The 461,373-nt window shown below is 40.6% G+C and carries 434 protein-coding genes, 3 tRNA genes, 5 pseudogenes and 1 other annotated feature (2 of these 443 only partly in view); of the genes and pseudogenes, 323 read left to right on the plus strand and 119 right to left on the minus strand.

Going from position 1 to position 461,373, the window contains the following annotated elements; all coding sequences use genetic code 11:
- The 6 genes from V470_02690 to V470_02715 all read left to right on the plus strand — a co-directional run.
- Positions 1 to 1,605 carry the 3' portion of an ATP-dependent dsDNA exonuclease gene (locus tag V470_02690; protein AHZ47346.1) on the plus strand. It extends 1,575 nt beyond the left edge of the window, so only the last 1,605 of its 3,180 coding nucleotides appear in the window; its start codon lies beyond the left edge, outside the window; it ends in the stop codon at positions 1,603 to 1,605.
- A 429-nt stretch (positions 1,606 to 2,034) separates the two neighbouring features.
- Positions 2,035 to 2,304, plus strand: coding sequence for a 30S ribosomal protein S15 (locus V470_02695; protein ID AHZ47347.1), 270 nt, complete (start codon positions 2,035 to 2,037; stop codon positions 2,302 to 2,304).
- Positions 2,305 to 2,533: 229 nt separating this feature from the next.
- Complete coding sequence (locus V470_02700) at positions 2,534 to 3,580, plus strand: Fe3+-siderophore ABC transporter permease (GenBank protein AHZ47348.1); 1,047 nt, start codon at positions 2,534 to 2,536, stop codon at positions 3,578 to 3,580.
- Position 3,581: 1 nt separating this feature from the next.
- Positions 3,582 to 4,337 carry an ABC transporter gene (locus V470_02705; protein AHZ47349.1) on the plus strand — a complete coding sequence of 252 codons (756 nt, stop codon included), beginning with the start codon at positions 3,582 to 3,584 and terminating at the stop codon, positions 4,335 to 4,337.
- Positions 4,338 to 4,356: 19 nt separating this feature from the next.
- Entirely contained in the window at positions 4,357 to 5,367 is a 1,011-nt protein-coding gene (locus tag V470_02710) for a metal ABC transporter substrate-binding protein (GenBank protein ID AHZ47350.1), read from the plus strand.
- Positions 5,348 to 6,040 (plus strand): alpha/beta hydrolase, encoded by a 693-nt coding sequence (locus tag V470_02715; GenBank protein ID AHZ47351.1) that lies wholly within the window; start codon positions 5,348 to 5,350, stop codon positions 6,038 to 6,040. The genes V470_02710 and V470_02715 overlap by 20 nt, the downstream gene beginning before the upstream one ends.
- A 42-nt stretch (positions 6,041 to 6,082) precedes the next feature.
- Here V470_02715 and V470_02720 read toward each other — a convergent pair whose 3' ends face one another.
- A complete protein-coding gene (locus V470_02720; GenBank protein AHZ47352.1) occupies positions 6,083 to 6,832 on the minus strand; it encodes an acyl-phosphate glycerol 3-phosphate acyltransferase in 750 nt (249 codons plus the stop codon).
- A gap of 132 nt (positions 6,833 to 6,964) precedes the next feature.
- Here V470_02720 and V470_02725 point away from each other — a divergent pair, with 132 nt between their 5' ends.
- The 6 genes from V470_02725 to V470_05230 all read left to right on the plus strand — a co-directional run bounded on the left by V470_02725 (position 6,965) and on the right by V470_05230 (position 13,980).
- Complete coding sequence (locus V470_02725) at positions 6,965 to 9,301, plus strand: ATPase (protein AHZ47353.1); 2,337 nt, start codon at positions 6,965 to 6,967, stop codon at positions 9,299 to 9,301.
- 101 nt (positions 9,302 to 9,402) lie between these two features.
- Positions 9,403 to 10,080 carry an SAM-dependent methyltransferase gene (locus tag V470_02730; protein ID AHZ47354.1) on the plus strand — a complete coding sequence of 226 codons (678 nt, stop codon included), beginning with the start codon at positions 9,403 to 9,405 and terminating at the stop codon, positions 10,078 to 10,080.
- A complete protein-coding gene (locus tag V470_02735; GenBank protein AHZ47355.1) occupies positions 10,067 to 10,864 on the plus strand; it encodes a hypothetical protein in 798 nt (265 codons plus the stop codon). The genes V470_02730 and V470_02735 overlap by 14 nt, the downstream gene beginning before the upstream one ends.
- 16 nt (positions 10,865 to 10,880) lie before the next feature.
- The gene (locus tag V470_02740) at positions 10,881 to 11,984 is read left to right on the plus strand and encodes an FAD-dependent oxidoreductase (protein ID AHZ47356.1); all 1,104 of its coding nucleotides are present in this window, start codon (positions 10,881 to 10,883) and stop codon (positions 11,982 to 11,984) included.
- A 159-nt stretch (positions 11,985 to 12,143) separates the two neighbouring features.
- Entirely contained in the window at positions 12,144 to 13,550 is a 1,407-nt protein-coding gene (locus V470_05235; protein ID AHZ47829.1) for an ATP synthase subunit beta, read from the plus strand.
- A gap of 10 nt (positions 13,551 to 13,560) precedes the next feature.
- Complete coding sequence (locus V470_05230) at positions 13,561 to 13,980, plus strand: ATP synthase F0F1 subunit epsilon (protein ID AHZ47828.1); 420 nt, start codon at positions 13,561 to 13,563, stop codon at positions 13,978 to 13,980.
- Positions 13,981 to 14,012: 32 nt separating this feature from the next.
- On the opposite strand, the gene V470_05225 is transcribed toward V470_05230, so the two are convergent.
- Positions 14,013 to 15,026 (minus strand): 6-phosphogluconolactonase, encoded by a 1,014-nt coding sequence (locus tag V470_05225; GenBank protein ID AHZ47827.1) that lies wholly within the window; start codon positions 15,024 to 15,026, stop codon positions 14,013 to 14,015.
- A 144-nt stretch (positions 15,027 to 15,170) separates the two neighbouring features.
- On the opposite strand from V470_05225, the gene V470_05220 reads away from it, so the two are divergent.
- The 8 genes from V470_05220 (at position 15,171) to V470_02880 (ending at position 23,243) form a co-directional block, all read left to right on the plus strand.
- Positions 15,171 to 16,337 carry a membrane protein gene (locus V470_05220; GenBank protein AHZ47826.1) on the plus strand — a complete coding sequence of 389 codons (1,167 nt, stop codon included), beginning with the start codon at positions 15,171 to 15,173 and terminating at the stop codon, positions 16,335 to 16,337.
- Positions 16,338 to 16,344: 7 nt separating this feature from the next.
- A complete protein-coding gene (locus V470_05215; GenBank protein AHZ47825.1) occupies positions 16,345 to 17,556 on the plus strand; it encodes a hypothetical protein in 1,212 nt (403 codons plus the stop codon).
- 291 nt (positions 17,557 to 17,847) lie between these two features.
- Positions 17,848 to 19,647 carry a hypothetical protein gene (locus V470_05210; protein AHZ47824.1) on the plus strand — a complete coding sequence of 600 codons (1,800 nt, stop codon included), beginning with the start codon at positions 17,848 to 17,850 and terminating at the stop codon, positions 19,645 to 19,647.
- A 389-nt stretch (positions 19,648 to 20,036) separates the two neighbouring features.
- On the plus strand, positions 20,037 to 20,678 hold the full coding sequence (locus tag V470_05205; GenBank protein AHZ47823.1) for an amino acid ABC transporter permease: 642 nt from the start codon (positions 20,037 to 20,039) through the stop codon (positions 20,676 to 20,678).
- A 10-nt stretch (positions 20,679 to 20,688) separates the two neighbouring features.
- Positions 20,689 to 21,318, plus strand: a complete 630-nt coding sequence (locus tag V470_05200) for an amino acid ABC transporter ATPase (GenBank protein ID AHZ47822.1) — start codon at positions 20,689 to 20,691, stop codon at positions 21,316 to 21,318.
- 15 nt (positions 21,319 to 21,333) lie between these two features.
- Positions 21,334 to 22,173, plus strand: coding sequence for a glutamine ABC transporter substrate-binding protein (locus V470_05195; GenBank protein AHZ47821.1), 840 nt, complete (start codon positions 21,334 to 21,336; stop codon positions 22,171 to 22,173).
- Between the two features lie 82 nt (positions 22,174 to 22,255).
- Positions 22,256 to 22,435, plus strand: coding sequence for a hypothetical protein (locus V470_10595; protein AJZ74447.1), 180 nt, complete (start codon positions 22,256 to 22,258; stop codon positions 22,433 to 22,435).
- A gap of 79 nt (positions 22,436 to 22,514) precedes the next feature.
- Complete coding sequence (locus V470_02880; protein ID AHZ47383.1) at positions 22,515 to 23,243, plus strand: hypothetical protein; 729 nt, start codon at positions 22,515 to 22,517, stop codon at positions 23,241 to 23,243.
- A 31-nt stretch (positions 23,244 to 23,274) separates the two neighbouring features.
- Here V470_02880 and V470_02885 read toward each other — a convergent pair whose 3' ends face one another.
- Together V470_02885 and V470_02890 are read right to left on the minus strand one after the other, a co-directional pair.
- A complete protein-coding gene (locus V470_02885) occupies positions 23,275 to 23,823 on the minus strand; it encodes an NADPH-dependent FMN reductase (GenBank protein AHZ47384.1) in 549 nt (182 codons plus the stop codon).
- A 91-nt stretch (positions 23,824 to 23,914) separates the two neighbouring features.
- Entirely contained in the window at positions 23,915 to 24,361 is a 447-nt protein-coding gene (locus V470_02890) for a MarR family transcriptional regulator (GenBank protein ID AHZ47385.1), read from the minus strand.
- Positions 24,362 to 24,479: 118 nt separating this feature from the next.
- Here V470_02890 and V470_02895 point away from each other — a divergent pair, with 118 nt between their 5' ends.
- From V470_02895 to V470_02990, 19 genes are all read left to right on the plus strand, one after another.
- The gene (locus tag V470_02895) at positions 24,480 to 24,956 is read left to right on the plus strand and encodes a peptidase (GenBank protein AHZ47386.1); all 477 of its coding nucleotides are present in this window, start codon (positions 24,480 to 24,482) and stop codon (positions 24,954 to 24,956) included.
- 9 nt (positions 24,957 to 24,965) lie between these two features.
- On the plus strand, positions 24,966 to 26,144 hold the full coding sequence (locus V470_02900) for an aspartate aminotransferase (protein ID AHZ47387.1): 1,179 nt from the start codon (positions 24,966 to 24,968) through the stop codon (positions 26,142 to 26,144).
- A 152-nt stretch (positions 26,145 to 26,296) separates the two neighbouring features.
- Entirely contained in the window at positions 26,297 to 27,640 is a 1,344-nt protein-coding gene (gene asnC / locus V470_02905; GenBank protein AHZ47388.1) for an asparagine--tRNA ligase, read from the plus strand.
- Positions 27,641 to 27,788: 148 nt separating this feature from the next.
- Complete coding sequence (locus tag V470_02910; GenBank protein AHZ47389.1) at positions 27,789 to 28,079, plus strand: 30S ribosomal protein S6; 291 nt, start codon at positions 27,789 to 27,791, stop codon at positions 28,077 to 28,079.
- 11 nt (positions 28,080 to 28,090) lie between these two features.
- Positions 28,091 to 28,561 (plus strand): single-stranded DNA-binding protein, encoded by a 471-nt coding sequence (locus V470_02915; GenBank protein ID AHZ47390.1) that lies wholly within the window; start codon positions 28,091 to 28,093, stop codon positions 28,559 to 28,561.
- A 31-nt stretch (positions 28,562 to 28,592) separates the two neighbouring features.
- Positions 28,593 to 28,832, plus strand: a complete 240-nt coding sequence (locus V470_02920; GenBank protein AHZ47391.1) for a 30S ribosomal protein S18 — start codon at positions 28,593 to 28,595, stop codon at positions 28,830 to 28,832.
- Between the two features lie 209 nt (positions 28,833 to 29,041).
- Positions 29,042 to 29,551, plus strand: a complete 510-nt coding sequence (locus V470_02925; GenBank protein AHZ47392.1) for a GNAT family acetyltransferase — start codon at positions 29,042 to 29,044, stop codon at positions 29,549 to 29,551.
- Positions 29,552 to 29,988: 437 nt separating this feature from the next.
- Complete coding sequence (locus tag V470_02930) at positions 29,989 to 31,137, plus strand: UDP-N-acetylglucosamine 2-epimerase (protein ID AHZ47393.1); 1,149 nt, start codon at positions 29,989 to 29,991, stop codon at positions 31,135 to 31,137.
- Positions 31,138 to 31,143: 6 nt separating this feature from the next.
- Positions 31,144 to 31,923 carry a hypothetical protein gene (locus V470_02935; GenBank protein ID AHZ47394.1) on the plus strand — a complete coding sequence of 260 codons (780 nt, stop codon included), beginning with the start codon at positions 31,144 to 31,146 and terminating at the stop codon, positions 31,921 to 31,923.
- A gap of 142 nt (positions 31,924 to 32,065) precedes the next feature.
- Positions 32,066 to 33,376, plus strand: a complete 1,311-nt coding sequence (locus V470_02945) for a glycosyl transferase (GenBank protein ID AHZ47395.1) — start codon at positions 32,066 to 32,068, stop codon at positions 33,374 to 33,376.
- An 8-nt stretch (positions 33,377 to 33,384) separates the two neighbouring features.
- Positions 33,385 to 34,488, plus strand: coding sequence for an endoglucanase (locus V470_02950; GenBank protein ID AHZ47396.1), 1,104 nt, complete (start codon positions 33,385 to 33,387; stop codon positions 34,486 to 34,488).
- 122 nt (positions 34,489 to 34,610) lie between these two features.
- Positions 34,611 to 36,011 carry a peptidylprolyl isomerase gene (locus V470_02955; GenBank protein AHZ47397.1) on the plus strand — a complete coding sequence of 467 codons (1,401 nt, stop codon included), beginning with the start codon at positions 34,611 to 34,613 and terminating at the stop codon, positions 36,009 to 36,011.
- A gap of 1 nt (position 36,012) precedes the next feature.
- Positions 36,013 to 36,372, plus strand: a complete 360-nt coding sequence (locus V470_02960) for an RNA-binding protein (GenBank protein AHZ47398.1) — start codon at positions 36,013 to 36,015, stop codon at positions 36,370 to 36,372.
- A gap of 53 nt (positions 36,373 to 36,425) precedes the next feature.
- The gene (locus tag V470_02965; protein AHZ47399.1) at positions 36,426 to 37,175 is read left to right on the plus strand and encodes a methyltransferase; all 750 of its coding nucleotides are present in this window, start codon (positions 36,426 to 36,428) and stop codon (positions 37,173 to 37,175) included.
- Positions 37,165 to 37,449: a hypothetical protein gene (locus V470_02970; protein ID AHZ47400.1), complete on the plus strand. Its 285-nt coding sequence runs from the start codon at positions 37,165 to 37,167 to the stop codon at positions 37,447 to 37,449. The genes V470_02965 and V470_02970 overlap by 11 nt, the downstream gene beginning before the upstream one ends.
- Positions 37,450 to 37,534: 85 nt before the next feature.
- A complete protein-coding gene (locus tag V470_02975) occupies positions 37,535 to 38,470 on the plus strand; it encodes an inorganic pyrophosphatase (GenBank protein AHZ47401.1) in 936 nt (311 codons plus the stop codon).
- A gap of 85 nt (positions 38,471 to 38,555) precedes the next feature.
- On the plus strand, positions 38,556 to 39,068 hold the full coding sequence (locus V470_02980; GenBank protein ID AHZ47402.1) for a UDP-N-acetylmuramoylalanyl-D-glutamate--2,6-diaminopimelate ligase: 513 nt from the start codon (positions 38,556 to 38,558) through the stop codon (positions 39,066 to 39,068).
- Positions 39,052 to 39,702, plus strand: a complete 651-nt coding sequence (locus V470_02985; protein AHZ47403.1) for a hypothetical protein — start codon at positions 39,052 to 39,054, stop codon at positions 39,700 to 39,702. The genes V470_02980 and V470_02985 overlap by 17 nt, the downstream gene beginning before the upstream one ends.
- Before the next feature lie 101 nt (positions 39,703 to 39,803).
- Entirely contained in the window at positions 39,804 to 40,004 is a 201-nt protein-coding gene (locus V470_02990; GenBank protein AHZ47404.1) for a hypothetical protein, read from the plus strand.
- A 32-nt stretch (positions 40,005 to 40,036) separates the two neighbouring features.
- On the opposite strand, the gene V470_02995 is transcribed toward V470_02990, so the two are convergent.
- A complete protein-coding gene (locus V470_02995; GenBank protein AHZ47405.1) occupies positions 40,037 to 41,482 on the minus strand; it encodes a UDP-N-acetylmuramoylalanyl-D-glutamate--L-lysine ligase in 1,446 nt (481 codons plus the stop codon).
- 105 nt (positions 41,483 to 41,587) lie between these two features.
- Here V470_02995 and V470_03000 point away from each other — a divergent pair, with 105 nt between their 5' ends.
- The 37 genes and pseudogenes from V470_03000 (at position 41,588) to V470_03185 (ending at position 94,164) form a co-directional block, all read left to right on the plus strand.
- On the plus strand, positions 41,588 to 43,210 hold the full coding sequence (locus V470_03000) for a polysaccharide biosynthesis protein (GenBank protein AHZ47406.1): 1,623 nt from the start codon (positions 41,588 to 41,590) through the stop codon (positions 43,208 to 43,210).
- 202 nt (positions 43,211 to 43,412) lie between these two features.
- The gene (locus V470_03005; protein AHZ47407.1) at positions 43,413 to 45,371 is read left to right on the plus strand and encodes a peptide ABC transporter ATP-binding protein; all 1,959 of its coding nucleotides are present in this window, start codon (positions 43,413 to 43,415) and stop codon (positions 45,369 to 45,371) included.
- Between the two features lie 145 nt (positions 45,372 to 45,516).
- Positions 45,517 to 46,611 carry a cystathionine gamma-synthase gene (locus V470_03010; protein ID AHZ47408.1) on the plus strand — a complete coding sequence of 365 codons (1,095 nt, stop codon included), beginning with the start codon at positions 45,517 to 45,519 and terminating at the stop codon, positions 46,609 to 46,611.
- A gap of 7 nt (positions 46,612 to 46,618) precedes the next feature.
- Positions 46,619 to 47,785: a cysteine desulfurase gene (locus V470_03015; GenBank protein ID AHZ47409.1), complete on the plus strand. Its 1,167-nt coding sequence runs from the start codon at positions 46,619 to 46,621 to the stop codon at positions 47,783 to 47,785.
- Between the two features lie 91 nt (positions 47,786 to 47,876).
- Positions 47,877 to 50,972: an RNA helicase gene (locus V470_03020; GenBank protein ID AHZ47410.1), complete on the plus strand. Its 3,096-nt coding sequence runs from the start codon at positions 47,877 to 47,879 to the stop codon at positions 50,970 to 50,972.
- A gap of 47 nt (positions 50,973 to 51,019) precedes the next feature.
- Complete coding sequence (locus V470_03025; GenBank protein ID AHZ47411.1) at positions 51,020 to 51,631, plus strand: cystathionine gamma-synthase; 612 nt, start codon at positions 51,020 to 51,022, stop codon at positions 51,629 to 51,631.
- An 11-nt stretch (positions 51,632 to 51,642) separates the two neighbouring features.
- A complete protein-coding gene (locus V470_03030) occupies positions 51,643 to 52,977 on the plus strand; it encodes a UDP-N-acetylmuramate--alanine ligase (protein ID AHZ47412.1) in 1,335 nt (444 codons plus the stop codon).
- 9 nt (positions 52,978 to 52,986) lie between these two features.
- The gene (locus V470_03035) at positions 52,987 to 53,454 is read left to right on the plus strand and encodes a GNAT family acetyltransferase (GenBank protein AHZ47413.1); all 468 of its coding nucleotides are present in this window, start codon (positions 52,987 to 52,989) and stop codon (positions 53,452 to 53,454) included.
- On the plus strand, positions 53,451 to 53,954 hold the full coding sequence (locus tag V470_03040; protein ID AHZ47414.1) for a GNAT family acetyltransferase: 504 nt from the start codon (positions 53,451 to 53,453) through the stop codon (positions 53,952 to 53,954). The genes V470_03035 and V470_03040 overlap by 4 nt, the downstream gene beginning before the upstream one ends.
- Before the next feature lie 74 nt (positions 53,955 to 54,028).
- Positions 54,029 to 55,780 (plus strand): aminodeoxychorismate lyase, encoded by a 1,752-nt coding sequence (locus tag V470_03045; protein AHZ47415.1) that lies wholly within the window; start codon positions 54,029 to 54,031, stop codon positions 55,778 to 55,780.
- Positions 55,781 to 55,842: 62 nt separating this feature from the next.
- Positions 55,843 to 56,325, plus strand: coding sequence for a transcription elongation factor GreA (locus V470_03050; protein AHZ47416.1), 483 nt, complete (start codon positions 55,843 to 55,845; stop codon positions 56,323 to 56,325).
- A 76-nt stretch (positions 56,326 to 56,401) separates the two neighbouring features.
- Positions 56,402 to 57,766: an amino acid transporter gene (locus V470_03055; protein ID AHZ47417.1), complete on the plus strand. Its 1,365-nt coding sequence runs from the start codon at positions 56,402 to 56,404 to the stop codon at positions 57,764 to 57,766.
- A 99-nt stretch (positions 57,767 to 57,865) separates the two neighbouring features.
- On the plus strand, positions 57,866 to 58,276 hold the full coding sequence (locus V470_03060) for a GNAT family acetyltransferase (GenBank protein ID AHZ47418.1): 411 nt from the start codon (positions 57,866 to 57,868) through the stop codon (positions 58,274 to 58,276).
- A 197-nt stretch (positions 58,277 to 58,473) separates the two neighbouring features.
- Positions 58,474 to 58,683: a transcriptional regulator gene (locus V470_03065; GenBank protein AHZ47419.1), complete on the plus strand. Its 210-nt coding sequence runs from the start codon at positions 58,474 to 58,476 to the stop codon at positions 58,681 to 58,683.
- The gene (locus V470_03070) at positions 58,673 to 59,161 is read left to right on the plus strand and encodes a membrane protein (GenBank protein ID AHZ47420.1); all 489 of its coding nucleotides are present in this window, start codon (positions 58,673 to 58,675) and stop codon (positions 59,159 to 59,161) included. The genes V470_03065 and V470_03070 overlap by 11 nt, the downstream gene beginning before the upstream one ends.
- A gap of 116 nt (positions 59,162 to 59,277) precedes the next feature.
- Positions 59,278 to 60,738, plus strand: coding sequence for a nicotinate phosphoribosyltransferase (locus V470_03075; protein AHZ47421.1), 1,461 nt, complete (start codon positions 59,278 to 59,280; stop codon positions 60,736 to 60,738).
- Positions 60,735 to 61,559: an NAD synthetase gene (locus V470_03080; GenBank protein ID AHZ47422.1), complete on the plus strand. Its 825-nt coding sequence runs from the start codon at positions 60,735 to 60,737 to the stop codon at positions 61,557 to 61,559. Before V470_03075 ends, V470_03080 begins: the two co-directional genes overlap by 4 nt.
- A 329-nt stretch (positions 61,560 to 61,888) precedes the next feature.
- A complete protein-coding gene (locus tag V470_03085) occupies positions 61,889 to 62,440 on the plus strand; it encodes a GNAT family acetyltransferase (protein ID AHZ47423.1) in 552 nt (183 codons plus the stop codon).
- Positions 62,441 to 62,603: 163 nt separating this feature from the next.
- Positions 62,604 to 63,314 carry a cytochrome C biogenesis protein gene (locus tag V470_03090; protein ID AHZ47424.1) on the plus strand — a complete coding sequence of 237 codons (711 nt, stop codon included), beginning with the start codon at positions 62,604 to 62,606 and terminating at the stop codon, positions 63,312 to 63,314.
- A gap of 13 nt (positions 63,315 to 63,327) precedes the next feature.
- Complete coding sequence (locus V470_03095) at positions 63,328 to 63,891, plus strand: thioredoxin family protein (GenBank protein ID AHZ47425.1); 564 nt, start codon at positions 63,328 to 63,330, stop codon at positions 63,889 to 63,891.
- Between the two features lie 9 nt (positions 63,892 to 63,900).
- Complete coding sequence (locus V470_03100; GenBank protein AHZ47426.1) at positions 63,901 to 65,013, plus strand: peptide methionine sulfoxide reductase; 1,113 nt, start codon at positions 63,901 to 63,903, stop codon at positions 65,011 to 65,013.
- 70 nt (positions 65,014 to 65,083) lie between these two features.
- Positions 65,084 to 65,821, plus strand: a complete 738-nt coding sequence (locus V470_03105) for an AraC family transcriptional regulator (GenBank protein ID AHZ47427.1) — start codon at positions 65,084 to 65,086, stop codon at positions 65,819 to 65,821.
- Positions 65,818 to 67,509 carry a histidine kinase gene (locus V470_03110; GenBank protein AHZ47428.1) on the plus strand — a complete coding sequence of 564 codons (1,692 nt, stop codon included), beginning with the start codon at positions 65,818 to 65,820 and terminating at the stop codon, positions 67,507 to 67,509. The genes V470_03105 and V470_03110 overlap by 4 nt, the downstream gene beginning before the upstream one ends.
- Before the next feature lie 109 nt (positions 67,510 to 67,618).
- The gene (locus tag V470_03115) at positions 67,619 to 68,182 is read left to right on the plus strand and encodes a hypothetical protein (GenBank protein AHZ47429.1); all 564 of its coding nucleotides are present in this window, start codon (positions 67,619 to 67,621) and stop codon (positions 68,180 to 68,182) included.
- Between the two features lie 261 nt (positions 68,183 to 68,443).
- Complete coding sequence (locus V470_03120; GenBank protein ID AHZ47430.1) at positions 68,444 to 70,159, plus strand: aminobenzoate synthetase; 1,716 nt, start codon at positions 68,444 to 68,446, stop codon at positions 70,157 to 70,159.
- A 120-nt stretch (positions 70,160 to 70,279) separates the two neighbouring features.
- Positions 70,280 to 71,573 (plus strand): annotated as a pseudogene (locus V470_03125) (lipoprotein).
- A 183-nt stretch (positions 71,574 to 71,756) separates the two neighbouring features.
- The gene (locus V470_03130) at positions 71,757 to 72,716 is read left to right on the plus strand and encodes a glucokinase (protein AHZ47432.1); all 960 of its coding nucleotides are present in this window, start codon (positions 71,757 to 71,759) and stop codon (positions 72,714 to 72,716) included.
- A 98-nt stretch (positions 72,717 to 72,814) separates the two neighbouring features.
- The gene (locus V470_03135; protein ID AHZ47433.1) at positions 72,815 to 73,654 is read left to right on the plus strand and encodes a thymidylate synthase; all 840 of its coding nucleotides are present in this window, start codon (positions 72,815 to 72,817) and stop codon (positions 73,652 to 73,654) included.
- 333 nt (positions 73,655 to 73,987) lie between these two features.
- The gene (locus V470_03145) at positions 73,988 to 74,872 is read left to right on the plus strand and encodes a tRNA delta(2)-isopentenylpyrophosphate transferase (GenBank protein AHZ47434.1); all 885 of its coding nucleotides are present in this window, start codon (positions 73,988 to 73,990) and stop codon (positions 74,870 to 74,872) included.
- On the plus strand, positions 74,865 to 76,103 hold the full coding sequence (locus V470_03150; protein ID AHZ47435.1) for a GTP-binding protein HflX: 1,239 nt from the start codon (positions 74,865 to 74,867) through the stop codon (positions 76,101 to 76,103). Before V470_03145 ends, V470_03150 begins: the two co-directional genes overlap by 8 nt.
- Positions 76,096 to 76,719, plus strand: a complete 624-nt coding sequence (locus V470_03155) for a cystathionine beta-lyase (protein AHZ47436.1) — start codon at positions 76,096 to 76,098, stop codon at positions 76,717 to 76,719. Before V470_03150 ends, V470_03155 begins: the two co-directional genes overlap by 8 nt.
- Before the next feature lie 14 nt (positions 76,720 to 76,733).
- Positions 76,734 to 77,663 (plus strand): ribonuclease Z, encoded by a 930-nt coding sequence (locus V470_03160; GenBank protein AHZ47437.1) that lies wholly within the window; start codon positions 76,734 to 76,736, stop codon positions 77,661 to 77,663.
- Between the two features lie 20 nt (positions 77,664 to 77,683).
- Positions 77,684 to 78,439: a short-chain dehydrogenase gene (locus tag V470_03165; GenBank protein ID AHZ47438.1), complete on the plus strand. Its 756-nt coding sequence runs from the start codon at positions 77,684 to 77,686 to the stop codon at positions 78,437 to 78,439.
- A gap of 251 nt (positions 78,440 to 78,690) precedes the next feature.
- Positions 78,691 to 85,929 carry a beta-galactosidase gene (locus V470_03170; protein ID AHZ47439.1) on the plus strand — a complete coding sequence of 2,413 codons (7,239 nt, stop codon included), beginning with the start codon at positions 78,691 to 78,693 and terminating at the stop codon, positions 85,927 to 85,929.
- A 464-nt stretch (positions 85,930 to 86,393) separates the two neighbouring features.
- A pseudogene (locus tag V470_10600) lies at positions 86,394 to 89,260 on the plus strand (cell wall anchor).
- Positions 89,261 to 89,853: 593 nt separating this feature from the next.
- Positions 89,854 to 93,216, plus strand: a complete 3,363-nt coding sequence (locus V470_03180; GenBank protein ID AHZ47440.1) for an adhesin — start codon at positions 89,854 to 89,856, stop codon at positions 93,214 to 93,216.
- A 207-nt stretch (positions 93,217 to 93,423) separates the two neighbouring features.
- On the plus strand, positions 93,424 to 94,164 hold the full coding sequence (locus V470_03185; GenBank protein AHZ47441.1) for an SAM-dependent methyltransferase: 741 nt from the start codon (positions 93,424 to 93,426) through the stop codon (positions 94,162 to 94,164).
- Between the two features lie 82 nt (positions 94,165 to 94,246).
- Here the strand turns inward: V470_03185 and V470_03190 are convergent, their stop codons facing one another.
- Positions 94,247 to 94,606, minus strand: a complete 360-nt coding sequence (locus V470_03190) for a membrane protein (GenBank protein ID AHZ47442.1) — start codon at positions 94,604 to 94,606, stop codon at positions 94,247 to 94,249.
- 91 nt (positions 94,607 to 94,697) lie between these two features.
- Between V470_03190 and V470_03195 the strand changes: the two genes are divergently transcribed.
- Genes V470_03195 through V470_03215 form a run of 5 tightly spaced genes read left to right on the plus strand, consistent with a single transcriptional unit; the run spans position 94,698 to position 99,398 of the window.
- Complete coding sequence (locus tag V470_03195; protein AHZ47443.1) at positions 94,698 to 95,654, plus strand: hypothetical protein; 957 nt, start codon at positions 94,698 to 94,700, stop codon at positions 95,652 to 95,654.
- Positions 95,638 to 96,195 (plus strand): SAM-dependent methyltransferase, encoded by a 558-nt coding sequence (locus tag V470_03200; GenBank protein AHZ47444.1) that lies wholly within the window; start codon positions 95,638 to 95,640, stop codon positions 96,193 to 96,195. The genes V470_03195 and V470_03200 overlap by 17 nt, the downstream gene beginning before the upstream one ends.
- Positions 96,188 to 96,442: a hypothetical protein gene (locus V470_03205; GenBank protein AHZ47445.1), complete on the plus strand. Its 255-nt coding sequence runs from the start codon at positions 96,188 to 96,190 to the stop codon at positions 96,440 to 96,442. The genes V470_03200 and V470_03205 overlap by 8 nt, the downstream gene beginning before the upstream one ends.
- Positions 96,443 to 96,453: 11 nt before the next feature.
- Positions 96,454 to 98,508: a sodium:hydrogen antiporter gene (locus V470_03210; GenBank protein AHZ47446.1), complete on the plus strand. Its 2,055-nt coding sequence runs from the start codon at positions 96,454 to 96,456 to the stop codon at positions 98,506 to 98,508.
- Positions 98,509 to 98,537: 29 nt separating this feature from the next.
- Positions 98,538 to 99,398: a ribonuclease BN gene (locus tag V470_03215; protein AHZ47447.1), complete on the plus strand. Its 861-nt coding sequence runs from the start codon at positions 98,538 to 98,540 to the stop codon at positions 99,396 to 99,398.
- Between the two features lie 38 nt (positions 99,399 to 99,436).
- On the opposite strand, the gene V470_03220 is transcribed toward V470_03215, so the two are convergent.
- On the minus strand, positions 99,437 to 100,465 hold the full coding sequence (locus tag V470_03220) for an S-adenosylmethionine tRNA ribosyltransferase (GenBank protein ID AHZ47448.1): 1,029 nt from the start codon (positions 100,463 to 100,465) through the stop codon (positions 99,437 to 99,439).
- 147 nt (positions 100,466 to 100,612) lie between these two features.
- Here V470_03220 and V470_03225 point away from each other — a divergent pair, with 147 nt between their 5' ends.
- The 25 genes and pseudogenes from V470_03225 (at position 100,613) to V470_03345 (ending at position 123,501) form a co-directional block, all read left to right on the plus strand.
- Positions 100,613 to 101,320, plus strand: a complete 708-nt coding sequence (locus V470_03225) for a glucosamine-6-phosphate deaminase (protein AHZ47449.1) — start codon at positions 100,613 to 100,615, stop codon at positions 101,318 to 101,320.
- A 292-nt stretch (positions 101,321 to 101,612) separates the two neighbouring features.
- Positions 101,613 to 105,497 (plus strand): annotated as a pseudogene (locus tag V470_10605) (cell surface protein).
- Between the two features lie 330 nt (positions 105,498 to 105,827).
- Entirely contained in the window at positions 105,828 to 106,445 is a 618-nt protein-coding gene (locus V470_03235) for an SAM-dependent methyltransferase (protein AHZ47450.1), read from the plus strand.
- Positions 106,446 to 106,458: 13 nt separating this feature from the next.
- A complete protein-coding gene (locus V470_03240) occupies positions 106,459 to 107,082 on the plus strand; it encodes a peptidase S51 (protein ID AHZ47451.1) in 624 nt (207 codons plus the stop codon).
- A 156-nt stretch (positions 107,083 to 107,238) separates the two neighbouring features.
- Complete coding sequence (locus V470_03245) at positions 107,239 to 107,415, plus strand: 30S ribosomal protein S21 (GenBank protein AHZ47452.1); 177 nt, start codon at positions 107,239 to 107,241, stop codon at positions 107,413 to 107,415.
- Between the two features lie 64 nt (positions 107,416 to 107,479).
- A complete protein-coding gene (locus V470_03250) occupies positions 107,480 to 108,442 on the plus strand; it encodes a hypothetical protein (GenBank protein AHZ47453.1) in 963 nt (320 codons plus the stop codon).
- 136 nt (positions 108,443 to 108,578) lie between these two features.
- A complete protein-coding gene (locus V470_03255; GenBank protein AHZ47454.1) occupies positions 108,579 to 109,514 on the plus strand; it encodes a serine kinase in 936 nt (311 codons plus the stop codon).
- The gene (locus tag V470_03260) at positions 109,507 to 110,295 is read left to right on the plus strand and encodes a prolipoprotein diacylglyceryl transferase (GenBank protein AHZ47455.1); all 789 of its coding nucleotides are present in this window, start codon (positions 109,507 to 109,509) and stop codon (positions 110,293 to 110,295) included. The genes V470_03255 and V470_03260 overlap by 8 nt, the downstream gene beginning before the upstream one ends.
- Complete coding sequence (locus tag V470_03265) at positions 110,296 to 110,679, plus strand: general stress protein (GenBank protein AHZ47456.1); 384 nt, start codon at positions 110,296 to 110,298, stop codon at positions 110,677 to 110,679.
- A gap of 15 nt (positions 110,680 to 110,694) precedes the next feature.
- Positions 110,695 to 111,093, plus strand: a complete 399-nt coding sequence (locus V470_03270) for a diacylglyceryl transferase (GenBank protein ID AHZ47457.1) — start codon at positions 110,695 to 110,697, stop codon at positions 111,091 to 111,093.
- 73 nt (positions 111,094 to 111,166) lie between these two features.
- Positions 111,167 to 112,297: a coproporphyrinogen III oxidase gene (locus tag V470_03275; protein AHZ47458.1), complete on the plus strand. Its 1,131-nt coding sequence runs from the start codon at positions 111,167 to 111,169 to the stop codon at positions 112,295 to 112,297.
- Between the two features lie 4 nt (positions 112,298 to 112,301).
- Entirely contained in the window at positions 112,302 to 113,039 is a 738-nt protein-coding gene (locus tag V470_03280; protein ID AHZ47459.1) for an acyl-ACP thioesterase, read from the plus strand.
- Positions 113,040 to 113,049: 10 nt separating this feature from the next.
- Positions 113,050 to 113,823 carry an HAD family hydrolase gene (locus tag V470_03285; GenBank protein AHZ47460.1) on the plus strand — a complete coding sequence of 258 codons (774 nt, stop codon included), beginning with the start codon at positions 113,050 to 113,052 and terminating at the stop codon, positions 113,821 to 113,823.
- On the plus strand, positions 113,813 to 114,430 hold the full coding sequence (locus V470_03290) for a membrane protein (GenBank protein AHZ47461.1): 618 nt from the start codon (positions 113,813 to 113,815) through the stop codon (positions 114,428 to 114,430). Before V470_03285 ends, V470_03290 begins: the two co-directional genes overlap by 11 nt.
- A 220-nt stretch (positions 114,431 to 114,650) precedes the next feature.
- Entirely contained in the window at positions 114,651 to 115,052 is a 402-nt protein-coding gene (locus V470_03295; protein ID AHZ47462.1) for an arsenate reductase, read from the plus strand.
- Positions 115,053 to 115,331 carry a hypothetical protein gene (locus tag V470_03300; protein AHZ47463.1) on the plus strand — a complete coding sequence of 93 codons (279 nt, stop codon included), beginning with the start codon at positions 115,053 to 115,055 and terminating at the stop codon, positions 115,329 to 115,331. It begins immediately after the preceding gene.
- Complete coding sequence (locus V470_03305; protein AHZ47464.1) at positions 115,321 to 116,094, plus strand: inositol monophosphatase; 774 nt, start codon at positions 115,321 to 115,323, stop codon at positions 116,092 to 116,094. Before V470_03300 ends, V470_03305 begins: the two co-directional genes overlap by 11 nt.
- A complete protein-coding gene (locus V470_03310; protein ID AHZ47465.1) occupies positions 116,095 to 117,399 on the plus strand; it encodes a 23S rRNA methyltransferase in 1,305 nt (434 codons plus the stop codon).
- A 210-nt stretch (positions 117,400 to 117,609) separates the two neighbouring features.
- The gene (locus V470_03315) at positions 117,610 to 118,488 is read left to right on the plus strand and encodes a phosphate-binding protein (protein ID AHZ47466.1); all 879 of its coding nucleotides are present in this window, start codon (positions 117,610 to 117,612) and stop codon (positions 118,486 to 118,488) included.
- Entirely contained in the window at positions 118,488 to 119,405 is a 918-nt protein-coding gene (locus V470_03320; protein ID AHZ47467.1) for a phosphate ABC transporter permease, read from the plus strand. The genes V470_03315 and V470_03320 overlap by 1 nt, the downstream gene beginning before the upstream one ends.
- Positions 119,395 to 120,279, plus strand: coding sequence for a phosphate ABC transporter permease (locus V470_03325; GenBank protein ID AHZ47468.1), 885 nt, complete (start codon positions 119,395 to 119,397; stop codon positions 120,277 to 120,279). Before V470_03320 ends, V470_03325 begins: the two co-directional genes overlap by 11 nt.
- A 10-nt stretch (positions 120,280 to 120,289) precedes the next feature.
- The gene (locus V470_03330) at positions 120,290 to 121,093 is read left to right on the plus strand and encodes a phosphate ABC transporter ATP-binding protein (protein ID AHZ47469.1); all 804 of its coding nucleotides are present in this window, start codon (positions 120,290 to 120,292) and stop codon (positions 121,091 to 121,093) included.
- 12 nt (positions 121,094 to 121,105) lie between these two features.
- Positions 121,106 to 121,864 carry a phosphate ABC transporter ATP-binding protein gene (locus V470_03335; protein ID AHZ47470.1) on the plus strand — a complete coding sequence of 253 codons (759 nt, stop codon included), beginning with the start codon at positions 121,106 to 121,108 and terminating at the stop codon, positions 121,862 to 121,864.
- Between the two features lie 11 nt (positions 121,865 to 121,875).
- A complete protein-coding gene (locus V470_03340) occupies positions 121,876 to 122,529 on the plus strand; it encodes a PhoU family transcriptional regulator (protein ID AHZ47471.1) in 654 nt (217 codons plus the stop codon).
- Between the two features lie 156 nt (positions 122,530 to 122,685).
- Complete coding sequence (locus V470_03345) at positions 122,686 to 123,501, plus strand: amino acid ABC transporter substrate-binding protein (protein ID AHZ47472.1); 816 nt, start codon at positions 122,686 to 122,688, stop codon at positions 123,499 to 123,501.
- A 19-nt stretch (positions 123,502 to 123,520) separates the two neighbouring features.
- Here the strand turns inward: V470_03345 and V470_03350 are convergent, their stop codons facing one another.
- Positions 123,521 to 124,792, minus strand: a complete 1,272-nt coding sequence (locus tag V470_03350) for a GntR family transcriptional regulator (protein AHZ47473.1) — start codon at positions 124,790 to 124,792, stop codon at positions 123,521 to 123,523.
- Positions 124,793 to 124,937: 145 nt separating this feature from the next.
- Here V470_03350 and V470_03355 point away from each other — a divergent pair, with 145 nt between their 5' ends.
- From V470_03355 to alaS, 9 genes are all read left to right on the plus strand, one after another.
- Positions 124,938 to 125,669 carry an alpha-acetolactate decarboxylase gene (locus V470_03355; GenBank protein ID AHZ47474.1) on the plus strand — a complete coding sequence of 244 codons (732 nt, stop codon included), beginning with the start codon at positions 124,938 to 124,940 and terminating at the stop codon, positions 125,667 to 125,669.
- Between the two features lie 9 nt (positions 125,670 to 125,678).
- Positions 125,679 to 126,431 (plus strand): membrane protein, encoded by a 753-nt coding sequence (locus V470_03360; protein ID AHZ47475.1) that lies wholly within the window; start codon positions 125,679 to 125,681, stop codon positions 126,429 to 126,431.
- A 111-nt stretch (positions 126,432 to 126,542) separates the two neighbouring features.
- Positions 126,543 to 127,448: a UDP-N-acetylenolpyruvoylglucosamine reductase gene (murB, locus tag V470_03365; GenBank protein ID AHZ47476.1), complete on the plus strand. Its 906-nt coding sequence runs from the start codon at positions 126,543 to 126,545 to the stop codon at positions 127,446 to 127,448.
- Positions 127,449 to 127,607: 159 nt separating this feature from the next.
- Complete coding sequence (locus V470_03370) at positions 127,608 to 128,765, plus strand: spermidine/putrescine ABC transporter ATP-binding protein (GenBank protein AHZ47477.1); 1,158 nt, start codon at positions 127,608 to 127,610, stop codon at positions 128,763 to 128,765.
- Entirely contained in the window at positions 128,746 to 129,552 is an 807-nt protein-coding gene (locus V470_03375) for a spermidine/putrescine ABC transporter permease (protein ID AHZ47478.1), read from the plus strand. Before V470_03370 ends, V470_03375 begins: the two co-directional genes overlap by 20 nt.
- Positions 129,549 to 130,322 carry a spermidine/purescine ABC transporter permease gene (locus V470_03380; protein AHZ47479.1) on the plus strand — a complete coding sequence of 258 codons (774 nt, stop codon included), beginning with the start codon at positions 129,549 to 129,551 and terminating at the stop codon, positions 130,320 to 130,322. Before V470_03375 ends, V470_03380 begins: the two co-directional genes overlap by 4 nt.
- A complete protein-coding gene (locus V470_03385) occupies positions 130,319 to 131,389 on the plus strand; it encodes a spermidine/putrescine ABC transporter substrate-binding protein (GenBank protein ID AHZ47480.1) in 1,071 nt (356 codons plus the stop codon). Before V470_03380 ends, V470_03385 begins: the two co-directional genes overlap by 4 nt.
- Positions 131,390 to 131,646: 257 nt before the next feature.
- Entirely contained in the window at positions 131,647 to 132,132 is a 486-nt protein-coding gene (locus V470_03390; protein AHZ47481.1) for a UDP-N-acetylenolpyruvoylglucosamine reductase, read from the plus strand.
- A gap of 20 nt (positions 132,133 to 132,152) precedes the next feature.
- Positions 132,153 to 134,771: an alanine--tRNA ligase gene (alaS, locus tag V470_03395; GenBank protein AHZ47482.1), complete on the plus strand. Its 2,619-nt coding sequence runs from the start codon at positions 132,153 to 132,155 to the stop codon at positions 134,769 to 134,771.
- Between the two features lie 86 nt (positions 134,772 to 134,857).
- On the opposite strand, the gene V470_03400 is transcribed toward alaS, so the two are convergent.
- Positions 134,858 to 136,306: an alpha-amylase gene (locus V470_03400; GenBank protein ID AHZ47483.1), complete on the minus strand. Its 1,449-nt coding sequence runs from the start codon at positions 136,304 to 136,306 to the stop codon at positions 134,858 to 134,860.
- Positions 136,307 to 136,578: 272 nt separating this feature from the next.
- On the opposite strand from V470_03400, the gene V470_03405 reads away from it, so the two are divergent.
- The 20 genes from V470_03405 (at position 136,579) to V470_03500 (ending at position 157,345) form a co-directional block, all read left to right on the plus strand.
- Entirely contained in the window at positions 136,579 to 137,742 is a 1,164-nt protein-coding gene (locus V470_03405) for an SAM-dependent methyltransferase (protein ID AHZ47484.1), read from the plus strand.
- The gene (gene aroD / locus V470_03410) at positions 137,739 to 138,416 is read left to right on the plus strand and encodes a 3-dehydroquinate dehydratase (GenBank protein AHZ47485.1); all 678 of its coding nucleotides are present in this window, start codon (positions 137,739 to 137,741) and stop codon (positions 138,414 to 138,416) included. The genes V470_03405 and aroD overlap by 4 nt, the downstream gene beginning before the upstream one ends.
- The gene (locus V470_03415) at positions 138,406 to 139,260 is read left to right on the plus strand and encodes a shikimate dehydrogenase (protein ID AHZ47486.1); all 855 of its coding nucleotides are present in this window, start codon (positions 138,406 to 138,408) and stop codon (positions 139,258 to 139,260) included. The genes aroD and V470_03415 overlap by 11 nt, the downstream gene beginning before the upstream one ends.
- An 18-nt stretch (positions 139,261 to 139,278) precedes the next feature.
- Positions 139,279 to 140,346, plus strand: a complete 1,068-nt coding sequence (locus V470_03420; protein AHZ47487.1) for a 3-dehydroquinate synthase — start codon at positions 139,279 to 139,281, stop codon at positions 140,344 to 140,346.
- A 9-nt stretch (positions 140,347 to 140,355) separates the two neighbouring features.
- A complete protein-coding gene (locus V470_03425; protein AHZ47488.1) occupies positions 140,356 to 141,522 on the plus strand; it encodes a chorismate synthase in 1,167 nt (388 codons plus the stop codon).
- Between the two features lie 9 nt (positions 141,523 to 141,531).
- Complete coding sequence (locus V470_03430) at positions 141,532 to 142,635, plus strand: prephenate dehydrogenase (protein ID AHZ47489.1); 1,104 nt, start codon at positions 141,532 to 141,534, stop codon at positions 142,633 to 142,635.
- Between the two features lie 10 nt (positions 142,636 to 142,645).
- Positions 142,646 to 142,984: a hypothetical protein gene (locus V470_03435; protein AHZ47490.1), complete on the plus strand. Its 339-nt coding sequence runs from the start codon at positions 142,646 to 142,648 to the stop codon at positions 142,982 to 142,984.
- 90 nt (positions 142,985 to 143,074) lie between these two features.
- Positions 143,075 to 144,358, plus strand: coding sequence for a 3-phosphoshikimate 1-carboxyvinyltransferase (locus tag V470_03440; GenBank protein ID AHZ47491.1), 1,284 nt, complete (start codon positions 143,075 to 143,077; stop codon positions 144,356 to 144,358).
- The gene (locus V470_03445) at positions 144,351 to 144,827 is read left to right on the plus strand and encodes a shikimate kinase (GenBank protein ID AHZ47492.1); all 477 of its coding nucleotides are present in this window, start codon (positions 144,351 to 144,353) and stop codon (positions 144,825 to 144,827) included. Before V470_03440 ends, V470_03445 begins: the two co-directional genes overlap by 8 nt.
- Entirely contained in the window at positions 144,824 to 145,672 is an 849-nt protein-coding gene (locus V470_03450; GenBank protein AHZ47493.1) for a prephenate dehydratase, read from the plus strand. The genes V470_03445 and V470_03450 overlap by 4 nt, the downstream gene beginning before the upstream one ends.
- Positions 145,669 to 146,964 (plus strand): LytR family transcriptional regulator, encoded by a 1,296-nt coding sequence (locus V470_03455; protein ID AHZ47494.1) that lies wholly within the window; start codon positions 145,669 to 145,671, stop codon positions 146,962 to 146,964. Before V470_03450 ends, V470_03455 begins: the two co-directional genes overlap by 4 nt.
- Before the next feature lie 492 nt (positions 146,965 to 147,456).
- Complete coding sequence (locus tag V470_03460) at positions 147,457 to 147,837, plus strand: hypothetical protein (protein ID AHZ47495.2); 381 nt, start codon at positions 147,457 to 147,459, stop codon at positions 147,835 to 147,837.
- On the plus strand, positions 147,834 to 149,057 hold the full coding sequence (locus V470_03465; protein AHZ47496.1) for a triacylglycerol lipase: 1,224 nt from the start codon (positions 147,834 to 147,836) through the stop codon (positions 149,055 to 149,057). The genes V470_03460 and V470_03465 overlap by 4 nt, the downstream gene beginning before the upstream one ends.
- Complete coding sequence (locus tag V470_03470; protein AHZ47497.1) at positions 149,039 to 149,449, plus strand: hypothetical protein; 411 nt, start codon at positions 149,039 to 149,041, stop codon at positions 149,447 to 149,449. Before V470_03465 ends, V470_03470 begins: the two co-directional genes overlap by 19 nt.
- A gap of 3 nt (positions 149,450 to 149,452) precedes the next feature.
- Positions 149,453 to 149,746, plus strand: a complete 294-nt coding sequence (locus V470_03475; protein AHZ47498.1) for a hypothetical protein — start codon at positions 149,453 to 149,455, stop codon at positions 149,744 to 149,746.
- Positions 149,747 to 149,920: 174 nt separating this feature from the next.
- Positions 149,921 to 150,757: a 2-C-methyl-D-erythritol 4-phosphate cytidylyltransferase gene (locus V470_03480; GenBank protein AHZ47499.1), complete on the plus strand. Its 837-nt coding sequence runs from the start codon at positions 149,921 to 149,923 to the stop codon at positions 150,755 to 150,757.
- Entirely contained in the window at positions 150,754 to 151,722 is a 969-nt protein-coding gene (locus tag V470_03485) for a capsular biosynthesis protein CpsI (GenBank protein AHZ47500.1), read from the plus strand. Before V470_03480 ends, V470_03485 begins: the two co-directional genes overlap by 4 nt.
- Positions 151,723 to 151,743: 21 nt before the next feature.
- Complete coding sequence (locus V470_03490) at positions 151,744 to 153,903, plus strand: lipopolysaccharide cholinephosphotransferase (GenBank protein AHZ47501.1); 2,160 nt, start codon at positions 151,744 to 151,746, stop codon at positions 153,901 to 153,903.
- A gap of 57 nt (positions 153,904 to 153,960) precedes the next feature.
- Positions 153,961 to 154,773: a lipopolysaccharide cholinephosphotransferase gene (locus tag V470_03495; GenBank protein ID AHZ47502.1), complete on the plus strand. Its 813-nt coding sequence runs from the start codon at positions 153,961 to 153,963 to the stop codon at positions 154,771 to 154,773.
- 43 nt (positions 154,774 to 154,816) lie between these two features.
- On the plus strand, positions 154,817 to 157,345 hold the full coding sequence (locus V470_03500) for a choline-binding protein E (protein ID AHZ47503.1): 2,529 nt from the start codon (positions 154,817 to 154,819) through the stop codon (positions 157,343 to 157,345).
- Positions 157,346 to 157,391: 46 nt separating this feature from the next.
- Here the strand turns inward: V470_03500 and V470_03505 are convergent, their stop codons facing one another.
- Positions 157,392 to 158,870: a virulence factor MviN gene (locus tag V470_03505; protein ID AHZ47504.1), complete on the minus strand. Its 1,479-nt coding sequence runs from the start codon at positions 158,868 to 158,870 to the stop codon at positions 157,392 to 157,394.
- Between the two features lie 122 nt (positions 158,871 to 158,992).
- Between V470_03505 and V470_03510 the strand changes: the two genes are divergently transcribed.
- The 12 genes from V470_03510 to V470_03565 all read left to right on the plus strand — a co-directional run bounded on the left by V470_03510 (position 158,993) and on the right by V470_03565 (position 171,008).
- Positions 158,993 to 159,733, plus strand: a complete 741-nt coding sequence (locus tag V470_03510) for an adapter protein mecA (protein AHZ47505.1) — start codon at positions 158,993 to 158,995, stop codon at positions 159,731 to 159,733.
- Positions 159,734 to 159,880: 147 nt separating this feature from the next.
- A complete protein-coding gene (locus V470_03515) occupies positions 159,881 to 161,167 on the plus strand; it encodes a homoserine dehydrogenase (GenBank protein ID AHZ47506.1) in 1,287 nt (428 codons plus the stop codon).
- A gap of 1 nt (position 161,168) precedes the next feature.
- Positions 161,169 to 162,038 carry a serine kinase gene (locus V470_03520; GenBank protein ID AHZ47507.1) on the plus strand — a complete coding sequence of 290 codons (870 nt, stop codon included), beginning with the start codon at positions 161,169 to 161,171 and terminating at the stop codon, positions 162,036 to 162,038.
- A complete protein-coding gene (locus tag V470_10610; GenBank protein AJZ74448.1) occupies positions 162,022 to 162,201 on the plus strand; it encodes a hypothetical protein in 180 nt (59 codons plus the stop codon). Before V470_03520 ends, V470_10610 begins: the two co-directional genes overlap by 17 nt.
- Positions 162,202 to 162,251: 50 nt before the next feature.
- On the plus strand, positions 162,252 to 163,190 hold the full coding sequence (locus tag V470_03530; protein AHZ47508.1) for a peptide methionine sulfoxide reductase: 939 nt from the start codon (positions 162,252 to 162,254) through the stop codon (positions 163,188 to 163,190).
- Positions 163,191 to 163,249: 59 nt separating this feature from the next.
- Entirely contained in the window at positions 163,250 to 164,974 is a 1,725-nt protein-coding gene (locus tag V470_03535; GenBank protein AHZ47509.1) for a multidrug ABC transporter ATP-binding protein, read from the plus strand.
- A gap of 1 nt (position 164,975) precedes the next feature.
- Positions 164,976 to 166,724 carry a multidrug ABC transporter permease gene (locus V470_03540; GenBank protein AHZ47510.1) on the plus strand — a complete coding sequence of 583 codons (1,749 nt, stop codon included), beginning with the start codon at positions 164,976 to 164,978 and terminating at the stop codon, positions 166,722 to 166,724.
- A gap of 98 nt (positions 166,725 to 166,822) precedes the next feature.
- Positions 166,823 to 168,082 (plus strand): chlorohydrolase, encoded by a 1,260-nt coding sequence (locus V470_03545; protein AHZ47511.1) that lies wholly within the window; start codon positions 166,823 to 166,825, stop codon positions 168,080 to 168,082.
- Between the two features lie 62 nt (positions 168,083 to 168,144).
- Positions 168,145 to 168,280: a sequence feature (L10 leader), on the plus strand.
- A gap of 38 nt (positions 168,281 to 168,318) precedes the next feature.
- Complete coding sequence (locus tag V470_03550; GenBank protein AHZ47512.1) at positions 168,319 to 168,819, plus strand: 50S ribosomal protein L10; 501 nt, start codon at positions 168,319 to 168,321, stop codon at positions 168,817 to 168,819.
- A 74-nt stretch (positions 168,820 to 168,893) separates the two neighbouring features.
- Positions 168,894 to 169,262: a 50S ribosomal protein L7/L12 gene (gene rplL / locus V470_03555; GenBank protein AHZ47513.1), complete on the plus strand. Its 369-nt coding sequence runs from the start codon at positions 168,894 to 168,896 to the stop codon at positions 169,260 to 169,262.
- A gap of 412 nt (positions 169,263 to 169,674) precedes the next feature.
- The gene (locus V470_03560) at positions 169,675 to 170,577 is read left to right on the plus strand and encodes a Zn-dependent protease (protein AHZ47514.1); all 903 of its coding nucleotides are present in this window, start codon (positions 169,675 to 169,677) and stop codon (positions 170,575 to 170,577) included.
- A gap of 62 nt (positions 170,578 to 170,639) precedes the next feature.
- Entirely contained in the window at positions 170,640 to 171,008 is a 369-nt protein-coding gene (locus V470_03565; GenBank protein ID AHZ47515.1) for an EXLDI protein, read from the plus strand.
- A 101-nt stretch (positions 171,009 to 171,109) separates the two neighbouring features.
- Here the strand turns inward: V470_03565 and V470_03570 are convergent, their stop codons facing one another.
- Positions 171,110 to 171,595, minus strand: a complete 486-nt coding sequence (locus V470_03570; GenBank protein ID AHZ47516.1) for an acetyltransferase — start codon at positions 171,593 to 171,595, stop codon at positions 171,110 to 171,112.
- Positions 171,596 to 171,626: 31 nt separating this feature from the next.
- Entirely contained in the window at positions 171,627 to 172,973 is a 1,347-nt protein-coding gene (locus tag V470_03575) for a glutamate dehydrogenase (GenBank protein AHZ47517.1), read from the minus strand.
- A 205-nt stretch (positions 172,974 to 173,178) separates the two neighbouring features.
- On the opposite strand from V470_03575, the gene V470_03580 reads away from it, so the two are divergent.
- From V470_03580 to V470_03610, 7 genes are all read left to right on the plus strand, one after another.
- The gene (locus V470_03580; GenBank protein ID AHZ47518.1) at positions 173,179 to 174,114 is read left to right on the plus strand and encodes a dihydroorotate dehydrogenase; all 936 of its coding nucleotides are present in this window, start codon (positions 173,179 to 173,181) and stop codon (positions 174,112 to 174,114) included.
- Between the two features lie 32 nt (positions 174,115 to 174,146).
- Positions 174,147 to 175,184, plus strand: a complete 1,038-nt coding sequence (locus V470_03585; protein AHZ47519.1) for a DNA polymerase III subunit delta — start codon at positions 174,147 to 174,149, stop codon at positions 175,182 to 175,184.
- 69 nt (positions 175,185 to 175,253) lie between these two features.
- A complete protein-coding gene (locus V470_03590; GenBank protein ID AHZ47520.1) occupies positions 175,254 to 175,859 on the plus strand; it encodes a superoxide dismutase in 606 nt (201 codons plus the stop codon).
- Between the two features lie 154 nt (positions 175,860 to 176,013).
- Positions 176,014 to 176,544, plus strand: a complete 531-nt coding sequence (locus V470_03595; protein ID AHZ47521.1) for a transcriptional regulator — start codon at positions 176,014 to 176,016, stop codon at positions 176,542 to 176,544.
- A 20-nt stretch (positions 176,545 to 176,564) separates the two neighbouring features.
- Positions 176,565 to 177,650, plus strand: coding sequence for a ribosomal RNA large subunit methyltransferase N (locus V470_03600; protein AHZ47522.1), 1,086 nt, complete (start codon positions 176,565 to 176,567; stop codon positions 177,648 to 177,650).
- Between the two features lies 1 nt (position 177,651).
- Positions 177,652 to 178,131, plus strand: a complete 480-nt coding sequence (locus V470_03605) for an antibiotic resistance protein VanZ (protein AHZ47523.1) — start codon at positions 177,652 to 177,654, stop codon at positions 178,129 to 178,131.
- A 1-nt stretch (position 178,132) separates the two neighbouring features.
- Positions 178,133 to 179,674 (plus strand): heme ABC transporter ATP-binding protein, encoded by a 1,542-nt coding sequence (locus V470_03610; GenBank protein ID AHZ47524.1) that lies wholly within the window; start codon positions 178,133 to 178,135, stop codon positions 179,672 to 179,674.
- A gap of 43 nt (positions 179,675 to 179,717) precedes the next feature.
- On the opposite strand, the gene V470_03615 is transcribed toward V470_03610, so the two are convergent.
- Together V470_03615 and V470_03620 are read right to left on the minus strand one after the other, a co-directional pair.
- The gene (locus tag V470_03615) at positions 179,718 to 179,954 is read right to left on the minus strand and encodes a hypothetical protein (protein AHZ47525.2); all 237 of its coding nucleotides are present in this window, start codon (positions 179,952 to 179,954) and stop codon (positions 179,718 to 179,720) included.
- A gap of 30 nt (positions 179,955 to 179,984) precedes the next feature.
- On the minus strand, positions 179,985 to 180,791 hold the full coding sequence (locus V470_03620; GenBank protein ID AHZ47526.1) for a peptidylprolyl isomerase: 807 nt from the start codon (positions 180,789 to 180,791) through the stop codon (positions 179,985 to 179,987).
- A gap of 218 nt (positions 180,792 to 181,009) precedes the next feature.
- On the opposite strand from V470_03620, the gene rpsP reads away from it, so the two are divergent.
- From rpsP to V470_03655, 7 genes are all read left to right on the plus strand, one after another.
- Entirely contained in the window at positions 181,010 to 181,282 is a 273-nt protein-coding gene (gene rpsP / locus V470_03625) for a 30S ribosomal protein S16 (protein AHZ47527.1), read from the plus strand.
- A gap of 19 nt (positions 181,283 to 181,301) precedes the next feature.
- Positions 181,302 to 181,541 (plus strand): RNA-binding protein, encoded by a 240-nt coding sequence (locus V470_03630; protein AHZ47528.1) that lies wholly within the window; start codon positions 181,302 to 181,304, stop codon positions 181,539 to 181,541.
- A gap of 43 nt (positions 181,542 to 181,584) precedes the next feature.
- Complete coding sequence (locus tag V470_03635; protein ID AHZ47529.1) at positions 181,585 to 181,917, plus strand: nucleotide pyrophosphohydrolase; 333 nt, start codon at positions 181,585 to 181,587, stop codon at positions 181,915 to 181,917.
- Between the two features lie 98 nt (positions 181,918 to 182,015).
- Positions 182,016 to 182,804: an alpha/beta hydrolase gene (locus tag V470_03640; GenBank protein ID AHZ47530.1), complete on the plus strand. Its 789-nt coding sequence runs from the start codon at positions 182,016 to 182,018 to the stop codon at positions 182,802 to 182,804.
- A 30-nt stretch (positions 182,805 to 182,834) separates the two neighbouring features.
- Positions 182,835 to 183,353 carry a 16S rRNA processing protein RimM gene (locus V470_03645; protein AHZ47531.1) on the plus strand — a complete coding sequence of 173 codons (519 nt, stop codon included), beginning with the start codon at positions 182,835 to 182,837 and terminating at the stop codon, positions 183,351 to 183,353.
- Positions 183,343 to 184,062, plus strand: coding sequence for a tRNA (guanine-N1)-methyltransferase (locus tag V470_03650; protein ID AHZ47532.1), 720 nt, complete (start codon positions 183,343 to 183,345; stop codon positions 184,060 to 184,062). Before V470_03645 ends, V470_03650 begins: the two co-directional genes overlap by 11 nt.
- A gap of 11 nt (positions 184,063 to 184,073) precedes the next feature.
- On the plus strand, positions 184,074 to 184,412 hold the full coding sequence (locus V470_03655; protein AHZ47533.1) for a ribonucleoside-triphosphate reductase: 339 nt from the start codon (positions 184,074 to 184,076) through the stop codon (positions 184,410 to 184,412).
- A 27-nt stretch (positions 184,413 to 184,439) separates the two neighbouring features.
- Here the strand turns inward: V470_03655 and V470_03660 are convergent, their stop codons facing one another.
- Positions 184,440 to 184,760, minus strand: coding sequence for a hypothetical protein (locus V470_03660; GenBank protein ID AHZ47534.1), 321 nt, complete (start codon positions 184,758 to 184,760; stop codon positions 184,440 to 184,442).
- Positions 184,761 to 184,863: 103 nt separating this feature from the next.
- On the opposite strand from V470_03660, the gene V470_03665 reads away from it, so the two are divergent.
- Positions 184,864 to 185,082 (plus strand): seryl-tRNA synthetase, encoded by a 219-nt coding sequence (locus V470_03665; protein AHZ47535.1) that lies wholly within the window; start codon positions 184,864 to 184,866, stop codon positions 185,080 to 185,082.
- A 33-nt stretch (positions 185,083 to 185,115) separates the two neighbouring features.
- Here V470_03665 and V470_03670 read toward each other — a convergent pair whose 3' ends face one another.
- The 3 genes from V470_03670 to V470_03680 all read right to left on the minus strand — a co-directional run bounded on the left by V470_03670 (position 185,116) and on the right by V470_03680 (position 188,092).
- On the minus strand, positions 185,116 to 185,673 hold the full coding sequence (locus V470_03670; protein ID AHZ47536.1) for a TetR family transcriptional regulator: 558 nt from the start codon (positions 185,671 to 185,673) through the stop codon (positions 185,116 to 185,118).
- Positions 185,674 to 186,065: 392 nt separating this feature from the next.
- A complete protein-coding gene (locus V470_03675) occupies positions 186,066 to 186,602 on the minus strand; it encodes a biotin synthase (GenBank protein AHZ47537.1) in 537 nt (178 codons plus the stop codon).
- Positions 186,603 to 186,745: 143 nt separating this feature from the next.
- On the minus strand, positions 186,746 to 188,092 hold the full coding sequence (locus V470_03680) for a glutathione reductase (GenBank protein AHZ47538.1): 1,347 nt from the start codon (positions 188,090 to 188,092) through the stop codon (positions 186,746 to 186,748).
- Positions 188,093 to 188,358: 266 nt separating this feature from the next.
- On the opposite strand from V470_03680, the gene V470_03685 reads away from it, so the two are divergent.
- The 4 genes from V470_03685 (at position 188,359) to V470_03700 (ending at position 193,621) form a co-directional block, all read left to right on the plus strand.
- On the plus strand, positions 188,359 to 189,543 hold the full coding sequence (locus tag V470_03685) for a transporter (GenBank protein ID AHZ47539.1): 1,185 nt from the start codon (positions 188,359 to 188,361) through the stop codon (positions 189,541 to 189,543).
- The gene (locus V470_03690; protein ID AHZ47540.1) at positions 189,527 to 190,228 is read left to right on the plus strand and encodes a macrolide ABC transporter ATP-binding protein; all 702 of its coding nucleotides are present in this window, start codon (positions 189,527 to 189,529) and stop codon (positions 190,226 to 190,228) included. The genes V470_03685 and V470_03690 overlap by 17 nt, the downstream gene beginning before the upstream one ends.
- Positions 190,229 to 191,488 (plus strand): membrane protein, encoded by a 1,260-nt coding sequence (locus tag V470_03695; protein AHZ47541.1) that lies wholly within the window; start codon positions 190,229 to 190,231, stop codon positions 191,486 to 191,488.
- A 135-nt stretch (positions 191,489 to 191,623) separates the two neighbouring features.
- On the plus strand, positions 191,624 to 193,621 hold the full coding sequence (locus V470_03700; GenBank protein ID AHZ47542.1) for a methionine--tRNA ligase: 1,998 nt from the start codon (positions 191,624 to 191,626) through the stop codon (positions 193,619 to 193,621).
- A gap of 16 nt (positions 193,622 to 193,637) precedes the next feature.
- Here the strand turns inward: V470_03700 and V470_03705 are convergent, their stop codons facing one another.
- The 3 genes from V470_03705 to V470_03715 form a co-directional block, all read right to left on the minus strand.
- On the minus strand, positions 193,638 to 194,171 hold the full coding sequence (locus V470_03705; protein ID AHZ47543.1) for a topology modulation protein: 534 nt from the start codon (positions 194,169 to 194,171) through the stop codon (positions 193,638 to 193,640).
- A 52-nt stretch (positions 194,172 to 194,223) separates the two neighbouring features.
- The gene (locus V470_03710; GenBank protein AHZ47544.1) at positions 194,224 to 194,460 is read right to left on the minus strand and encodes a 30S ribosomal protein S20; all 237 of its coding nucleotides are present in this window, start codon (positions 194,458 to 194,460) and stop codon (positions 194,224 to 194,226) included.
- A 67-nt stretch (positions 194,461 to 194,527) separates the two neighbouring features.
- Positions 194,528 to 195,448, minus strand: a complete 921-nt coding sequence (locus V470_03715) for a pantothenate kinase (GenBank protein ID AHZ47545.1) — start codon at positions 195,446 to 195,448, stop codon at positions 194,528 to 194,530.
- Between the two features lie 201 nt (positions 195,449 to 195,649).
- Here V470_03715 and V470_03720 point away from each other — a divergent pair, with 201 nt between their 5' ends.
- From V470_03720 to V470_03760, 9 genes are all read left to right on the plus strand, one after another.
- Positions 195,650 to 196,054 (plus strand): membrane protein, encoded by a 405-nt coding sequence (locus V470_03720; protein AHZ47546.1) that lies wholly within the window; start codon positions 195,650 to 195,652, stop codon positions 196,052 to 196,054.
- A 211-nt stretch (positions 196,055 to 196,265) separates the two neighbouring features.
- A complete protein-coding gene (locus tag V470_03725; protein AHZ47547.1) occupies positions 196,266 to 196,847 on the plus strand; it encodes a 16S rRNA methyltransferase in 582 nt (193 codons plus the stop codon).
- Entirely contained in the window at positions 196,844 to 198,121 is a 1,278-nt protein-coding gene (gene deoA, locus V470_03730) for a thymidine phosphorylase (protein ID AHZ47548.1), read from the plus strand. Before V470_03725 ends, deoA begins: the two co-directional genes overlap by 4 nt.
- Before the next feature lie 19 nt (positions 198,122 to 198,140).
- Positions 198,141 to 198,803 carry a deoxyribose-phosphate aldolase gene (locus tag V470_03735; GenBank protein AHZ47549.1) on the plus strand — a complete coding sequence of 221 codons (663 nt, stop codon included), beginning with the start codon at positions 198,141 to 198,143 and terminating at the stop codon, positions 198,801 to 198,803.
- A complete protein-coding gene (locus V470_03740) occupies positions 198,790 to 199,179 on the plus strand; it encodes a cytidine deaminase (protein AHZ47550.1) in 390 nt (129 codons plus the stop codon). The genes V470_03735 and V470_03740 overlap by 14 nt, the downstream gene beginning before the upstream one ends.
- An 89-nt stretch (positions 199,180 to 199,268) precedes the next feature.
- Positions 199,269 to 200,324 carry a membrane protein gene (locus V470_03745; GenBank protein AHZ47551.1) on the plus strand — a complete coding sequence of 352 codons (1,056 nt, stop codon included), beginning with the start codon at positions 199,269 to 199,271 and terminating at the stop codon, positions 200,322 to 200,324.
- 136 nt (positions 200,325 to 200,460) lie between these two features.
- Complete coding sequence (locus V470_03750) at positions 200,461 to 201,996, plus strand: heme ABC transporter ATP-binding protein (protein ID AHZ47552.1); 1,536 nt, start codon at positions 200,461 to 200,463, stop codon at positions 201,994 to 201,996.
- Positions 201,989 to 203,047, plus strand: a complete 1,059-nt coding sequence (locus V470_03755; GenBank protein AHZ47553.1) for a branched-chain amino acid ABC transporter permease — start codon at positions 201,989 to 201,991, stop codon at positions 203,045 to 203,047. Before V470_03750 ends, V470_03755 begins: the two co-directional genes overlap by 8 nt.
- Before the next feature lie 2 nt (positions 203,048 to 203,049).
- Positions 203,050 to 204,006 carry a sugar ABC transporter permease gene (locus tag V470_03760; protein AHZ47554.1) on the plus strand — a complete coding sequence of 319 codons (957 nt, stop codon included), beginning with the start codon at positions 203,050 to 203,052 and terminating at the stop codon, positions 204,004 to 204,006.
- Between the two features lie 34 nt (positions 204,007 to 204,040).
- On the opposite strand, the gene V470_03765 is transcribed toward V470_03760, so the two are convergent.
- The gene (locus V470_03765) at positions 204,041 to 204,682 is read right to left on the minus strand and encodes a glycerol-3-phosphate acyltransferase (protein AHZ47555.1); all 642 of its coding nucleotides are present in this window, start codon (positions 204,680 to 204,682) and stop codon (positions 204,041 to 204,043) included.
- 135 nt (positions 204,683 to 204,817) lie between these two features.
- On the opposite strand from V470_03765, the gene gyrB reads away from it, so the two are divergent.
- The 18 genes from gyrB to V470_03860 all read left to right on the plus strand — a co-directional run bounded on the left by gyrB (position 204,818) and on the right by V470_03860 (position 224,716).
- Complete coding sequence (gene gyrB / locus V470_03770) at positions 204,818 to 206,761, plus strand: DNA gyrase subunit B (protein ID AHZ47556.1); 1,944 nt, start codon at positions 204,818 to 204,820, stop codon at positions 206,759 to 206,761.
- Between the two features lie 18 nt (positions 206,762 to 206,779).
- Positions 206,780 to 207,991 (plus strand): hypothetical protein, encoded by a 1,212-nt coding sequence (locus tag V470_03775; GenBank protein ID AHZ47557.1) that lies wholly within the window; start codon positions 206,780 to 206,782, stop codon positions 207,989 to 207,991.
- A 177-nt stretch (positions 207,992 to 208,168) separates the two neighbouring features.
- Entirely contained in the window at positions 208,169 to 208,990 is an 822-nt protein-coding gene (locus V470_03780; GenBank protein ID AHZ47558.1) for an aminoglycoside adenylyltransferase, read from the plus strand.
- 217 nt (positions 208,991 to 209,207) lie between these two features.
- Positions 209,208 to 211,688 carry a DNA topoisomerase IV subunit A gene (locus V470_03785; protein ID AHZ47559.1) on the plus strand — a complete coding sequence of 827 codons (2,481 nt, stop codon included), beginning with the start codon at positions 209,208 to 209,210 and terminating at the stop codon, positions 211,686 to 211,688.
- A gap of 130 nt (positions 211,689 to 211,818) precedes the next feature.
- Entirely contained in the window at positions 211,819 to 212,841 is a 1,023-nt protein-coding gene (locus V470_03790) for a branched-chain amino acid aminotransferase (protein AHZ47560.1), read from the plus strand.
- Positions 212,842 to 212,953: 112 nt separating this feature from the next.
- Entirely contained in the window at positions 212,954 to 213,184 is a 231-nt protein-coding gene (locus V470_03795; GenBank protein AHZ47561.1) for a branched-chain amino acid aminotransferase, read from the plus strand.
- A 50-nt stretch (positions 213,185 to 213,234) separates the two neighbouring features.
- Positions 213,235 to 213,316 (plus strand) — tRNA-Tyr (locus V470_10615).
- Between the two features lie 190 nt (positions 213,317 to 213,506).
- A complete protein-coding gene (rpsA, locus tag V470_03805; GenBank protein AHZ47562.1) occupies positions 213,507 to 214,709 on the plus strand; it encodes a 30S ribosomal protein S1 in 1,203 nt (400 codons plus the stop codon).
- Positions 214,710 to 214,791: 82 nt separating this feature from the next.
- The gene (locus V470_03810; protein ID AHZ47563.1) at positions 214,792 to 215,289 is read left to right on the plus strand and encodes a GAF domain-containing protein; all 498 of its coding nucleotides are present in this window, start codon (positions 214,792 to 214,794) and stop codon (positions 215,287 to 215,289) included.
- A complete protein-coding gene (locus tag V470_03815; protein ID AHZ47564.1) occupies positions 215,289 to 216,947 on the plus strand; it encodes a DNA polymerase III subunits gamma and tau in 1,659 nt (552 codons plus the stop codon). The genes V470_03810 and V470_03815 overlap by 1 nt, the downstream gene beginning before the upstream one ends.
- Before the next feature lie 27 nt (positions 216,948 to 216,974).
- Positions 216,975 to 217,169: a hypothetical protein gene (locus tag V470_03820; protein ID AHZ47565.1), complete on the plus strand. Its 195-nt coding sequence runs from the start codon at positions 216,975 to 216,977 to the stop codon at positions 217,167 to 217,169.
- A 151-nt stretch (positions 217,170 to 217,320) separates the two neighbouring features.
- Positions 217,321 to 218,091: an iron ABC transporter ATP-binding protein gene (locus V470_03825; GenBank protein AHZ47566.1), complete on the plus strand. Its 771-nt coding sequence runs from the start codon at positions 217,321 to 217,323 to the stop codon at positions 218,089 to 218,091.
- 27 nt (positions 218,092 to 218,118) lie between these two features.
- The gene (locus V470_03830; protein AHZ47567.1) at positions 218,119 to 219,381 is read left to right on the plus strand and encodes a Fe-S cluster assembly protein SufD; all 1,263 of its coding nucleotides are present in this window, start codon (positions 218,119 to 218,121) and stop codon (positions 219,379 to 219,381) included.
- Positions 219,382 to 219,391: 10 nt separating this feature from the next.
- On the plus strand, positions 219,392 to 220,618 hold the full coding sequence (locus V470_03835) for a cysteine desulfurase (GenBank protein AHZ47568.1): 1,227 nt from the start codon (positions 219,392 to 219,394) through the stop codon (positions 220,616 to 220,618).
- Positions 220,605 to 221,045, plus strand: a complete 441-nt coding sequence (locus V470_03840; GenBank protein ID AHZ47569.1) for a nitrogen fixation protein NifU — start codon at positions 220,605 to 220,607, stop codon at positions 221,043 to 221,045. The genes V470_03835 and V470_03840 overlap by 14 nt, the downstream gene beginning before the upstream one ends.
- Before the next feature lie 57 nt (positions 221,046 to 221,102).
- Complete coding sequence (locus V470_03845) at positions 221,103 to 222,515, plus strand: Fe-S cluster assembly protein SufB (GenBank protein AHZ47570.1); 1,413 nt, start codon at positions 221,103 to 221,105, stop codon at positions 222,513 to 222,515.
- A gap of 19 nt (positions 222,516 to 222,534) precedes the next feature.
- Positions 222,535 to 223,104 carry a hypothetical protein gene (locus V470_03850; protein AHZ47571.1) on the plus strand — a complete coding sequence of 190 codons (570 nt, stop codon included), beginning with the start codon at positions 222,535 to 222,537 and terminating at the stop codon, positions 223,102 to 223,104.
- A gap of 214 nt (positions 223,105 to 223,318) precedes the next feature.
- Positions 223,319 to 224,716 carry an amino acid permease gene (locus tag V470_03860; GenBank protein ID AHZ47572.1) on the plus strand — a complete coding sequence of 466 codons (1,398 nt, stop codon included), beginning with the start codon at positions 223,319 to 223,321 and terminating at the stop codon, positions 224,714 to 224,716.
- 22 nt (positions 224,717 to 224,738) lie between these two features.
- Here V470_03860 and V470_03865 read toward each other — a convergent pair whose 3' ends face one another.
- On the minus strand, positions 224,739 to 225,587 hold the full coding sequence (locus V470_03865; GenBank protein AHZ47573.1) for a membrane protein: 849 nt from the start codon (positions 225,585 to 225,587) through the stop codon (positions 224,739 to 224,741).
- Positions 225,588 to 225,728: 141 nt separating this feature from the next.
- Between V470_03865 and V470_03870 the strand changes: the two genes are divergently transcribed.
- Positions 225,729 to 226,565 carry a hypothetical protein gene (locus V470_03870; protein AHZ47574.1) on the plus strand — a complete coding sequence of 279 codons (837 nt, stop codon included), beginning with the start codon at positions 225,729 to 225,731 and terminating at the stop codon, positions 226,563 to 226,565.
- A 107-nt stretch (positions 226,566 to 226,672) separates the two neighbouring features.
- Positions 226,673 to 226,948: a DNA-binding protein gene (locus V470_03875; GenBank protein AHZ47575.1), complete on the plus strand. Its 276-nt coding sequence runs from the start codon at positions 226,673 to 226,675 to the stop codon at positions 226,946 to 226,948.
- Positions 226,949 to 227,084: 136 nt separating this feature from the next.
- Here V470_03875 and V470_03880 read toward each other — a convergent pair whose 3' ends face one another.
- Positions 227,085 to 228,071 carry a lactate dehydrogenase gene (locus V470_03880; protein AHZ47576.1) on the minus strand — a complete coding sequence of 329 codons (987 nt, stop codon included), beginning with the start codon at positions 228,069 to 228,071 and terminating at the stop codon, positions 227,085 to 227,087.
- Between the two features lie 194 nt (positions 228,072 to 228,265).
- Between V470_03880 and V470_03885 the strand changes: the two genes are divergently transcribed.
- The 47 genes and pseudogenes from V470_03885 to V470_04115 all read left to right on the plus strand — a co-directional run bounded on the left by V470_03885 (position 228,266) and on the right by V470_04115 (position 281,942).
- Positions 228,266 to 230,734 (plus strand): DNA gyrase subunit A, encoded by a 2,469-nt coding sequence (locus tag V470_03885; protein ID AHZ47577.1) that lies wholly within the window; start codon positions 228,266 to 228,268, stop codon positions 230,732 to 230,734.
- Complete coding sequence (locus V470_03890) at positions 230,734 to 231,489, plus strand: sortase (protein AHZ47578.1); 756 nt, start codon at positions 230,734 to 230,736, stop codon at positions 231,487 to 231,489. Before V470_03885 ends, V470_03890 begins: the two co-directional genes overlap by 1 nt.
- 198 nt (positions 231,490 to 231,687) lie before the next feature.
- Positions 231,688 to 232,485 carry a formate-nitrite transporter gene (locus V470_03895; protein ID AHZ47579.1) on the plus strand — a complete coding sequence of 266 codons (798 nt, stop codon included), beginning with the start codon at positions 231,688 to 231,690 and terminating at the stop codon, positions 232,483 to 232,485.
- 150 nt (positions 232,486 to 232,635) lie between these two features.
- Positions 232,636 to 233,916: an O-acetylhomoserine aminocarboxypropyltransferase gene (locus tag V470_03900; protein AHZ47580.1), complete on the plus strand. Its 1,281-nt coding sequence runs from the start codon at positions 232,636 to 232,638 to the stop codon at positions 233,914 to 233,916.
- Positions 233,917 to 234,011: 95 nt separating this feature from the next.
- A complete protein-coding gene (locus V470_03905) occupies positions 234,012 to 235,286 on the plus strand; it encodes a serine/threonine-protein kinase MRCK beta (protein AHZ47581.1) in 1,275 nt (424 codons plus the stop codon).
- A gap of 7 nt (positions 235,287 to 235,293) precedes the next feature.
- Positions 235,294 to 236,964 (plus strand): hypothetical protein, encoded by a 1,671-nt coding sequence (locus V470_03910; GenBank protein AHZ47582.1) that lies wholly within the window; start codon positions 235,294 to 235,296, stop codon positions 236,962 to 236,964.
- A 9-nt stretch (positions 236,965 to 236,973) separates the two neighbouring features.
- Positions 236,974 to 237,774 carry a hypothetical protein gene (locus V470_03915; protein ID AHZ47583.1) on the plus strand — a complete coding sequence of 267 codons (801 nt, stop codon included), beginning with the start codon at positions 236,974 to 236,976 and terminating at the stop codon, positions 237,772 to 237,774.
- Positions 237,775 to 238,860, plus strand: coding sequence for a stage V sporulation protein K (locus V470_03920; GenBank protein AHZ47584.1), 1,086 nt, complete (start codon positions 237,775 to 237,777; stop codon positions 238,858 to 238,860).
- Between the two features lie 20 nt (positions 238,861 to 238,880).
- Complete coding sequence (truB, locus tag V470_03925) at positions 238,881 to 239,759, plus strand: tRNA pseudouridine synthase B (protein ID AHZ47585.1); 879 nt, start codon at positions 238,881 to 238,883, stop codon at positions 239,757 to 239,759.
- 113 nt (positions 239,760 to 239,872) lie between these two features.
- Positions 239,873 to 240,511, plus strand: coding sequence for a uridine kinase (locus V470_03930; protein AHZ47586.1), 639 nt, complete (start codon positions 239,873 to 239,875; stop codon positions 240,509 to 240,511).
- A gap of 128 nt (positions 240,512 to 240,639) precedes the next feature.
- Positions 240,640 to 241,980 (plus strand): exodeoxyribonuclease VII large subunit, encoded by a 1,341-nt coding sequence (locus tag V470_03935; GenBank protein ID AHZ47587.1) that lies wholly within the window; start codon positions 240,640 to 240,642, stop codon positions 241,978 to 241,980.
- Positions 241,958 to 242,170: an exodeoxyribonuclease VII small subunit gene (locus tag V470_03940; protein AHZ47588.1), complete on the plus strand. Its 213-nt coding sequence runs from the start codon at positions 241,958 to 241,960 to the stop codon at positions 242,168 to 242,170. The genes V470_03935 and V470_03940 overlap by 23 nt, the downstream gene beginning before the upstream one ends.
- Positions 242,167 to 243,042, plus strand: a complete 876-nt coding sequence (locus V470_03945; protein ID AHZ47589.1) for a geranyl transferase — start codon at positions 242,167 to 242,169, stop codon at positions 243,040 to 243,042. The genes V470_03940 and V470_03945 overlap by 4 nt, the downstream gene beginning before the upstream one ends.
- Positions 243,035 to 243,850, plus strand: coding sequence for a cell division protein FtsJ (locus tag V470_03950; protein ID AHZ47590.1), 816 nt, complete (start codon positions 243,035 to 243,037; stop codon positions 243,848 to 243,850). Before V470_03945 ends, V470_03950 begins: the two co-directional genes overlap by 8 nt.
- Positions 243,843 to 244,274 carry an arginine repressor gene (locus V470_03955; protein AHZ47591.1) on the plus strand — a complete coding sequence of 144 codons (432 nt, stop codon included), beginning with the start codon at positions 243,843 to 243,845 and terminating at the stop codon, positions 244,272 to 244,274. The genes V470_03950 and V470_03955 overlap by 8 nt, the downstream gene beginning before the upstream one ends.
- A gap of 6 nt (positions 244,275 to 244,280) precedes the next feature.
- Positions 244,281 to 245,948: a DNA recombination protein RecN gene (locus V470_03960; protein AHZ47592.1), complete on the plus strand. Its 1,668-nt coding sequence runs from the start codon at positions 244,281 to 244,283 to the stop codon at positions 245,946 to 245,948.
- On the plus strand, positions 245,949 to 246,677 hold the full coding sequence (locus V470_03965) for a phosphoesterase (protein ID AHZ47593.1): 729 nt from the start codon (positions 245,949 to 245,951) through the stop codon (positions 246,675 to 246,677).
- A gap of 78 nt (positions 246,678 to 246,755) precedes the next feature.
- Entirely contained in the window at positions 246,756 to 248,579 is a 1,824-nt protein-coding gene (locus V470_03970; protein ID AHZ47594.1) for an elongation factor 4, read from the plus strand.
- Between the two features lie 144 nt (positions 248,580 to 248,723).
- Positions 248,724 to 249,347 (plus strand): hypothetical protein, encoded by a 624-nt coding sequence (locus tag V470_03975; protein ID AHZ47595.1) that lies wholly within the window; start codon positions 248,724 to 248,726, stop codon positions 249,345 to 249,347.
- A gap of 81 nt (positions 249,348 to 249,428) precedes the next feature.
- Positions 249,429 to 250,277, plus strand: coding sequence for a DNA protecting protein DprA (locus V470_03980; GenBank protein AHZ47596.1), 849 nt, complete (start codon positions 249,429 to 249,431; stop codon positions 250,275 to 250,277).
- Positions 250,278 to 250,394: 117 nt separating this feature from the next.
- The gene (locus tag V470_03985; GenBank protein AHZ47597.1) at positions 250,395 to 252,482 is read left to right on the plus strand and encodes a DNA topoisomerase I; all 2,088 of its coding nucleotides are present in this window, start codon (positions 250,395 to 250,397) and stop codon (positions 252,480 to 252,482) included.
- Between the two features lie 107 nt (positions 252,483 to 252,589).
- Positions 252,590 to 252,949, plus strand: a complete 360-nt coding sequence (locus V470_03990; protein AHZ47598.1) for a membrane protein — start codon at positions 252,590 to 252,592, stop codon at positions 252,947 to 252,949.
- 93 nt (positions 252,950 to 253,042) lie between these two features.
- Positions 253,043 to 253,675, plus strand: a complete 633-nt coding sequence (locus V470_03995; GenBank protein ID AHZ47599.1) for a copper homeostasis protein CutC — start codon at positions 253,043 to 253,045, stop codon at positions 253,673 to 253,675.
- 43 nt (positions 253,676 to 253,718) lie between these two features.
- A complete protein-coding gene (locus V470_04000) occupies positions 253,719 to 254,375 on the plus strand; it encodes an MmcQ family protein (protein ID AHZ47600.1) in 657 nt (218 codons plus the stop codon).
- A gap of 314 nt (positions 254,376 to 254,689) precedes the next feature.
- On the plus strand, positions 254,690 to 256,252 hold the full coding sequence (locus tag V470_04005) for a 2-isopropylmalate synthase (protein ID AHZ47601.1): 1,563 nt from the start codon (positions 254,690 to 254,692) through the stop codon (positions 256,250 to 256,252).
- Positions 256,253 to 256,263: 11 nt separating this feature from the next.
- Complete coding sequence (locus tag V470_04010; protein AHZ47602.1) at positions 256,264 to 257,301, plus strand: 3-isopropylmalate dehydrogenase; 1,038 nt, start codon at positions 256,264 to 256,266, stop codon at positions 257,299 to 257,301.
- Positions 257,298 to 257,567 (plus strand): membrane protein, encoded by a 270-nt coding sequence (locus tag V470_04015; GenBank protein ID AHZ47603.1) that lies wholly within the window; start codon positions 257,298 to 257,300, stop codon positions 257,565 to 257,567. Before V470_04010 ends, V470_04015 begins: the two co-directional genes overlap by 4 nt.
- 3 nt (positions 257,568 to 257,570) lie before the next feature.
- Positions 257,571 to 258,953, plus strand: coding sequence for an isopropylmalate isomerase (locus V470_04020; protein AHZ47604.1), 1,383 nt, complete (start codon positions 257,571 to 257,573; stop codon positions 258,951 to 258,953).
- 9 nt (positions 258,954 to 258,962) lie between these two features.
- Positions 258,963 to 259,556 carry an isopropylmalate isomerase gene (locus tag V470_04025; protein AHZ47605.1) on the plus strand — a complete coding sequence of 198 codons (594 nt, stop codon included), beginning with the start codon at positions 258,963 to 258,965 and terminating at the stop codon, positions 259,554 to 259,556.
- A 26-nt stretch (positions 259,557 to 259,582) separates the two neighbouring features.
- Positions 259,583 to 260,362, plus strand: coding sequence for a translation factor (SUA5) (locus tag V470_04030; GenBank protein AHZ47606.1), 780 nt, complete (start codon positions 259,583 to 259,585; stop codon positions 260,360 to 260,362).
- 155 nt (positions 260,363 to 260,517) lie between these two features.
- The gene (locus tag V470_04035; protein AHZ47607.1) at positions 260,518 to 262,233 is read left to right on the plus strand and encodes an endonuclease; all 1,716 of its coding nucleotides are present in this window, start codon (positions 260,518 to 260,520) and stop codon (positions 262,231 to 262,233) included.
- The gene (locus tag V470_04040; GenBank protein AHZ47608.1) at positions 262,220 to 263,524 is read left to right on the plus strand and encodes a 3-isopropylmalate dehydrogenase; all 1,305 of its coding nucleotides are present in this window, start codon (positions 262,220 to 262,222) and stop codon (positions 263,522 to 263,524) included. Before V470_04035 ends, V470_04040 begins: the two co-directional genes overlap by 14 nt.
- Before the next feature lie 173 nt (positions 263,525 to 263,697).
- A complete protein-coding gene (locus V470_04045) occupies positions 263,698 to 264,684 on the plus strand; it encodes a guanosine 5'-monophosphate oxidoreductase (protein AHZ47609.1) in 987 nt (328 codons plus the stop codon).
- Between the two features lie 67 nt (positions 264,685 to 264,751).
- Positions 264,752 to 264,823 (plus strand) — tRNA-Arg (locus V470_04050).
- A 172-nt stretch (positions 264,824 to 264,995) separates the two neighbouring features.
- Positions 264,996 to 265,694, plus strand: a complete 699-nt coding sequence (locus V470_04055; GenBank protein ID AHZ47610.1) for a ribonuclease III — start codon at positions 264,996 to 264,998, stop codon at positions 265,692 to 265,694.
- Positions 265,685 to 269,224, plus strand: a complete 3,540-nt coding sequence (locus V470_04060; protein ID AHZ47611.1) for a chromosome segregation protein SMC — start codon at positions 265,685 to 265,687, stop codon at positions 269,222 to 269,224. Before V470_04055 ends, V470_04060 begins: the two co-directional genes overlap by 10 nt.
- 143 nt (positions 269,225 to 269,367) lie before the next feature.
- The gene (locus tag V470_04065) at positions 269,368 to 270,294 is read left to right on the plus strand and encodes a riboflavin biosynthesis protein RibF (protein AHZ47612.1); all 927 of its coding nucleotides are present in this window, start codon (positions 269,368 to 269,370) and stop codon (positions 270,292 to 270,294) included.
- A gap of 148 nt (positions 270,295 to 270,442) precedes the next feature.
- Positions 270,443 to 271,936, plus strand: coding sequence for a DNA methyltransferase (locus tag V470_04070; protein AHZ47613.1), 1,494 nt, complete (start codon positions 270,443 to 270,445; stop codon positions 271,934 to 271,936).
- A 12-nt stretch (positions 271,937 to 271,948) separates the two neighbouring features.
- Positions 271,949 to 273,067, plus strand: a complete 1,119-nt coding sequence (locus V470_04075; protein ID AHZ47614.2) for a hypothetical protein — start codon at positions 271,949 to 271,951, stop codon at positions 273,065 to 273,067.
- A 132-nt stretch (positions 273,068 to 273,199) separates the two neighbouring features.
- On the plus strand, positions 273,200 to 273,436 hold the full coding sequence (locus V470_04080) for an AbrB family transcriptional regulator (protein ID AHZ47615.1): 237 nt from the start codon (positions 273,200 to 273,202) through the stop codon (positions 273,434 to 273,436).
- Entirely contained in the window at positions 273,433 to 273,843 is a 411-nt protein-coding gene (locus V470_04085) for a prophage maintenance system killer protein (DOC: death-on-curing) (protein AHZ47616.1), read from the plus strand. The genes V470_04080 and V470_04085 overlap by 4 nt, the downstream gene beginning before the upstream one ends.
- 112 nt (positions 273,844 to 273,955) lie before the next feature.
- Positions 273,956 to 274,921: an integrase gene (locus V470_04090; GenBank protein AHZ47617.1), complete on the plus strand. Its 966-nt coding sequence runs from the start codon at positions 273,956 to 273,958 to the stop codon at positions 274,919 to 274,921.
- Between the two features lie 45 nt (positions 274,922 to 274,966).
- A pseudogene (locus tag V470_04095) lies at positions 274,967 to 276,082 on the plus strand (hypothetical protein).
- Positions 276,083 to 276,110: 28 nt separating this feature from the next.
- Positions 276,111 to 279,461: a DEAD/DEAH box helicase gene (locus V470_04100; protein ID AHZ47619.1), complete on the plus strand. Its 3,351-nt coding sequence runs from the start codon at positions 276,111 to 276,113 to the stop codon at positions 279,459 to 279,461.
- 17 nt (positions 279,462 to 279,478) lie between these two features.
- A complete protein-coding gene (locus V470_04105; protein AHZ47620.1) occupies positions 279,479 to 280,252 on the plus strand; it encodes a nucleotidyltransferase in 774 nt (257 codons plus the stop codon).
- 8 nt (positions 280,253 to 280,260) lie between these two features.
- Positions 280,261 to 281,313, plus strand: a complete 1,053-nt coding sequence (locus V470_04110; GenBank protein AHZ47621.1) for a hypothetical protein — start codon at positions 280,261 to 280,263, stop codon at positions 281,311 to 281,313.
- A 17-nt stretch (positions 281,314 to 281,330) separates the two neighbouring features.
- The gene (locus V470_04115) at positions 281,331 to 281,942 is read left to right on the plus strand and encodes a hypothetical protein (GenBank protein AHZ47622.1); all 612 of its coding nucleotides are present in this window, start codon (positions 281,331 to 281,333) and stop codon (positions 281,940 to 281,942) included.
- A 20-nt stretch (positions 281,943 to 281,962) separates the two neighbouring features.
- Here V470_04115 and V470_04120 read toward each other — a convergent pair whose 3' ends face one another.
- Entirely contained in the window at positions 281,963 to 282,778 is an 816-nt protein-coding gene (locus V470_04120; protein AHZ47623.1) for a phosphate ABC transporter substrate-binding protein, read from the minus strand.
- Positions 282,775 to 283,680, minus strand: coding sequence for a membrane protein (locus tag V470_04125; GenBank protein ID AHZ47624.1), 906 nt, complete (start codon positions 283,678 to 283,680; stop codon positions 282,775 to 282,777). Before V470_04125 ends, V470_04120 begins: the two co-directional genes overlap by 4 nt.
- 262 nt (positions 283,681 to 283,942) lie before the next feature.
- Between V470_04125 and V470_04135 the strand changes: the two genes are divergently transcribed.
- The 5 genes from V470_04135 to V470_04160 all read left to right on the plus strand — a co-directional run bounded on the left by V470_04135 (position 283,943) and on the right by V470_04160 (position 289,963).
- A complete protein-coding gene (locus V470_04135) occupies positions 283,943 to 286,072 on the plus strand; it encodes a hypothetical protein (protein AHZ47625.1) in 2,130 nt (709 codons plus the stop codon).
- On the plus strand, positions 286,059 to 286,502 hold the full coding sequence (locus V470_04140) for a sprT-like protein (protein AHZ47626.1): 444 nt from the start codon (positions 286,059 to 286,061) through the stop codon (positions 286,500 to 286,502). Before V470_04135 ends, V470_04140 begins: the two co-directional genes overlap by 14 nt.
- A gap of 59 nt (positions 286,503 to 286,561) precedes the next feature.
- Entirely contained in the window at positions 286,562 to 286,834 is a 273-nt protein-coding gene (locus tag V470_04145) for a membrane protein (protein AHZ47627.1), read from the plus strand.
- A gap of 380 nt (positions 286,835 to 287,214) precedes the next feature.
- Positions 287,215 to 287,973, plus strand: a complete 759-nt coding sequence (locus V470_04155) for a bacteriocin ABC transporter ATP-binding protein (protein AHZ47628.1) — start codon at positions 287,215 to 287,217, stop codon at positions 287,971 to 287,973.
- A gap of 1 nt (position 287,974) precedes the next feature.
- Positions 287,975 to 289,963, plus strand: coding sequence for a peptide ABC transporter permease (locus tag V470_04160; protein ID AHZ47629.1), 1,989 nt, complete (start codon positions 287,975 to 287,977; stop codon positions 289,961 to 289,963).
- Positions 289,964 to 290,002: 39 nt separating this feature from the next.
- Here V470_04160 and V470_04165 read toward each other — a convergent pair whose 3' ends face one another.
- Positions 290,003 to 290,698 (minus strand): membrane protein, encoded by a 696-nt coding sequence (locus tag V470_04165; protein AHZ47630.1) that lies wholly within the window; start codon positions 290,696 to 290,698, stop codon positions 290,003 to 290,005.
- Positions 290,699 to 290,915: 217 nt separating this feature from the next.
- Between V470_04165 and V470_04170 the strand changes: the two genes are divergently transcribed.
- The 3 genes from V470_04170 to V470_04180 are packed head-to-tail and all read left to right on the plus strand — an operon-like array spanning position 290,916 to position 293,830.
- Positions 290,916 to 291,707 (plus strand): haloacid dehalogenase, encoded by a 792-nt coding sequence (locus V470_04170; GenBank protein ID AHZ47631.1) that lies wholly within the window; start codon positions 290,916 to 290,918, stop codon positions 291,705 to 291,707.
- Positions 291,707 to 292,525, plus strand: a complete 819-nt coding sequence (locus tag V470_04175; protein ID AHZ47632.1) for a haloacid dehalogenase — start codon at positions 291,707 to 291,709, stop codon at positions 292,523 to 292,525. The genes V470_04170 and V470_04175 overlap by 1 nt, the downstream gene beginning before the upstream one ends.
- A 3-nt stretch (positions 292,526 to 292,528) precedes the next feature.
- Complete coding sequence (locus tag V470_04180; GenBank protein AHZ47633.1) at positions 292,529 to 293,830, plus strand: cell division protein FtsY; 1,302 nt, start codon at positions 292,529 to 292,531, stop codon at positions 293,828 to 293,830.
- A gap of 44 nt (positions 293,831 to 293,874) precedes the next feature.
- Here V470_04180 and V470_04185 read toward each other — a convergent pair whose 3' ends face one another.
- From V470_04185 to V470_04195, 3 genes are all read right to left on the minus strand, one after another.
- The gene (locus tag V470_04185; protein ID AHZ47634.1) at positions 293,875 to 295,362 is read right to left on the minus strand and encodes a glucose-6-phosphate dehydrogenase; all 1,488 of its coding nucleotides are present in this window, start codon (positions 295,360 to 295,362) and stop codon (positions 293,875 to 293,877) included.
- A 149-nt stretch (positions 295,363 to 295,511) separates the two neighbouring features.
- The gene (locus V470_04190; GenBank protein ID AHZ47635.1) at positions 295,512 to 296,252 is read right to left on the minus strand and encodes a peptide ABC transporter ATP-binding protein; all 741 of its coding nucleotides are present in this window, start codon (positions 296,250 to 296,252) and stop codon (positions 295,512 to 295,514) included.
- Positions 296,252 to 298,417, minus strand: coding sequence for an amino acid ABC transporter permease (locus tag V470_04195; GenBank protein AHZ47636.1), 2,166 nt, complete (start codon positions 298,415 to 298,417; stop codon positions 296,252 to 296,254). The genes V470_04190 and V470_04195 overlap by 1 nt, the downstream gene beginning before the upstream one ends.
- A 180-nt stretch (positions 298,418 to 298,597) precedes the next feature.
- Between V470_04195 and V470_04200 the strand changes: the two genes are divergently transcribed.
- The 11 genes from V470_04200 (at position 298,598) to V470_04250 (ending at position 306,185) form a co-directional block, all read left to right on the plus strand.
- Positions 298,598 to 300,586: an excinuclease ABC subunit B gene (locus V470_04200; GenBank protein ID AHZ47637.1), complete on the plus strand. Its 1,989-nt coding sequence runs from the start codon at positions 298,598 to 298,600 to the stop codon at positions 300,584 to 300,586.
- A gap of 40 nt (positions 300,587 to 300,626) precedes the next feature.
- Positions 300,627 to 301,664, plus strand: a complete 1,038-nt coding sequence (locus tag V470_04205) for a membrane protein (GenBank protein ID AHZ47638.1) — start codon at positions 300,627 to 300,629, stop codon at positions 301,662 to 301,664.
- Between the two features lie 196 nt (positions 301,665 to 301,860).
- On the plus strand, positions 301,861 to 301,944 hold the full coding sequence (locus V470_10620; protein ID AJZ74449.1) for an excinuclease ABC subunit C: 84 nt from the start codon (positions 301,861 to 301,863) through the stop codon (positions 301,942 to 301,944).
- Positions 301,945 to 301,959: 15 nt separating this feature from the next.
- Positions 301,960 to 302,586, plus strand: a complete 627-nt coding sequence (locus V470_04215) for an NADPH dehydrogenase (protein ID AHZ47639.1) — start codon at positions 301,960 to 301,962, stop codon at positions 302,584 to 302,586.
- 8 nt (positions 302,587 to 302,594) lie between these two features.
- Positions 302,595 to 303,158, plus strand: coding sequence for a GNAT family acetyltransferase (locus V470_04220; GenBank protein ID AHZ47640.1), 564 nt, complete (start codon positions 302,595 to 302,597; stop codon positions 303,156 to 303,158).
- Complete coding sequence (locus V470_04225) at positions 303,124 to 303,627, plus strand: GNAT family acetyltransferase (GenBank protein ID AHZ47641.1); 504 nt, start codon at positions 303,124 to 303,126, stop codon at positions 303,625 to 303,627. The genes V470_04220 and V470_04225 overlap by 35 nt, the downstream gene beginning before the upstream one ends.
- An 89-nt stretch (positions 303,628 to 303,716) precedes the next feature.
- Positions 303,717 to 304,220 (plus strand): hypothetical protein, encoded by a 504-nt coding sequence (locus V470_04230; GenBank protein AHZ47642.1) that lies wholly within the window; start codon positions 303,717 to 303,719, stop codon positions 304,218 to 304,220.
- The gene (locus V470_04235; protein AHZ47643.1) at positions 304,207 to 304,770 is read left to right on the plus strand and encodes a cytochrome C oxidase subunit I; all 564 of its coding nucleotides are present in this window, start codon (positions 304,207 to 304,209) and stop codon (positions 304,768 to 304,770) included. Before V470_04230 ends, V470_04235 begins: the two co-directional genes overlap by 14 nt.
- Positions 304,716 to 305,273: a hypothetical protein gene (locus tag V470_04240; GenBank protein ID AHZ47644.1), complete on the plus strand. Its 558-nt coding sequence runs from the start codon at positions 304,716 to 304,718 to the stop codon at positions 305,271 to 305,273. The genes V470_04235 and V470_04240 overlap by 55 nt, the downstream gene beginning before the upstream one ends.
- Positions 305,251 to 305,694, plus strand: a complete 444-nt coding sequence (locus V470_04245; GenBank protein ID AHZ47645.1) for a hypothetical protein — start codon at positions 305,251 to 305,253, stop codon at positions 305,692 to 305,694. Before V470_04240 ends, V470_04245 begins: the two co-directional genes overlap by 23 nt.
- A gap of 23 nt (positions 305,695 to 305,717) precedes the next feature.
- Positions 305,718 to 306,185 (plus strand): NUDIX hydrolase, encoded by a 468-nt coding sequence (locus tag V470_04250; protein AHZ47646.1) that lies wholly within the window; start codon positions 305,718 to 305,720, stop codon positions 306,183 to 306,185.
- Here the strand turns inward: V470_04250 and V470_04255 are convergent.
- Both V470_04255 and V470_04260 read right to left on the minus strand, forming a co-directional pair.
- A complete protein-coding gene (locus V470_04255) occupies positions 306,182 to 306,697 on the minus strand; it encodes a DeoR faimly transcriptional regulator (GenBank protein ID AHZ47647.1) in 516 nt (171 codons plus the stop codon). The genes V470_04250 and V470_04255 overlap by 4 nt on opposite strands.
- Before the next feature lie 11 nt (positions 306,698 to 306,708).
- Positions 306,709 to 307,236, minus strand: a complete 528-nt coding sequence (locus tag V470_04260) for a membrane protein (protein ID AHZ47648.1) — start codon at positions 307,234 to 307,236, stop codon at positions 306,709 to 306,711.
- Positions 307,237 to 307,371: 135 nt separating this feature from the next.
- Between V470_04260 and V470_10625 the strand changes: the two are divergent.
- Positions 307,372 to 307,745 (plus strand): annotated as a pseudogene (locus tag V470_10625) (hypothetical protein).
- 36 nt (positions 307,746 to 307,781) lie between these two features.
- Here V470_10625 and V470_04270 read toward each other — a convergent pair.
- The 3 genes from V470_04270 to V470_04280 are packed head-to-tail and all read right to left on the minus strand — an operon-like array spanning position 307,782 to position 309,581.
- Entirely contained in the window at positions 307,782 to 308,345 is a 564-nt protein-coding gene (locus V470_04270; protein ID AHZ47649.1) for a pantothenic acid transporter pant, read from the minus strand.
- Entirely contained in the window at positions 308,329 to 308,880 is a 552-nt protein-coding gene (locus tag V470_04275) for a phosphopantothenoylcysteine decarboxylase (GenBank protein AHZ47650.1), read from the minus strand. The genes V470_04270 and V470_04275 overlap by 17 nt, the downstream gene beginning before the upstream one ends.
- An 11-nt stretch (positions 308,881 to 308,891) precedes the next feature.
- Entirely contained in the window at positions 308,892 to 309,581 is a 690-nt protein-coding gene (locus V470_04280; protein AHZ47651.1) for a phosphopantothenate--cysteine ligase, read from the minus strand.
- A 228-nt stretch (positions 309,582 to 309,809) separates the two neighbouring features.
- Between V470_04280 and V470_04285 the strand changes: the two genes are divergently transcribed.
- The 3 genes from V470_04285 to V470_04295 all read left to right on the plus strand — a co-directional run bounded on the left by V470_04285 (position 309,810) and on the right by V470_04295 (position 314,676).
- Positions 309,810 to 311,480 carry a formate--tetrahydrofolate ligase gene (locus V470_04285; protein ID AHZ47652.1) on the plus strand — a complete coding sequence of 557 codons (1,671 nt, stop codon included), beginning with the start codon at positions 309,810 to 309,812 and terminating at the stop codon, positions 311,478 to 311,480.
- A gap of 181 nt (positions 311,481 to 311,661) precedes the next feature.
- A complete protein-coding gene (locus V470_04290; protein ID AHZ47653.1) occupies positions 311,662 to 313,953 on the plus strand; it encodes an ATP-dependent DNA helicase PcrA in 2,292 nt (763 codons plus the stop codon).
- Positions 313,954 to 313,995: 42 nt separating this feature from the next.
- Complete coding sequence (locus tag V470_04295) at positions 313,996 to 314,676, plus strand: hypothetical protein (protein ID AHZ47654.1); 681 nt, start codon at positions 313,996 to 313,998, stop codon at positions 314,674 to 314,676.
- Between the two features lie 14 nt (positions 314,677 to 314,690).
- Here the strand turns inward: V470_04295 and V470_04300 are convergent, their stop codons facing one another.
- From V470_04300 to V470_04335, 8 genes are all read right to left on the minus strand, one after another.
- A complete protein-coding gene (locus V470_04300) occupies positions 314,691 to 315,173 on the minus strand; it encodes a hypothetical protein (GenBank protein ID AHZ47655.1) in 483 nt (160 codons plus the stop codon).
- A 24-nt stretch (positions 315,174 to 315,197) separates the two neighbouring features.
- Positions 315,198 to 315,887, minus strand: coding sequence for a gamma-glutamyl hydrolase (locus V470_04305; protein ID AHZ47656.1), 690 nt, complete (start codon positions 315,885 to 315,887; stop codon positions 315,198 to 315,200).
- A gap of 15 nt (positions 315,888 to 315,902) precedes the next feature.
- On the minus strand, positions 315,903 to 316,544 hold the full coding sequence (locus tag V470_04310) for a Rex family transcripional regulator (GenBank protein ID AHZ47657.1): 642 nt from the start codon (positions 316,542 to 316,544) through the stop codon (positions 315,903 to 315,905).
- Between the two features lie 82 nt (positions 316,545 to 316,626).
- Entirely contained in the window at positions 316,627 to 316,842 is a 216-nt protein-coding gene (locus tag V470_04315) for a ribose-phosphate pyrophosphokinase (GenBank protein ID AHZ47658.1), read from the minus strand.
- Between the two features lie 6 nt (positions 316,843 to 316,848).
- Complete coding sequence (locus V470_04320; GenBank protein AHZ47659.1) at positions 316,849 to 317,196, minus strand: cysteine desulfurase; 348 nt, start codon at positions 317,194 to 317,196, stop codon at positions 316,849 to 316,851.
- 4 nt (positions 317,197 to 317,200) lie between these two features.
- A complete protein-coding gene (locus V470_04325) occupies positions 317,201 to 318,316 on the minus strand; it encodes a cysteine desulfurase (GenBank protein ID AHZ47660.1) in 1,116 nt (371 codons plus the stop codon).
- 9 nt (positions 318,317 to 318,325) lie between these two features.
- Positions 318,326 to 319,285 carry a ribose-phosphate pyrophosphokinase gene (locus tag V470_04330; GenBank protein AHZ47661.1) on the minus strand — a complete coding sequence of 320 codons (960 nt, stop codon included), beginning with the start codon at positions 319,283 to 319,285 and terminating at the stop codon, positions 318,326 to 318,328.
- Positions 319,286 to 319,396: 111 nt separating this feature from the next.
- Positions 319,397 to 319,966, minus strand: coding sequence for an adenylate cyclase (locus V470_04335; protein ID AHZ47662.1), 570 nt, complete (start codon positions 319,964 to 319,966; stop codon positions 319,397 to 319,399).
- Positions 319,967 to 320,094: 128 nt separating this feature from the next.
- Between V470_04335 and V470_04340 the strand changes: the two genes are divergently transcribed.
- From V470_04340 to V470_04380, 9 genes are all read left to right on the plus strand, one after another.
- Positions 320,095 to 320,766, plus strand: a complete 672-nt coding sequence (locus V470_04340; GenBank protein AHZ47663.1) for a GTP pyrophosphokinase — start codon at positions 320,095 to 320,097, stop codon at positions 320,764 to 320,766.
- The gene (locus V470_04345; protein ID AHZ47664.1) at positions 320,750 to 321,568 is read left to right on the plus strand and encodes an ATP-NAD kinase; all 819 of its coding nucleotides are present in this window, start codon (positions 320,750 to 320,752) and stop codon (positions 321,566 to 321,568) included. The genes V470_04340 and V470_04345 overlap by 17 nt, the downstream gene beginning before the upstream one ends.
- Entirely contained in the window at positions 321,565 to 322,461 is an 897-nt protein-coding gene (locus V470_04350) for a pseudouridine synthase (protein AHZ47665.1), read from the plus strand. The genes V470_04345 and V470_04350 overlap by 4 nt, the downstream gene beginning before the upstream one ends.
- A 43-nt stretch (positions 322,462 to 322,504) precedes the next feature.
- Complete coding sequence (eutD, locus tag V470_04355; GenBank protein AHZ47666.1) at positions 322,505 to 323,479, plus strand: phosphotransacetylase; 975 nt, start codon at positions 322,505 to 322,507, stop codon at positions 323,477 to 323,479.
- 82 nt (positions 323,480 to 323,561) lie between these two features.
- Positions 323,562 to 324,740, plus strand: coding sequence for an adenine glycosylase (locus tag V470_04360; GenBank protein ID AHZ47667.1), 1,179 nt, complete (start codon positions 323,562 to 323,564; stop codon positions 324,738 to 324,740).
- A gap of 56 nt (positions 324,741 to 324,796) precedes the next feature.
- Entirely contained in the window at positions 324,797 to 325,504 is a 708-nt protein-coding gene (locus V470_04365) for a PhoP family transcriptional regulator (protein AHZ47668.1), read from the plus strand.
- Positions 325,497 to 326,846, plus strand: coding sequence for a histidine kinase (locus tag V470_04370; protein ID AHZ47669.1), 1,350 nt, complete (start codon positions 325,497 to 325,499; stop codon positions 326,844 to 326,846). The genes V470_04365 and V470_04370 overlap by 8 nt, the downstream gene beginning before the upstream one ends.
- Position 326,847: 1 nt before the next feature.
- The gene (locus V470_04375) at positions 326,848 to 327,657 is read left to right on the plus strand and encodes a metallohydrolase (GenBank protein ID AHZ47670.1); all 810 of its coding nucleotides are present in this window, start codon (positions 326,848 to 326,850) and stop codon (positions 327,655 to 327,657) included.
- A gap of 87 nt (positions 327,658 to 327,744) precedes the next feature.
- Complete coding sequence (locus V470_04380) at positions 327,745 to 328,518, plus strand: ion transporter (GenBank protein ID AHZ47671.1); 774 nt, start codon at positions 327,745 to 327,747, stop codon at positions 328,516 to 328,518.
- 37 nt (positions 328,519 to 328,555) lie between these two features.
- On the opposite strand, the gene V470_04385 is transcribed toward V470_04380, so the two are convergent.
- Together V470_04385 and V470_04390 are read right to left on the minus strand one after the other, a co-directional pair.
- Positions 328,556 to 328,903, minus strand: coding sequence for a bacterocin transport accessory protein (locus V470_04385; GenBank protein ID AHZ47672.1), 348 nt, complete (start codon positions 328,901 to 328,903; stop codon positions 328,556 to 328,558).
- A 184-nt stretch (positions 328,904 to 329,087) separates the two neighbouring features.
- Positions 329,088 to 330,806 (minus strand): phosphoglucomutase, encoded by a 1,719-nt coding sequence (locus V470_04390; protein ID AHZ47673.1) that lies wholly within the window; start codon positions 330,804 to 330,806, stop codon positions 329,088 to 329,090.
- Positions 330,807 to 331,215: 409 nt separating this feature from the next.
- Here V470_04390 and V470_04400 point away from each other — a divergent pair, with 409 nt between their 5' ends.
- The 13 genes from V470_04400 (at position 331,216) to V470_04465 (ending at position 350,515) form a co-directional block, all read left to right on the plus strand.
- A complete protein-coding gene (locus V470_04400; protein AHZ47674.1) occupies positions 331,216 to 332,370 on the plus strand; it encodes a hypothetical protein in 1,155 nt (384 codons plus the stop codon).
- A 78-nt stretch (positions 332,371 to 332,448) separates the two neighbouring features.
- Complete coding sequence (locus V470_04405; GenBank protein AHZ47675.1) at positions 332,449 to 334,350, plus strand: multidrug ABC transporter ATP-binding protein; 1,902 nt, start codon at positions 332,449 to 332,451, stop codon at positions 334,348 to 334,350.
- A 2-nt stretch (positions 334,351 to 334,352) separates the two neighbouring features.
- Entirely contained in the window at positions 334,353 to 335,216 is an 864-nt protein-coding gene (locus V470_04410; GenBank protein AHZ47676.1) for a MutR family transcriptional regulator, read from the plus strand.
- 80 nt (positions 335,217 to 335,296) lie between these two features.
- Positions 335,297 to 336,475 (plus strand): FMN adenylyltransferase, encoded by a 1,179-nt coding sequence (locus tag V470_04415; GenBank protein AHZ47677.1) that lies wholly within the window; start codon positions 335,297 to 335,299, stop codon positions 336,473 to 336,475.
- 89 nt (positions 336,476 to 336,564) lie between these two features.
- Complete coding sequence (ligA, locus tag V470_04420; GenBank protein ID AHZ47678.1) at positions 336,565 to 338,523, plus strand: NAD-dependent DNA ligase LigA; 1,959 nt, start codon at positions 336,565 to 336,567, stop codon at positions 338,521 to 338,523.
- 149 nt (positions 338,524 to 338,672) lie between these two features.
- A complete protein-coding gene (locus V470_04425; GenBank protein ID AHZ47679.1) occupies positions 338,673 to 340,958 on the plus strand; it encodes a pullulanase in 2,286 nt (761 codons plus the stop codon).
- Between the two features lie 268 nt (positions 340,959 to 341,226).
- Positions 341,227 to 342,651: a glyceraldehyde-3-phosphate dehydrogenase gene (locus V470_04430; protein ID AHZ47680.1), complete on the plus strand. Its 1,425-nt coding sequence runs from the start codon at positions 341,227 to 341,229 to the stop codon at positions 342,649 to 342,651.
- A 272-nt stretch (positions 342,652 to 342,923) separates the two neighbouring features.
- Positions 342,924 to 344,813: a glycogen branching protein gene (locus V470_10630; GenBank protein AJZ74450.1), complete on the plus strand. Its 1,890-nt coding sequence runs from the start codon at positions 342,924 to 342,926 to the stop codon at positions 344,811 to 344,813.
- Between the two features lie 172 nt (positions 344,814 to 344,985).
- Entirely contained in the window at positions 344,986 to 346,128 is a 1,143-nt protein-coding gene (gene glgC / locus V470_04445; protein AHZ47681.1) for a glucose-1-phosphate adenylyltransferase, read from the plus strand.
- The gene (locus V470_04450) at positions 346,118 to 347,257 is read left to right on the plus strand and encodes a glucose-1-phosphate adenylyltransferase (GenBank protein ID AHZ47682.1); all 1,140 of its coding nucleotides are present in this window, start codon (positions 346,118 to 346,120) and stop codon (positions 347,255 to 347,257) included. Before glgC ends, V470_04450 begins: the two co-directional genes overlap by 11 nt.
- Positions 347,254 to 348,687 (plus strand): glycogen synthase, encoded by a 1,434-nt coding sequence (locus V470_04455; protein ID AHZ47683.1) that lies wholly within the window; start codon positions 347,254 to 347,256, stop codon positions 348,685 to 348,687. The genes V470_04450 and V470_04455 overlap by 4 nt, the downstream gene beginning before the upstream one ends.
- A gap of 58 nt (positions 348,688 to 348,745) precedes the next feature.
- Entirely contained in the window at positions 348,746 to 349,390 is a 645-nt protein-coding gene (locus V470_04460; protein AHZ47684.1) for a phosphoserine phosphatase, read from the plus strand.
- Between the two features lie 9 nt (positions 349,391 to 349,399).
- Positions 349,400 to 350,515: a glycerate kinase gene (locus V470_04465; GenBank protein ID AHZ47685.1), complete on the plus strand. Its 1,116-nt coding sequence runs from the start codon at positions 349,400 to 349,402 to the stop codon at positions 350,513 to 350,515.
- Here V470_04465 and V470_04470 read toward each other — a convergent pair.
- The gene (locus tag V470_04470) at positions 350,512 to 350,958 is read right to left on the minus strand and encodes a hypothetical protein (GenBank protein AHZ47686.1); all 447 of its coding nucleotides are present in this window, start codon (positions 350,956 to 350,958) and stop codon (positions 350,512 to 350,514) included. The two genes, V470_04465 and V470_04470, sit on opposite strands and share 4 nt — an antisense overlap.
- A gap of 162 nt (positions 350,959 to 351,120) precedes the next feature.
- On the opposite strand from V470_04470, the gene V470_04475 reads away from it, so the two are divergent.
- From V470_04475 to V470_04580, 22 genes are all read left to right on the plus strand, one after another.
- Entirely contained in the window at positions 351,121 to 352,425 is a 1,305-nt protein-coding gene (locus V470_04475; protein AHZ47687.1) for an enolase, read from the plus strand.
- 176 nt (positions 352,426 to 352,601) lie between these two features.
- Positions 352,602 to 353,096, plus strand: a complete 495-nt coding sequence (locus tag V470_04480; GenBank protein ID AHZ47688.1) for a Fe-S-oxidoreductase — start codon at positions 352,602 to 352,604, stop codon at positions 353,094 to 353,096.
- A gap of 199 nt (positions 353,097 to 353,295) precedes the next feature.
- Positions 353,296 to 354,132 (plus strand): AraC family transcriptional regulator, encoded by an 837-nt coding sequence (locus V470_04485; GenBank protein ID AHZ47689.1) that lies wholly within the window; start codon positions 353,296 to 353,298, stop codon positions 354,130 to 354,132.
- Positions 354,133 to 354,323: 191 nt separating this feature from the next.
- On the plus strand, positions 354,324 to 355,367 hold the full coding sequence (locus V470_04490; protein ID AHZ47690.1) for a sugar translocase: 1,044 nt from the start codon (positions 354,324 to 354,326) through the stop codon (positions 355,365 to 355,367).
- Entirely contained in the window at positions 355,364 to 356,275 is a 912-nt protein-coding gene (locus tag V470_04495; protein AHZ47691.1) for an exopolysaccharide biosynthesis protein, read from the plus strand. The genes V470_04490 and V470_04495 overlap by 4 nt, the downstream gene beginning before the upstream one ends.
- Complete coding sequence (locus V470_10635; GenBank protein ID AJZ74451.1) at positions 356,250 to 356,648, plus strand: membrane protein; 399 nt, start codon at positions 356,250 to 356,252, stop codon at positions 356,646 to 356,648. The genes V470_04495 and V470_10635 overlap by 26 nt, the downstream gene beginning before the upstream one ends.
- Positions 356,649 to 356,815: 167 nt before the next feature.
- Entirely contained in the window at positions 356,816 to 357,730 is a 915-nt protein-coding gene (locus tag V470_04505; GenBank protein AHZ47692.1) for a peptidase, read from the plus strand.
- A gap of 197 nt (positions 357,731 to 357,927) precedes the next feature.
- Positions 357,928 to 358,470, plus strand: a complete 543-nt coding sequence (locus tag V470_04510; protein ID AHZ47693.1) for a hypothetical protein — start codon at positions 357,928 to 357,930, stop codon at positions 358,468 to 358,470.
- A 284-nt stretch (positions 358,471 to 358,754) separates the two neighbouring features.
- Positions 358,755 to 359,258 carry a hypothetical protein gene (locus V470_04515; protein AHZ47694.1) on the plus strand — a complete coding sequence of 168 codons (504 nt, stop codon included), beginning with the start codon at positions 358,755 to 358,757 and terminating at the stop codon, positions 359,256 to 359,258.
- Between the two features lie 86 nt (positions 359,259 to 359,344).
- Entirely contained in the window at positions 359,345 to 359,761 is a 417-nt protein-coding gene (locus V470_04520; protein ID AHZ47695.1) for a hypothetical protein, read from the plus strand.
- Between the two features lie 66 nt (positions 359,762 to 359,827).
- Positions 359,828 to 360,520, plus strand: a complete 693-nt coding sequence (locus V470_04525; protein ID AHZ47696.1) for an HAD family hydrolase — start codon at positions 359,828 to 359,830, stop codon at positions 360,518 to 360,520.
- 23 nt (positions 360,521 to 360,543) lie between these two features.
- Positions 360,544 to 360,837 carry a hypothetical protein gene (locus tag V470_04530; GenBank protein AHZ47697.1) on the plus strand — a complete coding sequence of 98 codons (294 nt, stop codon included), beginning with the start codon at positions 360,544 to 360,546 and terminating at the stop codon, positions 360,835 to 360,837.
- A gap of 122 nt (positions 360,838 to 360,959) precedes the next feature.
- Positions 360,960 to 361,715, plus strand: coding sequence for a hypothetical protein (locus V470_04535; GenBank protein ID AHZ47698.1), 756 nt, complete (start codon positions 360,960 to 360,962; stop codon positions 361,713 to 361,715).
- Positions 361,716 to 361,726: 11 nt separating this feature from the next.
- Positions 361,727 to 362,380, plus strand: a complete 654-nt coding sequence (locus V470_04540) for a uracil-DNA glycosylase (GenBank protein AHZ47699.1) — start codon at positions 361,727 to 361,729, stop codon at positions 362,378 to 362,380.
- A 9-nt stretch (positions 362,381 to 362,389) separates the two neighbouring features.
- Positions 362,390 to 362,854, plus strand: coding sequence for a DNA mismatch repair protein MutT (locus V470_04545; GenBank protein AHZ47700.1), 465 nt, complete (start codon positions 362,390 to 362,392; stop codon positions 362,852 to 362,854).
- Between the two features lie 12 nt (positions 362,855 to 362,866).
- Complete coding sequence (locus tag V470_04550) at positions 362,867 to 364,135, plus strand: dihydroorotase (protein ID AHZ47701.1); 1,269 nt, start codon at positions 362,867 to 362,869, stop codon at positions 364,133 to 364,135.
- A 41-nt stretch (positions 364,136 to 364,176) separates the two neighbouring features.
- Entirely contained in the window at positions 364,177 to 365,517 is a 1,341-nt protein-coding gene (locus V470_04555) for a multidrug transporter MatE (GenBank protein ID AHZ47702.1), read from the plus strand.
- A 179-nt stretch (positions 365,518 to 365,696) separates the two neighbouring features.
- Positions 365,697 to 366,665 (plus strand): pyruvate dehydrogenase, encoded by a 969-nt coding sequence (locus V470_04560; protein ID AHZ47703.1) that lies wholly within the window; start codon positions 365,697 to 365,699, stop codon positions 366,663 to 366,665.
- Positions 366,666 to 366,681: 16 nt separating this feature from the next.
- The gene (locus tag V470_04565) at positions 366,682 to 367,674 is read left to right on the plus strand and encodes a pyruvate dehydrogenase (GenBank protein AHZ47704.1); all 993 of its coding nucleotides are present in this window, start codon (positions 366,682 to 366,684) and stop codon (positions 367,672 to 367,674) included.
- 448 nt (positions 367,675 to 368,122) lie between these two features.
- A complete protein-coding gene (locus V470_04570; protein ID AHZ47705.1) occupies positions 368,123 to 369,166 on the plus strand; it encodes a dihydrolipoamide acetyltransferase in 1,044 nt (347 codons plus the stop codon).
- A gap of 63 nt (positions 369,167 to 369,229) precedes the next feature.
- Positions 369,230 to 370,915 carry a dihydrolipoyl dehydrogenase gene (locus V470_04575; GenBank protein AHZ47706.1) on the plus strand — a complete coding sequence of 562 codons (1,686 nt, stop codon included), beginning with the start codon at positions 369,230 to 369,232 and terminating at the stop codon, positions 370,913 to 370,915.
- Between the two features lie 195 nt (positions 370,916 to 371,110).
- Positions 371,111 to 372,100: a lipoate--protein ligase gene (locus V470_04580; protein ID AHZ47707.1), complete on the plus strand. Its 990-nt coding sequence runs from the start codon at positions 371,111 to 371,113 to the stop codon at positions 372,098 to 372,100.
- Positions 372,101 to 372,173: 73 nt separating this feature from the next.
- Here the strand turns inward: V470_04580 and xerS are convergent, their stop codons facing one another.
- From xerS to rbgA, 11 genes are all read right to left on the minus strand, one after another.
- The gene (gene xerS / locus V470_04585; GenBank protein AHZ47708.1) at positions 372,174 to 373,244 is read right to left on the minus strand and encodes a site-specific tyrosine recombinase XerS; all 1,071 of its coding nucleotides are present in this window, start codon (positions 373,242 to 373,244) and stop codon (positions 372,174 to 372,176) included.
- 139 nt (positions 373,245 to 373,383) lie between these two features.
- Complete coding sequence (locus V470_04590) at positions 373,384 to 373,674, minus strand: hypothetical protein (GenBank protein ID AHZ47709.1); 291 nt, start codon at positions 373,672 to 373,674, stop codon at positions 373,384 to 373,386.
- A complete protein-coding gene (locus tag V470_04595) occupies positions 373,655 to 374,047 on the minus strand; it encodes a hypothetical protein (protein ID AHZ47710.1) in 393 nt (130 codons plus the stop codon). The genes V470_04590 and V470_04595 overlap by 20 nt, the downstream gene beginning before the upstream one ends.
- Complete coding sequence (locus V470_04600) at positions 374,029 to 375,282, minus strand: hypothetical protein (protein ID AHZ47711.1); 1,254 nt, start codon at positions 375,280 to 375,282, stop codon at positions 374,029 to 374,031. The genes V470_04595 and V470_04600 overlap by 19 nt, the downstream gene beginning before the upstream one ends.
- A complete protein-coding gene (locus V470_04605; GenBank protein ID AHZ47712.1) occupies positions 375,282 to 375,725 on the minus strand; it encodes a hypothetical protein in 444 nt (147 codons plus the stop codon). Before V470_04605 ends, V470_04600 begins: the two co-directional genes overlap by 1 nt.
- A 223-nt stretch (positions 375,726 to 375,948) precedes the next feature.
- Positions 375,949 to 376,371: a hypothetical protein gene (locus V470_04615; protein ID AHZ47713.1), complete on the minus strand. Its 423-nt coding sequence runs from the start codon at positions 376,369 to 376,371 to the stop codon at positions 375,949 to 375,951.
- Positions 376,372 to 376,467: 96 nt separating this feature from the next.
- Complete coding sequence (locus V470_04620; protein AHZ47714.1) at positions 376,468 to 376,893, minus strand: hypothetical protein; 426 nt, start codon at positions 376,891 to 376,893, stop codon at positions 376,468 to 376,470.
- Positions 376,894 to 377,043: 150 nt separating this feature from the next.
- Entirely contained in the window at positions 377,044 to 377,790 is a 747-nt protein-coding gene (locus tag V470_04625; protein AHZ47715.1) for a CAAX protease, read from the minus strand.
- A 51-nt stretch (positions 377,791 to 377,841) separates the two neighbouring features.
- Positions 377,842 to 379,392, minus strand: a complete 1,551-nt coding sequence (locus tag V470_04630) for a ribonuclease HII (GenBank protein AHZ47716.1) — start codon at positions 379,390 to 379,392, stop codon at positions 377,842 to 377,844.
- Between the two features lie 12 nt (positions 379,393 to 379,404).
- Complete coding sequence (locus V470_04635) at positions 379,405 to 380,184, minus strand: ribonuclease HII (protein AHZ47717.1); 780 nt, start codon at positions 380,182 to 380,184, stop codon at positions 379,405 to 379,407.
- Complete coding sequence (gene rbgA / locus V470_04640; protein AHZ47718.1) at positions 380,171 to 381,022, minus strand: GTPase; 852 nt, start codon at positions 381,020 to 381,022, stop codon at positions 380,171 to 380,173. Before rbgA ends, V470_04635 begins: the two co-directional genes overlap by 14 nt.
- A gap of 215 nt (positions 381,023 to 381,237) precedes the next feature.
- On the opposite strand from rbgA, the gene V470_04645 reads away from it, so the two are divergent.
- Positions 381,238 to 381,453, plus strand: a complete 216-nt coding sequence (locus V470_04645; GenBank protein AHZ47719.1) for an AbrB family transcriptional regulator — start codon at positions 381,238 to 381,240, stop codon at positions 381,451 to 381,453.
- Positions 381,437 to 381,793, plus strand: a complete 357-nt coding sequence (locus V470_04650; GenBank protein ID AHZ47720.1) for a cell division protein — start codon at positions 381,437 to 381,439, stop codon at positions 381,791 to 381,793. Before V470_04645 ends, V470_04650 begins: the two co-directional genes overlap by 17 nt.
- Positions 381,794 to 381,826: 33 nt before the next feature.
- Here the strand turns inward: V470_04650 and V470_04655 are convergent, their stop codons facing one another.
- From V470_04655 to V470_04675, 5 genes are all read right to left on the minus strand, one after another.
- On the minus strand, positions 381,827 to 383,005 hold the full coding sequence (locus V470_04655) for a hypothetical protein (protein AHZ47721.1): 1,179 nt from the start codon (positions 383,003 to 383,005) through the stop codon (positions 381,827 to 381,829).
- A 123-nt stretch (positions 383,006 to 383,128) separates the two neighbouring features.
- Entirely contained in the window at positions 383,129 to 386,782 is a 3,654-nt protein-coding gene (locus V470_04660; GenBank protein AHZ47722.1) for an ATP-dependent helicase, read from the minus strand.
- Complete coding sequence (locus V470_04665; GenBank protein AHZ47723.1) at positions 386,779 to 390,054, minus strand: ATP-dependent helicase; 3,276 nt, start codon at positions 390,052 to 390,054, stop codon at positions 386,779 to 386,781. The genes V470_04660 and V470_04665 overlap by 4 nt, the downstream gene beginning before the upstream one ends.
- Before the next feature lie 106 nt (positions 390,055 to 390,160).
- Entirely contained in the window at positions 390,161 to 390,580 is a 420-nt protein-coding gene (locus V470_04670; GenBank protein ID AHZ47724.1) for a hypothetical protein, read from the minus strand.
- Positions 390,573 to 391,034: a MarR family transcriptional regulator gene (locus V470_04675; GenBank protein ID AHZ47725.1), complete on the minus strand. Its 462-nt coding sequence runs from the start codon at positions 391,032 to 391,034 to the stop codon at positions 390,573 to 390,575. The genes V470_04670 and V470_04675 overlap by 8 nt, the downstream gene beginning before the upstream one ends.
- Before the next feature lie 146 nt (positions 391,035 to 391,180).
- Between V470_04675 and V470_04680 the strand changes: the two genes are divergently transcribed.
- The 3 genes from V470_04680 to V470_04690 all read left to right on the plus strand — a co-directional run bounded on the left by V470_04680 (position 391,181) and on the right by V470_04690 (position 393,803).
- Positions 391,181 to 391,990, plus strand: coding sequence for a haloacid dehalogenase (locus V470_04680; GenBank protein AHZ47726.1), 810 nt, complete (start codon positions 391,181 to 391,183; stop codon positions 391,988 to 391,990).
- A 141-nt stretch (positions 391,991 to 392,131) separates the two neighbouring features.
- Entirely contained in the window at positions 392,132 to 393,040 is a 909-nt protein-coding gene (locus V470_04685) for an ABC transporter (GenBank protein AHZ47727.1), read from the plus strand.
- A 10-nt stretch (positions 393,041 to 393,050) separates the two neighbouring features.
- Positions 393,051 to 393,803, plus strand: a complete 753-nt coding sequence (locus V470_04690) for a membrane protein (GenBank protein ID AHZ47728.1) — start codon at positions 393,051 to 393,053, stop codon at positions 393,801 to 393,803.
- Positions 393,804 to 393,841: 38 nt separating this feature from the next.
- Here the strand turns inward: V470_04690 and V470_04695 are convergent, their stop codons facing one another.
- From V470_04695 to V470_04900, 39 genes are all read right to left on the minus strand, one after another.
- Positions 393,842 to 394,720 (minus strand): histidine kinase, encoded by an 879-nt coding sequence (locus V470_04695; GenBank protein AHZ47729.1) that lies wholly within the window; start codon positions 394,718 to 394,720, stop codon positions 393,842 to 393,844.
- Positions 394,720 to 395,418, minus strand: coding sequence for a chemotaxis protein CheY (locus V470_04700; GenBank protein ID AHZ47730.1), 699 nt, complete (start codon positions 395,416 to 395,418; stop codon positions 394,720 to 394,722). Before V470_04700 ends, V470_04695 begins: the two co-directional genes overlap by 1 nt.
- Before the next feature lie 106 nt (positions 395,419 to 395,524).
- Complete coding sequence (locus V470_04705; GenBank protein ID AHZ47731.1) at positions 395,525 to 396,262, minus strand: beta-carotene 15,15'-monooxygenase; 738 nt, start codon at positions 396,260 to 396,262, stop codon at positions 395,525 to 395,527.
- Between the two features lie 144 nt (positions 396,263 to 396,406).
- Positions 396,407 to 397,282 (minus strand): carbon-nitrogen hydrolase, encoded by an 876-nt coding sequence (locus V470_04710; protein ID AHZ47732.1) that lies wholly within the window; start codon positions 397,280 to 397,282, stop codon positions 396,407 to 396,409.
- A 9-nt stretch (positions 397,283 to 397,291) separates the two neighbouring features.
- A complete protein-coding gene (locus V470_04715) occupies positions 397,292 to 398,377 on the minus strand; it encodes an agmatine deiminase (protein ID AHZ47733.1) in 1,086 nt (361 codons plus the stop codon).
- The gene (locus V470_04720; protein AHZ47734.1) at positions 398,374 to 399,501 is read right to left on the minus strand and encodes a carboxynorspermidine decarboxylase; all 1,128 of its coding nucleotides are present in this window, start codon (positions 399,499 to 399,501) and stop codon (positions 398,374 to 398,376) included. Before V470_04720 ends, V470_04715 begins: the two co-directional genes overlap by 4 nt.
- Positions 399,501 to 400,760, minus strand: coding sequence for a saccharopine dehydrogenase (locus tag V470_04725; protein AHZ47735.1), 1,260 nt, complete (start codon positions 400,758 to 400,760; stop codon positions 399,501 to 399,503). Before V470_04725 ends, V470_04720 begins: the two co-directional genes overlap by 1 nt.
- Positions 400,757 to 401,617 carry a spermidine synthase gene (locus tag V470_04730; GenBank protein ID AHZ47736.1) on the minus strand — a complete coding sequence of 287 codons (861 nt, stop codon included), beginning with the start codon at positions 401,615 to 401,617 and terminating at the stop codon, positions 400,757 to 400,759. The genes V470_04725 and V470_04730 overlap by 4 nt, the downstream gene beginning before the upstream one ends.
- Positions 401,618 to 403,078 carry an arginine decarboxylase gene (locus V470_04735; GenBank protein AHZ47737.1) on the minus strand — a complete coding sequence of 487 codons (1,461 nt, stop codon included), beginning with the start codon at positions 403,076 to 403,078 and terminating at the stop codon, positions 401,618 to 401,620. It abuts the gene before it with no gap.
- A gap of 623 nt (positions 403,079 to 403,701) precedes the next feature.
- Positions 403,702 to 404,256, minus strand: a complete 555-nt coding sequence (locus V470_04740) for a hypothetical protein (protein ID AHZ47738.1) — start codon at positions 404,254 to 404,256, stop codon at positions 403,702 to 403,704.
- 178 nt (positions 404,257 to 404,434) lie between these two features.
- Positions 404,435 to 404,941: a hypothetical protein gene (locus V470_04745; GenBank protein ID AHZ47739.1), complete on the minus strand. Its 507-nt coding sequence runs from the start codon at positions 404,939 to 404,941 to the stop codon at positions 404,435 to 404,437.
- A gap of 95 nt (positions 404,942 to 405,036) precedes the next feature.
- Complete coding sequence (locus tag V470_04750) at positions 405,037 to 405,219, minus strand: hypothetical protein (protein AHZ47740.1); 183 nt, start codon at positions 405,217 to 405,219, stop codon at positions 405,037 to 405,039.
- A gap of 21 nt (positions 405,220 to 405,240) precedes the next feature.
- On the minus strand, positions 405,241 to 406,116 hold the full coding sequence (locus V470_04755; GenBank protein AHZ47741.1) for a membrane protein: 876 nt from the start codon (positions 406,114 to 406,116) through the stop codon (positions 405,241 to 405,243).
- Between the two features lie 156 nt (positions 406,117 to 406,272).
- Positions 406,273 to 408,012, minus strand: a complete 1,740-nt coding sequence (locus V470_04760) for a neopullulanase (GenBank protein ID AHZ47742.1) — start codon at positions 408,010 to 408,012, stop codon at positions 406,273 to 406,275.
- Positions 408,013 to 408,189: 177 nt separating this feature from the next.
- Positions 408,190 to 408,681: a phosphoribosylanthranilate isomerase gene (locus tag V470_04765; GenBank protein ID AHZ47743.1), complete on the minus strand. Its 492-nt coding sequence runs from the start codon at positions 408,679 to 408,681 to the stop codon at positions 408,190 to 408,192.
- Positions 408,682 to 408,744: 63 nt separating this feature from the next.
- Entirely contained in the window at positions 408,745 to 409,626 is an 882-nt protein-coding gene (locus V470_04770) for a lipid kinase (GenBank protein ID AHZ47744.1), read from the minus strand.
- A 180-nt stretch (positions 409,627 to 409,806) separates the two neighbouring features.
- Positions 409,807 to 410,169 carry a hypothetical protein gene (locus V470_04775; protein ID AHZ47745.1) on the minus strand — a complete coding sequence of 121 codons (363 nt, stop codon included), beginning with the start codon at positions 410,167 to 410,169 and terminating at the stop codon, positions 409,807 to 409,809.
- 38 nt (positions 410,170 to 410,207) lie between these two features.
- Positions 410,208 to 410,969: a hypothetical protein gene (locus tag V470_04780; GenBank protein AHZ47746.1), complete on the minus strand. Its 762-nt coding sequence runs from the start codon at positions 410,967 to 410,969 to the stop codon at positions 410,208 to 410,210.
- A gap of 120 nt (positions 410,970 to 411,089) precedes the next feature.
- The gene (locus V470_04785) at positions 411,090 to 411,668 is read right to left on the minus strand and encodes a tandem five-TM protein (protein AHZ47747.1); all 579 of its coding nucleotides are present in this window, start codon (positions 411,666 to 411,668) and stop codon (positions 411,090 to 411,092) included.
- Between the two features lie 178 nt (positions 411,669 to 411,846).
- Entirely contained in the window at positions 411,847 to 412,509 is a 663-nt protein-coding gene (locus V470_04790; protein ID AHZ47748.1) for a hypothetical protein, read from the minus strand.
- A 59-nt stretch (positions 412,510 to 412,568) separates the two neighbouring features.
- The gene (locus tag V470_04795; protein ID AHZ47749.1) at positions 412,569 to 413,240 is read right to left on the minus strand and encodes a lipoprotein; all 672 of its coding nucleotides are present in this window, start codon (positions 413,238 to 413,240) and stop codon (positions 412,569 to 412,571) included.
- Positions 413,241 to 413,475: 235 nt separating this feature from the next.
- Positions 413,476 to 413,865: a hypothetical protein gene (locus V470_04800; GenBank protein AHZ47750.1), complete on the minus strand. Its 390-nt coding sequence runs from the start codon at positions 413,863 to 413,865 to the stop codon at positions 413,476 to 413,478.
- 29 nt (positions 413,866 to 413,894) lie between these two features.
- The gene (locus V470_04805; GenBank protein ID AHZ47751.1) at positions 413,895 to 414,749 is read right to left on the minus strand and encodes an ADP-ribosylglycohydrolase; all 855 of its coding nucleotides are present in this window, start codon (positions 414,747 to 414,749) and stop codon (positions 413,895 to 413,897) included.
- 40 nt (positions 414,750 to 414,789) lie between these two features.
- Entirely contained in the window at positions 414,790 to 415,407 is a 618-nt protein-coding gene (locus tag V470_04810) for a hypothetical protein (GenBank protein AHZ47752.1), read from the minus strand.
- A gap of 390 nt (positions 415,408 to 415,797) precedes the next feature.
- Positions 415,798 to 416,268 carry a hypothetical protein gene (locus V470_04820; protein AHZ47753.1) on the minus strand — a complete coding sequence of 157 codons (471 nt, stop codon included), beginning with the start codon at positions 416,266 to 416,268 and terminating at the stop codon, positions 415,798 to 415,800.
- 322 nt (positions 416,269 to 416,590) lie between these two features.
- Positions 416,591 to 417,397, minus strand: coding sequence for a multidrug transporter (locus V470_04830; protein ID AHZ47754.1), 807 nt, complete (start codon positions 417,395 to 417,397; stop codon positions 416,591 to 416,593).
- Positions 417,398 to 417,551: 154 nt separating this feature from the next.
- Positions 417,552 to 418,295, minus strand: a complete 744-nt coding sequence (locus tag V470_04840; protein AHZ47755.1) for an abortive infection protein — start codon at positions 418,293 to 418,295, stop codon at positions 417,552 to 417,554.
- Between the two features lie 177 nt (positions 418,296 to 418,472).
- Complete coding sequence (locus tag V470_04845; GenBank protein AHZ47756.1) at positions 418,473 to 419,081, minus strand: peptidase S51; 609 nt, start codon at positions 419,079 to 419,081, stop codon at positions 418,473 to 418,475.
- A 56-nt stretch (positions 419,082 to 419,137) separates the two neighbouring features.
- Positions 419,138 to 419,566 (minus strand): GNAT family acetyltransferase, encoded by a 429-nt coding sequence (locus V470_04850; protein AHZ47757.1) that lies wholly within the window; start codon positions 419,564 to 419,566, stop codon positions 419,138 to 419,140.
- A 309-nt stretch (positions 419,567 to 419,875) separates the two neighbouring features.
- Positions 419,876 to 421,234, minus strand: a complete 1,359-nt coding sequence (locus V470_04855) for an RNA methyltransferase (GenBank protein ID AHZ47758.1) — start codon at positions 421,232 to 421,234, stop codon at positions 419,876 to 419,878.
- A 74-nt stretch (positions 421,235 to 421,308) separates the two neighbouring features.
- Complete coding sequence (locus V470_04860) at positions 421,309 to 422,283, minus strand: hypothetical protein (GenBank protein AHZ47759.1); 975 nt, start codon at positions 422,281 to 422,283, stop codon at positions 421,309 to 421,311.
- A gap of 86 nt (positions 422,284 to 422,369) precedes the next feature.
- Positions 422,370 to 422,972, minus strand: a complete 603-nt coding sequence (locus V470_04865) for a Pneumococcal vaccine antigen A (protein AHZ47760.1) — start codon at positions 422,970 to 422,972, stop codon at positions 422,370 to 422,372.
- A complete protein-coding gene (locus tag V470_04870) occupies positions 422,972 to 423,946 on the minus strand; it encodes a nucleoid-associated bacterial family protein (protein AHZ47761.1) in 975 nt (324 codons plus the stop codon). The genes V470_04865 and V470_04870 overlap by 1 nt, the downstream gene beginning before the upstream one ends.
- Positions 423,947 to 423,953: 7 nt before the next feature.
- A complete protein-coding gene (gene glyA, locus V470_04875; protein ID AHZ47762.1) occupies positions 423,954 to 425,210 on the minus strand; it encodes a serine hydroxymethyltransferase in 1,257 nt (418 codons plus the stop codon).
- 49 nt (positions 425,211 to 425,259) lie between these two features.
- The gene (locus V470_04880; GenBank protein AHZ47763.1) at positions 425,260 to 425,691 is read right to left on the minus strand and encodes a GNAT family acetyltransferase; all 432 of its coding nucleotides are present in this window, start codon (positions 425,689 to 425,691) and stop codon (positions 425,260 to 425,262) included.
- A 1-nt stretch (position 425,692) separates the two neighbouring features.
- On the minus strand, positions 425,693 to 426,295 hold the full coding sequence (locus V470_04885) for a tRNA threonylcarbamoyl adenosine modification protein (GenBank protein ID AHZ47764.1): 603 nt from the start codon (positions 426,293 to 426,295) through the stop codon (positions 425,693 to 425,695).
- Entirely contained in the window at positions 426,279 to 427,115 is an 837-nt protein-coding gene (locus V470_04890) for an SAM-dependent methyltransferase (GenBank protein ID AHZ47765.1), read from the minus strand. Before V470_04890 ends, V470_04885 begins: the two co-directional genes overlap by 17 nt.
- Positions 427,115 to 428,194: a peptide chain release factor 1 gene (locus V470_04895; GenBank protein ID AHZ47766.1), complete on the minus strand. Its 1,080-nt coding sequence runs from the start codon at positions 428,192 to 428,194 to the stop codon at positions 427,115 to 427,117. Before V470_04895 ends, V470_04890 begins: the two co-directional genes overlap by 1 nt.
- Positions 428,191 to 428,781, minus strand: a complete 591-nt coding sequence (locus V470_04900) for a thymidine kinase (protein AHZ47767.1) — start codon at positions 428,779 to 428,781, stop codon at positions 428,191 to 428,193. The genes V470_04895 and V470_04900 overlap by 4 nt, the downstream gene beginning before the upstream one ends.
- A 122-nt stretch (positions 428,782 to 428,903) precedes the next feature.
- Here V470_04900 and V470_04905 point away from each other — a divergent pair, with 122 nt between their 5' ends.
- Positions 428,904 to 429,086 carry a 4-oxalocrotonate tautomerase gene (locus V470_04905; GenBank protein ID AHZ47768.1) on the plus strand — a complete coding sequence of 61 codons (183 nt, stop codon included), beginning with the start codon at positions 428,904 to 428,906 and terminating at the stop codon, positions 429,084 to 429,086.
- A 134-nt stretch (positions 429,087 to 429,220) separates the two neighbouring features.
- Positions 429,221 to 430,594 carry a tRNA modification GTPase MnmE gene (locus tag V470_04910; GenBank protein ID AHZ47769.1) on the plus strand — a complete coding sequence of 458 codons (1,374 nt, stop codon included), beginning with the start codon at positions 429,221 to 429,223 and terminating at the stop codon, positions 430,592 to 430,594.
- Positions 430,595 to 430,640: 46 nt separating this feature from the next.
- Here V470_04910 and V470_04915 read toward each other — a convergent pair whose 3' ends face one another.
- The 4 genes from V470_04915 to V470_04930 form a co-directional block, all read right to left on the minus strand.
- Entirely contained in the window at positions 430,641 to 431,576 is a 936-nt protein-coding gene (locus V470_04915; protein ID AHZ47770.1) for a dihydrodipicolinate synthase, read from the minus strand.
- Positions 431,577 to 431,632: 56 nt separating this feature from the next.
- Positions 431,633 to 432,709, minus strand: coding sequence for an aspartate-semialdehyde dehydrogenase (locus V470_04920; protein AHZ47771.1), 1,077 nt, complete (start codon positions 432,707 to 432,709; stop codon positions 431,633 to 431,635).
- A gap of 357 nt (positions 432,710 to 433,066) precedes the next feature.
- Positions 433,067 to 433,139: transfer RNA gene (locus V470_04925), tRNA-Thr, on the minus strand.
- 105 nt (positions 433,140 to 433,244) lie between these two features.
- Positions 433,245 to 433,757, minus strand: coding sequence for a queuosine transporter QueT (locus V470_04930; GenBank protein AHZ47772.1), 513 nt, complete (start codon positions 433,755 to 433,757; stop codon positions 433,245 to 433,247).
- A 122-nt stretch (positions 433,758 to 433,879) separates the two neighbouring features.
- Between V470_04930 and V470_04935 the strand changes: the two genes are divergently transcribed.
- The gene (locus tag V470_04935) at positions 433,880 to 434,317 is read left to right on the plus strand and encodes a sugar translocase (protein ID AHZ47773.1); all 438 of its coding nucleotides are present in this window, start codon (positions 433,880 to 433,882) and stop codon (positions 434,315 to 434,317) included.
- Between the two features lie 79 nt (positions 434,318 to 434,396).
- Complete coding sequence (locus V470_04940; protein ID AHZ47774.2) at positions 434,397 to 434,777, plus strand: mechanosensitive ion channel protein MscL; 381 nt, start codon at positions 434,397 to 434,399, stop codon at positions 434,775 to 434,777.
- A gap of 40 nt (positions 434,778 to 434,817) precedes the next feature.
- Here the strand turns inward: V470_04940 and V470_04945 are convergent, their stop codons facing one another.
- The 6 genes from V470_04945 to V470_04970 all read right to left on the minus strand — a co-directional run bounded on the left by V470_04945 (position 434,818) and on the right by V470_04970 (position 442,363).
- On the minus strand, positions 434,818 to 435,912 hold the full coding sequence (locus tag V470_04945) for a ferrochelatase (protein AHZ47775.1): 1,095 nt from the start codon (positions 435,910 to 435,912) through the stop codon (positions 434,818 to 434,820).
- A gap of 77 nt (positions 435,913 to 435,989) precedes the next feature.
- Positions 435,990 to 436,862 (minus strand): sortase, encoded by an 873-nt coding sequence (locus V470_04950; protein AHZ47776.1) that lies wholly within the window; start codon positions 436,860 to 436,862, stop codon positions 435,990 to 435,992.
- Between the two features lie 75 nt (positions 436,863 to 436,937).
- Positions 436,938 to 437,939 (minus strand): sortase, encoded by a 1,002-nt coding sequence (locus tag V470_04955; protein AHZ47777.1) that lies wholly within the window; start codon positions 437,937 to 437,939, stop codon positions 436,938 to 436,940.
- 16 nt (positions 437,940 to 437,955) lie between these two features.
- Positions 437,956 to 439,221, minus strand: a complete 1,266-nt coding sequence (locus V470_04960) for a phosphate-transport permease PitB (GenBank protein ID AHZ47778.1) — start codon at positions 439,219 to 439,221, stop codon at positions 437,956 to 437,958.
- Positions 439,221 to 439,772 (minus strand): signal peptidase I, encoded by a 552-nt coding sequence (locus tag V470_04965; protein ID AHZ47779.1) that lies wholly within the window; start codon positions 439,770 to 439,772, stop codon positions 439,221 to 439,223. Before V470_04965 ends, V470_04960 begins: the two co-directional genes overlap by 1 nt.
- Positions 439,772 to 442,363: an adhesin gene (locus tag V470_04970; GenBank protein ID AHZ47780.1), complete on the minus strand. Its 2,592-nt coding sequence runs from the start codon at positions 442,361 to 442,363 to the stop codon at positions 439,772 to 439,774. Before V470_04970 ends, V470_04965 begins: the two co-directional genes overlap by 1 nt.
- A gap of 358 nt (positions 442,364 to 442,721) precedes the next feature.
- On the opposite strand from V470_04970, the gene V470_04975 reads away from it, so the two are divergent.
- The gene (locus tag V470_04975; protein ID AHZ47781.1) at positions 442,722 to 443,945 is read left to right on the plus strand and encodes a peptidase T; all 1,224 of its coding nucleotides are present in this window, start codon (positions 442,722 to 442,724) and stop codon (positions 443,943 to 443,945) included.
- Between the two features lie 36 nt (positions 443,946 to 443,981).
- On the opposite strand, the gene V470_04980 is transcribed toward V470_04975, so the two are convergent.
- The 6 genes from V470_04980 to V470_05005 form a co-directional block, all read right to left on the minus strand.
- Positions 443,982 to 447,029 (minus strand): HIT family hydrolase, encoded by a 3,048-nt coding sequence (locus tag V470_04980; GenBank protein ID AHZ47782.1) that lies wholly within the window; start codon positions 447,027 to 447,029, stop codon positions 443,982 to 443,984.
- Positions 447,030 to 447,042: 13 nt separating this feature from the next.
- Complete coding sequence (locus V470_04985) at positions 447,043 to 447,960, minus strand: adhesion protein (protein AHZ47783.1); 918 nt, start codon at positions 447,958 to 447,960, stop codon at positions 447,043 to 447,045.
- Positions 447,961 to 448,155: 195 nt separating this feature from the next.
- Positions 448,156 to 450,678 (minus strand): histidine motif-containing protein, encoded by a 2,523-nt coding sequence (locus V470_04990; GenBank protein AHZ47784.1) that lies wholly within the window; start codon positions 450,676 to 450,678, stop codon positions 448,156 to 448,158.
- Between the two features lie 246 nt (positions 450,679 to 450,924).
- Entirely contained in the window at positions 450,925 to 452,658 is a 1,734-nt protein-coding gene (locus V470_04995) for a phosphoenolpyruvate-protein phosphotransferase (protein AHZ47785.1), read from the minus strand.
- Positions 452,659 to 452,663: 5 nt separating this feature from the next.
- Positions 452,664 to 452,927 (minus strand): phosphocarrier protein HPr, encoded by a 264-nt coding sequence (locus V470_05000; GenBank protein ID AHZ47786.1) that lies wholly within the window; start codon positions 452,925 to 452,927, stop codon positions 452,664 to 452,666.
- Positions 452,928 to 453,388: 461 nt separating this feature from the next.
- Positions 453,389 to 454,609, minus strand: a complete 1,221-nt coding sequence (locus V470_05005; GenBank protein ID AHZ47787.1) for a dipeptidyl aminopeptidase — start codon at positions 454,607 to 454,609, stop codon at positions 453,389 to 453,391.
- A 654-nt stretch (positions 454,610 to 455,263) separates the two neighbouring features.
- Here V470_05005 and V470_05010 point away from each other — a divergent pair.
- From V470_05010 to V470_05035, 4 genes are all read left to right on the plus strand, one after another.
- Positions 455,264 to 455,482 carry a glutaredoxin gene (locus tag V470_05010; GenBank protein ID AHZ47788.1) on the plus strand — a complete coding sequence of 73 codons (219 nt, stop codon included), beginning with the start codon at positions 455,264 to 455,266 and terminating at the stop codon, positions 455,480 to 455,482.
- 80 nt (positions 455,483 to 455,562) lie between these two features.
- Complete coding sequence (locus tag V470_10640) at positions 455,563 to 457,722, plus strand: ribonucleotide-diphosphate reductase subunit alpha (protein ID AJZ74452.1); 2,160 nt, start codon at positions 455,563 to 455,565, stop codon at positions 457,720 to 457,722.
- 183 nt (positions 457,723 to 457,905) lie between these two features.
- Positions 457,906 to 458,868: a ribonucleotide-diphosphate reductase subunit beta gene (locus tag V470_05030; GenBank protein ID AHZ47789.1), complete on the plus strand. Its 963-nt coding sequence runs from the start codon at positions 457,906 to 457,908 to the stop codon at positions 458,866 to 458,868.
- Positions 458,869 to 459,007: 139 nt separating this feature from the next.
- Positions 459,008 to 459,775, plus strand: a complete 768-nt coding sequence (locus tag V470_05035; protein AHZ47790.1) for a DeoR faimly transcriptional regulator — start codon at positions 459,008 to 459,010, stop codon at positions 459,773 to 459,775.
- A 39-nt stretch (positions 459,776 to 459,814) separates the two neighbouring features.
- Here the strand turns inward: V470_05035 and V470_05040 are convergent, their stop codons facing one another.
- Both V470_05040 and V470_05045 read right to left on the minus strand, forming a co-directional pair.
- Positions 459,815 to 461,221 carry a 6-phospho-beta-galactosidase gene (locus tag V470_05040; GenBank protein AHZ47791.1) on the minus strand — a complete coding sequence of 469 codons (1,407 nt, stop codon included), beginning with the start codon at positions 461,219 to 461,221 and terminating at the stop codon, positions 459,815 to 459,817.
- An 84-nt stretch (positions 461,222 to 461,305) separates the two neighbouring features.
- A protein-coding gene (locus V470_05045; GenBank protein AHZ47792.1) for a PTS system lactose-specific transporter subunits IICB crosses the window boundary here: on the minus strand, positions 461,306 to 461,373 show its end. 1,627 nt of this gene lie beyond the right edge of the window; only the last 68 of its 1,695 coding nucleotides appear in the window; its start codon lies off the right edge, out of view; its stop codon occupies positions 461,306 to 461,308.

A 461,373-nucleotide genomic window follows, 5' to 3' on the forward strand; every position in this document is an offset into this window, starting at 1 on the left:
GTCTGTGGTTCCTTGGATCATCCTAAGGTCGATGGTACACAGGCTAATGAAGTAGCTTTGAAGAATCTCATGGATAAGGTCGAGGCACTTCAAGTTCAAAAAGAAAAGCAAGTCGCTACTTTATCAAATCGTCAGGCTACTTTGAATGAAGTTGAGACTTACCATCAAGGTTTGCTGGACCAAGTGGCTAAAGTTAAGCTGACTCTTGAAAAACACTATCAAGAACTCGAAGAGCAAGTTAAGGGACAGTTTGAATTTGACTTTTCAGAGGATTATGAAGCTGTCCGAGGGAAAGCCTTGTTGAGTGCTGTTGAGAATCATTATCAAGAACTCCAAAAACGCTATGAGAAGGAAGAGGCAGACCTTGTCCATTGTCAAGAGGAGTTAGATAAGGCCCAAGAAAAAGCGATAGATTTGGCTAAGAGCTATCAAGAGGCCAAGGCAGCGCTTGACCAAGCTAAGGAGCGCCTAAAAGACTTGCAGGAAGCTCATCCAGAGCTGGAGTCTGTAGAGGATTATCAAGAACGAATTTCCCTTGCGAAGCAGGAGTTGGACCTCTATAATAAGGTAGTCAAGGAAAATGGTGAGGCCAACAACCAACTTCGTGCCGACATTCAAGGCATCAAGGGGCAACTTGAGATCTTGACCAAGTCTAAAGAAAAGACCAGTCAAGAAACGAAGCGTTTATCGGCTGAATTGGACCAAAGTCTTATGGCTGAAGGGGCGCTCACCAATGACCTAGAGCAAATCCAGTTTTGGCTACTTGAAGTGAAAAAGCAGGCTATTCCTAAGATTCAGGCCCAATTGACAAGTTACCAAACCCTTAAACAAGAATTGCAGACCCAGATTAGTAAGGGCCAAGAGCTTCTGCAAAATCAAGAAAAACCAGATTTGGCTGCTTTAACACAAGAGGTCCAAACTAGTCAGGAAAACTATGATAATCAACGGGCTCAGGTTTCTGTCATTGAGAAGGGGCTTAAGGATACGACGACTACCTACCAAGCAGCCAAAACCCTTCAAGAAAGTAGCCAAGAGGCCTTTAAGGCCCACCAAGAACTCAGCGATTTGGTTAAGGTGGTTAAGGGAGAAAATACTGCTCTGACTGGGCGTCTCAATCTTGAGGTCTATGTTATCCGTCAGTATTTCCAACAAATCTTAGACTATGCTAATGCCAACTACATTGGCCTCTTAACGGATAACCGCTATTCCTTTGTCTTGAGCGAGGAAGGGCGTAGGGCGCGTGATCACTTCGGTTTGGATATTAACGTCTATGACCAGCTGACAGGTAGTGAACGCTCCGTTAAATCCTTGTCTGGTGGTGAAACCTTTATCGCCGCACTGGCCATTGCCCTATCCCTCTCAGAAGTTGTGCAAAACACCAGCAAGGGTGCTGTCGTTGAAGCTCTCTTCATCGACGAAGGTTTCGGTTCGCTAGATAAGGAAGCCCTCACCAAGGCTATCGCGGTCCTAGAACAAATCGGTGAAAACCGTATGGTCGGTGTCATCAGTCACGTGGACGATATGAAAGAAGGTATTGCCCAACAACTCTCTATCATCAAGTCACACGATGGTAGTAGTTATATTAAGGTTATGCCGAAAGATTAGAATAAGTTAAATTCAGAAATTAAAGACAGTCTAACTATGTATTGATATGTTCTAAGAATACTGACTAATTCTATTAGTTAACTATGCTAGAAGACTAATTAATTATTCTTCACACTATATTGGACTTAGGGGTAAATGTTACTGCAATAAAAAGTTGACTTTGGTCAGCTTTTTTGTTTTTGCTTCTAGTTACCAACCAGTTGAAAAAGCCTTATAATGATAGTAAAGAGTGACTTAATTGTAAGAAAAGTAGATATGCTCGAAGCCCTGAAATCAGTAGAGTAATTCACGGGTTTAAACAGTAAATCAGTTGACAAAGTCCCTGCTTCTTGGTAGAATAAGAACTGTCGTAAAGACAAATAACTTCTTCTTGGTTACAGGCATGCCAACCTGTCACTCGGATGAAGCCAAATAAAAAGGAGAAACATCATGGCAATCTCAAAAGAGAAAAAAAATGAAATCATCGCACAATATGCACGTCACGAAGGTGATACAGGTTCAGTAGAGGTTCAAGTTGCTGTCCTTACTTGGGAAATCAACCACCTTAACGAACACATCAAACAACACAAAAAAGACCACGCTACTTACCGTGGATTGATGAAGAAAATCGGTCGCCGTCGTAACTTGCTTGCATACTTGCGTAAAAACGACGTTAACCGTTACCGTGAGTTAATCAACTCTCTTGGACTTCGTCGCTAATCTTGCGTCTAAAACGTTTCTATACTTCGTTGGCTTCAGCTCGATGTACCATTAGTACAATCTTCGCCTCGTCGCCTAGTCTATAAACGTTTTATCCAGCAAGACTTGAGCTCTCTGATATTCAGAGAGCTTTTTCTATATATGTCTCTATCCTTGTTCATCTAGTAGAAATATGGTATACTTTTTATGAGAATTTTCTAAATTTTTAATTTTGTCTAAGGAGGTTTTCATGCTTTCCAAATTTTCTGGAAGCCGACAGAACGTAAAATTTGTGTTGTTTTTGGGTATTTTGCTAAGTGTTTTAGGAATTTCACTTTTTCTAGCTGTTTCTATGGGGTCCGTAGCGATTAATTTAGGAGATACCTATCGGATTATTTTGAGCAGGTTGGGTTTTCCTCTTGAGATAGGAGAGGTTTCCAAGTCTACTCTTGCCATTGTATGGAACATGAGATTCCCCCGAGTATTGTTAGGTCTGATAGTAGGGGCTGGTCTTTCTATGTGTGGCAGCGTGATGCAGTCTACAGTGAACAATCCTATCGCTGAGCCCTATGTTTTAGGAATTTCTGCGGGTGCAACTCTAGGGGCAACTTTGAGCATCATTCTTGGTTTAAAAGTGATGATTAGCCTTGGAGCTTTTCTTGGAGCTATTTTGGCAACCATCGCTGTCCTCATCATTGCCTCTATGCAGGGCAGGATGACGACTTCTAGTCTGATCTTATCAGGAACGGTGGTCAATGCTCTCTTTCTGGCATTTTCCAACTTTATTATCTCAGTTGGCGCTAATGCGGACAGTGTGATGACCATTAAGTTTTGGACCATGGGTTCGCTTGCTGGAACTACTTGGTCTGGCATAGTCCTGCCAACTATAGTAGTAGGATTGGCCTTTCTATTTTTCTCTACCCAGTATCGTGTTTTTAATGCGATGATGATGGGAGATGAGGCTGCTTTAACTTTGGGAATTCCCTTACGCTTCTATTGGTATCTTTATGTGACCATGGTGGCTGTGCTGACAGCTGTCTTAGTGGCAACCTGTGGGATTATTGGATTTGTTGGTCTCATTACTCCTCACTTAGCTCGAGGGTTAGTAGGAACGAATTACAGGAGACTTTTTCCCGTTGCGACCTTACTGGGTGCCCTCTTTGTTATTTGGGCAGATGTACTCTCTCGTGTCATCATTCCCAATGCTGAGCTTCCAATTGGTATTTTCACAGCCTTAGTAGGTGCTCCCTTCTTTATTTACATTGTTGGAGGTAGGCGAAGGGAGGTGAGGACCTGATATGGACTTGATTTGTCAGGATGTCCACTTTGGACTAGGAGAGAAAAAAATCCTCAAAGGAGTTTCTCTTAAAGTTGAGGGGCATCAATTTCATACGATACTAGGGCCAAATGGAAGTGGAAAAACCAGTCTGCTTAAACTCCTCTATCGTCAGGAAAAGGCGAACAAAGGCTTGATAAGCCTAGATGGAAAGCCGCTGGAGCATTGGTCACTCAAAGAAACAGCCAAGCAAATGGCAGTTGTCACCCAGTTTAATCAATTGCAGTTTGATTGTACAGTTGAGGAAATTGTCTTGCTGGGAAGGACTCCCCACCTCTCTTTTTTACAGAAGGAAAAGGAAAGGGATTATGCCATCGTTCAAGATGCTCTCGTCAAGGTAGATATGCTTGAGAAGAAAACTCGTCTCTATTCTTCCCTGTCGGGGGGAGAGAAACAGCGAGTCTTGTTAGCCCGCGCCTTGGCGCAAGAACCGACTCTCTTGCTCCTGGATGAACCAACCAATCACCTGGATATCAAGTATCAGCTAGACTTGTTGGCCATTGTGAAGAATCTCAAAGTCAATGTTTTAGCTGTCCTACATGATATTCAACTTGCTTGTCGCTATTCGGATTATCTCTATCTGATGAAAGAGGGAGAAATCCTTTACCAAGGGACTCCAAAGGAGACCATCACCCCAGAGTCATTGCAAACTGTATATGGAGTTCAAAGTCAGGTGACTTGGACTGAGGATCAGCAAGCTATGATTCACTATTTATAAGAAAGAAAAGGAAAACAAAATGAAAAAAACACTCAGTATTTTACTCTTAACAGTAGCTACCTTAACGATGGCAGCTTGTGGCAATACTACTACAGAAAAAACTACCACACAGTCTAGCACAGAAACAAGTCAAAAGGCCAGCACAGAGACGACTTATCCACTAACGGTCAAAACCTATGACGCTAAAGGGAATGAAGTTGAACAAGTTTTTGAGAAGGCACCTGAAAAAGTTATCACCAACAATCTGTCAACCACTGAAATCTTATTGGAGTTAGGCTTGAAGGATAAAATTGCTGGCATGCTTAACCCTGACAATGCTGTGACGGACAAATACAAGGATGCGATTGCGACGATTCCTCAAATTGGGGATAAAAAAACAGTCTCTCAAGAGACAGTCCTTTCTTATGAGCCAGATGCGGTGATGGGTCGAAACATGATGTTTTCTGAAAAATCCTTGGGGACAGTTAGCACTTGGAATGAAAATAAAATCCCAGTCTATACACAAAAAGCTTCTCTCTCGACAATTCAGCAAGATTTGGGAAATATCGTAGAAGATATCAAAAATCTTGGAATGATTTTCAATGTTCAGGACAAGGCTAATGAATACGCAGCCCAATTACAAGCTAAAATTGACGCTGTTAAGAAAGCAAACCCAGCAAGCCAAGGTGAAAAGAAAAAGGCTTTGATTATGGTTGCATATAATGACGAAACCTTTGGTGCTTACAAGTCTGCTTTGCAAGAGAGCTTGTTGAATCAACTTGGTTATACCAACGTTGCAACGGGAACATCAGGCTTGACCTTGGAAAATCTCGTGTCAATGGATCCTGAGTTGATTATCTATGTAACCAGCGACCGCAACAAAAAATTGGATGCCAATGCAGTAGAGTTGATGAAGGCAAATGAAGTTTTAGAAAACGTTCCTGCAATTAAGAATCAAAAAATCATGACCATTTCTTACGATGAGTTGATGGACTATGGTCCAGCAGTGATTGATTCCCTTGAGAAAATCAATGACTTTATCAATAAATAATGAGTTTGATTGGGAAGGGATTCAAGTTAAGATCAGCCTTCCTTCGACCTATGATCCCAACCAAACCTATCCAGCTATTCTCTTGAATGATGGAAACTTGAATTTTCTATCTTCCCTTTCAGAATCTGTGATTTTAGTGGGCTTGACCTCTAAAAATCGCCTAGATGACTACACTCCCTGGAAGGCATCTGCTTTAAGGGATGGGGCTCCAGATTTTGGTGGTCAGGCAAATGCCTATCATGGTCATTTATTTGGAGGTCTTTTAGACAAGCTGCAGTCGCTTTATCGCCTGGACAAAAATCGCCTTGCCTATGGAGGTTACTCACTAGGTGGTCTAGCAGCAGTATACAGTCTTTTCAGCTTTGACAAGGTCTCCTGTATCTTCTCTATCTGTGGTTCCTTTTGGTATCCTGATTTTGTGACTTATTGCAAGGAAGAAAAGGTGAAAAAATTGGACTGTTTACTGTATTTACAGAATGGTCAAACAGAGGGAGCCCATCATATCAATCGCTTGGCTCAAGCACCAGTCTATGCTGAGCAGATTCATACCAGTCTTCAGAAACACTATCCGACTGGTCAGTTTGTCTTTGATCCCTATGGGCATCATGAGCAAGTGGCTGAACGATTCCTAACCTTTTCCAACTGGTTGGCCCAAAAATGGAAAATTGCATAAAAGAAATATCCCTTGGCAAAAGCCAAGGGATAATTGTATTTTTTAACCAAGAGCCTCTCTCTTCTTATCTGGATTCCAGATGAAGCTTGCAATAAAGGTAAAGATAATCGTTAGGATACCAACAAGCACTGCAAGGATAAGGGCAGGGATGCGGACAAACCACCAGAGTGGGTTTGGTTTTTTATCATTGTGCCATTGCTTGGTTTCTTCGTCTAAACGTTGGAATTCAGCTTGGATGCGGTCTGCAACCATTTCGATTCCTTCATCATTCATTTTCTTGATATCTGAGATATCGATTGGATTTCCAAAGTTCATATCTACACGTTCACGGCTAATCAAGCCTTTCAAGGTCATGGGACCGGTGTAGGTAACAGGCATGATACGGACTTTAGCCATCTTGGCAATCAGGGCTACGCCACCCTTGACATCGTTTGAGTGACGGCTCCCACTTGGAAACATGATGAGAGAGCGGTCGCTTTTTTTGAGGACGTTGATAGGGTACTTGATGGCAGAGGCATTAGGTTTTTCTCGGTCGATAGGAAAGGCGCCACACATACGGATCCACCAGCCAAAGATACGGTTGTTAAACAGCTCTTTTTTTGCCATAAAGATGAACTGTTTTGGCTTGGTCGCAAAGGCCATGTAAACAGGATCCCACCAGGTACGGTGAGGTGCGACGAGGATATAGTTTTCGTCCCGGCTAGGGATTTTATCAGTATTGTGATAGTGGGCATTGCCATTGATGGACCACAAGATCAGCATGACTAGTCCACGCAAATAAGTATAAAACATGAGAACTCCTTCGATTGTATTGCTTTTATTATTATACCTTATCAAAAGACTACTGGCAAACTTTTTCAGTTATCAGCCAACAGTTTTAGATGGGATTAGAATTCTTTTAAAAAAAATGATATGATAGAGTTTATGGATAAAAATAAGATAATGGGATTAACCCAAAGAGAAGTCAAGGAAAGACAGGCTCAAGGTTTGGTCAATGACTTTACCGCGTCGGCCAGTACCAGTACTTGGCAAATCTTCAAACGAAATGTTTTTACACTTTTTAACGCATTAAACTTTGTTATTGCTCTAGCGCTGGCCTTTGTGCAGGCTTGGAGCAATCTGGTTTTCTTTGCCGTTATCTGCTTTAACGCTTTTTCTGGGATTGTGACTGAGCTACGGGCCAAACACATGGTGGACAAGCTCAATCTCATGACCAAGGAAAAGGTCAAAACCATCCGTGATGGTCAAGAAGTCGCTCTCAATCCAGAAGAGTTGGTTCTAGGAGATGTCATTCGTTTGTCTGCTGGGGAGCAGATTCCTAGTGATGCTCTGGTTCTGGAAGGATTTGCAGAAGTCAATGAAGCCATGTTGACGGGTGAGAGTGATTTGGTGCAAAAAGAAGTGGATACCTTGCTTTTATCAGGGAGTTTCCTAGCCAGTGGCGCAGTTTTGGCTCAAGTCCACCATGTCGGGGCAGAAAACTATGCTTCCAAACTCATGCTGGAAGCTAAGACTGTGAAACCGATCAATTCCCGTATCATGAAATCGCTAGACAAGCTAGCTGGTTTTACTGGGAAGATTATCATTCCCTTTGGTCTTGCTCTCTTGTTAGAAGCCTTGATTTTAAAGGGTTTGCCCCTCAAGTCATCTGTTGTAAATTCCTCGACAGCCCTTTTGGGAATGTTGCCTAAGGGAATTGCCCTTTTGACCATTACTTCGCTCTTGACTGCGGTGATTAAGCTGGGCTTGAAAAAGGTTTTAGTGCAGGAGATGTACTCTGTTGAGACCTTGGCGCGCGTGGATATGCTCTGTCTGGACAAGACGGGGACCATCACCCAAGGAAAGATGCAGGTGGAGGCGGTTCTTCCTCTGACGGAAACTTATGGTGATGAGGCTATTGCCAGCATTTTGACTAGCTATATCGCTCATAGTGAGGATAAAAATCCAACAGCTCAAGCCATTCGCCAGCGTTTCCAAGGACAGGTTGCCTATCCTGCGATCTCGAATCTTCCTTTCTCAAGTGATCGCAAGTGGGGAGCTATGGAGTTAGAAGGGCTAGGAACGGTTTTCTTAGGTGCGCCTGAGATGTTGTTGGACTCTGAAGTCCCAGAAGCTAGAGAGGCCTTGGAGAGAGGCTCGCGTGTTTTGGTCTTAGCCCTCAGTCAGGAAAAACTAGACCATCACAAACCACAGAAACCGTCTGACATTCAGGCCCTCGCCTTGCTGGAAATCTTGGACCCGATTCGAGAAGGAGCAGCTGAGACGCTGGACTATCTCCGTTCCCAGGAAGTAGGTCTCAAGATTATCTCTGGTGACAATCCAGTTACGGTTTCCAGCATTGCCCAGAAGGCTGGTTTTGCAGACTATCACAGCTATGTAGATTGTTCAAAAATCACGGATGAGGAATTAATTGCCATGGCTGAAGAGACAGCTATTTTCGGACGTGTTTCCCCTCATCAAAAGAAACTCATCATCCAAACCCTGAAAAAAGCAGGGCATACAACGGCTATGACAGGGGACGGTGTCAATGATATTCTGGCCCTTCGTGAAGCAGACTGCTCTATCGTGATGGCTGAGGGAGATCCGGCGACTCGTCAGATTGCCAATCTGGTCCTCTTGAACTCAGACTTCAATGATGTTCCTGAGATTCTCTTTGAAGGTCGTCGTGTGGTCAATAACATCGCCCACATCGCACCGATTTTCTTGATTAAGACTATCTATTCCTTCCTGTTAGCAATCATCTGTATCGCCAGTGTTTTACTAGGACGGTCTGAGTGGATCTTGATTTTCCCTTTCATTCCGATCCAGATTACCATGATCGACCAATTCGTGGAAGGTTTCCCACCATTCGTTCTGACTTTTGAGCGAAATATCAAGCCTGTTGAACCAAACTTCCTCAGAAGATCCATGCTTCGCGCCCTACCAAGCGCACTCATGGTCGTGTTCAGCGTTCTCTTTGTGAAACTATTTGGAGCGAGTCAAGGTTGGTCTGAGTTAGAAATCTCAACCCTACTCTATTATCTCCTTGGTTCTATCGGTTTCTTATCTGTATTTAGAGCCTGCATGCCATTTACCCTCTGGCGTGTTCTCTTGATTGTCTGGTCTGTAGGAGGCTTCCTAGCCACAGCTCTTTTCCCAATGATCCAGAAACTGCTTGAAATTTCGACCTTAACAGGACAAACACTGCCTGTTTATGGGACCATGATGTTGGTCTTTACCGTGATTTTCATCTTGACTAGTCGTTACCAAGCGAGAAAATAAAGAAAGACTGCAATCTGTGGATTGCGGTCTTTTTAGGTGCAAGATTGCTAGCTGAAATGTGGTATAATAAGAGGTAATAGAGTTTTGGAAAGTGAGAGAAGATGATTTCAAAGAGATTAGAATTGGTGGCGTCCTTTGTGCCACAGGGAGCCATTTTATTAGATGTGGGAAGTGACCATGCTTATCTGCCCATCGAGTTAGTTGAGAGAGGCCAAATCAAAAGCGCTATTGCAGGGGAAGTGGTGGAAGGTCCTTACCAGTCTGCGGTCAAAAATGTTGAGGCTCACGGCTTAAAGGAGAAAATTCAGGTTCGTTTAGCCAATGGCTTGGCAGCCTTTGAAGAGGCAGACCAAGTATCGGTTATCACCATTGCTGGTATGGGTGGCCGTTTGATTGCTACCATATTGCAAGAAGGTTTGGAAAAGCTAGCTAATGTAGAGCGTTTAATCCTCCAGCCCAATAATCGTGAAGACGACTTGCGCATCTGGCTACAAGATCACGGTTTTCAGATCGTAGCAGAAAGCATCTTAGAAGAGGCTAGCAAGTTTTATGAAATTCTAGTGGTGGAAGCTGGACAAATGAAGCTATCAGCTAGAGATGTTCGCTTTGGCCCCTTCTTGTCCAAAGAAGTCAGCCCAGTCTTCGTTCAAAAGTGGCAAAAAGAAGCAGCTAAGTTAGAGTTTGCTCTTGACCAAATCCCAGAAAAAAATCTGAAGGAACGTCAAGTTCTAGTAGATAAAATTCAAGCCATCAAGGAGGTGCTCCATGTTAGCAAGTGAAGTGATTAATGCATATGAAGCCTTTTGCCCTCAGGAATTTTCCATGGAGGGAGACAGTCGTGGCCTGCAAATCGGAACTCTAGACAAGGATATCCAAAGGGTCATGGTTGCTCTCGATATTCGTGAAGAGACGGTGGCAGAGGCCATTGAAAAGGGTGTGGATTTGATTATCGTTAAGCACGCGCCAATTTTCCGTCCCATTAAGGATTTGGTCGCCAGCCGTCCACAAAATCAGATTTACATTGATTTGATTAAGCATGATATCGCAGTTTATGTCAGCCATACCAATATTGACATCGTTGATAATGGGCTAAATGACTGGTTCTGCCAGATGCTAGGAATCGATGAGACGACTTATCTGCAGGAAACAGGTCCAGAACGTGGAATTGGACGGATTGGGAATGTTCAGCCTCAGACATTTGGGGAATTGGCCAAGCATGTCAAGCAAGTCTTTGGTCTTGATAGTCTTCGCATGGTGCATTATCAAGAGAGTGATTTGAAGAAGGAAATTTTAAGAGTTGCCATTTGCGGTGGTAGTGGTCAGTCTTTCTACTCTGATGCTTTGGCAAAAGGGGCGGATGTCTTTATTACTGGTGATATCTACTACCATACTGCCCAAGACATGCTGTCTGATGGCTTGTTGGCGCTGGACCCGGGCCACTATATCGAAATCCTTTTTGTCGAAAAAATTGCAGCACTTCTTACTCAATGGAAGGCAGAAAAGGGCTGGACTGTTGATATCTTGCCTAGTCAGGCATCGACCAATCCTTTCCACCATATCTAGTTAGAAGGTGAAGACAATGAAAAAAGTTGCCATTATCGGAGCAGGGATTGTGGGGGCAACAGCTGCCTACTACCTCTCGAAAGAAAGCGACCTAGAGGTGACCGTCTTTGACCATGGACAGGGGCAAGCAACCAAGGCTGCAGCAGGAATTATCAGTCCTTGGTTTTCCAAACGCCGCAATAAAGCTTGGTACAAGATGGCGCGCTTGGGGGCTGACTTTTATGTGGATTTGTTGGCTGATTTAGAAAAGTCAGGACAGGAGATCGACTTTTACCAGTGTTCGGGAGTTTTTCTCTTGAAAAAGGATGAATCCAAGTTAGAAGAACTCTATGAACTAGCTCTCCAGCGCAGAGAAGAATCTCCCTTGATAGGTCAGTTAGCCATTCTGGACCAAACGTCTGCGAATGAACTATTCCCTGGTTTGCAGGGATTTGATCGCCTGCTCTATGCTTCTGGTGGGGCGAGAGTAGATGGCCAACTATTAGTGACTCGTTTGCTAAAAGCTAGTCAAGTCAAGCTAGTCAAAGAAAAAGTGACTCTGACACCATTAGCATCAGGTTACCAGATTGGTGAAGAGGTATTTGACCAGGTTATTTTGTCAACGGGAGCTTGGTTGGGAGACATTTTGGATCCTTTAGGATATGAAGTAGATGTTCGTCCCCAAAAGGGACAACTCCGAGATTATCAACTTACCCAAGATATGGAATCCTATCCTGTTGTCATGCCAGAGGGGGAGTGGGATTTGATTCCTTTTGCAGGTGGGAAATTGTCCCTAGGAGCTACCCATGAAAACGACATGGGATTTGACTTGACGGTAGATGAAACCTTGCTCCAACAAATGGAGGATGCAGCCTTGCCATACTACCCAGCCTTGGCTGAAGCTACTATAAGAGGTGAGCGAGTAGGAATCCGAGCCTATACCAGTGATTTCTCCCCATTTTTTGGACAAGTGCCAGAATTGTCAGGTGTCTATGCGGCTAGTGGTCTAGGTTCATCAGGTCTCACAACGGGGCCGATCATCGGTTACCATCTAGCCCAGCTGGTCCAAGACAAGGAGTTGACCTTGGATCCAGTAAACTACCCAATTGCAAACTATGTCAAACGAGTAAAAAGCGAATAATACTCAATGAAAATCAAAGAACAAACTAGGAAGCTAGCCGAAGGCTGTACTTGAGTACGGTAAGGCGACGCTGACGTGGTTTGAATTTGATTTTCGAAGAGTATTAGGACCTAGTTGAACTAGGAACCGACAGTATCTTATATAGAATAGGAGAAGGAGATGAGTTCAGGTAAAATTGCTCAGGTTATCGGACCCGTTGTAGACGTCTTGTTTGCAGCAGGGGAAACACTTCCTGAGATTAATAATGCACTTGTCGTCTACAAAAATGACGAAAGAAAAACAAAAATCGTCCTTGAAGTAGCCTTGGAGTTGGGTGATGGTATGGTCCGTACGATCGCCATGGAATCAACAGATGGTTTGACTCGTGGAATGGAAGTTTTGGACACAGGACGTCCAATCTCCGTGCCAGTAGGTAAAGAAACTTTGGGACGTGTCTTTAACGTTTTGGGGGATACGATTGACTTGGATGCTCCTTTCGCTGAAGACGCTGAGCGTCAGCCAATTCCTAAGAAAGCTCCAACTTTTGATGAATTGTCTACCTCATCTGAAATCTTGGAAACAGGAATTAAGGTTATCGACCTTCTTGCCCCTTACCTTAAAGGTGGGAAAGTTGGACTCTTCGGTGGTGCCGGAGTTGGTAAAACTGTCTTGATCCAAGAGTTGATTCACAACATTGCCCAAGAACATGGTGGTATTTCAGTATTTACCGGTGTTGGAGAACGTACCCGTGAGGGGAACGACCTTTACTGGGAAATGAAAGAATCAGGCGTTATCGAGAAAACAGCCATGGTATTTGGTCAGATGAATGAGCCACCTGGAGCACGTATGCGTGTTGCTCTTACTGGTTTGACAATTGCTGAATACTTCCGTGATGTAGAAGGCCAAGATGTGCTTCTCTTTATCGACAATATCTTCCGTTTCACTCAAGCTGGTTCAGAAGTATCTGCCCTTTTGGGTCGGATGCCTTCAGCCGTTGGTTACCAACCAACACTTGCTACGGAAATGGGTCAATTGCAAGAACGTATCACATCAACTAAGAAGGGTTCTGTAACCTCTATCCAGGCTATCTATGTGCCAGCGGATGACTACACTGACCCTGCGCCAGCAACAGCTTTCGCTCACTTGGATTCAACAACAAACTTGGAACGTAAGTTGGTACAGTTGGGTATCTACCCGGCCGTTGACCCTCTAGCTTCAAGCTCACGCGCCTTGGCACCTGAGATTGTTGGTGAGGAGCACTACGCAGTTGCTGCTGAGGTTAAACGTGTCCTTCAACGTTACCATGAATTGCAAGATATCATTGCTATCCTTGGTATGGATGAACTTTCTGATGAAGAAAAGACTTTGGTTGCACGTGCCCGTCGTATCCAGTTCTTCTTGTCTCAAAACTTTAACGTTGCAGAACAATTTACTGGTCAACCTGGTTCTTATGTGCCAGTAGCGGAAACAGTTCGTGGCTTTAAGGAAATCCTTGAAGGAAAACATGACCAGTTACCAGAAGATGCCTTCCGTGGTGTCGGTTCAATCGAAGACGTCATTGCTAAGGCAGAAAAAATGGGATTTTAAGAGGTGATCTATGGCTCATTTAACTGTCCAGATCGTGACACCAGATGGCCTCGTCTATGATCACCATGCCAGCTTTGTATCGGTACGAACTCTGGATGGTGAGATGGGGATCTTGCCACGACATGAAAATATGATTGCGGTTTTAGCGGTTGATGAAGTGAAGGTAAAACGTATCGATGATGATACTCATGTGAACTGGATTGCAGTGAACGGAGGAATTATCGAGATTGCCAATGACATCATTACTATTGTAGCAGACTCAGCAGAACGTGCTCGTGATATCGATATCAGTCGTGCTGAACGTGCAAAACTTCGCGCTGAACGAGAAATCGAAGAAGCCCATGACAAGCATTTGATTGACCAAGAGCGTCGTGCAAAAATCGCATTGCAACGTGCTATCAACCGTATCAATGTCGGAAATAGACTATAAAAAAATGAACTTGAAACTCAAGTTCATTTTTTTTAATGTGGGAAGTTGATGCAGACTGCTTCAGGGACATGAAAGTCGTTAGAAAGTTCTGCAAGACGACCACTTTTAGGATTGCGCTTAAAGACGGTTGCGTTATCAGAATCTTGATGAACAGCAATGAGAAACTCTTGATCAGGAGTTAGGTCGAAATCACGTGGATTTTTACCATGACTTGGTACAATCTCTAATAATTCCAAGCTACCATCAGCGAGGATTGTATAGACTGCAATGGAATCATGACCTCGGTTAGATGCATAGAGGTATTTGCCATCTTTTGAAAGACGAATGGCAGCAGTAGCATTGAAGCCTTCGTATCCATCTGGTAAGGTTGAAATGACTTGCATGCGTTCAAATTCACCGACCCCATCATAAATCAAGACCTCGATAGTGCTATTAAGTTCGCAGATGAGATAGGCAATCTTATAGTGGTGGTGGAAAACGATGTGGCGAGCACCTGCTCCAGCTTGGCCGTGATAAGTGTGGAGCTTACTTAGTTTTCCTTCTGGACTAACATCGTAGGTCGTTACTTCATCTGTACCTAGATCACAGGTGACGAGATACTGGTCAGGTGTTAGATCTGTAAAGTGTACATGTGGAGAAGTTTGGTTTTCATGAGGGCCTTGTCCACTATGCTGATCTAGATCTGTTTGGATGAGGCTACCATCCGTTTGACGTTTATAAACGAGAACTTGACCTTTATGATAGTTGGCCCCATAAACGAGACCACGCTTTTCATCCACTGCCACATAACAATGGGGAGCGCCTTCTTCAACCACATGATTTAGCAAAGCGCCATCTGTCTTGTAAGCAGCGATTCCACCTAAGCCATCCTGGCTCCCTACAGTGTATAAGTGTTGCTGTTGGTCAAAGGCAAGGTAGGTCGGACTTGGTTCAGCAGCAAAGAGTTCAAGATTTGCAAGCTGGCCTGTTTCTGTATCAAAATCTGCCTTGTAAATCCCTTTAGATAAGCGACGAGTGTAAGTTCCAAAATAAACAGTTTCTTTCATGTCCATACCTCTTAATAATGATAAGTTCATTATACCACAAAATGGGAGTCATGAAGCATCAGATTCATCCATGTAAGCACTTTAAAAAAGAGTTATTTTAGTCTAAAAATGGTATAATGAGAGAATGACAGAAAGGATGTATTTATGGAACATAAAGAGAAACATTTTAGCCTATCTTGGTTTTTTAAGTGGTTTTTAGATAATAAAGCCATCACTGTATTTTTAGTAACTTTGTTACTGGGGCTAAACATTTTTATTCTAAGTAAGATTAGTTTTATTTTTTTACCAGTTTTGGATTTTCTAGGAGTTGTCATGTTGCCAGTTATTTTATCTGGTTTACTTTATTACCTCCTCAATCCGATTGTTGACTGGATGGAGAAGCACAAGATCAATCGTGTCCTTGCCATTAGTATTGTTTTTGTTGTTATTGGACTCTTTATCATTTGGGGGCTGGCAGTCGCAATTCCTAATCTGCAACGTCAAGTCTTAAAATTTGCGAAGAATGTGCCGACATACCTGGAAGATGCTGATAAGGTGATCAATGACCTTGTAACCAAACGCTTGCCAGATGATTTTAGACCACAGTTGGAGCAGGTTCTTTCCAATGTTTCTAGTGAGGCGACCATGTGGGCCAGCAAAATCTCTTCTCAAGCTGTTAACTGGGTTAGCGCCTTTATCAGTAGCGTTTCCCAGGTCATTGTTGCGGTTATTATCGTACCCTTCATGCTCTTTTATCTTTTGAGAGATGGGAAAGGCTTGCGAGATTACCTGACTAAATTCATCCCAAACAAGTTAAAAGAACCTGTCGGACAAGTTTTGTCAGATGTTAATAAACAGTTGTCAAACTATGTTAGAGGGCAGGTTACAGTTGCTATTATCGTGGCAATTATGTTTATTATCTTCTTTAAGATTATTGGTCTCAGATATGCTGTGACTCTGGGGATCACGGCTGGTATCCTCAATCTAGTACCTTACCTGGGTAGTTTTCTTGCCATGTTGCCTGCTTTGGTTTTGGGCTTGATAGCAGGACCTGTGATGCTTTTGAAAGTGATTATTGTCTTTATTGTTGAACAAACGATTGAAGGTCGCTTCGTTTCTCCGCTTATTTTAGGTAGTCAGCTAAACATCCATCCAATCAATGTCCTATTTGTTCTCCTAACTTCAGGTTCTATGTTTGGTATTTGGGGAGTCTTGCTGGGAATTCCTGTCTATGCTTCTGCCAAGGTCGTTATCTCAGCTATCTTTAACTGGTATAAAAAAGTCAGCGGTTTGTATGAAGAAGAAGGGGAGGAAATCAAGAGTGAACAATAGTCAACACATGCTCCAGGCTTTGGATGAACAGGATTTAATCAAAGCGGATCAGTATTTTCACAAAGCCCTCGAAACAGATTCAAGTGAAGTTCTTTACGAACTAGCAAGCTATCTAGAGGGAATTGGCTTTTATCCTCAAGCAAAAGAAATTTACCAAAAAATCGTTACAGAATTTCCAGAAGTGAATCTGAATTTAGCAAGTATTGCTAGTGAGGATGGCAATGTTGAGGAAGCCTTTGCTCACCTTGAGGAAATCACACCCGAAAGTGACTGGTACGTGTCGGCTTTGGCCTTGAAGGCTGACCTCTATCAGTTGGAAGGATTGACAGATGTAGCGCGTGAAAAGTTACTGGAAGCCCTAAACTACTCAGACGATCCCTTATTAGTTTTTGGTTTGGCTGAGTTGGATAGTGAGTTAGGAAATTATCAGGAAGCTATTCAGGGTTATGCTCAATTAGACAATCGCTCCATCTATGAGCAAACGGGTGTCTCAACCTATCAACGAATTGGCTACGCTTATGCCCAGTTAGGCAAGTTTGAAGCTGCAACTGAATTCTTAGAAAAAGCTTTAGAATTAGAATACGATGACCAAACTGCCTTTGAACTGGCTAGTCTTTACTTTGACCAAGAAGAGTATCAAAAATCTGTTCTTTACTTTAAGCAGATTGATACCATTTCACCTGACTTTGAAGGATATGAATATGGTTATAGTCAAGCTTTGCATAAGGAACATCAGGTGGAAGAGGCCCTTCGTATCGCTAAACAAGGTTTGGAGAAAAATCCATTTGAAACTCGGCTCTTACTGGCTGCTTCTCAGTTTTCGTATGAATTGCATGATCCTAGTAGTGCAGAGCAATTTCTCCTTACTGCCAAAGAAGATGCAGAGGATACAGAAGAAATTTTCCTTCGCCTTGCAACCATTTATATGGAACAAGAGCGGTACGAAGATATCATTGCTCTCCAAAGTCAAGAACCTGAAAACCTCCTGACCAAGTGGATGATTGCCCGTTCTTATCAGGAAATTGAGGATTTAGATAAGGCCTATGAGCTCTATCAGGAACTATCGCTTGATCTCAAGGATAATCCTGAATTTCTGGAGCAGTATACTTATCTCCTACGTGAATTGGGGTATTTTGAAGAAGCCAAAGTGCAAGCTGAAGCTTATTTAAAACTCGTTCCAGATGATGTTCAGATGCAAGAACTATTAGAGACACTTTAAGGATTTCTATTTTTTGTAAAATTTTATTAACAGAAACGAATGACTTTAAATGAATGATTTGAAAGACCTCAGAGGTCTTTTCTTTTTTACTAATATAATATAAATGTTAGAATTTCTTATAGCCAATTTAGATGAAGTTTTGAACGATGAAAGCCTGCTACACCCTATAAAATAAGAGTTTAAAGGTATGATTTGAACATCGAACTACTATGAAATACTTGACAAATTTATATAAGAATATATAATAATAAATAGGGGAATCTATCCCCAAAAATAAAGGAGGCAAATGTTGTGAAAAAGATTAATAAAAAACTTTCTCATGCATTCATGGCGCTATTGTTAGTAGCTTCAGTATTTATCCCAGTACTAAGAACTAGCAATGTGGTTAAAGCTGCTGAACTACCATCTAGTAGCTATACGCTAACGACAGTACCGACAATTAACAATAATAAGTTAGTTGACGGTGCAGAGTATGGTGAAGGGAAATTTTACCTTCAAACCACTTACAAATTCGACAACTCAACAACATTGAAGAATGGTGACTTTATGGTTTATAAAGTTCCAAATGAATTCAAAATTGAATCAGATTCAACTACTGAAATCTTTGGTAACGATGGAGTCACTAAGGTTGCTGAGTTAACGACAAATAAGTCTGCAAATACAGCGACTGTAACGGTAAGTAACGAAGATTATTTTGCTAACTTACCTGAAGAGAAACAAATTTCGGCCTTATTTACTGTTGTATGGGCTGATAATGTTGAACTCAATAAATCGTATCCAATCGACATTCCTGGAGCAGGAGTATACAATTTGACTCGTATTGTTCCAGATGAGGATCCAACAGGATTTACTAAATGGGGAGTTCAAGATACGAACGATCCAAATTATATTAATTGGTATATTCGCGTAAACAAATATGCTAATCCTTATGAAGGCGTTTCGATTCAAGATACAATCCCTGAAGGGCAAGTATTAGCTAGTGAGATTACAGGTTACTACTTTACTGAATGGGGTAAGGATGAGCATCATCCTCTTTTGAATCCAAGTCACATTGTTGTTCAAGATTCTAATCGCTTCACTATTACTCCAAATGGTAATGGTGATCTAACCAATCAAGGTTTGTATGTAGTTTATAAGACTCGTATCACCGCACCAGTTGATAATACAACAAAGAAAGCTTTCAATAACGTTAAAATTACGACTTCGTCTGAAAACTTTGATGTAGAAGGTTTTGCACCATTAACCACAACTGAAGGTATTAGTTCAGGTTCACGTTCTACAGAAGTTTCATTTGAGGTTTCTAAGCAGTTAAAAGGAAAAGACTTAGCTGCTGAAGAATTTAGCTTCCAACTACTTGATCCAAACGGATCAGTTGTTGAAACTGTTAAGAATGATAAAGATGGCAAAGTGAAATTTAAAGCCGTTAAATTCTCTACAGTGGGTACTTATAAGTATCAAATCAAAGAAGTTAATGATCAAAAACCAGGTTTTGCTTACGATGATAAGACTATTAACGCAGAAGTTACTGTAACAGATGTTTATGGTGAGAAGTTTGCAAGTGTTAAATATGACAATAAAGTTTTTGTAAATTCGTATTCTGCTAAATCTGCAACAACTTCAATTACTGCTAAAAAAGTCCTAAATGGTAAACCTCTTGAGGCAGATAAATATGAATTTGAATTGAAAGAAGGCGACAAACTTGTAGCTACAGCTAAGAATGCTGCAGACGGAACAGTTGCTTTCCCAGCGATTGAATACACTGCTGCAGGAACTCACACGTATACTATCACTGAAAAAGATGGTGGTGAAGCTGGTGTAACTTATGATAAAAATGCTTATACAGTAACAGTAAAAGTTGTAGACAATGGTCAAGGTCAACTTGTAGCAACAGTTACAGGTAATAATCCAACCATCACAAATACTTATGCTGCTGAGACTCCGGGATCTTCTGATACCAAACCTAAACAACCAGGAGAAACTAAAGAACTACCAAATACTGGTACTTCTGAAATGACTATCTTGCTTACTGTTGTAGGAGTAGTACTTGCATTCGGTTCCATTCTCTTATTCCGTTTCAAAAAAGTTAAATAATCTAGTTGAAAAATCTTGATGCCTTTGCTATGGCATCATCAAAGAGCCACTTGTATGGATAGTAGAAATGATACTATTCTTATAAAGTGGTTCTTTTTTTATATCTCTAGAGGTATGAAGTGAATGAGAGCAAATAGCGTTCTGTATCAATGAAATCTTTATAGATATTTGATAAAAAAATTTTGATCATTGTTCTCTCAGAATTAGAAGTTAATCCTATATTCTCGTCTAGAATCCTTATAATTCTTCGAATTCTTTAAGATGATATTTCGCTCTTATTTCTTAGATAAAGGTGTATAGTTCAAGAATTATAGAATTTTTTTGCAAAAACCCTTGCTAAATTGTTTATTTATGCTATAATAGGAACAATAATTTTTAGGAGGTGCAGTATGTCTTATATGTTTGAGATATTACCAAGTTTATTGAACGGTGCAAGTATGACACTTCAAGTCTTTGCTCTGGTCTTGATCTTTTCAATTCCTTTAGGTATTGTCGTTGCCTTTGCTTTACAAGTCCGCTGGAAACCCCTCCATTATCTGATTGACCTTTATATTTGGGTGATGCGAGGGACTCCCTTGCTCTTGCAATTAATCTTTATTTACTATGTTCTTCCTAGCATTGGGATACGTTTAGATCGTTTGCCTGCTGCTGTGATCGCTTTTGTATTGAACTATGCAGCCTACTTTGCTGAAATCTTTCGTGGTGGGATTGAAACTATTCCTAAAGGTCAATATGAGGCTGCTAAGGTCTTGAAGTTTAGCCCTTTTGACACAGTGCGCTATATTATTTTGCCTCAGGTTACAAAGATTGTCTTACCGAGCGTCTTTAATGAAATCATGAGTTTGGTCAAGGATACTTCATTGGTTTATGCCCTTGGGATTTCAGATTTGATTTTGGCAAGTCGGACAGCAGCCAATCGAGATGCTAGTCTTGTTCCTATGTTCTTAGCCGGGGCGATTTATTTGATTATGATTGGTCTTGTAACCATTGTAGCGAAAAAACTTGAGAAGAAGTACAGTTATTACAGATAGGAGGATTGCTATGTTAGAATTACGAAACATTAACAAGGCCTTTGGTGGCAAACAAATCTTAACCAATTTCAGCCTATCAATTCCTGAAAAGCAAATCCTTGCAATCGTAGGTCCATCAGGAGGCGGAAAGACAACCCTATTACGTATGCTAGCTGGACTGGAAACCATCGATTCGGGGGAAATCTACTATAACGGCGAATCGCTAGCTATAGACGAACTAGAAAAGCGCAATCTTCTTGGATTTGTTTTCCAAGATTTTCAACTCTTTCCGCATTTGTCAGTTCTAGATAACTTAACTCTGTCGCCCATAAAAACGATGAGCATGGAGAAGGAAGTTGCTGAGAAGAAGGCGCGTGGTTTGTTAGAACAGCTTGGGTTAGCTGGGCATGCAGATGCCTTTCCTTTCTCACTTTCAGGTGGGCAAAAACAACGGGTGGCCTTAGCACGCGCCATGATGATAAAACCAGAAATTATTGGATATGATGAGCCTACATCAGCCTTAGACCCAGAATTGCGATTAGAAGTAGAAAAACTTATCCTTCAAAATAAAGAGCGTGGGATGACTCAGATTGTTGTGACCCACGATCTTCAGTTTGCGGAAAACATTGCTGATCAGATCCTTAAGGTTGATCCAAAGTAGGACTAGGAGGTGCCTATGAAGAGAAAGAAAATTGCCCTTGTACTTGCTCTGTTCTTTAGCTTCTTCCTGACGGCTTGTACTCAGAAGGCAAGTGATCCAAATCAGGATAATTGGGCCAAATATCAAAAACAGGGAAGCATTACCATTGGCTTTGACAATACCTTTGTTCCCATGGGATTTGAGGAAAAGAATGGCCAGTATGCGGGCTTTGATATCGACCTAGCCCAAGCTGTTTCTGAAAAGCTAGGAATTCAGATTAAATTTCAACCCATCGACTGGGATATGAAAGAAACCGAACTACAAAATGGTACCATTGATGCCATCTGGAATGGCTATACAGCAACAGATGAACGGAAAGAGAAGGTTGCTTTTACCATTCCTTACATGGAAAATCAACAAGTTTTGGTCTCTAAAAAGTCTCAAAATATCCTCTCAGTTCAGGATATGACTGACAAAGTTTTAGGGGCCCAGGCTGGATCTTCTGGCTATTTGAATTTTGAAGGACAACCTGAACTACTCAAGAATCGAGTGAAAGACCAGAAGGCTAATCAATACCAAAGTTTCAATGAAGCCTTGATTGATTTAAAAAATGATCGGATTGATGCCTTGTTGATTGACCGGGTATATGCCAATTATTATCTCCAGTCTGAAGGGATATTAAATGACTACAATCTCTTTTCAGCTGGATTTGAAAGCGAAGCCTTTGCAGTCGGTGTTAGACCTGCTGATAAAACGTTGCTAGATGCCTTGAACCAAGCCTTTGTATCACTATACAAAGAAGGGAAGTTCCAGGAGATCAGCCAGAAATGGTTTGGGGAAGATGTAGCGACCAGTCAGGTGAAAAATCAAGAATAAGAAAAAGAGATTGAGTTTACCTCAGTCTCTTTTGATATTAAAAATCCTCTGGCAAGTGCCAGAGGATAAGAGCTTATACTCAATGAAAATCAAAGAGCAAACTAGGAAGCTAAGCTTCCTAGTTTGCTCTTTGATTTTCATTGAGTATAAAAATAGGTTTTCTCAGTTCAAGGAGAAAAAAGATAAATTCTTATCTATCTTAACAAGCTTAGCTGGCACAGCCCTTGTTCTCGTGGCTATCTGGTTAGGATGGCCAAAATAAACAGAGAAACCTCGGTGTGAACCGAGGTTTTTAAGATGAAATTCTTGGTCGTGGTTGAAAAATATGCTACACTAACAATATGAAAATTTTAATCCCAACAGCAAAAGAAATGAACACAGACCATCCTTGTATCGAAGCGCTCCCCTTGAGGGAAGAAAGTCAGGTAGTCCTTGACTCACTGGCGCACTACTCAGCCAGTGAATTAGAGACTTTTTATAAGGTATCTGCCGAGAAAGCAGAAGAAGAGTACGCTCATATTCAAGCTCTAAAAGATCACAGGGCTAAACATTATCCAGCCCTGAAACTCTTTGACGGTCTCATGTATCGTCACATCAAACGAGATGGGTTAACCGAAGCTGAACAAACCTATCTTGAAAATCATGTCCTGATTACCTCGGCTTTATACGGTGTTGTCCCAGCCTTGTCGCCTATGGCTCCTCACCGTTTGGATTTCTTGATGAAATTAAAAGTAGCTGGTAAAACCCTAAAGACTCATTGGAAGTCAGCCTACGATGAGGCCCTACAAGATGAGAACTTGATATTCTCACTCCTATCATCAGAGTTTGAAACCGTATTTTCGAAGGAAATCAGAGAAAAGATGGTGACCTTCAAATTTATGGAGGACAAGGCAGGTCAGCTGAAAATCCACTCAACTATTTCAAAAAAAGCCCGTGGCGCCTTTTTGACCGCCTTGATAGAAGGGCAAATCCATACAGTCGAACAAGCTCGCAAACTCAGTTTTGCAGGTTTTGACTACCGACCTGATTTATCCAGTGATTTAGAACTCGTCTTTGTGAAACAAGCATAAAACCAGCTCATTCGAGCTGGTTTTTGATGGATTAGTTGATGGCTGTAAGAAGGTCGTCAGCCTGTTTTGCAAGTGATGAAGCAGTTGCTTCTTCTAACACCAATTTTCCGTCTGCCCAAGCAGAGTCATTGACACGAGCGGCAGTAAAGTCACCAACGACTTGTGTACGGATAAATGGCAAGAGGTCTTTATAAATCGCAAAGAGTTGTTCGTGACCGGCATTGGCTACAGATGAGACAGTAACAAACTTGTCTTGGAGGGCAGAAGCACCACGTGTATCAGACAAATCAATGGCACGAGAGAGCCAGTCAAGCAAGTTTTTCACTGTTCCAGGGATAGAGAAGTTGTAGACTGGAGAGAAGATCCAGATTGCATCTGCAGCAAGGACTGCTTCACGAGCAGCAGCTACAGCTGGATGAGTTGGAACTTCCAAATCTTGGCTGAAGAGAGGAACAGCTGAATAATCAAGATAGCTAACTTCCGCTTTTCCAGCAAGTGCTTTTTCAGCTTCGAGGGCCATTTGGTGGTTGAAAGAACCTTGGCGTAGTGATCCGACGATAAATAGTACTTTTTTAGACATGATGTGTCTCCTTTAGTTTAAAATTCAAAGAGAGAACTCTTTTGTTACCGTCTATGTTACAACAAATGATACTAATTAGCAATAATTTTGCTCACAAATTTTTAAATTTTTTTAAAATGCGGATTAAGTCTTCCTTTTCGCCATCTTCCAAGATGCTGAGTGCTTCTACGATCGAATCGATATGGTCAGGAAGAACCTCTTCGATTTTTCTGCGTCCTGCAGGTGTTAATTTCAGGAAAAAGGAGCGACGATCCTTGGGGTCGCAAGTTCTAGAAATCCATCCATCTCGAACCATATTTCGAATGACAACAGTCATGTTTCCAGAAGTGGCTAGCATTTTTTCAATCAAATCCTGAATGCGCAGTTCCTCCTTGCTATAGAGGGTTTCCAAAACTGAAAATTGGGTGGGTGTTAGCCCGTGTTCTTTAGCAGCCTTGGCTTCATATGGTTTAAAGGTTCGTATGGCTTTGTTGAGGATGATAGCTGTTTTTAAGTCTAGTTGATTATCGGAAATTTTCTTTTTCAAATATTGTTTCATAAGGTTATTTTATCAATAATGAGAGAGAAAAACAAGAACTTACATTTTATAGGAAAAGAATCTTAGAATGTTCCTGTCTTCACTTGTAATAAAGAAGGAGAGATGGTAAAATAGACGAGTGAAACTAAGACAGAAAAAAGCAAAAAACAAGCTACTTTTACAGTATGGAATCGGCATTGCTCTGGTAGTACTAGTCATGACCACTTCCTTCCTTTATCTGATATCACTCAGCATGAAACCCTATCAAGATGCTAGGGTTGAAGGAGAAAAACTGGCCAAGCAGTATGCTGAATTGGAAAAGGCAGATCAGGTTGATTTCTATAATGGACTAGAAGGTTATTACAGCATTTTAGGACATAATAAAAAGCAAGAGGCCATTGCCGTACTGATTGAAAAGAATGACCACAAGATTTATGTTTATCAGCTTGATAAGGGGATTTCTCAAGACAAGGCAGCGACGATTTCGAGGGAAAAAGGAGCTAGCGACATTGACAAGATTACCTTTGGTCGTTATCAGGACAAGCCGATTTGGGAAGTCAAGTCAGGAAACCAGTACTATCTGGTCGACTTTGAAACAGGAGCAGTGATCCAATAAGGAGGGCATATGAAACTATCCAAACGTGTACTAGAAATGGAAGAAAGCGTCACTCTAGCTAGTGATGCAAGAGCCAAAGCATTAAAAGCTCAGGGAAAAGACGTTCTTTTCTTAACCTTGGGACAGCCTGATTTTCATACTCCTGAAAACATTCAGGATGCAGCGGTAGAAGCGATTCGAGATGGACGAGCTTCCTTTTATACAGTTGCTTCAGGCCTACCAGAGTTAAAAGCGGCGGTTAATACCTATTTTGAACGCTATTATGGGTATTCTGTTGCAGCCAACGAGGTTACCTTTGCCACTGGTGCTAAGTTCTCTCTCTACACCTTCTTTATGGCTGTGGTCAATCCAGGTGATGAAGTCATTATCCCTACACCATACTGGGTCAGCTATGGAGACCAGGTCAAAATGGCAGAAGGAGTGCCTGTCTTTGTCCAGGCAAAGGAAGACAATCACTTTAAAGTAACAGTAGAGCAGCTAGAAGCAGCACGAACAGATAAGACCAAGGTCTTGGTTCTCAATTCACCATCGAATCCGACTGGTATGATATACTCTCGTGAGGAACTCTTGGCTATCGGAAATTGGGCTGTTGCGCATGATGTCCTTATCCTAGCAGATGATATTTATGGCCGTTTGGTTTATAACGGGAACGAATTTGTTCCAATCTCTAGTCTGTCAGAAGACATTCGCAAGCAAACCATCGTGATTAACGGTGTATCTAAGGCCTATGCCATGACTGGTTGGCGGGTAGGTTATGCGGTGGGAAATCCTGAAATTATCGCTGCTATGAGCAAACTAACAGGACAAACGACTTCAAATCTGACAGCAGTGTCTCAATATGCTACCATTGAAGCCCTAACTGGACCACAAGACTCTGTTGAAACCATGCGCCAAGCCTTTGAAGAACGTTTGAATACCATTTATCCACTCTTGTGCCAAGTGCCAGGATTTGAAGTTGTCAAGCCCCAAGGAGCCTTCTATCTCTTCCCAAATGTTAAAAAAGCGATGGAAATGAAGGGTTATACTGATGTGACAGAGTTTACAACAGCTATTCTCGAAGAAGTCGGCCTTGCCTTGATTACAGGAGCTGGATTTGGAGCACCAGAAAATGTTCGTCTCAGCTATGCCACAGACATGGATACATTAAAAGAAGCTATTCACCGTTTGCATCGGTTTATGGAAAAATAAAACTTAGAATCTTCGCCTTTTTAGCGAAGATTTTTTGTAACGAAAATCTCGCGATTTTTCTCTAGTAGAACCTAGCTATCGCAGTCTATTTATGGTAAAATAGTGGGTAATGATGTCTTCGGACAAGTTAAACGAAAAAAGGAAGATAGATTATGACAAAACGTGTAACAATTATCGATGTAAAAGACTACGTTGGTCAAGAAGTGACCATCGGAGCTTGGGTTGCCAACAAATCTGGAAAAGGGAAAATTGCCTTCTTGCAATTGCGTGATGGGACAGCCTTTTTCCAAGGTGTAGCATTTAAACCAAACTTTATTGAAAAGTTCGGTGAGGAAGTGGGACTTGAGAAGTTTGATGTCATCAAACGCTTGAGCCAAGAAACGTCTGTTTATGTGACAGGGATTGTCAAAGAAGACGAACGTTCTAAGTTTGGCTATGAGTTGGATATTACAGACATCGAAGTGATTGGTGAATCTCAAGACTACCCAATCACACCAAAAGAACACGGAACAGACTTCTTGATGGACAACCGTCACTTGTGGCTCCGCTCTCGTAAGCAAGTAGCGGTTATGCAAATCCGTAACGCGATTATCTATGCGACTTATGAGTTTTTCGACAAGAACGGCTTCATGAAATTTGATAGCCCAATTCTTTCAGGAAACGCAGCAGAAGATTCAACTGAACTCTTTGAAACAGACTACTTTGGAACACCAGCCTACTTGAGCCAATCAGGTCAACTTTACCTAGAAGCAGGGGCCATGGCTCTTGGTCGTGTCTTTGACTTTGGTCCAGTATTCCGTGCTGAAAAATCAAAAACACGCCGTCACTTGACTGAGTTCTGGATGATGGATGCGGAGTACTCTTACTTGACACATGATGAGTCACTTGACTTGCAAGAAGCTTATGTAAAAGCCCTTCTTCAAGGTGTTCTTGACCGTGCACCTCAAGCCTTGGAAACCTTGGAACGTGATACAGAGCTCTTGAAAAGCTACATTGCAGAGCCATTCAAACGCATCACTTACGATCAAGCCATTGACCTTTTGCAAGAGCATGAAAATGATGAAGATGCTGACTACGAGCATCTTGAGCATGGCGATGACTTTGGTTCACCACACGAAACATGGATTTCAAACCACTTTGGTGTGCCAACATTTGTTATGAACTACCCAGCAGCTATCAAGGCCTTCTACATGAAACCAGTTCCTGGAAATCCAGAGCGCGTACTTTGTGCAGACTTGCTTGCACCAGAAGGTTACGGAGAAATCATCGGTGGTTCTATGCGTGAGGAAGACTACGATGCCCTTGTCGCTAAAATGGAAGAACTTGGCATGGATCGTACAGAGTATGAATTTTACCTTGACCTTCGTAAATATGGTACAGTACCACACGGAGGATTTGGTATCGGTATTGAACGTATGGTAACCTTCGCAGCTGGTACAAAACACATCCGTGAAGCTATTCCATTCCCACGTATGTTGCATCGTATCAAACCATAAACTAGTAAAAAGAAGATATTTTCATCTTCTTTTTTCACTTTTATCTTGCTATCTATCAGTTTTTCTAGTATAATAGTTTATTGTGAGCAAACCTCACTTACCCCTTGCAAAGACTAGGGGTCATTAGACCAAAAGGAGGAACATATCAATGGCTAAATACGAAATTCTTTATATCATTCGTCCAAACATTGAAGAAGAAGCGAAAAACGCTTTGGTAGCACGTTTTGACTCTATCTTGACTGACAACGGTGCAACTGTTGTTGAATCAAAATCATGGGAAAAACGTCGTCTTGCATACGAAATCCAAGATTTCCGTGAAGGACTTTACCACATCGTTAACGTTGAAGCAAACGACGACGCAGCTCTTAAAGAGTTTGACCGTCTTTCAAAAATCAACGCTGACATTCTTCGTCACATGATCGTCAAACTTGACGCGTAAGAAGGTAAATTATGATTAACAATGTTGTACTTGTAGGGCGTATGACACGTGACGCTGAGTTGCGTTATACCCCATCAAATGTAGCAGTTGCGACTTTTACTCTTGCAGTAAACCGTACATTTAAGAGTCAAAATGGCGAACGTGAGGCTGATTTCATCAATGTCGTTATGTGGCGCCAACAGGCTGAAAATCTTGCCAACTGGGCTAAAAAAGGCTCTCTTATCGGGATCACAGGCCGTATCCAGACTCGTAGTTACGATAACCAGCAAGGACAACGTGTCTACGTAACAGAAGTCGTGGCTGAGAATTTCCAAATGTTGGAAAGCCGCGGAGTGCGCGAAGGACATTCAGATGGAGCTTATTCTGCACCAACTGCTGGCCAATCAGCACCTGCAAACCCAGTACCAGACTTTTCACGTTCTGAAAATCCATTCGGAGCAACCAATCCATTGGACATTTCAGATGATGATTTACCATTCTAATGGACAATTAATACTATAAAGGAGAAAAAACATGGCTCAACAACGTCGTGGCGGATTCAAACGCCGTAAAAAAGTTGATTACATCGCAGCAAACAAAATTGAATATGTTGATTACAAAGATACTGAGCTTCTTAGCCGTTTCGTTTCAGAACGTGGGAAAATCCTTCCACGTCGTGTAACAGGAACTTCAGCTAAAAACCAACGTAAAGTAACAACAGCTATCAAACGCGCTCGCGTAATGGCTTTGATGCCTTTCGTAAACGAAGATTAAAGAAAAGACCCTTACGGGTCTTTTTTTCACGAGCCTTGAAATGAGAGAGCGAGTTGAGGTCCGGGGGACCTCTTTTTCAGATTTTTATAGGACTTTGTTAGAAAGGATTCCCTGTTGACCTAGTAAGATTCTTTTGTCTTACTAGGTTTTTTCTTTTAATCTTTATTATCGTGCTATAATGGTAGGAGAAAGCTATAAAGGAGCAGCTTATGAAGACGACATGTTCAATTAGAAAAATGCAAGAATCTGACATAAAAGAACTATCTCGAGGATTTATCAGCCAAGGTTGGCCGGGTAGAGAAGAAATTTTGGCTAGATATTTTCTTGAACAAGAATGTGGGGAGAGAGAAGTCTTAGTTGCAGAGGTTGAGGGTGCTTTAGCGGGTTATATCACAATTTTGCCCTGCGCTAAGCAGGGGCCTTTTGCAGAAATCTATCCAGAACTCTCAGATTTCAATGTCTTTGAACCTTTTCAAAATCAAGGTATTGGAAATCTCTTGCTGGAAGAAGCAGAAAAACGAGTTAGGCTCATATCGGATAAGGTGACCCTTGGTGTTGGGCTCCATTCAGGGTATGGACCTGCCCAGAGATTGTACATCAAACGAGGCTATATTCCAGATGGGACGGGTGTTTGGTATCAGAACCATCAACCGGCCATGAATGCGGTTTGTGAAGATATCGGAGAATTGGTCTTGTATCTGTCGAAAAATTTGTTTTAAGACAGATTTTATAAGGTTTAAATTTTAAATATAGTAAACAATCACAGTCCCTTTTTCATTCGAAAAAGGGATTTTTTTGTTTGAAATTGTTTGATTTATTCCTCAAAGTGGTAAAATATAATTGTTTGAATTATCAAGATAAAAATAAATATCGAAAAAAACATATAAGGTTTAGTTTTTTAAAATACGGATTCTTTTGAAAAGTCTTAAATTTTCCTAAAATAAGGCTTCTTAAAGGTTGTAAATAAAATTGTTACAAAAAGGTTACAAATTGTTAAAATTAAATTAAATGCAATAATATAATTTGGAAAAAATTTGACATATAAATTAATTGACGGTAAAATAATTAAGATAATCAAATTAATTGATTTGCGCAATAATTCGATATAAAGATTAATCTGATGTGTCAAATTTTATTATAGTAGAAGGATAGCGTAATGAAGAAACTGAAAGTGATGGTTGTTTTTGGAACACGACCAGAAGCTATTAAAATGGCCCCTTTAGTGTTAGAATTGCAAAAACATAGTGACAGCATTGAGACGATCACAGTTGTGACAGCTCAGCATCGCCAAATGCTAGATCAAGTTCTTGAAACTTTTAGCATCGAGCCACATTATGACCTGGATATTATGGGGAAAAATCAATCCCTCTTAGATATTACTGGAAAAATTTTAGAAAAGTTTGATCCAGTTGTTAAGCAAGAACTTCCAGATATGATTCTTGTTCACGGAGACACAACGACAACTTTTGCAGCAAGTTTAGTTGCTTTCTATAATCAGGTCCGTATCGGCCACGTCGAAGCCGGGCTAAGGACCTTTGATAAGTATTCTCCTTTCCCAGAAGAAATGAATCGTCAGATGACAGATAACCTTGCGGATCTTTATTTTGCTCCAACTAGTGAGAGTAAAGAAAATCTTCTTAAGGAAAATCATCCTGAGTCTGCTATTGTCATTACGGGGAATACAGCCATTGATGCCTTGAAACTAACCGTTCAATCGGATTACTATCATGAAGTTCTAGATCAATTGGATCCAGATAAGAAACTTGTATTGGTAACCATGCATCGTCGTGAGAATCAAGGTCAACCAATGAGAAATGTCTTTGCAGCTTTACGTGAGATGGTCGATCTTCATCAGGAAATTGAAGTTGTTTATCCTGTTCACCTTAGCCCTGCTGTGCAAGAAGCAGCAAACGATATCTTATCTGGTCACGATCGTATTCACTTGATCGAGCCTTTAGATGTACTTGATTTTCATAATTTGGCTTCAAGAAGCTATTTTATCATGACTGACTCTGGAGGTGTTCAAGAAGAGGCGCCTTCTCTCGGCAAACCTGTCCTTGTCCTTCGTGACACTACGGAACGTCCAGAAGGAGTAAGAGCAGGTACGTTGAAGCTAGTTGGTACGGATCCAGTACGTGTGAAAGAAGCGATGGCAGCACTCTTAACAGATGAAACTCTTTATAGACAAATGTCTCAGGCACCAAATCCTTATGGAGATGGAAGAGCCTCTGAACGAATCGTACAATCCATTCAACAGTACTTTGGTGCAGCGACTTCGGTATCTGAATTCAAAGGGGGGAAATAAGATAAAATGAAAAATTGGAGTCAATTTAAAAACTGGCTTATGGCTTTGCTTGCTTGTGAGGTCATTCTTTTGGTGCTTTGTTTTTTGTATGCTCGAGCAATCATTTTAGAACAAATCTTGTTTTTAGCTTTAGCCTTGTTTGCAGTGTTGGTATTATCTGACCTTTTACTTACTTGGACCCTTATCTTAGCATTTGGTTTTGGACTTATCGTTTTGGTTGCGGGTGTGGTTTATATCCCAATCATGCAACTGGTCTTCTTATTGATCAGTTTTCCACTTTTGATTGGGATTCTACTTAAAGTTCGTTATTATTTCTTCAAGGTGGCCTCAAAGGTACAAGAACAGGAAGACGAAGCTCGAGTAGATTACCAAGCGATGGTCACTGAACAAAGTGATGTGATGGTACAGTTCTTATTGATTCATTGGTCACATGAAGATTTGTTCTTCCAGATTAAACCGAAAGAACATAACCAGATGCTCAGTCGCATTCAAGAGGTGATTGCTCAGGAATTGAGTTACAATGATAAGCTTTATTATGTTTCGGATGGTAATTTTCTCGTTCTATCGAGTACTAACCAACATTCTTTGAAGGAACTTTATTTGAATGGTTTGCAGGAGAAACTGAGCAGTTTAGTTTTTCATGGAGAAGATGGCAATCAAGGAGTTCAGTTCCAAACAGGCTATTTGGTGATTAACTCTGATAATAAAGATAAATACCAAGACTACGCGGATGTCGCCAGTCATCTCAAACGTCAACTAGAGACAGATGTAATTGTAGAATATTAGGAGGGAAACATGACTTTAACCGAACTATTTTTTGGTATTGCTTTGGGACTCAGTCTCGCCTTTGGCATTTGTTTTATCATACTATTTATTGCATACAATATTCTTTACCATCGAGTGAACAAAAATTTTAAGGCGGTGAATCATGATTAGTCAAATGTTAATGATTTTTACCTTGCTTACAATTTGGATTTCTCTAGCTTGGGGCTTGGTAATTCTCTTTTCGGCAGTACACTTTTGGTTTAAACACAGTGATTTTCGTGTAGACACTTCGCCGCTACCTTATTATCCGAAGGTCACCATTGTTGTTCCTGCTCATAATGAGGATGTGGTTATTGCCCAAACGGCAAAAGCTATCTTAGATATGAACTATCCTCACGACCGTGTGGAGTTGCTCTTGTTTGCGGATAACTGTTCGGATAACACCTATGCAGAATGTTTGTCTGTACAAGCCATGCCTGAATATGCAGGAAGAAATCTGACTATTATCGACCGTACTGGTACGGGAGGAAAAGCGGGCGTTCTAAACGATGCTTTGGAGATGGCAACAGGCGAATACATCTGTGTCTATGATGCAGATGCCATGCCTGAAAAGAACGCCCTTTATTTCCTTGTAAAAGAAGTGATGAAGGATCCAGAACGTCATGTGGCATCTTTTGGTCGCAATAAGACTCGGAATGCCAATCAAAATTTCTTGACTCGTTGTATCAACCAGGAAATTGTTGTTACTCAGCGCGTGCACCACGTTGGAATGTGGCATCTCTTTAAAATTGGGCGTATCCCAGGAACAAACTTTATCATTCAAACCGACTTTGTAAAGAGTATCGGTGGTTGGAAAAATGGTGCCTTAACCGAGGATACCGATATTTCCTTCAAAATCATGCAGAGTGGTAAATTGATTGCCCTTGCCTATAATTCAGAGGCTTTCCAACAAGAACCTGAGACCTTAAAGAGTTACTATATGCAGCGTAAACGTTGGGCGAAAGGAAATTATGAAGTTGTTCTCTCGAACTTTAAGCATTTATTTGGCAGAGCAAACTGGCGCGTTAAACTAGAAGTCTTTAACTATTCTTGTGTTTTCTTTTGGTTTAACTTTGCTATTGTTCTTTCGGATTTGATTTTCCTAGCGAATGTGCTAGCGATCTGCCTTAATCTTTTCTTCCCAGATGTCAGGGTTCCATTTGCTTTTGATGCGGACAATATCTACATCGCCCAGCTCATGCTCTTTAACTGGATTCTCATGATTGGTCTTTATTTGATGCAAATTATGACAGCATTAGCAAGTCAATTTGGACAAGCGACGACTAAACAAATCTGGTTGGCCTTGGCTGCCTATTTCACTTATGCACAGATGTTTATCGTTGTTTCCATTGATTCCATTTCTTCAATCGTGCTGGACAAAGTACTCCGACGAAAAGAAACCAAGTGGGTTAAAACCAAGCGATTTGCAGGATAGGAGGTTCTATGAAAACGAATAAATTAAAATATGTCTGGTTTGTGCTCATTCTTTCTATCTTTTGTTTAGCCTTGTTTTTAGTAAGAGGAAGGACTAAAATCGAGATGCGTAATCGAATTTACAGTCAATGGAGTCAACAGTTCCTTGTTACAAAAGGCGATCAGTCTTATGTTCGTACGACGAATGATTCTGAGGAAACGACAGTTCTATCAGAAGCTCAAAGTTACGGCATGCTCATAACGGTTTTAGCAGCCCAAAAAGGTCAAGCAAGTCAATCAGATTTTGATAACCTTTATCGCTATTACCAAAATCATCGTATCGAGGGAACGCAGTTGATGTCTTGGAAGCAAGTGATCACAAATGGTAGCGAATCGGTTGAGAAGCAAAACGCAACCGATGGTGATCTCTACATCGCTTATTCTTTGATTGAAGCTGCCAAGCAGTGGCCTGATAAAGCACAGGAATACCAAGCGCAAGCTAAAAAAATCTTGGATGATATCCTTAAATACAATTATAATGAAGAGACAGGTGTCCTAACAGTAGGGAACTGGGCGAACAAGGATTCCGATTATTATTACTTGATGCGGACTTCTGACACCTTACCTCACTATTTCCAGTCTTTCTATGACCTGACTGGAAACAAACAGTGGTTAGATGTTAAGGATAAGATGCTTGGGCAATTGGAGCAAATCAGTTCTCATTCTGATACGGGTCTCTTGCCAGACTTTATTTGGGCTGAGAAGTCAGGGGCACGTCTTGTTGATGCCAACACTATCGAATCTCAATACGATGGAGCTTATTCTTATAATGCTTGTCGTTTGCCGTATCACTTATCTCAAAGTCAAGATGAAAGAAGCCAAAAACTCGTTCAAAAGATGATGGATTTCTTTATGAAAGAGCAGCGTATTTATGCGGGTTATGACTTGAACGGAACGGCCCTCAATCAATACCAGGCAGGTAGTTTCTTGGCACCGATTACCTATGCATCTGACAAGGGAGAAGGTTATCTGAAACTTCTTCAGCAAAATAAATACATTTTCACACAAGATTTACCTTTGGACAACTACTATGATGCAACGATGATTACCATGATTGCTCTAGAGATGTTCTAGAATGAAAAGAGAGGGCTAGTTATACTAGCTCTCTTTTTGATAGGATTTTCATCTTTTTTCAAAAAAGGAATTTCCTAAGGTTTATGGTATAATGGAAGGAGTGATGGAAAAGAGGTAGAGAGATGGATGCGAAATTAAAATACAAGGCAAAGAAGATTAAAATCATCTTTTTTGATATTGATGATACCTTGCGTACGTCAAAGACAGGTTTTATTCCAGCTACAATTCCCACGCTCTTTAAACAGTTGCGTGAAAAAGGAATTTTAACAGGAATTGCCTCTGGTCGTGGTATTTTCGGTGTTGTCCCAGAGATTCGTGAGCTCAAACCGGACTTTTTTGTAACCCTAAATGGTGCCTATATTGAAGATAAAAAAGGCCAGGTCATTTATCAGCATCAGATTGAGAAGTCAGATGTTGAGGAGTACATTTCTTGGACAAAGCGAGAGGGAATTGAATATGGCTTGGTTGGTAGTCATGACGCCAAACTCTCTACGCGAACAGAACTGATCAGTGAGGCTATTGACCCGATTTATCCAAACTTGAATGTGGATCCTAACTTCCATGAAAAAGCGGACATTTACCAGATGTGGACCTTTGAGGAAAAAGGGGATGACTTGCGGTTACCAGATAGTCTCTCTGGTAAACTTCGCATGGTGCGTTGGCATGAACATTCATCTGATATCGTGCCGATTTCAGGATCCAAAGCAACTGGTGTAGCCAAGGTGGTGGAGCACTTAGGCTTAAAACCAGAGAATGTCATGGTCTTTGGGGATGGTCTCAATGACTTGGAACTCTTTGATTATGCTGGAATCAGTATTGCTATGGGTGTTTCCCATGAAAAAATCAAAGAAAAAGCAGATTATATTACAAAAACAGTAGAAGAAGATGGCATTTTTGATGCTTTAGAAGGATTTGGTATGGTAGAAAAAGAATTGCATTTCCCACAAGTAGAAATTGAAACAGTAGAAGGTCCTCTTGCGACCATTAAGACAAATCACGGAGACTTGCGTATCAAGCTTTTCCCTGAACAGGCTCCTAAAACAGTGGCTAACTTTGTTGCTCTGTCAAAAGATGGTTACTATGATGGTGTCATTTTCCACCGAATTATCAAGGACTTTATGATCCAAGGTGGAGACCCAACTGGTACTGGTATGGGGGGCGAGTCAATCTACGGTGACTCTTTTGCAGATGAATTTTCTGAAGAACTCTATAATATCCGTGGTGCCCTTTCTATGGCCAATGCGGGTCCAAATACCAATGGTAGCCAGTTCTTTATCGTGCAAAACCAACACTTGCCGTACTCTAAGAAAGAGATTGCGCGTGGTGGCTGGCCTGAACCAATCGCTGAGATTTATGCAGAACAAGGTGGAACTCCTCACCTTGACCGTCGCCATACTGTTTTTGGGCAATTGGTGGACGCAGAATCGTTTGCGGTCTTGGATGCCATTGCAGCTGTTGAGACTGGTGCAATGGACAAACCAGTTGAAGATGTAGTAATTGAAACGATTGAAATTGAGGACTAGAATGAAAATTGGTGATAAGCTAACTGGGCGTATTACAGGAATTCAGCCCTATGGTGCCTTTGTTGAGTTAGAGACAGGGGTGACAGGGCTGATTCACATCTCGGAGATTCGGACGGGATTTATTGAAAATATCTATGACATTTTAAAAATTGGTGATGAAGTCCAAGTTCAGGTGGTGGATTTTGACGAATACACTGGGAAGGCTAGTCTTTCTATCCGTACCTTGGAAGAGGAAAAACATCAATTGCCAAGACGGAGACGTTTTTCAAATGATCGGATCAAGCACGGTTTTGCACCACTTGGGCGAATGATGCCTGTTTGGACGCGTGAGGCACTAGAGTATTTAAAGAAGAAGCCATAAATACGATTATTTAAATCGTTTGTAATATTAACATCATTTGTTATAATAAAAGTATGAAAGAAGAACAATTATTAAAACCAGGAGAGCGAATCAACCAGCTCTTTTCGACAGATATCAAGATCATTCAAAATAGAGAGGTGTTTAGCTATTCGGTGGATAGTGTTCTTTTATCACGCTTTCCTCGCTTTCCTAAACGGGGTTTAATTGTGGACTTTTGTGCTGGAAATGGTGCAGTGGGACTTTTTGCTAGTTCACGTACTCAGGCGCGGATAATATCTGTAGAGATTCAGGAGCGCTTGGCGGATATGGCAGAGCGTTCGGTTCAGTTGAATGGCTTGGAAGAGCAGATGCAGGTCATCTGTGATGATTTGAAAAATATGCCTGCCCACATTCAGGGAAGTAAGGTGGATATGATTTTGTGCAATCCGCCTTATTTTAAGGTGGATCCGCATTCCAATCTGAACGAGAGTGAACACTACCTTCTGGCCAGACACGAAATTACGACTAACCTAAAAGAAATTTGCCGTAGTGCTCAGAGTATTCTCAAGTCTAATGGTCGTTTGGCCATGGTTCATCGTCCAGATCGGCTCTTGGATATCTTAGACATGCTTCAACGCCATAATTTGGCACCAAAGCGCCTGCAATTTGTCTATCCTAAACGTGAGAAGGAGGCCAATATGCTCTTAATCGAAGCTATCAAGGATGGATCGACCAGTGGCTTTAAGGTCTTGCCACCTCTCATTGTTCATAATGATGATGGTTCCTATACACCAGAAATTCAAGAGATTTACTATGGATCATAAAGCCTATATGTATGTGGTGGAGTGCCGCGACGGTTCTTACTATACGGGCTATACAACGGATGTGAAGAGGCGCCTTGCCGTTCATAATAGTGGTAAGGGGGCCAAGTATACCCGAGCTCGCTTGCCAGTCAAACTCATCTATGTAGAGGGTTTTGCCAGTAAGGAAGAAGCCATGTCTGCCGAAGCTCTCCTCAAACGAAAGAAACGTCCACAGAAAGAACGATTTTTATCTGAAAATCAAGAGAAAAATCTAGTCAACCATATTGATGTCTAACGAGGAGTCCTTTGGCTCCTCTTACTTTTGTCAAAAGAGGAAAAAAGTGCTACAATAAGATGAATAAATTTAAAGAGGTATTATCATGTCTAAGATTCTAGTATTTGGTCACCAAAATCCAGACTCAGATGCCATCGGGTCATCTGTAGCCTTTGCTTACCTTGCAAAAGAAGCTTATGGATTGGACACAGAAGCAGTAGCACTTGGAACTCCTAATGAAGAAACAGCTTTCGTTTTGAACTATTTTGGTGTAGAAGCACCACGCGTCATTACATCTGCTAAAGCAGAAGGTGCAGAGCAAGTCATCTTGACTGACCACAATGAATTCCAACAATCTGTATCAGATATCGCTGAAGTAGAAGTTTACGGTGTTGTGGACCACCACCGTGTGGCTAATTTTGAAACTGCAAGTCCACTTTACATGCGTTTGGAACCAGTTGGATCAGCGTCTTCTATCGTTTACCGCATGTTCAAAGAACATGGTGTAGCTGTTCCTAAAGAAATCGCAGGTTTGATGCTTTCAGGTTTGATTTCAGATACCCTCCTTTTGAAATCACCAACAACTCACCCATCTGATAAAGTCATTGCTCCTGAATTGGCTGAATTGGCTGGTGTCAACTTGGAAGAGTACGGTTTGGCTATGCTGAAAGCTGGTACAAACTTGGCTAGTAAATCTGCTGAAGAATTGATTGACATCGATGCTAAGACTTTTGAACTCAACGGAAATAAGGTCCGTGTTGCCCAAGTAAACACAGTTGATATTGCTGAAGTCTTGGAACGTCAAGCAGAAATTGAAGCTGCAATGCAAACTGCCAATACAGCAAACGGATACTCTGACTTTGTCTTGATGATTACAGACATTGTCAACTCAAACTCAGAAATTTTGGCTCTTGGATCAAACATGGACAAGGTGGAAGCAGCCTTTAACTTCAAACTTGAAAACAACCACGCTTTCCTTCCAGGTGCCGTTTCACGTAAGAAACAAGTGGTGCCTCAGTTGACAGAAAGCTTTAATGGGTAATAGTCTGTGAGATAATTGACACGAGAAAACGATGTTTTCCTTATAGCTAAAGGGGTTTCGGCTCCTTTTTTTCTAGGAGAGAAAGATGTTAGAAAATGGCGATTTGATTTTTGTGAAGGACCTTTCAGATATGGGGCAGGCTATCCAGGCTTCTACTGGAAACTATAGTCATGTAGCTATCTTTTTGGACGGTTTCATCTACCATGCTAGTGGGAAAGCTGGTGTCATTTGTCAAGAACCGGCTGAATTTTTTGAACCAACTCATCTTTACGATCTTTATGTCTATCCAGAGCTGGAAGCTGACTTGGTAAAGGAGAGAGCTAGCAAACATTTGGGTGCACCCTATAATGCCTCTTTTTATCCAGATGGTTCTGGCTTTTATTGCTCCCAGTACATCGCAGAAATCCTACCTATTTTTGAGACCATTCCGATGAAATTTGGGGATGGAGAGCAGGAGATTAGTGATTTTTGGAGGGACTATTACAGGAAACTCGAACTTCCTGTGCCCCTGAATCAACCAGGGACCAATCCTAGTCAACTAGCAGCATCCCCTCTTTTAGAATGTAAAGAAAGGAATCTTCATGATTCAGATTTTTAATCCCTCTCGTTTGACTCGGCAGCCATTTTTTATAGATTTGGTGGACTATCTGGACCAGCATGACGATGTGATCCTTCGAGAAATCAAGGCCCAGTTTCCAGATGTAGCAGTTGATAAACTCATGGAAGAGTATATAAAGGCAGGCTTGATCCGAAGGGAAAACAAACGTTATTCCCTTAATCTCCCTTTTCTAGAATCAATGGACAGTCTGGTCCTTGACCAAGAAATTTTTATCAGAGAGGACAGTCCAGTCTATCAAGCCTTGCTAGAGAAGACTTTTGAGACAGAATTGCGCAATCAAACCAATGCAGCCATTTTAGTCGAACATACGGACTTTGCAAGAGAAAAGATGACCTTGTCCAATTATTTCTACAAGGTCAAGAATCAATATCCTTTGACAGAAAAACAGCAAGAACTCTATGCCATTTTAGGAGATGTCAATCCTGAGTATGCTCTCAAATATATGACGACGTTTTTGCTCAAGTTCCTCAAAAAGAACCAGCTTATGCAGAAACGGCGTGATATCTTCGTTGAGAGTTTAGTCGTCTTGGGTTATATTGTTCAAAACGAAGAAGGGAAGTATGAGTTGGCTGTTGATTTCGACAAGGAACGCTTGATTTTCTATTTGTCTTAATTGCTTGCTTTTGAGCAGATTGTTTGACTTTACTAAAGAATAAGCATAAACTAAATGTAAGCGATAACGTTTATCGTATTAAAAGCAAAGGAGACAGAGCTATGTCACTTGAAAATAAATTGGATCAAGCAACTGGTGCTATCAAAGAAGGATTTGGGAAAGTTACTGGTGATAGCAAAACTGAAGCAGAAGGTGCTGTAGAAAAAACAGTTGCCAAAGCAAAAGAAGTTGTAGAAGATGCTAAAGGTGCTGTAGAAGGTGCCGTTGAAGGTCTTAAAAATTCATTTAAAAAAGAAGACTAAAAAAATCAAGGGAATGTTTCCCTTGATTTTTTTTATAGATAACGTTCTGCGATAGCTGCGTCTCCAGGATAGTCTTCTTTCTTTCCTTGGACGATTTGGTAACAATCAGCTCCCTTGCCTGCAATAATCACAGCATCGAGTTCTCGATTTGTGATGGCCATGGCTGCCTTGATGGCTTCTTCACGATCGGCAATCTTTTCAACAGGATGACTGATATAGCTACTGATTTCTTCAGCAATGACCATTGGATCCTCATAGTTGGGGTCATCAGCGGTGAGAAAGACATGAATCTCAGGGTGTTGATTGAGGAGGAGTCCAAAGTCTTTGCGACGACTTTCACCCTTGTTTCCAGTCGAACCGAGAACCAGAGCAATCTTTCCAGTTTGATGAGTTTCAACAACAGAAATCAGTTTTTTCAGACTGTCACCATTGTGGGCGTAGTCGATGAAGACCTTGGCTCCATTTTTCTGAGTGAGAACTTCCATACGTCCAGGGACGCGGGTTGCAGCGATCCCTTTTTTGATATCTTCAAGACTGGCACCTAGACGAAGACAGGCAAGTCCTGCAGCAACTGCATTTTCTTGGTTAAAGTGGCCGATGAGTTGGATATCATAATCACCAGCGAGTTTACCTGTAGCGGAAAAGCTAAAGGCTTTGGAGTTCTCGATTTGGTTACTTGACTGGCTACCATAGAAGTCATGTTCTTGATCTTCCACTTGTTCTTTCAATACAGAAAAATGGTCCATGTCGCTATTAATGACAACTGCTCGGCTATTTTTCATCAAGAGACGTTTGTGGTAGAAGTAATCTTCAAAGCTTGGATGCTCAATCGGACCGATATGGTCAGGAGTGATGTTAAGAAAGACACCTACATCAAAGGTCAGACCATAGACTCGATGAACAAGATAGGCTTGGCTAGAGACTTCCATTACAAGATGGGTTCTTCCATTTTTAACAGCCTGAGCCATCATGTCGAAAAGATCGATATTTTCAGGCGTTGAGAAGGAAGATTTAAAGAAGGTCTCGCCATCCAAAGTTGTGTTCATAGTTGACAAGAGGGCTGTTGGGTAGCGTTGAGATAGGATGTGGTAAGCAAAGTACGCTGCTGTCGTCTTTCCTTTTGTCCCTGTGAAAGCGAGAATTTTGAGTTTCTTTTGTGGATTGCCGTAAAATTCCATCGCAATCAAACTCATGGCTTTTTTGATATCGTTCACAACGATGACGGGGATACCAACCTCGTAGTCCTTTTCTGCGACATACCAAGCTAATCCTTGCGTTATAGCGGATAGGAGGTATTCTTTTTTAAAGGCAGCACCTTTTGCAAAAAAAAGAGTCCCTTCTTTTACTTTTCGGCTGTCATAACTGATGCTATCAAAAACAACTTCACTGTAGTTGTAGTGGTAATGTCCTTGGTCAATAATCTCACGAAAAAGGCCATCTTTCTTTAAAATATCTAATACGGTTTCAATCTTAATCATACTTTCTATTATAAACTTCACGCCCGAATTTTACAAGTAACAAGGAAAAGTTTATAATGGAAGATAAGGAACTTTTCCTAGTTATCAAAATTGAATGAGGAAGCTATGTCTAACGAAAACAATCACCAGCAAGCCCAGATGTTGCGAGGGACTGCTTGGCTAACAGCTAGTAACTTTATTAGTCGCCTCCTTGGTGCTATCTACATTATTCCCTGGTATATCTGGATGGGGACCTATGCTGCTAAGGCAAATGGACTCTTTACCATGGGCTACAATATTTACGCCTGGTTCTTGCTGATTTCGACAGCGGGTATCCCAGTTGCGGTCGCCAAACAAGTAGCTAAGTACAATACCATGCGAGAAGAAGAGCATAGCTTTGCCTTGATTCGGAGTTTCCTAAGCTTTATGACGGGCTTGGGCTTAGTCTTTGCCTTGGTCTTGTATCTCTTTTCTCCCTGGTTAGCAGATTTGTCAGGTGTGGGGAAAGACCTGATTCCCATCATGCAGAGCTTGGCTTGGGCAGTCTTGATTTTCCCATCTATGAGTGTCATCAGAGGATTCTTCCAAGGGATGAATAACCTGAAACCCTATGCTATGAGTCAAATCGCCGAGCAGGTAATCCGTGTTATCTGGATGTTGATGGCAACCTTCTTCATTATGAAGATGGGTTCTGGTGACTACTTATCAGCCGTTACCCAATCGACCTTTGCAGCCTTTGTGGGGATGGTGGCAAGTTTTGCAGTTTTGATTTACTTCCTTGCCCAAGAAGGTTTGCTCAAAAGAGTTTTTGAAACACGGGATAAGATCAATAGTAAGCGACTCTTAGTCGATACTATCAAGGAGGCCATTCCCTTTATCCTGACAGGATCAGCCATCCAGCTCTTCCAGATTTTAGACCAGATGACCTTTATTAATAGTATGAAGTGGTTTACCAACTACAGTAATGAAGACTTGGTTGTCATGTTTTCTTATTTCTCTGCCAATCCTAATAAAATTACCATGATTTTAATCTCTGTAGGGGTTTCGATTGGGAGTGTCGGCTTGCCACTGTTGACGGAAAACTATGTAAAAGGTGACTTGCCGGCAGCGGCTCGCCTAGTCCAAGATAGCCTCACCATGCTCTTCTTATTTCTACTACCTGCAACGGTTGGAGTGGTCATGGTAGGGGAGCCTCTTTATACAGTCTTTTACGGTAAGCCAGATAGTCTGGCCATGGGCTTATTTGTCTTTGCAGTTTTGCAGTCTACTATCCTAGGCTTGTACATGGTCTTGTCTCCTATGCTTCAGGCTATGTTCCGAAACCGCAAGGCAGTTCTTTACTTCATCTATGGTTCCATTGCTAAGATCGTCTTGCAATTGCCAACCATTGCTATTTTCCATAGCTATGGTCCCTTGATTTCAACGACTATCGGTTTGATTATTCCGAATGTCCTGATGTACCGAGACATCTGCCAGGTAACGGGTGCTCGTCGAAAGATAATCTTGAAGCGAACCATTTTGATTACCATCTTGACCCTTGTCATGTTTATCCTAGTTGGCTTCTTGCAGTGGCTACTCGGTTTTATCTTCCAACCAAGTGGACGTTTTTGGAGTTTCCTTTATGTGGCTCTCATCGGAGGGCTTGGAGGAGGTCTTTATGGTTTGATGAGCCTACGGACACGACTTCTGGACAAGATAATCGGCAAAGCTCAAGCAGACAGACTACGTACACGATTGAAAATATCGTAAAAAGATTTATAAATAAAAGTAATAAATTTAACCTTTCTTTAATAGAAAGGTTTTTATACTACATTTTTCTTAAAAAAAGAGAACTTTTTCTAAAATTAAGAGCAAAAAATATGCTTTTTTAAGTTTTTCTTCAGAAATTGCTTGACTAAATAAAACTAAAGCTGTATAATAAGACAAAACTTTTAAACAGGAGGTTCTGGAAATGAAAAAGTCTAAGGCCAAGTATCTGACACTTGCAAGTGTCGTGTTAAGCGCAGGTATCTTACTGAGCGCATGTGGAAATTCAAGTAGCGCTACTAAAACATATAACTATGTTTATTCGAGCGATCCATCTAGTTTGAACTATCTTGCAGAAAACCGTGCAACAACCAACGACATCGTGACCAATTTGGTGGATGGGTTGATGGAAAATGACCAATACGGTAATTATGTTCCATCATTGGCAGAGGATTGGACTGTTTCTCAGGACGGTTTGACCTATACTTACAAATTGCGTAAGGATGCAAAATGGTATACTTATGAGGGTGAAGAATACGCCCCTGTAACGGCCCAAGACTTTGTGACAGGTTTGAAATATGCTGCTGATAAAAAATCCGAAGCCTTGTACCTGGTTCAAGACTCGGTAGCAGGTTTGGATGACTATATCAACGGGAAAACAACTGACTTTTCAACTGTCGGTGTTAAGGCGATTGACGACCAAACAGTTCAGTACACTTTGACACGTCCAGAATCTTATTGGAATTCTAAAACAACTTCAACCATTCTCTTCCCTGTCAATGCAGATTTCTTAAAATCAAAAGGGGATGACTTTGGTAAGGTAGACCCTTCTAGTATTTTGTACAATGGACCTTTCTTGATGAAATCTTTTGTTTCAAAATCTGTTATCGAATTCAAGAAAAATCCCAACTACTGGGATGAAAAAAATGTCTTTGTGGATGGTGTGAAATTGGCCTATTATGATGGTAGTGACCAAGATGCACTAGCACGTAACTTTGTAGAAGGAGTCTATAGCTACGCGCGTCTCTATCCAAATAGCTCAAGCTTTGAAGGCATTAAAGAGAAGAACAAGGATAACATCATCTATAGTATGCAAAATGCAACTTCTTATTACTTGAACTTCAACTTGGACAGAAAATCTTATAACTTCACTTCTAAGTCCTCAGATATCGAAAAGAAATCAACCCAAGAAGCAGTTCTGAATAAAAACTTCCGTCAAGCCTTCAACTATGCTTATAACCGTACTGCCTATGGAGCACAATCTCAAGGGGAGGACGGAGCAACGAAGATTATTCGTAATTTGGTTGTACCTCCAACATTTGTAAGTATCAACGGAAAAGACTTTGGCGATGTTGTTTCAGAAAAGATGGTCAACTATGGCCAAGAATGGCAAGGAATCAACTTTGCGGACGCGCAAGATCCATACTACAATCCTGATAAAGCTAAGGCTAAATTTGCGGAAGCTAAGAAAGAATTGGAAGCTAAGGGTGTGCAATTCCCAATCCACTTGGATGTATCAGTTGACCAATCAGCTAAAAAAGGTGTACTTGAAGCAAGTTCTTTGAAACAATCCATCGAATCTGTTCTAGGAGCTGAGAATGTGGTTATCGATATCCAACAGATATCAACAGATGAGTTTAACAACTCTAGCTACCTCGCTCAAACTGCAGCTCAAAAAGACTTTGATATCTATAATGGCGGTTGGAGTGCGGACTACTTGGATCCATCAAGCTATCTAGATATCCTAAATGTCAATAACGGCGGTATGTTGCAAAATCTTGGTCTAGAACCAGGTGAGGTCAATGACAAGGCTAAGGCAGTTGGTCTGGATACTTACACTCAAATGTTAGAAGAAGCGAACAAGGAGCAAGATCCAGCAAAACGTTATGAAAAATATGCTGAAATTCAAGCTTGGCTCGTTGATAGCGCCCTTGCAATTCCAAACGTTTCTCAGGGTGGGACACCGACCTTGAGAAAGACAGTTCCATTCTCATCACCATTCTCACAAGCTGGAAATAAGGGTGTCGAATCATACAAGTATCTCAAGTTACAAGATAAGACTGTAACGGCTGATGAGTATGAAAAAGCTAAAGAAAAATGGCTGAAAGAAAAAGAAGAATCAAATAAAAAAGCCCAAGAAGAACTGGCAAAACACGTTAAATAACCAGTCTATTCAACAGGAAAAACGATAGTTTCTAAAGGAACTATCGTTTTTATATAGTTTGAAACTATAACTAGCTCTTGAAAACAAGAAAATGAGTTAGTGAAAATAAGTGGTACAATAGTTACTATAGATTTGGAGGTATTGTATGAGCAAAGAACTACACATCAACACAATTTTGGCCCAGGCTGGGATCAAGTCAGATGAGGCTACAGGTGCCTTGGTAACACCGCTTCATTTTTCAACCACTTATCAGCATCCGGAATTCGGTCAGTCTACGGGATTTGACTATACCCGTACTAAAAACCCAACTCGCAGTAAGGCGGAGGAGGTCTTGGCGGCTATTGAGTCAGCAGACTATGCCCTAGCAACGAGCTCAGGTATGGCTGCGATTGTACTGGCCTTTAGTGTTTTTCCAGTAGGAAGTAAAGTCTTGGCTGTTCGTGATCTGTATGGGGGTTCTTTCCGTTGGTTCAACCAAGTGGAGCAGGAAGGCCGTTTCCATTTTACCTATGCCAATACAGAAGGAGAGTTGATTGCTGAGTTAGAGAAAGATGTGGATGTTCTCTATATTGAAACACCAACCAATCCCTTGATGTTGGAATTTGATATTGCCAAACTAGCCAAACTAGCTCATGCCAAGGGTGCCAAGGTAGTGGTGGACAATACCTTCTACAGTCCGATTTACCAACGTCCGATTGAAGACGGTGCGGATATCGTTCTTCATTCAGCAACCAAGTACTTGGCAGGGCACAATGATGTCTTAGCTGGGGTGGTTGTGACTAATAGTTTAGAACTATATGAACAACTTTTCTATAATCTCAATACGACAGGTGCGGTCTTGTCACCATTTGATAGTTATCAGTTGATTCGTGGTCTTAAAACTCTGCCTCTTCGTATGGAGCGTTCTACAGCCAATGCCCAAGAAGTGGTTGCTTTTTTGAAGGATTCACCTGCTGTCAAGGAAGTGCTCTATACTGGGCGTGGGGGTATGATTTCCTTTAAAGTAGTGGATGAAAAACGTATTCCTCATATTTTAAATAGCCTCAAGGTCTTCTCATTTGCGGAAAGTTTGGGTGGGGTAGAGAGTCTGATCACCTATCCGACAACTCAGACTCATGCGGATATTCCGGCAGAAGTGCGTCATTCCTATGGCTTAACAGATGACCTCCTGCGCTTGTCAATTGGGATTGAAGATGCTAGAGATTTGATTGCGGACTTGCGCCAAGCTTTGGAAGGATAAGATAGATATGGGAAAATATGATTTTACAAGCCTGCCCAATCGTTTTGGGCATCATACCTATAAATGGAAAGAAGCAGAAGCTGACCGAGAAGTTCTACCAGCCTGGATAGCAGATATGGACTTTGTGGTTTTGCCTGAGGTTCGACAAGCTGTACAAGCCTACGCAGATCAGTTGGTCTATGGCTATACTTATGCTAGTGATGATTTGATTGAGTCGGTTCAGGACTGGGAAGTCAGTCAACACGGGTATCACTTTGACAAGGATGCCCTCGTCTTTATAGAGGGAGTGGTACCAGCTATTTCAACAGCTATTCAAGCCTTTACAAAAGAGGGAGAGGCTGTTCTGATTAACACACCGGTCTATCCACCTTTTGCCCGCAGTGTCAAACTGAACAATCGCAGATTGATTACCAATTCTTTGGTGGAAAAGGATGGGCTGTTTGAGATTGACTTTGATCAGTTGGAGAAGGAATTGGTGGAAGAGGATGTGAAGCTTTATATCCTTTGCAATCCCCACAATCCTGGTGGACGTGTTTGGGAAAAGGAAGTGTTAGAAAAGATTGGGCATCTCTGCCAAAAACATGGTGTTTTGTTGGTTTCAGATGAGATTCACCAAGATTTGGCCCTCTTTGGTCACAAACACCAGTCTTTTAATACCATTGATCCAGACTTTAAAAACTTTGCCCTTATCTTGAGCAGTGCCACTAAAACCTTTAATATTGCTGGAACGAAAAATTCCTATGCTGTCATTGAAAATCCAAAGCTTCGAGTTGCATTCCAGAAACGCCAGTTGGCCAATAACCAGCATGAAATTTCAGGCTTGGGGTATTTGGCGACAGAAGCTGCCTACCGTTATGGCAAGGACTGGTTAGGAGAACTAAAAGAAGTCATAGAGAACCACATTAACTATGTAGTGGATGTTTTGGGCAACGAAACCAAGATTAAGGTCATGAAACCACAAGGTACCTACTTGATCTGGCTTGATTTTTCAGCCTATGACCTAACGGATGATCGCTTGCAAGAGCTTCTGAAGAATGAAGCCAAGGTCATCTTGAACAGAGGTTTGGACTTTGGGGAGGAGGGAACTCTTCATGCCCGCCTCAATGTTGCTATGCCTAAAACACTTTTGGAAGAAGTTTGCCAACGCATCGTGACCACTTTTGATACACTTTAAAATCGAGCCTTCTAGGAGAAAAGTCTTCCTAGAAGGCTATTTTCATAGGGGAAAATGTGGTATAATGAAAAGATAAGATAAAGGGGTAACTATGGCTAAATTGATTCCAGGAAAGTTGCGCATGGAGGGTGTTACTCTCTATGAGACAGGCAACATTGAGATTATCAAGGAAAAAGGGAATCGCCTCTATACTCGTGTGGCGGGAGAAGACTTGCGCTACAGTTTAGAGGATGATCTGGTTTTTTGTGCTTGCGATTTTTTCCAAAAAAGAGGTTACTGTGTTCACCTCGCAGCGCTCGAGCATTATCTGAAGAATGATGAAGAAGGCCAGGTGATTTTACGAGCCTTAGAAAAAGGACATGAAGAGCAAGAAGAGGTCGAAACCAAGGTTAGTTTTGGTGGTAGTTTTTTGGAGCGTATTCAACCTCAGAAACGAGAGAAAATCTACACTTTATCGGCTCAAGGTCAGGTAGAAGCTGGAACCAATCGCCTCCTTTGGACTCTCCGAATCGGTTTAGTTGATAGTCAAAAATATTATGTCATTCGTGACATCCCACTCTTTTTGAAGGTCTTAGTCCTTCGAAAATCATATATGATTGGGAAACACTATGAAAATGACTTGTCTTGGGAGGCTTTTGATACAGCTAGTCAAGATGTTCTTACTTTTTTATGTGGCTTGATTGAGGAGGGACTGAGTCAAGACCTCTTTTTCCCCAATCAAGGTCGTCACCTCTTTTTCCCTCTGACCTTTTTTGAACAGGGAGTGGAGTTGCTGATGAATTTGGAGGATTTTCATTTTGAGCACCAGATTACTAGTTATGAAAATCTTCTCTTTCATGATTTAGATCCTGATGCAGGACTTTTCTCTTTTTCTGTGCAGGAGTATCCCGATTATTTTGAGATGGAGATTTCTGAAAGTGAGCGAGTCAACGTATTCTATGGGGGAGCGGTTCTCTTTCTTAAGGGGAATCTTTATCTATTAAACCCTAAACAAATCAGCCTACTAAAGGAAATCAAGGAGCTCCCTCGTGAGGAAAGAGGGAAAAAATGCCTCCAGTTTGATAACAGTGATCGTGACCGCTTGGCAGCCTGTTTGCCTTTGTTTGGACAGCTGGGCACAGTTTCTGCTCCTGAGCGCTTGCAAATCAGATCCTTTTCACCAATCTTTTACTTTGATAGGGAGGATGACGGTCGCATTCGTTTGGATATCCAGTTTGACTATGGAGATCTTAAGGTGACTAGTCAGCAACAGCTGGAACAATTACCATTTTCAAGCGATGCCGTCTTGGAAAACCAGCTATTTCAAGTCTGTTTAGGAGCTGGTTTTGAGGCTGATTTTCAGTCTTGGAGACAGGCTTTGAAGCCAGAGGCAGTTTATTCTTTCTTTCACCATACGATTCCAGCTTTTGAGAAGTTGGGCCAGGTTTTCTTGTCTGATGAGATGAATCAGCTCTACAGTGTTCAAGCTCCTCAGGTTCAGATTGAGTCCAAGGGAGGATTGTTGGAAATCCAATTTGATTTCCAAGGGATTGCTCAAGAAGAGATTGATCAAGCTCTTAAAGCCCTGACCAGCAATCAGGATTTCTATATCAGTTTTTCTGACCAAGTGTACTTTTTTGATGAGGAAACCAAGCAGATTCGTCAAAATTTGCAGGAACTGGGAGTTGAGCTAAAAGATGGTTCTTTTCAAGCTCGAAAATCTCTAGCTTATAGCCTTTCTCAGCTTTTTGAAGGTCGAGACAGGATTTCCTTCTCGGAAGAATTTCAGCATTTAGCTCATGATTTGACTCATCCAGAGGACTTTCCTTTGGGAGATATACGGGTGCAGGCGAGCTTGAGAGACTATCAGGAAAAGGGAGTCCGTTGGCTCCAGATGCTTCATCACTATGGTTTTGGTGGCATTCTGGCAGATGATATGGGACTGGGAAAAACACTGCAAACTATTGCTTTTTTGACCAGTCAGGTGACAGAAGATAGTCGGGTCTTGATTTTAGCGCCGTCAGGTTTAATCTACAACTGGGCAGATGAATTTAGAAAATTTGCCCCACAGTTGGATTTGGCTGTCGTTCATGGTTTGAAAGCGAATCGAGAAGCAATTCTTTCTGAAAATCACCAAATCTATGTGACTAGCTATGCCACCTTTCGTCAAGACAGCGAGCTTTATCAAGAGATGGCTTTTGATTTTCTCTTCTTAGATGAAGCCCAGGTCATGAAAAATGCTCAGACCAAGATCGCTCAGAGTTTGCGCCAGTTTGTGGTGCCAGCAGTCTTTGCTTTGTCAGGTACGCCTATCGAAAATCATTTAGGAGAGTTGTGGTCTATCTTCCAAATTGTGCTTCCAGGGCTCTTGCCAAGTAAAAAGGAGTTTATGAAATTACCGGCTGACCGAGTCGCGCAGTTTATCAAGCCTTTCGTCATGAGGCGTAAGAAAGAAGAAGTCCTAACAGAACTACCTGACCTGATCGAAGTCGTCTATAAAAATGAACTGGAAGACCAACAGAAGGCTATCTATCTCGCCCAGTTGCAACAGATGCGAGACCGCCTAGCGCAAGTGACAGATCAAGAATTCCAGAGAAGTCGGGTAGAAATCTTATCTGGCCTCATGCGATTGCGCCAAATCTGCGATACGCCAGCACTCTTCATGGACGATTACCAAGGAGCCAGTGGTAAACTCGATAGTCTCCGAGATTTATTGCTACAAGTGGCTGATGGTGGGCATCGGGTCTTGATTTTCTCCCAGTTCAAAGGAATGTTGGAAAAGATCGAGCAAGAACTCCCAGACTTGGGCTTGACCTCCTTCAAAATCACAGGTTCAACTCCTGCTCATGACAGACAGGAGATGACCAAGGCCTTTAACCAAGGGGAAAGAGATGCCTTTCTCATCTCCCTTAAGGCGGGTGGTGTTGGTCTCAATCTAACAGGAGCTGATACGGTTATTTTAGTTGACCTTTGGTGGAATCCCGCTGTCGAAGCCCAGGCTATCGGACGAGCCCACCGCATGGGGCAGGAGCAGATGGTCGAGGTCTATCGTTTGATTACTAAGGGGACCATTGAAGAAAAAATCCAAGAACTTCAAGAACAAAAGAAACATTTGGTTTCCCAAGTTTTAGATGGTACGGAGTCGCGTGCGAGTCTCAGTCTGGCAGAAATTCGTGAAATTTTGGGAATTTCTGAAGCCAGCACTTGAAAAATCAAGACAATACGCTATAATGAAGTGTTGAAAGGAAATACAAAATGAAACAAGATCGATTTCCATTGGTGTCAGATGATGAGATCATGCTGACCAAAATGCCAGTCATGGACTTGTACGATGAGTCAGACTTTATTAGCAATATCAAAGGTGATTACCGGGATAAGAACTATTTGGAATGGTCTCCTATCAATGAGGAAGAAACCGTAGTTTCTCCAGTGGTTAATAAGGAGTCAAAACCAAGCCCAGAACCTAAAAAAGTTGAAAAAACGTATGCTGAATTGGCTCGAGAAGAGGCGCGTGCGGACTTGAAGAAGAAACGCTCAGCCAAGTATTTGACTCAAGATGTTAGTCATACTAGACGACACAATGGTTCAACACTTGTTCGTCAAGGAAACCAACCAACAGCGCCATTTCAAAAGGAAAATCCAGGTGAGTTTGCCAAATTTAGTAAAAACTTGAGTCAGTCTCACTATATCTTAGCTGAGGAGGTTGGCCAAGTGGCGAACCCAACTCCGAAAGTCCAAACGGGAAAAGCTAACAAGAACAACTATGATTTTCTAAAGAAGAGTCAAATCTATAATAAAAAGAATAAGCAAACGGAACAGGAACGTCAGGTTGCCCAAGAGTTGAATCTGACAAGAATTACTGAGTAGGGGAGAAAAGCATGTCAAAAACATATCATTTTATTGGAATCAAGGGATCAGGGATGAGTGCCCTAGCCTTGATGTTGCACCAAATGGGACACAAGGTTCAAGGTTCAGACGTTGAAAAATACTACTTTACTCAACGTGGACTAGAGCAGGCAGGGATTGCGATTCTTCCTTTTGATGAAAAGAACCTACAAGGTGATGTGGAGATTATCGCGGGGAATGCTTTCCGTCCAGATAACAACGTTGAAATCGCCTATGCAGATCAAAATGGTATCAGCTACAAACGTTACCACGAATTCTTAGGTAGCTTTATGCGCGACTTTGTCAGCATGGGAGTGGCAGGAGCTCATGGAAAAACTTCAACAACAGGTATGCTGTCACACGTCTTGTCTCACATCACAGATACCAGCTTCTTGATTGGTGACGGGACAGGTCGTGGCTCAGCCAATGCCAAATATTTTGTCTTTGAATCAGACGAATATGAGCGTCACTTCATGCCTTACCACCCAGAATACTCTATCATCACCAACATTGACTTTGACCATCCAGACTATTTTACAAGTCTAGAGGATGTTTTCAATGCCTTTAACGACTATGCCAAACAAATTACCAAAGGTTTGTTTGTATACGGTGAGGATCCTGAGTTGCGTAAGATCACAGCCAATGCGCCAATCTATTACTATGGTTTTGAAGCTGAAGGCAATGACTTTGTAGCTAGTGATCTCCTTCGTTCTACGACTGGATCAACCTTCACCGTTCATTTCCGTGGACAAGAATTGGGTCAATTCCACATTCCAACCTTTGGTCGTCACAATATCATGAATGCGACAGCTGTTATTGGTCTTCTTTACACAGCTGGATTTGATTTGAACTTGGTCCGTGAACACTTGAAAACTTTTGCGGGTGTTAAGCGTCGTTTCACTGAGAAAATCGTTAATGATACAGTGATCATTGATGACTTTGCCCACCATCCAACAGAAATCATTGCGACCTTGGATGCAGCTCGTCAAAAATACCCAAGCAAGGAAATCGTGGCAATCTTCCAACCGCATACCTTTACAAGAACCATTGCCTTGTTGGACGAATTTGCCCATGCATTGAATCAAGCAGACGCCGTCTACCTAGCGCAAATCTATGGATCAGCTCGTGAGGTGGACCATGGTGATGTCAAAGTAGAAGACTTAGCCAATAAAATCAACAAGAAACACCAGGTTATCACTGTTGAAAATGTTTCTCCACTCCTAAACCATGACAATGCTGTTTATGTCTTTATGGGTGCTGGAGACATCCAAACCTATGAATATTCATTTGAACGTCTCTTGTCTAACTTGACAAGCAATGTCCAATAAGGAAAACAGATGGAACTTCCAATCACAATAAGGCAAGCTATCTTATCAGATTTAGAAGAAATGTTGGCGATTGAAGAAGCCAATCCTTCGTTAGAAGAGGTATTTAGCCGCCAATCTTTAGAAGAGAGTATCCGCAAGACTGCGGGTACCTTTCTTGTAGCTGGGGATGAAAATCAGCTCCTAGGCTATGTTTTAGGAGAAGCTCAGTATCTTCATCCCAAATGGATAGAAATAAAATCATTGACTATTCATCCTGACCATTGGGGACAGGGACTGGGAACTCTTCTTCTTGCAGCCTTGAAACAGGTGACAGTCGAACTAAATCACCAAGGTGTTCTTTTGCAGAGTCCTGATGAACTACTATCATATTTTGAAATGAATGGCTTTGTTGAAGAAGAAGTGACAGAGAGTCATTTTGGCAGTGGTTCTGAATGGTATCTGATTTGGGAAAATCCTTTTTATCAGGAGGAAATATGAAAATCAGACAAGCAAGATTTTCGGATTTAGATAGGATTATAGAGATAGAGCTAGAGAATTTTTCCCTTGAAGAAGCCATTCCTCGTTCGGTCTTTGAGGCCCATTTGCAGGAAATTCAGACCAGTTTTCTGGTAGCTGAAAAAGAGGGGCATATTCTTGGTTATATCGAAGGTCCAGTCGTCCCACACCGCCATCTAGATGATCAGTCCTTTACAGAAGAAATAAAAGACTATAGCTATCAACCTGGAGGTTATATTTCTGTGACTTGCCTATCTATTGCCAAGGAAGCACAAGCTTTGGGAGTGGGGAAAAGACTATTAAAGGCTCTGAAAGAGGTCGCTTTAGAACATGAACGAGAGGGTATTAATCTGACGTGTCATGATTACCTTATCGCCTATTATGAAAAACATGGCTTTGTTAATGAAGGAATATCTCAGTCAAGCTTTGCTGGGGAAACATGGTATGATATGGTCTGGCAGCCTGAAAATAAAGAAAACTAGCTAGGGAATGCCCTAGTTGGTTGCTTTTCTGCGACTTTTAAGATATAATATTATGGATTGTCAACAAGGAGGTAATGCTTTTGACTGAAAAATCAAGAGAAGAAGAAAAATTAAGCTTTAAAGAGCAGATTCTACGTGATTTAGAAAGAGTAAAAGAACAAGATAGAAGAGAGAAAGAAGTAGAGATTCCAAATCTGACGGCTTCATCATCTCCAGCTAGTTCAGCAACTCCTTCAGATCTTGAACCAGAAACATCAACAGAAGAGTTGATGGCTGATTCCCTGTCTGTTGTCGATAAAATTCTAAAGAATGCACCAAGTGTTCCTCCACTTTCAAGTGCTAGAACTGATGAAACGGATGACCAAGAAGAGAAAGAGATTAGACAGCCAATCATCGACAAGATTGAAGTTGTAGAATCTGAAGAACCTCTAGTAGAGCCGATTCATCTGGCTGAAGAACCTGTAGTGGAAACTGTTCAACCTAAGGTAGAACCAGTTGAGCTTAAACCCGAAGAAAAAGAATTTAACGATACTCCGACTAAGGTTGCCGTAACCTATAAAACAGAAGACAAGAAAGAGGAAATCACCCCAGGAATGCCTGAAAGAGTTGAGCCTGTTTCTACAGAATCTAGCAGTGGATTAGCTGATGCTCCACGTCGTAGTCGTCGTCAAGGTGCAACATCAACTAAGAAAAAGAAAAAATCAAAAGCTAAAGGTTTCCTAGTAACAGTTCTAGTTCTCCTAGCACTCGTTGCAGTTGGTGGTTACTTTGGTTATGGTTACGTTCAAGATTCCTTGAAACCTGTTGATGCGAGCTCTAAGGACTATGTAACGGTTCAAATCCCAGACGGAGCAAACGTTCAAGAAATTGGAAGCACCTTGGAAAAATCTGGTCTGGTTAAACATGGACTTATCTTTAGCCTTTATGCTAAATACTATAGCCATGCTAACTTGAAGTCAGGTTATTACAACTTGAAGAAGAGTATGAGTACGGATGAGTTGATTCAAGAATTGCAAAAAGGTGGGACTCCTGAAGCTCAGGCACCTGTTCTTGCAAACTTGACCATTCCAGAAGGCTATACATTAGAGCAAATCGCTCAAACAGTAGGACAACTTCAAGGTGAATTTAAAGAACCTCTTACTGCGGATGCTTTCTTGGCAAAAGCTCAAGATGAGACCTTTATCTCACAATTAGTAGCCAAGTATCCAAACCTACTTGGAAGTCTTCCAACAAAAGACAGTAGCGTTCGTTATCGTCTTGAAGGCTACCTTTTCCCAGCGACCTATACGATCAAAGACAGTACAACTGTTGAAAGTTTGATTGATGAAATGGTAGCTGCTATGGATAAGGCTATGTCACCATATTACGCTACAATCAAAGAAAAGAATCTGACAGTTAATGAATTGCTCAGCATTGCTTCTCTTGTCGAAAAAGAAGGTGCTAAAACCGAAGACCGCAAGATGATCGCAGGTGTCTTCTATAACCGCTTGAATGCTGGTATGCCACTTCAAAGTAATATCGCTATCCTATATGCTCAAGGAAAACTTGGTCAAAAGATTAGTTTAGCAGATGACGCTGGAATTGATACAACGATTGATTCACCATACAATGTTTACACACACCTTGGCCTCATGCCTGGACCGGTTGATAGCCCAAGTTCGGATGCGATTGAAGCAAGTGTAAACCAGACAAAGAGTGAGTACTTGTACTTTGTAGCCAATGTTGAAGACGGTAAAGTATACTTTGCAACAACAAAAGAAGAACATGATCAAAACGTTGCAGAGCATATCAATAGCAAGTTACCTCAAGCAAGTAGTTCAAACTAAAATTATGTGGTTTTCCACATAATTTTGTTTTAAAAAAGTAAATAGAAAAGAAAGTTAAAAAAATGGCAGAAAAAACTTACCCAATGACCCTTGAAGAAAAGGAAAAACTAGAAAAAGAATTAGAGGAGTTGAAACTCGTTCGACGTCCCGAAGTCGTAGAGCGTATCAAGATTGCTCGTTCCTATGGAGACCTTTCAGAAAATAGTGAGTATGAAGCAGCGAAAGATGAACAAGCTTTTGTTGAAGGACAAATTTCAAGTCTAGAAACAAAAATTCGCTATGCTGAAATTGTTAATAGCGATGCAGTTGCCCAAGATGAGGTAGCAATCGGTAAAACAGTAACAATCCAAGAAGTCGGTGAAGACGAAGAAGAGGTCTACATCATCGTCGGTTCTGCAGGTGCAGATGCTTTTGCTGGTAAAGTATCAAATGAAAGTCCGATTGGCCATGCTCTAATTGGCAAGAAGACTGGCGATACTGCAACGATTGAAACACCAGTTGGAAGCTATGATGTCAAAATCTTAAAGGTTGAGAAAACGGCCTAAATAGGATGAAAAAGGAGTAGTGAAGGTTTTGCCTTGCTCAACTCCTTTTTGGTTTTTTGGATAAAAAGGAGACTATATGAGTGAAAATAAGAAGAAAAACAAAATGGAGCGTGGTTTAACCAATCGCCATGTTCAGGTGATGGCCATTGCAGGAACAATCGGAACTGGACTTTTCCTAGGTGCTGGTCGCTCTATCAGCCTTACAGGACCTTCTATCATCCTGATTTACATGATTACAGGAGCCTTTATGTTTTTGATGATGAGGGCTGTTGGAGAGATGCTGTATCAGGATCCAGAACAGCATACCTTTATCAACTTTATCACCCGTCATTTGGGTAAAGGCTGGGGATATTTCTCAGTTTGGTCTTATTGGCTGTCAGTTGTCTTTATCGGTATGGCAGAAATCACTGCCATCTCAGACTATGTCCGCTTCTGGTTCCCTACCTGGCCTAGCTGGATGATTCAGCTTATCTTTTTAACGATTTTGGCTTTGGTCAATCTGATTGCGGTTAAGCTCTTTGGAGAAGTCGAGTTTTGGTTTGCTATGGTCAAGATTGTGGCGATTTTAGCCATGATTGCAACAGGAGTCTTTATGGTTTTGACAGGCTTTAAGACACCGCATGGTGTTGCAAGTTTGGCAAATATCAGCGACCAGTTCTCTCTTTTTCCAAACGGAGTTATGAACTTTGTCATGGCCTTTCAAATGGTATTTTTTGCCTATCTGATGATTGAGTTTATCGGGGTGACAACTTCTGAAACAAAGAACCCTCGTCAGGTCTTGCCCAAAGCTGTTAAGGAAATTCCTCTCAGAATTATCTTCTTCTACGGGGGAGCTCTCATTGCGATTATGGCCATTATTCCTTGGTCTTATCTTAATTCTTCAGATTCTCCATTTGTAACGGTCTTTGAACTGGCAGGGATCAAGTGGGCAGCGGCTCTAATCAACTTTGTTGTCTTGACCTCAGCAGCGTCTGCTCTTAACTCAACTCTCTACTCAACAGGGAGACACTTATATCAGATTGCCCATGATTCGCCAAATCGTTTCTTAAAGGCCATTAAGGTCGATACCCTTTCTCGCCACAATGTTCCACAAAATGCCATCATCGCCTCAGCGATCTTGATTGCCCTCGCTGCCTTTATCAATGTGTTGCCAGGTGTTTCAGATGCCTTTGCTTTGATTACGGCATCCTCATCAGGTGTTTACATCGCGATTTATATCTTGATTATGGTGGCTCATCTCAAATACCGCAAGTCACAAGACTTCATGGCTGATGGCTACCTCATGCCTCAGTATCGCTTGCTTAATCCCCTAACCATTCTCTTTTTTGTCTTTGTTTTTGTGACTCTCTTTTTGCAAGAGTCCACTTTCATGGGGGCAGTTGGTTCTGCTATCTGGATCTTTGTTTTTGGGATTTATAGTCAGTGGAAATTTAGAAAATAAATCATGAACTCATCAACTCTGTTTGGTGAGTTTTTCTAGTTTGACAGTCCATAGAAATAAGACTATAATCAAGCTGTAGTAGTTTATTAGGAGGTTTGGATGCACGTTAGATTAGAAAATAAGGAGTCGCATAAAGCGCAAGAAATAGGAGATTTGATTCGTGCTTATAATCGTTCCAAAAGAGAAGAGGCTGAAAGTGAGCCACTGAACCTTTATGTCGAAGATGAAAAGGGCAATCTCTTGGCGGGATTAGTAGCAGAGACTTTCGGAAACTGGCTGGAAATCGAATATTTGTTTGTAAAAGAGGAATTACGGGGACAAGGAATTGGTTCAAAACTATTGGAGCGAGCAGAAAATGAAGCCAAGAATCGAAACTGTCGTTTTGCTTTCGTGAATACTTACCAGTTTCAAGCGCCAGATTTTTATCTAAGTCATGGCTACAAGGAAGTCTTTACCTTGCAAGACTATCCCTACACAGGACAAAGATACTATTACCAAAAGGATTTGTGATCTAGACTTCTTTCCTTTGAAGAGGAGCTTGTCTAAGTATCAAAAAAGAACGAATTCTCTTTATCATGTAAGATGATAGAGAGTTTTTTGTTAATAAAATCTTACAAAATGACATTTATATATTGCATTAAGTTAGATATATGGTATAATGTTTTTAAAAGAAGCGCAACTTTTTAAAAAATAGAAGGAGGAAACAAGTGGCTAAAAATTTAAAATTAAAACTAGCTCGGGTGGAGCTTGATATGACACAGGGTGATTTGGCAGATGCTGTTGGTGTAACTAGGCAGACTATAGGCTTGATAGAAGCAGGGAAATACAATCCTAGTCTCTCCCTTTGCCAGTCCATTTGCAGATGCTTAGGAAAAACATTAGATCAATTATTTTGGGAGGAAGAAGATGAAAAATAGATTTTTTTATTATCAATTATTAGACGAAAGAGAAGAACAACTGATTAACAAAGCTGGGACAGAGTCTTTTAATGTGTTTATCGGGCTCATTCTGCTAAGTTATTTGGTGGCTGTATTAGCACCTGCTCTTTTTAATTCTAATATTCTTCTGGTTACCCTTCTTTTAGGAATTTTCTTCTTTTTCAATCGTGCACGACAACTTGGAGTGACCTACTATAGTCGTTTTCATTTTACAATTATAGGGTGTTTGCTGGTAACTCTCGCTATTACGTCTCTCTTGATGTTGGAGAATTATCAATTCAATATCGAAATTTATCAGCACAATCCTCTGAACGTTAAATATTTGTCTGCTTGGGTTATTACTTATCTGATTTACCTTCCTTGGGTTTTTATCGGCAATCTCGTCCTTAAAAGTTATGGCGAATGGGCCCAAAAAAAGTTTGAGCAAGATATGGATGAACTTGAGAATGGAGAATAGCTTGTTAGCTTTTTATCAATCTCAGTAAAATGTGTTATAATAGTACTAATTTATCGGATGGTGTGAAAGTGGTAGAATACGTTCATACCTTTGTAAAAAAGGAAGAAGGAAAACAGATGTATCCAGATGATAGTTTGACATTGCACACGGACTTGTACCAGATTAACATGATGCAAGTTTACTTTGACCAAGGAATTCACAATAAGAAGGCGGTCTTTGAAGTTTATTTCCGTCAGCAACCGTTTAATAACGGCTATGCGGTTTTTGCTGGTTTGGAAAGAATTGTACATTATCTTGAAGACTTACGCTTTTCAGATAGCGATATTGCCTACTTGGAGACGCTTGGGTATCATGGAGAATTCTTGGATTACCTACGAAATCTCAAGTTGGAGTTGACAGTCCGTTCTGCTCAGGAAGGGGACTTGGTTTTTGCCAATGAGCCGATTGTGCAGGTGGAAGGACCTCTTGCCCAATGTCAATTGGTCGAAACGGCTCTCTTAAACATCGTTAACTTTCAAACCTTGATAGCGACCAAGGCAGCACGTATTCGTTCGGTCATTGAAGATGAACCCTTGATGGAATTCGGGACACGTCGTGCGCAAGAAATGGATGCGGCTATCTGGGGAACACGCGCAGCCGTGATTGGTGGAGCCAACGGAACTAGCAACGTGCGAGCAGGGAAGCTCTTTGGCATTCCTGTCTTGGGTACTCATGCCCATGCCTTGGTACAGGTTTATGGAAACGACTATGAGGCCTTCAAGGCTTATGCGTCAACCCATCGTGACTGTGTCTTTCTAGTAGATACATATGATACGCTTCGCATCGGTGTGCCAGCTGCTATTCAGGTAGCTCGTGAACTGGGAGACAAGATTAACTTTAAAGGTGTTCGTATCGACTCAGGGGATATTGCCTATATTTCCAAGAAAGTTCGCCAACAGTTAGATGAGGCTGGATATCCAGATGCCAAAATTTACGCTTCCAATGACCTCGATGAAAATACTATCCTCAACCTCAAGATGCAAAAAGCCAAGATTGATGTCTGGGGTGTGGGAACCAAGCTGATTACAGCCTATGATCAGCCAGCTCTTGGGGCGGTTTATAAGATTGTGGCTATCGAAGATGAGAATGGTCAGATGCGTAATACCATCAAACTGTCTAATAATGCGGAAAAAGTGTCTACGCCAGGTAAGAAACAGGTATGGCGCATTACCAGTCGTGAAAAAGGCAAGTCAGAAGGTGACTACATTACTTATGATGGTGTGGATGTGAGTGACATGACAGAAATCAAAATGTTCCATCCAACTTATACCTACATCAAAAAGACCGTTCGAAACTTTGATGCGGTTCCTCTCTTGGTGGATATTTTCAAAGTAGGAACATTAGTTTACAACTTGCCTAGTTTGACGGAGATTCAGGCCTATGCTCGCAAAGAATTTGACAAGCTTTGGGATGAGTATAAACGGGTACTAAATCCACAGCACTATCCAGTAGATTTGGCGCGTGATATTTGGCAAGATAAGATGGACTTGATTGACAAGATGCGCAAGGAAGCCCTTGGCGAAGGAGAAGAAGAATGAGTTTGCAAGAGACCATTATCCAGCAACTAGGTGTCAAGCCAGTGATTGACGCCCAGGAAGAAATTCGTCGTTCCATTGACTTCTTAAAAAAATACCTAAAAAAACATCCCTTCCTTAAAAGTTTTGTACTAGGAATTTCTGGTGGACAGGACTCGACTTTAGCGGGGCGATTGGCGCAATTAGCTATGGAAGAAATGCGAGCAGAAACTGGAGATGACAGCTACAAATTTATCGCTGTTCGGCTCCCTTATGGAGTCCAAGCTGACGAAGAGGATGCTCAAAAAGCTCTTGCTTTCATCCAGCCAGATGTCAGTCTAGTTGTAAATATCAAGGAATCAGCTGATGCTATGACAGCTGCAGTCGAAGCGACAGGAAGTCCTGTTTCAGACTTTAACAAGGGAAATATCAAGGCTCGTAGTCGTATGATTGCCCAATATGCCCTTGCGGGTGCCCATAGCGGAGCTGTCATTGGAACAGACCATGCTGCGGAAAATATCACAGGCTTTTTTACTAAGTTTGGTGACGGTGGTGCAGATATTCTCCCTCTTTACCGCCTCAATAAACGCCAAGGAAAGCAACTCTTGAAGGAACTTGGTGCAGACCCAGCTCTTTATGAAAAAATCCCAACAGCAGACCTGGAAGAAGAAAAACCTGGACTTGCTGACGAAGTCGCACTTGGAGTCACTTACAATGAAATTGATGACTATCTAGAAGGCAAAACCATCAGTCCAGAAGCTCAAGCGACTATTGAAAACTGGTGGCATAAAGGCCAACACAAACGCCACCTACCAATCACCGTCTTTGATGACTTTTGGGAGTGAGACAGAAATCGGTAACTCGAAGAGTTCGATTTCGTTGTCTCACCCCCGCAACGATGACTAGGTTTGAAAAAGCTTTGTCTCACCCCCGCAACGATGACTAGGTTTGAAAAAGCTTGGTAAAGCGCATTTCAAACCAGACAGCGACTGCGTCAAGTAACTAGATGAAAAACTTTTTTTCTAGCTGTTACTGAGTATAGTCTTTTTACCCTGAGCCTAGAAATGAGAAAGCGAGTATAGTCTTTTTACCCTGAGCCTAGAAATGAGAAAGCGAGGAAGGTCCGGGGAACCTTTTTAGCTTGAGCCTTAAGCTTAGAAAGCGAGGTAACATTATGAAAGCAACCGGTACGCAAATATTACAGACAGAACGTTTGATTTTGAGAAGATTTGTGGAGAGTGATGCGGAAGCCATGTTTCAAAATTGGGCTTCGTCTGCTGAGAATCTGACCTATGTCACCTGGGATCCTCATCCTGATGTTGAGGTGACTCGGAACTCGATTCGAAATTGGGTTGCATCCTATACCAATCCCAACTATTACAAATGGGCCATTTGTCTCAAAGAGAACCCAGAGCATGTGATAGGAGATATCAGCATCATTGAAATGCACGAGGAAGATTTAAGTTGTGAAATTGGCTATGTTTTAGGAAAAAAATTTTGGGGCCGAGGTATGATGACAGAGGCCTTGAAAGCTGTGTTAGATTTTTGTTTTACTCAAGCAGGCTTTCAAAAAGTCAGAGCTCGTTACGCTAGTCTCAATCCAGCTTCAGGCCGTGTTATGGAAAAAGCGGGAATGTCTTATCTAAAAACCATTGCCAATGGTGTGGAGAGAAAAGACTACGTTGCGGACCTTATTTATTACCAGATAAGTAGGGAGGACAGGTGATTCTCTTTTCTGTTTCTACCAAAGTCAGACCTTGTCTGGCTTTTTTTGTGCCAGATTTCTAAATAAACTGATTAAATTCCTATTTTTCCCTATCATTGTCCCTGTTTTTTCTGGAGTTTTGGGGATATAATAGACCTATCAAATCAAAGAATGGAGGAAGGCAATGGACAATGTAATCTTTTTTATTAGTGTTTTTCTTGCTGGAATTCTTTCCTTCTTTTCTCCTTGTATTTTACCCTTGTTGCCAGTCTATGCGGGGGTCTTGTTGGATGATAAGAATGATGCTCAGGCTTCTAGTGGAAAATTTTCAATCTCACTTGTTAGTTTATTGCGAACTTTGGCCTTTATAGCGGGGATTTCTTTTATCTTTATCTTACTGGGTTATGGAGCTGGTTTTTTAGGCAATTTGCTTTATGCTTCCTGGTTTCAGTATGTGACAGGTGCGATTATCATTCTCTTGGGCTTACACCAGATGGAAGTCCTACATTTGCAGGGGCTTTACAAGGAAAGAAGACTACAATTAAAGAGACAGGGGCAAAAGGGTAACGGCTATAGTCAGGCATTTTTACTGGGGTTGACCTTTAGTTTTGCTTGGACGCCATGTGTGGGGCCAGTTCTGGGCTCTGTTTTGGCCTTGGCGGCTTCAGGTGGTTCAGGAGCTTTGCAGGGTGCTGGTCTCATGTTGGTTTACACGCTGGGTTTGGCGCTACCATTTTTGGTTCTAGCTCTTGCCTCTAGCTATGTTTTGAAACATTTCCGAAAACTCCATCCTTATCTCGGAACCCTCAAAAAAGTAGGTGGTTTCCTCATTATCGTGATGGGAATCTTGGTTCTTTTGGGAAATGCTTCCATTTTGACTACATTATTTGAATAGAGAGGAAAAAGAAATGAAAAAATGGCAAACATGTCTCCTTGGAGTAGGCTCAATCTGTTGCTTGGCAGCCTGTTCGGCTAAAAACATGGCAGACGAGTCTACTATGAAGGAGCAAACCAAAACAGAACAAGTTAGTTCGAAAACTGCGACTAAAGGTCAGGAAGTCGCTGATTTTGAACTGACAGGTGTAGATGGCAAGACCTATCGTTTGTCTGATTACAAGGGCAAGAAAGTCTATCTTAAATTCTGGGCTTCTTGGTGTTCCATCTGTCTAGCCAGCCTTCCAGATACGGATGAAATCGCTAAGGATGCTGGTGATGACTATGTGGTCTTGACAGTGGTGTCTCCTGGACACAAGGGGGAGCAATCTGAAGCGGACTTTAAGAATTGGTACAAGGGATTGGATTATAAAAATTTTCCAGTTTTAATTGATCCATCAGGTAAACTCTTGGAAAGTTATGGTGTCCGTTCTTATCCGACTCAAGCCTTTATAGACAAGGAAGGCAAGCTGGTCAAAACGCAACCAGGTTTTATGGATAAGGAAATGATTTTAAAAGAATTGAAAGAAATGGGGTAGAGAAAGGCTATGAATGATAAAGTAAAACTTTTTGTCTTGGCAGGGGTCATTCTCCTAGTCCTAACCGGTTTCTATTTTCTATTGATGCGAAATGCAGGGCAGACAGACAGCTCGCAAATTGAGAAAGCGTCAGTTAGCCAAGGAGGAAAAACAGTGAAAAAAACAGAAGTGAGTAAAGACGCAGACTTGCACGAAATTTATCTAGCTGGAGGATGTTTCTGGGGAGTGGAGGAATACTTCTCACGCGTGCCTGGAGTGACAGATGCCGTTTCTGGCTATGCAAACGGTAGAGGGGAAACAACCAAGTACGAATTGATTAACCAAACAGGTCATGCGGAAACCGTCCATGTCACTTACGACGCCAATCAAATTTCCCTCAAGGAGATCCTGCTTCATTACTTCCGCATTATCAATCCAACCAGCAAAAATAAACAAGGAAATGATGTGGGGACCCAGTACCGTACTGGTGTCTATTACACAGATGATAAGGATTTGGAAGTAATCAACCAAGTCTTTGATGAAGTTGCTAAAAAATATGACCAACCTCTGGCAGTTGAAAAGGAAAACTTGAAGAATTTTGTAGTGGCTGAGGACTATCACCAAGACTACCTCAAGAAAAATCCAAATGGCTACTGTCATATCAATGTTAATCAGGCCGCCTATCCCGTCATCGATGCCAGCAAATATCCTAAACCAAGCGATGAAGAGTTGAAAAAGACCTTGTCACCTGAGGAGTATGCAGTTACCCAGAAAAATCAAACAGAACGAGCTTTTTCAAACCGCTATTGGGATAAATTTAAATCCGGTATCTATGTGGATGTGGCAACTGGCGAACCCCTCTTTTCATCAAAGGACAAGTTTGAGTCTGGTTGCGGATGGCCTAGTTTCACCCAACCAATCAGCCCGGATGTTGCCACTTACAAGGAAGATAAGTCTTACAATATGACGCGCATGGAAGTAAGAAGCCGAGTTGGAGATTCTCACCTTGGCCATGTCTTTACAGATGGGCCTCAGGACAAGGGGGGCTTGCGCTACTGTATCAATAGTCTTTCTATCCGCTTTATTCCCAAAGACCAAATGGCAGAAAAAGGCTATGCCTATTTACTAGATTATGTTGATTAAGAAGGCTTTCCTAAGCAGTTAGAGGAAAATTTTGCTATACTGATACTAGTAAGTGGTAAAGGAGCAGAGCATGACCTACACAATCTTAATCGTAGAAGATGAGTATCTGGTAAGACAAGGATTGACGAAGCTGGTTAATGTAGCGGCCTACGATATGGAAATCATCGGTCAGGCTGAAAATGGAAGACAGGCTTGGGACTTGATTCAAAAGCAGGTGCCAGACATCATTTTAACCGATATCAACATGCCTCAGCTAAATGGCATCCAGTTGGCCAGTCTGGTACGAGAAACCTATCCACAAGTGCATTTGGTCTTTTTAACGGGTTACGATGATTTTGATTATGCCTTGTCTGCTGTCAAACTCGGTGTCGATGATTACTTGCTCAAGCCTTTTTCTCGTCAGGATATTGAGGAAATGTTGGGGAAAATCAAGCAAAAACTAGACAAGGAAGAAAAAGAAGAGCAGTTACAAGATTTATTAACCGATAAGTTTGAGGGAAATATTGCTCAGAAAATCCAGTCCCATCTAGCTGACAGTCAGTTTAGTTTGAAGTCTTTGGCCAGTGACCTAGGTTTTAGTCCGACTTATTTGAGTTCCTTAATTAAGAAAGAGTTGGGCCTGCCTTTTCAGGATTACCTGGTGAGAGAGCGTGTCAAACAAGCCAAGCTCTTGCTTCTGACCACGGATTTAAAGATTTATGAGATAGCCGAAAAGGTTGGTTTTGAGGATATGAACTACTTTACCCAACGTTTTAAACAGATTGCAGGTGTGACACCTCGTCAGTTTAAGAAGGGAGAAGATCGATGAAGCGTTCTTCTCTCCTAGTAAGAATGGTTATTTCCATCTTTCTGGTCTTTCTCATTCTCCTAGCTGTGGTCGGGACTTTCTATTATCAATCTAGTTCATCAGCTATTGAGGCCACTATTGAGGGCAATAGCCAAACGACCATTAGCCAAACTAGCCACTTTATTCAGTCTTATATCAAAAAATTAGAAACCACCTCTACCAGTTTGACCCAGCAAAAGGATGTCTTAGCCTATGCTGAGAACCCTAACCAAGACCAGGTCAAAGGAATCCGAGATCTGTTTTTGACTATCTTAAAGGCAGATCAGGACTTGAAAACGGTGGTACTGGTCACCAAATCCGGTCAGGTCATTTCTACAGATGATAGTGTGCAGATGAAAACTTCCTCAGATATGATGGCTGAGGATTGGTACCAAAAGGCTATTCATCAGGGAGCTAAGCCAGTTTTAACCCCAGCTCGTAAATCAGATAGTCAGTGGGTCATTTCTGTCACTCAGGAACTTGTCGATACAAAGGGATCCAATCTTGGTGTACTTCGTTTGGATATTTCCTACGAAACTCTGGAAGCCTATCTCAACCAACTCCAGTTGGGCCAGCAGGGCTTTGCCTTTATCATTAATGAAAACCATGAATTTGTCTACCATCCTAAACGTACTGTCTATAGCTCAGCGAGTGAAATGGAGGCCATGAAACCCTACATCGAGACGGGGCAGGGATATACGCTGGATCACCAATCCTACGTCAGTCAGGAAAAGATTGCAGGTACTGATTGGACGGTTATAGGCGTGTCTTCGTTGGAGAAGTTAGACCAGGTTCGGAGTCAACTCATGTGGACCTTGCTTGGTGCTAGTGCCTTATCTCTTCTTGCCTGTCTCTGCTTGGTGTGGTTCAGTCTCAAACGCTGGATTGCTCCTTTGAAGGACCTAAGAGAAACCATGCTGGAAATTGCTTCTGGTACACAAAATCTTCGTGCTAAGGAAGCTGGCGCCTATGAACTGAGAGAAGTGACTCGTCAGTTCAATGCCATGTTGGATCAGATTGATCAGTTGATGGCAGATGTGCGCAGGCAGGAAGAGGCAACCCGGCAGTATGAACTTCAAGCACTGTCGAGCCAGATTAACCCCCATTTCCTCTATAATACTTTGGACACTATCATCTGGATGGCTGAATTTCAGGATAGTCAGCGAGTGGTTCAGGTGACCAAGTCCTTGGCAACCTATTTCCGCTTGGCGCTCAATCAAGGAAAGGATTTGATTTCTCTTTCTGATGAAATCAACCATGTCCGCCAGTACCTCTTTATCCAGAAACAACGCTATGGTGATAAGCTGGAGTATGAGATTGATGAAGAACCTGACTTTGATAATTTAGTCTTGCCTAAACTGGTGTTGCAACCTCTTGTAGAAAATGCCCTTTACCATGGTATTAAGGAGAAGGAAGGTCAGGGCTATATTAAAGTTTCTGTTCAGAGACAGGATACAGGGGTTGTCATCCGCATTGAGGATGATGGTGTTGGCTTCCAAAATCCTGGTGATAGCAGTCAAAGTCAGCTCAAACGTGGGGGAGTTGGCCTTCAAAATGTCAACCAACGACTCAAACTTCATTTTGGAGACAATTACCAGATGAAGATTGATTCTGCACCCGAAAAAGGGACGACGGTTGAAATATACATTAATAAAATAGAAATAAGTTAGCTCCCAGTCAATTCTGGGAGTTTTGCTTTTAAAAATCAGAATGATTAGTTGGCCTTGATAAAATCAGTAAAAAAAGATATGATAGATAGTGACAAAAGGGGTATCAAGTATGAAGGAAAAAGACATTCAAAGAGCAACAAGCCAGATTGTAGAAGATGTATTAGAAAAGGCCAATTTGAAGCAAGGATCTATCTTTGTTTTGGGCCTTTCTTCTAGTGAAGTGATAGGTGGTCAGATTGGTAAGGAATCCAGTCAAGAAATTGGAGAAATCATTGTGAAGACCATCCTAGATATCCTAGAGGAAAAAGGAATTCATCTAGCTGTTCAAGGTTGTGAACATGTCAATCGAGCCCTCGTCGTTGAACGTCAGCTGGCAGAGCAGTTTGGTCTGGAAATCGTCAGCGTCCTTCCGACTCTTCATGCAGGAGGTTCGGGTCAGTTGGCAGCCTTCAAGTTTATGCAGGATCCAGTTGAGGTCGAATTTATCAAGGCCCATGCTGGGTTGGATATCGGAGATACTGCGATTGGCATGCATGTTAAGCATGTTCAGGTTCCGATTCGCCCTCTTTTGAGAGAAATTGGGCATGCCCATGTAACGGCTCTTGCAAGTCGTCCCAAACTAATCGGAGGTGCGCGTGCGCAGTATCCACAAGATTCTATCAGAAAGTCGTGAAATTATTCTGTAGTAAAAGAAGAAAAGTAAAAGACAGAGGAAGTAATGGTATTTATACCATTACTTCCTCTGTTCTCTTTTGTTGAATTTTGTGTAAAGTGCTCCAATAAGACCAGTTTTTACAAGAAGAAGGGGTGCTATCTGATGGAGAATTGCCAAAAGTAGAAAAAAGCAACGTAGAGATTTTTTTCGTTATAGAAATCAGTAAACAAACCTGGATTTAGCTGTTCTAGGTCGGCTTTTTTGTGCTATACTTAAGATATGCATAGAAAAACAGTGATTGATTTTAGGGCTTTGGGGGAGAGATACACTTTTACCCAGCCAATCAAAGAGTTAAAAACGAGAGACTTATCAGAAGTAGCGGACTTGCTGGCACAAGTGGAAAGCTACCAAGAGCAGGGCTACTATGTGGTGGGCTACGTCAGTTACGAGGCTGCACCTGCATTTGAGGAGAAATTAGCAGTTCATAAAGCTCCTTTACTGGGAGAGTATCTGCTATATTTTACAGTTCACGATAGGGTAGAAACATCGTCTATTCCTCTGACTTATGAGGAAGTAGATCTGCCTTCAAATTGGCATGAACTAACATCTGCAGAGGACTATGAAAAAGCTATTTCCAAGATTCACCATCATTTGCGTCAGGGGGACACCTATCAGGTAAATTACACTGTCCAACTCAAGCAAGACTTAAACGCCAATCCTTTTGCCATTTACAATCGTATGGTGGTAGAACAGGAGGCGGGCTACAATGCCTATGTTGAACATGATGAGATGGCAGTGATTTCCATGAGTCCAGAGCTCTTTTTTGAGCAAAATGACCGAGAATTAACGACTCGTCCAATGAAAGGAACAACCCAGCGGGGAGTGACTGACCAAGAAGACCTTGCCCAAGCTAGCTGGCTAGAACAGGATCCTAAAAATCGCTCTGAAAATATGATGATTGTGGATCTTTTGCGCAACGATATGAACCGTATTTCTGAGGTGGGGAGTGAGCATGTAGAACGTCTGTGTCAAGTAGAACAGTATTCAACTGTTTGGCAGATGACGTCGACCATCAAGAGTCAGTTACGACCGGATGTGGACCTAGTTGAAATCTTCCGTTCGCTCTTTCCATGTGGATCTATCACAGGAGCTCCCAAAATTGCGACCATGGAAATCATCAAGAACTTGGAGCCTCAACCGCGTGGAGTCTACTGCGGAACGATTGGTCTCTTGCTTCCAAATGGGCGACGAATTTTCAATGTCGCCATTCGGACTATTCAACTGCATCAAGAAAAAGCCATCTATGGAGTTGGAGGCGGCATTACTTGGGATAGTACTTGGGAATCTGAATACCGAGAGGTTCATCAAAAGGCGGCTGTACTCTATCGTAAACAAGCACGTTTCCAATTGATTACAACTGGGAAAATCAGTCAAAAACAACTGCTTTTTGAAGATCAACATCTGGAAAGACTGACAAAGGCGAGCCGATATTTTGCCTATCCTTTTGATCCAGAAAACCTGAGACAAAAGATAGAGAAAGAGTGTCAGACCAGCGATTCCCACCAGGACTACCTTTTGCGAATCATCCTCAGTAAATCTGGAGAGATAGAACTCAGTCGCCAAATCTTAACACCCCTCAGTCCAAGCTTCTGCAAAGCTAAACTCTTCCTGCAAGAAGCAGATTTGAATCAATCCTTTACCTACTTTAAAACCACTCATAGACCGCATTTAAATCTAGATAAACAAGAAATCATTTACCATAATGCAGCAGGAGAGCTATTGGAAACGTCTATCGGGAATCTAGTTCTGAAAATCGTTGGAAAACTATACACACCACCTACCAGTCAAGGAATTTTGCCAGGAATCTACCGTCAACATTTGCTAGAAAGAGGACGAGTAGAAGAAAAAGTCTTGACTTTGGCAGACTTGGACCAAGCAGAAGCTGTCTATGGCTGTAACGCGGTCAGAGGCTTGTATGAGTTGGAAGTGATATAATTATAAATTTTTTAATTAATTTTTAGATTTATTTGTTAATATTTAATATTTGATTTGAAAGCAAAATTAAAAATATGGTATACTAATAAGTATAAATCAATAAAAATAATGGAGATTTTTATGAAAAAATCAAAAAAAATTTTAGTAACCAGCTTAGCAACTGCAACACTGGGACTTATTGCATTATCAGATACAACTGGAGACTTTCCTTTTTCGGCTCAGCATGTTTCTGCTCAAGAAAAGGATGCATCTAAAAATGGTAAGGTTGTAAAAGAGAATACAACTTCGGCGTCAAATCAAGCTGAGAAATCAAAAACACCAGCGCAAAATCCTGCTGAGAAACCAAAAACACCAGCGCAAAATTCTGCTGAGAAACCGAAAACACCAGCACAAAAACCTGCTGAGAAACCAAAAACACCAGCACAAAAACCTGCTGAGAAACCGAAAACACCAGCTCAAAAACCTGCTGAGAAACCTAAAAATACAAGTCCTAAAGAGGATAAGTCCAAATCTACAGCTCAGTCTGGTTGGGTAGGCTCATCGTACTATGAAAATGGTACTAAAGTTACTAATAAGTGGATTTTTGATAAAAAAGCTAATTCTTATTTCTATCTAAATGCTTCGGGAAACTATGTCCAAAATGCTTGGGTAGGCAATTACTATCTTAAATCAGATGGTAAAATGGCTAAGAGTGAATGGATTTATGATAAAAACTATGGTTCATATTATTATCTAACCGCAGAAGGTAGCTACGCTCGAAACGCATGGGTAGGTAATTACTATCTTAAATCAGACGGGAAAAGAGCTAAAAATGAATGGTTTTATGACAATAACTATGGGTCATACTATTATTTAACAGGAGAAGGTAGCTACGCTCGCAACACATGGGTAGGCAATTACTATCTTAAATCAGATGGTAAGATGGCTAAAGCTGAGTGGATTTATGACAAAAACTATGGATCCTATTATTATCTAACAGCAGAAGGAAAAATCAGATGGTAAGATGGCCAAGAATGAATGGGTAGATGGTGGCCGTTATTATGTTGAATCAGACGGTAAAATGGCTAAGGACAAATGGGTAGATGGTGGCCGTTACTATGTAGGATACGATGGTGTGTGGCAACCAAAACCAGCAGCCGGGAATCCATACTCAGCAGCTTTAAAGAGAGCACAAGGTTATAATGAGATTCATTTGTCAAAAAAAAGAATTTATGAGATGTTAATTTTTGAAGGTTTTAATAGTGACACTGCACAATATGCTATCAATCATTTGCAAGCAGACTATAAGGAGAATGCCTTAGCTAAAGCAAGAGAATACCGAAAATACAGCAATCTCTCAAAAACAAAAATTTATGACTGGCTAACTTCTCCTAGTATTGACAAATTTACCAAAGAAGAAGCTAACTTCTCCTAGTATTGACAAATTTACCAAAGAAGAAGCGAACTACGCCATTCAACATTTGGGTGACTAATTTTTACAAATAGTGAAGCAAATGAGATGTTTTAATATTGGTTTTTAACACGCAAACCTTTGCATAAAGTTGACGATTTTGTTATACTATATCTGTAAGCATTTTCAGTTTAAAAGGAGAAGACGATGAGTCAAAAGATTATTGGGATTGACCTTGGTGGGACATCTGTTAAGTTCGCAATTTTAACTCAAGAAGGAGAAATCCAAGAAAAATGGTCTATCAAGACCAATATTTTGGACGAAGGAAGCCATATTGTAGACGATATGATTGAGTCTATTCAGCATCGCTTGGACTTGCTTGGATTGTCTGCTACGGATTTCCGAGGCATTGGAATGGGATCACCTGGTGTGGTTGACCGTGAAAAAGGGACTGTTATCGGTGCCTACAACCTCAACTGGAAAACCCTTCAACCAATCAAAGAAAAGATTGAAAAATCCTTGGGGATTCCATTCTTCATTGATAATGATGCCAACGTAGCTGCTCTTGGTGAGCGCTGGATGGGGGCTGGTGAAAACCAACCAGACGTTGTCTTTATGACACTTGGTACAGGTGTTGGTGGCGGTATCGTGGCAGAAGGCAAATTGCTTCACGGTGTCGCTGGTGCGGCAGGAGAGCTTGGTCATATCACTGTTGACTTTGACCAACCAATCGCTTGTACTTGTGGTAAGAAAGGCTGTCTTGAGACAGTTGCTTCTGCAACAGGGATTGTCAACTTGACACGTCGTTATGCAGATGAATACGAAGGCGATGCGGCCTTGAAACGCTTGATCGACGACGGTGAAGAAGTAACTGCTAAAACTGTCTTTGACCTTGCAAAAGAAGGGGACGACCTTGCCTTGATCGTTTATCGTAACTTCTCACGTTACTTGGGAATCGCGTGTGCCAACATCGGCTCCATCCTCAACCCATCAACGATTGTTATCGGTGGTGGGGTGTCAGCTGCGGGAGAATTCCTTCTCCAAGGCGTGCAAAAGGTTTATGATGAAAATACCTTCCCACAAGTACGCACATCAACTAAATTAGCTCTCGCAACTCTAGGAAATGACGCTGGAGTTATCGGAGCAGCATCACTTGTATTGCAATAAGATCATAAAAGGAGAAAAACACTACTTTAAAGCCAGTGATTTTCCTCCTTTCTTTTTTTATGCTATACTAGTTAGGACAATAAATGAGGTGAGAGTAAATGACAAAAGCAGATACGATTTTTAAAGAAAATATTGAACGAATCCTCAAAGACGGTGTCTTTTCTGAGCAGGCTCGTCCCAAGTACAAGGATGGGACAGTTGCTAATTCCAAGTACGTAACGGGTGCCTTTGCGGAGTATGATTTGTCTAAGGGGGAATTCCCCATCACAACCTTGCGTCCCATTGCGATCAAATCTGCCATCAAGGAAGTGCTCTGGATTTACCAAGATCAGTCTAATAGCCTAGATGTTCTCAATGATAAGTACAATGTTCACTACTGGAATGACTGGGAAGTGGGAGATACGGGAACCATCGGTGAACGCTATGGGGCGGTCGTTAAGAAACACGACATCATTAACAAGATTCTCAAGCAGTTGGAAGCCAATCCTTGGAATCGTCGCAATATCATCTCGCTCTGGGATTATGAGGCTTTTGAGGCAACAGACGGCCTCCTTCCATGCGCCTTTCAGACCATGTTTGATGTCCGTCGAGTAGATGGGGAAATCTATCTGGATGCGACCTTGACCCAGCGTTCGAATGATATGTTGGTGGCCCACCATATCAATGCCATGCAGTATGTGGCTTTACAGATGATGATTGCTAAGCATTTTGGATGGAAGGTTGGGAAGTTTTTCTATTTTATCAACAACCTCCATATCTATGATAATCAGTTTGAACAAGCTCAGGAATTGCTCCGTCGTGAGCCGTCAAACTGCCAACCACGCTTGATTTTAAATGTTCCTGATGGGACCAATTTCTTTGATATCAAAGCGGAGGACTTTGAGTTGGTTGACTATAATCCGGTTAAGCCACAGCTGAAGTTTGATTTGGCTATTTAATAACATAAAAAGAAGTTGAGATTTCTCAACTTCTTTTGTTGCTTAATGTGATACGCGACGGCGAGCCGCTTTTTTACGGTTTTCTTCGATGAAAGCTGCTTTTTGCTCTTCTGGCTCAATCACTTTCTTTTTAATTGCGTACACTGCACCTGCAACGGCAGCGACAGTTCCTGCGACACCTGTTACAAGACCTTTAGCGAATCCTTTAGCCATGAGTCTTCCTCCTTTATCTTCCCGATCAGCCAGGCTCCTTAAGTGGTAGCATTTTTCTGACTGACCTTTTTGTGATATAATAATAGTAACGAAAAAATGGAAATTTTTCAAGGAAAAAAGATGAAAACAAAAATAATTGTGATTGTTGGACCGACTGCTGTTGGGAAGACAGCCCTTGCTATCGAAGTGGCCAAGCTCTTTGATGGAGAGGTGGTCAGTGGTGACAGTCAGCAAGTATACAGAGGGTTGGATATTGGGACGGCCAAGGTTAGCCCAGAGGAGCAAGTAGCTGTTCCTCATCATTTGATTGATGTCAGAGAGGTGACCGAGTCTTACTCGGCTTTTGATTTTGTTTCAGAAGCTAAGAAGGCCATTGAGGATATTCAAAACCGTGGCAAGCTAGCCATTATCGCTGGAGGCACAGGCCTTTATATCCAGAGCTTGCTTGAAGGCTATCATCTAGGTGGGGAAACACCTCATGAGGAGATATTAGCCTATCGAGCTAGTTTAGAGCCTTTATCAGATGAAGAATTAGCCAATCTTGTGGAGCAAGCAGGCCTTGAAATTCCCCAGTTTAACCGTCGTCGTGCCATGCGTGCCTTGGAAATTGTCCATTTTGGTCAGGATTTGGAAAATCAGGAAAGTCCTTATGAACCTTTGATTATCTGCTTGGATGATGAACGCAGTCAGCTTTATGAACGGATTAACCATCGTGTGGATTTGATGTTTGAGGCTGGATTATTGGATGAAGCCAAGTGGCTCTTTGAGCATTATCCAGATGTACCAGCAGCCAAAGGCATTGGCTACAAGGAACTTTTTCCTTATTTCCGTGGGGAGCAAACTCTTGAGGAAGCCAGCGATAGTCTCAAACAGGCGACTCGCCGTTTTGCTAAGCGTCAGTTGACCTGGTTCCGTAATCGCATGCAGGTCACCTTTTATCAGATAGGAGAGCCTGGTGTGCAAGACCGTATTTTAAGCCAGATAGAGGAGTTTTTAGATGATTGAAACGGAGAAAAAAGAGGAACGGGTCCTGCTCATTGGTGTTGAACTGCAGGGTATGGATAATTTCGACCTCTCCATGGAAGAGTTGGCCAGTCTGGCTAAGACAGCTGGGGCAGTCGTAGTAGATAGCTACAGGCAAAAACGGGAAAAGTATGACTCCAAGACCTTCGTTGGTTCTGGTAAGTTGGAAGAGATTGCGCGGATGGTTGATGCAGAAGAAATTACTACTGTCATCGTCAATAATCGCTTGACTCCACGGCAAAATGTCAATTTAGAAGAAGTTCTCGGTGTCAAGGTCATTGACCGTATGCAGTTGATTCTGGATATCTTTGCCATGCGGGCTCGAAGCCATGAAGGAAAACTCCAAGTTCATTTGGCTCAGCTCAAGTATCTCTTGCCCCGCTTGGTTGGTCAGGGGATTATGCTCAGCCGTCAGGCAGGGGGAATTGGTTCCCGTGGACCTGGTGAAAGTCAGCTGGAACTGAACCGTCGTAGTGTTCGTAATCAAATCACAGATATCGAGCGCCAGCTCAAGGTGGTTGAGAAAAATCGGGCGACAGTCAGAGAAAAACGCTTGGAGTCAAGCACCTTTAAGATTGGTTTGATTGGCTACACCAATGCTGGGAAATCAACCATCATGAACACCTTGACCAGTAAGACCCAGTATGAAGCAGACGAGCTCTTTGCGACTCTGGATGCGACGACAAAGAGTATCCATTTGGGAGGTAATCTACAGGTGACTTTAACTGATACGGTTGGCTTTATCCAAGATTTGCCAACTGAATTGGTGTCCAGTTTCAAGTCAACCTTGGAAGAAAGTAAGCATGTAGACCTTCTGGTTCATGTCATCGATGCCAGCAATCCTTACCACGAGGAACATGAAAAAACAGTCCTGTCCATCATGAAAGACCTGGACATGGAGGATATTCCTCGCCTGACCCTTTATAATAAAGCGGATTTGGTGGAGGATTTCATGCCTACCCAAACGCCGTATGCCCTCATTTCTGCCAAGTCTGAAGATAGTCGTGAGCAGTTGCAGGCTTTGTTTTTAGAGAAAATCAAGGAGATTTTTGAAGTCTTTACTCTGCGCGTGCCCTTTTCTAAGTCTTACAAGATTCATGATTTAGAAAATGTAGCGATTCTGGAAGAGCGCGACTATCAAGATGACGGTGAAGTCATTACAGGCTACATTTCTGAGAAAAATAAATGGAGATTAGAGGAATTTTATGACTGATATTAAAACTTTGGCTCTAAAGTATGGAGGCTATACAAGTCTGGATAAGATCTATCTGGATCAGCTTCTAGCTGGCAAAGCAGAGCAGGAGCAGTTAGCTCTCATCACACCTCCTCCGAGTGTAGTCAATGCCTACTTTGCTGAACTCTACCAGAAAAAGAGTCCTGAAGCTGCGACGGATTATTTTTCAGAACTCAGTCAGGAACTGAACCTCTACAATGCTGAGCCAAGTTTCACCTTTGAAAATAAGCCTTTTATTCGTCTTAATTTATCTGGCAAATCTTTTGGATTTTGCTATGAGAGTGAGGGGCTGGGGCGGATTTTCTCTGAAAATGAAGAGGAAATCTCGGATGACTTACTTTTTGAAATTGCGCAAATTTTCCCCCATCAACTCGTCTTTGAAGAGTCTGGAAAGATTTACATGAAGCCTGTCGGAGATGAGGAAGTTGTTAGTGTGGAGAGTCTCACAGATTTGACTGATTTGGAAAGCTTGGCGGATGGTCGTAAACGTCTCAAAGGCTACAGTCAAGAGGATTTACTGCAAGAAGCTGTTGCTTTTTCTGGCAGTCGCTATTTCCGATCGGAAAACCGCACAGCCATGTTATATATTGATTAATTAGAAAGTATCGAATGGATATTCAATTTTTAGGAACAGGGGCTGGTCAGCCCTCTAAAGCCCGCAATGTTTCAAGTCTCGCCCTGAAACTCTTGGACGAGATTAACGAAGTCTGGCTTTTTGACTGTGGAGAAGGAACGCAAAATCGTATTCTGGAAACCACGATTCGACCACGTAAGGTCAGCAAAATCTTTATCACCCACCTGCATGGAGATCATATCTTTGGCTTGCCAGGATTCCTTTCTAGCCGTGCCTTTCAGGCAAATGAGGAGCAGACGGATTTGGACATCTATGGACCGCAAGGAATCAAGTCATTTGTTTTAACCAGCCTTCGTGTGTCAAGCTCTCGTCTGCCTTACCGAATTCATTTTCATGAGTTTGAGCAAGATTCTCTAGGGAAAATCCTTGAGACCGATAAATTCACTGTGTATGCAGAGGAGCTGGACCACACTATTTTCTGTGTTGGCTATCGTGTCATGCAAAAGGACTTAGAAGGTACCTTGGATGCTGAAAGACTTAAGGCTGCTGGTGTTCCATTTGGCCCGCTTTTTGGAAAAATCAAAAACGGTCAGGACGTTGTTCTAGAAGACGGAACTGAAATCAAAGCTGCTGACTATATCTCAGCGCCACGTCCAGGTAAGATTATCACCATTCTGGGCGACACCCGAAAAACCAATGCTAGTGTGCGTCTGGCTGTCAACGCCGATGTCTTGGTTCACGAGTCGACTTATGGCAAAGGAGATGAAAAAATTGCCCGCAACCACGGTCACTCAACCAATATGCAGGCAGCACAAGTAGCAGCAGAAGCCGGTGCTAAGCGCCTCCTGCTCAATCATATCAGCGCTCGTTTCCTTTCAAAAGATATCAGCCAGCTCAAGAAAGATGCGGCAACTGTTTTTGAAAATGTCCATGTGGTTAAAGACTTGGAAGAAGTGGAAATTTAGAAGATTGAGAAAGGATAAGTATGCGTACTATTCTGATTACCGGAGCAAGCGGTGGCTTAGCCCAAGAAATGGTCAAACTCTTGCCAAATGACCAACTCATCTTGCTAGGTAGAAACAAGGAAAAACTAGTCCAACTATATGGAAATCATCCTCATGTGGAATTGATTGAAATCGATATTACTGATGACTCAGCCCTAGAAGCTCTGGTAGCTGACCTCTATCTCCGTTATGGCAAGATTGATGTCTTGATTAACAACGCTGGCTATGGAATTTTTGAAGATTTCGACCAGATTTCTGACAAAGACATTCACCAGATGTTTGAGGTTAATACCTTTGCTCTGATGAATCTATCTCGTCGTCTTGGAACTTGCATGAAGGAGAGGGGAAAAGGGCATATCATCAATATCATCAGTATGGCAGGTTTGATAGCGACTAGCAAGTCCAGTCTCTACTCAGCGACAAAGTTTGCGGCTATTGGATTTTCAAATGCGCTGCGCCTCGAACTGATTCCCTACGGTGTCTATCTAACGACGGTTAATCCAGGTCCAATCCGCACAGGATTTTTTGACCAGGCTGACCCAGATGGGACCTACCTCAAGTCGGTTGATCGATTTCTCTTAGAACCAGATGCAGTGGCTAGAAAGATTGTCAAAATCATAGGAAAAAACAAACGGGAACTCAATCTACCAGTTTTGTTGAACCTAGCCTATAAGTTTTATACCCTCTTTCCCAAATTAGCCGATAAGTTGGCAGGGGGAATCTTTAATTATAAGTAAAAGGAGTTCCTTACAAAAGGAACTTTTTTTATAATATTGAACTGAGTGTCAAAAATTTGTTTGTTTTTGTTCTAAATCTACATTCACTTTTTTTGAGTCTTCTACAAATTTTAGAAAAAACAATCAAAAATATGATTTTTTGTGTTTAGGGTATTGAAATTTCCTATATTATTTTATAAAATAAGGGTAAAAGGCTATGAAAAAGTAATACGCTTACAAATAAATGGAAGCGGTTACCAAAGGAGGATTTTATGGAAAAAGGCCATTGGAATCGTAAAAGAGTCTACAGCATTCGTAAGTTTGCCGTAGGCGCTTGCTCTGTCATGATTGGAACCTGTGCGGTTCTATTTGGAGGAAGTGTCATTGGAGAATCACCAGTTTTCGCGGATGAAACTCCAATTACTCACACTGTTGAACAAGCAAAAGAGGAAAGTCCGGCAGTGGAGGAAAAAGAAAATCAAGCTGTAACAGAGCACAAGGATGCTGCAAGTGTCGACCAAAGTCAAGCTGCTCCAATTGAAGCAAGCAAACCAGAGGTGAAAGAAGAGGAACCTGTAGCTCCAAAAGAGGAGAAAGCATCTCTAAAACCTGAAGAAACAGCTCCAAAGGTAGAATCTCAAGCTTCAAGTCAAGAAAAGCCTGTCAAGGAAGAGTTGAAAGCTGCGACAAATGAAGAAGTGAATCAAATGATTGAAGATAGAAAAGTGAATTTTAATCAAAATTGGCACTTTAAACTCAATGCGAACCCTAAAGAAGCTGTGAAATCAGATGCCGACGTATCAACATGGCAAAAATTGGATCTCCCACACGACTGGAGTATCTTTAACGATTTTGACCATCAGTCACCTGCCCAAAACGAGGGTGGACAGCTCAATGGTGGTGAAGCTTGGTATCGCAAGACCTTTAAACTTGATGAAAAAGATCTCAAGAAAAATGTTCGTGTCACTTTTGATGGTGTCTATATGGACTCTCAAGTCTATGTCAATGGCCAGTTAGTGGGGCATTATCCAAATGGTTATAACCAGTTCTCATACGATATCACCAAATACCTTCACAAAGATGGTCGTGAGAATGTGATTGCTGTCCATGCGGTTAACAAACAGCCAAGTAGCCGTTGGTACTCAGGTAGTGGTATCTACCGTGATGTGACCTTGCAAGTGACAGATAAGGTTCATGTTGAGAAAAATGGGACAACCATCTTAACACCAAAGCTAGAACAACAGCAACATGGCAAGGTTGAAACTCATGTAGCAAGCAAAATCGTCAATACAGATGATAAAGACCATGAACTGCTGGCAGAGTATCAAATCGTTGAACGTGGTGGTCAGGCTGTAACAGGTTTGGTTCGTACAGCGAGCCGTACCTTGAAAGCACATGAGTCAACAAGTCTTGATGCGATTTTAGAAGTTGAACAACCAAAACTCTGGACCGTTTTAAATGACAAACCTGCCTTGTATGAACTGGTTACGCGTGTTTACCGTGACGGTCAATTGGTTGATGCTAAGAAAGATTTGTTTGGTTACCGTTACTATCATTGGACTCCAAATGAAGGTTTCTCTTTGAATGGTGAACGCATTAAATTCCATGGTGTTTCCTTGCACCATGACCACGGAGCGCTTGGAGCAGAAGAAAACTATAAGGCAGAATACCGTCGTCTCAAACAAATGAAGGAGATGGGCGTTAACGCCATCCGTACAACTCATAACCCTGCAAGTCCACAGACCTTGCAAATCGCAGCAGAACTTGGTTTGCTGGTTCAGGAAGAGGCCTTTGATACGTGGTATGGTGGTAAGAAACCTTATGACTACGGACGTTTCTTTGAAAAAGACGCTACTCACCCAGAAGCTAGAAAAGGTGAAAAATGGTCTGACTACGATCTTCGTACCATGGTCGAAAGAGATAAAAATAACCCAGCTGTCTTCATGTGGTCTATCGGAAACGAAATCGGTGAAGCCGATGGAAAGGCTCACTCTCTTGCAACGGTTAAACGCTTAGTAAAAGTGATTAAAGATGTTGATACTACACGTTATGTTACTATGGGAGCAGATAAGTTCCGCTTTGGTGATGGTAGCGGTGATCATGAGAAAATTGCTAATGAACTGGATGCAGTTGGTTTCAACTATTCAGAAGACAACTACAAGAAACTTCGTGCGAAACATCCAAACTGGTTGATTTATGGTTCAGAAACATCTTCTGCAACCCGTACACGCGGTAGCTATTATCGTCCTGAAAGTGAATTAAAACATAGTAACGGACCTGAACGTCATTACGAACAGTCTGACTATGGTAATGACCGGGTTAACTGGGGTAAAACGGCAACAGATTCATGGACCTTTGACCGTGACAACGCTGGCTATGCTGGACAGTTTATCTGGACAGGTACGGACTATATCGGTGAGCCTACACCATGGCACAACCAAAACCAAACTCCTGTTAAGAGCTCTTACTTTGGTATCGTAGATACAGCTGGTATTCCAAAAAATGACTTTTATCTCTACCAAAGCCAATGGGTTTCTGCCAAGAAGAAACCGATGGTACACCTTCTTCCTCACTGGAACTGGGAAAATAGAGAATTAGCAGACAAAGTTGCTGACTCAGAAGGTAAGATCCCAGTTCGTGCCTACTCAAACGCTGCAAGTGTTGAATTGTTCTTGAACGGTCAATCTCTCGGTGTTAAAAAGTTCAACAAAAAACAAACTAGTGATGGTCGTACCTACCAAGAAGGTGCCAATGCTAAGGAACTCTATCTTGAGTGGAAGGTTGCTTACCAACCAGGTACCTTAGAAGCAGTAGCTCGTGATGAAGCTGGTAAAGAAATTGCACGTGACAAGATTACCACTGCAGGTCAACCTGCAGGTGTTCGTCTCATCAAGGAAGAACACGCAATCGCTGCAGATGGAAAAGACTTGACTTACATCTACTATGAAATCGTAGACAGCCAAGGAAATGTGGTACCAACTGCCAATAATTTGGTTCGTTTCCAATTGCATGGACAAGGTCAACTGGTCGGTGTTGATAATGGGGAACAAGCCAGCCGTGAACGCTACAAGGCACAACCTGATGGTTCTTGGATCCGCAGAGCCTTTAACGGTAAAGGGGTTGCCATTGTTAAATCAACTGAGCAAGCAGGTAAATTCACTCTAACAGCCCATTCAGATCTCTTGAAATCTGGTCAAGTAACGGTCTTTACTGGTAAAAAAGAAGACCAAGAAAAGACCGTTCTCGGAACAGAAGTACCAAAAGTACGTACTGTTATTGAGAAAGAGCCAAAAATGCCGAAGACAGTCGGTTTTATCTACAGTGATGGCAGTCGTGAAAAACGTCCAGTAACTTGGTCTTCAGTTGATGTGAGCCAAGCAGGAGTTGTGACTGTTAAAGGTATGGCAGACGGACGCGAAGTTGAGGCCCGTGTCGAAATTCTAGCAATCGCAAATGAGCTTCCAACTGTTAAGCGTGTTGCTCCAGGAACAGACTTGAGCGCTGTTGACAAATACGTTTCTATTGCTGTTACGGATGGAAGCGTACAAGAATACGAAGTTGATAAGTGGGAGATTTCGGAAGCAGATAAAGCTAAACTGTCAGTTGCAGGATCACGTATTCAAATGACTGGTCAACTGGGTGGTGAGACTATTCACGCTACCCTTGTGGTAGAAGAAGGTAATCCTGCGGCTCCTGCAGTACCAAATGTAACTGTTGGTGGCGAATCTGTCACTGGTCTTACTACTCAAAATCCAATGCAATATCGAACTCTTGCTTACGGTGCATCCTTGCCAGAAGTTGTAGCAAGTGCTGAAAATGCGGATGTTACTGTAGTCCAAGCAAGTGCAGCAAACGGCATGCGTGCAAGCATCTATGTTCAACCAAAAGATGGTGGACCTCTTCAAACATATGCAATTCAATTCCTTGAAGAAGCACCAAAAATTGACCACTTGAGCTTACAAGTAGAGCAAGCTGACGGTCTTAAAGAAGACCAAACAGTGAAATTGTCTGTCCTTGCACACTATCAAGACGGAACACAAGCAGTTCTACCAGCAGATAAGGTGACCTTCTCTACAAGTGGTGAAGGGGAAGTCGCAGTTCGTAAAGGAATGCTTGAGTTGCATAAGCCAGGAACAGTCACTCTCAAAGCAGAATATGAGGGGGCTACAGGTCAAATCGATCTTACGATCCAGGCCAATACTGAGAAAAAAGTAGCCCAATCTATCCGTCCAGTAAACGTAGTAACAGACTTGCATCAAGAACCTACTCTTCCAGCAACAGTGACAGTAGAGTATGACAAAGGTTTCCCTAAAACTCATAAAGTCACTTGGCAAGCCATTCCAAAAGAAAAACTCGACCACTATCAAACCTTTGAAGTTCTAGGTAAAGTTGAAGGAATTGACCTTGAAGCGCGTGCTAAAGTCTCTGTAGAAGGTATTGTTTCGGTTGAAGAAGTCAGCGTGACAACACCAATTGCAGAAGCGCCACAATTACCAGAAAGTGTTCGTACCTACGATTCAAATGGTCACGTTTCAGCTGCCAAGGTTGCATGGGATGCGATTCAATCAGAGCAATACGCCAAGGAAGGTGTCTTTACAGTTAATGGTCGCCTAGAAGGTACGCAATTAACAACTAAACTTCATGTTCGCGTATCTGCTCAAACTGAGAAGGGAGCAAACATTTCTGACCAATGGACCGGATCAGAATTGCCACTGGCCTTTGCTTCAGACTCAAATCCAACTGATCCTGTTTCAAACGTCAACGATAAATTGATTTCCTTTAATGACCGCCCAGCTAATCGTTGGACAAACTGGAACCGTACTAATCCAGAAGCTTCAGTTGGTGTCCTATTCGGAGATTCAGGTATTTTGAGCAAACGTTCAGTTGATAATCTAAGTGTCGGATTCCACGAAGACCACGGAGTTGGTGTACCGAAGTCTTATGTGATTGAATATTATGTCGGTAAGACCGTTCCAACAGCCCCTAAAAACCCTAGCTTTGTAGGTGAGGAAAACCATGCCTTTAACGATCCTGCAAACTGGAAAGAGGTAAGCAATCTCAAAGCACCAGCTCAATTAAAAGCTGGAGAAATGAATCATTTCAGCTTTGATAAAGTTGAGACCTATGCGGTTCGCATTCGTATGGTTCGACTTGATAGCAAGAAAGGAACGTCTATCACAGAAGTACAAATCTTTGCAAAACAAGTCGCAGCAGCCAAACAAGGACAAACAAGAATCCAAGTTGACGGTAAAGACTTAGCAAACTTTAACCCTGATTTGACTGACTACTACCTTGAGTCAGTAGATGGAAAAGTTCCTGCAGTAACAGCAAGTGTTAGCAACAATGGTCTCGCCACCGTCGTTCCAAGTGTTCGTGAAGGTGAGCCAGTTCGTGTTATCGCGAAGGCTGAAAATGGTGATATCCTAGGAGAATACCGTCTACACTTTACAAGCAATAAAGACTTGCTCTCTCGTAAACCAGTTGCCGCGGTCAAACAAGCTCGCTTGCTACAAGTAGGGCAACCGCTTGAATTGCCAACTAAGGTTCCTGTTTATTTCACAGGTAAAGACGGTTACGAAACAAAAGACTTGGCAGTAGAATGGGAAGAAGTTCCAGCAGAAAAGCTGACAAAAGCAGGTCAATTTACCGTTCGAGGTCGTGTCCTTGGTAGTGATCTTGTTGCTGAGTTCACTGTACGAGTGACAGACAAACTTGGCGAAGCTCTTTCAAATAACCCAGAGTATGATGAAAATAGTAACCGCGCCTTTGCTTCAGCCACTAACGACATTGATAGAAACTCCCATGACCGTGTGGACTATCTCAATGACGGAAATCATTCAGAAAATCGTCGTTGGACAAACTGGTCTCCAACACCATCTTCTAATCCAGAAGTATCAGCAGGTGTGATCTTCCGTGAAAATGGTAAGATTGTAGAACGGACTGTAGCGCAAGCCAAACTTCACTTCTTTGCAGATAGTGGTACAGATGCACCATCTAAACTCGTTTTGGAACGCTATATTGGCCCAGATTTTGAAGTGCCTACCTACTATTCAAACTACCAAGCCTACGATGCAGCTCATCCATTTAACAATCCAGAAAACTGGGAAGCTGTGCCTTATCGTGCGGACAAAGACATTGCAGCTGGTGATGAAATCAACGTAACATTTAAAGCTGTCAAAGCCAAAGCCATGAGATGGCGTATGGATCGTAAAGCTGACAAGAGCGGTGTTGCGATGATTGAGATGACCTTCCTTGCACCGAGTGAATTGCCTCAAGAAAGTACCCAATCAAAAATTCTTGTAGATGGAAAAGAGCTTTCTGGCTTCGCTGAAGATCGTCAAGACTACCAAATCACCTATAAAGGTCAACGTCCAAAAGTCTCAGTCGAAGAAAGCAATCAAGTAGCTTCAACAGTTGTAGATAGCGGAGACGATAGCCTTCCAGTACTTGTTCGTCTTGTTTCAGAAAGTGGAAAACAAGTCAAGGAATACCGTATCCAGTTGACTAAGGAAAAACCAGTTTCTGAGAAGACTGTTGCTGCTGTACAAGAAGAACTTCCAAAACTCGAATTTGTTGAAAACGATTTGGCCTACAAGACAGTTGAGAAAAAGGATTCAACGCTGTATCTAGGAGAAACTCGTGTAGAACAAGAAGGAAAAGTTGGTAAGGAACGGATCTTCACAGTGGTTAATCCTAGTGGAAGTAAGGAAGAAAAACTCCGTGAAGTGGTAGAGGCTCCGACAGACCGCATCGTCTTGGTCGGAACAAAACCAGGAACCTCTCTTCCAGAAGACGAAGTGAAGAACCTTGTCCTCGACAGACCCGAACTTATAGTCGAAGAAGAAACCATCGACTTCAAGGTTCAGGAGCGTAAGTCTGATAAGTTGTATCTAGGAGAAACTCGTGTCCTACAAGAAGGTCAAAAAGGTATTCGTCTTCACTTGATTGAAGTAGAAAATGGAAAACGTCAGCTTAAAGAAACTTACGATAAAGTCGCTGCTCAAGATCGTATAGTAGAAGTTGGCACTAAACCAGGAACTTCTCTTCCAGAAGATGAAGTGAAGAACCTAGTCCTTAACAGACCAGAACTTGTAATCGAAGAAGAAACAATTGATTTCAAGGTTCAGGAACAAAAGAATGATCAGCTTCCAGTAGGTCAAATTCGTGTTCTCCAAGAAGGTCAAAAAGGTATCCGTGTTCACTTAATCGAAGTTGAAAATGGCAAGCGAACTGAAAAAGAAAGCTATGATAAAGTCATGGCTCAAGATCGCATTGTAGAAGTTGGTACGGCTAGTGAAACAACTAAACCAGTACCTCAAGAATCTACAAAACCACAAGTATCAGAAAAAGCAGATACAAAAGAAATTGCTTTAAATGCAGCTAGTCAAGCTCAAGAAGAACAGTTACCAAATACAGGAAGTGCAGAAAGTCAAGCAGCTCTAGCAGCAGGCCTAGCTCTTCTTGGCTTGAGTGCAGGTCTAGTGGCCACTAAAGGTAAAAAAGAAGACTAGAATGAATAAGTATTTCTTCTAAATGTATCTCAGAAAGACCAGGGAAACCTGGTCTTTTTAATGGGTAGAAGTATTCTCTAAAGAGCAATTTAACGTTTATGAAATCAGATAACCAAAATGATAAAAACACTATCTGGTATCCAAAACGAGATGAACTTATTTTTTAAAAAATGGCGGTAAAATATACCAGATTTTGTTTCGATGATAGGAGAAGAAAAGATACAAAGCGGTTAATATACGGATGTGAAAAAGTCGATTTCAACCTGTAAGAAAAAATTGGATTTTTTTTATAAAAATTTGCTTGATAGTTCTAGCCTTTTTCTTCATAGTATGATAAAATGTGGATGTAATGTGGCTAATAATTTTCGCTTGAAAAAGGAGAATGGTGATTAGTTGGGGACAATCATTTAGTTTACTATTACATTGTACATTTACAACTGAATATTATAAGAAAGGAAGATTAAATGAACAAGAAAATAAGATCTTGGATTCAGATCCTTATTCTTTGTTTGGGAGTTATTCTCCAATCATTTGCTCCTCTTACGCAAGTACGTGCGGCAGAGTATAATGATGTGATCACTAGTGTTGGTGTTGAAAACAGATCTGGTGAAGCTTTAACGCAAGGGTTGGATATTTGGCAAGAATTCCGTCTTACTGCAGATTTTGTTTTGCCAGATAATACGGTGCATGAAGGTGATACAACAACACTTCAATTGCCATCAGAGATTACATTTTCAAACTCTTCAGACATTGAATTACGAGATGCTTCTAACAATCTTGTAGCTACTGGTCGTTTAGATGCAGCTAGCAAAACAATTACTCTCACTTACACAAAGTTTGTTGAGAATAATTCTGGCGTTAGGGGGAAATTCTTTGTCTATGTTCGAGTTGACCATGATGTTGTTTCAGAAGAAAAAGACATTGATGTCAATATTACTGTAGGACATAGAGTTCTATCTGCAGGGAAAATCCGTTACAACGGCCCTCCAGGGAAATACGACTCTAAAATTGAAAAGAGTTCCTTCCAATACAAGGATGACGAGAAAAATGTAATCCGTTATAACATTACTGTAAACCGCAATATGGCGAACTACAGTGATGTCACTATCAAAGATGCTTTCTCTTCTCCAAATATGACATTCCTACCAGATACTTTTCGTATTTATAAAGTAAACTGGAGCTGGAATAACGGAGACTGGAAATGGTCCGATGCTCAGGATATGACCGAAACCTTTAAAAACCAACTAGTGGTAAATGCGAATGGTGATGGTTTCACCCTTCCTTTAGGAGATACTAATGGTTTTGGTTATATGATCGAGTATCGAGCTAAAGCGAATTATGATCTAGTCGATGGTGAGGAAATCACGAACGTAGCCAACATGAGCTACAATGGTAGTGAGAATGAACAATCAACCAGCACACGTACCTACCAGATTGCAGGTGGTGTTGCGGAAGGATATGTTTTCACCATTAAAATTCATAAGGTAGACGAAGCAGGCCAACCTTTGCAAGGTGCAGTTTTTGAAGTGATTCGTGATCGTAACCAAGCTGTTGTTGGACGATTGACAACAGATTCTGATGGTAACGCTAGTGTAGGTAAATTGTTGCGAGACAACTATACAATTCGTGAAGTAACGGCTCCTTTTGGCTATGACAAACTAACTGAAGATATTAAAATTTCTCCAGATGAGTTTGGCTCAGACAAATCTGTAGAACGTCGAATTGAAAATAAGAAGACACCTCCGAAGACTCCAATTGAAAAAGAGATTACTTTCAAAAAGGTGGATCCAAATGGAAAAGAAATTCCAGGAGCGGAACTGAAAATCTATAGTGGAGATACAGTCAATCTTGAAGAGGCACCTGTTGCAGACTGGACTACTGTAGCTGACACTTCTAAAGTGATTAAGCTGGCACCAGGGACCTACACTCTAAGAGAGTTCGATGCTCCAGATGGGTATCAGTATGTTGATGATGTTACCTTCACGGTCAATGCTGATGGTTCTATTACAATTGTCAAAAAAGGTACAACAGATACTGTCGTAACAACTGGTTCTGTTTTGTCAATCACTGACAAAGAGGATACAACTCCAAAGACTATTACCTTCAGTAAAGTCAATCTTGGAGGAAATGAAATCGCTGGTGCTCAGATTAAGATCTACAAGGGCGACAAGGCAGAAGGAACAGCCGTAGAAAGCTGGACTTCAACTGACCAACCTAAGCAACTGAATCTTGAACCAGGCATCTACACTTTCCATGAGGAAGCAGCCCCAACTGGTTACCTCAAAGTAACGGATATCACTTTCCAAGTTAAACCTAACGGTACTGTTGAAGTGACAAAAGTAGGTGAAAAAGATTCTAAAGGTGAAGACAATCGTGTTGTAGCCCAAAATTCAACTCTGACAGTTACTGATAAAGATGACGATGTAGCTCGTAAAATCACGTTCAGTAAAATTAGTCTTGGTGGAGTTGAAATCGCAGGAGCACAAATCAAGATCTTCAAAGGCGATAAGGCAGAAGGCACAACTGTAGAAAGCTGGACTTCAGAAGCTGGTAAGTCTAAAGAATTGAGCTTGGCCCCAGGTACTTACACCTTCCATGAGGAAGCAGCCCCCCAGGTACTTACACCTTCCATGAGGAAGCAGCCCCAACTGGATACCTCAAAGTAACGGATATCACTTTCAAAGTTAACTATGATGGAACAGTTAAAGTGACGAATGTTGGTACTAAGGATGCTAAAGGCGAGGACAATACAGTCGTAACTGATGGTTCAACAATCAAAGTCACTGATAAAGATGACGATAGTCCACGTAAGATTACCTTTAGTAAGGTTAGCCTTGGTGGAACAGAAATCGCAGGCGCTCAAATAACTGTAACTGATAAAGATGATGACCTTCCACGTAAGATCACCTTCAGCAAGGTAAATCTAGCGGGTGAAGAAATCGCGGGTGCAAAAATCCAAATTTTCCGTGGAGAAAAAGTTGCAGGTAATCCTGTGGCTGAATGGACTTCAAAAGCCAATCAATCACATGTACTTGATTTGACTCCAGGAGTATATACTTTCCATGAAGAAGCCGCTCCAACTGGATACTTAGCAGTAACAGATATTACATTCCAAGTTAACTACGACGGAACTGTAACAGTGGTAAATGCTAGTGGAAATCAGGTTGAGTTTAAGGATGGTAAGTTAGTAGTAACGGACCAAACTGAACCAGAAAATCCTAACCTACCAAACACTGGAAGTGAATCTGGACAAGCTGCATTAGCAGCAGGTTTAGCTCTTCTAGCTTTAGGTGCAGGTCTTGTAGCAACTAAACGAAGAAAAGAAGACTAATCTCATTTAGTAGCCAATAAGTACAGTAAAGAAAGATCAGGGATAACCCCCTGGTCTTTTTTCTATGATTCAGAATAATGAAATATGATAAATTAAACTATTTACCAGTATGGTATATGACTATTGCTAAATCTCTTCTGATTTTTACTTATATAAAATAGTTTGGATAATTATTAAGGTGTATCAAACTTATAAATAAATGGAACGTTTTGTGCATTGTTCCTTTCTGTTTGTTTAAAAGAGAAGTTGTTCGTAAGTGTTCACTATACTTAAAGAAACTTCAGTCTGATGAAAGAATTAATTTTTATGGCAGTAATTTTACACTGTGTCAATATTTTCAAAAGACAATAACCTCATAATATTACAAAAAAAGTTAATTTTGTTTTATAATGAAACTAAAGGAGGTTTCTATATTAAAAATAGAACAAATATGATAAATATTGCACTCACATATAGTTATGAAACATGTTAATATGATGTAACTTATTCAATAACCCTCATGGATTTCAACGAATTCGAAAGGAGATGAGTGTTGAGGTTTTATAATCATAGTTTGTCGTTTTAATGTTTTCGGTAATTTAGAAAGGAAGATTATGAAGAACAAGAAATTTTGGTTGCCCATCCTAACTTCTCTGGCCTGTTTGCTAGGGATAATCTTTGCTCCAAATTCAGTTCAAGCAAAGGAACTGAAGAACGTTATCAGTAATATTGGAATTTGGGAGGTTGATAATGGTAAGTTTATAAAACCGGATGCGAATGGTGTTTATACACTTTCACCTGAACATCATAACTACTCAAATTATAAATTCACTGTTGATTACGATTTGAGCGCCTATGATGGTAAATTAGAGGACGGTGATACCTTTACCTTTACTGTTCCGAGCCCTTTAACTGTTAGAAATGAAACTTTTGATTTAAAAGATAAGGAAACAGATCTCGTTATCGGAGAAACTCAAATTGTATCAAACGGGGATAATAATGGTGGTAAGGCAACTATTACATTAAAAAATCTGAAAACCTATCTTGAGAAAAAAGGTGGCTATCAAGTCCAAAACGTTAAAGGAAATTTCTTTGTTGGTTTTAGTTCTAAAAATGAATTAAGCAATGAAACGCTCCGTTTTGATAAAACGGAAACCATAAATGAAATTACACACCAAATTAAGGTAAAAAGAGGTGAAGCATCTGATTATTCTGAAGGAATCGGTCGAGCTAATTTCAATAAATATCATGGTTTGATTTACAAAGAGGATTGGACATCAAAGGCTCTAAATAAGAGTGGAAAATACTTACACAGCTGGTATGTTCGTGTTAATCCGAAACAAGCAGCCTATAATAAAATTGAAATTCATGACTGGGTAGATCCAAACGCTTCGCCAATGCAGATGATCCCTGAAACATTTAGCGTCACGGCAGGTTGGTATGATCAATATTATTACTTTAAAGATGAGGTTGTCTTAGAAGCTGGTAAGGATTACCAAGTAAAATGGAATGATTCTTACACAGAATTTACTTTAACAATTAACAATGCATCTTCAATTCTTGCGAAGAACGGTAAACCAGCAGCATTTCGAATTAATTATAAAACAAGTGCTCCAGCTGATGGCACGCAAGTCCAAAACAATGCTGAAATGAAGGGTGATGACCAGATTCTAACATATGACGACTATAGTAATAAGACAGTCGTTAAGCAAATCGGAAACTCAGTCGTTGCTTCTGGTGGTACAATTCAGTTAGAAACTGGTTACCGTATCATTCTTTACAAGGTCGACGAGCTGACTCATGACCGTCTAAAAGGAGCAAAATTCAAGATTACTCCTCCGGCAGGAGCTACGGCTAAAGAGGAAATTGTAACGACAAATGATGACGGAATTGCTGAGTCATCTATTTACTCAGAAAGTGATATCAAGAAAGGGAACTTTACAGTAACCGAGATTGAAGCTCCTGAGGGATATGAGTTGAATCCTACTCCATTTGAGATGACTGTTGGACAAGATGGAGCTATCAAAACAGTTACAAATAAACGTAGCAAAGCTAAAGTTAAGATTAAGGCTAATAAAAAACTTACAGGACGTGAGTTGAAGGCTGAAGAGTTTGAATTCACTTTAACAGATCAAGATGGTAAGGTGAAAGAAACTGTGAAGAATGACAAAGACGGAAACGTTGCTTTCTCAGAATTGGAATTCGACAAAGCAGGAACTTATACCTTTAAAATTGCTGAAAAAGCTGGCAGTGATACAAGCATCAAGTACGACACTAAAACTGTTACGGCTACAGTTACTGTAGCGGACAAGGGTAAAGGTGCACTTGAAGCAACTGTTTCTTACGATGATGAAAAAGCATTCGAGAATACTTACACTCCAGCAAAAACGGAAGTTTCTGTTAAGAAAGTATGGAAGGACGAGAACAACCAAGATGGTAAACGCCCATCTTCTGTCACAGTTAAATTGCTTGCAGATGGTCAAGATACTGGTAAAACACTTGAATTGACTGAAGCAAATGGTTGGGCTGGAAGCTTCAAAGATCTTGATGCTGATAAAGGCGGAACACCTATTAAGTACACAGTAGTAGAAGTAACTGTTGCTGGTTACACTTCTGAAGTTACTGGTGACGCTGCATCTGGATTCACTATCACAAATAGCTATTTACCAGAAACAGTTGTTGTAAAAGCAACTAAGAACTGGGATGACGCGAACAACCAAGACGGCAAACGTCCATCCAAGATTACAATCAATCTTTTAGCAGACGGTCAGCAAATTGATTCGAAAGAAGTTCAAGCAGCTGCGGACGGAACTTGGACTGTCGAATTCACGAAATTAGCAAAATATAAAGCTGGTAAAGAAATCAAATACACTGTAACAGAAGAAGCCGTAGCAGAATACGAAGCGACTATTACAGACTTTACCATCACAAACAAATATGCTCCTAAAGAAATTGACTACAAGGTAACAAAAGTATGGAACGATGCGAACAACCAAGATGGTAAACGTCCTGAGTCCGTAACGGTTCAACTTTATAAAAAAGTTGGAGATGCAGATCCAGTAGCCGTTGAAGATAAGAAATTGACCTTAACAGCTAAGGAAAAGACTGATGATAACACTTGGGTAGCATCCTTCACCAATCTTCCACAATACGAAGCTGGAAAAGAAATCACCTATTCTATCAAGGAAGTGGATGTACCAGCTGGTTACGAAGCCTCTGTGACTGGTCAAGTAGTGACAAACACCTATAACCCAGAAACAGTTGTTCTTTCAGGAACTAAGGTTTGGAAAGATAACAACAACCAAGACGGCAAACGAACAAGATCTGTGAAAGTTCAAATTCTTAACGGCGACAAGGTTGTTCAAGAAATTGAAGTTTCAGAAGCAACTGGCTGGAAGTTTGAATCTAAAAAACTTCCTAAGTATGAGAATGGTAAAGAAATCAAGTATACTGTCAAAGAAACTGCTATGACAGAATACAAAGCAACCATCACTACAGATAAGGATGGCAAGTACACCATTACCAACGAACATACTCCAGAAAAAACAGCTGTAAAAGGTCATAAGATCTGGAAAGATGAAGATAACAAAGATGGCATCCGTCCAGCATCTATCACCGTAAAACTTCTTGCAGATGGTAAGGAAACTGGTCAGACAGCTACAGTGTCAGAAACAAGTGGCTGGACTTATGAGTTTACAGGTCTTGATCGTTATCAAGAAGGTAAGGAGATTGCCTACACTGTTGAAGAAGTGAATGTTCCAGATGGTTATACAGCTTCAGTAGAAGGTTACAACATTACAAATACACACACTCCTGAAAAACCAACACCTGGTAAACCAAATGAACCAGGTAAGCCTAAAAAAGGTGGGGAATTACCTAATACAGGAAGCGAGTCTAACCAAGCGACTCTAGTAGCGGGAATCGCCCTTCTTGGATTGGGAACAGGATTCTTGGCAAGACGCAAAAAAGAAGATTAAGTTTTTTAAACGGTATCTTTCACGAAATGTTGCAACGCAGTTTAAAAGTAGAAACAAGTGTCAATGGAAATTGGCACTTGTTTTTTTTGTAACTGACCCTGGTTCTACTACCGGATACAAGTGGATAGTTACCACTTACTGAAAAGCTATTGTTTTTATGATGAAATCCTCTATAATAGGTGACAAATAGAAAAGGAGATGTTGCATATGATTGAAACAAGATTACAAGATAAATTGAAGTCAGGTTTGGAGGTAGAAAATTTTCAAAAAGATGGGGCTATCTATCTGTCTCTTAATCCTGATTATCTATCTGGAGATAATGCTAAATACATGACTATGTATAACCGTTTGGCTCGCTGGTATGATATGAGTGAGAAATGGATAGGACCGCTTCTCCACGGCAAGGCAATTGACAAGTTGAGAAGGGATTTGATGGAGGAAATAGAATGGAAAGATAATTTATCTGTTCTTTATGTCTCTATCGGGACTGGTCAAGATCTCCGTTATATTCCTGAGACAATTGACCTGAAAAGTTTAGACTTTGTAGGGGTAGATATTTCTATCAGTATGCTAAAAAAATGCCAGAAATCTTGTGCTAAAAAGACCAATCTGCAACTTTTCCATGCTTGCGCGGAGGATCTCCCCTTTGCGGATAATAGTTTTGACATTGTCTACCATATTGGCGGAATCAATTTTTTCAATGATAAGGCCAAGGCTATGCAGGAAATGCTACGAGTGGCGAAGCCAGGAACCAAGCTTTTAATCGCAGATGAGACGGCTGACTATGTGGATCAGCAATATAAGAAAAATCATTTTAGTAAGGATTATTTTAAAGACGCTACTGTTGATTTGAGTGAAATTGAGAATGCTGTTCCAAGTGAAGTTAAGGAAAAGGAATTGAAACTTCTATGGGATGGCAAATTCTATGCCTTAACATTTAGGAAATAAGAAAAGTATCTTGGTAGAGCATAGAAAACGAGTTGTGAAGAAAAAAACATTCCCTCAGACGGCTGTCTGAGGGAATGTTTTTTTATGGGAGCATCATCAATTCGACAATCATAGCTATGTAGATGATTAAGGTAAGGAGAAAACCGGCTCTCCAGAAGAATTTGATGAATTTAGGGTAATAAAAACTTCGTTTTTTGACAAGGAAAAAGACTACAAGGAGGATTGCTAGGAGAGAAAGTGCGACTCCAAGTCGCGGTAGAAAGTTGTGGATAAAGGCTTTAGCAGTAATCAGATAGTACTCAAATACCAAAAGTGGAAAAGCTAGATCTGCGAAATTAAATCCTATTTTCCTAAGTCCAAAAAGCTTGGTGACAATAAAGCAAACCACCAAGGTTAATATCAATAATAAAATAGATGCTATTTTCATTAAAATCATACCCATATTGTATCATAAAAAAACGCTAAAGGAAATGAGAAACAAGGGAATTTGTAGGAAAGTCAGGCTTTTGAGATTGTAGGTGTTTTTTGTTATAATGAAAGTTATGAAATCTTATAATACCTTGAATGATTATTATCGAAAACTTTTTGGAGAAAAGACTTTCAAAGTTCCTATTGATGCGGGATTTGACTGTCCCAATCGGGATGGAACTGTAGCTCATGGTGGTTGTACTTTTTGTACGGTTTCTGGTTCTGGAGATGCTATTGTAGCACCAGATGCCCCTATCCGTGATCAATTTTATAAGGAAATTGACTTTATGCATCGCAAATGGCCAGATGTTCAGAAGTACTTAGTTTATTTTCAAAATTTTACCAATACCCATGAAAAGGTGGAAGTGATTCGGGAGCGATATGAGCAGGCTATCAATGAGCCAGGTGTAGTAGGGATCAATATCGGAACGCGGCCAGACTGTTTACCCGATGAAACCATCGAATATTTGGCTGAGTTGTCAGAGCGTATGCATGTGACGGTAGAATTGGGCTTACAGACTACTTTTGAAACAACTTCTGACTTGATTAACCGTGCCCATTCTTATGAATTGTATGTGGAAACAGTAAAACGCTTGAGGAAATATCCCAAGATTGAGATTGTTTCCCATTTGATTAATGGTCTGCCTGGTGAGACTCATGAGATGATGGTTGAAAATGTCCGTCGCTGTGTTAGGGATAATGATATACAAGGTATTAAGCTGCACTTGCTTCACCTCATGACCAATACGCGCATGCAGCGGGATTACCACGAAGGACGCTTGCAACTGATGAGTCAGGATGAGTATGTCAAGGTCATCTGTGATCAGTTGGAAATCATTCCCAAGCATATCGTCATCCACCGAATAACGGGAGATGCGCCTAGAGATATGCTGATTGGTCCCATGTGGAGCCTCAATAAATGGGAAGTGCTAAATGCTATTGAAACTGAGATGCGCCGTCGCGGAAGTGTGCAAGGATGCAAGGCTGTAAAACAGGAGTTTAAAAATGAAAAGACCACTTGAGATGGCACATGATTTTTTGGCGGAAGTTGTGACAAAAGAGGATATCGTAGTGGATGCGACCATGGGTAATGGTCATGATACCCTTTTTTTAGCCAAGCTAGCCAAGCAAGTCTATGCCTTTGATATCCAAGACAAGGCTTTGGAGAAAACCCAAGAGCGTTTGGATCAGGCTGGAATGACAAATGCCCAGTTAATCTTGCAAGGGCATGAGACGCTTGACCAGTTTGTGACAGAAGCTAAGGCAGGGATTTTTAATCTGGGTTATTTGCCTTCTGCTGACAAATCCGTCATCACTCAACCTCAGACTACTATCGAAGCCTTAGAAAAGCTTTGCCATTTGCTTGTCAAAGGAGGACGGATTGCTATCATGATTTACTATGGTCATGAAGGAGGAGACACCGAGAGGGATGCTGTGTTGGATTTTGTTTGCCAGTTGAACCAACAAGAGTATACAGCTACCATTTATCGGACACTCAACCAAGTTAATAATCCACCGTTTTTAGTTATGATTGAAAGATTAGAAAGGTATAGACATGGATAAACAATACCTTCGTGAGAAGCTTGAGGCAATGCGCCATAATTTTGTCGAGTCAACGCATCACGAGCGAGCCGTCGGGGTGCTCGACGAAGCACATATGAGCAAGAAAATGCTTAAAATCAAGAAAAAATTAGTGGCTCTTGAAATGGAACGATGCCAGAAAAAAATTGAGCACAAAGACTGTTCTAAGATTGATCAGAAAATCCAAGAGCAAAAGGAGATTTTTGAATCTTGTTGTAAAAAAGATTAAGGAGGAATTGTGTGGAATTACTCATTTACTTGATTCTATTTTTATTTGTCTTAATCATTTCAACTACGACCAATAAACTTCTGCCTTTTTTGCCCCTTCCTCTTGTACAAATTCTTTTGGGGATTGGGATTGGTTTATTTGTTCCCGATGCGGACTTTCATCTCAATACAGAGCTGTTTCTGGCCATGGTTATTGGTCCCTTACTTTTCCGGGAGGCAGAAGAAGCGGATATTACGTCCATTTTGAAGCATTGGCGGATTGTCGTCTTTCTGATCTTCCCTGTGATTTTTATCTCGACCTTAAGCTTAGGGGGCATGGCTCACTTCCTTTGGATGACTCTTCCTTTGGCTGCCTGTTTAGCAGTTGGAGCGGCACTTGGCCCAACAGATTTGGTTGCCTTTGCGTCTCTTTCTGAACGTTTTCGTTTTCCTAAACGGGTTTCCAATATCCTAAAAGGGGAAGGGCTCTTAAATGACGCTTCTGGTTTGGTTGCCTTTCAGATGGCTCTTGCTGCTTGGACAACAGGAACTTTTTCTCTCAGCCAAGCTGGGACTTCCCTAGCACTTTCTATCCTTGGTGGTTTTGTAGTCGGTTTTGTGACGGCTATGGTCAATCGTTTCTTGCATACCTTTTTACTGAGTGTGCGAGCGATAGATATAGCCAGTGAACTATTGCTAGAGCTAAGTTTGCCACTCATGACTTTTTTTATCGCAGAAGAGTTTCATGTTTCAGGGATTATCGCAGTAGTGGTTGCAGGTATTTTGAAGGCCAGTCGCTTTAAGAAAATTACGCTCCTTGAGGCTCAAGTTGACACCGTGACGGAGACCGTCTGGCATACCGTGACCTTTATGCTAAATGGATCAGTCTTTGTTCTCTTGGGAATGGAATTAGAGTTGATTGCGGAGCCAATTTTGTCTAATTCTATCTACAATCCCCTTCTTTTACTGCTTTCAGTTGTCGTTCTGACCTTCTTGCTTTTTGTGATCCGCTTTGTCATGATTGCTGGTTTTTACTTTGTGAGGACGCGTCGACTCAAGAAAAAAATTCATAAGTACATGAAAGATATGCTTCTTTTGACCTTCTCTGGTGTCAAAGGGACAGTATCTATCGCGACCATTCTCCTCATACCAAGTCATTTGGAGCAGGAATATCCTCTGTTGCTCTTTCTTGTAGCAGGCGTTACACTATTGAGCTTTCTAATGGGTTTACTTGTCCTCCCTCACTTATCTGAAGAACAAGAGGAAAGCAAGGATCATTTGATGCATATTGCGATTTTGAATGATGTAGCTGCAGAATTAGAAAAAGAACTGGACCATCACAAGAATAAACTTCCTCTTTATGCAGCTATTGATAATTATCATGGTCGAATTGAAAATCTCATCCTTAGTCTGGAAAATAAGAGAGTCCAAGAGGACTGGGAGTCCCTCAAACTTCTTATCTTGAGTATTGAGAGTGATGGTTTGGAGCAAGCCTACGAGGAAAATAGAATCAGTGAGCGTGGCTATCGAGTTTACCAACGTTACCTAAAAAACATGGAGCAGAGTATCAATCGGAATTTCGCTTCTAGAGTGACTTATTACTTCCTAGTCTCCTTACGGATACTGCGCTTTCTACTCCATGAAATGTTTACCTTTGGTAAGACCTTTCGCAGTTGGATGAATGAAGAATCTCGTAAACTACTAGCAGTTGACTATGATCAGATTTCAGAGTTGTATTTGGAAAATACAGAGCTGATTATCGAGAGTTTGGAAAACCTCAAAGGGGTTTACAAGAGTTCTCTGATTAGTTTTATGCAAGAGTCTCGTCTACGCGAGACGGCCATTATCGGAAGTGGTGCTTTTGTTGAGCGGGTTATCAATCGCATCAAACCAAACAATATCGATGAAATGCTACGAGGCTACTATCTCGAACGTAAGGCAATCTTTGAATATGAAGAAGCTAAACTGATAACAGCCAAGTATGCCAAAAAACTACGACAAAATGTGAATAATTTAGAAAATTATTCTCTGAAAGAAGCCGCAAATACTTTACCTTATGATATGCTAGATTTAATTAGAAGAACTTAGATGATGAAGAAAATGACGGAGGATGGAACATGAAAAAGTGGTGGAAAGAGCTGATGGACAGGCCCTTATTGAAAGCTTTTTTGCATTATTATCAAGCATCTGATAGTGAGTTGACCAGTGTTGCGGTTGCCTACTATTGGTTGATTTCAATCTTTCCTCTGCTAATGATAATGGTCAATATTTTGCCTTATTTTCAGATTCCGGTCTCAAATTTTTTACTGACAATCAAGGAATTCTTACCTGATACAGTCTATGATGTGGTCGCCAAGATTGTCCGAGAAGTTCTGACTCAACCATCAACTGGTTTGCTGAGTTTTGCCGTTTTATCTGCCCTCTGGACCTTTTCAAAATCAATGGATTTTCTCCAAAAAGCTTTTAACAAAGCCTATGGAGTGACCAAGAGTCGAGGAATTATCTCCCATCAGTTGATGAGTTTACTTGTTAGTTTCGGCTTGCAGATCCTTTTTGCCCTAGCCTTATTTTTGAGTATGTTTGGTCGTATGTTGCTCAACCTCCTCAAAACTTACTGGCAATCAGATAGTCCGCTATTTTCCTACTTGCAAGATTTTACAGGCCCTCTGGTCTATGCCTTAATCTTTGCCATTCTGGTTATGATTTATTACTTCCTTCCAAAAGTAAAAGCACCACGAATCCGCTATGTTTTACCAGGAAGTGTCTTTGTCTTGCTAACTCTTATCTTTTTATTGAATATCTTTTCTGTCTACGTCAATAGTTATGTCAATCATCTGGTTGACGTTCGATTTTTCAGTTCCATTATCGTGGTAGTCATGATGTTCTGGTTTATTCTCATTGCAAAGATTTTGATTATCGGAGCAGTTATCAATGCCAGTGTGCAGAGTTTGAAAGATCCAAAGTTTAGTATGGAATAATTAAAAAATCCCCATTAGGTTTCCTAATAGGGATTTTCTTAATAGATAAACATGGCATCACCGAAACTGAAGAAGCGGTAATGTTCTTGGATAGCATGGTGATAAGCATCTAAGACTAAGTCACGACCGGCAAAGGCAGAGACCAACATGACGAGAGTTGATTTTGGCAGATGGAAGTTGGTTGAAAAAGCATCCACAACCTTCCAGTCGTAGCCTGGTTTGATAAAGATATTGGTCCAGCCAGAATCAGCCTGGATTTGCCCATTAAACTTGGAACCGATGGTTTCCAGTGTGCGGATCGAAGTGGTTCCGACAGCGATGACGCGTCCACTATTTTCCTTAACAGAGCGAAGAGTGGCTGCTGCTTCCTCAGAAAGTTGGTAGAATTCGGAGTGCATTTCGTGTTCGTCCAGATTGTCAACAGAGACAGGTCTAAAGGTTCCTAGTCCGACATGGAGAGTGAGATAGACCAGATGAACACCTTTAGCTTGGATTTCTGCTAGCAGTTCTTTGGTGAAGTGCAATCCAGCAGTCGGTGCTGCAGCAGAGCCACTTTCTTTAGCGTAGACCGTTTGATAGCGTTCACGGTCATCTAGTTTTTCGTGGATGTAGGGTGGTAGTGGCATTTCACCGAGACTTTCCAAAACTTCTAGGAAAATTCCTTGGTATTCAAAGCGGACAATGCGGCCCCCGTGGGTCAATTCTTCCGTAACGACAGCGCTGAGACGACCATCTCCAAAGCTGACACGAGTACCGACCTTGAGGCGTTTGGCAGGTTTAGCCAGAACTTCCCACTCATCACCACGAATATTTTTGAGCAGGAGAAGCTCCACATGGCCTCCTGTCTCTTCCTTTTGGCCATAGAGGCGGGCAGGGAGGACGCGAGTGTCGTTCATGACGAGGGCATCACCGGGTTCCAGCATATCGATAATAGAGTGGAAGTGTTTATCCTGCATTTCTCCCGTTTCACGATTGACGATAAGGAGTTTGGAGGAATCTCGTTTTTCAAGGGGCGTTTGGGCAATCAATTCCTCAGGCAAGTGGAAATCAAAATCAGCTGTATTCATATATCTGTTCATTCTTTCTAAGTTCTAATCCTATCCATTATAACATGTTTCAAGTTTGGACGCTCTTTTTTTAGAAATTAAATCGTTTTCACTTGACAAAAATTGGTCTATACCATATAATGAATATAGAAATATGGAGGATATAAAATGAAAGTTATAAAAGTTGAGAATCAAGTCGAAGGTGGAAAAGTAGCTTTTGAGATTTTGAAGGAAAAATTGGCCAATGGTGCTCAAACGTTAGGACTTGCGACAGGAAGTAGTCCACTTGAGTTTTACAAGGAAATCGTTGAGAGTGACCTTGATTTTTCAAATTTAACCAGTGTAAACCTCGATGAGTATGTAGGGCTTGATGGGGACAATCCACAGTCTTACCGTTACTTCATGCAAGAAAACTTGTTTAACCAAAAACCATTTAAAGAAAGTTTCTTACCTCGTGGAGTTAAGGATCATGCTGAAGCTGAAGTAGAACGCTACAATCAAATTTTGGCTGACCATCCTGTCGATTTGCAAATTTTGGGAATTGGTCGCAATGGACATATCGGCTTTAATGAGCCAGGTACTCCATTTAACAGTCAAACACATTTAGTAGAACTTGATCAATCTACAATCGAAGCGAATGCTCGCTTCTTTGACAAGATTGAAGACGTCCCAACTCAAGCCATTTCGATGGGAATTAAAAATATCTTGGATGCCAAGTCAATTATTCTCTTTGCTTACGGTGAGTCGAAAGCAGAAGCCATTGCCGGAACAGTGTCTGGCCCAGTGACTGAGAATCTCCCAGCAAGTAGCCTACAAAACCACTCTGATGTGACAATCATCGCAGATGCAGAAGCGCTCAGCTTACTCGAAAAATAAAAATTACACGAACCACTTGCTCTTTGGAGTGAGTGGTTTTTTATTCTTTATAAATAACAGTAATTTTTTATTATATTCTAAGAAAGGTTAATTTAGTTTGTAAAATAGTTTATTTGATTGATGAAACATTAGTATAAATATTCTCAAAAATCAACATAAATAACTTTTAACATAACAACGTTTAAAAATTTTGCTTATTTAATAGAAAAAAGTTAATTTTCGGGGATAATTTAGTGGCTAATTCATAGAAAATAATGTATAATATCTTAAAAAATAATTTTAGGAGATTTTAATGGGAAAAGAATTATTTAATCCACACCTTCGTAAGTTTTCTATTCGGAAACTAAACGTGGGTGTTTGCTCTGTGCTCTTGTCTACCTTGGTTCTATTGGGAGTGACGTCTCAAGTTAGCGCTGATGAAACAAGCGCTTCTGGTGTCCAAAATGAGATTTCTCGAACGGATCTTAATGAACCATCAGCAACTTCTACAGCACCAACAAATTCTGAAGCTTCTGTAGTTGCTTCAGCTACTGAGGCTCCTCAATCCGCTGATAGTACTAAACCAACAAACTCAGCTTCAGAGTCTATTGAGAAACCAAAGGATGAACAGTTAATTGTTTCTGAAACGCCTCAACCTTCTGTTGAGAAACCAGTTACTTCTCCAGAAGATAAATCTACAGAGAGTGCTAAACCAGAAACTGCAGTTGCTCCAATAATTGCTGAGCCTACTGAGACGTCTAGTGCTACTGAACAATCTACACGTTCTCGTAGAGTACGTCGTGACACACAGGCAACTACAGTTGCACCAGCTAGTTATGCAGGTGCGGACGATGCGACTCCTGTACCACGTACATCTAAACCAGAATTGTCTGAATCAGAGAAGAAAGAAAGTACCCAATTAGCAAAACAAATTAACTGGATTGATTTCTCTGATACAGCAAGCTTGAAAAACTTAGATCCTCAGGGAGGGTTTAAGATTGGAACTACTTATACGAAGGAAATTTCGCCTGGCTATGTAGTGACACTTACCGTTACAGAGCTCAAACCATTTCAATCAACTGAAATCTATAAAAAACGGGTTGAAGGAACTTCATCTGCTGGAACTTATGATCCAAATGCAACAAACAATTATTTAAAAAATTGGAAAGATTATGGAAAAACTCCACCTCCCGTATCAGGTCAACCTCAAGATAAATGGAGTACTATTGGTGGACAAGGTTTTGATACAAAAGGCCATAAAACACAAATTATCGTACCAGTTGATGGTGTAAACTGGGGGGTTAAATTTAAAATAGAAGCCACTTATCGTGGTAAAAAAGTAAAACCAGCAGTTGTTATGGCTGATGGAGAAGATGCTAACCCTGGTGAATATGGTATTTTTACCACTAACGGTGAAGGTTGGGAATACGTAGGAGAATGGATGAAAGGTCCTCGTGCAAAAGGTCCTTACACTGTTACGACCGAAGAACTTGTTAAGCAGGCTGACAAGACAACAAGAGGTGGTCTACTAATCCTAAAAGATAAGACTGTCGATTGGAATAAGTTTTTGAGTCCTGATACAGTTACAGGTGGTCTAGGTAGTCAAGTATTTGGACCAATAGTTTCAGCAAGTAAAGCAGTGCCAGTTGTAATGACCCGTGGGGCTTCTGAGGTAGGTTTTTATGTTGCGACCGCAGGGCAACAGGCACTTATGATGGGATTCTTGGTAGTTGATGGTGGTGATGCGCCAGAAAGTTACGGTGAAGCTCACCATACTATCTCTACACGCGATTCGATAACAAATGCTCAAATAAAGCAACCTTACTTAGGTTCTACAGAAGCAGATATCGATGTGGATTCTAAAAATAACTGGACTTCTGATGATCGTGAGGATGTTTCAGATGAAGGTTCACAGCAATTGCTAACTGCTGATCAATATAGCAATACTAACGACCTCTTGGATTTAAATAAAGCTAAGAATGGCACTTATACTCTTAAGATTAAGGCTAATCCAAATGGTAATGCTAAAGCATATGTCAAAGCATGGGTGGACTTCAATAATAACGGGAAATTTGATGATAATGAAGGCAGTGTAGTTAAAGAAATAACTGCTAATGGAGATCACACTTTAACATTTAATGCAATTCCGAGTCTTAGTGGTGGATTAGTTGACCAACTTGGAATGCGTGTGCGTATTGCGACTAATGCAGGTGATATTGAGAAGCCTACCGGGATGGCATTTAGTGGTGAAGTAGAGGATATGTTGGTTCGTCGTACTTATCCACCTCAAGGTGAAAAGAAAGAAACAACTGGTCTTCAAGGTGAAACACAAAATGCTACAGTTCACTTCACACCTAAAGGACCAGATCGTTCAGACTTTGTAACTAATGCTAGCATGAGTAGCCAAGCGCCACAGATTTTGGATAATCTAGGGAATGTATTGACTCCAACAAACGGCAATACTTATGTGCGTCCGGAAGGGACCTATGTAGTGACTACTAATGGTGATGATATCGATGTAGTGTTCACACCAAATGCTGACTTCATAGGAACTGCTGAAGGGATTAATATTCGTCGTACAGACTCAAACGGTTCATCAACTAACTGGCAATCAACTGATGCATCAAATCCAAATAAGAATGACATTTTGAACAATATGGATGGTCGCTACATTCCTACTGTTCGAAAGATACCAACATATGAATCGACTGGTGTTCAAGGTCAAGAACAAAACAAAAATCTAATCTTTAATGATGGCGATCCAGCTAAAACGCCAGTGACTCCAGATGCTTCACGCCCTGCGACCTTTGTGGATGCTAACGGCCAACCTATTATTGGTAACTCAGTTCCTGCTACATCCAATGGTCAGTCAGTTGGAACTTATGAGTTAGACCCTAACACTGGTCAAGTCACTTTCAAACCTAACAAAAATTTTGTTGGTACCCCAGACCCAGTTACTGTCCAAGTAAATGATTCTAACGGTGTTCCTTACCGAGCACATTATAAACCAACAGTGACTAAGGTAACACCAACCAGCACTAACGCAACCAGCACAGGCCCTCAAGGTGTTCCACAAACTGGTACTCCAAGCTTCCAAGGTGGTGACCCACTGGTTCCAATCGATGAAACAGTTGAACCAACCTTCGAAGATGGAAGTAAAGAGAAATCTATTCCAGGTCAAGGAACTTACACAATTGCGCCAGATGTACAGTCCAGAGTTTACTAAGGTAACGCCGACTGGTAAAGATACTTCTTCAGTTAACATTAAGGAACTTGTTCAAACGGGTACGCCAACATTTGAAGGTGGTGATCCACTTGTTCCAATCGATGAAACTGTGGCAGCAACATTTGAAGATGGATCAACTGAAAAAGTGATTCCAGGTGAAGGAACTTATGCTAATTTTGTAGGAAAAGGAACAGGCGTAACGATTGTCCGCAAGGATAAGAATGGTACTCCAGTTACTGCAAGCTATCGCCCAACAGTTGTAGATCCATCTACTGGCTATGACACGGCTTCTACAGGAACCAAAGGCCAACCACAAGTGGCAACACCAGTGTTTGAAGGACATATCGATCCGACTGTACCACCAACCTTTGAGGATGGTAGTACGATTATGGTTGTTCCGAGTGAAGGAAGCTACACAATTGATAAAGATGGTAAGATTACCTTTACCCCTGAGGCAGACTTTGTTGGTACAGCTAAAGGATTGGTTGTGAAACGCAGACTTTGTTGGTACAGCTAAAGGATTGGTTGTGAAACGTCTGGATGTGTATGGAAATGTAGTTATTGCTCACTACACACCAACTGTCCTTGGACAAACACAAGTGAGTGATGCGACATCAGAAGGTCTTAAAGGTCAAACTCAGACTGGTAAACCAAACTTTACAGGTGATGTCGATCTGACAGTTCCGCCAACCTTTGAAGATGGAACAACTGAAAAAGTCGTTCCAGGTGAAGGAACTTATGTAATCTCACCAGATGGCACCGTCACCTTTACGAACTTATGTAATCTCACCAGATGGCACCGTCACCTTTACTCCTGAGGCAGACTTTGTAGGACAAGCCAAAGGTGTGAAAGTGATCCGTAAAGATCGCAATGGAAATATCATTTCAGGATTCTATACTCCAACCGTAGTAGAAGTTCCTGTAGTTGAAAATCCAGAACAACAAGGTATTACAGAAGAAAGAACTGCTAAAACTCTTCCAAATACGGGTTCTGAGGAGACATCTCACTTGACAGCTGGTCTATTGGCTGCTTTATCAGGTATGGGATTAATTTCTCTAGCTCAAAGAAAAAAAACTGAGGAAGAATAATTAGTGGCGAAAGTCATCAAGTAAGTTGTTTTAGATACTTGATTGAAATGATTACATTCATTACTATCTAAGAAGATGTCAGTCTAACAGAAAGAGAGAACCAAATGGCTCTCTCTTTTTGGTAATTGGTTTAAAAATCGTTTAATTATTTTGCATCAATTATTCACAATTTTACTAAAGTGGTATAATATAGCTATACGGGGAGGCTCGATTTTGATTTATATATTCGGTTTTATTTGTTTTTTACTTTTAATGTTTCTGTTTAGTCGCTTAATTCAGCAATCAAAGAATCCTTCGGGCTTTCTAGGAAAACGAATGATGAAATTATGGAATCGAGCCTATCTCCCCATGTTTGTATGGGCAATTCGTCATCTGGATAGGACATTTTACCCTGTAATCTTAGATGTAGGAGTTGGGAATGGCCGTTCAACCATCCTACTGAAAGAAACTTTTCCGCAAAGTACTATAACTGGAATTGATATTTCAGATGTAGCAATAGCTCAAGCCAAACAGATAGAGATGACTAATCTAAATTTTGAACGAAGAGATGTTAGGGAGACAGGTTTTTCTGATGAAAGTGTTGATTTAATCACAGCTTTTCAAACTCATTTTCATTGGCAGGATCTAGAGGCTTCTTTTATGGAACTTCGAAGAATACTCAAATCAGACGGGATACTCTTACTAGCTTGTGAGTATAACAAGTTATCTTACTTTTTACCAGAGGTGCAAAGCGAAGAAGCATTTAGACGATTCTTGTTATCAGTAGGGTTTGAGCTCGTAACTAGTCAAAGAAAGGGATCATGGATCCTTTATAAAATTGTTAAACATTAATGGAGGTACAGTCATGAAACAATTATTTTTATGTTCATACTTTGCTGGAGTCAAAAAGCTTTTTAGCGATTATGCAAAGGAAAAGAATCTAGAAAATAAGGTTTTATTTATTCCTACCGCTGGGAACAAAGAGGACTATACTGCCTATATCGATGAGGCTCAGCAAACATTCAGAGATTTAGGATTTGAGATAGAGGTTCTAGATATTGCTTCTTGTGATCGAGAAACTGCACAGGCAAAGATTTTCCAAAGTAAGATTCTTTATATCTCAGGCGGGAATACATTTTATTTATTGCAAGAATTAAAGAAAAAGCAACTCTTACCTCTCATCAAAGAGCAAATAAGAGATGGGTTGGTCTATGTGGGAGAATCAGCAGGGGCTATCATTACAGCCAAGGATATTGACTACAATAAACTCATGGACGACAAGACGGTAGCGACAGAGTTATCGAATACAGCGGGATTGGATGAAGTGGATTTTTATATCCTTCCACATTATGGTGAGGAACCTTTTACTGATAGTAGCAAGAAGACCTTTGAAACCTATAAAAATCAGCTCGACTTAATACGAATGAACAATTTACAAGCTGTTATTGTAAATGATAAAGAAATAAAAGTTGTTTCTGAACAGGATTAAAATAATTTTTTTCGCTATTATGACATCTATTCTAATACATTATCTCTTTTAAAAAGAAAAGGGAAGATAATATAAGTTTATGGCAGTTTTCCCTTGACAAATATTCATTTTGCGTGTAAAATGGAATAGATCTTGAACTTGAAGGGAGTGAAAAAAATGTCTAAAACAGTAGTACGTAAGAATGAATCTCTTGACGATGCACTTCGTCGTTTCAAACGTGCGGTTACTAAAGCTGGTACTCTTCAAGAAACACGCAAACGTGAATTCTATGAAAAACCTTCTGTAAAACGTAAACGTAAATCAGAAGCAGCTCGTAAACGTAAAAAATTCTAATTTGAAATGAAAGGCTAGACTTGTCTAGTCTTTTTTTGCACAATGTTTAGAGAAATGAATTGTTATGAGAGAGTATATAAAAGAATATCAAAAAATGCGTGAAAATCACTTGGAAAATTGGGGTTATTGTGCTGATCCGATCGATTGGAAGGAATTTGAAGAGTCAAACCAAAGAATTTTTGAAAAGTATTTGACCGATTCAAAAGTATCGTCTGACAAGGTTTTAAGGGTAAAATTGTACAGTAGCTTATTACTAGATGATATTCAATATTTTGCCTATTATGCGGCGTTTTTAGATGGGGATTATACACAGTTAAACAACGCGCTATGGCAAACAGGAAGAACTGAGTTGATGAGAGGCGGTTTGTTGGCAAGTGGAACTATTTACACAGATGGAATTTTGAAAGGCTTGTTTACCTCTTTTGCTTGTAACGATTTTTCAGCCATTCCATCATTCGTCCCCAAAGATTTACCCTTGTTGAAAGGAACCTATTATCCAGAAAATGTGATGAATCTTTTATACGCTCTTTATTATCAAGATGAAGAAAGATTATCCGAGTCGCTCTTGCGTGCACAACAGTTTTTAGGGAAGAAAAAACGAACTGGTATGGAAGAATTTTCTGTTCGGTATTTTATAAGTTTGGCAAAAAAAGATGCAGTTGCATTAAGCGAGTCCTTACAAAACTTATGCCAAGCTTATCAGAGACGAGGTTACCCCTATGAAAAGATTGATAAGTGCTTTGCGGATGAGATCCATGGTCTATATCGTTTGGTACGATTGTTTGACCATTCCTTGTTTGAAGAAGTCAGTATGCCGTCTCATAAGACTTTTTTGAAGGAGTTTGAAGAATGGCAAGTCCAAAATCAGTTTCCAAAAGGCCAACAGTTTTATACCTATCCTCAAGATATGGCTGATGCAAACAGAATGTTAACAAAAGGTCTTCCAAGGATTTACTTAGAAAAATCTGGAAGGGACTTGGTGATAGACGTTGACCGATTTGCAGTAGATTTGTCTCGGTTGATTTAAAAGAGTACGAAAAGACTTCCTAGTCAAATCTTTTTCCAAGCAACATCAAATAAATACTGTAAATCCTGCAAAAAAAGGAAACTTCCACCTACAATCTGATATAATAGTAGGGAGAACTCGATTGAAGGAGGAAATTATGTCGGTTTTAGTAAGAGATGTCATTGAAAAACTCAGACTAGATATTGTCTATGGTGAAGGCGAATTACTTGAAAAAGAAATCAATACTGCGGACATTATGAGACCTGGTCTTGAAATGACGGGCTATTTTGATTACTATACACCAGAACGGATTCAGCTGTTAGGGATGAAGGAGTGGTCCTATTTAGTTGCCATGCCTGCCCAGAACCGTTATCAAGTTTTGAAGAAAATGTTTCTACCTGAAACACCTGCGGTTATCGTGGCTCGTGGTCTGGTAGTGCCAGAGGAAATGTTAAGGGCTGCTAGAGAATGCAAGATTGCAATTTTAACTAGCCGAACAGCAACCAGCCGTTTATCTGGAGAACTTTCTAGCTACCTTGATTCCCGTTTGGCTAAACGTACCAGTGTGCATGGTGTCTTGATGGATATCTATGGCATGGGTGTCTTGATCCAAGGGGATAGTGGTATCGGTAAGAGCGAGACAGGTCTTGAGCTTGTGAAGCGTGGACACCGCCTAGTAGCAGACGATCGTGTAGATATTTATTCTAAGGATGAGATGACTCTTTGGGGCGAACCTGCTGAAATCTTGAAGCATTTACTTGAGATTCGTGGAGTTGGGATTATCGATATCATGAGTCTCTATGGTGCGAGTGCTGTAAAAGATTCTTCACAAGTTCAGCTAGCAGTTTATTTGGAAAATTATGATACGCATAAGACCTTTGACCGTCTAGGAAATAATGCTGAAGAACTCGAGGTTTCTGGTGTAACGATTCCGCGTATCCGCATCCCAGTAAAAACAGGACGCAATATCTCCGTTGTTATTGAGGCGGCTGCCATGAACTATCGTGCTAAAGAAATGGGCTTTGATGCGACGCGTTTATTTGAAGAACGCTTGACAAATCTAATCGCTCAAAATGAGGTGAAACATGATTAATCCAGTCGCATTTGAAATTGGTCCCTTTGCTATTCGTTGGTATGCTTTGTGTATTGTAGCTGGTTTGGTTTTGGCAGTCTATCTTGCGATGAAAGAAGCTCCTAAAAAGAAAATCCTGTCAGATGATATTTTGGATTTTATACTGATTGCTTTTCCGGTAGCTATTTTAGGTGCTAGACTATACTACGTACTCTTTCGCTTAGATTATTATCTTCAAAATCCAGGTGAAATCATCGCCATCTGGAATGGTGGTTTGGCCATTTACGGAGGTTTGATAGCGGGCGCTATTGTTCTTTATATCTTTGCAGATAGAAAGTTGATTAATACTTGGGATTTCTTAGACATTGCAGCACCGAGCGTCATGGTTGCCCAGAGTTTAGGGCGTTGGGGGAACTTCTTTAACCAAGAAGCCTACGGTGCAGCGGTAGATAATCTGGATTATTTGCCAGGCTTTATCCGTGACCAGATGTACATTGATGGTAGCTACCGTCAGCCGACCTTCTTATATGAGTCGGTTTGGAATCTGATTGGATTTGCTTTGATTCTGATTTTTAGACGAAAATTAAAGGGAATCAGACGTGGTCATATTACTGCTTTCTACTTGATTTGGTATGGTTTTGGTCGTATGATCATCGAAGGAATGCGGACAGATAGTCTCATGTTCTTTGGTCTGCGAGTTTCCCAATGGTTATCAGTTGTCCTTATCGGACTCGGTATTTTTATCATACTTTATCAAAATCGAAAGAAAGCCCCTTTCTATCATAATGAGGAGGAAAAATAAATGTTAGAAGTTGCATATATACTTGTTGCGATTGCTTTGATTGTCTGTTTAGTTTATTTGACAATCACGATTCAAAAAGCAGGTCGTATGATTGATGAAACAGAGAAAACCATCAAAACGTTGAGCTCAGATGTGAACGTTACCTTGCATCAGACCAATGAATTGTTGGCTAAGGTCAATGTGTTAGCAGACGATATCAATATCAAAGTTGCGACGATTGATCCACTCTTTACGGCGGTGGCTGACTTATCTGAGTCAGTATCTGATCTCAACCAACATGCACGTGTTTTAGGTAAAAAGGCTTCATCTGCTGGATCAAAAACACTTAAGACGGGTGCTGGATTATCTGCACTCCGTGTCGCAAGTAAATTTTTCAAAAAATAAAAAAGGAGAAATCTTATGGGAAAATTATCCTCTATCCTTTTAGGAACAGTTTCAGGTGCAGCTCTTGCTTTGTTTTTGACGAGTGACAAGGGTAAGCAAGTTTGTAGTCAAGCTCAGGATTTTCTAGATGATTTGAGAGAAAATCCAGAATATGCTAGAGAGCAGGTTTGTGAGAAACTAACTGAAGTGAAGGAACAGGCAACTGACTTTGTACTGAAAACAAAGGAACAAGTAGAATCTGGTGAAATCACTTTTGATAGCGTCCTTGACCAAGCTAAAACCTGTGCTCGACAAGCGACGGAAGCATCGAAGGAAACCTTTAACAATCTCAAGGAGCAATGGCAAGACCAGTCAGCAACTCCAGACGTTGCTGAAGACCAAGAAGAAATCATCATCGATATTACTGAAGTATAAAGTATCACCATCTCTGGATTTTGGAGATGGTGATTTTTATCTGCAAGTCTGTCTTTGTGGTATAATAAGTACTATGCAGAAAAAACCAACGTCCGCCTATGTGCATATTCCCTTTTGTACACAGATTTGTTATTATTGTGACTTTTCAAAAGTTTTTATCAAGAATCAACCAGTAGATAGTTACCTAGAGCATCTGCTAGAGGAGTTTCGTTCTTATGATATCCAAAAGTTGTCAACTCTCTACATTGGAGGTGGGACGCCAACGGCTCTGTCCGCTCCGCAATTAGAAGTACTCTTAGATGGCTTGACTAAAAACTTGGACTTGTCAGTTTTGGAAGAGTTGACTATTGAGGCCAATCCTGGTGATCTGGACGCGGATAAAATCGCGGTTTTGAGGCATTCGCCAGTCAATCGTGTTTCCTTAGGTGTGCAGACTTTTGATGACAAAATGCTGAAAAAGATTGGGCGCAGTCACTTGGAGAAGGATATTTATGAAAATATCGACCACCTCAAACTGGCCGGTTTTGACAATATTTCCATCGATTTGATTTACGCTCTACCTGGTCAAACTATGGATCAGGTCAAGGACAATGTCGCTAAGGCTATCTCGCTTGATATTCCTCATATGAGCCTTTATAGCTTGATTTTGGAGAATCATACGGTCTTTATGAACCGCATGCGACGAGGGAAGTTGCCCCTACCCAAGGAAGAGTTAGAAGCGGAGATGTTTGAGTACATCATCGCAGAACTGGAGCGAGCTTGTTTTGAGCATTATGAGATTTCCAATTTCTCTAAGCCTGGCTTTGAAAGTCGCCATAATCTCATGTACTGGGATAATGCCGAGTATTATGGTATCGGTGCGGGTGCTTCAGGTTATGTGAACGGGGTGCGTTATAAAAACCACGGCCCTATCCGCCACTATCTCAATGCGGTAGAGGCAGGAAATGCTCGGATTACAGAAGAACACCTGAGTCAAAGGGAGCAGATGGAAGAAGAAATGTTCCTAGGCCTCCGGAAAAAATCCGGGGTTTCTATGGCGCGATTTGAGGAAAAATTTGGACGATCCTTTGATGGACTTTATGGCGAAATCATCAGAGACTTGGTTCAACAAGGACTTATGCAGATCGACGGTGATCGTGTCCGAATGACAAAAAGAGGTCTCTTCTTAGGAGACACTGTAGCAGAACGATTTATTTTGGAGTAGAACAATGGGCTTAACTTATCAAATGAAAATGAAAATTCCTTTTGATATGGCGGACATGAACGGTCATATCAAACTTCCAGATGTGATTTTGCTGTCCTTGCAAGTATCAGGTATGCAGTCAATTGAGCTGGGAGTTAGCGACAAGGATATGTTAGAACGCTACAATCTGGTCTGGATTATTACAGACTATGCGATTGACGTGGTACGCTTGCCTCGCTTTGCTGAGGAGATTACGATTGAAACAGAAGCATTGACTTACAATCGTCTTTTTTGCTACCGCCGTTTCACTATCTATGATGAAGCAGGTCAAGAAATCATTCGCATGGTAGCAACCTTTGTTCTCATGGACAGAGATAGTCGTAAAGTTCATGCTGTCGAACCGGAAATTGTTGCTCCTTACCAGTCTGAGTTTGATAAAAAACTCATCCGCGGGCCAAAGTATGCAAATCTAGAAGATCCGATCAGTAAAGACTACCATGTTCGTTTTTACGACTTGGATATGAATGGTCATGTCAATAACAGCAAATACCTGGATTGGATTTTTGAGGTTATGGGAGCAGATTTTTTGACCAAGTATATTCCAAAGAAAATCAATCTCAAGTATGTCAAAGAAGTGCGACCAGGTGGTATGATTGCTTCAGCTTATGAACTCAAGGGACTAGAAAGCAAGCATGAGATTATCAGTGATGGGGAAATCAATGCCCAAGCTATGATTACTTGGCAAGAAATTGAAGGCAATTAGAAAGGACGATATGGCTTATAAAGGTTATTTAATTGATTTAGACGGAACCATTTACAAGGGGAAAGACAGAATCCCGGCAGGTGAGGCTTTTGTCCATGAGTTGCAAAAGCGAGAAATTCCCTATCTCTTTGTAACCAACAATACAACTCGTACTCCTGAGAGCGTTCAAGAGATGTTGGCTCAGAATTTTAATATCAATACGCCTCTATCAACTGTCTACACGGCAACTTTGGCAACTATCGACTATATGAATGACTTGGGACTGGAAAAGACAGTCTATGTCATCGGAGAAGCAGGACTCAAGGATGCCATTCAGGCAGCTGGTTATGTCGAAGACAAGGAAAATCCTGCCTATGTGGTAGTTGGACTGGACTGGCAAGTCGACTATGAAAAATTTGCGACGGCGACTCTAGCCATTCAAAAGGGGGCTCACTTTATCGGAACCAATCCAGACCTCAATATCCCGACGGAACGTGGTCTTTTGCCAGGTGCTGGTTCACTAATTACACTTCTTGAAGTAGCAACACGGGTAAAACCAGTTTATATCGGGAAACCAAATGCTATCATTATGGATAAGGCAGTTGAGCACTTAGGTTTGAAAAGAGAAGAATTGCTCATGGTTGGGGACAACTACCTGACAGATATCCGAGCAGGGATTGACAATGGCATTCCAACGCTCTTAGTGACAACAGGTTTTACCAAGGCAGAAGAAGTGGCTGATCTGCCAATCGCACCAACTCATGTAGTTTCTAGCCTTGCGGAGTGGAATTTTGATGAAAACTAAACTGACCTTTTGGGGAAGTATGCTCTTTCTCCTCTCCCTGTCTATTCTCTTAACCATTTATCTGGCATGGATTTTCTATCCTTTGGAAATTGAGTGGCTGAACTTAGCGAGTCGAGTCTATCTAAAGCCCGAAACCATTCAGTACAACTTTACTATCTTGATGAATTACCTGACCAATCCCTTTAGTCAGGTCTTAGAGATGCCGGATTTTCGTTCATCAGCTGCAGGTCTACACCATTTTGCGGTGGTGAAGAATCTCTTTCACTTGGTTCAGTTAATTGCTTTGGTTACATTGCCAAGCTTCTATTTCTTTGTTAAGACCATTGTAAAAAAGGGATTTTTGTCTGTCTTTCGTAAGAGTCTCCTCGCTCTAGTGGTCTTACCCTTGGTGATTGGATTTCTGGGAGTGTTGATTGGTTTTGAGCAATTCTTTACGCTTTTCCATCAGATTCTCTTTGTGGGAGATGATACTTGGCTTTTTGATCCAGCAAAGGATCCAGTTATTTGGATTTTGCCAGAGATTTTCTTCCTCCATGCCTTTTTGCTTTTCTTTGCTTTGTATGAAGGAATATTCGGTTTCCTTCTTGTCAAAGCTTCAAGGAAATAGTGGAAAAAATTCTGTATTTTTAATAAAAAACGAGAGAAGTTGCTCTACTCCCTATTTATTGTTAGGTTATCCTAAAGATAAACTTGCAAAGCAGGAGATTTTTGCAGAAAACAGTCTATTTTCTATGAAAAAATAGGCTTTTTTTCTAAAAATACCTAGTCAAGCGCTTTATTTTTTTGTATAATAGAAATAGCAAGTATAGATAAAAGAAGAGAAAAGCATGATTACACTATTTTTATCACCGAGTTGTACATCATGTCGTAAGGCAAAGGCTTGGTTAGAGACGCATAAAGTGCCCTTTCAAGAGCATAATATTATGACTAGTCCTTTAACAAGAAAAGAATTACAACATATTCTTTCCTTGACCGAAAATGGTACTGATGACATCATTTCAACTCGTTCAAAAATTTTTCAAAAATTGGATATTGATGTAGAGAGTATCTCGGTATCGGAGTTGCTTCAGTTGATTGAGCAATATCCTAGTCTTTTGCGTCGCCCAATTATTATAGATACCAAACGCATGCAGATCGGTTTTAATGAAGATGAGATTCGTGCTTTTCTCCCTCGTAGTTACCGTAAACAAGAATTGAAAGAAGCAACATTGAGAGCTGGTATTGGATAGATGAACAAACAGTATAGTTACCCACTAGATTTGTCGTGGAGCACTGAAGAACTTGCTTCAGTGCTTTCTTTTTTTAATGATGTTGAAGCTGCTTATGAAGATAAGGTAGAAGCAAAAAAACTGCTAGATTCCTATAAGGAATTTAAGTCTGTCGTTCCGAGCAAAAGTGAAGAAAAGCGCCTAGGTCGCGAATTTGAAACGGCTAGCGGTTATTCCTTCTATCATGCAGTTCAATTAGCAAAAGAAAAAAGAGAAGGGAAGATTTCTCTTGGAAACTAAATTTGAATTTGCCAAAGAGATTGTGCAGGAAGCTGCGGACTATATTTTGGCTCACATGAAAGAAGATTTGCAGGTTGAGCGCAAGTCTTCCCCTACTGACTTGGTGACACGTTTGGACAAGGAGGTCCAGGAACTCTTGGTTGATCGGATCAAGTCCACCTATCCTGAGGACTTGATTTGCGCGGAAGAGGGCTGCTTACGTGCTGCAGTCGGTCAAGGTTCCGTTTGGGTGATTGATCCCATTGATGGTACCAATAACTTTGTCGCCCAGCAGGAAGATTTTGCCGTGATGTTGGCTTATTTTGAGAATGGTGTGGGCAAATTTGGTGTCATCTATGATGTCATGAAAGGTGATTGTTACCATGGTGGTGGTGCCTTTCCTCCTTGCCGCAATAATGAGCCCTTACCGCCTTTTAAAAAGAAACCTCTTCAAGAATTTTTAGTTGCCGGTAACTCAGGTATGTTTGAAAGCAATGAGTGGGGCTTGGCGGATTTGGGGCGAGCAGCGTTGGGGGTCCGTGTTTACGGCAGTGCGGGCATTAGTTTTGCTAAGGTTTTATCGGGTCGTCTTCTGACTTATATTACCTACCTGCAGCCATGGGATTACGCTGCGGCCAGTATCTTAGGGGAAAGTCTGGGTTATCGCCTTCTTACGGTATCGGGTGAGCCCGCTGATTTTAAAACGCGTCAGCCTGTCATGATGGTGCCAATCGAGATGCAAGAAGAGATTCAGTCTTATATCTACGAAAGGAAAAAGAACTAAATGCAATTTCCAGAAGGATTTGTTGAAAAATATGAAGCGATACTAGAAGATGAGGCAAGAGACTTTCTTGCCTCTTTTAAACAAGAAGCAGTTTCGGCTTTTCGGGTCAATCCCTTAAAAGAAAGTCAGTTATCGTTTGCAGATGCTATTCCCCATACACCTTGGGGGTATTATGGTAAGGTTTCTGGAAAGTCACCAGAGCACGCGACTGGTCTCGTGTATTCGCAAGAGCCTGCTGCCCAAATGGTAGCCCAGGTGGCTCAACCAAGTCCTGGCATGAAGGTTTTGGATTTGGCGGCAGCACCAGGTGGAAAATCCACTCAACTAGCAGCTTATCTGGCTAATCAAGGAGTTCTTGTCTCCAACGAAATTTCAAGCAAGCGTGCTAAGATTTTAGTGGAAAATATGGAGCGATTTGGAGCGACAAATGTTGTTGTGACTAATGAATCTGCTGACCGCTTGGCCAAGGTTTTTAAAGGTTACTTTGATGTGATTGTCCTTGATGCACCTTGCTCGGGTGAAGGGATGTTTCGTAAGCAACCAGATGCCATGGATTATTGGAGTACCGATTATCCTAGTCAATGTGCTAGTCTTCAAAGAGAAATTTTAGAAGATGCAGTGACCATGCTTGCAGAAGGTGGCCGTCTGGTCTATTCGACCTGTACTTGGGCACCTGAGGAAAATGAAGAAATCGTCCACTGGTTACTGGACACTTATGATTTTGAACTGCTTCCGGTTGAGCATGTGAACGGTATGGTAGCAGGAATTGATCTTCCTGAAACGGCTCGGATGTACCCTCATCATTTCAAGGGAGAAGGTCAGTTTGTTGCCCACCTGCAGTTTAAGGGACAAAATCCAGCACCTAAATTCAAAGCTAGCAAGAGCAATCTCAGTCGTGAGCAACTGGCTTTGTGGCAAGAATTTGCCCAAAAACATTCGCGAGTCAATCTAACTGGTATCTTGCAGACTTTTGGAGATCAGCTCTATCTCCTGCCAGAGATGCTACCTGATCTAGGAAAACTCAAAATTGCCCGAAATGGACTTCATCTGGGGACTTTTAAAAAGAAACGCTTTGAACCAAGCTTTGCTTTGGGATTAGCATTGAAACCAAGCCAAGTAAAACAAAGTGTTGAAATCAATGATGAGGACTTTGTAAAATATGCGGCTGGTGAGACTGTTCAATTGTCTGAAGCTCGACCAAATGGCTGGTACCAAGTTGTGGTTCAAGGAAACGGATTAGGCTTTGCCAAGGTAACGGGAAATGTTTTGAAAAATTATTATCCAAAAGGACTCAGATTCAGGTGAAAAAGCTAGTCAAAGAGCCTATTCTATGTTATAGTGGAAGTATGAGTTTTTTCTGATAGTCTTTCATTATTACTTATATTATACGATGGAATTTCCCGCTCCTAAGAATGTCTATATAAAATAAAGCGGGACAACCATTGATGATAATTGGATGATCAGGACAAACGGAAGAAATCAGAACATTTATCATTATGTTCAAGGAGAATAACAGTGAAAAAAAGAAAAAAGCTCGTCATGTCTCTTGTAGCTCTTTTGATGGCAGGTTCTCTAGCAGGATGTGCTAGCTGGATTGATCGTGGAGAATCCATGACAGCCGTTGGTTCAACTGCTCTTCAGCCTCTTGTCGAAGCGGCAGCAGATGAATTCGGTTCTAGAAACATCGGAAAAACAGTCAATGTTCAAGGTGGAGGATCGGGTACAGGACTTTCCCAAGTCCAGTCTGGAGCAGTTGACATCGGGAACTCTGACGTCTTTGCAGAGGAAAAAGAAGGAATCGATGCTTCGGCTCTAGTAGACCACAAGGTTGCAGTGGCTGGTCTTGCAGTGATTGTAAACAAGGAAGTAGATGTTGAAAATCTCACAACCGAGCAACTCCGCAAAATCTTTACTGGTGAAGTAACTAACTGGAAAGAAGTTGGGGGCAAAGACCTGGCCATTTCAATCATCAACCGAGCAGCAAGTTCTGGTTCACGAGCGACGTTTGATACGGTCGTTATGAATGGCCAATCGGCAATGCAGAGCCAAGAACAGGATTCTAACGGGATGGTCAAGTCTATTGTATCCCAAACCCCTGGAGCCATTTCTTACTTGGCTTTTGCCTATGTAGATGACTCCGTGAAAAGCATGAAACTGAATGGGTATGAACCTACGTCTGAAAATGTAACGACCAACAACTGGCCTTTGTGGTCTTATGAACATATGTACACACTTGGTCAGCCAAATGAGTTAGCTGCTGAATTCCTGAATTTCGTCCTCTCAGATGAAGCCCAAAATGGAATTGTTAAGGGCATGGGCTATATCTCTATCAATGAAATGAAAGTCCAAAAGGATGCTTCAGGTACCGTTACAGCAGTAGAAGGAGGTCAATAATGAATCAAGAAGAATTATCTAAAAAATTACTCTCTCCTTCAAAGAACTCTCGCCTTGAGAAGTTTGGTAAAGGTTTGACCTTCGCCTGTCTTTCTTTAATTGTCATCATTGTGGCGATGATTTTGATTTTTGTAGCGCAGAAAGGCTTGTCGACCTTCTTTGTCAATGGGGTGAACATCTTTGATTTCCTCTTTGGACAAACTTGGAATCCTTCAGGGAAACAATTTGGTGCCCTTCCGATGATTTTGGGCTCCTTTATTGTGACGATTTTATCAGCCCTCATCGCAACTCCTTTCGCTATTGGTGCTGCAGTCTTTATGACAGAAGTCTCACCAAAGGGTGCAAAGATTTTGCAACCAGCCATTGAACTCCTCGTCGGTATTCCTTCAGTCGTCTATGGATTTATCGGTTTGCAAGTTGTGGTGCCTTTTGTTCGTAGCGTCTTTGGTGGAACTGGTTTTGGGATATTGTCAGGGATTTTCGTTCTTTTTGTCATGATCCTACCAACTGTAACCTTTATGACAACAGACAGCTTGCGTGCTGTTCCTCGTCATTACCGTGAAGCCAGTTTGGCTATGGGAGCCACTCGTTGGCAAACCATCTGGCGTGTGACCTTGAAAGCAGCACGTTCAGGTATTTTTACTGCAGTGGTCTTTGGGATGGCGCGTGCCTTCGGTGAAGCCCTTGCTATTCAGATGGTGGTCGGAAACTCAGCAGTTATCCCAACCTCGCTAACAACACCAGCTGCGACTTTGACTTCTGTTTTGACTATGGGTATCGGAAATACCGTCATGGGAACGGTTGATAATAACGTTCTCTGGTCACTGGCCTTAGTCTTGCTCTTGATGAGTTTGGCCTTTAACAGTGTGATTAAATTGATTACGAAAGAAAGAGGAAAGAAAAACTATGCACGCTAAGAAATTAGATAAACTTGCAACAGCTGTCCTCTATACCATCGCGGGTATCATCGTTGCCATCTTGGCATCCTTGATTCTCTATATCTTGGTGAGAGGGTTACCGCATATCTCTTGGTCCTTCTTGACAGGGAAATCCTCCTCTTATCAAGCAGGTGGGGGTATCGGGATTCAGCTCTACAATTCCTTCTTCCTTTTGGTCATTACCTTGATCATTTCTGTTCCCCTGTCTATGGGAGCTGGCGTTTTCCTCGCTGAGTATGCCAAAAAAGGACCTGTGACCAATTTTATTCGTACCTGTATTGAGATTTTGTCTTCTCTACCATCAGTCGTAGTGGGTCTCTTTGGTTACTTGATCTTTGTAGTCCAGTTTGAGTATGGATTTTCAATCATTTCAGGTGCATTGGCCTTGACAGTCTTTAACCTCCCTCAGATGACTCGAAATGTTGAGGACAGTTTAAAACACGTTCACCATACGCAACGTGAGGCTGGTTTGGCTCTTGGAATTTCTCGTTGGGAGACTGTAGTTCATGTTGTCATTCCAGAAGCCCTTCCAGGTATCGTAACGGGTGTTGTCTTGGCATCTGGTCGTATCTTTGGTGAAGCAGCTGCTCTTATCTATACGGCAGGACAATCCGCTCCAGCCCTTGACTGGTCTAACTGGAATATCCTCAGTGTTACCAGTCCTATCTCAATCTTCCGTCAAGCAGAAACCTTGGCAGTCCACATTTGGAAGGTCAACAGTGAAGGAACCATTCCTGATGCTACTATCGTATCAGCAGGTTCTGCCGCCGTGCTCCTCATCTTTATCTTAATTTTTAACTTTGGAGCACGCAAACTCGGAAGCTATTTACACAAGAAATTAACCGCTGCCTAAAGGAGAAGCCATGTCAAAATATAACTGGGACGAAAAGCATATCATCACCTTCCCTGAAGAAAAAGTGGCCCTCTCTACCAAGGATTTACATGTTTACTACGGTAAAAATGAATCCATCAAGGGCATCGATATGCAATTTGAAAAAAATAAAATTACAGCCTTGATTGGCCCTTCTGGATCAGGGAAATCTACCTATCTTCGCAGTCTCAATCGGATGAATGATACCATTGATATTGCCAAGGTCACAGGTCAAATCCTCTACCGAGGGATTGACGTCAACCGTCCAGAAATCAATGTCTATGAGATGCGCAAGCATATCGGAATGGTCTTCCAACGTCCAAATCCATTTGCTAAGTCTATTTATCGCAACATCACTTTTGCTCATGAACGTGCAGGTGTTAAGGATAAGAAAGTACTTGATGAAATTGTAGAAACCTCTTTAAGACAGGCTGCCCTTTGGGACCAGGTCAAAGACGACCTCCACAAATCAGCCTTGATGCTTTCTGGAGGTCAGCAGCAACGTCTCTGTATCGCTCGCGCCATCTCTGTCAAGCCAGATATCCTCTTGATGGATGAACCGGCGTCAGCCTTGGATCCGATTGCGACAGCACAGCTGGAAGAAACCATGTTGGAATTGAAGAAGGACTTTACCATCATCATCGTTACCCACAGTATGCAACAGGCTGCGCGTGCAAGTGACTACACTGGATTTTTCTACTTGGGTGACTTGATTGAGTATGATAAAACATCCAATATTTTCCAAAATGCTAAGTTACAGTCAACCAATGACTATGTAACAGGACACTTTGGTTAGAAAGGAAACGGTATGTCAGAAGCGATTTTACAGGTGTCAGACCTGTCCGTTTATTACAATAAAAAGAAGGCCTTGAATAGTGTTTCCCTTTCTTTCCAACCTAAGGAAATAACAGCCTTGATTGGTCCTTCTGGATCAGGAAAGTCTACCCTGCTCAAAGCTATCAACCGCATGGGCGATCTAAATCCTGAGGTGACAACAACTGGATCAGTGGTCTATAATGGTCACAATATCTACAGCCCCCGTACCGATACGGTTGAATTGCGTAAGGAAATCGGGATGGTCTTTCAACAGCCCAATCCCTTCCCTATGTCTATCTACGAAAATATTGTCTATGGTCTGCGTATCAATGGAGTCAGGGACAAGCAAGTTCTTGATGAAGCAGTAGAAAAGGCCTTGCAACGTGCTTCTATCTGGGATGAAGTAAAGGATCGTTTGCATGATTCGGCCATTGGTCTCTCAGGTGGACAACAACAACGTGTTTGTGTTGCTCGTGTCTTAGCAACCAGTCCGAAAATCATCCTCTTAGATGAACCAACTTCAGCTTTGGATCCTATTTCTGCAGGTAAGATTGAGGAAACCTTGTATGGTCTGAAAGATAAATACACCATGCTCTTGGTAACGCGTTCGATGCAACAAGCCTCACGTATCTCTGATAAAACAGGATTTTTCCTAGATGGGGATTTGATCGAGTTTAACGATACGAAGAAGATGTTCCTAGAGCCACAAAACAAGGAAACAGAAGATTATATTACAGGAAAATTTGGATAAGGAGTTGAATGATGTTACGATCTCAATTTGAAGAAGATTTGGAGAAATTGCATAACCAGTTCTATGCCATGGGACAAGAAGTGCTCTCGCAGATCAATCGTACAGTGCGTGCCTTTGTCACGCATGACCGTGATTTGGCAAAAGAAGTCATCGAAGACGATGCAGAAGTAAATGAATATGAAGTGAAGTTGGAAAAGAAATCATTTGAAATGATCGCCCTCCAACAACCTGTTTCGCAAGACCTTCGTACCGTCTTGACCGTTCTAAAGGCAGTTTCAGACGTGGAACGCATGGGAGATCATGCAGTGTCTATCGCTGAAGCGACTATTCGTATGAAGGGGGAGCAACGTATCCCTTCTGTTGAAGAAGAAATCAAAAAGATGGGACGCGACGTGAAAAACTTCGTTGAAGCAGCTCTAGATCTCTATCTCAACGGTTCTGTGGATCAAGCCTACGAAGTAGCAGCGATGGACGAAAAAATCAACCATTACTTTGATAGCATCCGAGATTTGGCTACAGAAGAAATTAGGAAAAATCCTGAAGCTATCGTTACAGGCCGTGATTACTTCCAGGTCATTTCTTTCTTGGAACGTATTGGAGACTACGCAAAAAATATCTGTGAATGGGTTGTTTACTTTGAAACAGGTAAGATTATCGAACTATAAGAAACGGTTTAAATATACAGAAATAAGGCTGATTAAAATAAATCAGTCTTATTTTTTATGAAAAGAATTGTTTTACAATCAAAATCTCTAAAAGGGTTGACAACTATTTTTAAAAGAGTTATAATTATTCAGAATTAACAGAAAGGTCGTTTATTTATGAAATTTAAGAAATGGATATTAGTTGTGTGTAGCATGCTTGCCAGTGTGGTTTTAGTAGCTTGCCAGTCAGGAACAGATAGTTCCCAGTCTGCTGTGGACGCTATTAAACAAAAAGGAAAGCTAGTTGTTGCGACCAGCCCAGACTATGCACCGTTTGAATTCCAAGCCTTGGTAGATGGTAAAAACCAAGTGGTTGGTGCAGATATTGATATGGCTCAAGCAATTGCAGACGAGCTTGGGGTTAAACTTGAAATCTCTAGCATGAGTTTTGACAATGTCTTGACCAGTCTTCAAACTGGAAAGGCTGACTTAGCCATTGCAGGAATTAGTGCCACTGATGAGAGAAAGGAAGTCTTTGATTTTTCAATTCCTTACTATGAAAACAAGATGAGTTTCTTGGTTAGAAAAGCCGATTTAGACAAATACAAGGATCTTTCAAGCCTCGCAAGTGCCAATATCGCAGCTCAAAAGGGAACTGTGCCAGAAACCATGGTCAAGGAACAATTGCCAAATGCCCAATTGACATCCTTGACCAATATGGGGGAAGCAGTCAATGAATTGCAAGCTGGAAAAGTGGATGCTGTTCATATGGATGAACCAGTGGCTCTTAGTTACGCTGGTAAAAACTCAGACCTTGTCGTTGCGACAGCTACTTTGACGATGAAAGATGGCGAAGCCAATGCCGTTGCTATCAAGAAGGATCAGTCAGACTTGAAAGCAGTAGTAGATAAGGTTATCCAAAAACTGAAAGATGACGGAACCTATCAAAACTATCTTGAAAAGGCAGCGAAACTAACGGAAGTTGAACAATAAGAAAAAGCAGAGTTGGACTTTAATCCAATTCTGCTTTTATGTATTCTAATAGCTCTTCTAGATTTTCAAGAGTGACTTTGGCGAACTGATAAGGACAGGCATCCAAATAAGCCTTCTCAAAAAAGTCTAGTTTGAGTGAGCTGTGTTTCAAACTAGCAATCTTAGGATAGTGTCTCAAATCAAGCAAAAGACCATCGTGTAGAGGATAGTGGGGCAAGGGACAGGTGTTTTTTTCAAGTACTTCCTTAATCTGAGTTTGATAGTTCTCTTGAAGGCTCAGTCTGGCCAATCGATTTTTTTCAAATAACTGGCTTTCGATGTAAAGAGAAAGAGCCTTTTGCATGATGAGATTGCTGTCATAGTCCAGGATATTTTTGTAGGAAACAAAGGCCTCTTTTAGAGCATTTGGGAGAATGAGGGCGGTAATACGAAGGGCTGGAAAGAGACTAGTTGAGAAGGACTTGATATAAATGACCCGATCCTCAGTATCCAGATAGTGGAAGGTTTGTCCCTTTTTAGAGTCTAAGTCACCTAGATAATCATCCTCGACGATATATACACCATACTGATTTGCTAGATCCAAAATAGCCCTTTTTTCCTGATCAGAATAGGAATGACCTAGGGGATAGTGGAAGCGAGGAATGGTGTAGAAAAACTTGATTTTCCTAGATTTGAACTGTTCTTCCAGTTCTTCAAGGTTGATGCCATCAATACGGCGTTCAATGGTCTGGTAGGCTAATCCTTGAGCGACCAAGAGACGGTTCATCCGGTGGTAGGTCGGCTGTTCGACCAAAATCTCAGTTCCCTGGCTCGGAAAGTTAATCTGAGAAAGTATAAAGAGAGCTTGTTGGGTACCAGATGTTAGAACCAGTTGGTCGGGTTTACAGTAGAGGGCTTGGTCAAAGAGGAGTTGCTGGACAGATTGTCTCAGTTCCTCAAGGCCTTCTTGGTTGTCATAGTAGTTGAAGAGGTAGTTTTCTCTTCCAATTAGGGTTTCGTTGACGCAGAGTCGGAAGTCGTCATAGGCACTGGCATGTTCGTCAGTGACTTCGATTTCCAAGTCCTGATGCTGTCCTTGTTCCAGAACATAGTAGCCACTTTGGGGTTTGGCATAGAGGTATTGTTCATGGCGTAATTCCAGCAGGGCTCGTTGGATAGTGTCCTTGCTACAGTGGAAGTCTTGGCTCAGTTGACGGATAGAGGGAAGCCGGCTACCTGTTGGAAATTTTCCTGATTCGATACCTTTTTTGAGAAAGGAAACGACTGCTTGGTATTTACTTTCTTTCTTCATTCCAGACCTCCGTTGATTTTGTTACATTGTACCTTTTTTTTGCCTGCTTGGCAATGGGAAAAGCATTTCTCCCTTTCACAACTAGGAGCAAATGTGGTATACTTAGAAAGTATGATGATTCATTGAAAAGAAGATAAGAAAGAGAATGGATAGAAAAGTGCAGGAACCGGTTAAATTATTTCAATACAATACTCTAGGTGCCCTAATGGCAGGTCTATATGGCGGAACCATGACAGTGGGAGAATTGCTGGAACATGGTGACCTCGGCTTGGGAACATTGGATTCGATTGACGGGGAGTTGATTGTCCTTGATGGCAAGGCTTATCAAGCCAAGGGGTCTGGTCAAACGCCTGAAATCGTTGAGGTGGCAGCGGATGCCCTTATTCCCTATGCAGCGGTGGTTCCTCATCAGGCAGAAGTGATTTTTCGTCAGCGCTTTGAGATGACTGACAAGGAATTGGAAAAACGAATTGAGTCCTACTATGATGGGGAAAATCTTTTTCGCTCCATCAAGATTCATGGCGAATTTTCACAAATGCACGTACGGATGATTCCTAAATCCACTCCTGATACCAAGTTTGCTGATGTAGCGACTCACCAACCTGAATATAGCCGTGAAAATGTATCGGGAACCATTGTTGGATTTTGGACACCGGAGATTTTCCATGGAGTGAGTGTTGCAGGCTACCATTTGCATTTTATCTCAGATGATTTGACCTTTGGTGGGCATGTGATGGACTTTGTTATCAAAGAAGGAATGATTGAGGTTGGGGCAGTCGACCAGTTGGACCAACGTTTTCCAGTCCAAGATCGCCAGTATTTATTTGCCAAATTTAACGTTGACGAGATGAAGAAAGATATTGATAAGTCAGAATAGGAGAAAAAGATGACAGTACATATTATCCTTACCATGATAGCTTTGGTTCTCATTCTAGTAAGTGGAACTTGGTATGCCAAAAAACGGTTTAAAATCTCTCTTGCAGTGATGGGCTTGGGGGCAATCGCATTTTTTGTTTCTTCTCAAGTGTTAGAGAAGATGGTTCACCTTCTGGTACTCCATCCGCAAAAAGATGGAACCATTCCGCTTATGCAGGAGCAGCCTTTCTTATACGTCCTTTATGGGATTGCCATGGCAGCCCTCTTTGAGGAAACAGCTCGTCTTGTCTTTTTTAAATGGTTGGAGAAAAAGAGAAAGCTAGAAGATCGAGATGCTTTGGCTTATGGTTTGGGACATGGCGGCTTGGAGATGCTCTATCTCGGAATGGGAAGCTTGATCAGTCTTTTGATTCTCTTTTCACTCATCCAGTCTTCAAATACTGATGTAGCCAATCTTCTTCCAAAGTCTACACTCGAAACGGTTCAGTCTCTTTCTGTATGGCAGGTTTATTTACTAGGAGTTGAACGTGTGCTTGCTCTGGTTCTACAAATCGGTCTTTCCATCTGGGTCTATCAAAGTGTCCGTCAAAAGAAATGGATCTACCTCCTTGCTGCCTATGGTTTGCATGCCTTGTTTGACTTGGCTCCAGCCTTATCTCAAGTGGGAGGGATTGCAAATCCGCTTCTAGTTGAGTTTGTTCTTCTCGTAGAACTTCTAGCCTTTATCTGGCTAACCAAATCTACATTTTGGAAAAAATCATAAAAAGAGGGGTGACCTCTTTTTTTATGTAAAGATAAAACAAGCTCTTTTTATGGTCGTCAAATGTCTCTAAAAATGGTATAATGGAATGAATTTTGAAAAAGGAAGAGTGACATGTCAGTAAAAGAAAAAATGCTTGAAATCCTAGAAGGAATCGATATTCGTTTCAAGGAACCCTTGAAGACCTATACCTATACCAAGGTCGGAGGTCGAGCGGATTACCTAGTTTTACCACGCAATCGCTATGAGATGGCTCGTGTCGTCCAATTTGCCAATCAAGAGAATATTCCCTGGATGGTGCTAGGAAATGCCAGCAATATCATCGTGCGTGAAGGTGGAATCCGTGGTTTTGTCATCTTATGCGATAAGCTTAATAACGTTTCGGTTGATGGTTACACTATTGAAGCAGAAGCGGGTGCTAATTTGATCGAGACAACACGAATTGCTCTTCGTCATAGTTTGACTGGTTTCGAGTTTGCTTGTGGGATTCCTGGAAGCATCGGTGGAGCTGTCTTTATGAATGCGGGTGCCTATGGAGGAGAGATTGCTCATATCTTGCAGTCTTGTCAAGTTTTGACCAAAGAAGGGGAAATCGAGACCTTGTCAGTCAAGGACTTGGCTTTTGGTTACCGCCATTCAGCTATTCAGGATTCTGGGGCTGTTGTTTTGTCAGCTAAATTTGCCCTATCTCCAGGGAATCATCAGGTTATCAAGCAAGAAATGGACCGCTTGACGCACCTACGTGAACTCAAACAACCATTAGAATACCCGTCTTGTGGTTCAGTCTTTAAGCGTCCAGTTGGGCATTTTGCAGGTCAGTTGATTTCAGAGGCTGGCTTGAAAGGCTATCGTATCGGTGGTGTGGAAGTATCTGAAAAACACGCAGGTTTCATGATCAATGTTGCTGACGGAACGGCCAAAGACTACGAGGACTTGATCCAATCTGTTATTGAAAAAGTCAAGGAACACTCAGGTGTCACTCTTGAAAGAGAAGTCCGAATCTTGGGCGAGAAGGAATAAGGTTGGGGTTGAAGAATTGCTGCTATAACCATTGTAAAGGGGGTGAAAGCCTATCGTTAGTGAAGATGTATGTAGGCAGTTTTATCTCCTACACGAGGTAGTAGCGGCCTGACAGAGCCCTGATCTGTTAATTTATGAAAAAGAAGGAATTTATGACAATTGAAAAAACCAATTATTGAATTCAAAAACGTCTCTAAAGTTTTTGAAGACAGCAACACCAAGGTTCTCAAAGACATCAACTTTGAGTTGGAAGAAGGGAAGTTCTACACTCTTTTAGGCGCATCTGGTTCAGGAAAGTCAACCATCCTGAACATCATTGCAGGTTTACTGGATGCGACGACAGGGGATATTTTGCTGGACGGTGTCCGTATCAACGACATCCCAACCAATAAACGTGACGTTCATACGGTTTTCCAATCCTATGCCTTGTTTCCACATATGAATGTGTTTGAAAATGTTGCCTTTCCACTCCGCTTGCGTAAAGTCGACAAGAAAGAAATCGAACAACGTGTAGCGGAAGTTCTCAAGATGGTTCAGCTGGAAGGTTATGAAAAACGTTCCATCCGTAAACTCTCCGGAGGACAACGTCAGCGTGTAGCCATTGCCCGTGCTATTATCAACCAACCTCGTGTGGTTTTGTTGGATGAGCCCTTGTCAGCGCTGGACTTGAAATTGCGAACAGACATGCAGTACGAACTCCGTGAATTGCAACAACGATTGGGGATTACCTTTGTCTTTGTCACTCACGATCAGGAAGAAGCTCTTGCCATGAGTGACTGGATTTTCGTTATGAATGATGGCGAGATTGTTCAGTCTGGAACACCAGTGGACATCTACGATGAGCCAATCAACCACTTTGTTGCCACCTTTATCGGTGAGTCAAATATTTTGCCAGGAACCATGATTGAGGATTACTTGGTTGAGTTTAACGGCAAACGCTTTGAAGCAGTCGACGGAGGGATGAAGCCAAATGAGCCTGTTGAAGTCGTTATTCGTCCAGAGGACTTGCGCATTACCCTTCCTGAAGAAGGCAAGCTCCAAGTTAAAGTTGATACCCAGCTCTTCCGTGGGGTTCATTACGAGATTATCGCCTATGACGAACTCGGAAATGAATGGATGATCCACTCGACTCGTAAGGCCATTGTGGGTGAGGAAATTGGTCTGGACTTTGAGCCAGAAGACATCCACATCATGCGTCTCAACGAAACCGAAGAAGAGTTCGATGCTCGTATCGAAGAGTACGTAGAAATCGAAGAGCAAGAAGCAGGTCTGATTAACGCAATCGAGGAGGAAAGAGATGAAGAAAACAACCTCTAAACTCTTTGTAGTGCCCTACATGCTTTGGATTGTCCTCTTTGTTCTCGCACCCTTGGTCTTGATTTTCGGTCAATCCTTTTTCAACATTGAAGGCCAGTTTAGTTTAGAAAACTATAAATCCTACTTTGCGTCACAAAATTTGACCTATCTCAAAATGAGCTTCAACTCAGTGCTTTATGCAGGGATTGTCACCTTGGTAACACTGCTCATCAGCTATCCAACAGCCCTCTTTTTGACCCGTCTTAAGCACCGTCAACTCTGGCTCATGCTGATTATCTTGCCAACCTGGATCAATCTGCTCCTTAAGGCCTATGCCTTTATCGGGATTTTTGGTCAAAATGGCTCTATTAACCAATTTTTGGAATTCATCGGAATCGGTTCGCAGCAGTTGCTCTTTACGGATTTCTCCTTTATCTTTGTCGCAAGCTACATCGAGCTTCCCTTTATGATTTTGCCGATTTTCAATGTCTTGGATGATATGGATAACAATCTCATCAATGCCAGCTATGACCTCGGTGCGACCAAGTGGGAGACCTTCCGCCATGTCATCTTCCCTCTATCGATGAATGGAGTGAGAAGTGGAGTTCAGTCGGTCTTTATCCCCAGTTTGAGTCTCTTCATGCTGACACGTTTGATTGGTGGGAACCGTGTTATCACGCTGGGAACGGCCATTGAGCAGAACTTCCTGACCAATGACAACTACGGTATGGGTTCTACCATCGGTGTAATCCTCATCCTGACCATGTTCATCACCATGTGGGTGACCAAGGAAAGGAGAGAACGATGAAAAAATTTGCCAATCTCTACCTAGCCTTTGTCTTTATCGTCCTTTATTTGCCAATTTTTTACTTGATTGGCTATGCCTTTAATGTAGGGGATGATATGAACAGTTTTACCGGCTTTAGTTTGAGCCATTTTAAAACTATGTTTGGTGATGGTCGCCTCATGTTGATCCTCACCCAAACCTTTTTCTTGGCCTTTCTATCAGCCTTGATTGCGACCATTATCGGGACTTTCGGTGCTATCTATATCTACCAGTCTCGTAAGAAATACCAAGAAGCCTTTTTATCACTCAATAATATCCTCATGGTTGCGCCTGACGTTATGATTGGTGCCAGCTTCTTGATTCTCTTTACACAGCTCAAGTTTTCACTTGGCTTTTTGACGGTTCTATCTAGTCACGTGGCCTTTTCCATCCCTATCGTGGTCTTGATGGTCTTGCCTCGTCTCAAGGAGATGAATGATGACATGATTCATGCGGCCTATGACTTGGGTGCCAGCCAGTTTCAGATGTTTAAGGAAATCATGCTACCGTACCTGACTCCGTCTATCATTGCAGGTTATTTCATGGCCTTCACCTATTCGCTGGATGATTTTGCCGTAACCTTCTTTGTGACAGGAAATGGCTTTTCGACTCTATCAGTCGAGATTTACTCTCGTGCTCGTAAGGGAATTTCGCTAGAAATCAATGCCCTTTCTGCCCTTGTCTTTCTCTTTAGTATTATCCTAGTTGTTGGCTATTACTTTATCTCACGTGAGAAGGAGGAGCAAGCATGAAAAAACTCTATTCATTTTTAGCAGGAATTGTAGCGATTATCCTTGTCTTGTGGGGGATTGCGACTCATCTAGATAGTAAAATCAATAGCCGAGACAGTCAGAAATTGGTTATCTACAACTGGGGGGACTATATCGATCCAGAACTCTTGGAGAAATTCACAGAAGAAACAGGAATCCAAGTCCAGTACGAGACCTTTGACTCCAACGAGGCCATGTATACCAAGATCAAGCAGGGTGGAACGACCTACGATATTGCCATCCCAAGTGAATACATGATCAACAAGATGAAGGACGAAGACCTCTTAGTTCCTCTTGATTATTCAAAAATTGAAGGAATCGAAAATATCGGACCTGAGTTCCTCAACCAGTCATTTGACCCGGGCAATAAATTCTCCATCCCATACTTCTGGGGGACCTTGGGAATTGTTTACAATGAAACCATGATAGATGAGGCGCCTGAGCATTGGGATGACCTCTGGAAACCAGAATACAAGGATTCCATCATGCTCTTTGATGGGGCGCGTGAGGTGCTGGGACTCGGGCTTAACTCACTTGGTTACAGCCTTAACTCAAAGGATCCTCAGCAGTTGGAAGAGACAGTGGATAAGCTCTACAAACTGACTCCAAATATCAAGGCCATTGTGGCCGACGAGATGAAGGGCTACATGATTCAGAACAACGCGGCCATCGGTGTGACTTTCTCTGGGGAAGCCAGCCAGATGTTGGAGAAAAATCCTAACCTCAAGTATGTCGTTCCGACTGAGGCCAGCAATCTCTGGTTTGATAATATGGTCATTCCCAAAACCGTGAAAAACCAAGATGCAGCCTATGCCTTTATCAACTTTATGTTGAAACCCGAAAATGCTCTGAAAAATGCGGAGTATGTGGGCTACTCAACACCAAACCTACCAGCCAAGGAAATGCTCCCAGAGGAGACCAAGGAAGATAAATCCTTCTATCCTGATGCTGATACCATGAAACACCTAGAAGTTTATGAGAAATTTGACCATAAATGGACAGGAAAATACAGCGACCTCTTCCTACAGTTTAAAATGTACCGGAAGTAGGAGATATACTTTCTTGTCAGCTTTCCCAGTTGACGCAGAACCCAAAAAACGATATAATAAGAAAGTTGAGAATTGATTTTCTGTCATCTTAGTCCAGAGAAATGGCGGTGCTGCGAGCCATCTAAGGTAGAAAATCATGCTACTCAATCAGACAATTGCATAAGATTAAGAGAATGACAAGTTCATTGAATGAAGGTGGTACCGCGGTTTTTCGCCCTTCGTGATGTGAACTTGTCTTTTGATTTTTGGAGGTGTTTATGAAGACATTTCTCGTGAAACAAAAGTTTCGTCTTGGAGGCGAACGCTTTGATATCAAGGATGATAGAGGAGTAGTGAATTATCAGGTGGAGGGATCTTTCTTCCAAATTCCTAAGACCTTTACCATCTATGACGCCTATGGTGAGCAGGTCAGTGAAATCAGTAAAGAATTTTTCACCTTGCTTCCTCGCTTTACTATCCAGTTACGAAACGGTTCCAATTTCGTTATTCGTAAGAAGTTGACCTTCTTTCGAGATAAGTATGAGTTTGACAATCTGGGGCTTCGTATCGAGGGCAATATCTGGGATTTGAATTTCAAATTGTTGGATGACCGCGACCAAGTGATTGCCGAGATTCGGAAAGAGATTTTCCATTTGACCTCAACTTACACCGTAACCGTCTATGAAGACTCTTATGCAGACCTAGTCATTTCCCTCTGTGTCGCGATTGACTATGTGGAAATGCTGGAAAGCCAATCAAATTAAACAAGTAATAAGGAGATATTATGAAACAACTATCTAGTGCTCAAGTTCGCCAAATGTGGCTAGATTTCTGGGCAAGCAAAGGTCACTCTGTAGAACCATCAGTCAGCTTGGTTCCTGTAAATGACCCAACTCTTTTGTGGATTAACTCTGGGGTAGCAACCCTTAAGAAATACTTTGACGGAACCATTATCCCTGAAAACCCACGTATTACCAATGCGCAAAAAGCTATCCGTACTAACGATATTGAAAACGTAGGGAAGACTGCGCGCCACCATACTATGTTTGAAATGTTGGGGAACTTCTCTATCGGGGATTACTTCCGTGACGAAGCCATCACTTGGGCTTACGAGCTTTTGACAAGCCCAGAATGGTTTGATTTCCCAGCTGAAAAACTTTATATGACCTACTATCCTGAAGATAAGGATTCTTACAACCGCTGGATTGAAGTAGGAGTGGACCCAAGCCACTTGATCCCAATCGAGGATAATTTCTGGGAAATCGGTGCGGGACCTTCTGGACCAGATACAGAGATTTTCTTTGACCGTGGAGAAGCATTTGATCCAGAAAACATCGGTATTCGCCTGCTTGCAGAGGATATCGAAAACGACCGTTACATCGAAATCTGGAATATCGTTTTGTCACAATTTAACGCTGATCCTGCTGTTCCTCGTAGCGAATACAAAGAATTGCCACACAAGAACATTGATACGGGTGCTGGTTTGGAGCGTTTGGTGGCCGTTATTCAAGGGGCTAAGACAAACTTTGAAACAGACCTCTTCATGCCAATCATCCGTGAAGTTGAGAAATTGTCTGGTAAGGTTTATGACCAAGATGGCGACAACATGAGCTTCAAGGTCATTGCTGACCATATCCGTTCTCTTTCATTTGCCATCGGTGATGGTGCCCTTCCTGGAAATGAAGGTCGTGGTTATGTCCTTCGCCGTCTCCTCCGTCGCGCGTCTATGCACGGTCAAAAATTGGGTATCAACGAGCCTTTCCTTTACAAACTCGTTCCAACTGTTGGAAAAATCATGGAAAGCTACTACCCAGAAGTGCTTGAAAAACGTGACTTTATCGAGAAAATTGTCAAGAGCGAGGAAGAGTCATTTGCCCGTACCCTTCACTCAGGTCAACACTTTGCAGAAACCATTGTAGCTGATTTGAAAGCGAAAGGTCAAAACGTTATCGCGGGGCAAGATGTCTTCAAACTCTACGACACTTACGGATTCCCAGTAGAATTGACTGAAGAAATCGCTGAAGAAGCTGGGATGACTGTCGATCGTGAAGGTTTTGAAGCAGCCATGAAAGAACAGCAAGAACGTGCGCGTGCGTCTGCTGTTAAGGGTGGCTCAATGGGAATGCAAAATGAAACCCTTCAAAACATTACAGTGGAAAGTGTCTTCAACTATAATGCCAGCCAATTGCCTTCTAAGTTGCTGGCTATCGTAGCGAACAATGCTGAAGTAGAAGCTGTTTCAGAAGGAACTGCCTCTCTCATTTTTGCAGAAACTCCATTCTACGCTGAAATGGGTGGACAGGTAGCTGACCACGGTCAAATCTTGGATGCTAAAGGAAATGTCGTAGCGAATGTGACGGATGTGCAAAAAGCACCAAACGGACAAGCTCTTCATACTGTTGAAGTTCTTGCACCACTTGCTTTGAACCAAGAATACACCTTGGCTATCGATACCAACCGTCGTCATCGTGTTATGAAAAACCACACTGCGACTCACTTGCTCCATGCGGCCCTTCACAATATCCTTGGCCACCATGCGACACAAGCAGGATCTCTGAACGAAGTAGAATTTCTTCGCTTTGACTTTACTCACTTCCAAGCTGTGACTCCTGAAGAGTTGCGCGCCATTGAACAGCAAGTCAATGAGAAGATTTGGGAAGCCATCGCAGTGGAAACTGTTGAGACAGATATTGACACGGCTAAAGAAATGGGAGCTATGGCCCTCTTTGGTGAGAAATATGGTAAAGAAGTCCGCGTTGTGACCATCGGTGACTACTCTATTGAGCTTTGTGGTGGTACCCACGTTGGCAACACTTCTGAGATTGGCCTCTTCAAGATTGTCAAAGAAGAAGGAATCGGATCAGGAACTCGCCGTATCTTGGCAGTAACTGGTAAGGAAGCCTTTGAAGCTTATCGCGAACAAGAAGATGCTCTGAAAGCAGTAGCAGCAACCTTGAAAGCACCTCAACTCAAGGAAGTACCTCACAAAGTCGAAGGACTTCAAGAGCAACTCCGCCAATTGCAAAAAGAAAATGCAGAGTTGAAGGAAAAAGCCGCAGCCGCAGCTGCAGGTGATGTCTTCAAGGATGTGAAGGAAGTCAACGGACACCGTTACATTGCTAGTCAAGTTTCTGTATCAGATGCCGGTGCCCTTCGTACCTTTGCGGATAACTGGAAACAAAAAGACTACTCTGATGTGCTTGTCCTAGTTGCCGCTATCGGTGACAAAGTCAATGTTCTTGTAGCTAGCAAGACAAAAGATGTGCATGCAGGAAATCTTGTCAAAGAATTGGCTCCAATCGTCGATGGACGTGGTGGTGGTAAACCAGACATGGCCATGGCAGGAGGAAGCAACCAAGCGAAAATTCAAGAACTCTTGGATGCAGTAGCAGGTAAATTGTAAGACAATAAAGATCTATCCATTTGGGTAGGTCTTTTTGCCTACTTAAAAAGCCAAATCCGCTTGGATTTGACTTGTAACTGATAGGTTTATTTTGTTGCCCAAACACTGACTGAACCCGCTGCTACTGGAAATTCTCCATAACCTTCAGCGTTGATTGTAACTTGTGCTGGATGATTTTCAAGGAGGTCAACAAAGGTTTGGTCAGCCCATTCTTGCCCGACAAACATAGATTTGCTGTTTTCTTGGTCATTTGAGATGAGGACAGCGATTGGAGATTGATGTTCAGCACCTGAACGAACCCAACCGATACAGTTGGCATCGTCAAAGTAGTCTGTTTGCTCCCCATATGCCCTGTCTTTTCGGATGGCTAGGAGACGATCAAGAACTTCTCTGAAATCTTGTTGAGCAAATTGCCCTGAAATGCCGTAATAGTCTCCGTAAAAGACACATGGAAGACCATCTTGGCGTAATAGAATGAGGGCATAGGCTGCTGGCTTGAACCATTCTTCAACAGTAGACTCAAGGGCTTGTCCTCGTTGGGTATCATGGTTGTCAACGAAAGTGACTGCTTTGTCAGGCTTGAGTTCAACCAAGCTATCTGTGAAAATGTTACGAAGGTCGTAACTTGCTCCAGCTTGACTGGCTTCAAAGAGGTTCTGGTGGAGACGAACATCGACAAGATCAAAGCGTTCTTCTGTTTTCTCGAGATAGTCTAGATTGGCTTCCTTGTCTGGATTCCAAAATTCACCAAAAACATAGAAATCTTGACCGTATTTTTCCTTCATATCACGGATGAAATTGCCCATAAAGAAGGAGTCGATGTGCTTAACGGCATCCAAGCGGAAACCAGCAACACCAGTCGTTTCCATGAACCAGTCAGCCCAGTCATAGATGTTTTGGATGACTTCAGGATGCTTAAAGTCTAGGTCAGCATACATGAGGTAGTCGTAGTTACCGTTTTCGTTATCGACCAATTCCTCATTTGCCCAGCCTTTATTGTCTCCCTGGATCAGGTAAATGCCAGACTTACGTCGCTTGGCATCGTAGTCCGTACCTGTGAAGTGGTACCAGTGCCAGTGGAAGTCATTGTAGGTATCTTGGCGACCATCGAAGGTGAAGTGAGTCCAGCCGTTGATAGTAAAGGGCTCGCTTAGTTGAACGGTACGGTCCTCAGGGTCCACTTCAATAACCTGAAAGGCTTCCATATGATCGGCAGCAGCCTTGTGATTGAGCACCACATCGGCCATAGGTTGAATTCCCTGTGCCTTTAGGGTTTGAATGGCTTGAAGATAATCTTCTTTAAACCCATACTTGGTACGGACAGTCCCTTTTTGCTGAAATTCTCCTAGGTCAAAAAGATCGTAAACACCATAGCCGACATCTTTTTCGTTGGTTGCCTTGAAGGCAGGTGGCATCCAGACATGGCTGATACCAAGGTTTGCTAGGTGCTCTGCATCATTTGTCAGTCGCGTCCAGTGTTGGCCGTCGTGAGGCAAATACCATTCAAAGTATTGCATAAGTGTCTGATTTTGCATTGTTTTTCCTCTTGCTTATCAATGTTGTGTTTTATTCTACCATAAAGTTTAGAACTAGGCAAACGTTTGCGCAAGATTCTATACTCATTTCTGTTTTTGTCTATTTTTAGCGAATAGAATCTCTCTTTCCATTATAAGGGAAAGAATGTTTTGGTGAAAAAGTAAATGGAATAAACTTATTTGAACAAAAATGACACTCAGTAAACTAAAGTACAAATGGTTAAACGGTTTCTTTTTTGAGAATTGTCACAAAATTTGCTATAATAGTAGCTATGAATAGAATTAGGGTCAGCAGACGTGTTGAAAAAAAGCTAGCTAAGGGTCTAGTTCTTTTGGAGGCAAGTGATTTAACAGATATTGAACTGACGGATCAGGCAGTAGAAGTTCTTAGTCAAGACGGGAAGTTTTTAGGGAGTGCCTATCTTTCTCAGCAGAACAAGGGCATTGGCTGGTTGGTCAGCAAGGAAAAGGTTGGTTTCAATCAAGCCTTTTTTGAAATCCTGTTTCGTAAGGCCAAGGAAGCTAGAAAGCCTTATTATCAGGATGACTTGACCACTGCTTTTCGCCTTTTTAACCAAGAGGGGGATGGTTTTGGGGGTCTGACTATTGATCTCTATGGAGATTATGCTGTTTTTTCTTGGTACAACTCCTTTGTTTACCAGATTCGTGAGCTGATTGTAAAGGCTTTTAAGGAAGTTTTTCCTGAGGTCTTGGGTGCTTATGAAAAGATTCGTTTTAAAGGTCTAGACTACGAGTCTGCCTATGTTTATGGTGAGGAAGCGCCAGATTACTTTACTGTTCTTGAGAATGGCGTGCTCTATCAAGTCTTTATGAATGATGGCTTGATGACCGGGATTTTCCTAGACCAGCATGAGGTTCGTGGGAGTCTGGTTGACGGTCTAGCCATGGGCAAATCCTTGCTCAATATGTTTTCCTATACGGCGGCCTTTTCAGTTGCTGCAGCTATGGGAGGTACGAGTGAGACAACTTCTGTCGACTTGGCCAAACGGTCTAGAGAGCTGTCAGAAGCTCATTTTCAGGCAAATGGACTCAGCATGGACAATCATCGTTTTATCGTCATGGATGTTTTTGAGTACTTCAAGTATGCCAAGCGAAAAGGCTTGACCTATGATGTGATTGTGCTTGATCCGCCGAGCTTTGCCCGCAATAAAAAACAAACATTCTCTGTAGCTAAGGACTATCACAAGTTGATTTCCCAGAGTCTAGAGATTTTAAATCCGGGAGGCATTATCATTGCCAGTACCAATGCTGCCAATGTTTCCCGCCAGAAATTTACAGAACAAATTGATAAAGGTTTTGCAGGAAGAAAATATCAAATTTTAAACCAATATGGTCTTCCAGCAGACTTTGCCTATAATAAAAAAGATGAAAGCAGTAATTACCTCAAGGTGATTAGTATGAAGGTTAGTAGATGAAATTAATCGTTTCAGTGATGCCAAGAAGTTTAGAAGAAGCGCAAGAACTGGATGCTACTAGGTATGAAGATGCCGATATCATTGAGTGGCGTGCGGACTTTCTTACAAAGGACGCTATTTTACAGGTAGCACCCGCTATCTTTGAGAAATTTGCAGGACGCGAACTTGTCTTTACCCTTCGGACTCGCGCTGAGGGAGGAGAAATCGAACTTTCCTCAGAAGAGTATGTTCAAATCATCAAGGAAGTTACTCAGCTTTATCAGCCGGATTATGTAGATTTTGAGTATTTCAGCTACAAGGACGTTTTTGAGGAAATGTTGGATTTTCCAAATCTTGTTTTGAGTTACCATAATTTCCAGGAGACACCTGAAAACATGATGGAAATTTTGTCTGAGTTGACCAGTCTCTCTCCCAAAGTGGTCAAGGTATCAGTTATGGCTCATACGGAGCAGGATGTTTTAGACCTGATGAATTACACTCGAGGATTTAAAACACTCAATCCTGAGCAAGAGTACGTGACCATTTCCATGGGGAAAATGGGCAAGGTATCACGCATTACTTCAGATGTGACGGGTTCGAGTTGGTCATTTGCTAGTCTGGATGAAGCGAGTGCCCCAGGTCAGATTTCGCTATCAAACATGAAGAAAATCAGGGAGATTTTGGATGAAGCTTGATGGCTATACACGTTTAGCTGCAGTTGTTGCCAATCCCATCAAACACTCTATTTCACCCTTTATCCACAATAGGGCCTTTGAGGCGACAGCTATTAATGGTGCCTATGTAGCTTGGGAGATTGAAGCGGGTGATTTGGCAGAAACAGTCGCCAATATTCGCCGTTACCAGATGTTTGGCATCAACCTGTCTATGCCTTACAAGGAGCAAGTGATTCCTTATCTGGATGAGTTGAGTGATGAGGCTCGTTTGATTGGGGCGGTTAATACGGTTGTTAATCATAATGGCACTTTAATTGGATATAATACAGATGGCAAGGGATTCTTTAAGAGCTTGCCTTCTTTTACAATTTCAGGTAAAACAATGACCATTTTGGGTGCAGGTGGTGCGGCCAAATCCATTTTGGCACAAGCCATTTTGGACGGGGCCAGTCAGATTTCAGTCTTTGTTCGTTCAGTTTCCATGGAAAAAACAAGACCTTATCTGGACAAGTTACAGAAGCAAACAGGCTTTAAAGTGCACTTGTATGCTTTAGAAGATGTTTCTGAACTGCAAGCAAGGATTGCCGAGTCAGACCTGCTCGTCAATGCGACCAGTGTAGGGATGGATGGGCAGTCGTCCCCGGTTCCAGAAAGCATCAATTTGCCAGAGGCTCTCTTGGTCGCAGATATCATTTACCAACCCTTTGAGACGCCATTTTTGAAATGGGCTAAAAGCCAGGGCAATCCAGCTGTCAACGGCCTGGGGATGTTGCTCTATCAAGCTGCTGAAGCTTTTCAACTGTGGACAGGAAAAGAAATGCCGACAGATGAGATTTGGCAGTCTTTAACAGAAAAATACCAATAATGAAAAGGAGACTCTACTATGAAAATCAGAATCGATATTCCGCATCATCCTTATGATATTCAGATTGAAAAAGGTTGTCTGGCTCAGGCTGGTCAATGGTTGCGAGAACTCTGGCAACCACAAAAAGTGGTTATCGTAACCGACAACCATGTAGCTTCTCTCTATGCAGAGAAGATTAAACTCAGCCTAGAAGATGCTGGTTTTCAGGTAGCTGTTTTTGATTTCTTAGAAGGCGAAGAACGAAAAAATTTAACGACTGTTCAGAAAGTCTATGAATTTTTAGTCAAGCAAGGGTTAACTCGTAGTGATGGAATCGTTGCTCTTGGTGGTGGTGTCGTTGGGGATCTGGCTGGTTTTGTAGCCTCTACCTATATGCGTGGGATTCACTTTGTTCAGATTCCGACTAGCTTGACAGCCCAAGTAGATTCTTCTATCGGTGGAAAGACAGGCGTCAACACTCCATTTGCTAAAAATATGGTGGGAACTTTTGCCCAACCAGATGGGGTTCTGATTGACCCGCTGGTCCTTGAAACACTCGGAAAAAGAGAGTTGATTGAAGGAATGGGTGAGGTTATCAAGTACGGCTTGATTGAGGATCCAGAACTATGGGCTCTCTTAAAGGAGCTAGATGGTTCTGTAGAGAGCATTTTGGAGCATGCAGAGACTTTGATTGAACATTCTTGTCAGGTCAAGCGCAAGATGGTAGTCGAAGATGAGTTGGATAACGGTGTTCGTCTTTACCTCAATTTTGGGCACACTATTGGTCATGCTATTGAAGCAACTGCCGGTTATGGCAAGGTCATGCATGGAGAAGCTGTGGCTATGGGCATGGTTCAGATTTCCAAGGTTGCTGAGGGAAAAGGCCTCATGCCAGAAGGAATAACCCAGTCCATTACAGAGATGTGCCAGAAATTTGGCTTGCCTGTTGATTATGAAAACTGGGATGTTGACAAACTTTATCAAGCTTTGACTCATGATAAAAAAGCGCGTGGAAACACCTTGAAATTGGTCTTAGTTCCAGAGCTTGGTTCAGCGACCATTCACCCAGTTTCTCTGGAAGAGATGAAAGACTACTTGGTAAAATAAGGAGAACGTATGAGATATTTAACTGCAGGAGAATCACACGGCCCCCGTTTGACGGCTATTATTGAAGGAATTCCAGCTGGACTTCCTTTGACAGCAGAGGATATTAATGGAGACCTTAAACGCCGTCAGGGTGGCTACGGTCGTGGTGGTCGTATGAAGATTGAGAGTGACCAGGTTGTCTTTACTTCGGGCGTTCGGCACGGGAAGACGACAGGGGCTCCTATTACCATGGATGTCATCAATAAGGACCACCAAAAATGGTTGGATATCATGTCTGCGGAGGACATTGAAGACCGCCTTAAAAGCAAACGAAAAATTACCCATCCTCGCCCAGGTCATGCTGATTTGGTTGGGGGCATCAAGTACCGTTTTGATGACTTGCGAAATTCCTTGGAGCGTTCATCAGCCCGTGAAACCACCATGCGAGTTGCAGTTGGGGCAGTAGCTAAACGTCTCTTAGCTGAGCTAGATATGGAGATTGCTAACCATGTCGTGGTCTTTGGTGGCAAGGAAATCGATGTACCTGAAAATCTGACAGTGGCTGAGATTAAGGAACGAGCTGCCCAGTCTGAAGTTTCTATTGTCAACAAAGAACGAGAACAGGAAATCAAGGACTATATTGACCAAATCAAACGTGACGGTGATACCATCGGTGGGGTTGTGGAGACAGTCGTCGGAGGTGTTCCAGTTGGCCTCGGTTCCTATATCCAATGGGACAGAAAATTAGATGCCAGATTGGCCCAAGCAGTTGTCTCTATTAATGCCTTTAAAGGGGTGGAATTTGGTCTTGGATTTAAAGCTGGTTACCGAAAAGGTAGCCAAGTTATGGATGAAATTCTCTGGTCTAAAGAAGACGGCTATACTCGTCGTACCAATAATCTAGGTGGTTTCGAAGGTGGTATGACCAATGGGCAACCAATTGTTGTTCGTGGAGTCATGAAACCCATTCCCACTCTTTATAAACCTCTTATGAGTGTGGATATCGAGACGCACGAACCTTACAAGGCAACTGTGGAGAGAAGTGATCCGACCGCTCTTCCAGCAGCAGGTGTGGTCATGGAAGCCGTTGTAGCAACGGTTCTGGCACAAGAAATCCTTGAAAAATTCTCATCAGATAATCTTGAAGAATTAAAAGAGGCAGTTGCCAAGCACCGAGACTATACAAAGAACTATTAAGGAGTCCTTATGGCAAAAACCATCTATATCGCAGGTCTCGGTTTGATTGGTGCTTCGATGGCACTCGGTATCAAGCGCGATCATCCTGATTATGAAATTTTGGGTTATAATCGCAGTCAGGCTTCGAGAGACATTGCCTTGGAGCGAGGAATGATAGACCGTGCGACAGATGATTTTGCTAGTTTCGCTCCCCTAGCAGATGTTATTATTCTGACCTTGCCAATCAAACAGACCATTGCTTTTATTAAGGAGCTGGCAGATTTAGACTTGAAAGAAGGTGTCATTATCTCGGATGCCGGCTCAACCAAGTCAGCCATTGTGGAAGAAGCGGAGAAGTATTTGGCTAGCAAGCCTGTCCGCTTTGTCGGTGCTCATCCCATGGCTGGTAGCCACAAGACAGGGGCTGCTTCTGCGGATGTTAATCTCTTTGAAAATGCCTATTATATCTTCACACCTTCGAGCCTGACAAGTCCTGACACACTTGAGGAAATGAAGGATCTGCTTTCAGGCCTTCATGCTCGTTTTATCGAAATTGATGCCAAGGAGCATGATCGGGTGACTTCTCAGATTAGCCATTTTCCTCATATTCTGGCTTCCAGTCTCATGGAGCAGACAGCAGTTTATGCTCAAGAACATGAGATGGCAAGACGCTTTGCGGCGGGTGGATTTCGAGATATGACTCGCATTGCGGAAAGCGAGCCAGGTATGTGGACTTCTATTCTCTTGTCTAACCGTGAGACTATTCTAGAGCGAATTGCGGATTTCAAGGAACGCTTGGAAGCGATTGGTCAGGCCATCAGCAGGGGAGATGAAGAGCAAATCTGGAACTTTTTCAACCAAGCGCGTGCGCAACGTCAGGCCATGGAAATACATAAGCGTGGTGGTGTGGATAGCTCTTACGACCTCTATGTCGATGTTCCCGATGAAGAAGATGTCATCTTGCGAATTTTGGAATTGCTACGTGGGACTTCTTTGGTTAATATCCACATCAACGAAGAAAACCGTGAAGATGTTCACGGTATTCTACAAATTTCCTTTAAAAATGCTCAAGATTTAGAACGAGCTGAACGCTTAATTACAGAAAATACGGACTATACAGTCGTCATCAAATAAGGAGAAAATCATGTCAAATATTTACGATAGTGCAAATGAACTTAGCCGCGGGTTACGCGAATTACCAGAATACAAGGCGGTCAAGGTAGCAAAAGATGCCATCCAAGCTGATGAACAAGCTAGCAAGATTTTTGCAGACTACCTTGCTTTCCAACAAGAAATCCAAGTCATGGCGCAAACGGGACAAATGCCAGACGCCTCTTTCCAAGAAAAGATGCAGTCTTTCAGTAAGCAAATCCAAGAGAACGCTCTTTTGTCAGATTTCTTTGCCAAACAGCAACAATTGTCCATTTACCTTTCGGACATTGAGAAAATTGTCTTTGAACCTGTTTCAGAATTATTGAAATAGTATTTTATCTGTATAAAAGCCAGAAATTTCAGGAATTTCTGGCTTTTTTGTGATAAAATAAGAAAAAGTATTGCAAGTATGAGGTCAACTATGAAACTAAAAACAAACATTCGCCACTTACATGGCAGTATCCGGGTTCCAGGTGACAAGTCTATCAGCCATCGTTCGATTATTTTTGGAAGTTTGGCTGAGGGCGAGACTAAGGTTTATGATATTCTGCGTGGAGAGGATGTGCTTTCAACCATGCAGGTTTTTCGTGATCTTGGTGTAGAAATTGAGGATAAAGATGGGGTTATCACCATTCAAGGTGTTGGCATGGATGGCTTAAAAGCGCCACAAAATGCCTTGGATATGGGGAATTCTGGCACCTCGATTCGCCTGATTTCAGGTGTCCTTGCTGGTGCAGACTTCGAAGTAGAGATGTTCGGAGACGACAGTCTTTCTAAACGTCCTATGGATCGTGTGACGATTCCATTGAAAAAAATGGGGGTTAGCATTTCGGGGCAAACGGAGCGAGACCTGCCCCCTCTTCGCTTAAAAGGGACGAAAAATTTAAAACCGATTCACTATGAGTTGCCAATTGCCTCTGCTCAAGTCAAGTCTGCCTTGATATTTGCAGCCTTGCAGGCTCAGGGGGAGTCCGTTATTATCGAGAAAGAATGTACTCGTAACCACACCGAAGATATGTTGCAACAATTTGGTGGCCATTTAAGTGTAGAAGGCAAGAAAATCACAGTTCAAGGACCACAAAAACTGATCGGACAAAAGGTAGTTGTTCCAGGAGATATTTCCAGTGCAGCCTTTTGGTTGGTCGCTGGTTTGATTGTTCCAAACTCTCGTGTAGTACTGCAGAATGTGGGCATCAATGAAACTCGTACTGGTATTATTGATGTCATTCGCGCCATGGGTGGAAAACTAGAAATAATTGAAATCGATCCTGTCGCTAAATCAGCAACACTGACTGTCGAATCTTCAGACCTCAAAGGAACGGAGATAGGTGGATCCTTGATTCCACGCTTGATTGATGAATTGCCTATTATTGCCCTTCTAGCGACCCAAGCGCAAGGTGTAACGGTCATTAAGGATGCTGAGGAACTCAAGGTAAAGGAAACCGACCGCATTCAAGTGGTGGCAGATGCCTTAAATAGCATGGGAGCGGACATCACTCCTACAGCAGACGGGATGATTATCAAAGGGAAATCAGCCCTTCATGGCGCTAGAGTCAATACGTTTGGTGATCACCGAATTGGAATGATGACAGCTATTGCAGCCCTCTTGGTTGCGGATGGAGAAGTGGAACTTGACCGTGCTGAAGCCATCAATACCAGCTATCCTAGCTTCTTTGATGATTTGGAGAGCTTGATTCATGGCTAAGGTATTACTTGGATTTATGGGGGCAGGCAAGTCGACAATCGCTAGAGGCTTGGACCCAGACTACATCGATATGGATACCTTAATTGAGGAACATTTGGGCATGTCCATTGCGGATTTCTTCGCTGAAAAAGGAGAAGTGGCCTTTCGCCAAGTAGAGTCAGAAGTCCTAGCTGACTTACTAAAAACTGACCGAGTTGTGTCAACTGGCGGAGGGGTTGTCATTTCTCAGCGAAATCGTGACTTGCTTAAAACCAATCCTGATAACATCTACCTAAAAGCAGATTTTGAAACCCTCTACCAACGTATCGCAGCTGATAAGGACAATCAGCGCCCGCTCTTTCTTAACAAAAGTAAGGAAGAACTAGCAGCTATTTTCCATGAAAGACAAGCTTGGTATGAGGAAGTAGCCAGTCGGGTTCTAGATGTGACCAAGTTAAGCCCAGAGGAAATTATAGAGGAACTGAGATGAAAATTGCCTATCTAGGTCCCAAGGGATCTTTTTCGCATCATGTTGTGCAGACAGCTTTTCCCAAAGAGAAATTGCAGGCTTTTGCCAATATCACAGATGTCATCAAGGCCTATGAACAGGGCTTGGTGGACTATTCTGTGGTACCAGTTGAAAACTCCATTGAAGGTAGTGTCCATGAAAGTTTGGATTACCTTTTTCACCAGGCTCGCATCCAAGCAGTTGCAGAAATTGTTCAACCCATTCACCAGCAGCTGATGGCAGTTCCAGGTCAGTCAAAAATTGAAAAGATCTTTTCTCATCCTCAGGCTTTGGCTCAGGGAAAAAAATTCATCGATGAACACTATCCAGAAGCCAAAATTGAGGTAACAGCCAGTACCGCCTATGCAGCTCGATTTATTTCAGAACATCCAGATCATCCTTATGCAGCTATTGCTCCTAAAAGTTCAGCTGAAGAATATGGCTTGGAATTAATTGCAGAGGATATTCAGGAAATGGAAGCCAATTTCACACGTTTTTGGGTGTTAGGGGCAGAGATACCGAAGGTTCCTTTGAACTCACAAGCTGAAAAAATGAGTTTGGCCTTGACCTTACCAGACAACCTACCTGGTGCTCTTTACAAGGCACTTTCGACTTTTGCTTGGAGAGGGATTGACTTAACAAAGATTGAAAGTCGCCCCCTTAAAACAGCCTTGGGAGAATACTTTTTCATTATCGATGTAGACTATAGTGACAAAGAACTGGTTCATTTTGCAAGACAAGAACTAGAAGCTATTGGGATCCAGCACAAGATACTGGGAACCTACCCGATTTTTACCATAATTGATTTAGAAAAGGAGAGTCAATGAGCAAAGAAAATCCTTTAAGTCATCACGAGCAGTTACGTTATGACTATCTCTTCAAAAATATTCATTACCTCAACGACCGTGAACGGAGGGAGTTTGATTATCTGCAACAGAAGATGGCAGGTCCCAAGTCTGAAGTTCACCATTTCTACCAAGAAGAAAAAGAAGAATCTTGGGGTAGAGACATTGACCTTCCGACTTATGGCAGTAGAAGTCGGTCTAAGAAACGTGAAAAGGTAGCTCCTCAACCTAAAGTCAAAAAGAAAAAGAGAAGAATTGGCTTCAAACGAATATTGACTTGGTTCTTGCTGTTGATTACATGTGTGGCTGCAGGGATGATTTTCATGTTTCTTCGAGGGTTCCAGTCAGCAGCCAATCCAACAAATAAACCAGCTGACGCCAAGGCAGCTCAAGTAGAGGTCTTTAACGGTCAGGATACCAAAGATGGTGTGAATATCCTAGTCATGGGGACAGATGGCCGTATCGGTCAAAATAGTGCAGAAACCCGTACCGACACAATCATGGTACTGAATGTCAGTGGATCGGATAAGAAGATCAAACTAGTCAGCTTTATGCGTGACAACTTAGTTTATATCGACGGGTACAGTAAGATTGTAAATGGCCAGAAACAGACGGATAACAAACTAAATGTTGCTTATGAACTTGGGGAACAAGAAGGGCAAAAAGGTGCTGAAATGGTCCGCAAGGTTCTAAAAGACAACTTTGATTTGGATATTAAGTACTACGCCCTGGTCGACTTCCAGGCCTTTGCAACAGCTATTGATACCCTCTTCCCTGACGGAGTAACGATTGATGCTCAATTCTCAACATTGAATGGTCAACCTTTGACAGAAGCCACAGTTGGAGATGACCTTCATGCAACAGAGACAGAATCGCCAACCCAAACCATCAAAGTTGGAAAACAGCAGATGAATGGATCCACCTTGCTCAACTACGCTCGCTTCCGTGATGATGATGAGGGAGACTATGGCCGTACCAAACGTCAACAACAAGTGATGTCAGCTGTTCTTGAGCAAATCAAAGATCCAACCAAGCTCTTTACGGGATCAGAGGCACTTGGAAAAGTCTTTGGCATGACATCAACAAATCTACCATATAGCTTCTTGTTGACCAATGGCTTATCTGTCCTAGAAGGTGCTCAAAATGGCATTGAAAGACTCACTGTCCCAGAACTTGGTGACTGGGTAGACGCTTATGATATCTATGGTGGACAAGGACTTCTAGTTGATCAAAATAAATACCAGACCAAACTCGCCCAAATGGGAATGAGATAGAATGCTTTTATTAAGAAAACTCAAAAGAACTTAGTAAAAATTATATTCCAAATATAAAAAAGAGTATTTCTGAAATGGAAATGCTCTTTTTATGTTATATAGTGGTTTCCAAAACCACATTCATTATATTCTAACTTGAAATCCTTTTAAGAAATTTGTTAAGAGAACATGACAAAGTGAAGGTTTTTGAATCGAGACCAAACGAAAAATTTGTATCAACAGTTTTTTAGTTGATGAAAAGAATTTTTTGCGTACCACTAGATTTTTAACTACCTGATGAATCTTCAATTTGACTATAAGGGTAATAATATAATGCTTGTGGTATACTATAAGTAAATCAGCGCATGACATATTTGTAAAATACCATAAAGGAGATGCCATGAAGTCATTAAAAATTATAGGAATCACATTAGCTAGTTTGTTGGTTATCGTTGGACTAAGCGTAGGGGGATATAAAGTAATGAAACAAGTAGAACACGATGAGATGGAAAAATTGTAGGAATTGTTTTAGCTAGTTTGTTGGTTATCGTTGGACTAAGCGTAGGAGGATATAAAGTAATGAAAAAAGTAGAACAAGACGAGATGGTTAGAATTGTAGAGAGTGAGGAAGTCAAAGAAATAATAGAGGATTATTTAAATTACATAGATGGGAAAGCTTTTACAAATAAAGGAGTAATCCAGTCTTATGAAATAGATACAGAATCTATTCAACATAATCCTATGGGGGGAATAAATTTTTCTGTTTATGTAAATGAAGATAATGAACTGTATGTAAGGTATACCCTAGAGAAAAACTCGCAAACAAATAAGGTAGATTTTTCCAGTGGGGGATACTCAGGGAAATTGCACAATCTGATAAAGGAGAAACAATGAGTAGAGATTACAGTGATCACGAGCGACAAAGTATAGCAAATGAGGAGTATTCAGTCTATGAACCCAGTGATCCTCTGACTATTAAAAATGATAAAGGAGAGCTAGAAGACATCGGCACAGTCCGTCAGGTGATCGAAAACGAGACAGGATTGAAGGTTTACGTAGTTGAGAGTCCAGACAATTCTGAAGTGTCTGTTCTCTATGAAGGTTCTAAAGCGCCATTTGAAGAAGGATGGGAAGTGGATTGGCTTGAAAATGACCTTCCCATGGCTCAGAGTATTTTGAAAGGTGAAGAAGGAGTTACCTCTCAGTTGAAGGCGGCTGCCTCTATCTTAGATGATATAATGTTGGGATATCCAAACGCTAAAATCTCAGTTTATGGTCACTCTCTTGGTTCTATGAATGCCCAATACGCCCTAGCTAATGTTAGGGACATTTCACGTATCTCAGGAGCTTATATCTACCAAGGACCGAATATCTATCCAGTCTTGAACAAAGAGCAACGGCAACGTGTGGATGCTATAAAGTATCGTATTCATAATTACATTGATGATAAGGATATGGTTCCTTTAGGTTATCCTGAAAATAGAATGGATAGTGTCGGTGTAGTAGGTATCATGTATCATGTGGACTCGGAACAGCAGTTAGATTTTATTTATTCTCAACACATGTGGGGCGGTTATGTTTTTAATGAGGATGGTAGTCTCAGAATCAAAAAAGATACCTCATCTTTTGAAAAACGTTATTCTTCTGTTTTGGATAAGGTTTCCAGTGGCTTATATTACTACGCAAAGGCTAAAGAGGCATTGGCTTCAGGTGGTTATACGAGTGGTGAGGAACTCTTTTTAGACTCCGAACATGCCTTAACGATTTCATCGGGATTGCATGAAGTCGCGAATGATGGTCAGGAAGAGATTCGCTCCATAGTTCGTAAAGCTCACCAAAAAGCAGAGAAAATAGTAGCGAGTACCTATCAAGTTCCTTTTGGTTTTATTTTGTCACCTACAGAGGTGGCGACAGCCTATTCTGATGGAGGAGTATCTCGTACGACAATCGTAGATGATCTTGATCATTATTTCTATCCAAAAATCAAAAAAGCAGAAAAATTAGCTGAAGATTTTCAAAGTTTAGAAAAACAAATAGCAGATGGTGTCCAAAAGACATTAGATAACGATAAAGAGTTAGCAGGGAATTTTAAAGAATGGATGAAAATCAAGTAATCTGGGAGGAATTAAGAACAAAGCAAAACAATCTAGATTTATTAGATGAACGCAATCGCTCTATTCGCCAACAAAGAGAAAAACAATATGAAGACCTTCAACAAAAACGGAATCAATTGTTACATATGTTGGAGAGAAAGTACCAGATGGTCCAACATGTCTTAGGACAAGTGGATGTGGATACTACTGAAGAAAGAGAACGGTTAAACAGAATAGGTTCGCACTTTAGTCAGACAGTATCCATGGGATTTACAAGAAATCAGCGCGCTTTGGAGCAAAGGTTTGAAAAAGAAGAGATTGAGTATAGACAAGAACGACGAAAATTAGAAGATGATATAGATGCATTACATCGTCAAAAGATGAAACTCAATCAAGAAAAAAGGAAGGGATAATCTATGTTTGATGGAATGATTAATGACTTCTTCTCGGGAATGAATAATAATATGACTGAGATTGAGAAGGGACTAGAACGTTTACTAATCAGCCATATCTATGCACCAGTTAAATTGAATGAGCGTAATAATTTGATGTCTGATGGGGATATCAAAATCAAAACAGAAGCGGAAGCAACGAAGACAGCACTGGGGATGATTTCTAGTCAAATCGATACAACGATGAAGGGTCCTTATTCAACAAAGGTTGTTGAGACTTTGAAGACGAAAGAAAAAGATTATGATGCGATTGTGTAGAGAAAAAATTTTCCCCTTTGGAATGAGATAGAACACTATAAAAAAATCAAAGTTTGAATCACCAGTGAAAAAGTGGTTTAGGCTTTGATTTTTCTTAGTATCTGATGGATTTTTAGGGCGTTTTTATGGTATAATAAAACGATATAACTCGTTATTGGACAGAAGAGGAGAGACATGAGTGATTTGAAAGCGATTCAGGCTCGTAGTCTGGAAATGGCTGAATATTTCGTCGCATTTTGTAAAGAACATGATTTGTTGTGCTATCTCTGTGGTGGAGGAGCCATTGGTGCCCTACGTAACAAAGGTTTCATTCCTTGGGATGATGACCTAGACTTTTTCATGCCACGTAAGGACTATGAAAAATTAGCAGAACTATGGCCTCGTTATGCAGATGAGCGTTATTTCTTGTCAAAGAGTAACAAAGATTTTGTAGACCGTAACCTTTTTATTACCATTCGTGACAAGGAAACTACTTGTATCAAGCCTTATCAGAAGGATTTGGATTTACCACACGGTTTGGCCTTGGATGTGTTACCATTGGATTATTATCCTAAAAATCCAGCTGAGCGTAAGAAACAGGTTCGTTGGGCCCTGATTTATTCACTCTTTTGTGCGCAAACTATCCCAGAAAAGCATGGTGCGGTCATGAAATGGGGAAGTCGCATCTTACTCGGCCTGACTCCAAAATCTCTACGTTATCGCATTTGGAAAAAAGCTGAAAAAGAAATGACCAAGTATGGTCTGGCTGAGAGCGATGGAATTACGGAATTATGCTCAGGTCCCGGCTACATGCGAAACAAATACCCGATCGCATCCTTTGAAGACAATCTTTTCTTGCCATTTGAAGGAACTGAGATGCCCATTCCAGTCGGTTATGATGCCTATCTCAGCACTGCTTTTGGCGATTATATGACACCACCACCAACAGACAAGAAGGTACCGCATCATGATGCTATTATAGCGGACATGGACAAGAGCTACACAGAGTACAAGGGAGAATATGGAGCATGATGGGAGAAAAAATAAGCGTTATCGTTCCAGTCTACAATGTAGAAGCCTATCTGGAGCGATGTGTGGAGTCGATTCTTCAACAGACTTATGCCCATTTTGAGTTAATCCTAATCAATGATGGTTCTACTGATTCCAGTGGACAGATCTGTGATCACTTAGCGTCTCAGTATGAGAATATCAAGGTTTATCATATCGAAAATGCTGGTGTTTCAAATGCTAGAAATATGGGAATTCAGCTAGCGACGGGTTCTTGGGTTACCTTTATTGATAGCGATGATTTCGTTACCCAGGATTACCTAGCTACTTTAGCAAGTGCAGCTGAAGGGTTGAATGTAGGCTTTGTAATTGCTCCTCTGCACCATATCAAAAACGGAATTGTAACAGACCTACCTTCACATTCAGAAAAAACAGAACTCTGGTCAACAGAAGAAACCATGAAGGAACTACTGATGACTACCAGAACATCATTTTTTCCAGTCGCAAAACTGTTTAAGAGAGACCTGCTTGCGGATGAAAAGTTTAATACCAATTATCACCTAGCTGAAGATGCCTTGTTTTTAACTGAATTGCTACTAAAGACAAGATGCAGTTGCGTATTTATTGACAAACCTGTTTATTATTATGATCATCGTGAGGGAAGTGCAACAACATCTGTTAATCGATATGTATTTGACACAATAGAAGTTTATAAGCAAATAATTGCTCAAGTTTCACAAGCCTTCCCTAATTTAAAATACGAATTAATAAATAGAGAGTGTTGGTCGTACATCACAGTTTACGATAAAATTATCTTTACTTCACGTGAAGAGTATCAAAAGGAGAAAGCCGAGCTGAGGAATTGGATTGTTCAGCATCGACGCGAAATATGGAAAGATGCTTATTTCACCACTTTTCGCAAGGTAGCGATCCTTTCACTTGTCATTTCTCCATGGCTATATAAGAAAATTGTTGGATTAAAAAACTAATATCATGAGAAGGAGTTGAAAATGAATTTTTCAAAAATGGATGAATACTTTGAAAAATCAAAACTATGGATTGCGTATCTATTTGTTTTCATTTCGATTTTAAGTATGAGTTCACTGGTTTATAAGATAGCAAATCCCCTCTACAAGGGATTATCAGCGATTGTAGTGTTTTATATTTGCTATACCTTATTGTTTAAGTGGAAAGAAATCACGGTAGATCGCAAATTTCTATCCTTATTTGGACTCTTAGCTGGAAGTCATCTGCTATCAGCTATTTTCAATCGCTCTGGACATCTGATTGGAAATGTGATTGAAATCCTCTTCATGGTAACCTATGTTTTATTATTTACCATGTTACAATCAGGGCAACTTAAAAAATTATTTGACTGGATTGCCTATACGGTTCAAATTGTATCTTTTTCTTCAGCAATTTTTGCGTTTGGTTTATTGATAAGTAGAGTCCTCATCCTATTTAAGATTGGTGAACAATCTTATTACTATGGTGTCATGAACGGCCGTCTGTGGGGGATTGTCAATCCAAATGCTAGTGCGATATTTTCATACATTAGCATTATTTTGGCTATGTATTTGATCCATAAAGGAAGTAAATATTCTGTTTATCTTAAACTGAACAATGTGATTCAATTCGTTTACTTCGCAACGATGCAAAGTCGAGGAGCCTTACTTTCTTTACTTCTCATGATTGGACTCTATAGTTTCTTTGCTACTAGAGGAAGTATCGTTAAACGATTCCTCACTTTTATAGTTGCTGGTTTGCTGATTACTGCAACTAATATTGGATTAAGCTATGTAACTTCAATCTATATCTCATCTGAAACTGCGACTGTCTTAGATTTAAACAAAGGACAATCCTATGCTGAGACAGATTCATCTGTTACTAAGAAAAACGGTGAGCTCCATCTGATCGAAACAACACCAAGTGGTAGAACCTATATCTGGAAAAATGCCATCAAGATGGGAAGTGCCAAACCAATTTTTGGTTATGGTGTACGAAACGTTCCAGATTATTACGCAGAATATTTCAGTAAATTTGAGATTCAAAACTCCCTTATCGGTGGGAATTTCCATAACATTTTTGTGACCATATTTGTCAGTTCGGGAGTTCTAGGTTTGGTATCCTTCCTTCTTGTACTGGCTTATGTCATCAAGCGCTTTTTAACGTATTTGATTGTTTCCAAGAAAAATACTGATAAATTGATCATGATCCTATTCTTTGGTATCTTGTTTGGTCAATTATTTGAAAGTCAGATTATGTATTCAACCAACTTTATTAATATCATCTTCTGGCTAGCGATTGGCTATGGACTCGTAGTCTGCAAACGGGATGAAGGAGTTCGGTACCAAGAAGTAACAGATGTCAATGAAATTCAACAGATGGAACTTGGAATCATGGAGTATATTCATGAAGTTTGTCAGAAAATTGGTGTCAAGTATTTCTTAGCATATGGAAGTCTAATTGGTGCTGTACGTCATCAAGGATTTATCCCTTGGGATGATGACATGGATATCTGCATGTTACGGGAAGATTATGAAAAGTTGCAAGACTACCTTATCACTAACCCTGATGAACGTTACGAGGTCATGTCTTATAAAAATAATCTCAACTATGTCTATCCCTTCATGAAAGTGCAGGATAACCTTACTTACTTGCTAGAAGAAGATGTTCGCATCGATTCGAATATGGGAATCTATGTAGATATTTTCCCTGTAGATGGCTACGAGGATGACGTAGAATTTAAAAACAAGATGACGAAACTGATAAAGAAACGTCAATTGAGTTGCTACACCTTTAAAGGCATTACCAATACGAAAAGTGTACTGAATTCACTGCTACGTTATGTGTCAGTTATTATTTTCTATTTTACCAATACGAACAAATACGTTGCCCAGATTGAGGAGCTTGCAAAATCCCGTAAAGTCTCAGATTATGAGCAGGTGGATTATCTTATCTACAAGGATATGAACAAACCAGTGTGGAGACGTGAATGGCTAGAACAAGTTACTACTGGAACATTTGAAGGTAAGGAATTTACCATTCCGAAAAATTATCATGAAATTTTGACCTCAGACTACGGAGACTATATGCAATTGCCACCGGTTGAACAAAGAGTATCTCATCATGATTTTAAATTATGGAAGATTGTTAAAAGGTCTAAATGACGGGATTGGGATTAAGAAACGTTTAAAAATATAGTCAAATTTAGGAGAATAGAACCTATGTCTGAAAGAACTTTAACTCTTGAAGAAATCAAGCAAGTAGAATTGGATATTTTAAAGTATCTACATGAGCTTTGTGAACAACATCAAATCAAATACTTTATTGATTTTGGAACCTTACTAGGAGCTGTACGCCATAAAGGATTTATCCCTTGGGATGATGATACAGATATTTCCTTGGCGCGTGATGAATTTGAAAAACTGTATAAGGTTTTACAAAATGAAAATCATCCCTACTACAAATTGATTTCATTCAGAGAAACAAAGGGATATCCATACAGTTATATGAGAGTCTATGATGTAAGGACTCGTCGAGATGCTAACCTCGTAGACCCAACGGTCGTATTGGGAACTTGCGTTGACATTTTTCCATATGATGGTGTCGTAACACAGGAAAGTGACCGTAAGAAAATGAAGCTCTACAAATATTTCATTCGCCTTTCTTCTTTGAATTTTAAAGGGATCAAGTCTGAGAATGGTGGACTTAAAAACCTCCCTCGTTATATGGGATCAGCTATTTTCCGCTTAACTTCCCCACAGCTATGGAATCAAAAATTAGAGAGCCTTGCTTTGAAGTATAGTGTAGATCAAGCAACAGATCTTACTTGTACTATCTATGACCCTTATTATCCAAATGGTATAAAAAAAGAATGGCTCTATGATTTGATTGATATGCCTTATGAAAACATTGTGGTCAAGGTTCCGAGAAAATACCATGAAATACTTGTCTACGAATTTGGAGAAAACTATATGACTCCACCACCTATTGAGCAACAAGTCCCAGGAGGGGATAAAAATTATTGGATTGATTAGATTTTTAAAAGTTGCTTATTGTTAAGATAAAGGAGTTTTCAAGGTGAAAAATAAATGGTTATTAAAATCAGTCAGCTATAGTGTTCTCGCATTCTTTCTATTACTGATTCAGTTATCGCAAGGAGTAGATGCAGATACCATCTCTGCAGGTTCGGGCAATCGTATCCATTTCATAAATACTAAAGCAAAATCTGGGAGTGATGCCATCCTTCTGGAAAGCAATGGTCACTATGCTTTGATTGATATGGGAGAAGACTATGATTTTCCTGATGGGAGTGACCCACGCTATCCAAGCCGCTGGGGAATTTCCATGAGAAATTATCAAGTATTGGAGGATCGATTGATTCGCCACTTGGATCAAATAGGTGTAAAAAAATTAGATTTTATTATAGGAACTCATGTTCATAGTGACCATATTGGTGGAGCAGACGAAATACTCAATCGATATCAAGTCGGTAAGTTTTATTTGAAAAAATATTCAGATGATCGGATCACAGCAAACTGGGGACTATGGGATAATCTTTTCAATTATGATAATGCTTTGAGAGCAGCTCAAAAACGAGGAGTTACACTTATCCAGAATATTTCAGATGAGGATAGTCATCTAAAATTAGGTGATATGGATATCCAACTCTACAACTATAAGAATGAATATGATGCTGAAGGGAATCTGAAAAAAGTTCGAGATGATAACTCCAACTCCATCGTTTCAGTGGTGACTGTGGCAGGAAAGAGAATCTATCTTGGTGGAGATTTGGATAATGCCGAAGGAGCAGAAGATAAGTTAGGTCCAGTTATCGGTAAGGTTGATATGATGAAATGGAACCACCATTATGATGCGACAATTTCAAATACGATTAATTTCCTTGAAAACTTATCACCAAAAATGATTATTCAGACAACTGGTGGAGATATTAATGTTGCTTCAACCAGACAATACCTTCAGAAGAAAAATATTCAGGTTCTTCATGCTGCTAGCCAAACTCAAGACGCTACCGTTTTTGATATTAGCGATAAAGGATTTGCAAATGTTTCAAATTCCTTCCCTAATATCCCTGTAGTTGACGAAAAATGGTATCAAGAAGATGGTTATTGGAAATATCGTTTGACTGACGGAGAAATGGCTATCGGCTGGAGAGAGATTGGCGGAGCCACTTATTTCTTTAATGGAAAAGGACAAATGCAAGCAGGTCGCTGGCTTCACCTTAACGACGACTGGGGAGAAAATGCCAAAGGGAATGATTACTATCTGAGCCAAAATGGTAAAATGCAAACTGGTGGTTGGTTCAAACTAGATGACTCTTGGTATTATATCCAATCAAATGGTGCTAGACGATTTAGCGAGCTCTCTGAAATTGGAGGGAAAAAGTATCTCTTTGCGGCAGATGGGAAGATGCTAACAGGACACCAAGTCTATAATGGCAAGAAGATGTTCTTTAGCGAAAGTGGTGCACTCCAAACAGCAGGTAAGCCTTCAACATGGCAAAAGATTGATTCAAATTGGTATTTCTATGATGAGGATGGGCTAAAGACCATCGGTAAAAAGAATATCAATGGAAGCACATACTACTTTAATCAAGAAGGTATCATGCAAACTGGCTGGGCATTTGTTGATGGTCACTGGAACTATTTTGCAAGTTCTGGAGCTATGAAAACCGGCTGGGTCAAGGATCAGGAAACATGGTATTATCTGGATAAAGATGGCATCATGTTAACTGGCAGACAAGATATAAATGGTGTTCGTTACTATTTGAATGCTAGTGGTGCCATGCAGACTGGCTGGAAGTGGCAAGACAATAGCTGGTACTTCTATACGAACTCAGGTGCTATGAAAACTGGTTGGTTGAAAGATAAAGAATCATGGTATTATTTGGATCCAGAAACAGGTATCATGGCTGTAGGATCTAAAGAGATTGACGGTAAGAACTATTTCTTCAGCTCTGCAGGTACTATGCAAGTTGGATGGCAGTGGTCAAATGATTCTTGGCATTACTACGCTACGTCGGGCGCACTCCAAACTGGTTGGTTGAAAGATGGTGATGCCTGGTATTATCTTGAAGGTAAGGAAGGCGTTATGTTAATCGGCCTCCATCAAGTAGATGGTAAGCAATATTACTTTAGCAAATCTGGTGCCATGCAAACTGGCTGGAAATGGTTTGATAATCATTACCGTTACTTTGAATCAAATGGAGCCATGAAAACTGGTTGGATAAAAGACAAAGGCGTCTGGTATTATCTAAATCCTGAAGATGGCATCATGTTGGTTGGCCTTCATAAAGTAAATGGTGATCATTATTACTTTGATGAATCAGGAGCTATGCAGACAGGTTGGAAACAGCTTGATGGTAATTGGTACTATTTCCAAGCTGATGGTTCTTTGTTGAAGAACGCAACAACACCTGATGGTTACAAAGTAAACGAAGAAGGTATCTGGAAACAGGCTGTTGCTGCTGTAAATAGCGAGGCAGTCAAGCCAGAACAGAAACAAGAAGCTAATTCCTCTATTGTTGAACAACCTAAACAAGATTCAAATCTAGAAGCCAACGCTTCGGAAAAGAAAGAAAACGAATAAAGAAGAAATCCCCTACTGGCAACTAATTTATCAGTAGGGGATTTTTTTAATTTCGTTTTAATTTAGCAAGTACAAGGTTCAGTGCATAGTGGAGTGTTTTGTCTTTGGTAATAAAGAGGGTCAAGAGGTAATAGATACCACAAGTTGCTACGGTAGACAGAACCATGAGAATCATATTGAAGTTTACTGTGTAGGAATTGATTTGGAAAATCATCTTGAAAATATAGAAGATTGGGATAAAACCAAGGGATATGAGGCTATAACGTGTTAAGGTTATAAAAATTTCTTTTAAACTAATCAGTTGGTGTTTCTTGATAAAATGAATTTCAAGTAAAACAACGATAGTTTCTGCGATAATGGTCGTAGCGATGTAATACTCAGGTGCAAAAATATTATTGAAATACAAGATGCTATTTAATAGTATATTGGCACCACCACCAAGGAAGTAGAAGGCTGTTAAGCGATTTTCATGGTCGTTGATAAAGATAATCTGTTTACCAAGAATCAACTCTATAGCCCAAATGATGGTACGAAAAGCGAAGACGCTAGTTACGATACCCGCTTCAAGATATTTTTCAGAAGAATAAATAACAGTTGCGTACCGTCCCAATATCATAATCCCGATACTAGTTGGAACCATAAGGAAATAGAATAAGGATGCCGCTTGATTCACGAGATAATTATAGGACTTGTAATCCTTTTTACCGAGATAGTAGCCAAGGCGTGGAATACTGACGTTGATAGCTCCACTCAAGACACTGGCAATCAACATGACGATACTATAGGCAATTGTATAATAAGAAATGTAGTTTTCATCTGGTCCCTTGGTGATAAACATTCTATCTAGCAAGGTATAAAGCATATTAGCATTTGCTAAGAGAAGCATAGTGAAGAGTGGTTTAGAAGCTTTAGCAAGTTCTACGAAACCGATCTTAACAAAAGAAACTTCTCTCTTGATCCAAAGAAAACTGAGCAGGTAGTTGAGGATAGTGGTCGCTGTCATAACGATAGCATAAGGAACAATATCATCTGCCGTTTTAACAAAGGCGAAGATAGCGACTAGCATGGTAATTCGAATAATTAACGTTTTATAGAGGATGAAGGCATAATTTTCATAAGCCTCGTTCATCCATTCGATATTGAGAAATTGGAAGAGTGCTTGAGCCCCTAGGATGTAGTAGAGGACTTTCAGATTCTCAATGCTAGTGTCAAAGAAGATAATGAGGAAGTAGATACCAGTGGTCAGGAGAGAGGTGAAAACCGAGATATAAAACAACTTAGAAAAGACGTAGTTGATTTTATTCTTGTCATCCTTGACCTTACTGATAGCTCGAATCCCGTAGTTGTATATCCCAAAGGCAGCTAGTGGAATAACGAAACTTGCCCAGGTATTGGCTGTATTGAAATAACCGTAGTTGGATTTGCTGAGAATCCGTGTCAGATAAGGATTGGTTATCAGTGGAAAAACGATATTGAGAATATTGACCAGCAAGCTGGCCAAGGCATTTACTTTTATATTTTTCATTGAACTTTCTTTCTTAAATCTAAAATCATATCTAGTATTATATCACATTCTCGCTTCATTCTTTTGATAAAATCGTAAAAATCTAGTATAATAGATAGACTGAAAGTATGAGGTTACTAGATATGAAGATGAAACAAATTAGTGATACAACACTGAAAATCACGATGACTTTAGATGATTTGATGGACCGAGGAATGGAGATTGCAGACTTTCTCGTTCCTCAGGAAAAAACTGAAGAGTTTTTCTATGCTATTTTAGATGAGTTAGAGATGCCAGACAATTTCTTGGATAGTGGCATGCTGAGTTTCCGCGTGACGCCAAAACCTGATAAGGTGGACGTCTTTGTGACCAAATCCAAGATTGACCAAAATCTGGATTTTGAAGATTTGGCGGATCTACCAGACATGGAAGAATTAGCCCAAATGTCGCCGGATGAATTTCTCAAAACCTTGGAAAAGAGCATTGCAGATAAAACCAAGGACGATATTGAGGCCATCCAATCTCTAGAGCAGGTCGAAGCAAAGGAAGAAGAGCAAGAGCAGGCAGACAAGGAGACTGAGAGTAAGAAAGAACCTTATATCTACTATATCCTGCGCTTTGCAAGCCTTGCTGACTTAGTTGCTTTTGCAAAGACGGTTAACTACCAGATGGAAACCTCTGAACTCTATAAGATGAATGGACACTACTATTTGACAATCTTAGTCGATGTGGAAAATCATCCAAGTCCATATCCGGCTTGGCTCTTGGCTCGTATGCGTGAATTTGCAGACGACAGTGACATCAGTCGTTCAGTCTTGCAAGAGTATGGGCAAATCTTGATCAATCACGATGCAGTTCTTAATTTGCAAAAGATTCGTTCATAAATTTCAAAATCAATTTTCATTTATCAAGAAAGACGAATCATGGGATTCGTTTTTTCTTTACCAGACTGAAATAGTGATTTACTATAATAGGAATTTTCATAAAATTCTGTTATAATGGCTATATCAGAAAATTTCTAGGAGACAAACATGACAGTTAAAATTGCTTTACTTGGATTTGGTACCGTTGCAAGTGGTGTGCCATTCCTACTAAAGGAAAATGGAGAAAAAATCGTTCAGTCAGCTCATTCAGAGATTGAAGTAGCCAAGGTATTGGTCAAGGATGAAGATGAAAAGAACCGCTTGCTTGCAGCAGGAAATGACTTTAACTTTGTAACCAATGTAGACGATATTTTATCAGACAAGGACATTACTATTGTAGTGGAATTGATGGGGCGTATCGAACCAGCTAAAACCTTTATCACTCGTGCCTTGGAAGCTGGGAAACACGTTGTTACTGCCAACAAGGACCTTTTGGCTGTCCATGGTGCAGAATTGTTAGAAATTGCTAAAGAGCATAATGTAGCACTTTACTACGAAGCAGCAGTTGCTGGTGGTATTCCAATTCTTCGTACTTTGGCAAATTCGTTGGCTTCTGACAAAATTACGCGCGTTCTTGGCGTTGTTAATGGAACTTCCAACTTCATGATGACCAAGATGGTGGAAGAAGGCTGGTCTTACGATGATGCTCTGGCTGAAGCACAAAGATTAGGTTTTGCAGAAAGCGATCCTACAAATGACGTGGATGGGATTGACGCAGCCTACAAGATGGTGATTTTGAGCCAGTTTGCTTTTGGTATGAAGGTTGCCTTTGACGATGTAGCCCACAAGGGAATCCGCAACATCACACCAGAAGACGTAGCTGTAGCCCAAGACCTTGGCTATGTAGTGAAATTGGTTGGTTCTATTGAGGAAACTCCTTCAGGTATTGCTGCAGAAGTGACTCCAACTTTCCTTCCTAAAGCACACCCACTTGCCAGTGTGAATGGGGTAATGAACGCAGTCTTTGTGGAGTCTATCGGCATCGGTGAATCGATGTACTACGGACCAGGTGCGGGTCAAAAACCAACTGCAACAAGTGTTGTAGCGGACATTGTCCGTATCGTTCGTCGCTTGAATGATGGCACTATTGGTAAAGACTTCAACGAATATAGCCGTGACTTGGTTTTGGCAAATCCTGAAGATGTTAAAGCAAACTACTATTTCTCAATCTTGGCACCAGACTCAAAAGGTCAGGTCTTGAAATTGGCTGAAATCTTTAATGCCCAAGATATTTCCTTCAAGCAAATCCTCCAAGATGGCAAAGAGGGTGACAAGGCGCGTGTAGTGATTATCACTCATAAGATTAATAAAGCACAACTTGAGAATGTTTCAGCTGAGTTGGCCAAAGCTTCAGAATTTGACCTCTTGAATACCTTCAAGGTGTTAGGAGAATAGGATGAAGATTATTGTACCTGCAACCAGTGCCAATATCGGGCCAGGTTTTGATTCGGTCGGTGTAGCTGTAACCAAGTATCTTCAAATTGAGGTTTGTGAAGAACGGGATGAGTGGTTGATTGAACACCAGATTGGCAAATGGATTCCCCATGACGAGCGTAATCTTTTGCTTAAGATTGCCTTGCAAATTGCGCCTGACTTGCAACCGAGACGCTTGAAAATGACCAGTGATGTTCCCTTGGCGCGTGGTTTGGGTTCTTCTAGCTCGGTTATCGTTGCTGGGATTGAACTGGCTAACCAACTGGGCAATCTCAACTTATCTAACCACGACAAATTGCAGTTGGCTACCAAGATTGAAGGACATCCTGACAATGTAGCTCCAGCCATTTATGGAAATCTTGTTGTTGCGAGTTCCGTTGAAGGGCACGTTTCTGCGATTGTGGCAGACTTCCCGGAGTGTGATTTTCTAGCTTATATTCCCAACTATGAATTACGCACTCGCGATAGCCGAGGTGTCCTTCCTAAGAAATTGTCCTACAAGGAAGCTGTTGCAGCTAGTTCTATCGCCAATGTGGCCGTTGCAGCCTTATTAGCAGGAGATATGGTGACAGCTGGCCAAGCAATCGAGGGGGACCTCTTCCACGAGCGTTATCGTCAAAGTCTGGTCCGTGAATTTGTGACGATTAAGCAAGTAGCCAAAGAGAATGGTGCCTATGCAACCTATCTTTCTGGTGCTGGACCGACAGTTATGGTCTTGGCTTCTCATGACAAGATGCCAGCGATTAAGGCAGAATTGCAAAAGCAGTCTTTCAAAGGCAAACTTCATGATTTGAAGGTTGATACCCAAGGTGTCCGTGTCGAAACAAAGTAAAGAAATAGAAGATAGGATGGGGAAAGTCTTGATTAAAGGGCTTCCTATCCTTTTTTTGAAAAGAAGTTTATACTCAATGAAAATCAAAGAGCAAACTAGGAAGCTAGCCGCCGGTTGCTCAAAACACTGTTTTGAGGTTGCAGATAGAGATGACGTGGTTTGAAGAGATTTTCGAAGAGTATTAGTTAAAAACTTGATAAAGGAGAAATAAAGATGGCAGAAATTTATCTAGCAGGTGGTTGTTTTTGGGGTTTAGAGGAATATTTTTCACGTATTTCTGGAGTGCTAGCAACCAGTGTCGGCTACGCTAATGGGCAAGTCGAAACGACCAATTACCAGCTGCTCAAGGAAACAGACCATGCAGAAACGGTTCAAGTGATTTATGATGAGAAAGCTGTGTCACTCAGAGAGATTTTGCTTTATTATTTCCGTGTTATTGATCCAGTGTCTATTAACCAGCAGGGGAATGACTGTGGTCGCCAATATCGAACGGGAATCTATTATCAGGATGAAGCAGACTTGCCAGCTATCTACACAGTGGTGCAGGAGCAGGAGCGCATGCTGGGTCGAAAGATTGTAGTAGAGGTGGAGAAACTTCGCCACTACATATTAGCAGAAGACTACCATCAAGACTATCTCAAGAAAAATCCTTCAGGTTATTGTCATATCGATGTGACCGATGCTGAGAAGCCATTGATTGACGCCTCAAACTATGAAAAGCCTAGTCAAGAGGTGTTAAAGGAAAGCTTAACTGAAGAGTCTTATCGTGTTACGCAAGAAGCTGCTACAGAGGCTCCATTTAGTAATGCTTATGACCAAACTTTTGAAGAGGGGATTTATGTAGACATCACGACAGGGGAGCCACTCTTTTTTGCTAAGGATAAGTTTGCCTCAGGTTGTGGTTGGCCAAGTTTTAGTCGTCCGATTTCTAAGGAATTAATTCACTATTACAAGGATTTGAGCCATGGAATGGAGCGAATCGAGGTTCGTTCTCGGTCAGGAAATGCTCACTTGGGTCATGTCTTTACAGATGGACCTCAGGAGTTAGGTGGCCTGCGTTACTGTATTAATTCTGCCTCCTTGCGCTTTGTAGCCAAGGATGAGATGGAAAAAGCAGGATATGGCTATCTATTACCTTACTTAAACAAATAAAACTGAGAGGGTGGGGCTTCCCACTTTCTTCATTTCCAGAATAAGAATAGAAGGGATTTATGAAACACTTACTATCTTACTTCAAACCCTACATCAATGAGTCGATTATAGCACCCTTGTTCAAGCTACTAGAAGCTGTTTTTGAGCTCTTGGTTCCCATGGTGATTGCTGGGATTGTTGACCAGTCCTTGCCTCAGAGAGATCAAGGCCATCTCTGGATGCAGATTGGCCTGCTCCTTATCTTTGCAGTGATTGGCGTTTTAGTGGCCTTGGTAGCTCAGTTTTACTCAGCCAAGGCAGCGGTAGGTTTTGCCAAGGAATTGACAAACGACCTCTATCGTCATATTCTTTCTTTGCCTAAGGACAGCAGAGACCGTTTGACAACTTCTAGCTTGGTGACCCGCTTGACTTCTGATACCTACCAGATACAGACTGGGATCAATCAATTCCTGCGCCTCTTTTTGCGAGCGCCTATTATTGTTTTTGGGGCTATCTTTATGGCCTATCGCATCTCAGCTGAGCTGACTTTTTGGTTTTTGGTCATGGTTGGTTTTTTGACAATCGTCATTGTCGGTCTCTCTCGACTGGTCAATCCTCTCTACAGTAGTCTCAGAAAGAAAACGGACCAACTGGTTCAGGAAACGCGTCAGCAATTACAAGGCATGCGAGTTATTCGTGCCTTTGGGCAAGAAAAACGAGAATTACAGATTTTTCAAACCCTTAACCAAGTTTATGCTAGATTGCAAGAAAAGACGGGTTTCTGGTCTAGTTTGTTAACACCTCTGACTTATCTGATTGTCAATGGAACCCTTCTCGTCATCATCGGGCAGGGCTATATTTCAATTCAAGGAGGTTTACTCAGTCAAGGTGCTCTTATTGCCCTTATCAACTACCTCTTGCAAATTTTGGTGGAATTGGTTAAGCTAGCTATGCTGATCAATTCTCTCAATCAGTCCTATATCTCAGCCAAGCGAATTGAGGAAGTTTTTACCGAAGCTCCAGAGGATATCCATTCAGAGTTAGAACAAAAGCAAGCTACCGGTGATCGGATTTTGCAAGTCAAAGAATTAACCTTTACCTATCCTGATGCGGCCCAGCCTTCTCTGAGAAACATTTCCTTTGATATGAATCAAGGGCAGATCCTTGGTATAATCGGGGGAACTGGTTCAGGTAAATCAAGCTTGGTGCAAGTCTTACTTGGTCTTTATCCGGCAGACAAGGGAAGTATTGACCTTTATCGAAATGGACGTAGTCCTCGTAATCTTGAGCAATGGCGGTCTTGGATTGCCTATGTGCCTCAAAAAGTCGAACTTTTTAAGGGAACTATTCGTTCCAACTTGACTCTGGGTTTCAATCAAGAAGTATCTGACCAAGAACTCTGGCAGGCCTTGGAGATTGCGCAAGCTAAGGATTTTGTCAGTGAAAAGGAAGGACTCTTGGATGCCCTGGTTGAGGCTGGAGGTCGAAATTTCTCAGGTGGACAAAAACAAAGGCTGTCTATCGCACGTGCAGTCTTGCGCCAAGCTCCATTTCTCATCTTAGATGATGCGACCTCGGCCCTCGACACCATTACCGAGTCCAATCTCTTGAAAGCTATCCGAGAGAATTTGCCAAACACGAGTTTAATCTTGATTTCTCAACGGACTTCGACACTTCGTATGGCTGACCAGATTCTCCTCTTGGAAAAAGGTGAGTTACTAGCTGTTGGCAAGCACGATGACTTGATGAAGACTAGCCAAGTCTATCGCGAAATCAATGCATCCCAACATGGAAAGGAGGACTAGCATGAAACGACAAACTGCAAACCAGACGCTCAAACGTTTGGCCATAGATTTAGCAAACCATCCTTTCCTCCTTTTCCTTGCCTTTCTAGGAACTATTGCCCAAGTTGGCTTATCAATTTACCTACCTATTCTGATTGGACAGGTCATTGACCAAGTTCTAGTGGCTGGTTCATCACCAGTTTTTTGGCAGATTTTCATTCAGATGATATTGGTAGTCATAGGAAATACTCTGGTACAATGGGCCAATCCTCTTCTTTATAATCGTCTAATCTTCTCTTATACCAGAGACTTGCGAGAGCGAATTATCCATAAGCTCCATCGTTTACCGATTGCTTTTGTGAACCGGCAGGGCAGTGGAGAGATGGTTAGTCGTGTGACCACAGACATAGAACAGTTGGCAGCTGGTTTGACCATGATTTTCAATCAATTTTTCATTGGTGTTTTGATGATTTTGGTTAGTATTCTAGCCATGCTCCAAATTCACCTCCTCATGACCCTCTTGGTCTTGCTGTTGACGCCGCTGTCCATGGTGATTTCACGCTTTATTGCCAAACGCTCCTATCATCTCTTCCAGAAGCAAACAGAGACGAGGGGAATTCAGACTCAGTTGATTGAAGAGTCGCTTAGCCAGCAGACCATTATCCAGTCCTTCAATGCTCAGACAGAGTTTATCCAAAGACTGCACGAGGCGAATGCCAACTACGCAAGCTATTCTCAGTCAGCTATCTTTTATTCCTCAACGGTTAATCCTTCGACTCGCTTTGTCAATGCGCTCATTTATGCTCTTCTAGCTGGAGTAGGAGCTTATCGTATCATGATGGGTTCAACCTTGACCATTGGGCGTTTAGTAACTTTTTTGAACTATGTTCAGCAGTATACCAAGCCCTTTAACGATATTTCTTCAGTGCTAGCTGAGTTGCAAAGTGCTCTCGCTTGCGCAGAGCGCGTCTATGCTGTCTTAGAAAGTCCAGAGGTGGCTGAAACAGGTAAGGAAGTCTTGACCAGTGACCAAGTTAAGGGAGCCATTTCCTTTAAGCATGTTTCTTTTGGATACCATCCTGAAAGGATCTTGATTAAGGATTTGTCTATCAATATCCCAGCTGGTAGCAAGGTAGCCATCGTTGGTCCAACAGGTGCTGGTAAGTCAACTCTCATCAATCTCCTCATGCGTTTTTATCCTATTAACTCGGGAGATATCTTGTTAGACGGTCGTTCTATTTACGATTATACCCGAGCATCATTGAGACAGCAGTTTGGCATGGTGCTCCAAGAAACTTGGCTCAAGCAAGTGACCATTCATGACAATATTGCCTTTGGAAATCCTGATGCCAGTAGGGAGCAGGTGATTGCTGCTGCAAAGGCAGCCAATGCAGACTTTTTCATCCAACAGTTGCCACAGGGATACGATACCAAGTTGGAAAATGCAGGAGAATCCCTCTCTGTTGGGCAAGCCCAGCTCTTGACCATTGCCCGAGTCTTTCTAGCTATCCCAAAGATTCTTATCTTAGACGAGGCAACTTCCTCCATCGATACACGGACAGAAGTGCTAGTTCAGGATGCTTTTGCCAAACTCATGAAGGGGCGCACAAGCTTTATCATTGCTCACCGTTTGTCAACCATTCAGGATGCGGATTTGATTCTCGTCTTGGTAGATGGTGACATTGTTGAGTATGGGAACCATCATGACCTCATGGCTAGAAAGGGCAAGTATTACCAAATGCAAAAAGCAGCAGCTTTTAGCTCTGAATAATCCTTTCTATTTTGCAATTATTATGGAAAAAAAGTTGCCTTCGGGTGACTTTTTTGTTACAATAGCTAGAAAAATCAGGGTCTTAGAAGGAGAAAACAATGAAAGTCTATCAGCATGTAAATATCGTGACTTGTGACCAAGATTTCCATGTTTATTTGGATGGTGTCTTAGCCGTTAAGGACTCTCAAATCGTCTATGTCGGCCAAGAGGAGCCAGATATTTTAGAGCAAGCTGAGCAGATTATAGACTATCAGGGAGCCTGGATCATGCCTGGTTTGGTCAATTGCCATACCCATTCTGCTATGACAGGTTTGCGAGGGATTCGGGATGATAGCAATCTCCATGAATGGCTCAATGACTATATCTGGCCAGCAGAAGCAGGCTTTACTCCTGACATGACTACCAAGTCGGTCAAAGAGGCTCTGACGGAGATGCTCCAGTCAGGGACAACAAGCTTCAACGATATGTATAATCCCAATGGTGTGGATATTGAGCAAATTTATCAGGCAGTTAAGGCTTCCAAGATGCGTTGTTATTTCTCACCGACCCTCTTTTCTTCAGAGGCAGAAACAACTGCTGAGACTATAAGTAGAACACGAGCCATTATAGAGGAAATCTTAGGATATGAAAATCCAAATTTCAAAGTTATGGTAGCCCCACATTCTCCCTACAGCTGTAGTAAAGATTTACTGGAAGAAAGCTTAGAAATGGCAAAAGAGCTGAATATTCCTATCCATATTCATGTGGCGGAGACCAAGGAGGAATCAGGAATTATCCTGAAACGCTATGGCAAACGCCCCCTCGCCTTTCTAGAAGAACTAGGTTACTTAGATCATCCGTCTGTCTTTGCTCACGGGGTCGAATTAAACGAGAGAGAAATTGAACGCTTGGCAACTTCTCATGTGGCTATCGCCCATAATCCTATTAGTAACCTCAAACTGGCCTCAGGGATCGCTCCAATCATCCAACTGCAAAAAGCAGGAGTAGCAGTCGGAATTGCGACTGACTCAGTTGCTTCCAATAACAATCTTGATATGTTTGAGGAAGGACGGACCGCAGCTCTCTTACAGAAAATGAAGAGTGGAGATGCCAGCCAGTTTCCAATCGAGATAGCCCTTAAGGCACTGACAATCGAAGGAGCTAAGGTTCTAGGAATGGAAAAGCAGATAGGAAGTCTAGAAGTCGGCAAGCAGGCAGATTTTCTGGTTATTCAACCACAAGGAAAAATCCATCTTCAACCTCAGAAAAATATGCTCTCTCATCTGGTTTATGCAGTCAAATCCAGTGATGTTGATGATGTTTATATCGCTGGAGAACAGGTGGTTAAGCAAGGCAAAGTTTTGACAGTAGAGATTTAAAAAAATTTCAAAAAAAGTTTGCAAAAATCTTGCATTCTTTTTTTGTCTATGCTATACTTATATACGGTTTGAAAAAACTGCCTAAGACAGTAGGGGAGCTCGACTCATAAAGATCCTACCGAGGACAAAACGTATCATGTAAAAAGAAGCGTATTGTACTTTCGTGTCTAGGTTTGGGCGCGTTTTTCTTTTGGAAAAATTCCCCAAGCAAAATAATTACGGAGGTGAACACACTAATGAGTGAAGCAATTATTGCTAAAAAAGCGGAACTAGTTGACGTAGTAGCTGAAAAAATGAAAGCTGCTGCATCTATCGTCGTTGTAGACGCTCGTGGTTTGACAGTTGAGCAAGATACAGTTCTTCGTCGTGAGCTTCGTGGAAGCGAAGTTGAGTATAAAGTCATTAAAAACTCAATCTTGCGTCGTGCAGCTGAAAAAGCTGGTCTTGAAGATCTTGCATCAGTATTTGTTGGACCATCTGCAGTAGCATTTTCTAACGAAGATGTTATCGCACCAGCGAAAATCTTGAACGATTTTGCTAAAAACGCTGAAGCACTTGAAATCAAAGGTGGTGCAATCGAAGGCGCTGTCGCATCTAAAGAAGAAATCGTTGCTCTTGCAACTCTTCCAAACCGCGAAGGACTTCTTTCTATGCTCCTTTCTGTACTTCAAGCGCCAGTGCGCAACGTTGCTCTTGCAGTCAAAGCGGTTGCAGACAACAAAGAAGACGCAGCTTAATCTTAAGCTACGCAGCGTAGCCTAGCTACGGAAAAACTATTATAAAATTAAAAACTTATTTGGAGGAAATAACAATGGCATTGAACATTGAAAACATTATTGCTGAAATTAAAGAAGCTTCAATCCTTGAATTGAACGACCTTGTAAAAGCTATCGAAGAAGAATTTGGTGTAACTGCAGCTGCTCCTGTAGCTGTTGCTGCAGCTGGTGCTGCTGACGCTGGTGCTGCTAAAGATTCATTTGACGTTGAGTTGACAGCTGCTGGTGACAAAAAAGTTGGCGTTATCAAAGTTGTACGTGAAATCACAGGTCTTGGACTTAAAGAAGCTAAAGAACTTGTTGATGGTGCACCAGGTGTCATCAAAGAAGGCGTTCCAACTGCAGAAGCTGAAGAAATCAAAGCTAAATTGGAAGAAGCTGGAGCTTCAGTTACTCTTAAATAATAGAGCAACTACATTAGTAGCTTAAAAAACGTATAAAACCGCTATTCTTAGGAGTAGCGGTTTTTTCTTTTTATCTGTCATGGGGCACAAATGGGGCGAACTAATTATATAGTTTATCTAGGAGACAAACAAGTTTTGAATAATAGGCTTTCCATAAAAAATGATACAAGTTTTTACCATTCAGGATTTATTTTTTTCTGGTATCATCATTCCTATGAACAGTAGAAAAGTAAGTTTTTAATTTATTGATACTCCGGATATTATAATCTCAGTATTAAAGAACTTTATTGAAGGTAATTTTCGAACGGTTTGAGGTAATTTCAATGAAATTTTAATAGATATTTCAATTTTCTTCTTGACTCTGACCTTAGGTAAGGGATTATACTAATAATAGATAAGAAAGGAGATTATTATGCAAATCAATATGATTCGTTCAGATAAAGTTTATCAGGAGATGCTCGAGCTTCCTTTAGAAAAGAGAGAAGGTTGCTTTCGAGCTAAAATATTAGCACCTTTTGCAACCAAATACCAAACGCAACACATTCCTCTGAAAGCAAAGTATCCTGGAGGATTTGATGCTCTTTTCCTACTTGGTTTTATGAATCAGTTACCCTCAACTCTCTCAGAAAAGGATAGACCAGCTATCGACTCTCTGAGCTCTGATCAACTCTGGCAGGACTGCCAGGATACCATCAAAAGGAGTATTGGGCTTTTTGAGCAGGCTGGCTATGACTTAGAGGTTGAGGATTACCATTTTACTATTTTATTGGGCAATCCAGAAAAACCTATGCTACAGCTCAATAAGGGTTATAGCGGAGATGGTGGAATTCCAGGATACCTCATGCTTAGTCTGTTACCAAATGACTATACTTTGCCCCGTGTACAGGCGGCGTTGGCCCATGAGTGTAATCACAATGTCCGCTTCCAATTTATCAAATGGAATCAGCAGACGACATTAGCAGACTGGGTAGTCAGTGAAGGATTGGCAGAGTCTTTTGCTGCTGAGCTCTATGGCAAAGATCTCATTGGGCCTTGGGTTACTTCAACCAGTCCAGAGCAGTTAGAAGAGATTAAGCCTATCATCTCCAGTCAGCTTCAGCTAACGGGGATGGCGGAAATGACTCCTTATCTATACGGTGATGAAATCGCGAAGATACAGGGTCAAATTCCGGTTGGTATGCCCTATGCTGCAGGCTATGCTTATGGCTATCATCTGATACAAGCCTATCTGAAAAGGACAGGTAAGAGCATTATTGAGGCCACAGTAACACCGACTGAAGAGATTTTAGAGGCGACTAAAGACTTTTGGAAATGACACTTTTGCTTGCAAATCTGCCAGAGTATGATATAATGTAGGTAATTTCTGGAGGTGACTATATGTACTATAAAAGAGTTGAATTGAAAGTCACAAATCAAGGTATCCATGAGCGTAAGATTTTTCAAGGTGTCAAGATTTTCAGTCGTAGCAAGCTATCCAAAGATCAGAAAAGCATTCTGACGCAGAAGCTTTACCTGACTCCGAAGCAAAACATTGTTTACTATCAACGGACAGATGTCAACTATGATCAGAACTGGCATCATCATAAGGACTATTACGAATTAGCTTATGGTCAGATGGATAGAGAGACGGTTTTTGAAGTTTGCCAAGATTTTGACGAACTAAGTCCTTTCCTGGAGAACGAACTGCTGGAGAAGCTAAAAGAAAAGCAGTCTGCAGGCAAATTTTTTGAAAAATTAGATATATAAAAATCCGGCTGCTTTTATAAGCAGTCGGATTTCTTCTAGTGTGATAGTGCTGAAACAATACCTTTACTATCATAGCATTGGCTACATTAGTATACTGCCATCTATTCATCTGATAAGAGGGATTTTATCATCCAGATATTCATAGCTGGGTGGCCGGCGGCGTTAGAAAGTGGTTCTTGCAGTGATGTGAAACCATAGTGCCGATAGATTGCCACAGCCGTAGCCAGTTCAGTAGAGGTTTCTAGATAAAGCTGTTCATAACCTGCTAGGCGGGCTTCCTGGAATATCCGCTTTATCAACCGGCTGGAATAACCTTTGCCACGGCTATTTTTAGTGACATACAGTTTTTGTAATTCAGCAATCTTATCGGACACTGGTGCAAAGCCACCACAGCCAACCAGCTGTCCTTCATCTTCCAGAACAAAGTAAGCTGCTCTCTCTTGATGTTGATAATAGTAGGCCAAATGATCTAGATGAGAATCAAAGTAGACAGTTCCTGGTTTGTCAAGTCCGAATTCTTCTAGGCTAGCTCGAATGAGTTGCGCTACAGCTGGATTATCTCTCACTTCCATTGGCCGTAAGTTCATCATTTGTCCTCCGATAGGATGTATCGACTAATTAAACAATACCTTGTGCAATCATAGCGTTTGCTACGTTTTCGAAGGCAGCGATATTTGCTCCTGCAAGGTAGTCAGTACCAAGTCCGTATGTTTCAGCAGTTGTTTTAGCTGTGTTGAAGATGTTTGTCATGATGTCTTTGAGGCGTCCATCAACTTCTTCACGTGTCCATGAGAGGCGAAGGCTGTTTTGGCTCATTTCAAGCGCTGATACAGCTACACCACCAGCGTTAGCAGCTTTGGCAGGTCCGTAAAGGATTCCGTTTTCTTTGTAGACTTTAATCGCATCAAGGTCACTAGGCATGTTAGCACCTTCAGATACACAGATAACGCCTTGAGCAACCAAACGTTTAGCTGCTTCACCGTTGATTTCGTTTTGAGTCGCACATGGAAGAGCGATGTCGTAGTTACCAGCGTAAGTCCATACAGAACCTTCATGGTAAGTAGCAGTTGCTTTCTCAGCTGCATACTCAGTCAAACGAGCACGGCGTTTTTCTTTAACATCAACCAAAAGATCGAAGTCAATACCATTTTCATCGATGACATAACCGTTTGAGTCAGATACAGAGATAACAGTCGCACCAAGTTCAGTCGCTTTTTGAAGAGCATATTGAGCTACGTTACCAGAACCTGAAATTACCACTTTCTTACCAGCAAAACTGTTACCATTAGCTTTGAGCATTTCTTCAGTGTAGTAAACCAAACCATAACCAGTTGCTTCTGGACGAATCAAGCTACCACCAAATCCAAGAGGTTTACCAGTCAAGACACCCGCATCAAATTGGTTAAGACGTTTGTATTGTCCATAAAGGTAACCAATTTCACGTCCTCCAACACCGATATCACCAGCAGGTACGTCAAGAGATGGTCCGATGTATTTTTGCAATTCTGTCATAAAGCTTTGGCAGAAGCGCATCACTTCAGCGTCAGTCTTTCCTTTAGGATCGAAGTCTGATCCCCCTTTACCTCCACCGATTGGAAGTCCAGTCAAGACGTTTTTAAAGATTTGTTCGAAGCCGAGGAATTTCAAGATCCCTTGGTTCACAGTTGGGTGGAAACGAAGTCCGCCTTTATATGGTCCAACAGCTGAGTTGAATTGAACACGGTAACCACGGTTGACTTGGACTTTTCCATCACGGTCCACCCAAGGCACACGGAAAGAAATCACGCGCTCAGGCTCAGTGATACGTGCCAAGATGTTTTCTTCGATATACTCGGGATGTTTTTCAAATACAGGTTCCAAAGTGCTGAAGAATTCTTCAACCGCCTGGAGAAATTCAGCCTCATGCCCGTTACGAGCTTTCACAGTTGCAAACACGCTTTGGATATAGTCTTTAGCAGATGTCATATCGTTCTCCTTTTTGTTGTTATATTTTATTACATGAGCCATTATAGCAGAATTTTTTTTGAGTGTAAAGAAAAAAACAGAAATTTTCTAAAAATTCTTTCAATTTACAAAACCGAACGTTTTATATAGAAATTAGTTTCTCAAAGAGAAAATCTTAAAGTATGGTATAATATTAGAAATAAAAGGAATCTGGAGGATCAGAATCATGGTATCAACGAAAACACAAATAGCTGGCTTTGAGTTTGACAATTGCTTGATGAATGCAGCGGGTGTGGCTTGTATGACGATAGAAGAGCTTGAAGGGGTCAAAAACTCAGCAGCGGGTACTTTTGTCACGAAGACAGCGACCTTGGACTTTCGTCAGGGCAATCCTGAGCCACGCTACCAGGATGTTCCACTTGGTTCTATCAACTCCATGGGCTTACCAAATAATGGCTTAGACTACTATCTGGACTATCTTTTGGACTTGCAGGAAAAAGAGCCAAACCGTACTTTCTTCCTTTCCCTAGTCGGCATGTCTCCAGAAGAAACACATACCATCTTGAAAAAAGTTCAAGAGAGTGAATTCAAAGGGCTGACAGAGCTTAATCTTTCTTGTCCAAATGTTCCAGGAAAACCCCAGATTGCCTATGATTTTGAGACAACAGACCGGATTTTGGCAGAAGTATTTGCCTACTTTACCAAACCTCTTGGAATTAAATTACCACCATATTTTGACATTGTTCACTTTGACCAAGCAGCAGCTATTTTCAACAAATATCCGCTTAAGTTTGTCAACTGTGTTAACTCTATCGGAAATGGCCTTTATATAGAAGATGAGTCTGTCGTGATTCGTCCTAAAAATGGTTTTGGTGGCATTGGTGGAGAGTACATCAAACCAACTGCTCTAGCGAATGTACATGCCTTCTACCAACGTCTCAATCCGCAAATTCAAATCATCGGAACTGGTGGTGTTCTAACGGGTCGTGATGCCTTTGAACACATCCTCTGCGGTGCGAGTATGGTGCAAGTAGGGACTACCCTTCACAAAGAAGGCGTCGGTGCTTTTGAACGCATTACCAATGAACTGAAAGCTATTATGGCGGAAAAAGGGTACGAGAACCTAGAAGATTTCCGTGGGAAATTGCGCTATATTGATTAAGTTTAATAAAAAATCAGAAGAAAGGAGAGAAGATGCTAGCCATAGAAGAGAGTCAAAAGGTATCTCTATCAAATTTATCTAGCTTGAATCTATTTACTGGGACAGACCAGGGTCAGTTTGAAGTTATGAAGAGTCAAGTATTGAAACAGATTGGTTATGATCCAGCTGATCTCAACTTTGCTTACTTTGATATGAAAGAAGTAGCTTATAAAGACTTAGAGTTGGAGTTGGTCAGTCTCCCTTTTTTTGCGGATGAGAAAATCGTGATATTAGACCATTTTGTCGATATCACAACAGCCAAGAAACGATTTTTAGCAGATGATGAGCTCAAGTCGTTTGAGGCATACTTTGATAACCCTTCGCCAACAACCAAGTTGTTGATTTTTGCAGAAGGAAAGTTAGATAGTAAAAGACGGCTGGTCAAATTGCTCAAACGAGATGCGACTGTATTTGATGCTATTGAACCTAAAGAACAAGAACTTCGCCAGTATTTCCAAAAATGGAGCCAGACACAAGGTCTGCAGTTTGCAGAAAAGTCTTTTGAAAATCTACTTCTCAAATCCGGATTTCAATTTAGTGAAATCCAGAAAAATCTCCTCTTTTTACAGTCTTATAAGTCAGATGGCGTGATTGAGGAGAAGGACATTGTCGAGGCTATTCCAAAGACTTTGCAAGACAATATTTTCGACTTAACTCAGTTTATCTTGGATAAGAAGATTGATCAGGCCCGTGACTTGGTCAGAGACTTGACCTTGAAAGGGGAGGATGAAATTAAGCTCATAGCTGTCATGTTAGGACAGTTCCGAACCTTTACCCAAGTGAAGATTTTATCAGAGGCTGGTCAGACGGAATCGCAGATTGCAAGTAGTTTAGGTAGTTATCTAGGACGCAATCCTAATCCTTATCAAATCAAGTTTGCATTGAGAGATTCGAGAGGGATTTCCTTGGCATTTCTCAAGCGAGCGATTTCTTATTTGATTGAAACGGACTACCAGATTAAGACAGGTGTCTATGAAAAAGGGTACCTGTTTGAAAAGGCACTTTTACAGATCGCGGCAGAAGCAAACTGAGCAAAAAACTTGAAAAAACAGGATGATTGCGTTATCATTTTTATATAGAAAGAAAAAGAGGTATTACAGATGGCTATTATCTTACCAGATCTTCCATACGCTTACGATGCATTGGAACCATACATCGATGCAGAAACAATGCACTTGCACCATGACAAACACCACCAAACTTATGTCAACAATGCAAATGCTGCTCTTGAAAAACACCCTGAAATTGGTGAAGACCTTGAAGCTTTGCTTGCTGATGTAGATTCTATCCCAGCTGATATCCGTCAAGCACTTATCAACAATGGTGGTGGACACTTGAACCACGCTCTTTTCTGGGAATTGATGACTCCGGAAAAAACAGCTCCATCAGCAGAACTTGCAGCAGCAATCGACGCAACATTTGGTTCATTTGAAGAGTTCCAAGCAGCCTTTACAGCAGCGGCTACAACTCGTTTTGGTTCTGGATGGGCATGGTTGGTTGTCAACAAAGAAGGGAAACTTGAAGTAACTTCAACAGCAAACCAAGACACACCAATCTCAGAAGGTAAAAAACCAATTTTGGGCTTGGACGTTTGGGAACATGCTTACTATGTGAAATACCGCAATGTACGTCCTGACTACATCAAAGCTTTCTTCTCAGTCATTAACTGGAACAAAGTAGACGAGCTTTACGCAGCAGCTAAATAAAAAATATGGAGGGAAGAGTCAATCTTCTCTTTTTAAGGTTATAAAGCAGAAGTCTGACAAAATCGTCAGACTTTTTTCATTTTTATGAGAAACGTGCTAACTGCTAGAAATTATGGTAAAATAGAGTGTTAAGTAATCGTGGAAAAGGAAGACTATGCGTAAAGAAATTGCACCTGAATTATACAACTATAACAAGTTTCCTGGCCCAGAATTTCATGTGAATGGGGATAAGGTTGAGACTGAAGGGATTGCTTTTACCTTGGTTGAAAATATCAAGGATGCCTTCGATGTGACAGTCTTTAATCAACGCTTCTCAGAAGTGTTGACCAAGTTTGATTATGTCGTTGGCGACTGGAGTAATGAACAGCTCCGTCTACGTGGTTTTTACAAAGACGACCGAACAGAGGAAAAAAATGAAAAGATTAGCCGCTTACAGGACTATCTTTTGGAGTACTGTAGTTATGGTTGTGCCTATTTTGTCCTAGAAAATCAAGCACCGAAGCGGGCTTCATTTGACAAGAAAATGCGTAAAAAGGAAGAGGAAAACCTTTCTAGAAGAAGCAAGAAACCTTCGCAAAACAAGAGAAAACCAAATACGGATAAGAGAAATAGACGTCGTCATAAGGATCAAAAGTCTCAGAAAGAGGACAAGGGACAGCGCCATTTTGTCATTCGTCAGAAATAGATAGAGAATAAGGAGAAGAGATGAAACCGTCTATTTATAGTTTAACACGTCAAACCATGCAAGAATGGGTATTAGAACAAGGAGAAAAGAAATTCCGAGCAGATCAAATCTGGGAATGGCTCTACCGTAAACGTGTCCAGTCATTTGAAGAAATGACCAACCTTTCCAAGGATTTGATTGCCAAGCTCAATGAGCAGTTTGTGGTAAATCCATTGAAACAACGCATCGTACAAGAGTCGGCTGACGGTACTGTTAAGTATCTTTTCGAGTTGCCAGATGGGATGTTGATTGAGACAGTACTGATGCGTCAACACTATGGACTGTCAGTCTGTGTGACCACTCAGGTCGGCTGTAATATTGGTTGTACCTTCTGTGCGTCAGGTTTGATCAAGAAGCAACGTGACCTTAATAACGGGGAAATTGTAGCGCAGATCATGCTGGTTCAAAAATATTTTGATGAGCGTGGTCAGGATGAGCGTGTCAGTCATATTGTTGTTATGGGAATTGGTGAACCATTTGATAACTACAACAATGTATTGAATTTTGTTCGTACCATCAATGATGATAAGGGGATGGCTATCGGTGCTCGTCACATCACAGTTTCAACTTCAGGTTTGGCCCACAAAATTCGTGACTTTGCTAATGAAGGCGTACAGGTCAATCTGGCTGTGTCCCTTCACGCACCCAATAATGAATTGCGTTCAAGCATCATGAAAATTAATCGTGCCTTTCCGATTGAAAAACTCTTTGCTGCTATTGAGTACTATATCGAAACAACCAATCGCCGTGTGACCTTTGAATATATCATGCTCAATGAAGTCAATGATGGTGTTGAACAAGCCTTGGAGTTGGCTGAATTGCTCAAGAACATCAAGAAATTGTCTTATGTAAACTTGATTCCCTATAACCCAGTTAGTGAACATGACCAATATAGCCGTAGTCCTAAAGAGCGCGTGATGGCCTTCTATGATACCCTCAAGAAAAAAGGGGTCAACTGTGTTGTTCGTCAAGAACATGGTACAGATATTGATGCAGCTTGTGGACAATTACGCTCTAATACAATGAAACGTGATCGCCAGAAGGCAGTCGCAGCGGTAAATCCATAAAATGACTAAAAAAAGAGAATTAATCTTAAGATTGGGAGTGGCTGTTTACAGTCTATGCATTGTCTGTTTTTGTTTTACTCCCCAGCCTCAACTTCCTACAGGAGTGGAAACTCCAGGTATTCAAACTTTTGGACGCCTGGTTTTTCTTTTAACTCCCTTAAACTCCCTTTGGAATCTAGGTGAAGTAACCAGTTTGGGACAAGTTATTTGGATCTTTTTGCAGAACATTTTAAATGTCTTCTTGCTATTTCCTTTGGTTTTTCAACTGCTCTATCTCTTTCCCTCTCTAAGAAAAACTAAAAGGATTCTTCTTCTCAGTTTTATACTGAGTTTGGGAATCGAGTGCACACAACTAGTTTTAGACTTTTTCTTTGATTTTAATCGGGTCTTTGAGATTGATGATTTGTGGACCAATACCCTGGGAGGCTATTTGGCTTGGCTCCTCTATAAAGGACTACATAAAAACAAGATAAGGAATTAGAATGAGTATTTTAGAAGTTAAAAATTTAAGTCACGGTTTTGGTGACCGTGCAATTTTTGAAGATGTGTCTTTCCGTCTCCTCAAGGGAGAGCATATCGGCTTAGTCGGTGCCAATGGTGAAGGGAAATCAACCTTTATGAGCATTGTGACTGGTAAGATGTTACCAGACGAAGGGAAGGTAGAGTGGTCTAAGTATGTGACTGCTGGCTACCTGGATCAGCATGCTGTGCTAAAGGAAGGTCAAACTGTGCGTGATGTACTCCGTACTGCCTTTGATGAGCTTTTCAAAGCAGAAGCACGTATCAATGACCTCTATATGGAAATGGCAGAAGAGGGCGCAGATATCGATGCGCTGATGGAAGAAGTTGGCGAACTCCAAGACCGTTTGGAGAGTCGTGATTTTTATACTTTAGATGCTAAGATTGATGAAGTAGCGCGTGCTCTTGGTGTCATGGATTATGGTATGGATACGGATGTAACCTCTTTGTCAGGTGGACAAAGAACCAAGGTGCTTTTGGCTAAACTCCTCCTTGAAAAACCAGATATTTTGTTGCTTGACGAGCCAACCAACTACTTGGATGCTGAACACATTGACTGGCTCAAGCGTTATCTCCAAAACTATGAGAATGCCTTTGTCCTTATTTCTCACGATATTCCTTTCCTCAACGACGTAATCAATATCGTCTACCATGTGGAAAATCAACAGTTGACGCGTTACTCTGGTGACTACTACCAGTTCCAAGAAGTCTATGCCATGAAGAAATCTCAGTTGGAAGCAGCCTACGAACGTCAGCAGAAAGAGATTGCGGACCTCAAGGACTTTGTCGCTCGAAACAAAGCGCGTGTTGCAACACGAAATATGGCCATGTCCCGTCAAAAGAAACTTGATAAGATGGATATTATCGAACTGCAAAGTGAGAAGCCAAAACCATCCTTTGATTTCAAACCAGCTCGTACGCCAGGGCGCTTTATATTCCAAGCCAAGGACTTGCAGATTGGTTATGACCGTCCTCTTACCAAGCCTTTAAACCTTACTTTTGAACGCAATCAAAAGGTTGCTATTATCGGGGCCAATGGTATCGGGAAAACAACTCTCTTGAAGTCTCTCTTGGGAATTATCCCACCAATCGCTGGAGAAGTTGAACGCGGTGATTACCTAGAACTTGGCTACTTTGAACAGGAAGTAGAAGGTGGAAATCGTCAAACACCACTAGAGGCTGTCTGGAATGCCTTTCCTGCCCTTAACCAAGCAGAAGTCCGTGCAGCCCTTGCCCGCTGTGGTTTGACGACTAAGCACATTGAAAGCCAAATTCAGGTCTTGTCAGGTGGGGAACAGGCCAAGGTGCGTTTCTGTCTCTTGATGAACCGTGAAAACAACGTCTTAGTGCTGGACGAGCCGACCAACCACTTGGATGTAGATGCCAAGGATGAACTCAAACGCGCTCTCAAAGAATACAAGGGATCGATTCTTATGGTTTGCCACGAACCAGACTTTTATGAAGGCTGGATGGACCAAATCTGGGATTTTAATAAGCTAACATAAATAGTTATAAAAAATCCAAGTCGAAATGACTTGGCCTTTTTGACTAGTAATTTAACAAGCTTTCAATTTCAGATTTCTCAATTTCTTTACCGTAGTGGCAAATCGGACAAGAAACGAAGTAACTTTTACCATAAGGAAAAAGTGGAATCCAGTAGAGGGTGAACTTGCGTCCAGTTTCTACGATCTCCCAAGTGTCGACATTGTTACAGTGACCACATTCGATCGCAGTTTGCGTATGTCCCAAATCTTTTTGATAACCTTTAGAACCCCAAAATAAAATCATGTCATCGTCTCCTTATCTGTTGATGGCTTATTTTTTACTGAAGTCGTAGTCTTTCACCACTTCAATACTATCAATGGTGATAGCAGACGTTGGTTTGTCTTTCTCATCTTTTTCAGCCTTGGCAATCTTGTCGACAACATCCATGCCATCGATGACTTGACCAAAGACAGGATGTTTGCCATCTAGGCTAGGATTTCCGCCCTCTTTATAGGCTTTGATGATTTTCTTTGGATACTTGCTAGTAGGGAGTTTAGCAGAAATATCTGTTGAGTTTTGGTTGATGAAGAATTGGCTACCGTTGGTGTTTGGTTGACCTGTGTTAGCCATAGCAAGGGCTCCGCGGATATTGTATAGGTAAGGAGAAATTTCGTTTTTGAAACCAGTTCCCTTGTCCTTCGTTTTATCCTTATCATGCCAGATGGATTGGCCCCCTGTACCATCTCCCTTAGGATCTCCAGTTTGGACCATAAAGCCATCAATAACACGATGGAAGGTGATGCCATTATAGTAGCCTTCCTTAGCGTGAGTAAGGAAATTTTCAACCGCAAGAGGTGCTAGTTTTGGAAAGAGTTTGATGCGTACATCGCCTTGATTTGTGTGTAAAATGACCTCGGCTTCATCTTCAGCAACTTCCTTAGAAAGTTGAGGAAAGTTGGCATTTTCATTGGTCAAAGCGTCATTCAAATCTTTGGCAGCTTGAGCAGCTGCTTTTGAGCTTTCTTCAGCTGAGATGCTAGAGTTGACATACTCATCACCACGGAGACCACGTTGGATACTAGTACATCCAGCAAGGGCTACAGTTGATAGTAAAAGAAGGGTTGCTAGTTTTTTCATTGTTAACCTCTCAAAAAATTCATTTCTATCATTGTACCTTAAAAGGAGTTTGATTTCAAATGTAAAATATTTTACTAAAAATTTCTAGTAGTAAAAAAAATTAAAACTCTGTCAAGTTTTTTTCTTGACACCTGTCAGAAATCTGATATAATAGAACATGTGGTAAATAGCTCAGCTATTTCACCGAAATAAAAAAATAAGAAAAGAGACATTAAAAAATGGCAGTTAAAATCCGTTTGACTCGTATGGGTTCTAAGAAAAAACCTTTCTACCGTATCAACGTAGCAGACTCACGTTCACCACGTGACGGACGTTTCATCGAAACAGTTGGTACTTACAACCCACTTGTTGCTGAAAACCAAGTAACTTTGAAAGAAGACCGCGTTCTTGCATGGTTGGCTGATGGAGCTCAACCTTCAGATACAGTTCGCAACATCCTTTCAAAAGAAGGCGTATTGAAAAAATTCCACGATTCTAAATTCTCAAAATAAGTTTAAAGTAGGTTGACAGATGGATACGATTGAAAATCTCATTATTGCGATTGTGAAACCTTTGATTTCACAACCTGATGCCTTAACTATCAAGATCGAAGACACACCAGAGTTTTTGGAGTATCACTTGGATCTTGACCAAAGCGATGTCGGTCGTGTTATCGGTCGTAAAGGTCGCACTATCTCAGCGATAAGAACGATTGTCTACTCTGTCCCAACTGAAGACAAGAAAGTAAGAATCGTTATCGACGAAAAATAAGAAAAGCGGGACAGAAGTCTCGCTTTTTTGTGAGGAGGAGAAGATGAAGGATTTAACGTTTAGACAATTACAAGCTTACTTACTCGAACATTACCAGCAATCTCGGACTGAGGAAGGTCTCTTTATCAAGCTAGTGGAGGAAGTCGGAGAAGTAGCCGAGGTCTTGAACGGGCGCTCTGGTCGAAAAGAGTCTGTCCAGGACTCAAATGAGGAACTAGCCAAAGAACTAGCTGATATCATTCACTACACCGTCGCAATCGCGACCATAAACGACATTGATCTAACCAAAACCATCTTTGACAAAGATAAGAAGGCTGCCATTAAGTACCAACATGAACGAGATTTGGAAGAATTTTTGGAGGGAAAATATCTATAGTGTCTTTTTTCTTCAACTTGTGAAAATCCCTAGAACGTGATAAAATAAAGGATAAGGGTTTTTAATAAATCATTGTTATAGAATGAGTGGATTTCTTTATGAAACGATTTGAAGTAACTACAAAAATTGGCAGCCTCTCTGTTACTTATAAAAAGCAAAAGAAAGTGCTTGTTTGTTTAAATGGCGCAGGTTTGCTACCAAGTTATGAAAATTTTTCACTTATACTTGAAAAACTTCCTCCCACAATTGGTTATTTGACAATTGATTTTCCAAACACAGGTAGGAGTCCGATTCATGACCAATCTGGAAAAAATCTGGACAATCTTGTAGACGCGGTTTATGAAGTACTTGAAGAATTGGCGATTTATGAATATATACTTTGTGCACATAGTTTGAGTGGAATTTTAGCTTGCAAATTGATGAACAAATCAATTAAGTGTCAGGCTTTAGTAGCAATTGAACCAACAACTAAAAAAGTAATGTTTTCTGATTTTTCAGAAAATCCTTATCCAGAAATGGAAGAGCAAATGAGACTGATTGAAGAGTGTGGCCCCGAAGTCTATTTTAAGAACATAACTCAAGCAGCATTTAGCTCTGAAACTAATGAAGAAATCTGGGATTTAGTGCAAGAAAAAGATTCAGAGTTGGAAAGACAAGTTCCAGAATTTCATATATATTGTGAGATTACTGAGGAAGATTTTAAGAATGTATCTATAGAAGCTCATGTCCCTGTATTTATTTTTTGTCAGGCTTATAGAGAAAAAGAATACAGAGACTCAGAATATTGGACTTCCAATACTAAACTCATTTTAGGAGGGAATCACCATTATTTACAATGGTCTGAATCAGAAAAAATTGCGAATATTATTCGAGAATTGTCAGAATAAGATGGAAAGAAGGAGAGTACAGGAGACAAGATGAACTACTTTAATGTTGGGAAAATCGTTAATACGCAGGGTCTACAGGGGGAGATGCGAGTCTTGTCTGTGACGGATTTTGCTGAGGAACGGTTTAAAAAAGGGGCAGAGCTGGCTTTATTTGATGATAAAGACCAGTTTGTCCAAACAGTGACCATCGCAAGTCACCGTAAGCATAAGAACTTTGACATTATCAAATTCAAAGACATGTACCATATCAATGCGATTGAAAAGTACAAGGGTTATAGTCTCAAGGTCGCCGAGGAAGATTTGAACGATCTAGATGATGGAGAATTCTATTATCACGAGATTATCGGTTTGGATGTTTACGAGGGTGATAACTTGATAGGAACTATCAAGGAAATCCTACAACCGGGAGCCAATGATGTCTGGGTAGTCAAGCGAAAAGGTAAGCGAGATTTGCTTTTACCTTACATTCCACCAGTAGTTCTCAATGTTGATATTCCAAACAAGCGGGTCGAAGTGGAAATCTTAGAAGGACTAGATGATGAAGATTGATATTTTAACCCTCTTTCCTGAGATGTTTTCTCCGCTGGAACACTCGATTGTTGGGAAGGCTCGAGAAAAAGGGCTCTTGGATATCCAGTATCATAATTTCAGAGAATATGCTGAAAAGGCCCGTCATGTTGACGATGAACCTTACGGAGGCGGTCAGGGGATGTTGCTAAGGGCTCAACCCATTTTCGATGCCTTTGATGCTATTGAAAAGAAAAATCCGCGCGTCATTCTCCTCGATCCAGCTGGAAAGCAGTTTGATCAGACTTATGCTGAGGATTTGGCTCAAGAGGAAGAACTAATCTTTATCTGCGGTCATTATGAAGGGTATGACGAGCGCATCAAGACCTTGGTAACTGATGAAATTTCCCTAGGAGACTATGTTTTGACTGGAGGAGAATTGGCGGCCATGACCATGATCGATGCGACTGTGCGATTGATACCGGAAGTGATTGGTAAGGAGTCTAGTCACCAGGATGATAGCTTTTCTTCGGGTCTTCTCGAATATCCTCAGTACACTCGCCCTTATGACTATCGAGGTATGGTCGTGCCAGATGTGCTCATGAGTGGGCACCATGAAAAGATTCGCCAGTGGCGGCTGTATGAGAGTCTAAAGAAAACCTACGAACGCAGACCTGACCTGCTAGAAAACTATAAACTGACAGCCGAAGAAGAAAAGATGCTGGCTGAAATCAAAGAAAACAAAGAATAAAGGAGAACCTTATGCAAGTAATCAAACGTAATGGAGAAATTGCTGAATTTGATCCAGATAAAATTTACCAAGCTGTTCTAAAAGCAGCCCAAACAGTTTATGTTTTGACTGATGACCTACGTCAAAACTTAGCTCAAGTTACTAAAAAAGTCGTTTTGGACTTGGAAGAAGCAAAAGTAGAACGTGCCACTATCAGCATGATCCAGTCAATGGTTGAGCACCGCTTGCTTGGAGCTGGCTACATTACAATCGCAGAACATTATATCTCTTATCGCTTGCAACGCGATTTGGAGAGAAGTGGTTATGGCGACCATATCGCTGTTCATCTTCATTTTGAACAAATTCGTTAAGAAAAAGAGTGGGATGCAAAGAACATCTCACTCTTTCTTAAATAGATTTTTCTGAGCTTTTTGTACGGTTGAGGGAACAAAACGAAGTCGTTTAATATCACTGATACGAATGATTCGGGTCACGTTTTTTGAAAAATTTTTGACGATAATTTGTTGGCGATTAGCATCGTGTTTAACAATATCACCCGTAAAACTTGTCTCAGCAAGTATGACATGAACAGCCGTCTTTCTTTGGATGGCTTGTTCAATCATAGCAGTGAGGGAGTTATCCTCGATTTGAGGATGATCATCATTCCCATTGAGAAAACCATGTAGTTTATCTAGAACTAGTTTGAATGTCTGTCTCATAGAATCCTCCCTTCTTATATATCCACATTATATAAAATTTTCCTAAAAACCACAAGATTTTTACGAATAGACTATAGAAAGCATATCACATAAAGGAGTTAAAATGGCAGAATTTACATTTGAAATCGAAGAACACTTGCTCACCTTGTCTGAAAATGACAAAGGATGGACAAAAGAACTAAATCGCGTTAGCTTTAATGGTGCCCCTGCAAAGTTTGACATTCGCGCTTGGAGCCCAGACCATACCAAAATGGGCAAAGGAATCACGCTTTCCAATGAAGAATTTCAGGTAATGGTCGATGCCTTTAAAGGGCAACAATAAAAAGAATCTTGAGTGCAACTCAAGATTCTTTTTTTAGGACACAATATAGTCACACAGAGAAGTTTTAGACAATTGAATAAAAGTCTCTCTATACTCTTCAGGTGGTGTTGGATCATCCTTACGAATCCAGACTTCAATGAAAGAGATTGCCATGGTCGTAATGATATAAGCGATGTCCTCTTTATTAAAATTATATTTCAGTTGGTAATTGACATTCTTTAGTACCCACTCTGAGTATGTTCCACGCAGAAATTCCTTCCAACATGGGTCGACTTGTGTGGTGTACAAGGTGTTAACAATTTCCCTTTTTTCGTATATGAGCGGAAGTATATGGTCTGCTAAAAAGCTGATAGGATCTCCATCATTGCTAGGGCAGTACTTATTAAAGACGTTAAAAATGTGCTGATTGGTCTCTTCGTGAATGTATTCGATAATATCTTCAAAGTTGTTAAAATGCTTTTGATAAATCGCTTGTCGTGAAATACCAGCTTCAGCAGCAATTTCAGTCATTGTAAAGGAACTACGCTGAGGATTTTTCTTAGCTAGTGTGATGAGAGCCCCAATGATTAGCTCACGAGTATTCTTTGCCATAGAATTACCTTTCTACTTATAATTATTTACAGTTATTTTTGAATGAAGAAAAATCAGAATGTTCAAGTTAATATAAACAATCAATGAACATTAAATTTTCTGAATCTTTTAGGTAGCTCTATTGTATCATAAATGATTTATAAAATATAGCTCAATCATTGAAAATGCGTTTTCTGAAAAGTATACAATTGCTAAGCATCCAAAATCAATAGAAGCTTATTCGGTTTGAATCAATTAGAATACTTTTCTACTTTGCATATTGTGAATAGCTATAATTTGAAGAATAAAACGATTAATATTCATACTGGTATAAGAATAGTCGAGTATCTAAATAGTGTACAGTTGATTCTTAGAAAGGAAATAGTCCAGAACAATTGTTCTGGACTATTCTTTTATCTTGAAAAATATGGAAGACTTTTCAATCGTTCGAGTAGGGGACGACTAATGAAACTAATGGCAATAATCTTACCAAGATCAGGGAGGATAAAGGGAAGGACGCCAACAGCGAGTGCCTTGTCAAGTGGCATACCAGCAAGGAAGTGGAGGCTGAGAATACCTCCGACAAAGACGAGGGAGTCACCCAAGAGGTTGGCTAGGAAAATGCGAATGTAGCCACTTTTTTGATGGATGAGATAAGATGTAAGTCCAGCATAGACAAGGTCGAACCAAAGATAGCCTGCACTTGGACCGACTAAAACGTGAAATCCAGCTCCTCCCCCTGCAAAAACAGGTAAACCAATGGCACCCAGCAAGAGATAGAGAGCTACAGATAGAACAGCTTCTCTGGGTCTAAAAACAGTAGCAATCAGACCGATCGCAAAGTTTTGCAGGGTGAAAGGTACAGGACCGATAGGGAGACTGATTTGTGCCAATACGGCGATGAGAGCAGCGCCGATAGCAGGAATGGCATAGATATGAGCTTTTTTCAAAACTGTTAACCTCTTTTCAAAATTATAGTAACTATTATACTAATTCAGAAACAAAAGTCAACCAATTTTTGAAATCAAGGTAACAATTTTGTAACGGCCGATTTTGCAAGTAAAAAGAGACCACATGTGGTCTCTTGTGATAATTAGCGCATGGTTACAAATTCTTCTGAGGCAGTTGGGTGGATAGCTACTGTAGCATCAAAGTCTGCCTTGGTAGCTCCCATCTTGATGGCAACAGCGAATCCTTGAATCATCTCATCCACTCCGTAACCAAGTCCGTGTAGGCCAATAACTTTTTCGTCATCACCGGCGGTGATGAGTTTGAAGCGAGACTCTTGACGATGGCTTGTAACGGCTGAGTACATAGATGCAAAGCTTGACTTGTAGACTTTGATGTTATCTTGGCCGTATTCTTTGATAGCTTGATCCTCGGTTAAACCAACCGTTCCGATTGCTGGGTGGGAGAAGACAACAGTAGGGATAGTCGTGTAGTCCATCTTGGCATTTGTTTTCCCGTTGAAGAGGCGTTCAGATAAGGTACGTCCTGCCTTGATGGCTACCGGGGTCAGTTCCTTCTCACCAGTCACATCTCCAAGAGCATAGATGCCATCTACAACTGTATTTTGATACTCATCCACTTGGATAAATCCACGTTGGTTGAGTGTGACGCCAGCCTTTTCTAACTCCAGACCGTCTACATTTGGACGGCGACCGGTAGCCCAGATAACTTGGCTGGCAGTGTGACTAGAGCCGTCTTCGAAATGAATGGTAATACCTTGCTCCGTTTCTTCGAGCTTGACGGGTACCTTATGTGTGTGCAAAGGTAGACCTGTTTTTTCCATTTCATTGACAAGTCCTTCAACGATGTAGCTGTCAAAACCACGCAAGGGACGATCACGACGGACAAACAAATCCGTTTTTACTCCTAGCGCGTGGAGAACACCTGCTAATTCAACCGCGATATAACCAGCTCCAAGAATCGCAACGGAGTCAGGAAGTTGCTCCCAAGCAAAGACATCGTCTGAGCTACCACCGAGTTCAGCTCCAGGAATAGTTGGGATGCTTGGACGAGCGCCAGTCGCAATCACGATATGCTTGGCACGAATCAATTCACCATTAACGCTGACGGTATGGGCATCAACAAAATGAGCACGACCTTCAATCAAATCAACCCCGTTGCGCTTGAAACTTCCATCATAAGATGAGCGAGCACGATCGATGTAGGCTTCACGGTTTTGACGAAGTTTTGCGAAATCAAATTGAACATCTGAACTTGTAAAACCATAGTCAGGGCCGTAGTGGTGGAAGCTTTCAGCGATTTGCGCTCCATACCACATGATTTTTTTAGGAACACAGCCGACATTGACGCAGGTTCCACCTAATTTTTTCTCTTCGATAACAGCAGCTTTAGCACCGTGTTCGCCAGCTCGGTTCATAGTGGCAATGCCGCCGCTTCCTCCACCGATAGCGATGATATCATATTCTCTCATAGAAAACTCCTTATAGCTTTGATAGTCATATTCTATCGTTTTTATTTTTTGAATGCAAAAATCTGCTACGATAAAAAAATTATAAAAACGCTTGCCAAATTCAAAAAGATATTGTATTATATATCTAGCACAATAATCCAATAAACGAATACCGAACGAAATAATGATCCTGAATTGTCATTGTTTCCATCTGAACTGTCATTGTTTGGTCTCGGTATTTCTGATATAATGGTTTTTGTAAGGCAAAAGAATAAAGGAGCTTAAAAATGAAAAGAAATAAGAAGGCAAAAAAATGGCAATTATACACAGCGATTGGTGTTGCCAGTGCTATTGTTATCGGTGCTGCGGGGATTTTGATTTTTAGACAACCTTCCCAGTCAGCTGTCAAGGAGGAAACCTCCCATATCGTTACTGCTAAGGAAGGTTCTGTTGCTTCATCGGTTCTCTTGTCAGGTTCGGTTACAGCAAAAAATGAACAATACGTTTATTTTGATGCTAGTAAGGGAGATTTAGATGAAATTCTCGTTTCAGTCGGGGACAAGGTCGAAGAAGGGCAAGCGTTGGTCAAATACAGCAGTGCAGATGCTCAAGCTGCCTATGATGCAGCCGATCGTGCAGTTGCAAAGGCAGACCGTCATATCGAGGAGTTAAACAAGGCTCGTGAAAATGCATCAGCTACACCAGCTTCTCCACAGGTTCCAACAGAAGCTGGACTCCCAGAACAAGCGCAAGCAGCGACTTCTTCAGTATCCTCTATCGACTCTCAAATCAGTGATGCCAAGGATAACCGTGCAGATGCTGTGGCTCAGCTCAACAAGGCTCAAGCACAGCTAGATGCCGCAACTGTCCTCAGTACACTAGAAGGGACTGTAGTTGAAGTTAATCGTAATGTTTCCAAATCGCCAACAGGTAATAGCCAAGTGGTAGTACATGTCGTAAGTAATGAAAACTTGCAGGTCAAAGGGGAGTTGTCTGAATACAACCTTGCTAACCTTTCTGTTGGGCAAGAAGTTACCTTTACTTCGAAGGTTTACCAAGATAAGAGCTGGACTGGAAAAATCAGCTATATTTCTGATTATCCTAAAAACAATGGAGAAGCAGCAAATGCAGCCCTTGGAGGGAATACTGGATCTAAGTACCCTTATACTGTTGATGTGACCAGCGATATCGGTGAGTTGAAACAAGGCTTCTCAGTCAGTGTGGAAGTCAAAAACAAGAGTAAGGCCATCCTTGTTCCTTTGACAAGTGTCATTACCGAAAATGACAAAAACTATGTCTGGCTAGTAGACGACCAGAAGAAAGTGAAGAAGGTAGAAGTTACTTTGGGGAATGCGGACGCAGACAACCAAGAAATTACTTCAGGTGTGACAGACGGAGCCAAGGTCATCAGTATTCCAACATCTTCCTTGGAAGAAGGAAAAGAGGTGAAGGCTGATGAAGAAACTAATTAGTCTAAAAAATATCTGCAGGAGTTATCGAAATGGTGACCAAGAACTGCAGGTCCTAAAAAATATTAACTTAGAAGTTCAAGAAGGTGAGTTTGTCGCCATTATGGGACCATCCGGTTCTGGTAAGTCCACTTTGATGAATACCATCGGAATGTTGGATACACCAACCAGTGGAGAGTACTACCTTGAAGGGCAAGAAGTTGGAGGTCTTGGAGAGAAACAACTGGCCAAGGTCCGTAACCAGCAAATCGGCTTTGTCTTTCAGCAGTTCTTTCTCTTGTCTAAGCTCAATGCGCTTCAAAACGTTGAATTGCCCTTGATTTACGCTGGAGTTTCAGCTTCAAAACGTCGAAAATTGGCTGAGGAATTTCTGGAAAAGGTTGAGCTAACGGAGCGCAGTCATCATTTGCCTTCTGAGTTATCTGGTGGTCAAAAGCAACGTGTAGCGATTGCCCGTGCCTTGGTAAATAATCCTTCTATCATCCTAGCAGACGAACCCACAGGAGCCTTGGATACCAAGACGGGAAATCAAATTATGCAGTTGTTGGTGGAGTTAAACAAGGAAGGGAAAACCATTATCATGGTCACGCATGAGCCTGAGATAGCTGCCTATGCTAAACGCCAGATTGTCATTCGTGATGGGGTCATCTCATCAGACATTACTCAGGTAGAAAAGGAGGAAAACTAGATGCAGAATCTGAAATTTGCCTTTTCATCCATCATGGCCCACAAGATGCGTTCCTTCCTCACCATGATCGGGATTATCATCGGAGTTTCGTCTGTCGTCGTCATCATGGCTCTGGGAGACTCCATGTCTCGTCAGGTCAATAAAAACATGACCAAATCTCAGAAGGATATCCATGTCTTTTTCTCTCCTATCAAAAGCAAGGACGGCTCCTTTACGCAGAAACAATCCGCTTTGACTGTCAGTGGGAAAGAAGAGGATGTTCATGTTGAACCGCCAAAACCACTGGAGTCTTGGGTCAAGGAGGCTGCCAAACTCAAAGGAGTAGACAGCTACTATGTCACCAACTCGACTAACGTTACCCTGTCTTATAAGGATAAGAAGGTTGAACGAGCGACTCTGACAGGCGGGAATAGCACCTACATGAACGCAGTTGAAAATGAAATCGTTGCGGGTAGAAGTCTAAGACCGCAAGACTACAAGGAATTTGCCAGTGTGATTTTGTTGGATGAAGAATTAGCCAAGAGTTTGTTTGATAGTCCAGAAGCTGCGGTTAATCAAGTCATCTCTGTCAATGAATTTAGTTACCGTGTGATTGGCGTTTATACAAGCAATGAAGCTAAAACTGCTAAAGCCTTTGGGATTGGTGGTCTTCCAATTACGACCAATATCTCTCTCGCAGCCAATTTTAATACTGATGAAATTTCGAACATCGTCTTTCGTGTCAATGATACTAGTCTAACGCAGACCTTGGGTCCAGAGTTGGCTCGAAAACTGACTGATATTGCAGGTCTTCAACAAGGGGAGTACCAAGTTGCGGACGCAACTGCCGCCTTCCAAGAGGTACAACAACTATTTGGTTTTATGACCACTGTTATCAGTGCCATCGCAGGAATCTCTCTCTTTGTCGGGGGAACTGGTGTTATGAATATCATGCTGGTTTCGGTGACAGAACGCACGCGTGAGATTGGTCTGCGGAAGGCTCTCGGAGCTACACGAGCTAATATCTTAGTTCAGTTTTTGATTGAGTCCATGATCTTGACCTTGCTAGGTGGTGTTATAGGCCTTGGGATTGCTGCTGGAATGACCATGTTAGCCGGAGTATTGCTTCAAAACATGATTGCAGGGATCGAAGTTGGGGTTTCCCTCCCAATTGCTCTCTTTAGCTTGGCTGTATCAGCCAGCGTTGGTATGATATTTGGAGTCTTGCCAGCCAATAAAGCCTCTAAGCTTGATCCAATTGAAGCCCTTCGCTATGAGTAAGACATAGAACAGAAAAAACAAGATGGATATTTGTCTGTCTTGTTTTTGTATGGAATTTCCTATCGAAAATCACCGAAAATATGATATAATGAAGTGTTAGAAAAACAGGTTTCATTTGCCTGGAAAGGAAAAATTATGTCTGAAAAGAATTTTTATATTACAACACCGATTTACTATCCATCTGGTAAACTTCATATCGGTTCTGCCTACACAACCATCGCTTGTGATGTCCTAGCTCGCTACAAACGCCTCATGGGCTACGATGTCTTTTATCTGACTGGTCTTGATGAGCATGGTCAAAAGATTCAACAAAAAGCAGAAGAAGCTGGGATTACACCTCAAGCTTATGTTGATGGGATGGCGGTTGGAGTCAAAGAACTTTGGAAATTATTAGATATCTCATATGATAAATTTATCCGTACAACTGATGACTACCATGAAAAAGTAGTCGCACAAGTCTTTGAACGCTTGCTTGCTCAAGATGACATCTACTTGGGTGAATACTCTGGTTGGTATTCAGTTTCAGATGAGGAATTCTTTACAGAAAGTCAACTTGCAGAAGTTTTTCGTGACGAAGCTGGAAATGTGACTGGTGGTATTGCTCCATCTGGTCACGAAGTAGAGTGGGTTTCAGAAGAGTCTTATTTCCTTCGCCTCAGCAAATACCAAGATTGTTTGGTAGAATTTTTCAAATCGCACCCTGACTTCATCACTCCAGATGGTCGTCTTAATGAAATGTTGCGTAACTTCATCGAGCCAGGTTTGGAAGACTTAGCGGTTTCTCGTACAACCTTTACCTGGGGTGTGCCAGTCCCTTCCAATCCAAAACACGTTGTCTACGTTTGGATTGATGCCCTTCTTAACTATGCGACTGCTCTTGGTTACGGTCAAGAGGATCATGCTAACTATGATAAATTCTGGAATGGAACAGTCTTCCACATGGTCGGAAAAGACATTCTTCGTTTCCACTCCATCTACTGGCCAATCCTTCTCATGATGTTGGATATGAAATTGCCTGACCGCTTGATTGCCCACGGTTGGTTCGTCATGAAAGACGGCAAGATGTCTAAGTCTAAAGGGAATGTCGTTTACCCTGAAATGTTGGTAGAGCGTTATGGACTGGATCCACTTCGTTACTACCTCATGCGTAGCCTTCCAGTCGGTTCAGATGGAACCTTCACTCCAGAAGACTATGTCGGCCGTATCAACTATGAATTGGCCAATGACCTTGGAAACCTCCTTAACCGTACGGTTTCTATGATTAACAAGTATTTTGATGGGCAAATCCCTGCCTATGTAGAGGGTGTAACAGAGTTTGATAATGCTCTTGCTGAGGTTGCAGAACAATCAATCGCAGGCTACCATACACACATGGAAGCCGTTGATTACCCACGTGCCCTTGAAGCAGTCTGGACCCTTATCTCTCGCACTAACAAATACATCGATGAGACAGCCCCATGGGTCTTGGCTAAGGATGAAGAGCACCGTGACCAATTGGCAAGTGTCATGAGCCACTTGGCAGCCAGCCTTCGTGTCGTAGCTCACATGATTGAGCCATTTATGATGGGAACTAGTCGCGCTGTATTGGCACAACTTGGTCTAGCAGAAGTTTCTAGCCTAGAAAACTTGAGCTTGGCAGATTTCCCTGCAGGTGTGACTGTTGTTGCCAAAGGAACACCAATCTTCCCACGTCTCGACATGGAAGAAGAGATTGCCTATATCAAGGAACAAATGGAAGGCAACAAACCAGCCGTCGAAAAAGAATGGAATCCAGATGAAGTTGAACTCAAACTCAACAAGGATGAAATCAAGTTTGAAGACTTTGATAAGGTCGAGATCCGTGTCGCAGAAGTCAAAGAAGTGTCTAAAGTTGAAGGTTCTGACAAGTTGCTTCAATTCCGACTAGATGCTGGTGATGGTCAAGACCGTCAAATCCTCTCAGGAATTGCAAAATACTACCCAAACGAACAAGAATTGGTCGGCAAGAAAGTCCAAATCGTTGCCAACCTCAAACCACGCAAGATGATGAAAAAATATGTCAGTCAAGGAATGATCCTCTCAGCTGAACATGATGGCAAATTAACCCTTCTAACAGTTGATCCAGCTGTACCAAACGGAAGTGTGATTGGGTAATAGCAAAAAACCAACGTTATACACGTTGGTTTTTCTTGTTATGCGCGAGATTTTCTAAGAAGTAATCCATCTCCTTTTGCGACCGGAGGACAATTACTTTCTCAGGGTAGGTTTCTTGAACCCGTTGATAGCGTTCTTTAGCATGTTTTGTCCGCCCATCCCAGAGAATCCATCGGATAAAATCCCAGTCAAAGCGTTCAGGACAGCCTGCTGCCATACTTTCTCTGACTTTACCTCGGTATGTGAGATACCGTTTAAAGGCTCGAAAGAGACAAGTCCATGGGGAAAAGTTGAGAAAGATGATTTGGTCAGCTTCCAGCATTCTTTCTTCATAGCAACACCAAGAGTAGTTGCCGTCGATGACCCAAGCTTCGTGCTTTGTGAGAAAGTTTTTCATCTCGTCCAGCATCCATTCGCGGTCACTGTCTTGCCAACCAGGTTGAAATTGGAGTGTGTCCATATGCAGTTTGGGGATGGAGTAGTAGTTTGACAACTTTTCAGCTAGAGTTGACTTGCCGGCTCCAGAATATCCTATGATTGCGATTTTCATTTTCTACCTTTTCTGATTAGAGGACAAAAAAACAGCCTCTATGGACTGTTTCTTATTTAGCAAGTTTAGCTGAAAGACGAGCTTTGTCGCGGCTTGCTTTGTTTTTATGAATCAAACCTTTAGTTTCTGCTTTGTCGATAGCTGAGCTAGCAGCACGGAAAAGTTCTTCAGAAGGGTTTGCTTCGAAAGCTTTGATAGCAGTACGCATAGCTGATTTTTGAGCTGAGTTTTTTTCGTTTTGTTTAACGTTCAATTCAGCGCGTTTGATAGCTGATTTAATGTTTGCCAATGTTCTTACCTCCATATTTACTAACTATACCATTATATATGAAAACTTAGGTTTTGACAAGGGGAAATTATTTTTTTAGGTAAATTTCATCGATTTCATGGTTTTTAGTCTTGTGGAGAATGACCTCGGCGCGATTCCTTGTTGGTTCGATATAGTTTTGTAGATTTGTGAGATTAATACTGGTCCAAACCTGATGTGCAAAGGCTTCAACTTCTCCAATTGGCATTTGCGTAAAGCGGTGGTAGTAGCTGTTGGGATCATTTTGGGCAAAGCTGAGGAGTTTTAAGAAACGATCCAGATACCAACTTTCAATGTCCTCAACTGCTGCATCCACATAGATGGAGAAATCAAAGAAATCAGTGATGTAAAGGCGCTCATTTTGAGGGTTTTGAAAGACATTGATGCCCTCGACAATGACAAAATCAGCAGCTTTGACACGTTGCTTCTCTCCAGGAACAATGTCATACACTTCATGAGAATAGACAGGAATATCGACATCTTGCCCATTCTTTAGGCGGTCAAGAAAATTCAGCAAGGTTTCCATATCATAACTTTCAGGAAAACCTTTGCGATTTAAGATATCTTGGTCTATCAAGGTTTGATTGGGATAGAGAAAACCGTCAGTTGTCACCAATTCTACAGTAGCATCTGGGAGAGTGCGTGATAGTAGAATCTGAATCAAGCGACTAGTAGTAGATTTCCCCACAGCAACGCTTCCAGAAACCCCAATGATAAAAGGCTGAGATTTACTTTCGCGTTGAAGAAAAATTCCTTTTGAAAATGCCAAATCATCCTTAGTGCGCTTGTAAATATGGATAAGATGGACAAGGGGAAGATAGACGTCTGTTACGTCCTGCAGACTAATCTGGTCATTGAAACTCTTGATGGATTCTAACTCTTCCTCTGTCAAGGGAGGGGTTGTTTTGCGATGCAATGATTGCCAAGTCTGGCGACTGATTTTTTCAAAATGTAAAAATTCGTTGGTCATTTGTTTTCCCCTAGATATTTTGTTTATCATACCATAAAAAGCTAAAAAGATAAAGCGGTTTCTTGATGGTAGTAAGTCAATATCGTATAATAGAGGTAGATGGAGGTTGAATAATTTAATGATGAGATAGAGAATGGTTTCTGAAGACTTATCAGTTATTGAAAGTGGGCTTTTTGGTTCACAACTTATAGGAGGTGTGTCATGAAAATCTTAAAAAGTTATATATTGGAACTCTGTTTTATTTTAAGTTTTGCCTTACCTTTTATAAGGGGAGCGAATGCGGATAATGGTAGACGCTTTGTAGAAACCTATTACGGTTTTACCTTCTTAATGGATCATCTCCTTGTAACAGCTGTCTTTATCTGCTCACTCTTGATTGCCTGGCTAGTAAAAAAGCAGTGGACGAAATGGCTTGCTGCTGGAAGTTATCTATTTTTGATTTTGTGGATTGCTACAGAAGGATATCTATTCCGTATGTCACTAGAAGATTTGATACGACTTTGGACAAGTTTGGAAATCTTGACACAAACTTATCAGTTGGGTTTTTATCTAAACATCATATTGGGAATCTTGTTGATAATAAAGTATTTTAAGGTTAAGAAATAGTAATAAAAATGCGCCTGATTGCAGACGAACTGTTTTTTCCTGACTATGATAATTTGTAGTTCCCGATAGATTGTAATGTATTTCTAATAATTGAAAGAGATTGAAGAAAAGGTTTTTTGACTAGGATTCTTCAGTCTTTTTCATTTGATCATCACTTTGTAAACGATTTACAATTCAAGCCAAATTATGGTAAAATAGTTTTATGAGTAAAATGTATTATGCAGAAAATCCTGATGCTGCACACGACATTCATGAGTTGAGAGTGGAGTTGTTGGGAAAAAACATGACCTTTTTGACGGATGCGGGTGTTTTTAGCAAGAAAATGGTTGACTTTGGGAGTCAGCTCTTGCTCAAGTGTCTAGAGGTAAATGAAGGAGAGACGGTCCTTGATGTAGGTTGTGGTTATGGGCCATTGGGTTTGTCGTTAGCCAAGGCTTATGGAGCTCAGGTAACCATGGTCGATATCAATAATCGTGCCTTGGACCTAGCGCGACAAAATGCTGAACGAAATAAAGTAGAAGTAGCAATTTTCCAATCCAATATCTTTGAACAAGTTGAAGGAAAGTTTGACCATGTTATTTCCAATCCGCCGATTCGAGCGGGCAAGCAAGTTGTTCATGAGATTATCGAAAAGAGCAGAGATTTCTTGAAAGACGGAGGAGATTTAACCATTGTCATTCAGAAAAAACAAGGAGCTCCAAGTGCTAAAAGTAAGATGGAAGACGTTTTTGGTAATTGTGAAATCGTAAAGAAAGATAAGGGATACTATATCCTTAGAAGTGTGAAAGAATGAGAGCAGTTGATTTAATCCAAAAGAAACGAGATGGTCAAGAACTGACTACGGCTGAAATAAAATGGTTGGTAGAAGGCTATGTGGCTGGAACTGTTCCAGACTATCAGATGTCTGCTTTTGCTATGGCTGTTTATTTTAAAGGAATGACCACACGTGAGATTTCTGATCTAACGATGAATATGGTCAAGACAGGTCAGGAGTTTGATTTGTCAGCTATTGAGGGGGTTAAGGTTGACAAGCATTCGACTGGTGGTGTAGGTGATAAGGTGACCTTGATTTTGGCTCCCCTTGTTGCAAGTTTCGGAGTGCCCGTTGCTAAAATGAGTGGTCGTGGTCTTGGCCATACTGGTGGGACGATTGATAAATTGGAGTCCATTAAGGGCTATCAAGTCGAACGAAGTCAAGAAGATTTCATTCGTCAGGTACAGGACATTGGTGTATCTGTCATTGGGCAGTCAGATCAGCTGGTTAAAGCAGACAAACTTCTCTATGCCCTCCGAGATGTGACAGCAACTGTAGACACGATTCCTTTGATTGCGAGTTCGGTGATGAGCAAGAAAATTGCTGCAGGAGCGGATGCCATTTTGCTAGACGTAACGGTCGGTGAGGGTGCCTTCATGAAGACGGTTGATGAGGCGCGCGAATTGGCTCAAACCATGGTGGATCTTGGTAAGGCAGTTGGTCGAAAGACGGTAGCAGTCATTACCGATATGAGCCAACCCTTGGGAAGAGCCATTGGCAATCGTCTCGAAATCCTTGAGGCAATCGAGATTCTCCAAGGAAATGGCCGAGAAGATATTAGTCACTTTATCTGCGAGCTAGCTCAGATTATGCTTGGCTTGGCTGATGTTGAAAAAACGATTGAGGAAATCCGTCAACACCTGGAAAATGGCCAAGCACTGGCTAAGTTTGAAGAAATGGTAGCAGCACAAGGCGGTGATTTAGAAGATCTCTATCGCCCCGTCAAAGTTGCCCATGTGGTGGAAATTCCAGCTCAAGATACGGGTGTTATTTCAGCTCTTCCTGCAATGGAATTTGGCCTCTATGCCATGAGACTAGGAGCTGGTCGTGCAGTCAAGTCTGATGACTTGGACTATGAAACAGGGATTGTTTTTGAGAAGAAGGTTGGAGACTCCGTTCAAAAAGGGGAAATTGTTGCAAAAGTTTATACAAATGGAAAAATTTCTTCTGAACTAGTTACAGAATTTCAAAAATATGTTAAAATAAATGATGGAGTGCAAAGTTTACGAGAAATTATAGAAATTATCTCATAAAACCAGGGAGAATCCGAATATGAAGTTAAATAAATATATTGATCATACGCTTTTAAAGCAAGATGCAAGTCAAGAACAAATTGATCGTTTGCTATCTGAAGCGCGTGAGTATGACTTTGCCTGCGTTTGTGTCAATCCCACATGGGTTAAACATGCGAAAACAGGGCTTGATGGCTCAGATGTAAAAGTTTGTACAGTAATAGGTTTTCCTTTGGGAGCAACAACTTCAGCTGTGAAAGCTTTTGAAACAAAAGAAGCTGTTCAAAACGGTGCGGATGAGATTGATATGGTTATCAATGTTGGTGCCCTCAAATCAGGCAATCTGGATTTGGTTGAATCGGACATCCGTGCTGTCGTAGAAGCAAGTGGTGACAAGTTGGTGAAGGTCATTATTGAAGCTTGCTTGTTGACAGACGATGAAAAGGTTGTGGCCTGCCAATTATCCCAGAAAGCAGGCGCTGACTTTGTCAAAACATCAACTGGATTTTCAACTGGTGGTGCCACTATTGAGGATGTTCAGTTGATGCGTGAAACAGTCGGGCCAGATATGGGAGTTAAGGCGGCTGGTGGAGCTCGTTCATATGCAGATGCTGTCGCTTTTGTGGAAGCAGGCGCTACCCGTATCGGAACATCTGCTGGTGTAACAATCTTAAAAGGAGAATTAGCAGATGGCGACTACTGAGTTGATTGAACTAGCAATTGAAACCAGCAAACAAGCCTATGTCCCCTATTCTCACTTTCCTATCGGAGCTGTTTTAGTTGCCAAGGATGGTAGCATTTATACGGGTGTCAATATCGAGAATGCTAGTTATCCCTTGACTAATTGTGGAGAGCGTACTGCTATTTTTAAAGCAGTTTCGGAGGGGCAACGGGAGTTTTCAGAATTGATTGTCTACGGACAAACTGAAAAACCCATCTCGCCATGTGGTGCTTGCCGCCAGGTCATGGTTGAATTTTTTGAACAAGATCTAAAAGTGACTTTAGTCGCTAAAGATAAATCGACGGTCGAGATGACGGTCGGGGAGTTACTTCCATACTCATTTACAGACTTAAATTAGTCTGAGTCACTCTCTGAGTGACGCGGTCCTTGTGGCCAACCAATCCATACTTGCAACATCGTTGCACATCTTATTTAGGAGGTTCAGTAATGAACAAGAAACAATGGCTAGGCCTTGGTCTAGTTGCAGTAGCAGCAGTTGGACTTGCTGCATGTGGTAACCGCTCTTCTCGTAACGCCGCTTCATCTTCATCAGAAATGAAGACCAAAGCAGCAATCGTAACAGATACTGGTGGTGTTGATGATAAATCATTTAACCAATCAGCTTGGGAAGGTTTGCAAGACTGGGGTAAAGAACACAATCTTTCTAAAGATAAAGGTTACACTTACTTCCAATCAACAAGCGAAGCAGACTATGCTAACAACTTGCAACAAGCGGCTGGAAGTTACAACCTGATCTTCGGTGTTGGTTTTGCCCTTCACAATGCAGTTGAGGAAGCAGCAAAAGACCACTCTGACCTAAACTATGTCTTGATTGATGATGTGATTGAAGGTCAAAAGAATGTTGCGAGCGTAAGATTTGCGGATAACGAAGCAGCTTACCTTGCTGGTGTTGCAGCAGCGAAAACTACGAAAACAAAACAAGTTGGTTTTGTAGGTGGTATCGAATCTGAAGTTATTTCACGTTTTGCAGCTGGATTCAAAGCTGGTGTTGAGTCAGTAGATCCATCTATCAAAGTCCAAGTTGACTACGCTGGTTCATTTGGTGATGCTGCCAAAGGTAAAACAATCGCAGCAGCTCAATATGCTGCCGGTGCAGACGTTGTCTACCAAGCAGCTGGTGGTACAGGTGCTGGTGTCTTTGCTGAAGCAAAATCATTGAACGAAAACAAAAATGAAAACGAAAAAGTTTGGGTTATCGGTGTAGACCGTGACCAAGCAGCAGAAGGTAAATACACTTCTAAAGATGGTAAAGAATCTAACTTCGTTCTTGTATCTACATTGAAACAAGTTGGTACAACTGTAAAAGATATTGCCAACAAAACAGAAAAAGGTGAATTCCCTGGTGGACAAGTGATTGTTTACTCATTGAAAGATAAAGGGGTTGAGCTAGCAGTAACAAACCTTTCAGAAGAAGGTAAAAAAGCTGTTGAAGATGCAAAAGCTAAAATCCTTGACGGAAGCGTAAAAGTTCCTGAAAAATAATGGATAAAAGTCATTTCTTAGGAAGCGGCCATCGGTCGCTTCTTTAAGAATTGAGGCAATTTTTGTCTCAATAAAGCTTGTTAATGTGATTAGCAGGTTTTATTGAAATAAAATAAACCTCTGAAAGGAAGAGCACATGGCACACGAAAATGTCATTGAGATGCGGGATATTACCAAGGTGTTTGGTGAATTTGTAGCAAACGACAAAATCAACTTGCAACTGCGAAAAGGTGAAATCCATGCACTTTTAGGAGAAAATGGAGCGGGTAAATCCACTCTGATGAATATGCTGGCAGGACTTCTTGAACCAACGAGTGGTGAAATTGTGGTGAATGGTCAGGTTGTAAAACTAGACTCACCATCTAAAGCCGCTGGTCTTGGAATTGGGATGGTTCACCAACATTTTATGTTGGTTGAGGCTTTTACAGTAGCTGAGAATATCATTTTAGGGAGTGAAATCACTAAAAATGGTGTTCTAGATATAGCTGGTGCTACTAAAGAAATCAAGGCTCTTTCTGAACGTTATGGTTTGGCAGTAGATCCTGCTGCTAAGGTGGCGGATATTTCCGTTGGTGCCCAACAACGTGTAGAAATCTTGAAAACACTCTATCGTGGTGCTGATATCCTTATCTTTGACGAACCTACAGCCGTATTGACTCCTTCAGAGATTGATGAGTTGATGGCAATCATGAAAAACCTTGTCAAAGAAGGGAAGTCTATCATTTTGATTACCCATAAATTGGATGAGATTCGTGCGGTATCGAATCGAGTGACGGTTATCCGTCGTGGGAAATCAATCCAGACGGTTGAAATCGTAGGAGCAACAAATGCGGACTTGGCAGAAATGATGGTTGGACGCTCAGTCTCCTTTAAAACGGAAAAACAAGCACCACAACCAAAAGAAGTGGTCTTGTCTATCAAAGACTTGGCTGTCAATGAAAACCGCGGTGTACCAGCTGTGAAGAATCTTTCTTTGGATGTTCGTGCTGGTGAAATTGTCGGTATTGCAGGTATTGATGGCAATGGTCAGTCTGAACTCATTCAAGCCATTACAGGTCTTCGTAAGATTGAGTCAGGTAGCGTTGAATTAAAAGGAAAATCAATCGTGGGGATGCATCCTCGACAAATTACAGAACTCAGTGTGGGGCATGTTCCTGAAGACCGCCACCGGGATGGCTTGATTTTGGAGATGATGATTTCAGAAAATATCGCTCTTCAAACCTACTACAAAGAACCACTCAGCAAGAATGGTATCTTGAACTATGCCAATATCACTTCACATGCTAAGAAATTGATGGAAGAATTTGACGTCCGTGCGGCAAGCGAATTTGTTCCAGCGGCAGCTCTTTCAGGAGGAAATCAACAAAAAGCGATTATCGCTCGTGAGATTGATCGTGATCCTGATCTCCTTATCGTCAGCCAGCCAACTCGTGGTTTGGATGTCGGTGCCATTGAATATATCCACAAACGTTTGATTGAAGAACGTGATAACGGGAAGGCAGTCCTTGTTGTCAGCTTTGAATTGGATGAGATTTTAAATGTTTCAGACCGAATTGCTGTTATTCACGATGGTAAGATTCAAGGTATTGTATCGCCAGAAACAACTAACAAACAAGAACTTGGTGTCTTGATGGCAGGTGGAAACTTGGGAAAGGAGAAGAGTGATGTCTAAAAAATTACAACAAATTTCGGTTCCCTTGATTTCCGTATTCTTAGGAATCTTGCTCGGAGCCATTGTCATGTGGATCTTCGGATATGATGCTATCTGGGGTTATGAGGAGTTGTTCTATACAGCTTTTGGTAGCCTCCGTGGAATTGGAGAAATTTTCCGTGCCATGGGTCCTCTTGTCTTGATAGGTCTTGGTTTCGCAGTTGCCAGTCGAGCAGGTTTCTTTAACGTTGGACTTCCTGGTCAAGCACTTGCAGGCTGGATTCTCAGTGGTTGGTTTGCCTTGTCAAATCCAGATATGCCTCGTCTCGTTTTGATTCCATTGACAGTGATCATTGCTTTGATTGCAGGTGGAATTGTTGGTGCGATTCCAGGTATCCTCAGAGCCTATCTCGGTACGTCAGAGGTTATCGTGACCATCATGATGAACTACATTGTATTGTATGTGGGAAATGCCTTTATTCATGCCTTTCCGAAAGATATTATGCAAAGTACAGACTCAACGATTCGTGTTAGTGCCAATGCTACATACCAGACATCATGGTTATCAGAGTTGACTGGAAATTCCCGTATGAATATCGGAATTTTCTTTGCAATCATTGCTGTTGGCGTGATTTGGTTCTTGCTCAAGAAAACGACTCTCGGTTTTGAAATTCGTGCAGTTGGTCTTAATCCCCATGCTTCAGAGTACGCTGGTATTTCAGCAAAACGTACAATCATTCTATCAATGATTATCTCTGGTGCCTTGGCTGGTCTTGGTGGAGCGGTCGAAGGTCTTGGAACCTTCCAAAACGTTTACGTTCAGGGATCATCATTAGCTATCGGATTTAACGGGATGGCAGTTAGTTTGCTTGCTGGAAATTCACCAATTGGAATTCTCTTTGCAGCCTTCTTATTTGGTGTTCTACAAGTTGGTGCACCGGGTATGAACGCAGCGCAAGTTCCGTCTGAGCTTGTTAGCATTGTAACAGCGTCTATTATCTTCTTTGTCAGCGTTCACTACATTATCGAACGCTTTGTCAAACCTAAAAAACAAGTTAAAGGAGGTAAGTAAGGATGTCTATTACAACATTACTCACCCTCTTGGTCTCTTCTATGCTGATTTACTCAGCACCACTTATTTTTACGAGTATCGGAGGAGTTTTCTCTGAACGTGGTGGTGTCGTTAACGTCGGTCTTGAAGGAATTATGGTTATGGGAGCCTTTTCTGGGGTTGTCTTTAACCTTGAGTTTGCAGAACAACTTGGAGCAGCGACTCCTTGGATTTCCTTGTTAGTTGCTGGTATCGTGGGAGCTATTTTCTCCCTCATCCATGCCGTCGCTACAGTTCATTTCCGTGCGGACCATGTTGTCAGTGGTACAGTATTGAACTTGATGGCTCCTGCCCTAGCAGTTTTCTTGGTTAAAGTTCTTTATAACAAAGGACAAACGGATAACTTAAGCCAGACTTTTGGACGTTTTGATTTCCCAGTTTTGGCTGATATCCCAGTGATTGGAGATATCTTCTTCAAGTCAACCAGTCTACTAGGTTATATCGCGATTGCCTTCTCTTTCCTTGCTTGGTTTATTCTCTTTAAGACCCGCTTTGGTCTTCGTCTTCGCTCTGTTGGTGAACACCCTCAAGCAGCGGATACCTTGGGGATCAATGTCTACAAAATGAGATATCTTGGGGTTGTTATTTCAGGTTTCCTTGGTGGAATTGGGGGAGCGATTTATGCTCAATCAATCTCAGTTAACTTCTCAGTGACAACTATTGTCGGTCCTGGATTTATCGCCCTTGCGGCAATGATCTTTGGTAAATGGAACCCAATCGGTGCTATGCTTTCTAGTCTCTTCTTTGGACTTTCACAAAGTTTGGCAGTTATCGGTTCTCAATTGCCTTTCCTACAAGGAGTACCAGCGGTTTACCTTCAAATCGCGCCTTATGTCTTGACCATTCTTGTCTTGGCAGCCTTCTTTGGAAAAGCAGTTGCACCTAAGGCAGACGGTATCAACTACATCAAGTCAAAATAAGCATACAAAAAAACGTCAGTTTCAAACTGGCGTTTTATTTTTTTGGATTTTGATGGGTTAGGTTCAATCCCCAAGGGACGAGATTTTCAGTTTTATTTTTGATACGTGTAATATTATCTTTGTGACGAATGATAATCAAGCTAGCAAGTGCTAGGATAATCAAAATGAAGAGAGGGTCATAGCTGCTCAGGATAAAACCAAATAGTGGAAATAGGAGAACTCCGATAACGGCTGCGATAGAAGCAGTAACGCTAGATAGTGAAATCATACTACCTAGATAGAGGCTTCCAAAGAATACGATTGCTAGATAGAGACAGAAAACAGGCGCAAATCCGAAAATCACTCCAGCGCTGGTTGCGACAGCCTTACCCCCCTTAAATCCTGCAAAGATAGGAAAAGTATGTCCAATCACAGCCAAAAGTCCAAATACAAGAGGTGATACACCTTGAAGGTGGAAAAGGATTGGAAGGAGAGTGGCCAAGGTTCCTTTAAAGAAGTCAATCACAAAGGTTGCCATACCCGCTTTCTTACCTAAAATTCGGAAAGTATTGGTTGTTCCGGTGTTTCCAGAACCATGTTCACGCAGATTTGTTTGAAAGAAGATTTGTCCAATCCAAAGACCAGATGGAATCGAACCTAGCAGATAAGCTAAAATTAATAATACAAATGTCATCATAGAACTATTATACCATGAAATGGTATAGAAAGTCAGAGAATATCCTGTGAAATTGTGACAACTGAAAGGGAAAAGCTTTGCAAAATCGCTAGAAAACCTGTAAAATAGAAAAGATGAACAAATAGGAGGTTCCTTGTGTCAAAAAAGGAAATCAATATTAATAACTACAATGATGACGCCATTCAGGTGCTAGAAGGGTTGGATGCGGTCCGTAAACGTCCGGGGATGTATATTGGATCGACTGACGGTGCTGGTCTCCATCACCTAGTCTGGGAAATTGTGGATAATGCAGTCGATGAAGCCTTGTCTGGATTTGGTGACCGCATTGATGTGACCATCAATAAGGACGGCAGTCTAACTGTTCAAGACCATGGTCGTGGGATGCCAACCGGGATGCACGCCATGGGAATTCCAACTGTTGAAGTTATCTTTACCATTCTCCACGCTGGAGGAAAATTCGGTCAAGGTGGTTATAAGACATCAGGTGGTCTCCACGGAGTGGGATCTTCAGTCGTTAATGCCCTTTCTAGTTGGCTAGAAGTTGAAATTACTCGTGACGGTACAGTCTACAAGCAACGTTTTGAAAATGGTGGAAAACCTGTTACAACCTTGAAGAAAATTGGTACAGCACCCAAGTCTAAGACAGGTACCAAGGTTACCTTCATGCCTGACGCGACGATTTTTTCTACGACTGACTTCAAGTACAATACCATTTCTGAACGTCTCAATGAGTCAGCCTTTCTCTTAAAAAATGTTACCTTGTCTTTGACAGATAGGCGAACAGATGAAGCAATCGAATTTCATTATGAGAACGGGGTACAAGACTTTGTTTCTTACCTCAATGAAGACAAGGAAACCTTGACGCCAGTCCTATACTTTGAAGGCGAAGACAATGGTTTCCAAGTGGAAGTTGCCCTCCAGTACAATGATGGATTCTCAGATAACATTCTATCCTTTGTCAATAACGTTCGTACGAAAGATGGTGGAACGCACGAGACAGGACTCAAGTCAGCCATTACCAAGGTTATGAATGACTACGCGCGTAAGACTGGACTCCTCAAGGAAAAAGATAAAAACTTAGAAGGTTCAGATTATCGTGAGGGACTAGCAGCTGTTCTTTCTATTCTGGTTCCTGAAGAACACCTCCAGTTTGAAGGTCAGACCAAGGATAAACTAGGGAGTCCTCTGGCTCGTCCAGTTGTAGATGGGATTGTGGCTGATAAGTTAACCTTCTTCCTCATGGAAAATGGAGAACTTGCTTCCAATCTTATCCGTAAGGCTATCAAGGCGCGTGATGCTCGTGAGGCGGCTCGCAAAGCGCGTGATGAGAGCCGAAATGGTAAGAAAAACAAGAAAGACAAGGGCTTGTTGTCTGGAAAATTGACCCCAGCCCAGTCTAAGAATCCTGCAAAAAATGAACTCTACCTGGTTGAGGGGGACTCTGCCGGTGGTTCTGCCAAACAAGGTCGTGACCGTAAGTTCCAGGCTATCTTGCCACTTCGAGGTAAGGTTATCAATACAGCCAAGGCCAAGATGGCGGATATCCTCAAAAATGAAGAAATCAATACCATGATTTATACCATTGGTGCGGGTGTGGGAGCAGACTTCTCTCTTGAAGATGCTAACTATGACAAGATCATTATCATGACCGATGCGGATACCGATGGTGCCCATATCCAAACTCTTCTTTTAACATTCTTCTACCGTTACATGCGTCCACTAGTCGAGGCAGGACATGTCTATATCGCCCTTCCGCCTCTGTACAAGATGTCCAAAGGCAAAGGCAAGAAAGAAGAAGTGGCCTATGCTTGGACGGACGGAGAGCTAGAAGAACTCCGCAAGCAATTTGGCAAAGGAGCTACCCTTCAACGCTACAAAGGTCTTGGTGAGATGAATGCAGACCAACTCTGGGAAACAACCATGAACCCAGAAACGCGTACCCTCATCCGTGTCACTATCGAAGACCTAGCACGCGCTGAACGTCGCGTCAATGTCCTTATGGGAGATAAGGTCGAACCACGCCGTAAATGGATTGAGGATAACGTGAAGTTTACACTGGAAGAAGCGACAGTGTTTTGAAATAATGAAAATGAAATTATGAGTTATACAAGATATACAGATCAAGAATTTAAAGAACTAGCTAATGATGGACAAATTAATATCATGGCTCTCTTTGGAAATGGTGTAGATATTCAGTTAATGGAATATCTTAAATCTCCGTACAGAACTTCTTATCAAAATTTTTATAATTATCTCTGCCATAAGAATTTTGATAAAGATAACATGATCTATAAAAAAATGACTGAGGATAAGAAAGATAATGAAAAGAATCCCAATATCAAGCAAAATTGGAGTGACTTTGAGAATAGTTTAATTGAGATTTTTAATCAACCTGGCTGGCTGGACATAGAGAAATTGACTAAAGATTTCAATAAATTTCAAATCGAGTTCTCAAATTTTTTAAATGAAATAATTACTCCTGATATGCTTGCTGATTTAGGGAGTGATAGCACAGATAAACGAATTGCTCTCACTTCTTTTACCCGTTTTTTAGGTGATTTAGATTGGATTAATTTCAATAAATTGGCTTTTCCAAGGAAAACCAAACTTTATTCTTTATTTAACTGGGAAATTTTAAATTTCAACTATACTTCCATGTTGGATAATATCTTATTGCTAGATAAACAACAATTTGATCCCCATCCGTATAGGGATGCTGATAGACAAATCAAATTTTATCCAAATCCTGAAAATAGACACTGTAAGTTAGAAAAAATTGTTGATCATGGAGAATTGAAAGATGTATATGTAGTTGATTCGTATTTAAATAAAGATACTAATCACTCCAGTTATTTAATTACCAATATCTCCCATCCTCATGGTTATCAGAATGTCCCAAAATCAATGTTGTTCGGCTTTGACAATGATAATCAAATAACTAATGAAAATAAAAGGTATTTAGCTAAAAATTTTCTAAAGCCCTATTGGGCTCAGAATGACAGAAGATATAAATCGTACTTTAATGATACTGATTTATTTATATTATATGGTTTATCAATCGGTAATAGTGACTTTTGGTGGTGGAATAATATCCTCAATTCTATATTAAAGACCGATGCAGAAATGATAATTTATAATTACAATAGTACTAAAGAATCTGATGAAGATACAATTAATCGATTTATTGATGCCGCCAAAAAAGAACAACTCACTGCTGAGGAAATAGAAAAAATTCATAAAAAGATTGCAGTAGTTCAGTATGACTCTAAATCAAAACTCCATGCGTTCAAATTAGATCATTTTGATTAAATTTACCTCCTTTTCCTAAAACAAAATATTTCACATAAAGAATTTCTTATACGGAAGGCAACAATTGAGTATGGAATTTTTTAAAGAATGTGATAATGAAATAATTCTAGTAAATAACTCGCTTTATAAACATGTTCTTTACAACACTCAAAAAATTAATAACTAATAAGGAACCACATGAGAACTGACCAGGAAATGCTTGACCTGATTTTACAAATAGCTAAAAAGTTACAGGTTGATGCTGTGGCCCTATCGGGTTCGCGTACAAACCCCAATGCCCCAACAGATGAATTTCAAGACTATGATGTTGTTTATGTCGTGGACGACTTAGATAATTTGACGAGTGACCTTGCTTGGTTAGACCAGTTTGGCACACGTATCATTGAGCAACATAATCTCCTAGGCAACCGTCGCCTCTATCTCATGCTATTTGAAGATGGCAATCGGATTGATTTAACCCTCTGCCTTAAAGACCAAATTCAAGAGTGGGTGGATAGTGAGGCTGGGTTCACCGTTTTAGAAGATAAGAAGGGTTTGTTTGAAGCGTATCTGCCTAATCCTAAGCACTACTGGACTGCTCCGCCCTCCAAAGAGGAATTTACAGCATCCTGCAATGAATTTTGGTGGGTGTCAGCCTACGTGGTCAAAGGAATTTGTCGTAAGCAAGTCATCTATGCGACAGACCATCTCTACGGTATTTGTCAGCAAGAACTCTTGAAAGTCTTGGCCTGGCAGGTCGCAATAGATAGAGGAGTAATCGACATCGGTAAGAACTACAAGTACCTCTATAACTACTTGCCTTCTGAGAAGGAGAAGGAATTCTCAAATCTGCTTGATTTCTCGAGTTTAGACAAAATTACTCAGTCTTTATTGGCTACGATGCAACTTTTTCACCAAGAAGCTCAAAGGCTTGCCCAAATGATGGGCTTTGACTACGATAAGGAAGTAGCTGAGAAGATGATTCAGTATGCTGAGGAAAAACTTCAAAACACTAATTAAATAAAGAACATAATTCATAACTTTAAACTACAGAAAGGATAGTTTAGTTATATAAAATAACTTAACACCTTTGTCTATAAAAAAACTACTCTATATTATTTGAAAGGAGTTGAACACGCCCTAAATGCTGTGTGAAAAAGATAAATTCTCTTACGAGCATCGCTCACTGCAATAATTTCCTATTTTCACTTTGCATTTTACGGGCTTTGTATCCTATATGAGTAACATTCAAAACATGTCCCTTGAGGACATCATGGGAGAGCGCTTTGGTCGCTACTCCAAGTACATCATTCAAGACCGGGCTTTGCCAGACATTCGGGATGGATTGAAACCGGTCCAGCGTCGTATTCTTTATTCAATGAATAAAGATGGCAATACTTTTGACAAGAGCTACCGTAAGTCGGCCAAGTCTGTCGGTAACATCATGGGGAATTTTCACCCACACGGTGATTCTTCCATCTATGATGCCATGGTTCGTATGTCTCAGGACTGGAAAAACCGTGAGATTCTAGTTGAAATGCACGGTAATAACGGTTCTATGGACGGAGATCCGCCTGCGGCTATGCGTTATACCGAGGCTCGTTTGTCTGAGATTGCTGGTTATCTTCTTCAAGATATCGAAAAGAAGACAGTTCCCTTTGCTTGGAACTTTGACGATACCGAGAAAGAACCGACTGTTTTGCCAGCAGCATTTCCAAACCTCTTGGTCAATGGTTCGACTGGTATTTCGGCTGGTTATGCTACAGACATTCCTCCCCATAATTTAGCTGAGGTTATTGATGCGACGGTTTACATGATTGACCACCCAACAGCCAAGGTGGACAAACTCATGGAATTCTTGCCTGGGCCAGACTTCCCTACAGGGGCTATCATTCAAGGGCGTGATGAAATCAAGAAAGCCTATGAAACTGGGAAAGGGCGCGTGGTCGTTCGATCTAAGACGGAGGTTGAAAAGCTAAAAGGTGGTAAGGAACAAATCGTTATCACTGAAATTCCTTATGAAATCAATAAAGCCAATCTCGTCAAGAAAATCGATGATGTTCGTGTGAATAACAAGGTGGCAGGTATTGCTGAGGTTCGTGATGAGTCTGACCGTGACGGTCTTCGTATCGCTATTGAACTTAAGAAAGACGCGAATACCGAGCTCGTACTCAACTATCTCTTCAAGTACACTGACCTGCAAATCAACTACAACTTTAACATGGTGGCGATTGACAATTTCACACCTCGTCAGGTTGGAATTGTTCCAATCTTATCTAGCTATATCGCCCACCGTCGTGAAGTAATTTTGGCTCGTTCCCGCTTTGACAAGGAAAAAGCTGAGAAACGTCTGCATATCGTTGAAGGTTTGATTCGCGTGATTTCGATTTTGGATGAAGTCATTGCTCTTATCCGTGCTTCTGAGAACAAGGCTGACGCCAAGGAAAACCTCAAGGTCAGCTATGAGTTTACAGAAGAGCAGGCTGAAGCTATCGTGACCTTACAACTTTACCGTTTGACCAATACAGACGTGGTTGTCTTGCAGGAAGAAGAAGCAGAACTGCGTGAAAAGATCGCCATGCTTGCGGCTATCATCGGTGATGAACGGACTATGTACAATCTCATGAAGAAAGAACTTCGTGAGGTCAAGAAGAAATTTGCGACTCCACGTTTGAGTACTTTGGAAGACACCGCAAAAGTAATTGAGATTGACACAGCTAGTTTGATTGCCGAGGAGGATACCTATGTCAGCGTGACTAAGGCAGGCTATATCAAGCGTACTAGCCCACGTTCCTTTGCGGCATCCACTCTGGAAGAAATTGGCAAGCGTGATGATGATCGTTTGATCTTTGTACAAACTGCCAAGACAACCCAGCACCTCTTGATGTTCACGACTCTTGGGAATGTCATTTATCGACCAATCCATGAATTGGCAGACATTCGCTGGAAGGACATCGGAGAGCACTTGAGCCAAACGATTACAAACTTTGAAACTAACGAAGAAATTCTCTATGCAGAAGTAGTGGATCAGTTTGATGATGCGACAACTTATTTTGCAGCGACTCGACTTGGTCAAATCAAGCGTGTAGAACGCAAAGAATTCTCTCCATGGCGGACCTACAAGTCGAAGTCTGTTAAGTACGCTAAACTCAAAGACGAGACAGACCAGATTGTAGCAGTAGCACCAATCAAACTGGATGATGTTCTCTTGATTAGTCAAAATGGTTATGCCCTTCGTTTCAATATCGAAGAGGTTCCCGTTGTCGGTGCCAAGGCTGCAGGTGTCAAGGCTATGAACCTGAAAGAAGATGATGTCCTCCAATCCGCCTTTATATGTAACACTTCATCCTTCTACCTCTTGACCCAACGTGGTAGCTTGAAACGTGTTTCTATTGAGGAAATTCCAGCGACCAGCCGTGCCAAACGAGGCCTACAAGTCTTGCGTGAGTTGAAAAACAAACCGCACCGTGTCTTCTTGGCTGGAGCAGTTGCAGAGCAAGGTTTCGTTGGTGATCTTTTTAGTACAGAAGTAGAAGAAAACGACCAAACGTTACTTGTTCAATCTAACAAGGGGACAATCTATGAGAGCCAATTGCAAGATTTGAACTTGTCAGAACGTACTAGCAATGGAAGCTTTATTTCAGACACCATTTCAGATGAGGAAGTTTTCGATGCTTACCTCAAAGAAGTCTATAAAGAAGGTAAAGACAATCCATAAAAAGAATCGGTCCAAGTGACTGATTTCTTTTTTTCGAGAAAATTTTCAGAAAATTACAAATAATACTTGAAATTTTACTAGAAAAGTGTAGAATAGAACACATAGTTTGAATAGTATAAAGGAGAAACACATGACAGTTGCAATTGATTGGGAAAATCTTGGCTTTGCTTATATGAAATTACCTTACCGTTATATCGCTCACTACAAAAATGGTCAATGGGATCAAGGAGAATTGACAGAGGATGCAACCTTGCATATTTCAGAGTCTTCTCCAAGTCTCCACTATGGACAGCAAGCGTTTGAAGGTTTGAAAGCCTATCGTACCAAGGACGGCAGTGTTCAATTGTTCCGTCCTGACGAAAATGCCAAGCGTTTGCAACGTACTTGCGACCGTCTTTTGATGCCACAAGTTCCGACAGAAATGTTTGTAGAAGCTTGTAAAGCAGTTGTGCGTGCAAATGAAGAATACGTCCCACCATATGGAACAGGTGGAACCCTTTATCTTCGTCCGCTGTTGATTGGTATTGGGGATATTATTGGGGTTAAACCAGCAGAAGAGTATATTTTCACTATCTTTGCTATGCCAGTTGGAAATTACTTTAAGGGTGGATTGGTTCCAACCAACTTCTTGATTCAGGATGAATACGACCGTGCAGCTCCGAATGGTACAGGTGCGGCCAAGGTAGGTGGAAACTATGCTGCTAGTCTCCTCCCAGGTAAAATGGCCAAGTCACGCCAATTTTCAGATGTTATCTACTTAGACCCATCTACACATACAAAGATTGAAGAAGTCGGATCAGCTAACTTCTTTGGAATCACGGCAGACAATGAATTTGTTACGCCATTGAGTCCATCCATCTTGCCATCCATTACCAAGTACTCTTTGCTTTACTTGGCAGAACACCGCTTGGGCTTGACTCCGATTGAAGGTGATGTCCCAATCGATAATTTGGATCGTTTTGTAGAGGCAGGTGCTTGTGGAACAGCAGCGGTTATTTCTCCAATTGGAGGTATCCAACACGGCGATGATTTCCATGTTTTCTATAGTGAAACAGAAGTAGGTCCTGTTACACGTAAACTCTATGATGAATTGACTGGTATCCAATTTGGTGATGTAGAAGCGCCTGAAGGATGGATTGTCAAAGTGGACTAAAAGACATGAAGTAAAGAAGAACTCCGTAGCAGTTGTAAGGACTGAAATGGAGTTTTTTCTTGCTAGTTTGAGCATTTTCTTGTACAATAGAAAAAGTGAAAAGAGGTAAAGTATGAGTAAAAAAGATAAGAAAATTGAAATCCAATTAACCGATGCAAAAGTGACTGTTGGAAAAGACAGCTATGAAGGATACGTTTTGACGATTGGGAAAAAGGTCATTGGAGAAATTGCCGAATTAGATAGCCAATTTGCCATCATAAAGAATGGAAATGTCGATAGTTTTTATAAAAAACTTGAAAAAGCTGTGGAAATTTTGATTGAAAACTATAATTTGACAAAATAATACTTGTTTTATTGAAAATTTCATGATATAATAGTTCTCGTTAAACATTGGAGAGATAGCGAAGAGGCTAAACGCGGCGGACTGTAAATCCGCTCCTTCGGGTTCGGGGGTTCGAATCCCTCGACTCCCTCATGCGTTGGTTCGAATCCAGCTACCCCAGTTCTTAGGTAATAAATTCAAGATAAAAAGAAAAATATCTTAGGGTATTTTATTTTTATAATTGAAAGACGTGAACGATATGAACATGTCTTTGCGGGTGCTTAGGAAAAAAATTATAAGTATGTCAAGTTTGGAAAAACTTGATTGTTGGAGGATTTTTTAGATGAACGAATTTGAAGATTTGCTAAATAGCGTTAGCCAAGTTGAGCCTGGTGATGTTGTTAGTGCTGAAGTATTGACAGTTGATACGACTCAAGCTAACGTTGCAATCTCTGGGACTGGTGTTGAAGGTGTCTTGACTCTCCGCGAATTGACAAACGATCGCGATGCAGATATCAATGACTTTGTGAAAGTAGGAGAAGTATTGGATGTTCTTGTACTTCGTCAAGTAGTTGGTAAAGATACTGATACAGTTACATACCTTGTATCTAAAAAACGCCTTGAAGCTCGCAAAGCATGGGACAAACTTGTAGGACGCGAAGAAGAAGTTGTTACTGTTAAAGGAACTCGTGCCGTTAAAGGTGGACTTTCAGTAGAATTTGAAGGTGTTCGTGGATTTATCCCAGCTTCAATGTTGGATACTCGTTTCGTACGTAACACTGAGCGTTTCGTAGGTCAAGAATTTGATGCTAAAATCAAAGAAGTTGATCCTAAAGAAAACCGCTTCATCCTTTCACGTCGTGAAGTTGTTGAAGCAGCTACTGCAGCAGCTCGTGCTGAAGTATTCGGTAAATTGGCTGTTGGTGATGTCGTAACTGGTAAAGTTGCTCGTATCACAAGCTTTGGTGCTTTCATCGACCTTGGTGGTGTTGATGGATTGGTTCACTTGACTGAATTGTCACACGAACGTAACGTATCACCTAAATCAGTTGTAACTGTTGGTGAAGAAATTGAAGTGAAGATCCTTGATCTTAACGAAGAAGAAGGACGCGTATCACTTTCACTTAAAGCAACAACACCTGGACCATGGGATGGTGTTGAGCAAAAATTGGCTAAAGGTGATGTAGTAGAAGGAACAGTTAAACGTTTGACTGACTTCGGTGCATTTGTTGAAGTGTTGCCAGGTATCGATGGACTTGTTCACGTATCACAAATTTCACACAAACGTATCGAAAATCCAAAAGAAGCTCTTACTGTTGGTCAAGAAGTTACTGTTAAAGTCCTTGATGTTAACGCTGACGCAGAACGTGTATCACTTTCTATCAAAGCTCTTGAAGAACGTCCAGCTCAAGAAGAAGGACAAAAAGAAGAAAAACGTGCTGCTCGTCCACGTCGTCCAAAACGTCAAGAAAAACGTGATTTCGAACTTCCAGAAACACAAACAGGATTCTCAATGGCTGACTTGTTCGGTGATATCGAACTTTAATCAAATTGATAATCACAAAATCCTTTGTTTAAAACAAGGGATTTTTCTTTTGTCTCTTTCTCATTTTTGATATAATAGTTCTATGTTAGATTCAGAAAAACAATCACAATATCAATTGTTAAATGAGGAACTTTCTTATTTACTTGAAGGTGAGACCAATGTTCTTGCCAATCTTTCGAATGCTAGTGCCCTCCTAAAATCTCGATTTCCGAATACTGTATTTGCAGGGTTTTATCTGTTTGATGGTAGCGAGTTGGTTTTAGGGCCTTTTCAGGGTGGTGTTTCTTGTATTCGCATTCCGCTTGGGAAAGGCGTGTGTGGAGAAGCTGCTGAGTTTCAAGAGACTGTTTTGGTTGGCGATGTGAGCACCTATCCAAACTACATTTCTTGTGATAGTATGGCCAAGAGTGAAATCGTGGTTCCCATGCTCAAGAATGGTCAATTGCTGGGTGTCTTAGACTTGGATTCTTCACTTATTGATGATTACAATGCCGTTGACCGTGATTACTTGGAACAATTTGTCGCTATTTTGCTTGAGAAGACAGAATGGGACTTTACGATGTTTGAGGAGAAAGCCTAATGTATCAAGCACTTTATCGAAAATATAGAAGCCAAACTTTTTCACAATTAGTCGGACAAGAAGTTGTGGCTAAAACCCTAAAACAAGCGGTTGAGCAGGAAAAGATTAGTCATGCCTATCTTTTCTCAGGACCTCGTGGAACTGGGAAGACCAGTGTAGCCAAGATTTTTGCCAAGGCTATGAACTGTCCGAACCAAGTGGACGGAGAACCATGTAATAACTGCTATATCTGCCAAGCAGTGACAGAAGGTAGCTTAGAAGATGTTATCGAAATGGATGCGGCTTCGAATAATGGAGTCGATGAAATCCGTGAAATTCGTGATAAATCCACCTATGCTCCTAGTTTGGCACGTTATAAGGTCTATATCATAGACGAGGTTCATATGCTGTCTACAGGAGCTTTTAATGCGCTTTTAAAGACGCTAGAAGAACCAACTCAAAATGTTGTCTTTATCTTGGCGACTACCGAATTGCACAAGATTCCAGCAACTATTTTATCGCGTGTCCAACGTTTTGAGTTTAAATCGATTCGAACTCAAGATATCACGGCACATATTCATCATATTTTAGAAAAAGAAAATATCAGTTCTGAACCAGAGGCTGTGGAAATCATTGCTAGACGAGCTGAAGGTGGGATGCGGGATGCCTTGTCTATTCTGGACCAAGCCTTGAGTTTGACACAGGGAAATGAGCTCACGACTGCTATCTCTGAGGAGATTACAGGTACCATTAGTCTATCAGCACTAGATGACTATGTAGCCGCCTTGTCTCAGCAGGATGTTTCAAAAGCGCTTGATTCTTTGAATCTTTTGTTTGAAAATGGCAAGAGCATGACTCGTTTTGTGACGGATCTCTTGCAGTATTTGCGTGATTTACTAGTTGTTCAGACAGGTGGCGAAAATACTCATCATAGTCCAGTTTTTATGGACAATCTAGCTCTTTCTCAGGAAAGTCTCTTTGAAATGATTCGCATAGCGACTGTGAGCTTGGCGGATATGAAAGCTAGCCTGCAACCTAAGATTTATGCTGAGATGATGACCATTCGTTTAGCTGAGACTAAGCCTGAATCTGCTCTTTCAGAAGCTGTCGAGAGTGAAATTTCTACACTAAGACAGGAAGTCGCTCGTCTCAAGCAAGAACTTGCTAATGTTGGAACGGTGCCTAAACAAGTGGCGCCAGTCCCTAGCCGTCCAGCCACTTCCAAGACAGTCTATCGAGTAGACCGTAATAAAGTTCAGGCTATCCTACAAGAAGCTGTTGAAAATCCTGAATTGGCACGGCAAAACTTGATTCGCCTCCAGAATGCATGGGGGGAAGTGATCGAAAGCTTAGCTGGTCCTGATAAGGCTCTGCTTGTTGGTTCTCAACCAGTTGCAGCCAACGAACACCATGCTATTTTAGCTTTTGAATCTAATTTCAATGCAGGCCAAACCATGAAACGGGATAACCTCAATACCATGTTTGGCAATATTCTTAGCCAAGCGGCTGGATTTTCACCTGAAATCCTGGCAATTTCCCTAGAGGAATGGAAAGAGGTTCGTGCAGCATTTTCAGCTAGAAACAAGTCTTCTCAATCAGATCAAGAGGTAGAAGAAGAAAGCCTGATTCCAGAGGGATTTGAATTTCTGGCTGATAAAGTCATGGTCGAAGAAGACTAAAAGTGGATTTCATGGTACAATAATCCTATGACTAGACAACAATTTATCGTGATAGCACTATTTACTGCTGCTGAGACTTATTTTTTCAATGAAGCTTGGATGACGGGTCGCTATTTTATGGCAGCCTTTTGGGCCATTCTACTTTTTCGAAATTTTAGGTTAAGTTATGTAATGGGGAAAATAGTAGATGCCATTGATCAGCACCTAAACCGCAAGGATTAGTCACTAGCTTCTAAACAAAATCAAAGCCTTTTAGGCTTTTTTTTGTTATACTAGTAGAGTATATTTATGGACCTTTTCTTGTATTTTTAGAGAAATGTAAGTGATTTCTTTAAGGGTAAAGGAAGTAGGCCAGAAAAAGAAAGGAACTATCATGTCAGTATTAGAGATCAAAGATCTTCACGTTGAAATTGAAGGAAAAGAAATTTTGAAAGGGGTCAATCTGACTCTGAAAACAGGAGAAATCGCAGCTATCATGGGACCAAATGGTACTGGTAAATCGACTCTTTCTGCCGCTATCATGGGGAACCCTAACTATGAAGTTACTAAAGGTGAGGTCTTGTTTGATGGAGTAAATATCCTTGAGTTGGAAGTGGACGAGCGTGCGCGTATGGGACTTTTTCTGGCTATGCAATACCCATCTGAAATTCCTGGAATTACCAACGCAGAGTTTCTTCGTGCAGCTATGAATGCTGGTAAAGAAGATGACGAGAAGATTTCAGTTCGTGAATTTATCACTAAGCTAGACGAAAAAATGGAATTGCTCAACATGAAAGAAGAAATGGCAGAGCGTTACCTCAACGAAGGTTTCTCAGGTGGTGAGAAAAAACGTAATGAAATTCTTCAACTCTTGATGTTGGAACCAACTTTTGCCCTTTTGGATGAGATTGACTCAGGTCTTGATATTGACGCCCTTAAAGTTGTGTCTAAAGGTGTCAATGCCATGCGTGGTGAAGGCTTTGGTGCTATGATTATCACTCACTACCAACGTCTCTTGAACTACATCACACCAGACGTGGTCCACGTGATGATGGAAGGTCGTGTTGTCCTTTCTGGTGGTCCAGAATTGGCTGCCCGTTTGGAACGTGAAGGATACGCAAAACTAGCTGAAGAACTTGGCTACGACTACAAGGAAGAATTGTAATTCCCTCGTATCTTTTAGGAGAAGTAAATGACTAAAGAGAATATTAAACTTTTTTCAGAAATGCACGCTGAACCAAGCTGGTTATCAGGCCTCCGTCAAAAAGCTTTTGATAAGATTGAGAGTTTGGAATTACCAGTCATTGAGCGTGTCAAATTTCACCGTTGGAATCTGGGAGATGGTACCATCACAGAAAGTGAACCTTCAGCAAATGTTCCTGACTTCACGGCTCTAGATAATCACTTGAAGTTGGTGCAAGTAGGAACGCAGACTGTTTTTGAACAAACTCCAGTTGAATTGGCTGAACAAGGAGTAGTCTTTACAGACTTTCACTCAGCTTTAGAAGAAATTCCAGAACTTATCGAGGAATTCTTCATGTCATCTGTTAAGTATGATGACGACAAGTTGGCAGCCTACCATACAGCTTATTTCAATAGTGGGGCTGTACTCTACATCCCTGATAATGTTGAGATTACAGAGCCAATTGAAGGTATTTTCTACCAAGACAGCGATAGCGATGTGCCATTTAACAAGCATATCCTCATTATCGCTGGTAAAAACAGCAGGATTAGTTATCTTGAACGTTTAGAGTCGCGAGGTGAAAGTAATGCCAAAGCAACTGCTAATATCACAGTGGAAGTGATTGCGCGCTCAGGAGCGCAAGTGAAGTTTGCGGCTATTGATCGTCTAGGAGAAAATGTCACTGCCTACATTAGCCGTCGTGGTAAACTAGGCAACGATGCAAGCATTGACTGGGCAATTGGTGTCATGAACGAAGGAAACGTCGTTGCGGACTTTGATAGTGACTTGATTGGAAATGGTAGCCATGCTGACCTTAAAGTCGTAGCTCTTTCAAGTGGCCGTCAGGTTCAAGGGATTGATACTCGAGTGACTAACTATGGTTGCAACTCTATCGGAAATATCCTCCAACATGGGGTTATCCTTGAAAAAGCGACCTTGACTTTCAATGGTATTGGCCACATTATCAAGGGTGCTAAGGGAGCAGATGCGCAACAAGAAAGCCGTGTTCTCATGCTTTCAGACCAAGCGCGTTCAGATGCCAACCCAATTCTTTTGATTGATGAAAATGACGTTACTGCAGGCCACGCGGCTTCTATCGGTCAGGTGGATCCAGAAGACATGTACTACCTCATGAGTCGTGGTTTGGATAAGGCGACTGCGGAACGTTTGGTTGTTCGCGGTTTCCTTGGCTCCGTAATTGTTGAGATTCCAGTCAAAGAAGTTCGTGATGAAATGATTGCAACTATCGAAGAAAAATTGTCAAAACGCTAAGGGGAAGCCTATGTTAGATGTAGAAGCGATTCGTAAGGATTTTCCAATTTTAGACCAGATTGTCAACGATGAACCTTTGGTTTATTTGGACAATGCCGCGACGACACAAAAACCACTAGCAGTTCTGGAAACGATTAACCGCTATTATGAGCAGGACAATGCAAATGTTCATCGTGGGGTCCATACCTTGGCGGAGCGGGCGACAGCTTCCTATGAGGCGGCTCGTGAAACCATTCGTAAGTTTATCAATGCAGGCTCTACAAAGGAAGTTCTCTTTACCAGAGGAACGACAACCAGCCTTAACTGGGTGGCACGCTTCGCTGAGGAAATCCTGACTGAGGGAAACCAGGTCTTGATTTCTGTCATGGAACACCATTCCAATATCATTCCTTGGCAGGAGGCCTGCCGCAAGACTGGGGCAGAGCTTGTCTATGTTTATCTCAAGGATGGAGCTCTGGATATGGATGACTTGCGAGCTAAATTGACTGATAAAGTCAAGTTTGTCTCCCTAGCTCACGCCTCAAATGTTCTTGGTGTGGTCAATCCAATTAAGGAAATCACTCAATTAGCCCACCAAGTTGGAGCTATCATGGTGGTGGATGGTGCTCAGTCTACACCCCATATGAAGATTGACGTCCAGGACTTGGATGTGGACTTCTTTGCCTTTTCGGGTCACAAGATGGCTGGTCCGACTGGTATCGGTGTCCTTTACGGAAAAGAGAAGTATCTGGAGCAAATGTCACCAGTAGAATTTGGTGGCGAGATGATTGATTTCGTCTATGAGCAATCTGCTAGTTGGAAGGAATTGCCTTGGAAATTTGAGGCTGGAACGCCAAATATGGCAGGTGCTATCGGACTTGCTGCAGCAGTGGATTATCTGGAAAAGATTGGTATGGATGCCATTGAAGCTCATGAACAGGACTTGATCGCATATGTCTATCCAAAATTGCAGGCCATTGAAGGTTTGACCATTTATGGTTCGCAGGACTTGGCTCAACGTTCGGGTGTCATCGCTTTTAACTTAGGGGATCTTCATCCCCACGATCTTGCGACGGCTCTGGATTATGAAGGAGTAGCCGTTCGTGCAGGTCATCATTGCGCTCAACCCTTGCTCCAATATTTGGCAGTCCCAGCAACAGCTCGTGCAAGTTTTTATATCTACAATACCAAGGCAGATTGTGACAAGCTAGTCGATGCCTTACTAAAGACAAAGGAGTTTTTCAATGGCACTTTCTAAACTAGATAGCCTTTATATGGCAGTGGTAGCAGACCATTCGAAAAATCCACATCACCAAGGGAAGTTAGAAGACACTGAACAAATCAGTCTCAACAATCCTACCTGTGGTGATGTCATCAACCTCTCTGTCAAGTTTAACGAGGAAGAACGCTTGGAAGATATCGCTTTTCTAAATTCTGGTTGTACCATTTCAACTGCCTCTGCTAGTATGATGACAGATGCAGTTTTAGGCAAGACCAAACAAGAAATTTTAGAACTTGCGACTATTTTTTCTGAAATGGTTCAAGGGCAAAAAGATGAGCGTCAAGATCAACTTGGAGATGCAGCTTTCTTATCAGGTGTTGCCAAATTCCCTCAACGAATCAAGTGTGCAACTCTAGCTTGGAATGCACTTAAGAAAACAATTGAAGATCAAGAAAAACAGTAAGACAAGTTTCTTTTGTCTTATGAATCAGTAGAAATGAAGAATGAAAGAAAGGATATTATGGCTGAAGAAAGAGTAGAACCAAAACCAATTGACCTTGGTGAATATAAATTTGGTTTCCATGATGATGTAGAGCCTGTCCTATCGACAGGAAAAGGATTGAATGAAGATGTTATTCGTGAATTATCTGCTGCCAAGGGTGAGCCTGAGTGGATGTTAGAATTTCGTTTGAAGTCTTATGAAACCTTCAAAAAAATGCCTATGCAAACCTGGGGAGCAGACTTGTCAGAGATTGACTTTGATGACTTGATCTACTACCAAAAACCTTCTGATAAACCTGCCCGTTCTTGGGATGAAGTTCCTGAAAAGATCAAAGAAACCTTTGAACGTATTGGGATTCCTGAAGCTGAACGTGCTTATCTAGCAGGTGCCTCTGCCCAATACGAGTCAGAAGTGGTTTACCATAACATGAAGGAAGAGTTCCAGAAATTAGGGATTATCTTTACAGATACGGATTCTGCCCTCAAGGAATACCCAGACTTGTTCAAACAATACTTTGCGAAGTTGGTACCACCGACTGATAACAAGTTGGCGGCCCTCAACTCAGCAGTATGGTCGGGTGGAACCTTTATCTACGTACCAAAAGGGGTCAAGGTAGATATTCCACTTCAAACCTACTTCCGTATCAACAACGAAAATACAGGTCAGTTTGAACGTACCTTGATTATCGTTGATGAGGGAGCAAGTGTCCACTATGTAGAAGGATGTACAGCACCAACATATTCAAGCAATAGCTTGCACGCTGCCATTGTAGAAATCTTTGCCTTGGACGGAGCTTATATGCGTTATACGACTATTCAAAACTGGTCTGATAATGTCTATAACTTGGTAACAAAACGTGCCAAAGCTTTGAAAGATGCGACTGTTGAGTGGATTGATGGAAACTTGGGTGCCAAAACAACCATGAAATACCCGTCTGTTTACCTTGATGGAGAAGGAGCGCGTGGAACCATGCTCTCTATCGCCTTTGCCAATGCAGGTCAACACCAAGATACGGGTGCCAAGATGATCCACAACGCTCCACATACAAGCTCGTCTATCGTGTCTAAATCCATCGCTAAAGGCGGAGGTAAGGTTGACTACCGTGGACAAGTGACTTTCAACAAGAACTCTAAGAAATCTGTTTCTCACATCGAGTGTGATACCATTATCATGGATGACTTATCAGCGTCAGATACCATCCCATTCAATGAAATTCACAACTCGCAAGTTGCATTGGAACACGAAGCCAAGGTATCTAAGATTTCAGAGGAACAACTCTATTACCTCATGAGTCGTGGATTGTCAGAATCTGAGGCAACAGAGATGATCGTTATGGGGTTTGTCGAACCCTTCACAAAAGAACTTCCAATGGAATACGCAGTTGAGCTGAACCGCTTGATTAGCTATGAAATGGAAGGTTCAGTCGGATAAGTCCAAAAAGGAGAAGCAAATGGGTTTCTTAAAAAAATTATTTGGTAATGTTGAAAAAGCGAATAAAGGTGAAATTCCTGTCGAGGAAATTGTTCCACCTTTTACAGTTGATTTAGTAGAAGAAGCAGATGATTATTGGCGACAAATGGAACAAAGCCTCTTGATAAACGCTGTAAAAGCTGCTGGTGGTCCTGAGGCAGTAGAACGTGCTTTTGTTCTTACTAATTTCAAAGAAAATCAAGAAACCTTTGAGCTCTTTTATCAGGTAAATGGTCAACTTCTTTCATGGAGAGAGATGGATGCGACTGTTGTTGATAAAATCAGCAATCAACTCCTTCCGCAAGCTGCAGAAGTAGCGCGTGCAGTAAATGAAAATTATGAAGAGGCAAATGTACCAGTAATCCAGTACGCTATGCTTCAGTTTGAAACTGCAACCATGGCTTGGTTTGGTCGGAAGCTGACAACAGCTTCTCCAGAAGCCCAATTGACTTTTGAAGAATTGGTATCAGGTTGGCGCGCTATTTTGGAACAAGAAGTTCCCAATCGTCCTTTAGATAGTGACCGTCCGTTCCCTTACTTTGAAGTTTAAAAAATCCCAAATCCCTAAAAAACTTTCAATGGAGTATACTGTTGAGCCTACTCGCTTGATCAGTAACAAATTGAAAGAATCAGTGGGTAAAAATGCAAATTCTGAACAGGAATCCTTTCTGTTCAGAATTTTTTTCAAAAAAGAACCTAATAAATATTCACAAAAATACTTTTATATGGTAAAATAAAACAATTACATTTAGTGGAGATGAAGTATGAATATTTTTAGAACCAAGGATGTTAGTCTGAGACAGACAGAGATGCATCGCCATTTGAAATTGTGGGATTTGATTCTATTAGGGATTGGTGCTATGGTGGGGACGGGGATTTTCACCATTACAGGAACAGCAGCGGCTACCTTAGCTGGTCCATCACTAGTGATTTCCATTGTGATTTCTGCCCTGTGTGTTTCTCTATCAGCCCTCTTTTTCGCAGAATTTGCCTCTCGTGTGCCTGCTACTGGTGGTGCTTATAGTTACCTCTATGCGATTCTAGGAGAATTGCCAGCCTGGATTGCTGGTTGGTTGACCATCATGGAATTCATGACAGCTGTTTCAGGTGTGGCGTCTGGCTGGGCAGCTTACTTTAAGGGACTGCTCAGTAATTATGGTATCTCCATGCCCCAAGCCTTGAATGGAACCTTTAATCCTGAACAGGGAACCTATATTGATCTTTTGCCTATTTTAGTACTGACCTTGGTAACGGGATTGGTTTTATTAAATTCCAAGGCAGCCTTGCGATTTAATTCGCTTTTAGTGGTCTTGAAATTCTCAGCTCTCGCCTTATTTATCCTAGTTGGTATTTGGTACATTAAGCCTGAAAATTGGACGAATTTTGCTCCATTTGGTTTTGGTCAACTATATGGTGGAAGTACTGGGATTATGGCGGGTGCATCTTTGATGTTCTTTGGATTTCTCGGATTTGAGTCTATTTCCATGGCAGTTGATGAAATTCAAAGCCCGCAAAAAAATATTCCTCGCGGAATTGTGCTTTCTCTGACAATCGTCACCATTCTCTATGCTTTGGTAACCTTAGTATTGACAGGGATTGTTCACTACAGTAAGCTCAATGTGGACGATGCAGTAGCATTTTCATTACGGAGTATTGGTATCGGCTGGACAGCAAATTATGTTTCGCTTGTAGCCATTCTAACCCTGATAACCGTATGTATCTCCATGACTTATGCTTTGTCTCGGATGATTTATAGCTTAGCACGTGATGGACTTTTACCTCAAAGTTTCAAACAATTAAGCAAGACTAGTCGCGTTCCTAAAAATGCAACCCTCTTGACAGGAGTTGCTTCAGCCATTGCTGCAGGAGTCTTTCCTCTAGCCAGTATTGCTGCCTTCTTAAATATCTGTACCTTAGCTTATCTCATTTTGCTAGCCTATGGAATAATAAAACTCAGAAAGGATAAGGGTATGCCAAAAGAGGGAGAGTTTAAAACTCCTTTGGTACCACTCTTGCCAATTCTTTCCATCCTTATCTGTGTTTCCTTTATGCTTCAATATAGCCTAGATACCTGGATTGCCTTTGGCATCGCTCTTCTAGTTGGTCTAGTCATTTACTTTACTTACGGGTTCCGCCATTCAACCCTCGCAGAAGAAGAATAAAAGCTGGGAATTCCCAGCTTTTTTAATCTTTCACATAAGTAAATCCTTCACCCAGAATTTCATGAGCCTCAGTGATGGTGATAAAGGCTTGAGGATCGATTTTGTGAATCATATCTTTCATTTTTACGATTTCGTTTCGACCGACGATACAGTAGATAATTTTTAAATCCTTTTTGCTGTAGTAGCCTTGACCAGATATAAAGGTAACGCCACGTCCGAGTTCATCGTTTATTTCTTTGGCCAATTGATCAGGATATTGGGTAATAATCATAAATCCTTTACCAGCATAACCTCCTTCGCCTATCAAGTCGATAACACGAGCGATGATAAAGTCAAATAAGAGAGTATAGGTAACTAGACGAAGGTCCTGGAAGATAATCAAAATCAACATTAGGATAAAAAAGTCAATCCCAAAGAGCAATTTACCAATCGAAATATTGGTGTATTTGTTGAGGATACGGGCAACGATATCAGAGCCACCAGTGGTTCCACCAGCATTAAAGATAATTCCTAAACCAACCCCCAGTAAGACTCCTGAGACTAAAGCGACAATGATGAGATCCCCTTGCAAGTCGATGTGCAAAGGAATGCGCTCAAAGATTGCTAGCCAAACGGAAAGTGAAATAGATCCTAGAAGGCTAGAGTATAGGGTCTTAGGTCCAAATATCTTCCAAGCCAGGATAAATAAAGGGATATTAATTAAGAGGTTCATCAATGAGACAGGAATCTTAAAAAGATAGTAGGTAATCAAGGTAATACCTGTCGCCCCTCCCTCAAATAAATGATAAGGAACAACAAAATAGGTAAGACCGAAGGCATAGATAGCGGCTCCAAAAATAATAGTAATAATCGGTTGAAGTTTTCGAATCATGGCTGTTCCTCACTTTTCTATAGATAGATTATACCAAAAATTCAGTTCTTTTCATCGGATCACTTATGATTTTTTATCATTTTTTTGATATAATAAAGGAGAGAATCCCAATCCTATCGAGAAGAATAGAAAGATTGAATTATGACACAAGTAAAAATTGTAACGGACTCTTCTGTTACTATCGAACCAGAAGTAGTTAAAGAATTAAATATCACCGTTGTTCCTCTATCAGTTATGATTGATAGTGTGCTTTATTCGGATGCAGATTTGAAAGAGGGAGAATTTCTTCGTCTTATGCAACAAAGCAAAAATCTGCCTAAAACAAGCCAGCCACCTGTAGGAGTGTTTGCTGAGGTCTTTGAAGAACTAGGTAAAGACGGCAGTCAAATTATCGCCATTCACATGTCCCATGCCTTGTCTGGAACTGTGGAAGCTGCTCGACAAGGGGCAAGCCTCTCAACTGCTGATGTAACGGTTATTGATAGTTCCTTTACAGATCAAGCGATGAAGTTCCAAGTTGTTGAAGCCGCAAAACTTGCCAAAGAGGGTAAAGATTTAGAAACGATTCTAGCTCATGTAGAGAACGTCAAAAATCATACAGAACTTTATATCGGTGTTTCGACGCTAGAAAACTTAGTTAAGGGTGGTCGTATTGGACGTGTGACAGGATTACTAAGCTCACTCTTGAATATTCGTGTAATAATGCAGATGAAAAACCACGAACTCCAACCAATCGTCAAAGGACGTGGAGCGAAAACTTTTAAAAAGTGGCTTGAGGAATTAACCAATACTCTTTCTCAAAAATCAGTTGCAGAAATTGGAATTTCCTATGCTGGAACGAACGAATGGGCGAATGAGATGAAGGCATTATTGCAACCTTATGTTGAGAAACCAATCTCTGTATTGGAAACTGGCTCTATTATTCAAACTCATACTGGAGAGAATGCTTGGGCGATTCTAATTCGCTACAATTCCTAAAAAAATAGAGAAAAAATGGTCAAAATAGTGTTTTTGACTTGACCTATAGCCGATTTTAGGATATGATTATATTTGTTAATTAGAAATTATTTGGAGGATTTATTAACATGGCAAACAAACAAGATTTGATCGCTAAAGTAGCAGAAGCTACAGAATTGACTAAGAAAGATTCAGCAGCAGCAGTTGACGCTGTATTCGCAGCAGTAACTGAATACCTTGCAGCTGGTGAAAAAGTTCAATTGATCGGTTTTGGTAACTTTGAAGTTCGTGAGCGTGCTGCACGTAAAGGTCGCAACCCACAAACTGGTAAAGAAATCAAGATCGCAGCTTCTAAAGTTCCAGCATTCAAAGCTGGTAAAGCTCTTAAAGACGCTGTTAAATAATGAATTTTCAAAAAGCCTGTCATATCAAGCATTCGAGCTTGTCTGACAGGCTTTTTTTTATTGTTTATTTGAAAAGTTGATGTTATGATTCTTTGCAAAAAGAAAAAGGTTCCCATGTTTGAGAACCTTCTTTTCATTAGTTTTTAGAAGCTGCTTGGAATTCAGGGTTTTTCCATGCTTCATCAATGATAGCTTGCAATTCTTTAGCAGATGCTTGCATTTTTTGAGTTTCAGCATCGTTCAATGGGATATTTACTGGACGAACAATACCGTGTGCACCAACAACAGCTGGTTGACCGATAAAGACGTTTTTAACACCGTATTGACCTTCTTGGAAGACTGAAAGTGGAAGTACTGCATTTTCGTCATCAAGGATTGCTTTTGTGATACGAGCAAGCGCTACAGCGATACCATAGTATGTAGCTCCTTTTTTGTTGATGATTGTGTAGGCAGCGTCACGAACACCTTCGAACAATTCAATCAATTCAGCTTCTTGAACGTTTTGAGTATCTTTAAGGAATTCTTCAAGGTTTACACCAGCGATGTTAGCGTGTGACCAAACCGCAAATTCAGAATCTCCGTGTTCACCCATGATGTAGGCGTGAACTGAACGAGCATCAACATCCAATTTTTCAGCAAGTGCTTGACGGAAACGTGCTGAGTCAAGTGAAGTACCTGAACCGATAACACGTTCTTTAGGGAATCCAGAGAATTTCCAAGTTGAGTAAGTCAAAACGTCAACTGGGTTAGCTGCAACAAGGAAGATACCATCGAAACCTGATTCAACAACTTGTGTTACGATTGATTTGTTGATAGCCAAGTTTTTACCTACAAGGTCAAGGCGAGTTTCACCCGGTTTTTGAGGAGCACCTGCAGTGATAACAACAAGGTCAGCGTCTGCACAGTCAGAGTATTGAGCAGCGTAGATTTTTTTAGGTGAAGTGAAGGCAAGGGCGTGGCTAAGGTCAAGCGCATCACCAACAGCTTTTTCATGCAATTGTGGAATTTCGATAATTCCAAGCTCTTGTGCAATTCCTTGGTTAACAAGTGCGAAAGCGTAAGATGAACCTACGGCACCGTCACCAACAAGGATCACTTTTTTGTGTTGTTTAGTTGAAGTCATTATCTAAACATCTCCTTCATTTTTTTTTAGGGGAATCCCCAGACACTTTCATTCTATCACTTTTAAAAAGCTTTGTCACGAATATTCTATTCGGTCATCGATGTAAACGTTTTAGTGATTTCCAAAGACTGAAATGAAGGACGAATTATGGTATAATATATCTAATTACTAATAGTGAAATGAGGCATTTATTAATGCAGGATAGAAATTTAGTGAATGTCAATCTGACAAAGGAGATGAAGACCAGCTTTATCGACTACGCCATGAGCGTTATCGTTGCGCGGGCCCTTCCTGATGTTCGAGATGGCTTAAAACCTGTTCACCGTCGTATTCTATACGGAATGAATGAACTAGGTGTTACACCAGACAAACCACATAAAAAATCAGCCCGTATTACAGGGGATGTTATGGGTAAATACCACCCACACGGAGATTCCTCTATTTACGAAGCCATGGTTCGTATGGCTCAGTGGTGGAGCTACCGTTACATGCTTGTTGATGGGCATGGAAACTTTGGTTCTATGGACGGGGACGGTGCTGCCGCGCAGCGGTACACTGAGGCACGTATGAGCAAGATTGCTCTTGAAATGCTTCGTGATATCAATAAAAACACAGTTGATTTCGTAGATAACTACGATGCTAACGAACGTGAACCCTTGGTCTTGCCAGCTCGTTTTCCAAACCTTTTGGTCAATGGGGCAACTGGTATCGCTGTTGGGATGGCAACCAATATTCCACCTCACAACTTGGGTGAAACCATTGATGCAGTGAAGTTGGTTATGGATAATCCTGAAGTGACGACTAAGGACTTGATGGAAGTCTTGCCTGGTCCAGATTTTCCGACTGGTGCTCTTGTCATGGGGAAATCAGGTATCCATAAGGCTTATGAGACTGGTAAAGGTTCCATTGTCCTTCGTTCTCGTACAGAGATTGAAACCACTAAGACGGGTCGTGAGCGCATCGTTGTAACGGAATTCCCTTATATGGTTAATAAAACCAAGGTGCATGAGCATATTGTTCGCTTGGTTCAGGAAAAACGAATTGAGGGCATTACAGCCGTACGTGATGAGTCCAACCGTGAAGGCGTTCGCTTTGTAATCGAGGTTAAACGCGACGCGTCTGCCAACGTTATCCTTAACAACCTCTTCAAGATGACCCAGATGCAAACCAATTTTGGTTTCAACATGTTGGCGATTCAAAATGGCGTGCCAAAAATCTTGTCCCTTCGTCAAATTTTGGATGCTTATATCGAGCACCAAAAAGAAGTGGTTGTTCGCCGTACTCGTTTTGACAAGGAAAAAGCAGAAGCGCGTGCGCACATCTTAGAAGGTCTTTTAATTGCACTTGACCATATCGACGAAGTGATTCGTATCATTCGTGCCAGTGAAACAGATGCGGAAGCGCAAGCTGAGTTGATGAGCAAGTTCAAGCTTTCTGAACGTCAAAGTCAAGCTATCCTTGATATGCGTCTTCGTCGTTTGACAGGATTGGAACGTGATAAGATTCAGTCTGAATATGATGAATTAATTGCCTTGATTGCAGATTTGGCTGATATTCTTGCCAAACCTGAGCGCGTGGCGCAAATCATCAAAGAGGAATTGGACGAAGTCAAACGCAAGTTTGGTGACAAGCGTCGTACGGAGTTGATGATCGGAGAAGTCTTAACTCTTGAAGATGAAGATTTGATTGAAGAAACGGATGTCTTGATTACCCTATCTAACAAGGGCTATATCAAACGTTTGGACCAAGGTGAGTTTACTGCTCAAAAACGTGGTGGCCGTGGAGTTCAAGGTACGGGGGTTAAGGATGATGACTTTGTGCGTGAGTTGGTTTCAACCAGTACCCATGATCATTTGCTCTTCTTTACCAATAAAGGACGCGTATATCGACTGAAAGGTTATGAAATTCCTGAATACGGTCGTACCGCTAAGGGCTTGCCAGTTGTCAATCTTTTGAAGTTGGACGAAGGTGAGAGTATTCAGACCATCATCAACGTTGAGTCTGAACGTAGTGATGACGCCTATCTCTTCTTTACAACTCGTCACGGTATTGTGAAGAGAACCAGTGTTAAAGAGTTCGCTAATATTCGTCAAAATGGACTTAAAGCCTTGAATCTCAAGGATGAAGACGAATTGATTAATGTCTTGCTGACAGAAGAAGATACGGATATTATCATCGGTACCAAGTTTGGTTATGCCGTTCGCTTTAATCAATCAGCTGTTCGTGGCATGAGTCGTATCGCGACAGGTGTTCGAGGAGTCAATCTTCGTGATGGAGACACAGTAGTTGGTGCTAGCGTGATTACAAACCAAGATGAGGTTCTTATCATCACTGAAAAAGGATATGGTAAACGTACACTGGCTACTGAATATCCTACTAAGGGCCGTGGTGGTAAAGGGATGAAGACTGCCAATGTTGCTGAGAAGAATGGTCCTCTGGCAGGTCTCCTCACTGTTAAGGGGGATGAAGACCTGATGATTATCACAGATACAGGTGTCATGATTCGTACAAACGTTGCCAATATTTCACAAACGGGACGCTCAACTATGGGAGTTAAGGTGATGCGTCTAGATCAGGATGCTAAGATTGTAACCTTTACAACGGTTGCTGCGGCAGAAAAAGAAGAAGTTGGGACTGAAATTGAAACAGAAGGTGAAGCATAATGTCTCATAGAAGAACGAAAAATAAAAAGAGTAAGAAAAACAAGCGCAGAAATCTATTTATCAATATTTTAGCGGGTTTCTTAATTCTTTTATCCCTAGCTTTGATTTTTAATTCAAAGATTCGCGATCTCTTTTTGGTCTGGAATACCAATAAATACCAAGTCAATCAAGTCACTAAGGAAAATATAGATGAAAATCTAAAAACCGAAGGAAATTTTGATTTTGACTCTGTTAAGTCTATTTCATCTGAAGCTGTATTGGCTTCACAATGGGATGCTCAGAAACTTCCCGTTATTGGAGGTATTGCTATTCCCGAAGTGGAGATTAACCTCCCTATTTTCAAAGGGTTGGATAATGTAAACTTGTTCTACGGAGCAGGGACCATGAAACCAGATCAAAAAATGGGAGAAGGAAACTATTCTCTAGCCAGTCACCATATCTTTACTGCTGAAAATGCCAGTCAAATGCTCTTCTCGCCTTTGGTCAATGCCAAAGCAGGTATGAAAATTTACCTGACGGATAAGGATAAAGTTTATACTTATGAGATTACAGAAGTAAAACGTGTTACACCAGACCGTGTAGATGAAATCGAAGATCGTGATGGCGTAAAGGAGATTACTTTGGTTACCTGTGTTGATTATAATGCGACTGAGCGTATAATCGTCAAAGGAATCTTTAAAGAATCAAAGGCTTATTCTGAGACTTCTGAGGATATTTTGAAGGCCTTTAATCAACCGTATAGACAACGTTATTAAGAATGAATGAACCAGTGAAGTGCTATTTCACTGGTTTTTTATGTCAACAAATAGGATCAAAATAGTTCTTATGAAAAGGGTTTGTAAGCTTTACGATATAGATTTTTAAGATAAATACTTTAGAATTTTACAGAAAACGCTTTCTAGAAAAAAAGAATTATGTTATAATTATCACAAATAAAAGTTTAGGAGTTTTTTATGGTCTCTTCAGAATTTATTTCAAAGATTGAATTTGCTTGTAAGAAGAAAGAAAGTCTTTATAGCCAAAGCAAGTTTAAGTATGCGATTCGTTCCATGTTTGCAGGTGCTTTTCTAACATTTAGTACGGCAGCGGGCGCAGTTGGGGCTGACTTGATTAATAAGATTGCTCCAGGTAGTGGACGTTTTCTTTTCCCATTCGTTTTTGCTTGGGGATTGGCCTACATTGTTTTCTTGAATGCTGAGCTGGTGACTTCGAATATGATGTTTTTGACAGCTGGTAGTTTCTTGAAAAAAATCTCTTGGAGAAAAACAGCTGAGATTTTGCTTTACTGTACCTTGTTCAACCTCATCGGAGCTTTGATAGCAGGTTGGGGCTTTGCCCACTCAGCAGCCTATGCAAATCTAACACATGATAGCTTCATTTCAGGGGTTGTAGAGATGAAGTTAGGCCGTTCCAATGAGCTAGTCTTGCTTGAAGGTATTTTAGCCAATATCTTTGTAAACATTGCCATTCTTTCATTCGTTTTGGTGAAAGACGGTGGAGCCAAACTATGGCTTGTCTTATCAGCAATTTACATGTTTGTATTCTTAACAAACGAACACATTGCTGCGAACTTTGCTTCTTTTGCGATTGTTAAGTTCAGTGTTGCAGCAGACTCAATTGCTAACTTTGACATACCTAATATTCTTCGTCACTGGGGTGTAACCTTTGTCGGGAACTTTATCGGAGGAGGTCTCTTGATGGGCTTACCATACGCCTTCCTCAATAAAAACGAAGATACTTATGTCGATTAAAGAAATGAGCACGAGTGAATCGTGCTTTTTTGTTTGATGTGTAAGACTAGTCATAGTTGTTCCTTATATCAAAATATAAGAAAACGGTATTGGAAAAGACTAGCACAAGATGATACAATATCCCTAATGAAGCTATTTGGAGGTCGTCTTATGACTCGTGATTTTAAATTTGAAACTCTACAATTACATGCTGGACAAGTAGTTGATCCAGCGACTAAATCTCGTGCAGTACCGATTTATCAAACAACATCCTTTGTTTTTGATGACACGCAAGAAGGTGCCGATTTGTTTGCTTTGAGAAAACCTGGCAATATCTATACTCGTATTACCAACCCTACAACAGCGGCATTTGAAGAAAGAATCGCAGCTCTTGAAGGTGGTGTTGGAGCACTAGCGACAGCATCAGGTATGGCTGCTGTAACCTACACTATTTTGGCGCTTGCTCACGCAGGTGACCATGTGGTGGCTGCATCAACTATTTACGGTGGGACCTTCAACCTCTTGAAGGAAACCCTTCCTCGTTATGGGATTACAACAACCTTTGTGGATGTGGATAATTTGGAAGAAGTAGAAGCAGCTATCAATGACAATACCAAGCTTGTCTTGATTGAAACCTTGGGGAATCCCTTGATTAACATTCCTGACTTAGAAAAATTGGCTGAGATTGCGCATAAACACCAGATTCCTCTCGTTTCGGACAACACTTTTGCCACACCATATTTGATTAACGTCTTCTCTCATGGTGTAGATATTGCCATTCACTCAGCAACCAAGTTTATCGGTGGGCATGGTACGACTATTGGTGGAGTGATTGTCGATAGTGGTCGTTTTGACTGGGAGGCTTCAGGGAAGTTCCCTCAATTTGTTGAGGAAGACCCAAGTTACCATAACTTGAGCTATACTCGTGATGTGGGTGCAGCAGCCTTTATTATCGCTGTTCGTGTTCAATTGCTCCGTGATACAGGTGCTGCCTTGTCGCCATTTAATGCCTTTCTCTTGCTCCAAGGGCTTGAAACTCTCTCTCTTCGTGTTGAACGTCATGTGCAAAATGCAGAGAAAATTGTTGATTTCCTTGTAAATCATCCTAAGGTAGAGAAGGTAAATTATCCAAAACTAGCTGACAGTCCATATCATGCCTTGGCTGAGAAATATTTGCCAAAAGGTGTTGGTTCAATCTTTACCTTCCATGTTAAAGGCGGAGAGACAGAAGCTCGCAAGGTAATTGATAATTTGGAAATCTTCTCTGACCTTGCAAACGTGGCAGATGCCAAATCTCTTGTTGTCCATCCTGCGACAACCACTCACGGTCAATTGTCAGAAAAAGACCTAGAAGCAGCAGGTGTCACACCCAACCAAATCCGCTTGTCTATCGGACTTGAAAATGTAGAGGATTTGATTGAAGATTTGCGCTTGGCCTTGGAAAAAATTTAAAGTAAAAGAAGATAAACAGTGGGTCTCGACTCACTGTTTTTGATTTTCCCTCAGGCATGATATAATGGATAAAGAAGTCTAGAAAGAGGAACGATATGAACGAAATCAAATGTCCCAACTGTGGGGAAGTCTTTACAGTAAATGAAAGTCAGTATGCCGAACTTCTGTCTCAAGTGAGAACAGCAGAGTTTGATAAGGAACTACATGATCGGATGAAGCAGGAACTGGCCTTAGCTGAGCAAAAGGCCATGAATGAGCAACAGTCTAAACTGGCTCAGAAGGATCAAGAAATTGTGCAATTACAGAGTCAAATCCAAAACTTTGATACAGAGAAAGAACTGGCTAAGAAAGAGGTTGAACAAACCAGTCATCAGGTTTTATTGGCAAAGGACAAGGAAGTACAGGACTTGGAAAACCAATTGGCTACCTTGCGTTTAGAACATGAAAATCAACTGCAAAAGACCCTTTCTAACCTTGAAAAAGAGCGCGATCAGGTCAAAAACCAGCTCCTTTTACAAGAAAAGGAAAATGAGTTATCTCTAGCTTCCCTCAAGCAAAATTACGAAGCCCAGCTCAAGGCGGCTAGTGAACAGGTCGAGTTCTATAAGAATTTCAAAGCCCAACAATCCACAAAAGCTATCGGGGAAAGTTTGGAACAGTATGCAGAGAGTGAGTTTAACAAGGTTCGTAGTTTTGCCTTTCCAAATGCCTACTTTGAGAAGGATAACAAGGTCTCTGCGCGTGGATCTAAGGGAGACTTTATCTTTCGAGAATGTGATGAAAGTGGAGTGGAAATTATTTCCATCATGTTTGAGATGAAAAATGAAGCGGATGGAACAGAGAAGAAGCATAAGAATGCGGACTTCTACAAGGAATTGGACAAGGACCGTCGGGAGAAGAACTGTGAGTATGCCGTTTTGGTGACTATGTTAGAAGCAGATAACGACTACTTTAACACAGGGATTGTTGACGTCAGTCACGAGTATGAAAAGATGTATGTGGTTCGTCCTCAGTTATTTATCCAGTTGATTGGTCTCTTGCGAAATGCGGCGCTTAATTCTTTGAAAAATAAGCAAGAGTTGGCCTTGGTTCGGGAACAAAATATTGATATTACACATTTTGAGGAAGATTTGGATGCCTTTAAACTAGCCTTTGCCAAGAACTACAACTCTGCTTCGACCAACTTTGGTAAAGCAATTGATGAAATCGACAAGGCTATCAAACGCATGGAAGAGGTCAAGAAGTTCCTGACCACATCCGAAAACCAACTTCGTCTTGCTAATAACAAGTTGGAAGATGTTTCAGTTAAAAAATTGACCCGAAAAAATCCAACTATGAAAGCGAAGTTCGAAGCGCTGAAGGGAGAGTGAGAAAGCAGTGGAAAATGAATTATTAGTATTGAATACTGAAGAAGTAAATGAGTCCGAAAATTTAAACTATGATGAGTTAGAAGAACTATTGGAACAGCAATTTACAATGGAGTTTTCTAATCTTGAGAAATTAGAAGTAGATTGTAAAGAAATTAGTTCACCGGATAAATTAGGAGATGTTATTTTGGATGAAATTTGGAATCAATTCGGGAATCAAATTGGTTTAGATATGACAAGTGATACATTACTAAAGCAATATAACGAAAAGAACCCAAATGGCTATACAAAAGAAATTGCTGATCAGATTGTTAAAGACAAAAGATATACTGATGCAAATAAGGCAATGAAACATAAGCAAAAATTAGGAAACTTGAAGGATGAATACACCGGAAAAAAATTAAAAATAAACGAAAAAGCTAATCTGGATCACATCGTACCGCGAAAACAGATTTTTGAAAATCCATGGAGAAAAATAGCAGATATTGATCCTTCTGATTTAGCTAACAAATCTGAAAATTTATCTGCGACTAATGAATCTCTTAATAAAAGTAAAGGCGCAAAATCTAATAGCGATTACATAAAAAATAAGGAACTAAGAGAAAGAAATCTTAGAGAACAAGTTAAAAAAGCAAATGAAAAAATAGATAAGATGAATATCTCAGATGCCGAAAAGCGAAATCTTAAAGCTGAAAATAATAAAAGATTAAATGATAAACTAGCAGCTGATTCAAAGAAGATGCTTAAGGCTGAGAAGACAGCAAAGAAAGCTATTAATAAGGATATTGCAAAGAAAGCTTCTGTCAGAATGGCCAATAAAGCTGGTAAAGATGCTATAAAAGCTATGTTTGTTGCAGCTCTTTTTGGAATGCTGAAGGAAATTATGAATGCTCTAGTGAGGTATTTTAAAGCAAAAAAACAATCTTTTGATACATTTATGGAGGAAATGAAAAAAGCACTTCATTCATTTTTTGGTAAAATCAAAGATTTTATTAAAGTGGGTGTAGATAGTTTTGTTGGAAGCATTGTTGGAGAAATTATTGGCGCATTTAACCAGAAATTACAAAAACTTCCAAACTTGATTAAACAATTATTTGGTTCTATCAGAGAAAGCATTTCTTATTTATCTAACCCTGAAAATCAAACACATTCTACAGCAATTAAGATAGCTCACATTTCAAAAATCATTACTTCTGGTTTAGTTGCTGTAGGAGCAATGTTTTTAGGAGAATATTTTGAGCAGTTCTTAAATAAGGTACCAGGTATGACTTTTGAAATAAAACTCCTAGGAACAATTGCTAATATTTTAGGGATGTTCTTTGCGAGTTTACTAACTGGAATCTTGGGAGCGATAATCATTAACGGACTTGATCAATTTATTTCAAAAAAATTAATTGAGGAAAATCAAAAGAAACAAGCTAATAAGAAAAACGAATTGTTAAGAATTCAGGATGTTCAAATTTTTGTTGCCGAGCAAAATGTTGCTGTTAAGCGAAATGATATATTCATTAAGATGGCTAAGAACCATCAAAAACTAAGAGAACTTCTTGGTAATGTTCAAGAGGAGTTTTCTAATTCAAAGATTGATTTCAAACAGCGATTATTAGCTAATGAAATATACTTTGATGAGAAGCAAAGTGAACTTGAAGAAATGCAAAGTGCATTAAACGATTTACTATAGGAGAATGTTATGTCAGAAGAATTAGAGATTCAGGTTTTAGCAAAGTCTGAAAGATTTAATGAAAAAAAAGAAGCGTTGAAAGCTTTTAGTGAAGAAATTCCAGAACAATCAGATTTACCGACTGTCCCACAAGACGATCCTATGCTAGGATTTATTGGTATGGAATATGATGTTAAAGGTAAGGATTTAAATGCTCTCACCGATGCTGTTCAAAATAGAATGATTGAACAAAACAAGCATATTAAAAAGATTATTCAGGAATTTAATACCATTTATGAAACTTTCCAAATATTGGATGATGAGTATATTCAAAGTATTTCAAAGTCTTTGATTGCAGCCAAAGAGGCAAATGATAAAGCTATGCAGGGATTGCACGAGATAGAAGAATATCAAACTGGTAATAAAAAACTATTAGATGACGTTTTTAACCAGAATAAAGATTTAATTGATATATTGAAGAAACATCATAAAAAGCTAGAAGAGTTAGAACAACTTGAAGAGAAGCAAAGTGAAATTCAAATTGAAATTGATACTTTAAAAGCGAATCTAAAAACATTAGTGAAAATAGAAAATAGTTTTAACGATTTGCATTTACAAGTTGAAGAAAAACAAAATAATTTTAAAAATTTCCTTGATGAAATCAATAATAAATCAATAACAGAGAGAGATAATCTAAAGTTAATTGTTGAAAGTCTTGAAACAAAACTAGAAGAGAAACAAAAAGAGATTGTTTTTCTAAGAAAAGGATTCTATACTCTTGTAGTCGCTGTTGTTTTAATAGTATTATTTCTATTGTTTAAAGGAATGTAGATGATTAGTGAAACTTATTTAAAGTTGTTAAAATCAGAAGTGAAGAAAATTGATGATTTAACAAATAGTACTTATGAATTAGAAGTAATTCTTCAAGATATTGTTGATAATGTTAAAAATGCTGACTTAGAGTTTATAAAACGATTAGGAAACTTAACTACTAAAGAGACATTCTCTACAATCAAAGATAAGCAAACTAGCATATTGGAATTATTGTATAAATATCTTGGCTCTAGAGTTATTGATACAAATTATTTGATTTTGAAAGAAACAAATAATAAATCATTTGAAGCATTAGCAAATGATTTAAAGTCATTAATAGGTTTAGAAAATGTGAAGAAAGAGATTGAAGATCTAGTCGCATTTAATAAAGTTCAGCAAAGTAGAGAAAAAATCGGTCTTAAAAAAACAAATAGAACGATGCATATGGCGTTTTTAGGTAATCCAGGTACTGGTAAAACTACTGTGGCTAGAATCGTTGGGAATATGTACCGATCATTAGGAATATTAAGTAAAGGCCACTTTATTGAGGCAAGTAGAACAGACTTAATAGCAGAATATCAAGGACAAACGGCTTCTAAAGTTAAGAGATTGATACAAAAAGCCAAAGGTGGTGTATTGTTTATTGATGAAGCATATAGTATTACTGAAAACGATAAAAGTGATAGTTATGGTCGAGAGTGTTTAACTGAGTTAACTAAAGCATTAGAAGACTATCGAGATGATTTGGTGGTTATTGTTGCTGGATATGATGAATTGATGAAAAAATTTTTTGAATCTAATCCTGGGTTAAAATCAAGATTTAATTATTTTATTACGTTTGAAGATTATACTGTGGACCAAATGTTTGACATTTTTCTTTCACATTGTAAAAATGAAGAATACATTTTGCATGATTCTGCAAAAGAAACATTAAAAAAATATTTAGAATTACATAGTAACAATCCTGAAAATAAAAATGCAAATGGGCGATTTGTAAGAAATGTATTTGATAGGATAGTTATGAACCAAGCAAGAAGATTAGCCACATTATCTTTTGTTACAAAAGATAATTACATTACAATTCTTGAAGAAGATATTTCATGAATGAAATCAGAAAGCAACACATGAACGGTATTATCAACTTAAAAAAAGAAGCGGGGATGACCTCGCATGATGCGGTTTTTAAGCTGCGTAAGATTTTGGGAACCAAGAAAATTGGTCATGGTGGGACCTTGGATCCGGATGTAGTGGGAGTTCTGCCAATCGCGGTTGGCAAGGCAACCCGTATGGTCGAATTTATGCAGGACGAGGGCAAGGTCTATGAGGGGGAAATCACTCTAGGTTATTCAACGACGACTGAGGATGCCAGTGGAGAAGTGATCGCAGAGACCCCTGTTTTGTCGCTCTTGGATGAAACCATTGTCGATGAAGCGATTGCTAGTCTGACTGGGCCTATCACTCAGATTCCACCTATGTACTCGGCTGTCAAGGTTAATGGTCGCAAGCTCTATGAGTATGCGCGTGCAGGTCAGGAAGTGGAGCGTCCAGAACGTCAGGTGACTATTTATCAATTTGAGCGGACTAGTCCGATTTCTTATAAGGATCACCTCGAACGTTTCACTTTTCGTGTAAAATGCAGTAAGGGAACTTATATCCGTACCTTGTCAGTTGATTTGGGAGAGAAGCTTGGTTATGCGGCCCATATGTCGCATCTGACACGGACTAGTGCTGCAGGGTTACAACTGGAGGATGCTCTTACCTTGGACGAAATTGCTGCAAAAGTGGAGGCTGGTCAGCTGGACTTTCTCCATCCTCTTGAAATTGGAATAGGGAATCTTGTCAAAGTTTTCCTAAGTCCAGAAGAGGCTACAGAAGTGCGCTTTGGTCGTTTTATCGAGCTAGACCAAACAGAACAAGAATTGGCTGCTTTTGAAGGTGATAAATTGCTTGCCATTTTAGAAAAAAGGGACAATTTCTACAAACCAAGAAAGGTTTTTGGCTAGTTTAACTGGAGTGTGGGGATAGATTTGTGTTTCCCCTAGACTATCCAAATCAGACTATAAATTTTACAAAAAATGTGATAGAATAGACGACGGATAAAAAAACGGAGGATAGCATGCAAAATAGACCAATCATTATCGGAGTGACAGGTGGTTCTGGTGGTGGTAAGACCAGTGTTTCAAGAGCCATTTTATCGCATTTTCCTGATGAAAAGATTTCCATGATTGAGCATGATTCATACTACAAGGATCAGTCTCATTTGACCTTTGAAGAGCGTGTCAAAACCAACTACGACCACCCTTTTGCCTTTGATACAGATTTGATGATCGAGCAGATTAAGGAATTGTTGGCAGGGCGCCCAGTGGACATTCCAACTTATGACTATACAGAGCATACGCGGAGTAGCAAGACCTATCGTCAGGAGCCTCAAGATGTCTTTATCGTTGAGGGAATTTTGGTCTTGGAGGACAAGCGTCTGCGCGATTTGATGGATATCAAGATTTTTGTGGATACAGATGATGATGTGCGTATTATTCGTCGTATCAAGCGAGATATGGAGGAGCGTGGTCGTAGTCTGGATAGCGTGATTGACCAATATCTAGGTGTGGTAAAACCTATGTACCACCAGTTTATTGAGCCGACCAAACGTTATGCCGATATCGTCATTCCTGAAGGGGTCAGCAATACCGTTGCTATCGATCTTTTGACGACAAAAATTGCAAAGATTTTGGAAGAAGCGCGAAATAGTAAATAATCAGATGAGGAGGCCTAGCCTCCTTTTTCTATTTTTCCTTTAGTTTCAGTAGGAAAAAGGTGATTTTTAAGCATGTTTTTGGTATAATAATACCCATGGAAAAGCAAGAAAATGAATAGTAGGTGGAGATGGAAAAGTATTTATCGGTAACAACTTTGACCAAGTATCTGAAAATGAAATTCGATAAAGACCCTTACTTGGAACGGGTCTATTTAACTGGTCAAGTTTCCAACTTTCGTAAACGACCTACTCACCAATATTTCTCCCTAAAAGACGACCATGCAGTCATTCAAGCGACCATCTGGTCTGGGATTTATCAAAAATTAGGTTTCGACCTCGAAGAGGGAATGAAAATCAATGTGATTGGGCGTGTGCAGGTCTATGAACCAAGCGGGAGCTACTCTATCATCATTGAAAAAGCTGAGCCTGATGGGGTCGGGGCGCTTGCGATTCAGTTTGAACAACTTAAGAAAAAATTGATGGAAGAAGGTCTATTTCAAGAGAGATTCAAGCAACCTCTTCCCCAGTTTGCTAAGCGAATTGGAGTGGTGACCAGTCGTAGTGGAGCTGTTATTCAAGATATCATCACGACCGTCAGCAGACGTTTTCCTGGTGTTGATATCCTTCTCTATCCGACCAAGGTACAAGGTGATGGAGCTGCGGAGGAAATTGCTCGAAATATTGCGCGTGCCAATCAACGTGAGGACCTAGATGTTCTCATCATTGGTCGTGGTGGGGGTTCCATCGAGGATCTCTGGGCTTTTAACGAAGAAATTGTGGTACGGGCTATTTTTGAATCCCGTTTGCCAGTCATCTCTAGTGTTGGTCATGAGACAGATGTGACCTTGGCGGACTTTGTAGCTGATCGCCGTGCTGCAACGCCAACAGCTGCAGCTGAACTGGCAACACCTGTAACCAAGTTGGATCTTCTGACCCATTTGCAAAATCAAGAAAAGCGGATGGCAACAGCAGTTCAGAATGTCCTGTCAAGAAAAAAAGAAGCTCTGAAAAAATGCAGTCAGTCAGTCATCTTTAGACAACCAGAGCGCTTGTATGATGGTTATTTGCAACGGTTAGATCAACTGCAACTGCGATTAAAACAAAATTTGCGAACACGGATTTCTGATAACAAACAGCTAGTCCAAGCAAGGACGCATCGACTAGTCCAGTTATCACCTGTTACCAAAATCCAGCGTTATCAAGACCGTCTAGGTCAGTTGGACAAGCTCCTACGCAGCCAAATGGCTCTGGTTTATGATGCCAAGGTTGCTGAAGTCAAGCGACTTTCAGAAGCTTTGATGATGTTGGATACCAGTCGAATCGTGGCGCGTGGTTATGCTATTGTCAAAAAAGAAGAGTCAGTTATCGATTCGGTTGAGAGTTTGAAGAAAAAAGACCAAGTGACGCTTTTGATGCGAGATGGTCAAGTAGAATTAGAGGTTAAAGATGTCAAAACAAAAGAAATTTGAGGAAAATCTAGCAGAACTGGAGACCATTGTCCAAAGTTTGGAAAACGGTGAAATTGCTTTGGAAGATGCAATTGCGGCCTTTCAAAAGGGCATGGTCTTGTCAAAAGAGCTCCAAGCGACGTTGGACAAGGCTGAAAAGACCTTGGTCAAGGTCATGCAAGAAGACGGAACAGAAAGTGATTTTGAATGAAGAAGCAAGAAAAATTAGCTCTTGTTGAGTCGGCTTTGGAAAATTTTTATGGAGACCAGCAGTTTGCCTCTAGTTTGCGAGAGTCCGTTCTCTATTCCATTCATGCTGGTGGCAAGCGTATTCGGCCTTTTCTCTTGTTAGAAGTTTTGGAATCCCTGAAAGTGGTTATTCAACCAGCTCACGCCCAAGTGGCTGCGGCCTTGGAAATGATTCATACAGGGAGCTTGATTCACGATGATCTTCCTGCAATGGATGATGATGATTACCGTCGGGGACGCTTGACCAATCATAAGAAATTCGGCGAAGCAATGGCCATTTTAGCAGGAGATGCTTTGTTCCTAGATCCTTACGCCTTGATAGCGCAGGCAGATTTGCCAAGTCAGATCAAGGTGGACTTGATTGCTAACTTATCCCTTGCTTCAGGAAGTCTAGGCATGGTTGCAGGGCAGGTTTTAGATATGGAAGGCGAACACCAGCATTTGTCCTTGGAAGAACTCCAGACCATTCATGCCAATAAAACTGGAAAATTACTAGCCTATCCTTTCCAAGCCGCCGCTATCATAGCAGAATTAGCGCCTGAAATCCAAGCAAAACTGAAAACGGTTGGTGAATTGATTGGGCTGGCCTTTCAAGTTCGAGATGATGCGTTGGATGTGACAGCTAGTTTTGAGGAAATCGGCAAGACTCCACAAAAGGATTTGCAGGCTGAAAAATCAACCTATCCAGCCTTGTTGGGCTTGGAAGAGGCCATTGCCTTTTGTAACCAAACTCTGGATCAAGCTAATGAAAAATTGGAAGAAATTGCCCAGCAAGTCAGCTTTGAAACAGCGCCGATTGTGAAAGTAGTAGAAAGTTTGAGAATCAATGGCTAAGGAAAGAGTGGATGTACTAGCTTATAAACAGGGCTTGTTTGAAACGCGAGAACAGGCCAAGCGCGGTGTCATGGCTGGATTAGTCGTAGCAGTCCTTAATGGAGAACGCTTTGACAAACCAGGAGAGAAAATCCCAGATGACACTGAGCTAAAACTCAAGGGTGAAAAACTCAAGTATGTCAGTCGAGGTGGTCTAAAACTGGAGAAGGCTTTGCAGGTCTTTGATTTATCAGTGGATAGCGCAACCACGATTGATATTGGGGCTTCCACTGGAGGATTTACTGATGTCATGTTGCAAAATGGTGCTGAGTTAGTCTTTGCAGTTGATGTTGGTACCAATCAGTTGGCTTGGAAATTGCGTCAAGACCCACGGGTTGTCAGCATGGAGCAGTTTAATTTTCGTTATGCTGAAAAGACTGATTTTGAGCAGGAACCGAGCTTTGCCAGTATTGATGTGAGTTTCATTTCCCTCAGTCTGATTTTGCCTGCCTTGCACCGTGTCTTGGCTGATCAAGGTCAAATTGTAGCTTTGGTTAAGCCCCAGTTTGAAGCAGGTCGTGAGCAGATTGGGAAAAATGGAATCATTCGAGATGCTAAGGTTCATCAAACTGTCCTTGAATCTGTCACTGCTATGGCAGTTGAACAAGGTTTTTCAGTGCTTGGATTAGACTATTCACCAATCCAAGGTGGACATGGAAACATCGAATTTCTGGTATATTTGAAAAAGGAAGAGGGAGCAAGTAACCAAGTTGCCCCTGAAATAGAAAAAGTTGTAGAGAGAGCACATAGAGAATTTAAAGATGAATAAAAAAGAGAGACTTGAAAAAATTAGAAGATTTGTTACGGATTATCAAATCGGGACTCAGGAAGAAATTGTTGAGCATTTGAAGGAAGCAGGTATTTCTGCTACTCAAGCCACTGTCTCAAGGGACATCAAGGAGCTTGGGATTGTTAAAATTCCTTTGAAGAACAACACCTATATCTATGAGTTGCCAAAATCAATCGTCAAAAGTTTGCAGTTGGCTGAGGACAACATTGTGAGTTCTGAGTTAATGGGAAATATGATCAACCTTGCTGTCATTCCTGGAAATACTATTTTTGTGAAGAGTCAGTTGGTTGCAGCATTTTCTGAACAGATTTTTAGCTGTCTAGCTGATGATGATTCTATCTTAATTGTAGCTAGAACAGCAGAGGCAGCTGAAGAAATTGTTGAACAAGTCAAAAAATGGTAGGTCAGTATGTTACTTGAAATTTCGATAAAAAACTTTGCCATTATTGAGGCGATTTCCCTCAATTTTGAAAAGGGTATGACTGTTTTGACCGGGGAAACGGGTGCTGGAAAGTCTATCATTATCGACGCTATGAATCTCATGTTGGGGGCTCGTGCAACGACAGACGTTATTCGTCACGGTGCTCCTAAGGCAGAGATTGAGGGGCTTTTCTCGGTTGAAAACAGTCGCCTTTTACAGGAACTTTTTGATGAGCAAGGTTTAGAATTGGGAGATGAGATTATCATCCGCCGGGAAATTTTGCAAAATGGTCGTAGTGTTAGTCGCGTGAATGGTCAGATGGTCAATCTTTCCGTCTTGCGTGCCATTGGGCAACACCTTGTGGATATCCATGGTCAGCATGACCAAGAGGAGTTAATGCGTCCTCAACTGCACATTCAGATGTTGGATGAGTTTGGTGATGCTGCTTTCTTGGAGTTGAAGGAGACCTATCAGACGAGCTTTGATGCCTATCGCAAAATGCGCAAGCAGGTTCTGGAAGTCAAGAAAAACCAGCAGGAACACAAGGCACGTATCGAAATGTTGGAATTTCAAATGGCAGAGATTGAGGCTGCAAACTTGCAGGCTGGTGAAGACTTGGCTCTCAACCAAGAACGAGATAAACTCCTCAATCATAAAAATATTGCGGATACGCTGACCAATGCCTACAGTATGCTGGACAATGAGGAATTCTCCAGTCTTGCTAATGTCCGTTCAGCAATGAATGACATGGAAAGTGTTGAAGAATACGATCCTGAATACCGTGAAATTTCAAGTTCTCTATCAGAAACATACTATGTTTTAGAAGATATTACAAAGCGTTTAGAAGATATTATTGAGGATTTGGATTTTGATGGCAATCGCCTCATGCAGGTTGAAAATCGCTTAGACCTTATAAATACTATTACCCGCAAGTACGGTGGAACTGTGGACGATGTTTTGCTTTATTTTGCCAAGATTACGGATGAGTACAATCTCTTGACGGGTAATAATCTTTCTTCTGAAGACATGGAAGCAGAGCTCAAGAAATTGGAAGTTAATCTTGTTGATTTGGCAGGTCAGCTTGCATCTGCTCGCCATGACTTGGCCCAGCAGCTAGAAGCAGAGATTAAACAAGAACTTCAGGATCTCTATATGGAGAAGGCTCAATTTCAGGTTCGCTTTAGTAAGAGTAAGTTCAGCCGTGAAGGAAATGAAACAGTCGAATTTTACATTTCCACCAACCCAGGTGAGGACTTTAAACCCTTGGTCAAGGTGGCGTCTGGAGGAGAATTGTCTCGTCTCATGCTAGCTATTAAGTCTGCTTTTTCTCGTAAGGAAGGTAAGACCAGTATTGTCTTTGATGAGGTGGATACGGGAGTTTCAGGTCGTGTTGCTCAAGCTATAGCTCAGAAGATTCATAAGATTGGCCAGCATGGCCAAGTCTTAGCAATCTCTCACCTACCACAAGTAATTGCCATCGCGGATTATCAATTCTTTATTGAGAAGATTAGTGATGAGCACTCAACGGTGTCGACGGTTCGTCTCTTGACTTTAGAAGAACGAGTAGAGGAAGTTGCTAAGATGTTAGCAGGAGAGAATGTAACAGAGGCTGCCCTTACCCAAGCCAGAGAATTATTGCAAACGAGGGAGAAATAAATGACAGACTATTATGTAATTGGAGATGTCCATGGGAAAGCAGGTATGCTGGAAGACCTTCTCAAAACCTGGGATGGTCACACCCAGTTGCTCTTTCTAGGGGATTTGATTGACCGAGGTGAAGATAGTCGCCGTGTTCTAGAAATGGTCAAGGACTTGGTGGACAATCAAGGGGCTATCTGTCTATCAGGAAACCACGAGTATATGTTTCTGACTTGGCTCAATGACCCAGAAGAAAGCTATGACCATTATCGTCGCAATGGTGGAGATACAACCATTAACTCAATCCTAGGTCGCCCCTTGGATGCACCAGTTGATGGCGTAGAAGATGCCAAGCGTGTTGCGACTGAAGCGACAGACTTGGTCGAATTTATCCGTCAAATGCCATTTGTAGTAGAGACAGACAAGTATATCTTTGTTCATGCGGGTATTGACTTGACCTTGGATGATTGGCATGAAACTACAGATTATAAAAAAGTCTGGCTCAGAAAGCCATTCCACGAAGCCGAAAATCATACTGGAAAAACCATTGTCTTTGGGCATACACCAGTTTATGGTTTGCTAAAGCAAGACCGAGGTACTGCTGATCTTTGGATAACAGAGGATGACAAGATTGGTATGGATGGAGGAGCTGTCTATGGTGGTGTCCTTCATGGGATCGTCTTTACAGACCAAGGAATGACAGAACACCACTTTATCGAAAATGATGGCTTTATTGCCGAAGATTAGTACTCCTAGCAGGGTATGGTCTTGTCAAAATGTTAAAAACAATTTATAATTAATAGATACCCTGAAAGGAAGAGCATCATGAACTTAGAAGATTTGAAAAAACGACAGGAGAAGATTCGGAACTTCTCTATTATCGCCCATATTGACCATGGGAAATCAACCCTAGCAGACCGCATTTTGGAAAAGACGGAGACGGTTTCTAGTCGTGAAATGCAAGCCCAACTTCTGGATAGTATGGATCTTGAGCGTGAACGTGGGATTACCATTAAACTCAATGCCATTGAGCTTAATTACACTGCGAAAGATGGTGAGACCTATATTTTCCACTTGATTGACACGCCAGGGCACGTGGACTTTACCTATGAAGTGTCGCGTTCGCTAGCTGCCTGTGAAGGAGCGATTTTGGTGGTTGATGCGGCCCAAGGGATTGAGGCGCAAACTCTTGCTAACGTTTATCTAGCCTTGGACAATGATTTGGAAATCTTGCCCGTCATTAACAAGATTGACCTTCCAGCAGCTGATCCAGAGCGTGTGCGTACAGAGATTGAGGATGTCATTGGACTAGATGCCAGCGAAGCGGTCCTGGCTTCAGCAAAAGCTGGTATTGGAATTGAAGAAATTCTTGAGCAAATCGTAGAGAAAGTTCCCGCACCAACTGGTGATGTAACGGCGCCACTCAAAGCATTGATTTTCGACTCCGTTTACGATGCTTATCGCGGGGTTATCCTTCAAGTGCGTGTCATGGATGGAGTTGTCAAACCTGGCGATAAGATTCAGCTCATGAGCAATGGCAAGACCTTTGATGTGACTGAGGTGGGAATTTTCACACCGAAAGCAGTTGGTCGTGATTTCCTTGCGACTGGTGATGTTGGTTATATTGCGGCTTCCATCAAGACGGTTCAAGATACGCGTGTTGGTGATACAGTGACCCTAGCAAGCAATCCTGCCGCAGAACCGCTAGATGGATACAAGCAGATGAATCCTATGGTCTTTGCGGGTCTTTATCCAATCGAATCAAACAAGTACAATGACCTTCGTGAAGCCCTTGAAAAGTTGCAGCTCAACGATGCCAGCCTGCAGTTTGAACCAGAAACATCTCAGGCCCTTGGATTTGGTTTCCGTTGTGGATTCCTTGGACTTCTCCATATGGATGTTATCCAGGAACGTTTGGAGCGTGAGTTCAACATTGACCTTATCATGACAGCTCCGTCTGTTATTTACAAGGTTAACCAAACTGACGGTGAGTCTATGGATGTGTCTAACCCCTCTGAATTTCCAGATCCGACTAAGATCGCGACCATTGAAGAACCTTATGTCAAGGCGCAAATCATGGTACCGCAGGAGTTTGTCGGAGCGGTTATGGAACTAGCTCAGCGTAAGCGTGGGGACTTTGTGACCATGGACTATATTGATGATAATCGTGTCAATGTTATCTATCAAATTCCACTTGCTGAAATTGTCTTTGACTTCTTTGATAAGCTCAAGTCTTCGACGCGTGGTTATGCAAGTTTTGACTACGAATTGTCAGAGTATCGTCCGTCTAAGCTAGTCAAAATGGATATCCTTCTCAATGGTGATAAGGTCGATGCCCTCAGCTTTATCGTTCACAAGGACTTTGCCTACGAACGTGGGAAACTCATTGTTGATAAGCTCAAGAAAATCATCCCTCGTCAACAATTTGAGGTACCAATCCAAGCAGCTATTGGGCACAAAATCGTGGCTCGTACTGATATCAAGGCTCTTCGTAAGAACGTACTTGCCAAATGTTATGGTGGTGACGTTTCTCGTAAACGCAAACTCCTTGAAAAACAAAAAGCTGGTAAGAAACGCATGAAAGCCATTGGATCAGTAGAAGTCCCACAAGAAGCCTTCCTTAGCGTCTTAAGCATGGATGAAGAATAGAAATAAAAAATAAAACTCTTGAAGATTTTTCAAGAGTTTTTGCTTTAAATGAGAGCTATAAAATCGGAAACTAACAGAATCGATTAGGTTAGAATTTGACAGAAGTCCTTATTTTTCTTATAATGCAGATGGAAAGGTGGTAGGATGAAAAAATTATTAATTTTAGGTACTGTAGTTACTGCTAGTGTTTTTCTAGCTTCATGCTCCAATAATTCGCAAACAGCAACCGAAGAAAGTTCGACTGCAGTTGTTAGTTCTTCTAGCAGTCAGGAAACAAGTAGTTCTAGTTCTGCTGTTTCTGAAGCGAAAAAGGAAGAGACGCAAATCATCGGTTCGAATGAATATGGTTTTGTCAAGGTACCCAAATCATGGGTTCAATTCCATGAAGTAGAAGGTGGAAATGATATACAGTATTGTGATGGAACAGATATCAACATTGTTACGCTAAATACCTTCAAGGCTGAGCAGTTCAATATCAGCGAAGAAGAATATGCTAAACTGGATGTTGTGACTGTCTCATCTAGTATTTTAACTTCCAAAGAACAAAGCTCTGATTTCAGTAAGGTTTGGGGCTCCAAATCGACCATTGGAGGCTATGAAGCCTATGTTGTCAATGCAATTGCTAAGTCAGGGAAATACCTCGTTACCTGGGTTTTCCGATCAAATGATGGTAAAATCCGCTATGTTTCGCTTGAAGGGGATGGGGAAACTTTAAAAACAATCTTACCGATGGTTGAAAGTAGCTGGTCAACTACTAAATCTGAATAAATAAAAAAAAAGAAGATCCTTGGTCTTCTTTTTATTTTTTTACGAATAGATAGATGAGTAGAAAAAGAAATGGAGTTGTATATGAAGATCACAAACTATGAGATTTACAAATTGAGAAAAGCTGGGCTGAGCAATCAACAAATTTTAACAGTTCTTGAATACGATGAGACTGTAGATCAGGAGCTCTTGCTAGGTGATATTGCAGAAATATCTGGGTGTCGTAATCCTGCTGTCTTTATGGAACGCTATTTCCAGATAGATGATGCACAGTTGGAGAAGGAGTTTCAGAAATTTCCATCCTTTTCTATTCTTGATGACTGTTATCCTTGGGATCTGAGTGAGATTTATGATGCTCCAGCGCTCTTGTTTTATAAAGGAAATCTAGACCTGTTGAAATTTCCAAAGGTTGCTGTTGTAGGGAGTCGTTCATGTTCTAGTCAGGGAGCAAAGTCGGTTCAGAAAGTCATTCAAGGTTTGGAAAACGAGTTAATCGTGGTCAGTGGTTTAGCCAAAGGGATTGATACGGCTGCCCATATGGCTGCACTCCAGAATGGAGGGAGAACGATTGCTGTCATTGGAACAGGATTGGATGTTTTTTATCCCCGAGCCAATAAACGTTTGCAGGAACACATTGGCAATCACCATTTGGTACTTAGCGAGTACGGACCTGGTGAGGAACCCTTGAAATTTCACTTTCCAGCTCGTAATCGTATCATTGCTGGCCTTTGCCGTGGTGTGATTGTAGCAGAGGCAAGGATGCGTTCTGGTAGTCTTATTACTTGTGAGCGAGCTATGGAGGAAGGGCGTGATGTCTTTGCCATTCCAGGAAACATTTTAGATGGGCATTCAGATGGCTGTCACCATCTGATCCAAGAGGGAGCAAAGCTGATTAGCAGTGGTCAAGATGTGCTGGCTGAGTTTGAATTTTAAGGAGAAATTTGTTCACTCAGATAAACTTTTCTTCTATATATAGGACTTAGGTCTTGACAGCTATAGAAAAATGGTTTACACTTTATAAAGTTTATTACTTTGAAAAGGTGTGATAGTGTGGCTACGGCAACAAAGAAGAAAAAATCAACAGTTAAAAAAAATCTAGTCATCGTGGAGTCGCCTGCTAAAGCGAAAACGATTGAGAAATATCTAGGCAGAAACTACAAGGTTCTAGCCAGTGTCGGGCATATCCGTGATTTGAAAAAATCCAGTATGTCAGTCGACATTGAAAATAACTATGAACCACAGTATATCAATATCCGAGGAAAAGGTCCTCTCATCAATGACTTGAAAAAAGAAGCCAAAAAGGCCAATAAAGTCTTTCTGGCGAGTGACCCGGACCGTGAGGGAGAAGCGATTTCCTGGCATTTGGCTCACATTCTCAACTTGGATGAGAATGATGCCAACCGTGTAGTCTTTAATGAAATCACCAAAGATGCAGTAAAAAATGCCTTTAAAGAACCTCGCAAGATTGACATGGACTTGGTCGACGCCCAACAAGCTCGTCGTGTCTTAGACCGCTTGGTAGGGTATTCGATTTCGCCTATTTTGTGGAAAAAGGTCAAGAAGGGCTTATCAGCAGGGCGTGTGCAGTCGGTTGCTCTTAAACTCATCATTGACCGTGAAAATGAGATCAATGCCTTCCAACCAGAAGAATACTGGACAATTGATGGTGTCTTTAAGAAGGGAACCAAGCAATTTCAAGCTTCATTCTATGGTATGAATGGCAAAAAGATGAAATTGACCACTAATGAAGAAGTCAAAGAAGTCTTGTCCCATTTGACTAGCAAAGATTTCACAGTAGAACAGGTAGATAAGAAAGAACGCAAACGCAATGCGCCCCTACCGTATACGACCTCAACCATGCAGATGGATGCTGCTAACAAGATTAATTTCCGTACTCGAAAGACCATGATGGTGGCCCAGCAGCTCTATGAAGGGATCAATATCGGATCGGGCGTGCAAGGTTTGATTACCTATATGCGTACAGACTCGACTCGTATCAGTCCAGTAGCTCAGAATGAAGCGGCAAGCTACATTAACGACCGTTTTGGTAGCAAGTATTCCAAGCATGGTAGCAAGGTAAAGAATGCCTCAGGTGCTCAAGATGCCCACGAAGCCATTCGTCCATCTAGCGTCTTTAACACACCAGAAAGCATCGCTAAGTACTTGGACAAAGACCAGCTCAAGCTCTATACCCTAATCTGGAACCGTTTTGTGGCCAGCCAGATGACGGGCGCTATCTTTGATACCATGGCTGTCAAACTCTCTCAAAATGGGGTTCAGTTTGCAGCGAATGGAAGCCAAGTCAAGTTTGATGGTTATCTTGCTATCTACAATGACTCAGACAAGAACAAAATGTTGCCAGATATGGCTGTTGGAGATGTGGTCAAGCAGGTCAATAGCAAGCCAGAACAACATTTCACTCAACCACCTGCTCGCTATTCGGAAGCGACTCTTATCAAGACCTTAGAAGAAAATGGGGTTGGACGTCCGTCAACCTACGCTCCGACCATTGAAACCATCCAAAAACGTTACTACGTTCGTCTAGCAGCAAAACGTTTTGAACCAACAGAGTTGGGTGAAATTGTTAATAAACTCATTGTTGAATATTTCCCAGATATTGTCAATGTGACCTTCACAGCTGAGATGGAAGGAAAACTGGATGATGTCGAGGTTGGAAAAGAGCAGTGGCAACGTGTCATTGATGAATTTTATAAACCATTCTCTAAAGAGGTAGCCAAGGCTGAATCCGAAATGGAAAAAATCCAGATCAAGGATGAGCCAGCTGGATTTGACTGTGAAGTTTGTGGCAGTCCAATGGTAATTAAGCTAGGACGTTTTGGTAAATTCTATGCTTGCAGCAACTTCCCAGACTGCCGTCACACACAAGCAATTGTCAAAGAGATTGGAGTCGAGTGTCCAAGCTGTCATCAAGGACAAATCATTGAACGCAAAACCAAGCGCAATCGTATCTTCTATGGTTGCAATCGCTATCCAGAATGTGAATTTACTTCCTGGGACAAACCAATTGGCCGTGACTGTCCAAAATGCGGACACTTCCTAGTGGAGAAAAAAGTCCGTGGTGGTGGCAAGCAGGTTGTATGTAGTAATGGCGACTACGAAGAGGAAAAAATTAAATAAAATGCAGAGTCCTGAAAATGAATTTCAGGCTCTTTTTTTGTTGATGCTTGACAAATTTCCCCCTTGTATGCGAAACTAGAGGAAGAGTAATTTATCTAGGAGAAATCATGCGTATTATTTATCTCAGTATTGGCTTTATTTCACTGGCTTTAGCTGTCATTGGGATTGTCCTACCACTTTTGCCAACAACTCCCTTTCTTTTGTTAGCTATCGCTTGCTTTTCAAAATCTTCTAAGCGTTTTGAAGACTGGCTTTATCATACAAAGATTTATCAGACTTATGTAGCTGACTTTCGGGAAACCAAGTCAATCGCGCGAGAACGAAAGAAAAAAATTATCGTATCTATCTATATCTTGATGGGGATTTCTATTTATTTTGCCCCTCTTTTACCAGTCAAAATCGGTCTGGGAGCCTTGACTGTCTTTATCACCTACTATCTCTTTAAAGTCATTCCTGACAAAGAATAGATAAAAATAGTAGTTATTTGCCTTAATAAAAATGAAAGCCTATTTAAAATAATATGATATAATAAATTCAAAGAAAACATCAAGGAGAATCAAATGATTTACGAATTTTGTGCTGAAAATGTGACCTTGCTTGAAAAAGCGATGCGGGCTGGAGCTCGTCGAATCGAACTTTGTGACAATCTAGCAGTAGGAGGAACAACACCTAGCTATGGAGTGACCAAGGCAGCGGTTGAACTGGCAGCTAACTACGACACCACCATCATGACTATGATTCGTCCCCGTGGTGGCGACTTTGTCTATACTGATCTTGAAATAGCGATCATGCTAGAAGACATTCGTTTGACTACTCAGGCTGGAAGTCAAGGGGTTGTATTTGGGGCTTTAACTGCTGATAAGAAGTTGGATAAGGTTAATCTAGAGAAATTAATTGCCGCATCTAAAGGAATGGAAATTGTCTTTCACATGGCCTTTGATGAATTGAGTGATGAAGATCAGTTGGAAGCCATTGACTGGCTCAGCCAAGCTGGTGTCACTCGTATCTTAACTCGCGCTGGTGTATCTGGAGATTCGTTAGAGAAACGATTTGCTCACTATCGTAGAATTCTAGAACACTCTGCAGGTAAAATTGAAATCCTACCAGGTGGAGGGATTGACTTGGACAACCGTCAAAACTTTATCGACCAGCTGGGCGTGACACAATTGCATGGAACCAAGGTTGTCTTTTAAAAAATAGAAAGGAACTGCTAGCTTTTGGTAGCAGTTTTCACTTATGTTTGAAATTTTTAAATCCTATCAGTTTAATAAAGAAAAAGCCCATGCCTATGGTTTTGTAGAAAATGAGGAAGTCTGGACTTATAGTTGCCAGATTTTGCAGGGTGACTTTTACATGACAGTCTCTATCACTCCTGATAATGTGAGTTTTCTTGTCTTTGACCAGGAAACGGGTGATCTCTATCCTCAAGTACATATGGAAAGTATGCGGGGAAGTTTTGTCGGAAGTGTCCGTGAGGCTTGTTTGGAGATTCTTTACCAGATTCGGAAGGCTTGCTTTGATGTACAGGATTTTATCTGCCCTCAGACTAAGCGTATCATGGCTCAAGTTCAGAAAAAATATGGTAATCAGTTGGAATATCTATGGGAGAAATCGCCTGATACAGCAGTGTTAAGACATGAAGGCAATCAAAAGTGGTATGCTCTTGTGATGAGAATCCCATGGGATAAGCTGGAGAAGGGGAGAGAAGGGCTAGCCGAAGCAGTCAATATTAAACACGACCAAGTAGCTGACTTACTTTCAAAAAAAGGCATTTATCCAGCCTTTCATATGAACAAACGCTACTGGCTTAGTCTGGCGCTTGATGATAGTTTGCAAGATGAAGAAGTGTTAGAACTCATCGAAAGAAGTTGGAACTTGACTGTGAAAAAATAAGGAAGGTTACTTGAGTTTTCAAATACTTTCAATTAGCAAAATATTCTTTACTGAAGAAATTTTCAGAAAATATTGGATTTTTTCTTGACAAGTGTTTTTAGCTATGCTAAAATACTAAACAAGATATCAAACGAAGGAGAAAGTCAAACATGAAAACAGCTAAGTTTAATCAATTTGCTTTGTTGTTGAGGTACTCGGGCTAGTGCAAAAGCATTAGTCCTGTTTGGCTTACCAAGCGGGAGTAAATCAACATCTCGCTTGGGCTTCTGAGCGAGATGTTTTTTTAAAACCACATTTGGAAAAGGGGAAATCTTATGCGTAAAGTTGAATTTTTTGATACAAGCCTTCGTGATGGGGAACAAACACCTGGTGTTAACTTCTCAATAAAGGAAAAAGTTTCCATTGCAAGACAGCTGGAGAAATGGGGAATTTCTGTAATTGAAGCTGGTTTTCCGGCTGCTAGTCCAGATTCATTTATAGCTGTTCAAGAAATTGCTAAAGCCATGAAAAAAACAGCAGTGACAGGATTAGCTCGTTCTGTAAAATCTGATATTGATGCTTGTTATGAGGCTCTTAAGGATGCCAAGTATCCTCAAATTCATGTCTTTATCGCTACCAGTCCGATTCACCGCAAGTATAAGCTCAATAAAAGCAAGGAAGAGATTTTAGAAGCTATCAAGGAACATGTTTCTTATGCTCGTTCTAAGTTTGAAATCGTCGAATTCTCTCCTGAAGATGCGACTAGAACAGAGTTGGATTTCCTCTTACAAGTCGTTCAAACAGCGGTCGATGCAGGTGCATCTTATATCAATATCCCTGACACAGTTGGCTTTACGACTCCAGAAGAGTTTGCTCGTATCTTTGATTACTTGACTGAAAATATTAAATCAGATCATAAAGTTGTCTTTGGTGTCCACTGTCACGATGATCTCGGTATGGCAACTGCAAATACTTTGACAGCAATTAAACACGGTGCTGGACGTGTCCAGGGAACTATTAATGGTATCGGTGAACGCGCAGGTAATGTTGCTCTTGAAGAAGTAGCTGTTGCTTTGAAGATTCGTGAGGATTTCTTCCAAGCAACTAGTGATATTGTTTTGGATGAAACAATGAATACGTCTGAAATGGTTTCTCGCTTCTCTGGTATTCCAGTTCCTAAAAATAAAGCTGTCGTTGGTGGTAATGCCTTTTCTCACGAGTCTGGTATTCACCAAGATGGAGTCCTTAAAAATCCTCTCACTTATGAGATCATCACACCTGAATTGGTCGGTGTCAAGAGTAATAGCCTTCCACTTGGTAAATTGTCTGGTCGCCATGCCTTTGTTGAGAAACTAAGGGAATTGGCTCTAGACTTTACAGAAGAGGATATCAAACCACTCTTTGCTAAGTTCAAGGCGTTAGCTGATAAAAAGCAAGAAATCACGGATGCAGATATTCGAGCTCTGGTAGCTGGAACCATGGTTGAAAATCCAGAAGGCTTCCACTTTGATGATTTACAACTTCAAACTCATGCAGATAATGACATTGAAGCTCTCGTTAGCCTGGCCAATATGGATGGTGAAAAAGTCGAATTTAATGCGACAGGGCAAGGTTCCGTTGAAGCGATCTTTAACGCTATCGATAAGTTCTTTAACCAATCTGTCCGCTTGGTGTCCTACACTATTGACGCGGTAACAGATGGAATCGATGCCCAAGCTCGTGTCTTGGTCACTGTTGAAAACAGAGATACAGAAACCATCTTTAACGCAGCAGGTCTTGATTTCGATGTATTGAAGGCTTCGGCTATTGCTTATATCAATGCCAATACTTTTGTTCAAAAAGAGAATGCAGGTGAGATGGGGCATAGCGTTTCCTACCGAGACATGCCTAGTGTGTAAAGGAGAAGGCTATGACAAAGAAAATAGTAGCTCTAGCAGGGGATGGAATAGGTCCAGAAATCATGGAAGCTGGTTTAGCAGTTCTAGAAGTTCTAGCTTCAAAAACAGGTTTTGACTATGAGATAGATAGATGCCCCTTTGGAGGTGCAGGTATTGATGCTGCGGGGCATCCCTTACCTGATGAAACCCTTAAGGCATGTAGGGAAGCAGATGCTATTCTCCTTGCGGCTATCGGTAGTCCTCAGTATGATGGAGCATCGGTTCGGCCTGAACAAGGCTTGCTGGCTCTTCGTAAGGAACTCAATCTCTATGCCAATATTCGCCCTGTTAAGATTTTTGATAGTCTCAAGCATTTGTCACCTCTCAAACCGGAACGAATTGCTGGTGTAGACTTTGTCGTGGTGCGTGAGTTGACAGGTGGGATTTACTTTGGGGATCATATCCTTGAAGAGCGCAAAGCGTGTGATATCAACGACTACAGCTATGAGGAAGTAGAGCGAATCATTCGCAAGGCATTTGAAATCGCAAGAAGTCGCAGAAAAATCGTTACTAGTATCGATAAGCAAAATGTGTTAGCAACGTCGAAACTCTGGCGCAGAGTAGCTGAGGAAGTCGCTCAGGATTTCCCAGATGTAACCTTGGAACACCAGTTGGTGGACTCAGCTGCCATGCTCATGATTACCAATCCTGCTAAGTTTGATGTCATCGTAACGGAGAATCTCTTCGGAGATATTCTATCAGATGAATCAAGCGTTCTATCAGGCACACTTGGCGTCATGCCATCAGCCAGTCATTCTGAAAAAGGTCCAAGCCTCTACGAACCCATTCATGGTTCAGCACCCGATATTGCAGGTCAAGGAATTGCCAATCCTATCTCTATGATTTTGTCAGTTGCCATGATGTTGAGAGACAGCTTTGGACGTTATGAGGATGCGGAACGTATCAAACGTGCTGTTGAAGCTAGTTTAGCGGCTGGCATTTTAACAAGAGATATAGGAGGACAGGCTTCGACCAGGGAAATGACAGAAGCCATCATTGAAAGATTATGAAGATAAATGAAGGAATCATGCTTGCCCTCTTGATTTGGAATTTGCTGATTTTCTTGATTTATGGCATTGACAAATCCAAGGCAAGAAGAGGTGCTTGGCGCGTCCCAGAGAAAATCTTACTCATTTTAGCCCTTACTTGTGGTGGTTTTGGTGCCTGGTTGGCAGGAATCACCTTTCACCACAAGACTAGAAAATGGTATTTTAAAACGGTTTGGTTTCTCGGGATGGTGACCACACTAGTAGCCTTATATTTTATTTGGAGGTAATGGATGGCAGGAAAATCGATTTTTGATAAATTATGGGACCGCCATGTCATCACAGGAGAAGAAGGACAACCCCAACTCATGTATGTGGATCAGCACTATATTCATGAAGTGACCAGTCCCCAAGCTTTTCAAGGATTACGAGATGCGGGGCGCAGATTGAGACGGCCAGACTTGACATTTGGAACCTTTGACCACAATGTACCAACTGTCAATATCTACGATATTCGAGATGTTATTTCTAAGGCTCAAATTGATAAGCTCGCTGAAAATGTTGAGGAGTTTGGGATTGAACATGCTGCTCACGGTTCTGAAAAGCAGGGAATCGTTCACATGGTAGGTCCAGAAACAGGACGGACGCAACCAGGAAAATTCATCGTCTGTGGAGATAGCCACACAGCTACTCACGGAGCTTTCGGAGCTATCGCTTTTGGGATTGGAACCAGTGAGGTCGAGCATGTCTTTGCTACCCAGACCCTCTGGCAAGTTAAACCTAAGAAAATGTTGGTAGAATTCACTGGTGTTCCTCAAAAAGGAGTTTATTCTAAGGATTACATCCTCGCCTTAATTGCCAAGTACGGCGTTGCCTGTGGTGTAGGCTATGTGGTGGAATATCGTGGGCAAGCGATTGATGCACTGACCATGGAAGAGCGAATGACCATTTGCAATATGTCCATCGAGTTTGGCTCCAAGATGGGAATCATGAATCCAGATCAGACGACTTATGACTATCTCAAGGGACGGGAATGCGTTCCAGAAGATTTCGAGGAGGCGGTGGCTGATTGGAAAACCCTTGTCAGTGATGAGGATGCTGTCTATGATAAGGTTATCCGGATGGATGTCTCAGACTTGGCTCCTATGGTGACCTGGGGAACCAATCCTGCTATGGGCGTTGACTTTGACAGTAGCTTCCCAGAAATTAAGGATATGAATGATGAACGAGCTTATCATTACATGAACTTGGAGCCTGGCCAAAAGCCAGAGGACATTGAACTAGGCTATATCTTTATCGGGTCTTGTACCAATGCTCGGCTCAGTGACTTACAGCTGGCTGCGCGATTTGTCAAAGGGAAGAAGATTGCTCCCAATCTAACAGCAATCGTAGTACCAGGTTCTCGTCCTGTCAAACGAGCTGCGGAGAAGTTGGGCTTGGATAAGGTTTTCTTAGATGCTGGCTTTGAGTGGCGAGACCCAGGTTGCTCTATGTGCCTAGGGATGAATCCGGACAAGGTACCTGATGGCGTTCACTGTGCTTCAACCAGTAACCGCAACTTTGAAGATAGACAGGGATTTGGCGCTAAAACCCATCTCTGCAGTCCAGCTATGGCAGCGGCGGCAGCTATTGCAGGGCGTTTCGTAGATGTTCGGCAAATGCCAGAGGCCCAGTAAGGAGGGGATATGGAGAAATTTACAGTTTATACGGGAACGACCGTTCCTCTCATGAATGATAACATTGACACCGACCAAATCCTTCCCAAGCAGTTTCTCAAATTAATTGATAAGAAAGGCTTTGGTAAGTACCTCATGTATGCTTGGCGTTATCTGGACGATAACTACACAGAGGATCCAGACTTTGTCTTTAACCGACCTGAATACCGAAAAGCCAGTATCCTCATCTCAGGGGATAACTTTGGGGCAGGTTCTTCGAGAGAACACGCAGCTTGGGCTCTAGCCGACTATGGTTTTAAGGTTGTGATTGCAGGATCTTTCGGGGACATTCATTACAATAATGAACTCAATAATGGCATGTTGCCCATTGTTCAGCCTAGAGAGGTTAGAGAGAAACTAGCCCAACTCAAACCGACCGACCAGGTAACTGTGGACTTGGAACAACAAAAAATCATCTCACCAGTTGGAGAATTCACTTTCGAAATTGATAGAGAATGGAAACACAAGCTTTTAAATGGTTTGGATGATATCGGAATTACTTTGCAGTATGAAGATTTGATTGCAGCCTATGAAAAACAACGACCGGCCTACTGGCAGGATTAGAAAAATAGAAAAGGAAATATAGAACTATGACAAAACACATTCAATGGAACGGAACACTTTCACAAGAAGGCTATGACATTTTAAAAGGTGAGGGCGGGTGCATTGTTTGCCCTACAAAAGTTGGTTACATTATCATGACTAGCGATAAGGCAGGTCTTGAACGCAAGTTTGAAGCCAAAGAGCGTAACCGTAACAAACCAGGTGTTGTACTTTGTGGTAGCATGGATGAGCTTCGCGCTTTAGCACAACTCAATCCAGAAATTGAAGCCTTCTACCAAAAACATTGGGACGAAGACATTCTCCTCGGTTGTATCCTTCCATGGAAACCAGAAGCTTTTGAAAAACTCAAAGCATACGGTGATGGCCGTGAGGAGCTCATGACAGACGTTCGTGGTACTAGCTGTTTTGTCATCAAGTTTGGTAAAGCTGGTGAACAATTGGCTGCTAAACTTTGGGAAGAAGGTAAAATGGTCTATGCCTCATCAGCCAACCCATCTGGAAAAGGAAATCGTGGTAAGGTAGAAGGAATCGGAGAACGTATCGAAGGAGCAGTGGACCTTGTCATCGAAGCAGACGACTATGTGGCATCCATCCAACCGGACAAAACAATCGAAACTCGCTACGAGCAAGGTGTGATGGTGTCTATGGTCGATAAAGACGGAAAACTCATCCCAGAACAAGGAGGAGCCCGTTCAATCTCACCAGCGCCAGTTGTTATCCGCAAAGGGCTTGACATTGATAAAATCATGATGCATTTGTCAGATACCTTTAACTCATGGGACTACCGTCAGGGAGAGTATTACTAAGATAAAAAAAGAAGTCTAGTGTTAAGAGTCATTGAAGCTCCTAACGCTGGGCTTTTTTTAGAAGTTCTTTTCTTTTTCTATAGGATATGATATGCTATAGATGAACTATATATTAATAGAACTTACTTGTGAAAGTAAATTAAAGGAGTATTCAAATGAACAGTGAGCAAAATAACTATTTTTTTGTTGGTACAAAATTTGGTGATGATGATTATCTTGAATATTTTATGAAAGAAGGAAAGTGGGAATTAGGATGGCATAATAACGAGGAAAATAAACAGTATCAAAGAATGTTAAAGTTGTTTAATAAAATTAAACCAGGTGACGTTTTATTTGCTAAATCTACATATGTCAAAAAGAAGAATTTACCTTTTGTAAAGAAAGATGATTTAAAGGTTTCTGTGATGAAAATTCGTGGAATGGCGACTGTTAAAGAGGTTTTAGATGATGGGCATACCATTATTGTTGCTTGGAAAAAAGAGTATATAGAGAGGGAGTGGTTTTTCTTTACGGGGCAAGAAACAATATGGTTTCCATCAGATATTAAGTATCGAACTAAAGAGACTAACCAGTTAATAAAATTTGCAGCAAGTGATGAAATCATAATTCAAGACTATGACTATTTTTTGAATCATCCTAATTGGAAAAAGTATAAAAAATTAGAAAGTGAAACTATGTTAAGGAATGATTTTTTATTTAATTATAGTGGTATATTAAAAAAATCCAAAAACCTCATCCTCCGTGGTGCACCTGGCACAGGAAAAACTTATCTTGCTAAAGAAATTGCTAAAGAATTAACGGGTGGCAACGAAGACCAAATCGGATTTGTACAATTTCATCCATCCTATGATTATACTGATTTTGTAGAGGGGTTGAGACCTGTATCAAATGGTGATGGAGCTATCGAGTTTAAGCTAGAAGATGGTATTTTTAAGAAGTTTTGCCAGAAGGCTAAAGAAGCTCAGAAAACTGGAGGCCAAGATAATTTTGAGGAAGCGTGGGATCTTTATCTTGAATATGTAAATAGCAGAGATGAAAAAGAATATTTGACAGAATTTTCCTATCTCACAGTAAATAGTAGAAATAATTTTAATATCAATTATGAAACTAAAGCCCAAGGAACTTGCTTAACAAAATCTTATGTTTATGAACTCTATAAAGATGAAAAATATCTGAAACAGCCTTATTATCGTAATCAAGGAAAAAAAGTCCTAGAAACATTGAGAAAGAGATTTGGTTTGAAAGACTATGTTTCCCCAACAGAAATTGATACTGATAAGAAATTCGTCTTCATCATCGATGAAATCAATCGTGGAGAGATTTCAAAGATTTTTGGTGAACTCTTTTTCTCTATTGACCCTGGTTATCGTGGTGAAAAGGGAAGTGTTTCTACCCAATATGCTAATTTACATGAGACTGATGACAAGTTTTATATTCCTGAGAATGTCTACATCATCGGAACAATGAATGATATTGACCGTTCAGTAGATACCTTTGATTTTGCTATGCGTCGTCGTTTCCGTTTTGTTGAAGTTACTGCCGAGAGTCAAGTTGGTATGCTTGATGACGTGCTTGGTGATAAAGCCGAAGAAGCAAAAACTCGTCTAAGAAACTTGAATGCTGCTATCGAAAACGTTCAAGAGCTAAATAGTCATTATCATATCGGACCAAGTTATTTCCTTAAGTTGCAGGATGTGGATTTTGACTATGAGTTACTCTGGTCTGATTACCTCAAACCTCTATTGGAAGATTACTTACGTGGTTCTTATGAGGAGGCCGAAACTCTGGATACATTGAAAAAAGCATTTGATCTGACAAATAACGAGCAAACAGTTCAGCAAGATACTGGTGATAATGATGCGTATAACTGATAATCAGCATAAAATTGCTAAAGAAGACTTTGTAGCAGAATATCCCAAACTAAGTCAAGCGCTTCTTGATAGAACACTGGATAACCTTTCTCGAGAGGACCGTATCTTTATTTTCCCGAATGATTTGATAAATTCTCTTGATTTAGATAAGGACCAAAAGATTTTGGAAACAGTTAATCAGGAAATCAAGACAGGAAACGTGATTGGTTTTCTTGGATATGGTCAGGAAAGATTAACGATTGCCTCTCGTTTTTCTGATGAAAGTAACGACCATTTTTTGCATTATCTCTTACAAAAGGTTCTCAATATCAATCTGACTAGTTTGGATGTCGGTCTATCTCTAGAGGATAAACTCTATCAGCTTTTGATTTACCTCTTTCCCAAGTATTTACAAGCTGCTCTCAGAAAAGGTCTTTATAAGGAATACCAGAGATTTTCTCATAACGACAGTCATGTAAAGGGAGCCGTTGATGTAGGAAATCATCTTAAGAAAAATCTTCCTTTTACGGGAAATATTGCCTATACAACAAGAGAGTTTACCTATGATAATCCACTCATGCAGTTGATTCGGCATACGATTGAGTACATAAAGATTCAAAAAAGTTTTGGAGCACTACTTGATAGTAATCGTGAAAATATAACTGAAATTACTCGTGCAACTCCAGCTTATAAACTAGCTGATCGTGCTAAGATTATCAGAATGAATAAAATCAAACCCATCCGACACGCCTACTTCAGAGAGTACAGAAAGTTACAGGAACTCTGCTTGATGATTCTGAGTAGAGAAAAGCATGGTCTTGGCCCTCAATCTCAAAGGGTACATGGTATTCTCTTTGATGTTGCCTGGCTTTGGGAAGAGTATGTTCACAGCTTGTTGCCAAAAGGTTTCATCCATCCACGAAATAAAGATAAGACGGACGGAATTTCAGTATTTTCTGTTGGGAAACGAAAGGTATATCCAGATTTTTATGACAGAGAACGAAAGATTGTTCTAGATGCAAAATATAAGAAACTGGAGTTCACTGAAAAAGGGATTAACCGTGAGGACTTGTTCCAATTGATCTCCTATTCTTATATCTTAAAATCTGAGAAAGCTGGACTGATTTTTCCTAGTATGGAGCAGTCAGTAAATAGTGAAATAGGAAAACTAGCTGGCTATGGATCTCAATTGAAGAAGTGGTCTATCCAAATCCCTCAGAATGCCTCATCCTATAGTGCATTTTGTAAAATGATGGAAAACTCCGCAGAAATTTTTAAAGCGATTATTGATGAAGAAGTGGGGAGAAAATAATCTCTTCACTTTTTTGATATTTATATAAGCAATTTCCGAACAATATAGTTTGATTATTAAAAATATTTGACAAAAACTGTACTTTGGTTTATAATTAATCAAGGAAACGTCGGAAAAAGGCGTAGAGATGCGCAAGCATAGGTAGGTCATTACAAAAGAAACGAGACATCGATATGTTAAATGAATTTCCAATTTTTGATTACGAAGATATTCAGTTGATCCCAAATAAATGTGTCATTAAAAGCCGTGCAGAAGCAGACACGAGTGTCACACTTGGAAATCACACTTTCAAACTACCTGTTGTACCAGCAAATATGCAGACGATTTTGGATGAGAACGTAGCAGAGCAACTTGCTAAAGGCGGTTACTTTTACATTATGCATCGTTTTGATGAGGCTGGGCGCATTCCTTTTATCAAACGCATGCACGATCAAGGGCTCATTGCTTCCATTTCAGTCGGTGTCAAGGATTACGAGTATGATTTTGTTAGCCGACTCAAGGCTGATGCTCCTGAGTATATTACGATTGATATTGCTCATGGTCATGCGGATAGTGTGATTTCTATGATTCAACACATCAAGAAAGAATTACCAGATACTTTTGTCATTGCTGGGAATGTGGGAACACCAGAAGCTGTGCGTGAACTGGAAAATGCTGGTGCGGATGCAACAAAGGTTGGAATCGGTCCTGGTAAGGTTTGTATCACCAAGGTCAAGACTGGTTTTGGTACAGGTGGTTGGCAGTTGGCAGCACTTCGCTGGTGTGCTAAGGCAGCTCGCAAACCGATCATTGCTGATGGTGGGATTCGTACTCATGGTGATATTGCTAAGTCTATCCGTTTCGGTGCTAGTATGGTTATGATTGGTTCCCTCTTTGCAGGACATATCGAAAGCCCAGGAAAGACGATTGAAGTCGATGGGGAACAGTTCAAAGAATACTATGGTTCAGCTTCTCAATATCAAAAAGGAGCCTATAAAAATGTGGAAGGTAAGCGCATCTTACTGCCTGCTAAAGGGCATTTGCAAGACACCCTTACTGAGATGGAGCAGGACTTGCAAAGTGCTATTTCCTACGCAGGTGGACGCAAGGTTGCTGACCTCAAACACGTTGATTATGTTATCGTGAAAAACTCTATCTGGAACGGGGATGCATCTCACTAAGAGACACTTAGTCCACCCATAAAAAACTTGTTATTAGAGCAAATTTCTGTTATAATAAGACAAGTTTCCACCCTTAGTGTAATGGATATCACGTAAGATTCCGGTTCTTGAGATGGGGGTTCGATTCCCTCAGGGTGGATGTAAATAGCCTAAGAAAGCCTTAAATAAGGCTTTTTTCTTTATACTGTCCCTAAAATTGAAAATTGTCTTCTAAAAAATGCTCAATTTCCCTCTAGTCCTGTTTTAAAGTGACTCAGGGGGCTTTTTTTGATATAATAAGAAGGACTGTTATCAGTTAGAAAGAGGTTGGTATGAAAGAATTACAAACTGTACTAAAGAAGCGTTTTGCAATCGAATTTGCAGACAAAAACTTACTGGAAACGGCCTTTACTCATACGAGTTATGCCAATGAGCACCGCCTCTTAAAAATTTCACACAATGAGCGCTTGGAATTTTTAGGAGACGCTGTTCTGCAATTATTGATTTCAGAATATCTGTATAAAAAATATCCTAAGAAACCAGAGGGAGATTTGTCTAAACTCCGTGCTATGATTGTCCGTGAGGAGAGTTTGGCTGGTTTTGCGCGTGATTGCCAGTTTGATCAGTTTATCAAGCTAGGAAAAGGGGAAGAAAAGTCTGGTGGGCGCAATCGTGACACCATTCTTGGAGATGCATTTGAAGCCTTTTTGGGAGCATTGCTTTTGGACAAGGATGTTGCTAGAGTAAAAGAGTTCATCTATCAGGTCATGATTCCCAAGGTTGAAGCAGGTGACTTTGAAATGATTAAGGATTACAAGACACACCTGCAAGAACTGCTCCAGGTCAATGGAGATGTCGATATTCGTTACCAGGTGACCTCTGAAACGGGACCTGCCCATGATAAGGTTTTTGATGTAGAAGTTCTGGTTGAGGGCAAGAGTATCGGAAAAGGTCAAGGCCGTTCTAAAAAATTGGCAGAACAAGAGGCCGCCAAAAATGCAGTTGAGAAAGGGCTGGATTCATGTATTTAAAGGAGATTGAGATTCAGGGATTCAAGTCCTTTGCTGACAAGACCAAGGTCGTCTTTGACCAAGGTGTGACAGCTGTCGTTGGGCCCAATGGTTCTGGGAAGTCAAATATCACAGAAAGTTTGCGATGGGCCTTGGGAGAGTCTAGTGTCAAGAGTCTTCGTGGAGGCAAGATGCCCGACGTTATCTTTGCTGGAACTGAAAGCCGCAAACCACTCAATTATGCCTCTGTTATCGTGACCTTGGACAATGAAGATGGCTTCATCAAGGATGCAGGGCAAGTCATTAAGGTAGAACGCCATATCTATCGTAGTGGAGATAGCGAGTATCGAATTGATGGCAAGAAAGTGCGCTTGCGTGATATTCATGACCTCTTCTTGGATACAGGTTTGGGACGGGATTCCTTCTCCATCATCTCTCAAGGGAAGGTTGAGGAGATTTTTAATTCCAAGCCAGAGGAACGCCGAGCTATTTTTGAAGAGGCTGCTGGAGTTTTAAAATACAAGACTCGTCGAAAAGAAACAGAAAGCAAACTGCAACAAACTCAGGACAATCTCGACCGCTTAGAGGACATTATCTATGAGTTGGACAATCAAATCAAGCCCCTTGCAAAACAAGCCGAGAATGCTCGCAAGTTTCTCGACTTGGATGGTCAACGCAAGGCTATTTACTTGGATGTACTGGTTGCTCAAATCAAGGAAAACAAGACTGAACTAGAGTTAACAGAAGAAGAGCTAACGCAGGTTCAGGAACTTTTGACTAGCTATTACCAAAAGCGTGAAGAGTTAGAAGAGGAAAATCAAAGCCTTAAAAAGAAACGTCAGGATCTCCAAGCTCAAATGGCCAAGGATCAAGGAAGCTTGATGGATTTGACTAGTTTGATCAGTGACTTAGAGCGAAAACTAACCCTATCCAAACTGGAATCCGAGCAAGTTGCCCTTAATCAACAAGAAGCGCAAGCCCGTTTGGCGACTCTGGAAGATAAGAGAAAGGCTCTAAGTAAGGAAAAGGCTGAAAAAGAAGAGAATCTGGAACAGTTAGAGGAAAGTCTAGTTGAAAATAACAAGGAACTCAATCGCCTAGAAGCGGAATTGCTGGCTTTTTCAGATGATCCTGACCAAATGATCGAGCTCCTGCGTGAACGTTTTGTGGCGCTTTTACAAGAAGAAGCGGATGTCTCAAACCAGTTGACCCGCATCGAGAATGAACTAGAGAACAGCCGTCAGTTATCTCAAAAACAAGCAGATCAACTTGAGAAATTGAAAGAACAACTGGCTACAGCTAAAGATAAGGCCAGTCAACAACAGGCTAAACTTGAAACTGCCAAGGTGCAGGTTCAGAAATTATTGGCTGACTACCAAGCTAGTGCCAAGGAGCAAGAGGAGCAGAAAGTTTCTTTCCAAGCCCAGCAGAGCCAACTCTTTGACCGTCTAGACAGTCTCAAAAATAAGCAGGCTAGAGCCCAGAGTTTGGAAAACATCCTAAGAAATCATAGCAACTTTTATGCGGGTGTTAAGAGTGTTCTTCAAGAAAAAGACCGTCTTGGTGGGATCATTGGTGCAGTCAGTGAACACTTGACCTTTGATGTGCATTATCAAACTGCTTTGGAGATTGCACTTGGAGCTAGCAGTCAGCATATTATCGTAGAAGATGAAAACGCGGCAACCAAGGCGATTGATTTCCTCAAACGCAACAGAGCTGGTCGTGCGACCTTCCTTCCATTGACAACAATCAAAGCGCGTACGATTTCTAGTCAGAATCAAGATGCTATCGCAGCAAGTCCAGGATTTCTGGGCATGGCAGATGAGTTGGTGTCGTTTGATAAGAGACTAGAAGCCATTTTCAAAAACTTGCTTGCTACGACGGCTATCTTTGATACTGTAGAACATGCGCGTGCCGCAGCTCGTCAAGTTCGCTATCAGGTTCGCATGGTGACGCTTGATGGTACCGAATTGCGTACAGGTGGTTCCTACGCAGGTGGTGCCAATCGTCAAAATAACAGCATCTTCATCAAGCCAGAGCTGGAACAATTACAAAAAGAAATTGCTGAAGAAGAAGCTGACTTGCGGTCAGAAGAAGCCAGTTTGAAGACCTTGCAAGATGAGATGGCGGTATTAACAGAAAGATTAGAAGCTATCAAATCTCAGGGTGAGCAAGCTCGTATTCAGGAGCAAGGCTTGTACCTAGCTTATCAACAAACCAATCAGCAGGTCGAAGAACTGGAAACGCTTTGGAAACTTCAAGAAGAGGAATTAAATCGCCTATCTGAAGGAGATTGGCAAGCGGACAAGGAAAAATGCCAAGAGCGCCTCGCTACTATCGCCAGTGAAAAGCAAAATCTGGAAGCTGAGATTGAAGAGATTAAGTCTAATAAAAACGCTATTCAAGAACGTTATCAAAACTTGCAGGAACAAGTAGCGCAAGCACGCTTGCTTAAGTCAGAACTGCAAGGACAAAAGCGGTATGAAGTGACTGATATTGAACGCCTAGGTAAGGAATTGGATAACCTCAATCTCGAACAAGAGGAAATCCAGCGCCTTCTCCAAGAAAAGGTTGATAATCTTGAGAAAGTGGATACGGATTTGCTCAGTCAGCAGGTGGAAGAGGCCAAAACTCAGAAAACAAACCTCCAACAAGGTTTGATACGCAAGCAGTTTGAGTTGGATGATATCGAAGGCCAGCTGGATGATATTGCCAGCCATTTGGATCAGGCTCGTCAGCAGAATGAAGAGTGGATTCGCAAACAAACACGTGCTGAAGCCAAGAAAGAAAAGGTCAGCGAACGCTTGCGCTATCTACAAGCTCAATTAACTGACCAGTACCAGATCAGCTACACAGAGGCTCTAGAAAAGGCTCATGAACTGGAAAATCTCACTCTGGCGGAGCAAGAGGTTAAAGATCTTGAGAAGGCTATTCGCTCACTCGGTCCAGTCAATTTGGATGCTATTGAACAGTACGAAGAAGTCCACAATCGTTTGGATTTCCTAAATAGCCAACGAGATGATATTTTGTCTGCGAAAAACCTGCTCCTTGAGACCATCACAGAGATGAATGATGAGGTTAAGGAACGCTTTAAATCAACTTTTGAGGCGATTCGTGAGTCCTTTAAAGTGACCTTTAGACAGATGTTTGGTGGAGGTCAGGCAGACTTGATATTAACTGAGGGCGATCTTTTAACAGCTGGTGTGGAGATTTCTGTTCAACCACCAGGTAAGAAAATCCAGTCTCTCAACCTCATGAGTGGTGGTGAAAAAGCCCTATCTGCTCTGGCTCTGCTCTTCTCCATTATCCGAGTTAAGACCATTCCTTTTGTTATCTTGGATGAGGTAGAGGCGGCACTAGACGAAGCCAATGTCAAACGTTTTGGGGATTATCTCAACCGCTTTGATAAGGATAGTCAGTTTATCGTCGTGACCCACCGTAAGGGAACGATGGCGGCAGCAGACTCTATCTATGGAGTTACCATGCAAGAATCAGGTGTGTCCAAGATTGTTTCGGTTAAGTTAAAAGACTTGGAAGAAACAGTAAACTAGTTACCAAACGATAGCATCTCTTAGGAGGTGCTATTTTTTAAAACTAAAGCCCTAAATTTTCTCTTACGGTCAGTTCAGGCGCAAAAAACGACATTTGGGATTTCCTCTTAGCGAAAAGACTTTCTCTATGATATAATAGTTTCATGATTACAACAGTACCTATTAAGAACGAAAAAGATATTGCAGTACCAGGGAAAACAGTCCTTGTACTAGGTTATTTTGATGGCATCCACAAGGGACATCAGAAACTTTTTGAAGTGGCCAGTAAGGCTTCTATGAAGGATTATCTGCCGGTTGTCGTAATGACCTTTACAGAGTCGCCAAAACTTGCCTTGCAACCTTACCAACCTGAGCTTATGCTCCATATCGTCAATCACGAGGAACGAGAGCACAAGATGAAATGGCATGGGGTAGAGGCTCTTTTCTTACTTGACTTTAGTAGCAAATTTGCTAGTTTAACGGGTCAAGAATTCTTTGATACCTATGTTCGAGCTTTAAAACCAGCTATTATTGTAGCAGGATTTGACTATACTTTTGGCTCTGATAAGAAAACTGCGGATGACCTGAAGGATTATTTTGATGGAGAGATCATCATTGTTCCTCCGGTCGAAGACGAAAAGGGAAAGATTAGTTCTACACGGATTCGTCAGGCAATTCTTGATGGAGATGTAAAGGAAGTCAATCATCTGCTCGGCACTCCGCTCCCATCTCGTGGAATGGTCGTTCATGGAAATGCACGAGGGCGTACTATTGGTTATCCAACAGCCAATCTGGTCCTAAGAGATCGAACCTATATGCCAGCGGACGGTGTTTATGTAGTCGATATAGAAGTACAACGTCAGAGATATCGTGGAATGGCAAGTGTTGGGAAAAATGTTACTTTTGATGGAGAAGAGCCACGTTTTGAAGTCAACATTTTTGACTTTTCAGATGATATTTACGGTGAGACCGTCATGGTCTACTGGCTAGATCGTGTCCGTGATATGGTCAAATTTGACTCCATCGAAGAGCTCGTAGACCAACTCCAGAAAGACGAAGAGATTGCTCGAAACTGGAAGAATGGAGAATAGAAAAGTTTAAAAAAGTGAACCATATTTTGTGTTTGCTTTTTTATTTTTGAAAGAAATTTTAATAGAAAGAAACATAATTGAAGCTTGATTGAAAATCTGTTAAAATAGTGATATTCATAATTTTAAAAACCAAAGAAAAGAGACTAATATGATTACAGGCGAATTAAAAAATAAAATTGATCAGCTGTGGGAAATGCTGTGGACTGAAGGAAATGCAAATCCTCTAACAAATATTGAACAATTGACTTATCTTCTGTTTATGAAGGATTTGGATAGTGTCGAACTTGGACGCGAAAGCGATGCTGAGTTTCTAGGGATTTCTTATGAGGGAATTTTTCCAAAAGACAAACCTGAATACCGTTGGTCAACCTTTAAAAATATAGGAGATGCTCAGGAAGTTTATCGATTAATGACTCAGGAGATTTTTCCATTTATTAAGAATCTTAAGGGTGATACTGACGATACAGCTTTTTCACGTTATATGCGAGAAGCTATCTTTCAAATTAATAAACCAGCTACATTGCAAAAGGTTATTTCTATATTAGACGAATTTCCAACTAGAGGTTCAGATATAGATTTTGATAGTGACACACAGGGAGTGAATGATATTGGAGACATCTATGAATATCTACTATCAAAATTGTCAACAGCAGGTAAAAATGGACAGTTTCGTACGCCTCGTCACATCATCGATATGATGGTTGAGTTGATGCAACCAACTATCAAAGATATCATCTCAGATCCTGCTATGGGGTCTGCTGGTTTCTTAGTCTCTGCTAGCCGTTACTTAAAGCGTAAGAAAGATGAATGGGAAACCAATCCAGATAATATCAACCATTTTCATAACAATATGTTTCATGGAAATGATACGGATACAACTATGCTGAGACTTGGTGCAATGAACATGATGCTGCATGGAGTGGAAAATCCCCAAATTAGTTATCTTGACTCACTATCTCAAGATAATGAAGAAGCAGATAAGTACACTTTGGTTTTAGCAAATCCTCCATTTAAGGGATCACTTGACTACGATTCAACTTCAAATGATCTTCTTGCGACTGTAAAAACAAAAAAAACAGAATTACTTTTCCTTGCTCTTTTCTTGCGTACATTGAAACCAGGGGGACGTGCAGCGGTTATCGTACCTGACGGTGTCCTCTTTGGTTCTTCTAAAGCCCATAAAGGAATTCGTCAGGAAATTGTTGAGAATCATAAATTAGATGCTGTAATATCAATGCCAAGTGGCGTTTTCAAACCTTATGCTGGAGTTTCAACTGCCATTCTCATCTTTACAAAAACTGGAAATGGTGGAACGGATAAGGTCTGGTTTTACGATATGAAAGCAGATGGTTTAAGTTTGGATGATAAACGACAACCGATCAGTGATAATGATATTCCAGATATTATTCAACGTTTCCATCAACTTGACAACGATGCAGAACGTAAGAGAACAGACCAGTCTTTCTTTGTTCCAGTCGATGAGATAAAGGATAATGATTATGATTTATCGATCAATAAATACAAAGAAATCGAGTATGAAAAAGTTGAGTATGAACCAACAGAAGTCATCTTAAAGAAAATTAATGATCTAGAAAAAGAAATTCAAGCAGGCTTAGCAGAGTTAGAAGAATTACTCAAGTAGGGAGATGCATGTATGAAAAAAGTGAAGTTGGGGGAAGTGGTAACTCTCAAAAAAGGTAAGAAAGCCACTATACTTAATGAACAAACGATTCTAAGTCAACGTTATATTCAAATAGATGATTTGAGAAATGACAATAATCTAAAATTTACTGAAAGTTTAAATATGACTGAAGCACTTCTAGATGATATTCTGATAGCTTGGGATGGTGCTAACGCAGGAACAATTGGCTATGGACTATCGGGAGCTGTCGGTAGCACTATTATGGTCTTAAAAAAGAATGAGCAATACAAAGACGAGATTATATCAGATTATTTGGGAGTTTTTTTGGAGAGTAAATCGCAGTATTTACGGTATCATTCAACAGGTGCAACAATTCCACATTTAAATAAAAATATATTACTTGATCTAAAATTAGAATTATTACATATCGAAGAACAAGAGAACATTATCCGTATTCTTAATATAATTAAAAGACTTATTACTAAAAGAAAATGTCAATTAGAAGAGCTAAACTTGCTCGTCAAATCCCGATTTAACGAGATGTTTGGGGATATTTTTGATACAACTTTTCCTATATACCGTTTAGAAGAATTGTGTGAATTTATAAAGGATGGCACACATCAAACTCCACAATATACAGATGATAGAACGAATGGGTTTAAATTTTTATCATCTAAAGATGTTACATCGGGTAAAATTTCCTGGGATAATATAAAGTATATCACAGAATCTTTACATAATGAGTTATATTCAAAAATATCCCCCCGAAGAAATGATATTCTACTTGCTAAAAATGGAACTACAGGAATAGCAGCACTAGTGGATTGTGATGAGATTTTTGATATTTATGTTAGTTTAGCTATTTTGCGATTTTATGATGGAAATAATCCAACTTATCTTTTATATGCAATTAATTCAGACTTTACAAAATGGCAGTTTGAGTCAAAGATAAAAGGAGTAGGTGTTCCTAATTTACACTTAGGAGAAATTAGGAAGACAAAAATTCCCCTCCCACCTCTTTCCCTCCAAAACGAATTCGCAGACTTTGTGGCTCAAGTCGACAAATCACAATTTTCGCAGACTTTGTGGCTCAAGTCGACAAATCACAATTGGCAATTCAAAAATCACTAGAAGAACTTGAAACTTTGAAGAAATCTCTCATGCAGGAGTATTTCGGTTAAGATTTGAGATGAGATAGCAGTTTTACACTATCATTGTAATTACCGTAATTATTTGTTATAATACTTCAAAGGAGGAAATCAGATGGCAGTAAAAACAAGAAAGCAAGGAAATTCAATCACCATTACGATTCCAAGCGAGTTCAATATTCCAAGTGGTGTTAAATACGAAGCGAAATTGTTACCAAGTGGTGAAATTATCTTTACCCCTGAAGAATTGGATCATCAAGTTTCTTATGTATCTGATGATGCCTTTAACTTGAAATTGGATACAATTTTTGATGAATACGACGATGTTTTCAAAGCTTTGGTGGAAAAATGACAGTCTATTTAACAGAAAAGCAAATTGAAAAAATCAATGCTTTAGTAATTCAACGGTATTCTCCAAATGAGCAAATTAAAACAGTTAGTCCTTCAGCGTTAAATATGATTGTGAACTTACCAGAACAATTTGTTTTTGGCAAACCTCTTTATCCAACAATTTTTGATAAAGCAACAATATTATTTGTCCAATTGATAAAGAAGCATGTTTTTGCCAATGCCAATAAACGGACAGCGTTTTATGTTTTGGTGAAATTTTTAAACTTAAATGGTTATCACTTTTCTGTTTCTGTGGAAGAAGCGGTTGATATGTGTGTGACTATGGCGGTAGAAGCTTTAACTGATGAAAAAATGATAAGCTACTCTAAATGGGTTTCTGAACATTCTATCAGAGAAAAAATAAGCTAGTGCGATGGATTTGAATGAGTATTAGAAAATAAACAGACAATATTAGAATTCTGAAATGCAGAAACTGATATTGTCTCTTTTTATTGATAAGTAATAATGAAAGTGAGAATTTATGGAATCAAAAGTTACAATTATCATACAAGAAATGTTACCCTTTTTAAACAATGAACAATTACTAGCATTGCGAGAGAGTTTAGAGCGCCATCTAGTGGATGGAAAAAAGAAGCAGAAGCATTCTAATAATAATCTGTTGCAATTATTCATCACTGCTAAGCAGGTAGAGGGCTGTAGCGCAAAAACAATACGTTATTACCAGAGAACAATTGAAAATTTGTTTCATCATATTAAGGGGTCTGTGACACAACTGACAACCGATGATTTGAGAAGTTATCTAGCAAATTATCAGTCTAAAAAGGATTGTAGTAAGGCGAATTTGGACAATATTCGGCGTATATTGTCCTCTTTTTTTGCTTGGCTTGAGCAAGAGGAATATATCATCAAAAATCCTATTCGAAGGATTAAAAAAATTAAGACAGAACAAACTGTGAAAGAAACTTATACGGATGAACATCTGGAAATTATGCGGGATAATTGTGAAAATTTAAGAGATTTGGCAATGATAGATCTACTAGCATCAACAGGTATGCGTGTAGGTGAACTTGTCCAGTTGAATCGTTCTGATATTGATTTTGAAAATCGTGAATGTGTTGTATTTGGGAAAGGTAAAAAGGAGAGACCAGTATATTTTGATGCTCGTACGAAAATTCATTTGAGAAACTATCTCAATGATAGAAAAGATAACCATTCTGCTCTTTTTGTAACGTTAGTTGGGAAAGCTCAGAGACTTGGAATTGCTGGTGTTGAGATTCGTTTAAGAAAGTTAGGTCAAAAGCTTGGAATTCAAAAGGTTCATCCACATAAATTCAGAAGAACTTTAGCGACAAAGGCTATTGATAAAGGAATGCCTATTGAACAAGTCCAAAAACTGCTAGGTCACAGCAAAATTGATACAACCCTTGCCTATGCCATGGTTAATCAAAGCAATGTTAAACACTCACACCAAAAATTCATCTCTTAAATGCAAATCCCGATATTTCGAGGAGGTGGTTTCGTGAAGAAAGTGAAGTTAGGGGAAATTTGTGAGATAATTACGGGCTCAACTCCAAAGAGTAATAATCCAAATTATTGGAATGGAGAATACAAATGGATTACCCCTGCAGAAATTAGTGATGATGATTTTATCGTTTTTGACACACAACGAAAAATTACTAAGTTAGGAATTGAAAAAACGGGGTTGAAATCATTTCCTAAGGGAACGGTTTTGCTATCGTCTCGTGCTCCAATAGGTAAAGTTGCTATTTCAGGATGTGAGATGTATTGTAATCAAGGTTTTAAAAATTTTATCTGCTCAAATAAAATCAACAATGAATATTTGTATTATTTTTTAAAATCAAAAAAAAATTATTTGAATGTTTTGGGACGAGGAGCAACATTCAAGGAAATATCTAAAAGTATAGTATCTAATATTGATATTTCTTTGCCAACGTATGATATACAGAGGAAAAAAGTTAAAGTTCTTAAAAAAATTGATAAACTTATTGATACTAGAAAAGAACAGTTGATCGAGTTTAAATATCTTGTCAAATCCCGATTTAACGAGATGTTTGGGGATATTTTTGATAATCCACAGTCTAAATTAGAAGATCATACTGAGTTAAATCCTAATAAGAAAGAATTGCTAAATTTTAATGGCAATGTTTCGTTTTTACCAATGTCAAACGTTAGTGAAAATGGGAAAATTAATTTATCTATAAATCGAAATATCGATGATGTTCGTAAGGGATTTACTTTTTTTAAGGATAATGATGTAATTGTTGCAAAAATTACGCCTTGCTTTGAAAACGGGAAAGGTGCTCCAGTATTTGGACTATTGAACGGTGTAGGATTTGGTTCAACTGAATTTCATGTTCTTAGACCCAAGAATACAGTAAATACAGTCTGGTTATACCATGTAACAATGCTTTCGAAATTTAGACTTGAAGGTGAGAGAAAGATGACAGGAAGTGGAGGCCAGAGAAGAATTACCAAGGATTTCATTAATAATTTTAAGTTAAATATACCCCCTCTTTCCCTCCAAAACGAGTTCGCAGACTTTGTGGCTCAAGTCGACAAATCACAATTTGCTTGTGAGATAGTTATAAAACTGTGGAGAAATAGCTTGAAATCTAGTATAATATAGGTATATTTTTATTCAAAGTGAGAGAAAAATGGGAAATTTTAGCTTTCTTTTAAAAAATGCAGAGTACGAGTCATTTTCAAAGCCTTGTATAGAAGCTGAAAATATGATTGCGACATCTACTGTGGCTACTGCTTTTATGGCGCGTCGTGCTTTGGAGCAGGCTGTTCATTGGATATATAGTCACGATTCATATTTAGAAGCACCCTATCGTGCTACCTTATCTTCTTTGGTGTGGGATGATGATTTTAGAGAGATTGTGGATCCTGAGCTCCATAGGCAGATTGTTCTTTTAATTCGATGGGGAAATCATGCTGCACATGGTGGAGAAATTAAGGAACGAGAAGCGATTTTGGCTTTGCATCATTTGTATCAGTTTGTCAATTTTATTGATTACTGCTACAGTAATGAGTTTGTGGAGCGTTATTTCGATGAGAAGTTATTGCCACTTTCAGAAAACATCAAGTTTCGAGAAACACCACAATCTATGGCGAAATTCCAAAATAGTTTGCCAAATCTTCCTGATTTCGATGAACAGATGGCTAGTCAGTCCCTAGCAATTCAAGAGACTTATACTGAAAAACGTGAAACAGCAGCTCTACGGCAAGATGTATCTTTCCATATCGATCAACTATCTGAAGCAGAGACAAGAAAACTCTTTATTGATATTGATCTTCGTTTAGCGGGTTGGATATTTGAAGAAAACTGTCGTGTTGAGGTAGATGTTCATGGTTTGAAGCATGGGAAAGGAACTGGATATTGTGACTATGTCCTTTATGGTAAAAATGGAAAAGTTCTAGCAATTGTTGAGGCCAAAAAGGCAGCTGTAAATCCAGAAGTGGGGGAGGTGCAGGTCAAGGAATATGCTGAAGCTCTTGAGAAACAAATCGGCTATAGGCCAATTTGCTTTATTACGAATGGTTTAAAGCACTACATACTTGATGGTGTTAATCGTCGGAAGATTGCAGGGTTCTACTCTCAAGAGGAGTTGCAACTTTTGATGGACAGACGTCACTTGCAGAAACCACTCGAGGATATTTCTAGCAAAATTAGGGACGACATTTCTGGACGTCATTATCAGAAACATGCGATTACAAGTGTCTGTGAAGCATTCTCCAATAATCGGAGACAGGCACTCTTAGTCATGGCAACTGGGTCTGGGAAAACCCGTACAGCGGTTTCCCTAGTTGATATCCTTTCGCGTCATAACTGGGTAAAAAATGTTCTTTTTTTAGCTGATAGAACTTCCCTAGTTAAGCAAGCTTATGATTCGTTTAGGAAATTACTTCCAGATCTTTCAGTTTGTAATTTCTTAGAGGATAAAGATAGTGCTCGATCTAGTCGTATGGTTTTTTCAACCTATCCGACCATGATAGGAGCGATCAGCGATCAAGAAGAAGTAAATCAACGACCCTTTACTGTTGGGCACTTTGATCTCATCATAATTGATGAATCTCACCGTTCTATTTATCAGAAATACAAATCAATTTTTGATTATTTTGATGCAAGGATTGTAGGATTAACTGCCACTCCGCGTCAAGATTTGGATAAAAATACCTATGGTTTCTTTAACTTGGAGAATGGTGTTCCAACATATGCATACGATCTGGAAGAGGCTGTAAAAGATGGTTATTTAGTAGCTTATCATTCGATTGAAACTAAGTTAAAACTGCCAACGGATGGTCTACATTATGATGATTTATCCCAAGACGAAAAAGAATATTTTGATAGCCAATTTGAAGATGGTAGTTCTGAGAAAGATATTGATCCTGAGGATTTTAATACCTCTATTTTCAATAGAAAAACAGTCAAAATTGTTCTAGATGAACTAATGACAAGAGGAATTCAGACAGCTTCAGGTGACGAAATTGGTAAAACCATTATCTTTGCTAAAAACCATCGACACGCTGAATACATCAGAGATATTTTTAACGAACGCTATCCTGAAAAAGGAAGCGATTATGCTCAAGTGATTGATTATAGCATTAAGCATTATCAAACCTTAATTGATAATTTTAAAATTAAGGAGAAATACCCTCAAATTGCAATTTCTGTTGATATGTTGGATACAGGTATTGATGTACCAGAGGTTGTTAATTTAATCTTTTTCAAGAAAGTGCGTTCTAAAACTAAGTTTTGGCAGATGATTGGCCGTGGAACCCGTCTTTGTAAAGATTTATTTGGCCCTGAGCAGGATAAGGAAAATTTCTTGGTATTTGATTATGGTGATAATTTTGAATATTTCAAAGCTGATCCAAGAGAAGGAGATGGCCGTCACATTGTTTCTCTGACTCAACGTTTGTTTAACATCAAGGTAGACTTGATTCGAGAACTGCAGGGGCTTCATTATCAAGATAATCAGTTTGCTAGAGAATACCGTCAACAACTCGTCTCAGAGCTTCATGAACGTATGGTGAGCTTAAATGAGTTAGACTTTAGGGTTCGTATGGTCTTAGATACAGTTTATACTTACAGAAAGTTGGAAAATTGGCAAAATCTAACGACCGTCACAAGTGAAACAATCCAGAAAGATCTTTCTCCGCTTCTATTTGAAGAAAATAAAGAGGACGAGATGGCGAGACGATTTGATTTATGGCTGTTTCAGATACAGTTAGGACAACTGTTGGCTAAGCCAGCAACTGTCCATATATCTCAAGTTATGAAAACAGCTAAAGCTCTTGCCAGGGTTGGCAATATACCACAAGTTTTTGCACAGGCTGAAATTATAAGGAAAGTACAAGAACCTGAATTTTGGGAAGAAGTTAGTTTATCCGAGTTGGAAAAAATACGCCTTGCGCTTCGAGATTTACTACAGTTTTTGGATAAACCGGAACGCACTGTATATTATGTCAATTTTGATGATCATATTCTTTCCACTGTCCATGATACTAAGCCATATTTACAAGTCAATGACCTGCGATCTTATAATGAAAAAGTTGAACATTATTTGAAAACTCATCTAGATGATGAAGCAATTTCTAAGTTATACCATAATGAAAAATTGACCTCTCAAGATTTACTTGCACTTGAAACATTGCTATGGGAAAAATTAGGTAGCAAGTCAGATTACCAACAACATTATGAAAATAAGGCAATTCCTAGATTGGTTCGTGAGATTATTGGTTTAGATAGAGAGGCTGCCAATCAAGTTTTTTCTAAATTTTTATCGGATGAAAGTCTCAATGCCAAGCAGATTTCCTTTGTGAAATTGATTGTTGATTACATTGTAGAGAATGGTTGCTTAGAGACCAAAGTTTTAACACAAGAGCCGTTTAAATCGTATGGTTCAGTTCAACTACTCTTTCAACACCAACTCCCTATACTTCGTAATATTGTCCAAACAATTGAACTCATTAATGATCGAGCTGGAGAAGCAGCATAAATAATAAGAGGTTATAAATGCAAACGGAAGAAGAAATGAATGTTCTGGTACCTAAAAAATTAGCAGAAATTGAGCGTGATTACGATGTCACAGTTTTGTGGGCTATCGAGTCTGGTAGTCGTGCTTGGGGATTTGAGTCTCCTGATAGTGACTTTGATGTGCGATTTATCTACAAACACAAGCAGGATTTTTATCTCCGTTTGAATGAACAGCGCGATGTTATCGAGCTACCAATTGACGATACTTGGGACGTGAGTGGCTGGGATTTAGACAAGACTTTAAAACTCCTTTATAAGTCAAATCCAACACTATTTGAATGGTTACAGTCTCCAATTGTTTATCAACAAACGGATTTTATTGAGCGCGTACTTCCACTTGTCAACCAGTATTTTTCTGAGAAAAAAATGCTCCACCATTACTTGAACACTGCAAGAACTCAAACAAATAAGCATCTTTCTGGAGACAAGGTCAAACCTAAAAAGTATTTCTATGCGCTTCGTCCTATTTTAGCCTGTCGCTGGATTGAAAAATACCATTCTGTTCCACCGATTTTGTTTGATGATTTGGTCAAAGAATTACTTCCGTCTCAAATGCAGGAGCATGTATCAAGATTGCTAGACATTAAGATAAATGGGCCTGAAGGTATGGAAATTGAGCCTATAAAGCCAATTCAAGATTATATTTTAGCTAATATCCAAGAGCTGGATGCATATGTTCAAAGTTTTATCGAGGGAAAGAAAGACTGGAAAGCTCTAAATCAATTTTTCCTTGAAGAATTAGGGCATGACTGAGGTTGTTTATGGGTAAATGGACATGTAAATGCGGGCAAGCAATGAACAACCATAGAGCGCCTGATCCAAATGCTTATTCAGTTTATTCGGATGAGTTGTTTGAAGAAATCATAAATAAAGCTGACGACCATAATAAAATTTCTTATGAAGACATTTCCGAGGCGTCATTTTATATGTGGAAGTGCCCTGAGTGTGGTAGTTTTATGGTTTTTGGCGAAGGCGGAGAAGGTGATCGCTTTACTTTTTATGAGCGCCAAGAAGTAGAAAAGGTAGAGCCTCTCTTTGATCCAGATCAAGAATTAAATCTTGTTGTGGTTGAGTTTCAGGAGGGAGGGAATGGTTATACCTATATCTGCGATGACCCAAATATCCATATTGGGCACGCTGTTATTGTCCCAGTAGGGAAGGAAAATACTGAAAAAACTGCTTTAGTTGTACAGAAGTATCATGCCCTACCAAAGGATATCACTTTTCCTGTAGAAAAGTTAAAACGTGTCATTAGTAGGTATTCACATTTCGACCCAATCACTTCGAAAAACGTTTGTAGAAATTTAATTAATCTGGGAAGAATTCTTGATGCTTGCTCCAAAAACGCTAACCCCAACTCTCAGCAAACATATTATAGTATCAAAACTCCTTTAGGATATTTCTGGTTAGAATTAAATGGAGTTCCGATTCCAATGAAAATCACACAGATTCAAGTCAAAGATAAAAAATACCAAGTTGATAGCGCCCTTTATATAAAACCTTCAGAGATTAACTGTAGAAGATTCTATGAACTGGAATTATGTGCAGATTTTGATATTGATGCTTCTAGATGGATCGATGTTCTCTCTGATGAAAACGTTTGGGGAAATACTTGGGAACTAAATGGTCTTCAATTTGGTATTACTGCAGGGGAGTCTCCAGAATTTGAAGACGAAGTTGTAGCGAGAAAGTATAGTCGTGTCCCACTTTATTATGACTGGCACCCTGAATTTGAAGATTATTATGGCTTCAGTTTAGCTTGGAAAAAATACGAGTCTGATAGCAATTTGTCAATTTTTTTCTATACAACATAAGAAGCAGGAGGATATGTATGAATCAAGCATGGGATTTATTGTTTGAGGGCAAGATTGAAGAGGCTAAAAAATTAGTTGAAGCTGATTTTTCATTGGAAACTTGCACGGATTTTAGTTTATTAAATTTGATGGGGTATATTTATCTTGAAGAGCAAAAATACAACGAGTGCTTAAGTATCTATCAGCGTTACATTGACTTAGCACGAACTAAAAGTGACCCAGAAAATGAACATATAGGCTATCATCAGTTAGCCATGGTTTATCGTGAAATGAATGAATTTCAAACAGCCCTTTTCTATATCGAAAGAGAGCAAAAAGTCATTGAAGAAGCTTTTACAGAGGATACCCTCAAATCTTCTGTTAACAATTATGAGCAAGGTTATTTACGATTAAAGCTAGGGAAAGTAGCAGAAGCATTCATGTATATGGAACAGTCCTTAAAACAAGCTTTGCAAACAGATGATTTGATTGCCCAAGCTTGTGCTTATAGAGGTTTAGGAGAGATTGGTTCGATACAAAATCCTGAAGAATCACATAAAAATTTTTTACAAGCTATCGCTCTTTTTGAAAAGGCAGGCGATCAGATTGGTGCTCAAGAGGTTAGAAAATTGCTAAATAATAAAAAGTAGCCTTGTCAGGCTACTTTTTATTAAAACACGCGATATACATAAGGATTTTCTGGTTTGTCTACTTTTGTGAAACTCTCAACCTCTAGTGTTGGGAGTTTTTGTTTGAGTTCTTTATGGTAGTGGAGGGTCAGGGTTCCTCTAGCGGTAATCCAGGTATTGTCAGGATACTGGCGTGAGTTTCCCTTGGTCAGGAGTCCATATACACCAGAGTCTGCGATACAGTGGATAATCCCAAAGCGAAAGAGGAATTGGCTATCTGGATGGCTAGGATCGTTATAAACAAAGCCTGTAAACTCGATTTTCTTTCCTTCAAACTCCTGAGGATAGTCATAGAGAACTTCCATGACCTCCATATAGTTTTCATCTGTAACCTGAATGGTTGACTGGGAGAGGTATTTATCAGCTGTAGACCTCATTTCCTTTTCATAAGCAGATTTGGAAAAATAGGTGCTGGTATCGGGTTTGAGGTATTGACTGGATGTTCCTTCGCTTGCCTGAATGGCTGTGTTGATTCCCTCAGCAAGTGGGAAATGATAACCTTTGGCAGATACAGTTCTCGAGTCCAAACTTACGGTCGGAAAGGCAACCCCAATCAACAGAGGTAGTGACAGTAAAAGGATACTGATTCGTCTAGCACGACGACTTTCCAAATGGCTGTGAGAGTTGATTTTCTTGATCCAGATATAGAATTGGACCAGAGCCAACAGAAGAGAAAGGATCATGGAGATATAGACTAGATAGGAATAGTGGAGGTTGATGTAGTGACTGAGCTTGCCAGATAGCTGCAGATACAGAGTTAGAGCAAAATAACCCAGTAAAATGAAAAATTGGATCATAGCATCACTCCTATCATGTAAGAATAAAGCAAGACAAACACTGTCACGATGCCCATGAATTGCAAGATGAAGCGCGCTTTGAGATAGTGTTTCATCATGAGGAGATTTTTGATATCAAGCATGGGGCCAATGACCAGAAAGGCAAGGACTGGCGCTAGGCCGAAGCTCGAGAGGAGAGAAGCGCCGATAAAGGCGTCCGCCTCGCTACAAAGAGAGAGGAGAAAGGCTAGAAACATGAGCAAGAGAATCGCAAGGACTGGACTAGCACTGATAGAGGTCAAGATCCGAGTCGGGACATAGACCTGCACGATAGCCGCAAAGAGACAGCCAAAGACCAAGTAACGCCCCATATCGAAAAACTCATCAATAGCTTGTATAAAGATCTGAAACACTTTTCTAGCGGGACCCAAGTGTGAAAAGTCATGTTCATGGCAAGCGATAGGATTCTCTTTTTGAATGGGTTCCTTCCAGAAAAATCCTAGGAAAATCCCCAGAATCAAAGCAATCACAATAGCTCCCAGAGCTCGCAAGAAGGCAAGTTTTATTGAATTGCCAAAGGCAGAATATGTGGCGAAAAGAACGATAGGATTGATGATGGGAGCAGTCACCAGAAAAGGAACCGCTGTGTAGCTGGGCACTTTCTTTTCCAGAAAACGATTGATAATCGGAACGATACCACATTCGCAAGAAGGAAAGAGAAAGCCAATGAAGGTACCAAAAAAGATCCTCCCCCAACGATTGCGAGGGAGAAACTCATAAACTTTATCAGGTGTGATATAGACCTCAATCAATCCCGAAATGAGACTCCCAATCAAGACAAAAGGAAGGGCTTCAATCATGATGGAGAGAAAAATAGCTCCCGCTTGTAATACACTAGGAGGAAGAGATTGGAAAATCGTCATCTATTTTTTCTTCTCAACTTTTTCTTTTTTATCTTTGTCATCTGGAAAAGTGACTTGTGTTAAGTCAGGAAGTTTTGCGAATTCTTCAAACATCTTGTCCAAGTCATCCGTTTTTGTAAATTTAACAGCCATGGGCCTACCTCTTTTCTACATTCTACCTCTATTATACTATTATTTTCTTGAAAAGGGATTATTTTGATAATCAAAGAGGTAAAAAAGGGTAGGGCGAAACAAGGGCTGTTCCTTATGGTATAATAGGTATATGGATAAAAAATATGAAAAAATCTCCCAAGATTTGGGTGTAACCTTAAAGCAAATCGATACTGTTCTAAGTTTGACGGCTGAGGGGGCGACGATTCCCTTCATCGCCCGTTATCGCAAGGACATGACTGGTAGTCTGGATGAGGTGGCGATTAAGGCCATTATCGACTTGGATAAAAGTCTGACAAATCTCAACGACCGTAAAGAAGCTGTCTTGGCTAAGATTCAAGAACAAGGCAAACTAACCAAGGAATTAGAAGAAGCTATTTTGGCAGCTGAAAAATTAGCAGACGTTGAAGAACTCTATCTTCCTTATAAGGAAAAACGTCGGACCAAGGCAACTATTGCCCGTGAAGCTGGACTCTTTCCTCTCGCCCGCTTGATCTTGCAGAATGTAGCTGACTTAGAGAAAGAGGCTGAGAAGTTTGTTTGTGAAGGATTTGCGACTGGTCAAGAAGCTTTGGCTGGTGCAGTTGATATCTTAGTCGAAGCCCTATCTGAAGATGTCAATCTACGTGCTATGACCTATCAGGAAGTGTTGAGACACTCTAAAATCACTTCGCAGGTCAAGGATGAAAGTCTTGATGAAAAACAAGTATTTCAGATTTATTATGATTTTTCAGAGACAGTTGGCAATATGCAGGGCTATCGTACCTTGGCTCTCAACCGTGGGGAAAAATTAGGTATTTTGAAAGTTAGCTTTGAACATGCGACGGACCGTATCTTATCTTTCTTTGCTGCCCGTTTCAAGGTGAAAAATGCCTATATAGATGAAGTTGTTCAACAGTCAGTTAAGAAAAAAGTCTTGCCTGCTATCGAACGACGCATTCGGACAGAATTGACCGAGAAGGCAGAAGAAGGAGCTATCCAACTCTTTTCAGACAACCTGCGCAATCTCCTATTGGTTGCTCCACTGAAAGGGCGCGTGGTTCTTGGATTTGACCCAGCCTTTCGTACAGGTGCCAAGCTGGCTGTCGTTGATGCAACAGGGAAAATGCTGACGACTCAAGTCATTTATCCTGTTAAACCAGCATCAGCTCGTCAAATTGAAGAAGCCAAGAAAGATTTGGCAGATTTGATTGGTCAGTATGGCGTGGAAATCATTGCCATCGGAAATGGAACGGCTAGTCGTGAAAGTGAAGCCTTTGTAGCGGAAGTTCTGAAAGATTTTCCAGAAGTCAGCTATGTCATCGTCAATGAAAGTGGTGCCTCTGTCTATTCTGCCAGTGAACTTGCTCGTCAGGAATTTCCAGAATTAACCGTTGAAAAACGCTCTGCTATCTCAATCGCCCGTCGTTTGCAAGATCCCCTTGCCGAATTGGTTAAAATCGATCCTAAGTCAATCGGTGTCGGGCAATACCAGCACGATGTTAGTCAGAAGAAACTATCTGAGAGTCTGGACTTTGTCGTCGATACCGTGGTGAACCAAGTCGGTGTCAATGTCAATACAGCCAGCCCAGCACTTCTCTCCCACGTAGCTGGACTTAATAAAACTATCTCTGAAAATATTGTCAAATACCGCGAGGAAGAAGGAAAAATCACTTCACGCGCCCAAATCAGAAAGGTTCCTCGCCTCGGTGCCAAAGCCTTTGAACAGGCTGCTGGTTTCCTCCGTATCCCGGAAAGTAGTAATATCCTTGATAATACAGGAGTTCACCCAGAAAACTATGCTGCCGTCAAGGAGCTCTTCAAACGCTTGGATATCAAAGACTTGAATGAAGAGGCACAAAGTAAGCTTAAGTCCCTTTCAGTTAAGGAGATGGCACAGGAACTGAATCTTGGCCCAGAAACCCTTAAAGATATCATTTCCGACCTTCTCAAACCAGGTCGAGATTTCCGTGATTCTTTTGACGCACCTGTACTCCGTCAAGATGTCTTGGATATCAAGGATTTAAAAGTCGGCCAGAAACTGGAAGGTGTGGTGCGGAATGTCGTTGACTTCGGTGCATTCGTTGATATTGGGATTCACGAGGATGGCTTGATCCATATTTCCCACATGAGTCGCAAATTTATCAAACATCCTAGTCAAGTGGTGTCTGTTGGAGATTTGGTAACGGTTTGGGTCAAGAAAATCGATACTGAACGTGAAAAAGTTAATCTGTCGCTCTTAGCTCCAGATGAAACTAACTGAGTACGTTCAGTCTGTTTCCCTCGAAGACTTTGGTAGACCTTTTATACACCAAGCCCAGTGGAATCCTCGTCTGCGAACGACAGGTGGGCGATTTTTCCCCAAGGATGGGCATTTGGATTTTAATCCCAAGGTTTATAATGAACTTGGTTTGGAGGTTTTTCGGAAGATCGTGCGCCATGAACTCTGTCACTACCACCTGTATTTTCAGCAAAAGGGGTATCGACATAAGGACCGAGATTTTAAGGAACTTTTGAAAGAAGTGGATGGACTGCGCTTTGTTCCCCCTTTAAAAGACCAAAATACCTACCTAGTCTATCAGTGTCAATCCTGCCAGCAAAGTTATCAGCGTAAGAGAAGAATCGACACAAAACGCTATCGCTGTGGCGTCTGCCGTGGTAAACTCGTCATCTTAAATCGGCCTAAGGACTGATGTTTTTGCCCCCGTTTCATGCTATACTACTTTTAAGAATACCGAAAGAGGAACATATCATGAATAACAAATTTTATAAAATGAAACGAAACAGTATGGTATCGGGAGTTTTAGCTGGTCTATCAGACAAGTGGAATTTTGATGTAACTCTAGTCCGCTTTCTCTTTGCCATTTTTACCATATCAAATTTTGGGATTGGCGTGATTATTTACATCATCCTCGCCTCTATCCTGCCAACTAAGGAAGAGATTGAAGCAGAAATGTATGGAACAGGACCACGCAAACGCAAGGAAGCCGAAGCCATTGATGACAATGATGGACGGTTTTGGTGAGTCAGATTTTGAAATAGTTTATAGATACTTTCCTTATTTCTCAAAGAGGTCAGAAAAAGAAGTGAACCTTAACCCTTGCATCCGCAAGGGTTTTCTTCTTGTATTTCATTTGTGGTAAAATATTGATAGCGAAATTGCTTGATATTCTTCAATCTTACAAAAATGTAAGATTAAAGTCTCTTTTGTAAGGTTAGGTTATGGCAAGCCATCTTTTTTTGCGATAAACTAGACTCATAAAGAACAAAGGAGCAAAACCATGAAAAGAATCTTACAAAAGAAAACAAGAAAACCAAGTCAAAAAGATATCGAGCGTGTTCAACTGGGATGCGCTATGATGAAAGCACAGTTTCAATTGATGGGATATTAAGAAGGAGAAAATCATGACACTTTTAGATGTAAAACACGTTCAAAAAATCTACAAAACACGTTTCCAAGGCAACCAAGTAGAGGCCCTCAAAGACATTCACTTTACTGTGGAAAAGGGTGACTACGTTGCTATCATGGGAGAGTCTGGCTCAGGAAAGTCAACCCTGCTCAACATCCTAGCTATGCTGGATAAACCAACTCGAGGCCAGGTTTACCTAAACGGAACAGACACAGCCACTATTAAAAATTCACAGGCTTCGAGTTTCCGTCGTGAGAAGTTGGGATTTGTCTTCCAAGACTTTAACTTGCTAGATACCTTGTCTGTTAAGGATAATATCTTGCTTCCGTTAGTTCTATCACGAAAACCTATTACGGAGATGATGAAAAAATTGGTGGTGACTGCTGAGAATCTAGGTATCAACCAATTGCAAGAGAAGTACCCTTACGAGATCTCAGGCGGTCAAAAGCAGCGGGTAGCAGTAGCACGCGCCATCATCACAGAACCTGAAATTCTCCTTGCAGATGAGCCGACGGGAGCCCTTGATTCCAAGTCATCTGCAGCCCTTCTTGATGTTTTCGATGAAATCAATGAGCGTGGCCAAACCATTCTCATGGTAACCCACTCTACAGCCGCAGCCAGCAGGGCCAAGCGCGTTCTCTTTATCAAGGACGGCATTCTTTACAACCAAATCTACCGCGGAGACAAGACAGAACGTCAAATGTTCCAAGAAATCTCTGATACCTTGACAGTCATGGCAAGTGAGGTGAATTAGTATGTTCCGATTAACCAATAAGTTAGCGGTATCCAACTTGATTAAAAACCGCAAACTCTACTATCCCTTTGCTTTAGCTGTTCTCTTAGCAGTGACCATCACCTATCTCTTTTACTCACTGTCACTTAACCCTAATATTGGCAAGATCCGAGGGGGAGAAACTATCTCTATGACGCTTGCCCTCGGTATGGTAGTTGTTACCATCGCTTCTGGAATTATTGTACTTTATGCCAATAGTTTTGTCATGAAGAACCGCTCCAAGGAGCTGGGTGTATATGGTATGCTGGGGCTTGAAAAGCGCCATTTGATCAGTATGGTTTTTAAGGAGCTTCTTATATTTGGCTCTCTAACCTTGACAGCTGGTCTCGGCCTAGGAGCTCTCTTTGATAAGCTAATCTTTGCCCTTCTTCTGAAGCTGATGAAAATGAAAGTGGAGCTCGTTTCGACTTTCCAACCAATTGTCTTCATCCTAGTTCTCATCGTCTTTGGAGCTATCTTCCTAGGTCTAATTTTTATCAATGCCTTTCGCATCGCACGCATGAATGCCCTTCAGCTCTCTCGTGAAAAAGCCAGTGGTGAGAAAAAAGGACGTTTCTTAGGCCTTCAAACCATTCTAGGTCTGATTAGTTTGGGAGCTGGTTATTACCTAGCAGTAACAGTTGAAAATCCACTTTCTGCTGTTCTGATTTTCTTCGTAGCAGTTTTGTTAGTTATTTTGGGAACTTATCTTCTCTTCAATGCAGGGATCACAGTTTTCCTACAAATCTTGAAGAAAAACAAGCGTTACTATTACCAACCTAACAACATGATTTCCGTATCCAATCTTATCTTTCGAATGAAGAAAAATGCGGTTGGTTTGGCTACGATTGCCATCCTTTCAACCATGGTCTTGGTGACTATGTCTGCTGCAACAAGCATTTTTAAGGCTTCAGAAAACTTCAAGAAGGTCATGAATCCACATGATTTTGGGATTACAGGACAGAATGTTGAAAAAGAAGACATCGAAAAACTCTTGAACAAGTATGCTAGTGATAATGGATTGACTGTCACAAAGAAAGAAGTTCTTACATACAGTAACTTTGGTGTGGCAAATCAAGAAGGTACGAAATTGACAATCTTTGAGAAAGGTCAAAATCGTGTTCAACCGAAAACTATTTTTATGGTCTTTGACCAAAAAGACTATGAGAATATGACAGGACAGAAACTTGGACTTTCAGGTAAGGAAGTTGGATTGTTTGCTCAAAACAAGGAACTTCAAGGGCAGAAAGAACTGACTCTGAATAACCAGACCTACACGATCAAAGAAGAAATCAAAAAAGATTTTATTCTTGAACATGTCCCAAATCAGTACAATATTCTAACTTCGGACTATAACTATTTGGTTGTTCCTGACTTACAAGCCTTTCTTGAACAGCATCCTAACTCTTCCATCTTTAATCAATACTATGGGGGTATGAATGTAACAGCTAGTGAGGACGAGCAACTTAAAATTGCAGATGACTATTCAAAATTCGTTAACAACTTTAATAGAGAAATAAACAAAGAAGGAAGCTATGTTTACGGAAGCAATCTGGCTGATAGTAGTGCGCAGATGAGTGCTCTCTTTGGTGGAGTTTTCTTCATCGGTATCTTCCTCTCTATCATCTTTATGGTAGGAACAGTTCTTGTTATTTACTACAAACAAATCTCTGAGGGCTATGAAGACCGTGAACGTTTCATCATTTTGCAAAAGGTCGGACTTGATCAAAAGCAAATCAAGCAAACGATTAACAAACAGGTTTTAACTGTTTTCTTCCTTCCATTGCTCTTTGCCTTCCTACACCTTGCTTTTGCCTATCATATGCTTAGCCTCATCCTAAAAGTTATTGGCGTGCTGGATGCGACCATGATGTTGACCGTTACATTGTCCATCTGTGCTATCTTCCTCATCGTCTATGTTTTGATCTTTATGATTACCTCAAGAAGTTATCGCAAGATTGTGCAAATGTAAAAAAGATACCTCGATGCTGGTCGAGGTATTTCTTTTAGCTTAGATACTAAAGAGTTGTCCCAAGAGGAAGGTTACGCCCATGGTGAGAAGTCCGATACAGAGGTTACGGATCATAGCAGTTCTCGTAGGAGCTTTTCCTAATTTAGCACTGGTATAGCCAGTGACGAGAAGGGAAAGGGCCACGATAAAGACAGTAGCAGGAATACGATAGTCACTTGGAAAGACGATAATGGAAAGCATTGGAGGAAGACTCCCCAGTACAAAGGCGATAAAGCTAGAGATAGCAGCATGCCAAGGATTGGTAAACTCTTCGTACTCGATACCGTATTTTTCCTCAACTAAGGCTTTGAGTGGATTTTTTAAAAAGGCCTTGTTGGTCAAGAGTTGGGCGGACGTTTCACACTCACCGTTTTGAAGATAAGCAGCATAGAGGGATTGTTTTGCAGATTCCATATCTTTATCCAAGAGTAATTGCTCTCTAGCGACAGCGGCTTCTTCCGTGTCTTTTTGAGTGGATACAGAGACATATTTGCCACCTGCCATAGAAAAAGCACCAGCGAGGATAGCTGCCAATCCTGATAGAAAGATAATCCAGATATTGCTTGTCGCACTGGCAACACCGATAACGACTCCAGCGATGGAAATAATCCCATCATTGGCACCCAGAACACCCGCGCGTAGGATATTGAGTCGGCCTGCAAAGTTTGCATCAATTTCATGTTTTATTTCTGTCATAGTCATCTCCTTTCTCTCCATTATAGAGAAAAGAAAAGGGGAATACAAACTTTTTAAACTATCTGAAAAAAGTTCTACGATTCTAATTTTTAAGCCCTTTTCGACTTTACCGAAAAAGCTCGGCAATACAGTTGCCAATCCTACTGTACAAGTTCTTTTTTAGCTTATCTATGGTATAATAGAAGATAGATTTATCAATTGGAGAATGAAGGATTTTATGATTAAACTTGTAGCAACCGATATGGATGGTACCTTTCTAGATGGAGAGGGTCGGTTTGATATGGAACGCCTTAAAAACGTACTTGTTTCCTACAAGGAAAAGGGGATTTATTTTGCAGTGGCTTCAGGTCGCGGTATCTTGTCCCTGAAAAAGTTGTTTGCAGATGTGCGTGATGAAGTGATTTTTATAGCTGAAAATGGGAGCTATGTTGAGTTTCATGGTGAGGATATGTATGAGGCTACTATGTCTCGGGATTTTTACTTGAGTACTTTTGAAGCTTTAAAGAAATCACCCTATTTTGATGAAAGAAAAATGCTTCTGACAGGGAAAAAAGCTTGTTATGTATTGGAAACAGTGGATGAAACCTATCTAAAGTTAAGTAGTCACTACAATGAGAACATTCAAAAAGTATCACGTTTGGAAGATATCACAGATGAGATTTTTAAATTCACTACTAACTTTACTGAAGAAACGATAGAAGCTGGAGAGGCCTGGGTTAACGAAAATGTTTCTGGTGTGAAAGCCATGACAACTGGTTTTGAATCCATTGATATTGTCTTGGACTACGTTGATAAGGGTGTGGCCATTGTTGAGCTGGCAAAAAAACTTGGTCTAACCATGGATCAGGTTATGGCATTTGGCGATAATCTCAATGACCTTCATATGATGCAGGTTGTTGGACACCCAATCGCTCCTGAAAATGCGCGACCAGAGATTTTAGAATTAGCAGAAGCAGTGATTGGCCACCATAAGGACCAGTCAGTGATGGCTTATATGGAGGGCTTATAATGGCAGATATTAAATTGATTGCATTGGACTTGGATGGCACCTTGCTGACAACGGATAAAAAGCTAACAGATCGAACTAAGAAAATCCTCAAAGCTGCGCGTGACCGTGGTATCAAGGTCGTACTGACAACAGGTCGTCCTTTGAAGGCTATGGATTTCTTTCTCCATGAGCTAGGGACTGATGGTCAGGAGGACGAGTACACCATCACCTTTAATGGTGGTCTGGTACAGAAAAATACTGGAGAGATTCTCGATAAAACAGTCTTTTCAATCGACGATGTGGCACGCTTGTACGAGGAAACTGAAAAACTCGGACTTCCGTTAGATGCCATTTCAGAAGGAATAGTCTATCAAATCCAGTCGGACCAAGAAAGTCTCTATGCTAAGTTCAACCCAGCCTTGACTTTCGTACCTGTCGCTTTTGAGGATCTATCTAGTCAGATGACATATAATAAATGTGTGACTGCTTTTGCCCAAGAACCTTTGGATGCAGCGATTCAACAGATTTCTCCTGAATTGTTTGACCAATACGAAATCTTCAAATCGCGTGAACTCTTATTGGAATGGTCGCCGAAAAACGTCCACAAGGCAACAGGTTTAGCGAAATTAATTAAACACTTGGGAATCGACCAAAGTCAAGTGATGGCTTGTGGGGACGAGGCCAATGACCTTTCTATGATTGAGTGGGCAGGTCTGGGAGTTGCCATGCAAAATGCAGTTCCAGCAGTTAAGGCAGTTGCCAATGTGATTACCCCGATGACCAACGACGAGGAAGCCGTTGCCTGGGCTATCGAAGAATACGTGCTAAAGGAGAACTAGAATATGGGATTATTTGACCGTCTATTCGGAAAAAAAGAAGAGCCGAAAATCGAAGATATTGTTAAAGAAGCTCTGGAAAATCTTGATTTGTCAGAAGAGGTTGAAGAAAACCAAACGGTAGTCGAAGAAACTTCTCAGGAAGAGACAGCAAGAGACAAAGTGGAAGAAACACTTGCTCAAGAAGAACTTCCTCAGGTCTCGACAGAAGATGTTATTGAACCAGATACAGTCGAGGAAACTGCTCAGGAAGAGCTTGAGCTAGAATCTGATGAATTGGAACAACTCCAAGAGCCTGAAGAAGTTTTAGAAGAAGAGAGCCAAGAAACTGAAGAAGAACTAGCGTCAGAAGTAGTAGAAGAAGAACTTCCTCAGGTTGAAGAAACCGTGCAGGAAAAATATGACCGCAGTCTAAAGAAAACCCGTACGGGATTCGGAGCTCGTTTGAATGCTTTCTTTGCCAACTTCCGTTCTGTCGATGAAGAATTCTTCGAAGAATTGGAAGAACTGCTCATCTTGAGCGACGTCGGTGTGCAGGTCGCTTCGAACCTAACAGAAGAACTACGTTATGAAGCCAAACTCGAAAATGCTAAGAAGCCTGATGCGCTCCGTCGTGTCATTATCGAGAAATTGGTCGAGCTCTACGAAAAGGATGGCAACTACGATGAACAAATCCATTTCCAAGATGGTTTGACAGTCATGCTCTTTGTCGGAGTCAATGGTGTTGGGAAAACAACTTCTATCGGGAAATTAGCTCATCGTTACAAGCAAGCTGGCAAGAAGGTCATGTTGGTTGCGGCAGATACTTTCCGTGCTGGAGCTGTTGCCCAGCTAGCTGAATGGGGCCGTCGTGTTGATGTTCCTGTTGTGACGGGAGCTGAAAAGGCTGATCCAGCAAGTGTGGTCTTTGATGGGATGGAACGTGCTGTAGCAGAAGGGATTGATATTCTCATGATTGATACAGCAGGCCGTCTGCAAAACAAGGACAACCTCATGGCCGAGTTGAAAAAGATTGGTCGCATTATCAAGCGTGTCGTTCCAGAGGCGCCACATGAAACCTTCCTTGCCCTTGATGCTTCAACTGGACAGAATGCCTTGGTACAAGCTAAGGAATTTTCTAAGATAACTCCATTGACAGGAATTGTTTTGACAAAAATTGATGGAACTGCCCGAGGTGGTGTTGTTCTGGCTATCCGCGAAGAACTCAATATCCCTGTAAAATTGATTGGTTTCGGTGAAAAAATCGATGATATTGGGGAATTTAACTCAGAAAACTTTATGAAGGGTCTCTTAGAAGGCTTGATTTAATACAAAATAAATATCCTGCAAGTCAATCTTGCAGGATATTTTTGCTATTCTAAACGGCCATCTTCACGATAGGCGATATCTGGTTGCCAAGTCCATTTGGCTCCATACTTCTCAAGTAAGTCAAAGCTAGCTTGTGGCCCCATGCTTCCAGCTTTATAATCGTAGAGTGGAGCTCCGTTTTCATCCCAGAGCTTTTCGATACGGTCAATCAATTTCCACGAAGCACTTACCTCATCCCAGTGGCTAAAGTTGGTAGAGTTGTTGTTCAAAACATCGTAGATTAATTTCTCGTATGGGTCTGGTGAGGCTCCAGTAGCAGTAGCATCTGTACGGTAATCCAGAGAGCTTGGTGCTAGGTTAAATTCCTCACCGACTTGTTTACCATTGAGGCTGAGAGAGAATCCTTCAGTTGGTTGGATATAGATGGTCAAGATATTTGGCGCCAAAGGCTCGCCGAAGATAGAGTCCATTTGCTTAAAGACGATATTGACATGAGTCCCTTTTTCTGTCAGGCGTTTACCAGTACGGAAGAAGAAAGGGACACCACGGAAGCGATCACTATCTACAAAGAAGGCACCAGACGCAAAGGTTTCTGTTGTAGATTCTGGGTCGACATTTGGTTCGCTTCGATAGGAAATGTATTTCATGCCATCGATTTTACCAGAGCGATATTGACCACGGATAAAGTGTTCTTTCAATTCTTCCTCAGTTGGATGATAGAGGTTTTTAAAGACTTTTATCTTTTCAGCACGAATCTCATCTTTTGTAAAGCTAGCTGGTTTGTCCATGGCTAGAAGAGAGAGGAGTTGGAGAGTATGGTTTTGCACCATATCACGAAGGGCGCCAGATTGATCATAGTAGCCACCGCGTTCTTCAACACCCAAGCGTTCCGCAAAGGTAATCTGAATATTATCGATGTGTTCGCGGTTCCAAACATTCTCAAAGATCATGTTGGCAAAACGAACAGCAAAGATACTCTGAATCATCTCTTTACCTAGGTAATGGTCGATACGATAGATTTGCTCTTCATCAAAGGCCGCAAGAAGATCTTCATTGAGTTTGCTTGCTGTTTCGTAGTCTGTACCAAATGGTTTCTCAACGATCAAGCGCTCAAAACCTTTGCCATCAACAATGTTTTCAGATTTGAGGTGCTTGGCAATAGTTCCGAAGAACTGAGGTGCCATAGACAAGAAGAAGAGCTTGTTGTGATCAGCTTGGTATTTTTCGTTAAGTTCAGCTTGTAATTGGCGCAAAGCAATATAATGTTCCGTATCATTCACATCATGGCTTTGATAGTAGAAGTGGCTAGCAAATTCTTGGGCTTGCTCGGTACTATCTGCCAAATCAAGGATGGATTCGACAACTACAGATTCAAAATATTCCTTACTCCAAGGTCTACGAGCTGTTCCGATAACAGCAAAATGCTCAGAGAGATTGCCTGATTTATAGAGTCTGAAAAGGGAAGGGTAGAGTTTGCGTTTAGCTAAATCTCCACTCGCACCGAAAATTGTAACAATAACCTTTGATGACATCTAGCTACCTAATTTCTATATTTTTTCCTAGTTGGACTAGGGATGAGATTTCCTCATTATCATAGTTTTTATTTTATCATAATTTTCAAAAAAAACAAAAAATCCAATACGCAATTAAAAAACTGTAAGGAGAACCTTACAGTTTTGTTTTATACATTTAAGACCTTGTCCAAGAACTCTTTTAGACGAGGGTGTTGCGGGTTGTCAAAGATTTGGTCAGGTGTTCCGTCTTCTAGGAACTCACCATCAGCCGTAAAGATAACACGGTTGGCTACCTGACGAGCAAATCCCATCTCATGGGTTACGATAATCATGGTCATACCTTGTTCCGCCAATTCCTTCATAACATTCAGTACATCTCCAACCATCTCAGGGTCCAGAGCGGAAGTTGGCTCATCAAAGAGCATGATATCAGGATTCATGGCAAGTCCACGAGCGATGGCTACACGTTGTTTCTGACCACCTGAAAGGCTATCTGGGTTGGCATTAGCTTTATCTGCTAGTCCTACCTTTTCAAGCAACTCCATCCCCAATTTTTCAGCTTCTTCTTTTGTCATCCGTTTGTGTTCAATAGGTGCAAAAGTGATATTTTCTAGGACGGACATGTGTGGGAAGAGGTTGAAGTGTTGGAATACCATTCCCACGTTTTCGCGAACATGGTCGACATTGGTTGATTTTTCAGTCAAATCATAGCCATTCACTGTGATGTGGCCACTCGTTACCTCCTCGAGAAGGTTAAGACTACGGAGGAAAGTGGATTTACCAGAACCAGAAGGACCGATGATACAAACAACATCTCCTTCATAGAATTTAGTTGTAATTCCTTTTAAAACTTCGTTATTTCCATAATACTTATGCAAATCATTTACATCAATTTTTAGTTTTGCCATTAACGAATCCTCTTTTCTAAGCGTTTCGCTAGTCTAGTCAAAAGCGTGATAATTACAAGATAGAAGATAGCAAGGATTGCATACATCTTGAAACTTTGATAGTTACGGGCGATGATAATCTTACCAGTTTGGAAGAGTTCAACCAGACCGATAGCAGATACGATGGTTGTATCTTTAAGAGCGATAACGAACTGGTTGACGAAGTTTGGCAACATCAATTTAGTCGCTTGTGGCAAGATAATCTTACGCATGGTTTTTCCATAAGAGATACCAAGACTGCGACTGGCTTCCATTTGCCCAACTGGAACAGCTTGAATCCCACCACGAACAATTTCAGCGATATAAGCAGCTGCATTGAGTGAGAGGGCGATAGTACCAGCTACAAAGTCATTGATTGGACTTTGTTGGCCTGTAATCGACTCGATGAAGTTTGGAATACCCCAGAAGATGAAGGCTGCAAGAATCATCAATGGGATACCACGGATAACATCAACGAAAATCTCAGAGATCAGACGAAGAGATTTGTATGGACTAACGCTAAACATACCAAAGATAATCCCGATGACAATGGCAATTGCAAATGAAATAAGTGCTAAGGCAAGAGTGATTCCAAGTCCACTAAGAAGTTGTTTGTAGTTGTTTTGAAGCAAGCCCCAGATAGTTGTTTCGTCAACCGTACTTGTAGAGTCAGTTGAAGTTTCGCTAGCTAGATACTTGTCAAGAATCTTTTGGAATTCTCCGTTAGCTTTGAGGTTCGCAAGTCCGTTATTGAACATCTGGATCAATTCAGGGTTTGTTCCTTTTTTAACCGCAAAGGCAGTTTCACCGATTGGAGTTCCAGCGATTGGTGTTTTCAATTTTTGCCCTTGACTGATAGAATATTTGAGAACAGGCTCATCATCCATCACAGCATCAATAGCTCCAGTATTCAGACTGTCATACATTGATGCGCCATCTGCAAAGGTTTTAATCTTATAGCCGTATTTGTTTTGATTCTCAGTAAGGAACGTTTGAGAAGCAGTTCCGTTTTTAACACCGACAGTTTTATCCTTGAGGTCTTCATAAGAAGCAATTGTGCTTGATTCTTTTACACCAAGAATCGTATTTGCTGTGTAGTAGGATTCTGAGAAGTCGAAGGTTTCCTTACGGGCATCTGTTACAGACATACCAGCAATGATACCATCTGCTTGCCCTGCTTGAACAGCACTGATGGCTGCGTCAAATCCTGGGTTGGTAATTTCAATTTCAAAACCTTGGTCTTTGGCAATGGCCTTGATGAGGTCCATATCAATACCAGTGTATTGATTGCTTGAATTTTGAAAGACGAATGGGGCGAAAGATGAGTCGCTGACAATAATGTACTTGCTTTTCACTGGAGTAGCTTTTTGTCCAGCAGCAGTAGTTGTCGTTGGGCTTGCCGTAGTTGTAGAAGCTGTCCATTTTTGGATGATTTGCTCCAAGCTACCATCCTTCTTCATTTGTGCTAGGGCTTCGTTAAACTCGGTAACCAAGTGTTCATACTTGCTCCCTTTCTTGACACCAAAGGCAAAGCTTCCAACAGCCTCACCATCCATATTGATGCTGAGATCTTGTCCTTGGTTAATCGCATACTCAATAACAGGTTTGTCATCCATGATGGCATTTACAGCACCAGCACTTAGACTGTTATTCATCAAATCACCTGTATCAAAGGTTTTGATAGAGAAACCGTATTTATCTTTGATACTTTCGAGGAAACGTTGAGCGGCAGTTCCGTTCTTAACTCCAACTGTTTTGCCGCTAAGTTCCTCATATTTGGTGATTTTATTTGCCTTTGTGGTAGCAATGACAACTTTTGTATCATAATAGGTATCAGACATGGTAAAGACATTTTCACGTTCTTTTGTTTTTGTCATACCTGCCATAATAGCATCTGCTTGACCTGACTGCACCGCATTTACAGCTGCATCAAAGCCAGGATAAGACATTTGGATGTTCCATCCTTTGATTTCTGCGACTTTATTGATAATATCAACATCAATCCCTTTATAGGTTTGATCTGAATCTTTAAACTCAAAAGGTGCGTAAGCTGTATCAGACACAATCTTAACAGTATCAGCTTTTGCCATACCTAGTGAGAAAATGGGAAATAAAATGAGCAAACATGCTAGTATTTTTTTCTTCATTTTTAGTCTCCTTTTCCGAATATTTTCCCATTATATCAGAAAATGAATGAAAAGGCAAATATTATGGATTTTATGTAAGGAAATCTAACATGAAATACCCACTCTTATCAACTTAGAGAAGAGTCTGAAAAGCAAATTTATGGTAAAATAGAAGGATAGAAAAATGCAGATGAGGCAATCATGATAAATAGAATTACAGATAATGAATTTAAACTAGTATCAAAATACGAACCTTCAGGAGATCAACCACAAGCGATTGAGCAGTTGGTTGACAATATCGAGGGTGGAGAAAAGGCCCAAATTTTGATGGGGGCGACGGGTACAGGGAAGACCTATACCATGAGTCAGGTCATTTCCAAAGTCAATAAACCAACTTTGGTCATTGCCCATAACAAAACATTAGCTGGTCAGCTCTATGGGGAGTTCAAGGAATTTTTCCCTGAAAATGCTGTTGAGTACTTTGTGTCTTACTATGATTATTACCAACCTGAGGCCTATGTCCCTTCGAGTGATACTTATATTGAAAAGGATAGCTCTGTCAATGATGAGATTGACAAGCTTCGACACTCAGCGACTTCAGCACTTCTGGAGCGCAATGATGTCATCGTAGTGGCTTCAGTCTCTTGTATCTATGGTTTGGGTTCGCCAAAGGAATATTCTGATAGCGTCGTTAGTCTCCGTCCAGGTCTGGAGATTTCTCGTGATAAACTCTTGAATGACTTGGTAGATATACAGTTTGAACGCAATGATATTGATTTCCAACGGGGAAGATTTCGCGTTCGCGGAGATGTGGTGGAGATTTTCCCAGCTTCTCGTGATGAACACGCTTTTAGAGTAGAATTTTTCGGAGACGAAATCGACCGTATCCGTGAAGTTGAGGCTTTGACAGGTCAGGTATTGGGAGAAGTGGATCATTTGGCGATTTTCCCTGCCACTCACTTTGTGACCAATGATGACCACATGGAGGTTGCGATTGCTAAGATTCAGGCAGAGTTGGAGGAGCAGTTGGCTGTCTTTGAAAAGGAAGGCAAACTGCTAGAAGCTCAGCGTTTGAAACAGCGGACAGAGTACGATATTGAGATGTTACGTGAGATGGGCTATACCAACGGTGTTGAAAACTACTCACGCCACATGGATGGTCGTAGCGAAGGAGAGCCTCCTTATACGCTTCTCGACTTCTTCCCAGATGATTTCTTGATCATGATTGATGAAAGTCACATGACCATGGGGCAAATCAAAGGTATGTACAATGGAGACCGTTCGCGTAAGGAAATGCTGGTTAATTATGGTTTCCGTTTACCGTCAGCCTTGGACAATCGTCCTCTCCGTCGTGAGGAGTTTGAAAGCCATGTGCACCAGATTGTTTACGTTTCAGCGACACCTGGTGACTATGAAAATGAGCAGACCGAGACAGTGATTGAGCAAATCATTCGTCCGACAGGGCTTCTAGACCCAGAGGTGGAAGTTCGTCCGACTATGGGACAGATTGATGACCTCCTAGGTGAAATCAATGCTCGTGTTGAAAAGAACGAACGAACTTTTATCACAACCTTGACCAAGAAGATGGCAGAAGACTTGACCGACTACTTCAAAGAAATGGGGATCAAGGTCAAGTACATGCACTCGGACATTAAGACCTTGGAGCGGACGGAAATTATCCGTGACCTACGCTTGGGTGTCTTTGATGTCTTGGTGGGAATCAATCTGCTCCGCGAAGGGATTGACGTTCCTGAGGTAAGCTTGGTTGCCATTCTCGATGCTGATAAGGAAGGTTTCCTTCGTAACGAACGTGGCCTCATCCAGACCATTGGTCGTGCTGCCCGTAATAGCGAAGGGCATGTCATCATGTATGCGGACACGATGACCCAGTCTATGCAACGTGCTATTGATGAAACGGCTCGTCGTCGGAAAATCCAGATGGCTTATAATGAAGAGCATGGTATCGTCCCACAAACCATTAAGAAAGAAATCCGTGATCTTATTGCCGTGACCAAGGCAGTTTCTAAGGAAGAGGACAAGGAAGTCGATATCAATAGTCTCAACAAACAAGAACGCAAAGAACTCGTCAAGAAACTGGAAAAACAAATGCAAGAAGCCGTCGAAGTGCTTGATTTTGAACTCGCTGCTCAGATACGTGACATGATGTTGGAAGTGAAGGCGTTAAACTGAAAAAATTATAAAGAAATAGAAATATATAGAAAGACATAATATGACAGCAAAAAAAACTAAACACATAGGCATTGAATGTTGTAGAATTCTAGCTATGTTGATGATTTGCAACTTACATGTTTTGGGTATGGGAGGAATTTTGGAGAAAGTTGATAGTCAAAAAGATTTTTACTATATTTTTGCCAATTTTTTAGAAGCTTTCTCATATTCAGCTGTAAATATTTATATTTTAATCAGTGGGTATGTCGGTCTTTATTCACAATTTAGTTATAAAAAAATGTTTGGTTTTTGGGTACAGATTATTTTCTATACTATTTCAATTACTTTTGTATTTGCTATTTTTTCAAAATCATCTGTTAACTTAAGTGATTGGTTTTCAGCTTTAACTCCAATAAGTCATGGACAGTATTGGTATATGAGTTGCTATTTTGGTTTAGTCTTAATAGCACCATTTTTGAATCAAGCAGTGCTGACATTGAAGAACGAACAATTGCTTCCAATTGTTAGTGGAGCATTTATATACTTTTCTGTCATACCTACAGTATTTAAACAAGATATTCTGGGCTTGTGGGGTGGATATAGTGTATTATGGATGATTCTTTTGTACACTATAGGAGCAATAATTAGAAAATCAAATTACGAAAGTCGTTTTCAAATACGTAATGTTAGTGGATTGATTTTATTTTTAACTAGTTTAACTTTTATACTGTGCTGGCTTGGTTTTGAACAGTGGAGAAGTTATATTTCTCCGACGGTCACACTGCAAGGAATAGCAATATTTTTACTCTTCTTGAATATTAAAGATATTCCCTTAACTTTTAAGAGACTAGTTCTTTTAATATCTCCACTAACTTTGGGGATTTATCTGTTTCATGTACATCCTCTTATTTTTAGAAGAATTATACCAACCATCCATACTTTAGTTGAAGAACAAGAATTTCCCATTTTTGTCATTATGATTCTAGTTATGACACTGGCCCTGTTCTTTTCTGGCGCTATGATTGAGTATTTTAGAAATAAATTAATGGCGTATATTCTTACTTTAATAAAGAGTGTTAAAAATCTTAAACAGACTTAAAACTTTTTTGTCTTATTAAAATAGGAGCAAGAGGCATTAAAATATACACTTCACTGAGAACTTAAGGTTTACTGAACTTATCCTTGATCTAATCGCCGTAACTAAGGCAGTTGCCAAGGAAGAGGACAAGGAAGTCGATATCAATAGCCTCAACAAACAAGAACGCAAGGAACTCGTCAAAAAACTCGAAAAACAAATGCAAGAAGCCGTCGAAGTGCTTGACTTTGAACTCGCAGCTCAGATACGTGATATGATGTTGGAAGTGAAGGCGTTGGATTAGTGAAGGAGAAAACGAATGAAAATTTTAGTCATCAATGGACATCCTGACAAGGGAAGTTTCTGTCAAGAAATTTTTCAAACGATTGTAGAAAATGTTGACTCAAATCATCATGAGCTTGAATCTATTAATCTAAATGAGATAGATTTTGATCCCGTGTTACGTTATGGTTATCGAAAACGGATGGAAGAGGACTCCTTCATACTTCGCTCTCAGGAATTAATCCAGTGGGCAGATCATTTCATTTTCGTTTATCCAATTTGGTGGAGTAGTATGCCTAGTTTATTGAAGGGGTGGATTGATCGTGTTTTCACGCCAGGAATTGCGTACTCTACCAATAATAAAGGAAGTTTTATTTTAAACTACTTAAGAGGTCAGCAGTTTAAAAAGTTACTAAAAGGAAAAACAGCCAGTATTTACGCAACATCAATGGCACCAACATGGTGGTACAAAGTATTTTCAGGTTCTATCAATATTCCAGACAGTTATGGAATATCAGTATTAAAGAATGCTGTCCTGAATCATTGCGGTATCAAAACAAAGAAAGTTTCAATTTTGGGTGAGTTAGGGCGTGAGGTGAATACAAATTCTACAAGACAAAAATATCTGCAAAAAGTTGCTGAGGAAGTGAAGGCGTTGGATTAGGAAAAAGTATGGTTTATTTAAGAAAACTAATTGAAGAAGATTTGGTGTCTTTGTGGGAAATTGCTTATTCACAATCTAATCCAATTTGGAAGCAGTATGATGCTCCCTATTATGACGATTATCAGCATTTTCCTAATTTTCAAGAATTTAAACTACAAAAATCAGAATCTACTCTAAACAACTCAAATCGCCTTGGTATTTTTGTTGATGATAAACTTGTTGGGACTGTTTCGCGCTACTGGGTATGTAAACAAACAAGATGGATGGAATTGGGGATTTGTATTTATGATAACAAGTTTTGGAACTCTGGCATTGGAAAAGCTGCTATGCTACAGTGGATAGATCGGACATTTCAGGATTACTTGGAGTTGGAGCATCTTGGTTTGACAACTTGGTCAGGAAATTTTGGTATGATGAAATTGGCTGAAAAATTAAGAATGAAAAAAGAAGCTCATATTCCAAAAGTTCGTTATTACCAAGGCAAATATTTTGATAGTATTAAATATGGTATTCTGAGAGAAGAATGGAGTAAAATAAATGAACCTAACTATCAAACAAATGGAAACTCCTGAAGAGATAGAAGGTAAATCCTTCCTTCATTGGCAAACGTGGAGAGAGGCTTATGATGACCTTTTACCTGCAGAATTTCAGGAGACGATGACATTAGAAAGATGTCGATTTTTTAGTCAAAAATATCCAGAAAATACATTGATCGCGATGGATGGCATGAAGGTAGTTGGTTTTATCAGTTATGGAAACTTTCGTGATGAGACTATTCGAGCTGGTGAAATTATTGCCTTATATGTTTTAAAAGACTATTATGGAGAAGGTATTGCTCAGAAGTTAATGAAGGAAGCTCTGTCTACTCTTGAACAGTTCTCTGAAATATTTTTATGGGTATTAAATGAGAATAAGCGAGCCATTGCTTTCTATCAAAAAATGGGTTTTACTTTTGATGGGCAAGAAAAAATACTTGACCTTGGAAAACCTATCACTGAAATTAGAATGGTACGTAAGAAATCATCAAAATCTGAGAGTTAAATACTGATAGAATTGCGATTTTGTTTTCAGATTACGCAATGAACAAACAATCACGTTTTAGAATATATTTTAAATAGAAAGAAGTTATTATGAATTTGAAAGAGACGAAGTATAAGAAGTCATCATGGTTAGATTCAGTACGTTTTTGGTTACAAGGGCATCGATTTTTCAAATTTTTGCTTGATATTGTCTTTTATATCATCTTGTTCCTAGTTATAGAATTCACAACATCACAGAACAAAAGCATTCCAGCTGATTTTCGGTACAGAGAACTCTTATTTCCCTTGCAATTGAATCTTTTTATCTTGGGTAATAGGTTCTATGCTCTCTTTTTGTCAGTAAAAACTAAAAAAGAAAGGACCCTTAAAAGATTTTGTGAACCCTTTATTTATATCAATATCCTTAGCTTTATTTTTCAACTGATTGGTGTGAGAAAAAGAGGAAGAGTTGTTCTGTCACCTTTGTTTTCACTGGAGTCATCCTATATCTGGTTTCCTATTGTTGTCTACCTTCTAGTCTTGATGTTAACTCTGGCAATCTTCTTTCTCTCTAAAGGTTCAAAAAAAGGAGTAGATGAAAATGAAGATGAGTAGGCAAATGAAGTACAAGACAAAAGAAAAGTCTTCTTGGACTAATAGGATTTTTCTTTGGATGGAAAGGCACAGAAGGATTGCTCAACTTTTAGATACGAGTGTATTATTTGGATCTATGTTTGTATCATTTCTTGCCGCCTCTTACATTAGTTATCTATTACCGAACATGAACTATCTTTCCCCCTTAAGCTTCAATCTTATCCTTCTGATCTTATCAACCTATTTCCTTGTCTTTCGTTTTAGTAGTGATAAACTTCAGAAATGGCGTTACTTTTCATGGGGATTTATTGGGTTCAATGGTCTTCTTTTTCCCTTTCATCTCTTGGTAGGTCTGAATTGGCTAGGACGTCGTAAGTCAACGAATTTCCCTCCCATAATTTCTATGGATCCAGCCTATGTCTGGGTTCCTATTGTAAGTTATCTCTTTTTCTTTTTCTTGGGGCTGGGCATTCTGCTTTTGATTATACGGATAGAAAAGAGCAGAAGGAGGCGTAAATGGAACGAAAGACTAAGAGACAAAAGAAGATCAAACAACAGAACAGACAAATGAGAAAAATCCAGAAAAAGTATTCTTTGGTAGCTCACGTCCAATTGTGGCAGGAAAGACATTCAAAGATTGCTTCTTTTATGGATGGTGGTATAATATTATTATCTATTTTTGGTATCATGTATGTATTGTTCGGGACGTCACTTATCCCGAAACCATATCAAGAAATGTCCTATGTCTTGCCAATTATTATGAATTTTGTCTTTTTGGTGCACACACTTTATCAAGGTATTTTTAGAGATGGTTTTAGCAATAAGGCTTCAGTACAAGGATTTTTAAAAACTTTTCTATTCATAAACGGACCTATTTTTCTCCTCCACTTACTTGTTGGGGTGAAAGGGAGAAATGTTAAAAAAATTCCTTCCCTATTATCTACCGATTATCGCTACATCTGGCTTCCAATTGCTACCTATCTAATCTTTTTCATCATTCCAGCGATATTGATGGTGATTTTGAAATATAATGACAAAAAGAGGAAAAATTATGACAAAAGAAAACCTAACTAAGTTAATTTCGTTTAAGACACTTTATTTGGCTTTGCTGACCTTTGTGATTCTTCATTTGGTGCTGTTAGTTTTTGGTCTATCCTTTACGCCAGTTTTGTGGAATAGTTGGTTTTTCCTTCTTTGTTTGACCTTCTTAATCCATCCATGGAGAATCTTTTATAAAACAAGAGATTTTCAATGGTATCACCTTATTTTTCAATTATTTAGTGGATTAGTGGCACTTTATCTTTGGTTTGCAGCATTCTTTGTTTTATCAGTTATCTCGGATCCAGCCATTCCCATTAATATAGACTATCGCATACAAGATAAGGAAATCATCATTGCTAGAGGTTTTTTGGCCCGTACTACTTATGAACATCATGAATTGATCAATCCCTTTATCATGAAGTCAGAAGTAAAATACAACGAAGATACATTTTAATAACTTAGAAAGCGAGCAAATCTATGTCCCGTGCCCAAGCAACCATTTTAACCAATATCTGTCTGATTGAAGACCTCGAAACCCAGCGCGTGGTGATGCAGTATCGTTCACCCGAAAACAATCGCTGGTCTGGCTATGCCTTTCCAGGAGGTCATGTTGAGAACGGCGAGGCCTTTGCCGAGTCTGTCATACGTGAAATCTACGAAGAAACTGGTCTAACGATTCAGAATCCCCAACTGGTCGGTATTAAAAATTGGCCCTTAGATACAGGTGGACGCTACATTGTCGTTTGCTATAAGGCGACAGAGTTTAGTGGAAATCTCCAATCCTCAGAAGAAGGAGAAGTATCTTGGGTGCAAAAAGACCAGATTCCAAATTTGGAACTGGCCTATGATATGTTGCCTTTGATGGAAATGATGGAAGCACCTGACAAGTCTGAGTTTTTCTATCGCCACCGTACAGAGGACGGCTGGGAAAAAGAAATATTCTAGTCTTTTACCAAATAACCTAACTGATCCAAGGCCTCCTCGATATAGTGGAGGTCTTGTTGTGTTTCTGCTTCAACAAGGTGGTAATGGATGCCGTCTGTCAATTCAGAAAGGGGTCTAAAGTCTGAATTCTCGACTTGTTCCAGAAAGTGCTGGACATCTCGGCGACAGGTGAGTTTAAGATGGGTTTCAATTTCACCATAAACGGGATGATCGATTAAGATATTTTGAACGCGTCCGCCATTATCTACAATGGCTAGAAGTTCCTGCCCGATTTCTTCCAGTTCATGTTTCACTTTAAAGAGTTTGTGGACGTAAGGACTGGCATCATTTTCTTTGTAGATATAGCCACGATTGGTGGATAGGATAGGAGCCCCATCTGCTCGGAGAATAGCGATATCCTGTACAATGACTTGGCGCGTGACATGAAAGTGCTCAGCCAAGGTTTGACCATTGAGAGCTTTTGGCGCCTCTTTTAATAGTTTGAGAAGAGCTTGTTTGCGATCCGTTGTCATAGTTTTTCCTTTTAGCGACGTTTTCGAAGCACTTTATAGACAGCTAGTGCTAATGTATAGTCTACCATACTATGGACAATTGTGCCAAAGCCAACTAGGACGAAGAGAACATAAAACATATTTTCAACGTTTGTCCCTGAAGTAGCATAGAAGATGATACAAGCTAGTACTTCAGCGATAGCGTGAACAACACCCAAAACAAAGTTAAAAATCCAAGATGCCTTTGGTTTATCCAAGGTTTCAGGGAATTTCTTTAAGTACAAAGCCCCCAAAGTACCAAAAACGATGTGAGAAAAGGCACGGAGTACAATAACAGGCGGATAGCCTGCCATCAGAAAACCAAGACTAGAAGCAATAATCACAAAAGCAGCCATCAAAGGCGAAAGAAACATGGCGATAAAGATGGGGATATGACTTCCCAAGGTGTAAGAAGCCGGTGGGATAACGATTTTAAAAGGCATAATGATTGGAATCAAAATCGCTATTGCAGTGAGTAGGGCAGTCATGGTCATAAACTGCGTTTTTTTCCGTATATCCATAAGAACCTCCATTTATCTGTATATACACAAGTATAGTACAATAAATCACCAATCAAGTCAAGAAGCATTATTGATTTTTCAGGAAAATTTGGTTAAAATGTGGTAAAGAATAATAGGAACTGAGGAGAAATTGTGATGATACTTTTTGTTTACCTAATCGTGGTAATCGTGATGATGTCAAAGCAGAAAAAAGAAGGGAAAGTAGTCTCAGGTTGGACTCGCTTCCTAGTTTATAGTTTATTGGTCCTTTCGCTATTCTCTCTATTAGCAGGTGTTTTGGCTCTTTCACTTGTCTTAAATCCCTTAGTAGGATTTTACTATATGGAAGTTATAGGAATCATGTTAGAAATTGTTCATTTTGTCAATATGATGATTGCTTTTGGTTTGATTTTATTGTCGTAAGTATATACTTGGATAGTCAGAGAAACCAAGAACCAACTCCTCTTTCACATCATGTAGTGAGACTCGGTGTTCATATCCTTTTGATTATTCTCATGCTTAAAATATGAAAACTCCACTTTCATTATGAAAGTGGAGTTGATTTTTTATTTTTTCAAGGTTTCGAGACGGGGAACAATTGCTACTGTTAGAACGGCAGAGATGACAAGCTCGGCAATTGAGTTTGTAGAAATAACGGTTGCCAGGAGTTTTTGGATATTTCCATCAAAGACACTTCCAAAAAGGAAGAAGATTCCCCCAAGGACAAAGACGGTGTTGGTAAGGGAACCGAGAGCACCAGCAAAGATAAGACCCGTTCTGTTTTTTAATAATTTATAAACCAAGTAAGGTGTCAGACCAATCAAAACGCGAGGGACAATAGCGATAATCGCAGAATAGATGTTTCCGTTCGGTACGAATGGTGAGAAGAGGTAGCTGGTCGGAAGGATGGTAATCGTATTTACCGTTAAGCTCAATAGTCCCATAAGAAAACCAAGTGTAACTCCAACTCGAGGGCCATAGATGATACTAGCAATAATGACTGGAATATGAACGATAGTTGGTTTAATCGGGAATGGGAAAAGGTTAAATAGGAGAGAACTCAAAAAGTGGATAACGAGCATAACTGCAAAAAAGATAGCAATCGGTGCAATGTTAGAGCGTTTGTTCATCGAGGGTTTCCTTTATTCTTTCTAAAATAGTATTCAGGTCAGCTAGGGCGCCTTTGCCGTGATCGCCACAGGCTAGTAGAGATTCTTTTGGAGAGATGATTTGATAACCAAAAGTCTCTAATGTTCTTAGATTAGTCTGAGTTGCCGGATGGTCATACATTTTTGTATTCATGGCTGGTGCGACTAACTTTTTGACGTGGTTTGGCAGGGCAAGCGCTGTGCTTGTCACCATGTTGTCAGCAAATCCGTGTGCTAGTTTGGCAATGGTATTAGCAGTAGCAGGAACAACAATAAAAAGGTCAGTCCTTTTGCCTAGTTCGATATGATTGACTTGATCAGGAGCAGGTTCCTTCATGACATCAAGGTGGACAGGATTTTGAGAGAGGACCTGTAGTGTCAACGGTTGGATAAACTCTCTCGCTGCCTCAGTCATTAAGACAGTGACCTGATGGCCCTGTTTCTTCAAGGAACTAACTAGGTCAGCTGATTTATAGGAGGCAATGGAACCTGTCACTGCGATAAGAATATTTGCCATGGCTTTCCTTTCTAAAAATCGTATGCTTGAATTTTTTCAAGGAGGAGGTTTGCGATTTCCTCTTTGGTTTGAACGGTTTGAAGATGATCATTCTCAACAAAGATTGCGCGATGCTGATTTGCTGAAATTTGAGTCAGGTCATTTGCGATTATTAAGTCAGCCTGGTTCTTGACAAGAGTCTGTCTAGCAACTTCAATAAGATGATCCTCAGTAACATCAACCAATAGTTTGAACCCAATCAGATGAATAGCTGGATTCCATTCTTTGATTAGAGAGATGATTTTGGGTGTTTTTTTCAGGAATAAGACCTGAACCTCATCAGTTGAAGAAATCTTAGCTTGATGATTCTGCTTGTTTAAGAATTCTTCTAGATTGGAGCTGGCCTGAACTTCCTCAAGTCCTGTCATATAAACAGGAGTATAGTCAGACACGGCCATTGAATGAATCAAGACCTGGTAATCCTTAACAAGTTCTTGCATCACAACTAGAAGGTCGTTGGAATTATTAATTTCTCGAATGCTTAGGTTGGGATGAGCTTCTGGCTTCAGAGCTCGTTTTGTCGTTATCAAACAAACTTCATGCCCCGCAGCAAGCAAGGTTTCTGTGATGATTTTTCCCAAGCGACCAGTCGAGTGATTAGTGATAGAGCGGACGCTATCGATTGCTTCACTTGTGCCGCCTGACGTAACTAAAATTTTCATAGCACTATTGTACACAAAAATAAACAGTAAGTAAAATGAAAGCGATAAATTTTTGGTAAAACAAAGCTACACTATAGTTTATAACTATAAAGCCATATAAAATTTTTCAAAGGGCTCTAAAAATCTTGAAATTCAGGATATTTACGAACGTTTAGAGAGTTTATGGATGTTAAAAATCTTGTTTTGTGATATAATGAATTATCACATTAGAGGTTAGAGGAGTTTTGAATGAAAACAGATATTGAAATCGCACAGAGTATTGAGTTGAAGCCAATCGTTGATGTTGTTGAGAAACTTGGTATTTCTTACGACGATTTGGAATTGTATGGGAAGTACAAGGCTAAGCTCAGCTTTGATAAAATTCGTGCAGTTGAGAGCAATCCAGTTGGTAAATTGATCTTGGTTACTGCCATCAATCCAACACCTGCAGGTGAAGGGAAATCAACTATTACCATTGGTCTGGCAGACGCCTTGAACAAGATTGGCAAGAAAACCATGATTGCTATCCGCGAACCGTCTCTTGGCCCAGTCATGGGGATTAAGGGTGGTGCAGCCGGTGGTGGTTATGCCCAAGTGTTGCCAATGGAAGACATCAACCTTCACTTTACCGGGGATATGCATGCCATTACAACTGCCAACAATGCTCTTTCTGCCTTGATTGACAACCACTTACACCAAGGAAATGAGCTGGGAATCGACCAACGTCGTATTCTTTGGAAACGTGTGGTGGACTTGAATGACCGTGCCCTTCGTCATGTGACCGTTGGACTTGGTGGTCCTCTAAACGGTATTCCACGTGAGGATGGTTTCGATATTACCGTTGCTTCCGAAATCATGGCCATTCTTTGCTTGGCGACCGATATCGAAGATTTGAAACGTCGTTTGGCGAATATCGTTATCGGATATCGCTATGACCGTACACCAGTTACTGTTGGTGATTTGCAAGTTGAGGGAGCTTTAGCATTGATTTTGAAAGATGCTATCAAACCAAACTTGGTTCAGACAATCTACGGAACACCTGCTTTTGTACACGGTGGTCCATTTGCCAATATCGCTCATGGATGTAACTCTGTTTTGGCAACAAGCACAGCCCTTCGCTTGGCTGATTATACTGTTACTGAAGCTGGTTTTGGTGCGGACCTTGGTGCTGAGAAATTCCTTGATATCAAGACACCAAACTTGCCAACATCTCCAGATGCAGTTGTCATCGTCGCAACCCTTCGTGCCCTTAAGATGAATGGTGGTGTAGCTAAGGATGCTTTGACAGAGGAAAATGTAGAAGCAGTTCGTTCAGGTTTTGCTAACTTGAAACGCCACGTTGAGAACATCCGTAAGTTCGGTATTCCTGCAGTTGTCGCGATTAATGAATTTGTCACTGATACAGAATCTGAAATCGCAGCCTTGAAAGAACTCTGTTCTTCTATCAATGTGCCAGTTGAATTAGCAAGTGTTTGGGCCAATGGTGCGGAAGGTGGAGTAGCGCTTGCCGAAACGGTTGTTCAGACTATTGCTGAAAATCCATCCAACTATACTCGCCTTTATGACAACGACCTTTCTGTCCAAGAAAAGATCGAAAAGATTGTTACTGAAATCTATCGCGGTAGCAAAGTGAACTTTGAGAAGAAAGCCCAAACGCAAATCGCCCAAATCGTTCAAAACGGATGGGACAAATTGCCAATCTGTATGGCGAAAACTCAGTACAGTTTCTCTGACAACCCAAGTGCACTTGGAGCTCCAGAAAACTTTGAAATTACCATTCGTGAATTGGTACCAAAATTAGGTGCAGGCTTCATCGTTGCCCTAACTGGTGATGTCATGACCATGCCAGGACTTCCAAAACGACCTGCAGCTCTCAATATGGATGTTGAAAGTGACGGAACCGTTTTAGGCTTGTTCTAAGATTTAGATGATATTAAAAGAGTTTGGAAATGCTATCCAAGCTCTTTTTCTTATCTAGATATGAGGCCTTGTCTTCAGCTGATAATAGAGTTACTTTCTAGACGAAACCAGTCTAGGTAAAGATATTTTCCCTGATTTTTGATATAATAGAAACATTGACTTCAAGAGTAAGGAAGAGAAAATGAACGCATTATTGAATGGAATGAATGACCGTCAGGCTGAGGCGGTGCAAACGACAGAAGGTCCATTATTGATCATGGCGGGGGCTGGTTCTGGAAAGACTCGTGTTTTAACTCACAGAATCGCCTACTTGATTGATGAAAAGATGGTCAATCCTTGGAATATCTTGGCCATTACCTTTACCAATAAGGCGGCGCGTGAGATGAAGGAGCGTGCCTATGGGCTCAATCCAGCTACTAAGGACTGTCTGATTGCGACCTTTCACTCCATGTGTGTTCGTATCCTACGTCGCGATGCGGATCATATTGGCTACAACCGAAATTTTACTATTGTGGATCCTGGTGAACAGCGAACCCTCATGAAACGCATTCTCAAGCAATTAAACTTGGATCCTAAAAAATGGAATGAACGGACTATTTTGGGAACCATTTCCAATGCTAAGAACGACCTAATTGATGATGTGGCTTATGCTGCTCAAGCTGGTGATATGTATACGCAAATCGTAGCTCAGTGTTACACAGCCTATCAAAAAGAGCTTCGTCAGTCAGAGTCGGTTGACTTTGATGATTTGATTATGCTGACCTTGCGTCTCTTTGATCAAAATCCTGACGTCTTGACTTACTATCAGCAGAAGTTCCAGTACATTCATGTTGATGAGTACCAAGATACCAACCATGCCCAGTATCAATTGGTCAAACTCTTGGCTTCACGCTTTAAAAATATCTGCGTAGTCGGTGATGCTGACCAGTCCATCTACGGTTGGCGTGGGGCTGATATGCAGAATATCTTGGATTTTGAGAAAGATTACCCTAACGCCAAGGTCGTTTTGTTAGAGGAAAATTATCGTTCAACAAAAACCATTCTCCAAGCTGCCAATGACGTCATCAAAAACAATCAAAATCGTCGTCCTAAGAATCTCTGGACCCAGAATGCGGATGGAGAGCAAATTGTTTATTATCGCGCAAATGACGAACAAGATGAGGCTGTTTTTGTAGCCAAAACCATCGATGAACTTGGTCGAACTCAAAACTTCCTCCACAAGGATTTTGCGGTTCTTTATCGGACTAATGCACAATCCCGTACTATTGAGGAGGCCCTCCTAAAGTCCAATATTCCTTATACTATGGTCGGCGGGACCAAGTTCTACAGCCGTAAGGAAATCCGTGATATTATCGCCTACCTTAATCTCATTGCCAATCTGAGTGACAATATCAGTTTTGAGCGCATTATTAACGAACCTAAACGCGGAATCGGCCCAGGAACCGTTGAGAAAATTCGCGACTTTGCGAATATGCAAGATATGTCTATGCTGGATGCTTCAGCAAATATCATGTTATCAGGAATCAAGGGTAAGGCAGCTCAGTCTATCTGGGAGTTCGCCAATATGATTCTGGATTTTCGGGAGCAACTGGACCAATTAACCATCACCGAGCTGGTGGAGGCTGTTCTAGAAAAAACAGGTTATGTCGATATTCTTAATGCTCAGGCAACCTTGGAAAGCAAGGCGCGGGTTGAAAATATCGAAGAGTTCCTATCTGTTACCAAGAACTTTGATGACAATCCTGATAGTCAAGAAGAAGAAACAGGTTTGGATAAACTCAGTCGTTTCTTGAATGACCTTGCCCTGATTGCGGATACGGATTCAGGCAGTCAGGAGACATCTGAAGTAACCTTGATGACCCTCCATGCAGCGAAAGGACTAGAGTTCCCAGTTGTCTTTATCATTGGGATGGAGGAAAATGTCTTTCCCCTTAGCCGTGCGGCCGAGGATCCAGATGAATTAGAAGAAGAACGCCGTCTGGCCTATGTGGGTATTACGCGTGCGGAGAAAATCCTCTATCTGACCAATGCCAACTCTCGCTTGCTTTTTGGGCGTACCAACTACAATCGTCCAACACGTTTCATCAATGAAATCAGTTCGGACTTACTTGACTATCAAGGCTTGGCCCGTCCAGCTAATACCAACTTCAAGGCATCTTATAGCAGTGGTGGCGTGGCCTTCGGTCAAGGTATGAGCCTAGCCCAGGCCCTTCAAGAACGAAAACGCAATGCTGCACCAAGCTCTATCCAGTCAAGTGCTCTCCCATTTGGACAGTTTACATCCGGAAATAAAAAAGATTCAAGCGATACCAACTGGTCTATCGGAGATATTGCTCTTCACAAGAAATGGGGAGAGGGAACTGTTCTGGAAGTCTCTGGTAGCGGTGATACTCAGGAACTGAAAATTAACTTCCCAGAAGTAGGACTTAAAAAACTCCTAGCCAGCGTTGCTCCAATTGAGAAAAAAATCTAATTTTTCATCCTCCTCACGAATAATAAAGTGAGGAGGATTTTTATGTACAGTATTTCATTCCAAGAAGATTCGCTCTTGCCTAGAGAAAGACTAGTTAAAGAAGGAGTAGAGGCTCTAAGCAATCAAGAGTTGTTAGCTATTTTGCTCAGAACAGGAACGCGTCAGGCTAATGTCTTTGAAATTGCCCAGAGAGTCTTGAATAGTCTTAACAGTCTAACTGATCTGAAAAATATGACCCTGCAGGAATTGCAGAGTCTGTCTGGTATTGGACGGATTAAAGCCATTGAACTACAAGCAGTGATTGAACTGGGACACCGCATTCACAAACATGAAACCCTTGAGATGGAAAGTATTCTCAGTAGTCAAAAGCTAGCCAAGAAAATGCAACAGGAACTTGGCGACAAAAAACAAGAGCACCTAGTGGCGCTCTATCTCAATACTCAAAATCAAATCATCCATCAGCAAACTATTTTTATCGGATCTGCGACACGCAGTATTGCAGAACCAAGGGAAATCCTTCACTATGCTTTGAAGCATATGGCAACGTCTGTGATTCTCGTTCACAATCATCCATCCGGTGCTGTATCTCCTAGTCGAAACGACAACCATGTCACTAAACTAGTCAAGGAAGCCTGCGAACTGATGGGAATTGTGTTCTTGGACCATTTGATTGTCTCTCACTCTGATTACTTTAGTTACCGTGAAAAGACGGATTTGATTTAAGATTGCACATGATCTTACTCAATTACTTTTAAAACATAGGAATCTACTTCTGCCATATTGATAACAGGAAGAGGTTTTATCGTGGGTACAAGTAAATTTTCTTGAACGATAAAGTCGACAATTGCATTGAAATCTTCGATTTTATAATATCTTTTTTTATGAATGAGAATATCTCTGTAAAAGTAAAGACTTGAACGAAATTTACTTTTTAGTTTGGCATCTGCCTTTTTACAAAATCGTTTTGCCTTTTTAGACATTTCTTTCAGCTGTTTTTCTTTTTGAGATAGTTTATCGAAATTCTCTTTATTCTTAGAAAAAGATTGGTAACTTTCCGCTGTTAAAAGTCTATAGAGATTAGAAAGATGAAAGCAAACACTTATTTCTTTTTCATTGTTTGATAAGAAAAGATTAGCTTCCTTTTTCTTATAAGATATGAAAACATTAGCTTCTATATCTCTCAAAATCTCATGAGTAGAAGGTATTTTAATTTCATTCATGATTTAATAACCTATTTATAAGTCCTAGAGTTCGTTAACAACATAGTCAAATAGCATTTTATCTTTGGGGCGATTCTCAAAGAGAAATTCAGGATGCCATTGAACACCAAGATAAGGAAAGCCGTCCGTAGTGGTCACAGCCTCAATGATTCCATCTTTAGGATCATGTGCTACAACCTTAAGATTTGAGGCTAGATCTTTAATGCTCTGGTGGTGGAAGGAGTTGATGTGAGAGATTTCTCCATAGATTTCTCGGAGAATGGTATCAGGTTCCGTTACGAGGCGTTGGGTAGCGTATTCGGCTGAACAGTCCTGCCAATGATCCTCAATATCTTGGTGAAGCGTGCCTCCCATGGCGACATTGAAAAGTTGAGTACCCCGACAAACAGAGAAAATTGGCTTCTTTTGCTTAATCGCTTCTTTGATAAGTGCTAGTTCAAAAATATCTCTTTGAAGGTGGTAGTCATCACTATCAATAGCCTTTGGTTCACCATAGTATTTTGGATCAACATTTTGCCCACCCGTTAGGATGAGCTTATCAATGATACTGATGTAATAGGCAGCCATTTCTTGATCACCAATCGGTAGGATGATTGGAATTCCGCCAGCGTCCTTGATTCCTTCAACAAAGCCCTTTGCTGCATAGCTCATCATGATGTCATCATCTGGATGAGCTTTTTCATTTCCTGTAATCCCAATAACTGGTTTTTTCATAAATGCTTTCGCTTTCTAATCCTCTTTACGCATAAAATAGAGGAGGGTTTGAAGTTCGCTTGTCAAATCGACATACTGAACAACCACATCTTTTGGGAGGTGAAGGTGAACAGGGGAAAAGCTTAGAATACCTTTTATACCTGCATCAACCAAAAGATTGGCAACTTCTTGTGATTTAACACTTGGAACAGTTAGGATAGCAGTTTTGACATCTGCTTCTTTGATCTTTTCTTTAATCTGAGAGATACCATAGATTGGAATCCCATCAGGTGTCTGGCTTCCAACTTCTGGATGGTCATCTAGGTCAAAGGCCATGATAATTTTCATCTTGTTACGCTCGTGAAAGCGGTAGTGGAGAAGGGCATGGCCCATATTTCCGATTCCAACCAACATAACATTTGTAATGGAGTTATCATTTAGGAGGTCAGCAAAAAAATTCATCAATTTTTTGACATCGTAACCAAAACCTCGACGACCTAGTTCACCAAAATAGGAAAAATCCCGACGAACGGTCGCAGAATCGATACCGATAGCCTCTGCAATTTGCTTGGAGTTGGCACGTTCGATTTTTTCTGCATGAAATCGCTTGAAAATTCGGTAGTAAAGAGAGAGTCTTTTTGCTGTTGCTTTTGGAATAGCAGACTGTTTATCTTTCACAAAATCACAACCTTTCTATTCTTCTATTTTATAGAAACATTGTGAAAAAATCAACAAAAACAAGAAAAAACTAAGAAATTTCTTAGTTTTTATCTGAAAAATGAGCTTGTGATAGAAAGCGGTAGAGATCGCCAACCAATCCTTGATAAATCACCTTATCATTCAGCGTTAAGGAGCTGATTAGGAGAGTATCAGGTAGGGTCACACAGCCTGACAGAGATAACATGAGCTCTTCGTAATCCTTATATTCAAGTGTACGTTCTACGTGATAGTTATCTTGATAGGTAAGTCGATACATAGTCAATTATCTTTCTTCTTTAGTGAAGATACCGCGTTCTACTAAACTGTCCATGAGGAAGTAGAATTTTTCTTGGTGAATATGGTGGTCTTCTGATTTAAAGATATTAACCAAACGAAGACCTGACTTGTCAGTAATGTTGAGTTTAGCACCTGTAAGGTCTTTATTGATGATGATTTTTAGCTTGAAACCTTCACCACTGTTGGGTACTTTTTCAAGTAGACGATTTAGTTCAAAGTTTCCAACTTTTGTTTCAAAGAAAGTATTATCTTTCAGTGTGAACTTTTTGACAGTTGGGCTAAGTGTATAGTCGTAGCGGCAGTTTTGTAGTTTAATGGTTTTTTCGAATGCCATTAGATTAATCTCCAATAATATTTTTTAAGGTTTGTGCGAGTTGTTTCAGTTCCTCCTCAGTGTTAAGAGGAGAGAGACTGATACGGACAGATTCTTTCAATCGATGTGAATCTGGTCCATAAAATGCTTCAAGCACATGACTGGTTTGCACAATACCAGCAGTACAAGCGGAACCGGTAGAAATTGAAATTCCCTCAAGGTCTAACCGAAGTAAAAGCAAATCATTTTTCTGACCAGGAAAACCGATATTCAAAACATAAGGCAGTTGGTCTTGACTTTCATTGAGATAGTAGTCTAAATCGGAAATCTCTTCTAGAAAAACTGTTTTAAGGTCACTTAGTTTTTGGTAATAATCAACTTGACAATCCAGATCTTCTTTGAGAGCAGACACCATGCCTACAATGGCAGCAAGGTTTTCTGTTCCAGCGCGTTTCTTTTGCTCTTGATCCCCACCATGAAGGTAGGAATCAAAGTCCGCGGAAGAAGCATAAAGAAAACCGACTCCTTTTGGTCCATGGAATTTGTGGGCAGAAGCACTGAGGAAATCAATTCCTAATTCCTCGGGATGGATAGGAATTTTTCCGATAGCTTGAACAGCATCTACATGATAAGCAGCAGGGTGCTCTTTTAAAATACGTCCAATCTCAGCTATAGGTAAGAGGCTACCTGTTTCATTATTAGCGTACATGGTGGAAACGAGAACGGTATCGTCACGTAAAGCTTCTTGAATCTGTTGGGCAGTTATTTCTTGATTTACTGGTTGGATGATAGTTGCTTCAAAACCAAAATGTTGCACCAGATAATCGATAGTCTCAAGTACAGAATGGTGTTCAATAGCTGTCGTGATGATATGTTTTCCCTGATTTTGATGACGGAGACAATAGCCGATAATGGCTGTATTGTTACTTTCTGTACCGCCAGACGTGAAAAAGATATGTTGAGGTTTGGTTCCTAGTAAGAGGGCTAAGTCTTGACGAGCTTCTCGCAAGAGTTTGCCAGCCTGCCGACCATGACCATGAATACTAGAAGGATTACCATGAGTTTCTTGCATGACCTTGGTCATTTCAGAAATAGCTACTGCTGACATAGGAGTCGTTGCAGCATTGTCCAAATAAATCAAAGAATCACCTTATTTCTTTTTGTTGTAAGCAAAGAGTGGGCTGACTGGTTTTCTTTCATGGATGCGGACGATAGCATCTCCGATTAATTCGCTAGCAGTAATGTAACATACATTTTCTGGAGTTCTTTCTTTGGTAGCTACGGAGTCTGTCACAAGGATTTCTTTGATGTTTGTAGCGTCAAGAAGATCTGCTGCACCTTCAACAAATAAACCGTGACTGGATACTGCATAAATCTCAGTTGCGCCTTCACGTTCAACGATTTTGGCTGCTTCAGAGAAAGTACGACCAGTATTTAGGATATCGTCAATTAAGATAGCCTTCTTGCCTTCAACATCCCCAATGATATAGCCTTCGTTACGATCAGAATCGTCTTGGGCGTAGTCAATGATAGCGATAGGAGCATCAAGATATTCAGCCAAACTACGTGCACGTTTAACACCAGAGTTCTTTGGACTGACAACAACAACATCAGAACCAAGAAGCCCTTTATCACAGTAGTGCTTAGCAAATAGAGGAACAGTATAAAGATTATCTACAGGAATGTCAAAGAAACCTTGGACCTGAACAGCATGGAGGTCAAGCGTTAGAACACGGCTAACACCAGCTTTGACAAGCATATTGGCAACCAGTTTTGCAGTGAGGGGTTCGCGAGAAGAAGCGATACGATCCTGACGGGCATAACCAAAGTAAGGAAGGACAACGTTGATACTATGAGCACTTGCACGTACACAAGCATCAACCATGATCAACAACTCCATCAAGTGGTTGCTAACAGGGTAGCTGGTTGACTGGATGATGTAGACATCGTAACCACGAACACTTTCTTCGATGTTGACCTGGATTTCGCCGTCAGAAAATTGTCGAGAGGATAATTTTCCGAGAGGTACACCAACTGTATCCGCAATCTTTTGAGCGATTTCATGGTTAGAGTTTAGGGTGAAAAGTTTCATGTTGTTTCTATCTGACATTATAGACCGTCCTCTGTAAACTTTGTGAATCTTCTTTGAGAAAGTTTTGTTTTTCAAAGCCAAATTCTTTTATTTTTATCTTCTCTATTTTACCAAAAAAAGGAGATTATTTCAGCTTTTTTTCATGCTTTTAATAAAACGAATTAATTTTGATGGAGCTTTCTGATAAGTTATCTGATTTTCATCTAAAAATCTCTGAAAATCGGCTTTTCCTTTTTCATGGTCGGTGACTTCAAGCTCGAGTTCATAGTCCGTTTGGTCAAAGTAGTGACTTTCATCTAAGGCCATTAAGCCAATCTCAGTTTTCATTTCATAACGAAGGGTGGAAAGGCAGCCTAGAACAAGCCAGTCATGGTTTTCAATACCAATCTTAGCAAGCTTCTCTAGAACGAGCCCTTGAGGTAGTTTTTGTTTTTCTAGGTATGATTCAGCTTCTGGAAGAGTTAGTTTCTGGTTGTATTCCATATTTCCTACAGTTTGAGGCACTTTTAAGGTCAATTCCGCCCAATCTGCAAAAGTGCGAATGCGCATGGCAACCTTCTTTTCATGCAATTGGAAATCTGGCGTGTCAATGTAGTAGTTCTTCTGAAGAACGGGTTGGATATGGAAAAACTGTTTTTTTAGATGATCATATTCCTCTTTTTTCAGAAGTGTTTTCAATTCTATTTCTAAATGTTTCATTTTTTCAACCTTTTCTATATCTTTGAAAGCGATTTATGGTATAATGGACAATGTATTTATTGTATACGAATGTACTGAAAAAATCAAAGATTTTCGACAGAGCAATCAAACATTACAAGGGAGAAAGTATGACCATAGAATGGGAAGAATTTTTAGATCCTTACATTCAGGCTGTTGGTGAATTGAAGATTAAACTTCGGGGAATTCGCAAACAGTATCGTAAGCAAAACAAGCATTCTCCGATTGAGTTTGTAACGGGTCGTGTCAAACCGATTGAAAGTATCAAAGAAAAAATGGCTCGTCGAGGAATTACATATGCAAGTCTGGAACATGATCTGCAAGACATTGCGGGTTTACGTGTCATGGTTCAGTTTGTTGATGACGTTAAAGAGGTAGTTGAGATTCTACGTAAACGCCAAGATATGAGAGTCGTTCAGGAACGAGACTATATCACTCATCGTAAGGCTTCGGGCTATCGTTCTTATCACGTGGTTGTCGAGTACACGGTTGATACGATCAACGGAGCTAAGACGATTTTGGCGGAAATTCAAATACGGACTTTAGCCATGAATTTCTGGGCTACGATTGAACACTCGCTCAATTATAAATATCAGGGCGATTTTCCAGAAGAAATCAGGAAAAGGCTGGAAATCACGGCCAAAATAGCCTATCAACTGGATGAAGAAATGGGTAAGATTCGTGATGATATCCAGGAAGCGCAGGCTCTCTTTGATCCATTGAGCAGAAAATTAAACGATGGTGTAGGAAATAGTGACGATACAGATGAAGAATACAGGTAAACGAGTTGACCTCATAGCAAATAGAAAGCCACAAAGTCAGAAGGTCTTGCATGAGCTGAGGGAAAAACTAAAGAAACAACATTTTATACTGAACGATACCAATCCCGACATCGTCATTTCGATTGGTGGCGATGGGATGCTTTTATCTGCCTTTCACAAGTATGAGAATCAGTTAGACAAGGTTCGATTTGTAGGTGTTCATACAGGGCACTTGGGATTTTACACAGATTATCGTGATTTTGAGCTGGATCAATTGGTGACCAATCTTTTACTAGATACTGGTGCCAAAGTTTCTTATCCAGTTTTGAATGTTAAGGTAACGCTTGAAAATGGAGAGGTGAAAATCTTCCGTGCTTTAAATGAAGCCAGCATCCGTCGATCAGATCGCACCATGGTTGCGGATATCATCATTAACCATGTTCCGTTCGAGAGATTTCGTGGAGATGGAGTGACTGTTTCAACGCCGACGGGAAGTACTGCCTACAACAAGTCTTTGGGTGGAGCTGTCTTGCATCCGACCATTGAAGCCTTGCAGTTGACGGAGATAGCGAGTCTTAACAACCGAGTCTATCGTACTTTAGGATCATCGATCATTATTCCCAAAAAAGATAAGATTGAACTTTTGCCGACACGCAATGATTACCACACGATATCAGTTGATAACAGCGTCTTTTCCTTCCGTAATATCGAACGGATTGAGTATCAAATCGACCATCACAAGATTCACTTCGTAGCGACTCCAAGCCACACTAGTTTTTGGAATCGTGTTAAAGATGCCTTCATCGGCGAGGTGGATGAATGAGGTTCGAATTTATCGCAGATGACCACGTCAAAGTCAAAACTTTCCTCAAAAAACATGAGGTTTCTAAGGGACTTTTGGCTAAGATTAAGTTTCGAGGCGGGGCTATTCTGGTCAATGGCCAACCTCAAAATGCGACTTATCTCTTAGATATTGGAGACAGGGTAACTATTGACATTCCAGCTGAGGAAGGGTTTGAGAGCCTTGAAGCTATTGACCGACCACTCGATGTTCTCTATGAGGATGACCATTTTCTGGTTTTGAATAAGCCTTATGGAGTAGCTTCCATCCCCAGTGTCAATCATTCCAATACCATTGCGAATTTTATCAAGGGCTATTATGTAAAGCAAAACTATGAAAACCAGCAAGTTCACATCGTGACTAGGCTTGATAGAGATACTTCTGGTTTGATGCTTTTTGCCAAGCACGGCTACGCTCATGCACGTTTAGACAAGCAACTGCAACGAAAGTCTATCGAGAAACGCTACTTTGCTTTGGTTAAAGGAGCTGGTGTCTTGGAGTCTGAAGGGGAGATTATTGCCCCGATTGCGCGTGATGTGGACTCCATTATCACAAGACGGGTTGCCAAAGGTGGGAAATACGCTCATACGTCTTACAAAGTTGTAGCGTCTTATGGAAATATTCACCTAGTCGATATTCGCCTGCATACTGGACGAACTCATCAGATACGAGTGCATTTTTCTCATATCGGTTTTCCTCTTTTAGGAGACGATTTGTATAGTGGTAGTCTAGATGACGGTATCCAACGTCAGGCTCTGCATTGTCATTATTTATCTTTTTATCATCCCTTTCTAGAGCAAGATTTGCAACTAGAAAGCCCCTTGCCGGATGATTTCAGCAATCTTATTACTCAGTTATCAACTAATACTCTTTAAAACTTATTTGGAGTATAATTTATTTTCTTAAAGGAGAAAACTCATGGAAGTTTTTGAAAGTCTCAAAGCCAACCTGGTTGGCAAAAATGCTCGTATCGTTCTCCCTGAAGGGGAAGAACCTCGTATTCTTCAAGCGACAAAACGCTTGGTAAAAGAAACAGAAGTAATTCCTGTTTTGCTCGGAAACCCTGAAAAAATTAAAATTTATCTTGAAATCGAAGGGATCATAGATGGTTATGAAGTGATTGATCCCCAACATTATCCTCAATTTGAAGAAATGGTTGCTGCCTTGGTAGAGCGTCGTAAGGGCAAAATGACTGAAGAAGAAGCGCGCAAAGTTTTGGTTGAAGATGTCAACTACTTTGGTGTGATGCTAGTCTACTTGGGCTTGGTTGACGGTATGGTATCTGGTGCGATTCACTCAACTGCCTCAACAGTTCGCCCAGCCCTACAAATCATCAAAACTCGTCCAAATGTAACTCGTACGTCAGGTGCCTTCCTTATGGTACGTGGTACGGAACGTTATCTATTTGGAGACTGTGCCATTAACATCAATCCAGATGCAGAAGCTTTGGCTGAAATTGCGATCAATTCAGCAATCACAGCTAAAATGTTTGGTATTGAACCTAAAATTGCTATGCTAAGCTATTCTACTAAAGGTTCAGGTTTTGGTGAAAGTGTTGATAAGGTAGTGGAAGCTACAAAAATTGCTCACGACTTGCGTCCCGACCTTGAGATTGATGGTGAGTTGCAATTTGACGCTGCCTTTGTTCCTGAAACTGCAGCTCTTAAAGCTCCAGGAAGTAATGTAGCTGGTCAAGCAAATGTCTTTGTCTTCCCAGGTATCGAAGCAGGAAATATTGGGTACAAGATGGCAGAACGTCTCGGTGGTTTTGCGGCTGTCGGACCTGTTTTGCAAGGATTGAACAAACCAGTTAACGACCTTTCTCGTGGATGTAATGCAGATGATGTCTACAAGTTGACCCTTATCACAGCAGCTCAAGCAGTTCATCAATAAGATTTAGTCCTCTTTCCCATGGGAAGAGGCTTTTTAGTACTGAGAAAAGGACAGTTAGAAGCTTCTATGTTATACTAGATATATGTTAGATTTGAAAGAATACGGTATCGTCATGTGGCCGGAGGAGAAGATTATTTCTTTTCGTGAAAAACTCCTCAACTGGTATGATGAAAACAAGCGAGATTTGCCTTGGCGGAGAAGTAAAAATCCTTATCACATCTGGGTATCTGAAATCATGCTTCAGCAGACCAGAGTGGATACAGTTATTCCATACTACGAACGATTCTTGGACTGGTTTCCAACTGTTGAAAGTCTGGCGAATGCCCCTGAAGAGCGTCTGCTGAAGGCTTGGGAGGGATTGGGCTATTATTCACGAGTGCGCAATATGCAGGCTGCAGCTCAGCAGATTATGACTGACTTTGGGGGGCAATTTCCAAATACCTATGAAGGAATATCTTGCCTGAAAGGGATTGGCCCTTACACTGCGGGAGCTATTTCCAGTATCGCTTTTAATTTGCCTGAGCCAGCGGTCGATGGCAATGTCATGCGGGTTTTGGCACGCTTGTTTGAGGTTAATCATGATATCGGAGTTCCCAGCAATCGAAAGATTTTCCAAGCGATGATGGAAATCTTGATTGACCCGAAACGACCAGGTGACTTTAACCAAGCTCTGATGGATTTAGGGTCGGATATAGAGGCTCCAGTTAATCCTAGACCAGAAGAAAGCCCTGTTAAGGATTTTAGCGCAGCCTATCAGAACGGAACTATGGATGTATATCCGATTAAAGAACCCAAGAAAAAGCCCCTACCAATTTATCTCAAGGCTTTAGTTGTACGTAATGACCGTGGTCAATATCTACTTGAGAAAAACGAAAGCGAGAAACTACTAGCCGGTTTTTGGCATTTCCCCCTGATCGAAGTTGATGATTTCTCAAGTGATGACGATCAGCTAGATCTCTTTTCTCAAGTCAAAGAGGAAAGCAGAGCATTTGGACCAAGCCCTCAAGAAAACTTTGAGCAGGATTATGATTTAGAAGTGAATTGGTCTCATCAAGTATTTGACCAGGTCAAGCATGTATTTAGTCATCGGAAATGGCACATTAAAATCCTAGCTGGTCAGGTGACAGAAACAAAACAGTTTTCGGACAGAGAAATTCGTTGGGTTTCTCCTCAGGAGTTTTCTGATTATCCACTTGCGAAACCTCAACAAAAAATTTGGCAGGCTTATAAAATAAGTTTTGAAGATGAAGGCTTACAGTAGCCATTTGTGCCTTCTTTGCATTTTTTTGTTATAATAGATAGAGAAAAGGTGATAAAATGAAAAAAATATTAATTGTAGATGATGAGAAACCAATCTCAGATATTATTAAGTTTAATATGGCCAAGGAAGGTTATGAAGTTGTTACAGCTTTCAATGGTCGTGAGGCAATCGAGCTATTCGAAGCTGAGCAACCAGATATTATTATCCTCGACTTGATGCTACCTGAAATTGATGGTTTAGAAGTTGCTAAAGCTATTCGTAAGACTAGTAGCGTGCCGATTATCATGCTATCAGCTAAGGATAGCGAGTTTGACAAGGTTATTGGTTTAGAGTTAGGTGCAGACGATTATGTTACAAAACCCTTCTCAAACCGTGAGTTGCAGGCTCGTGTCAAGGCCCTACTTCGTCGTACGGATCTAGTTTCTGTGGATAGCCAAGAGTCTGATGAGAAGAAGACGCAGCCTTTACAAATTGGTGATTTGGAAATCGTTCCAGATGCTTACGTTGCTAAGAAATATGGTGAGGAATTAGATTTGACCCACCGTGAGTTTGAACTCTTGTATCACTTGGCATCTCATATTGGTCAAGTGATTACGCGTGAACACTTGCTTGAGACTGTATGGGGTTATGACTATTTTGGTGATGTTCGTACTGTGGACGTGACCATTAGACGCTTGCGTGAGAAAATAGAAGACACTCCAAGTCGTCCAGAGTACATTCTCACACGTCGTGGTGTTGGATATTATATGAGAAATAATGATTGAAGATATTAGACAAACTATTCTGACCAGCGATTTTATCTTTATCTTGATTTTACTTGGCTTTATCCTGGTGGTGACCTTGCTGTTACTGGAAAATCGTCGGGATAATATCCGTCTGAAGGAGATAAATCAAAAGGTTAAGGACTTGATTGCAGGTGATTATTCTCAAGTTTTGGACTTGCAAGGAAGTACAGAAATCACCAATATCACCAATAATCTGAACGATTTGTCAGAAGTTATTCGTTTGACCCAAGAAAATCTGGAACAAGAGAGTAAACGATTGAACAGTATTCTTTCTTACATGACAGATGGCGTTCTTGCGACCAATCGCCGTGGCCAGATTACTATGATCAACGATATGGCCAAGAAACAGCTCGGTGTGCAGAAAGAAGATGTTCTGAATAAAAGCATCCTCGAATTGCTTAAGATAGAAGATGAGTATGAGCTGCGTGACCTGATTACACAGATTCCTGAGTTGACGATTGACTCCCAGGATGTGAATGGTGAATATCTAAGCCTTCGTGTACGTTTTGCTCTGGTTCGCCGTGAGTCAGGTTTCATCTCTGGTTTGGTTGCCGTTTTACATGATACGACCGAACAGGAGAAGGAAGAGCGTGAGCGAAGACTCTTTGTTTCGAACGTGAGTCACGAGTTGCGAACTCCTTTGACAAGTGTTAAATCTTATCTTGAAGCCTTGGACGAGGGAGCTCTGTATGATCCTGTTGCTCCTGATTTTATCAAGGTTTCACTCGATGAAACCAACCGTATGATGCGGATGGTGACAGATCTCTTGCATCTCTCTCGTATTGATAATGCGTCCACTCAGTTGGATGTGGAGTTGATTAACTTTACAGCTTTTATCACCTTTATTCTCAACCGCTTTGATAAGATGAGAAGTCAGGATGACGAGAAAAAATATGAACTTGTTAGAGATTACCCAATAAACTCAGTTTGGATTGAGATTGATACCGATAAGATGACTCAGGTGATAGATAATATTCTTAACAATGCCATCAAGTACTCACCAGATGGTGGCAAAATCACTGTCAGCATGAAAACCACTGATGACCAGATGATTTTATCCATCAAAGACCAAGGTCTAGGTATTCCAAAGCAAGATTTGCCGAAGATCTTTGACCGCTTCTACCGTGTGGATCGTGCAAGAAGCCGGGCTCAAGGTGGAACTGGGCTAGGTCTAGCCATCGCCAAAGAAATCATCAAACAACACAATGGCTTTATATGGGCCAAAAGTGAATACGGTAAGGGATCGACCTTTACCATCGTGCTCCCTTATGATAAGGATGCCGTAAAAGAAGAAATATGGGAGGACGAAATAGAAGACTAGAATGAGTGAAAAAGGCTTTAAATACAGTATTTTAGCATCAGGATCCAGTGGAAATTCCTTTTATCTGGAAACCCCAAAAAAGAAAATCCTAATAGATGCGGGCTTGTCTGGTAAGAAAATTACAAGTCTGCTAGCTGAAATCAATCGCAAACCTGAAGATCTGGATGCGATTTTGATTACGCATGAGCATTCAGACCATATCCATGGGGTCGGTGTCTTGGCTCGTAAATATGGCATGGATCTTTACGCCAATGAAAAGACCTGGCAGGCTATGGAAAATAGTAAGTATCTTGGCAAGGTTGATTCTTCGCAAAAGCATATCTTTGAAATGGGCAAAATCAAAACCTTTGGTGATATCGACATTGAAAGTTTTGGTGTTAGTCATGATGCGGCAGCGCCACAGTTTTACCGCTTTATGAAAGACGACAAGAGCTTCGTCATGCTGACCGATACAGGTTATGTTAGTGATCGTATGGCTGGAATAGTCGAAAATGCAGACGGTTACCTCATCGAGTCCAATCACGATGTAGAGATTTTGCGAGCAGGATCTTATGCTTGGCGACTCAAACAGCGTATCCTATCTGATCTCGGTCACCTTTCTAACGAAGACGGTGCTGAGGCTATGATTCGTGCAATGGGAAATCGGACTAAGAAAATCTATCTTGGGCATTTATCCAAAGAGAACAATATTAAGGAGCTGGCTCATATGACTATGGTCAACCAGCTAGCACAAGCTGATCTGGGAGTAGGAGTAGACTTTAAGGTTTATGATACCTCACCAGATACCGCAACACAATTAACAGATATATAAAAAAGAAGGCGAGTGCCTTCTTTTGTTTTGTACTTTGTCAGGGTTTTAGTGTGGTATAATAATAAAAATAACTAAAGGAGCAGCAGTGTGAAGAGAAAATGGTTATTAAAGGATTACTATGACACAACGATTATCATACTTGCATTGATATCTGTTGTCCTTGTTTTGCTTGGATTTGCTGAGATGATTGATTTGGATAATCCACCCTATAGTATTATTGACTTACTACTTTGGTTTATCTTTGTGGTAGATTATGGTTGGCGCTTCTTCTCAAGTAAAGAAAAATGGAGATTTGTACTTGAAAATATCTTCGACTTGCTAGCTATCCTTCCTTTGAATGCTATTTTTACAGTATTTCGCTTAGGGCGTATCTTCCGCTTAGCAAGGCTGACAAAATTACTGAAACTAACTCGTCTTTTAAGAGTCGTTGGATTGACTGGCAAGTTGGAAAAGAAAGTTGGAAAACTCTTACGAACAAATGGCTTACTTTATATTTTATATCTCAATTCCTTTATTGTACTGGTAGGTAGTTCAATTTTATCTGTTGTTGAAGAAAAATCATTCTCAGATAGTCTTTGGTGGGCGCTTGTAACTGTAACAACTGTTGGTTATGGAGATATTGTTCCTTCATCGATTTTTGGGAAGTGGTTAGCTGTTTTACTAATGCTTGTTGGTATTGGCACAATAGGGATGTTAACGAGTGCCTTGACAAACTTTTTTGTAAAGGATAATCCAGATGAGCAGATAAAACTTGATAACCTCCAAGACGAATTACGGAGTCAAAGGATCTTACTAGAGAAACAATCAGAAAAGATAGAAGAACTGCATAGAATGATACAAGACTTGCTTGAAAAAAAGTAATTTAGACCATACAAAAACCACTCGACGAGTGGCTTTTTTACAATCCAGCAAATTCCTTGATTTCTTGTGCGGACATGGAAGAGTCGCAACGGACATTGATTTGGCCATCTACAATATGAACAAAACCTGGCACAGTTGGGATTCCATAACGTGAGCGGAATTCTTGCAATTCATTAAGTTGGCTTGGTTCTTCACTGTTGATGAAGTAGATGTGAGCTTTGGTTTCAGCTACGACACCTGCCAATGTGCCTGCAAATTTACGGCAGTAAGGGCAAGTTTTGCGACCAATAAAGAAGGTAGCTGTTTCTTTATTATCAAGTGCTTCTTGTGCACGCGCAACTGTAGTGACTTCAAGGTCTTTGATGTTTTCTAAAAATTGTTCCATGAGATTACCTCGCTTTCATTGATAAGTCTAGTATGCCATAAAGTTTCTAAAAATGCTCAGATTTGATACGAAAAAAGATGAGATTGGTTGGTCTCATCTTTTATAATTATGTGACTATTAGTCCGTCTCGCTCCGTAAGGTGCCCTGGTGCAAACCACCCGTTAGACGGGTGGTTATGATTTTCTTATTTTACAAAGGCATTGATTTCCGCTTCGATGTTGGCAATCTTAGCTTGTGAATCTTCATTGGTTTCACCTACAACTGCAATGTAGAACTTGATTTTTGGTTCGGTACCTGAAGGGCGAACAGCAATCCATGAACCGTCAGCAAGTGTGTATTTCAAAACATCACTTGGAGGAGTTGTCAAGTTTGTAACAGTACCGTCAGCAGCAGTAGCAGTTTGAGCCTTGAAGTCTTCTACGACAGTGATAGTTGTTGCATTCCATTCTTTCGGAGCATTGCTACGGAATTTAGCCATAATCGCTTTGATTTGTTCAGCACCATCAACACCAGAAAGAGTAACAGAGATAGTCTTTTCAGCGTAGTATCCGTATTCTTTGTAGATTTCTTCGATACCATCAGCAAGTGTCAAACCACGTGAACGATAGTAGGCAGCAAGTTCAGCAACGACAAGAACAGCTTGAATAGCATCTTTATCACGTACGAATGGTTTAATCAAGTAACCGAAGCTTTCTTCAAATCCCATCATGTAGGTGTGGTTGTGTTTTTCTTCGAATTCTTGGATTTTCTCTGCGATGAATTTGAAACCAGTCAAAACGTTGAACATGGTTGCGCCGTAGCTTTCAGCAATCTTTGTTACCAAGTCAGTTGATACGATGGATTTGCAGAGAGCAGCATTTTCAGGAAGAGTACCAGCATTTTTGTGGGCTTCCAAGATGTATTTAGCCATGATAGCACCGATTTGGTTACCTGAAAGGTTGAGGTAGCTACCATCTTTTTGAAGAACTTCAACACCAACACGGTCAGCGTCGGGGTCAGTTGCCACAAGAACGTCTGCACCAACTTGACGACCAAGTTCTTCAGCAAGGGCGAAGGCTGCTTGGCTTTCTGGGTTTGGAGATTTTACAGTTGAGAAGTCTGGATCAGCAGTTGCTTGCGCTTCAACAACTTGAACTGAGTCAAATCCAGCTTGTGCAAGAGCACGGCGAGCCAACATTTCACCAGTACCATGAAGTGGTGTGTAGACAATCTTCATGTCTTTACCAAATTCTTCAATCAAGGCTGGGTTGATGTTCACATCTTTGACTTCTTTAAGGTATTCCACATCGACAGCTTCGCCAATAACTTCAATCAAGCCAGAAGCTTTTTCAGCGTCCACATCAGCAACTTCCACAGCGAATGGATTTTCTATTCCACGGATATAAGTAGTCAAAGCGTCCGCATCGTGCGGGGGCATTTGTCCACCGTCTTCACCGTAAACCTTGTAACCATTAAATGGAGCTGGGTTGTGACTGGCAGTAATCATAATACCTGCGAAACAGTTGAGGTGACGAACTGCAAATGACAGTTCTGGAGTTGGACGAAGGCTTTCAAATACGTAAGATTTGATACCGTGTTTAGCAAGAACTGCCGCAGATTCAAAGGCAAACTCAGGTGAGAAGTGACGGCTATCGTAGGCAATTGCTACACCACGTTCTTTTTCGTTTCCACCTTTTGACTCAATCAAACGAGCCAAACCCTCAGTTGCTTGACGAACAACATAGATGTTGATGCGGTTTGTACCAGCACCGATCAAACCACGCATACCAGCAGTACCAAATTCAAGATTGGTATAAAAGGCGTCTTCCTTAGTTTTTTCGTCCATATTTTCCAAATCTTGACGAAGGTAGTCTGGAAGATCAGCAAAATCGAGCCATTTTTGATAATTTTCTTGGTAAGTCATAGAGTGTCTCCTTTGTTTATTTGCTTTAATCGCTTTCATTATATCACGATTTGACATTTTAGTAAAACGTTAGCATAACTTAAAATGTAGGAAATTTACTTATGCACTTTAGCGGGAAAATGGTGGGTACCATGCTTACTTATACTAAGTTAGGGATGAATATCAATTATCTAATTTTTAAAAATATTAAAAGTTATAGTATTTTTGTGGGATTTTAAATAAAATAAATCGTAAATATTGTTATATTCTATTCTTTTTATAAAGAATCCTTTAATGTATCAAATGAACATATAGAAAAATTTAAGTTAAAACTCTATAAATTTAAGATATTTTGAAAATATCTGGTTTCTGTTTTGATTTTTATTCTGCGTATGGTAAAATATAGTAAATCATTAAAGGAGAATCCATTATGAAAAAAATTCTTAAGCATTCTGCCTTGCTTTTATCAGCTTTAGCACTGGTTGCCTGTGGAGCTTCTAAGAAAGCAAGCGACAATGGTACAGCTTCAAACTCTAACTTTGAGGTTTCTGTAAAAGACGGTATGTATGTATTGCCTAAAGATGAGGATTCATCATCAACATACCTTGCACTTCAAGTCGAAATCAAGAACAATCGCGATAAACAGTTTAGTTTTACTAGCCAAGATATCACGCTTTATAATGAAAAAGATGAAAAATTACAACCAATTCAAATTTATGAAAGTGACAGTAAAACGAAATTTATGTCATATGGAGACAAACTTTCTAAAGGAAAGAGCGTTGCTGGTTATGTGGTGTATGAAGTCGACAAGAATGCTAAGTATGAACTTCACTTCGCGCCTAGCTTTTACGAGGACATCAAAGAAAATTCTAAAAAGAATAATGATGTAGCAATCAAGGTTGATCCAAGTCAGTATGAAGACAATATTGATGAAGCAAAAGATGTAATGAAAAAATATGTCGATGCTGTTTACCTTAATGGGGAAAGCTCTGGTGGTGGAACGAACCTAAGTGCTACTGACAATAAGTCGCAAGTTGTAGCACTTGCTGATGATAAAAAATCTTCTGATGACAGTGCTGAATTCACAAACGATGCGAAAGCTGATAAAGAAGAGTTTATCAAGAAATTTACAGAGTCATTCGGAAAAGGTTTCTATAACTACAAACCTTCTGATTCAGAACTTAGAACATTCGCAGATGCTTACATCAAAGCAAATGCTAAGAGAGCAAAAGTTGATTACAAGGTGAAGACATACTTGCCAGATTATGCTGTTGTTTATGTTCGACCAGAAACAATCGACTTGGATAATTTAAATGTTCATGAATTGAGCCGTAAATTCTACGAAGAAAACAAAGGCAAATATAGCAACTACTCAGAAGCTATGAAAGCTGGTGAGAAATATATTTTAGAAAATGCACCAAGTCAATTTGATTCAACTCCTCTAGATACTAGTGATAACATGAAAAAAGAGGGTTATGAAATTAAAATGACCAAGAAAGATGGTAAATGGACTATCGACACCTCTTCTAAAAACTATAGTTTGAAGGATATGGCTCGCACATTCCGTGGAGGCATTGGATACTAAGATAAAAGGTTCGGGTTTATGACTCGAACTTTTTTCATTGCAATTGTGCAAAAGAGAAAAAGATAGTAAAATAGAATCATGATTATTTTACAAGCCAATAAAATTGAACGTTCTTTTGCAGGAGATGTTCTTTTTGATAATATCAATCTGCAAGTTGATGAACGAGACCGAATTGCTCTTGTTGGGAAAAATGGTGCAGGTAAGTCTACTCTTTTAAAGATTTTGGTTGGGGAAGAGGAGCCAACTAGTGGAGAAATCAATAAGAAAAAAGATATCTCTCTGTCTTACCTAGCCCAAGATAGCCGTTTTGAGTCCGAGAATACCATTTATGATGAAATGCTCCATGTCTTTGATGACTTGCGTCGGACAGAGACACAACTGCGTCAGATGGAGTTGGAGATGGGTGAAAAGTCTGGTGAGGATTTGGATAAACTGATGGCGGATTATGATCGTTTGTCAGAGAATTTCCGTCAGGATGGTGGCTTTACTTACGAAGCTGATATTCGAGCGATTTTGAATGGATTCAAGTTTGACGAGTCTATGTGGCAGATGAAAATTGCCGAGCTTTCGGGTGGTCAAAATACCCGTCTGGCACTGGCTAAAATGCTCCTTGAAAAGCCCAATCTCTTGGTCTTGGACGAGCCAACCAACCACTTGGATATTGAAACGATTGCTTGGCTAGAGAATTACTTGGTGAACTATAGCGGCGCCCTCATTATTGTCAGTCACGACCGTTACTTTTTGGATAAGGTTGCGACGGTTACACTCGATTTGACTAAGCATTCCTTAGATCGTTATGTAGGTAATTACTCTCGCTTTGTTGAGTTAAAGGAGCAAAAGCTAGCTACTGAGGCAAAAAACTATGAAAAGCAACAGAAGGAAATCGCGGCTCTAGAAGACTTTGTCAATCGCAATCTAGTCCGAGCTTCAACGACCAAACGTGCCCAATCTCGTCGGAAACAATTGGAAAAAATGGAGCGTTTGGACAAACCTGAAACTAGTAAGAAATCAGCCAATATGACCTTCCAGTCTGAAAAAACATCGGGAAATGTTGTCCTGACAGTTGAAAATGCTGCTATTGGCTATGATGGGGAAATATTGTCAGAACCTATCAACCTAGACCTTCGTAAGATGAATGCTGTCGCGATTGTCGGACCAAATGGCATTGGGAAGTCAACCTTTATCAAGTCTATTGTGGACCAGATTCCTTTTATCAAGGGAGAGAAGCGTTTTGGTGCCAATGTTGAGGTGGGTTACTATGACCAAACCCAAAGCAAGCTGACAGCAAGTAATACGGTACTTGATGAACTCTGGAATGATTTTAAACTGACACCAGAAGTTGAAATTCGCAACCGCCTTGGTGCCTTCCTCTTCTCTGGTGATGATGTTAAGAAATCAGTAGGCATGCTCTCTGGGGGCGAGAAAGCTCGTTTGCTTCTTGCAAAACTTTCAATGGAAAACAATAACTTCTTGATTTTGGACGAGCCGACTAACCACTTGGATATTGATAGCAAGGAAGTGTTAGAAAATGCTCTGATTGATTTTGATGGAACCCTTCTTTTTGTCAGCCACGACCGTTACTTTATCAATCGTGTAGCCACTCATGTACTGGAATTGTCTGAAAATGGCTCAACCCTCTACCTTGGAGATTATGACTACTATGTTGAGAAAAAGGCTGAAATAGAAGTCAGCCAGATAGAAGATGCTTCAACTAGCAATCAAGCAAAAGAAGCAAGTCCAGCTAATGACTATCAGGCCCAGAAAGAAAGTCAGAAAGAAGCCCGTAAGCTCATGCGACAAATCGAAAATCTAGAGGCTGAAATCGAAGAGTTAGAAACTCAAAGCCAAGCCATTTCTGAACAAATGCTGGAAACCAACGATGCTGAAAAACTCATGGAATTGCAGACTGAACTGGACAAAATCAGCCATCGTCAGGAAGGAGCTATGCTTGAGTGGGAAGAATTATCAGAGCAGGTGTAAAGATGAAACATCTAGGAAAGGTATTTCGTGAATTTCGAACAAGTGGGAAGTACTCCTTGAAAGAGGCGGCAGGTGAATCATGTTCAACCTCTCAGTTATCTCGCTTCGAGCTTGGGGAGTCTGATCTAGCAGTTTCTCGTTTCTTTGAGATTTTGGATAATATTCATGTGACTATTGAAAATTTCATGGACAAGGCTAGAGATTTTCAAAATCATGAACATGTTGCCTTGATGGCACAGATTATTCCGCTTTACTACTCAAATGATATTGCAGGTTTTCAAAAGCTTCAAAAGGAACAGCTTGAGAAAGCAAAGAGTTCGACCAATCCCCTCTATTTTGAGCTGAATTGGATTCTGCTACAAGGTCTGATTTGTCAAAGAGATGCTCGTTACACGATGAGTCAGAGTGATTTGGAAAAGGTAGCAGATTATCTTTTTCAAACAGAAGAATGGACTATGTATGAGTTGATTCTTTTCGGTAATCTCTATACTTTCTACAATGTGGACTATGTGGCTCGGATTGGCAGAGAAGTCATGGAGCGGGAAGAGTACTACAAGGAAATTGGTCGTCATCGAAAACTTGTTTTGATCTTATCTCTTAACTGTTACCAGCATTGTTTGGAAAATCGATCCTTTGCGGATGCGGACTATTTTGAGGGCTATGTGGAGAAGTTGATTGGAAATGGTATCAAGCTTTATGAGCGCAATATCTTCCATTATCTCAAAGGTTTCGCCCTCTACCAGAGAGACTTGAAAGAAGAGGGTTGTAGTCAGATGCAGGAGGCTATGCTTATTTTTGATGTGCTTGGACTTCCAGAGCAAGTGGCTTACTATCAGGAACATTATGAAAAATTTGTAAATGCTTAAATTTCCCAAATAAGGGAAAAATAAAGAGACTCCTTTCAGTTTTGATACAATAGTTTCAAAATTTGAGAGGAGCTTTTTATATGAATCGACATGCAATCCAGTTGATTAGTCGTGGGGCTATTAATAAGATAGGGAATATGCTCTATGATTATGGAAATAGTGTTTGGTTAGCATCAATGGGAACAGTAGGACAGACTGTTCTTGGGATTTACCAGATTTCTGAGTTGGTTACATCGATTCTAGTCAATCCCTTTGGCGGAGTGATTTCAGACCGCTTTTCGCGTCGCAAAATTTTGATGACGACAGACTTGATTTGTGGCGTTCTCTGTCTAGCTATTTCTTTCATCAGAAATGATAGCTTGATGATTGCTGCTCTGATCTTCGCAAATATTGTTCAGGCGGTTGCCTTTGCATTTTCTCGTACAGCCAACAAAGCCATTATAACTGAGGTTGTAGAGAAAGACGAGATTGTGACCTATAATGCTCGCTTAGAGCTAGTCTTGCAGGTTGTAGGCGTTAGCTCCCCTGTACTTTCTTTCATCGTTTTACAATTTGCTAGTCTCCATATGACGCTTGTTTTAGATGCCATTAGTTTTTTCATCGCATTTATCTTAGTAGCTTTCCTCCCCAAAAAAGAGGCTAAGGAACAAGTGAAAAGGACTCTCAGCTGGAAAAATATTTTTGCTGATATGAAAGAAGGGATTCGATATATTTGGCGCCAGCAAGAAATCTTTTTCCTTTTGGTAGTCGCTTCCAGTGTTAATTTCTTTTTTGCAGCTTTTGAATTTCTCCTCCCTTTTTCAGATCGACTATACGGGGTAGAAGGAGCTTATGCAACTATTTTGACTATGGGCGCTATTGGTTCGATTATCGGAGCTCTTCTAGCTAGCAAAATAAAGGCAGGTGTTTATAATCTTTTGATTCTATTGGCCTTGACTGGAGTTGGAGTTTTTATGATGGGGTTACCATTGCCAACTTTTCTTTCCTTTTCTGGAAATTTAGTTTGTGAACTGTTTATGACGATTTTTAATATTCACTTTTTTACTCAGGTTCAAACCAAGGTTGAGGGGGAATACTTGGGAAGAGTACTAAGCACCATTTTTACCTTAGCCATCCTATTTATGCCGATTGCAAAAGGCTTTATGACGGTGCTACCAAGTGTCAATCTCTCTTCTTTTCTGATAATTGGAAGCGGGGTTGTCATCCTGTCTTGTTTCTCCCTCGTTTATGTGCGAAGTCATTTTAAAAAAGAGTTATAATTTCTCTTTTTTAGAAAATATTTCTCTACAATCCATTTTTCAGTCCTTCTCTATTGTGAGGAGGGCTTGATTTGTGGTAAAATGGGATTATGAATGAAAGAATGAATGAGTTAGTTGCCTTACTTAACCGCTATGCGACCGAGTACTATACGAGTGACAATCCCTCGGTTTCAGATAGCGAGTATGATCGCCTCTACCGAGAGTTGGTCGAATTGGAAGCTGCCTATCCAGATCAAGTTTTAGCGGACAGTCCGACCCATCGTGTTGGTGGTAAGGTTTTAGATGGTTTTGAAAAATACAGTCATCAGTATCCTCTATACAGTTTGCAGGATGCTTTTTCACGTGAAGAGTTAGAAGCTTTTGATGCGCGTGTTCGAAAGGAATTACCCCACCCGACCTATATTTGTGAGCTGAAAATCGATGGTTTGTCTATCTCGCTGACGTATGAAAAGGGGATTTTGGTTGTCGGTGCCACTCGTGGTGATGGTTCTATTGGAGAGAATATCACTGAAAATCTCAAGCGTGTCAAGAACATTCCTTTGACCTTGCCAGAAGAACTTGATATCACTGTTCGTGGAGAGTGTTACATGCCACGCGCTTCATTTGACCAGGTCAACCAAGCTCGCCAAGAAAATGGAGAGCCTGAATTTGCTAATCCTCGTAACGCAGCTGCAGGAACCCTCCGTCAGCTGGATACAGCAGTAGTGGCCAAACGCAATCTTGCGACTTTCCTCTATCAAGAAGCCAGCCCTTCTACTCGTGATAGTCAAGAAAAAGTCTTGGAGCATCTTGAACAGCTTGGTTTTGTAGTTAATCCTAAACGAATATTGGCTAAAAGTATAGATGAGATATGGGATTTCATCCAAGAAGTAGGACAAGAACGGGAGAAACTTCCTTACGATATTGATGGAGTGGTCATCAAGGTCAACGACCTAGCAGGTCAAGAAGAACTCGGCTTTACTGTTAAAGCGCCCAAGTGGGCAATCGCCTATAAATTTCCCGCTGAAGAAAAAGAAGCCCAGCTCCTTTCAGTTGACTGGACAGTAGGTCGTACGGGTGTTGTGACTCCGACTGCCAATCTAACACCTGTTCAGCTTGCTGGGACAACTGTTAGCCGTGCAACATTGCATAATGTAGATTATATCGCTGAAAAGGATATCCGAAAAGATGATACGGTAATCGTTTATAAGGCTGGAGATATCATCCCTGCTGTTTTGCGTGTTGTAGAGTCTAAACGTGTTTCTGAAGAAAAACTAGATATTCCGACTAACTGTCCGAGCTGTGACAGTCAGTTGCTTCATTTTGAAGATGAAGTGGCTCTTCGTTGTATCAATCCTCGTTGTCCTGCACAAATCATGGAAGGCTTGATTCACTTTACCTCTCGAGACGCCATGAATATTACAGGACTTGGTCCATCTATTGTTGAAAAGCTTTTTGCTGCCAATTTAGTCAAGGATGTGGCAGATATTTACCGTTTGAAAGAAGATGATTTCCTCCTTTTAGAAGGTGTCAAGGAAAAGTCTGCTTCTAAACTGTATCAGGCCATTCAAGCATCCAAGGAAAACTCTGCTGAAAAGCTCTTGTTTGGTCTGGGAATTCGCCATGTCGGAAGCAAGGCTAGCCAACTCTTGCTCCAACATTTCCACTCTATTGAAAATCTAGCCCAAGCTGATCCTGAGGAAGTAGCAAGTATCGAGAGCTTGGGTAGTGTGATTGCACAAAGCCTTCAGGCTTATTTTGCTACAGAAGGGTCGAATATTCTCTTAGACGAGTTGAAAGAAGCTGGAGTCAATCTGGACTACAAAGGACAGACAGTAGTAGCGGATGCGGCCTTGTCAGGTTTGACCGTTGTATTAACTGGAAAATTGGAACGTCTCACACGCTCAGAAGCCAAAAATAAACTCGAAAGCCTCGGTGCCAAGGTCACAGGCAGTGTATCTAAGAAAACGAATCTTGTAGTAGCAGGAGCAGATGCAGGAAGCAAGCTCCAAAAAGCACAAGAACTTGGTATCGAAGTTCGAGATGAGGCCTGGCTAGAAAGTTTGTAAAGAATAGTTGAAAAATAGATGTTAGATAGTCTGGAACTATCTCTCCTGATGTGTTTTTATATCTATTAAAGCTATTCTCTATTGTGCTGAAATTCCCGTTAAATTCTTCAGCATGACTTAAAAATTAAAATTAGGAATTAGGAAAAGAAATGTATAGATACCCTGTAGTCATCCATTTTCACCGAAAAAATGGGGATTATGATGCTTGTTCATTCAGTAGAAAACAGGCAGATATTAAAGAAAATTTGTATTATGAAAATGACTATTTTGGAGCAAAATTCTCCTTTACAGTTACAAGTGCAGAAAGGCTCGATACTCTGACCTTTTCTGTCGAAATAGATGGGAAGACAAAAGACTATCTCCTACGGTTTAACCATTATCCACTGTTGACTGAGGTTTGGATTTTGGATGGTGATGAGACAGTTTATTATTCTGAAAATCCAGCCATTGCAAGTCCTTGCTATAAAGATCGAAACCCGTTTGCTTTTGATAAAGCCTTTCACAGTGAAAGTTTTGATCACCATTGGGGATACCAAGGAGAGTTGGGTTATAGTATCTCTGACTACCAGACAAGCTTTAAACTCTGGGCTCCAACAGCTACAGCAGTCCAAGTTGTTGTTTATGAAAATACAAGTAACGACGCGCCGATTTGGAAAACCTTTAATCTTGAGCGTGGGAATAGCTATTCATACAGCCATAAGTACAATACCATTGGTGTTTGGAGTGTAGACTTGGATGAAAATCTTGCAGGTAAAGCTTATCAGTATCAGATTGAATTCCCTCATCACAAGAGTTTGACAAGAGATCCTTATACAATTGCAACCAGTCCTGACGGGAAACGTTCTGTCATCCTCTCTCAGCAAGATAGACAGGTAGAAGGATTTAAAGTCAAACATGGGACAGATGCTCCTTGGCGTTTGGAAAACCCATGTAAAGCCGTTATCTGTGAGATGCACATTCGTGATTTTACAAAATCACCGACATCTGGAGTTCCAGAAAACCTTCGAGGGACCTTCCTTGGGGCTACCCAGACTGGAACAGTTAACCAGTATGGTCAAGCAACTGCCTTTGACTATATCAAAGAACTCGGCTGTAATTATGTTCAGCTCCAACCAATCTTTGATCGCCATAAGGAATACGACGAGGACGGAAATGTAACCTATAACTGGGGTTATGACCCTCAAAACTACAATGCGCCAGAACCAAGTTTCTCCAGCAATCCAGATGATCCAGGACAAGTCGTTCGTGATCTGAAAACGATGGTTCAGGCCTATCATGATGCTGGAATCGGTGTCATCATGGACGTTGTTTATAATCACACCTTCTCAACGGTTGATGCACCTTTCCAGACAACAGTTCCAGATTATTACTACCGCATGAACCCAGATGGAACCTTCCAAAACGGAACAGGTGTTGGAAATGAAACCGCAAGCGAACACGAAATGTACCGCAAGTATATGATTGACTCACTCCTTTATTGGGTGAAAGAATACAATATTGACGGTTTCCGTTTCGACTTGATGGGAATTCACGATGTCAAAACCATGCAAGCGATTCGTTGGGCACTTGATGAAGTTGATCCACGTATTATCACCTATGGAGAAGGTTGGGATATGGGGACTGGTCTTGCACCTTATGACAAAGCCAAGAAGGATAATGCCTACCAGATGCCAAATATTGGATTCTTCAATGATGATCAGCGTGATGCCATCAAAGGAGGAGAAGTTTATGGCTCAATCAAGGCAGGATTTGTTAGCGGTGCAGCTACAGAACCGATTGTAGCCAAAGCTATTCTTGGTAGCCGAGAGTTGGGCTCATATCTTAGTCCAAACCAAGTTCTTAACTATGTAGAAGCCCATGATAATTACAACTTGCATGATTTGTTAGTGACCCTTCATCCAGATCACAGTTCAGATAAGATTATGCGTCAGGTTGAGACAGCAACAGCGATGAGCATTCTTATGCAAGGGATGTCCTTTATAGAGCTGGGTCAAGAATTTGGCCGCACCAAACTCCTTGCTACTGGAGAAAATGGCGAGCTCACTGCGGCAGATAGAGAACGTGCCATGAATAGTTACAATGCTCCAGATAGTGTCAACCAGGTCAACTGGGATTTAATCAATGAGAGACAAGAGAGCATTGACTTTATTCGCCAGATTATTCGCCTAAAAACACAAATGCGTGCTTTCTCTTATCCTACATACGAAGAAGTTTATCGTCATGTCTTCGTCCATACAGCTGCTGAAAATAGTGGGTGGATTGTTTACGAGATTCACGGTGGAGCAGAGCACTTATTGGTGGTATTCAATGCTAAAGGAACTTCCTTCTACTTTGAAAATGCAGGAAACCTTGAAATGCTGGTGTCCAATAGTCGTTCTAAAGAGTCTAATGTGATTGATGATATCAGCGTTGCAGTCTTGAAGGTACTTTCATAGTAAATGCCACAAAAAGGTTTAGTAAAACTAGACCTTTTTTTGATTATGTGACTATTAGTCCGTCTCGCTCCGTAAGGCCCTGGGACAAACCACCCGTTAGACGGGTGGTTATGATTTTTATTGAAAAACCAATATCTAATAGGAATAAATTTCAAATAATTTGAAGAATCAAGCTTGTGAAAAAAATATCAATATTTTCCAAAAAGGGGTTGTAATTTTCTGAAAATTTGATAAAATAAGGTTTAATCATTTTCAGGAGGAAGAGAATTTGACAAATTATCAGAATTTAGTGAATGGAAAATGGAAATCATCAGAGAATGAAATTGCCATCTATTCTCCCATCAATCAGGAAAAGCTGGGGACAGTTCCCGCTATGAGTCAGGCTGAAGTAGATGAGGCTATGAAAGCAGCGCGTGCAGCTCTCCCAGCATGGCGTGATTTAGCACCCGTTGAGCGTGCAGCCTATTTGCATAAGACAGCAGACATTTTGGAACGTGATAAAGAAAAAATTGGTACAATTCTTGCCAAGGAGGTTGCAAAAGGGATTAAAGCAGCCATTGGAGAAGTAGTACGTACAGCAGATTTGATTCGTTTTGCTGCTGAGGAAGGTCTCCGTATTACTGGACAAGCAATGGAAGGAGGCGGTTTTGAAGCTGCAAGTAAAAACAAGCTAGCCGTTGTCCGTCGTGAGCCAGTTGGTGTCGTTTTAGCTATCGCGCCATTTAACTACCCAGTCAACCTTTCTGGATCTAAGATTGCTCCGGCTTTGATTGCAGGAAATGTCGTTATGTTCAAACCACCAACACAAGGCTCTATTTCTGGTCTCTTGTTGGCTAAAGCATTTGACGAAGCAGGAATCCCAGCAGGTGTCTTTAACACCATCACTGGACGTGGTTCTGAAATCGGAGACTACATCATCGAACACAAGGAAGTGAATTTCATTAACTTTACAGGTTCAACACCGATTGGTGAGCGTATTGGTCGTTTAGCTGGTATGCGCCCGATTATGCTTGAGCTTGGTGGAAAAGATGCTGCAATTGTCTTAGAAGACGCAGATTTAGAAAATGCAGCTAAGCAAATCGTAGGTGGTGCCTTTAGCTACTCTGGTCAGCGTTGTACCGCTATCAAACGTGTTTTAGTTGTGGAAAGCGTAGCAGACAGATTGGCAGAATTGCTCCAAGCTGAAGTCGCTAAGCTAACAGTGGGTGATCCATTTGACAATGCAGATATCACACCTGTTATTGACAATGCTTCAGCTGATTTCATCTGGGGATTGATTCAAGATGCTCAGGAAAAAGGAGCCAAAGCGCTCAGCCTAATCAAACGTGAGAATAATCTCATTTGGCCAGGACTTTTTGATTATGTCACAAGAGATATGAAATTAGCCTGGGAAGAACCATTTGGACCTGTTCTTCCAATTATTCGAGTTGCAGATGCCAATGAAGCACTTGAAATTGCTAATGAATCAGAATTCGGTCTTCAATCTTCAGTCTTTACAAATGACTTTAAGAAGGCATTTGAAATTGCTGAGAAACTTGAAGTTGGTACCGTTCATATTAATAATAAAACACAACGTGGACCAGATAATTTCCCATTCCTTGGTGTAAAAGGTTCTGGTGCAGGAGTGCAAGGAATTAAATATAGTATCGAAGCGATGACAAATGTTAAATCCATTGTTTTTGATGTGAGATAATTTATAAAATCAGGAAAATAACTTTCTGGTTTTATTTTTTTCAAAAAAATACAGTAAAAAATTGATAAAAAGCGAATATTCTGGTATTATAATAAAAAAATATATGGAAATTGTTTCGTGTTCTATTTTCTGGATATCTTTTTTAAAATGCAAGGTAATTTTTTGAAGGCTTTCATAAAAAAATATGATTTCCTTCGTAAATTACTTGAAAGTTATCTTAAAAGAGTGTATAATAGAATTATAGAAAACGCTTACAAAAGAAAGGGGATTGAATGAATAATCAAGAAGCATTAAGAACCTTTACTACAGGTGAGAACTTTCACCTTCAGCATTATTTAGGAGCGCATAGAGAGGAGAAAAACGGAGAAATTGGCTATACCTTTAGGGTTTGGGCGCCAAATGCACAAGCAGTTCATCTAGTTGGTGATTTTACGAATTGGGTTGAGAATCAGATTCCCATGGTTCGTAATGAAGCAGGTGTTTGGGAAGTCTTTACAAGTCAAGCCCAGGAAGGTCAGATTTATAAATATCATATCACGCGTGCAAATGGTCACCAGATTATGAAGATCGATCCGTTGGCAGTTTTTTTTGAAGCTAGACCGGGTACAGGAGCTGTTTTGACCAATATCCGTGAAAAGAAATGGAAAGATGGCCTTTGGCTAGCACGTCGCAAACGTCTGGGATTTTTCGAGAGACCAGTTAATATATATGAAGCCCATGCAGGATCTTGGAAGAGAAATCCAGATGGAAGTCCCTATACTTTTTCGCAACTGAAAGACGAGTTGATTCCATACTTAGTTGAGATGAACTATACACATATTGAGTTCATGCCTTTAATGGCTCACCCACTTGGATTGAGCTGGGGCTATCAACTTATGGGTTACTTTGCTTTTGAACATTCCTATGGTACACCTGAGGAATTCCAAGATTTCGTTGAAGAGTGTCATATAAATAATATCGGTGTTATCGTCGACTGGGTTCCAGGTCATTTCACTATTAATGATGATGCATTGGCATATTATGACGGTACACCAACTTTTGAATACCAAGACCACAACAAGGCTCATAACTATGGTTGGGGTGCGCTGAATTTTGACCTCGGGAAAAATGAGGTCCAGTCTTTCCTGATTTCAAGTATTAAATTTTGGATTGATTTTTACCACTTAGATGGTATTCGGGTCGATGCAGTGAGCAATATGCTGTATCTAGATTATGATAATGCTCCTTGGACTCCAAACAAAGATGGTGGAAACCTTAACTACGAGGGTTATTATTTCCTTCAACGGTTGAACACAGTGATTAAGTTAGCTCATCCAGACATCATGATGATTGCAGAAGAAAGTTCATCAGCGACAAAGATTACTGGTATGAAAGAAATGGGTGGCCTTGGATTTGACTATAAATGGAATATGGGCTGGATGAACGACATTCTCCGTTTCTACGAGGAAGATCCGATTTATCGCAAGTATGACTTTAATCTTGTGACTTTCAGCTTTATGTATGTTTTCAATGAAAACTATCTCCTGCCTTTCTCACATGATGAAGTGGTTCATGGCAAAAAGAGTATGATGCATAAGATGTGGGGGGATCGCTACAATCAGTTCGCAGGTCTGCGCAATCTCTACACCTATCAAATTTGTCATCCAGGTAAGAAACTCTTGTTCATGGGTAGTGAGTACGGGCAATTCCTCGAGTGGAAGTCTGAGGAGCAGTTGGAATGGTCTAATCTAGAAGATCCGATGAATGCCAAGATGAAGCATTTCACTTCACAACTGAATCAATTCTATAAAGACCATCGCTGTCTGTGGGAAATTGATACTAGTTATGATGGTATCGAGATTATCGATGCTGATAATAGAGATCAGAGTGTCCTTTCCTTTATTCGTAAGGGCAAGAAAGACGAAATGTTAGTATGTGTCTTTAATATGGCACCAGTTGAACGTAAGGACTTTACGATTGGTTTACCTGTTGCAGGTATTTACGAAGAAGTTTGGAATACAGAATTAGAAGAATGGGGAGGTGTGTGGAAAGAGCACAATCAAACAGTTCAGACTCAAGAAGGCTTATGGAAAGATTATGAGCAGACTTTGACCTTTACCTTGCCTGCCATGGGAGCAAGCATCTGGAAGATCAAGCGTCGTTTGAAACCAGCTAAGAAATAAGAAAAAAGAATAATGAGCTATTGATTATAATTTTTTAGATTTTAAAAACGAATGTACTTGTATTGGACTTGAAACACAAGAGAAATGGATTTCCTATTATTTTTATAAAAAAGTTTGACTTCCGACCTTCTTTCGATTTTAACGTTCACATGTCTTTATAAAGGAGTAGAAAATGAAGAATGAAATGCTAGCTTTGATCCTTGCGGGTGGGCAAGGAACACGTCTCGGAAAACTCACTCAAAGCATTGCCAAACCGGCAGTGCAATTCGGTGGGCGCTACCGTATCATTGACTTTGCTCTTTCCAACTGTGCAAACTCTGGAATCCATAATGTTGGTGTGATTACGCAGTACCAACCTCTTGCTTTGAACAACCATATTGGAAATGGTTCGAGCTGGGGATTGGATGGTATCAATTCAGGTGTCTCTATTTTACAACCTTATTCAGCCAGCGAAGGAAACCGTTGGTTTGAAGGGACTAGTCACGCTATCTACCAAAACATTGACTACATCGACAGTGTTAATCCTGAGTATGTTTTGATTCTTTCTGGTGACCACATCTACAAGATGGACTACGATGATATGCTTCAGTCACATAAAGATAACAATGCCAGTTTGACAGTAGCTGTCCTAGACGTACCTCTCAAAGAAGCTAGCCGTTTTGGTATCATGAATACAGATGCCAATAACCGTATCGTTGAATTCGAAGAAAAACCTGCGCAACCTAAGTCTACAAAGGCTTCTATGGGGATTTATATTTTTGACTGGAAACGACTTCGCAATATGCTTGTTGCTGCTGAAAAGAGCAATGTGGATATGTCAGACTTTGGGAAGAACGTTATCCCTAACTATCTCGAGTCTGGTGAAAGTGTCTATGCTTATGAATTTAATGGCTACTGGAAAGATGTTGGTACGATTGAGTCACTTTGGGAAGCCAATATGGAGTACATTTCGCCAGAAAATGCCTTGGATAGCCGCAATCGTCAGTGGAAAATTTACTCAAGAAACTTGATCTCACCACCCAACTACTTTGGAGCACATGCACACGTTGAGGATTCATTGGTCGTGGATGGCTGTTTTGTAGATGGAACGGTTAAACGTTCGATTCTTTCAACAGAAGCACAGGTTCGTGAAGGAGCCGAGGTCGTTGATTCTGTCATCATGAGTGGGGCTATTATTGGCCATGGAGCAAAGATTACTCGTGCTATTATCGGTGAGGGTGCCATTATTGCTGACGGCGTAGAGATTGACGGAACGGACGAAGTACAAGTAGTAGGATACAATGAAGTAGTGGGGGTAGCAACAGATGAAGATTGATAAATATTCAGCCATTTTAGGAAACACAGTTGGTTTTCATGATATGTCAACGTTAACAGAACACCGTCCGGTGGCTAGCTTGCCTTTCGGTGGGAAATACCGTTTGATTGACTTCCCCCTTTCCAGTCTTGCAAATGCAGGTGTTCGTAGTATCTTTGGTATTTTCCAACAAGATAATATCAGCTCAGTATTCGACCATATTCGTTCAGGTCGTGAGTGGGGCTTGTCAACCCTTCTAAGTCACTACTATCTAGGAATTTACAATACTCGTGTTGAAAGCAGTACAGTTGGAAAAGAGTATTACCAACAGCTTCTTACCTACTTGAGACGTTCAGGTTCAAACCAAACCGTTTCGATTAACTGCGATGTGCTGGTGAATATTGACTTGAATCAAGTCTTCCACCTACACAATACAACGAATGGTCCGATCACAGTTGTATATAAGAAACTTCCAAAGAAAGACATTTCAGATGTGAATGCTATCTTGGAAATCGATGAAACTGACCATGTTCGTTCGCACAAACTCTTTGATAATAAATCTACAGATGAACTCTTCAACATGTCTACAGATATCTTTGTTGTGGATACTCCTTGGTTGATTGAACGACTTGAAGAAGAGGCTCAGAAAGAATATCCTGAAAAGTTGCGCTATGTTCTTCGCGATTTGGCTGTAAAAGAAGGTGCTTTTGCATACGAATACACAGGCTACTTAGCAAATATTCACTCTGTTCAATCCTACTATCAAGCAAATATTGATATGCTTGAATCTAAAAAATTCTACTCTCTTTTCTCACCAAATCAAAAGATTTATACCAAAGTTAAGAATGAAGAACCAACCTACTATGCGAATACTTCAAAAGTAAGTACTTCTCAGTTTGCTTCTGGTAGTATCATTGAGGGTCAAGTAGTTCAGTCAGTCCTATCTCGTAACATTTATGTTCACAAAGATAGTGTGGTGAAGGACAGCATTTTATTCCCTCGAGTTGTGATTGGTCAAGGTGCCCAGGTTGAATATGCCATTCTAGACAAGGGAGTTGAGGTTGCGGACGGTGTTGTCATTCGAGGCACAGCAGAACATCCAGTTGTAGTTAAGAAGGGTGAAACAGTAACAGAGGACATTTACTCATGAAAATTTTATTTGTAGCGGCAGAAGGAGCACCCTTTTCAAAAACAGGTGGTTTGGGCGATGTTATTGGCGCACTTCCCAAATCACTTGTAAAAGCGGGGCACGAAGTTGCAGTTTTCTTGCCTTATTATGATATGGTAGAAGCTAAGTTTGGAGACCAGATTGAGGATGTTCTCCACTTTGAAGTTAGTGTGGGATGGCGTAGACAGTACTGTGGCATTAAGAAAACGGTCTTGAATGGGGTTACTTTCTACTTCATTGATAATCAGTATTATTTCTTCCGTGGTCATGTGTACGGTGATTTTGACGATGGTGAGCGCTTTGCCTTTTTCCAACTGGCTGCTCTTGAAGCTATGGAACGCATCGGCTTTATCCCTGACCTTCTACATGTTCATGATTACCACACAGCCATGATTCCCTTCTTGTTAAAAGAAAAGTACCATTGGATTCAGGCATATCAAGGAATCAGAACCGTTTTAACTATTCATAATTTGGAATTCCAAGGTCAATTTTCTGAAGGAATGCTGTGGGATTTGTTCGGTGTGGGCTTTGAACGCTATGCTGATGGCACCCTTCGCTGGAATGATTGTCTCAACTGGATGAAATCAGGTATTCTCTACGCGGATCGTGTCTCAACCGTTTCCCCTAGCTATGCGCACGAGATTATGACCAGTCAGTTCGGCTGCGGTTTGGATCAGATTCTTCGCATGGAGTCAGGTAAGGTTTCAGGGATTGTTAATGGTATTGACGCAGATCTTTATAATCCTCAAACAGACCCACTTTTAGACTATCATTTTGATAAGGAAGATTTGTCTGGAAAGGCGCAAAATAAGGCAAAATTGCAAGAAAGAGTTGGGTTGCCTGTGAGAGCAGATGTTCCTCTAGTTGGGATTGTCTCTCGTTTGACCCGCCAAAAAGGTTTTGATGTCGTTGTAGAAAGCTTGCATCGTTTCTTACAGGAGGACGTTCAAATAGTCCTTTTAGGAACAGGTGACCCGGCTTTTGAACATTCCTTCTCATGGTTTGCTCAAGTCTATCCTGACAAGCTATCAGCAAATATCACTTTTGACGTCAAACTTGCTCAAGAAATCTACGCAGCTTGTGACCTCTTCCTCATGCCAAGTCGTTTTGAACCATGTGGCTTGTCTCAAATGATGGCGATGCGCTATGGAACTCTACCATTGGTTCATGAGGTTGGTGGACTAAGAGATACAGTTCAATCCTTCAATCCAATCGAAGGAACTGGAACTGGATTTAGCTTTGACAATTTAACACCATACTGGCTTAACTGGAGTTTCCAAACAGCCTTGGATGTTTATAAGTACCAGCCGGACGTTTGGAGAAATCTACAAAAACAAGCTATGGAATGCGATTTCTCATGGGATACAGCCTGCAAATCTTACATGGACTTGTACCATAGTTTAGTCAACTAATAGATAAAATCGTATGATTCTTTCATACGATTTTTGGGCTGTTTAGAAAGGAAAGCTTATGTCTCAAGAAAAAGGCTTGTGTGTCATGGACGTTGACGGCACCCTGATAGCAGAAGAGGTGATTGATCTTTTAGGAAAAGAAGCAGGTTGCGAAGAAGAAATATCGCAGATTACAAGCCAGGCAATGCGAGGCGAACTGGACTTTGAAACAAGCTTACGAGGGAGAGTGGCTTTGTTAGAAGGTCTTCCGATTTCAGTCTTTGATACTGTCTTCAAATCCATTCATCTGTCTAAGAATGCTCAAGAATTTATCTCCCTACTTCAAAAGAAGGGTATTCTAGTTGGTCTAGTGTCTGGTGGATTTGCACCAATAGTTGAGAGATTAGCAAAATCCCTTGGTATCTCCTATTTCTCTGCCAACCAGTTGGAAGTCAAAGACGGTTTTTTAACAGGAAAATCAGTTGGTGAAATTGTGACAGGTCAAGTAAAAAAAGCTACTCTTGAGAGATGGAGAAAGGAATTAGAACTGCCCAAAGAAAGAACGATTGCCATCGGTGATGGTGCTAACGACCTCTTGATGTTAAAGACAGCAGGATGTAGTATTGCATTTTGTGCCAAAGAGGTCGTAAAAACAGAGATAGCTTGTCATGTAGATACGAGGGATTTTTTGGAAGTTCTACCTTTGATTGATTTCTTAGAATGAGAGGGAACTATGAAAATTGTAATTGCACCCGATTCTTTTAAAGAAAGTTTGACGGCAGAAGAGGTCGCTCAAGCTATAAAAAGAGGATTCCAAAAATCGATAGCAGATGTAGAATGTCTGCTTTGCCCTGTAGGCGATGGTGGGGAAGGAACTGTAGATGCTATCCGACATTCTCTTGAACTAGAAGAAAAATGGCAAGAGGTTACGGGACCTTTTGGTCTAAATGAAGCAATGCGCTACTTTCAAAAAGATCAAATAGCGCTCTTCGAAGTTGCTGACTTGGTTGGTTTAGGAAAGATTCCGCAGGAGAAACGAAACCCTCTCCACATCCAAACCAGAGGTATCGGAGAGTTGATTCGCCATCTCGTTGATCAAGGGATGAAAGAAATCTATATCGGAGTTGGTGGTACGGCTAGTAATGACGGTGGTATAGGCATTGCTGCTGGTTTAGGTTATTGTTTTTATGATAAGAATGGAAAAGAATTGCCAGCTTGCGGTCAGACTTTGCTTGAGTTTGAATCAGTTTCCAATAGCAAGTTGTATAGGATTCCTAAAGATGTGAAAATCCGAATTTTAGCAGATGTCGTGAGCCCTCTATGTGGTCTTCAAGGAGCGACCTATACATTTGGAAAACAAAAGGGCTTGGATCCTGCTTTGTTTGAGACAGTAGATTTGGCTATACAGCGGTTCTATGAAAAATTTTCACCATCAACCCTCTCTCTTAAAGGAGCAGGAGCCGGCGGTGGGATTGCGGCTGGGCTCTGTGCCTTTGCTGAGGCCACTATCGTATCTGGGATTGACACTTGCTTAGATTTGATTGACTTTGACAAGAAGGTTGCAGGGGCCGACTTGGTTATCGTTGGAGAAGGTAGACTGGACAGTCAAAGCTTTGCTGGAAAAGCTCCTATTGGTGTAGCAAAAAGAACTCCTGAAGGAGTTCCAGTTATCGCTATTTGTGGTAGTCTTTCCGAGGATTTACCTTCCCTACCATTCGAAAATATACAAGCAGCCTTTTCCATTTTAGAGAAAAGTGAACCTTTGGAAGACAGTTTGAAAAATGCAAGACTCTATTTGGAGCACACAGCTACTAATATTGGTCGTTTATTAAATATGAGAAATCATTAACCAAACCATTTTTTCCAGATGGATTTTTTAGGTGGCTCTGCCTTTTTGTCCTCCCAAAGACTTGAAAATGCAAGTCTGAGGTCCTTTTCTTCTACTTGAACAGGTTCATTTGTATGAATGACAAGACCAAAAGGAGAGGTGATAAGATCGTCTGAAACAATAGTCGCCTGACAGTTACTTTCTTTTGCTTGTTTTAAGTAAAAGACCTGTTTGTCAAACTCGATACTTGGTGAGATTTTCACAAAAAGTATCTCTACCTTTTCTTGAAAACTTTCTAAAATAGAGAAAAATCCATGTTCTAATTCAGAACTATTGGCAGTACTGATATCCGCGTAGCCAAGAACTCTTTCCTCGAAAGTGCCGAGATAGCGGCGTTGTTCGTCTGGGTTTAATTTCGGCCCACCATGAGCTTTTTCTAATAGTTGTTTTGATAAATCTGTCATAAAAACAGTATATCACAAAAATCGCAAGAAAACAGACAAAAGAAAGCGATTACTTTATAAAGTTAAGGAAAATTTGCACAAAGATAACGTTTTTTCTTGAAAAACGCTTATTTTTAAGGTATCATAGAGGTGTAAAAAATTTAACTCAAAGGAGAGTAAAAAATGTCAATTATTACTGATGTTTACGCTCGCGAAGTCCTAGACTCACGCGGTAACCCAACACTTGAAGTAGAAGTTTATACTGAATCAGGTGCTTTCGGACGTGGTATGGTTCCATCAGGAGCTTCTACTGGTGAACACGAAGCAGTTGAACTTCGCGATGGTGACAAATCTCGTTACGGTGGTCTTGGTACACAAAAAGCTGTTGACAACGTAAACAACATCATTGCTGAAGCAATCATCGGCTACGATGTACGTGACCAACAAGCTATCGACCGTGCTATGATCGCACTTGACGGTACTCCTAACAAAGGTAAATTGGGTGCAAACGCAATTCTTGGTGTGTCTATCGCTGTAGCTCGTGCTGCTGCTGACTACCTTGAAATCCCACTTTACAGCTACCTTGGTGGATTCAACACTAAAGTTCTTCCAACTCCAATGATGAACATCATCAACGGTGGTTCTCACTCTGACGCTCCAATCGCTTTCCAAGAATTCATGATCGTACCTGCTGGTGCACCATCATTCAAAGAAGCTCTTCGTTGGGGTGCTGAAATCTTCCACGCTCTTAAGAAAATCCTTAAATCACGTGGTTTGGAAACTGCCGTAGGTGACGAAGGTGGATTCGCTCCTCGTTTCGAAGGAACTGAAGACGGTGTTGAAACTATCCTTGCTGCGATTGAAGCTGCTGGATATGTTCCTGGTAAAGACGTATTTATCGGATTTGACTGTGCTTCATCAGAATTCTACGATAAAGAACGTAAAGTTTACGACTACACTAAATTCGAAGGTGAAGGTGCCGCTGTACGTACTGCTGCAGAACAAATCGACTACCTTGAAGAATTGGTAAACAAATACCCAATCATCACTATCGAAGATGGTATGGACGAAAACGACTGGGACGGTTGGAAAGCTCTTACTGAACGTCTTGGTGGTAAAGTTCAATTGGTTGGTGACGATTTCTTCGTAACAAACACTTCTTACCTTGAAAAAGGTATTGCAGAAGGTGCTGCTAACTCAATCCTTATCAAAGTTAACCAAATCGGTACTCTTACTGAAACATTCGACGCTATCGAAATGGCGAAAGAAGCTGGTTACACTGCCGTTGTATCACACCGTTCAGGTGAAACTGAAGATTCAACAATCGCTGATATCGCAGTTGCAACAAACGCAGGACAAATCAAGACTGGTTCACTTTCACGTACAGACCGTATCGCTAAATACAACCAATTGCTTCGTATCGAAGACCAACTTGGTGAAGTAGCTGAATACCGTGGATTGAAATCATTCTACAACTTGAAAAAATAAAATAGTTCAGTGAACTATTTTATCCCGAACCTTGAAATTCAAAAGTTCGGCCGTTGATTTAACAACGTTTTAAGCCCCTCGGATTTTTTCCGAAGGGCTTTTTTTCTGTTCAGGGAGCAAAAAGGGGGCAGTGTTTATGGTATAATAGACAAAAACACTTGTATTAGGAAGAAATTATGTCTAAAGAGATTGATATTGAGTATTACCACCAACTAGCACTGCAAAAGCAGAAGGAGCACCGCAAAGTGTTAGCTAATCTAAAGAAAAAACCTCCTAAAAACTTAGATAAGATTGCGCAGCAGATTCACCAAGAAGTCTTTGCTGAGATTGATTGTACTGCCTGTGCTAACTGTTGCAAGACTTTGGGGCCCGACTTTAAAGAAGCAGATATTACCCGTATCGCTAAGTACTTTAAGATGAAATTACCAGCCTTTGAAGCAGAGTTTTTACAGGTAGATGAAGACGGGGATAAGGTTTTCAAATCCATGCCTTGCCCCTTTCTAGGAGGAGACAATCTCTGCTCCATCTATGATGTTCGTCCCAAGGCCTGTCGTGAATTCCCCCATACAGATCGGAAAAAGATCCATCAAATCAACCATTTGACGATTAAGAATACCTTGACCTGCCCAGCAGCCTATCTCTTTGTTGAGAAATTAAAAGATAAGTTATAGATTTTACACCTTTAAATCTTGTACAAAAATTCTGGGGCGGAAGTATCTTATATCTGTTAGACTATAGTTAGAATTGAACACGGCCTAAAAGCTGTGTGAAAAAGATGAAATTTTTTCGGAGCAGGAGCCCCTCCGTCAATTGTCCAATTTTCACTTTGCTTTTAACGGTCTTAGTATCTTTTGTGAGGTGAAAAAGAATATGATGCATCAATTCAATCGAACCATGGAATATCTGGAAAGTAAGTTGGACGCAGAAGTGGATTTGCAGAAATTCCAGCAGCTATCAGGCTATTCTTATGCTCTCTTTAGCAGGCTTTTTTCCATCCTAGCAGATATGACTTTAGCAGAATACTTGCGCAATCGCAGGCTGTCAGAAGCTGTGACGGACTTGCGGGAAGGCTCTGAGAAAGTCATTGACATAGCGATGAAATACGGCTATGAGTCTGCGGATGCCTTCAGCGCAGCCTTCAAGAAATTCCATGGGGCAACACCCTCAGAAGTTCGAAATGGAAAACCTTATCGGATCTTTCCTAGACTTCAATTATCCTTAAAAATCACAGGAGGAAAGAACATGGATATCAAGATTCAAAAGAAGCCTGCTTTTACCGTGGCAGGCGTCCTATTGGAGGCTATTGACAATAGCAAATGCCCGTCCGCTTGGGAGAATCTCTATAACAATCACAGCGTTGAAAACCTAGAAAGTTTGGGTAGTGGGCAATCCTTTGGTGTCTGCTCGGATGTCAAAGAAGGAGAAATCATCAACTATATGGCTGCTTATGATGTGACGGATAAAGCTAAAGCAGAAGAACTAGGTCTGTCCATCAAAGATGTCCCAGCCGCTGAATATGCTATCGTACCAGTCAAAGGCCCTATACCAGCTAGCATTCACAATGCTTGGAAATATGTCTTGGAGGTCTTTTTCCCTGAAACAGGCTATCGCCACTCAGGAGCCCCAGACTTTGAAGTTTATTTCAAAGGAGATATGTCGTCCCCAGACTACCAAATGGAACTCTGGATACCAGTCATCAGGGACTAGATCATTTTCTGATTTTTTATAAAGATGCAAACCTAACTCTGTAGAAGATAGCTTTTACAGAGTTTTTCTTCGTTTGATTGAACGAATTTATGAAAAAAACAGCAAATCTGATTTTACTTTAATTTAAGTATAAGGAATTTTTAAGCATTTTCCTGTATACTTTTCCAATCATCAAAGAAAGAGGTGTAAATATGAACTATCTAGTTATCCCAGCTTACGAACCTGACTACAATCTCATCAAATTGATTGAAAAGATTCACAACAAGAGCGATTTTTACATCATTGTCATTGATGATGGAAGTTCGGCAGAATGCCAAGACATTTTTGCTCAAGCGGAGGATTTTGCGACGGTCCTTCGCCACCAGGTCAATCAAGGAAAAGGGCAAGCTCTGAAAACAGCCTTTGAGTACATTCAGTCTCTCAATAAACCAGGGACTGTGGTTACAGCAGATGCAGACGGCCAGCATAGGATCTGGGACATCTTTCGTAGTTTGACCAAATCAAATGAAAATCCTAATACACTTGTCCTTGGTGTCCGTGCCTTTACTGGCAAGGTTCCCTTGCGTAGTCGCTTTGGAAATAGCTTGACTCGTATCTTGTTTAAACTGCAGACAGGTGTCGCTGTATCCGACACACAGACAGGATTACGTGCCTTTTCAACGGATCTGATTCCTTTTATGCTTAAGATAGAAGGACAACGGTATGAATACGAGATGAACATGCTCCTTGAAGCAAGCCAAGCCTACCCAATCTTAGAAGTTCCGATTGAAACGGTCTATATCAACGACAATGAGGCTTCTCACTTCCGACCTATTCGGGATGGCTTGATGATTTATAAAAATATTTTAAAGTTTGCGCTCTCGTCTTTTAGTAGTTTTATCGTAGATTATGTGGTCTACGCTCTCTCTATTCTATGCTTGAGCTTTATTCCGACAGGTTTGCGTGTCCTTCTCTCAAATGGTTTGGCACGTGTGACTAGTTCTGTATTTAACTTTTCTACCAACAAAAAATTGGTCTTCAAGAACAAGGCGAGCAGTTTTAAAACAGGATCAGGTTATTTTGGATTAGCAGTTGGTCTCTTTATCTTAGACACCATCCTGATTCGACTTTTCAATTCTAGTCTTGGAGTCAATTTGCTAATCGCGAAGATACTTGTTGGAATCATGCTCTTTATCCTCTCTTGGACAGTTCAAACTCGCTTTATTTTCAAAGAAAGGATCTGTAGCCCATTATGAAAGTTTTAAAGAAACCCTATCTATACGCCTCGGTCTTGGGCTTGCTCCTGACAAGTTCCTTTACCTATTCGATGTTGAAGACCTTTGTACTTGCTGAAACGATTTCTACTGTATCTAATGCCAGCTCAACGTCTAACACCACAGCAGCAAGTCAGGCAGCAAAAAATGCCCAGGTGACGGATACTAGCTATTCAGATGGAAATATCAGTGTCAACCTCACTGAAAAGACTGTGAATGAAACGCAGGTCTATGTGGCAGATATAAACCTTAGTTCATCGAATTATCTCAAAACAGCTCTAGCTCAAAACTCCTATGGAACCAACGTCACAGCTAAAACCTCTGTAACGGCTGCTGAAAACAATGCTATTCTAGCTGTCAACGGTGACTACTATGGAGCTAATAGCTCTGGTTATGTTATCCGTAATGGAGTTGTATATCGGGACAGTGTCCGTGAAGATGCTAGTAACGGTGACCTTGCTATTTACAAGGACGGCTCCTTTAAAATCATCTACGAGGACCAAGTTTCAGTTGATCAGTTGGTTCAGGACGGTGTCGTCAATCTACTGGCATTTGGTCCGTCTCTAGTTGAGAATGGAGAAATATCCGTTGATACCAATACAGAAGTCGGTCAAGCCATGTCATCCAATCCTCGTACAGCTATTGGGATTATCGATGAAAACCACTACATCATCGTCGTTTCGGATGGTCGTACCTCTGAAAGCAAGGGATTGTCTCTTTACCAGATGGCAGAAGTGATGAAATCTTACGGAGTGAAGACAGCCTATAACCTTGATGGTGGTGGATCCTCAACTCTCTACTTTAACGGTCAGGTAATCAATAAACCGACTACAGGTGGAAGCAAGATATCAGAAAGGGCGGTGAGTGATATTGTCTACATCGGTTACTAAAATCAAAAACAAACGTCTCAAAAAGACACTCGTTAGCTATAGTCTTCTCACTATTTTCTTCTTTGCATTTAGCCGTATCTACGAGTCCTTTAGTTTTGGGGAGACCTCGCTTCATATGCACTATCTCTTTGCAGTCCCTCTAGTAGGGGGCATCGTTCTAGCATTATTGTTGAAAATCATGCCAAACTTAGGGCGACTCAGCCTAAACTTGTGGAACTCAGCAGTTGCAGTCCTAACAGCTGGAATGCTCTTTCGAGGAATTGTCAATCTATCAGGTCGTTCAACGACCTTAGATCAACCTTACTGGTATGTTGGCCTAGCCTTTGTTATTTTGGCTATCGCCTCGCTTTTCTTTCATAAGAAAAACAGTTAAAAATTAGCTTAAGAATTGAAAACTGGTTGTTGAGAAAAACAGCCAGTTTTCTTGTAGAAATTCATGACCATAGATCACAAATACCCATATTTTTTGTTTGGATTTTATGGGGCATGAGAATAGTTTTCTCGGTATAATAGTCCCATAGAAGATAAGGAGGCAGGAATATGCAGATGTATTTTGGAGATGTGTCACTTTGCTATAGCTATTCATTGGCAATGGCACTGGATAGCTATGGTTATGACTTTAAAGCAGACTTTTTAGAGGCAATTATGGTGATGGGCAATGGCGCTAGTATCGTAAAGGAAGATGACCAGCACCCTCTAGTATTCTTTGATAACGGAATGCCAGATCTTTCCATCTCCCATTCCTTAAAAATACTAGGTTTTGACTATGAGGATTTCTATCTAAAAGATGGAACTGAAGTTGATTTGGAAGAGATTAAAGGAAAGTTGGAAACCTTTCTGTCCAATGGACCTGTCGTACTGGGACCTCTTGATATGGGGCATCTGACCTACAATCCCAATTACACAATTCTTTATGGTGTGGATCACTTCGTAACCGTGTATGGCATTGATCATCAGCACCTCTATTTGCATGATCCAGCTGGTTTTGCCTGCATGAAGGTTGCTTTTAATGACATATTAGAAGCCTGGAAGGCAGAGACTATTGACTATAAGCGTGGATCTTACTCCATGTGGGGAAATTTTAAGAAGGTCAAGAGTCCGAGTCAGACTGAAATCTATCAGGAAACGGCAAAGATTATAAAGTCCCGATATCAGAATGGTCAAAACGGTGTTTTGAAATGCTATGCAAAAGCAGTTACTGAAAACGGCTTAAATACTGAGCAAAAACAATTGCATCAGTATTTCAGCTTTAAACTTGCGGCTGTTCGAAATCTCTATCTCAGTAAATTCTTAAAGGCGTATGATCCAGAAGGGGCAAGATTAAAAGAGGAATTGGCATCTCTATTTGGCCAAGCTCATCTTTCATGTTTAAAAGAAGATTACCAAGAACTATCCCGCTTGCTCTGTCAGATAGCAGAAGTAGATGGTCTCTTTAAAGATTTATATATAAAGTAGTGACTATAAGCATAAAAAAATAGTTAGTAGAAGCAGTTTTTCTTAAAATGAAGAACTGCTTTTTGATTATGTGACTATTAGTCCGTCTCGCTCCGTAAGGCCCTGGGACAAACCACCCGTTAGACGGGTGGTTATGATTATGGTATAATGAAGTAAGAAAACACCTTAAACTACTAGAAAATGAAGGGAGAAATCCTGTGACTAGACCAAAAACCAAAGAGGAGCTAGTGTTAGCCTCTAAGGAAAACTATGAAAAACTTAATCTCCTAATTTCTCACCTAAGTGAAGAGGAGCTACAGACTCCTTTTGATTTTTCAAAAGACCAAAAGAAAAAAGAAGCTCACTGGAAAAGAGATAAAAATCTACGGGATGTCCTGATCCATCTCTATGAATGGCATCAGCTGCTTTTGATCTGGGTACATTCCAATCAAAAGGGTCTTGAAAGACCTTTTCTCCCTGAACCTTATAATTGGAAAACCTATGGAGAAATGAATGACGCATTTTGGAAGAAGCACCAGAAAACGACATTAGAAGAATCAACTAGACTCTTGGCGCAATCGCATAGAGAGGTTTTAGAGTTGATGGAAGGCTTTAGCAATGACCAACTCTTTACCAAAGGTATCTATAAGTGGACAGGAGGGACAAGTCTAGGTTCCTACTTTGTTAGTAGCACCTCCAGCCACTATGACTGGGCTATCAAAAAACTTAAAGCTCATCAGAAAAATTGTAAGACTAGCTAGTTGAAGTGCTATTGAAATTCACCAAAGGTTATTCTAAGCTTCGAATAACTTCATTCTCGTGATTTTTGAGTTATTCTAGCTTTAGGATCCTTCAAAAATTAAATTTTAAGGCTATCATAGACTTAGAATAGCTCTAAAACATTTATTTTATAGTAAATCTAAGTTTAGAATTGCATTGATATTAAAGTAATTGAGCTGTTCGATGCTTAGAATGCCTTTGTTCTGAGAAATGTTGACTATAAACTGCTTAGAATGGAGTTTTTCTGATATAGGATGATAGATAGATGGGGGAGATGATGAACGTACAAAAAGAGAAAGTTAGAAAAGAGTTGCTGTCCCTCTGTTTGGGAGAACTTACAGCCGTCCTATCCTTTTGGTTTTGTTTTTTCCTTTTGAAAAATCGGCTTAGTGACGTGAATAGTCTAGTAACCATTCTCTATCCCTTGTATTTACTGACATTTATTTTGCTTCAAGGTTCAATCTATTGGGCGATTTTGATTAGAAGACTCTCGAAACCTCAGTTCGGAAGCGCTAGTGTCCCCAAACTATATGGTTGTTTCAGAATACTAGACCTTGTTTTACTTATTTCAGGCTTTCCTTTTATAGTCTGGAATACACAGAGTTTCCAAGTGGGTATTATAGCCATGCTAATACAGCTTTTTGCCCTTATCGAATGGGTAAATTATTTCCTCCTACGTTTATCCTATAGTCTAAATCCACTTGTTTTATGGAAACGAATTACTAAGGGAAAACTTGAAAAGAGCAGAATAGCCAAGGAGTTGGGGTAGGGGATAATGAATGTATGTTTTAGATACTATCAATATAAAACTTTATTTGACGTTAAATAATATTAAAAATGAATAGGAGAATATCTATGTCTGTAGGGTTAATGGTTGGTTATAATTGGTGGACTATAGGAGAAGGGAGTCTTTTTAATTCATTCTTTTCGACTATTTTCATTCGATTAGAGAATAATGAGTGGGGAAGTAGATACCCAGTAATAATGAATAAGCTTTACTGGGGAGATGTTCCTTTTGAATCTGTTGAAAGAGGAATAGCTGAGTTGGTATCTATCCAAGAGGAGTTGAAAAAATTTCTCCCTCAGGATGTTATATGGGATTTTGAAGACTTGTCACTCACTCCTCCTTGGGGAAATAATATCGCAGAGCATATAACAAATTTATCACATTATTTCATAACGAGTTCCGGAAAAGATTTAATCGAAGTTTTGCTGACTAGTTTTAGATTTGCACTTGAGCACGGTCAAAATGTGAGTGTAAAAAGTATTTGAAACTCAATAAATCAAAGATTCATTTATGCTATAATATTCATAATGAATTTTCAGAAAGGAAACTCAATGCCCTACAAATTTCTACTTTTTGATCTAGATCACACCTTGCTTGATTTTGATGCTGCTGAGGATGTAGCTTTGACACAACTTCTAAAAGAAGAAGGAGTTGCGGATATCCAAGCCTATAAAGACTATTACGTTCCTATGAACAAGGCTCTATGGAAGGACTTGGAGCAAAAGAAAATCAGTAAACAAGAACTGGTTAACACGCGCTTTTCACGTTTGTTTGCTCATTTTGGACTGGAGAAAGACGGTAGGTTGCTTGCTCAGCGTTACCAATTTTACTTAGCCCAACAGGGACAAACTCTGTCGGGTGCTCATGAACTCTTGGATAGCCTCATCGAACGTGATTATGATCTGTACGCTGCGACAAATGGCATTACTGTCATTCAGACGGGTCGTCTGGCTCAATCAGGTCTGGCTCCCTATTTCAACCAAGTCTTTATCTCCGAGCAATTGCAAACGCAAAAGCCTGATGCATTATTCTATGAAAAAATCGGTCAGCAGATTGTAGGATTTAGTAAAGAAAAGACGCTGATGATCGGAGATTCCTTAACGGCTGATATTCAAGGAGGCAATAATGCAGGGATTGATACTATCTGGTACAATCCTCATCACCTCGAAAATCATACACAAGCCCAGCCAACTTATGAAGTTCATTCTTACCAAGACTTGCTGAATTTTTTAGATGCTTTGTAGTGATTTCCCTAAGAGGTGTTGATATGGAAACTAAAGTCATTGAAGAGATTGATAACTTACTAAATCTCATCGAGCAGTATCAGTTAAAAGGTGTGGTTGCCCAAGTAAATTCGTTAAAAGAGTTAAAGTATATCATAAGCAATCATATAGAGTTAAGTACTCGAGAGAAGATGAATATCCACCATTCACTCTTTCTTCCTAGGGGTGGCTTATCTGAACTCTACTATATGGATGCTAATTTTGAACGGATGAAGTCTGTAAATAATCAACTTTCCTATGCTATTGATACAATCGAAAAGTTTTTAATGGCTGATTGATACTGTGAATACTAATGTCAAATAACAGGGTCAATAACAGTATATATAAGAACTGTAAAAAGTGGTTTAGATAGCCACTTTTTGCTATAATAGAGGCAGTAAAAATAAAGGAATGGTAAACGATGTCAAGACCAGAACTTTCTCTTTATGAACCATTGTATACACTAAAGGAAGTTGATCAAAATATCTGGATAGCAGATGGTGACTTGATACAAATGGACTTGAAGGTCTTCAAACTTCCTTTTCAGACACGTATGACAGTGATAAAGTTAAACGATGGAAAACTCTGGATTCATTCTCCTATTGCGCCAAATGAGGAGCTCTTTACTGAACTGGACGCTTTGGGCAAAGTCGCTTACCTAATTTCACCCAATAAGATTCACTACGCCTATATTGCAGATTGGAAAAAAAGATATCCTTATGCACAAGCATGGTCTAGTCCAGGAGTTGAAGAGAGAGCAAAAAGTCAGAATGTCATGGTGGAATTTGATGCTCCTTTAACTGATAAGGCACCTGACTTATGGTCTGATGAGATTGATCAACTTATTTTTAAGGGAAGTTCTGTCATCGAAGAGGTCGTATTTTTTCATAAATCGACTAAAACACTCATTGTAACGGACCTTATAGAGAATTTTGAACCAGAAAAGATAGCTAGTCCAATCCGAAGAAAAATTTATCGTTTAGCCCGTGTAACAGCCCCTGATGGGCAAACTCCTATCGATTATAGGATGACTTTTTTTAGAAGACAAATAGAGGCAAAGGTTTCCTTTTCCCGTATGTTAAACTGGAAACCGGATAAGATCATTCTTGCACATGGTTTATGCTTTTTTAAAAATGGTACGGATGAATTAAGACGTGCTTTTAGATGGATACGATAAAGGAGAGAAAGATGCAACATTCGTCTTGGCATGCTTTGATTAAGGAGCAATTACCTGAGGGCTATTTTGGGAAAATCAATCAATTTATGGAACAGGTCTATGCTCAGGGAACTGTTTATCCACCTAAGGAAAAAGTTTTTCAGGCTCTCTTGACTACACCACTTGAAGAAGTGAAGGTGGTGATTCTAGGGCAAGACCCCTATCACGGGCCAGGTCAAGCGCAGGGTTTGAGTTTTTCTGTACCTGACTCAATCCCAGCTCCGCCGTCCTTGCAAAACATTTTAAAAGAATTGTCAGATGATATCGGCGTTAAGAAATCACATGATTTGACGTCTTGGGCTGAGCAGGGAGTCTTACTTCTCAATGCTTGCTTGACGGTTCCTGCTGGGCAGGCCAATGGTCATGCTGGGCAGATATGGGAGCCATTTACAGATGCTGTGATTCAGGTGGTCAATAATCTAGATAGACCAGTAGTCTTTGTGCTCTGGGGCGCTTATGCACGCAAGAAGAAGGTCTTGGTTACCAATCCTCACCACTTAATTATCGAATCAGCCCATCCTAGTCCTTTATCGGTTTATAGAGGATTTTGGGGTTCCAAGCCTTTTTCCAAGGCCAATGCATTCTTAACAGAGATAGGACAAGAGCCAATCGATTGGCTTAGATAAGGAGAGAATATGCCTCAGTTAGCGACGATTTGCTACATTGATAACGGAAAAGAACTGCTCATGCTCCATCGCAATAAGAAGCCCAATGATGTCCACGAAGGTAAATGGATTGGTGTTGGTGGGAAGCTAGAGCGAGGTGAGACTCCTCAAGAATGCGCTGCGCGTGAAATCCTCGAAGAGACAGGTCTCAAAGCCAAGCCAGTACTTAAAGGTGTTATCACTTTTCCTGAATTTACGCCAGATTTAGACTGGTACACCTATGTTTTTAAGGTGACAGAGTTTGAGGGTGACTTGATTGACTGCAATGAGGGGACGCTGGAATGGGTTCCCTATGACGAGGTTTTGAGCAAGCCAACTTGGGAAGGTGACCACACCTTTGTTGAGTGGCTTTTAGAGGACAAACCCTTCTTTTCAGCCAAGTTTGTTTATGATGGGGATAAATTATTGGATACCCAAGTCGATTTCTATGAATAAAGGAGAAAGCAGATGCTACTTATCAAAAATGGTCGTGTAATGGATCCCAAGTCTGGTTTGGATCAAGTGTGTGATGTTTTAGTGCAAGATGGGAAAATTGTCAAGATTGCTCCCGAAATCAAGGAAGAAGGAGCAGAGCTAATTGATGCTACTGGTCTTGTAGTTGCGCCTGGACTAGTGGATATTCATGTTCATTTCCGTGAACCTGGTCAAACCCACAAGGAGGACATCCATACTGGGGCACTAGCGGCTGCTGCAGGTGGTTTTACAACGGTTGTCATGATGGCTAATACTAGTCCAACCATTTCGGACGTAGAGACTTTGAAAGAAGTTCTCCAGTCTGCTGCCAAGGAAAAGATTAACGTCAAGACAGTTGCGACTATTACCAAGAACTTTAATGGCCAAGACTTGACAGACTTTAAGGCTCTTTTAGAAGCTGGAGCCGTTGGTTTTTCAGATGATGGAATTCCGCTTGAAAGTAGTAAAGTGGTTAAGGAAGCAATGGTAGAAGCCAAAAAACTCAATACCTTTATCTGCCTTCATGAGGAAGATCCAGGTTTGAATGGAATTCTTGGCTTTAACGAAAACATCGCTAAAGAACATTTCCATATCTGTGGAGCGACAGGAGTGGCTGAGTACGCTATGATTGCGCGCGATGTTATGATTGCCTATGCAACCAAGGCCCATGTTCACATTCAGCATTTGTCTAAGGAAGAAAGTGTCAAGGTGGTGGAGTTTGCTCAAGGACTAGGTGCGCAGGTCACAGCAGAAGTAGCGCCACAGCATTTCTCTAAGACAGAAGCTCTTCTTTTAACTCAAGGAAGCAATGCCAAAATGAATCCTCCACTTCGTTTGGAGTCAGACCGTCGTGCCGTTATCGAAGGTCTCAAGTCAGGTGTTATCACAGTTATCGCAACGGACCACGCGCCTCACCATGCAGATGAGAAAAATGTTGAAGATATCACCAAAGCACCATCTGGTATGACAGGTTTGGAAACCTCTCTTTCTCTTGGTTTGACTTATTTGGTGGAAGCTGGTGAGTTGAGCTTGATGGAATTGCTAGAAAAAATGACTGTCAATCCAGCCAAGCTTTACAACTTTGAAGCAGGTTACTTGGCTGAGAATGGTCCAGCGGATATCACTATCTTTGACGCTAAGGCTGACCGCCTTGTGGACTCCCATTTTGCGTCAAAAGCAGCTAATTCCCCATTTATCGGTGAAACTTTAAAAGGGCAGGTTAAATATACCATCTGCAAGGGACAAATTGTCTACCAAAACTAGATGGGATTCTGCTCTAGAAACTATAAGAATAGAGAGCGTATATGTATCCAACCCATCAATTTAAAGACAAGTTTGTCTTATTTCTTAAGATATTTTTCCCTATTCTGATCTATCAATTTGCCAATTATTCTGCCTCTTTTGTTGATACAACCATGACTGGGCAGTACAATACCATGGACTTGGCGGGGGTGTCAACCGCAACGAGTCTATGGAATCCTTTCTTTACTTTTTTAACAGGGATTGTTTCGGCCATGGTTCCCATCATAGGCCATCATCTGGGACGGGGCAAAAAGGAAGAAGTAGCATCTGATTTTTACCAATTTATCTACTTGGCTTTCGGACTGTCTTTGGTCTTGCTTGGAATGGTAGTATTCTTAGCGCCACCTGTCTTAACCAACATCGGACTAGAAGCTCAAGTGGCGGCAGTTGCAGTTTCCTATCTTTGGTACCTGTCTATTGGAATTATTCCCTTGTTGCTGTTCAGTGTCATTCGCTCTTTGTTGGATTCTCTTGGATTGACCAAGCTATCTATGTACCTCATGCTCCTATTACTTCCGCTCAATAGTGGTTTTAACTATCTCTTGATATATGGAGCTTTCGGTTTCCCTGAGCTTGGTGGCGCAGGAGCAGGACTAGGAACTTCACTAGCCTATTGGGTTTTATTGGGGATTTCTATTCTTGTTTTATTCAAACAAGAAAGGTTAAAAGCGTTACATCTTGAAAAACGCATTCCACTAAATATAGATAAAATCAAGGAAGGTGTTCGATTAGGTCTACCAATCGGGGGAACCGTATTTGCTGAAGTAGCCATTTTCTCCGTGGTTGGACTAATCATGGCTAAGTTTTCATCGCTCATCATTGCCAGTCACCAGTCAGCTATGAATTTTTCGAGTCTCATGTATGCTTTTCCTATGAGTATTTCCTCTGCTATGGCGATTGTTGTGTCTTACGAGGTGGGGGCCAAACGTTTTGAGGATGCAAAAATCTATGCTCGTCTGGGGAGAGTAACCGCCCTTATTTTTGCAGGTCTTACCCTATCTTTTCTCTACATTTTTAGAGATCGTGTAGCAAGTCTATATGGGAATGACTCTCAGTTCATTGAAACAACTGCTGTATTTCTAACCTACAGTCTCTTTTTCCAGCTAGCTGATACCTTTGCGGCTCCGCTCCAAGGAATTTTAAGAGGGTATAAGGACACTATCGTTCCTTTCTATCTTGGCTTAATCGGATATTGGGGAGTAGCGATACCACTAGGATATCTACTAGATCAAGTAACTGACTTAGGGGCATTTGCCTACTGGATTGGGTTAATTGCCAGCTTGATTGTTTCTGGTTGTTTGTATCAATGGCGTTTGAAAACCGTAATGAAAAGATTGAGCTAATTTTAAGAAATTATCCTGAAAAAACAACTTTGTGAAAAAAAGCTCTAACTAGAGAGAATCCCTGTTTTAACAGGGATTTATTTTTTTATATTGTGAAATTTTATTAGCCATATACTTTGACAGTGTATACTAAAAAAGGTAAAATAGTAAGGTAAGAACAAAGTTAGAAAGGCAAGATTATGTCAACTTTAGATAAGAATCTTTTGCTAGAGATGTTCCGTAAGATGGAAGAAATCCGTCGCATGGACTTAAAAATTGCTCAGTTAGTGAAAAAGGGAAAAGTTCCCGGTATGACTCACTTTTCTGTCGGAGAGGAAGCTGCTAACGTCGGAGCAATGCTGGCTCTTAATCCAGATGATCTGATTACCTCAAATCACCGTGGACATGGACAGGCCATTGCTAAGGGGATTGACCTCAATGGAATGATGGCTGAAATCCTCGGGAAATACACTGGAACCTGTAAAGGAAAAGGTGGTTCTATGCATATCGCTGACCTGGATGCTGGTAACCTTGGTGCCAATGGTATCGTAGGTGGTGGTATGGGAATCGCTGTTGGTGCAGCCCTCAGTCAGCAAATGCAAAACACTGGAAAAATCGTCGTTTGCTTCTTTGGAGATGGTGCGACCAACGAAGGTGTCTTCCACGAAGCAGTCAACATGGCTTCTATTTGGAACTTGCCAGTTGTTTTCTACTGCATTAACAACGGTTATGGGATCTCTGCGGATATCAAGAAAATGACCAATGTAGAGCATATCCATCAACGTAGTGCGGCATATGGAATTCCTGGAATGTTTATCGAAGATGGGAACAACGTCATCGATGTCTATGAAGGATTTAAGAAAGCTGTAGATCATGTTCGTGGTGGCAATGGCCCAGTCTTGATCGAAAGTGTAACCTATCGCTGGCTTGGCCACTCATCATCTGACCCTGGTAAATATCGTACTCGTGAAGAAGTGGAATTGTGGAAACAAAAAGACCCAATCGAAAACCTTCGCAAATACCTCATTGAAAACAATATTGCAAGTGCAGAAGAATTGGAAGAAATTCAAGCACAAGTCAAGGAAGCAGTAGAAGCTTCTGTTAAATTTGCAGAAGAAAGCCCATTCCCACCACTAGAATCAGCATTTGAAGATATTTACGCAGACTAAGGAGAAAGAGATAAAAATGGAAACAAAAACAATGTCGTTCCGTGACACCATTATCCTTGCTATGTCTGAGGAAATGCGTCGCGATGAAAATGTATTCTTGATGGGAGAAGACGTCGGTGTCTTTGGAGGAGACTTCGGAACTTCTGTTGGAATGCTCGAAGAATTTGGTCCAGAACGTGTTCGTGACTGTCCGATTTCTGAAGCTGCTATCTCAGGTGCAGCAGCAGGAGCAGCCATGACAGGACTTCGTCCAATCGTCGATATGACCTTCATGGACTTCTCGGTCATTGCCATGGACAATATCGTCAACCAAGCTGCTAAAACACGTTACATGTTTGGTGGGAAAGGTCAGGTTCCAATGACTGTCCGATGTGCAGCTGGTAACGGAGTTGGTTCTGCAGCTCAGCACTCTCAGTCTCTAGAGTCTTGGTTCACACACATCCCAGGTCTTAAGGTTGTAGCTCCAGGTACACCTGCTGACATGAAAGGACTTCTCAAGTCTTCTATCCGTGATAACAACCCTGTTATCATCCTTGAATACAAGTCAGAATTTAACCAAAAAGGGGAAGTGCCAGTTGATCCAGACTATACAATCCCACTTGGGGTTGGGGAAATCAAACGCGAAGGTACAGATGTAACAGTCGTTACTTATGGAAAAATGCTTCGCCGTGTGGTTCAAGCTGCTGAAGAATTAGCAGAAGAGGGAATTTCAGTTGAAATTGTGGACCCACGTACCCTCGTTCCACTTGATAAGGATATCATCATTAACTCAGTGAAGAAGACTGGTAAGGTCGTTCTGGTCAACGACGCCCACAAAACAAGTGGCTATATCGGAGAGATTTCAGCTATTATTTCAGAATCAGAAGCATTTGATTATCTAGACGCACCAATCCGCCGTTGCGCCGGAGAAGATGTGCCAATGCCTTACGCACAAAATCTAGAAAATGCAATGATTCCAACAGTTGAAAGCATCAAAGATGCCATCCGTAAAACCTATAACAAAGAATAATCTTACATAAATTAAATTATGTAAGATTATAGAGATTTTTAACTTTAACAACTTGAGATACATTTCGTATCCAACTTATTTGTAAAGTTGTGACAGTTTTTTGACAAATTGATAATATTCGACAAAAAACTTAGTAAGTCTACAAGGTTGACCGCCTGATAGCGGCAACCGTAGTAATTTGAGACACGTTCCGTGTCCAAGTTACTTGTAGAGTTGAACACGGGCTAAAAGCTCGGAAAAAAGATAAATCTCCTTGGCTTCATCGAAGCCAGCGTCGATTTCCTATTTTTCAGTCGCTTTTGACGCCCTTAGTATCATGTAATTGAATTCGGACTGAGGTCTGTGAAAAAAAGATAGATTTCCTTGTGTTCATCGAACACATCGTCAATCTCCTATTTTTTCATTGCCCTCTTCGTCCTAAATATCTTAGTATAGAATTGGAGAGGTCATGGCTGATGACAAGCTAAGAGCGACTCCTGCGGCTAGAAAGTTAGCGAATGATCTAGGGATCAACCTCTACGACGTTTCTGGCTCAGGTGCAAACGGTCGTGTCCACAAAGAAGACGTGGAAACTTATAAAGACACAAATGTGGTTCGCATTTCGCCACTTGCAAAACGAATTGCCCTCGAACATAACATTGCTTGGCAGGAAATCCAAGGAACAGGTCATCGTGGTAAAATCATGAAGAAGGACGTTTTGGCCTTACTTCCTGAAAATATCGAAAACGATACTATCAAGTCTCCTGCTCAGATTGAAAAAGTGGAAGAAGTCCCAGACACTATCACTCCTTATGGTGAGATTGAGCGTATTCCAATGACACCAATGCGTAAGGTTATCGCGCAACGTATGGTTGAATCTTACCTAACTGCGCCAACTTTCACACTCAACTATGAAGTTGATATGACTGAAATGCTGGCCCTTCGTAAGAAGGTTCTTGATCCGATTATGGAAGCGACTGGTAAGAAGACTACTGTAACAGACCTTCTTTCACTCGCTGTTGTGAAAACATTGATGAAACACCCATACATCAACGCTTCATTGACAGAAGACGGCAAGACCATTATCACTCATAACTATGTCAACCTTGCGATGGCAGTTGGTATGGATAATGGATTGATGACACCTGTTGTCTATAATGCTGAAAAAATGAGTTTGTCAGAGTTGGTTGTTGCCTTTAAGGATGTAATTGGTCGTACCTTGGATGGTAAATTGGCTCCAAGCGAACTGCAAAATTCAACCTTCACAATTAGTAACTTGGGAATGTTTGGCGTTCAGTCCTTTGGTCCGATTATTAACCAACCAAACTCAGCTATCCTCGGGGTTAGCTCAACAGTTGAAAAACCTGTAGTTGTCAATGGTGAGATTGTCATTCGCCCTATCATGAGCCTTGGATTAACCATTGACCACCGTGTTGTAGATGGTATGGCTGGTGCTAAGTTTATGAAAGACTTGAAAACCTTAATTGAGAACCCAATCTCAATGTTGGTTTAAAAATACAGTATTTATTTTTAGAGATATAGATAAAGGAAGTAAGACATGGCCTTAGAAGTAATTATGCCAAAAGCCGGCGTGGATATGACAGAAGGACAAATCGTCCAATGGAATAAAAAAGTCGGAGAATTTGTAAAAGAAGGAGAAATCCTTTTGGAAATCATGACTGACAAAGTCAGCATGGAATTGGAAGCCGAAGAAGATGGATACTTGATTGCCATCCTCAAAGGAGATGGTGAAACTGTCCCTGTAACGGAAGTTATCGGTTACCTTGGTGAAGAAGGGGAAAACATCTCAACAGCTGGAGCGGCTGCTCCAGAAGCTAGCCCAGCGCCTGCAGTTAGTGCCTCAAACGACGATGGCAAGAGCGATGATGCCTTTGATATCGTTGTGATTGGTGGAGGTCCTGCTGGATATGTAGCAGCCATTAAAGCTGCCCAACTTGGTGGTAAGGTTGCCCTTGTTGAAAAATCTGAACTCGGTGGAACCTGCTTGAACCGTGGCTGTATTCCAACCAAGACCTACCTTCACAATGCTGAAATCATCGAAAACATCGGTCATGCAGCAAACCGTGGTATCGTCATCGAAAATCCAAACTTCACTGTTGATATGGACAAACTTTTAGAAACTAAATCTAAAGTTGTCAATACCTTGGTAGGTGGTGTTGCGGGCCTTCTTCGTAGCTACGGAGTTACTGTTCATAAGGGTGTTGGTACAATCACTAAAGACAAGAATGTCTTGGTAGATGATTCTGAATTGCTTGAAACCAAGAAAATCATCCTTGCTGGTGGTTCAAAAGTCAGCAAGATCAACGTTCCTGGTATGGAATCATCACTCGTGATGACAAGTGACGATATCCTTGAAATGAATGAAGTTCCAGAAAGCCTCGTAATCATCGGTGGTGGGGTTGTCGGTATCGAACTCGGTCAGGCCTTCATGACATTTGGTTCAAAAGTAACTGTTATCGAAATGATGGACCGTATCGTTCCAGCTATGGATGCGGAAGTTTCTAAGAATCTTCGCTTGATTTTGGAACGTAAAGGTATGACTATCTTGACAGGTACAAAATTGCAAGAAATCATCGAGGAAAATGGTCAACTTCGTATCAAGGTTGAAGGAAAAGATGATATCATCGCAAGCAAAGCTCTTCTTTCAATCGGTCGTGTACCAGACCTTGAAGGAATTGGCGATGTTGAGTTTGAATTGGACCGTGGACGCATCAAGGTCAATGAATACATGGAAACTTCTGTTCCAGGAATCTACGCACCAGGTGATATCAATGGTACTAAGATGTTGGCGCACGCAGCTTTCCGCATGGGTGAAGTTGCCGCTGAAAATGCCCTCAAAGGAAATCATGCTGTTGCCAAATTGAACTTGACTCCTGCAGCCATCTATACTCTTCCTGAAGTAGCAGCAGTAGGTCTAACTGAAGAACAAGCTCGTGAGAAATACGATGTTGCTATCGGTAAATTCAACTTTGCTGCGAACGGCCGTGCTATTGCATCAGATGCGGCTCAAGGTTTCGTAAAAGTCATTGCAGATAAGAAATACGGAGAAATCCTTGGTGTGCACATCATTGGTCCTGCAGCCGCAGAATTAATCAACGAGGCATCAAGCATTATCGAAATGGAAATCACTGTTGAGGAAATGCTGAAGACCATCCACGGACACCCAACCTACTCTGAAGTGATGTACGAAGCATTTGCGGATGTTCTAGGAATGGCTATCCATTCACCTAAGAAAAAATAAATAAGATTTTCAACTAAATTTTCTTAAAGTAGTACGGACGGCAGCGACCTCTATTAGAGTTCCATGCCTAAAAATTGAGCCTCTTGTCTCAATTTTTCCGAGAAATGTAACGATAACACGTTACATTTCTTTTTACCACTTTAGAAAATTTGATTGCTATGAACAGAATTTAAAAACTAAATTTTTGGAAATACTATGAAATACATTATCAATCATTCAAACGACACTGCTTTTAATATCGCCTTGGAAGAATATGCCTTTAAACACTTACTAGATGAGGATCAAATCTTCCTTCTTTGGATTAACAAACCTTCTATCATTGTTGGTCGTCACCAGAACACTATCGAAGAAATCAATCGTGATTATGTTCGCGAAAATGGTATTGAGGTAGTCCGCCGTATCAGTGGTGGTGGAGCTGTTTATCACGATTTAAATAACCTCAACTACACCATCATTTCAAAAGAAGATGAAAACAAGGCCTTTGACTTCAAGAGCTTTTCAACTCCAGTTATCAATACCTTAGCTCAACTAGGCGTTAAAGCTGAGTTCACAGGCCGTAACGACCTTGAAATTGATGGCAAGAAATTCTGTGGAAATGCCCAAGCCTATATCAATGGCCGTATCATGCACCACGGTTGCTTGCTCTTTGACGTTGATTTGTCAGTCCTTGCTAACGCCCTCAAGGTTTCAAAAGATAAATTTGAATCAAAAGGTGTGAAATCCGTCCGTGCCCGTGTAACCAATATTGTCAATGAATTGCCAGAAAAAATCACAGTTGAAGAATTCCGAGATTTGCTATTGGAATACATGAAAAAAGAGTACCCAGAGATGACTGAATACGTCTTTTCAGAAGAAGAAATGGCGGAAATCAATCGCATCAAGGATACCAAGTTCGCTACTTGGGACTGGAACTATGGTAAATCACCTGAATTTAACGTCCGTCGTGGAACAAAATTCACCAGTGGTAAGGTTGAAGTTTTTGCCAACGTCATTGAATCAAAAATCCAAGATATCAAGATTTATGGAGACTTCTTTGGTATCGAAGACGTTGTAGCTGTAGAAGATGTCCTTCGTGGTGTGAAATACGAACGCGAAGATGTTCTTAAAGCTCTAGAAACTATTGACATCACACGCTACTTTGCTGGAATTAGCCGTGAAGAAATCGCTGAAGCAGTAGTGGGGTAAAAAGAAAAGAAGCTGGTTATATAACCAGCTTCTTTTTTGAATATAAATTTACATAATTTATAATATGTAACAATCATAAACTATCTAAAGCATTCTTTTGTTCATCATTGACGATATGGGTATAGAGGTCAGTGACTTGTGTACTAGCGTGACCTAGCTGATGGCTAACCAAAACTTGCGATTTAGTAGCATCATAGAGCCTAGTCGCCAGGGTATGGCGTAGTTTGTGGGGAGTTACACGCACTTTGAAGTCCTCAGAGTACTTAGCAACCATTTTTTCAACACTGGAAGCATCGATACGATTGGGAACACCACGATATAAGGTCAGAAAGAGTGCTGTATCCGTCTTTTCCGTCTTATAACGTTGATTTCGAATGGCTAGATAATTCTCTAGGTAAGGCTTAGCAAAAGCAGCGACATTGACAGAATCACGTTTCCCCCCTTTTCGAGTGACATCAATGACCATCATTTTGAGATTAAGGTCTCTTAGGTCCAGGTTAACAGCTTCAGATAAGCGAACACCAGATGCCAAGAGAAGGGAAATAATGGCCAAATCACGTTCTTTATTCTTATTAAATGACGAGAGAGCGCGATTTGAGAGTTGTTGTGGGTACTCTTGGTCGATATAAGTCAGAAAACCTTCTGTTTCATCACCTAGAAAGAGTTTTTGCTTGATGTTTTCAGCTCTGGCAGCAAGTGTTTCTTTCTTTTTCTTGGTTGAAACTTTCTTCATTACATTACGATAGAAATAAGGCTCCCCTTGGTCGTTTTCAACTTCCTCTGTTAGATACTTATAAAGACTGGAAAGTGCTGACAAGGTGCGATTGATGGTTGTCTGAGAGACACCTTGCTTGGTTGTATTGGCATTCAGCAAAGGTCGTTCACGTAGATACAGGATAAAGGATTCCATATCTTTCTTAGACATATTTTCCAAGACTGATAAAGGAATGTCAGACATTTTATCAACATTTGAAATACCAGACTCCAAAAGCCAGCTGAAAAATCGATCGTATTCCTTGAGATATTCGTACAAGGTTGTAAAACTGTAGGGAACAGCAAGCTTGGATTGGTAGTATTCCAGAACATACCATGGCATGATTTGTTTTAGTTTGTCGATTCGTTCCAGTAAAATCTCACGTTTCATGTATTTTCTCCATAATTAAGTCTACTAGTAGTATAGCATAGACTCATATATTTTTCAAGAAAATTATAGTTTTTCGGAAAGATGATATAAGAAACTTTTAAAATATCTAACTTTATCCCATTCACTCTGAACCATTTTATTAAATTTCATCATACTTGAGTAACATATTAGGAATCTTTTCTTCAAGACTCTTGCGAACTTTTCCTCGTATTGCAGTGTCCATTTGGCTGTTTATGCTTGTGATAGTTGATTTGGTTTCTGTAGCAATTTTCTTAGCTGTCTTACTAAAGTTTTCTTTTAATTTATTTTTTGCTGTTATTGCTATCTTTGCTTCCGCAATGATTCGGTTTCTTTCCATCATTCGATACATTTGTTTCAGTGCATATTGATATTCTTCATCTGTGTAGTATTCATTCATTGGTGCTTGCATAATCTCTCCTTAGTTTGTGAAATTCTTCCTCTAATTCATTTCTTTTTTTGCGAAACTCGTTATCGTTTTTTTCTCTCTCATTTTCGAGTTTAATTCTATGTTCTCGGTATACTTGTTCCGAAAAGTGTCTCAGATTTTCTATTTCTGTAAAGTAGTCTCTAACATCATCAGCAGTTGATGAAAATTTTCTCAAGACTTGATACATTTTATCAACTTCATCAGACATCAGTTTTTCTAAATTTGCATTTCGTTCGTTTAAATCGAGTGCTTTATCATCGAGTTCTTTCTTTTGTTGATAATATTGTTCTTCTAGATTAAACAGTTCTCTCTCTTTCTCTCTAATTTCCTCCCATTTCACATCTTTTCTTTCCATTGTCTGAACTCCTTGGCAAATTGTGTGTCTGTTGCTACTGTTTTTTCAATGACATTCTGTAATTGTTTGTCTAACTGTTCAAATGCTTGGGCGGAAGCATTCATCTTAGTAGCTGTTTGATTTGTCTCTGTCTGAAACGTATCGATAAACTGTGCTTGAGTAATACCTTGACTAGCAAAAATGGCATCAACCTCATAGGGAGCTAATGCTGTGTAGCTTGTAAAATCGATTTTTGACCAAATTTCTTGTAATTCTTGATTGGCTTTTTTGGCTAAGGCGCTCACTTCATCAGCTCCAGTTCTTGCTGCTGTAGCCATAGATGATGATAGGATAGAACCTTGAGCTGCATCTAAGTATATTTCCTCAGAACTACTAATACCACCTGATGACCATTTTGATTTCAAGTCCTTGTAATGAGCCATTCCTCGGAGACTGTTGGCATAGGCTCGATAAACGCCACTGATTAAGGGTTTCCCTCCTTTGCCATCTACAAGTTGACCAGTTGCAGGATCAAACTCCCAGTCACCAATTTTATGACTCGAACCATCAAGCCAGTGAATCGTACTAGGCATAGAGTCAGTTATACCAGAATACCATTCAGGGTGATTGAAATCATTCCAACGTACTACGTCATCATGTTTTCTACGGTAATCAATAAACATAGCTGGATTATTTTCAATAAATGCTTTTTCTTCCAGTGTGAGCGCACCGTATTTAAACCAAGCATTAAATGTAGTTGTAGGTATGTGGTATTTAGCTCCCACCTTCAGCATGTAAGATCCTTGTGAATAGCCAGATAGTTGGCTAACTTCATATCTGGGATCATCCATAATTTCTTTAACAAATTGATCTGCAACCTTATATTGTGGTGATAAATACATTTTTTTTGCAATTATCGCACTATTGACATCACGTGAAACAAACATACTTTTATTCACAGGACTATCAGGGTCCGTTCCAGCAGCAATCACAGCTACATTTTTATAATCTGGTTTGCCGTTAACAATAGGTGCAACTGCCAGCCCATCAAAACCTGTTTCAATGTCAGACTTAGTGGCAACAACACGGAATTCTTGACCATCGGAGGTGGTTATAGTGTTGGTTTCATTTTCATTTTTTGGAATAGCTGTCACAAATTTCTTTTTATTTCTATCTGAAAATTCTTTATTAACACTATAAACAGCAAAATCTTGATTTAAATTATTCAATTGATTATCAGTATAATTAAATGTCATTATTGTTCTCCTGTTTCACCATTTGAATATTGCACTAATACAGTAGATTCTGTTTTACCAATGTGTTTTTTTAGTTTTAACCATTGTTGATTAATTTCTTCATCAGTATTTCCTTTCATAAGGCCATCGTGGTTTTCTTTATAAGTTAATCTGTGATTAATTCCATAAGTTATCATTTGATTATCACTGAACTTTATTTCAATATCACAAGACCATGATCCTGGTTTCTCACTATAATAAGGTTCCGTAATCTTAATCTCCTCAATCCCTTGGTAAGAATTTTTTAAAGCATTCACCAAACTAACTTCATACTCTCTATTCCGACGTTCCTCTTGAGACTTCCCTAACATGCTAAACATAAATATACCTCCTGCTGTGATAATTGCGAGTGACAAAACGATTAGTAATCTTTTGTGATTTTTTTTAGTGCTGGAATTGTTCATTTAAGCTTTTCTCCTTTTCTCTATTCTACTATAATTTAAAGATAAATAACAGTAGAATAGAGAAAATCAAGCCAAAACTATGAATAATGGTTTATAGCTTTTTCTTAATCTGTTTTTACTCATTATCATTTCCTCTTTTTCTCAGCATATTCAGCATTGACACTGTATACATTCTTCCCATGGTTTAATTCATTAAGTTGTTTTTCTGTATAATTAAATACCATTACTGTTCCCCTCTTTCTTTGTTAGAGTATGTAACCGTAACTGTATTAGTTGTTATTCCTTTTCTTCGGTTAAGAAAATCTCGCTGTCCATAAGTCATACGACCATTGTAATTTTCTATCTCATCTAAGTTATGTGGAATTCCATAGAATATTTTTTCCCCATCTTCAAACAAAATATCAACCTTACAAGACCAGTCACCAGGAGGGTTCGTATATGTTGGATTGGAAATTTTGATTTCTTCTATCCCTTCATATGAATTCTTTAAGGCATTAACCAGACTTACTTCATATTCTCTATTTCGACGTTCTTCTTGAGACTTCCCTAACAACCTAAACATAAAAATAGCTCCTGCTGTGATGGCTATGAGTAACAAAACGATTAGTAGTCTTATATATCTTTTTTTATTGCTGGAAATATTCATTTAAGCTTTTCTCCTTTTTCTCCTTGAAGACTTTTCGTTCACACTATAAACAGCATAATCTTGGTTTAAATTATTCATCAGTATAATGGAAATTCATCATAGTTCTCCTTGCTCGCTATCAGAATAAGTAATTCTCACTGACTTTAAAGTTTTCCCTCTATGAGTTTCTAAATACTGCCAATCTTCGTTTGTTTCTTGACGGCCACCATAATTGGTTTTATAGTTTAAATGATGATTAATTCCATATGAAAGAGTTCTTTCATCTTTAAATTTAATTTCGACATCACAAGACCACGAACCAGGAGGGCTTGTGTATTCTGGATTAGAAATTTTAATCTCTTCAATCCCTTCATAGGAATTCTTTAAGGCATTCACCAAACTAACTTCATACTCTCTATTACGATGTTCTTCTTGCGATTTTCCTAACAAACTAAACATAAAAATAGCTCCTGCTGTGATGGTTGCGAGTAACAAAATGATTAGTATTCTTGTATGACTTTTTTTAATTCCAGAATTATTCATTTATGCTTTTCTCCTTTTTCTTATTATACAATATTCTAATCATTCTTTACAAAGTAGGGGTAAAAATCATACTATATACTGAAAATTAGATTTCTAATTCTTAAAAAACCAAATCTTTTTTGATTTGGTTTTGAAGGTTTATATTTAATTTTATTTATACCGATTATACTCATCTTTTTTATGTATTACCATATAGCAGGATACCAAGATGATGAAGATTTTAAGCAGGTAGGTTTCAGATCGATCAGTGTCTATGGTTAGCTGAGACAAGACATTAATGATCGAATGTGTCATAACGCAAATCCAGAGATTCTTTGTTTTGTTATAAAGAGCTGAGAGTATGAAAGAATTCGTCAGCAATCCAAATAAAAACGGTAGAATTTGCAGTGTTGCAAGGGAACCATCTATGTAAAAGAACAACAAATGCCAAATTGCCCAGCTGAAAAAGGTTAGGATTGTTGAGTAAAAATATGGCAACTTTTCTTGTAAAATTGGTTGAAAGACATATCGCCATCCAATCTCTTCTATACCACCAAAGAAAATAAATTTGAAGAACATCAAAAATGGGAGATACCAGCTAAATTCTACTATTTTCCCACCAAACATTAGAAAAGAAAAATCAAGGACAATAAGGAAAAAAGATAATAAATAATGTTTGTAACTGGTATGAATGTTAAAAAAATCGTTTACAATCTTCTTAAAATGAATATGAAAATAGTGATTTGCAACAATTATTCCCCAAAGCGCTGAAGAAATCCCACCTAGAATGATTCCTAAAATAGTTAATAGATTGGAATGAATAGAAAAATGATTCAAGAGAAAGAAAAGGAGACAAACTGATATCATTTGGCTAAATGTGCCTAGCAAATATACCGCAATTGCCTTATTTCTTTTCATAGAGAATCCTTTCGATAATGTTTTGCGTAAAATAAATTATGTAAACAAAACTTACAACAACAAATCTTTGACTTTTCCAATTTCACTTTTTGGAATCACTAGGTGAATCATATCACCAAGATACATTCTAGTTGATCCGTTAACTGTTTGGCTTTTGCCATTATGGACTTGGGTGGTGATGAGTACGTTATGTGGCAAGTTGAGTTCGTGAACCTGTTTTCCTGCTATTTTATCTGATACAGGGATTTCAATGAGGGTGACTTCTCCTTCATCTGTCGCTTCTTCTGGCAGCATTTTTTCGAGCATGGCCTCATAGACTGGAGCACCCTTGAGTAGATCCATGACGATGTATGCCACCAATGTCACTAAGCCAAGTGGCATGAGGTTTCGAATGTCCCCTACCATCTCAGTTACGAGGATCATGGCAGTTAAGGGAGCCTTGGAAATTGCCCCAAAGTAGCCACTCATTCCTAAAATAACAAATATAGGAAATTGCTCCTGACTGACAAGTCCAATATTCACACAAATGACACCAACTAGGGCACCAAGTAAGGAACCAAGCGCCAAAATGGGTAGGAAAATTCCTCCTGGGAGGCCACTTCCATAACTAATCATACTCCAAACAAAGCGGATCAAAAAGTAAGCTAATAGAACTTGGAAACTAAAATTTTGCTCAGTTAAGGAAAGAACCAGCTGATTTCCACCACCAAGAATTTGTGGCAAGAAAATCCCGACTGGTATGATAAGGATAAAGGCTAGGATTGGATAATAAGCTCTATCCAAATGAATTTTTTGACCAATCCAGTCATAAATTCGACCAACATTGAGTACAGCTTTCTCATAGAGAAAACCAGAAAGCCCGAGAAAAACTCCCATAAGGAGGTAAATCCAATACTGGTCTAGGGTCATGAGAGGAATGTTGTCTGGCATATCCAGTACGGGTGTTAGGCCAAATATGAGTAGTGAGACAAAGTTTGCTACGAGACTGGCTGCTAGAGTTGAGACCCAAAAAAAGCGGGAAAAATGGTGATAGACTTCTTCTACAACAAAGAGGAGACCTGCAATTGGTGCATTAAAGGCAGCGGCTAAACCTGCAGCAGCTCCACTGGCAATCAGGGAACGTTCCTCTACTGGGCTAGATTTGAGCCACTTGGCAATACCTTTACCACCAACTGCTCCAAGTTGAATACTTGGCCCTTCTCGACCTAGCATGAGCCCACTGGCAATAGCAAGAATTCCTAATACATATTTCTTCCAGAGAACACTCCACCAGTTAAGAGTCATGAGTCCCTTTAGTTCGGCTTCGACTTGAGGAATTCCTGAACCCTTGATATCTTTTTCTGACCGAGTTAGTTTCGCACTAAGCCAGCAAACTATTACATAAAATAGACCAATGATAAAAAGATTGCGCACTAAGTGCGCTTGATCTTGATAGAGTCCTTGTATCAGATGGAAACCCTTTTCGATTAAGAAACGAAAGGATCCGACGATTAGCCCGACGACGAGTCCAACAATGATTCCTCGCCCAACTTGGGATAATATGGTGCTTGAGGCAAAGGCAAATTCTTTCTTGGAACTGAATGTTTCTGACTGTTCCTCCATAATCATTTCCTCTTACTTGTCTTTCTTAGTTGAAACCAGTGTTTTGACTGGTTCAAAACTGGTTCGGTGAATTGGGGTGACACCTAGTTTTTCTAGTCCTTTTAGGTGTTTAGCTGTTCCATAACCTGCATTAGCTGTAAAATCATATCCAGGATATTGCTGATCATATTCCTTCATCAATTCATCCCGTGTCACCTTGGCTACTATAGATGCAGCTGCGATTGAGAGAGAGTTGGCATCTCCTTTGATGATTGCTGTTTGGGGAATCGACAACTCCAGTTTCATGGCGTCTATCAAGAGGTGCTCAGGTTTCGGACTGACCTGGGAAATTGCTTCCTTCATGGCCAGCTTGGTTGCTTCATAGATATTGACTTGGTCAATGACCTGATTATCCATGATACCAATACCGATTGCCAAGGCTTGATCTTGAACAGCATGATAAATTTCCAAATGTTTCTTTTTGGGGATCTTCTTGCTATCGTTGAGGCCTCTAATCTTACAATTTTTCGGCAAGATAACGGCTGCAGCGACTACAGGTCCAGCAAGAGGACCACGGCCAACCTCGTCAACACCTGCAATTAGAGTCAATCCTTGCTTATAAAGTTCTTTTTCATAAGAAAGCATAGTTTCCAGGCGAAGGTCTTCATCCAGTTCAGCCTGAATGGCTTTTTTACGTTTGCTGATTTCCTTTTGAACCCCAGAACGAGGATCCTTTTCCAGTTCAAGAAAAAGGGGATTGTCTAATTCTTTGACAGTGGCAAGAAGTTCTTTGATTTCTTTAATCGTCGTCATCGATGTCGTCCAATGTATCTAAGGTGTAGTTACCGAGCTTTCCATCACGGACTTCCTTGACGAAGAGGCTGTAAAAGCGGTCGTAATCATCTCGGAAACCGAGAGCACGGGTCATATCCATGATGATAACAGGTGCTTCTTCTTCTATCTTCATTTGTTTGAAGCGTTCAGCTAGCTTTTCTGGATAATGTTTTTTGAAATAATTGAGACCAAAAATGGTCACTTCATCCATTGGGAGTAGTTGATCTTTAATTGCTCCAGTCAAGGCTAGTTTCAAAGCAACGGTTTCGTCTTCGAACTTAGGCCAGAGAATCCCTGGTGTGTCTAAAATTTCAAGGTCTTTGTTGGTTTTGAGCCACTGTTGCCCCTTAGTAACACCTGGTTTATTGCCGACAACTGCAATCTTTTTCCCAGCCAAACGGTTCATGAGAGTTGACTTACCAGCATTTGGAATTCCGATAATCATGGTCCGCAAGGTTTCGATCTTGATACCTCGTTCTTTCTGGCGTGCAATCTTATCAGCCATGAGCTTTTTAGCGGCATCCGTCACAACTTTTACAGTCACTTGCTCTTTGGAGTTGATAGCCAGAGTTTGGATTCCCTGTGATTCAAAATACTGACGCCATTCTTTGGTCATTGCTGGGTCTGCTAGGTCAGCCTTGTTCAAAATCAAGAGTTTAGGTTTATCACCTACAATCTTGGTTAACATAGGATTTTGACTAGATAAAGGTAGCCGAGCATCCACCAAAATCGTCACAAAATCAACAAATTTTAAATTCTCCTGAACTTGCCGCCGAGCCTTAGACATGTGGCCCGGAAACCATTGAATAGTAGCCATAATATTTTCCCCTTCCGACTAAAAAAAACGTAGTAAAAACGTTTTCTTTCTTACTACCTATTCTATCATAAATGAGGAACTTTTGCACAGGCTTTGACCACAATAAACGACAAATAGTATTGGTCCGAAACATCCTTGATGCCAGTCAGGATTTACTTGACTTTTTTTGCTAACAGGTATATACTTAGTGTATACTAATTCGTGGAGGTAGAGCAATGAATACAGTAAAGACTCGGAAGGTGGGGAATTCGCTCACTGTGACCATTCCTAAAAATTTGGGGATGACAGAAGGTCAAGAAATGGTCGTCTACAAAGGGATTGACGGAGTCATTGTCTTAGCTCCAAAACTGAAAGATCCTTTTGATGGGATTACTGATTTGAGAATGACAAATGATTTTGAAGGAGTAAGGTCACTTGATAGCGAAATCTGAGTATATTCCTGAAAAGCAGGATATCATTTGGCTGGACTTTGATCCATCAGTCGGTCGAGAAATCCAGAAACGGCGACCTGCCTTGGTAGTTTCTAGGAGAGAATATGCCTTGCAAACTGGTTTTGTGGCTGTCTGTCCTATCACTCACGGCCAACGTCGTTTGGCAGAAAAAGGCTTGCTCGTTCCTGTCTCGTCGGACAAGGTAGATGGCGCTGTCAATCCATTTCAACTGTATACCTTTGATTTTCGGATGCGTAATGCTCAAAAAATAACAAGAATGGACACGCAGTGTTTTCAGAAAGTCGTCCAACTTTACCAGTACATATTTGGTGATACTTAAATCCTACCATGCATAGACAAGGTAGGATTTTTTCTATATGAGTAACCTATCTAAAAACGGATGAAGACAATTGAGGAGAATCCCTCTAGTCCAACTTTCTTGTGCAGATGATAGATGTTCTGCCTGAAGGCATTCTTTTAGAAAATCGCGGACTTGTTCTGGTGCAATTTCAAACTCAAAGGCTTTCATCTTGTAGAAAAAATCGATGAGATGCTCAGATAAGTATTCATCTGAAAAGAGTACTTCTCCACTTTTTCGATATTCTAATAGAAGCCGAGAAAATCTGGCTTTTTCATCTGGTAAATTACGAAAATAGGAATTAAGAAGCCAAGTCTGCTTCTGCTTTCGTTCAATAGGATCTTGATTTGCAATCCGCTGATCTTTTTCCAGCTCTTTCTGGTTTTGTTTAGCCTTGATAGCCCGTTCTTCTCTATTCTTACCAAAGAGGATTTTTTCCCATTTTCGTTCTTCTTGGGTCAAGGTTTCTGTAAAGCCAAAGTAATCTTGATAGGCTCGTTCTGCAGGTCCCATGGCAAGAATGAGGTTGTCAGCGTATTGCTTGGCGATTTTATCTCTCTTCTTGCGTTCTTTCTCTGCTTGAATCCGTAGATGCTGCTCGTAGTCGATTTTCTCCTTGCCTAGTTTGACAAGGTAGAGTTGGTCATCGGTCTTACCAAGTAGAAAAGGTTTGATACACTTTTCCAGCACTTCTTCCATACGAGCCTTCTTATTTGGATCTGCCTTGGTCCAACTTCCACCTTGAAAGACTTCTAGGAAAAGCTGGTAATCTTTCTCAGGTGCGAATTGATTGCCACGATTGGCTTTGAAAACACCTTTCTCCCAAAACCATTTTAGAAGTCGTTCGTCAAAATCGCTTTTATTAACCTTGATTTTTTCCTTTTTCTGAGCCTTTCTGGTTAGATTTTCAACTTTTCTGAGTAGTTTTTCTTCCTCTTCTAGTTGCCGATCGAGGCTAATACGATGAAAATGGCGAACACAGTCGCTTCCGATAGGAAAAAGACGTTGGCCTGTGACTCCGTTAAAGAGTTCGTAGGCGTATTTTATGGCATTCCCGCAGACACAATTACTACGGCCAATGCCATTAAAGATCAAGGAAACTTCATTCCATTCCTTGGTAGCTTGATCCCAAGTATCGGCTTTTGAAGCCTGTAAAACCGCATCGTGCAGGGATTTTCTAACTGGAAGTGTCACGAGGTCTCCTTTCTAATACTCAATGAAAATTAAAGAGCAAACTAGGAAGCTAGCCGTAGGCTGTACTTGAGTACGGCAAGGTGAAGCTGACGTGGTTTGAATTTGATTTTCGAAGAGTATAAATTATACTTTTACAACTTGAACCTCATCTTTACCGAGCAAAATCAAGTATTTTTCAATGTTTTCAATCGAATAGGCTCGTGATAAAGCCTCTCCGTATAGGGCTAACTGACCACGATAGCGGTCTATGAGTTGACTTGGTTGATCGTAACGGTCTGTCTTATAGTCGAAAAGAATAATTCTGTCCTCATAAAGTAGATAGCCGTCCAAGATCCCACGAACAACAAAATCTTCCTGACTCTTTTGATCTTTTTTGAGCATAGAGAAAGGTTGCTCGCGATAAAGATGGTCTGTATTAGCAAGAATTTCCTGACCAAGTGCTGTGTCAAAGAATGCAAGGATTTTAGCAAGATTGATCTTGTCTCTTACAGCTGGACTAGTCTGAACTTGTTTGAGAGTTTCTGTCAAGCTAGCAAGTGTTGGTTGCTGACTGAGGTCAATTCTCTGCATGAGTTCGTGAGTGGCACTACCAATCTCAGATCCAGTTACCTTTTCTTTAGTTGAAAAATCTGGTAAATCAAAGCTGATTTGCTTTTCCGGTGATGGAGTTTGGTTAGTAATTTCTACCCCTTCCATATCCATAACGGGTTCGTAGAATTTCTTGATTTGGCTTGGGGTTTGAACACTTGGTAGTTCAATGGCTGCGCGGTGAAGAGTATTATAAATTTCCACATCTTTCAGCATTTCCAAAGCTTCTTTGATGGTTTCTGACTGGCGGTTGTCTGCTTGAGAACTATCTTGGAGAGGACTCTTGTTTTCCAACTGACCAATAGCTTCCCTAGTCAACTGGTCTTCACCAATAAAACGATAGCTAAAGTTGAGATTGTCCTTGGCAAATACTTTACTGATAGCCCAGACCCAATCTTGGAAATTTCTTACTTGCAGTCTGGTATTGCTATCTAATTTTCCGTTATTTGCTGCTGGGTATTCCTTGGCTTCTAGCTTTTCACGAGAACCCTTGCCGACAAGATAGAGCTTTTTCTCAGCTCTCGTCATGGCAACATACAGCAGACGCATCTGCTCTGAATAGCTAGCCAGTTGCAGTTCTTTCTCATTCTGCGTATAAGTTAAGCTAGGAATAGAGAGTTTAATGGTTTTAGGATAGTGTGCTTCCACTGCTCCTGTTTCCACGTTGGCAATGTATTTGACACCAAGCCCATTTTGACGACTGAGAATAACGTCTGACATCGAGTCTTGCTTGTTGAAGTCCTGATCCATATTGAGGATAAAGACGTAAGGAAATTCCAATCCTTTGCTCTTGTGAATGGTCATAAGTTCCACGGCATCTTTAGGCGGTGCGACGGCTACGCTTGCGAGATCGTGCTGGGCTTCTAGGACTTGGTCAATCATACGAACAAAACGAGACAAGCCTTTGAAATTGCTCTTTTCAAACTGGTCAGCACGTAGCGCTAGGGCATAGAGATTGGCCTGTCTAGCAGGTCCGTTTGGCAAGGCTCCAACATAGTCATAGTAAAAACGGTCGTTGTAAATCTTCCAAATCAAGTCATAGAGAGAGTGGGTTTTGGCATACAAGCGCCAAGAATCCAAAATATCCATGAACTGATTTAATTTTTCCGCTAGAGATTTATGAATCAAGTTTTTCTGACTTGTTGCGAGTTTTTGAGCATTAACAAGTTTCTCATAGAAATTTTCTTGGACCTTATCTTCTACTTTCTGAAGGGATAAGCGTGCCAACTCGTCCTCATCAAAACCAAACATAGGAGACTTCATAAGGGCTACCAAGGCATAGTCTTGCAGAGGATTGTGAATGACTCGCAGGGTGTCCAACATGACTTGCACTTCTAGGGATTGGAGATAATTGTTTTGCTCCCCGTCTGTTTTGACAGGAATTCCGTACTCTGACAGAGCGAGGAGGATCTGGTCATTACGACTGCGACTGGAAGTCAAAAGGGCAATTTCTTTGAAGGCTACACCTTTTTCTTGATGGAGCTTCAAGATTTCCTTGATAACTAGGCGCATTTCTCCTGTGAGTTTCGTTTCTGCTTGGCTCTCTTCCTCCTCTTGCCCACTATCGTCCTTGTCGTAGAGGAGAAACTCTGCCTTGTTCTCAGGATTGGGAGTTAGTTTGATGTTGGCAAAAACAAGCTGGTGCATGCTATCATAGTTGATTTCGCCGACCTCTTGGTCCATGAGACGTTCAAATACATCGTTGGTTGCTGATAGCACTTCTGAACTACTACGGAAATTTTCCTTGAGCAAAATCAGCTTTCCTTCTTGAGGATTTTGCGCATAGCGTTGAAATTTTTCATTGAAAATCTGGGGATCTGCCTGACGGAAACGGTAGATGGACTGCTTGATATCTCCCACCATAAAGCGATTGTGACCATTCGACAGCAATTCCAGCATTCGTTCTTGAATGTGGTTGGTATCCTGGTACTCATCGACCATAACTTCGTGGAAGCGCTCCTGATAAGCCTCACGAACTTGCGGTGAATTCTCTAAAATCTCAATGGTGTAATGACTGATATCAGCAAATTCAAAGGCATTTTCTTGGCGTTTACGTTCACGATAAGCCTCCACAAAATCACTCATAAAGGTTTGGAAGGTTTTAGCTAGATCCCAGGTATCTTCATGATAACGCTCTTGATAGTCGAGAATGGTTATCTGGTCTGACAGTTGTCCTAGTTTAGCAAACTGGACCTTTCTCTCATCGTTATAGGCATCAGCCAGTGGTTTCAAATCGGCCTTACGACTGGAGTTAGCCAGAGCTCGACCATTTTTTTCCTTAGAGATGGCGACAATACGCGCAAGCACAGCTTGATAAGCCTGGCTATCGGACTCTTGATTTAAGGAGCTAATTTCATCCAAAACCTGTTGAACAGCTTCTAAATAGGCAGCTTTTGGAAACTCCTTGGCATCGTTATCCAGATGATAACGGAAGTAACTTTCCAAGTCCCAAAGCACCTGCTTAATTTGCTCGGTTTGTTTGTCTTTCTCTTTTGCAAAGTCAGCTTCTTCAAACCCTTTGAGAAAAGACTCGTTCAGCCATTTTTGGGGACTGCTGGTGGATTGTAAAAAGTCATAGATTTTGTAGACTTGTTGGCGCAGACCTCGTTCATCCTTGCCACGCCCTGCAAAGTTCTTCACCAAACTACTAAATTTCTCTTTATTCTCACCTTGATAATGCTCTTCAAAAACTTGATGAAAAACTTCGTTCTTTAAGAGTAACTGTTCACTTTCATTTTGCAGAATACGGAAGTTCGGTGCGATATCAATCAGATAGCCATGTTTGCCAAGGAATTTTTGTGTGAAAGAGTCCATGGTTCCAATGGCAGCGTTTGGTAGATCTGCCAATTGACGTCCCAAGTGTTGTTTGAGATCAACATCATCGGTTTCTTGGATTTGTTGGCTGATTTTTTTCTCCAAGCGCTCTTTGAGTTCAGTAGCAGCCTTGACGGTAAAGGTCGAGATAAAGAGTTGGCTGATTTCCACGCCACGTGCTAATTGGTCCAGAATACGCTCTGCCATAACAAAGGTCTTCCCTGAACCAGCAGACGCTGAAACAAGGATATTTTGCCCTGCGGTATAAATGGCTTCGATTTGCTCGGCTGTTTTCTTTTGTTCCTTGTTCGAACTCGCTTCTGCTTCTTGCAATTTTTGAATCTCTTCCTCAGTTAAAAAGGAAATGGGCTTCATCGATTCAACTCCTCTCTCATTTTCTCAAACCAAGCTTGCTTGAGCTTTTCTCCAACCAGACGCTTGCCATCAGCTAAGTCCAACTTCTCTAGGAAACGTGCTTGTCCTAAGTGATAATTGGCTTCAAATCCAGTGATGGCTTGGTGTTGCTGAACGTACGGGGCAATACTTCTGCCATTCTCTGTGTATGGATTGATGGCAAACTGGCCTTGTAAAATCTTCTCAGCTGCCTTTTTGTACAGATGGGCATTGTAATCCAGTAAGAGCTGGAATTCCTCGTCTGTCAGCTGATTAGCCTTGTTTTTGTTATAAAACTCTCCCAAATGACTACTTTCTTTTTCTAAAAAGAGACCTTGGTATTTCATAGACTTGCTAACTTCTGCTACTGCTCCTGCCAGACTTTTAACAGCTAATAAAGATTGGACAGGTTCAGCCATTTCCAAGTACATAGCGCCAAAAAAGTTCTGCTCCCCTTCTCTTTTTAAGGCAGCAAGATAGGTTGGCAACTGGGAATTAAGCCCATTAAAGAAATGAGGAAACTGGAACTGAGTTAAACTAGACTTGTAGTCTACCACTCCTAACGCTCCATCAGCTTTCAGGCGGTCAATGCGGTCAACCTTGCCTCGCACATGGACACTCCGACCATTATCCAATTGAATAAAGGCTTGATCTTTACCACCAAATGCTGCTTCCTCTTGGATGGTTTCAATGGCTGGATTATGACGTAGGATGTGGCCAGTGGTCCTAGCGACATCAAGAAGAACTTCCTTGGTAAACTGGGCTTCCAAACTTTCTTGATAAATGGCTTCAAATTCCCGTTCTTGACTGGTTTCCTTGATAGCTTGCTCCAAACGTTGGTCAAATGGTTTTTCAGCAGGGAGTTTCAAGGCACGTTCAAAAATACGATGCAAGAAATTCCCGTGACTGCGAGCATCAGGACGTAGGCGCAATTCTTCCTGCAAACCTAAGACATAACGGAGGAAATAACTGTATTCATTGCGGTAAAACTCCGTCAAACCAGACGTAGACAGGTAAAACTCCTTGTCAGCTGGATAGAGAGCCTTCAAGGTCTCTTTCTCTAATGGTTTGCTGCTTGGGCTAGTTGGGAGTGCAGGATTTGTAAGACCTTTTTGATCAAGTTTTTTCCCCATCACACGCGCTAGAACCTTGACAAAGGTCACATCTTCTTCATTTTCACTAGAACCCGCCTGCTGATGATAGGAAACGAGACTAGACAAGAGACTGTGATAAGAACCCATATCATCCTTAGACAGACTTTTTTGATGAATCTTCTTCTCTAACCGGCTAAATCCAAAACCCACCAGTTCCTGAAGATAGGCTGATTCCTTGCTCTCATTTTCATTGAGGAGACTTGGAGCTGACAAAATCAACTGCTTACGAGCAGCATTGACTAAAGAAAGCATGGTATAGCGATTTTTCTTGAGGTTTTCACTACTTGCAATCAGTAATTGCGCTCCCTCCTCAGTTGCTTGGTTTAGACTTTGTCTTTCTTCGTCTGTTAACAGGCTGGTGTTTTGCGCAATTTTTGGCAAATGATCCTGAGTCAGCCCAATGGCATAGACAAAGTCAGCGGTCATAGGTGCAATCAAATCGTAACTCTGCACCAGAACAGTGTCAACAGTTGCTGGAATGGTACGATACTGGGATAAGCTCATTCCAGAATGGAGCAAGGCTAGGAAATCCTCTAGACTAACCTGTGTACCAGCGAAAACGGTCGCAAATTGTTCTAAAACATGGCAGAAAGCCTTCCAAACTTCGGCTTGTCTTTCCTGTTCTAGAGTTTCCATAGTAGCTGTCAATTCTTGCATCTGCTTGCTTAAAGCAGCATTTTTTAGAAAAGTATTCCACTTTTGCAAGAGATTTTCAGTCTTTTGCTTCCGACTGGCAAATAAGGTTTCAAGTGGCGCCAAAACTCGCAGACGAAGAGAATTTAAACGCTCTAAATCAAATTTTCCATGGTGGGATTTGGTAAAGGTCTGCTGAAAAGCTGGCAAGCCATTGATGCCAAGATAGCGGAGATATTGCTCAAAAGCATCAATATCCGCTTGGCCAAGGTCAGTATACAAACCTGTTCTGAGGAGATTAATCAAATCCTCCTGACGGAAACGGTAACGTTTTAAACGTAAAATAGACTCCACATACTGAGTCAGAGGATGATGGGCCATGGATTCACTTCTACCAAGATAGAAAGGAATCTGGTACTGGTCAAAAATAGTTTTCAGTGATAGCTGGTAAGATGCCACATCACCCAGCAAAATACGGAAATTCTTGTAACTCAGTTCTGGATGGTCATGTAATTTCTGACGAATGCTACGGGCTACTAATTCCAACTCCTCTTTTTGCGTCAAGCAGGACCAGATTTGCAGATTTTCACGGTCCTTCTCATCGACATCTAAAGCGAGTTCTGAGAAGTCATAAGAAGACTCCAGCAAACGAGAAGCCTTGTCAAAACTATCAATTTTCTCATGAGTCTGAGAACGATCCTGAGCAAGCGATTGGTATTTTGCCCCCAAATGATGAAGAAATTCCACACTGGCTTGATAGAGATTCCCTTCAGTGAACGGACTGATATAGGCTTTCTTGCTTGCATAGGCCCCAATGACAATCTCGGCACCTTTTCGGTGGAGTAGATCCACTACACGCTCTTCCTCGGCAGAAAAACGGGTAAATCCGTCAATGACTAAGGCAAGTTGACTGAAATCACTACTTACCTTGTCATTCTCAATAGCCTCAATCAAATGAGATAACTGACTTCCCTGAGCCAACTGACCTTGATTGAGATAGGCTGTTACTTTCTCAAAAATCAAGAGTAAATCTGCTCGCTTATCCTCATCTGTCAGACTTTCCAAGTCCAAAAAGCTCATCTGAGCAGTCGTCATCTCATGATAAAGTTCAATCAACTGCTGGATAAATTGAGGATCCTGCTTAATTGCACCATAAACACGTAAGTCCTTGGGATCGAGTTCGGCAAGACATTTATAAAAAGCCATCCCAAGCCCGATGTCATCTAAACTCGTCTTAGTTGGCAAATCATTCAAGACTAAGTAACGAGCCATCTGAGCAAAACGCGTGACGGTAATCGCAAAAGAAGCCTGCTGGGACAAGCATTCCAGCACGGCGCGTTCCTTTTCAAATGAAAGAGAGTTGGGGGCGATGTAGAAAACCCGCTTGCCAGCAGCAACTAGCTCTTCTGCCTCTCTGGTTAAAATATCTGTCAAAGAAGTCCGAATATCAGTATAAAGTAATTTCATCTCTGCCTCGTTTGGTTTATCAAAGTTTCTTACTCTATTATAGCAAAGTTCGCTTCACAGTCCAAATCCAAAATTTTAGTTGACAATCATTTAACTAGGAAATCAATCATACTCCATCATCCACTTTCATATGCTGAAAAATATAGAGGAAAAAGTCTTTGGAAACTTCAAAATGCCCATAACGAAGTCGAGAAGTATAGTCTTTCCATTCAGGATGTTGTCTGGCTATTTCTATGAAGCAATCTTTGACTGGTTGATAATACTCGACATTTCGTCTAAATGGAAAGAATCCTTCAAACTGCTCTACTTGATAGGCTTTGTCATCTGTAATTTTACCTACGGCCACAAAAGCCTGTAACTTATCTTGACCATTCATATCGTATTTTGGGCTATAATATAAAAGATAGTCTCCTTTTTTCATACGGTTTAAGGGGCCGCCCTTTCCATGACAGACCTGACAAAAATTCCCTTCAACTCCTCTTAAAACATGGTTCTTCGAAACAACTCCGACCCAATATCTAGGCATTTTTATCCTCCAACTCTACTAACAAACGATTAAAAACTTCTCTATCGTTAGATAGTTTTTTAAAAAATTCTTCATCAACACCTTCTACTAAAGGTAAAGCTTGATTGACCTTCTCCGCGCCAGACTTCGTCACTGAGACCAGTTTTGCCCGACTATCCTTTGGGTGTTGATCGCGTCTAATGTAGTCTTTCTTCTCCAGTAGCCTAACAATCTGGGAAACCGTCATGACATCCATACCAGTGAACCGAGCGATATCAACTTGCGTTACATATTCCTCTCTATTGCTCAGAAACAAGAGCGAAGTCAAAACGATAAATTGAGGCAGAGTGAGACCAACTAATTTCAAGACTCTTTTTAAGTTGCTTTCCCACTTGTTGTAGACTTTGATGAACAGAAGACCTGTGGACTCTGTTTCATCATTTTTGTAAATTGAATTAAAGTGATACTTTGACATTTTTTCTCCTTTAATATTAAGTATACATATTATATAAGATTTTATTTTCTTTTTCAAGAAAAGGAAAGTCAAATGTTACTATTCTGTCAGACATTTCATAGTCTATATGCTATAATAAAAGCAAAACACCTAGAAAAGGAAGTCTTATGATTAAACTACTAGCCTTGGATATGGACGGAACCCTCCTTAACGAAGCCAAGGAAATTCCACAAGCCCACATTACTGCCATTCACCAGGCCATTGAAAAAGGTGTCAAATTGGTTCTCTGTACAGGTCGCCCGCTTTTCGGTGTCCTTCCCTACTATAAAAAACTAGGACTGGACCTCCAGAATGAGTATGTCATTGTTAATAACGGTTGTTCAACTCACCAGACCAGTGACTGGAGTCTAGTTGACTGGCAAGAACTCAGTCCAGCCGACATTGAATACCTTTATGATCTAGCAGAAAAAAGCGACGTCCAGTTAACTCTTTTTGATGAGAAACATTATTTTGTCCTCGGTGGCAAGCCTAATGAAATTGTTCAAAATGATGCCAAGCTAGTCTTTTCAGACCTGACTGAAATCTCCCTTGAGGACGCGACTAGTGGCAAGTATCGGATGTTCCAAGGCATGTTTTTAGGAACAAAAGAGCAAACAGACGATTTTGAGCAGCGGTTTGCTGAGGAACTCTGCCAACGATTTAGCGGAGTTCGTTCACAGCCTGTCATTTATGAAGCCATGCCACTTGGGACTACTAAGGCTACTGCTCTTTCTCGACTAGCAGAGATTTTGAAGATCGAGCCCTCAGAAATTATGGCCATGGGCGATGCCAATAACGATATCGAAATGCTTCAGTTTGCAGGGCTTGGCATTGCTATGGGAAATGCCAGCGACCATGTCAAATCCCTTGCTAATGACGTTACAGATAGCAATGAAGAAGAAGGCGTTGCGCGTGCCATTGAGAAGTATATTTTATAATTGAGAAGCCCAGTTCATGTCAACTGGGTTTTGTTTTTTTAAGAATCACAAAACTTTAGAAACTCTTTAGAATTACTTGATATTTCTTTGATTTCTATACCTTATACTAAAGTTAGAAAAATAAATCAAAAGGAGAAAATCATGAAAACAGTACTCGAAATTCATGGACTGACCAAACAATTCGGACAACAAGCTATTCTTCAAGATCTTAGTCTAACCATAAAAGAGGGAGATATTTATGGTCTAATCGGAAAAAATGGAGCAGGTAAAACTACTCTTATCAAAATCATTACACAACTACTGTTTGCGGATAAAGGAACTGTTTCCCTCTTTTCTAGTCAATCGGAAAATGAGTGGACCAAGGGCTTATCTCGAGTAGGTTCAGTTATCGAATCACCTGTAGCTCATAATCACTTAACAGCCTATCAAAATCTGAAATATTATTGTATGATCCGCCATATTCCAAATGCTGATAAAGTTATTCAAGAAACACTAGATTATGTAGGTTTGTCTGATACAGGTAAGAAAGTCTTTCGTGATTTCTCGCTAGGAATGAAACAAAGACTTGGTATCGCTATTGCTCTTCTGTCCAAACCCGACTTCCTTATTCTTGATGAACCTATTAATGGTCTCGACCCAATTGGAATCAAAGAATTTCGTCTCATGATCCAGCGGCTAAATCAAGAAAAAGGCATAACCATCCTCATCTCTAGCCATATCTTGTCAGAACTCTATCTCTTAGCTAATCGCTTTGGTATTCTGGATCAAGGTAAGATTATCCGTGAAATCAGTAAAGCTGAGTTTGAAACACTAAGTGAGGATTATATCGTGCTTAGAACAAGCGATAAAGAAAGAGCTTGTCAGGTATTGAAAGAACAAATCCAGCTCCAGTTTAAGGTTGTAAACCCTGAAAAGGAAATCCATATCTTTGGTAATGAACAAGATGTCAAACAGATTCTTAAGCAACTAACTTTGTCCGATGTTGCTATTGATGAGATTTACTTTGCCCGTCAAAACCTAGAAGAATACTTCACCCAATTGGTAGAATAGGAGAAAAATCATGATACATACCATTCAAGCAGATTTTTACCGTCTTTTCCGCTCAAAAGGATTCTGGATTACAGAATTCATTCTCTTTGTACTTATGTTACTGGGTGCTACTATTGGAGCTACAGGGCATCTAATGTCAGTTCAGGCAGCACCACCTGAGCTTCCTACCCATGGTTGGAATGGGATAGAAGCTCTAATCAACGCGTCAAATAACGGCTCAAACCTCGTTTTCCTCTGTATTATTCTAGTGTGTTTAGTTCTTGGGGTCGATTTAATCGGCAAGCTTTATAAAAATAGTTTGACAGTTGGCGTTTCTCGTACCGAGTTTTTCCTTGCTAAATTCTTTGTACTAGCAAGTATCGCTCTCTTACAACTCATCACCAGTCTTGTGATTGCCTTTATTCCCGCGACTCTACTAAACGGACTTGGTACAATGCCTGATGGTTTTGTTACTAATCTCCTCTTGACGATTTCCCTTCAATTTCTATGCCTACTCGCTTGGCTTTCGATTGTCTCCTTTATTCTCTACCTAACTCATTCTTATCTTGCCGTATTTATCGGCTATCTAGTTACCTCTATCATCCTTTCTATGCCAATGCTTATCTTTCCAAATATCGCAATTTTACGATATCTGAGCTTAAATTTTGCCTATGCCATGACTGCTGATAGTCAAGCTATTCTCTATACCATCACGGTTTGCGTAACAGTCATACTTTTCTTCTCTTTCAGTGGACTGACTATTTTCAAGAAGAAAAGCTTATAAAAAGGACCTCCTCTAGGATATAGAGGAGGTTTCTTTTGTTAAAAATAAATAAAGACCGAAAACCATTCTCCATCAGTGGCTAGCTTCATTTCCGCTCCAAGAAGATGAACCAATTCCTCAGTAATATAGAGACCTAAACCAGAGGATTCTTCGGTATCTGACATATTTTCAGAATAAAAACGATTGCTGAGATTGTCTATATTCTTGATAGATTTTTTGACTAGATTATCAATTTCCAAAGCAAGCCTATTGTCTTCCTTTTTCAAAGAAAGCCGAGCCTTCTCCTTACCGTGCTTGAGAACATTTCCAAGAAGGTTTTGTATAATTCGATCAAGCAAGTCCTCATCAGTCGCCGTTTTCAATCCTGGTTCAACATTAAAATCAAGAACAATCTGTGAAGATTGAAAAACGTCGTAATAAGCTAAAGTCTTTTTCGTTATAAAAGTTGATAAATCAAGTTCTTCCAGTTTCGGTTTGACTGCTCCTTCCATCAAATGACGGTATTCTAGGAGGGCCTCCAAACGTTTGGAAACCAGTTCCTGATGATGGGCTATTTTGCTTAAAGTTTCCTGACTATTATCGGGGTGTTTTATTAGTTGCTGGGTATATCCTGAAGCGATTGTCAAAGGTGTCCGAATATCATGAGCAATGTTACTGATTGCCATATCTAGGGTGCGTTTTTCACGCTTCATGATTAGTTGGTTTTGCTCCACTTCTTGAAATAGATTCTCAATTTGGTTATGTAGACGCAAAATGGTCTTTGAAAAGAAATTTACACCGATCCTCTTCATGCTACCAGAGCGAATCTTTTCTTCAATTTGTCTGCTTAAATCTCTAATTGCTATATGATAGCGAATCAAAAAAATCGCCAAAATAATATTAGTAAGGAGCAATATAGATATCAAAATGTAAATCATTACTTATCTCCTTTTAATCGAACACCAACTCCCCAAATGGTTTCGATGTACTCGTGATTTGGATCCAGTTGATGCAGTTTTTTACGGAGATTGCTTAGATGGGTGTTGAGCGTATTGTCTCCAGGCAGGTAACTTTCTTCCCAAATCAATTCATAGAGTTCTTCTTTGGTGAAGATCTTTTTAGGATGCTGGTGCAACATTTGGAGAATCTGGCACTCTTTCTTTGCAAGGCGAATGGTTTCAGTTGCGTTACTTATTTCAAAACTATCCGCATCAAACTGGATATTTTTAAAATTTTGTACGAGGTTATCAATTTCTCTTCGATCTTCTGACTGATGTTCACCACTTTGGCGTAATTGAACAGTGACTCTGGCAAAGACTTCGTCCAAATCAAAAGGTTTTACTACATAATCATTGGCACCATCTAAGAGATATTGGCTGATGAGCTTTTTATCACCCAAAGCAGTAAGCATGATGACCGGAGTCTGACTCGTTTGTCGAATAGCTTGCAAGACTTGGTCACCATTTTTCCCAGGGAGCATGATATCTAGCAAAACGAGATCAATGCCACCTTTGTCAAATTGCATTATACCTTCTGTACCAGAAAATGCTTGAATCACCTCATGTTCCTCTGCAAGAAGGGTTCTTAAGATTTCCTGGATTTCATTATTATCTTCAATTATAAGTATGCTCGCCATAAACCTCGTCCTTTCTAAAACTATTATAACATGTTTTGTTAGGAATTCCAGATACAGAAAAGCTCCTCTCACATTTTAAGCAAGAAGGAGCTAATGGATATTGAATCTACTTAACCAAATAAGCAATCAAAGTTATAATCCATAGATGAGCTGGGTAGAAAATATAAAAGAAATATTTACTCCAACTAGTTTCTTTTCCTCGCTGTCCATTATACAAAGCCATAAAAGGAAATACGGTGATAAAGAGCCAGTCAGAATTGTAAAGCATCATTTCCAGTGTTTGGTGCCAAGTGTCGTAAATTTGGATGGAAGTCACTAACAAGAAGGCCCACAGAAAGGCATAGAGGAGATTTCGCAAGCCCTTGCGATTTCGACAAGAGTAACTAATCAAGAGAAATGGTAGCATGGTGATGCCACCCTCGGTAAAAAGACACCCGAAAATCAAGAGCCCAGCAAGCCCAATACGACGCCACAACTTCTCCTTTTTATCCAACTCTTTTCTGGGAAAACCAATCCAAAGCATGGTGACACCGATGGCCAAAGTCAAGAAAATATTATTAGTAACCATTACACCCTTAGAGGCAAACAGAGTATTGAGAAGGCTATTTCCAGCAAACATGATCAGCGCCCAACTCCAAAGACGGATGAGGTAGTTTTTCAAATTTCGAGTATGGATGAAGCCTTCCATAGCCATATAGGCAAACCAAACTCCGACACAACGGGTCAAGGCGTGAAAGATACCTTCCCACAAAGGAGAAACGATTCCGGTGATATGAGGGATATGGTCCAGAACCATTACTGCCGCCATCAGATACTTCAACTGCGTTGCATTCCATTTTTTCATAATAAACCTCTTTCTTTTTGATCTACATAGAGTATAGCATACATTTCCACGTATAATCGTACACCCATCTTACATTTAAAAAGCCTATCTTACATTTTTGTAAGACAGGCGTGAATATTAAATGTTTATTATGAAATTTACCTTCTAGTCCGTAATTCGTTGGTACATTTCGGGTCTTCTATCACGAAACAGTCCCCAATTTAGGCGCTCGCTTGCTCCCTTATCAAGGTCATAAGTTGCTAACAGAACAGCTTCTCCTTGTCTTTCAGCTCTCTCTAGAATAGCTCCTGTTTCATCCGTCATAAAGGAGGAACCGTAGAAGTCAAGACTGGAACTCTGTCCACCATTTTCCTCACTAGGAGTGACTTCTTCCAAGCCATAGCGATTGGCTGCAATAACTGGGACAATATTTGCTGCTGCGTGCCCTTGCATGGTACGTTGCCAGTGACCACAACTGTCTGTATCCAAAATTGGCTCTGAACCAATAGCTGTTGGGTAAAAGAGCAATTCTGCCCCATTCAACGCAAGACAGCGCGCCGTTTCAGGAAACCATTGATCCCAACAGATGCCAATCCCAATCTTAGCATAGCGAGTATCCCAGACCTTGAAACCAGTGTTACCAGGCGTAAAGTAAAATTTTTCTTGATAATAATGATCATCTGGTATGTGGGTCTTCCGATAGACGCCCAGCACTTCTCCATCAGCATCAATGACGGCGATTGAGTTATACAAGACATTGCCATCTTTTTCATAGAAACTGATCGGTAGAACAACCTGTAGTTCCTTAGCAATTACTTTAAAATGCTGAATGGCTGTATTTTCTGTCACCGACTGGGCATACTGGTAGTAGTCATACTGGCGTTCCTGACAGAAATAGGGACGTTCAAACAACTCGGGTAAGAGAATGATTTGTGCGCCTTGTTCTGTAGCTTGACGTACTAAACGCTCTGCTGTTTGGATATTTGTTGCCACATCCTTGGCACATTGCATCTGGATCGCTGCAACTCTAACATTTCTCATCTTTTTCTCCTATTCTGGGATTTGTTGGGTGATACAGTGAATATTGCCACCACCTAAAAGAATGTCTCTTGCTGGTATTCCTACGACCTTACGGTCTGGAAAACACTTGCTGAGGATATCTAGGGCCACTTGGTCGTTTACATCCTCAAACTGGGGCACTAAGACAGACTTGTTGGCAATATAAAAATTGACATAGGAAGCTGCAAGACGTTCACCTGCATAACGCTCTTCTTCCCCTTCTTCGTAGATGTAGCCTGGCAAATCTTCTTCGGTTACAACTTGATGAAGCGCTGGGATTGGCAATTTATGAATAGTGAAGGGACGCCCTTTTGCATCCGTTTCCTTCTCTAAAAGGGCAAGGTCAGCTGCAGACATGGCATACTGGGGATCGTTTTGATCATCTGTCCAAGCCAAGACAAGTTCTGCAGGACCAACGAAAGCGGCAACATTGTCAACGTGTTCATTGGTTTCGTCCTGATAAATACCATAAGGTAGCCAAATAACTTTTTCAGCGCCAAGGCACTCTAATAAGGTGTTTTCAATTTGCTCTTTAGACAGGTGGGGATTGCGTCCAGGACTGAGTAAGCAACTTTCAGTCACAAGAATAGTCCCTTGACCATCGCTATGGATTGCCCCGCCTTCCAGTACAAAAGGTTTGGCATCGTAAACAGGCATTTGCAATGCCTCAGCAAAACGACTGGCTACTTGGTCATCATCTTCATAATCTTGATAAAGACCATCGACAGCGCCACCCCATGCATTAAAAGACCAATCGACTGCCAACTTTTCTTTTTTATCATTGATGAGAATGGTCGGCCCCGTATCACGCGCCCAGGCATCATTAGTAGGAATATCTAGATAAACAACCTTTTCTCCAAGATAGGATTGCGCTTCAGATAGATAATCCTGCTCCACCAAAAGATAGACTCTTTCCCCTTCTGCTATGGTCTTGATAATCTGGCTAAATGCTCTTTTGGCAGCCTTTCCTTGGAAGGGCCATGAACCTGGTCGAGTCGGCCATATCATGAGGGTACCATGATGGGGTTCGTACTCTGCTGGCATACGATAGCCTGCTTTTTTCGGAGTTTCTATCATGATAATCTCCCTTTAAAGTCTTGATAGCCAAAGGCTTTGACTAAGCTGCAGTCTCCCTGCTCGTCCATAAGATAGAGACTTGGCAAGCCAATACCGTTAAAAGTATTATTTTTGACAAAGGAATAAATAGCCATGTCTTCGAAATAGAGTCTGTCACCAATTTCAACTGGATTTTCAAAACTATAATCACCAATCACATCACCCGTCAGGCAGGTATTAGAAGAAAGTCTATAGGTATGGGCTTTTTCTCGCGCCTCAAAGCCGTTTCTCAAAGGTGGTCGATAGGGCATCTCAAGTACATCTGGCATATGGCAGGTTGCAGAGGCATCTAAAACCAAAATATCCATACCGTTTTCTACAATATCCAATACTTCAGTAGCTAGATAACCCGCATTGAGCGCAATAGCTTCACCCGGCTCGATATAGACTTCAAGGTTGTAAGTTTCTCGGATACGCTTGATTTCTGAAATCAGTAAATCCACATCGTAGTCTTCTCTGGTGATGTGGTGTCCGCCCCCCATATTGAGCCATTTAACTTGATGCAAATAGGGTCCAAACTGTTCTTCTACAGCTTTCAAAGTTGTCTCTAAATCATCTGCTCCCTGCTCACAAAGTGTGTGAAAATGAAGCCCATCCACCAAGTCCAGCAAATCACTCGGTATCTTGTTTAAAGTAACTCCAAACCGAGATCCCGGAGCACAAGGGTCATAGAGCGCGTGATCTCCTTGAGTTGAACACTGAGGGTTGAGGCGCAAACCGACACTGATACCAGCCTCTCGGCAACGAGCACCATGTTTACGCAACTGTCTCTCCGAGTTGAAGACGATATGGTCCGTTATCTCCAGCAATTCCTCCAAGTCTGCATCCTTGAAAGCAGGTGCAAAGACATGGACTTCCCCCGGAAACTCTTCTCTAGCTAACTTAACTTCATAGAGACCACTTGCAGTTGTACCAGAAAGATACTGGCTAATCAAGGGATAGGTTTTGTAGAGAGAATAAGCCTTCTGGGCAAGCAAAACCTTGCAAGCAGATTCTTCTTGTACATATTGTAAAACGCGACAGTTGGCTTCCAACTTTGCCAAGTCAATGACGTAAGCTGGTGTTGGTACTTGTTCTAGCTTCATTAGTCCACCATTTGTGGATTTTCAACCACAACCCAAGGCAAACCGTACTCATTCAAAGCTTCCATGAATGGATCTGGATCCAATTCTTCAAGGTTGTAAACTCCAGGTTGTTTCCAAGTACCATTCATAACTAATTTTGTTCCAATCATAGCTGGAACTCCAGTCGTGTAAGAAATAGCTTGGGAGCCAACCTCAGCGTAACATTCCTGATGGTCGCAAACATTGTAGATGTAGATGGTTTTTTCAACACCATCTTTGACACCTGTAAAGATACATCCAATATTTGTTTTTCCAACTGTGCGTGGGCCAAGGCTGGCAGGATCTGGAAGCAAGGCTTTTAAGAATTGAATCGGTACAATGTCTTGTCCATTAAAGTTAATAGCATCCGTACGAAGGAGACCAACGTTTTCCAAGCATTTCATATGCGTTAGATAAGATTGACCAAAAGTCATAAAGAAACGAATACGTTTAACTCCTGGAATGTTCTTAGCCAAAGATTCGATTTCTTCATGGTGAAGGAGATACATGTCTTTTTGCCCAACTTGAGGAAAATCATACTCACGCTTGATAGACATAGCTTCGACTTCAACCCATTTTCCATATTCCCAGTAAGAACCTGGTGCAGAAACCTCACGTAGATTGATTTCCGGGTTAAAGTTTGTCGCAAATGGATAACCGTGGTCACCACCATTACAGTCTAAAATATCGATATAGTGGATTTCATCAAAATAATGTTTGAGAGCATAGGCTGAAAAGACACTAGTCACACCTGGATCAAAACCAGAACCAAGAAGAGCGGTCAAGCCTGCTTCTTTGAATTTATCTTGGTAAGCCCATTGCCATGAGTAATCAAAGTAGGCTGTAAAACCAAGTTCCTTACAACGTTTCTCATAAATAGCACGCCACTCAGGATCTTCTGTATCCTCTGCCTCGTAGTTGGCAGTATCGATATAGTGCACACCTGTCGCCAAACAAGCATCCATGATGGTCAAGTCTTGGTATGGTAAAGCTACGTTCAAAACAGCTTCTGGCTTGTAGCTTTCGATCAGGGCAATCACTTCTTCTACCTTGTCAGCATCAAGAGCAGCAGTTTCAATCTTTGTATTCGTTTTGCCTTCTAATTTAGCCTTCAAGTCATCACATTTTGACTTGGTACGGCTAGCAATCATAATATCTGTAAAGGTTTCGCTATCTTGACAAATCTTTGAAATAGCAACTTGGGCAACGCCCCCACATCCAATAACTAATAAACGACTCATTTTTTTCCTTCCTCTTCTTCTAAAATGTCCTCAACATACTTGGGCAACATGAAGGCTCCCACATGTAAGTTTGCAGTGTAATATTCCGTGAAAAGCTGGCGTTTTTTCCAGCCTTCCTTGTCAAAATCTTTGATAGGGTGGTATTTTTTCGATGCAAATCCAAACAACCAATAGCCAGCTGGGCTGGTCGGGATGTGCGCCTGATAGACCCGACTGATTGGAAAGGCTTGATTGACCTTGCGGTGCATGCTTCGGCAAGCTGACTCATCTTCGTCAAAAAAAGGACTCCCATGCTGATAAATCATGATACCGTCTTCTTTGAGAGCACGGTAACTATTGCCATAAAATTCCTTGGTAAATAGTCCTTCCGTATGTCCAAATGGATCTGTCGCATCGTTAATGATAATATCATAGTCATCTTCGCAGTTTCGCAAAAAGCGTAGGCCGTTTTGATAGTAAATGGTAACACGAGGATCATCTAGCCCTGCAGCAAAGTCTGGGAAATACTCACGACAGACCTCAACCAACATCTCATCCGGTTCCACAATATCGATTTGCTCCAGTTCAGGATAGAGGGTTAATACTTGAGCAACACCACCGTCACCACCCCCAATAACCAATACTTTCTTTGGATTGGGATGCACAGCCATGGGTACGTGGACCGTCATTTCATTGTAGACAAAGTCATCTGCATCTGAAAACAAGACATGCCCATTTAAGACCAGTATTTTCCCAAAAGCTGGCGTATCCAAGACTTCGATATCCTGCCATTCACTTTTACCAGCGTAGAGTTGCTTGGCTGTTCTCAGGGACAATTTCACATCTGGAGTATGAACTTCAGAAAACCATAAATCCATCTAGTTCTCCTTTCTCTTAATGACATTGATGTGATTGACCTCTGGATCTTCCGTCCCTTGGAGGGAGCAACCACGTTCTTTGGCAAATAGTATATAATCCACAATCTCTCGTGTAATCCGTTCACCTGGTGCTAGGATTGGGATGCCTGGAGGATAGCACATGACAAATTCCCCACAGACATGTCCAACAGATTCATCCAAGGTGAAACTTCTTCTCTCTGAATAAAAGGCTTCCTGAGGAGACAGCACTAACTCGGGCTGGATATATTCTCCAGCAATCAAATCTTTTCCATCTCTTGAGTAGAGTCTCTTGATATCCGCCAAAGCACCGACCAAACGTTCGATGTCTTGGATGCGGTCACCAATCGAAATATAAGCTAAGATATTCCCAATATCACCAAATTCGATCTGAATGTCGTATTCGTCTCGCAGGAGGTCATAAACTTCGATACCTGTTAAGCCAATACCCTGAGTGTAAACGGACAGCTTGGTCACGTCAAAATCACAAACAGACACACCGTCTATGAGCTCTTTTGAGTAGGCATAATAACCACCGATAGCATTGATTTCACGACGAGCATACTCAGATAGTTCAATGACTTTCTCAAAAGACTCTTTGCCACGAAGGGCTAAGTTGCGACGAGAAATATCCAAACTAGACATAAGTAGGTAAGAGGCAGATGTAGACTGGGTCAGGTTAATGATCTGACGAACGTACTCAGGATTCATCTGCTCCCCGATAAGAAGGATGGAGCTCTGGGTCAAACTCCCACCAGACTTATGCATAGAGACCGCCGCCATATCAGCGCCAGCATCCATAGCAGACAGCGGCAATTTATCTGTAAAATGCAAATGCGCTCCATGGGCTTCATCCACTAAAACCATCATGCCAGCTTCGTGAGCCATTTCCGTTAAACCCTTGAGGTCTGAACAAATCCCATAGTAAGTAGGATTGTTGATTAGGATAGCTTTAGCATCTGGATGATCCTTTATAGCTTGAGCCACACGGTCATTTTCAAGTCCTAATGCGATGCCGATTTTGGGATCTACACTCATCTCGATATAGATGGGAATGGCTCCACATAGAACCAACGCATTGATAGCAGATTTATGGACATTTCGTGGCAGAATAATCTTATCTCCTGCCTTACAAGTCGAAAGAATCATAGTTTGAACTGATGAGGTTGTTCCCCCAATCATGAGAAAGGCATGGGCTGCTCCAAAAGCATTCGCAGCCAGCTCCTCTGCATCCCGAATAATCGAAATGGGATGACCAAGATTATCTAAGGGCTTCATCGAATTAACATCGATACCAACGCATTTTTCTCCTAACAGTTCGACAAGTTCCGGATTTCCTCGCCCACGCTTGTGACCTGGCACATCAAAGGGAACAATCCTTTTCTTGCGTAGTTTGACCAAGGCCTCGTAAATTGGGGCTTGGTTTTGATCTAACTTCTTCAAGACATACTCCTTCACCGTATTTTTAGCACCTCAAGAAGATAAAGGCGACTAAAGGTTGACTTATGAAAAAAGAGCAGGTTTTCACCTGCTCTGCAATCTTCTGACGTGTTTATTTTGGTTTCTGTTGAGTATGTCTGTTCCTGATGTTTCCTAACTCTCTAGTAGCAAATATTACGTACTTTATTGATCGTTTCACAAGATGACGTGTGCTTTCACCACACTAAAAATTTATGAATTAGGACAAGCGTCCTAACATCAACTTATAAAAGTAGGCTTTTAACCCTATCAATAATGTGGCTTTTCAACCACGCTTCGGCATTCAACCCTGCCTGTCCGTAGGCATTTTTTTCTCGGGTTTATATTTGCTAGAAAACATCTTCTCATTTTCTAAGCCTTATAACTATATCATGTTTATAAGAGCTTGTAAAGTGTTTTGTGAAACTTTTTTAAAGAATTCCATTTTTTGTTCGTGAAATATTATTCAATGACAAAAAGAAATCGCTTTAAAACGTCAAAGAAGTAAGAAAAAAAGAAACTACAACCATTAGATATTTTAATAATCTTAAAGTATGACTTGATATTGAAAATCAATTCTTTTCATCAGATTTTATACATATTTCCAGCTAGGAAGTGGGAATCAACTGCTCCAATTCTACTTTTGAAAGCTGTCCTTGATTGTAAAGTTTTCTAAGTAAGTCCTCATCTACGGTAATTGAATAGTAATCCGTCACAAACTCATGAAATTTCTCAAAACTGACAAAGATATAGGATAACAACCATTCGCCACCATCCTGATCTTGGTAGGTATTTTGATGTTCTTGACCGTCATACCAGATAAAAAAGGTTGTTTCATCTTTTTGCTCTTCTGAGTAAAGGTTTTGATACTTTTCATCCAGTCCTTTATAAAAACCATCAATGACGTCTTGATTCCACTCGTCAGCAGCAAATTGGCTCAAACTACTTTCATGATCAAAGCCTTTTATAAGGATTATTTTATCAGTAAAGAGCACATCTAGAGAATCACCAGAACCGTTGTCGATAAGGTAACGAACCCCATAGCTTTCCTCAGCTTTAACAATCAATCGAAGCCAGGTCTCATTTGGATCTGTTCGATACTCATCAATGACAAGTAAGGCATCTAAACGTGTCTTGGCATTTTCCCATTCAATTCTTCCCATCTCTTTAGTCCTCCATCTTAAAGCTTAAAATCTATTATGCTTACAAATTCTATAACGAATTTCTATCTATTTCGTCCGGCTATACTGTGGAATATTTTCTTCACTAGATAAATCATCAGGTGTTTGATTTTCTAGATGTACATTCATCACGCACCTGACTAGCAGTTTGTAAAAGTAGTTAACAAATAGTCACTAAGACATTCCCCTTGAGAGTTAAGATTTTCTTATAAAAGTCCTTCATTTTTACAAAGCAGGTTCGAATGTCATCCTTGATTTCTTCCTCTTCATCAAGATAATCCCAAATATCGGGATACAAATCTGCCTTCTTGCATGCTTCCATGCTAAAGTTAGCTAGAGCCCTATCCATGTCAAAATTCTCTAATGCTTGAACAATCTCAGCTATCTTTGAGTGTTCAGTATAGGCTATATACTCCGATACATTTTCTAAAGGAGTCACTCCCAAGACAGCTTCTCTCAAGGGGTCGTCATCCATAAATTCTGAACTACTAAAGCCTGTCATAACAAAGAGTAAGGCATCCCACATTTTGTCAATATCTATCAACGTATCATTTCCCTCAGGATAATCCTCTACCAAGTCAAGCAAATCCTCTTCCTGACAAGAATACCGCTTTATTTGGCTTAATTTATTGTCAGATAGATATTGATAATTAGCAATCATTCCCATAATGTTTCCTCCTATAGGTTCCTTAGGATAGTACTGATGTTACCAGTTCCCTTTCTTGAAAAGGCAAGAAATCTACTGTTTTTGGATACTCCTCCTTATTTCTCATTCTCATTTTCTGTCACTTCCCAGACTTCTGACTGATAACCCTCACCATCTATATCATAGCGCTGAGTATAACCTAAAAATCGCTCTTTATTATTTGCCTTACGAGGCTTGAGAATGTTTACAGCCCAGACTCCGATAAGAATGAGAACTAAAAGCGCTATTACTTTCTCCATATTACTTCTCCTTTGCCTATCTTAATAACCTTCAACCCACTTTTCATTATCCATGATAAAAGGCTTAGCTAATCCGTCACCAGTGTAATCCGCATACTTTGTAGCTAAATACTTGTAACAATCTTCCTTGCTCTCAAACTTAATAGCTTGATAAGGCTCTTCAAAAGTCAGTTTCTCTACAAATAAGAAACCCTCCTCAGCTGGCACTAAAACACCAACGTGCCCTACAAAAAGATACTCCCCATCCAAATTATCATGCAACACAACAGACAACATTCGAGCTTTATCATTGAATTGAAACTGGGAAAAGAATTTCTCCATCTTCTGCGCGTGAACTTTTACATCCGTCGTTGCTTCCGTCTCCACCCTAGAAAATAGAATATCAAACTCTTCCTTATCTTTCGAATCAAATACTTTTCCCTTATCGATAGCATCGTTATCCACAAAAAGCAGCTGATCATTCTTTTCAAGTTTTGGAATTGTGACCGAATTTTTCAAGAGCGCATAGCTATTGATGCGGCAGTTGGTCCCGACAAAGTCACCCTTTTTTTGATTCCAGAGGTTGCTGATTTTCTCTACGTCGTATTCTGTCTTCGTAAAGGAGGCAAAATCCCCACTTAAGCCAGTAGAACCGACAGTCGCATTATAGTCTGTGACAAGATTGAAAAATGCATCAACACTATTTGGGTCCAAGTGAGCTGATAAGAGAGATTTGACCTCTTCGGTACTGACCTGATTATTCAGATTTGTATATGAAGCCGTCCAAGGAACTTTATCCGAACTGGTCTGTGTCTGGTTTGCAGCTTCAGTGCTCGTATTATTTTGCTGACAAGCAGCCAATCCAAGAAATAAGGGCAAACACAATCCCAAGGCTACTACTTTTCTCGTTCGTTTCATGAAACGCTCCTTCTAGAGTACAAGTCTCTTTTTCATTTTAAACAGTATTCATTAATCATGCAGCTAGTAATCGTTGACTTAGCTATATTATACTACATAAGTCAAAAAAAGACTGCACGAATCACCCATTCATTACAGTCTTTTTAATCATATTATTTATTGAACGACAAAACCTTTAGGCAAAATTTCCAGTTGCAGTCCCAATTCTTGGCAATGACTTGCTAGCGCTACAGTGTCACTATCGACAAGATAATTTTCAGATGATTGGTTAAAAATAGCTTGGACCTTTTGTCCATCATAATTCCATTCTAGAGCTAGAACATCCGGTTTGATTTCTTGCAGACTATAGGTTCCATGTTGGATAATGCCTGAAGCATCCTTTCGAAGTTGAATCAATTTCTTCATAAAATTCAACATCTCATTGCTATCGAAAACACGTTCCCAAGGCATGACACGACGACAATCTGGATCTGGTCCTCCATCTAACTCCAACTCTGTTCCATAGTAGAAACACGGTGTCCCTCTTTGTAAAAAGAGGCAGGCAAGGGCTGACTTAACCAGTTGTACATCTCCCTTGGCAGTAGTCAAAATGCGCTCCGTATCGTGCGAATCCAGAAGATTGAACATCACTTCCGAAATCTGCTGTCTATAGTACATAGATTGGCTATTGATTTCATTGATAAATTGAGGTGACTTCTTAACCCCTCGCAAGAAATAATCCTTGATAGTATCAGAGAGAGGGTAATTCATGACTGCGTGGAATTCATCGCCATTTAACCAGGGCTGGGAAGTGTGCCAGACCTCTCCAAGAATATAAAGGTCAGGCTTTTTAGCCAGGACAGCCTTACGGAAATCTCGCCAAAATTGGTGGTCGACTTCATTTGCCACATCCAAGCGCCAAGCATCGATATCAAACTCTTCAATCCAGTAGGTCGCAACGCTCAACAAATAGTCCCTCACTTGAGGATTGGCCGTATTGAGCTTGGGCATATAGCTGGCAAAGGCAAAGGTATGGTAAGGGAGTTTTCTTGGGTTTCCCAGCTTATCCTTGGTCACGGGGAATTCTTGAACATGGAACCAGTCTTTATATTCCGACTTTTCACCATGCTTGAGAACATCCTGCCATTGTGGAGACTGGTCCCCGATATGATTGAAAACAGCATCCAGCATGATTTTCATGCCCCTCTGATGGGCTCCCTCCACCAGTTTACGGAAGATTTTCTTGTCTCCAAAATGACGGTCAATTTCGAAATAATCCGTCGTATTATACTTGTGATTGCTTGGGGATTCAAAAATCGGACAGAGATAAAGTCCTGTAATCCCCAAGTCCTGCAAGTAATCCAGATAGTCAATAATACCTTGTAAATCACCACCAAAGAAATCGCTCGTCTTTGGCTTGATAGAGGAATCCCAAGCTAGGGCTCCTTCTGGAGAAATCTCAGGATTCCCATTAGCAAAGCGTTCTGGGAAAATCTGGTACCATACCGTCTTTGCTACCCAGTCAGGAACATGACAAGCATCAATCTCATGGATATACGGAATTTTGAAGCCGTTTCCTTCATAATGAAGGTTTTCTAGCGTGTTTGCAACACATCCCTTATCGCCATACAAAATACTCTGACCTAGCTTATCTTTGAGTTCAAAAAGATACTGTAGTCGAGCATAGCCCACTGAAACTTCTGCTTGCCAGTAATCAAATAAGGCATCAGAAGTTACTTTGATCATCGCCTTACTTGCTTCATAATGGTCCTCTAAAAAGATAAAAGTATCTCCATAATGCAAATGGATGCTTTCAATATCATCTTTCTTAGTCCGGATACGAATGTGCATTATCTTGTCTTTATAGAGATAAGCATACTCCGACTCTGATCTATGGTAAATAGCTGTTAATTCCACTGTTTTGTCTCCTAATTAACTTGAGTTCATTTGCGACGCAAACGTTTTCACAATTGTGATTCTAGTATACTACTTTAAAATTTTATTTTCAATACTTGTCCGTAGTTTTGAGTGGATTGTTTTTGAGAATATAAAAAAGCAGTAAGACTTAATACCTACTACTTTCTGATTGATGATTTACAAATGCCTTTCCAGCCAATCTATCTTTTTAAAATCTTTATTGTTATTGTGGTCATTTCGATAGGAATCTTGGGAAGAAGCTTTATATATACTGAAATACTGTTCTAAACTTGGAACACGAAACGTGATGTCCTCGAGATGAATCAACTCTATATCTGATTCAGATACTCCTGCAAAATCAGGTAAGGAATCGATACTCCCAAATTCAACGCTCACGCCATCTTTTTGGAATTCGTGCTCGTGAATATCTACCAAGGTATAGCCTAAGTGGTTCATCACTTTCATTATCTTGTCCCAGTCATAAATCCTGAGATGATCAGGCGCATCCCATCCTCTAGGATCTCCAGAAACATGAATGTCAATGTCAGACGGCTGCCATTCTTCATTTGAACGGTATTCAAACCCCAAAGACCCCATGAGTGTCGGTGTGATTCCGACTGGGTTTAAATGTGAACAAATTGTTCGAAATTCATCAAATAGAGAATTCATTTCTCCTCCAATCGTTGATATGAATTCAGTTTTAGCAGTGAAAGACAAACTTGTTTCTACCTTCTACTCTTTCGGTTGTGAAAAGACTTCAATATGCTGGCCCAGTACCTTAATCTCTACAGGTAGATTATCCGACTTATCGCCGTCAACATCTGACTCCAATTCACTATCTGAAGAGATCTTAATATTGCACGCTCTGATATATTCAATATTATCATTTCCGACAACATCTCCTTTTAGTAAATCAGGAATAACGGATAATTTAGAGAATATAGAAGCATCTTTTAGAATCAAAATATTGGCATAGCCATCTTTGTCTTCTTCAAAGATTTTCTTGTCAGCGAAGTAATTTGTCAAGAGAACCAAAACATGGCTAGCTTCACCAACATAATTTCCGTTTTCTGTCTCAACCTTAATGTTAAAGACCTGATCCGTCATCACAGACTTCATGGTATTTACAGCATAGGCTAAAATACCGAATTTTGTCTTGTCCTCGATCTCCACATTGTGAATCGCCTCAGGCAGAGAACCGATACTAAAAATATAACCAAAATAGTTGTCATTCGCTTTACCGATATCAATCTTATTGGTTAAGTTAAAATCGAGTTCATCAATCGCGCCATCGATGTCTTGATTGATTTCCAACAGTTTTGTAATGAGGTTACCCGTACCGCCTGGGATAATACCCAACTTAGGAACGTATTCTCTCTCAGCAATACCTGAAATAACTTCATTGACCGTCCCGTCTCCACCAAAAACAACCACTGCATCGTACTGCTCACGAGACGCTTCCTCAGCAAAGAGTGTTGCATCCAGTGCTTTTTCGGTAATTTTGGTTTCCACCTGCTCAAAATAATCTTTTGCTTTATTCTCCAGCTTGACCTTATAATCCAAAGCCTTTTCCCCACCAGAGGTAGGGTTGATAATTAACATTGCTTTTTTCATTGATAATACTCCTTTAATCGTTACAAAAATTCTAGTAACTAATTATATCACTTGAGTTATGGAAACGCCATCCAAATGCTTGAAAAATCGAATCCACTAACTAGAATAGATACGTTAATGTATCAAGCACTAACCTCAACTTAAACAAGAATAAATACTTATTGTTAACAATCCACTACTTTACTTTTTCGACAATTTTATATAATCCATTAAGTATAAAATGGCTGAAACAAATGCGAACACACTGGAAAATCCAGCTAATATCGGAATAAAACCAATAATAGATGCAATCAAAAGAAACTGATAAGTCTTCTTATTGACTTTTGATTCTTCATCATGAAGAAGGAATGCTACAAAACCAAAAAACAGCAATATTAAACAAGTTGAAAAGTAGATTCCATCCCAACTAGAAAGTCTAACAAGCTTAGGTATCACCCAGTAAATGATTTCAAATTTCCACATTTTAGAAGAAAGGTAAGTAATCGTTAAAGCTCCAATTAAAGAAATAACTCCGTTTATTAGCAATAATTTATTTGATTTCACACTTAATCCTTTTTATCCTTTTCTGTACTTATTCATCGCTAATTAATAGATTCACTATTTAAAAATTCTTTAGACTTCCGTACGATATAGAGCTGTTCATCTTCTTGAGCGAGTTTTCTAAACAATTCATTCGCCCTAGTCATATCTCCTTTTAATTTAGAGTTCAAAGCTTGATAATAAGTGATTTCCAATTGTTGATATTTAAATTCGTTTTCCAATTCTTCAAAATAATCATTGAATTGATGAGCAATTGTTAAATCGTAAAGTGCAATACTTACGCTTTTTGTTTTCTCGGCTAGAGAGGAATCTGAGATGGACATTTTGTTTAGTATAAGATCAAGCTCATCTCTGGTTAGGTTTGGATTTGCAAGAACTGTCGAGCGAACGAGGTAACTCTCAAAGAAATCCCTGTATTTCGGCTTCAGTTTTTGATCAGTCATTGCTTCAGAAGCCTCCTTAATGGCAGCATCGAAATCACCAATCATATAGGAATACCCAACAGATGTTAGTGTCACATCCATTTTTATAATAGCTCTTTTTGCATCTTTCTTCAATTCAATGTATTGCTTCCAAGATGGTAAATCTAAGTCCATATGCAGTAACTTAGTAGCACTCCTTACATACCCTCTTCTGATTAGTGCAATGAAAAGAAATAAAAGTGCACTTATGAATAAAATACAAAGGGTTTGAGTAGTCCTATCTTTCACCATCCAAGCTACAAAAAGACTGAGAAGAACAGCCAAAACAATCACGACTTTTCTATAAAATGCATATTTCTTACGTATTTCTAAATAATTCATTTTTACTCCTTTTCTAAATTACAATGTGGCATTACGAGAGAAGTTCTGAACCTTAAATGAGTCATTGACTAACAAAATGCTTCACGAATAAGTTTAATACTTGAATCAATATCATTTATTCTATATTTTCTCAATCTTTTCAACCTCAATTTGACCATGCTTGTATGGATGAGCGATTGGGAAACTTCCTAGAGTAAACATGAAAAAGAATAACGATACGATTCCATTGATTACCAAGAAAGCTCCTTCCGTTCCATTATTCAAGCAAAGGAAAAAAAGCAAACAGAGTAAAATTAATCCAATGAACGGATAAACTCCTCCGTTGCTTTTTTTAATAGTTGTAAAGGTCACTGTGTATTTATTGCTATTTTTAGGAATCCATTTTTCTGCTTTTTTATGAGCCAACCTAAGTGAAATAACAGCAGCAAAATATGAAATCAACATGGAAATAGAAAACAGGAGTAACTTTAGTAATATTTGCTCACTAATATTATTATGAATAAAAAGTTCTTTCAGTGCATCATAACTAACCTTGACGATTGGTTGAACGATAATGGCTATCATTGTCGCATTTACAGGTCTTCTAGGTTTAATTGCAAACTGGTTATTATTTTTTTCAATCTCTACCATGTTCACTGTAATTGTATCTGTTTTTATTCCCCAATAATAGCTCTTTGGGCTTATAGTACTTGTATCCATGACATACTTCTTCGATTCGTGATTTATCTGAACAATTTGAAAGCACATCATGCTTGAATTTTTAAATTTTAATTCCACGTCTATTCCTCAAATACTTTCTAATTAATTCCCTAATTTTCTGATAAAATAGCCCAATGTGACCTGCAAAAGAGGATCATAAAACGGCTTTTAGCTTAATTTATAACTTCTCTATTCTATCAAAAATAATCTCTTGCTTTTCGACACGTTCTCGGAGTGGTGACATGCCTAAAATCACTGTAAAAAATCCCAACAATAGAATACTATTAACAACAAGTAAGGCTCCCTCTGTTCCATTAACAGTATATAGATAAAATGCAAAACATCCAAGAGTCGGAACAAGGATAAAAGGAAGAAGTTTGTAATGTTTTAATTGACGTTTATTTCCAACTGGTTTAAAGGTTATTTGATAGTTTGAAACTTTATTCTCAAGTCTTTTTTGGACGCTATGACGAGCTCTTATGGCAATGAACCAGAAAGCAAGATAAGCTAGGAATATGAACAGACCATATAAACCTATCTTTAAAGGAAGATTGTGACTAATCCCATTGTTTCTAAAAAAACTCGTCACTAGCCGATAGCCAGATCCCCCTATTGCTACACCAATTGCAGCACCAATTGATTTACTCATAGTTGGAGCCACACTTTCAAAACGAGTATCTCTTTTATCTAACTTTTGCATTTTTGCAGTGATCTCATCAGGAAGAGAACCCCAGAAATAGGATTTTGGTCTAACAGTCGTCAAATCTAGAATATACTTTTCTCCCTCTACTTCTACTATTTTGAAAAATACTTTATTCGTTTCTTTAAATTTTACCTTCATAGTCACCTTTAAATCCTTCTCAGAGTTAAAAAACTCTTTTCAATAACATTCCTAAATCGTTAGCCCCGTTTTTTAATAATAGTTAAACCAATTTTGACAGACATCTCTTTCGATGTTAACTGTATTGTAATCCCATAATTTGTTTTATCTGAGTAATCTATTCTAATTTGGCACGTTGTTTCCTCTGGTAGATCATATTTGTTTTTCAGTTTCTGAAAGAGGTCAGAGTTATTTTCTGGCTGGTAGATAATTTCACTAAGCTCTGTTGTTCCGGTTCTTAACGTCCTTTTTACATTCAAGGAGTCAAAAACATCTCTTTTGACAACTAAATTAAGAATCTCTTCATCAAATAAAGGATCTATCTCTGAATCGTAATGCAACTTGCCATTAGAATAACTAACGGGAACCGTTTTTTTGTTTTCTCCGATTTGTATTCTATAGTCACCCTTACCATCTGCCTTGGTAATACCTAGGTCAATTTCATATCTTTTGACTTCGTCACCATTTTTTATATAGACTCTACTTTTATAAGCTTCCAGCCCATTAAAATCTTTCTGCTCTTGTTCCAAAAATTTAAACATAGGTTCAAACGTTTTTTCAAACTCGAACTGTTCCTTTGTTCTATTTTGGGGAATAGTTTCACCACCCAAACTACAAGCATTCAATGATAATAGCGAAATCAATACAATTACCAAGCCAGACAGCCATAATAAATGTTTATATTTTTTCATTTACCTCTCCAAAATCACGAAGTCTAAGTCTATTATAGCATGAACATATTGGAAATGGCTCTCTATAACCATTTAGATTCATTCATAAAATGCATTTAAAGACAATTGACCTATTGATAGGAAAACTTGATAGTTTAAAAGCTTTGACCTTACTCTTGTACAAAAAAAGACATTCAAGAAAATCTTAAATGCCTGTATAAATAGTATATCAAGGATATTGCTTGTTAAACTTCTCCTAACCAGGATCGACATCAAGAAATCTTACTGTATAGCCATTGTCGGTATATAGAAACTCTACTTGCAATCTCATATCTACTAATTCAGAATTTGAAGTCAAATCATAATCAACAGCAAACCCAGTCTGGTCGTCATAATCATAAATTTCCAATTGAGAGTACTCATAAGGCGGATTGAAATGACACTCCACACCATACTCATCAATCGTGTCAAAATCATTCAATTCTAATGTCTTTTCAACATAACTAAAGAACTCGTTTAAATCGTCAATCTCTGATTCATCGACATAATTCATAATGTCTTCATATTTTTTCAGGTGAATAGCCTTTAAAATATTTGTGATAACCTCTATAACTTTTTCTTTTTTATACATATCAAGTAATTCCATCGTTGCCACCTTTCTTCTTAACTAAACAATCATTTTCCTGCTATGAAAAGCTCCCATCGTTCAATGACTTCCTTTAACGGGTTGTCTAGATAGGAATAGGTCTGTTCCTTGATCCAGTCCGGAATGCCATATGCCGCCTCAGCTATACTCCCCGTTATTGCAGCAAGAGTATCACTATCGCCACCAAGGGAGATGGCATTTCTGATAGCATCCTCAAAGTCTGTACTTTCAAGAAAGGCAATGATAGCTTGAGGTACCGTATTCTGGCAAGTTTCATTGAAACGATAAGTAGGACGAATTTCATCTAGTGTTTGAGAAAGATTATATCCATACTCTTGTTCTATATGCTCCTTGATAAGTCTCTTACACTCTGTAGGATTATCGTTGATCGGTTTTCCATAGTCACCACTGTAACCTCCAAAGTAATAACGACACATAAATATAGTATCAGACGTCGCCATAGCTCCTTTGACACCCTCTGGATGGTTATGAGTCACCTCTGCAGAAAGTCGTGCAACTGCTCTTCTGGACGGCCAGACTCCCGTTCGTGCACAGAAACTACAATCCATGGTCCAGGCACATGGAGAAACACGCATTGCTGAGCCATTTCCAAAGCTATTATAAGGTTCTCGATCGTCGCCATCAACCCAATTCCCAAATCTTGCACCGTAACCTGCATCGGGATACATTCTACCATATTTTTTCATGGCGTCAATAAAGTCATCCTTCTGACCGCCATTCATAATGGCTTCTGCAACAGCACAGGTCATAACCGTATCATCAGTGAAAAAACAATTCTCACGAAATAATGGAAAGTCTTTCGTTTTGATATTGTTCCATTCGTAAACTGAACCTACAATATCTCCAACTATTGCTCCTAGCATGGTATTCCTCCTTACAAACTATTAGTTTAGACTGACATTTCTACTTGTCATACTCATCTATTTTATCAGCATATTCAGTCAAAAGTTTTTTTGAATAAATTTTTTCATTACTTGAATTTCTAACTTCTTTCCAAAGAATAGAAGCTACTTTTAGTTTATTCGAGTAGTTGGCACTATTTTCGTCTGCACAGAAATCCTTTAAAAACTGATTCCATTGACAAACCGAATGGTCATACTTGGCATAATCTGAATTTCCATAATAAACTTTTAGCATATCTTGAATGGTAAAACTTAAATCATGTTCTCTTTTTACTTTTCTCCAAGCAGTGGCCATATTAGCAGTAAATTTAAAGGGCGAAACACCTGTTAAAGTTGAGAAATATTCTCTAAAGTTTGCATTAAAGGAGAATCCACATTCAAGTAAGGGCGTATCTAAAGTAACGACTTCTACTCGTTTCTTTTTCCTTTTTACTGATGATTTTTTAATCAAATTCCCCTTGAAGTACTGCTCAATAATATCATTGAGTTCTTGTTTTGTACCTCTATTTTCAAGTCCTAATGACTTGCATATCTGTGAGAGTTCATCACGATACCAATAGTATTTATTAAATTCATCAAAGGATGTGATTTTATCAAACCCAGGTCTACTCTCTATCAATATAACACCTCCTTAAAAACAGTTTAGGTTTTCATCTCAAAATAATGGGGGTTTAGTTTCTTTAGTTTGAGGATTAACTATGTTTCACTAACAAACTCACACACTCAGCGGTTTGGACTTACTGTATCATCCGTGAAAAAACAATCCTCACAAAATAAAGAAAAATCCTTCGTTTTGATATTGTTCCATTCGTAAACTGAACCTACAATGTCTCCAACTATTGCTCCTAGCATAAGATTCCTCCTTGTAAGATATCGGGAATTTGACCATCAACTATAGTTTTAAAATTATCTATTAACGAATTTTGTATAATTTATAGGTATTCATCTAATCAAATTATAATTAAAAAACTTTTTTGATTCCACTATGTACTACATCTTCATATTATACCTAAAACGGAAGTACACCAGCCATCAGCCCTTGAGCAATAAAACATCTATTATTTTGAAAATCTGAAAAATAGGTTTCGCTTATAAAACTGTACAAGTTATCAACGGGTCTATTGTACCAATCCTTGTAAACATAGTCCATATTATATATCAATAAAGCTTGTCCATCTTGACTATAGCCCTTGAAAGTTATCGAAAATGCATCTCTATAACCAATAACTTTATCATTCTTATTTGAATTGTTCCCCTTTCTATATTTCTCAAAATCAATAAGTCGCGTATATTTCATGAGTTTAGATAAGGATTTTTCGGATAGTTTCTGACTATGTTCAAAAACGATCATTCCAGTATTCCCACACTCTTGGTAGGACAGTTCAGAGTTCATCAGATTACACTCAAAATAACCAAAAATTTCACAACCACAATGAATAATAAATTCAATTTTAGAAAAATATTCCTTAGTCCATGTCATCTTATCTCTCCATTCCTAAGTATGCTAGGAAAAATTGTTCAAAACTCACAAATCTACTCTTAGCCTATTTTAATTTCAGGCATAATACTAAAATATCTCTTACGGCAAAAGCCTTTGTTTCAATACTTTCTTAAGTTCTTTTGTTATAAGATTTTTACGCTTTTACCAGCAAAGCTACACACTCAGTGGTTCGAACTTACCGTATCATCCGTGAAAAAACAATCATCACAAAATAAAGGAAAATCCTTCGTTTTGATATTGTTCCATTCGTAAACTGAACCTACAATGACTCCAACAATTGCTCCTAGCATCCGTTTCCTCCTTATGGCATATCAGATTCGTTACACATTTCTAATGAGTCACTCTTTAAAAATGGCACCACCAAATCAATCCATTCATAAGGCAGATAAGCTGATAAATAGCCGTGGTTATAGCCCTTTGCTTCATACAAAATTGTATTTGAATGTAGCTGATGAAATAATTTCGCTGATTCTTTCACACAGTTCAATTCTTTTTCACCATAGATATACAGAACCTGAGCCTTGCTAGCAGAAATCATATCTTTCAGCTTGTAACATCCCATATAGTTTTTGTAAATGGTCACCAATGTTTTGATAGGCGTCCTTGGCAAATCCTCCAAATAATAAGCTTTTATTTCCTCTGGATAAGCCAGTTTAGGATAGAGTTTGTTCATCATGCTTAACTGAATTTTGCAAGAGAATTTATTGAACATCAGTTTACCAAATAGAGACACTAGAAAGATGCTGATTTTAGCTAACCTTGGTTGAGGAATGCAGAGGCTTCCATCTATGATGGCCTTCTCAGCAATTTCACTGTCTAAAGACAAAAGCTCCATGGCAATTTGACCACCAAGTGAAACACCACCGATTGCAAACAATTTCCCACCACAGTTTGCTTTGATATAGTCTAGAATCTCCAAAGCAGAATCTTCAGTAGAAACATAATCAAGTTGATATTCCTCGCCGTGGCCATTCAAAGTGGGTAGAATAATACGGTATTCTTCTGACAAGATTCGTGCTTGACGAAGATAATTCCACCAAGAACTTCCACCACCATGTATCAGTAAAATAGGAGGCAAATTCTTATCACCAAATTCATGGAATTTCATGTTTAAACTCCTTACTGTAGAACTTTCACTAGCTACACCCATGTTTAATCAGCTCGTACAAGCAGTGATGTCTCATCAAATAGAAAAGTCTCTAACATTGATTATCTAGAATGACCACACGTTACTTTCAATAATGGATATCCTGATCTAAATTTTAAAATGTTGTTTCCTTACTAATTCTATTACTCGCCAATATAGTATAAATCAAATAACCAATAAAAATGATAATAAAAATAAGATTAATTTTTAACACAAAATAGAGATTTAACAAATTTGCGAATGCATGAAATAATACACAGTATCCCACAGATTTCGTTTGACGGTAAAGAAGCCCTAAAACAAAACTTAAAAATAATGTATATATAAAAAATAAAATAAAAGGAAATCCTTGATGACTTTCTCCAACTATAAACCATAAAGGCAGATGCCATATTCCCCAAATTGATCCTACAATCAAATTAGATTGCCAATAAGTATATTTTTTATCAAGTAATGGTTGTAATATTCCTCTCCATCCTAATTCTTCATGTCCACCACCAAAAAAAATTAGTTGTATAAAGAATAATGGCATCAGATAAATTGATACTCCGTTTAATTCTAAGGAAGATACAGAAAATAGTATCAAAATTGCTAACATATGATAAATGAAATAAATACTGCTATTTTCTATCTTATTAAACAAAAAATGTTTAAATTTTATATTATTACTTTTTAAATAAAAGCCACTTGCAATAGCTGGTCCAAGTGCACCAACTATATGTAATATTCTTCCTATAAATGTCTCTAATCCCAAAATATAAGATTGTGTAAATATAGCAAGAAGCCCCCAAGATATATAAGTAATTCCAAATGTACAATAAAGATAATTTTTTAAATTCTTTTTGTCAATTTCTGTCATTTTATCGCCCTTATCTTGATTATTTTATGAATAATATTTTTACTGCTTCTTAGTTGCTCTCGATTATAACTACCTATATTCTATCATAAAAACACAAAAAAGCCTTACAATCAAGGCTTTTCATTATTCATTTCGTCAATACCTTAGTTTCGTAAATTCAGATTCGCATGATTAAAACTAGTCAATTTTCTCAATAATGTTTCCAAGTCTATCCAATACAAGACAGGAATGATCATTTAGTGGAATTATGGGAACACTGACGAGTTCTTCTGCTCTATCCTTATTAGCTTTATCATTCCAGGAATCATAATGGACACTAATTAAAAACTGACTAAAGAGTCCTAATCCATTTTTTATCTTTATCTGATGATCTGAATTATCATTAGGTGAGACATAGACTTTTTCTCCTAATAATAGGGCTCCTGCAGAAAATCCTATAACTTTTGCCCCTTTATTAAGCATATAATCAATATAATTTTTGAACTCCTGATTGACATAAGTAGCTATATATTTTTCCGTATTTCCTCCACCAATGATGATTAGATCAGCATCTAAATAGCTATCAAAATCAATCTGCTCAGTGTCCAAAAGTAAGTAATCAGTGTTTAGATTAGGAAATTGACTTTGGAAAACTTCCGTGTACTTTTTCATATAGGGTTGCCAATTTTCTCGATAAACTGTAAAAATAACAATTCTTTCAAACTTGCTTGATAATACAATTTTATCAACAATGCTATATTTCGTTATTGGGGGATTCCCACCCATCAAAAAAATTTGTTCTTTCAAGTTAACACACTTTCTAAAGATACATAAAGTTTAACAAGTTTATTCACGTTTCTAAATTATAATTTTTTCTTAAAATGAATAATTCTACTTGCCTCCTGAAATCCAATATTGAGATGAAATCTTATAGAATCCGTATTCGTTAAAGTACAGTCACTTGCAAATTCCTTACATCCTTTATTTTTCGCCCATTCCTCACATTTTGTACAGAGATTTTTAGCAATATCCTTTAAACGATATTCCTCATCGACAATAATCCCTTCTAAGAATCCAACAGGACTATATTTACAACCTTCAACATAATCAAATCTGAGGGAACATAATGCTAGACCTACAATTGTGTTACCTTCAACTTCAGTAAAGATTGCAGTATTTTTGCCATTCGTATATTTTTTTACTTCATCAAAAGCTTCTTTATCGGTCAATTGGGGCCATAATTGTTTTATTAGTTTAGCCGTTTTTATAGAATCTTTTGTTATTCCATCCATATTGATGTTCCTCCGGAAATTACAAGCAAATGTTTCGAATCACGCTGTTACTTTGTTACTCATTGATTGATACCAATACCATCCCCTTCTACTTTTCGACTGTCTCAGATCGGAAGAGCAGAGCCATGCACTCAGCGGTTCGGACTTACCGTATCATTTCGTCGGTTTCCCTCCTCATTCTACGAGTCCTATCCCATGGGCGGAGCATCTACTCCTACTTCGCTGATGCTTCAGCTCGTACAAGCAGTGATACCGCCTCAACATGATGCGTTTGTGGGACTCAAAAGGTTTGGGTGAACCTTTTGAGGTTTAACTACGTTTCACTAACAAACTCACACACTCCACGTGATGCGTCTGTGGAAACAGATCCACCGGCTGGACTTTCTTCAATTCATAACCCAATTCTTGGTAGAGTTTGATATCACGCGCCATGGTTGCGACATTACAAGAGATATAAGCAATGCGGTCTGCTCCTGTTTGAGCGCTTGCTTTGATAAAGCTCTCAGTCAATCCCTTACGTGGAGGATCAACCAAGATAACGGTTGGTTGGATACCTTCCTTGAGCCAATTCTTCATGGCATTCTCAGCTGTGTCGCAGACATAGTGTGCATTTGTAATATTGTTTAATGTAGCATTCTTCTGACTATTCTCAACTGCTTCTGGGATGACCTCAACTCCATAGACTTCCTTAACATGTTTCGCAACAGAAAGGCCAATCGTTCCAATACCAGAATAAGCATCGATCACCACATCATCTACTTTTAATCCTGCAAAATCAATAGCTGTCTGATAAAGCTTCTCTGCCATTTCAGTATTGACCTGGTAAAAGGCTGGGCCAGCGATTTGGAAGTCATTTCCCAACATCTGGTCCGTAATATAGTCTTGACCATAAAGAGTCTTCCACTTCTTGCCAAAAATCGCATTGGTGCTCTGATCGTTGATATTTTGCATGACAGACACAATCTCTGGGAACTGCTTGATAACTTGTTCAATCAACTGCTCCACTCGGAAAACTTTAGGACGTGTAGTCACTAAGATAACCATGATTTGTCCTGAATAGTGACCACGACGCACCACAAGATTTCGAATCAAGCCAGACTGCTCCTTTTCGTCATAAGGTTTTAAATCAAAACGACGAAGCAAATCGCGTAGAACTACTATGACTTGGTCAATGACAGGATCCTGGATAAAGAAATCTTCAAGGGGCATGAGGTCATGCGAATTTTTACGGAAAAAGCCAGTTTCCAAGATACCATTCACTCGACGAACGGGCACCTGAGCCTTATTTCGGTATTTGACAGGATTTCCCATACCAAGCGTTTCAGCAACTTCTACATCGGTAATGCCAGCTATCTTGTAGAGACTGTCTTTGACTTGCTTGGTTTTGAACTTAAGCTGCTCTGGATAGGCAAGATGCCCCAAATCAGCGATACCTGAGCGTAGATAAGCTAGATCAAGGTCTTGGTTACGATGCGGAGAATGTGTAAGGTATTCTTCAACCTTCCCATAGCCAATCTTTTTATTGACTTTAAGGACTCGCATGAGGATTTTCTCAGTTGGTAGAGCATTTTCTACAAAGAAAACCAAACCATCTACCTTAGCAACCCCAGCACCTTCATGGGTCAAATCAACAATCTCAACTTCTACAATATCATTTTTCTTTAACATATTTTTCACTTTCTATCGGCCGATAAAAAAAGACGGCAACATTTCTGTTACCATCTATTATATCATGAAATGACCTAAGCACCAAAACTCTTGAAGAAGTTGACAATGGCTTGCCAAAGGGAGCTAAAGAAGTTGCCCCCGTCTTCTAGCGCTTTATTGGCATCAAAGTTGAGGTTGATATTTTTGAAGCTATCTCCAGCTTGGGATACAATGCTTTCCTTGAGGTCGTTTAGGGTTTTAGTGAAATCAGCATTGTTCAAAATGTCACTCTTTGAGAGGTTAAGGGCAAAATTGATGATGATATTGACCTGGTTTCCTGTTATAACCTGATCGAGTTTGTAGTTTTTTAGCGTGTCTTCAACGATTTTGCGGACATCTTCTTCTGTCAGATTGCCTTTGGCTTCTTTTGCTTTTGCGATTCCTGCCTTGATATCTGCCAAAGCGACATTGAGTTTATTGGCATCGTAGCCTGACTTGTCCTTGTTTTCAGCATTAATATCTGATAAGGCTTTTAGCTCCTCTTGAGCCAAGTCTTTATTGGCTTGCGGTACTTTGGCACCATTGGCTTCTAACGAGTAGTAAATCCCTGCAAGAGCGCTCTCTCCTGTAACTGGAATAGGTGCTGCAACTGTGATTTTTGCATGCTCCACTCCCAGCGTCACCGCTGCGTTACGGTACATATCCTGAGTCACCTTGGTGATATTTTCAGGCGTTTCAATCTTGACCTCTAGAGGCGACTTATCACCTAGCTTTTGAATCTTAGCTGATGAATAGAGTTGTAGACTAGCATCATTAGCCACATTCATAATTTTCGAATAGATATCAGGTGTCATAGTTTTGATATCTTTGGTGTCTTTTGATGCGTCATAGCCAAGTTTGCTAAGAGTTTGATTTTTCTGGTCTTCAGATAGAGAAGAACCTAGGACATATTCGGGTTGTACATAGGTTTCATCAATTACTTTTTGAACATCGGTTGCTGCGTGGACACTCGTCATAGCTGTTGCGGCCCACAAAATTGCAGCACTTGTTAGAAAGAATTTCTTTCTCATGGGATATTCCCTCCTTTACCTTTCTAGGGTAATAAAACAATCTTAAAGAAAACTTATAGTGAAAAACACCTGGTCAAACCAGATGCTTAGAAGAAATTAAAGAATTTCATGATATAGAGATTGAAGCGAACCTGTCTCGAGTAGTAATAATTTCCACCATTTTCATAGAGTTCGGCTCCGTGAAAGATAGAAATAGGGTTGATATAGGTGTAGGTCTTCCCAGTAGTATTTCCAAGGATTGGAGCGACCGTTTCTCGGGAGTAACGCTTGGCTAATGCCAGAGTATTTTCCTTGCCATTTTGAGCGATAAAGTCGATATAGGCAGGTCCAAAATTATAGGCTTGAACGGCGGTCCAGACATCTACTCCTTTGCTCTGTGCCAAATAGAGGTTATCTGTTAGAGTCTGTACCCCTTGACGAATACTAGAGGCATCGTCTTTGATGGTATTGGTAGCGCCACTAGCAGACTCACTAGACTGCATGACATCCCGCTCTTTTCCCTTCGTTTCGGTATAAATCATGGCGAGCACCAACTCTTCATTGGCTGGGGTATCTCTTTCACTCAAGATTTCTCGAACCATGGGTTGGTAGGTCATGACTTGTTTAACATCCTGATGGATATGATAAGCTTTGTATCCTGCGAAAAGGAAGACTGCTAGCACAAGCACTCTTCTTATAAATTTAAACATTATTTACTTTGAATATCCTCGATATTTTTGATTAAGATAGAATAGGTTCCATTGTCATTTTGGATAAACTCGACCGATTCTGCGTCTTGATAGACGTTATTGGGAACGATGAGCTCGATTCCATTTGACAAGGAGAGTTTTTGGTTTTCAAATTTCTTGAGCTGGCGACTAGCATCAATTTCATCGAACTGGACTGGTTCTGGTACGGCTTCCTTGACTTGGTCGATAAAGCTCAAGCGAGCTGTCAGATTATTATCAAAAAGGTCGTTAGCCAATTTCTCAGGAGACAACTCATTGTTTTCTTCAAGATTGTTGAAAATCGCTGATTTGACCTTGGATTGAAATTGAAAATCATCCGTGTTAAAGGACTCTGCAATTCTCTGGGCCGTTTTTTCCAGTTCCTTGATGGATTTCTTTGGTGAAATCTTAGGAGCAACAGCTAGGAGATTTTCTGAAAAATAATTTAAGAAAGTCCCATTATACTTGATGCGTTTTTCGATGAGATGGTACTTGCGACTTTGAAGATTAACCACCAAGGCCTCATCAGCCCCTGTTCCAAATCCAGGAAGGTTATTCTGAGTTAGCTTGATTGGGTTATCAACTTCTCCTCCAAGGTGAATCAAGGTTTCCCGCAGGGCAATTCGCAAGAAAGCGAAATGCTCAACGCCTTCTTTAGAAAACTGAACAAAAATCAAGTCATTGGTCTTGAGATTTTCAGAAATGCTAAACTCCTCTTTCCAGAGATTAGCCAGTGTTACTGATGTCTCCAACAAATCATCCGTGATATGATTGAAGAAGGGATTTTCTTCTTCGAAAATCCCAGTCTTAGCTTCATCTGAATACACACGTTCGATTTTTTTGCGCAGGTATTCTTCGATTTTTGGAGTGATATTGAGAAATTTATCCGCTAGAAACAGCTCGGTATCATCTGGGCTGAACTGATGGATAATGGCTTTCTTAATATAAATGTCCATAAAAGTATTAGTCCTCGTATAGCGGGAAGGCATCTGTCAACGCTTTGACTTCACTTCTCACTTCTTCTAAGACAGCCTTATTTTCTGCATTTTTAAGAGTTTTAATGATGAGTTCAGCCACTTTACGGCTTTCTTCTTCACCAAATCCACGTGCAGTGATGGCTGCTGCTCCGATACGAATTCCACTTGTCTTGAATGGTGACAAAGTTTCGTAAGGGATTGAATTTTTATTTAGGGTAATATTAACCTCATCCAGCAAGTTTTGAGCAACTTTTCCGTTTTCTACAACCTTAGTCACATCCACTAGGAAGAGGTGATTTTCAGTACCACCTGAGATGATACGGAAATCAGGGTCTTGCAAGAAGACTTCAACCATAGCCTTGCTGTTTTTGATAACATTGGCAGCATATTCCTTGAAGGCTGGGTCCAAAACTTCTTTGAAGGAAACCGCCTTAGCCGCCACAACATGCTCCAAAGGACCACCCTGAATACCAGGGAAAATAGCTGAGTTGATTTTCTTAGCTAGGTCCTCATCATTTGTCAAAATCAAGCCACCACGTGGTCCACGAAGAGTTTTGTGGGTCGTTGTTGTAGTGATATGAGCGTATGGTACTGGGCTTGGATGAAGTCCAGCTGCCACCAAACCAGCGATATGGGCCATATCGACCATAAGCTTAGCCCCAACAGCATCTGCGATTTCACGGAATTTTGAGAAGTCAATAATTTGAGAGTAGGCTGAAGCACCTGCTACGATTAGTTTAGGTTTTACTTCTTGGGCTTGTTTCAAGATAGCATCAAAGTCCAAAAGTTCCGTTTCAGGATCCACACTATAAGAAACGAAGTTGTAAGTTTGTCCAGAGAAGCTAACTGGAGCTCCATGGGTCAAGTGTCCACCTGCTGCCAAATCCATTCCCATTACAGTGTCACCAGGCTCAATCAAAGCCATATATGCTGCACAGTTGGCTTGGCTTCCTGAGTGAGGTTGGACATTGGCGAATTTAGCACCGAAAATTTCTTTTGCACGTTCAATAGCTAGAGTTTCTACCACGTCTACTACATCGGTTCCACCATAATAACGACGTCCTGGGTAACCCTCGGCATATTTGTTTGTCAAGATAGACCCTTGAGCTGCCATAACAGCCTTGGAAACCACGTTTTCCGAAGCAATCAACTCGATATTGTTTTGTTGGCGTTCTTCTTCTTTGGCAATAGCATTCCATAGATCAGCATCGTATGCTTTAAAATCGTCTTTATCAAAAATCATAGGTCTTCTCCTTTATAGTGTGACTGGTCCTTTAGTTTAAGAAATTATACTAAAAGATGCGAATAAACCGTTTCTGCACTTTATCACAAGTATAACCAACTTTTTCATAAAATGCATGAGCTCCCAGACGATGATCAGCAGAGTTTAAGCGGATAAACCCATAACCCCGTCTTTTTGCTTCTTGATCCAACCCTTGCAGTAAGCTTTTACCGATACCTCGTCCTTGTGCTTGAGGCGAAACTGCTAAGCCTAAAATATTAAATCCTGCTTTGGAATAGAGGGATTCATAAACTTCAGCATGGACATATCCAAGTAGGACATGGCTGACCTCATCCTCATAGCCAAGTAGGAAATGATGAGAATCCTGAGACAGTCTAGCTAGTTGACTAGCTGTGTCCTCTGGACTAAAAGAATAACCCAAAGCCTCTTGGTTAATCTCACATATAGCATTCACATCTGTTTCTTGCAAATCTCTTAGCATCTCATTCCTCCTCAAAAGAAATCTCTGGCAACCGAGCAAGAATATCTTCTCGCTTAATCGCCCCCTGGCGCAAGATTTTCACCTTGTCTCCAGACAAATCCAAAATAGTCGAATCCTGTCCAGTTAGAAAAGCGTCGTCCTCCAGACCCAAAACCTCTTGGTCAAAATCCTCTAGAATTTGAGCAAAGGTCACTCCACTCGCCTGACCCGAGATATTGGCAGACGGCCCAATCAAGGGTCCTGTCTCTCGAATCAAATCCAGTGTAATGGGATAACTCGGCATCCGAAATCCCACCGTTGAAAGACCAGAATTGACCCAATAGGGAACTCGGTCATTGGCTTCGAGGATAATGGTCAAGGGACCCGGTAAAAAGGCCTCTACAATTTTTTCTAGATAAGTTGGCTGATTCTTTGAAAAGTGCAAGATGTCCTCTAGAGAAGCGACATTAAGATTGAGTGCCTTATCTCTAGGACGACGTTTGAGTTGGTAAACATGGTCGACAGCTTTTTCGTCTAAGGCCTTAGCAAAGAGACCATAAACTGTCTCTGTAGGCAAAACAACAGCTCCGCCCTTTTCCAACTCTTGTCTAATCCTGTCCATCATCAACCACAACCATCCTATCTTGACCAAATTGGTCCTTGAGTGTTCGTACCCGTTTTTCAGGAAGATGTTTCCTAAAAAGCGCAGGAACACTTTGACCTTGCTTGTATCCAATTTCAAGGTAAATCTTACCACCATCTGTGAGATAGTCTTTTGCATCTTCCGCAATTCTGCGGTAAATAGCTAGGCCATCCTCATCTGCAAAGAGAGCTAGATGAGGTTCTGAATGCAAAACATTCAAACCAACCTCTGACTCATCTTCACGAGAGATATAGGGTGGATTGGATACAATTATATCATATTTTTCAGAAATTTCTGCAAAACAATCAGATTTTTTAAAAAATATATTAAGATTTTGATTTTTAGCATTCTCTGATGCAAGCTCTAAGGCGGCTTGGGAAATATCTGCTGCTGTTACTGACCAATCTGGTCTGTTTTTTGCTAATGCAAGAGCTATGGCACCACTTCCAGTCCCGATATCTAGAATATTAAGACTTTCCTCAGGATTTTCTGTGAGGATAAGTTCCACCAACTCTTCTGTTTCTGGACGAGGAATCAAAACTCGCTCATCCACTTTTAACTGCATTCCAAAGAAATCTGCCTGTCCGATGATATACTGAGCTGGTTTGTGAGTTGCTAACTGCTGGAAAATTCCTTTAACAAAAACTTCTTCCTCTTCCGTTACTTCCTGTTGAAGGGTAAAAACAAAGTCCGTAAAAGAGAGATTTTTCAGGCTACGATAGACAAAAGAGAGGCTTTCAGCTTCCTCTCCTTGTCTTATCAACTCTACTTCAAAATCTGAAAATAATTGAGCTAATTTCATTATTTGTTTAATTCTTCTAATTTTTGTGTTTGGTCATAAAGAACCAAGGCATCCACAACTTCATCCAATTTACCAGACAAAATGGTATCTAGTTTTTGGAGGGTCAAGCCGATACGGTGGTCTGTGACACGGTTTTGTGGGAAATTGTAAGTACGGATGCGCTCTGAACGATCCCCAGTACCGATAGTAGACTTACGCTCAGCGTCTTGTTCATCTTGAGCAATCTGAGCAAAATGGTCAGCAACACGCGCACGGATGATTTTCATGGCTTTCTCACGGTTCTTCTGCTGGGTACGTTCTTCCTGCATTTCAACCTTGATATTGGTTGGCAAGTGAACGATACGCACGGCAGTTGCAACCTTATTGACGTTCTGTCCACCAGCACCAGATGCGTGGTAAATGTCAACACGAAGGTCTTTTGGATCAATATCGTATTCTACTTCTTCCACTTCAGGCATGACAAGGACTGTGGCAGTTGAGGTATGAACACGGCCTTGGCTTTCTGTCACAGGGACACGTTGAACACGGTGGGCACCTGATTCGTACTTGAGTTTAGAGTATACAGATTGACCCGAAACCATGGCAACCACCTCCTTGAAACCACCCACACCGTTCATAGAAGCTTCCATGACTTCAAAGCGCCAGCCTTGGGCTTCCGCATACTTTTGGTACATAGTTAGCAAATCTCCAGCGAAGAGCGCTGCTTCGTCTCCACCAGCAGCTCCACGGATTTCAAGGATGATGTTCTTATCATCGTTTGGATCCTTTGGAAGGAGCAAGATTTTGAGTTTTTCTTCGTATTCTTCTTTTTCAGCCTTGGCATCTTTGAGTTCTTGCTTGGCCATTTCCTCCAAGTCCGCATCTCCACCTGATTCCTTAATCATTTCTTCAGCATCGACGATGTTTTGAAGGACTTGTTTGTACTCACGGTAGGCTGTTACTGTGTCACGAGTGGAAGCTTCTTCTTTGGACAATTCCATGAAACGTTTGGTATCAGATACCACATCAGGGTCACTGAGCAATTCTCCTAATTCTTCATATCGGTCTTCTACAGCTTGTAGTTGATCATAGATGTTCATTTTTCCTCATTCTCCTTATTGATTTCAGGGGCAAAATAATGTTTACGGCAGACTGAGATATAGGTTTCATTGCCACCGATTTGAATTTGTTCACCATCATAGACTGGCACACCATCGTGCGTACGCAACACCATAGTCGCCTTTTTCTTACAGTACTGACAAATGGTCTTGATTTCGTCAATCTTGTCTGCTAAGAGCAAGAGGTATTTGGAACCTTCGAACAATTCATTGCGAAAGTCATTCTTCAAACCAAAAGCCATGACAGGTATGTCTAGCTCGTCCACAACACGAGCTAGGTCGTAAACATGGTGACGCTTGAGAAACTGGGCCTCATCGACCAACACACAGTAAGGTTTTTCAGGTAAGTCTCGGATATAGCCAAAGATATCTGTCGTTTCCTCAATCGCAATGGCTGGGCGTTTCATGCCGATTCGACTCGACACATAGCCAACACCGTCACGCGTATCCAGAGCCGAAGTCATAATCACAACTCCCTTTCCTTGCTCCTCGTAGTTATAGGCCACCTTGAGAATCTCAATCGTCTTACCAGAGTTCATGGTCCCATAACGATAATACAACTGTGCCATGCTTCTATTTCACGTCCATTTCTAAATTTTTGCTACATTCTAGTATATCATAATTTTCTGAAGCTTTAAACGGCAAAATGTGGTAAAATAGAAGAAATCAAAAACTAGCGGAGGAAGCTATTATGCCATTTGTACGCATCGATTTATTTGAAGGTCGCACGCTCGAGCAAAAGAAAGCTCTTGCTAAGGAAGTAACGGAAGCTGTTGTCCGTAACACTGGAGCCCCTCAATCAGCCGTTCATGTCATCATCAACGACATGCCAGAAGGAACCTACTTTCCTCAAGGAGAAATGCGCACCAAATAAACCAGCTTAAGCAGAATTGCTTAGGCTTTTTCAATCTCCAAGTAGCATCCATTGAAGAAATAGTCTAATTTTGTTACAATTTGAAGAGATGCTTGGATACATATCCAAAGAAAAGAAATACAAAAGGAATTAGTATGATTACACGTGAATTTGATACCATCGCTGCTATCTCTACTCCACTAGGTGAAGGAGCCATTGGTATTGTCCGCCTGAGCGGAACAGATAGTTTTGCTATTGCCCAAAAGATTTTTAAAGGAAAAGACTTGAGCAAGGTTGCAAGCCATACTCTCAACTACGGACATATCGCTGACCCTCAAACTGGTAAGGTCATGGACGAGGTTATGGTTGGAGCTATGAAGTCTCCAAAGACCTTCACTCGTGAGGATATTATCGAGATTAACACTCACGGTGGGATTGCGGTAACCAATGAGATTCTCCAGTTAGCTATCCGTGAAGGAGCTCGATTGGCTGAACCTGGTGAATTTACCAAGCGCGCCTTTCTAAACGGTCGTGTAGATTTGACACAGGCTGAAGCGGTGATGGACATCATCCGCGCCAAGACAGACAAGGCCATGAATATTGCAGTCAAACAATTGGACGGTTCTCTTTCTGACCTCATTAATAATACTCGCCAAGAAATCCTCAATACACTTGCCCAAGTTGAGGTCAATATCGACTATCCTGAGTATGACGATGTTGAGGAAGCTACTACTGCAGTCGTCCGTGAGAAAACTATGGAGTTTGAGCAATTGCTAACCAATCTCCTTAGAACAGCTCGTCGTGGTAAAATCCTTCGTGAGGGAATTTCAACTGCTATCATCGGACGTCCCAACGTTGGGAAATCGAGCCTCCTCAACAACCTCTTGCGTGAGGACAAGGCCATCGTTACAGACATCGCTGGTACGACACGAGATGTTATCGAAGAATACGTCAACATCAATGGTGTTCCTCTCAAATTGATTGATACAGCTGGTATTCGAGAAACAGATGATATCGTGGAGCAGATCGGTGTTGAGCGTTCGAGAAAAGCCCTCAAGGAAGCTGACTTGGTACTACTAGTATTAAATGCCAGTGAGCCACTGACCTCCCAAGATCGCCAACTATTAGAAATCAGCCAAGATACCAACCGCATTATTCTGCTTAACAAAACTGATCTGCCTGAAGCGATTGAAACTTCGGAACTACCTGAAGATGTCATCCGTATTTCAGTTCTTAAAAACCAAAACATCGATAAGATTGAAGAGCGCATCAACAATCTCTTCTTTGAAAATGCTGGTTTGGTCGAGCAAGATGCTACTTACCTATCTAATGCCCGTCATATTTCCTTGATTGAAAAGGCCGTTGAAAGCTTACAAGCTGTTAATGAAGGGCTGGAACTGGGGATGCCAGTTGATTTGCTTCAAGTTGACTTGACCCGTACTTGGGAAATTCTCGGAGAAATCACTGGAGATGCCGCACCTGATGAACTCATCACCCAACTCTTTAGCCAATTCTGTTTAGGAAAATAAGAAAAATCCATGATCCTTCTTGCGGTCATGGATTTTATTGTCTTTATTAGTAATCTGGTCTAAGGACACCTGTTACAGTTGCCTTAGTTGCTTCGTAGTCGCCATCTACGACAACTTTGATAATGCGTTTAGCATCTTCTTCTGGTGCTGGAACTAGAGGTAATCGAGTTGGTCCAGCTTCGAATCCCATATAGTTAAGGACCGCCTTAACTGGAGCAGGACTTGGATAAGAGAAGAGGGCATTGACTTTAGGAATGAATTTACGCTGAATAGCTGCAGCTTTCTTCATATCGCTTTCTGCAATGGCAGTAAACATCTCGTGCATCTCATCTCCATTTGTATGGGAGGCAACAGAAATAACCCCATCCGCACCAAGGTTCATGGCATGGAAGGCATCTCCATCTTCACCTGTATAAATCAAGAACTCTTCTGGCTTGTGCTCAATCAAGTAAGCCATATTAGCCAAGCTGGTACATTCTTTAACACCGATGATATTTGGGTGGTCAGCCAAGCGAAGCATGGTTTCTGGAGTTAATTCAACAACTACACGCCCTGGAATGTTATAAATGATAATAGGTAAATCTGATGCATCTGCAATAGCTTTAAAGTGCTGATACATGCCTTCTTGAGAAGGTTTGTTGTAGTATGGTACGATCGCAAGTCCAGCAGCGAAGCCACCAAAGTCTGCTACTTCTTTGACAAACTCGATCGAGTCACGTGTATCATTGGTACCTACACCCGCAATCAAAGGAACACGTCCATTAACAATCTTTTGTACAGCCGCAAAGAGTTCCAACTCCTCATCGTGGGTCAAGGTCGGACTCTCAGCAGTCGTTCCAGCTAGAAGAATGCCGTCTGTGTGATGGGCCAATAAATGCTCAATCAAGGCTGGAATGGCATCAAAGTTGATGGAGCCATCCTCATGGAAAGGGGTAATAAAGGCCGTGATGATTTTACACTCTTTTAAATCTTGATAAGACATGAGAAACACCTCTCTATTTCAAAGAAGGAGTTCATCTGAACTCCTAAACGATATGACTATTTTAATTCAAATTTCAACTCAGCTGTTGGACGAACCAATCCACGTTCATGAAGCGTTTCTGCAATCTGAACTGAGTTCCAGGCAGCACCTTTGAGAAGGTTATCTGAAACAACCCACATGTGGATTCCTTTTTCTGCATCCAAGTCTTTACGGATACGACCAACAAAGGTATCACGTGAACCAACTGCATTGATGGCTTGTGGATAGATTTGATGAGCTACATCATCTTCAAGAACTGCACCTGGGAAGGCTGCGATAGCTGCTTTCACTTCTTCGATTGGGGCCACTTCTTTTGTTTCGATATAAACTGACTCAGAGTGAGCTGATAAGACTGGAATACGAACACATGTTGCAGACACTGCGATGCTGTCATCTTCCATGATTTTCTTCGTTTCCTTGGTCATCTTCATCTCTTCGTAAGTGTAATCATTGTCTGTGAAGACATCGATTTGCGGAAGAGCGTTAAAGGCGATAGGATAGTGTTTCTTGTCACCACCTGAAGGCAAGATTTCCGCATGCAAATCACGTGGATTCACACCATCATTCAAGACTTCACGAAGTTCACGTTGTGTTTCAAGAATCGCTCCCATACCTGCACCAGAGACTGCTTGGTAAGTTGAAACGATGATACGATCCAAGCCCCATGTTTGACGAACAGGCTCAAGAGCCACCATCATTTGGATTGTTGAACAGTTAGGGCAGGCAATGATTCCGTTGTGGGCATCAAGTGCATGAGCATTGACCTCTGGAACAACCAAAGGAACATCTGGATTTTGACGGAAATAAGATGTGTTATCTACTACTACTGCCCCAGCTTGAACTGCGTATGGTGCATACTTAGCTGATGTCGAACCACCTGCTGAGAAGAGTGCAATATCAACACCCTCAAAGGCTGTCTCAGTTGTTTCTTCAATCGTAATATCTTGGTCTTTAAATTTCAAAGTTTTGCCTGCTGAACGTGCAGAAGCAAGGTAACGAATTTTATCGATTGGAAGTGTTGATTCTTCCAACATTTTTATCATCTGAGCTCCGACAGCACCTGTCGCGCCGACTACAGCAACTGTATATCCCATAAATAACCTCTTTCGGAATTTTCTAAAAATTTCTATAATAGATGTATTATACTACTTTTTCCAGAAATTGAAAAGCATTTTTGGGTTATATTTTCTGAAAATTAAAAATCCCTAGTCATTGACCAGGGACTAAGAGGCATCTTCATGTGATGAGCAGGTTCACACAACTCATCAAGGTCCGCTCCTGCGTTATGACCTCCTTATGCTCAATAGCAGTCCGAAGACTGCCTATCGACTCATCGCATCTACTATTCTACTAGATAGAGTCACTTTTGTCAACATCCAAAACTCTTGGGCTTCATTTTCATAGAGGTATAAGAAAAGCCTTGGTCTCCCAAGGTCATTTTGTTTCTATCATGCTAATTGCCGGGATTGAACCGGCGACCTCATCCTTACCATGGATGCGCTCTGCCAACTGAGCTAAATCAGCTTACCTAAAAAGTATACTATAGTTCTATGTTCTTGTCAAGCGCTCTCTTTTAATTTTATGGAATGAAAAAAGCTAGATTTAGCAAGAATCTAGCTTATAAACTTCTTATTTTGTTAGATCGATTCGCTGTCCCAATTTACCAATCAAAATCGCTCCCACTATAAGTGATGCAAACTCACCAATTCCAGTAGAGAACCATGTGAAGAAGAAGGGAGCTTCTGTCAAGATATGGAGTTCAGCTGCAATGGTAATCATTGAAATGGAGAAGAGGATTGAAAAGAAGAAATGATCTTTTCGAATCAATCCGTTAAAGAGGTAATCTTTGCTGTATTTTGCAAAGAGCAATACCCCTAGACTAAGGAAAACTAGGGTAGAACCTCCACCGACAAAGACATCTATTAGGCCAAAACTACTAAATAAATTAGCAATCATACATCCAATTGTCACACCGATGATATATTTAGGGTTGTAAAAGGCCAAGAAATTCAACATTTCTGAAATACGGAACTGATACGCCCCAAAACTAAGAACATTGATTGGTGGCGTAATAGTCAAAACTACATAAATAGCAGCAACAATGGCAATATCTGCCATGTCACGAACAGTTAATTTTTTCATGTTTTCTCCTTTGGCGGTTTCCCGCGTAAAATATGCTTGGTGAAAGAAGCTAAGCACCAAGGGTTGAGGTTATCAACCTTACTAGTATAGCACATTAGCCCGCTTTATGCTATACTAAAATCATGAAAAGACTAATAAAAGCTTTCTTTGATAACGAGATTCTCTCCTACCTATTTTTTGGTGGTGCTACTACTCTGGTTTCTATTTCATCACGTTTGGTTATTTACCATATCAGCCACCAGGAATTCCTCGCAACTGCCCTCGCAAATATTATTGGGATTCTCTTCGCCTTTCTCACAAATGATACAATCGTCTTTAAACAAGTGAGAAGGAATTGGCCGACTCGCCTGGCTAAGTTTTTCTTAGCTCGTCTCTCTACTCTTGGACTGGACCTTCTTTTAACTTATATCTTTGTTACAACCTTTCCTGATGTTATTGGCCAGTTTGTTGAATATAATATAGATAGGGTTAATATGATTGAAACTATCCTAGCACAAATTTTGATCATCATTTTAAACTATATTTTCAGTAAAATCTATATTTTTAAAAGGGACAACTGACCGCTTTAAGCGTTCAAGTTGCTTTTTGTCACAATTTAGGATATAATAAATTAGAAAATTAGGAAAGGAATTTATGAAAATGTTAAAGGATCTTAAAGAATTCTTGCTTCGTGGTAATGTCGTTGACCTTGCTGTCGGTGTGATCATTGCCTCTGCTTTTGGTGCTATCGTTACTTCATTTGTTAATGATATCATCACTCCACTCCTATTGAACCCAGCCTTGGAAGCTGCGCAAGTACAAAACATCGCTGAGCTTGCATGGAATGGTGTTACATATGGTAAATTCTTGAGCGCTGTTATCAACTTCCTTGTTGTGGGTACAGTTCTCTTCTTCGTTATCAAAGGTATTGAAAAAGCTCAAAACCTTCGTAAGAAAGAGGAAGTGGTTGAGGAAGCACCTGCTGCTCCAACTGAACTTGAAGTTCTTCAAGAAATCAAAGCTCTTCTTGAGAAAAAATAAAACAGATAAAGGATCTAGCTTAAAGCTAAATCCTTTTTCTTTACTCTTTTGGTAACTTCCCAGCCTTTTCGAGCATTTTCTTAATCAAGTAAGGCATCTTCACATTTTCACGACCTTTTTTCTCAATGAGTTTTTTGACAAATTCTGGCATCTGAAGGTCGTCTGTCTCCTCCATGATGTCCTTGGTAGTTGCCGAAGGTGCTAACTCATCAAAAGTTTCTTCTTCTGGGAGAAAAGCTTTAAATTCTTTGTCTTCATTGGCTCTTACAGTAGCAACTAAAGCGTCAATTAAACGGCTATCCGTATTGGGCATAGGTGGACGATGGTAGGTGACATCTAATTTTTGACACAACTCATAACATTCCACATCATTATCGAACAAGACTTCGATGTGCTCACTGATAAAACTAATCGGGACAAAAATATAATGCTCGGGATGTTGCTTTTGTTCTCGTAAATATTCTAAAACGTCTGGCTTGATCCAAGGGATTCCAATATCACTTTCGCTCTGCCAAGTATTGGTATACTGGTCGGCTGTTAGGCCGAGTTGTTCAGCGATTAGCTTGCTATTATCGAAAATTTGATCGATATATGGATCTCCATAGTCTAAGGCAAAAATGGGAACACTGTGTGCTGAAAAGATTACCTTGAAAGATTCTTCTCCCACATGGTTTCGTAAAATTTTGCTAATCTCATCAGTCCAGAAGTCCAGCAAAGCCTGTTGTTGATACCAGTCCTTAATTACTAAAAATCGGATCTGTTGGCTTTCCAGAAACTTTTCATACCCCATGACTGAGTAAAAAGAATAATGAGGTTCCAAAATCAAACAAATACATTCTTCAATACCATCAGACTCCATCTGCTTGATCACATCAGGGATAAAGGGCCGAGAAAACTTATTGGCAAAGTAGATACCGTACTCCTCGCCTAAACGTTCCTTGACTAAATCAACCTCCTCACGTGTAATCCGCTGCAAGGGCGTCCCACCGATAAGGACATAGTTGTCATAGAGAGTCTGAATCTCGTGGTCTTGGGGTCTAACACCACGACGAATATTTGTAAAAAATTCTGCTACTCCTTCAAAACTAATCTCCTCTGGAGATCCAAAGGTCATCATTAATATAGCTTTTTTCATGTTATCATCCTTATGATATTATTTTCACTATCTATTCTATCATGAAAGAAAAAAATAGTAAACGCTTCCGACGTCTACTATTTCTTTTGTTCTTTTGTCTTTCTATCTCGCCTTATGATTAGGATGATAACGACAAGGAGTAAAATAACGATAATCAGGAGAAGAAAGGCAAGGATATAAATCCAATGCGTTGGTAGGCCTTGATCGAAATACCGCGTCCCTACTGCTTCCCCACTTTTATCCTGGGCTGCTTTTACTGGTGCATCCGTTATTTTAGCTAAGAGGATATGCCGTCCGTTGGTAATATTAAGGAAACAGGTGCTTAATAAAACAATCTTGTCCGTTGAGGTCAAGGAAACATCTCGCTTGTACTTGGCTTTACTTAGCAAATATTGATAGTAGGCCTGGTGTTCCTCATCGTTGGAACTCAAAGTTCGGTAAATCTCCGTGTCATAGGCATCTACTTCTAAAATTCCAAATATCTCAAGCCCTCGTTCACGGCCGTTATAATAGATAGAGCCATAGCGATGCTTTTCAAAAAAATCTTGATCCGCAAATTTTTGAATCTCCCCAAACATAGCACCAGAAGCCATGGAGTGACCATAAATGATGGTGTTAAAGTCCGTAAAATTTGGGTTAAAACGATAGTCTAGGAATATAGAACCTGACACAGTATAATCGCCAAAGGCATTGCGGTCAAGGTATTTGACATTGTCCTGACTCTGTAAGAGAGGATAGTCTACCTTGGTCCCATCGAGGCTAATCCAACCACAAACATCCTTGTTGAGGTGTTGCAAGGTTTCAAAGCCCGTACTGCTGGCATCCTTTTCAATGGGATTATAATGATCGTAGTCGCTCGCAAGAGCTCTATCAGCTGTAAAAAGACAGAAAAAAGCTAGAAAGAGGGATAGAATGGCCTTTATGGCTTCGCGACTTGTACTTGTTTTCATATTTCCTTCTTTCTCCTTTCTAGCCTTGAAAATAAAAGAGCAAGAGAGGCTGTCCCTTTCTCTTTTATTGGTAGTTTAGTCAGTAATGGTATCTGCCCCTTCTTCCTTTGCTTCTCTTCTACGACGCAAGATCAAGTAGAGGATGATGAGCAAGAAGATCAATAGCAAGAGCAAGATAAATAAGATGATATACCATATCCACAAAGGAATCGATGAGAGAAATCGTCCGAGCGACGAATCATCAAAGACGCTGTAAGGAAATGGTTTTGATTTTTTCGTATGGAAGGTGTTCTTTGGAACCGTATCCGTAATCTTGGCAACTACGATATGTCTCCCATTTGTTACGTCTAGGAAACAGGTACTGAGAAGGATGATATGGTCATTTGGCCCCAGTGTAATGTCTCGTTTGTGAATGGCAACCGAGAGTAAGTGATCGATATATTCTTGGCGCCGATCATCCCCATTAATACCTGGATCGTAGATGTTAAAGTCATAGGCGTCCACCTCGAGCATTTCAAAGATTTCAAGACCTTTTTCAACGCCATTATAGTAAATACTGCCGTAGCGATGCTGGTCAAAAAATTCCTTATCAGAAAACTTTGCTACATCTCCAAACATAACCCCATTTTCTACATGGTGTCCGTAGATGATGGTATTAAAGTCTTCGAACTTGGATTCATTTCGAGCCTCAAGGAAAATAGCCCCTGTAGCTGCAAATTCTCCCTTGGAATCCTTGTTCAGGTATTTTTCATTGTCTTTGGCTTGAACTAAGGGATAGTCGATATTGGTGCCATAGACATTGATCCAACCGAGAACCTCTGGATTGACTTGCTGTAGCTTGTGAAAGCCAGAAAAACTAGCAAGCTCATCCTTCTCACTGGTACTAACAGGTCTATAGGCCTCATACTCACTTGATGAAGCCTGAGAATAAACCTGATTGGCATCCCAGAGGGCGTAGAAACCAAAGAGAAAGACTAAGGCTGTCAAGAGGAGCAAGATATGATTCATCAATGCATCTACAGCAAGTACCAGACGCCTAGACAAACTCCTTTTGGGTTTCTCACGCTTGATTTTCATCGGTCAAACCACTTGCTTAAGCTTGTCTGCGTTTTTTAGACAAAACAACAAATCCAGCCAAACCAAGACCAATCATCAAGATGAAAGGAAGGTTGTCAATCAAGAGACCAGTAGGGGTAACATTTGGCAAGCTATTTGTAATGGTATTATCATTTGTCTTTTCACCGACTAAAATACTAGTTTGAGTAAAATCAGCTGAAGCTGTACCCGTTTGATTCCTTATAACTCCATTTTCATTATATGAGGCTGTTGCTTTATAACCTTGAGATCCTGATTCAACTAGTTTATAGCGAGTACCTGCAGGTAGATTGTCAAATACCAAAGATTGATCATGGTGAAGGGTAATTGTTTTTTCTTTCCCATTCTCAAATGTATAAGATGTGGAACCAACTTGTCCGACAAATGTACCTTGATCATCTGTTGAAGCTTTTGTAAAAGTTAACTTAAAGGTAAAGTCTTTTGTTTTATCAGCCGAATCACCTTCTACCAATTTTTTGATTACTAAAGATTTTGCTCCTGGATTGAAATTTTCTGGTTTTGGTTTATTTGGTGTTGGTTCATTTGGATTTGTGATTTTACCCGCATTTTTCCTGTAAGTATTTACAAATAAATCATATTTATAAAGTTCGCCCTTCTCAGATGGTTTTACTTTAGCAGTAGAACTTGTAGACACTAGTTTGAAATATACAGATGAAATATAAACACCTGAGCTTTGCTTATTTTTTACAATAACGTGCATTTCATAGCTACGATTATCATATGTCATAGAATCAATTGGTACGCTATTTTTCAGAATTTGTGCCCAACCAACATTTTGAGTTTCTGCTACAGTATAAACATATTCTCCGGCGTGTGTGTAGGTTACGCTTTCGAAAATATTTCCAGTATCTTTCTTAATACTAGTTTGATTTGGTTGCAAAAGATCACTTTTAGAATAAACTACATTCTTTGCAGCTATTTTTCCATTTGAATCAGAAATCGTTTCATAAGGTGCACCATTTGATGATGTACCAGTTTTTGGGGTGAAAGTAAATGTAAAAGTTGCTTCAGGTGTTGTAATTCCTTCCGCAATATTCAACACCTTATTAATAGCTACTTTTGCACTTGTTTCACCATTTGCTTTGGCAGTTGCCACATCATTATCATCCGCAAATGTTGGCACTCCTCTAAAGACCGACAAGGCGGTTACAGCTGCAATACTTGCAGTAACTAATTTTTTCAAAAATGTTTTTTTCATGATTATTCCTTTTATTTTTAAATTTCTTTTTTCATAAACTGTCATCAAAAGCCCCGTCGCCTTAGGACTGTTACCACCTTGCCATGGGTATCCTGTATAGGAATGGTTCCAAAAGCACGACTATCTACAGCCGTTGTTCGATTGTCCCCGAGGACAAAGAGTTGTCCTGCTGGGACTTTCATTGGGAAGGTAGCCCCTTCCTTATAGAGCAGCGTTTCTTTGTAGATATCCTGCTCTTGTTGAGGAGAACCGTTGATGATGAGACCATTTTCGTTTATATCGATCGTACTTCCTTCGGTTGCTATGACACGCGCCACTCTTTCCTTACCCTTATAACTATAGACGAGCAGATCACCAATCGAATAACGTTTATCCAACCTATAGTAGACAACCAAGTCGCCATCTTTTAAGGCTGGCTTCATGCCATCGTCATTGTATCTCAATAGTCCAAAGACAAAAAAGTAAAGGGTGGCCAGTACAAACCCAACCATCAGAAGCTTACTGACTAAGTAGAGGATATCTCCCCATACACTCGGCGGAGACTTATCCCGATTGACTTGTGTTACTGTTTTCTTATGTTTCTTTTTAAGTAGCATTATTTTCTCCTATGTACCACTAGATATCCGAGTAGGATTGTAAAGAAGATTCCCCCTAGAGGAAGGATTATTCCTAACATGAGTGTACTGCTGAGGAAGTCAACTCCGGTTTCAGGCACGCTATTCTTATTATTCGTGACTGTCGCGGACTTGTCTCCATCCAGCTTGCCTTCTTGATTTTCATAAGATACCTGATATCCACTAGAAGAGTTTGATTCCTCTTCTACGGTATAGTGACTATTGAGTGGAAGTCCATCAATTTTTATGGTTTGATCTTTGTTTAGATCAATAGACACTCGACCATTCGTAAATTGCAGAGGGGTTCTTTTATTATTTACCGTTGCAGTATAGGTTCCATTCAGTGGACTATTCTGAGCATCCCTAATGTTAATGGTAATCTTGAAGGATTTTAATAGGTTGGCAAATACACCCGTAACCTTTTTTGTAACTGATAAACTTGGAAGCTTGTGATTCGTGACAATACTGGTTTCGTCTTTATTCAGATCGCCCTCTTGATTCTCATATGTAACGTGGTAACCGTTCGTTGATGCCGCTTCTTCTTCAACCTTGTAATGGGTTCCTCGAGGAAGATAGCTTAGAATACCTTTCCAACGTTTTCGTTTTTCGACACGGATCTCCGCTTCTCCATTCACAACAGTTATATCGCCAAAAGTTCCATTCAATGGTGTAGAATCAGGAGAGGTTAGTTTTACCTTAATCCTAAACTCTTTGTTCAAGTTACTTTCAGCTTCCAACACTTTCTTAATCGTCAGACTTGGCAATTGTTTATAGATTACCTTGAAGGATGGTTTAGTTTCTGTACCAACATTTTTTATTTCTTTGGTAAAGGCTGGGACGTCCGGTGCAATTAAATCGTATTGATATCCTTTGGCAACTTTTTCAAAGTTCCTCGTTTCATTAAAGATATTTGTTCTAACATTTACATTAGTCTTTCGATAGTCTTGATTATCAGGACCTCCGTTCTTGTTCTTTTGAACCAGTTTCAGTTCAATATTACTCGGTTGATCAGCTGTAATAACAGTTCTCGCACCCGTCACACCTTGCCATTCAACTTCCACTGGTACCGTTAATGGATCTGAAGGCTTAAAGGTTGGGTTGTCAGAGTATTCTTTGGTCTTGGTTTGAGAGGTGCCTATTCCATAGGAATAGGTGACACTGGCACCTTTATTGGAGTAGAGTTTATTGACATCAGAACCTTCAGCATCACCAGCCTCTAGTTTTTTATCACCAGCAATGGCATCCAAAGCATCTTGACTAGATGTAACTTTAAATTTTAGTACATATCTAGCGCCATCTTCCAAGGAATAATTAGGAGAAAAATTAGCTGTAACCTCCACTAAACCTTCTGAACTTGTCTTGGTTTCAAAAGTTACTTGCTCGTTGCTTAATGTTTCACTGCTACCATCTTTCTCTTTAACGACACGAAACTCTGACGATCCGTTTGGTAATAGCTGGACATACTTAGAAAGAACATCCTTGATGGTCACGTGGTGGATTCCCAGTGGCAGAATCTTATCAGTAATATCTTTGAAACTGTCTTGTAACTGGTCTTCATCATTTGCAGAGAATATTTCATTTGGAATGGAGGCATTATGTTGCCTCATATAATATTGCAGACTGGTAATACTGTCGACATTGTTTGAATAACGAAATTTAATCGAATAGAAACCATCAAGTGTTGGAGCCAAGCTATATGATAGACTATTTAGATTATTATTTAATCTATCCCAAAACCACTGGGGAGCTGTTTCGATATTAGGATCTTCGTTATTGTAGTTATATATAGTGTAACCATTGGCATCGTAGACCATATTCGCAAAGCCATCTGAAAGCAAAATAACGACTTTCTTAGCATTAGATCTTGCACTTCCCATTAACTGGTTGGCCAAGGTTAATCCAGCCCCAATATTGGTCCCGGTACCAATACCTGACTCAGTACCAATGGAATTACCTCCTGCAATACTCATGTTGTATACCGCTGTTTTAGCAGCACGAGCATTGTTACTCCATCCTAAAATCGTGTTAGCATCATCCCATGGTGAAACGCCATCATAGTATTTTGTCATCCGTTCATAGGGCCAGTATGGTCTAAAAAGTCTCCATTTATTTCCATCCCAATACTGATCATTCTTTTTATTGTCAATTTTCCCACCAAATCCTACCATAGATAAACGGTTATTAGAATTGGATAGAATGGTATCAATTAAGCCCTTACGACCATTTGTTCCTTTTAGAGTATTTTTCAATGCGTCAATCCGACTGATCGTCCGTCCATCAAAAGATTGGACATCCTGATTCTGCATACTTCCTGAGAGGTCTGCTACTAAAACAACATCCAAGGGATCCGTTTGGGTCTCCGTTCCCAGTTTGGACGTGATATCCAATGACAACTCATACTTGTCATCCTGTCCTGATATCGGAGTAATTGTTTTATGAAGGGTTGTCTGAGGTTCTGTAGTAGAATCAGCATTTAACAGACTTATCGGAGCACACAAAAAGAGAATAGCTAACAGTGTAACTAAACGGCGTGCAATAATTTGAACTTTCTTAAAATCGAAGCGAATGTTCATTTTATTCTCCTTAACTAGAATGTACTAATATTGTTACTATATCAATCTAGGACATTTACAAGATAATTGTACAATAAAGTTCACGCAGTGTCAATTAATATGATTAATTTTATATTATGTTAATTAATAAAAGAGTATGATTCTTCTTTGTCTTTCAAACTATTCTATGGTAAAATGAAAAAAGAATAAAAAAATCTCATAAAATATCAATGCATATATTTTATTCTAGAATATCCAAAATTTCATTTGAAAGTCTATTGAATTTGAATTATTATATTTTTTCAAAATTCATGAAATTTTCAGAATAAGGTTTTTTCCGAAGTTTGCATTCTATTTTATGATTGTTAAAGGAGTTTTTATGACTTATCCGAACCTTTTAGATCGTTTCTTGACCTACGTTAAGGTCAATACGCGTTCTGATGAACACTCTACTACTACTCCAAGTACGCAAAGCCAGGTAGATTTTGCGACCAATGTTCTTATTCCTGAAATGAAACGTGTCGGTCTGCAAAACGTCTACTACCTTCCAAATGGTTTTGCTATTGGTACCTTACCAGCTAATGATCCCAGCCTTACACGCAAGATTGGCTTCATCTCCCACATGGATACTGCTGATTTTAATGCTGAGGGAGTTAATCCGCAAGTCATTGAAAATTACGATGGTGGAGTTATCGACTTGGGTGATTCTGGATTTAAACTCGATCCTGCTGATTTCAAGAGCCTTGAGAAATATCCAGGCCAAACGCTTATCACAACTGATGGCACGACCTTGCTGGGTGCTGATGACAAGTCAGGGATTGCTGAAATTATGACTGCTATTGAATATCTGACTGCTCATCCCGAAATCAAACACTGTGAGATTCGAGTTGGTTTTGGACCAGATGAAGAAATCGGTGTTGGAGCTAACAAATTTGATGCTGAAGACTTTAACGTTGACTTTGCCTATACTGTTGATGGTGGTCCGCTAGGTGAGCTTCAGTATGAAACTTTCTCAGCAGCTGCTGCTGAGCTTCATTTCCAAGGGCGCAATGTTCACCCTGGTACTGCTAAAGGACAGATGGTCAATGCCCTTCAGCTAGCGATTGATTTTCATAATCAACTTCCAGAGAATGACCGACCTGAATTGACAGATGGTTATCAAGGTTTCTATCATCTTATGGATGTGACAGGTAGTGTCGAGGAGGCGCGTGCAAGCTACATCATCCGTGACTTTGAAAAAGATGCCTTTGAAGCTCGTAAAGCAGCTATGCAAGCCATCGCTGACAAGATGAATCAAGAGCTTGGGAATGATCGCGTTAGCTTGACTCTGACAGACCAGTACTACAATATGAAAGAAGTCATCGAGAAAGACATGACACCCGTTACCATTGCTAAAGCTGTTATGGAAGATTTAGGGATCGCGCCAATTATCGAACCGATTCGTGGTGGAACAGATGGGTCTAAGATTTCCTTTATGGGGATCCCAACTCCTAATATCTTTGCTGGTGGTGAAAACATGCATGGACGTTTTGAATACGTCAGTCTTCAGACCATGGAGCGTGCGGTGGATACCATCATTGGTATTGTAGCTTATAAAGACTAAAAAAGACGAGGTAGCTCAGCTACTTCGTCTTTCTTTTTATTCGTTTGGTTGAGCACTTGGCTCAGTCTCACTTTTCTCTTGCTTTTCGCTTGATTGAGAAGCAGTTGTTTCACTGCCTTTCTCAGACTTAGATTGACTGTCAGTTTCACTTGCTTTTGAACGAAGTTCTTGGTTCAAGCTAATGATTTCTTTAGCTAGAGTGAGGAGACCTTCTTTATCACTACTTTTAGCTGCGAGTTGATCAAAAAGGGCATCGACACGTTCAAAGTCAGCATCAGATCCTTTGTTATCCTCTAAGTACTTGTGAAGGGAGAGCAAGATATTATAGAGTTTTTGGTAGATAATCACCGTTTGTGGATCTTGTTCTGCTTCTTTTTTCTCTCGTTGGATAGTCGCTGCAATACGATTTAAAAGATCCTCAAGTTGTGTTTTAGCTTCGTCAAGGTCTGCATTTTCCTTTTCAGTAGCCGCTTTGATATTAGCTGCTTCTTCAGCTAGGGATTGTTTGACACCATCTTCTTTGACACGTGCTAGGAGTTGGGCAGCTTTAGTTAGGAGAGCATCCACTTCTTCCTTCTTAACATGACTAACCCGCTCTTCTGGCATAAAATCACCGTAGAGTTCTTTTAGGAATTCATAGATGGCGGTCTTAGCAGTTTGACTATCTACTTTTTCCGTATCTAGAATAGTCTTACCAACTTTTGTAGAAACGGGTTCTTCTTTGAGAGCTTCTTCTACTTCTAACTTAGTTTGGTAAATAGTTGGGAATAACTTGTTCAAGTCGGTTGCTTTGAGGAAAGATTGTGACTGGTAAAGTTCCCATGTCAACTTGGCAACACGGTTCCGAAGTTCTTCTCTCAAACGACCATCAGACACATGTTCGTAGAAGTACTTGATGTACTCTACTGTTGTAACCCCTGTCCGATCTCGGAAATCTTGCAAGGCCTGCAGTTTCGCTTCAATGACAGCCAACTCTGTCTCATCCTGTGCTAGTTTTGCTTCCTGCAAATGTACCAAAAGATCTTTCTTAGGCAAGCCATAAGTATCTGTATCCAATGTATTGATCTTATCTACTAGAGCTTGGTACTTCTTATCTAAAGGTGAAGTTTCAACCGGTGCCACATTTTGGTCCACATGGATATACTGTTTATTAAAGAGATCCAATGCTGCTAGGTATCCAGCAGTTGAGTTTGTTGCCAATTTTTTCATATTTTCGGTGAACTGCCCCAAAGCAAGTTCAACCCGTCTCTGCATGATTGGCTGGTCTTTGTAGAGACTTCTGCTATCTGCTAAAAGTTGATCCACCTTAGATAGAACTGTTTGTTCATCAAATGCTCCAGGTTGATAGGTCGATTGTAGGGCCGGAATCTTATTTTTCAAAGCTACTTCATAGCCATTTGTCTGAACCTTAATGTAGTGATTGTGATCACCGTGAGGAATCACAAAGCTACCATTCTCTACTTGCAAACTATAAGGAGACACCCCATCACGTAGGGCAGTCGTATAAAGTTCATTTAGGAAATCCAGTTCTGGATTTCCAGTTTGGAGAGGAATACGAACATGTTCTTTTCGAACAGCATAAGGATGGATATGGGTTGGATCATAGGCTTGATCCGGATTTCCAAAGACAAAGAAGCCGTTTGAAATACGAATCGCTTCGAGCGGAACCCCGTAGGTCTGTGAGATATACTTGATTTTTTCTTCATCGCTAGCATCTCTTGAGAAACTTTCCACAGTCTTTGCAAGTGGTTGAACGTGCTGAGACTGATGATTTTCTTTCAAGTGATCTTGGGCAGCTTTGATTTGGGCTGCAGTCAAGTCCTTCTTAAAGAAATAATGAGCGTGATCTCCATGAGAAACTACAAAACCTTGCTCATCTTCACTAATAACACGGTCAGCTGCAAAACCATGATCATGTTCTTCACCGTGGTGGTGGTCATGCTCCTCTCCATCATGGTCATGGTCTTCATGGTTGGTATCCTGACTTCCATGGTCACCGTCTTGGTCATGATGATGATCTGGTTGAGCTGGATGTTCTGCTGGTTTGCTTGGATTTTCCAAAGGTGTTGGCTTCCCACTGTCGCTAGATAAAGGAATCATACGTGCAATCTTTTCTTCCAAGGCAGAAAGTTTTGTATATGGGATGAAATGATAGTGATTTCTGTGTGGAATCGCTACGCCACTTGGTGTTCTGCTCGAAATCTTAGCAGGGTCAAAAATCAAGCCATCTGATTCAGCATAACGTTGACTACTTGGAAGAGCATAGAGTTGCTGCAATAGACTTTGAAGACTCTCAGCTTGATTACTTGGTGTTTCAGCCTGTTGACTTGGGTTGGTAGTTTGACCAGTTGCGTTTGGACTAGGACGATAGTCCGTCACAGTCGGTTGTTTTCTAGTTCCAGAAAGGTAAGCTTGAGCAGCAGCTAATTCGCTAGCAGACAAGGAACTCTTTGGAATGTAGTGGTAATGTCCACCATGAGGAACGATATAAGCATCACCAGTATCCTCTATAATATCAGATGGATTAAAGATGTAGCCATCGTCGGTAGTATAACGGCCTTGTGATCGCGCAAGTGTCACTGCACTGTTAGAAGTTGGTGCATCGTGAGTATGACCTTGTTTTTGGCGTTCAATTTCGTCCTTCGTACGAATATTATCAGCATGAGCCGCATCTTTAAGGTAGACATAATACTTACCATCAACCTTGATAATGTAGCCACCTTTGATTTCATTGACAATATCAGCATCTTTCAGTTGATAATTGGCATCTTTCATCAACAGTTCTTCGCTGAAAATCGCGTCAAAAGGAACTTTACCATTGTAATAATGGAAATGATCACCATGTGAAGTCACATAACCTTGGTCTGTGATTTTCACGACAATTTGTTCAGCCTGAATGTCTTCTTTTTTGCTAACTTGGTCTGGTGTCTGGGTCTCTGTTTTTTGAGAGTCTTGCTTCCCATCGACATAAGACACACGATTTTTATCTTTGTTTCCTTCTACCTGGTGTTGGTTCAATGCATAGATGCAAAGGCTTAGGGAAAGGACAAGAGCCGATCCTGCTGCAAGGTATTTCTTCTTCATTTTCATCATCTCCTCATTTTAATTCTTCTGCAAGAACATTCATGTTTTCTTCTAGATTTTCTAAGTAAGTTTTGTCATTTTCAGGATCTGCTTCTAAAGGATTGAGGGTCTTTAGGCTAACTCCTGTTGATTTGACCAAAGTCTCAGCGACTTTAGAAGAAGCATTGCTCTCAGTAAAGATGGTTTTAACCTTATAAGTCTTAACGAATTCTTGAATTTCTGTTAGTTGTCTCGGACTTGGCTCTTGTTCAGGTGAAATCCCTGCTATACCAAGTTGTTTCAAACCAAAGCGTTTAGCGAGATAAGAAAAGGCTGTGTGTTGTGTAACAAAGGTCTTTTGACTCGCTTTTTCAAAAATAGGCTGGTACTTCTTAGTCAATTCTTGGGCTTTAGCGATAAAGTTTTTAGCATTCTTTTGATACGTCTCCTTATTAGCACTGTCAATCTCCGAAAGTTTATCCGCAATAATCTGCGCCTCTTCGCCTGCTTTTTCAGGATCTAACCAAGTGTGAGGGTCATAGAGCGTTTTTTCATCAATCCCGTCACCAGCTTCTACATCTTCCAAACCCGGTACACGCTCCAACGTCATCCCTTCAGAAGCTTCTAAAACCTTAACTTTTGAATTTTTCAAGTTAGGATCTAGACTTCCAGCCCAAGATTCGAGCGTATGAGAGTGATAGACAAAGACATCCGCATCATAAATGGCAGCAATGTCATTTGCTGATGGTTCAAAGGAGTGAATCCCACTACTTGACTGAATCATCCGTACATCATTCAAGTCACCTGATACCTCTTTGACCATGGCATAGATTGGGTAAAAACTTGTGACAATCTTCATCCCTTTTGATTCTTGTTTTTCTTTTTGGCTACATGCTCCTAAGACAAGAATCAACAGACTTGCCATTAATAGTAGAATTGTTCTTTTTTTCATCATTACTCCTTAACTAGTATTTAACCATTTAATTAACTAGTAAATAGTTTATCTTTATTTACACTATATGTCAAGATATTTTTCACATTTTCATGAAAAAAATGAGAACTAGAACTTACATTCTATTCTCATTTTCGATTTTAACTTTTCTAGTTCTCCTATCCTGTTTTTAGGATCTAGAAAATGCTTCTACCTTTACTTGCTCTCCTTTAATAAAGCCAACAACTTTTCAGCTTCAGCCATAATGGTATTGTTATCCTGAGCACCAAATAGCAGGTTATTTTTTAAGCCAGTGAGAGTTTCTTTGGCATTGGACTTGATAATGGGGTCTTGGATCTTTGCAAGTAGCTCTTCAGCCTCTCTCAACTTCGCTTCAACCTTTTCAGTCTCGACCTGAGGTTCTTCTGGTTCCTCTGGTAATTCTTCTTCCGGCTCCTCAGTTGGTTTTGGAGATTCTGGTTTCTCACTTTGAGGCTTCTCTTCGCGCGGCTTTTCTTCCTCAGGTTTGTCTGCCCGAGGTTTCTCTACTGATGGTTTATCCGTATGATTGTTATCAGCTTGACCATTTTGGTTTCTTTGAACATGGTCACTTGCATTTCCCCAACCACTATCTGAATGCGGACGTTCGTTTGGATGTTCGACATAGTACTTCACAGTCGCAAAGAGATCTTCTAGACTATACCCCTTAGGTGCCTCATAAAGTCCTTCGTCAAACCACTCAAATTTGATGTTATGGTAATGATCATAATGAGGAATGATTAAACTACCGTTTTTAACTTCCACGGTATGTTGGAGATTGTAAGGCATACGATCAAGAGGCACCTTCTTAGCTGCTTTCACGCGGTTGTAGATAGCTTCTGCTCCTTTAGTCTCTGTATTTCCTGTCGAAGGAGGTGTTAAACCTTTCTCTTTAGCATAAGCCTGGGCTGCCGCTCTTTCGGCTTCAGACAAACTATCTTTCTTAATCCAATGACTATGGGTCATATGTGGAGTTACATAGGCATCCCCCTCATCACTGGTGATATCACGGGGATCAAAGATATAGCCATCTTCTGTTGTATACTTGCCTGCCAACTTGGCTACCTGAATCTCATCATCAGTGTAGGCAATTTGCGCATTTGGTTTTCCTAAACGTTCTGGATGACGAATCGGTGCGAGAAATGCAAGTACATCTTCGACCAACTTAACTTTATCACTGCTTTCATCATTTAAACGTTCCAACAGTTTATCCAAAGCGTCAAAATCAACTTTACGACCTTTATTAGCAAGTAAGTCCTGATGAATTCTTGCTAGTAAATCATAAGCCTTATTGTAAAATCCTCGATCACCAGATGGGAGATTGGTTTTCTTAGCTCCGAGCTTATGAGCTAAACTTTCTTGCTTGGCTAGCTTACTATCAATGGCTGCAGCAGTTTCTGCTGAAAGTTCCTTGGCAGGAATATAACGTGAGGTTCCATTCTCCTCAAAGACATAGCCGTCAGCTACTTTTCGAATCGCCTGTTTAACCAATTTTTCGTCAATTGGATTGCTTGGAGATGGTTGAGGATTTGGTGCAGGTTGCGGGCTTGGACTAGGTTCCGGAGTCGGTTGTGGACTTGGTTGTTCTGGTCTTGAATCCGGCACCCTATGGTTCGAACTGTACTGTAGAGGAATAATACGAGCGATTCGTTCTTCCAATTCAGACATCTGTGAATAAGGGATGAAATGGTAATGGTTCCCATGAGGCACAGCAACTCCTCTAGCTGTTCGACTTGTAATCTGTGCTGGGTCAAAGACAAGGCCATCAGATTCTACGTGTCGTTGGCTGAGTGGCAAGGCATAAAGTTGTTTCAGAAGGCTATCAATATCCTCATCACTCTGACTTGCTTGGTTATCGTCGCTACTGTTGTTAGCTGTGTTCGTGTTCGTATAGCTATTGCCTTGATTATTATAGGATGGAGTCCATCTATCTACATCGCTGCTGGTACTGTTGTTATTGGTACGGCGATAAGTAGGCGTATTTGATTGGCCACTTCTACCAGATAGGAAGGCTTCTGCGGCAGCCAATTCGCTGGCTGATAACTCACTCTTAGGAATGTAATGGTAATGGTTGCCATGAGGAACGATATAAGCATCACCAGTATCTTCAATGATATCGGATGCATTAAAGATATATCCATCATCCGTGGTATAGCGTCCCTGTGAACGTGCCAAGGCTACCGCACCATCGTTTGCTGAAGTTCCTCCTTCACGATGCTGACTATGCTCTTGTTTTTGCCGATTGATTTCTTCTTTCGTACGGACATTATCCGCATGGGATGCGTCCTTAAGGTAAACATAGTATTTTCCATCTACCTTGATAACATAACCACCCTTGATTTCACTGATAATATCCTCGTCCTTGAGCTGGTAGTTTGGATCCTTCATCAGCAACTCTTCACTGATGATAGCGTCATAAGGGACTTTGCCATTATAGTAATGATAGTGGTCGCCATGCGAAGTGACATAGCCCTGGTCTGTTATCTTGATGACGATTTGCTCCGCATTGATGCCTTCTTTCTTGCTAACCTCATCAGGAGTCAGATTCTCCGTTTTTTGTGCCGCCTGTTTTCCATCTATATAGGAAACACGATTATTTTCTTTGACTGTTCTAGCTTGATACAGTCCCAACTCGTAAGAACAGACACTTAAAATTAAAGCTGCCGCAGAACCAGCAAGGTATTTTTTATTAATTTTCATTGAAACTCACTTTCTTTTTTGATATTTCTATTTGCAATTCATTTCTAAATTGCAGAAACTCCTCTCTATTAATTAACTGGTTAATAGTTTACTCCTAAATTTGCAACTTGTCAAGAATTTTATGAACCAGTTAAGTATTTTTTTATTCTTCACCGCTACTTTCTCTAGAATGGACTTTATATAAAAAAGATTTTCTTGAAAATTCTTTAAAAAAGCCCCTGCAACTGAGTTGCAAGGACTTTTCGATTAATCAAAATTAACGTATTCTTTTTGAAGTTCAAGGACTTCTTCCATTGTTGAGCATTCTGTAAGGGCACGGTTTGCGTACTCTTCCATCTTAGCTGTATCCAATTTCTTCATCAAGCTACGCGTACGAAGTACAGATGTTGCTGACATAGAGAACTCATCCAAGCCCATTCCGACAAGAAGTGGAACAGCTTGTTGATCACCAGCCATCTCACCACACATTCCAGCCCATTTCCCTTCAGCGTGAGCTGCTTTGATCACATTGTTGATCAAGCGTAGGATTGATGGGTTGTATGGTTGGTAAAGGTATGAAACTTGTTCGTTCATACGGTCTGCTGCCATTGTGTATTGGATCAAGTCGTTTGTACCAATTGAGAAGAAGTCAACTTCTTTAGCAAATTGATCTGCAAGCATGGCTGCTGCTGGGATTTCGATCATGATACCAACTTGGATATTATCCGCAACTGCAACACCTTCAGCAAGAAGGTTTGCTTTTTCTTCGTCAAAGACTGCTTTCGCTGCACGGAATTCTTTCAAGAGCGCAACCATTGGGAACATGATACGCAATTGACCGTGAACAGACGCACGAAGAAGGGCACGGATTTGTGTGCGGAACATAGCATCTCCAGTCTCAGAGATAGAGATACGAAGGGCACGGAATCCAAGGAATGGGTTCATTTCGTGAGGCATATCGAAGTAAGGAAGTTCCTTATCTCCACCGATATCCATTGTACGAACGACAACAGGTTTACCGTTCATTCCTTCAAGTACAGCCTTGTAAGCTTCGTATTGCTCGTCTTCTGTTGGGAAGTCTTGAGAATCCATGTACAAGAACTCTGTACGGTAAAGACCAACAGCTTCAGCACCGTTGTCATTGACACCTTCAACGTCTTTTGGAGTACCGATGTTGGCAGCCAATTCAAAGTGTTTGCCATCAGCAGTTACTGTTTTAGCATCTTTCAAGAGAGCCCATTCAGCTTTTTGTTTCGCATAAGCTTCACCAGCAGCCTTGAATTCAGCCGCTTGCTCATCAGTTGGATTGATAATAACCTCACCTGTGATACCGTTAACGGCAAGAATATCACCGTCTTTAACGATTTCAGTGATGTTGTTTGTTCCCAATACTGCTGCAATTTCAAGTGTACGCGCCATGATAGCAGAGTGGCTTGTACGTCCACCAATGTTGGTTACAAAAGCTTTTACAAAGTTTTTGTCCAATTGAGCTGTATCTGAAGGAGTCAAGTCATGCGCAATCACAATCACTTCTTCATTGATAGAAGCTGGGTTTGGCAATTTTTTACCAAGGAGGTTGGCCAATACACGTTTTGTCACGTCGCGGATATCCGCAGCGCGTTCTTGCATGTATGGGTTGTCTTCCATGCCTTCAAAGATAGTGATAAACATGTCTGTTACTTCTTTCAGACCTGCTTCTGCATTCACTTTCTTCGCACGGATTGTTTCCTTGATTTGGCTGATCATTTCTGGGTCAGCAAGAACCATTAAGTGAGCGTCAAAAACTTGAGCTGCTTCTTCACCGAGCGTACCTACTGCTTTCTCGCGAATAACAGAAAGCTCGTCTTGTGATGCCTGTAGAGCGGCATCAAGGCGAGCTTCTTCTGCGTTTGTATCTTCGACTGTAATAGTCTCAAATGACAAATCCGGTTGAACGAGTAGATATGCTTTTGCAACTGCAACACCGTCAGATGCTGCGATTCCTTTAAGCATTTCTGTCATTTTCCTTATGCCAATCCTTCTTTTTCCATAGTTTCAGTGATAGCAGCGATTGCGTCGTCAGCATCTGCACCTTCAGCTGAAATTGTAACGTCAGCACCTTGGCCAACACCAAGACTCATAACACCCATGATAGATTTAAGATTTACTGATTTACCTTTGTATTCAAGAGTGATATCTGAAGCAAATTTGCTAGCTGTTTGAACCAACAATGTTGCTGGACGCGCGTGAATACCTGTTTCTGCCACTACGTGGAAATCTTTAGAAGCCATAGTTTGACTCTCCTTTAGTTATTTCTTTTTTGAGTTATATGTGATAACCCTTACAAGACTGTATTATATCACCTTCTAGATAATTTTTCAAGTATTTTATGGACTTTTACTGAAAATGAAATTACTTCTTTTTCTATTAAATGAGCACTCTAGTAACTAAATAGCATATCTAAACACTAATTGTTCAAAGAATGTCATCATCAAAATTCAATTTTCAAAGCTATTTTCCCTTAATACCAATCAGAGGACAATCCTAGTAAATAATGAAATAATACTATTTAACTATAATTAATATAACTCAGTAAATCCATTATTTGAAAAGACTTCATCAAATCCTGAAATTCTAAAACCTACTCTTACCATCAACAGTAGAGAATTTATCCAATTTGCTACTTAAAGTAAAATAAGTTTGTAGCCCCTAACAGTAAAAAGGTAGATATATCTAAGTGGTATAAGTAGAACTAAAACTTTGATTGATTCCATTCAAATAAAGTATCCAACCAATCAAAAACGACATTATGGGCGAGTCTTAGATTATTGACTTGGCAATGAGCGTCCGCACCACTTTCCGCCTCAAATACTTGAAGTTTAGTTTGTTGATTTTTAGATTTAAGTTCTTCATAAATCACCTTAGTTTGATGCTGCAGTTCAGCACCCTCACCCTTTCCCATGATAAAAAGGCATGGGCATTGAATTTTTTGGTAATCCACAATCTTTGCATGGTTAAATACATCATCAATAGCACTCTTAAAATCAGAAGTACCAAACTGCCATGCATACTTTTTAAGATTTAAATTTGCTGATTCATTCCAATTTCCAGCTAATTTTAAAATGGCATTTATTAACCAACTAGGTGCTTTCAAACTTGATCCAAATTCTTTTCTGAAAAGTTCTGCAACGTCGTAAATAGGGGTACTAGCAATCCAAGCATGAATTCTTGGATCCTTTTCGACAGCTTGTGCAGTAAAATATCCCCCTCCGCTGACACCATAAATAGCTAAATAATTTAGTTTAGGATTTCTATTTTCCAACCAGTCTATGCATAATGAAATTGGAATAGAAGCATCCACATCAAAGACCAGCCCTCTACTAGGATTGCTCCCTTGACCAGGAAGATCAACCATTAAAACATTATAATTTCGTATCCATCCAGGATATCCTGCAAAGTAAAATAAATCTTCGCGATAAGTATCACCTCCACCAATCATGATTATCGTTGGGCAATTATCGTCGCTATGAAGATAATAACCAGGCAAGTAAGAACCCTGATAGGGAATAGTTAATTTTTCAATCGGTGCACCTAGTGAATGAATTGCACTAGAAAACACCTTCTCCATTTGACGAACGGTCGGTAAATACTCTTCAGAAAATGGATCGGTAAATTGGATTGCCGAGCGAAGTGAGTAGGTCTGTGCAAGATAATACTGCGCCTTTGTTTGTTCACTCAATCCTGAATTACTTGCTTCTTGTTCAAGGTAGTTTACATGCGATAAAAATACATTTTTCCAGTCATCAGGCTTTGGTGAGTTCCCCAATCTTTGAGCAAGATAATAAAGCTCTCCATGAGAGAAACCAAAAATTTCACCGATTCCTAACAACCAATTGAAGAAAAAATCCGTATCACCATTCTTAAAAAATATTTGAGTCGATTGCCGTTTTAAAATAACATCATTTTCTTTCACCACGCGCCTCCTAATTCTGTGTTCTTTCATTCATTTAATCTAATTATAATCTGATAACATTCTCTATCAAACAAAAGCATTCAGATATCCATTTTTTAATCTTATAATCACAGATAGTGTATCACATAAAATGAACTTTTTCAAACATTGTATTTATATACTCCTTATGAAAGGATACGAAACTCATAAGTATCCTATATAAAATTAACCAATGATCCATTTTTATGAATACATCATAATCTGTCATTTCCACTTTGGTTATATTTTAGATATTCTAATACAAAATATTGGGACATCTTGTGTAGAAAATTTCTTTTTTTCGTAAATATTACAGTTTCTATTTTATTAAAGTATTGTCTCAGCTAGACTTATTCCTGTTCTTACGATTTTTGCTATTTTCTTCGTTTTCCTTTCTGATAACTTGCTGAAAATCTTCTATTTATCTTACCAATATACAGTATATAGTTTTTTTGTTTTGATAAACTTTGATAGTTCAATGAAAACCCAATTTTACACTCTGACAAAACACTATATCTTGTGCTTTGTTTTTGAAACTGTAACTTTTTAGCACAAGATTTAGTTTAAAAAGTTTGACAAAGTTTTTTTTTCTGATATACTAAGAAAGTAATCTATTTTGAAAGAGGAGTTACGAAAATGGTAACCGTTTATTCTAAAAACAACTGTGTCCAATGTAAGATGACCAAGCGTTTCTTGGACAGCAACAATGTCGCTTATCGTGAGATCAATCTCGACGAGCAACCAGAGTACATCGATCAAGTTAAAGAGCTCGGTTTCAGCGCAGCTCCTGTTATCCAAACACCAACTGAAGTCTTTTCAGGCTTCCAACCAGGAAAACTGAAACAATTAGCATAATCTTAGTACATCATCCAGAAGAGATTGCTTCTAGGGCTAACTTAGAGGCCTTTCTTTTGTAATTAGATAAAGGAAATTTTATGGGATTAAAACATCTTGAGGACGTAACTTACTTCCGTCTCAATAACGAAATCAACCGTCCTGTCAATGGACAAATCATGCTTCATAAAGATAAGGAAGCCTTGGATGCCTTCTTTAAAGAAAATGTAGTTCCAAATACCATGGTTTTTGATTCAATTACTGATAAAATCAACTACCTTATTGAACATAACTACATCGAAACTGCATTTCTCAAGAAATACCGTCCAGAGTTTTTGGAAGAATTGCATCAATTTATCAAGGACCAAAACTTCCAATTCAAATCATTCATGGCTGCCTATAAGTTTTACAACCAGTATGCCTTGAAGACTAATGACGGTGAATATTACCTTGAAAGTATGGAAGACCGTGTCTTCTTTAACGCGCTTTATTTTGCTGACGGGGATGAAGCGATTGCGACTGATATTGCCAATGAAATCATCCACCAACGCTATCAACCAGCTACTCCTTCCTTCTTGAATGCTGGTCGTGCTCGTCGTGGAGAGTTGGTATCTTGTTTCTTGATTCAAGTAACTGATGACATGAACTCTATCGGACGTTCCATCAACTCAGCTCTCCAACTTTCACGTATCGGTGGTGGTGTGGGAATTTCCCTCAGCAACCTTCGTGAAGCTGGAGCTCCTATCAAAGGTTATGAAGGTGCTGCTTCTGGTGTCGTACCAGTTATGAAGCTTTTTGAAGACAGCTTCTCTTACTCAAACCAACTCGGGCAACGTCAAGGTGCTGGGGTTGTCTACCTCAACGTCTTTCACCCAGATATCATCGCTTTCCTTTCAACTAAGAAAGAAAATGCCGATGAAAAAGTTCGTGTTAAGACCCTCTCACTTGGAGTTGTGGTGCCCGATAAATTCTACGAATTAGCTCGTAAAAATGAAGAAATGTATCTCTTTAGCCCTTACTCTGTAGAGCTTGAGTATGGTGTACCGTTCAACTACATCGACATCACTGAGAAATATGATGAATTGGTTGCAAATCCAAATATCCGCAAGACAAAAATCAAGGCGCGTGATTTGGAAACTGAAATTTCTAAATTGCAACAAGAGTCTGGTTACCCTTATGTAGTCAACATTGATACAGCCAACCGTGCTAATCCCGTTGATGGTAAGATTATCATGAGTAACTTGTGCTCTGAGATTCTTCAAGTTCAAGAACCAAGCTTGATCAACGATGCTCAAGAATTCCTTCAAATGGGAACGGACGTTTCATGTAACCTTGGTTCAACCAACGTGGTCAACATGATGACTTCACCTGACTTTGGTCGTTCTATTCGCGCTATGGTTCGTGCCCTTACTTTCGTTACAGATAGTTCACACATCGTAGCTGTCCCTACTATCGACCACGGAAACAGTTTAGCTCACACCTTTGGTCTTGGTGCCATGGGGCTTCATAGCTACCTTGCCCAACAACTGATTGAGTACGGATCACCTGAGTCAATTGAATTTACAAGCATCTACTTTATGCTTATGAACTACTGGACCTTAGTGGAGTCAAACAATATCGCTCGCGAACGTGGTATTACCTTCCACAACTTTGAAAAATCAGACTATGCTAACGGTAGCTACTTTGACAAGTATGTGACAGGCGAGTTTGTTCCAAAATCAGACCGTGTTAAAGAACTCTTTAAAGATGTCTTTATTCCAAGTGCTACTGATTGGACTGAACTTCGCGAAAAGGTTCAAGCAGATGGACTTTACCATCAAAACCGTCTAGCTGTTGCTCCAAATGGTTCTATCAGCTACATCAACGACGTTTCTGCTTCTATCCACCCGATTACACAACGTATCGAAGAACGTCAAGAGAAGAAAATCGGTAAAATCTACTATCCTGCTGCAGGTTTGTCAACAGATACTATCCCTTACTACACTTCTGCTTACGACATGGATATGCGTAAGGTGATTGATGTTTATGCTGCTGCAACAGAGCACGTGGACCAAGGGCTTTCGCTCACTCTCTTCATGCGTAGTGACATTCCAAAAGGTCTTTACGAATGGAAGAAAGAAAACAAACAAACGACACGTGATTTGTCTATTCTTCGTAACTATGCCTTTAACAAGGGAATCAAGTCCATTTACTACGTCCGTACCTTTACAGACGACGGTGGGGAAGTTGGTGCTAACCAATGTGAAAGCTGTGTGATTTAATGGAAAAAATTTTTACTACTTGTTTAAATAGTAAATGGGGGCCAATTTACGTTATACTTTTTCTTGGCCCTATGACATTTATTGCTTACTCCGCAATAAAAAAATATGATACCATTGAAATAGGTCCTATAAAACTAAGCAAGGCTGCATAATAATTACTATTACATTGGAGAAATACACCTTATGGAAACTTACTACAAAGCCATTAACTGGAATGCCATCGAAGATGTCATCGACAAATCAACTTGGGAAAAGCTGACAGAGCAATTCTGGCTCGATACGCGTATCCCCTTGTCAAATGACCTAGACGACTGGAGAAAACTATCAAACAAAGAAAAAGACTTGGTTGGAAAAGTCTTTGGTGGTTTGACCCTTTTGGATACCATGCAATCTGAAACAGGGGTTCAGGCGCTTCGCTCAGACATCCGTACACCGCATGAAGAAGCTGTGTTTAACAACATCCAATTTATGGAATCTGTCCACGCAAAATCTTACTCTTCTATCTTTTCAACCTTGAACACCAAGGCCGAAATCGAAGAAATCTTTGAATGGACCAACACTAACCCCTACCTACAAAGAAAAGCGGAAATTATCAATGAAATCTACCTCAATGGTAGCCCACTTGAAAAGAAAGTTGCCAGTGTTTTCCTTGAAACTTTCCTCTTCTACTCTGGTTTCTTTACACCGCTTTACTATCTTGGTAACAACAAACTAGCCAATGTTGCAGAAATCATCAAACTGATCATTCGTGATGAGTCTGTTCACGGAACTTATATTGGTTACAAATTCCAACTTGGTTTTAACGAATTGCCTGAAGAAGAGCAAGGAAAGCTCAAAGAATGGATGTACGATCTGCTCTACACTCTCTACGAGAACGAAGAGGGCTATACAGAAAGCCTCTATGACGGTGTTGGTTGGACTGAGGAAGTTAAAACCTTCCTTCGTTACAATGCTAATAAGGCTCTTATGAACCTAGGACAAGATCCACTCTTCCCTGATTCAGCTGATGATGTCAATCCAATCGTTATGAACGGTATTTCAACAGGAACTTCTAACCACGACTTCTTCTCTCAAGTCGGAAATGGTTACCTCCTTGGTGAAGTTGAAGCCATGCAAGACGAGGATTACAACTACGGTTTGGACTAATTTGACCAATCATTCAAAATATCATGGTTTGTTTAAAACAACCATGATATTTTTGTTTTTGTTTTATTTTGTTTTTTTCTATTTGATTGATTGAGCGTTTTATGGTAAGATAATAATAGTAGAAATCGAGGTGATAAGGATGCTAAAGCAAGAAAAACTAGATAGTATTCTAGAAGCAGTAAATACAAAAGGCACTATTACTGTAAAAGAGATTATGGAGAGTCTTGATGTGTCAGATATGACAGCTCGCCGCTATTTACAAGAACTAGCAGACAAGGATTTGCTGGTTCGTGTGCACGGTGGCGCTGAAAAACTTCGTACAGGTTCTCTCTTAAACAACGAACGCTCAAACGTCGAAAAACAAGGCTTGCAGATTGCTGAAAAACAAGAAATTAGCCGTTTTGCAGGGCATTTGATTGACGAAGGTGAAACTATTTTTATCGGGCCAGGAACAACCTTAGAATGTTTTGCTCGTGAGCTCCCAATTGATAATATTCGTGTTGTAACAAACAGTCTTCCTGTTTTTCTCATCCTAAACGAACGAAAACTAACAGATTTGATCTTGATTGGCGGAAATTATCGCTCCATCACTGGTGCTTTTGTAGGGACACTTACCTTACAGGATTTGACCAACCTTCAGTTTTCTAAGGCTTTTGTGAGCTGTAATGGTATCAAGGATAAAGCTATTGCTACTTTCAGCGAAGAAGAGGGCGAGGTACAACGAATCTCCTTGAACAATGCCAATAAAAAATACTTACTGGCAGACCACAGCAAGTTTAATAAGTTTGATTTTTACACGTTCTACAATATCTCAGAGATTGATACCATCGTTTCAGATTCCAAACTGAGTCAGGAGACATTTGAAGACCTGTCGAAACAAACAACCATTCTTTTATCAAAACCATAAAAATTCCCCTGCCTTTTGGCGGGGAATTTTTGTTGAATTTTATTCAATAAGTTGTGTCTCAGCTAGTTTCTTGTACCAGTGAGCTGATTTCTTAGGATAACGTTCTTGAGTTTCAAAGTCTACATAAAAGAGACCGTAGCGTTTTTCATAACCGTTTGACCAAGAGAAGACATCCATCAATGACCAGATAAAGTAGCCTTTGACGTTGGCTCCATCAGAGATTGCATCTGCAATCACTTCCATATGTTTCTTAACATAATCAATCCGTCCATCATCGTAGACTGTTCCATCCACAAACTCATCTTTGTATCCGAGACCATTCTCTGTGATGTAGATTTTTTTGTAATTTGGGTAATCTTTCTTCACGCGCATGATTTGATCATACAAACCTTGAGGGTAGATAATCCAATCCCAATCCGTACGTGGTACATAATCAGGAGCTACACGACGACCAACACCTTTGATTTGGTATTTAGAGCTTCCTTTCTCACCTTTACCATTATGGATAATTTCAGTTTCTCCATCAAAGGCTTGCATCCAATCACTCATATAGTAGTTAATGCCGAGGAAGTCGTTCAAGTCTTTTGCAGCTTCTAATGCTGTGAAATCTTCTTCACGAAGATCTAAGCTACCACCATTGATGGATAAAATATGGTTGACGCCTTCCATGGTTTCTCCGGAATATCGTCCAAGATAAGTTGCATCCAAGATAAATTTATTGTGGATGATATCTTCCAACTCAGCAGCGCGAACATCTGCTGGATTATTTGGATCCAGAGGATACTTAGTAGGCAGGGCATGAACCACACCAATTTCACCTTTATAGCCTTTAACCTTATATAGCTTGACTGCACGCGCATGCGACACCATCATATTGTGATGAGATTGAAAGACTTTGGCAAGGTCGTACTGAATACCTGGAGGGAATTTCCCAACTAAATACTGACCATCTCCTATCGGCCCAATTTCATTAAAGGTTGTCCAATAGTTGACTTCAGGAAATTCTTCAAAACAGAAGGCTGCATAATCCACAAAGTGATCAATGTTTTCTCTGTTCAGGAAATCTCCATTTGAATGAAGTGCTTCTGGCGTGTCAAAGTGATGAAGAGTTACAAAGGGCTCAACATGCCGTTTGTGACATTCTGCAAATAGATTATGATAGAACTCAACTCCCTTGGCATTGACTTTCCCGTAACCAGTTGGAAAGATACGTGACCAAGCGATTGAAATACGGATACCATTGACACCATACTCTTCTGCTAGTTTGAGGTCAACTGGGTATTTGTGATAGAAATCACTGGCTGGTTCAGCAGTGTACCAGTAGTTATCTTTGAGGTATTTATCCCAGGCAACTGGTCCTTTACCATCGGTATTGGTCGCACCTTCTGCTTGATAGGCTGCTGTTGCCCCGCCAAAAATAAAGTCTTTTGGAAGTGTTTTTGTCATTTGATTCACCTTTCAAGAAATAGAAATGAGATGGAGATAGAGTCGGGAGGAATTCCTCCATCTCACTTCTTCGCTATTTACCTTTTATTCTTCAAACTGCGCTTGAACAAAGGCAAGAGCGCCTTTTCCATCGCGAGTCAATTTAATGTATT

The organism is Streptococcus sp. VT 162 (genome assembly GCA_000688775.2).
Lineage (GTDB): Bacteria > Bacillota > Bacilli > Lactobacillales > Streptococcaceae > Streptococcus.

Bases quoted from the DNA above. Each gene is read 5' to 3' on its own strand.
- V470_02695 (AHZ47347.1), top strand. From the start codon at position 2,035: ATGGCAATCTCAAAAGAGAAAAAAAATGAAATCATCGCACAATATGCA.
- V470_02700 (AHZ47348.1), top strand. From the start codon at position 2,534: ATGCTTTCCAAATTTTCTGGAAGCCGACAGAACGTAAAATTTGTGTTG.
- V470_02705 (AHZ47349.1), top strand. From the start codon at position 3,582: ATGGACTTGATTTGTCAGGATGTCCACTTTGGACTAGGAGAGAAAAAA.
- V470_02710 (AHZ47350.1), top strand. From the start codon at position 4,357: ATGAAAAAAACACTCAGTATTTTACTCTTAACAGTAGCTACCTTAACG.
- V470_02715 (AHZ47351.1), top strand. From the start codon at position 5,348: ATGACTTTATCAATAAATAATGAGTTTGATTGGGAAGGGATTCAAGTT.
- V470_02720 (AHZ47352.1), bottom strand. From the start codon at position 6,832: ATGTTTTATACTTATTTGCGTGGACTAGTCATGCTGATCTTGTGGTCC.
- V470_02725 (AHZ47353.1), top strand. From the start codon at position 6,965: ATGGATAAAAATAAGATAATGGGATTAACCCAAAGAGAAGTCAAGGAA.
- V470_02730 (AHZ47354.1), top strand. From the start codon at position 9,403: ATGATTTCAAAGAGATTAGAATTGGTGGCGTCCTTTGTGCCACAGGGA.
- V470_02735 (AHZ47355.1), top strand. From the start codon at position 10,067: ATGTTAGCAAGTGAAGTGATTAATGCATATGAAGCCTTTTGCCCTCAG.
- V470_02740 (AHZ47356.1), top strand. From the start codon at position 10,881: ATGAAAAAAGTTGCCATTATCGGAGCAGGGATTGTGGGGGCAACAGCT.
- V470_05235 (AHZ47829.1), top strand. From the start codon at position 12,144: ATGAGTTCAGGTAAAATTGCTCAGGTTATCGGACCCGTTGTAGACGTC.
- V470_05230 (AHZ47828.1), top strand. From the start codon at position 13,561: ATGGCTCATTTAACTGTCCAGATCGTGACACCAGATGGCCTCGTCTAT.
- V470_05225 (AHZ47827.1), bottom strand. From the start codon at position 15,026: ATGAAAGAAACTGTTTATTTTGGAACTTACACTCGTCGCTTATCTAAA.
- V470_05220 (AHZ47826.1), top strand. From the start codon at position 15,171: ATGGAACATAAAGAGAAACATTTTAGCCTATCTTGGTTTTTTAAGTGG.
- V470_05215 (AHZ47825.1), top strand. From the start codon at position 16,345: ATGCTCCAGGCTTTGGATGAACAGGATTTAATCAAAGCGGATCAGTAT.
- V470_05205 (AHZ47823.1), top strand. From the start codon at position 20,037: ATGTCTTATATGTTTGAGATATTACCAAGTTTATTGAACGGTGCAAGT.
- V470_05200 (AHZ47822.1), top strand. From the start codon at position 20,689: ATGTTAGAATTACGAAACATTAACAAGGCCTTTGGTGGCAAACAAATC.
- V470_05195 (AHZ47821.1), top strand. From the start codon at position 21,334: ATGAAGAGAAAGAAAATTGCCCTTGTACTTGCTCTGTTCTTTAGCTTC.
- V470_10595 (AJZ74447.1), top strand. From the start codon at position 22,256: ATGAAAATCAAAGAGCAAACTAGGAAGCTAAGCTTCCTAGTTTGCTCT.
- V470_02880 (AHZ47383.1), top strand. From the start codon at position 22,515: ATGAAAATTTTAATCCCAACAGCAAAAGAAATGAACACAGACCATCCT.
- V470_02885 (AHZ47384.1), bottom strand. From the start codon at position 23,823: ATGTCTAAAAAAGTACTATTTATCGTCGGATCACTACGCCAAGGTTCT.
- V470_02890 (AHZ47385.1), bottom strand. From the start codon at position 24,361: ATGAAACAATATTTGAAAAAGAAAATTTCCGATAATCAACTAGACTTA.
- V470_02900 (AHZ47387.1), top strand. From the start codon at position 24,966: ATGAAACTATCCAAACGTGTACTAGAAATGGAAGAAAGCGTCACTCTA.
- asnC (AHZ47388.1), top strand. From the start codon at position 26,297: ATGACAAAACGTGTAACAATTATCGATGTAAAAGACTACGTTGGTCAA.
- V470_02910 (AHZ47389.1), top strand. From the start codon at position 27,789: ATGGCTAAATACGAAATTCTTTATATCATTCGTCCAAACATTGAAGAA.
- V470_02915 (AHZ47390.1), top strand. From the start codon at position 28,091: ATGATTAACAATGTTGTACTTGTAGGGCGTATGACACGTGACGCTGAG.
- V470_02920 (AHZ47391.1), top strand. From the start codon at position 28,593: ATGGCTCAACAACGTCGTGGCGGATTCAAACGCCGTAAAAAAGTTGAT.
- V470_02925 (AHZ47392.1), top strand. From the start codon at position 29,042: ATGAAGACGACATGTTCAATTAGAAAAATGCAAGAATCTGACATAAAA.
- V470_02930 (AHZ47393.1), top strand. From the start codon at position 29,989: ATGAAGAAACTGAAAGTGATGGTTGTTTTTGGAACACGACCAGAAGCT.
- V470_02935 (AHZ47394.1), top strand. From the start codon at position 31,144: ATGAAAAATTGGAGTCAATTTAAAAACTGGCTTATGGCTTTGCTTGCT.
- V470_02945 (AHZ47395.1), top strand. From the start codon at position 32,066: ATGATTAGTCAAATGTTAATGATTTTTACCTTGCTTACAATTTGGATT.
- V470_02950 (AHZ47396.1), top strand. From the start codon at position 33,385: ATGAAAACGAATAAATTAAAATATGTCTGGTTTGTGCTCATTCTTTCT.
- V470_02955 (AHZ47397.1), top strand. From the start codon at position 34,611: ATGGATGCGAAATTAAAATACAAGGCAAAGAAGATTAAAATCATCTTT.
- V470_02960 (AHZ47398.1), top strand. From the start codon at position 36,013: ATGAAAATTGGTGATAAGCTAACTGGGCGTATTACAGGAATTCAGCCC.
- V470_02965 (AHZ47399.1), top strand. From the start codon at position 36,426: ATGAAAGAAGAACAATTATTAAAACCAGGAGAGCGAATCAACCAGCTC.
- V470_02970 (AHZ47400.1), top strand. From the start codon at position 37,165: ATGGATCATAAAGCCTATATGTATGTGGTGGAGTGCCGCGACGGTTCT.
- V470_02975 (AHZ47401.1), top strand. From the start codon at position 37,535: ATGTCTAAGATTCTAGTATTTGGTCACCAAAATCCAGACTCAGATGCC.
- V470_02980 (AHZ47402.1), top strand. From the start codon at position 38,556: ATGTTAGAAAATGGCGATTTGATTTTTGTGAAGGACCTTTCAGATATG.
- V470_02985 (AHZ47403.1), top strand. From the start codon at position 39,052: ATGATTCAGATTTTTAATCCCTCTCGTTTGACTCGGCAGCCATTTTTT.
- V470_02990 (AHZ47404.1), top strand. From the start codon at position 39,804: ATGTCACTTGAAAATAAATTGGATCAAGCAACTGGTGCTATCAAAGAA.
- V470_02995 (AHZ47405.1), bottom strand. From the start codon at position 41,482: ATGATTAAGATTGAAACCGTATTAGATATTTTAAAGAAAGATGGCCTT.
- V470_03000 (AHZ47406.1), top strand. From the start codon at position 41,588: ATGTCTAACGAAAACAATCACCAGCAAGCCCAGATGTTGCGAGGGACT.
- V470_03005 (AHZ47407.1), top strand. From the start codon at position 43,413: ATGAAAAAGTCTAAGGCCAAGTATCTGACACTTGCAAGTGTCGTGTTA.
- V470_03010 (AHZ47408.1), top strand. From the start codon at position 45,517: ATGAGCAAAGAACTACACATCAACACAATTTTGGCCCAGGCTGGGATC.
- V470_03015 (AHZ47409.1), top strand. From the start codon at position 46,619: ATGGGAAAATATGATTTTACAAGCCTGCCCAATCGTTTTGGGCATCAT.
- V470_03020 (AHZ47410.1), top strand. From the start codon at position 47,877: ATGGCTAAATTGATTCCAGGAAAGTTGCGCATGGAGGGTGTTACTCTC.
- V470_03025 (AHZ47411.1), top strand. From the start codon at position 51,020: ATGAAACAAGATCGATTTCCATTGGTGTCAGATGATGAGATCATGCTG.
- V470_03030 (AHZ47412.1), top strand. From the start codon at position 51,643: ATGTCAAAAACATATCATTTTATTGGAATCAAGGGATCAGGGATGAGT.
- V470_03035 (AHZ47413.1), top strand. From the start codon at position 52,987: ATGGAACTTCCAATCACAATAAGGCAAGCTATCTTATCAGATTTAGAA.
- V470_03040 (AHZ47414.1), top strand. From the start codon at position 53,451: ATGAAAATCAGACAAGCAAGATTTTCGGATTTAGATAGGATTATAGAG.
- V470_03045 (AHZ47415.1), top strand. From the start codon at position 54,029: ATGCTTTTGACTGAAAAATCAAGAGAAGAAGAAAAATTAAGCTTTAAA.
- V470_03050 (AHZ47416.1), top strand. From the start codon at position 55,843: ATGGCAGAAAAAACTTACCCAATGACCCTTGAAGAAAAGGAAAAACTA.
- V470_03055 (AHZ47417.1), top strand. From the start codon at position 56,402: ATGAGTGAAAATAAGAAGAAAAACAAAATGGAGCGTGGTTTAACCAAT.
- V470_03060 (AHZ47418.1), top strand. From the start codon at position 57,866: ATGCACGTTAGATTAGAAAATAAGGAGTCGCATAAAGCGCAAGAAATA.
- V470_03070 (AHZ47420.1), top strand. From the start codon at position 58,673: ATGAAAAATAGATTTTTTTATTATCAATTATTAGACGAAAGAGAAGAA.
- V470_03075 (AHZ47421.1), top strand. From the start codon at position 59,278: ATGTATCCAGATGATAGTTTGACATTGCACACGGACTTGTACCAGATT.
- V470_03080 (AHZ47422.1), top strand. From the start codon at position 60,735: ATGAGTTTGCAAGAGACCATTATCCAGCAACTAGGTGTCAAGCCAGTG.
- V470_03085 (AHZ47423.1), top strand. From the start codon at position 61,889: ATGAAAGCAACCGGTACGCAAATATTACAGACAGAACGTTTGATTTTG.
- V470_03090 (AHZ47424.1), top strand. From the start codon at position 62,604: ATGGACAATGTAATCTTTTTTATTAGTGTTTTTCTTGCTGGAATTCTT.
- V470_03095 (AHZ47425.1), top strand. From the start codon at position 63,328: ATGAAAAAATGGCAAACATGTCTCCTTGGAGTAGGCTCAATCTGTTGC.
- V470_03100 (AHZ47426.1), top strand. From the start codon at position 63,901: ATGAATGATAAAGTAAAACTTTTTGTCTTGGCAGGGGTCATTCTCCTA.
- V470_03105 (AHZ47427.1), top strand. From the start codon at position 65,084: ATGACCTACACAATCTTAATCGTAGAAGATGAGTATCTGGTAAGACAA.
- V470_03110 (AHZ47428.1), top strand. From the start codon at position 65,818: ATGAAGCGTTCTTCTCTCCTAGTAAGAATGGTTATTTCCATCTTTCTG.
- V470_03115 (AHZ47429.1), top strand. From the start codon at position 67,619: ATGAAGGAAAAAGACATTCAAAGAGCAACAAGCCAGATTGTAGAAGAT.
- V470_03120 (AHZ47430.1), top strand. From the start codon at position 68,444: ATGCATAGAAAAACAGTGATTGATTTTAGGGCTTTGGGGGAGAGATAC.
- V470_03130 (AHZ47432.1), top strand. From the start codon at position 71,757: ATGAGTCAAAAGATTATTGGGATTGACCTTGGTGGGACATCTGTTAAG.
- V470_03135 (AHZ47433.1), top strand. From the start codon at position 72,815: ATGACAAAAGCAGATACGATTTTTAAAGAAAATATTGAACGAATCCTC.
- V470_03145 (AHZ47434.1), top strand. From the start codon at position 73,988: ATGAAAACAAAAATAATTGTGATTGTTGGACCGACTGCTGTTGGGAAG.
- V470_03150 (AHZ47435.1), top strand. From the start codon at position 74,865: ATGATTGAAACGGAGAAAAAAGAGGAACGGGTCCTGCTCATTGGTGTT.
- V470_03155 (AHZ47436.1), top strand. From the start codon at position 76,096: ATGACTGATATTAAAACTTTGGCTCTAAAGTATGGAGGCTATACAAGT.
- V470_03160 (AHZ47437.1), top strand. From the start codon at position 76,734: ATGGATATTCAATTTTTAGGAACAGGGGCTGGTCAGCCCTCTAAAGCC.
- V470_03165 (AHZ47438.1), top strand. From the start codon at position 77,684: ATGCGTACTATTCTGATTACCGGAGCAAGCGGTGGCTTAGCCCAAGAA.
- V470_03170 (AHZ47439.1), top strand. From the start codon at position 78,691: ATGGAAAAAGGCCATTGGAATCGTAAAAGAGTCTACAGCATTCGTAAG.
- V470_03180 (AHZ47440.1), top strand. From the start codon at position 89,854: ATGAAGAACAAGAAATTTTGGTTGCCCATCCTAACTTCTCTGGCCTGT.
- V470_03185 (AHZ47441.1), top strand. From the start codon at position 93,424: ATGATTGAAACAAGATTACAAGATAAATTGAAGTCAGGTTTGGAGGTA.
- V470_03190 (AHZ47442.1), bottom strand. From the start codon at position 94,606: ATGGGTATGATTTTAATGAAAATAGCATCTATTTTATTATTGATATTA.
- V470_03195 (AHZ47443.1), top strand. From the start codon at position 94,698: ATGAAAGTTATGAAATCTTATAATACCTTGAATGATTATTATCGAAAA.
- V470_03200 (AHZ47444.1), top strand. From the start codon at position 95,638: ATGAAAAGACCACTTGAGATGGCACATGATTTTTTGGCGGAAGTTGTG.
- V470_03205 (AHZ47445.1), top strand. From the start codon at position 96,188: ATGGATAAACAATACCTTCGTGAGAAGCTTGAGGCAATGCGCCATAAT.
- V470_03215 (AHZ47447.1), top strand. From the start codon at position 98,538: ATGAAAAAGTGGTGGAAAGAGCTGATGGACAGGCCCTTATTGAAAGCT.
- V470_03220 (AHZ47448.1), bottom strand. From the start codon at position 100,465: ATGAATACAGCTGATTTTGATTTCCACTTGCCTGAGGAATTGATTGCC.
- V470_03225 (AHZ47449.1), top strand. From the start codon at position 100,613: ATGAAAGTTATAAAAGTTGAGAATCAAGTCGAAGGTGGAAAAGTAGCT.
- V470_03240 (AHZ47451.1), top strand. From the start codon at position 106,459: ATGAAACAATTATTTTTATGTTCATACTTTGCTGGAGTCAAAAAGCTT.
- V470_03245 (AHZ47452.1), top strand. From the start codon at position 107,239: ATGTCTAAAACAGTAGTACGTAAGAATGAATCTCTTGACGATGCACTT.
- V470_03250 (AHZ47453.1), top strand. From the start codon at position 107,480: ATGAGAGAGTATATAAAAGAATATCAAAAAATGCGTGAAAATCACTTG.
- V470_03255 (AHZ47454.1), top strand. From the start codon at position 108,579: ATGTCGGTTTTAGTAAGAGATGTCATTGAAAAACTCAGACTAGATATT.
- V470_03260 (AHZ47455.1), top strand. From the start codon at position 109,507: ATGATTAATCCAGTCGCATTTGAAATTGGTCCCTTTGCTATTCGTTGG.
- V470_03265 (AHZ47456.1), top strand. From the start codon at position 110,296: ATGTTAGAAGTTGCATATATACTTGTTGCGATTGCTTTGATTGTCTGT.
- V470_03270 (AHZ47457.1), top strand. From the start codon at position 110,695: ATGGGAAAATTATCCTCTATCCTTTTAGGAACAGTTTCAGGTGCAGCT.
- V470_03275 (AHZ47458.1), top strand. From the start codon at position 111,167: ATGCAGAAAAAACCAACGTCCGCCTATGTGCATATTCCCTTTTGTACA.
- V470_03280 (AHZ47459.1), top strand. From the start codon at position 112,302: ATGGGCTTAACTTATCAAATGAAAATGAAAATTCCTTTTGATATGGCG.
- V470_03285 (AHZ47460.1), top strand. From the start codon at position 113,050: ATGGCTTATAAAGGTTATTTAATTGATTTAGACGGAACCATTTACAAG.
- V470_03290 (AHZ47461.1), top strand. From the start codon at position 113,813: ATGAAAACTAAACTGACCTTTTGGGGAAGTATGCTCTTTCTCCTCTCC.
- V470_03295 (AHZ47462.1), top strand. From the start codon at position 114,651: ATGATTACACTATTTTTATCACCGAGTTGTACATCATGTCGTAAGGCA.
- V470_03300 (AHZ47463.1), top strand. From the start codon at position 115,053: ATGAACAAACAGTATAGTTACCCACTAGATTTGTCGTGGAGCACTGAA.
- V470_03310 (AHZ47465.1), top strand. From the start codon at position 116,095: ATGCAATTTCCAGAAGGATTTGTTGAAAAATATGAAGCGATACTAGAA.
- V470_03320 (AHZ47467.1), top strand. From the start codon at position 118,488: ATGAATCAAGAAGAATTATCTAAAAAATTACTCTCTCCTTCAAAGAAC.
- V470_03325 (AHZ47468.1), top strand. From the start codon at position 119,395: ATGCACGCTAAGAAATTAGATAAACTTGCAACAGCTGTCCTCTATACC.
- V470_03330 (AHZ47469.1), top strand. From the start codon at position 120,290: ATGTCAAAATATAACTGGGACGAAAAGCATATCATCACCTTCCCTGAA.
- V470_03335 (AHZ47470.1), top strand. From the start codon at position 121,106: ATGTCAGAAGCGATTTTACAGGTGTCAGACCTGTCCGTTTATTACAAT.
- V470_03340 (AHZ47471.1), top strand. From the start codon at position 121,876: ATGTTACGATCTCAATTTGAAGAAGATTTGGAGAAATTGCATAACCAG.
- V470_03345 (AHZ47472.1), top strand. From the start codon at position 122,686: ATGAAATTTAAGAAATGGATATTAGTTGTGTGTAGCATGCTTGCCAGT.
- V470_03350 (AHZ47473.1), bottom strand. From the start codon at position 124,792: ATGAAGAAAGAAAGTAAATACCAAGCAGTCGTTTCCTTTCTCAAAAAA.
- V470_03355 (AHZ47474.1), top strand. From the start codon at position 124,938: ATGGATAGAAAAGTGCAGGAACCGGTTAAATTATTTCAATACAATACT.
- V470_03360 (AHZ47475.1), top strand. From the start codon at position 125,679: ATGACAGTACATATTATCCTTACCATGATAGCTTTGGTTCTCATTCTA.
- murB (AHZ47476.1), top strand. From the start codon at position 126,543: ATGTCAGTAAAAGAAAAAATGCTTGAAATCCTAGAAGGAATCGATATT.
- V470_03375 (AHZ47478.1), top strand. From the start codon at position 128,746: ATGAAGAAAACAACCTCTAAACTCTTTGTAGTGCCCTACATGCTTTGG.
- V470_03380 (AHZ47479.1), top strand. From the start codon at position 129,549: ATGAAAAAATTTGCCAATCTCTACCTAGCCTTTGTCTTTATCGTCCTT.
- V470_03385 (AHZ47480.1), top strand. From the start codon at position 130,319: ATGAAAAAACTCTATTCATTTTTAGCAGGAATTGTAGCGATTATCCTT.
- V470_03390 (AHZ47481.1), top strand. From the start codon at position 131,647: ATGAAGACATTTCTCGTGAAACAAAAGTTTCGTCTTGGAGGCGAACGC.
- alaS (AHZ47482.1), top strand. From the start codon at position 132,153: ATGAAACAACTATCTAGTGCTCAAGTTCGCCAAATGTGGCTAGATTTC.
- V470_03400 (AHZ47483.1), bottom strand. From the start codon at position 136,306: ATGCAAAATCAGACACTTATGCAATACTTTGAATGGTATTTGCCTCAC.
- V470_03405 (AHZ47484.1), top strand. From the start codon at position 136,579: ATGAATAGAATTAGGGTCAGCAGACGTGTTGAAAAAAAGCTAGCTAAG.
- aroD (AHZ47485.1), top strand. From the start codon at position 137,739: ATGAAATTAATCGTTTCAGTGATGCCAAGAAGTTTAGAAGAAGCGCAA.
- V470_03415 (AHZ47486.1), top strand. From the start codon at position 138,406: ATGAAGCTTGATGGCTATACACGTTTAGCTGCAGTTGTTGCCAATCCC.
- V470_03420 (AHZ47487.1), top strand. From the start codon at position 139,279: ATGAAAATCAGAATCGATATTCCGCATCATCCTTATGATATTCAGATT.
- V470_03425 (AHZ47488.1), top strand. From the start codon at position 140,356: ATGAGATATTTAACTGCAGGAGAATCACACGGCCCCCGTTTGACGGCT.
- V470_03430 (AHZ47489.1), top strand. From the start codon at position 141,532: ATGGCAAAAACCATCTATATCGCAGGTCTCGGTTTGATTGGTGCTTCG.
- V470_03435 (AHZ47490.1), top strand. From the start codon at position 142,646: ATGTCAAATATTTACGATAGTGCAAATGAACTTAGCCGCGGGTTACGC.
- V470_03440 (AHZ47491.1), top strand. From the start codon at position 143,075: ATGAAACTAAAAACAAACATTCGCCACTTACATGGCAGTATCCGGGTT.
- V470_03445 (AHZ47492.1), top strand. From the start codon at position 144,351: ATGGCTAAGGTATTACTTGGATTTATGGGGGCAGGCAAGTCGACAATC.
- V470_03450 (AHZ47493.1), top strand. From the start codon at position 144,824: ATGAAAATTGCCTATCTAGGTCCCAAGGGATCTTTTTCGCATCATGTT.
- V470_03455 (AHZ47494.1), top strand. From the start codon at position 145,669: ATGAGCAAAGAAAATCCTTTAAGTCATCACGAGCAGTTACGTTATGAC.
- V470_03465 (AHZ47496.1), top strand. From the start codon at position 147,834: ATGAGTAGAGATTACAGTGATCACGAGCGACAAAGTATAGCAAATGAG.
- V470_03470 (AHZ47497.1), top strand. From the start codon at position 149,039: ATGGATGAAAATCAAGTAATCTGGGAGGAATTAAGAACAAAGCAAAAC.
- V470_03475 (AHZ47498.1), top strand. From the start codon at position 149,453: ATGTTTGATGGAATGATTAATGACTTCTTCTCGGGAATGAATAATAAT.
- V470_03480 (AHZ47499.1), top strand. From the start codon at position 149,921: ATGAGTGATTTGAAAGCGATTCAGGCTCGTAGTCTGGAAATGGCTGAA.
- V470_03485 (AHZ47500.1), top strand. From the start codon at position 150,754: ATGATGGGAGAAAAAATAAGCGTTATCGTTCCAGTCTACAATGTAGAA.
- V470_03490 (AHZ47501.1), top strand. From the start codon at position 151,744: ATGAATTTTTCAAAAATGGATGAATACTTTGAAAAATCAAAACTATGG.
- V470_03495 (AHZ47502.1), top strand. From the start codon at position 153,961: ATGTCTGAAAGAACTTTAACTCTTGAAGAAATCAAGCAAGTAGAATTG.
- V470_03505 (AHZ47504.1), bottom strand. From the start codon at position 158,870: ATGAAAAATATAAAAGTAAATGCCTTGGCCAGCTTGCTGGTCAATATT.
- V470_03510 (AHZ47505.1), top strand. From the start codon at position 158,993: ATGAAGATGAAACAAATTAGTGATACAACACTGAAAATCACGATGACT.
- V470_03515 (AHZ47506.1), top strand. From the start codon at position 159,881: ATGACAGTTAAAATTGCTTTACTTGGATTTGGTACCGTTGCAAGTGGT.
- V470_03520 (AHZ47507.1), top strand. From the start codon at position 161,169: ATGAAGATTATTGTACCTGCAACCAGTGCCAATATCGGGCCAGGTTTT.
- V470_03530 (AHZ47508.1), top strand. From the start codon at position 162,252: ATGGCAGAAATTTATCTAGCAGGTGGTTGTTTTTGGGGTTTAGAGGAA.
- V470_03535 (AHZ47509.1), top strand. From the start codon at position 163,250: ATGAAACACTTACTATCTTACTTCAAACCCTACATCAATGAGTCGATT.
- V470_03540 (AHZ47510.1), top strand. From the start codon at position 164,976: ATGAAACGACAAACTGCAAACCAGACGCTCAAACGTTTGGCCATAGAT.
- V470_03545 (AHZ47511.1), top strand. From the start codon at position 166,823: ATGAAAGTCTATCAGCATGTAAATATCGTGACTTGTGACCAAGATTTC.
- V470_03550 (AHZ47512.1), top strand. From the start codon at position 168,319: ATGAGTGAAGCAATTATTGCTAAAAAAGCGGAACTAGTTGACGTAGTA.
- rplL (AHZ47513.1), top strand. From the start codon at position 168,894: ATGGCATTGAACATTGAAAACATTATTGCTGAAATTAAAGAAGCTTCA.
- V470_03560 (AHZ47514.1), top strand. From the start codon at position 169,675: ATGCAAATCAATATGATTCGTTCAGATAAAGTTTATCAGGAGATGCTC.
- V470_03565 (AHZ47515.1), top strand. From the start codon at position 170,640: ATGTACTATAAAAGAGTTGAATTGAAAGTCACAAATCAAGGTATCCAT.
- V470_03570 (AHZ47516.1), bottom strand. From the start codon at position 171,595: ATGAACTTACGGCCAATGGAAGTGAGAGATAATCCAGCTGTAGCGCAA.
- V470_03575 (AHZ47517.1), bottom strand. From the start codon at position 172,973: ATGACATCTGCTAAAGACTATATCCAAAGCGTGTTTGCAACTGTGAAA.
- V470_03580 (AHZ47518.1), top strand. From the start codon at position 173,179: ATGGTATCAACGAAAACACAAATAGCTGGCTTTGAGTTTGACAATTGC.
- V470_03585 (AHZ47519.1), top strand. From the start codon at position 174,147: ATGCTAGCCATAGAAGAGAGTCAAAAGGTATCTCTATCAAATTTATCT.
- V470_03590 (AHZ47520.1), top strand. From the start codon at position 175,254: ATGGCTATTATCTTACCAGATCTTCCATACGCTTACGATGCATTGGAA.
- V470_03595 (AHZ47521.1), top strand. From the start codon at position 176,014: ATGCGTAAAGAAATTGCACCTGAATTATACAACTATAACAAGTTTCCT.
- V470_03600 (AHZ47522.1), top strand. From the start codon at position 176,565: ATGAAACCGTCTATTTATAGTTTAACACGTCAAACCATGCAAGAATGG.
- V470_03605 (AHZ47523.1), top strand. From the start codon at position 177,652: ATGACTAAAAAAAGAGAATTAATCTTAAGATTGGGAGTGGCTGTTTAC.
- V470_03610 (AHZ47524.1), top strand. From the start codon at position 178,133: ATGAGTATTTTAGAAGTTAAAAATTTAAGTCACGGTTTTGGTGACCGT.
- V470_03620 (AHZ47526.1), bottom strand. From the start codon at position 180,791: ATGAAAAAACTAGCAACCCTTCTTTTACTATCAACTGTAGCCCTTGCT.
- rpsP (AHZ47527.1), top strand. From the start codon at position 181,010: ATGGCAGTTAAAATCCGTTTGACTCGTATGGGTTCTAAGAAAAAACCT.
- V470_03630 (AHZ47528.1), top strand. From the start codon at position 181,302: ATGGATACGATTGAAAATCTCATTATTGCGATTGTGAAACCTTTGATT.
- V470_03635 (AHZ47529.1), top strand. From the start codon at position 181,585: ATGAAGGATTTAACGTTTAGACAATTACAAGCTTACTTACTCGAACAT.
- V470_03640 (AHZ47530.1), top strand. From the start codon at position 182,016: ATGAAACGATTTGAAGTAACTACAAAAATTGGCAGCCTCTCTGTTACT.
- V470_03645 (AHZ47531.1), top strand. From the start codon at position 182,835: ATGAACTACTTTAATGTTGGGAAAATCGTTAATACGCAGGGTCTACAG.
- V470_03650 (AHZ47532.1), top strand. From the start codon at position 183,343: ATGAAGATTGATATTTTAACCCTCTTTCCTGAGATGTTTTCTCCGCTG.
- V470_03655 (AHZ47533.1), top strand. From the start codon at position 184,074: ATGCAAGTAATCAAACGTAATGGAGAAATTGCTGAATTTGATCCAGAT.
- V470_03660 (AHZ47534.1), bottom strand. From the start codon at position 184,760: ATGAGACAGACATTCAAACTAGTTCTAGATAAACTACATGGTTTTCTC.
- V470_03665 (AHZ47535.1), top strand. From the start codon at position 184,864: ATGGCAGAATTTACATTTGAAATCGAAGAACACTTGCTCACCTTGTCT.
- V470_03670 (AHZ47536.1), bottom strand. From the start codon at position 185,673: ATGGCAAAGAATACTCGTGAGCTAATCATTGGGGCTCTCATCACACTA.
- V470_03680 (AHZ47538.1), bottom strand. From the start codon at position 188,092: ATGAGAGAATATGATATCATCGCTATCGGTGGAGGAAGCGGCGGCATT.
- V470_03685 (AHZ47539.1), top strand. From the start codon at position 188,359: ATGAAAAGAAATAAGAAGGCAAAAAAATGGCAATTATACACAGCGATT.
- V470_03690 (AHZ47540.1), top strand. From the start codon at position 189,527: ATGAAGAAACTAATTAGTCTAAAAAATATCTGCAGGAGTTATCGAAAT.
- V470_03695 (AHZ47541.1), top strand. From the start codon at position 190,229: ATGCAGAATCTGAAATTTGCCTTTTCATCCATCATGGCCCACAAGATG.
- V470_03700 (AHZ47542.1), top strand. From the start codon at position 191,624: ATGTCTGAAAAGAATTTTTATATTACAACACCGATTTACTATCCATCT.
- V470_03705 (AHZ47543.1), bottom strand. From the start codon at position 194,171: ATGAAAATCGCAATCATAGGATATTCTGGAGCCGGCAAGTCAACTCTA.
- V470_03715 (AHZ47545.1), bottom strand. From the start codon at position 195,448: ATGACCAACGAATTTTTACATTTTGAAAAAATCAGTCGCCAGACTTGG.
- V470_03720 (AHZ47546.1), top strand. From the start codon at position 195,650: ATGAAAATCTTAAAAAGTTATATATTGGAACTCTGTTTTATTTTAAGT.
- V470_03725 (AHZ47547.1), top strand. From the start codon at position 196,266: ATGTATTATGCAGAAAATCCTGATGCTGCACACGACATTCATGAGTTG.
- deoA (AHZ47548.1), top strand. From the start codon at position 196,844: ATGAGAGCAGTTGATTTAATCCAAAAGAAACGAGATGGTCAAGAACTG.
- V470_03735 (AHZ47549.1), top strand. From the start codon at position 198,141: ATGAAGTTAAATAAATATATTGATCATACGCTTTTAAAGCAAGATGCA.
- V470_03740 (AHZ47550.1), top strand. From the start codon at position 198,790: ATGGCGACTACTGAGTTGATTGAACTAGCAATTGAAACCAGCAAACAA.
- V470_03745 (AHZ47551.1), top strand. From the start codon at position 199,269: ATGAACAAGAAACAATGGCTAGGCCTTGGTCTAGTTGCAGTAGCAGCA.
- V470_03750 (AHZ47552.1), top strand. From the start codon at position 200,461: ATGGCACACGAAAATGTCATTGAGATGCGGGATATTACCAAGGTGTTT.
- V470_03755 (AHZ47553.1), top strand. From the start codon at position 201,989: ATGTCTAAAAAATTACAACAAATTTCGGTTCCCTTGATTTCCGTATTC.
- V470_03760 (AHZ47554.1), top strand. From the start codon at position 203,050: ATGTCTATTACAACATTACTCACCCTCTTGGTCTCTTCTATGCTGATT.
- V470_03765 (AHZ47555.1), bottom strand. From the start codon at position 204,682: ATGATGACATTTGTATTATTAATTTTAGCTTATCTGCTAGGTTCGATT.
- V470_03775 (AHZ47557.1), top strand. From the start codon at position 206,780: ATGAGTTATACAAGATATACAGATCAAGAATTTAAAGAACTAGCTAAT.
- V470_03780 (AHZ47558.1), top strand. From the start codon at position 208,169: ATGAGAACTGACCAGGAAATGCTTGACCTGATTTTACAAATAGCTAAA.
- V470_03785 (AHZ47559.1), top strand. From the start codon at position 209,208: ATGAGTAACATTCAAAACATGTCCCTTGAGGACATCATGGGAGAGCGC.
- V470_03790 (AHZ47560.1), top strand. From the start codon at position 211,819: ATGACAGTTGCAATTGATTGGGAAAATCTTGGCTTTGCTTATATGAAA.
- V470_03795 (AHZ47561.1), top strand. From the start codon at position 212,954: ATGAGTAAAAAAGATAAGAAAATTGAAATCCAATTAACCGATGCAAAA.
- rpsA (AHZ47562.1), top strand. From the start codon at position 213,507: ATGAACGAATTTGAAGATTTGCTAAATAGCGTTAGCCAAGTTGAGCCT.
- V470_03810 (AHZ47563.1), top strand. From the start codon at position 214,792: ATGTTAGATTCAGAAAAACAATCACAATATCAATTGTTAAATGAGGAA.
- V470_03815 (AHZ47564.1), top strand. From the start codon at position 215,289: ATGTATCAAGCACTTTATCGAAAATATAGAAGCCAAACTTTTTCACAA.
- V470_03820 (AHZ47565.1), top strand. From the start codon at position 216,975: ATGACTAGACAACAATTTATCGTGATAGCACTATTTACTGCTGCTGAG.
- V470_03825 (AHZ47566.1), top strand. From the start codon at position 217,321: ATGTCAGTATTAGAGATCAAAGATCTTCACGTTGAAATTGAAGGAAAA.
- V470_03830 (AHZ47567.1), top strand. From the start codon at position 218,119: ATGACTAAAGAGAATATTAAACTTTTTTCAGAAATGCACGCTGAACCA.
- V470_03835 (AHZ47568.1), top strand. From the start codon at position 219,392: ATGTTAGATGTAGAAGCGATTCGTAAGGATTTTCCAATTTTAGACCAG.
- V470_03840 (AHZ47569.1), top strand. From the start codon at position 220,605: ATGGCACTTTCTAAACTAGATAGCCTTTATATGGCAGTGGTAGCAGAC.
- V470_03845 (AHZ47570.1), top strand. From the start codon at position 221,103: ATGGCTGAAGAAAGAGTAGAACCAAAACCAATTGACCTTGGTGAATAT.
- V470_03850 (AHZ47571.1), top strand. From the start codon at position 222,535: ATGGGTTTCTTAAAAAAATTATTTGGTAATGTTGAAAAAGCGAATAAA.
- V470_03860 (AHZ47572.1), top strand. From the start codon at position 223,319: ATGAATATTTTTAGAACCAAGGATGTTAGTCTGAGACAGACAGAGATG.
- V470_03865 (AHZ47573.1), bottom strand. From the start codon at position 225,587: ATGATTCGAAAACTTCAACCGATTATTACTATTATTTTTGGAGCCGCT.
- V470_03870 (AHZ47574.1), top strand. From the start codon at position 225,729: ATGACACAAGTAAAAATTGTAACGGACTCTTCTGTTACTATCGAACCA.
- V470_03875 (AHZ47575.1), top strand. From the start codon at position 226,673: ATGGCAAACAAACAAGATTTGATCGCTAAAGTAGCAGAAGCTACAGAA.
- V470_03880 (AHZ47576.1), bottom strand. From the start codon at position 228,071: ATGACTTCAACTAAACAACACAAAAAAGTGATCCTTGTTGGTGACGGT.
- V470_03885 (AHZ47577.1), top strand. From the start codon at position 228,266: ATGCAGGATAGAAATTTAGTGAATGTCAATCTGACAAAGGAGATGAAG.
- V470_03890 (AHZ47578.1), top strand. From the start codon at position 230,734: ATGTCTCATAGAAGAACGAAAAATAAAAAGAGTAAGAAAAACAAGCGC.
- V470_03895 (AHZ47579.1), top strand. From the start codon at position 231,688: ATGGTCTCTTCAGAATTTATTTCAAAGATTGAATTTGCTTGTAAGAAG.
- V470_03900 (AHZ47580.1), top strand. From the start codon at position 232,636: ATGACTCGTGATTTTAAATTTGAAACTCTACAATTACATGCTGGACAA.
- V470_03905 (AHZ47581.1), top strand. From the start codon at position 234,012: ATGAACGAAATCAAATGTCCCAACTGTGGGGAAGTCTTTACAGTAAAT.
- V470_03915 (AHZ47583.1), top strand. From the start codon at position 236,974: ATGTCAGAAGAATTAGAGATTCAGGTTTTAGCAAAGTCTGAAAGATTT.
- V470_03920 (AHZ47584.1), top strand. From the start codon at position 237,775: ATGATTAGTGAAACTTATTTAAAGTTGTTAAAATCAGAAGTGAAGAAA.
- truB (AHZ47585.1), top strand. From the start codon at position 238,881: ATGAACGGTATTATCAACTTAAAAAAAGAAGCGGGGATGACCTCGCAT.
- V470_03930 (AHZ47586.1), top strand. From the start codon at position 239,873: ATGCAAAATAGACCAATCATTATCGGAGTGACAGGTGGTTCTGGTGGT.
- V470_03935 (AHZ47587.1), top strand. From the start codon at position 240,640: ATGGAAAAGTATTTATCGGTAACAACTTTGACCAAGTATCTGAAAATG.
- V470_03940 (AHZ47588.1), top strand. From the start codon at position 241,958: ATGTCAAAACAAAAGAAATTTGAGGAAAATCTAGCAGAACTGGAGACC.
- V470_03945 (AHZ47589.1), top strand. From the start codon at position 242,167: ATGAAGAAGCAAGAAAAATTAGCTCTTGTTGAGTCGGCTTTGGAAAAT.
- V470_03950 (AHZ47590.1), top strand. From the start codon at position 243,035: ATGGCTAAGGAAAGAGTGGATGTACTAGCTTATAAACAGGGCTTGTTT.
- V470_03955 (AHZ47591.1), top strand. From the start codon at position 243,843: ATGAATAAAAAAGAGAGACTTGAAAAAATTAGAAGATTTGTTACGGAT.
- V470_03960 (AHZ47592.1), top strand. From the start codon at position 244,281: ATGTTACTTGAAATTTCGATAAAAAACTTTGCCATTATTGAGGCGATT.
- V470_03965 (AHZ47593.1), top strand. From the start codon at position 245,949: ATGACAGACTATTATGTAATTGGAGATGTCCATGGGAAAGCAGGTATG.
- V470_03970 (AHZ47594.1), top strand. From the start codon at position 246,756: ATGAACTTAGAAGATTTGAAAAAACGACAGGAGAAGATTCGGAACTTC.
- V470_03975 (AHZ47595.1), top strand. From the start codon at position 248,724: ATGAAAAAATTATTAATTTTAGGTACTGTAGTTACTGCTAGTGTTTTT.
- V470_03980 (AHZ47596.1), top strand. From the start codon at position 249,429: ATGAAGATCACAAACTATGAGATTTACAAATTGAGAAAAGCTGGGCTG.
- V470_03990 (AHZ47598.1), top strand. From the start codon at position 252,590: ATGCGTATTATTTATCTCAGTATTGGCTTTATTTCACTGGCTTTAGCT.
- V470_03995 (AHZ47599.1), top strand. From the start codon at position 253,043: ATGATTTACGAATTTTGTGCTGAAAATGTGACCTTGCTTGAAAAAGCG.
- V470_04000 (AHZ47600.1), top strand. From the start codon at position 253,719: ATGTTTGAAATTTTTAAATCCTATCAGTTTAATAAAGAAAAAGCCCAT.
- V470_04005 (AHZ47601.1), top strand. From the start codon at position 254,690: ATGCGTAAAGTTGAATTTTTTGATACAAGCCTTCGTGATGGGGAACAA.
- V470_04010 (AHZ47602.1), top strand. From the start codon at position 256,264: ATGACAAAGAAAATAGTAGCTCTAGCAGGGGATGGAATAGGTCCAGAA.
- V470_04015 (AHZ47603.1), top strand. From the start codon at position 257,298: ATGAAGATAAATGAAGGAATCATGCTTGCCCTCTTGATTTGGAATTTG.
- V470_04020 (AHZ47604.1), top strand. From the start codon at position 257,571: ATGGCAGGAAAATCGATTTTTGATAAATTATGGGACCGCCATGTCATC.
- V470_04025 (AHZ47605.1), top strand. From the start codon at position 258,963: ATGGAGAAATTTACAGTTTATACGGGAACGACCGTTCCTCTCATGAAT.
- V470_04030 (AHZ47606.1), top strand. From the start codon at position 259,583: ATGACAAAACACATTCAATGGAACGGAACACTTTCACAAGAAGGCTAT.
- V470_04035 (AHZ47607.1), top strand. From the start codon at position 260,518: ATGAACAGTGAGCAAAATAACTATTTTTTTGTTGGTACAAAATTTGGT.
- V470_04040 (AHZ47608.1), top strand. From the start codon at position 262,220: ATGCGTATAACTGATAATCAGCATAAAATTGCTAAAGAAGACTTTGTA.
- V470_04045 (AHZ47609.1), top strand. From the start codon at position 263,698: ATGTTAAATGAATTTCCAATTTTTGATTACGAAGATATTCAGTTGATC.
- V470_04055 (AHZ47610.1), top strand. From the start codon at position 264,996: ATGAAAGAATTACAAACTGTACTAAAGAAGCGTTTTGCAATCGAATTT.
- V470_04060 (AHZ47611.1), top strand. From the start codon at position 265,685: ATGTATTTAAAGGAGATTGAGATTCAGGGATTCAAGTCCTTTGCTGAC.
- V470_04065 (AHZ47612.1), top strand. From the start codon at position 269,368: ATGATTACAACAGTACCTATTAAGAACGAAAAAGATATTGCAGTACCA.
- V470_04070 (AHZ47613.1), top strand. From the start codon at position 270,443: ATGATTACAGGCGAATTAAAAAATAAAATTGATCAGCTGTGGGAAATG.
- V470_04075 (AHZ47614.2), top strand. From the start codon at position 271,949: ATGAAAAAAGTGAAGTTGGGGGAAGTGGTAACTCTCAAAAAAGGTAAG.
- V470_04080 (AHZ47615.1), top strand. From the start codon at position 273,200: ATGGCAGTAAAAACAAGAAAGCAAGGAAATTCAATCACCATTACGATT.
- V470_04085 (AHZ47616.1), top strand. From the start codon at position 273,433: ATGACAGTCTATTTAACAGAAAAGCAAATTGAAAAAATCAATGCTTTA.
- V470_04090 (AHZ47617.1), top strand. From the start codon at position 273,956: ATGGAATCAAAAGTTACAATTATCATACAAGAAATGTTACCCTTTTTA.
- V470_04100 (AHZ47619.1), top strand. From the start codon at position 276,111: ATGGGAAATTTTAGCTTTCTTTTAAAAAATGCAGAGTACGAGTCATTT.
- V470_04105 (AHZ47620.1), top strand. From the start codon at position 279,479: ATGCAAACGGAAGAAGAAATGAATGTTCTGGTACCTAAAAAATTAGCA.
- V470_04110 (AHZ47621.1), top strand. From the start codon at position 280,261: ATGGGTAAATGGACATGTAAATGCGGGCAAGCAATGAACAACCATAGA.
- V470_04115 (AHZ47622.1), top strand. From the start codon at position 281,331: ATGAATCAAGCATGGGATTTATTGTTTGAGGGCAAGATTGAAGAGGCT.
- V470_04120 (AHZ47623.1), bottom strand. From the start codon at position 282,778: ATGATCCAATTTTTCATTTTACTGGGTTATTTTGCTCTAACTCTGTAT.
- V470_04125 (AHZ47624.1), bottom strand. From the start codon at position 283,680: ATGACGATTTTCCAATCTCTTCCTCCTAGTGTATTACAAGCGGGAGCT.
- V470_04135 (AHZ47625.1), top strand. From the start codon at position 283,943: ATGGATAAAAAATATGAAAAAATCTCCCAAGATTTGGGTGTAACCTTA.
- V470_04140 (AHZ47626.1), top strand. From the start codon at position 286,059: ATGAAACTAACTGAGTACGTTCAGTCTGTTTCCCTCGAAGACTTTGGT.
- V470_04145 (AHZ47627.1), top strand. From the start codon at position 286,562: ATGAATAACAAATTTTATAAAATGAAACGAAACAGTATGGTATCGGGA.
- V470_04155 (AHZ47628.1), top strand. From the start codon at position 287,215: ATGACACTTTTAGATGTAAAACACGTTCAAAAAATCTACAAAACACGT.
- V470_04160 (AHZ47629.1), top strand. From the start codon at position 287,975: ATGTTCCGATTAACCAATAAGTTAGCGGTATCCAACTTGATTAAAAAC.
- V470_04165 (AHZ47630.1), bottom strand. From the start codon at position 290,698: ATGACAGAAATAAAACATGAAATTGATGCAAACTTTGCAGGCCGACTC.
- V470_04170 (AHZ47631.1), top strand. From the start codon at position 290,916: ATGATTAAACTTGTAGCAACCGATATGGATGGTACCTTTCTAGATGGA.
- V470_04175 (AHZ47632.1), top strand. From the start codon at position 291,707: ATGGCAGATATTAAATTGATTGCATTGGACTTGGATGGCACCTTGCTG.
- V470_04180 (AHZ47633.1), top strand. From the start codon at position 292,529: ATGGGATTATTTGACCGTCTATTCGGAAAAAAAGAAGAGCCGAAAATC.
- V470_04185 (AHZ47634.1), bottom strand. From the start codon at position 295,362: ATGTCATCAAAGGTTATTGTTACAATTTTCGGTGCGAGTGGAGATTTA.
- V470_04190 (AHZ47635.1), bottom strand. From the start codon at position 296,252: ATGGCAAAACTAAAAATTGATGTAAATGATTTGCATAAGTATTATGGA.
- V470_04195 (AHZ47636.1), bottom strand. From the start codon at position 298,417: ATGAAGAAAAAAATACTAGCATGTTTGCTCATTTTATTTCCCATTTTC.
- V470_04200 (AHZ47637.1), top strand. From the start codon at position 298,598: ATGATAAATAGAATTACAGATAATGAATTTAAACTAGTATCAAAATAC.
- V470_04205 (AHZ47638.1), top strand. From the start codon at position 300,627: ATGACAGCAAAAAAAACTAAACACATAGGCATTGAATGTTGTAGAATT.
- V470_10620 (AJZ74449.1), top strand. From the start codon at position 301,861: ATGCAAGAAGCCGTCGAAGTGCTTGACTTTGAACTCGCAGCTCAGATA.
- V470_04215 (AHZ47639.1), top strand. From the start codon at position 301,960: ATGAAAATTTTAGTCATCAATGGACATCCTGACAAGGGAAGTTTCTGT.
- V470_04220 (AHZ47640.1), top strand. From the start codon at position 302,595: ATGGTTTATTTAAGAAAACTAATTGAAGAAGATTTGGTGTCTTTGTGG.
- V470_04225 (AHZ47641.1), top strand. From the start codon at position 303,124: ATGAACCTAACTATCAAACAAATGGAAACTCCTGAAGAGATAGAAGGT.
- V470_04230 (AHZ47642.1), top strand. From the start codon at position 303,717: ATGAATTTGAAAGAGACGAAGTATAAGAAGTCATCATGGTTAGATTCA.
- V470_04235 (AHZ47643.1), top strand. From the start codon at position 304,207: ATGAAGATGAGTAGGCAAATGAAGTACAAGACAAAAGAAAAGTCTTCT.
- V470_04240 (AHZ47644.1), top strand. From the start codon at position 304,716: ATGGAACGAAAGACTAAGAGACAAAAGAAGATCAAACAACAGAACAGA.
- V470_04245 (AHZ47645.1), top strand. From the start codon at position 305,251: ATGACAAAAGAAAACCTAACTAAGTTAATTTCGTTTAAGACACTTTAT.
- V470_04250 (AHZ47646.1), top strand. From the start codon at position 305,718: ATGTCCCGTGCCCAAGCAACCATTTTAACCAATATCTGTCTGATTGAA.
- V470_04255 (AHZ47647.1), bottom strand. From the start codon at position 306,697: ATGACAACGGATCGCAAACAAGCTCTTCTCAAACTATTAAAAGAGGCG.
- V470_04260 (AHZ47648.1), bottom strand. From the start codon at position 307,236: ATGGATATACGGAAAAAAACGCAGTTTATGACCATGACTGCCCTACTC.
- V470_04270 (AHZ47649.1), bottom strand. From the start codon at position 308,345: ATGAACAAACGCTCTAACATTGCACCGATTGCTATCTTTTTTGCAGTT.
- V470_04275 (AHZ47650.1), bottom strand. From the start codon at position 308,880: ATGGCAAATATTCTTATCGCAGTGACAGGTTCCATTGCCTCCTATAAA.
- V470_04280 (AHZ47651.1), bottom strand. From the start codon at position 309,581: ATGAAAATTTTAGTTACGTCAGGCGGCACAAGTGAAGCAATCGATAGC.
- V470_04285 (AHZ47652.1), top strand. From the start codon at position 309,810: ATGAAAACAGATATTGAAATCGCACAGAGTATTGAGTTGAAGCCAATC.
- V470_04290 (AHZ47653.1), top strand. From the start codon at position 311,662: ATGAACGCATTATTGAATGGAATGAATGACCGTCAGGCTGAGGCGGTG.
- V470_04295 (AHZ47654.1), top strand. From the start codon at position 313,996: ATGTACAGTATTTCATTCCAAGAAGATTCGCTCTTGCCTAGAGAAAGA.
- V470_04300 (AHZ47655.1), bottom strand. From the start codon at position 315,173: ATGAATGAAATTAAAATACCTTCTACTCATGAGATTTTGAGAGATATA.
- V470_04305 (AHZ47656.1), bottom strand. From the start codon at position 315,887: ATGAAAAAACCAGTTATTGGGATTACAGGAAATGAAAAAGCTCATCCA.
- V470_04315 (AHZ47658.1), bottom strand. From the start codon at position 316,842: ATGTATCGACTTACCTATCAAGATAACTATCACGTAGAACGTACACTT.
- V470_04320 (AHZ47659.1), bottom strand. From the start codon at position 317,196: ATGGCATTCGAAAAAACCATTAAACTACAAAACTGCCGCTACGACTAT.
- V470_04330 (AHZ47661.1), bottom strand. From the start codon at position 319,285: ATGTCAGATAGAAACAACATGAAACTTTTCACCCTAAACTCTAACCAT.
- V470_04335 (AHZ47662.1), bottom strand. From the start codon at position 319,966: ATGAAACATTTAGAAATAGAATTGAAAACACTTCTGAAAAAAGAGGAA.
- V470_04340 (AHZ47663.1), top strand. From the start codon at position 320,095: ATGACCATAGAATGGGAAGAATTTTTAGATCCTTACATTCAGGCTGTT.
- V470_04345 (AHZ47664.1), top strand. From the start codon at position 320,750: ATGAAGAATACAGGTAAACGAGTTGACCTCATAGCAAATAGAAAGCCA.
- V470_04350 (AHZ47665.1), top strand. From the start codon at position 321,565: ATGAGGTTCGAATTTATCGCAGATGACCACGTCAAAGTCAAAACTTTC.
- eutD (AHZ47666.1), top strand. From the start codon at position 322,505: ATGGAAGTTTTTGAAAGTCTCAAAGCCAACCTGGTTGGCAAAAATGCT.
- V470_04360 (AHZ47667.1), top strand. From the start codon at position 323,562: ATGTTAGATTTGAAAGAATACGGTATCGTCATGTGGCCGGAGGAGAAG.
- V470_04365 (AHZ47668.1), top strand. From the start codon at position 324,797: ATGAAAAAAATATTAATTGTAGATGATGAGAAACCAATCTCAGATATT.
- V470_04370 (AHZ47669.1), top strand. From the start codon at position 325,497: ATGATTGAAGATATTAGACAAACTATTCTGACCAGCGATTTTATCTTT.
- V470_04375 (AHZ47670.1), top strand. From the start codon at position 326,848: ATGAGTGAAAAAGGCTTTAAATACAGTATTTTAGCATCAGGATCCAGT.
- V470_04385 (AHZ47672.1), bottom strand. From the start codon at position 328,903: ATGGAACAATTTTTAGAAAACATCAAAGACCTTGAAGTCACTACAGTT.
- V470_04390 (AHZ47673.1), bottom strand. From the start codon at position 330,806: ATGACTTACCAAGAAAATTATCAAAAATGGCTCGATTTTGCTGATCTT.
- V470_04400 (AHZ47674.1), top strand. From the start codon at position 331,216: ATGAAAAAAATTCTTAAGCATTCTGCCTTGCTTTTATCAGCTTTAGCA.
- V470_04405 (AHZ47675.1), top strand. From the start codon at position 332,449: ATGATTATTTTACAAGCCAATAAAATTGAACGTTCTTTTGCAGGAGAT.
- V470_04410 (AHZ47676.1), top strand. From the start codon at position 334,353: ATGAAACATCTAGGAAAGGTATTTCGTGAATTTCGAACAAGTGGGAAG.
- V470_04415 (AHZ47677.1), top strand. From the start codon at position 335,297: ATGAATCGACATGCAATCCAGTTGATTAGTCGTGGGGCTATTAATAAG.
- ligA (AHZ47678.1), top strand. From the start codon at position 336,565: ATGAATGAAAGAATGAATGAGTTAGTTGCCTTACTTAACCGCTATGCG.
- V470_04425 (AHZ47679.1), top strand. From the start codon at position 338,673: ATGTATAGATACCCTGTAGTCATCCATTTTCACCGAAAAAATGGGGAT.
- V470_10630 (AJZ74450.1), top strand. From the start codon at position 342,924: ATGAATAATCAAGAAGCATTAAGAACCTTTACTACAGGTGAGAACTTT.
- glgC (AHZ47681.1), top strand. From the start codon at position 344,986: ATGAAGAATGAAATGCTAGCTTTGATCCTTGCGGGTGGGCAAGGAACA.
- V470_04450 (AHZ47682.1), top strand. From the start codon at position 346,118: ATGAAGATTGATAAATATTCAGCCATTTTAGGAAACACAGTTGGTTTT.
- V470_04455 (AHZ47683.1), top strand. From the start codon at position 347,254: ATGAAAATTTTATTTGTAGCGGCAGAAGGAGCACCCTTTTCAAAAACA.
- V470_04460 (AHZ47684.1), top strand. From the start codon at position 348,746: ATGTCTCAAGAAAAAGGCTTGTGTGTCATGGACGTTGACGGCACCCTG.
- V470_04465 (AHZ47685.1), top strand. From the start codon at position 349,400: ATGAAAATTGTAATTGCACCCGATTCTTTTAAAGAAAGTTTGACGGCA.
- V470_04470 (AHZ47686.1), bottom strand. From the start codon at position 350,958: ATGACAGATTTATCAAAACAACTATTAGAAAAAGCTCATGGTGGGCCG.
- V470_04475 (AHZ47687.1), top strand. From the start codon at position 351,121: ATGTCAATTATTACTGATGTTTACGCTCGCGAAGTCCTAGACTCACGC.
- V470_04480 (AHZ47688.1), top strand. From the start codon at position 352,602: ATGTCTAAAGAGATTGATATTGAGTATTACCACCAACTAGCACTGCAA.
- V470_04485 (AHZ47689.1), top strand. From the start codon at position 353,296: ATGATGCATCAATTCAATCGAACCATGGAATATCTGGAAAGTAAGTTG.
- V470_04490 (AHZ47690.1), top strand. From the start codon at position 354,324: ATGAACTATCTAGTTATCCCAGCTTACGAACCTGACTACAATCTCATC.
- V470_04495 (AHZ47691.1), top strand. From the start codon at position 355,364: ATGAAAGTTTTAAAGAAACCCTATCTATACGCCTCGGTCTTGGGCTTG.
- V470_04505 (AHZ47692.1), top strand. From the start codon at position 356,816: ATGCAGATGTATTTTGGAGATGTGTCACTTTGCTATAGCTATTCATTG.
- V470_04515 (AHZ47694.1), top strand. From the start codon at position 358,755: ATGGGGGAGATGATGAACGTACAAAAAGAGAAAGTTAGAAAAGAGTTG.
- V470_04520 (AHZ47695.1), top strand. From the start codon at position 359,345: ATGTCTGTAGGGTTAATGGTTGGTTATAATTGGTGGACTATAGGAGAA.
- V470_04525 (AHZ47696.1), top strand. From the start codon at position 359,828: ATGCCCTACAAATTTCTACTTTTTGATCTAGATCACACCTTGCTTGAT.
- V470_04530 (AHZ47697.1), top strand. From the start codon at position 360,544: ATGGAAACTAAAGTCATTGAAGAGATTGATAACTTACTAAATCTCATC.
- V470_04535 (AHZ47698.1), top strand. From the start codon at position 360,960: ATGTCAAGACCAGAACTTTCTCTTTATGAACCATTGTATACACTAAAG.
- V470_04540 (AHZ47699.1), top strand. From the start codon at position 361,727: ATGCAACATTCGTCTTGGCATGCTTTGATTAAGGAGCAATTACCTGAG.
- V470_04545 (AHZ47700.1), top strand. From the start codon at position 362,390: ATGCCTCAGTTAGCGACGATTTGCTACATTGATAACGGAAAAGAACTG.
- V470_04550 (AHZ47701.1), top strand. From the start codon at position 362,867: ATGCTACTTATCAAAAATGGTCGTGTAATGGATCCCAAGTCTGGTTTG.
- V470_04555 (AHZ47702.1), top strand. From the start codon at position 364,177: ATGTATCCAACCCATCAATTTAAAGACAAGTTTGTCTTATTTCTTAAG.
- V470_04560 (AHZ47703.1), top strand. From the start codon at position 365,697: ATGTCAACTTTAGATAAGAATCTTTTGCTAGAGATGTTCCGTAAGATG.
- V470_04565 (AHZ47704.1), top strand. From the start codon at position 366,682: ATGGAAACAAAAACAATGTCGTTCCGTGACACCATTATCCTTGCTATG.
- V470_04570 (AHZ47705.1), top strand. From the start codon at position 368,123: ATGGCTGATGACAAGCTAAGAGCGACTCCTGCGGCTAGAAAGTTAGCG.
- V470_04575 (AHZ47706.1), top strand. From the start codon at position 369,230: ATGCCAAAAGCCGGCGTGGATATGACAGAAGGACAAATCGTCCAATGG.
- V470_04580 (AHZ47707.1), top strand. From the start codon at position 371,111: ATGAAATACATTATCAATCATTCAAACGACACTGCTTTTAATATCGCC.
- xerS (AHZ47708.1), bottom strand. From the start codon at position 373,244: ATGAAACGTGAGATTTTACTGGAACGAATCGACAAACTAAAACAAATC.
- V470_04590 (AHZ47709.1), bottom strand. From the start codon at position 373,674: ATGCAAGCACCAATGAATGAATACTACACAGATGAAGAATATCAATAT.
- V470_04595 (AHZ47710.1), bottom strand. From the start codon at position 374,047: ATGGAAAGAAAAGATGTGAAATGGGAGGAAATTAGAGAGAAAGAGAGA.
- V470_04600 (AHZ47711.1), bottom strand. From the start codon at position 375,282: ATGACATTTAATTATACTGATAATCAATTGAATAATTTAAATCAAGAT.
- V470_04605 (AHZ47712.1), bottom strand. From the start codon at position 375,725: ATGAACAATTCCAGCACTAAAAAAAATCACAAAAGATTACTAATCGTT.
- V470_04615 (AHZ47713.1), bottom strand. From the start codon at position 376,371: ATGAATATTTCCAGCAATAAAAAAAGATATATAAGACTACTAATCGTT.
- V470_04620 (AHZ47714.1), bottom strand. From the start codon at position 376,893: ATGAATAATTCTGGAATTAAAAAAAGTCATACAAGAATACTAATCATT.
- V470_04625 (AHZ47715.1), bottom strand. From the start codon at position 377,790: ATGAAAAGAAATAAGGCAATTGCGGTATATTTGCTAGGCACATTTAGC.
- V470_04630 (AHZ47716.1), bottom strand. From the start codon at position 379,392: ATGGAGGAACAGTCAGAAACATTCAGTTCCAAGAAAGAATTTGCCTTT.
- V470_04635 (AHZ47717.1), bottom strand. From the start codon at position 380,184: ATGACGACGATTAAAGAAATCAAAGAACTTCTTGCCACTGTCAAAGAA.
- rbgA (AHZ47718.1), bottom strand. From the start codon at position 381,022: ATGGCTACTATTCAATGGTTTCCGGGCCACATGTCTAAGGCTCGGCGG.
- V470_04645 (AHZ47719.1), top strand. From the start codon at position 381,238: ATGAATACAGTAAAGACTCGGAAGGTGGGGAATTCGCTCACTGTGACC.
- V470_04660 (AHZ47722.1), bottom strand. From the start codon at position 386,782: ATGAAGCCCATTTCCTTTTTAACTGAGGAAGAGATTCAAAAATTGCAA.
- V470_04665 (AHZ47723.1), bottom strand. From the start codon at position 390,054: ATGAAATTACTTTATACTGATATTCGGACTTCTTTGACAGATATTTTA.
- V470_04670 (AHZ47724.1), bottom strand. From the start codon at position 390,580: ATGCCTAGATATTGGGTCGGAGTTGTTTCGAAGAACCATGTTTTAAGA.
- V470_04675 (AHZ47725.1), bottom strand. From the start codon at position 391,034: ATGTCAAAGTATCACTTTAATTCAATTTACAAAAATGATGAAACAGAG.
- V470_04680 (AHZ47726.1), top strand. From the start codon at position 391,181: ATGATTAAACTACTAGCCTTGGATATGGACGGAACCCTCCTTAACGAA.
- V470_04685 (AHZ47727.1), top strand. From the start codon at position 392,132: ATGAAAACAGTACTCGAAATTCATGGACTGACCAAACAATTCGGACAA.
- V470_04690 (AHZ47728.1), top strand. From the start codon at position 393,051: ATGATACATACCATTCAAGCAGATTTTTACCGTCTTTTCCGCTCAAAA.
- V470_04695 (AHZ47729.1), bottom strand. From the start codon at position 394,720: ATGATTTACATTTTGATATCTATATTGCTCCTTACTAATATTATTTTG.
- V470_04700 (AHZ47730.1), bottom strand. From the start codon at position 395,418: ATGGCGAGCATACTTATAATTGAAGATAATAATGAAATCCAGGAAATC.
- V470_04705 (AHZ47731.1), bottom strand. From the start codon at position 396,262: ATGAAAAAATGGAATGCAACGCAGTTGAAGTATCTGATGGCGGCAGTA.
- V470_04710 (AHZ47732.1), bottom strand. From the start codon at position 397,282: ATGAGAAATGTTAGAGTTGCAGCGATCCAGATGCAATGTGCCAAGGAT.
- V470_04715 (AHZ47733.1), bottom strand. From the start codon at position 398,377: ATGATAGAAACTCCGAAAAAAGCAGGCTATCGTATGCCAGCAGAGTAC.
- V470_04720 (AHZ47734.1), bottom strand. From the start codon at position 399,501: ATGAAGCTAGAACAAGTACCAACACCAGCTTACGTCATTGACTTGGCA.
- V470_04725 (AHZ47735.1), bottom strand. From the start codon at position 400,760: ATGAGTCGTTTATTAGTTATTGGATGTGGGGGCGTTGCCCAAGTTGCT.
- V470_04730 (AHZ47736.1), bottom strand. From the start codon at position 401,617: ATGGATTTATGGTTTTCTGAAGTTCATACTCCAGATGTGAAATTGTCC.
- V470_04740 (AHZ47738.1), bottom strand. From the start codon at position 404,256: ATGGGAAGAATTGAATGGGAAAATGCCAAGACACGTTTAGATGCCTTA.
- V470_04745 (AHZ47739.1), bottom strand. From the start codon at position 404,941: ATGGGAATGATTGCTAATTATCAATATCTATCTGACAATAAATTAAGC.
- V470_04750 (AHZ47740.1), bottom strand. From the start codon at position 405,219: ATGGAGAAAGTAATAGCGCTTTTAGTTCTCATTCTTATCGGAGTCTGG.
- V470_04755 (AHZ47741.1), bottom strand. From the start codon at position 406,116: ATGAAACGAACGAGAAAAGTAGTAGCCTTGGGATTGTGTTTGCCCTTA.
- V470_04765 (AHZ47743.1), bottom strand. From the start codon at position 408,681: ATGAATTCTCTATTTGATGAATTTCGAACAATTTGTTCACATTTAAAC.
- V470_04770 (AHZ47744.1), bottom strand. From the start codon at position 409,626: ATGAAAAAAGCAATGTTAATTATCAACCCTACCTCTGGTGGGGAAAAG.
- V470_04780 (AHZ47746.1), bottom strand. From the start codon at position 410,969: ATGAATTATTTAGAAATACGTAAGAAATATGCATTTTATAGAAAAGTC.
- V470_04785 (AHZ47747.1), bottom strand. From the start codon at position 411,668: ATGGATACAAGTACTATAAGCCCAAAGAGCTATTATTGGGGAATAAAA.
- V470_04790 (AHZ47748.1), bottom strand. From the start codon at position 412,509: ATGAAGGTAAAATTTAAAGAAACGAATAAAGTATTTTTCAAAATAGTA.
- V470_04795 (AHZ47749.1), bottom strand. From the start codon at position 413,240: ATGAAAAAATATAAACATTTATTATGGCTGTCTGGCTTGGTAATTGTA.
- V470_04800 (AHZ47750.1), bottom strand. From the start codon at position 413,865: ATGGAATTACTTGATATGTATAAAAAAGAAAAAGTTATAGAGGTTATC.
- V470_04805 (AHZ47751.1), bottom strand. From the start codon at position 414,749: ATGCTAGGAGCAATAGTTGGAGATATTGTAGGTTCAGTTTACGAATGG.
- V470_04820 (AHZ47753.1), bottom strand. From the start codon at position 416,268: ATGACATGGACTAAGGAATATTTTTCTAAAATTGAATTTATTATTCAT.
- V470_04830 (AHZ47754.1), bottom strand. From the start codon at position 417,397: ATGAAATTCCATGAATTTGGTGATAAGAATTTGCCTCCTATTTTACTG.
- V470_04840 (AHZ47755.1), bottom strand. From the start codon at position 418,295: ATGACAGAAATTGACAAAAAGAATTTAAAAAATTATCTTTATTGTACA.
- V470_04850 (AHZ47757.1), bottom strand. From the start codon at position 419,566: ATGGATGGAATAACAAAAGATTCTATAAAAACGGCTAAACTAATAAAA.
- V470_04855 (AHZ47758.1), bottom strand. From the start codon at position 421,234: ATGTTAAAGAAAAATGATATTGTAGAAGTTGAGATTGTTGATTTGACC.
- V470_04860 (AHZ47759.1), bottom strand. From the start codon at position 422,283: ATGAGAAAGAAATTCTTTCTAACAAGTGCTGCAATTTTGTGGGCCGCA.
- V470_04865 (AHZ47760.1), bottom strand. From the start codon at position 422,972: ATGTTTAAATTTATAAGAAGAGTGCTTGTGCTAGCAGTCTTCCTTTTC.
- V470_04870 (AHZ47761.1), bottom strand. From the start codon at position 423,946: ATGGACATTTATATTAAGAAAGCCATTATCCATCAGTTCAGCCCAGAT.
- glyA (AHZ47762.1), bottom strand. From the start codon at position 425,210: ATGATTTTTGATAAAGACGATTTTAAAGCATACGATGCTGATCTATGG.
- V470_04880 (AHZ47763.1), bottom strand. From the start codon at position 425,691: ATGCTAAGAGATTTGCAAGAAACAGATGTGAATGCTATATGTGAGATT.
- V470_04885 (AHZ47764.1), bottom strand. From the start codon at position 426,295: ATGATGGACAGGATTAGACAAGAGTTGGAAAAGGGCGGAGCTGTTGTT.
- V470_04890 (AHZ47765.1), bottom strand. From the start codon at position 427,115: ATGAAATTAGCTCAATTATTTTCAGATTTTGAAGTAGAGTTGATAAGA.
- V470_04895 (AHZ47766.1), bottom strand. From the start codon at position 428,194: ATGAACATCTATGATCAACTACAAGCTGTAGAAGACCGATATGAAGAA.
- V470_04900 (AHZ47767.1), bottom strand. From the start codon at position 428,781: ATGGCACAGTTGTATTATCGTTATGGGACCATGAACTCTGGTAAGACG.
- V470_04905 (AHZ47768.1), top strand. From the start codon at position 428,904: ATGCCATTTGTACGCATCGATTTATTTGAAGGTCGCACGCTCGAGCAA.
- V470_04910 (AHZ47769.1), top strand. From the start codon at position 429,221: ATGATTACACGTGAATTTGATACCATCGCTGCTATCTCTACTCCACTA.
- V470_04915 (AHZ47770.1), bottom strand. From the start codon at position 431,576: ATGTCTTATCAAGATTTAAAAGAGTGTAAAATCATCACGGCCTTTATT.
- V470_04920 (AHZ47771.1), bottom strand. From the start codon at position 432,709: ATGGGATATACAGTTGCTGTAGTCGGCGCGACAGGTGCTGTCGGAGCT.
- V470_04930 (AHZ47772.1), bottom strand. From the start codon at position 433,757: ATGAAAAAATTAACTGTTCGTGACATGGCAGATATTGCCATTGTTGCT.
- V470_04935 (AHZ47773.1), top strand. From the start codon at position 433,880: ATGAAAAGACTAATAAAAGCTTTCTTTGATAACGAGATTCTCTCCTAC.
- V470_04940 (AHZ47774.2), top strand. From the start codon at position 434,397: ATGTTAAAGGATCTTAAAGAATTCTTGCTTCGTGGTAATGTCGTTGAC.
- V470_04945 (AHZ47775.1), bottom strand. From the start codon at position 435,912: ATGAAAAAAGCTATATTAATGATGACCTTTGGATCTCCAGAGGAGATT.
- V470_04950 (AHZ47776.1), bottom strand. From the start codon at position 436,862: ATGAAAACAAGTACAAGTCGCGAAGCCATAAAGGCCATTCTATCCCTC.
- V470_04955 (AHZ47777.1), bottom strand. From the start codon at position 437,939: ATGAAAATCAAGCGTGAGAAACCCAAAAGGAGTTTGTCTAGGCGTCTG.
- V470_04960 (AHZ47778.1), bottom strand. From the start codon at position 439,221: ATGACAGTTTATGAAAAAAGAAATTTAAAAATAAAAGGAATAATCATG.
- V470_04965 (AHZ47779.1), bottom strand. From the start codon at position 439,772: ATGCTACTTAAAAAGAAACATAAGAAAACAGTAACACAAGTCAATCGG.
- V470_04970 (AHZ47780.1), bottom strand. From the start codon at position 442,363: ATGAACATTCGCTTCGATTTTAAGAAAGTTCAAATTATTGCACGCCGT.
- V470_04975 (AHZ47781.1), top strand. From the start codon at position 442,722: ATGACTTATCCGAACCTTTTAGATCGTTTCTTGACCTACGTTAAGGTC.
- V470_04980 (AHZ47782.1), bottom strand. From the start codon at position 447,029: ATGAAGAAGAAATACCTTGCAGCAGGATCGGCTCTTGTCCTTTCCCTA.
- V470_04985 (AHZ47783.1), bottom strand. From the start codon at position 447,960: ATGAAAAAAAGAACAATTCTACTATTAATGGCAAGTCTGTTGATTCTT.
- V470_04990 (AHZ47784.1), bottom strand. From the start codon at position 450,678: ATGAAAATTAATAAAAAATACCTTGCTGGTTCTGCGGCAGCTTTAATT.
- V470_04995 (AHZ47785.1), bottom strand. From the start codon at position 452,658: ATGACAGAAATGCTTAAAGGAATCGCAGCATCTGACGGTGTTGCAGTT.
- V470_05000 (AHZ47786.1), bottom strand. From the start codon at position 452,927: ATGGCTTCTAAAGATTTCCACGTAGTGGCAGAAACAGGTATTCACGCG.
- V470_05010 (AHZ47788.1), top strand. From the start codon at position 455,264: ATGGTAACCGTTTATTCTAAAAACAACTGTGTCCAATGTAAGATGACC.
- V470_10640 (AJZ74452.1), top strand. From the start codon at position 455,563: ATGGGATTAAAACATCTTGAGGACGTAACTTACTTCCGTCTCAATAAC.
- V470_05030 (AHZ47789.1), top strand. From the start codon at position 457,906: ATGGAAACTTACTACAAAGCCATTAACTGGAATGCCATCGAAGATGTC.
- V470_05035 (AHZ47790.1), top strand. From the start codon at position 459,008: ATGCTAAAGCAAGAAAAACTAGATAGTATTCTAGAAGCAGTAAATACA.
- V470_05040 (AHZ47791.1), bottom strand. From the start codon at position 461,221: ATGACAAAAACACTTCCAAAAGACTTTATTTTTGGCGGGGCAACAGCA.